The 442,500-nt window shown below is 45.0% G+C and carries 408 protein-coding genes, 6 tRNA genes, 2 rRNA genes and 3 pseudogenes (1 of these 419 only partly in view); 208 read left to right on the plus strand and 211 right to left on the minus strand.

What is annotated here, in order from left to right:
* Positions 1-95: 95 nt before the first annotated feature.
* Positions 96-1,961, plus strand: coding sequence for an OmpA family protein (locus tag ACT6R0_RS00005; RefSeq protein ID WP_444658759.1), 1,866 nt, complete (start codon positions 96-98; stop codon positions 1,959-1,961).
* Between the two features lie 285 nt (positions 1,962-2,246).
* On the opposite strand, the gene ACT6R0_RS00010 is transcribed toward ACT6R0_RS00005, so the two are convergent.
* Positions 2,247-2,699 (minus strand): 6-pyruvoyl trahydropterin synthase family protein, encoded by a 453-nt coding sequence (locus ACT6R0_RS00010; protein WP_444650152.1) that lies wholly within the window; start codon positions 2,697-2,699, stop codon positions 2,247-2,249.
* 89 nt (positions 2,700-2,788) lie between these two features.
* On the opposite strand from ACT6R0_RS00010, the gene ACT6R0_RS00015 reads away from it, so the two are divergent.
* The gene (locus ACT6R0_RS00015) at positions 2,789-3,415 is read left to right on the plus strand and encodes a 2OG-Fe(II) oxygenase (RefSeq protein WP_444650154.1); all 627 of its coding nucleotides are present in this window, start codon (positions 2,789-2,791) and stop codon (positions 3,413-3,415) included.
* 55 nt (positions 3,416-3,470) lie between these two features.
* Here the strand turns inward: ACT6R0_RS00015 and ACT6R0_RS00020 are convergent, their stop codons facing one another.
* Positions 3,471-4,244, minus strand: a complete 774-nt coding sequence (locus ACT6R0_RS00020; RefSeq protein ID WP_444650156.1) for an enoyl-CoA hydratase/isomerase family protein — start codon at positions 4,242-4,244, stop codon at positions 3,471-3,473.
* A 119-nt stretch (positions 4,245-4,363) separates the two neighbouring features.
* On the opposite strand from ACT6R0_RS00020, the gene ACT6R0_RS00025 reads away from it, so the two are divergent.
* The 4 genes from ACT6R0_RS00025 (at position 4,364) to ACT6R0_RS00040 (ending at position 6,843) form a co-directional block, all read left to right on the plus strand.
* Positions 4,364-4,437, plus strand: a tRNA-Ala gene (locus tag ACT6R0_RS00025).
* 282 nt (positions 4,438-4,719) lie between these two features.
* Positions 4,720-6,018, plus strand: coding sequence for a site-specific integrase (locus tag ACT6R0_RS00030; protein ID WP_444650158.1), 1,299 nt, complete (start codon positions 4,720-4,722; stop codon positions 6,016-6,018).
* Positions 6,019-6,188: 170 nt separating this feature from the next.
* A complete protein-coding gene (locus tag ACT6R0_RS00035) occupies positions 6,189-6,506 on the plus strand; it encodes a type II toxin-antitoxin system HigB family toxin (RefSeq protein ID WP_444650159.1) in 318 nt (105 codons plus the stop codon).
* Complete coding sequence (locus tag ACT6R0_RS00040) at positions 6,484-6,843, plus strand: helix-turn-helix domain-containing protein (RefSeq protein WP_444650160.1); 360 nt, start codon at positions 6,484-6,486, stop codon at positions 6,841-6,843. The genes ACT6R0_RS00035 and ACT6R0_RS00040 overlap by 23 nt, the downstream gene beginning before the upstream one ends.
* A 793-nt stretch (positions 6,844-7,636) precedes the next feature.
* On the opposite strand, the gene ACT6R0_RS00045 is transcribed toward ACT6R0_RS00040, so the two are convergent.
* Genes ACT6R0_RS00045 through ACT6R0_RS00085 form a run of 9 tightly spaced genes read right to left on the minus strand, consistent with a single transcriptional unit; the run spans position 7,637 to position 13,219 of the window.
* Complete coding sequence (locus ACT6R0_RS00045) at positions 7,637-8,416, minus strand: PRTRC system ThiF family protein (RefSeq protein WP_444650162.1); 780 nt, start codon at positions 8,414-8,416, stop codon at positions 7,637-7,639.
* Positions 8,413-9,126 (minus strand): PRTRC system protein B, encoded by a 714-nt coding sequence (locus ACT6R0_RS00050; protein ID WP_444650163.1) that lies wholly within the window; start codon positions 9,124-9,126, stop codon positions 8,413-8,415. The genes ACT6R0_RS00045 and ACT6R0_RS00050 overlap by 4 nt, the downstream gene beginning before the upstream one ends.
* Positions 9,113-10,285: a hypothetical protein gene (locus ACT6R0_RS00055; RefSeq protein WP_444650164.1), complete on the minus strand. Its 1,173-nt coding sequence runs from the start codon at positions 10,283-10,285 to the stop codon at positions 9,113-9,115. The genes ACT6R0_RS00050 and ACT6R0_RS00055 overlap by 14 nt, the downstream gene beginning before the upstream one ends.
* Before the next feature lie 15 nt (positions 10,286-10,300).
* Positions 10,301-10,519 (minus strand): PRTRC system protein C, encoded by a 219-nt coding sequence (locus ACT6R0_RS00060; RefSeq protein ID WP_444650166.1) that lies wholly within the window; start codon positions 10,517-10,519, stop codon positions 10,301-10,303.
* Complete coding sequence (locus tag ACT6R0_RS00065; protein ID WP_444650167.1) at positions 10,464-11,099, minus strand: PRTRC system protein E; 636 nt, start codon at positions 11,097-11,099, stop codon at positions 10,464-10,466. The genes ACT6R0_RS00060 and ACT6R0_RS00065 overlap by 56 nt, the downstream gene beginning before the upstream one ends.
* A 4-nt stretch (positions 11,100-11,103) precedes the next feature.
* Entirely contained in the window at positions 11,104-11,286 is a 183-nt protein-coding gene (locus ACT6R0_RS00070) for a hypothetical protein (RefSeq protein ID WP_444650168.1), read from the minus strand.
* Positions 11,283-11,681: a hypothetical protein gene (locus tag ACT6R0_RS00075; RefSeq protein ID WP_444650170.1), complete on the minus strand. Its 399-nt coding sequence runs from the start codon at positions 11,679-11,681 to the stop codon at positions 11,283-11,285. Before ACT6R0_RS00075 ends, ACT6R0_RS00070 begins: the two co-directional genes overlap by 4 nt.
* Positions 11,682-11,727: 46 nt before the next feature.
* Positions 11,728-12,771 carry a DUF932 domain-containing protein gene (locus tag ACT6R0_RS00080; protein WP_444650172.1) on the minus strand — a complete coding sequence of 348 codons (1,044 nt, stop codon included), beginning with the start codon at positions 12,769-12,771 and terminating at the stop codon, positions 11,728-11,730.
* 28 nt (positions 12,772-12,799) lie between these two features.
* Positions 12,800-13,219 carry a single-stranded DNA-binding protein gene (locus ACT6R0_RS00085; RefSeq protein WP_444650174.1) on the minus strand — a complete coding sequence of 140 codons (420 nt, stop codon included), beginning with the start codon at positions 13,217-13,219 and terminating at the stop codon, positions 12,800-12,802.
* Positions 13,220-13,508: 289 nt separating this feature from the next.
* On the opposite strand from ACT6R0_RS00085, the gene ACT6R0_RS00090 reads away from it, so the two are divergent.
* Together ACT6R0_RS00090 and ACT6R0_RS00095 are read left to right on the plus strand one after the other, a co-directional pair.
* A complete protein-coding gene (locus ACT6R0_RS00090) occupies positions 13,509-14,198 on the plus strand; it encodes a restriction endonuclease (protein ID WP_444650176.1) in 690 nt (229 codons plus the stop codon).
* Positions 14,162-15,070 (plus strand): hypothetical protein, encoded by a 909-nt coding sequence (locus ACT6R0_RS00095; RefSeq protein WP_444650178.1) that lies wholly within the window; start codon positions 14,162-14,164, stop codon positions 15,068-15,070. Before ACT6R0_RS00090 ends, ACT6R0_RS00095 begins: the two co-directional genes overlap by 37 nt.
* Here the strand turns inward: ACT6R0_RS00095 and ACT6R0_RS00100 are convergent.
* The 5 genes from ACT6R0_RS00100 to dinB form a co-directional block, all read right to left on the minus strand.
* Positions 15,067-15,300: a hypothetical protein gene (locus ACT6R0_RS00100; RefSeq protein WP_444650179.1), complete on the minus strand. Its 234-nt coding sequence runs from the start codon at positions 15,298-15,300 to the stop codon at positions 15,067-15,069. The genes ACT6R0_RS00095 and ACT6R0_RS00100 overlap by 4 nt on opposite strands.
* Positions 15,297-15,725, minus strand: coding sequence for a DUF1810 domain-containing protein (locus tag ACT6R0_RS00105; RefSeq protein WP_444650181.1), 429 nt, complete (start codon positions 15,723-15,725; stop codon positions 15,297-15,299). The genes ACT6R0_RS00100 and ACT6R0_RS00105 overlap by 4 nt, the downstream gene beginning before the upstream one ends.
* A 78-nt stretch (positions 15,726-15,803) precedes the next feature.
* Complete coding sequence (locus ACT6R0_RS00110) at positions 15,804-16,424, minus strand: alpha-ketoglutarate-dependent dioxygenase AlkB family protein (RefSeq protein WP_444650182.1); 621 nt, start codon at positions 16,422-16,424, stop codon at positions 15,804-15,806.
* Positions 16,425-16,436: 12 nt separating this feature from the next.
* A complete protein-coding gene (locus tag ACT6R0_RS00115) occupies positions 16,437-19,514 on the minus strand; it encodes a DNA polymerase III subunit alpha (protein WP_444650183.1) in 3,078 nt (1,025 codons plus the stop codon).
* A gap of 1 nt (position 19,515) precedes the next feature.
* Positions 19,516-20,673 carry a DNA polymerase IV gene (gene dinB / locus ACT6R0_RS00120; protein ID WP_444650185.1) on the minus strand — a complete coding sequence of 386 codons (1,158 nt, stop codon included), beginning with the start codon at positions 20,671-20,673 and terminating at the stop codon, positions 19,516-19,518.
* A gap of 87 nt (positions 20,674-20,760) precedes the next feature.
* On the opposite strand from dinB, the gene ACT6R0_RS00125 reads away from it, so the two are divergent.
* Positions 20,761-21,537, plus strand: coding sequence for an XRE family transcriptional regulator (locus tag ACT6R0_RS00125; protein ID WP_444650186.1), 777 nt, complete (start codon positions 20,761-20,763; stop codon positions 21,535-21,537).
* A gap of 75 nt (positions 21,538-21,612) precedes the next feature.
* A complete protein-coding gene (locus ACT6R0_RS00130) occupies positions 21,613-21,798 on the plus strand; it encodes a DUF3606 domain-containing protein (protein ID WP_444650188.1) in 186 nt (61 codons plus the stop codon).
* 7 nt (positions 21,799-21,805) lie between these two features.
* Here ACT6R0_RS00130 and xseB read toward each other — a convergent pair whose 3' ends face one another.
* The 8 genes from xseB to ACT6R0_RS00170 all read right to left on the minus strand — a co-directional run bounded on the left by xseB (position 21,806) and on the right by ACT6R0_RS00170 (position 31,839).
* Positions 21,806-22,024: an exodeoxyribonuclease VII small subunit gene (gene xseB, locus ACT6R0_RS00135; RefSeq protein ID WP_444650189.1), complete on the minus strand. Its 219-nt coding sequence runs from the start codon at positions 22,022-22,024 to the stop codon at positions 21,806-21,808.
* A complete protein-coding gene (gene xseA, locus ACT6R0_RS00140; RefSeq protein ID WP_444650191.1) occupies positions 22,002-23,447 on the minus strand; it encodes an exodeoxyribonuclease VII large subunit in 1,446 nt (481 codons plus the stop codon). Before xseA ends, xseB begins: the two co-directional genes overlap by 23 nt.
* 51 nt (positions 23,448-23,498) lie before the next feature.
* Entirely contained in the window at positions 23,499-25,481 is a 1,983-nt protein-coding gene (gene mobC / locus ACT6R0_RS00145; RefSeq protein ID WP_444650192.1) for a conjugal transfer protein MobC, read from the minus strand.
* A gap of 12 nt (positions 25,482-25,493) precedes the next feature.
* Positions 25,494-26,768, minus strand: a complete 1,275-nt coding sequence (locus tag ACT6R0_RS00150) for a relaxase/mobilization nuclease domain-containing protein (protein WP_444650194.1) — start codon at positions 26,766-26,768, stop codon at positions 25,494-25,496.
* Positions 26,756-27,142: a plasmid mobilization protein gene (locus tag ACT6R0_RS00155; RefSeq protein WP_444650196.1), complete on the minus strand. Its 387-nt coding sequence runs from the start codon at positions 27,140-27,142 to the stop codon at positions 26,756-26,758. The genes ACT6R0_RS00150 and ACT6R0_RS00155 overlap by 13 nt, the downstream gene beginning before the upstream one ends.
* 131 nt (positions 27,143-27,273) lie before the next feature.
* Complete coding sequence (locus tag ACT6R0_RS00160) at positions 27,274-28,827, minus strand: RNA-directed DNA polymerase (protein ID WP_444650198.1); 1,554 nt, start codon at positions 28,825-28,827, stop codon at positions 27,274-27,276.
* A complete protein-coding gene (locus tag ACT6R0_RS00165) occupies positions 28,827-30,497 on the minus strand; it encodes an ATP-binding protein (RefSeq protein ID WP_444650200.1) in 1,671 nt (556 codons plus the stop codon). Before ACT6R0_RS00165 ends, ACT6R0_RS00160 begins: the two co-directional genes overlap by 1 nt.
* A gap of 76 nt (positions 30,498-30,573) precedes the next feature.
* Positions 30,574-31,839 carry an SIR2 family protein gene (locus tag ACT6R0_RS00170; protein WP_444650202.1) on the minus strand — a complete coding sequence of 422 codons (1,266 nt, stop codon included), beginning with the start codon at positions 31,837-31,839 and terminating at the stop codon, positions 30,574-30,576.
* A 532-nt stretch (positions 31,840-32,371) separates the two neighbouring features.
* Between ACT6R0_RS00170 and ACT6R0_RS00175 the strand changes: the two genes are divergently transcribed.
* The 4 genes from ACT6R0_RS00175 to ACT6R0_RS00190 all read left to right on the plus strand — a co-directional run bounded on the left by ACT6R0_RS00175 (position 32,372) and on the right by ACT6R0_RS00190 (position 34,653).
* Positions 32,372-32,659, plus strand: coding sequence for a hypothetical protein (locus tag ACT6R0_RS00175; protein WP_444650203.1), 288 nt, complete (start codon positions 32,372-32,374; stop codon positions 32,657-32,659).
* Positions 32,660-32,788: 129 nt separating this feature from the next.
* Entirely contained in the window at positions 32,789-33,232 is a 444-nt protein-coding gene (locus ACT6R0_RS00180) for a MauE/DoxX family redox-associated membrane protein (RefSeq protein WP_444650205.1), read from the plus strand.
* On the plus strand, positions 33,229-34,296 hold the full coding sequence (locus ACT6R0_RS00185) for a hypothetical protein (RefSeq protein ID WP_444650207.1): 1,068 nt from the start codon (positions 33,229-33,231) through the stop codon (positions 34,294-34,296). Before ACT6R0_RS00180 ends, ACT6R0_RS00185 begins: the two co-directional genes overlap by 4 nt.
* Positions 34,297-34,419: 123 nt before the next feature.
* Positions 34,420-34,653 carry a hypothetical protein gene (locus ACT6R0_RS00190; RefSeq protein WP_444650209.1) on the plus strand — a complete coding sequence of 78 codons (234 nt, stop codon included), beginning with the start codon at positions 34,420-34,422 and terminating at the stop codon, positions 34,651-34,653.
* 325 nt (positions 34,654-34,978) lie between these two features.
* Here the strand turns inward: ACT6R0_RS00190 and ACT6R0_RS00195 are convergent, their stop codons facing one another.
* Genes ACT6R0_RS00195 through ACT6R0_RS00205 form a run of 3 tightly spaced genes read right to left on the minus strand, consistent with a single transcriptional unit; the run spans position 34,979 to position 41,962 of the window.
* A complete protein-coding gene (locus ACT6R0_RS00195) occupies positions 34,979-37,522 on the minus strand; it encodes a prolyl oligopeptidase family serine peptidase (protein WP_444650210.1) in 2,544 nt (847 codons plus the stop codon).
* Positions 37,523-37,548: 26 nt separating this feature from the next.
* Positions 37,549-38,955: a RagB/SusD family nutrient uptake outer membrane protein gene (locus tag ACT6R0_RS00200; RefSeq protein ID WP_444650212.1), complete on the minus strand. Its 1,407-nt coding sequence runs from the start codon at positions 38,953-38,955 to the stop codon at positions 37,549-37,551.
* A 10-nt stretch (positions 38,956-38,965) separates the two neighbouring features.
* Complete coding sequence (locus ACT6R0_RS00205) at positions 38,966-41,962, minus strand: SusC/RagA family TonB-linked outer membrane protein (protein WP_444650214.1); 2,997 nt, start codon at positions 41,960-41,962, stop codon at positions 38,966-38,968.
* Between the two features lie 607 nt (positions 41,963-42,569).
* Here ACT6R0_RS00205 and ACT6R0_RS00210 point away from each other — a divergent pair.
* From ACT6R0_RS00210 to ACT6R0_RS00220, 3 genes are all read left to right on the plus strand, one after another.
* Complete coding sequence (locus ACT6R0_RS00210) at positions 42,570-42,818, plus strand: helix-turn-helix domain-containing protein (RefSeq protein WP_444650215.1); 249 nt, start codon at positions 42,570-42,572, stop codon at positions 42,816-42,818.
* Positions 42,819-42,905: 87 nt separating this feature from the next.
* A complete protein-coding gene (locus ACT6R0_RS00215; protein ID WP_444650217.1) occupies positions 42,906-43,664 on the plus strand; it encodes a Cthe_2314 family HEPN domain-containing protein in 759 nt (252 codons plus the stop codon).
* Between the two features lie 82 nt (positions 43,665-43,746).
* Entirely contained in the window at positions 43,747-44,805 is a 1,059-nt protein-coding gene (locus ACT6R0_RS00220; protein ID WP_444650218.1) for a restriction endonuclease, read from the plus strand.
* A 21-nt stretch (positions 44,806-44,826) separates the two neighbouring features.
* Here ACT6R0_RS00220 and ACT6R0_RS00225 read toward each other — a convergent pair whose 3' ends face one another.
* Positions 44,827-45,885 (minus strand): HNH endonuclease domain-containing protein, encoded by a 1,059-nt coding sequence (locus tag ACT6R0_RS00225; RefSeq protein WP_444650220.1) that lies wholly within the window; start codon positions 45,883-45,885, stop codon positions 44,827-44,829.
* Positions 45,886-45,914: 29 nt separating this feature from the next.
* Entirely contained in the window at positions 45,915-47,576 is a 1,662-nt protein-coding gene (locus ACT6R0_RS00230) for a helix-turn-helix domain-containing protein (protein ID WP_444650222.1), read from the minus strand.
* Positions 47,577-47,885: 309 nt separating this feature from the next.
* Here ACT6R0_RS00230 and ACT6R0_RS00235 point away from each other — a divergent pair, with 309 nt between their 5' ends.
* The 19 genes from ACT6R0_RS00235 (at position 47,886) to ACT6R0_RS00325 (ending at position 62,042) form a co-directional block, all read left to right on the plus strand.
* Entirely contained in the window at positions 47,886-48,584 is a 699-nt protein-coding gene (locus ACT6R0_RS00235; protein WP_444650224.1) for a hypothetical protein, read from the plus strand.
* 45 nt (positions 48,585-48,629) lie between these two features.
* Entirely contained in the window at positions 48,630-49,490 is an 861-nt protein-coding gene (locus ACT6R0_RS00240) for a helix-turn-helix domain-containing protein (RefSeq protein WP_444650226.1), read from the plus strand.
* Between the two features lie 2 nt (positions 49,491-49,492).
* A complete protein-coding gene (locus ACT6R0_RS00245) occupies positions 49,493-50,191 on the plus strand; it encodes a hypothetical protein (protein WP_444650228.1) in 699 nt (232 codons plus the stop codon).
* Positions 50,192-50,326: 135 nt separating this feature from the next.
* Positions 50,327-50,800: a hypothetical protein gene (locus ACT6R0_RS00250; protein WP_444650230.1), complete on the plus strand. Its 474-nt coding sequence runs from the start codon at positions 50,327-50,329 to the stop codon at positions 50,798-50,800.
* Positions 50,801-50,912: 112 nt separating this feature from the next.
* Positions 50,913-51,227, plus strand: coding sequence for a DUF4134 domain-containing protein (locus ACT6R0_RS00255; RefSeq protein ID WP_444650232.1), 315 nt, complete (start codon positions 50,913-50,915; stop codon positions 51,225-51,227).
* Between the two features lie 3 nt (positions 51,228-51,230).
* Positions 51,231-51,542 carry a DUF4133 domain-containing protein gene (locus tag ACT6R0_RS00260; RefSeq protein ID WP_444650234.1) on the plus strand — a complete coding sequence of 104 codons (312 nt, stop codon included), beginning with the start codon at positions 51,231-51,233 and terminating at the stop codon, positions 51,540-51,542.
* Positions 51,543-51,552: 10 nt separating this feature from the next.
* Positions 51,553-54,021, plus strand: coding sequence for a TraG family conjugative transposon ATPase (locus ACT6R0_RS00265; RefSeq protein ID WP_444650235.1), 2,469 nt, complete (start codon positions 51,553-51,555; stop codon positions 54,019-54,021).
* Positions 54,022-54,033: 12 nt separating this feature from the next.
* Positions 54,034-54,717 (plus strand): conjugal transfer protein TraI, encoded by a 684-nt coding sequence (locus ACT6R0_RS00270; RefSeq protein WP_444650236.1) that lies wholly within the window; start codon positions 54,034-54,036, stop codon positions 54,715-54,717.
* 11 nt (positions 54,718-54,728) lie between these two features.
* The gene (locus ACT6R0_RS00275; RefSeq protein WP_444650237.1) at positions 54,729-55,346 is read left to right on the plus strand and encodes a hypothetical protein; all 618 of its coding nucleotides are present in this window, start codon (positions 54,729-54,731) and stop codon (positions 55,344-55,346) included.
* On the plus strand, positions 55,343-55,978 hold the full coding sequence (locus ACT6R0_RS00280) for a TerB family tellurite resistance protein (RefSeq protein ID WP_444650239.1): 636 nt from the start codon (positions 55,343-55,345) through the stop codon (positions 55,976-55,978). The genes ACT6R0_RS00275 and ACT6R0_RS00280 overlap by 4 nt, the downstream gene beginning before the upstream one ends.
* Before the next feature lie 11 nt (positions 55,979-55,989).
* Positions 55,990-57,186 (plus strand): conjugative transposon protein TraJ, encoded by a 1,197-nt coding sequence (traJ, locus tag ACT6R0_RS00285; protein WP_444650241.1) that lies wholly within the window; start codon positions 55,990-55,992, stop codon positions 57,184-57,186.
* Positions 57,187-57,189: 3 nt separating this feature from the next.
* Positions 57,190-57,810 (plus strand): conjugative transposon protein TraK, encoded by a 621-nt coding sequence (gene traK / locus ACT6R0_RS00290; RefSeq protein WP_444650243.1) that lies wholly within the window; start codon positions 57,190-57,192, stop codon positions 57,808-57,810.
* A gap of 1 nt (position 57,811) precedes the next feature.
* On the plus strand, positions 57,812-58,267 hold the full coding sequence (locus ACT6R0_RS00295) for a hypothetical protein (RefSeq protein ID WP_444650244.1): 456 nt from the start codon (positions 57,812-57,814) through the stop codon (positions 58,265-58,267).
* Position 58,268: 1 nt separating this feature from the next.
* On the plus strand, positions 58,269-59,513 hold the full coding sequence (traM, locus tag ACT6R0_RS00300) for a conjugative transposon protein TraM (protein WP_444650246.1): 1,245 nt from the start codon (positions 58,269-58,271) through the stop codon (positions 59,511-59,513).
* An 11-nt stretch (positions 59,514-59,524) separates the two neighbouring features.
* On the plus strand, positions 59,525-60,352 hold the full coding sequence (gene traN, locus ACT6R0_RS00305) for a conjugative transposon protein TraN (protein WP_444650248.1): 828 nt from the start codon (positions 59,525-59,527) through the stop codon (positions 60,350-60,352).
* Positions 60,353-60,368: 16 nt separating this feature from the next.
* Positions 60,369-61,166 (plus strand): hypothetical protein, encoded by a 798-nt coding sequence (locus ACT6R0_RS00310; RefSeq protein WP_444650250.1) that lies wholly within the window; start codon positions 60,369-60,371, stop codon positions 61,164-61,166.
* Positions 61,167-61,168: 2 nt separating this feature from the next.
* On the plus strand, positions 61,169-61,453 hold the full coding sequence (locus ACT6R0_RS00315) for a hypothetical protein (protein WP_444650251.1): 285 nt from the start codon (positions 61,169-61,171) through the stop codon (positions 61,451-61,453).
* Between the two features lie 24 nt (positions 61,454-61,477).
* Positions 61,478-61,768, plus strand: coding sequence for a helix-turn-helix domain-containing protein (locus tag ACT6R0_RS00320; RefSeq protein WP_444650253.1), 291 nt, complete (start codon positions 61,478-61,480; stop codon positions 61,766-61,768).
* Entirely contained in the window at positions 61,755-62,042 is a 288-nt protein-coding gene (locus tag ACT6R0_RS00325) for a hypothetical protein (RefSeq protein WP_444650255.1), read from the plus strand. Before ACT6R0_RS00320 ends, ACT6R0_RS00325 begins: the two co-directional genes overlap by 14 nt.
* A 187-nt stretch (positions 62,043-62,229) precedes the next feature.
* Here the strand turns inward: ACT6R0_RS00325 and ACT6R0_RS00330 are convergent, their stop codons facing one another.
* The 6 genes from ACT6R0_RS00330 to ACT6R0_RS00355 are packed head-to-tail and all read right to left on the minus strand — an operon-like array spanning position 62,230 to position 67,456.
* Complete coding sequence (locus ACT6R0_RS00330; RefSeq protein ID WP_444658554.1) at positions 62,230-63,273, minus strand: hypothetical protein; 1,044 nt, start codon at positions 63,271-63,273, stop codon at positions 62,230-62,232.
* A gap of 5 nt (positions 63,274-63,278) precedes the next feature.
* Complete coding sequence (locus ACT6R0_RS00335; protein WP_444650258.1) at positions 63,279-64,037, minus strand: NARF domain-containing protein; 759 nt, start codon at positions 64,035-64,037, stop codon at positions 63,279-63,281.
* A complete protein-coding gene (locus ACT6R0_RS00340; RefSeq protein WP_444650260.1) occupies positions 64,024-64,467 on the minus strand; it encodes a Mov34/MPN/PAD-1 family protein in 444 nt (147 codons plus the stop codon). Before ACT6R0_RS00340 ends, ACT6R0_RS00335 begins: the two co-directional genes overlap by 14 nt.
* Positions 64,468-64,490: 23 nt before the next feature.
* A complete protein-coding gene (locus tag ACT6R0_RS00345) occupies positions 64,491-66,152 on the minus strand; it encodes a ThiF family adenylyltransferase (RefSeq protein WP_444650262.1) in 1,662 nt (553 codons plus the stop codon).
* 2 nt (positions 66,153-66,154) lie between these two features.
* Complete coding sequence (locus ACT6R0_RS00350; protein ID WP_444650264.1) at positions 66,155-67,135, minus strand: nucleotidyltransferase; 981 nt, start codon at positions 67,133-67,135, stop codon at positions 66,155-66,157.
* A gap of 6 nt (positions 67,136-67,141) precedes the next feature.
* Positions 67,142-67,456, minus strand: coding sequence for a DUF3892 domain-containing protein (locus ACT6R0_RS00355; RefSeq protein WP_444650266.1), 315 nt, complete (start codon positions 67,454-67,456; stop codon positions 67,142-67,144).
* A gap of 109 nt (positions 67,457-67,565) precedes the next feature.
* On the opposite strand from ACT6R0_RS00355, the gene ACT6R0_RS00360 reads away from it, so the two are divergent.
* From ACT6R0_RS00360 to ACT6R0_RS00370, 3 genes are read left to right on the plus strand one after another with little or no spacing between them, the layout of a single operon-like run.
* Positions 67,566-68,168, plus strand: a complete 603-nt coding sequence (locus ACT6R0_RS00360; RefSeq protein WP_444650268.1) for a hypothetical protein — start codon at positions 67,566-67,568, stop codon at positions 68,166-68,168.
* Complete coding sequence (locus tag ACT6R0_RS00365) at positions 68,158-68,562, plus strand: hypothetical protein (protein ID WP_444650269.1); 405 nt, start codon at positions 68,158-68,160, stop codon at positions 68,560-68,562. Before ACT6R0_RS00360 ends, ACT6R0_RS00365 begins: the two co-directional genes overlap by 11 nt.
* On the plus strand, positions 68,549-69,358 hold the full coding sequence (locus tag ACT6R0_RS00370; RefSeq protein WP_444650271.1) for an ImmA/IrrE family metallo-endopeptidase: 810 nt from the start codon (positions 68,549-68,551) through the stop codon (positions 69,356-69,358). The genes ACT6R0_RS00365 and ACT6R0_RS00370 overlap by 14 nt, the downstream gene beginning before the upstream one ends.
* 241 nt (positions 69,359-69,599) lie before the next feature.
* On the opposite strand, the gene ACT6R0_RS00375 is transcribed toward ACT6R0_RS00370, so the two are convergent.
* The 4 genes from ACT6R0_RS00375 to ACT6R0_RS00390 form a co-directional block, all read right to left on the minus strand.
* Positions 69,600-69,812, minus strand: a complete 213-nt coding sequence (locus tag ACT6R0_RS00375; RefSeq protein ID WP_099077048.1) for a heavy-metal-associated domain-containing protein — start codon at positions 69,810-69,812, stop codon at positions 69,600-69,602.
* A 128-nt stretch (positions 69,813-69,940) separates the two neighbouring features.
* A complete protein-coding gene (locus ACT6R0_RS00380; protein ID WP_099084957.1) occupies positions 69,941-72,190 on the minus strand; it encodes a heavy metal translocating P-type ATPase in 2,250 nt (749 codons plus the stop codon).
* Positions 72,191-72,274: 84 nt separating this feature from the next.
* Complete coding sequence (locus ACT6R0_RS00385) at positions 72,275-72,838, minus strand: helix-turn-helix domain-containing protein (protein ID WP_444650274.1); 564 nt, start codon at positions 72,836-72,838, stop codon at positions 72,275-72,277.
* 33 nt (positions 72,839-72,871) lie between these two features.
* Positions 72,872-73,426, minus strand: a complete 555-nt coding sequence (locus tag ACT6R0_RS00390; protein ID WP_444650276.1) for a helix-turn-helix domain-containing protein — start codon at positions 73,424-73,426, stop codon at positions 72,872-72,874.
* A gap of 323 nt (positions 73,427-73,749) precedes the next feature.
* On the opposite strand from ACT6R0_RS00390, the gene ACT6R0_RS00395 reads away from it, so the two are divergent.
* The 11 genes from ACT6R0_RS00395 to ACT6R0_RS00445 all read left to right on the plus strand — a co-directional run bounded on the left by ACT6R0_RS00395 (position 73,750) and on the right by ACT6R0_RS00445 (position 84,132).
* On the plus strand, positions 73,750-74,130 hold the full coding sequence (locus ACT6R0_RS00395) for a hypothetical protein (protein WP_444667350.1): 381 nt from the start codon (positions 73,750-73,752) through the stop codon (positions 74,128-74,130).
* A 125-nt stretch (positions 74,131-74,255) separates the two neighbouring features.
* Positions 74,256-75,125: a DUF3347 domain-containing protein gene (locus tag ACT6R0_RS00400; RefSeq protein ID WP_444650280.1), complete on the plus strand. Its 870-nt coding sequence runs from the start codon at positions 74,256-74,258 to the stop codon at positions 75,123-75,125.
* Between the two features lies 1 nt (position 75,126).
* Complete coding sequence (locus ACT6R0_RS00405) at positions 75,127-75,606, plus strand: TlpA family protein disulfide reductase (protein WP_444650282.1); 480 nt, start codon at positions 75,127-75,129, stop codon at positions 75,604-75,606.
* A 1-nt stretch (position 75,607) separates the two neighbouring features.
* Positions 75,608-76,132: a heavy-metal-associated domain-containing protein gene (locus ACT6R0_RS00410; protein WP_444650284.1), complete on the plus strand. Its 525-nt coding sequence runs from the start codon at positions 75,608-75,610 to the stop codon at positions 76,130-76,132.
* 32 nt (positions 76,133-76,164) lie between these two features.
* On the plus strand, positions 76,165-76,944 hold the full coding sequence (locus ACT6R0_RS00415) for a hypothetical protein (protein ID WP_444650286.1): 780 nt from the start codon (positions 76,165-76,167) through the stop codon (positions 76,942-76,944).
* A 36-nt stretch (positions 76,945-76,980) separates the two neighbouring features.
* Complete coding sequence (locus tag ACT6R0_RS00420) at positions 76,981-77,604, plus strand: DUF3347 domain-containing protein (protein WP_444650288.1); 624 nt, start codon at positions 76,981-76,983, stop codon at positions 77,602-77,604.
* A 55-nt stretch (positions 77,605-77,659) separates the two neighbouring features.
* Entirely contained in the window at positions 77,660-78,073 is a 414-nt protein-coding gene (locus tag ACT6R0_RS00425) for a heme-binding domain-containing protein (protein WP_255004570.1), read from the plus strand.
* Positions 78,074-78,096: 23 nt separating this feature from the next.
* Positions 78,097-80,592, plus strand: coding sequence for a heavy metal translocating P-type ATPase (locus ACT6R0_RS00430; RefSeq protein ID WP_255004571.1), 2,496 nt, complete (start codon positions 78,097-78,099; stop codon positions 80,590-80,592).
* A gap of 11 nt (positions 80,593-80,603) precedes the next feature.
* Positions 80,604-83,126 (plus strand): multicopper oxidase domain-containing protein, encoded by a 2,523-nt coding sequence (locus ACT6R0_RS00435; protein WP_444650290.1) that lies wholly within the window; start codon positions 80,604-80,606, stop codon positions 83,124-83,126.
* Positions 83,127-83,321: 195 nt separating this feature from the next.
* On the plus strand, positions 83,322-83,498 hold the full coding sequence (locus tag ACT6R0_RS00440) for a four-helix bundle copper-binding protein (protein ID WP_444652299.1): 177 nt from the start codon (positions 83,322-83,324) through the stop codon (positions 83,496-83,498).
* Between the two features lie 10 nt (positions 83,499-83,508).
* The gene (locus tag ACT6R0_RS00445; protein ID WP_099076950.1) at positions 83,509-84,132 is read left to right on the plus strand and encodes a DUF305 domain-containing protein; all 624 of its coding nucleotides are present in this window, start codon (positions 83,509-83,511) and stop codon (positions 84,130-84,132) included.
* A 90-nt stretch (positions 84,133-84,222) separates the two neighbouring features.
* Here the strand turns inward: ACT6R0_RS00445 and ACT6R0_RS00450 are convergent, their stop codons facing one another.
* A complete protein-coding gene (locus ACT6R0_RS00450; RefSeq protein WP_099076949.1) occupies positions 84,223-84,900 on the minus strand; it encodes a DUF305 domain-containing protein in 678 nt (225 codons plus the stop codon).
* Positions 84,901-85,109: 209 nt separating this feature from the next.
* Here ACT6R0_RS00450 and ACT6R0_RS00455 point away from each other — a divergent pair, with 209 nt between their 5' ends.
* A complete protein-coding gene (locus ACT6R0_RS00455) occupies positions 85,110-85,682 on the plus strand; it encodes a MerC domain-containing protein (RefSeq protein ID WP_099076952.1) in 573 nt (190 codons plus the stop codon).
* A gap of 31 nt (positions 85,683-85,713) precedes the next feature.
* On the opposite strand, the gene arsB is transcribed toward ACT6R0_RS00455, so the two are convergent.
* The 18 genes from arsB to ACT6R0_RS00545 all read right to left on the minus strand — a co-directional run bounded on the left by arsB (position 85,714) and on the right by ACT6R0_RS00545 (position 106,003).
* Positions 85,714-86,808 (minus strand): ACR3 family arsenite efflux transporter, encoded by a 1,095-nt coding sequence (gene arsB, locus ACT6R0_RS00460; protein ID WP_444650293.1) that lies wholly within the window; start codon positions 86,806-86,808, stop codon positions 85,714-85,716.
* A gap of 2 nt (positions 86,809-86,810) precedes the next feature.
* Positions 86,811-87,425, minus strand: a complete 615-nt coding sequence (locus tag ACT6R0_RS00465; RefSeq protein ID WP_099077459.1) for an arsenate-mycothiol transferase ArsC — start codon at positions 87,423-87,425, stop codon at positions 86,811-86,813.
* A gap of 25 nt (positions 87,426-87,450) precedes the next feature.
* Positions 87,451-87,927, minus strand: coding sequence for a DUF6428 family protein (locus tag ACT6R0_RS00470; RefSeq protein ID WP_099077460.1), 477 nt, complete (start codon positions 87,925-87,927; stop codon positions 87,451-87,453).
* Between the two features lie 17 nt (positions 87,928-87,944).
* A complete protein-coding gene (locus ACT6R0_RS00475) occupies positions 87,945-88,277 on the minus strand; it encodes an ArsR/SmtB family transcription factor (protein ID WP_099085129.1) in 333 nt (110 codons plus the stop codon).
* 499 nt (positions 88,278-88,776) lie between these two features.
* Entirely contained in the window at positions 88,777-89,862 is a 1,086-nt protein-coding gene (locus ACT6R0_RS00480) for a Fic family protein (RefSeq protein WP_444650297.1), read from the minus strand.
* Positions 89,863-90,491: 629 nt separating this feature from the next.
* Positions 90,492-90,704, minus strand: a complete 213-nt coding sequence (locus ACT6R0_RS00485; protein WP_444650299.1) for a hypothetical protein — start codon at positions 90,702-90,704, stop codon at positions 90,492-90,494.
* A 152-nt stretch (positions 90,705-90,856) separates the two neighbouring features.
* A complete protein-coding gene (locus ACT6R0_RS00490; protein ID WP_444650301.1) occupies positions 90,857-92,080 on the minus strand; it encodes a hypothetical protein in 1,224 nt (407 codons plus the stop codon).
* Positions 92,077-92,514, minus strand: coding sequence for a QcrA and Rieske domain-containing protein (locus ACT6R0_RS00495; protein WP_444650303.1), 438 nt, complete (start codon positions 92,512-92,514; stop codon positions 92,077-92,079). The genes ACT6R0_RS00490 and ACT6R0_RS00495 overlap by 4 nt, the downstream gene beginning before the upstream one ends.
* Positions 92,515-92,519: 5 nt before the next feature.
* Complete coding sequence (locus ACT6R0_RS00500) at positions 92,520-93,740, minus strand: di-heme oxidoredictase family protein (RefSeq protein WP_444650304.1); 1,221 nt, start codon at positions 93,738-93,740, stop codon at positions 92,520-92,522.
* A gap of 385 nt (positions 93,741-94,125) precedes the next feature.
* On the minus strand, positions 94,126-94,884 hold the full coding sequence (locus ACT6R0_RS00505; RefSeq protein ID WP_444650306.1) for a methyltransferase family protein: 759 nt from the start codon (positions 94,882-94,884) through the stop codon (positions 94,126-94,128).
* A gap of 64 nt (positions 94,885-94,948) precedes the next feature.
* Positions 94,949-95,632: a DUF1345 domain-containing protein gene (locus tag ACT6R0_RS00510; protein WP_218965613.1), complete on the minus strand. Its 684-nt coding sequence runs from the start codon at positions 95,630-95,632 to the stop codon at positions 94,949-94,951.
* A gap of 3 nt (positions 95,633-95,635) precedes the next feature.
* Positions 95,636-97,639, minus strand: a complete 2,004-nt coding sequence (locus ACT6R0_RS00515; RefSeq protein ID WP_444650308.1) for a heavy metal translocating P-type ATPase — start codon at positions 97,637-97,639, stop codon at positions 95,636-95,638.
* 69 nt (positions 97,640-97,708) lie between these two features.
* Positions 97,709-98,596 carry a bestrophin family protein gene (locus ACT6R0_RS00520; RefSeq protein WP_444650310.1) on the minus strand — a complete coding sequence of 296 codons (888 nt, stop codon included), beginning with the start codon at positions 98,594-98,596 and terminating at the stop codon, positions 97,709-97,711.
* Positions 98,597-98,659: 63 nt separating this feature from the next.
* Positions 98,660-99,118: an MgtC/SapB family protein gene (locus ACT6R0_RS00525; RefSeq protein WP_444650312.1), complete on the minus strand. Its 459-nt coding sequence runs from the start codon at positions 99,116-99,118 to the stop codon at positions 98,660-98,662.
* 142 nt (positions 99,119-99,260) lie between these two features.
* Positions 99,261-99,548, minus strand: a complete 288-nt coding sequence (locus ACT6R0_RS00530) for a heavy metal-binding domain-containing protein (protein WP_099077385.1) — start codon at positions 99,546-99,548, stop codon at positions 99,261-99,263.
* Between the two features lie 29 nt (positions 99,549-99,577).
* On the minus strand, positions 99,578-100,858 hold the full coding sequence (locus ACT6R0_RS00535; RefSeq protein ID WP_099077384.1) for an efflux RND transporter periplasmic adaptor subunit: 1,281 nt from the start codon (positions 100,856-100,858) through the stop codon (positions 99,578-99,580).
* Between the two features lie 9 nt (positions 100,859-100,867).
* Positions 100,868-105,217, minus strand: a complete 4,350-nt coding sequence (locus ACT6R0_RS00540) for a CusA/CzcA family heavy metal efflux RND transporter (RefSeq protein ID WP_444650315.1) — start codon at positions 105,215-105,217, stop codon at positions 100,868-100,870.
* Between the two features lie 450 nt (positions 105,218-105,667).
* Positions 105,668-106,003 carry a DUF6660 family protein gene (locus ACT6R0_RS00545; RefSeq protein WP_444650317.1) on the minus strand — a complete coding sequence of 112 codons (336 nt, stop codon included), beginning with the start codon at positions 106,001-106,003 and terminating at the stop codon, positions 105,668-105,670.
* 259 nt (positions 106,004-106,262) lie between these two features.
* On the opposite strand from ACT6R0_RS00545, the gene ACT6R0_RS00550 reads away from it, so the two are divergent.
* The 8 genes and pseudogenes from ACT6R0_RS00550 (at position 106,263) to ACT6R0_RS00585 (ending at position 112,578) form a co-directional block, all read left to right on the plus strand.
* Positions 106,263-106,940: a response regulator transcription factor gene (locus ACT6R0_RS00550; protein ID WP_099077390.1), complete on the plus strand. Its 678-nt coding sequence runs from the start codon at positions 106,263-106,265 to the stop codon at positions 106,938-106,940.
* Entirely contained in the window at positions 106,933-108,201 is a 1,269-nt protein-coding gene (locus ACT6R0_RS00555) for a sensor histidine kinase (protein WP_444650319.1), read from the plus strand. Before ACT6R0_RS00550 ends, ACT6R0_RS00555 begins: the two co-directional genes overlap by 8 nt.
* Positions 108,202-108,256: 55 nt before the next feature.
* On the plus strand, positions 108,257-110,206 hold the full coding sequence (locus ACT6R0_RS00560; RefSeq protein WP_444650321.1) for an LTA synthase family protein: 1,950 nt from the start codon (positions 108,257-108,259) through the stop codon (positions 110,204-110,206).
* Between the two features lie 14 nt (positions 110,207-110,220).
* Positions 110,221-111,105 carry a diacylglycerol/lipid kinase family protein gene (locus ACT6R0_RS00565; RefSeq protein WP_444650323.1) on the plus strand — a complete coding sequence of 295 codons (885 nt, stop codon included), beginning with the start codon at positions 110,221-110,223 and terminating at the stop codon, positions 111,103-111,105.
* Between the two features lie 72 nt (positions 111,106-111,177).
* Entirely contained in the window at positions 111,178-111,372 is a 195-nt protein-coding gene (locus tag ACT6R0_RS00570) for a hypothetical protein (RefSeq protein WP_143874667.1), read from the plus strand.
* A gap of 407 nt (positions 111,373-111,779) precedes the next feature.
* Positions 111,780-111,893 (plus strand): annotated as a pseudogene (locus tag ACT6R0_RS00575) (hypothetical protein); the annotation flags it as partial.
* A 105-nt stretch (positions 111,894-111,998) separates the two neighbouring features.
* Positions 111,999-112,403, plus strand: a complete 405-nt coding sequence (locus tag ACT6R0_RS00580; RefSeq protein ID WP_444650325.1) for a hypothetical protein — start codon at positions 111,999-112,001, stop codon at positions 112,401-112,403.
* Between the two features lie 10 nt (positions 112,404-112,413).
* Positions 112,414-112,578, plus strand: coding sequence for a hypothetical protein (locus ACT6R0_RS00585; protein ID WP_180270110.1), 165 nt, complete (start codon positions 112,414-112,416; stop codon positions 112,576-112,578).
* 1,345 nt (positions 112,579-113,923) lie between these two features.
* On the opposite strand, the gene ACT6R0_RS00590 is transcribed toward ACT6R0_RS00585, so the two are convergent.
* The 5 genes from ACT6R0_RS00590 to ACT6R0_RS00610 all read right to left on the minus strand — a co-directional run bounded on the left by ACT6R0_RS00590 (position 113,924) and on the right by ACT6R0_RS00610 (position 120,000).
* Positions 113,924-115,312 carry a TolC family protein gene (locus ACT6R0_RS00590; RefSeq protein WP_444650328.1) on the minus strand — a complete coding sequence of 463 codons (1,389 nt, stop codon included), beginning with the start codon at positions 115,310-115,312 and terminating at the stop codon, positions 113,924-113,926.
* Positions 115,309-116,661 (minus strand): HlyD family secretion protein, encoded by a 1,353-nt coding sequence (locus tag ACT6R0_RS00595; RefSeq protein WP_444650330.1) that lies wholly within the window; start codon positions 116,659-116,661, stop codon positions 115,309-115,311. Before ACT6R0_RS00595 ends, ACT6R0_RS00590 begins: the two co-directional genes overlap by 4 nt.
* Positions 116,662-116,663: 2 nt before the next feature.
* Positions 116,664-118,325 (minus strand): peptidase domain-containing ABC transporter, encoded by a 1,662-nt coding sequence (locus ACT6R0_RS00600; protein ID WP_444650332.1) that lies wholly within the window; start codon positions 118,323-118,325, stop codon positions 116,664-116,666.
* Position 118,326: 1 nt separating this feature from the next.
* Positions 118,327-118,998, minus strand: a complete 672-nt coding sequence (locus tag ACT6R0_RS00605; RefSeq protein WP_444650334.1) for a TetR/AcrR family transcriptional regulator — start codon at positions 118,996-118,998, stop codon at positions 118,327-118,329.
* A gap of 81 nt (positions 118,999-119,079) precedes the next feature.
* Positions 119,080-120,000: a LysR family transcriptional regulator gene (locus ACT6R0_RS00610; RefSeq protein WP_444650336.1), complete on the minus strand. Its 921-nt coding sequence runs from the start codon at positions 119,998-120,000 to the stop codon at positions 119,080-119,082.
* A 92-nt stretch (positions 120,001-120,092) separates the two neighbouring features.
* Here ACT6R0_RS00610 and ACT6R0_RS00615 point away from each other — a divergent pair, with 92 nt between their 5' ends.
* From ACT6R0_RS00615 to ACT6R0_RS00645, 7 genes are all read left to right on the plus strand, one after another.
* Positions 120,093-121,529 (plus strand): NADP-dependent isocitrate dehydrogenase, encoded by a 1,437-nt coding sequence (locus tag ACT6R0_RS00615; protein ID WP_444650338.1) that lies wholly within the window; start codon positions 120,093-120,095, stop codon positions 121,527-121,529.
* Between the two features lie 167 nt (positions 121,530-121,696).
* A complete protein-coding gene (locus ACT6R0_RS00620; RefSeq protein ID WP_444650340.1) occupies positions 121,697-121,954 on the plus strand; it encodes a hypothetical protein in 258 nt (85 codons plus the stop codon).
* Positions 121,954-122,790 carry a DUF6671 family protein gene (locus ACT6R0_RS00625; RefSeq protein WP_444650342.1) on the plus strand — a complete coding sequence of 279 codons (837 nt, stop codon included), beginning with the start codon at positions 121,954-121,956 and terminating at the stop codon, positions 122,788-122,790. Before ACT6R0_RS00620 ends, ACT6R0_RS00625 begins: the two co-directional genes overlap by 1 nt.
* Positions 122,787-123,755, plus strand: coding sequence for an L-threonylcarbamoyladenylate synthase (locus ACT6R0_RS00630; RefSeq protein ID WP_444650344.1), 969 nt, complete (start codon positions 122,787-122,789; stop codon positions 123,753-123,755). The genes ACT6R0_RS00625 and ACT6R0_RS00630 overlap by 4 nt, the downstream gene beginning before the upstream one ends.
* Position 123,756: 1 nt before the next feature.
* Positions 123,757-125,103 carry a dihydroorotase gene (locus ACT6R0_RS00635; RefSeq protein WP_444650346.1) on the plus strand — a complete coding sequence of 449 codons (1,347 nt, stop codon included), beginning with the start codon at positions 123,757-123,759 and terminating at the stop codon, positions 125,101-125,103.
* Between the two features lie 15 nt (positions 125,104-125,118).
* On the plus strand, positions 125,119-126,084 hold the full coding sequence (locus tag ACT6R0_RS00640) for a sodium-dependent bicarbonate transport family permease (protein WP_444650348.1): 966 nt from the start codon (positions 125,119-125,121) through the stop codon (positions 126,082-126,084).
* Positions 126,085-126,106: 22 nt separating this feature from the next.
* On the plus strand, positions 126,107-126,919 hold the full coding sequence (locus tag ACT6R0_RS00645; protein WP_444650350.1) for a Fic family protein: 813 nt from the start codon (positions 126,107-126,109) through the stop codon (positions 126,917-126,919).
* A 300-nt stretch (positions 126,920-127,219) separates the two neighbouring features.
* Here ACT6R0_RS00645 and ACT6R0_RS00650 read toward each other — a convergent pair whose 3' ends face one another.
* Positions 127,220-127,459: a hypothetical protein gene (locus ACT6R0_RS00650; RefSeq protein WP_444650352.1), complete on the minus strand. Its 240-nt coding sequence runs from the start codon at positions 127,457-127,459 to the stop codon at positions 127,220-127,222.
* A gap of 327 nt (positions 127,460-127,786) precedes the next feature.
* Here ACT6R0_RS00650 and ACT6R0_RS00655 point away from each other — a divergent pair, with 327 nt between their 5' ends.
* Positions 127,787-128,254 (plus strand): hypothetical protein, encoded by a 468-nt coding sequence (locus ACT6R0_RS00655; protein ID WP_444650354.1) that lies wholly within the window; start codon positions 127,787-127,789, stop codon positions 128,252-128,254.
* A gap of 24 nt (positions 128,255-128,278) precedes the next feature.
* Here the strand turns inward: ACT6R0_RS00655 and ACT6R0_RS00660 are convergent, their stop codons facing one another.
* Positions 128,279-129,547 (minus strand): hypothetical protein, encoded by a 1,269-nt coding sequence (locus tag ACT6R0_RS00660; RefSeq protein ID WP_444650356.1) that lies wholly within the window; start codon positions 129,545-129,547, stop codon positions 128,279-128,281.
* A gap of 397 nt (positions 129,548-129,944) precedes the next feature.
* On the opposite strand from ACT6R0_RS00660, the gene ACT6R0_RS00665 reads away from it, so the two are divergent.
* From ACT6R0_RS00665 to ACT6R0_RS00695, 7 genes are all read left to right on the plus strand, one after another.
* Positions 129,945-133,067, plus strand: a complete 3,123-nt coding sequence (locus tag ACT6R0_RS00665; RefSeq protein WP_444650358.1) for a T9SS type B sorting domain-containing protein — start codon at positions 129,945-129,947, stop codon at positions 133,065-133,067.
* 76 nt (positions 133,068-133,143) lie between these two features.
* Positions 133,144-134,295, plus strand: a complete 1,152-nt coding sequence (locus ACT6R0_RS00670; protein ID WP_444650360.1) for a hypothetical protein — start codon at positions 133,144-133,146, stop codon at positions 134,293-134,295.
* Positions 134,296-134,374: 79 nt separating this feature from the next.
* On the plus strand, positions 134,375-135,334 hold the full coding sequence (gene rlmF, locus ACT6R0_RS00675) for a 23S rRNA (adenine(1618)-N(6))-methyltransferase RlmF (RefSeq protein ID WP_444650362.1): 960 nt from the start codon (positions 134,375-134,377) through the stop codon (positions 135,332-135,334).
* Between the two features lie 107 nt (positions 135,335-135,441).
* Positions 135,442-135,762 (plus strand): ArsR/SmtB family transcription factor, encoded by a 321-nt coding sequence (locus tag ACT6R0_RS00680; RefSeq protein ID WP_444650364.1) that lies wholly within the window; start codon positions 135,442-135,444, stop codon positions 135,760-135,762.
* Complete coding sequence (locus ACT6R0_RS00685) at positions 135,759-136,259, plus strand: SRPBCC family protein (protein ID WP_444650366.1); 501 nt, start codon at positions 135,759-135,761, stop codon at positions 136,257-136,259. The genes ACT6R0_RS00680 and ACT6R0_RS00685 overlap by 4 nt, the downstream gene beginning before the upstream one ends.
* A 6-nt stretch (positions 136,260-136,265) precedes the next feature.
* The gene (locus tag ACT6R0_RS00690; protein WP_444650368.1) at positions 136,266-136,766 is read left to right on the plus strand and encodes an SRPBCC family protein; all 501 of its coding nucleotides are present in this window, start codon (positions 136,266-136,268) and stop codon (positions 136,764-136,766) included.
* A 277-nt stretch (positions 136,767-137,043) separates the two neighbouring features.
* Positions 137,044-137,451, plus strand: a complete 408-nt coding sequence (locus tag ACT6R0_RS00695; protein WP_444650370.1) for an SRPBCC family protein — start codon at positions 137,044-137,046, stop codon at positions 137,449-137,451.
* A 71-nt stretch (positions 137,452-137,522) separates the two neighbouring features.
* Here the strand turns inward: ACT6R0_RS00695 and ACT6R0_RS00700 are convergent, their stop codons facing one another.
* Positions 137,523-139,715 (minus strand): T9SS type A sorting domain-containing protein, encoded by a 2,193-nt coding sequence (locus tag ACT6R0_RS00700; RefSeq protein WP_444650372.1) that lies wholly within the window; start codon positions 139,713-139,715, stop codon positions 137,523-137,525.
* A gap of 294 nt (positions 139,716-140,009) precedes the next feature.
* Here ACT6R0_RS00700 and ACT6R0_RS00705 point away from each other — a divergent pair, with 294 nt between their 5' ends.
* The 6 genes from ACT6R0_RS00705 to ACT6R0_RS00730 are packed head-to-tail and all read left to right on the plus strand — an operon-like array spanning position 140,010 to position 144,697.
* On the plus strand, positions 140,010-140,399 hold the full coding sequence (locus tag ACT6R0_RS00705; protein WP_444650374.1) for an OB-fold protein: 390 nt from the start codon (positions 140,010-140,012) through the stop codon (positions 140,397-140,399).
* A 10-nt stretch (positions 140,400-140,409) separates the two neighbouring features.
* Positions 140,410-141,255, plus strand: coding sequence for a DUF5777 family beta-barrel protein (locus ACT6R0_RS00710; protein ID WP_444650376.1), 846 nt, complete (start codon positions 140,410-140,412; stop codon positions 141,253-141,255).
* 13 nt (positions 141,256-141,268) lie between these two features.
* On the plus strand, positions 141,269-141,622 hold the full coding sequence (locus tag ACT6R0_RS00715; protein ID WP_444655674.1) for a c-type cytochrome: 354 nt from the start codon (positions 141,269-141,271) through the stop codon (positions 141,620-141,622).
* Positions 141,623-141,682: 60 nt separating this feature from the next.
* Positions 141,683-142,231 (plus strand): YceI family protein, encoded by a 549-nt coding sequence (locus tag ACT6R0_RS00720; protein WP_444650380.1) that lies wholly within the window; start codon positions 141,683-141,685, stop codon positions 142,229-142,231.
* Positions 142,232-142,235: 4 nt separating this feature from the next.
* Positions 142,236-142,763: an ankyrin repeat domain-containing protein gene (locus ACT6R0_RS00725; protein ID WP_444650382.1), complete on the plus strand. Its 528-nt coding sequence runs from the start codon at positions 142,236-142,238 to the stop codon at positions 142,761-142,763.
* Between the two features lie 2 nt (positions 142,764-142,765).
* Positions 142,766-144,697, plus strand: a complete 1,932-nt coding sequence (locus ACT6R0_RS00730; RefSeq protein WP_444650384.1) for an Ig-like domain-containing protein — start codon at positions 142,766-142,768, stop codon at positions 144,695-144,697.
* A 66-nt stretch (positions 144,698-144,763) separates the two neighbouring features.
* Here the strand turns inward: ACT6R0_RS00730 and ACT6R0_RS00735 are convergent, their stop codons facing one another.
* Positions 144,764-145,288 (minus strand): tetratricopeptide repeat protein, encoded by a 525-nt coding sequence (locus ACT6R0_RS00735; RefSeq protein WP_444650386.1) that lies wholly within the window; start codon positions 145,286-145,288, stop codon positions 144,764-144,766.
* A 178-nt stretch (positions 145,289-145,466) separates the two neighbouring features.
* Here ACT6R0_RS00735 and ACT6R0_RS00740 point away from each other — a divergent pair, with 178 nt between their 5' ends.
* Positions 145,467-145,955: a hypothetical protein gene (locus tag ACT6R0_RS00740; protein WP_444650388.1), complete on the plus strand. Its 489-nt coding sequence runs from the start codon at positions 145,467-145,469 to the stop codon at positions 145,953-145,955.
* A gap of 41 nt (positions 145,956-145,996) precedes the next feature.
* Here ACT6R0_RS00740 and ACT6R0_RS00745 read toward each other — a convergent pair whose 3' ends face one another.
* From ACT6R0_RS00745 to ACT6R0_RS00755, 3 genes are all read right to left on the minus strand, one after another.
* Positions 145,997-149,413: a hypothetical protein gene (locus tag ACT6R0_RS00745; protein ID WP_444650390.1), complete on the minus strand. Its 3,417-nt coding sequence runs from the start codon at positions 149,411-149,413 to the stop codon at positions 145,997-145,999.
* Between the two features lie 123 nt (positions 149,414-149,536).
* Complete coding sequence (locus ACT6R0_RS00750) at positions 149,537-150,805, minus strand: aspartate kinase (protein WP_444650391.1); 1,269 nt, start codon at positions 150,803-150,805, stop codon at positions 149,537-149,539.
* A 207-nt stretch (positions 150,806-151,012) separates the two neighbouring features.
* Positions 151,013-151,486, minus strand: coding sequence for a GNAT family N-acetyltransferase (locus ACT6R0_RS00755; protein ID WP_444650392.1), 474 nt, complete (start codon positions 151,484-151,486; stop codon positions 151,013-151,015).
* A 120-nt stretch (positions 151,487-151,606) separates the two neighbouring features.
* Between ACT6R0_RS00755 and fbp the strand changes: the two genes are divergently transcribed.
* Positions 151,607-152,614 carry a class 1 fructose-bisphosphatase gene (gene fbp / locus ACT6R0_RS00760; RefSeq protein ID WP_444650394.1) on the plus strand — a complete coding sequence of 336 codons (1,008 nt, stop codon included), beginning with the start codon at positions 151,607-151,609 and terminating at the stop codon, positions 152,612-152,614.
* A gap of 243 nt (positions 152,615-152,857) precedes the next feature.
* On the opposite strand, the gene ACT6R0_RS00765 is transcribed toward fbp, so the two are convergent.
* Positions 152,858-153,289 (minus strand): tellurite resistance TerB family protein, encoded by a 432-nt coding sequence (locus tag ACT6R0_RS00765; RefSeq protein WP_444650396.1) that lies wholly within the window; start codon positions 153,287-153,289, stop codon positions 152,858-152,860.
* Positions 153,290-153,447: 158 nt separating this feature from the next.
* Between ACT6R0_RS00765 and ACT6R0_RS00770 the strand changes: the two genes are divergently transcribed.
* Genes ACT6R0_RS00770 through ACT6R0_RS00780 form a run of 3 tightly spaced genes read left to right on the plus strand, consistent with a single transcriptional unit; the run spans position 153,448 to position 156,097 of the window.
* The gene (locus ACT6R0_RS00770; RefSeq protein WP_444650398.1) at positions 153,448-154,041 is read left to right on the plus strand and encodes a HupE/UreJ family protein; all 594 of its coding nucleotides are present in this window, start codon (positions 153,448-153,450) and stop codon (positions 154,039-154,041) included.
* A gap of 47 nt (positions 154,042-154,088) precedes the next feature.
* Positions 154,089-154,526, plus strand: coding sequence for a deoxycytidylate deaminase (locus ACT6R0_RS00775; protein ID WP_444650400.1), 438 nt, complete (start codon positions 154,089-154,091; stop codon positions 154,524-154,526).
* Complete coding sequence (locus tag ACT6R0_RS00780; RefSeq protein ID WP_444650402.1) at positions 154,523-156,097, plus strand: S41 family peptidase; 1,575 nt, start codon at positions 154,523-154,525, stop codon at positions 156,095-156,097. The genes ACT6R0_RS00775 and ACT6R0_RS00780 overlap by 4 nt, the downstream gene beginning before the upstream one ends.
* A gap of 24 nt (positions 156,098-156,121) precedes the next feature.
* On the opposite strand, the gene ACT6R0_RS00785 is transcribed toward ACT6R0_RS00780, so the two are convergent.
* The 20 genes from ACT6R0_RS00785 to ACT6R0_RS00880 form a co-directional block, all read right to left on the minus strand.
* A complete protein-coding gene (locus ACT6R0_RS00785) occupies positions 156,122-156,553 on the minus strand; it encodes an RDD family protein (RefSeq protein WP_444650404.1) in 432 nt (143 codons plus the stop codon).
* A 71-nt stretch (positions 156,554-156,624) separates the two neighbouring features.
* Positions 156,625-157,059: a LexA family protein gene (locus ACT6R0_RS00790; protein WP_444650406.1), complete on the minus strand. Its 435-nt coding sequence runs from the start codon at positions 157,057-157,059 to the stop codon at positions 156,625-156,627.
* The gene (locus ACT6R0_RS00795) at positions 157,056-158,330 is read right to left on the minus strand and encodes a Y-family DNA polymerase (RefSeq protein ID WP_444650408.1); all 1,275 of its coding nucleotides are present in this window, start codon (positions 158,328-158,330) and stop codon (positions 157,056-157,058) included. Before ACT6R0_RS00795 ends, ACT6R0_RS00790 begins: the two co-directional genes overlap by 4 nt.
* Before the next feature lie 131 nt (positions 158,331-158,461).
* Entirely contained in the window at positions 158,462-159,877 is a 1,416-nt protein-coding gene (locus ACT6R0_RS00800; protein ID WP_444650410.1) for an NADH-quinone oxidoreductase subunit N, read from the minus strand.
* 14 nt (positions 159,878-159,891) lie between these two features.
* A complete protein-coding gene (locus tag ACT6R0_RS00805; protein WP_444650412.1) occupies positions 159,892-161,331 on the minus strand; it encodes a complex I subunit 4 family protein in 1,440 nt (479 codons plus the stop codon).
* A 9-nt stretch (positions 161,332-161,340) separates the two neighbouring features.
* Positions 161,341-163,221 carry an NADH-quinone oxidoreductase subunit L gene (gene nuoL, locus ACT6R0_RS00810; RefSeq protein WP_444650414.1) on the minus strand — a complete coding sequence of 627 codons (1,881 nt, stop codon included), beginning with the start codon at positions 163,219-163,221 and terminating at the stop codon, positions 161,341-161,343.
* 6 nt (positions 163,222-163,227) lie between these two features.
* Positions 163,228-163,548 carry an NADH-quinone oxidoreductase subunit NuoK gene (gene nuoK / locus ACT6R0_RS00815; RefSeq protein WP_444650416.1) on the minus strand — a complete coding sequence of 107 codons (321 nt, stop codon included), beginning with the start codon at positions 163,546-163,548 and terminating at the stop codon, positions 163,228-163,230.
* A gap of 1 nt (position 163,549) precedes the next feature.
* Positions 163,550-164,053 (minus strand): NADH-quinone oxidoreductase subunit J family protein, encoded by a 504-nt coding sequence (locus ACT6R0_RS00820; RefSeq protein ID WP_444650418.1) that lies wholly within the window; start codon positions 164,051-164,053, stop codon positions 163,550-163,552.
* 1 nt (position 164,054) lies between these two features.
* A complete protein-coding gene (gene nuoI / locus ACT6R0_RS00825) occupies positions 164,055-164,603 on the minus strand; it encodes an NADH-quinone oxidoreductase subunit NuoI (RefSeq protein ID WP_265174771.1) in 549 nt (182 codons plus the stop codon).
* 24 nt (positions 164,604-164,627) lie between these two features.
* Complete coding sequence (gene nuoH / locus ACT6R0_RS00830) at positions 164,628-165,674, minus strand: NADH-quinone oxidoreductase subunit NuoH (RefSeq protein WP_444650420.1); 1,047 nt, start codon at positions 165,672-165,674, stop codon at positions 164,628-164,630.
* On the minus strand, positions 165,674-166,717 hold the full coding sequence (locus ACT6R0_RS00835) for a 2Fe-2S iron-sulfur cluster-binding protein (RefSeq protein WP_444650422.1): 1,044 nt from the start codon (positions 166,715-166,717) through the stop codon (positions 165,674-165,676). Before ACT6R0_RS00835 ends, nuoH begins: the two co-directional genes overlap by 1 nt.
* Before the next feature lie 89 nt (positions 166,718-166,806).
* A complete protein-coding gene (gene nuoF / locus ACT6R0_RS00840) occupies positions 166,807-168,174 on the minus strand; it encodes an NADH-quinone oxidoreductase subunit NuoF (RefSeq protein ID WP_444650424.1) in 1,368 nt (455 codons plus the stop codon).
* A gap of 2 nt (positions 168,175-168,176) precedes the next feature.
* A complete protein-coding gene (locus tag ACT6R0_RS00845; protein WP_444650426.1) occupies positions 168,177-168,719 on the minus strand; it encodes an NADH-quinone oxidoreductase subunit NuoE family protein in 543 nt (180 codons plus the stop codon).
* A gap of 4 nt (positions 168,720-168,723) precedes the next feature.
* Positions 168,724-169,959, minus strand: a complete 1,236-nt coding sequence (locus tag ACT6R0_RS00850) for an NADH-quinone oxidoreductase subunit D (protein ID WP_444650428.1) — start codon at positions 169,957-169,959, stop codon at positions 168,724-168,726.
* Between the two features lie 21 nt (positions 169,960-169,980).
* Positions 169,981-170,508 (minus strand): NADH-quinone oxidoreductase subunit C, encoded by a 528-nt coding sequence (locus ACT6R0_RS00855; RefSeq protein WP_444650430.1) that lies wholly within the window; start codon positions 170,506-170,508, stop codon positions 169,981-169,983.
* Between the two features lie 6 nt (positions 170,509-170,514).
* The gene (locus tag ACT6R0_RS00860; protein ID WP_444650432.1) at positions 170,515-171,066 is read right to left on the minus strand and encodes an NADH-quinone oxidoreductase subunit B; all 552 of its coding nucleotides are present in this window, start codon (positions 171,064-171,066) and stop codon (positions 170,515-170,517) included.
* 55 nt (positions 171,067-171,121) lie between these two features.
* Positions 171,122-171,487 carry an NADH-quinone oxidoreductase subunit A gene (locus ACT6R0_RS00865; protein WP_444650434.1) on the minus strand — a complete coding sequence of 122 codons (366 nt, stop codon included), beginning with the start codon at positions 171,485-171,487 and terminating at the stop codon, positions 171,122-171,124.
* A 291-nt stretch (positions 171,488-171,778) separates the two neighbouring features.
* Complete coding sequence (locus ACT6R0_RS00870) at positions 171,779-171,976, minus strand: cold-shock protein (protein ID WP_444650436.1); 198 nt, start codon at positions 171,974-171,976, stop codon at positions 171,779-171,781.
* A gap of 209 nt (positions 171,977-172,185) precedes the next feature.
* The gene (gene aspS, locus ACT6R0_RS00875) at positions 172,186-173,931 is read right to left on the minus strand and encodes an aspartate--tRNA ligase (protein ID WP_444650438.1); all 1,746 of its coding nucleotides are present in this window, start codon (positions 173,929-173,931) and stop codon (positions 172,186-172,188) included.
* 188 nt (positions 173,932-174,119) lie between these two features.
* A complete protein-coding gene (locus ACT6R0_RS00880; RefSeq protein ID WP_444650440.1) occupies positions 174,120-174,683 on the minus strand; it encodes a hypothetical protein in 564 nt (187 codons plus the stop codon).
* Positions 174,684-174,785: 102 nt separating this feature from the next.
* Between ACT6R0_RS00880 and ACT6R0_RS00885 the strand changes: the two genes are divergently transcribed.
* The 10 genes from ACT6R0_RS00885 (at position 174,786) to ACT6R0_RS00930 (ending at position 187,775) form a co-directional block, all read left to right on the plus strand.
* On the plus strand, positions 174,786-175,772 hold the full coding sequence (locus ACT6R0_RS00885; protein WP_444650442.1) for a TlpA family protein disulfide reductase: 987 nt from the start codon (positions 174,786-174,788) through the stop codon (positions 175,770-175,772).
* Between the two features lie 56 nt (positions 175,773-175,828).
* Complete coding sequence (locus tag ACT6R0_RS00890) at positions 175,829-176,812, plus strand: TlpA family protein disulfide reductase (RefSeq protein ID WP_444650444.1); 984 nt, start codon at positions 175,829-175,831, stop codon at positions 176,810-176,812.
* A 65-nt stretch (positions 176,813-176,877) separates the two neighbouring features.
* Positions 176,878-177,870, plus strand: a complete 993-nt coding sequence (locus tag ACT6R0_RS00895; protein ID WP_444650446.1) for a TlpA family protein disulfide reductase — start codon at positions 176,878-176,880, stop codon at positions 177,868-177,870.
* Positions 177,871-178,110: 240 nt separating this feature from the next.
* Complete coding sequence (locus ACT6R0_RS00900) at positions 178,111-179,424, plus strand: phage integrase SAM-like domain-containing protein (protein ID WP_444650448.1); 1,314 nt, start codon at positions 178,111-178,113, stop codon at positions 179,422-179,424.
* A 611-nt stretch (positions 179,425-180,035) separates the two neighbouring features.
* Positions 180,036-181,358 carry a DNA phosphorothioation system sulfurtransferase DndC gene (dndC, locus tag ACT6R0_RS00905; RefSeq protein ID WP_444650450.1) on the plus strand — a complete coding sequence of 441 codons (1,323 nt, stop codon included), beginning with the start codon at positions 180,036-180,038 and terminating at the stop codon, positions 181,356-181,358.
* A gap of 1 nt (position 181,359) precedes the next feature.
* Complete coding sequence (gene dndD / locus ACT6R0_RS00910; RefSeq protein ID WP_444650452.1) at positions 181,360-183,456, plus strand: DNA sulfur modification protein DndD; 2,097 nt, start codon at positions 181,360-181,362, stop codon at positions 183,454-183,456.
* A complete protein-coding gene (locus ACT6R0_RS00915) occupies positions 183,446-185,008 on the plus strand; it encodes a helicase HerA-like domain-containing protein (RefSeq protein WP_444650454.1) in 1,563 nt (520 codons plus the stop codon). Before dndD ends, ACT6R0_RS00915 begins: the two co-directional genes overlap by 11 nt.
* Before the next feature lie 5 nt (positions 185,009-185,013).
* The gene (locus tag ACT6R0_RS00920; RefSeq protein ID WP_444650456.1) at positions 185,014-185,595 is read left to right on the plus strand and encodes a hypothetical protein; all 582 of its coding nucleotides are present in this window, start codon (positions 185,014-185,016) and stop codon (positions 185,593-185,595) included.
* Complete coding sequence (locus ACT6R0_RS00925; RefSeq protein ID WP_444650458.1) at positions 185,595-186,923, plus strand: DGQHR domain-containing protein; 1,329 nt, start codon at positions 185,595-185,597, stop codon at positions 186,921-186,923. The genes ACT6R0_RS00920 and ACT6R0_RS00925 overlap by 1 nt, the downstream gene beginning before the upstream one ends.
* A 24-nt stretch (positions 186,924-186,947) precedes the next feature.
* Complete coding sequence (locus tag ACT6R0_RS00930) at positions 186,948-187,775, plus strand: restriction endonuclease (protein WP_444650460.1); 828 nt, start codon at positions 186,948-186,950, stop codon at positions 187,773-187,775.
* 37 nt (positions 187,776-187,812) lie between these two features.
* Here the strand turns inward: ACT6R0_RS00930 and ACT6R0_RS00935 are convergent, their stop codons facing one another.
* Positions 187,813-188,988, minus strand: a complete 1,176-nt coding sequence (locus ACT6R0_RS00935) for a cysteine desulfurase family protein (protein ID WP_444650462.1) — start codon at positions 188,986-188,988, stop codon at positions 187,813-187,815.
* Positions 188,989-189,201: 213 nt separating this feature from the next.
* Here ACT6R0_RS00935 and ACT6R0_RS00940 point away from each other — a divergent pair, with 213 nt between their 5' ends.
* Positions 189,202-191,790, plus strand: a complete 2,589-nt coding sequence (locus ACT6R0_RS00940) for a DUF262 domain-containing protein (protein WP_444650464.1) — start codon at positions 189,202-189,204, stop codon at positions 191,788-191,790.
* A gap of 1 nt (position 191,791) precedes the next feature.
* Here ACT6R0_RS00940 and ACT6R0_RS00945 read toward each other — a convergent pair whose 3' ends face one another.
* A complete protein-coding gene (locus ACT6R0_RS00945) occupies positions 191,792-192,040 on the minus strand; it encodes a helix-turn-helix domain-containing protein (protein ID WP_444650466.1) in 249 nt (82 codons plus the stop codon).
* A gap of 104 nt (positions 192,041-192,144) precedes the next feature.
* Here ACT6R0_RS00945 and ACT6R0_RS00950 point away from each other — a divergent pair, with 104 nt between their 5' ends.
* Complete coding sequence (locus ACT6R0_RS00950) at positions 192,145-192,477, plus strand: hypothetical protein (protein WP_444650467.1); 333 nt, start codon at positions 192,145-192,147, stop codon at positions 192,475-192,477.
* A gap of 363 nt (positions 192,478-192,840) precedes the next feature.
* Here the strand turns inward: ACT6R0_RS00950 and ACT6R0_RS00955 are convergent, their stop codons facing one another.
* The 7 genes from ACT6R0_RS00955 to ACT6R0_RS00985 form a co-directional block, all read right to left on the minus strand.
* Positions 192,841-194,163, minus strand: a complete 1,323-nt coding sequence (locus tag ACT6R0_RS00955; protein ID WP_444650469.1) for a hypothetical protein — start codon at positions 194,161-194,163, stop codon at positions 192,841-192,843.
* A gap of 27 nt (positions 194,164-194,190) precedes the next feature.
* Entirely contained in the window at positions 194,191-194,505 is a 315-nt protein-coding gene (locus ACT6R0_RS00960; protein WP_444650471.1) for a helix-turn-helix domain-containing protein, read from the minus strand.
* A gap of 66 nt (positions 194,506-194,571) precedes the next feature.
* Positions 194,572-195,345 (minus strand): RteC domain-containing protein, encoded by a 774-nt coding sequence (locus ACT6R0_RS00965; RefSeq protein WP_444650473.1) that lies wholly within the window; start codon positions 195,343-195,345, stop codon positions 194,572-194,574.
* A 121-nt stretch (positions 195,346-195,466) separates the two neighbouring features.
* Positions 195,467-195,554, minus strand: a tRNA-Ser gene (locus tag ACT6R0_RS00970).
* A 50-nt stretch (positions 195,555-195,604) separates the two neighbouring features.
* Positions 195,605-196,630 carry an asparaginase gene (locus tag ACT6R0_RS00975; protein WP_444650475.1) on the minus strand — a complete coding sequence of 342 codons (1,026 nt, stop codon included), beginning with the start codon at positions 196,628-196,630 and terminating at the stop codon, positions 195,605-195,607.
* Positions 196,623-197,756, minus strand: coding sequence for a 1-acyl-sn-glycerol-3-phosphate acyltransferase (locus tag ACT6R0_RS00980; RefSeq protein WP_444650477.1), 1,134 nt, complete (start codon positions 197,754-197,756; stop codon positions 196,623-196,625). The genes ACT6R0_RS00975 and ACT6R0_RS00980 overlap by 8 nt, the downstream gene beginning before the upstream one ends.
* Before the next feature lie 69 nt (positions 197,757-197,825).
* A complete protein-coding gene (locus ACT6R0_RS00985) occupies positions 197,826-198,593 on the minus strand; it encodes a TatD family hydrolase (protein ID WP_444652300.1) in 768 nt (255 codons plus the stop codon).
* Positions 198,594-198,757: 164 nt separating this feature from the next.
* Here ACT6R0_RS00985 and ACT6R0_RS00990 point away from each other — a divergent pair, with 164 nt between their 5' ends.
* The 4 genes from ACT6R0_RS00990 to ACT6R0_RS01005 all read left to right on the plus strand — a co-directional run bounded on the left by ACT6R0_RS00990 (position 198,758) and on the right by ACT6R0_RS01005 (position 204,117).
* Positions 198,758-199,195, plus strand: coding sequence for a retropepsin-like aspartic protease (locus ACT6R0_RS00990; protein ID WP_444650479.1), 438 nt, complete (start codon positions 198,758-198,760; stop codon positions 199,193-199,195).
* Between the two features lie 52 nt (positions 199,196-199,247).
* Complete coding sequence (locus tag ACT6R0_RS00995; RefSeq protein ID WP_444650481.1) at positions 199,248-201,167, plus strand: choice-of-anchor L domain-containing protein; 1,920 nt, start codon at positions 199,248-199,250, stop codon at positions 201,165-201,167.
* 169 nt (positions 201,168-201,336) lie between these two features.
* Entirely contained in the window at positions 201,337-202,332 is a 996-nt protein-coding gene (locus ACT6R0_RS01000) for a hypothetical protein (protein WP_444650483.1), read from the plus strand.
* 81 nt (positions 202,333-202,413) lie between these two features.
* On the plus strand, positions 202,414-204,117 hold the full coding sequence (locus tag ACT6R0_RS01005; RefSeq protein ID WP_444650484.1) for a choice-of-anchor L domain-containing protein: 1,704 nt from the start codon (positions 202,414-202,416) through the stop codon (positions 204,115-204,117).
* A gap of 117 nt (positions 204,118-204,234) precedes the next feature.
* Here ACT6R0_RS01005 and odhB read toward each other — a convergent pair whose 3' ends face one another.
* Both odhB and ACT6R0_RS01015 read right to left on the minus strand, forming a co-directional pair.
* Positions 204,235-205,485, minus strand: a complete 1,251-nt coding sequence (gene odhB / locus ACT6R0_RS01010) for a 2-oxoglutarate dehydrogenase complex dihydrolipoyllysine-residue succinyltransferase (RefSeq protein ID WP_444650486.1) — start codon at positions 205,483-205,485, stop codon at positions 204,235-204,237.
* A gap of 50 nt (positions 205,486-205,535) precedes the next feature.
* Positions 205,536-208,316 (minus strand): 2-oxoglutarate dehydrogenase E1 component, encoded by a 2,781-nt coding sequence (locus ACT6R0_RS01015; RefSeq protein WP_444650488.1) that lies wholly within the window; start codon positions 208,314-208,316, stop codon positions 205,536-205,538.
* Between the two features lie 114 nt (positions 208,317-208,430).
* On the opposite strand from ACT6R0_RS01015, the gene ACT6R0_RS01020 reads away from it, so the two are divergent.
* On the plus strand, positions 208,431-208,985 hold the full coding sequence (locus ACT6R0_RS01020) for a hypothetical protein (protein WP_444656332.1): 555 nt from the start codon (positions 208,431-208,433) through the stop codon (positions 208,983-208,985).
* Between the two features lie 52 nt (positions 208,986-209,037).
* On the opposite strand, the gene ACT6R0_RS01025 is transcribed toward ACT6R0_RS01020, so the two are convergent.
* The 4 genes from ACT6R0_RS01025 to ACT6R0_RS01040 are packed head-to-tail and all read right to left on the minus strand — an operon-like array spanning position 209,038 to position 211,585.
* The gene (locus ACT6R0_RS01025) at positions 209,038-209,520 is read right to left on the minus strand and encodes a hypothetical protein (RefSeq protein ID WP_444650492.1); all 483 of its coding nucleotides are present in this window, start codon (positions 209,518-209,520) and stop codon (positions 209,038-209,040) included.
* Entirely contained in the window at positions 209,521-209,877 is a 357-nt protein-coding gene (locus tag ACT6R0_RS01030) for a hypothetical protein (protein ID WP_444652301.1), read from the minus strand.
* Positions 209,874-210,611: a hypothetical protein gene (locus ACT6R0_RS01035; RefSeq protein WP_444650493.1), complete on the minus strand. Its 738-nt coding sequence runs from the start codon at positions 210,609-210,611 to the stop codon at positions 209,874-209,876. Before ACT6R0_RS01035 ends, ACT6R0_RS01030 begins: the two co-directional genes overlap by 4 nt.
* Positions 210,611-211,585, minus strand: coding sequence for a polyprenyl synthetase family protein (locus tag ACT6R0_RS01040; RefSeq protein WP_444650495.1), 975 nt, complete (start codon positions 211,583-211,585; stop codon positions 210,611-210,613). The genes ACT6R0_RS01035 and ACT6R0_RS01040 overlap by 1 nt, the downstream gene beginning before the upstream one ends.
* Before the next feature lie 234 nt (positions 211,586-211,819).
* Between ACT6R0_RS01040 and ACT6R0_RS01045 the strand changes: the two genes are divergently transcribed.
* From ACT6R0_RS01045 to ACT6R0_RS01075, 7 genes are all read left to right on the plus strand, one after another.
* Entirely contained in the window at positions 211,820-212,413 is a 594-nt protein-coding gene (locus ACT6R0_RS01045; protein WP_444650497.1) for a TetR/AcrR family transcriptional regulator, read from the plus strand.
* Between the two features lie 86 nt (positions 212,414-212,499).
* A complete protein-coding gene (locus ACT6R0_RS01050) occupies positions 212,500-213,096 on the plus strand; it encodes a TetR/AcrR family transcriptional regulator (RefSeq protein ID WP_444650499.1) in 597 nt (198 codons plus the stop codon).
* Positions 213,097-213,126: 30 nt separating this feature from the next.
* Complete coding sequence (locus tag ACT6R0_RS01055) at positions 213,127-214,485, plus strand: TolC family protein (protein ID WP_444650501.1); 1,359 nt, start codon at positions 213,127-213,129, stop codon at positions 214,483-214,485.
* 5 nt (positions 214,486-214,490) lie between these two features.
* Positions 214,491-215,549 (plus strand): efflux RND transporter periplasmic adaptor subunit, encoded by a 1,059-nt coding sequence (locus tag ACT6R0_RS01060; RefSeq protein WP_444650503.1) that lies wholly within the window; start codon positions 214,491-214,493, stop codon positions 215,547-215,549.
* Between the two features lie 67 nt (positions 215,550-215,616).
* Positions 215,617-218,793, plus strand: coding sequence for an efflux RND transporter permease subunit (locus ACT6R0_RS01065; RefSeq protein ID WP_444650505.1), 3,177 nt, complete (start codon positions 215,617-215,619; stop codon positions 218,791-218,793).
* A 240-nt stretch (positions 218,794-219,033) separates the two neighbouring features.
* The gene (locus tag ACT6R0_RS01070; protein WP_444650507.1) at positions 219,034-220,011 is read left to right on the plus strand and encodes a fasciclin domain-containing protein; all 978 of its coding nucleotides are present in this window, start codon (positions 219,034-219,036) and stop codon (positions 220,009-220,011) included.
* Positions 220,012-220,128: 117 nt separating this feature from the next.
* The gene (locus ACT6R0_RS01075; protein WP_444650508.1) at positions 220,129-220,566 is read left to right on the plus strand and encodes a hypothetical protein; all 438 of its coding nucleotides are present in this window, start codon (positions 220,129-220,131) and stop codon (positions 220,564-220,566) included.
* 7 nt (positions 220,567-220,573) lie between these two features.
* Here the strand turns inward: ACT6R0_RS01075 and ACT6R0_RS01080 are convergent, their stop codons facing one another.
* Genes ACT6R0_RS01080 through glgA form a run of 3 tightly spaced genes read right to left on the minus strand, consistent with a single transcriptional unit; the run spans position 220,574 to position 223,668 of the window.
* Positions 220,574-221,131 carry a YdcF family protein gene (locus ACT6R0_RS01080; RefSeq protein ID WP_444650510.1) on the minus strand — a complete coding sequence of 186 codons (558 nt, stop codon included), beginning with the start codon at positions 221,129-221,131 and terminating at the stop codon, positions 220,574-220,576.
* 18 nt (positions 221,132-221,149) lie between these two features.
* Entirely contained in the window at positions 221,150-222,421 is a 1,272-nt protein-coding gene (locus ACT6R0_RS01085) for a glucose-1-phosphate adenylyltransferase (protein WP_444650511.1), read from the minus strand.
* A gap of 20 nt (positions 222,422-222,441) precedes the next feature.
* Positions 222,442-223,668: a glycogen synthase gene (glgA, locus tag ACT6R0_RS01090; RefSeq protein ID WP_444650513.1), complete on the minus strand. Its 1,227-nt coding sequence runs from the start codon at positions 223,666-223,668 to the stop codon at positions 222,442-222,444.
* 302 nt (positions 223,669-223,970) lie between these two features.
* Here glgA and ACT6R0_RS01095 point away from each other — a divergent pair, with 302 nt between their 5' ends.
* On the plus strand, positions 223,971-224,156 hold the full coding sequence (locus ACT6R0_RS01095) for a hypothetical protein (protein ID WP_444650515.1): 186 nt from the start codon (positions 223,971-223,973) through the stop codon (positions 224,154-224,156).
* A gap of 6 nt (positions 224,157-224,162) precedes the next feature.
* Here the strand turns inward: ACT6R0_RS01095 and ACT6R0_RS01100 are convergent, their stop codons facing one another.
* On the minus strand, positions 224,163-225,008 hold the full coding sequence (locus ACT6R0_RS01100) for a 3-keto-disaccharide hydrolase (protein WP_444658550.1): 846 nt from the start codon (positions 225,006-225,008) through the stop codon (positions 224,163-224,165).
* A gap of 162 nt (positions 225,009-225,170) precedes the next feature.
* Between ACT6R0_RS01100 and ACT6R0_RS01105 the strand changes: the two genes are divergently transcribed.
* On the plus strand, positions 225,171-226,739 hold the full coding sequence (locus tag ACT6R0_RS01105) for a Na+/H+ antiporter (RefSeq protein WP_444650518.1): 1,569 nt from the start codon (positions 225,171-225,173) through the stop codon (positions 226,737-226,739).
* Positions 226,740-226,742: 3 nt separating this feature from the next.
* On the opposite strand, the gene ACT6R0_RS01110 is transcribed toward ACT6R0_RS01105, so the two are convergent.
* On the minus strand, positions 226,743-227,654 hold the full coding sequence (locus ACT6R0_RS01110; protein WP_444650520.1) for an alpha/beta hydrolase: 912 nt from the start codon (positions 227,652-227,654) through the stop codon (positions 226,743-226,745).
* Between the two features lie 218 nt (positions 227,655-227,872).
* Between ACT6R0_RS01110 and ACT6R0_RS01115 the strand changes: the two genes are divergently transcribed.
* Positions 227,873-228,220 (plus strand): toxin-antitoxin system YwqK family antitoxin, encoded by a 348-nt coding sequence (locus tag ACT6R0_RS01115; protein WP_444650522.1) that lies wholly within the window; start codon positions 227,873-227,875, stop codon positions 228,218-228,220.
* Between the two features lie 34 nt (positions 228,221-228,254).
* Here the strand turns inward: ACT6R0_RS01115 and ACT6R0_RS01120 are convergent, their stop codons facing one another.
* From ACT6R0_RS01120 to ACT6R0_RS01130, 3 genes are all read right to left on the minus strand, one after another.
* Positions 228,255-229,376, minus strand: coding sequence for a PepSY-associated TM helix domain-containing protein (locus tag ACT6R0_RS01120; RefSeq protein WP_444650524.1), 1,122 nt, complete (start codon positions 229,374-229,376; stop codon positions 228,255-228,257).
* On the minus strand, positions 229,376-231,823 hold the full coding sequence (locus ACT6R0_RS01125; RefSeq protein WP_444650525.1) for a TonB-dependent siderophore receptor: 2,448 nt from the start codon (positions 231,821-231,823) through the stop codon (positions 229,376-229,378). The genes ACT6R0_RS01120 and ACT6R0_RS01125 overlap by 1 nt, the downstream gene beginning before the upstream one ends.
* An 84-nt stretch (positions 231,824-231,907) precedes the next feature.
* A complete protein-coding gene (locus tag ACT6R0_RS01130; protein WP_444650527.1) occupies positions 231,908-232,876 on the minus strand; it encodes a sugar phosphate isomerase/epimerase family protein in 969 nt (322 codons plus the stop codon).
* Positions 232,877-233,002: 126 nt separating this feature from the next.
* Between ACT6R0_RS01130 and ACT6R0_RS01135 the strand changes: the two genes are divergently transcribed.
* Entirely contained in the window at positions 233,003-233,980 is a 978-nt protein-coding gene (locus ACT6R0_RS01135) for a Gfo/Idh/MocA family protein (RefSeq protein WP_444650529.1), read from the plus strand.
* An 85-nt stretch (positions 233,981-234,065) separates the two neighbouring features.
* Here ACT6R0_RS01135 and ACT6R0_RS01140 read toward each other — a convergent pair whose 3' ends face one another.
* The 7 genes from ACT6R0_RS01140 to ACT6R0_RS01170 all read right to left on the minus strand — a co-directional run bounded on the left by ACT6R0_RS01140 (position 234,066) and on the right by ACT6R0_RS01170 (position 244,000).
* A complete protein-coding gene (locus tag ACT6R0_RS01140) occupies positions 234,066-235,736 on the minus strand; it encodes a sodium/sugar symporter (protein WP_444650531.1) in 1,671 nt (556 codons plus the stop codon).
* Between the two features lie 10 nt (positions 235,737-235,746).
* Positions 235,747-236,793 carry a UDP-glucose--hexose-1-phosphate uridylyltransferase gene (locus tag ACT6R0_RS01145; protein ID WP_444650533.1) on the minus strand — a complete coding sequence of 349 codons (1,047 nt, stop codon included), beginning with the start codon at positions 236,791-236,793 and terminating at the stop codon, positions 235,747-235,749.
* Between the two features lies 1 nt (position 236,794).
* Positions 236,795-237,961, minus strand: a complete 1,167-nt coding sequence (gene galK, locus ACT6R0_RS01150; protein ID WP_444650535.1) for a galactokinase — start codon at positions 237,959-237,961, stop codon at positions 236,795-236,797.
* A 153-nt stretch (positions 237,962-238,114) separates the two neighbouring features.
* The gene (locus ACT6R0_RS01155; RefSeq protein ID WP_444650536.1) at positions 238,115-240,451 is read right to left on the minus strand and encodes a glycoside hydrolase family 2 TIM barrel-domain containing protein; all 2,337 of its coding nucleotides are present in this window, start codon (positions 240,449-240,451) and stop codon (positions 238,115-238,117) included.
* Between the two features lie 151 nt (positions 240,452-240,602).
* The gene (locus ACT6R0_RS01160) at positions 240,603-241,790 is read right to left on the minus strand and encodes a glycoside hydrolase family 53 protein (protein ID WP_444650538.1); all 1,188 of its coding nucleotides are present in this window, start codon (positions 241,788-241,790) and stop codon (positions 240,603-240,605) included.
* 67 nt (positions 241,791-241,857) lie between these two features.
* Positions 241,858-242,949: a glycoside hydrolase family 53 protein gene (locus ACT6R0_RS01165; protein ID WP_444650539.1), complete on the minus strand. Its 1,092-nt coding sequence runs from the start codon at positions 242,947-242,949 to the stop codon at positions 241,858-241,860.
* 10 nt (positions 242,950-242,959) lie between these two features.
* Complete coding sequence (locus ACT6R0_RS01170) at positions 242,960-244,000, minus strand: aldose epimerase family protein (protein WP_444650541.1); 1,041 nt, start codon at positions 243,998-244,000, stop codon at positions 242,960-242,962.
* A gap of 115 nt (positions 244,001-244,115) precedes the next feature.
* On the opposite strand from ACT6R0_RS01170, the gene ACT6R0_RS01175 reads away from it, so the two are divergent.
* A complete protein-coding gene (locus ACT6R0_RS01175; RefSeq protein WP_444650543.1) occupies positions 244,116-245,114 on the plus strand; it encodes a GntR family transcriptional regulator in 999 nt (332 codons plus the stop codon).
* A gap of 54 nt (positions 245,115-245,168) precedes the next feature.
* Complete coding sequence (locus ACT6R0_RS01180; protein WP_444650545.1) at positions 245,169-245,633, plus strand: low affinity iron permease family protein; 465 nt, start codon at positions 245,169-245,171, stop codon at positions 245,631-245,633.
* A gap of 57 nt (positions 245,634-245,690) precedes the next feature.
* Here ACT6R0_RS01180 and ACT6R0_RS01185 read toward each other — a convergent pair whose 3' ends face one another.
* Positions 245,691-246,005 carry an HPF/RaiA family ribosome-associated protein gene (locus ACT6R0_RS01185; RefSeq protein ID WP_444650547.1) on the minus strand — a complete coding sequence of 105 codons (315 nt, stop codon included), beginning with the start codon at positions 246,003-246,005 and terminating at the stop codon, positions 245,691-245,693.
* 158 nt (positions 246,006-246,163) lie between these two features.
* Here ACT6R0_RS01185 and ACT6R0_RS01190 point away from each other — a divergent pair, with 158 nt between their 5' ends.
* The 4 genes from ACT6R0_RS01190 to ACT6R0_RS01205 all read left to right on the plus strand — a co-directional run bounded on the left by ACT6R0_RS01190 (position 246,164) and on the right by ACT6R0_RS01205 (position 249,357).
* Positions 246,164-246,754 (plus strand): TetR/AcrR family transcriptional regulator, encoded by a 591-nt coding sequence (locus ACT6R0_RS01190; protein WP_444650549.1) that lies wholly within the window; start codon positions 246,164-246,166, stop codon positions 246,752-246,754.
* Positions 246,755-246,833: 79 nt separating this feature from the next.
* The gene (locus ACT6R0_RS01195; RefSeq protein WP_444650551.1) at positions 246,834-247,271 is read left to right on the plus strand and encodes a PaaI family thioesterase; all 438 of its coding nucleotides are present in this window, start codon (positions 246,834-246,836) and stop codon (positions 247,269-247,271) included.
* A gap of 4 nt (positions 247,272-247,275) precedes the next feature.
* Complete coding sequence (gene fabF, locus ACT6R0_RS01200; protein ID WP_444650553.1) at positions 247,276-248,520, plus strand: beta-ketoacyl-ACP synthase II; 1,245 nt, start codon at positions 247,276-247,278, stop codon at positions 248,518-248,520.
* 108 nt (positions 248,521-248,628) lie between these two features.
* The gene (locus tag ACT6R0_RS01205; protein ID WP_444650555.1) at positions 248,629-249,357 is read left to right on the plus strand and encodes a porin family protein; all 729 of its coding nucleotides are present in this window, start codon (positions 248,629-248,631) and stop codon (positions 249,355-249,357) included.
* Between the two features lie 102 nt (positions 249,358-249,459).
* Here the strand turns inward: ACT6R0_RS01205 and ACT6R0_RS01210 are convergent, their stop codons facing one another.
* From ACT6R0_RS01210 to asnS, 3 genes are all read right to left on the minus strand, one after another.
* A complete protein-coding gene (locus ACT6R0_RS01210) occupies positions 249,460-250,077 on the minus strand; it encodes a hypothetical protein (protein ID WP_444650557.1) in 618 nt (205 codons plus the stop codon).
* Positions 250,078-250,083: 6 nt separating this feature from the next.
* Positions 250,084-251,559, minus strand: coding sequence for an RNA polymerase factor sigma-54 (gene rpoN / locus ACT6R0_RS01215; protein WP_444650558.1), 1,476 nt, complete (start codon positions 251,557-251,559; stop codon positions 250,084-250,086).
* A gap of 189 nt (positions 251,560-251,748) precedes the next feature.
* On the minus strand, positions 251,749-253,182 hold the full coding sequence (gene asnS / locus ACT6R0_RS01220) for an asparagine--tRNA ligase (protein WP_444650560.1): 1,434 nt from the start codon (positions 253,180-253,182) through the stop codon (positions 251,749-251,751).
* A gap of 172 nt (positions 253,183-253,354) precedes the next feature.
* Here asnS and ACT6R0_RS01225 point away from each other — a divergent pair, with 172 nt between their 5' ends.
* The gene (locus ACT6R0_RS01225; protein WP_444650561.1) at positions 253,355-253,681 is read left to right on the plus strand and encodes a DMT family transporter; all 327 of its coding nucleotides are present in this window, start codon (positions 253,355-253,357) and stop codon (positions 253,679-253,681) included.
* 45 nt (positions 253,682-253,726) lie between these two features.
* On the opposite strand, the gene ACT6R0_RS01230 is transcribed toward ACT6R0_RS01225, so the two are convergent.
* The 5 genes from ACT6R0_RS01230 to ACT6R0_RS01250 all read right to left on the minus strand — a co-directional run bounded on the left by ACT6R0_RS01230 (position 253,727) and on the right by ACT6R0_RS01250 (position 258,798).
* Positions 253,727-256,204, minus strand: coding sequence for a DUF5686 family protein (locus tag ACT6R0_RS01230; RefSeq protein WP_444650563.1), 2,478 nt, complete (start codon positions 256,202-256,204; stop codon positions 253,727-253,729).
* A gap of 61 nt (positions 256,205-256,265) precedes the next feature.
* A complete protein-coding gene (locus ACT6R0_RS01235) occupies positions 256,266-256,463 on the minus strand; it encodes a hypothetical protein (RefSeq protein ID WP_444650565.1) in 198 nt (65 codons plus the stop codon).
* 86 nt (positions 256,464-256,549) lie between these two features.
* Positions 256,550-257,113, minus strand: a complete 564-nt coding sequence (frr, locus tag ACT6R0_RS01240) for a ribosome recycling factor (RefSeq protein WP_444652302.1) — start codon at positions 257,111-257,113, stop codon at positions 256,550-256,552.
* Between the two features lie 19 nt (positions 257,114-257,132).
* Positions 257,133-257,840 carry a UMP kinase gene (pyrH, locus tag ACT6R0_RS01245; RefSeq protein ID WP_444650567.1) on the minus strand — a complete coding sequence of 236 codons (708 nt, stop codon included), beginning with the start codon at positions 257,838-257,840 and terminating at the stop codon, positions 257,133-257,135.
* Between the two features lie 178 nt (positions 257,841-258,018).
* Positions 258,019-258,798, minus strand: coding sequence for a patatin-like phospholipase family protein (locus ACT6R0_RS01250; RefSeq protein WP_444650569.1), 780 nt, complete (start codon positions 258,796-258,798; stop codon positions 258,019-258,021).
* Positions 258,799-258,889: 91 nt separating this feature from the next.
* Here ACT6R0_RS01250 and ACT6R0_RS01255 point away from each other — a divergent pair, with 91 nt between their 5' ends.
* Positions 258,890-259,492 (plus strand): thioredoxin family protein, encoded by a 603-nt coding sequence (locus ACT6R0_RS01255; protein WP_444650571.1) that lies wholly within the window; start codon positions 258,890-258,892, stop codon positions 259,490-259,492.
* Positions 259,493-259,554: 62 nt separating this feature from the next.
* On the opposite strand, the gene ACT6R0_RS01260 is transcribed toward ACT6R0_RS01255, so the two are convergent.
* The 6 genes and pseudogenes from ACT6R0_RS01260 to ACT6R0_RS01285 all read right to left on the minus strand — a co-directional run bounded on the left by ACT6R0_RS01260 (position 259,555) and on the right by ACT6R0_RS01285 (position 263,658).
* A complete protein-coding gene (locus ACT6R0_RS01260) occupies positions 259,555-260,196 on the minus strand; it encodes a YiiX/YebB-like N1pC/P60 family cysteine hydrolase (protein ID WP_444650573.1) in 642 nt (213 codons plus the stop codon).
* Entirely contained in the window at positions 260,193-260,825 is a 633-nt protein-coding gene (locus ACT6R0_RS01265; RefSeq protein WP_444650575.1) for a hypothetical protein, read from the minus strand. The genes ACT6R0_RS01260 and ACT6R0_RS01265 overlap by 4 nt, the downstream gene beginning before the upstream one ends.
* 41 nt (positions 260,826-260,866) lie before the next feature.
* Complete coding sequence (gene truB / locus ACT6R0_RS01270) at positions 260,867-261,568, minus strand: tRNA pseudouridine(55) synthase TruB (protein ID WP_444650577.1); 702 nt, start codon at positions 261,566-261,568, stop codon at positions 260,867-260,869.
* A gap of 6 nt (positions 261,569-261,574) precedes the next feature.
* Positions 261,575-262,381: an undecaprenyl-diphosphate phosphatase gene (locus ACT6R0_RS01275; protein ID WP_444650579.1), complete on the minus strand. Its 807-nt coding sequence runs from the start codon at positions 262,379-262,381 to the stop codon at positions 261,575-261,577.
* A 117-nt stretch (positions 262,382-262,498) separates the two neighbouring features.
* Positions 262,499-262,726 (minus strand): annotated as a pseudogene (locus ACT6R0_RS01280) (DUF3098 domain-containing protein); the annotation flags it as partial.
* A 59-nt stretch (positions 262,727-262,785) separates the two neighbouring features.
* Positions 262,786-263,658 (minus strand): cell division protein FtsX, encoded by an 873-nt coding sequence (locus ACT6R0_RS01285; RefSeq protein ID WP_444650581.1) that lies wholly within the window; start codon positions 263,656-263,658, stop codon positions 262,786-262,788.
* A gap of 149 nt (positions 263,659-263,807) precedes the next feature.
* Here ACT6R0_RS01285 and ACT6R0_RS01290 point away from each other — a divergent pair, with 149 nt between their 5' ends.
* Positions 263,808-267,434 carry a leucine--tRNA ligase gene (locus tag ACT6R0_RS01290; protein WP_444650583.1) on the plus strand — a complete coding sequence of 1,209 codons (3,627 nt, stop codon included), beginning with the start codon at positions 263,808-263,810 and terminating at the stop codon, positions 267,432-267,434.
* Between the two features lie 204 nt (positions 267,435-267,638).
* Entirely contained in the window at positions 267,639-268,346 is a 708-nt protein-coding gene (locus ACT6R0_RS01295; RefSeq protein ID WP_444650584.1) for a zinc metallopeptidase, read from the plus strand.
* Between the two features lie 175 nt (positions 268,347-268,521).
* Here the strand turns inward: ACT6R0_RS01295 and ACT6R0_RS01300 are convergent, their stop codons facing one another.
* Both ACT6R0_RS01300 and ACT6R0_RS01305 read right to left on the minus strand, forming a co-directional pair.
* On the minus strand, positions 268,522-268,992 hold the full coding sequence (locus tag ACT6R0_RS01300; RefSeq protein WP_444650586.1) for an Lrp/AsnC family transcriptional regulator: 471 nt from the start codon (positions 268,990-268,992) through the stop codon (positions 268,522-268,524).
* Positions 268,993-269,112: 120 nt separating this feature from the next.
* Positions 269,113-270,483, minus strand: a complete 1,371-nt coding sequence (locus tag ACT6R0_RS01305) for a saccharopine dehydrogenase family protein (protein WP_444650588.1) — start codon at positions 270,481-270,483, stop codon at positions 269,113-269,115.
* Between the two features lie 113 nt (positions 270,484-270,596).
* On the opposite strand from ACT6R0_RS01305, the gene ACT6R0_RS01310 reads away from it, so the two are divergent.
* Together ACT6R0_RS01310 and pckA are read left to right on the plus strand one after the other, a co-directional pair.
* Complete coding sequence (locus tag ACT6R0_RS01310) at positions 270,597-270,983, plus strand: DUF423 domain-containing protein (protein ID WP_444650590.1); 387 nt, start codon at positions 270,597-270,599, stop codon at positions 270,981-270,983.
* Between the two features lie 79 nt (positions 270,984-271,062).
* Positions 271,063-272,664, plus strand: coding sequence for a phosphoenolpyruvate carboxykinase (ATP) (gene pckA, locus ACT6R0_RS01315; protein WP_444650592.1), 1,602 nt, complete (start codon positions 271,063-271,065; stop codon positions 272,662-272,664).
* 287 nt (positions 272,665-272,951) lie between these two features.
* Here pckA and ACT6R0_RS01320 read toward each other — a convergent pair whose 3' ends face one another.
* Positions 272,952-273,701 (minus strand): uroporphyrinogen-III synthase, encoded by a 750-nt coding sequence (locus tag ACT6R0_RS01320; RefSeq protein ID WP_444650594.1) that lies wholly within the window; start codon positions 273,699-273,701, stop codon positions 272,952-272,954.
* Positions 273,702-273,718: 17 nt separating this feature from the next.
* Complete coding sequence (locus ACT6R0_RS01325; RefSeq protein ID WP_444650595.1) at positions 273,719-274,384, minus strand: DUF4271 domain-containing protein; 666 nt, start codon at positions 274,382-274,384, stop codon at positions 273,719-273,721.
* A gap of 105 nt (positions 274,385-274,489) precedes the next feature.
* Here ACT6R0_RS01325 and ACT6R0_RS01330 point away from each other — a divergent pair, with 105 nt between their 5' ends.
* The 3 genes from ACT6R0_RS01330 to ACT6R0_RS01340 are packed head-to-tail and all read left to right on the plus strand — an operon-like array spanning position 274,490 to position 276,998.
* Entirely contained in the window at positions 274,490-275,212 is a 723-nt protein-coding gene (locus ACT6R0_RS01330; protein ID WP_444650597.1) for a polyprenol monophosphomannose synthase, read from the plus strand.
* Between the two features lie 7 nt (positions 275,213-275,219).
* Entirely contained in the window at positions 275,220-276,557 is a 1,338-nt protein-coding gene (locus ACT6R0_RS01335; RefSeq protein ID WP_444650599.1) for a dihydroorotase, read from the plus strand.
* 3 nt (positions 276,558-276,560) lie between these two features.
* A complete protein-coding gene (locus ACT6R0_RS01340; protein WP_444650601.1) occupies positions 276,561-276,998 on the plus strand; it encodes a DUF4296 domain-containing protein in 438 nt (145 codons plus the stop codon).
* On the opposite strand, the gene ACT6R0_RS01345 is transcribed toward ACT6R0_RS01340, so the two are convergent.
* Entirely contained in the window at positions 276,973-277,974 is a 1,002-nt protein-coding gene (locus tag ACT6R0_RS01345; protein WP_444650603.1) for an NAD-dependent epimerase/dehydratase family protein, read from the minus strand. The genes ACT6R0_RS01340 and ACT6R0_RS01345 overlap by 26 nt on opposite strands.
* A 93-nt stretch (positions 277,975-278,067) precedes the next feature.
* Here ACT6R0_RS01345 and tyrS point away from each other — a divergent pair, with 93 nt between their 5' ends.
* The gene (tyrS, locus tag ACT6R0_RS01350; RefSeq protein WP_444650605.1) at positions 278,068-279,366 is read left to right on the plus strand and encodes a tyrosine--tRNA ligase; all 1,299 of its coding nucleotides are present in this window, start codon (positions 278,068-278,070) and stop codon (positions 279,364-279,366) included.
* A 120-nt stretch (positions 279,367-279,486) separates the two neighbouring features.
* On the opposite strand, the gene ACT6R0_RS01355 is transcribed toward tyrS, so the two are convergent.
* From ACT6R0_RS01355 to ACT6R0_RS01375, 5 genes are all read right to left on the minus strand, one after another.
* On the minus strand, positions 279,487-280,467 hold the full coding sequence (locus ACT6R0_RS01355) for a LuxE/PaaK family acyltransferase (RefSeq protein WP_444650606.1): 981 nt from the start codon (positions 280,465-280,467) through the stop codon (positions 279,487-279,489).
* Between the two features lie 77 nt (positions 280,468-280,544).
* Positions 280,545-281,354, minus strand: a complete 810-nt coding sequence (locus ACT6R0_RS01360) for a T9SS type A sorting domain-containing protein (protein WP_444650608.1) — start codon at positions 281,352-281,354, stop codon at positions 280,545-280,547.
* A 114-nt stretch (positions 281,355-281,468) separates the two neighbouring features.
* A complete protein-coding gene (locus tag ACT6R0_RS01365; RefSeq protein WP_444650610.1) occupies positions 281,469-281,804 on the minus strand; it encodes a T9SS type A sorting domain-containing protein in 336 nt (111 codons plus the stop codon).
* Positions 281,805-282,158: 354 nt separating this feature from the next.
* Positions 282,159-283,352 (minus strand): hypothetical protein, encoded by a 1,194-nt coding sequence (locus ACT6R0_RS01370; RefSeq protein ID WP_444650612.1) that lies wholly within the window; start codon positions 283,350-283,352, stop codon positions 282,159-282,161.
* Positions 283,353-283,443: 91 nt separating this feature from the next.
* The gene (locus ACT6R0_RS01375) at positions 283,444-286,179 is read right to left on the minus strand and encodes a TonB-dependent receptor domain-containing protein (protein ID WP_444650614.1); all 2,736 of its coding nucleotides are present in this window, start codon (positions 286,177-286,179) and stop codon (positions 283,444-283,446) included.
* Positions 286,180-286,360: 181 nt separating this feature from the next.
* Here ACT6R0_RS01375 and ACT6R0_RS01380 point away from each other — a divergent pair, with 181 nt between their 5' ends.
* The 9 genes from ACT6R0_RS01380 to ACT6R0_RS01420 all read left to right on the plus strand — a co-directional run bounded on the left by ACT6R0_RS01380 (position 286,361) and on the right by ACT6R0_RS01420 (position 293,012).
* The gene (locus ACT6R0_RS01380) at positions 286,361-287,044 is read left to right on the plus strand and encodes a response regulator transcription factor (protein WP_444650616.1); all 684 of its coding nucleotides are present in this window, start codon (positions 286,361-286,363) and stop codon (positions 287,042-287,044) included.
* A complete protein-coding gene (locus tag ACT6R0_RS01385; RefSeq protein ID WP_444650618.1) occupies positions 287,044-288,087 on the plus strand; it encodes a sensor histidine kinase in 1,044 nt (347 codons plus the stop codon). Before ACT6R0_RS01380 ends, ACT6R0_RS01385 begins: the two co-directional genes overlap by 1 nt.
* Before the next feature lie 205 nt (positions 288,088-288,292).
* Positions 288,293-288,967 (plus strand): tRNA (guanosine(46)-N7)-methyltransferase TrmB, encoded by a 675-nt coding sequence (gene trmB / locus ACT6R0_RS01390; RefSeq protein WP_444650619.1) that lies wholly within the window; start codon positions 288,293-288,295, stop codon positions 288,965-288,967.
* A 1-nt stretch (position 288,968) separates the two neighbouring features.
* On the plus strand, positions 288,969-289,604 hold the full coding sequence (locus tag ACT6R0_RS01395) for a LysE family transporter (RefSeq protein WP_444650621.1): 636 nt from the start codon (positions 288,969-288,971) through the stop codon (positions 289,602-289,604).
* A gap of 7 nt (positions 289,605-289,611) precedes the next feature.
* Complete coding sequence (locus ACT6R0_RS01400; RefSeq protein ID WP_444650623.1) at positions 289,612-289,944, plus strand: MGMT family protein; 333 nt, start codon at positions 289,612-289,614, stop codon at positions 289,942-289,944.
* 101 nt (positions 289,945-290,045) lie between these two features.
* Positions 290,046-291,176: a P-loop NTPase gene (locus ACT6R0_RS01405; RefSeq protein ID WP_444650625.1), complete on the plus strand. Its 1,131-nt coding sequence runs from the start codon at positions 290,046-290,048 to the stop codon at positions 291,174-291,176.
* A gap of 1 nt (position 291,177) precedes the next feature.
* Complete coding sequence (locus tag ACT6R0_RS01410) at positions 291,178-291,417, plus strand: NifU family protein (RefSeq protein WP_265173661.1); 240 nt, start codon at positions 291,178-291,180, stop codon at positions 291,415-291,417.
* Between the two features lie 89 nt (positions 291,418-291,506).
* Positions 291,507-292,559, plus strand: a complete 1,053-nt coding sequence (locus ACT6R0_RS01415; RefSeq protein WP_444650627.1) for an NAD(P)/FAD-dependent oxidoreductase — start codon at positions 291,507-291,509, stop codon at positions 292,557-292,559.
* Between the two features lie 126 nt (positions 292,560-292,685).
* Positions 292,686-293,012, plus strand: coding sequence for a ferredoxin (locus ACT6R0_RS01420; RefSeq protein ID WP_444650629.1), 327 nt, complete (start codon positions 292,686-292,688; stop codon positions 293,010-293,012).
* Between the two features lie 8 nt (positions 293,013-293,020).
* Here ACT6R0_RS01420 and ACT6R0_RS01425 read toward each other — a convergent pair whose 3' ends face one another.
* From ACT6R0_RS01425 to ACT6R0_RS01455, 7 genes are all read right to left on the minus strand, one after another.
* Positions 293,021-293,401 carry a hypothetical protein gene (locus ACT6R0_RS01425; RefSeq protein ID WP_444650631.1) on the minus strand — a complete coding sequence of 127 codons (381 nt, stop codon included), beginning with the start codon at positions 293,399-293,401 and terminating at the stop codon, positions 293,021-293,023.
* A gap of 209 nt (positions 293,402-293,610) precedes the next feature.
* Positions 293,611-295,002: a T9SS type A sorting domain-containing protein gene (locus tag ACT6R0_RS01430; RefSeq protein WP_444650632.1), complete on the minus strand. Its 1,392-nt coding sequence runs from the start codon at positions 295,000-295,002 to the stop codon at positions 293,611-293,613.
* 184 nt (positions 295,003-295,186) lie between these two features.
* Positions 295,187-295,867, minus strand: coding sequence for a LytR/AlgR family response regulator transcription factor (locus ACT6R0_RS01435; protein ID WP_444650634.1), 681 nt, complete (start codon positions 295,865-295,867; stop codon positions 295,187-295,189).
* Positions 295,864-296,901 carry a sensor histidine kinase gene (locus ACT6R0_RS01440; RefSeq protein WP_444650635.1) on the minus strand — a complete coding sequence of 346 codons (1,038 nt, stop codon included), beginning with the start codon at positions 296,899-296,901 and terminating at the stop codon, positions 295,864-295,866. The genes ACT6R0_RS01435 and ACT6R0_RS01440 overlap by 4 nt, the downstream gene beginning before the upstream one ends.
* Before the next feature lie 193 nt (positions 296,902-297,094).
* Positions 297,095-297,571 carry a hypothetical protein gene (locus tag ACT6R0_RS01445; protein WP_444650637.1) on the minus strand — a complete coding sequence of 159 codons (477 nt, stop codon included), beginning with the start codon at positions 297,569-297,571 and terminating at the stop codon, positions 297,095-297,097.
* Positions 297,572-298,059: 488 nt separating this feature from the next.
* A tRNA-Asp gene (locus ACT6R0_RS01450) sits at positions 298,060-298,133 on the minus strand.
* Between the two features lie 86 nt (positions 298,134-298,219).
* Complete coding sequence (locus ACT6R0_RS01455; protein ID WP_444650638.1) at positions 298,220-299,146, minus strand: DUF58 domain-containing protein; 927 nt, start codon at positions 299,144-299,146, stop codon at positions 298,220-298,222.
* Between the two features lie 422 nt (positions 299,147-299,568).
* On the opposite strand from ACT6R0_RS01455, the gene ACT6R0_RS01460 reads away from it, so the two are divergent.
* Positions 299,569-300,174, plus strand: coding sequence for a hypothetical protein (locus ACT6R0_RS01460; protein ID WP_444650640.1), 606 nt, complete (start codon positions 299,569-299,571; stop codon positions 300,172-300,174).
* Positions 300,175-300,425: 251 nt separating this feature from the next.
* Here ACT6R0_RS01460 and ACT6R0_RS01465 read toward each other — a convergent pair whose 3' ends face one another.
* Positions 300,426-301,487 carry an NADH:flavin oxidoreductase gene (locus tag ACT6R0_RS01465; RefSeq protein ID WP_444650642.1) on the minus strand — a complete coding sequence of 354 codons (1,062 nt, stop codon included), beginning with the start codon at positions 301,485-301,487 and terminating at the stop codon, positions 300,426-300,428.
* A 101-nt stretch (positions 301,488-301,588) separates the two neighbouring features.
* On the opposite strand from ACT6R0_RS01465, the gene ACT6R0_RS01470 reads away from it, so the two are divergent.
* The gene (locus ACT6R0_RS01470; protein ID WP_444650643.1) at positions 301,589-301,936 is read left to right on the plus strand and encodes a winged helix-turn-helix transcriptional regulator; all 348 of its coding nucleotides are present in this window, start codon (positions 301,589-301,591) and stop codon (positions 301,934-301,936) included.
* A 164-nt stretch (positions 301,937-302,100) separates the two neighbouring features.
* Here ACT6R0_RS01470 and trxA read toward each other — a convergent pair whose 3' ends face one another.
* The 4 genes from trxA to ACT6R0_RS01490 all read right to left on the minus strand — a co-directional run bounded on the left by trxA (position 302,101) and on the right by ACT6R0_RS01490 (position 308,320).
* Positions 302,101-302,418 (minus strand): thioredoxin, encoded by a 318-nt coding sequence (gene trxA, locus ACT6R0_RS01475; RefSeq protein WP_444650645.1) that lies wholly within the window; start codon positions 302,416-302,418, stop codon positions 302,101-302,103.
* 118 nt (positions 302,419-302,536) lie between these two features.
* Complete coding sequence (dnaE, locus tag ACT6R0_RS01480) at positions 302,537-307,048, minus strand: DNA polymerase III subunit alpha (protein ID WP_444650647.1); 4,512 nt, start codon at positions 307,046-307,048, stop codon at positions 302,537-302,539.
* A gap of 272 nt (positions 307,049-307,320) precedes the next feature.
* Positions 307,321-307,707: an RNA recognition motif domain-containing protein gene (locus ACT6R0_RS01485; protein ID WP_444650649.1), complete on the minus strand. Its 387-nt coding sequence runs from the start codon at positions 307,705-307,707 to the stop codon at positions 307,321-307,323.
* A 139-nt stretch (positions 307,708-307,846) separates the two neighbouring features.
* A complete protein-coding gene (locus ACT6R0_RS01490; protein ID WP_444650650.1) occupies positions 307,847-308,320 on the minus strand; it encodes a DUF6252 family protein in 474 nt (157 codons plus the stop codon).
* A 229-nt stretch (positions 308,321-308,549) separates the two neighbouring features.
* Between ACT6R0_RS01490 and ACT6R0_RS01495 the strand changes: the two genes are divergently transcribed.
* The 10 genes from ACT6R0_RS01495 (at position 308,550) to ACT6R0_RS01540 (ending at position 321,872) form a co-directional block, all read left to right on the plus strand.
* Positions 308,550-309,107 carry a 30S ribosomal protein S16 gene (locus ACT6R0_RS01495; protein WP_444650652.1) on the plus strand — a complete coding sequence of 186 codons (558 nt, stop codon included), beginning with the start codon at positions 308,550-308,552 and terminating at the stop codon, positions 309,105-309,107.
* Positions 309,108-309,120: 13 nt separating this feature from the next.
* Positions 309,121-309,651, plus strand: coding sequence for a ribosome maturation factor RimM (rimM, locus tag ACT6R0_RS01500; protein ID WP_444650653.1), 531 nt, complete (start codon positions 309,121-309,123; stop codon positions 309,649-309,651).
* 119 nt (positions 309,652-309,770) lie between these two features.
* Positions 309,771-310,478, plus strand: coding sequence for a tRNA1(Val) (adenine(37)-N6)-methyltransferase (locus ACT6R0_RS01505; RefSeq protein WP_444650655.1), 708 nt, complete (start codon positions 309,771-309,773; stop codon positions 310,476-310,478).
* 186 nt (positions 310,479-310,664) lie between these two features.
* Positions 310,665-311,090 (plus strand): hypothetical protein, encoded by a 426-nt coding sequence (locus ACT6R0_RS01510; RefSeq protein WP_444650657.1) that lies wholly within the window; start codon positions 310,665-310,667, stop codon positions 311,088-311,090.
* Positions 311,091-311,224: 134 nt separating this feature from the next.
* Positions 311,225-312,307, plus strand: coding sequence for an efflux RND transporter periplasmic adaptor subunit (locus ACT6R0_RS01515; protein WP_444650659.1), 1,083 nt, complete (start codon positions 311,225-311,227; stop codon positions 312,305-312,307).
* A 24-nt stretch (positions 312,308-312,331) separates the two neighbouring features.
* Positions 312,332-315,541, plus strand: a complete 3,210-nt coding sequence (locus ACT6R0_RS01520; RefSeq protein ID WP_444650660.1) for an efflux RND transporter permease subunit — start codon at positions 312,332-312,334, stop codon at positions 315,539-315,541.
* A 2-nt stretch (positions 315,542-315,543) separates the two neighbouring features.
* A complete protein-coding gene (locus tag ACT6R0_RS01525) occupies positions 315,544-316,977 on the plus strand; it encodes a TolC family protein (protein WP_444652303.1) in 1,434 nt (477 codons plus the stop codon).
* A 518-nt stretch (positions 316,978-317,495) separates the two neighbouring features.
* Entirely contained in the window at positions 317,496-318,674 is a 1,179-nt protein-coding gene (locus ACT6R0_RS01530) for an acyl-CoA dehydrogenase family protein (RefSeq protein ID WP_444650662.1), read from the plus strand.
* 262 nt (positions 318,675-318,936) lie between these two features.
* On the plus strand, positions 318,937-319,722 hold the full coding sequence (locus ACT6R0_RS01535; RefSeq protein ID WP_444650664.1) for a DUF3050 domain-containing protein: 786 nt from the start codon (positions 318,937-318,939) through the stop codon (positions 319,720-319,722).
* A gap of 92 nt (positions 319,723-319,814) precedes the next feature.
* Positions 319,815-321,872, plus strand: coding sequence for a M43 family zinc metalloprotease (locus ACT6R0_RS01540; protein WP_444650666.1), 2,058 nt, complete (start codon positions 319,815-319,817; stop codon positions 321,870-321,872).
* Positions 321,873-321,939: 67 nt separating this feature from the next.
* Here the strand turns inward: ACT6R0_RS01540 and ACT6R0_RS01545 are convergent, their stop codons facing one another.
* The 5 genes from ACT6R0_RS01545 to ruvC all read right to left on the minus strand — a co-directional run bounded on the left by ACT6R0_RS01545 (position 321,940) and on the right by ruvC (position 325,913).
* Positions 321,940-322,683, minus strand: a complete 744-nt coding sequence (locus ACT6R0_RS01545; protein ID WP_444650668.1) for a PH domain-containing protein — start codon at positions 322,681-322,683, stop codon at positions 321,940-321,942.
* 46 nt (positions 322,684-322,729) lie between these two features.
* Complete coding sequence (locus tag ACT6R0_RS01550; protein ID WP_444650670.1) at positions 322,730-323,101, minus strand: MmcQ/YjbR family DNA-binding protein; 372 nt, start codon at positions 323,099-323,101, stop codon at positions 322,730-322,732.
* Positions 323,102-323,283: 182 nt separating this feature from the next.
* Complete coding sequence (locus tag ACT6R0_RS01555) at positions 323,284-324,054, minus strand: cyclase family protein (RefSeq protein WP_444650672.1); 771 nt, start codon at positions 324,052-324,054, stop codon at positions 323,284-323,286.
* 54 nt (positions 324,055-324,108) lie between these two features.
* Positions 324,109-325,305 carry a radical SAM family heme chaperone HemW gene (gene hemW / locus ACT6R0_RS01560; protein WP_444650674.1) on the minus strand — a complete coding sequence of 399 codons (1,197 nt, stop codon included), beginning with the start codon at positions 325,303-325,305 and terminating at the stop codon, positions 324,109-324,111.
* A 47-nt stretch (positions 325,306-325,352) separates the two neighbouring features.
* A complete protein-coding gene (gene ruvC / locus ACT6R0_RS01565) occupies positions 325,353-325,913 on the minus strand; it encodes a crossover junction endodeoxyribonuclease RuvC (RefSeq protein WP_444650676.1) in 561 nt (186 codons plus the stop codon).
* Positions 325,914-325,937: 24 nt separating this feature from the next.
* On the opposite strand from ruvC, the gene ACT6R0_RS01570 reads away from it, so the two are divergent.
* Positions 325,938-326,900: a hypothetical protein gene (locus ACT6R0_RS01570; protein ID WP_444652304.1), complete on the plus strand. Its 963-nt coding sequence runs from the start codon at positions 325,938-325,940 to the stop codon at positions 326,898-326,900.
* A 58-nt stretch (positions 326,901-326,958) separates the two neighbouring features.
* Here ACT6R0_RS01570 and ACT6R0_RS01575 read toward each other — a convergent pair whose 3' ends face one another.
* Together ACT6R0_RS01575 and ACT6R0_RS01580 are read right to left on the minus strand one after the other, a co-directional pair.
* Complete coding sequence (locus ACT6R0_RS01575) at positions 326,959-327,435, minus strand: hypothetical protein (protein WP_444650678.1); 477 nt, start codon at positions 327,433-327,435, stop codon at positions 326,959-326,961.
* A 52-nt stretch (positions 327,436-327,487) separates the two neighbouring features.
* The gene (locus tag ACT6R0_RS01580; protein WP_444650679.1) at positions 327,488-328,285 is read right to left on the minus strand and encodes a hypothetical protein; all 798 of its coding nucleotides are present in this window, start codon (positions 328,283-328,285) and stop codon (positions 327,488-327,490) included.
* Between the two features lie 170 nt (positions 328,286-328,455).
* On the opposite strand from ACT6R0_RS01580, the gene ACT6R0_RS01585 reads away from it, so the two are divergent.
* The 3 genes from ACT6R0_RS01585 to ACT6R0_RS01595 all read left to right on the plus strand — a co-directional run bounded on the left by ACT6R0_RS01585 (position 328,456) and on the right by ACT6R0_RS01595 (position 330,611).
* Positions 328,456-329,034 (plus strand): Crp/Fnr family transcriptional regulator, encoded by a 579-nt coding sequence (locus ACT6R0_RS01585; protein WP_444650681.1) that lies wholly within the window; start codon positions 328,456-328,458, stop codon positions 329,032-329,034.
* A 57-nt stretch (positions 329,035-329,091) separates the two neighbouring features.
* Positions 329,092-329,931 carry an acyl-CoA thioester hydrolase/BAAT C-terminal domain-containing protein gene (locus tag ACT6R0_RS01590; RefSeq protein ID WP_444650683.1) on the plus strand — a complete coding sequence of 280 codons (840 nt, stop codon included), beginning with the start codon at positions 329,092-329,094 and terminating at the stop codon, positions 329,929-329,931.
* A 152-nt stretch (positions 329,932-330,083) separates the two neighbouring features.
* The gene (locus ACT6R0_RS01595; RefSeq protein ID WP_444650685.1) at positions 330,084-330,611 is read left to right on the plus strand and encodes a hypothetical protein; all 528 of its coding nucleotides are present in this window, start codon (positions 330,084-330,086) and stop codon (positions 330,609-330,611) included.
* Between the two features lie 127 nt (positions 330,612-330,738).
* On the opposite strand, the gene ACT6R0_RS01600 is transcribed toward ACT6R0_RS01595, so the two are convergent.
* On the minus strand, positions 330,739-331,581 hold the full coding sequence (locus ACT6R0_RS01600) for a ferritin-like domain-containing protein (protein ID WP_444650686.1): 843 nt from the start codon (positions 331,579-331,581) through the stop codon (positions 330,739-330,741).
* An 18-nt stretch (positions 331,582-331,599) separates the two neighbouring features.
* A complete protein-coding gene (locus ACT6R0_RS01605) occupies positions 331,600-332,349 on the minus strand; it encodes a ferritin-like domain-containing protein (RefSeq protein ID WP_444650688.1) in 750 nt (249 codons plus the stop codon).
* 412 nt (positions 332,350-332,761) lie between these two features.
* Between ACT6R0_RS01605 and ACT6R0_RS01610 the strand changes: the two genes are divergently transcribed.
* Entirely contained in the window at positions 332,762-333,784 is a 1,023-nt protein-coding gene (locus ACT6R0_RS01610) for a LacI family DNA-binding transcriptional regulator (protein ID WP_444650690.1), read from the plus strand.
* 81 nt (positions 333,785-333,865) lie between these two features.
* Here ACT6R0_RS01610 and ACT6R0_RS01615 read toward each other — a convergent pair whose 3' ends face one another.
* Together ACT6R0_RS01615 and polA are read right to left on the minus strand one after the other, a co-directional pair.
* Positions 333,866-335,221, minus strand: a complete 1,356-nt coding sequence (locus ACT6R0_RS01615; protein ID WP_444650692.1) for a serine hydrolase domain-containing protein — start codon at positions 335,219-335,221, stop codon at positions 333,866-333,868.
* 126 nt (positions 335,222-335,347) lie between these two features.
* Positions 335,348-338,179: a DNA polymerase I gene (gene polA / locus ACT6R0_RS01620; protein ID WP_444650694.1), complete on the minus strand. Its 2,832-nt coding sequence runs from the start codon at positions 338,177-338,179 to the stop codon at positions 335,348-335,350.
* Between the two features lie 164 nt (positions 338,180-338,343).
* Between polA and ACT6R0_RS01625 the strand changes: the two genes are divergently transcribed.
* Entirely contained in the window at positions 338,344-339,573 is a 1,230-nt protein-coding gene (locus tag ACT6R0_RS01625; RefSeq protein ID WP_444650696.1) for a metallophosphoesterase, read from the plus strand.
* Between the two features lie 75 nt (positions 339,574-339,648).
* Entirely contained in the window at positions 339,649-339,945 is a 297-nt protein-coding gene (locus ACT6R0_RS01630; protein WP_265173702.1) for a thioredoxin family protein, read from the plus strand.
* Here ACT6R0_RS01630 and ACT6R0_RS01635 read toward each other — a convergent pair.
* The gene (locus ACT6R0_RS01635; RefSeq protein WP_444650698.1) at positions 339,942-340,574 is read right to left on the minus strand and encodes a polysaccharide deacetylase family protein; all 633 of its coding nucleotides are present in this window, start codon (positions 340,572-340,574) and stop codon (positions 339,942-339,944) included. The two genes, ACT6R0_RS01630 and ACT6R0_RS01635, sit on opposite strands and share 4 nt — an antisense overlap.
* Before the next feature lie 83 nt (positions 340,575-340,657).
* Complete coding sequence (locus ACT6R0_RS01640; protein WP_444652324.1) at positions 340,658-341,074, minus strand: hypothetical protein; 417 nt, start codon at positions 341,072-341,074, stop codon at positions 340,658-340,660.
* Here ACT6R0_RS01640 and ACT6R0_RS01645 point away from each other — a divergent pair.
* The 15 genes from ACT6R0_RS01645 (at position 340,983) to ACT6R0_RS01715 (ending at position 359,052) form a co-directional block, all read left to right on the plus strand.
* Positions 340,983-341,498 carry a response regulator transcription factor gene (locus ACT6R0_RS01645; RefSeq protein WP_444650700.1) on the plus strand — a complete coding sequence of 172 codons (516 nt, stop codon included), beginning with the start codon at positions 340,983-340,985 and terminating at the stop codon, positions 341,496-341,498. The two genes, ACT6R0_RS01640 and ACT6R0_RS01645, sit on opposite strands and share 92 nt — an antisense overlap.
* A 206-nt stretch (positions 341,499-341,704) precedes the next feature.
* Complete coding sequence (locus ACT6R0_RS01650) at positions 341,705-343,996, plus strand: NADP-dependent malic enzyme (protein ID WP_444650702.1); 2,292 nt, start codon at positions 341,705-341,707, stop codon at positions 343,994-343,996.
* Positions 343,997-344,176: 180 nt separating this feature from the next.
* Complete coding sequence (ruvA, locus tag ACT6R0_RS01655; RefSeq protein ID WP_444650704.1) at positions 344,177-344,758, plus strand: Holliday junction branch migration protein RuvA; 582 nt, start codon at positions 344,177-344,179, stop codon at positions 344,756-344,758.
* 3 nt (positions 344,759-344,761) lie between these two features.
* On the plus strand, positions 344,762-352,123 hold the full coding sequence (gene sov, locus ACT6R0_RS01660; RefSeq protein ID WP_444650706.1) for a T9SS outer membrane translocon Sov/SprA: 7,362 nt from the start codon (positions 344,762-344,764) through the stop codon (positions 352,121-352,123).
* Positions 352,124-352,190: 67 nt separating this feature from the next.
* The gene (gene gcvH / locus ACT6R0_RS01665; protein ID WP_444650708.1) at positions 352,191-352,571 is read left to right on the plus strand and encodes a glycine cleavage system protein GcvH; all 381 of its coding nucleotides are present in this window, start codon (positions 352,191-352,193) and stop codon (positions 352,569-352,571) included.
* Entirely contained in the window at positions 352,564-352,959 is a 396-nt protein-coding gene (locus ACT6R0_RS01670; RefSeq protein ID WP_444652305.1) for a VanZ family protein, read from the plus strand. The genes gcvH and ACT6R0_RS01670 overlap by 8 nt, the downstream gene beginning before the upstream one ends.
* A 25-nt stretch (positions 352,960-352,984) precedes the next feature.
* On the plus strand, positions 352,985-353,728 hold the full coding sequence (gene deoC, locus ACT6R0_RS01675) for a deoxyribose-phosphate aldolase (protein ID WP_444650710.1): 744 nt from the start codon (positions 352,985-352,987) through the stop codon (positions 353,726-353,728).
* 293 nt (positions 353,729-354,021) lie between these two features.
* The gene (gene cyoE / locus ACT6R0_RS01680) at positions 354,022-354,924 is read left to right on the plus strand and encodes a heme o synthase (protein WP_444652306.1); all 903 of its coding nucleotides are present in this window, start codon (positions 354,022-354,024) and stop codon (positions 354,922-354,924) included.
* 3 nt (positions 354,925-354,927) lie between these two features.
* The gene (locus ACT6R0_RS01685) at positions 354,928-355,503 is read left to right on the plus strand and encodes a cytochrome c oxidase subunit 3 (protein ID WP_444650712.1); all 576 of its coding nucleotides are present in this window, start codon (positions 354,928-354,930) and stop codon (positions 355,501-355,503) included.
* A 47-nt stretch (positions 355,504-355,550) separates the two neighbouring features.
* Positions 355,551-356,528 carry a cytochrome c oxidase subunit 3 gene (locus tag ACT6R0_RS01690; protein ID WP_444650713.1) on the plus strand — a complete coding sequence of 326 codons (978 nt, stop codon included), beginning with the start codon at positions 355,551-355,553 and terminating at the stop codon, positions 356,526-356,528.
* A gap of 20 nt (positions 356,529-356,548) precedes the next feature.
* Entirely contained in the window at positions 356,549-356,902 is a 354-nt protein-coding gene (locus ACT6R0_RS01695) for a cytochrome C oxidase subunit IV family protein (RefSeq protein ID WP_444650715.1), read from the plus strand.
* A 72-nt stretch (positions 356,903-356,974) separates the two neighbouring features.
* Positions 356,975-357,643 (plus strand): hypothetical protein, encoded by a 669-nt coding sequence (locus ACT6R0_RS01700; RefSeq protein WP_444650717.1) that lies wholly within the window; start codon positions 356,975-356,977, stop codon positions 357,641-357,643.
* Complete coding sequence (locus ACT6R0_RS01705) at positions 357,643-358,272, plus strand: SCO family protein (protein ID WP_444650719.1); 630 nt, start codon at positions 357,643-357,645, stop codon at positions 358,270-358,272. Before ACT6R0_RS01700 ends, ACT6R0_RS01705 begins: the two co-directional genes overlap by 1 nt.
* Positions 358,272-358,820 carry a DUF420 domain-containing protein gene (locus tag ACT6R0_RS01710; protein WP_444650721.1) on the plus strand — a complete coding sequence of 183 codons (549 nt, stop codon included), beginning with the start codon at positions 358,272-358,274 and terminating at the stop codon, positions 358,818-358,820. Before ACT6R0_RS01705 ends, ACT6R0_RS01710 begins: the two co-directional genes overlap by 1 nt.
* A 1-nt stretch (position 358,821) precedes the next feature.
* A complete protein-coding gene (locus ACT6R0_RS01715) occupies positions 358,822-359,052 on the plus strand; it encodes a hypothetical protein (RefSeq protein WP_444650723.1) in 231 nt (76 codons plus the stop codon).
* A 107-nt stretch (positions 359,053-359,159) separates the two neighbouring features.
* On the opposite strand, the gene ACT6R0_RS01720 is transcribed toward ACT6R0_RS01715, so the two are convergent.
* Positions 359,160-360,554, minus strand: coding sequence for a DUF4403 family protein (locus tag ACT6R0_RS01720; protein WP_444650725.1), 1,395 nt, complete (start codon positions 360,552-360,554; stop codon positions 359,160-359,162).
* Positions 360,555-360,696: 142 nt separating this feature from the next.
* Here ACT6R0_RS01720 and ACT6R0_RS01725 point away from each other — a divergent pair, with 142 nt between their 5' ends.
* Genes ACT6R0_RS01725 through tsaB form a run of 3 tightly spaced genes read left to right on the plus strand, consistent with a single transcriptional unit; the run spans position 360,697 to position 364,112 of the window.
* Positions 360,697-362,145 (plus strand): TolC family protein, encoded by a 1,449-nt coding sequence (locus ACT6R0_RS01725; protein ID WP_444650727.1) that lies wholly within the window; start codon positions 360,697-360,699, stop codon positions 362,143-362,145.
* Positions 362,146-362,150: 5 nt separating this feature from the next.
* Positions 362,151-363,449 carry an efflux RND transporter periplasmic adaptor subunit gene (locus ACT6R0_RS01730; protein ID WP_444650729.1) on the plus strand — a complete coding sequence of 433 codons (1,299 nt, stop codon included), beginning with the start codon at positions 362,151-362,153 and terminating at the stop codon, positions 363,447-363,449.
* A gap of 3 nt (positions 363,450-363,452) precedes the next feature.
* Positions 363,453-364,112, plus strand: coding sequence for a tRNA (adenosine(37)-N6)-threonylcarbamoyltransferase complex dimerization subunit type 1 TsaB (gene tsaB / locus ACT6R0_RS01735; protein ID WP_444650731.1), 660 nt, complete (start codon positions 363,453-363,455; stop codon positions 364,110-364,112).
* Positions 364,113-364,118: 6 nt separating this feature from the next.
* On the opposite strand, the gene ACT6R0_RS01740 is transcribed toward tsaB, so the two are convergent.
* The 5 genes from ACT6R0_RS01740 to ACT6R0_RS01760 all read right to left on the minus strand — a co-directional run bounded on the left by ACT6R0_RS01740 (position 364,119) and on the right by ACT6R0_RS01760 (position 369,033).
* Positions 364,119-364,799 carry a hypothetical protein gene (locus ACT6R0_RS01740; RefSeq protein WP_444650733.1) on the minus strand — a complete coding sequence of 227 codons (681 nt, stop codon included), beginning with the start codon at positions 364,797-364,799 and terminating at the stop codon, positions 364,119-364,121.
* A gap of 144 nt (positions 364,800-364,943) precedes the next feature.
* Positions 364,944-365,774, minus strand: coding sequence for a mechanosensitive ion channel family protein (locus ACT6R0_RS01745; protein ID WP_444650735.1), 831 nt, complete (start codon positions 365,772-365,774; stop codon positions 364,944-364,946).
* A complete protein-coding gene (locus ACT6R0_RS01750) occupies positions 365,774-367,792 on the minus strand; it encodes a thioredoxin domain-containing protein (RefSeq protein ID WP_444650737.1) in 2,019 nt (672 codons plus the stop codon). The genes ACT6R0_RS01745 and ACT6R0_RS01750 overlap by 1 nt, the downstream gene beginning before the upstream one ends.
* 147 nt (positions 367,793-367,939) lie before the next feature.
* Positions 367,940-368,377 (minus strand): hypothetical protein, encoded by a 438-nt coding sequence (locus tag ACT6R0_RS01755; protein WP_444650739.1) that lies wholly within the window; start codon positions 368,375-368,377, stop codon positions 367,940-367,942.
* A gap of 583 nt (positions 368,378-368,960) precedes the next feature.
* Positions 368,961-369,033: transfer RNA gene (locus ACT6R0_RS01760), tRNA-Phe, on the minus strand.
* A gap of 132 nt (positions 369,034-369,165) precedes the next feature.
* On the opposite strand from ACT6R0_RS01760, the gene ACT6R0_RS01765 reads away from it, so the two are divergent.
* The 8 genes and pseudogenes from ACT6R0_RS01765 to ACT6R0_RS01800 all read left to right on the plus strand — a co-directional run bounded on the left by ACT6R0_RS01765 (position 369,166) and on the right by ACT6R0_RS01800 (position 376,766).
* Positions 369,166-369,897, plus strand: a complete 732-nt coding sequence (locus ACT6R0_RS01765; RefSeq protein WP_444650741.1) for a type III pantothenate kinase — start codon at positions 369,166-369,168, stop codon at positions 369,895-369,897.
* A complete protein-coding gene (locus ACT6R0_RS01770; RefSeq protein ID WP_444650743.1) occupies positions 369,894-371,153 on the plus strand; it encodes an outer membrane protein transport protein in 1,260 nt (419 codons plus the stop codon). The genes ACT6R0_RS01765 and ACT6R0_RS01770 overlap by 4 nt, the downstream gene beginning before the upstream one ends.
* Before the next feature lie 14 nt (positions 371,154-371,167).
* The gene (locus tag ACT6R0_RS01775; protein WP_444650745.1) at positions 371,168-372,532 is read left to right on the plus strand and encodes a tetratricopeptide repeat protein; all 1,365 of its coding nucleotides are present in this window, start codon (positions 371,168-371,170) and stop codon (positions 372,530-372,532) included.
* Positions 372,533-372,536: 4 nt separating this feature from the next.
* Positions 372,537-373,085: an LPS export ABC transporter periplasmic protein LptC gene (gene lptC, locus ACT6R0_RS01780; RefSeq protein WP_444650747.1), complete on the plus strand. Its 549-nt coding sequence runs from the start codon at positions 372,537-372,539 to the stop codon at positions 373,083-373,085.
* 12 nt (positions 373,086-373,097) lie between these two features.
* On the plus strand, positions 373,098-373,277 hold the full coding sequence (locus ACT6R0_RS01785; RefSeq protein WP_444650748.1) for a hypothetical protein: 180 nt from the start codon (positions 373,098-373,100) through the stop codon (positions 373,275-373,277).
* Between the two features lie 11 nt (positions 373,278-373,288).
* Entirely contained in the window at positions 373,289-374,557 is a 1,269-nt protein-coding gene (locus ACT6R0_RS01790; RefSeq protein ID WP_444650750.1) for a hemolysin family protein, read from the plus strand.
* Positions 374,558-374,657: 100 nt separating this feature from the next.
* Positions 374,658-375,107, plus strand: a pseudogene (locus tag ACT6R0_RS01795) (SurA N-terminal domain-containing protein); the annotation flags it as partial.
* Between the two features lie 432 nt (positions 375,108-375,539).
* Complete coding sequence (locus ACT6R0_RS01800; RefSeq protein ID WP_444652307.1) at positions 375,540-376,766, plus strand: peptidylprolyl isomerase; 1,227 nt, start codon at positions 375,540-375,542, stop codon at positions 376,764-376,766.
* Positions 376,767-376,973: 207 nt separating this feature from the next.
* Here the strand turns inward: ACT6R0_RS01800 and ACT6R0_RS01805 are convergent, their stop codons facing one another.
* A complete protein-coding gene (locus ACT6R0_RS01805; protein ID WP_444650752.1) occupies positions 376,974-377,888 on the minus strand; it encodes a GYDIA family GHMP kinase in 915 nt (304 codons plus the stop codon).
* Positions 377,866-379,218 carry a hydroxymethylglutaryl-CoA reductase, degradative gene (locus tag ACT6R0_RS01810; RefSeq protein WP_444650753.1) on the minus strand — a complete coding sequence of 451 codons (1,353 nt, stop codon included), beginning with the start codon at positions 379,216-379,218 and terminating at the stop codon, positions 377,866-377,868. The genes ACT6R0_RS01805 and ACT6R0_RS01810 overlap by 23 nt, the downstream gene beginning before the upstream one ends.
* A gap of 163 nt (positions 379,219-379,381) precedes the next feature.
* Here ACT6R0_RS01810 and ACT6R0_RS01815 point away from each other — a divergent pair, with 163 nt between their 5' ends.
* Genes ACT6R0_RS01815 through ACT6R0_RS01830 form a run of 4 tightly spaced genes read left to right on the plus strand, consistent with a single transcriptional unit; the run spans position 379,382 to position 385,525 of the window.
* Positions 379,382-381,556 carry a S9 family peptidase gene (locus ACT6R0_RS01815; protein WP_444650755.1) on the plus strand — a complete coding sequence of 725 codons (2,175 nt, stop codon included), beginning with the start codon at positions 379,382-379,384 and terminating at the stop codon, positions 381,554-381,556.
* Positions 381,556-383,187, plus strand: a complete 1,632-nt coding sequence (locus ACT6R0_RS01820) for a peptide MFS transporter (RefSeq protein WP_444650757.1) — start codon at positions 381,556-381,558, stop codon at positions 383,185-383,187. The genes ACT6R0_RS01815 and ACT6R0_RS01820 overlap by 1 nt, the downstream gene beginning before the upstream one ends.
* Before the next feature lie 18 nt (positions 383,188-383,205).
* Positions 383,206-385,017, plus strand: coding sequence for a peptide MFS transporter (locus ACT6R0_RS01825; RefSeq protein WP_444650759.1), 1,812 nt, complete (start codon positions 383,206-383,208; stop codon positions 385,015-385,017).
* Positions 385,018-385,063: 46 nt separating this feature from the next.
* Positions 385,064-385,525, plus strand: coding sequence for a thioredoxin family protein (locus tag ACT6R0_RS01830; RefSeq protein WP_444650761.1), 462 nt, complete (start codon positions 385,064-385,066; stop codon positions 385,523-385,525).
* A 167-nt stretch (positions 385,526-385,692) separates the two neighbouring features.
* On the opposite strand, the gene ACT6R0_RS01835 is transcribed toward ACT6R0_RS01830, so the two are convergent.
* The 9 genes from ACT6R0_RS01835 to surE form a co-directional block, all read right to left on the minus strand.
* Positions 385,693-387,717, minus strand: a complete 2,025-nt coding sequence (locus ACT6R0_RS01835; RefSeq protein WP_444650762.1) for a ComEC/Rec2 family competence protein — start codon at positions 387,715-387,717, stop codon at positions 385,693-385,695.
* 160 nt (positions 387,718-387,877) lie between these two features.
* Entirely contained in the window at positions 387,878-388,621 is a 744-nt protein-coding gene (locus tag ACT6R0_RS01840) for a C40 family peptidase (protein WP_444650764.1), read from the minus strand.
* A 71-nt stretch (positions 388,622-388,692) separates the two neighbouring features.
* Positions 388,693-389,805, minus strand: coding sequence for a lipid-A-disaccharide synthase (gene lpxB, locus ACT6R0_RS01845; RefSeq protein WP_444650766.1), 1,113 nt, complete (start codon positions 389,803-389,805; stop codon positions 388,693-388,695).
* A 107-nt stretch (positions 389,806-389,912) separates the two neighbouring features.
* On the minus strand, positions 389,913-390,890 hold the full coding sequence (locus ACT6R0_RS01850; protein WP_444650768.1) for an AAA family ATPase: 978 nt from the start codon (positions 390,888-390,890) through the stop codon (positions 389,913-389,915).
* Positions 390,883-391,515 carry a nicotinamide riboside transporter PnuC gene (gene pnuC, locus ACT6R0_RS01855; RefSeq protein ID WP_444650770.1) on the minus strand — a complete coding sequence of 211 codons (633 nt, stop codon included), beginning with the start codon at positions 391,513-391,515 and terminating at the stop codon, positions 390,883-390,885. The genes ACT6R0_RS01850 and pnuC overlap by 8 nt, the downstream gene beginning before the upstream one ends.
* Positions 391,512-393,497 carry a TonB-dependent receptor gene (locus tag ACT6R0_RS01860; protein ID WP_444650772.1) on the minus strand — a complete coding sequence of 662 codons (1,986 nt, stop codon included), beginning with the start codon at positions 393,495-393,497 and terminating at the stop codon, positions 391,512-391,514. Before ACT6R0_RS01860 ends, pnuC begins: the two co-directional genes overlap by 4 nt.
* Before the next feature lie 121 nt (positions 393,498-393,618).
* Positions 393,619-394,107 (minus strand): lipocalin family protein, encoded by a 489-nt coding sequence (locus tag ACT6R0_RS01865; RefSeq protein ID WP_444650773.1) that lies wholly within the window; start codon positions 394,105-394,107, stop codon positions 393,619-393,621.
* 177 nt (positions 394,108-394,284) lie between these two features.
* A complete protein-coding gene (locus ACT6R0_RS01870) occupies positions 394,285-394,785 on the minus strand; it encodes a lipocalin family protein (RefSeq protein ID WP_444650775.1) in 501 nt (166 codons plus the stop codon).
* Positions 394,786-394,839: 54 nt separating this feature from the next.
* Positions 394,840-395,616 carry a 5'/3'-nucleotidase SurE gene (gene surE, locus ACT6R0_RS01875; protein ID WP_444650777.1) on the minus strand — a complete coding sequence of 259 codons (777 nt, stop codon included), beginning with the start codon at positions 395,614-395,616 and terminating at the stop codon, positions 394,840-394,842.
* A 141-nt stretch (positions 395,617-395,757) separates the two neighbouring features.
* On the opposite strand from surE, the gene ACT6R0_RS01880 reads away from it, so the two are divergent.
* The 3 genes from ACT6R0_RS01880 to ACT6R0_RS01890 are packed head-to-tail and all read left to right on the plus strand — an operon-like array spanning position 395,758 to position 399,483.
* Positions 395,758-397,944, plus strand: coding sequence for a carboxy terminal-processing peptidase (locus tag ACT6R0_RS01880; RefSeq protein WP_444650778.1), 2,187 nt, complete (start codon positions 395,758-395,760; stop codon positions 397,942-397,944).
* Positions 397,945-397,950: 6 nt separating this feature from the next.
* Entirely contained in the window at positions 397,951-399,051 is a 1,101-nt protein-coding gene (locus tag ACT6R0_RS01885; RefSeq protein WP_444650780.1) for an ABC transporter permease, read from the plus strand.
* 3 nt (positions 399,052-399,054) lie between these two features.
* Positions 399,055-399,483, plus strand: coding sequence for a hypothetical protein (locus ACT6R0_RS01890; protein WP_444650781.1), 429 nt, complete (start codon positions 399,055-399,057; stop codon positions 399,481-399,483).
* 157 nt (positions 399,484-399,640) lie between these two features.
* On the opposite strand, the gene rodA is transcribed toward ACT6R0_RS01890, so the two are convergent.
* From rodA to purH, 6 genes are all read right to left on the minus strand, one after another.
* Positions 399,641-400,897 carry a rod shape-determining protein RodA gene (gene rodA, locus ACT6R0_RS01895; protein ID WP_444650783.1) on the minus strand — a complete coding sequence of 419 codons (1,257 nt, stop codon included), beginning with the start codon at positions 400,895-400,897 and terminating at the stop codon, positions 399,641-399,643.
* Positions 400,898-402,766 carry a penicillin-binding protein 2 gene (gene mrdA, locus ACT6R0_RS01900; RefSeq protein ID WP_444650785.1) on the minus strand — a complete coding sequence of 623 codons (1,869 nt, stop codon included), beginning with the start codon at positions 402,764-402,766 and terminating at the stop codon, positions 400,898-400,900.
* A complete protein-coding gene (locus ACT6R0_RS01905; RefSeq protein ID WP_444650787.1) occupies positions 402,763-403,269 on the minus strand; it encodes a rod shape-determining protein MreD in 507 nt (168 codons plus the stop codon). Before ACT6R0_RS01905 ends, mrdA begins: the two co-directional genes overlap by 4 nt.
* Entirely contained in the window at positions 403,262-404,089 is an 828-nt protein-coding gene (gene mreC / locus ACT6R0_RS01910; protein ID WP_444650788.1) for a rod shape-determining protein MreC, read from the minus strand. Before mreC ends, ACT6R0_RS01905 begins: the two co-directional genes overlap by 8 nt.
* Positions 404,090-404,101: 12 nt before the next feature.
* On the minus strand, positions 404,102-405,130 hold the full coding sequence (locus ACT6R0_RS01915) for a rod shape-determining protein (RefSeq protein WP_444650790.1): 1,029 nt from the start codon (positions 405,128-405,130) through the stop codon (positions 404,102-404,104).
* 63 nt (positions 405,131-405,193) lie between these two features.
* On the minus strand, positions 405,194-406,717 hold the full coding sequence (gene purH, locus ACT6R0_RS01920) for a bifunctional phosphoribosylaminoimidazolecarboxamide formyltransferase/IMP cyclohydrolase (RefSeq protein ID WP_444650792.1): 1,524 nt from the start codon (positions 406,715-406,717) through the stop codon (positions 405,194-405,196).
* A gap of 157 nt (positions 406,718-406,874) precedes the next feature.
* On the opposite strand from purH, the gene ACT6R0_RS01925 reads away from it, so the two are divergent.
* The gene (locus ACT6R0_RS01925; RefSeq protein WP_444650794.1) at positions 406,875-408,128 is read left to right on the plus strand and encodes an ABC transporter permease; all 1,254 of its coding nucleotides are present in this window, start codon (positions 406,875-406,877) and stop codon (positions 408,126-408,128) included.
* 349 nt (positions 408,129-408,477) lie between these two features.
* Here ACT6R0_RS01925 and accD read toward each other — a convergent pair whose 3' ends face one another.
* The 4 genes from accD to tamL all read right to left on the minus strand — a co-directional run bounded on the left by accD (position 408,478) and on the right by tamL (position 413,586).
* Positions 408,478-409,332, minus strand: coding sequence for an acetyl-CoA carboxylase, carboxyltransferase subunit beta (gene accD, locus ACT6R0_RS01930; protein ID WP_444650796.1), 855 nt, complete (start codon positions 409,330-409,332; stop codon positions 408,478-408,480).
* A 77-nt stretch (positions 409,333-409,409) separates the two neighbouring features.
* A complete protein-coding gene (gene fbaA / locus ACT6R0_RS01935; protein WP_444650798.1) occupies positions 409,410-410,477 on the minus strand; it encodes a class II fructose-bisphosphate aldolase in 1,068 nt (355 codons plus the stop codon).
* A gap of 123 nt (positions 410,478-410,600) precedes the next feature.
* Entirely contained in the window at positions 410,601-410,897 is a 297-nt protein-coding gene (locus tag ACT6R0_RS01940; RefSeq protein WP_444650800.1) for a hypothetical protein, read from the minus strand.
* 97 nt (positions 410,898-410,994) lie between these two features.
* Positions 410,995-413,586, minus strand: a complete 2,592-nt coding sequence (tamL, locus tag ACT6R0_RS01945; RefSeq protein ID WP_444650802.1) for a translocation and assembly module lipoprotein TamL — start codon at positions 413,584-413,586, stop codon at positions 410,995-410,997.
* A 39-nt stretch (positions 413,587-413,625) separates the two neighbouring features.
* Here tamL and ACT6R0_RS01950 point away from each other — a divergent pair, with 39 nt between their 5' ends.
* On the plus strand, positions 413,626-414,360 hold the full coding sequence (locus ACT6R0_RS01950; protein WP_444650804.1) for a TrmH family RNA methyltransferase: 735 nt from the start codon (positions 413,626-413,628) through the stop codon (positions 414,358-414,360).
* An 88-nt stretch (positions 414,361-414,448) separates the two neighbouring features.
* On the opposite strand, the gene porT is transcribed toward ACT6R0_RS01950, so the two are convergent.
* The 11 genes from porT to ACT6R0_RS02005 form a co-directional block, all read right to left on the minus strand.
* Positions 414,449-415,156 carry a type IX secretion/gliding motility protein PorT/SprT gene (gene porT / locus ACT6R0_RS01955; RefSeq protein WP_444650806.1) on the minus strand — a complete coding sequence of 236 codons (708 nt, stop codon included), beginning with the start codon at positions 415,154-415,156 and terminating at the stop codon, positions 414,449-414,451.
* A 1-nt stretch (position 415,157) separates the two neighbouring features.
* A complete protein-coding gene (gene ubiE / locus ACT6R0_RS01960) occupies positions 415,158-415,889 on the minus strand; it encodes a bifunctional demethylmenaquinone methyltransferase/2-methoxy-6-polyprenyl-1,4-benzoquinol methylase UbiE (protein WP_444650807.1) in 732 nt (243 codons plus the stop codon).
* Between the two features lie 71 nt (positions 415,890-415,960).
* Positions 415,961-416,764 carry a DUF7829 domain-containing protein gene (locus ACT6R0_RS01965; protein WP_444650809.1) on the minus strand — a complete coding sequence of 268 codons (804 nt, stop codon included), beginning with the start codon at positions 416,762-416,764 and terminating at the stop codon, positions 415,961-415,963.
* Positions 416,765-416,804: 40 nt separating this feature from the next.
* A complete protein-coding gene (locus tag ACT6R0_RS01970) occupies positions 416,805-417,242 on the minus strand; it encodes a GNAT family N-acetyltransferase (RefSeq protein ID WP_444650811.1) in 438 nt (145 codons plus the stop codon).
* Positions 417,239-417,688, minus strand: coding sequence for a hypothetical protein (locus tag ACT6R0_RS01975; protein WP_444650813.1), 450 nt, complete (start codon positions 417,686-417,688; stop codon positions 417,239-417,241). Before ACT6R0_RS01975 ends, ACT6R0_RS01970 begins: the two co-directional genes overlap by 4 nt.
* Before the next feature lie 8 nt (positions 417,689-417,696).
* A complete protein-coding gene (locus ACT6R0_RS01980; protein WP_444650814.1) occupies positions 417,697-418,188 on the minus strand; it encodes a dihydrofolate reductase in 492 nt (163 codons plus the stop codon).
* Complete coding sequence (locus ACT6R0_RS01985) at positions 418,188-418,526, minus strand: 2TM domain-containing protein (RefSeq protein ID WP_444650816.1); 339 nt, start codon at positions 418,524-418,526, stop codon at positions 418,188-418,190. Before ACT6R0_RS01985 ends, ACT6R0_RS01980 begins: the two co-directional genes overlap by 1 nt.
* A 37-nt stretch (positions 418,527-418,563) precedes the next feature.
* Entirely contained in the window at positions 418,564-419,388 is an 825-nt protein-coding gene (locus ACT6R0_RS01990) for a thymidylate synthase (protein ID WP_444650818.1), read from the minus strand.
* Between the two features lie 110 nt (positions 419,389-419,498).
* Complete coding sequence (locus tag ACT6R0_RS01995; protein ID WP_444650820.1) at positions 419,499-420,119, minus strand: bifunctional nuclease domain-containing protein; 621 nt, start codon at positions 420,117-420,119, stop codon at positions 419,499-419,501.
* 93 nt (positions 420,120-420,212) lie between these two features.
* Positions 420,213-421,181: an electron transfer flavoprotein subunit alpha/FixB family protein gene (locus ACT6R0_RS02000; protein ID WP_444650821.1), complete on the minus strand. Its 969-nt coding sequence runs from the start codon at positions 421,179-421,181 to the stop codon at positions 420,213-420,215.
* A 104-nt stretch (positions 421,182-421,285) separates the two neighbouring features.
* Positions 421,286-422,032: an electron transfer flavoprotein subunit beta/FixA family protein gene (locus ACT6R0_RS02005; protein WP_444650822.1), complete on the minus strand. Its 747-nt coding sequence runs from the start codon at positions 422,030-422,032 to the stop codon at positions 421,286-421,288.
* 267 nt (positions 422,033-422,299) lie between these two features.
* Between ACT6R0_RS02005 and ACT6R0_RS02010 the strand changes: the two genes are divergently transcribed.
* From ACT6R0_RS02010 to ACT6R0_RS02035, 6 genes are all read left to right on the plus strand, one after another.
* Complete coding sequence (locus ACT6R0_RS02010; protein WP_444652308.1) at positions 422,300-423,283, plus strand: pyruvate dehydrogenase complex E1 component subunit beta; 984 nt, start codon at positions 422,300-422,302, stop codon at positions 423,281-423,283.
* A gap of 66 nt (positions 423,284-423,349) precedes the next feature.
* Positions 423,350-425,842, plus strand: a complete 2,493-nt coding sequence (locus ACT6R0_RS02015; protein WP_444650824.1) for a DUF5686 family protein — start codon at positions 423,350-423,352, stop codon at positions 425,840-425,842.
* A gap of 63 nt (positions 425,843-425,905) precedes the next feature.
* Complete coding sequence (locus tag ACT6R0_RS02020) at positions 425,906-426,388, plus strand: hypothetical protein (protein WP_444650826.1); 483 nt, start codon at positions 425,906-425,908, stop codon at positions 426,386-426,388.
* A gap of 89 nt (positions 426,389-426,477) precedes the next feature.
* Complete coding sequence (locus ACT6R0_RS02025; protein ID WP_444650827.1) at positions 426,478-427,032, plus strand: hypothetical protein; 555 nt, start codon at positions 426,478-426,480, stop codon at positions 427,030-427,032.
* A 292-nt stretch (positions 427,033-427,324) separates the two neighbouring features.
* Complete coding sequence (locus tag ACT6R0_RS02030) at positions 427,325-427,855, plus strand: inorganic diphosphatase (protein ID WP_444650829.1); 531 nt, start codon at positions 427,325-427,327, stop codon at positions 427,853-427,855.
* Between the two features lie 124 nt (positions 427,856-427,979).
* Positions 427,980-430,421 (plus strand): sodium-translocating pyrophosphatase, encoded by a 2,442-nt coding sequence (locus ACT6R0_RS02035; RefSeq protein WP_444650831.1) that lies wholly within the window; start codon positions 427,980-427,982, stop codon positions 430,419-430,421.
* Positions 430,422-430,525: 104 nt separating this feature from the next.
* On the opposite strand, the gene ACT6R0_RS02040 is transcribed toward ACT6R0_RS02035, so the two are convergent.
* Positions 430,526-431,140, minus strand: coding sequence for a deoxynucleoside kinase (locus ACT6R0_RS02040; RefSeq protein WP_444650833.1), 615 nt, complete (start codon positions 431,138-431,140; stop codon positions 430,526-430,528).
* The gene (locus ACT6R0_RS02045) at positions 431,140-431,934 is read right to left on the minus strand and encodes a hypothetical protein (protein ID WP_444650835.1); all 795 of its coding nucleotides are present in this window, start codon (positions 431,932-431,934) and stop codon (positions 431,140-431,142) included. The genes ACT6R0_RS02040 and ACT6R0_RS02045 overlap by 1 nt, the downstream gene beginning before the upstream one ends.
* 121 nt (positions 431,935-432,055) lie before the next feature.
* Here ACT6R0_RS02045 and ACT6R0_RS02050 point away from each other — a divergent pair, with 121 nt between their 5' ends.
* The 10 genes from ACT6R0_RS02050 to ACT6R0_RS02095 all read left to right on the plus strand — a co-directional run.
* A complete protein-coding gene (locus ACT6R0_RS02050) occupies positions 432,056-432,946 on the plus strand; it encodes a GLPGLI family protein (RefSeq protein WP_444650837.1) in 891 nt (296 codons plus the stop codon).
* Between the two features lie 87 nt (positions 432,947-433,033).
* The gene (locus tag ACT6R0_RS02055; protein ID WP_444650839.1) at positions 433,034-433,870 is read left to right on the plus strand and encodes a GLPGLI family protein; all 837 of its coding nucleotides are present in this window, start codon (positions 433,034-433,036) and stop codon (positions 433,868-433,870) included.
* Between the two features lie 11 nt (positions 433,871-433,881).
* The gene (locus ACT6R0_RS02060) at positions 433,882-434,667 is read left to right on the plus strand and encodes a GLPGLI family protein (RefSeq protein ID WP_444650841.1); all 786 of its coding nucleotides are present in this window, start codon (positions 433,882-433,884) and stop codon (positions 434,665-434,667) included.
* A 173-nt stretch (positions 434,668-434,840) separates the two neighbouring features.
* Complete coding sequence (locus ACT6R0_RS02065; protein WP_444650843.1) at positions 434,841-435,680, plus strand: GLPGLI family protein; 840 nt, start codon at positions 434,841-434,843, stop codon at positions 435,678-435,680.
* A 33-nt stretch (positions 435,681-435,713) separates the two neighbouring features.
* On the plus strand, positions 435,714-438,467 hold the full coding sequence (locus tag ACT6R0_RS02070; protein WP_444650845.1) for a carboxypeptidase-like regulatory domain-containing protein: 2,754 nt from the start codon (positions 435,714-435,716) through the stop codon (positions 438,465-438,467).
* A gap of 109 nt (positions 438,468-438,576) precedes the next feature.
* Positions 438,577-438,792: a hypothetical protein gene (locus tag ACT6R0_RS02075; protein WP_444650846.1), complete on the plus strand. Its 216-nt coding sequence runs from the start codon at positions 438,577-438,579 to the stop codon at positions 438,790-438,792.
* An 886-nt stretch (positions 438,793-439,678) separates the two neighbouring features.
* Positions 439,679-441,194 (plus strand): 16S ribosomal RNA (locus tag ACT6R0_RS02080).
* Between the two features lie 197 nt (positions 441,195-441,391).
* Positions 441,392-441,465, plus strand: a tRNA-Ile gene (locus ACT6R0_RS02085).
* 153 nt (positions 441,466-441,618) lie between these two features.
* A tRNA-Ala gene (locus tag ACT6R0_RS02090) sits at positions 441,619-441,692 on the plus strand.
* Between the two features lie 231 nt (positions 441,693-441,923).
* Positions 441,924-442,500 (plus strand): 23S ribosomal RNA (locus ACT6R0_RS02095); it runs 2,302 nt beyond the window's last position.
* Together the 16S and 23S rRNA genes with 2 tRNA genes alongside form the textbook arrangement of a ribosomal RNA operon.

Consider the following 442,500-nt stretch of genomic DNA (forward strand, 5'->3'; position numbering starts at 1 on the left):
CACGAGGTGATGTTGCTGTTCGATGTGAACTTCCCGAAAAAAGTATCACGTTCCCCACGTTATTTCTAACCTAAAGCGACATAAAAAGATAAGACATGAAGAATTTATATATTACCCTTAGTTTTATGCTCGCCTCTATGGCAGTAACGGCGCAGAACAAAGATACCGAGGAGGCCGACAAGCTTTATGCCCGCTTTGAGTATGTGGAAGCAGCAGAAGCCTACCAGAAGATAGACAAGAAAGACCCTTACATCTACGGCCAGATAGCCGATAGCTACTACAATGTGTTCAACAGCAAGGAAGCGGTGAAATGGTATGCCAAGGCAACGGAGAGCAGCCAGGATGCCGAAGTATACTGGCGCTACGCGCAGATGCTCAAGGCCGAAGGCCGCTATGAGGAAGCCAATGCGCAGCTGCAGAAGTTCGCGGCCATGGCCCCGGGCGACCAGAGGGCGGTAGAGTTCAAAAAGGACCCGAACTACCTTCCTAAGCTAAGGAACCAGGCGAAATTGTTCGATGAAAAGGCACTGGATATCAACGATAAGAAATACGGCTCTTTCGGTGCGATGCTGCATGACGACAACACGCTCTACTTTACCAGCGCGAGGAACACCTCCCGCAGGACCTACGGCTGGAGCGAGGAACCGTTCCTTGACATGTACACAGCCACCTACAATGCCAACGGCACCTACAGCGAACCGGCCCCGATACCGGAGATCAACTCCAAGTACCACGACGGCCCTGCCACGGTAAGCGCTGATGGCAACACAATGTACTTCTCGAGCGAGAGCTTCAAGGAGCGCAAGGAATACCAGCGGGATGCGGAGAACAACCTAAAGATAGGCCAGGTATGGCTATTCAGGGCAAAGAAGAAGGACGGCAAGTGGGGCGATGTAGAAGCCCTTCCGTTCAACGACAAGAAATGGTCCACAGGCAACCCATCGATAAGCAAGGACGGCAAGACGCTGTACTTCTCCTCGGACAGGGAAGGCACACTGGGCGGCAATGACATCTGGAAAGTGGATGTGAGCGGCGAGAGCTACGGCGAGCCGCAAAACCTTGGCCCTAAAGTGAACACGGCAGGAAGGGAAAGCTTCCCTTTCATCACCGATGACAACGTGCTTTACTTCTCTTCCGACGGAAGAAAAGGCTTCGGGTCGCTGGACATCTTCCGTATCGATCTTAAGAAGAACGATGAGGCGATGAACATCGGCGCGCCGGTGAATGGCGAGAAGGACGATTTTGCCTTCACGTTCAACAACACCAAGAACGTGGGCTTCTTCTCCTCCAACCGTGACGGCTTCGACAAGATATACAGCGCCACGCCACTGTGCGCGGTAGAAGCGATAGTACAGGTAAGGGACAAGAAGACGATGCAGCCACTGGCAGGCGCCAGGGTAGCGATACTTGACGAGAAGAACAACGTGATAGAGACCAGGACAGCCGACGACAAGGGCATGGTGACCTATAATGTGGACTGCGACCGCAACTACGGCCTTCAGGGCAGCATGGCGCAGTACACCAACGGTACCTCGAAGATACCGGCAGGCAAGGCGCCACAGGCCAAAGTGTTCGTAGACCTTGACCCTATCGTAGTGACCCCGGTAGACACCGTAGTAGTGCTGGATGACATCTTCTTTGAGTTCAACAAGAGCAACATCACCAAAGAAGGCGCATTTGTGTTGGACAACCTGGTTGAGACACTGAAGAAATACCCTGACATGGTGATCATGGTGAAGTCGCACACGGACAACCGCGGTAGTGACAAGTACAACATGGCGCTGTCCAACCGCAGGGCGAAGTCAACGGTACAGTACGTTATCTCCAAAGGCATCGCCAAGGCACGCGTATCAGGCGAAGGGTTTGGTGAGAGCCAGCCTAAGGTTGACTGCGGCACAGGATGTACCGAAGAGCAGCACGCACAGAACCGCCGCTCAGAGTTCATCATCGTGAAGAAATGATCTCGGACTTAACAAACCAATTTTCAATAGGAAGCAGCCCCAATTTGGGGCTGCTTTTTTTTATGCCCTCTCTTCCGGATAGCTATCGGTACTTTCCGAAAGGAGTGGCAGTTTCACCCGGGAGTGACTAATTCAAATTACTATTGAATATGAAGTATACGCGATGTTGTAGCTGCGTGAGCGATCGAGGCGGCATCCTGCGGAGGTACGGAGCAGATATAGCCGAAAGCGCGGCCCGGGCGTTTGCCAAAGAAGGGGAGGGACACGCCCAAAGAAAAGTAAAAACTATTCGTTATCTGCCTGGTACCATTCGGCATAGGAAGTTTCGGTTTCCTGAAGCCTTAGGGAATGTAGGGAAATAGAAGAGGGCAGGCGCTTTTTTATCTTATCGGCAAAGTCGATAACCATGTTCTCGCTGGTAGGCTGGTACTCTGTAAGGATCACATGGTGCCCGCGGTCCTTTAGTTCGTTGGCCAATTCAACGTGCGGCGTATTCTTGTTGAATACTGTGGCGTGGTCGAATATATCCACGATCTCTTCCTTGACGATCTTTTTGAGGTCACCGAAGTCGATAACCATACCAAACTTTACATTATTAGAGTCAGTTATAGGTGTACCAATAACAGTGACCGACAGTTTGTAACTATGGCCGTGTACATTTTTGCATTTGCCATCGTAGCCATAAAGGGCGTGTCCGGTTTCGAAAGTGAACTGCTTGGTGATCCTGATCCTGCTCATAGTAGTGGTGGTAAGCCGCAAATTTACTAAATAATATCCATATTGCAGGCTATGGGTTTTCGGGGTATATTTGGCCTAAAATACCGACTATGGACGACTTGCAAGTGAACCCATTGTATGAACAGGTGATAGATGGCCTGATGGAGCAGAACTATTGTATCGTAGATCATTTCTTTTCGAAGGAAGAGGTAATTGCACTGCGCGAGACATTGATCGTGAAGTATGAGGAAGACCGTTTCAGGAAGTCGGCGATAGGCAACCAGGCGAACGAACAGATTGTCGGGGCAATACGTGGCGACTTTATCCTGTGGCTGGATGAAAGCGGTGCTACCACTGCTGAAGAGGACTTCTTTGCCAAGATCAACGATTTTGTGAATTACCTGAACCGTACCTGCTATATGGGCATCAATGAAAAAGAATTCCATTATGCCGTGTATCCGGAAGGGACTTTTTACAAGCGTCACCTGGACACGTTCCAGAACGACAGCCGCCGCAAACTGTCAATAGTTTGTTATCTGAACGATGAAGACTGGCAGCCGGAGTATGGAGGGGAACTAAGCATTTACCTTGATGAAAACGGGAGTGAAAAAGCCATAGATGTTCATCCTATGCAGGGCCGGATGGTAGTATTTGAAAGCCAATTGCTGGAGCACGAGGTAAAGCCGGTAAAAAAGGAACGCCTGAGCATTACGGGGTGGCTGAAGACAAGGGGGTGATTTTGAAATAATTTTTGTCGCATCTCGACTGCGCTCGATGTGACAAAAATTATTCTTATTTATTCTTGAATTTACCCAAGGCCTCTTTTGTATGATCGGAAAGCACGAGCCTGCCTGATATTTTAGCATTTTCATTCAGGAGCGTATCCCAATGTTCTGTCCCCTGCCAAAGGACTTTTTTCATGGAGGCCAGCGCTTCGGGATTATAGGAGGCGAGTTTTAATGTGAACGTGTCAAGCTCTTTGTCGAGGTCGGAAATAGTTTCAAATACTTTAGCATATAGCCCTCTTTCCTTTGCCCAGTAGGCATTTTTCCACTCATCTGCGGCCAAAGTGAGTTCGGCCAGGGCCGACTTGCCCATTTTGCGCTCTACGGCAGGGGCAATTACGAACGGCCCTATACCAATGGTGAATTCAGACAGCTTTATGGCGCTTTCTTCGGTTGCCAAGGCATGATCGCAAGCGGCAGCCAGTCCAACCCCGCCACCCACGGCTTTGCCCTGTATGCGGCCTACAATGAGCTTGGAGCAGTTGCGCATGGCATTGATTACATTGGCAAACCCTGAAAAGAACACGGCGCCTTTTTCCAAACTGTCCACGGCAAGCAACTCATCGAATGAGGCACCGGCACAAAATGCCTTTTCGCCTTCGCTTTTCAAAACGATGATATTCACATCGGGGTTGTGGCTAAGGGTGTTGAGCTCGTCAGTTAACCTTTGCAGCAGTTCTCCCGGAAAGGAATTGCTGGCGGGGTGGCCAAATTCTACCGTAGCGATCTTATTTTGCACAGAAGTGTATAATGAGCCCTGCGGCCTGGTGGTAACGGTCATGGTTTGTTTTTTTGGTAAAATTAGCAGATCTTAAGGGAGCAGGAAATACTTTTTTAAAGATTTGTAATGTGTTGTTTGGAAATTGGTATTTAATTACATTATATTTGCCGCCAAATCATGGGGATGTAGCTCAGCTGGCTAGAGCGCTTGCATGGCATGCAAGAGGTCGTGGGTTCGACTCCCATCTTCTCCACTTTTACTGAATTTTAAGGCTTTTTAAAACGAAGCAAAATCTTCAAAAAGTATCGTAAAACCTGCAAAACCAATGTTTTGCAGGTTTTTTTGTTTTTAGGCCACCTGCAAAGTTTTCAAAAGCGCACAAAAGTTTTGTGGCACTGGCTGTGGCAATTTTCCTCAAAGGTAAAATTGCCACAAAAAGTTAGTTAAGTTTTTGATTATCAACCTGTAAAGCAGGCTAACATCTTGATTGAGAGACGCTATAATTCGACCTTTATTAATTTAAAAATGTTGAATTATGTTAGAACAAAGTTTCGGGCTTACCTTCTTCTTGAAGAGCTCGAAGAAAAAGAGTAATGACCGATTTATTTACTTACGGGTAACGGTCGATGGACTTCCCAAAGAAACCTCTACCAAAAGGAAGTGGGATGCCACACGGTGGAATCAAAAAACAGAAAGGGCTACAGGTACAAGAGAAGACGCTAAAGCCACAAATTTCTTTTTGGAAACGTTAGTGACCAAAATAAACAATTACAGAACTTTAATGATGGCGGAAGGACAGACAATTACTGCCCAACGCCTTATTGATTTCGTGCTTGGTAAAACTGTGTCGAAGGCTAAAGTTATAGAGGAATTCAAGCTCCACAATAGCGAAATTTTCGCACTGGTGCCTAGGGAGTATTCCAAAGTCACCTACATCCGTTACGAAACGGCAAAGGCTCATGTGCAGGAATTTTTAAAGTTTAAGTATAGAATTGATGATCTCGAGTTCAGGGAACTTAACTACGAATTTATAAAAGACTTCGAATTCTACCTCAAAACTGTAAAAAACATTAGCAACAACACCACGCTTAAATACATTTCTAACTTTAAAAAAATAGTTCTCAGGGCAATAGATAAAGAAATCATAGCAGTTGATCCTTTCAAAAGATTTAAGGGCAAGAAAGAAAAGATTATCAAAAGGCCATTGACCAGGCAGGAATTGAGTTTGCTGGAAACGCACCCTATGCCTGTTGAAAGGCTTGCGGTGGTCAGGGACGTATTTGTATTCCAGTGCTACACAGGCTTGGCATATATTGATGTTTACAACCTTATGAATTCGGATATTAAGATGGGAGACGATGATGAACTATGGATCATTAGTGAGCGGCAAAAAACCGGAAGTTCATTTAATGTCCCTTTGCTTCCCCAGGCGCTCAGGATAATTGAACGCTATAAAGACCATCCCCAGTGCTTAATGCGCAATACAGTCCTGCCAGTAATTTCTAACCAACGAATGAATGGGTATCTAAAAGAGATTGCGGATTTGTGCGGTATCGAAAGCACTCTAAACACCCACAAGGCAAGGCGCACTTTTGGAAGTACGGTCACGCTAAATAATAATGTCCCAATTCATGTAGTAAAGGAAATGCTCGGGCATAGTTCAGTCAAACAGACCGAAGAATATGCGCTGACGGAGCAACAGGCAATAGGAAAAGAGATGAGAGTACTACGGGATAAATTCAAAGGGAAGGAGCCTCTACCTATAGAGGTTTCATTTGAGATTATCAGCAGGCTTGAAAATGAGATTATGGAATTAAAAAAACGATTAGTTTAATACTAAGGGTATTGAGACGGACCAATTGTTGCCACACTGCGGCAACAATTTGAACTACTAGTAATCAATGGTTTATAATTGTGTCGACACTGATGACACAATTAAAATACCCTAAAAATAAATTTCAAAACCTATTGTTACCAAATCGGTAACAATTTAATATATTTGCAATGAGAATAATTGCTGTAAGGACACTAAAAGAATATTGGGAGGAGTTTCCGGATTCGGAGAGACCGCTGCAGTACTGGTACAAGGATGTTACTGCTGCTGAATGGGACAGCCCGAATGACTTAAAGAGTCAGTTCGGTAATGCTTCAATCCTGACAGGCAAAAGGATTGTTTTTAATATACACGGTAATACCTACCGTTTGATTGTTGATATTGAGTATCGCCTGAAGATAGTTTTTATAGTCTGGTTAGGCACCCACACGGAGTACGATAGGATTAACGCAAAAGAAATTAGTTATGTTAAGACTGATAAAAAATGATTCGCAATATGAAGATACTCTCGGCCGTATCTATGAGCTAATGCAACTCGACTTGCAAGCTGATACCGAAGAATCTGACGAACTGGAAATTCTTTCGATGCTGGTTAAAAAATATGAGGACGAGCATTACCCTGTTGCTGAGCCTTCGCCAGTCGAAGCGATAAAGTACAGGATGGAGCAACTGAATATTTCTGACGCTGAACTGTCAGAAATATTAGGTGCGCGTTCCCGTAAGTCAGAAATCCTGTCGGGGAAAAGAAAACTTAGCCTAGCCATGATACGTGCTTTAAAAGAAAGACTGAATATATCTGCTGATATACTAATACAGATTTACTAATTTTAGTTTGGTGCAAGAATTCATTTTTATAATTGTCGCCTCAGTGAGGCGACAATTATAGGGCCACTAAATTAATACACCATTTTGTCTCATCACTGATGAGACATTTTTTTTTGAGTTAAAGGGGAACAGCAATATCTCTACCGAGATTGCTCGTTTTTTGCAACTTTTTGAATGTTTTTATAAATTTTCGACTCAGACATTGCTATTACTTTTGCCTATTAAAGTCAGAATGATGGACAAATATACCTTAACATCGGTTGGTATAAGTACATTGCAGGAATTGCTATATAGCCTCAGCGATGATGAGCTAAGGGCAGAAGCAGAACTACTTGCAGCAGACCCCTGCGTATGGATTGCCGCTCATATTGAATTGCAGGTGCATCAATTGGAGTGTTTGCGAAGTATCCATGAGGATTTCTTGCGGATTTTTGGATGGAATGTCTCGGCTGCATTATTAACCCGCAGGCCAATATCCTTATCTTATAGAGTTGACGAAATGTCAAATGACCCAACTAAGAAACTATGCATTTTATATAATTGCAAAGTTTCCTCCCATTGGGCTGACGACCATCATTTATCTACGGGTAGCCTTGATATAGTAATTACTCAATAGCTTCAATTGTAATCTACAATTAAAATTTTAGCTGAAGGCGAGCATGGGAGCATCGCCGGATGTTTGGCGGCATTTATGCCGCCTTTTTAATAGCCGGGAATGCTTGAAGCCTTTTAGAAAATAGAAGCAGTCAAGCGCCGCACGGAAACCCCGGGAAGGTTTCGTGCGGCGCGCGCCTCAGACAGGCAGCGGCACTGTCCTGAAGTCGGCTATGTTCAGGAATAGCCCTCGGTGGGTTGTCATGCCTTTGCGAAACAGCTGCCAAAGCAATGAGCATCCCATCTGCGCCAATGTGGAGTTGATAAATAAATCCTGCTTTTCGAGTGCCTCGGCAAGCGAGCAGCTTGGGGCATCGGTATCATTTTCGGACTGCTTTAGCAAGTCCTCAAATTCCTGCGTTACAAAAGGCAGGCTGCCCACGGCTTCAAATTGCTCAGACTTCGGCTGATGTATGCTGCCAATAGTGGACAGGATAACCTGACCCGTATCTTTGCCATTACCGAAATCCATCCAGTACCTCGGCGTATTGGCATAGTGGCTGTTGGCGTTGGCATCCGTAAGCACTCCTGCAATTTCAAACCGTGCTGCTACGGTGTCCACACAGGAAATGTAAATTGCTGCTTTAGCATTTCCTGACTGGCTGTCGAACTTCTTATACACCGCTTTCCACCCCGTCCCGAAGAAACGATTGCAGCGGGTAATGAGTGCAGCAGCCTTTGGCAACCCGACCTCGCACTGGGCAAACAGCTGCCTGCCGCGGTTGGCTTCGGTTACGCTATCGTCATCCCAAAGGCTTACCTGAAGCCCTGCATGCCCGAGGGCTTGCAGGCTGTGGCTCATCCGTGCAAGGGCTGTCAAAACCTGTGAGCCTGTGCCGCCTGCCCCGATAAGGCAGACTTCGACAGGGTTGGTCGGGTTCAAAAGTTCGGGGGCTGTAAAGTGGGCTTTTGGTTTCATCGAAGTAAGTTTTTAAGCTGCTTGTTATTGGGTACTAGTTCCTCTACAGGGAAAACGCTTCCTGTATCGGCAAGGCTTTGATACAGGCTGATAAGGTTACCCTTTACAGGGTTATGCCCGCCAATGAAATGGCTGAAATAACTCCCGAAGAAATAGCCTTCCCATGCCTGAATAAACTCTTCCAAGGCTGCCGACTGGCTGATGCGTACGTCAACAGAACCCATGCAGACATTCCCGTTATGGTACAGGTTGAAGAACGGGGCATTAAACAAGGGCGTGCTTAGGCAGGGCTTACCCTTTGTTGCAACGGCATAGACAAACAGCCTGCTCTTGTTCGCTGCCCAAACCAAGGCAGGCAGGGGCAGTTCCTGCGATACAATCCCGAGGCTTTCTGAAAAGTATAGCTTTTGGGTCTGTGGCTTGGTATACCACACTACGCTCCCATCTTCAGAAGGATTGATGTGAAGCACAGAGCAAGGAAGCAGCCCCTTAGGTTTTAGGAAGGCTTTAGCGGCAGCTTTTCTTGTATCGAGTGCCTTTGCCAGTCCCTGTGCTTCTTTTACGCTTAGCGGCCTCGCGTTGACAGGGCAGCCATTTTCATCCATGTCGTAATATTCGAGGTAAAGGTCATTATCATTATTCTCGGGCTTGAATACCACGATAGCAGCAGCAGGGTGGTAAAGTGTCGGTATGGTGTCAGTTGCTTTCATCGCCAGTTGTATTTAATATATAGCATAAATCATCTATAAGGGAAAAGAGCCTGCACTCAAAGTCAAGGCTCTCGGTGTCCTGCGCCCGCCCGTCAAAAGTTCGGGTCAGTACGGGCTGCTGAATATCACGGCATTCGTTGAACTCATTGTTCACGCACTCCGAAAGGGTATTGTAGAGCCACCCATCGGTCTCGGCACAAAAGCCGATATACTTGTCCATAGTGATGCAGTCCTCATTATAATCATCCTCGTCATCCTTATGCAGTATTTGGGTATCGGCGTGGCGGTACACATGCCCCTGCGGGTGATCCCGCCAAAGCCCTAATGCCTTTTGAGCAATCGACAGGCAATCGCAGGCAAAGCTGTCAAGCGGTTCAAATCGCTCCACTAAATCCGCAAAACGGTTCAGGTGGCAGGGGTTCCAAAGCCTGCGCTGCATAATCTTGCCAATGTGTTCAGCGGTATTCAACTGTGAGCGGTTGCTGTTATAGCTTTCCTGCTCCCAATCTGTCGGGTCATTCTCAACCCATTCCCGTATCATGTCGTACTGCCAACAGATGTAGCTGCTGTCATCGGTATAGTAAGGGATGGCTGCCACATGGTACAGATAGGCGCACGTACAGAGCAACAGGTGTGCTGCGTGCCTTGTCCTGCGGTCTTGCAGCAGCCCATGCAGCGGAACGACAGGGATATAATAGAGCGTGTTGCCTGTGTTGTAGGTTTCCTCGGCTTGCAGCAACATATTGCCCGCAGCGTCCCTGCTTTCAACTATTTCTATCTGCTCCCGCCTTGCCCGAAGCAAGCTGTTAGCCTCCCACAGAGCTACCGCCTTATTATAGGGGTAGCCGAGGGAGCGGGTGTCCATAGGCGCAACGCCATAGTGGTCGCACAGCAGGGCATAGGAACGGTAAAAATCCTCTTCCTCGTTTTGCGATAGAGCAACAGGCTGCCCTGCAAGATGGGGCAGGAAGCGCACCTTTAGAAAACCATAGGCAGCAGCCCTTGCGGGGCTGCTAGCAGCCTGTCCCGCTGCACCTCTGCTGCATCCTTGCGGCGGTTTACTTGCAGCAGGAATTGCCCTGCGTTTTGGTGCAGCAGCTTTTTCCTTTTGTTTACGGGTAGCTGAAACTGCCCGCTTATCCTTTGTTGCATAATCCATAATTTTAGTTTTACATTATCCTTTCGTACCCATCATGCTCTCAAACCGGTACTGCACTTTATCCTCACTGATAACAGGACCGCTGATTTTGGCGGTGGTCAATATCGGATAGGTATTGGCATAGAATTGCAGCACCGCATCAATGCTCCATTTCGCATCGGGGTCGGTAAGGGTAATCTCATTTCCCTTCTCCTTCATCAGGAATATCCTCGGCATTTGGCTCGCTATCAGCATAATCATCGGTATTAGGTTCTACATCTTCCTCCTCTTGGTTCTCGGCGGGCTGTGCTGCCCCGAACAGGTCAGGGGCGAACTGTGCCTTGAGGCTATCCCTGCGCCCCCGCAGCTGTTCCGCCTTGTCGGGGTACTCGGTCGCTTGCGGCACTTTGCACCACGCCTCCTTAAATTTTCCTTCTGCCTCAAGGGCATCCACCTGCTTCATCGCCTCAAGGAATTTCTTTTCCTTTGGGCTTACTTCTGTGGCGGGCTTGTCAGCTTTCTCGGTTTTCTTTTTCTCCATCGCGGAGTTTTTCTTGGCTTCTTCCTGCCCTTTGAGGTACTGCTCCATATTAACGAGCAGCTGCGATGTCGCCTGTACAGGCTCGGCAATGGCAGGGAAAAATCCCTCGCCAAGTTCCTGCGGCGTACCTTTCAGGATAAGCGGCGTGATATGCGTTTTGGCGGTGTCCCCGCAGGCATCGTTTTGCAACAGCACCGAAACGGTCAGGCTCTCGCCATCCCTGCGCAAGGTCAGGTTCAGGCAGCCCTGAAGGTCAAGGGCTGCCACCTGGCTGAAAAAATTCGTAATTGCCATAATCTTATTTTTTATGTTTATAATGGGGGCTGCTTTCAACGACCGCCCTCAACAGGTTCTCTGCTTTGCGCACCTCGAAAGCATCTTCCGCGCTCATGCCAAGTCTGTCCAGTTCCCCGAAACGGGGCAGTATTTTCTCTATTACAGTGATGGCAGCCTTTTCGGTTACAGAGGTCAGGCGGCTCATGGCATAGCTGTATAATGGTCAAACAATAACTTCACGGCAAGCCCGTAGCGGATATTTTCAGGCAGGGGCGGCAGGGCTGCCGCCTGCTTGACGATGCAGCCGATGGTAAAGATGGCGATATACCCGTCAAATAACTGGTCAGCGAACAGGGTCGTGCTTTTAGCGAGTTTGTACCCGTAGTTGCCTGTTATGCCATGCGCCTGCTCGGCAAGCTGCATCCAAAAGTTAAACGTGATAAGGGAGTTCTCCCAACTGCTGCGCAGGGTCTCCTCATTATCGTTCAGGAAAGCGTGCGCCTCGGTCAGGCTGTCCAGTATGCCCTGCACCTGTTCAGGGAAAAGCGTGGCGAGCAGCTTGCCCTTGTCCACGTTGTTCATGTTCTGCAATGGTTTCATAATCTTGCTTTTTGTGCAGCCCCGCAAGGCGGGGCTGCGGTTATACTTAATTCATCATAAGGGCAGCAGCCCCGCCTTTAGCAAAGTCTGTGCAGAGGTCAAAGGCTTTCTGCGCCCTTGCCTGTGCTGTACCCCCGAGATAAATGGATTTCATTTTATCCTCGTCATTTTTGAAGTTGCGCACATTTTGGTAGTAGCCCGTTACGGCATTGTATGCCCCGAAAACTGTCCCTTTGGTAGTTTCCATCTGCTGCGTGTCGCTTGCCATTGCGTAACCGAATGCGGCATCACAAGCATTTTTGAATACGCTTGAAAGTTCTTCTTCCGCGCCCTTTTTCAACAGGTTGAAAGTTTCGGTATTGGGGCATAGTGCCAATTGTATCAGTTTTTTGACTTCCTTGTCCGAAATGCTGACTTTTGCCCAATCGTTAAAGATGCCTTCTAACTGTATCGAAAGCGTATCAGCCACGCCCATTACCTTGTGGGCATCCTCTAATCGTTGCTTTGCATTGGCGGTATGCCTGATGCGCACCACATTGGTAGCCGAGCGCAAGGCAGCGTTAAGTGTGTTTTGGCAGACGATGCGGATAGGGGTAAAAGCTGCGGTAATACTGCCCGAACCATCGTGCGAGGTAGTCAGGAAAATATACTTTTCGGTAACATCATCCCCGTTGCCTACACGTATATAGCCGGGCAGCTTGGCAGTAATAAAAATGCGCTCACCCTGCCCGATAGCTCCTGCGGTCTCGTATAAGATACCGTCCCCGCCACCTACGATAGCATCAAAGAATGCGAAGGCGTCGGCGTTTTGTACGATTTGGTAATCCTTGCCCACCACGCCAAAAATAGCGTTGGTATCGGTGCGCATGGTTGCGTACTGGTCAGGTACGGCAAAGTCAATGGCAGGCTCGTTGCCTTTAGCAAACAGGGGCGCTTTTACCACTTCATAGTCAAGCCCCGCGTGCGCTATCGCTTCGCGCGAAGTCGGGTAGTCCTGCACGGTTTGCCCAAGGGCGTGCCATGCTTTTTCCTTTACGCTGAAAAAAGAGTATTTCCCTGTGTTCTCGTTGAAATTCAGATTATGTGCCATGATATTTAATATTAGAATTGAACTTAATTTAAAAGGGGAGGTCATCGTGCTGCCCGTCAGGGCTTACCTGCGCTGCTGTAACGTCCATTGCTTCGGGCTTTGCCTTTGCGGGGGGTGCAGCCTTGTTCTTATCTGCTGTAGCCCCGCCACCGTGAAGCGTGATTTTAGAGGTGTGGAAGTTCAGCCCCGCCTTAGCATTGCCTTCGCCGTCCACCCACGCCCGTGCGCTCACCCGCCCCGAGAGTTCCACAATACTGCCTTTGGTGAGGTACTGCGCTATGCCTGTGGCTATCCAGTAGGAACAGTCAAAGAATTCGGTCTGCGTTACCCGCTCGCCGTTTTTTGCCTTGTAGCTGTCGTTAACCGCTACCGAGAAATTAACCACCTTTTTGCCTTCTGACAGGCTGCGCACTACCGCATCGCCTGTCAATCGTCCTGTAATGTCCATGATGTAAAGTTTTTAATGAAACAATCTTATTGCATCCTCTTCAACCCCTGCCAAAACAGCATTTTCCAAAAGAAAAAAGGGAAAAAAAGAAAGCCGTCCTGAAGTGTGCGGGCGCAAGCGGAGCGCTATAAGTCCCAAGGGGTGGCCATCGGCCATTATGCGCGCGCAGCCTGCGACCGCACGATAACTTCGCTTGCCTTTTTATCCCTTTTCGCATTGGAAATGCCATCTCCTCGGATATTGAGTTGATAAGGTCAGGACAATAGTGGTAAAAGGTAAAATAGACTTTATGTATAGGTCAATCGATTTAATGCGGCAGGTTCAAATGTCAAACTTAATACTTAAATTAGGCTTCAAAATTATTGATATGGCATTGTATATTCTGGGCAGCAGTAACGATGATAAGGGCACACAACTGGAAAAACTAACATTCCGGCTGCTTGAAAATTTAGGATTCACTAATATTGTCTGCAATGAAATAGGTAGCGGCGGGCATGAAATAGATGTACGAGCGGAGTATAGTCTTCAGGGATTAGGAGGAGTAGAGAAAAGGCCAATAGTATGTGAATGCAAAGCGCATCGCAATCCTACCTCTATGAGCGATTGGCTAAAGTTCTTAGGTAAGGTCCTCTTGGAAGAGCAACGTGGGAATGTTGATGCCTATTTTATTGCATTAAGCGGTGTAAACGGAAACGTGTCAGGTAATTATAGAGATTTGCAGCACAGTAAAAACAATATTAGGCTTATAACAGGCGAATCGCTTGTTGAAAGACTGTCGGAAATCTTTACACTTAAGCCCGCTGCAGAAATAGAACTTATAATAAATAATTTTACCCGGCGTACGCAGACTGAAATAAGCCACTGTTATTACGAACTCGAAATGTTTTACCTGGTGGGATTTTCCGAGAATCAATATACATTAGTTTCAAATGCAGTGTGCTATTGGGTTTGCAACAAGCTGAAAAATTTGCCCAATTAATTTCAAACAGTACGACTTATAACAAATTTATAGATTTGCAGGAGGAGCAAGATGGAATAGTCAGGAAGGAATCGATCAAGAGGTTTATACTTGCGTTTTTAATGATTGGCACAGGCCTTACAATTGAAAATTTAGCCAACTTATTTTCTGAACAAGACACTGGACTTGGTCCAATACAGCAAATAGAAATTAAAGCGCTTTTGCATGAGTTAGAAGCTGACAACTGGATTAAGAAAGCCAGGACTAAGTATAGTCTCAATGTACAGCCTTTTGCTAAGGTGCCCGAAAAAACGGGTTTGCTTTTTAAATACCTGTTTAGAGAAGCTACTCCACTGATTGTATTTGGATGCGAATTTTATGATAACAGCATTAATGAGGATTTTTTAAGGTATGTATTCGGAGTACAGGGGAATATTTCCATTGAAGAGGAAAGGTGGACTGAAATTATTCAGATATTAAAATTGTCGCCTGCTGCGCTGCATTGGTCACTGTATCCCGATGTAATGATCGTGAGCCATCGCGGAAAGAATTTGGTAAATAAGTTAATTGATGATAATGACCAGCTCTACTTTCTTCAGAGGATAAGTGATTTGCTGGCTAATGACTTCATGAATCCTCATTTGAGGAAATATTTCTATGCGACCCGTAAAATCGTAGAATTAGATGCTGAAAGGAAATTGGTGCTTAAAGATTATCATGGTGTGCATCTGAGTCTTAACTATCGTGAGCGCCTGCAATTAGCGCAAACAACTGACGAATATAATAATCAGGTCATGATAATCAGAATTTTTAATAATCAGCCAGAGCCGTGGGATGAGCCAGCATATGACTCCAAAAGAGTAGAAAAGTTAAATGATCCGAAAGCGTTTTAGAACGGTAATGGCATCAAGTATTTATCAAGTGGCTCACCTCCTTTAAAAGCCAGCTTGCCTATAATCTTATTGTCAGAAACGCTATAATGGATCTCGACAAAAAAGTCGTTAATAGCATATAGCTGATGATGAATTCTGTCGTAGACGATATTATCTACATGCACACCGCGTTCCCAAACGGTTTGGTATTGCAGTTCTTCCGAAAGGATAAGGAATTCGTACAGCTTCATGACTGCTTTTCTAAAATTGACAAGGTCAGGGCATCAGGCCGGCCATTAAAGTACTTTTCCAGTACCCGGCTAAAAACAGGGTTAGAATTCTCAACAACCGTAAATAGTGTCATGCAGGAGCGCAGCTTCAAATCATCAGGAGTTCCGAATATCTGGTTGGCTGTCTTACCTTCAAAAGCCAGAAGTGCTTCCGTAATCTCAATGAGATGCCTTCCGAGTACAGGATGCCTGAGATACTCCGTGGCCTCTAAAATTCCGTTCAGGCCGAAATAACGTGCCGTCTCACTGGTACCTAACCCTTTGAGCTGGGGAAAGATGAACCACATCCAATGCGATTTCTTGCCGCCTTTCTTCACTTCAGAAAGGGCTGTAAGGTACATTTGGTTCTGCGCTTCTAAAAACCTGATTAATTCTTTGTCCGGCATTATCTAAAACTGAATTTTGGGATGGCTAAATTACTATTTCATGCGGTATGTTCCAACCGAATTAACGGATAGATAGGATTAAGAAAGCTTCCTTACCCTGCGGAAAGTAAGGTTGATCCTGGGCAGCATCTCTTTAGCTGACTTGGGGATATGGTGTTCCCAATAGGTATTGGTGGTTCCCGACATCAGCAGCAAAGTGCCGTGATGCAGGGGAATCTCTATTTGTCCGATAGCTTTATTGGTCTTATGGCGGAACCGGAATGGCCTTGTCTGCCCGAAGGTTACCGAAGCAATAGAAGGATTTCTGCCGATCTTATGCTCCTTATCGGAATGCCAGGCTACGCTGTCATTCCCGTTGCGGTACAGGTTCAGCAGCACCGCGTTGAAGGAAAGCCCGGTCTCCCTTTCAACTTTCCCGCGCAATTCCAAAAGTTCCCGTGTCCATGGCAGTGCGCTTTCGCCTGCTTCCTCCTGCTCGCCATACCAGGCGATCATACGGGGAGCCGTAACTACTTTATCATACATAGGCATCTGGTATTCATGCCATGGCGTGTTATGCAATAGCGCATGGTAATGCCGGTCAGCTTCTTCCTTTGGGATAAAGCCATCGTACTTCATAAGCTCCAGGTCCGGCAGGTCATATGTTTTTTTACCTTCTGTACCCGATGTGAACAGATCGGTATCATTAAATAGTGTCATAACATTCTACTCTTAGTGTGTTGCTTTCTCTTTAGCCTCAGCCATCTTATGCCTTGGCAGGTTGATCTCCTGTTCCTGTGGATACGGCGCCCTGTGTGTCATGGAGACATCTTCGCGCAGTTTCTCCTGCGTACGGGAACTTTCGATGTCTGTTTCCCTGTAGCGTGGGTCAGGGATGAAAGGCATCTTTTCCATCTTTGAGATGGTAATCGTGGGAAAATGATAATCCACTTCCACAGTCCCAAGGAGCAGGTAACATCCGCCGCCCTTAAAAGGATATTCTTTTAAGCTGCCAGTAAAATGGGCCGTATCAAAGAACTCACCATTGGCATCAATCCACGTCCCGAAGTACATGGCGCCCATCTTGGTGGGGACATGCTTGCGCGATACGAGATAAGCGAGCATCTTCACCTGCTTCTTATGATGCTTCACCAAATCGCGTGCCATCACATCACCGCGGTAGGATGTTTTCAGCAGGTTAAAAGGTGTGACCGATACCGGAAAACCCAGCAGTTCGATCTCATCAAAGGCATCCTCAAATGGGGAGCGCTTTAGTTCGGGCAGCTTGTAGTCCCTGACGGGTTCGGGCAGCAATTGCGGATAGCGGTTTTCCGGCTTAAAGTTCATCATGATTCGCCTTGCCGTCACCAGCAGCTCGTTCTTTGTCTTGCCGGTGCAGCGCAGTGCACCGATATAGATCAGCAATTGCAGGCCCTCAATGCCGATGGGGATGCGGTTGATAAAATCCTCAAGGGACGTATAATTACCATTGGCATTCCGCTCATCCACTATCCGCTGCGCGATCTCTCCCTGCAAGCCCTGCAGATGCATGATTCCCAAATACACGTCCTTGCCATAGAGTGTAGTTTCCACCATGCTTTTATTTACGCAGGGGTTGTGGATGGCAGCCCCTGACATCCGCGCCTCATGCACGTAGACCTCCGTACGGTAAAAGCCCCCCTGGTTGTTGATGACCGCTACCATAAACTCAATCGGGTAATGCACTTTCAGGTAAAGGCTTTGGTAGCTTTCCACGGCATAGGATGCCGAGTGCGCCTTACAAAACGAGTACCCTGCAAAGGATTCGATCTGGCGGTAAATCTCCGTACTCAGCTGTTCCGGATGCCCTTTTTCTGCGCAGCACCTGAAAAAATTATCCTTTACTTTCTGAAGGGCTGCCTTAGACCTTCCTTTGCCACTCATAGCACGGCGCAGGATATCACCATCGGCAGCAGGAAGCCCTCCGTAGTGAAGGGCAATCTTGATCACATCCTCCTGGTACACCATGATGCCATACGTTTCCCCAAGCTGCTCCTCGAACACCGGATGAAAATACTCAAACTTGTCAGGGTAATTGTGGCGGAAAATATACTCCTTCATCATCCCGCTCTGTGCTACCCCAGGGCGTATAATGGAGGAGGCCGCTACAAGGGTCTTATAGTTGTTGCACTTCAAACGCCGCAGCAAGCCCCGCATAGCCGGGCTCTCGATGTAAAAGCACCCGATGGTCCTGCCTTGCCCCAGAAATTCATTGCATGCTGCCTCATCTTTGGATATTGATGTATCACGGATATTGACGTCAATCCCCCTGTTTTTCTTAATCAGCTTTACCGAATCATCGATGTGCCCGATACCCCGTTGGGATAGGATATCAAATTTATCAAAGCCTATGTCCTCAGCAACATGCATATCAAACTGGACGATGGGGAAACCTTTTGGCGGCATTTCCAGTGCCGTAAAATCCGTAATGGGGTCTTCCGAAATGAGTATGCCGCAGGAATGCATGGAGCGCTGGTTGGGGTACTTTTCCATCATCATCCCATAGCGGTGTATCATCCTCACAATCTCGTTCCTGTCATGCTGGTCCATTGAAGTACCGGACAGCTTATCCAATTCTTCTTTGGGCCTGCCAAATACTTTGCCCAACTCCCGGAATATGGATTTGTACTTGAACTCTACATTGGTGCCGCAAAAGGCTACATGGTCTCCGCCATACCGCTTGAATATATAATCCAGGATCACATCCCGCTCTTTCCACGACCAGTCAATATCAAAATCAGGTGGGCTTTTGCGGTTGAGGTTCAAAAAGCGCTCAAAATACAGATCCAGCTCCAGCGGGCAGATGTCCGTTATACCCAAGCAATAAGCAATGATGCTGTTGGCACCACTACCGCGGCCGATATGCAAAAAGCCCATCGAATTGCTGTAGCGGATAATATCCCAGGTAATCAGGAAGTAGCCGCTAAACTCCAGCTGGTGTATGACCTTCAGCTCTTTTTCCACACGTTCTTTTGCTGCGGGATTATCTGGGCCATACCTTCGGATAAGCCCCTGATGGGCAAGGCTGGTCAGCAGCTCCAAATCGGTATCCCTGCCTGAGGTATAATTTTTCTTATTACGGGGTACGCCAAACTGGTACTCAAAGTTACACGCATCGATAAGGGTGTAGGTATTGCGCAGTATCTGTGAATACTGGCTGTATTCCGCTATCAAAGTTTCCATCGGAGCCATTACCTCATTTCCATCGCAGTAATCATCAGCAGTGAGTTTGCTGCCCAGGGTGTTCAGGTCAACGGCCCTTAGTATGCGGTGAAGGTTGTATTCCTGCTTCCCCCTAAAGGTAACGGGCTGGAGTACGACCATTTTGTCAAGCTTTGATTTCCACTGGGGGCGTATCAAAAGCGAAAGCTCTTCAGGCCGCACACCAATGTATTCATATTCCCGAAGTGAAACCGGGACATTATGAAGTGGATAAATAACGGCCACATCCACAAAGTCCGGCGCTATAGCCGGCATGGGAATGCCATCCAGATTGTATTTGGTCCTGTGTCGGTTGATCTCTCCCAAACCTTCACGATTCTTAGCCAATGCTATATATAGCAGCCTGTTGCCCTCCCGCATTTCCATCCCTACGATAGGCTTAATGTCTGCCTCTTGGCAGAGCTTGTAAAATTCATAGATGCCTGTCACCGTATTGATATCAGTCAGCGCCATAGCCGTTGCCCCGCAGGCTTTGCCCAGGGTAACAAGGTCGGCAACTGGTATAGTCCCGTACCTGAGGCTGTGAAAAGAGTGGCAGTTCAAATACATCTCAAATCGCTTTAGGCTTAATAAAAGCGCCGCTGCAGCGCATGACCGCACCCGGCCCGAAACGATTCTTTATCCTGTCCATGGCCTGGTAGAGGGACATCATCTCCTGTGTGTCTTCAAAAAGATTAATCTGGTAGGAGCCCCGCACCAGCTTGCTGAAGCGTACCCCGACAAGGCGCAGGCTCATACGGCGCTGGTAGAGTTTCTCAAAAACTTCCAGCACCGCCCTTGTCAGCGTATGGTCTGCCGAGGTATAGGCAAGGGTAACCTGCCGCGTCTCGGTGTCAAAGTTGGAGTATCGGATCTTAACGGTCACATTGGAAGTCAGCCATCCTTCGCTGCGCAGCTGGTACGCCAGTTTCTCCACCATCCCCGAAAGGACGGAGCGCAGGAAAGCAATATCAGTCGTATCCTGATGGAAGGTATCTTCCGTAGATAAGGATTTGCGTTCGCGGTAGGGCTCCACAGGATTGTTATCGATACCGTTTGCCTTCTTCCATAATTCCATCCCGTTCTGGCCGATCATTTCCTGGAGCACCTTTGCCGGCATCTCGGCCAGGGTCTGGATGTTGCGGATTCCGATACGCGAGAGCAGGTTAAACGTAGCATCGCCAACCATGGGTATTTTCCGGATGGAAAGCGGGTTCAGGAACTGCTGCACCTGAGGCTGGAGTATTTCAAGGTTGCCTTTGGGCTTGCCTTCCCCGGTCGCGATCTTAGAGACGGTCTTGTTTACCGAAAGCGCAAAGCTTAGGGGCAGCCCCGTTTCATGGGTAACTTTAGCCACCAGCTCACGGGTCCATTTGTAGGAGCCATGGAATTTGTCCATTCCTGTGATATCGAGGTAGAATTCATCGATGGAAGCCTTTTCCATTACCGGTGCATTCTCTTCTATAATTTGCGAGACCGTATTGGAATATCGGGAGAACAATTCCATATCACCCTTAACAATGCGGGCTTCAGGGCACAGCCGGAGCGCCATCTTTATCGGCATTGCCGAGCGCACCCCGAATCGGCGCGCCTCATACGAGCAGGAAGCTACCACACCGCGGTCACCACCGCCAACAATCAGGGGAATGCCTTCAAGGCCAGTGTTTTGCAGCCTAACGCAGGACACGAAAAAAGTGTCCAGATCCATATGTACAATCGAGCGTTCCATAATCCTTCCTATTTGTACTGTACAAAATTAGGACAGATAATCACAAAATAGTCTATATTTGCTGTGATAAATAATCACAAAACGCATATGTCTTTATTCTCTGACAATATCAGGCACCTAAGGGTAAAAAAAGGCTTCTCGCAGGAAATCGTGGCGGAAAGCCTCTCCATTTCGCGCGACAGGCTTGCAAAATATGAGTCCGGCACCAATCAGGCGCCGTATGAGACACTGGTCAAAATCTCCCATTATTACCATATAAGCATTGACCTGCTGCTCACAGCAGATATCCGTAAGATTGATATCGAAGGCCTTCTGAAACTGGATGACAACCGCATCCTGCTGCCGATTAAGGTCGACAGGGAAGGAGAAAACGTTATTGAGATCATCCCGCATAAAGCGCGCGCCGGTTACCTTACCGGCTACAGTGACCCGGAATTCATAGAGGGGCTGCAGCAGATTTCGCTGCCCTTCCTGCAGCACGGGAAATTCAGGGCTTTCCCTGTAGCAGGAGACTCTATGCCTCCGCATAAGGAAGGCTCGTTCATCATCGGAAGGTATGTAGAGCGGCTGGGTGATGTCATGGACGGAAGAACGTATATACTGCTGACAAAAAATGAAGGCATCGTCTACAAGCGGCTGAACCGAAATGGGAAGAACAGGCTGATATTGAAATCGGATAATACGTTTTATGAGCCGTATGAGGTCCGGGCCTCCGATATACTTGAGATATGGGAGTTTGCCTGTAGCATCGCCACCAATGAGCATGACCCGGATGACATGAACCCCGAGACTATTAAGGATATGTTTATGACATTGAAGCAGGAACTCAGGCAGCTCTCAGCTAAGGCATCGGGCCACGCGTGATGAACTAAATAATTGTTAAGGTACGCAAGGCGAAGCAATGAATTTTGTAAATTCAATATGCTAAAACCGACAATTATGGCTGATAACAAGAAAAAGACAGGTGAGCCGGACCGCTCCCTAATCAATACTTCAGAGAAGTACGAGATGGATTATTGGAAAAAGAAACTCGATGTTTCCTCCCAGCAGCTTACAGGCGCCGTAAGGGCAGTAGGCAACAAAGCGGAAAACGTTGAAAAGTACCTAAAGGATAAAAAGAAGTAAGCACCGCTTACTTCTTTTTGTTTTCATCAGCTTCATCCATCTGCGTGATGATGTTATTTACTTCCGTCTCAGCTTCCCTGAGCTTTGACTGGCAGATTTTGATCAGTTCTGATGCCCGCTTTACTTTTTGGGCGAGCTGGTCCACAGAAATCGTGTCATTTTCTATCTCACTGGCTATTGCTGTGAGCTCTTTATATGCCTCTTCATAAGTCTGTGTCTGTTCCATGTGCTTTTTTTTCTATAACTGTTGAACGTATGTTAGTATCTGCAAGGACTACTTCAATAACAGTCCCTTCACTGATTTTATCAGCATTGCTGACAATCTCCCCATCAACCCTGACAATACCGTAGCCTTTTTTTAAGATGTTTGCCGGGGACATCAGTTTTATTGTGGTGCTGAACCCCTCTATTTTACTGTTGTTGCTCTTTAGGCTCGCCAGCGATACCCTTTTAAGCCGCTCTGTTTCAGAACTGATGCTGTTCCTGCGGTTGGCAAGGGTTATCCTTGTAGTTGCTATAGCTTTTGAAGAGAGCTGCAGCAGCTTTCTCTTTTGCGAAAACAAAAGTGTCCTTGACTCCTCAATTATATCGTGATTTACGGAGGTCAAATTCTCCCTGCGCCCGCTGAGTGTATCTTTTGCACCCATCAGGATGGCGTGCCTGGTATCGGTAAGTTCTTTGTTATGGGAGGACAGCAGCTGTTGGGAGGCTATAAGTATATCTTTTTGAAGTGACAGGAGTGCCTGTTCAAAGGTGCGGTTGTGCGCTATGATAAATTCCGCGGCCTTTGTCGGAGTCTTTGTCTGCGTATGCACCATTAGGTCGGTTATGCTTTGGTCTTTCTGGTGTCCTATACCCGTTATAATCGGAATAGGGAACTTAGCCACACCCCGTGCGATGCGGTAATTATCGAACAGCAGGAAATCCGTCTGGGCTCCGCCGCCACGTGTGATCACCACTGCATCATACGAAATCCCGGAATTGTAAATCTCGATAAGCTTGGCCAGCAACTGCCCAGCGTTCTGGTCACCCTGCACAGAGGAGAAGTAGTCATCCACATAATACGTATACCCAAAGGAATTATTTTCAAGGGTATGCTTAAAATCTTCCGCCCCGGCAGATATCGATGAGGAAAGCAAGGCTATCCTTTGGATTACGGGGTTCAGCTCAAGGCTGTTGTTCGGCGTTATAAAAGCATCCCCGAGCCTTGTAATAAATTCATTTTGCGCAACCAGCTTTTCCAGCGTTGCTTTCTTCTGCTGTTCCAGTACCCCAAGGGTGAAACTGGTATCAATATCCAGAAGGTTCACGCTGAGCCCGTACACTGCATGGTATTCCACAGCTACAAGAGCCAATACCTGTATATTATTGGTGAACCGCTGCCCGGTCTGCCCTTCAAAATTAGCGATCTGCTTTGAACCGGTGCCCCAGGCTTTCCCTGAAATCTTTGCCAGAAGGTTTGCTGATCCGGTTTCCTTTTCGACCATATCAAAGTTATGATAGCTTTTCTCAGCCTTATAGGAATGGTTGGTAATATCGGCAATAACCCAGAAACGCTGTTCCCTGAAAGCCTCCTGCACAGCCTCGGATATTCCGGCAGTAAGCTGGGATAACCGTAACGGGGCGGATGATGGCTGTTGCTGTTGCATATGTATCAGGCAAAGGTGTTTGCTACAAATATATTATAATTTCAGCGGATGCTATTTGCGGACCACTAAATGTGCACGCGCTGGGTCAGCCAGCAGCGCTTCTATTTCAGATTGTATGATCTCCTGCACATCCTGCTTCACCTGCTCGTAATTGCGCTGTATCATACCCTGGTCAATCTTGCGCACAGGCTCTATCTCCTTAAACCCTGCTTCTTCCTTCTGCATGGCGGCGTGGTCATTCTGTATTTCGCAATGAAATGCCTTCAGCTCAATCTTCGACAGCGGGTCATCGGCAACCATGCCGACGAATTCACCGGAGCTCAATGAGGCGATCTTCGAAGCAGGTATGGCTGATTCCAGCTGCTTGGACCGGCTGATGGAGGTATCATTGCTGTTGATCGACAGGCTTTCACGGTCCTGCATGATCTTGCCGAAGCGCTCGGAAAGCTGCTTAGCGGTATCTCCCGTTACCTGCCCTGCAATGATATTTCCGGTAATGTTCATGATCACATCGGCTTGCTCCCGCCCATAATCTTTGCGGAGCTGGCTGAAGTCCTGGATGCCAAGACAGGTGGCGACTTTATTACTCCGCGCTGTGGCGATAAGGCTGTCCATATTGTTGAGGTAAATGGTCGGAAACTCATCAAAGACAAGGCTGCTTTTCTGCATGCCTTTCCGGTTGACCTGCTTTACAAGACGTGTTACGAAGAGGGAAAGCACCGCGCCGTATATCTGTATCTTCTGCGGATTATTCCCCATGCAGACGATCTTAGGGTCCGCAGGATTGTTGATGTCCAGCGTAAAGTCATTCCCTGAAAGCACATAGTACAGCTGAGGGGAGGAGAGACGTGCCAGTGCAATCTTGGCAGAAGCAATCTGGCCCTCAAGCTGCTCCATCACGTCGTTAAGGTATGCGGTGACAAAAGGATTGATCAGCACTTCAATTTCTTTTTCGTTGCGCAATAGGGTAAAGAGGCTGTCATAATCCACCTGCATCAGTTCCAGGACATGGGGCAGGGTACAGAACTGCCCATCCTTGTACTTCCGCAGGTACCAGATCACGGCCGTTAAAAAGTTGATAGGCGACTCCACAAAGAAATCCCCCTGCTTCTTTATCCATTCACGGTTGAGCCCCATCAGGATGGTTCGGGCCGATTCGGCTGCATCTGTAATATCCGTCATGCCGGAAGGCTCAAGAGGATTGCATCGGTGGGAGCGGCTGAGGTCATCGAAGTTGATCACATAGAATTTGGGAGGCACCGGATAGCTGTCCTTGTGCTTCAGCCATGAGTTGTAGGCGATGCGCGAAAGGTCATCAAACTTGAAATCATATACGAACATCGTGAAGCCTTTTGCGATATGCTGGGTAATCACATGGCGTATCACGAAATAGGACTTTCCTGAGCCCGGAGTTCCCAGCACCATAAGGCCGCGGAACGGGTTGATGATATTGATCCAGCTGCAACGCACCTTATCTTTTAAATGGTACTTTGCCGGAAGGTTGATGGAAAATTCGTTTTCCAAGTATCGCTCCTCCTGCGGAAAAGTCTCGTTCAGCTTGTTGAAGATATCCTTCCCGTCCAGCGTACGTGTGATGAGCCGCGAAAGTTTTGTCCCCCAGGAAAGCATCAGCAGATAACCTGCCGCAGTCAAAAGCAAGTAGGATGTAACCGACCAGAACAAAGACAGGCCTAAAGCAGTAATCCATTCTGAAGCTATGTACAGCACAAAGCCTATAGCAAATCCACGGATGGCAAAAATAAATTTAAGCTTTTCATCCTTGCGCCCTTTAGCGCCTACAAGAGAAATTACCAGGAACAGCAAAGCGATCCATTTGGGCTTTGAAAAGGAGCTGAACAATCCCGTCTGTACAATATTCGAGAGTATCTTATCCGTAAAGCCTGCGGTTAGCCCAGCTTCCCTGAAGGCCGCATAAAACTCAAAATAAACATGAAGCAACAGTATGACAAGGCTTATCAGTCTTGTCATATCCAATATCTTTCGCAATGCCTGCTCATTCTCTCCCGTATTCATAACTCTCCGTCATTAATTCGTTCCCTGCTGCCCTCTCCTTTTCCTTTTTTTCTTCCGCGTAAGATTCTTCGGCACGAAGTCTGCTGTAAATTCTGCTGATGTAAGTATTTTCAGCATGTTGGAAATCTGCGTGATAAGTGCGGCAGCCTGCGGGTCATGCGAGGCTATGCCTAAAGAAAGATGACCCAACTTTTCCTGTACACCACTTTCGGCATCCCGGTCTAAACTACGCTTACCGGAAACATCAGGAAAACGCTCCAGCATTTCCTTTGCACTATAAGCCTTGCCCAGGGCGCTGCCATTAAACACCCCACCAGTTTGGTGGTCTACATACGTCAGTCCGTAGATCCTCCCCTCAGCGTTTTGGCGTTTTACCAAAGTAATTCCCTGGCCTGCCAGCATACCGGTCATATCTGAAAATAGCACAGCCTTTCCCTGCACCACGAGCCTGTCAATGACATTCTTTACCCTTGCCCTATGCTGGCTTGAAGTGATCTTATTCTTTGCATACTTTACTTCAAGCCGCGACAGGGTGGGCCGGCTATGAAAAAGGCTGGCCTTAATAGGGACACCCATCGGCTCACCCTTGTCGGAAATGATCCGGTACAGCAGGCCGCCATGGCGGCTGACCCTTGAACCTTCTGCCCCCTGATCTGCCCTAATGTTGTAAATGCTCAGCACAGCATTGAGCTCTGGCAAGCTCGTGTACTTGTATTTATCCAGTACCGCCTCCAGCACATTCTGTATTGCCGATCGAGTCTCTGATTTCCCATACTCAACAACCCGGACTGTCTTATCAACCAAGTCCCTTTTATGCCCCTGTGCTCGTACCAACCCGAATTCAATCTCAAGTTGCTTTCGGGCCGGCTCCGACTTCCGTATCGCCAAATGATGCAGGTCAATCCTGCTGCCATCATGCCGGATGTTCGTGGTCACCACATGCAGGTGCGGATGCCCTGCATCGAAATGGCGGTAGACCAAATACGGCTGCTCCCCAAACCCCAATTCCTGCATATAGGCACGGGCAATCTCAGTCATTCTCTCGTTACCTAAAGCTTTTTCGGAAGGGTCAAAGTTCAGGGAGATATGCAGGCTGTTGCGGCTGACATTCGTATTAAGTTCCATGCGCCGCTCCAGATATTTTTGCTTCATCGTAAAGTTCATCCTGTCACTGTCAATAGGATAATTCCCGGCATAAAGGCAAACCGCCTTTTCATCCGTAACCTTGTTTTCATTGTAATTGAGTATACGGTTAACAGAGCTGCTAACCTTTATTACCGCAACCATCGCTCAGAGACATTTTGCACTACACCCTTGATTTCTGCAAGCTTCAGTAAAATAGAATCCGCCTGAGAAGTAAACTGTAAGCTCCAAAACTCTTGTTCTGAAGAACGAAGTGTATGAAGCCTCTTTGTAATCTGGTTCAGGTTGTTGCCAAGAGCATTCAGCTCGCTGTTGAGCAGAACCATCTGTTGCACTATTTCATCTTGTGAAAGATTACGATACGTTGCCACTATTGGCCTGTCCAGAATAACATTTCGAATGTAATGGCTGAGGTTGCGGCAAGTTGAATTTGACCGCCGTTGTATTATGATTTTATGCTCAGCAGGGGAAAGCCGAAGATGTATCCACTTTGTTCTATTACTGCCTTCAGTTTTCATAGTTACAATTGTTAAGTCAATAATGCTGCAATTCACTTTGAAATTAACAATGAACATGATTAAAGACAAACATAGGTAGATTATACCTAAGGCTGTTAAATAGGTTGCTTAAGCAGAGATATGCATACACTTCAAAAAATAAGGTCTTCGAAAGCTTTGTCCGTATATTCTCGATATTCATGCTTAAGAAACATTATCCTCTCATTTTTCATAAGTAAGTAAAAATCTTTATATAAAATATTTTGAAACACTTTTTTTGTTGGGAATTCAGAGTAGAGAGTGTAAATATATATCCACCATTCATCCTCTAGTTTTTCCTCAATTAGATCGCTTATTAGCTTAAAGTATTTTTTGGTGTCAAGAGATTTCTTTTTGCTATAAGAATAACATAACAAAACTGGTAAACAATCTCTGTCTTCCAGCAAATAATTTGAATAGTATTCAAAATTATCAATTTTAAAATTGTATTCAATTGCCAAAAATATGCCCCATAATGCTATATCAGATCGTGAAAACTCCAAATGCTCCTTTAAGATCGAATTTATTTCAACTTCAATAAGCGGTTTTAATTTAGTTGGTATAGGGTTTAGTTGAAAAATTGAATAGTAAACATCAATAAAATACGGGTATATAAAGCATACACGTGATATGTACATTATTATAAACGCATATACGTCAACATCTTTATAAATTTTTAATGATAGTATTTTTACAGCATATTTAATAGAGGAGGAGCTGGGATTATCGTTGGATAATTTAATTGCTAAATCGATAAATTCGCTTAGGATATTTATATCAGCATTGGTGAATTCAATTTTATTCAAAAAGGTATTAGCAAAACTCTTCAATTCTCTAACCCATGATTCTTCCAGAGGTTGAGGAAGACTTATAATTTCGGTTTTTTTTTGATTTAATCTTAAATTAAATTTTTCTAATTCTTTACTAAGCTTTTTAATGAAATTTTCGGCATCTTCTTTTGATTTACAATAGCACCGATAATCATCTATATATCGAAAATAGTTGAAATCATTCAATTGTTTGTCAACCTCTGATAGTATGATTTCACAAATGATCGCCGACGTATCTGGCCCTATGGGTATCCCGACAGTTTCATTTCTCTGTACAGATCTTATTGCAAAATCTAAAGTATTATACCATTCTTTACGGTCAGTGTTATTTTTAGCGACGCTTTTACCTACTAAAGCCCAAGATATAGAATGGGAATAGATGCTTGTATAGCAATTTGCAATATCTGCATGGACAATATACTTTGCTTTATAGGATTTATCAATAATTAAAAATTTTTCATCTTTACTCCTGTCATAAGTGAGCATCGAAATTAGTCTGTTATTTAAATTGTTTGGCTTTGGGATAATCAAACTTCTCTTAGGATAATCATCAACCTCACCAATTTTTTCATAAATAAAATTCCAATTTTTTTTTATTTCGTTACATAAGCGGCAATATGCTATAGGATGAGGGATATGCAAAACTCTAGGAGCATTATTATTTCTTGTAAGATGGAAAGTAATATTTGAGAACTCAGCATTTTTATAGATATTAATTCCGACTTGTCTAGCCCAAGTACCAAAATTCTGACTAGTAAAGATACTACTGATTTTTTCCGGAAAAAATCCGTAATCCATAAGCTTTTCAAAAACTTCACTCTCTGTAATTGATTCCATTAGAATAAAGGTGTTTCTGAATTGGGTTTAATATTTGGCATATTGATCTTTAACATTACAGGCATCGGAAAATCAACGCCCATTAGTATTGCTTCGCCAGAACCTAGTACTGGAAGAAATGCTAAAGTGTCTCTGTTTGCTGTGGAGCAAGCGTTTGCAATTGCCTCCTTATCTTGGTGATTGATCAATCTGTGTGTAATAAATGTTCCTATCTGGCTTAAAGTGCCGAATGGGATATCTCTCGGCATTTGTGTTGCCAAGCACAAGAATAGGCCATACTTCCTACACTCTTTCGCAATACTATCGAAAGAAGATAAATCTGTTGATTCAAAGTATTCATCTTTAACTTTTTTATTTAAATATTGATGAGCTTCGTCTATGAATAATATTAACGGAGTTTCTTTAAATTTTCCCGATCTAGATAATCCTAAAAGATATTTTCCAACCGCGTTAGCTAGAATTTCTCTAGCTTGAAAATCAAAGCTGACACTTTCAAAACCGATTCTTAACAAACTTAAATCACTATCAAGAAAATTATTTATTCCTTGAATAAGCTCATCGGGATCATTTTTTGGCCTGTTAAATCCGAATACTTTATTAAATTCTGGATTATTTACGAGATTATTTATTCTAAGTATAAGACTAATACAATTAGTAGCATGATTGTTATTATTGCCACCCCACATAAGATGATTGTTAAAATCTACATCGTGGATACATTCACGCATCAATTGAGATGACAGGGCTTGGATATCAAAGTCTGAATTAATTCCTTCAACATCTGCAATAAATTTTGAATATACCCTATTGAATGGTCTCATTAGCTGAGATGCTTTTACAATTGTGTTGTCTCTAACACTGATATTCTCCCGCAAGCCGACATCGTTAATTTTAATTGAAAAAGTATTATCATCAATTCTGACTATAAAGTCACCATCTACATTATTCTCCAGTATTTTGTAAATCTTTAAAGATTTTATTGCTTCCATTAATTTAGGAGACTGAACTTGGCCTGAAGGTCTTAAGAGCACAAATAAGTCGCTAATAGTTAAATTTGTATAGTGAAAAAAGGCTGAGTTTGTCAATATCAAAGGTGTAGAAGAAGTACCCGCAATACTATCAAAATTATGATATTCTCCTGTTGGGTCAATAATTATTGCTTTACTTTTATTTTTTATAATTCCCTCAATTAACTTACTTACCGTGTAGCTTTTTCCTCCCCCTGTAGTTCCTACTATTGCACAATGTCTTCCAAAAAGAGCTTGTTGAGAAATTTCAACTGCAGTACTTTTATCATATGTTAAGTGGCCGATTTCGATCAGTGGTGCATTATCTTTATGTTCATCCTTTACACCAAAGCTTTTGAAGTATCCCTGTATAAATTCCGATGAACAAATAAATACTTTTGCTCCGATCATTGGCAGAGAATTAAGACCTTTATCAATCTTGGCAGGATTAAATAATTCGAATGATAATAAAATCTCAATCTTCCCGGTGGGATGGAAGTCTTTGGTACTAAATGATTTTTCGCTTAACTCCAGTCTTTCTTTTTCGGGTAAGCTTAATTCCAAAATTTTACCTAAAAAACCTAACTTTTCACCCTCTATAACAACATAATTCCCAACTAGACCACCCTTTAACTCTTCTCCATAAAAAGTAAATGATTTCATTAGTACCGATGAAGGAAAGTGAACCTTCACATATTGCGGCGTAATTTGATTAAGATATCCTATAAAATGACTGTGGTTAAAGGGATTGTTGCTCATTTTGATTACTTAAGTTGATTTTTTTTAAATCTTCTTGATTGTAAGATTTTAAATCTGGAAAATTGATTGCAAAATCTTCAAATAACTCGCTGATTAAAACGATGTTATTATGTTTTTTACTTGCTTCAAATACATTATTAAAATTCCCAGGGCTTTCATCAATAGTTCTATTAACTACCACCAATTGGAATCCGGGATTTTGTTCTAATGCTTCTATAATTGATGTTACAATATGTTTATCATTAAATTTAAAACCAATGCAAATTAAAAGCACATTCTCGCCTCTAAGATATTGCTGAAATCTCGACATCATTTCAAAATAGGGCTGTTCATATGAGCTTTCATATTTACTATCTTTAGGAAAAATCATCAAGGGCTTTTCAACCCAATCTTTTTGAACTATATCGTTACCATTCCTAGTCCAATCGACAGAGCCGTGGGGTTTATATAAATGGAATACTTTTTGTACAAAATTATCTTCTTCTTTAACTCTGCTTGAATTTCTTGAAACAACATCCAAATCAAAATTTCTTCCACTAAATGTTCGAGGATGGGAAAATGAAAATCCATCAATTATGGTGAAATTTTTTTTCCTACCTGCCTGCTCAAATAGCGTGTCATAGTTTAGTGTAAAAATCTTTACTCGTGGCAGTGTAACTTTCCTTTTTGTAACTCGTTCAATAAATATGCTATGCGGTGCGTCATTGGGCAATATTAATGTGCATTTCTGTTGAATAAGTTTTTCAATTTTTTTTATTATATCATCGATGTCTAGAGGATTATCTTCTTCAGAATCCTTGACATAATTTTTACTGATATTAGCTAAGGATAAAAGCTTTTCCAGATTTTTAATATATTGATTTGTTTCTTCATTTTTATCTTCATAACGAACCAACACACAGAATCGATCCATAACCTGTTTTGTGAGTTGTAATTCTACATCATCCCATAAATCTATTAATAAACGTCCTTTTCGTTCCTCGGTAATCTCGCCAGTAACAATATTATCACCGATGCCGACAGAAGAACCGGCACCAGTTAATATGACAAGATTTTCAAATTGTGAATTTAAAAATGACGAATATTTTTTTCTTTTAGTAGCATGGGCGAACGCGATTTTATCTGGATTTTCTTCTCCGCCAAAGTCATGTAATTTACCGTCAATATAAACAGCGTTTACCCCGCCTTCTCCTTCTTCAATTTCAACAGATTTCTGCCCATTGATATATAAATATTTCCTTCCCATAAATTTATTATCTGACTTAATAAAAAAATACTAATCGACTTTTCAACTTCATCAAATTATTCATTGCTTGTTTATTATTATGTTGATGTAATTTGAAAAGCTAAATGTATAATAGACCAAAGTATTAAATTTTATCGAGTTTTAACATTTTTGTTATAAAGATGTCAGTTGTTGTCTAAATTTTTTTGCTCCCCGAGTTTCGAGGAAAGGGCTGCAAGATCCGGTTGTGTGATACAACCGTTCATCTTGCCGATTGCGCGAGGAGCTGGCAATCTCCATAACCGACTCCCTATTTTTCCAGATTTAAAAAATTACATTGTTCAAGCGAAAAGGAATATGTAGCATAGCGGAATATTCTGTTTCGAACTATGCAAGAAAGGAAATTCCTGAGCTCACGAAGGTATTTCCGTAAAGTTTTTGTTGTTTCCGGACAGCAGTACAGGATCTTCAAAGGTAAATTATACCCAAGTTTCATGTCATGAGATACATTAATTTTAAATCGATTTATTGTTTAATCTAAAACTGAAAAAGTATGCTGACAACAGATGAAGCGGCCCAGGTGTTCGATACCATTTTGAGCAGCCCGGGGATGAATGAGGCAGTAAAAATTGACCTGCGTATTTCAAGAAAAAATGTATTGCTTTTATCTCATGTAATTGAACAGGGGATTAAAGATAAAGCAGATGGAAAAGGCAGTATGTTTACCTCGCTACCGGAAGGTGCTAAGCAAGAACTTGCGGAAATTTCAAATGATTTTTTACAAAAGGGAGGATTGGTGGAACTAAGTGAAAAACTGAAGTCGCTGGCCTCCAGCAAGTAAGTTTTCAGGCTGTCCCAAGGGGCAGCCTTTTTATTTAAAAGCATCTTTTTTGCAACTTTTAGAACGATTTATAAAACTCCATTTGTCTTAATAGCCAGTAATTTAGCACTATGATAATAACGTAAGATCATGAAAATCAAATACCGTAATATTATTATTGAAGCCACCTCACTGCTCTACATATGCGTGTTCATTTATGCTGCATTAAGCAAGCTGCTTGATTTTGAAAACTTCAGGATACAGCTGGGGCAATCTCCAATGCTAAGTTCTTTCGCAGGGGTAATTTCGTGGGCAGTGCCAATAGGCGAACTCATCATCTCAGTATTACTTGCGCTACCTCTTACGCGGCCTTTCGGACTCCTGAGCGCATATACTTTAATGACGATGTTTACAGCTTATATTTTTATCATGCTTAACTATAGTGCTTTCATTCCCTGCTCCTGTGGAGGGGTATTGGAAAAGATGACATGGGACCAGCATTTGCTCTTCAATATAGCCTTTATGGCATTAGCAATTGCAGCAGTAGTATTGTTGCCGGCAAGAGGCGAACATCAACATAAAATAATTGTATGAAACCTTATCTAAAAATCGTCACCCTGCTAAGCTTAACGATAGCATCAATCGCATCAGTTGGATTTGCATTTAAGTTCTCGGAGGATATAATTCATTATGATAATAAGTTTATCAGGCGTTATCCTCCCCATGTTGCAGATGAATTTAAGCGTGTTGAGCTAACTTACAATTCCTACTATTTTGCGGGCGCATCGGAAGGAACTATTTATCTGGGAAATATAACCGCTCCATTACAGATTATAGCATTCGATACTAACCTAAATAACAGACGGACGTACCATGTGGAACTGGTAGAAAAAGACCTGCCGTTCCGTTCGCCACAAGTAAGAGTACTGGGTAATTATTTTTATGTCTATGAGGGGTCGGTGCCGTACCTCTTTAAAGGAAAAACCGCTGATTGGGTTGCCTCGCTCCAAGTACGTGGCGGCCAATACTTCTCGCAGGTACAGCCTTTAGATTCCGTTCGCCTGGCAATCCGTTATATTGCCCAAAACGGGGAAAGCATTATCGGCTTACTCAATCTTAAAGATACTGCTCATGTGCATCTAAGCACAAGGGTATTACAGAAGCAAATCGATGGCATATTTGATACCGATGGCAGTCTTCATGTGAGCCAGCAGAAAAGCCAGATAGTATATAATTACAGGTACAGGAACCAGTATATTATCAGCGATCCGGAATTTCGCAGCATTGCAAGAGGCAATACAATCGATACGGTATCCAAGGCGCAGATTGTACTTGCAAAAGTGGAAAGCCATGACTATACCACCTTTTCTAAACCTCCACTTATTGTAAATAAGACAAGTGCACTTTATAATAATTACCTGTTTGTGAATTCGCTTTTGCCGGGCCAGTTCGAGCCTGAAAGCCTTTGGAAGAATGCAAGCATTGTAGATATCTACGATGTTAGCGACCAGACCTATCGTTCCAGCTTTCCAATATATCACATTGAGGGTAAAAAATTGAAGGAGCTCTTCGTAATGGGAAATAAAGTATACGCATTAATAGATACTAAACTGGTGGGGCATATGCTACAGGATGATTTTCGTCAGCAAAAAAATTAGCCCCTCCATAACAATATACTGGCCAGTATCAGGGATTTGATCGAAAACCTGTCAACAGAGTAGATCACAACTGAAAATTTTTAAATTATGAAAACAAGTTTTTTAAAAGGACTGGTGATGCCAATGGCTGTCGCAGTCGTAGGGTTTGCAGGAGCATTTGCGACTACATCAATGGCTTCTGCACCCGTGGCTAACCAGCAGGGTTACCGCTTTATTTCAGGCCAGCCTAACCCGTGTCATGCCGAACTGATGTGCAGGACTGAATCCGGTGACGTATGTAAGTCAGGCGCCATCACCCTTTGGGGCAAGGCCACTGAAAATGGACCCTGTAATGTGCCGTTATTCAAAATTCCTTAGTAGTAAATGCAATGCAGTTATTGTAACAATAACTGCATTGTTTAATCCCTTATTCCTATGACAACCATTATTACAAAATTAAAAATTGCCGCAACGTCTGCGACAATTTTTCTGGCCCTCTATAACAAGTACGAGGCTCCAAAAGGTATTGAACTGGCATCAGTATCCGGCTACCGTTATATACTGCCTGGACCTCCCACATGTGAATTTAAAATGATGTGCAGTACAATCCCCGCAGACCTGTGCAAATTTGGTACCGTGTACTTGTGGGGAATGAATGGCCAATACCAATGTAATGTACCTGTCTATAAGTTGCAATAGTAATTTAGTCTTCCGCGGGTTTAACCCAGCAGGGTTTTGAATCGCTTTTCAATAGATAATCAAACCACTGCATAATCTTTGAAGTGAGGTCAATTTGATTAGTGGGATTGACCAGTACGTGGCCTTCATCCGGGTATACGAGCATTATGTTTTCTTTACCTAACCGCCTTAAAGCTATATGATATTCGATAGTCTGAATGGGGTTGACCTGAGTATCATTTTCTCCTATCCAGGAAAGCAAGGGGGTACTAACATCCCTCACAAAAGATATCGGAGAGTTATCCTGATACGCCTCTGAATTATCAAAAGGAGTTTGCGCAATTCGGAACTGATCACTTTCAAATCTCCAAGTATTTGGCAAGCCATAACTCCAGCCTACAGAATAATAGCAGCTCACAAGGTCCGAAATACCATTACCCGACACGGCGGCTGCAAACATATCAGACCTTGAGATTATATAGTTGGTTTCGTATCCGCCAAAAGAATGTCCGATAAGCCCGATCTTATCACTGGACACGGGATATTTGGCTATGACGGCTTTAACGGCTGCCGTAACACAATCCAGTGCGGAAATCCCGGGAGCATTTTCCTCGTATGTGATATCCGGATAATAAACAAAGTATCCGTTGCCCGTAAAATTTGCTTTATTGAAACCTGCAGCATTATATAGCGAAGGATTTGTATAGCTGTGCAGATGATGGGTTTGACGCTCATAGATATGTACTACCATAGGGTATTTTTTTTCCGGCTGATAGTCTATAGGAAAGAAAAGTGAGCCTTTTAATAATTGCCCAGCGGAATTTGTATAGTCAATCAATTCAGACTTCCCCCATCTGTATTTATAATGGTGTGTATTGCCTTGAAGTATGGCATTACACTTTTTGTTGTCAACATGCAAAAGTGTGGGGGGGCTATCATAGCGCTCCGCAGCAACAATGTAGGAATGGGCATTGGCTGCCCTGCAAAGTATACTGAATTTTTCGTTGCCGCTCAAAATTTCGTCGATAATCCCTTTGTAATATCTGAAGACTTTAGATACAGCATTATCTTCTGTTCCTGCCGTTAAGAAAAGCGGAGCCTGAGTATCGATAATGCGGCTTCTTAAATTATAACCCTCTCCAATCGGGCTGTCAAAATTGTGTATCCGGAATATGAGCCCCTCTTCACTACCTGAAGTGAGCCGCTGGGCTTTTTTGCCATTGGCTGCAAGTTCCCACACGTCATACCGGTCATAAACAAAAAGGGATACGCCATCGAAGGACCATCCGGCATAACCATAGGCAGGCTTACTGCCGGGCCTGTCATATTCCTGGTCGGAGAATTCGGAATCAAGTTTGCCCGTCAGGTTGATATGCCTGCCTGATGTAATGGAATAGGTCCACCAGTTTCCATCTTTATAATACGCAATGTACCGGCCTTCCGGGGAACATACCAAATTTTCCTGACGGCCTTCGAACCTGGGGAGTACCAAATCATACTTTCCCGTTTTAAGGTCTTTAATGTAAAGGTCCCTGTCCGCGTAATATTTTAAAGCCGGACGGTTTTCAGAAGGATCATAAATAAGGGCTTGCAACTGGCCGTCGAGCAGCAATGCACCCGTCCTGCACTGATCTCCTACCGAAGCTATATTGCCGCTATGAGGCTTCCACAAATAGAGCCTGCTATAGGAGCTAAAACTACCGTTAGCTTTCTTATACGGATAGAGCACCTTATCGTAAGCATTCCAAATTTGTGGGGTAGGTGGCTTGATTTTATTGGACTTGTGGGCCAATAACATAAATACTGTTGAACGGTCATCAGATACCAGTAATTCAGGATAGGCCGCAAGATCAAAATTTTCAGGCCAATTCATATTGGTGGTGCCGGTACTATATAATCTGTCCTCGGTTAGGCTGTAGAAATACAGGCTATAATCCCGCGCTGAAGCTGCACTGTTTGTGTCATCCTTAAAAACAAACGCGCCGCTATCTTTGTGCCAGACAAAATTTAAGTAGGCATTGGCGGTGCTGCTCAGCAGCAATCGGGGCTTATCCGGTTTGTCAATATCTAATAAACACACTTTATAGATAGAATCGTGTACGGTAGAGATGACTAATTTGCTTTTGTCAGGACTAAGGGAGATGCTGCTAACATTAGCTGTGCTATATTCCTGCCCAGTGTGTAGGTTCACAACTATAAGTTCACCCGTTTGCTTATGCAACAAGATGTGCCTGCCCGCAACAACATATGTATTTATGTCCCTGCGGCTGTAGGAATAGTTGCCTGTCAAACCCGTAAGGTGTACCGCGTGGTCGTTGTCAAGGTAGCAGAAAAGCGTGTCGTTGATAAAAGCTGGAAAGTGAGCCTTTGGAAAAGCAAATCTTTTAGGTATTACCGTACTGGCCAGGTACAGCGTGTCCATTCCTGAAGTATGGTCTACCGAAAAGGTCATCCAATCCCCTTTTGGGGATATGTTTACCTGGGAAAATGTCCCCCACTGTTCGTATTTGTCAGGCTCAAGGCTTTCTTGCCCCTGCCCAAAGAATGGGCAAGAGCAGAAAGCTACCATAAAATATTTTTTTATACTAAGGAGCATCAGTAACCTGGGTTTTGAGGAAGCATATTCGGGTTCAGGCTCAGTTCTGCTTCAGGTAAAGGAAAGTATTCCTCATACGATTCCCATCCGCTTTTAACCACTGATAATGTCCCGTTTATTACTCCGAAACGCCGCAGATCAAAGAAACGGTGGCCGAACTCGCTAAAAAATTCAAGTCTCCTCTCACTCAGAATTGCCTGCAATAAATCCTCTTGGGAAGCAGCGGGAGAATTCGTGAGGCCTGCTCTATTGCGTATTCTGTTCAGGTCTTCAGCACCAGCAACTAATTCCCCTAACCGCACTCTCGCTTCAGCCCTTATCAGGTACATTTCAGCAAGTCGTAAAACGACAGAGAATTCCATGGAACTCCCGGTATTACTGTTTTGTCTATACTTATAGGGATGGTACCATGAGGTTGTACCATCTGATATTTCCCGGGTCCAATACTCCCTGCGCAAATCACCGGGCTCAAATTCAGTAATAAGGCCTAAAGATAGAGCCGATAATGGCGGTGGGCCACTCTCGAAGATGAAGGTTACCGCCTCACGGGTATTGCCTCCGTTAGAGGATGGGCTTAGCTGCCAGATTGTAGAAGGGCTGTCAATAAGGAAAGTATCTTCAATCGGGATATCATCAGTATATAGAGCGTTGTTATTGATAACGGCGGAGGCATAGTCAGCTGCTGCATTCCAATCTCCGTTATACAAAGAAGCTCTTGATAAGAGGGCATAAGCCGCAAACTTATTGGGACGCGTGCGATCAGTGGAACTGTACTCGGTGGGCAACATCCCTGAAGCCTGCTCAAGATCCTGTATGACATAAGCATATACTTGAGCAGAAAGTGATTTTCCAATATGTGTGTTTTGCCTGTAGTCAGTAGTAGTCACATAGGGGACATCCGCGAAAAGGCCCGTCAAATAAAGATGCAACACTGCGCGTGCAAAAAGTGCTTCTCCCGTCAGCAATTGCTTGTCGATTTCGCTTAGGGACTGCGAGGCGGTAACACCTTCAATAACTGCATTAGCCATGTAGATCTGGCTATAGGTATCGTTCCATAATTGCCTGACATCGGAGTTTGATTGGACGAGCGCATTATTATAGAAACTGGCCGCCCCGTTCTGTGGGCTTCCGTAAAATACCAATTCGTCGGTGTAATTCCCTAAAAGAAAGGATAAGCCTGCGGCAGTCCCTGTCAGCATGCCCCTGTCTCGCATCCCGGCATAAATGTTTGCCATGGCTGCGTTAGCTGTTGCTTTATCATTAAATACGTCATCAGATACGAGTTGTGATGGGGGAAGGTCAACTTCCGTAAAATCACATGCACAACAAGTAAGGAAAATAAATGCCATATAACCCAATGCTGTAGCTTTAGGGCTGGCCAATAAGTTTTTTAAATACTTTTTCATAATGTAAGTTTTAGAATGATAATTGGATTCCGGCAGCAAAAACCTTGAGTGGTGGGAGATACCCTACAGCCCTAAATTCAGGGTCCGCTCCTCGATACGAAGTGAATGTCAGCAAGTTCTGGCCTTCAATAAATATTCTGCACTTAGCCTTTTCAAAGGGAAGTTCATAAGACACGGAAAGATTCTTAAGTCGTACAAAGGAAGCGTCGCTGATAGCTGCATCGCTTTCCATATATTTATAATAAGCGTCAACGGCCTGGCTGTCGCTGCCCGAGGTAAATCTTTGATATTTAGCAGTATCTCCCGGCTGTTGCCAGCGATTCATGACATCTGCAGGCTGATTAGACATTCCTCCCGGGTATCCAAAAAAAGCCGTTTCATTAAAGTTCTGCTGTTTTACGAATTGGAATAGAAAATCGAACTGCCAGCGCTTGTACCTAAGTGTATTCTGCAGCCCTCCAAAAAATTCAGGGTTCATATCCTTCACAGTTTGTTTGTCCGCACTGCTCAGTGCACCGTCAGCATTACTGTCTTCAAATCGGTAAATGCCCGTTTCCGGGTCTACCCCAAGACTGTGATAGACTTTACGGATATTCAGGGGATGCCCGATAACGTATTGCGTGGCATACGTTGATCCATCAAGGTTGGGGAAACTTATAAGTTTATTTCTTGCAGCTGAAAGGTTAAAGCTCGTGATCCAGCTGAAGTTCTCACGCTCAAAATTTACGGTACGTAAGGTAACCTCCAACCCGCTGTTTTCTACTGTAGCATCCAGATTGGCTTGTATTGAGCTAAACCCTGTAGTGCCGGGCAGCGGAATGCCTGCCAACTGGTTTGAGGATCTATTCTTGTACCATCCCAATGTCAGAAAGAGCCTGTCTTTAAGAAAGCCGGCCTCAATAGCTGCTTCAAATTTTCGATTAGTCTCCCAGCCAAAATCAGGATTGAATAGCCTTGCTGGCTGGAGCCCTATTACTCCGCCGTAACTTACGCCTGATGATGCATAGGTGTCAAGATACTGATAATCGCCAATCTGGTCATTTCCCGTAATACCATAACTTGCACGGAGCTTTCCAAAACTGAGCACCTTGCTATCTGAAAACCATTTTTCCTGCGAGAATAGCCATGCTGCGCCAACCGCGCCAAAATTTGCGAATTGCTTGCCCGGGCCAAACCTGCTCGATCCATCCCGCCTTCCGGTAAGGTTAAGAAAATATCGTTCCTTCCAGGTGAAATTCACGCGCCCAAAAATGGCATGGTAGCGGTATTCTGTAGCATCACTTGCCATAGTCATTAAAAAGCCTGCCGAGGCAAGGTTATAAATAAGGCTGTTACTTGAGAAACCAGATCCGTAGAGTACAAGCTGGTCACCCGTCTGTGACTGGAAAGTTGTACCTGCAAGAACATCTATCCTTCCCTCTCCCAGTTCCTTTTGCCAGTTCAGCTGCGGTTCGATTATCCAAGACCTGCGCGATGCGTCAGTGACTACAAGGCTAGAGTAATCGCCGGTCAAACCGTAAGCGGGGTCATATTGCGTAGAAGGCGAGGCATTCACCTCCTTGTGGCTGAGTGAAGAATATCCAAAATTAGATCGCACCTCAAGCCCTTTGGCGAGGCGATAGGACAGAACACTGCTTACAATCAGGTCATATGTCTTAGCATTGTACTCACCTTCCAGATTGCGGAGCGGATTGCCGAACGTGCTGTTTTCCCAATTAAGCGAGCCGTCAGCGTTTCGAAGGTTTGGCGCATTAGGTGGTAATGTAATGGCTTCCTGGGTCAGGTCAATCCTTGGCTGGTTGTTTTCCTGAAATGTATACTGCCCGGAAAACTTAACACTGAACCTGTCATCTTCCGAGGTATGCCCAAGATTGACATAGGCATTACCTTTATTATAATTAAAATCCTCCGGAAATACAGTAGACTGCCTATTCAAGCTGCCACCGAGTAAGAATTGCGTATGGGAAGAGCCGCCGGAAACAGAAGCCTGGGCATTGGTAATATAGGCTGTCTTACCCAAAATTTCCTCCTGCCAGTCTGTTGAGCGGTTTGTATCCCACGTGCCATTAATATCATATGCAGAATCAGGAATTTCGGCGATACCATCGTTGGCATAACCTTCACGACGCATCTCAATGTATTGTGCTGTACTCAGTAAATCCATTTTTCGGGTCAGGGAGCCCACGCCCTGATAAAGACGGGCAGAATATTTTGTTACCCCGGTCTTACCTTTTTTAGTTGTTATCAGGACTACCCCATTAGCGCCCCGGCTTCCATAAATTGATGTAGCGTCAGCATCTTTCAAAACTTCGATGCTCTCAATCTGCTCCGGATTTAGGCTGTTTAAGGGACTATAGCTGGAAGGCATAACAGTGGAGGCCACCTGGCTACCTATGGGCTCCGAGGAATAAGGCACCCCATCCACGATATACAAAGGGCTGTTGCCTCCGCTACGAAGGCTGTTCAGCCCCCTTATCTGTATATCAAAACCACCACCGGGCACACCAGTTGTCTGGGTGACGCTAACTCCCGCCATACGGCCCTGCATGGTGGCTAAAACATTAGTCACCGGTTGGTTCTCGATGTCTTTCGATGTGATTCTCGAAATGCTGCCAGTTCGCTCCTTATCCTTGACGCGATAATATCCAGCATTTATAACTACCTCCTGCAATTGGGCAACATCTTCCTGCAAGACAGCATCAAGCGATTCTGAAGTTACCACGTATTCAGAATCTTTGAAACCAAGAAACGAGAATACGAGGGTATCGCCGATTGCTGCATTAATTGTATAAGAGCCCTTCTCATCTGTAACGGCTGTGATTCCTGAGCCATTTACCGACACTGTTACGCCCGGAAGCGGACCATTAGCATCCCTTACTACACCAGATACTTTTGATTGCCAAAGATGATGTGTTAGGTCATTATTATAAGCAGCTGTATGGTTACACCATAACAAGAGCCCGAAAATAAAGGCAAAGCAGCCCTTATTCAATGAAATTATTTTCATAATTTTGAATTGTTAAATGAAACGAAAGTTTTGTTTTCTCAGGCCTTCTGCACGCACCGCCAAGTAGCAGCAGAGGGCTTTTTATTTGTGTCTAATTACTTTGGTCAGTTTCTCATCGGCGCACGTGTTTACTGGTGAATAATAGGTTAGTGATTATTTTACCAATACTGCCGAAGTCTGCTCCGGGTATTGCGGCATGGGGCGTGAGGCTCAAAGGATATGAACCTGAAAGGATAGAAAGGGCATTTTTCTTATACGCGTCCATTCTGAAGTTGTAATACTACGCGACACAAAAAGTATTGCTAAGAAACTGATGAGTAGGGACGGCCTCCTAAAAAAGGAGGCGTGGGTTTAAACTCAGCTTATCGACTTGAGGTACTGGAATACCTAGCAACAATAAGTGAGCCCACGCCGTATGGCGTGAGCATTTACACTTATCTACCCGTTGCTACAAAATTTCCAGTTTTCAAGTCGGGTTTCAAAGCGAATGCTTCAATAATTGCTATTTGAAGTATCGCAAATTTATTAATTCTGTGTAAATATAGTGAAAATAATATGTAATGCATATGCATTACAGTAAAAAAAATAAAAAAATAGAAATTGCCATATGGCAACATTACGTGAAGAGGATGAAATTTTACGAGATAAAATTAGACTAAGGCTTATTGAATTAAGAGAAATTCATGAGCAAAATAAATCTGCTTTAGCAAAGAATATAGAAGTTGATAGGCAAAATCTCCAGGCATGGGAAAAACCGAATACAAATAGGGGAATGACAATATATTCTATAAACAGAGTTTGTGCTTCTTTGGGTATAACAATCAAGGACTTCTTTGATTCACCTCACTTCAAATAATTGGATTGCTAGTGAATATATTTCCTGCATTTATATAATCAATTTTGATTGGCAACTTTATTATAATTTACGCAACCATGTTTAAATATGGACGGTACAGCCTTCGATAAGGTGCTCATTGGGCAATTTTTTAATGTATTGCATGAAACTCAAAAGGGAATAGATAAACACCCGGACTTCAGCTATTCTAAAAACAATCACCATCTTCTTTCAGAAAGAGGTAAATACGCGCAAAATGTATTTAAATATTATGCTCGAGTGTCAGAGGTCCAGGAAGATCTTGATCGGGTGTTAATATTTCTTCGCCGGTTTCCGCTGAAGAAGTTTTACGAAGAAAATAACGTTGATCTTATCAGCTATACAAAATATCACATTGAAGTGTTTTTCCACAAGATTAACACTTTATTGGATTTACTTAAGTTAATGGTAAATCAAGTTTATGAACTTGGTCTGACAGATAGGAAGTGCACGTGGGACAAGTTATGTAAACATACTAATGTAAAAGACTCTCCTTCTTTAAAAATTATTGAATATTTCCATAAAAGCTTCGAGCACATTATAGAAGCAAGAAATTTAAATACGCATAGGGGAATTTATAAAGATCCAGAAAGTGATGAAATCAAGATTCCAATGATGATTTATAGAGAATCTGAAAAGTTTAATATGGAGATCGGAGAAGATTTGCACATGGCAATGCCGAAATTTGTGCTTGACTATCGACTTAAGAAATTTAAAAAGGAAAAGCTTAAGTACATTGCGAACGCTAATGACGTTGTGACCCAATACGTAAATTTGTTTATGAATGTTACTTTACCAATAGTTATTCAAACTGCTGGTAAAAAATAGCTTTATTTGCATTTTGCTTTGGTAACTAAGTTTTGTACACAGAGTTGTATAGAAAATTTTTGTAATAATTTCTCTAAAATTAATGAACAGTAGTTTCCTGGAAAAATTAATTGATTGGAAGGACTTTGAGCTTTTCGTAGCTGATATCTATAAACAAGCCGACGAAGTTCTTGTAGAGCACGATGTAACATTAACCGGTAAATCAAATGCACGGAGGCAAATTGACGTACTGGTAACCCAAACCACAAAATTACATAAGTACACCACACTGATTGAATGTAAGCGTTGGAAAACTCCTGTAACTCGCCAAGTAATCGACGTGTTATCTGCATCAATTGAAGACCTAAATGCAAGTAAAGGCGTAATTTTTACCACAAAAGGTTATGAAGAGGGTGCTGTCGAATATGCCAAAAGTAAAAACATAGATATTTTTATTATCCGGGATATCTTAGAAAGCGAGTATGGTAAGCCAGGAAAAGCTTTTTCGTTATACATTCAGGAGTTTAATGCCAAGTTGGATAATTTTGATGTTCAATCAAACATTGGTAGTCTCTATGGAAAAGAGCTTTTAACGCCACCTAAGTTCAACGTCATTTTTTCAAAGAATCAGGAATATCCCAAGAATCAGAATTTATATAATGATAAAGGGGTAGCTGGTAGTCACCTTCTGAAGATACTAATTCAAGTTCGTAAGGCATTATTAGATAGTTTGTATAATTCCTTTGACCAGTACCTCACACCTGATGAAATTGGTTATAAAACGAGAGTAACTATTGAGTTCAAAGATTATGACTTTAGGCATATGATAGATGGAGATTACATAATTACATTAAATTCGCTTTCTTTTGATCTTTACAGGCAGATCAAGCAGTCGATAATTCATCAAGACAGAACAGAATCCATGGATTTTGCTCTGGTAGTAGAAAATTATGTAACTAAGCAACGTAATTTTGTTTCCAAGGAATGTGGTAATGATTCGGTACATTTATCGGCACCGATTGAAGATTCGGTGCATACAGATGATAATGTGTTAAAAGATAAAAGTATTATTAAAGTGGCATACGAACATTACATTCCTTTCACACTTCAGGAAGGTACTACAATAGAAAAAACCAAGGATATTGTGGTACAGTTGGAATAATACACTACATCCATTGTTTACTTAGAGATACGCAAATCCGTTGTTTGCAGCAATAGATATTAATGGCGAGATTGTTTCTTGAAACCTATTATACTCAAAATGTATTATGTTATTTTCGCTACTAAACAAAATTATATATTCCTCCATTAATTTTGAATGGGGCGTATGATGCGCCATGATTTCAAATGCTGATTTTTGCACCTGATAAAACCGGTCGAAGTGCAGCTCCATGCTGGGAAGCTTATCACTTTTAATAGAATTGAATCTAACATCAATGGGCACCAGATTCCATATCAGGTCATGTGAAACAAAGGCATGAGGTACAAAGTGATCAAGTGCATATTTGTGTGTTGTAAGTTTAGTATCAGTATAAATACAATCTACGCTGCCCAGTTCATATAGCACAATGTCCCAATAGTTTTTACGCTGATTAACTAAAGAACTCCTCATTGGAGGTTTAATAAGCTTTCCCGGAATATCGGGTATACTTGGATTGCGTTTTTGCAAGAACACAGAGAGGTTCCAGTAACAGAAATCTTTTAAGACCTTAGCATTGTTTTGAATATAAGTAAACCACTCAGGATTAATTTCAATCCTATCAGTGTACAAAGCATAAAATGACTGATTGTTATATGACTGTGATTGAATATAAATACTGTTGCGATAAGCTATGTCGCTTACCCCTTTATCACGCATTATCCAAGGCGTTAAAAACCAATGAGGTACGTTCTTATCAAAATGCTGTAGCAAATTCAGGGTAACGGGGTTATCTGAAGCTAATAACAGTTTCAGCAAGTTGTCCTTCCGAATTGAAACAGGAACATTTTCTACTTCTGCAATGGTTTTAATTGCCTGTTGTATTAAATCCTGGGATCCAAATGAAACGTGAAAGTAGTTAACTGTATACCACGCGCCACACAACATCCTCGCAAACATTTCTTTTTTACTGACTATAGCTGAACCTTCTTCGCAAGCTTCAATAAGTGAAATGAACCAGTAGTATTTGTAGGTAGCAGATGTGTTATTAAAAACAGACGCTAATTTTCTTACTTCTAAATTATTTGACAGTGGTAAGTTCATCCATCAAAAATAACTTATTCTACTTAAACTTAAGAGGTCGCTTCTTCTTCCAATTTATCGTATTCTTTGACAAAATATCCCGGTGAAATTTTCGTTCTTTTTTTAAATGCAGTTGTAAAATGCTGCGTCGTCTTAAAGCCTGCTTCAGCAGCAAGCGTGCTGTTAGTGTATCTTCGCAGCACAGGTTCTGTTTTCAGCCGTTCCACTATATAATCAATACGCAGGTCGTTGAGGTAATTCGTAAAGCCTTTATGCCTGTGAACCTTTATAACTTCACACAGGTATTTGTAATTTGTATTAAACTGCTCTGCCAGTCTTGTCGCGTTCAGGTCCTTTTTGAGGTAACTTTTTTTCCTTTCGAAGTCATTTATTTTTTCCAATATCTGATCAGCAATCATAGGATTAATGTTGCTGACTTTCTGCGGTTTTGGCTGTTCTTCCGCAGTTACTGGCTGTTCTTTATTAATGAGTTCCTGAAAATGTACCCTGTGTAGCTTTCTCAATTTTTTCTGCCTATAGATCAGGTAGGCTACCGTTGCAACAAGAAAAGCGATAGTGCCTTTGAATAATATACCTGAATAACGGCTTCTTTCAAGTTCGGCTTGAATCTTTTCTTTTTCAGCTAAAAGTTCCGCGGTATCATATTCTTTGTGGATCTTCTTTACCAAATAACGGAATTCCTTCCCTAAAAGGCTGTCAGCCCTGAGCAGCTGGTTCACATATTTAAGCTCTTCATCTCGCGACTCCGCATGGTGAAAATACTTTATGAGGTATTCATAACTCTGGCGAAGATCAGGGCGCAAATAATTTTTCCTCATAAATATATCATCCACTGCCTTAAAGCTCATAACTGCCTTTTCCTGTTGTGTGCTATCCCAATACGCCTTTCCCAGAAAAAAATGAGCAATAGCTTCATTTTGATAATCGCGGTCCTTCTTTATAAGCGGCAGCGCATACCTGAGGCTATTGATGGCTTTCTGATGGTCACCTTGCTTATAATGCAATATGCCTGATGAACTTTCAATGTAGGGCAGCATGTCTTTGATGCCTAATCGTGCGCTTTCATTTAAAGCCAGTTTATTGGTTTGTGAGGCAAGTGACAGATCATCAGTCAACAGGTAGCTTACAGTAAGGCCGTGCAGTGACTTGAGATAAGGAAGATGGTCTTCGGCCTTAAAATATTCCGTACAATCCCTGAACAGCGAGATGGCTTCCTGATAGTAGCCCAAGTAAAACTTAATCTGTGCGATGCTGTATTTCACCTTGTGTTTCAGGTACAGATCATCGGTGTTGACAACATATTTATTTGCATTAATGTAATTGTCAAGGGCAAGCTGGTGTTCATTGCGCTGGTAATGAAGAATGCCCTTTGTGAGGTAAGATGCACCTATAAGGTCATTTACTTTCGAATCTTTTGCTGCCGTAACCATACTGTCCGCATAGGCTAGCCGCTGCCCTTCCTCGCATTCATGAAGCATTTCCTTATAAGCAGCTACTATCTCAGTCTTATTGCCTTCACGTTTGGCGGTTTGAAGGTACTTATTAAGGTACGGCCAGACTTTTGGGGTTCCCTGATGCAATTCAATCTGTTTCTGTAACCTTCCATATGGACCTTTTTCGGTATAAGCCTGCGCATACAGGACTACCGGCAAAAGAAGGATTAGCAGCGCTCCCGCAATTGGTAATTTCATATTTTTTTATTGTAAGCCCTTAGGTAATCTGTAGGCAGTATTAAGGCGTAAAGTTGGGAGACATGTATTATCAAAAATAACCAAAAACCTCGTTAAGAAAATCTTAATGTCATTATAAAGTAGGAGGCAAAATTCTGGAAATACACACTTTCTATACCGGAACGGTGCTACCAAACAGTTGTAGGGCAGTGGGTTGCAGGATAGCTTTGTCCATGAATTCACGATGCAGGGAATTAAAAATTTCCTTGTTCTGCTCCCCGGGCGAATGGAACTGAAGAACTGATTCAGTAACATTAACACTTTACAACTATGAAGGCGTTAACTTCAATTCTTGTTATGCTTACAATTGCAGGCTGCTCAACTGATGATCTGCAGCCAGAGACTGCAATAGAGGAAACCCAGGTTTATAAAAAGACAGGGTTTAGAAATACCGATACAAAAGATCCGCATGCCCACGTAGGTTTGACGTATCAGAATATGCTCAATGCGTACTACCTGCTGCCATGCAATGCTACCGGCCTTAGACAGGTTATAGACAGAGCTGAATCCGTTGCATTCCTAAACCCGGATTTTGTCAACTTGAATAATGACTCTGCTTATGTACCAATATCACCTGACGATGTTATACCTTATTTGGGTGATGGCGCACTTAATGAACTGCTGTCAGAAGAGTACAGCCTACATGCGACCGGACTATTAACTGAAATTGCAGCACAGCTGGACCTTTTGAAAGCTCAAAATCTGCCCTTTCAGGACGTTGAAGCGTATTTTAAAATAGTCGATGCCGGTATAGCAAATGACACTACTTTGGAAGTAGAAGAACGGGATGCATTACTGACCACCACATCCATTGTTTGCAATGCATTAGACAATGACCGAAAAAGAAAGCGAAGAGACAGGGACTGGGAGTGGATGACAACACACTTAGCCGCAACTGCCAATGCGGCACTGGAATCGGTTCCTCAGGCTATGATGATGTCTTTTATCACCGATGTTTATCAGCAATAACTAAGATCCTGGAAGCAAACCTTCCAGGATTTTTTATTATATCAAATGGAAACGGAGAAAGAACATGTGCTTACGCGTCCGGGAATCTGGATCAGGTTAATTCATTTGACTGCACCTTTGTCGACCTATGCCTTTTTCTTTGATGATGCAGATTTCAAACACACCTTATTGACGCTTACGACGGGGAGTGTTGAACTTTCCTTTAAAGATCATTCTGACACAGCAAAGGTTTCTGAAATCCACTATCTTGATGATGATTGCCTTATAAAAGGCGCCGACAGTGATAGTGTTGTAAAGTTCTGGCTTTTGCGCTTTTCGGAAAGTTATGCGCAAGCTACTACCTATAAAGTAGTTGCAGAAGCATCAATTGAGTTGTTACAGGGGCAGCGATTTCCCATCCTCGCTGACAGTGATACCTTTAAAATTCTCAAAAGACTTCTCCAGCTCCTGCATAAGCATCAGGAGTACACTACTTCTGCGTACTCCGCTACAATTTGCGAATTGACATTTAATCTTCTTTTCAGCTGCTTTGCTGAATTGCACCAAATGATATCCATTGGCGGCTCCAAGCGTCTGTTAAGAAAAGAACTTGTAGCACTGCGGTTTTACAATTTATTAAACAGGTATGCGACCAAGCATCATGACGTGCGCTACTATGCCCAGGAGCTTTGCATGGCGCAGGGCAATTTGGCGAAAGTAATTAAAGAGGTGACCGGCAAGGCGCCAAAGATAATTATCGAAGAGCACTTGATTCGTATTACTAAAGAGATGCTTGACAGTACAGTCGTAAGCATTTATATTATTGCTGAAGAAACGGGTTTTAAATCCTCTTCCGCATTTATCAGTTTCTTCAAGGCTCAAACCGGTAAATCGCCGAATGAGTACCGTAACAGAAATATTAGATAAGTATGAAATTCGTCCGCACATACTCACTGGAATGGCTGGACTCACTTATCTCCGTAACGCTGAACCCGGAAAAGCCATATCGGCAGAAATTACAGGATTTAGATATAACATCACTTCTTGAAAAGGTCCCTATGGAAGCCCTTCAGGTACAATCTGAACTCACAACACAAATTTTTGCCCTTAATAAGGACAGCCAGGTACAGCATCTTGTGAGGAAGTACTACAATGCTCTTACATCCCTTAAAGGAACCTTGCTGTCATACCAGTCAAATCCCCTTTTTATGGCGGAACAGCTTTCGGGGCTTGATGTCCTTATCCTTCACTGCCTGACTGATCTTGTATCCTTTGTCGGGACACGATTTGCTGCTTACATAAATCCCACCCTGCCAGACAGTCCTGAAGCAAAAGATAAACCCGCAGCTACAAATGCGACGTCGCCGGCAGACAAGTATAAAGTCCTGTGCACCCTATCAGCCGATCAAATTGCCCTTATACTCCGGGCAGCTGACGAGTCGCAAATTTTAAAGGCGCGTTCCATGAATGCCGTTTTCAAATTTATCATTCCCTACTTATCAACTCCCCACAAAGTAACCCTTTCAGCTGCCGCTGTCCGCAGCAAGGCTTATAATCCGGAGGAGGCAGACCGCGAAGCAGCGGTGGAAGCGCTCCAAAAAATTATAAAGAAAATCCAGGGTTACTGAGGAACAACTTGGGGAACAACATGAAGTTGTCCTTTTGCAGCATAATCAAAGCTACTAATTTCGTGAGTGTAAAATGAGTTTAGCGGTACTGCCGCAATGATGATTGATAAATGTTGAACGAAAAAAATGACGCTTATGTTTACAGAAATTACCTGGGCTACGTACCTTCGATTAGTTGCCGCCCTATTGTTTATCTACTACACCCTATTGATCCTGAAATTCTACTTCCCGCAAATCAGGACATCCTTTTCTTCAATCGCTCCCGGGCTGACAGCAGACGATTCTGTTACTGCCTACAATGATACCACAGAAGACAAAGGCCGCTTAACTTCATCAGGTTCCTTTACCGCTGTGGAAAGCGGCAACGATTACGAGATTATCGAAGAGATCGTTGAGAGGGTCAAATCCGTCTTGCAGCACGCCGCTGACAGTACGATGGCTACCGATGAAGTCCTGTCAAGCTTCAGGACAATATTGTCTGATTACCCGGTACTTGCCAAATCAACCTTCAGGCCGTCCATCAATGAATTTATCGCCTCCGAAAGCGGATTGAGCGGCTTCCCTGATATCACCCAGGAAATGGTTGCCCAATTATGGCAAACCGTATAAAACAGCGGAGGCTTTTCCCTGTTCATCCCGCAGCAGTAAAGATGGTGACAGAAAGAGGGGATCAGTTACAGCGGCCTGCCTCCGCTTATTTTCTTATTCAAAATCCAATATTATGAAAACTATAGTAAGCAAGACGATATGCGCCAGCATCGTTGTCCTTGCGGTGGCACTGCCATGGGCAGCTGCCGCGCAGGATGGACTGGCGGGCATTAACGAAGCCAACCAGCAGGTTCGCAGTTATTTTGACGCCGGGACTGACCTCATGTATGCCGTAGGCGCCATCCTTGGCCTGATAGGTGCTGTCAAGGTGTACCAAAAATGGAATGCAGGGGATCCAGACACTGGTAAGGTGGCAGCTGCGTGGTTCGGCAGCTGCGTTTTCCTTGTCGTGGTAGCCACTGTGATCCAGTCCTTCTTTGGGATTTAAGCAATGGCTACCGTCTACAAGGTTAATAAAGGAATTAACCAAAGCATAGAATTTAAGGGGCTGAAGGCGCAGTACATCTGGTACCTGGGCGGGGGCATTATTCTGCTGCTGATCTTATTTGCAGGGCTTTTCATTCTCGGGCTGCCCTCCTTTCTCTGCGTAGGGCTGATACTGATATTAGGGACACTATTGGTAGTTAAGACATACGCCCTCAGCCGCAAATATGGCGAATACGGTATGATGAAAGCCCTTGCAAGGCGACAATTGCCAAAGCATGTGAAATGCTACAGCAGGAGGGTATTTATGAAAAGGTAAATAGCATGATATGGAAAAGAAATTACACACAATACTGCCTATACTGGACGTGCAGCAGGGAATCATAGTTTCGAAACAGGGTGACGCAACGCTTGCGTTTGCCTTGGAACTGCCGGAAATATTTACCCTTTCCGATACTGAATATGAATCGTTCCACCATGCCTGGCTGAAAGCCATCCGGGTGCTGCCTAAACATACAGTGCTTCACAAGCAGGATTGGTTTATCCAAAAGGGGCACAAGCCAATTGTAAAAAAGGGAGGCACAAGCTTTCTTGACCGGAGCAGTGACCTGTTCTTTAATGAGCGGCCCTTCCTGGACCATAGCTGTTACCTGTTCCTGACCAAAAAGCCTAGTGGGCGTAAAAGTTCGACCTCACTATTCTCCACACTGTCCAGGACAACATTATTGCATAAGGATACCCTCAGCGCACAGGGCCTGCAGGATTTCAAGGATTCCGCCGGACAATTTCGAAGGATTTTGGAAGATAGCGGATTCATTAAAGCGCTGCCGCTTTCAGATAGCGATATTTATAGTGAAGGTAATAAGGCAGGCTTGCTAGAGCGTTACTGCTGCCTCAGCGAGAATCCGGATGAACTTATATTTGGCGACTTATCATTTGATGATGCCCTGCTGATCAATGGCAAATACGCACAGCTGTACACATTGGCCGATGCGGCAGACCTTCCCTCCCTATGCGGCCCGCGCATTACTTACGACCGCTATTCTACCGACCGCACCAGTTTCAGCGTTGGCTTTGCATCACCTTTAGGACAGCTGCTTTCGTGTAACCACATTTACAGCCAATATATCTTTATCGATGATGCTTCAAAGACATTGCAGCGGATGGAGAGCAAGCGCCTGCGCCTGCAATCCCTGTCTGCGTACAGCAGGGAAAACCTTATAGCGCGTGATGCAACCAATGATTTCCTTAACGAAGCGATCAGCAGGCAGCGCCTTCCGGTCAAGGGACATTTCAACCTGCTCGTATGGTCCGAGCGCAAAGAGGAACTGAATGACCTTAAAAATAAAGTATCATCAGCACTGGCACAGATGGATGCTACCACCAAGCTGGAGACGGTTGGGGCGCCACAGATCTATTGGGCCGGCATACCGGGCAATGCAGCGGACTTTCCGATGAATGACACTTTCGACAGCTTCGCTGAGCAGGCCTCGTGCTTCCTTAACCTGGAAACTGGTTACCGCTCGTCGCTTAGCCCCATGGGAATAAGGCTTGGGGACAGACTGACCGGGAAGCCCGTCCATGTTGACATTAGTGACGAGCCTATGAAGACCGGGATAATTACCAACCGTAACAAGTTCATCCTCGGCCCCTCGGGTAGCGGCAAGTCGTTTTTCACCAACCACATGGTACGCAGCTACTATGAGCAGGGGACCCATGTCGTGCTTGTTGATGTTGGGCACAGCTATAAAGGGCTATGTGATATGGTAAATGGCTATTACTTTACTTATGAAGAGCAAAACCCCATTCGGTTTAACCCTTTCTATATCGGCGAAGGTGATAGGCTGGATACGGAAAAGAAGGAAAGCATCAAGACATTGCTCCTCGCGCTTTGGAAAAAAGACAACGAGACATTCGGCCGCAGCGAATATGTTGCACTCTCCAATGCATTGCAGGGCTATTACGATAAGTTAGGTAAAGATGATAGCCTGTTCCCTTGTTTCAACACCTTCTATGACTTCCTTAAAAATGATTTTATAAAGGTGCTGGAAAGCGATAACGTGAAAGAGAAAGATTTTGATGTCAGCAATTTCCTGTATGTGCTTCGGCCCTACTATGAAGGCGGTGAATTTGACTACCTGCTCAATGCCACGGAAAACCTCGAACTGCTTCAGGAGCGCTTTATCGTTTTTGAACTCGACAATATCAAAGACCACCCCATACTGTTCCCGGTAGTTACAATAATTATTATGGAGGTGTTCATCAGCAAGATGCGGAAACTTAAAGGGATACGTAAGATGATCCTGATTGAGGAAGCGTGGAAAGCCATCGCCAAAGAAGGAATGGCCGAATACATCAAATACCTTTTCAAGACCGTACGTAAATTTTTTGGTGAGGCAATCGTGGTTACCCAGGAGATCGAAGACATCATCTCTTCACCGGTGGTAAAGCAAGCCATCATCAACAACAGCGATTGCAAGATCATGCTGGACCAAAGGAAATACCAGAACAAATTTGACCAGATCCAGGAACTCCTTGGGCTTACGGACAAAGAGAAAGCAATGGTGCTTTCGGTCAATAAAGCTAATGATCCGGATAAAAATTATAAAGAAGTGTTTATCTCCCTCGGGGGCGTATTATCCAAAGTGTACCGTACAGAGGTTTCTTTGGAAGAATACCTCGCCTATACCACGGAAGAGAGCGAGAAGGTAAAAGTCCAGGAATATGCTGCCCGCTATGGTGGCGATATAAGGAAAGGCATCGCAGCCCTGGCTCAGGATATCAGAGAAAAGAAATGATAAACGGACATTATGAAACTACACTTATCAATAGTATTAGCATGTTTCCTGCTATGCACCAGCGTAGAGGCAAAACCTATTGCAGCAGCGCCGCCAATAATCGGGCTTATAAAAGAGGCGGTAAAGAAAGTAATCAAAGCTATCGACCTTAAAATACAGAAGCTGCAGAATAAGACGATCCAACTGCAAAATGTGCAGAAGCAAATTGAGAATACCCTATCGAAACTCAAGCTTAATGAAATTTCAGATTGGGCGCAAAAGCAGAAAGACCTCTACAGCCAGTATTATAATGAACTGAAGGAAGTCAAGGCAATCGTCAGCCAGTACCAGCGCATAAGGGACATCACCACCAAACAGGCACGGCTGCTCTCCGACTATCAGCGCTCATGGGGATTGTTGCGCCAGGATGACCATTTCACGGATGATGAGCTCAGCTATATGGAGCAGGTGTATAAGGGTATCCTTGATGACAGCCTTGAAAATATGGAACACATCTTTATGATCGTTGAATCGTTCTCTACCAGCATGAGTGATGCAGAGCGCCTGGAACTCATCAATAAAGCGGCTGACCGCATTGACCGGAATTATGATGACCTGAAAACATTCAACCACCAGAACGTGGTGCTTTCGCTCCAAAGGGCAAAAGGCAGCAGGGAAGTGGAGCAGATGAGGCGATTGTATGGAATCGGTAACTAAATCAAAATCCCATGAAAAAGTTATTTATCGCCATAGCATTAGTTATAAGCTATTCGCTATGTGCACAGGCAAAGCAGGACAGGGTAATGCTGCAGCAGATCGTTCTGCTCAAGACCTATGGCGGCTACCTTAAAAAAGGCTATACCATTGCCAAGGACGGGCTATCCTTCATCGGCAGGATGAAGAGCGGTGAACTGAACCTGCACACCCTGTTCTTTGATGGCCTGCAACTTGTAAATCCAAAGCTTAGGGATTATGAGAATGTCTATACTACAATACGGCTTGGCACCCAAATTCTTGAGGTGAAGGCGAATGTAGAGCACTATCTTGCTGATGACCTGTTCTATGCCAATGAAAAGGAGTATATCCGCCGGGTCTTTACACGCGTTGCCGAACAAGCCGAAAGTGACCTTGAAACCCTCTACGACGTGATTACTGATAATGCCATAGTAGCTGATGATGCCCAGCGGATTGAAAGGATCGATGCCCTTAAAGCCGAAATGGAAGCACGCTATATTTTCACCCGCAGCTTCGCGGATGAGGCTTTGGGTGTGATTGCGGCAAGGAAGAGGGAACAAACTGAGGTTAAGGGATTGCGCCAATTGTATAACCTAAACACTGCGCCATGAAAACCAAAACCTACCTGATGCTCTTCGTCTTTCTAATGGCATCCATTCCGAGAGCCAATGCCCAGGCGCAGGAACTGAAGCAGCTCGCCTTAAATATCGAAAAGCTTAGCCAGTTCCGGGCTATCCTGCGCGATATGAAGAAGGGCTATGAAATCCTTACCGAAGGCTACAATACGGTTAAGGACTTAACCGAAGGCAATTTCAACCTGCACAAGACCTTTCTTGACAAATTATTGCAGGTCAGCCCGGCAGTCCGGAATTACAAGCGTGTAGCAGATATCATTGAGTACCAGATTAATTTGGTGCAGGAATACGGGCGGCATAAGAACCGCCTCACATCCAGTGGCCTGTTCAACAATAATGAACTTGCCTACTTCAACAACGTTTACGATAAGCTTTTTGACGACAGCCTAAAGGACCTTGACGAGCTGACCAATGTCATGACTGCCGGAAAGCTGCGCATGTCGGATGAGGAGCGGCTTGAAGCGATTGACAGGATTTATGTATCCATGCAGGAAAAGCTGCTTTTCCTGCGGGACTTCAATTCGGACACCACAGTCCTCGCTATACAGCGTGCCAGGGAAGCCCGCGATGTGGAGGCTATACGCCTATTGACAGGTACAAATCACTAAAAATTTCAGTTATGTACACGATAAATAAAAAGGCTGTATGCTACACAGCCATAGGATTGCTGTTACCGGCAATGGCCTATTGCCAATCGCTTGCCGATGACATGAGCAGCCTGCACGGCCTGCTGGAACAGCTCTATGATGAAATGATACCGCTTTGCAGCAACCTTATCGGTGTCTCTCAGGGAATAGCAGGATTTGCTGCCCTATGGTATATCGCTTCGCGCGTCTGGCGGCACCTTGCCAACGCGGAACCAATTGATTTCTATCCTTTGTTCCGCCCCTTTGTCATAGGATTCTGCATTATGATGTTTCCTCTTGTATTGGCCATGATCAATGGCATTATGAAGCCAACTGTCACCGCTACCGGGGCGATGGTCGAGAACTCCAACCGGGCTGTCGAGGAGTTGCTCCGGCAAAAAGAGGAAGCCATAAAGACTACGGATGCCTGGCAGATGTATGTCGGGGAGGACGGCAGCGGCGACCGGGAACAATGGTATAAGTATACGCACGATGGCGCGGAAGCATCTGATGAAGGGCTTATCGAAAGCATCGGCAATGATATCAAATTCGCGATGGCTAAAGCCTCGTACAATTTCCGGAATTCCGTAAAGGAATGGATGAGTGAGGTGCTTAGGGTACTCTTTGAGGCAGCTTCACTTTGTATTGATACCCTGCGCACCTTCCAACTTGTGGTGCTGGCAATACTTGGGCCACTTGTCTTCGGGCTTGCCGTATTTGACGGCTTCCAGCATACCCTAACCGTATGGCTGGCACGGTATATCAACATTTTCCTCTGGCTGCCCGTAGCGAATATCTTCGGCAGCATCATCGGCAAGATCCAGGAAAAAATGCTGGCGATGGACATCGCACAGGTCAACGAGCATGGCGACACTTTCTTCAGCAGGACGGACATGGCTTACCTGGTCTTTATGATCATCGGCATCGTAGGCTACTTCACAGTACCCTCCGTGGCCAACTATATTGTCCATGCAGGCGGTGGGGGCGCTCTGGGACAGAAAGTCACCAACCTATTCAGCACCACAACGACAACTGCGACTGCTTCTTCCATTTCCGGTGCAGGGATGGTCGCCGATTCCTACGGTGATATGGCACGCCAAATTTCCGGAAGCCTTTCCGGGTCTGCCAATTCATCACCCTACTTCGATGATAAGGATGGCTATATGAAAGATAAACTAAAAGGTAAGTAAGCCATGTTTAAGAAACTAGACAACATCGACACCGCATTCCGGCATGTAAGAACCTTTACTCTGGTGGTAGTGCTGGCCAGTGCCCTGATAAGCGGATTTGCGCTGTACAAGAGCTTTACTACGGTCAACCGTATGCAGGACAAGATCTATGTGCTTGCCAACGGCAAGGCCATTGAGGCTTATGCATCCGACCGCAGGGATAACATCCAGGTTGAGGGAAGGGACCATGTGAGGAACTTCCATCATTATTTCTTTACGCTCGACCCCGATGATAAGGTAATCCGCCAAAATATTACCAAAGCGCTATACCTCGCCGACAATTCTGCAAAAGGCGTGTATGATGACCTAAAAGAAAACGGCTATTACGCAGGTATCATCTCCGGCAATATCAGCCAAGCGATCACGATTGACAGTATCCAGGTGGATATAGGGAGTTACCCTTATCGCTTCCGCTGCCAGGCCACTCAACAGATCATCCGGCCGACAAGTGTCGTTACAAGAAGCTTAATCACTGAAGGGAGCCTCAGGAATGTTTCACGAAGCGATAACAATCCCCACGGATTCCTGATTGAGCGCTGGCGCACCATTGATAACCGTGACTTAAGCACCGAAAACAGGAACTGATATGGAAAAGAAAAAGACAACGCCGCCACCGGTTCTTGACAGCTACCTTCAACTCATATACCTGAAGGCAAAAGCCATGTGGGCTGAATGGATGGACAGGAACTCAGCCCGGCTGGGCGCAGGGAAAACAAAAATTCTCTTTATTGTTTTAACCGCCCTTTTTGGAACCTTATGCTTATTGTTAATCTTCTCGGGCGGGCAGCTATTCTATACCAAGCCAAACTTACGTCCGGATATTATCCAAACGATAAGGGCGCCCTCAGCAGCGATTACTACAGCATCTCCCTCCGATACCCTGTTGTCGAAGCAAATAAGGGCATTCCATAGCTATATGGATACTCTTTCGGTGACCGAAAGCGGAAGGAGAACAAGGGACAGCATTCTGGAAGCAAGGCCCGGCCTCATGGACAGCATCAGGATTTTAGAATCAATGTATAATTATAATAAAGATGAATAGTATGAAAATTAATTCACCAAAACAGAAGGGACGTGGCAGGAAATTTCTGCTGTTGCTTCCGCTCTTTATTTTACCATTCGTAACGCTGCTGTTCTATGCTATGGGTGGCGGCAGCGCCAGCCCATCCGGGGCTGTGAATAAAAAAGGGTTTAACCTAAAGTTGCCTTCTGCCCAATTCAAGGAAGATAAGGCGATGGATAAGCTTAACTATTACGACCAGGCGGCAATCGACTCCACCAAACTGGATGAACTTCGCAAGAAAGACCCAAATTACAGGTTTGCAGCCGTAGATTCTTCCAATACAGGTAAAGTTGCAGGCAACGGTTTAAGGATGGACAATTACCAGAGCCCGCAAGAAGAAAAAGTGTATGAGAAGCTTGCGGCATTACAGCGGACAATCAGCCAGCCTGCCCCATCTCCGGCGTCATCCTCAAGTGGCACCGTCAATGCACCGGCGCCTGCCCCTTCTAGTTATGAGGCAGAGCTTAAGCAGATGCTGCAGTCCATGGACAGCCCTTCCCAGCCGGACCCCGAAATGGAGCAAATCAGCGGGATGCTTGAAAACATCCTGAATTTGCAGTATCCGGAACGCATGGAGCAAAAGCTGAAAGAAGCATCAGCAAGGAACAGGGGCCGCATTTATGGTGTTGCCTTGCAGCAGGAAGAGGAAGTCATCGGATCGATCAGCAATCCGGAAAATTCAGGTACAGACCTATTTGGAATCAATGTCCGTCGCAATGGCTTCTACGGTCTGGATACACCGGCAGCCGCTTCACAGGACAATGCGGTACAGGCAGTAGTTGCGGAAAACCAAACAGTGGTCAATGGTTCAACCGTAAAGATGACCCTTGCCCAGGATATTTATATAAATGGAAGCAAGATCCCTAAAAACACTTATGTATATGGAACTGCTTCCCTGAAGGGTGAGCGATTAGCAATCGAGATCACTACCATCAGGCACGGCAATTCAATCTATCCCGTTGAACTTTCTGTATTTGACCTGGATGGTTTGGGCGGAATTTATATACCGGGAGCTATCAACAGGGACGTTGCCAAAGCTTCGGCTGACCGCTTGATGCAGACGCTGGGAGTGACCACCCTTAGCGATTCTTGGGGAGCCCAGGCGGCAGGTGCCGGAATTGAAGCGGCTAAAGGCCTGTTCAGCAAAAAGGTCAAGCTTGTAAAGGTTAACCTCAAAGCAGGGTATGCAATCTTACTTAAAGACGAAAAACAAAAAGACAACTAAATATAACTATTATGAAAATGCTACAATCAATTATTATAATGCTGCTGGGTCTGTCATGGCCAGTAGCAGCACAGGATAGGAGTTACGACCTGCCGGTTACCAGCTCGCTGGCCATTTCCGATGTGCATACAACAAGTTTGCTGTTTCCTTATCCCATTATAAGCGTGGACCGCGGAAGCCAGGATATTTTGGCACAAAAGCCAAAGGGAGTTGAGAACATCCTCCAGATCAAAGCGGCACAGCAGGATTTTACGGCATCAAACCTAACGGTTGTAACGAGTGATGGTAAACTCTACAACTTCCTGATCGGTTATGAACCGGAACCTTTCTCTTATGCCTATGATTTTTCAGCAGCAAAAGCAAAAGGCAGTGCTATTACTACCGATTACAATAGTGAACAGATCAATGCCCTGGCTTCGATGGCCTATCATGACAGAAGCCGTATTTCAATTTCTGAAGAAGCGTATGATATTACGCTCTCAGTAACAGGCATCTTCATAGCAGAAGATTATATCTTCTATAGGATAACGCTTGAAAACGAGACGGCTATCAGCTATGATATCGATCAACTACGATTTTTTGTCAGGGACCAAAAAAGAAGCCGTCGTACAGCTTCGCAGGAAGTGGAGTTAACACCTATCTCCATTTGGCAATCCGTCCTAAAAGTACCCGCCCAAAGCCTAAAAAGCTTCGTAGTAGTGCTTCCAAAGTTCACTATTCCCAATAAGAAGAACCTGTACCTGCAACTGACCGAGCGCTCAGGCGGGAGGCACCTGCAGATGAAAATCAGGAACACAAAGGCCGGCAGGGTAATACAACTGCCGACTATCAAGCAATAACTAAAAACCAGAAATCATGAACGAGAAAAATTTTGATTACCTGAAAGACCAGGTGAAATACACAGGATTTGGAGAAGCCCTTGAAGGCGATCTAAGACAAAATATTGAACAGCAACAACCAACCTTCAGCCTGAAGCATGATACTTTCTACGGCGATGACAGGGTGTCAGCGGAACTGAACTTCAAAAAGTCAGAGCAGACAGACATGTATTTTTTTAACTCCTATAATGTCAGTTTGCAGAAGGAAGGCAGGCCGGAAACCCTTGACCAAACATTTTATATCAACAGGGGCAATAACATAACGCTGAAGGAAGCGTACAACCTGATGGAAGGGCGTGCTGTCAACAAGGACCTGACTTCAAAGGAGGGTGAAGTCTATAATTCTTGGTTGCAGCTCGACTTCAAAGATGCCGATGCCAATGGCAGCTTCAAGATTAACCACTATCACGAAAATTATGGTTATGATCTGGAGGCAACTTTAGCCAAGCATCCTATTAAGGAACTTCAGAATGAGTCGCATAAGGAGGACCTGATGAACTCGCTGAAAAAAGGCAACCTCCAGTCCGCTACTTTTATAAAGGACGGCCAGGAAGTCAAGCAATATATTGAGGCAAATCCCCAGTTTAAAACGCTGACTGTTTATGATGCCCAGCAAAAGAGGATCGATACCAGGCAAAGTAATGTCCAGCAGCAGTCCCAGCAGGAAGGCAAAGGGCAAAAGGAGTCACAGAAAGCGAAAGCCGGAGATAGTGACGAAGAGGCTCCGGGTGAGGAAAAGCAGAAAAAGCAGCGCCGTAAATCCAGAAGCGTCTAGCCATGGATATGCTTGAGCCCCTTACCGCGTTTTTCGAGAGGACGCGAAACGACCAGCGTATCAGCAATACGCACATCGGCATATTCGCAGCGTTATTGCAGTACAGGCTGGAAAGGGGCTTTTGTAACCCGATCGATACAAACAGCTTCGAGATTATGGCCATTGCAAAGATCTCTGCGCTCAAGACGTATTACCGCTGCATAAAGGATATGAGTGACTATGGCTATCTCCGCTATGTACCGTCGAAGAAAAAAAACAGGGCCAGCAAAATCTATTTTTCGGACTGACTTATCACTTTAAAATTCAAAGCTATGGAAGAGGGTGTAACAAAGGAGGACCTGCGCCAGTTTGGAATGCTGCTAATCGGCACGATCCGAAAGATGCTGCAGGCTGGAAGCGATAATGAGAAGGATGCCGTGCATCCGGAGTGGCTTAAGAGCCGTGTGGTGCGTAAGCTTCTTGACATCTCTCCCGGCTCGTTACAGAACCTGAGGATTACCGGGAAGATCCGGTTCAAAAAAGTATTAGGGTCGTATTATTACAACCGGGCTGACTTGATGCAACTATTTAACGATGATCAAAGTTCGAATGCAACCAAATGAAATTACAGATTTTTTTAGGAAACTTGAGCAGGACAGCAGGCTTAACGTATGGCATCTCGCCATACTTATAGCCGTTGCTGTCCTTGCGCTGAACCAGGGCCGTTACCGTAGGATTAAAGTCAGCAGGAGTAAAATGATGGCGAAGTCTCATATCAACACCGTGCCCACTTATCATAAGTACTTTAAAGATTTACAGGATATGGGTTATATCTCTTACAGGCCATCATATCATCCTGGAGTGCGAAGTGAATTAGACCTTCTAAAGCAGCCGTAGCAATCGGCTGCTTTTCACTTAACGTTTACCATCTGGCGGTGCGCGAAAGACTGTAACAGTATCGTGGCACTATTAGATATAAAGCAGACTGGTTGTTGAACAACAGTAAATGATGGCTATAGTTAGACTCCTTTCCTCACCCGTTACACTTCAAACCTGACCAATTCCTAGCAAAGGAATCGAAAAATTATTTTATGTCTACAGCAAAATAATCCATAATATTCCTCTCGTCCTTATAAATGTTATCTAACATTTCAAAACAGTAATCTCGTATGTTGACTTTCTGGAGTTCAGTCAGAGTATTAGAAATTATATTGTTTGAATTCCCTGGATCTACAAACCTTAAAGTTGTAATGTTATTACCAATATAGTTGATTACTTCAAGTAGGCATTTGTCAATACCAACTGGCATTTTAGTACTATTAAAAGCTTTATGAACTAAATATTCCAGATGCATTGATTTGATGCTTATCCGATTTTCAATTTTCCATACCTTTAATAATTTGATTATTTTTTTTTGTTTGATTGTAAACTTGAATGCGGCTAATTGCTTTTTAGGATTTGTCTTTTTATAAGTCGGCGTGCCAAAAAAACTGCTGTTGCCAACAAATAAATAAGTGTCCCCACTCCCATTATTTACTTGTCTAAGAGGCACCACGTCAATCCTATGGTCTTTATCGGCAACCTTAAAAGATAATCCTACGGAATGCTTTTGTGATCTTACAGATGTAAGTGACCTATCTTCAAATTCCTCAGCACAAAAATCATTTACCATGTCATAAACGTTTGCAATTGTGCCAGAATTCTGCTTAAAAGCAACCTGAACATCTATATCTGATCCTTCTATTGAAAGTCCCTTTACAGCTGACCCGTGCAAACTGGGATATTCAACAAGCTGCGTACGAAATCTTTTATGTAGCTGCTCACGCAACTTATTAGCTTTCTTTAACGTATCTTTAGAAGATACATCTTCACAGGCCCTAAGCTTATGATTCAAATATCCCGAAAGACCGGCAGTCTTCTGTAAAACGGCAGTCATTTTTATATCTCGAAATACCCCGAATGAAAATCCTGTAGCACCACCAACTGCAGCACCTTTTGCAAAGGCTTCAAAAAACTTGCTCCAATCAAACTCCTCGTTTGAATCTATTTGATTTATTGCATAAAGTAAGGCATTTCCAGTTCCAAATAGTAATGCTCCGCCTGTTCCGTATTTTATGGATTTATTCATAGTCATTATTCATCTTGTTTTAAAGTTTCCACAAAGCTTAATGTTGTAAGGATATTGTGATATAGGGTGAATTTTGAATTTGCGAAATTTAGCCTCGGATTTCTGTCAAGCTGTTTCGAAGTATATGCAACGAAATAAGTATCCTCATCAGTAACGCTATTTATAAACTCATTTATATCTTGTTGTGTTAAACTATCATCACAATTATTAAAAATAACTAAATCGTGTTCCGGCATATTTTGAAAAGTTTTATTTATCCTAAATGTCAAATTTTTAAACTTGAAATTTGACATCATCCTTTTAATCTCTTCTTGGGCATCTTCATTTTCACTGATTACAAGCAGCTTTTTATTATTTTTTAAATTCTTCTCAAACTCCTGATTGTTAATTAATTTTATGATTTCTTCTCTCTTGTGCTCTACGATTGTTTCAATTTTTTCGTTGATTAAGTTTTTCATTTTCTTATTAAATCCCCAAAACATCATATATACAGTATATAAAGTGGCAGGAAGTCCGATACCCAATATCAGTGCTAGCAAATTTCTGACAGTTTCATAATCGGAATCAAACTCTTTTTTTAAATCTTCTTTAGCTGCTTGTACTTCTATTTTCGAAACATTATCTATGTTCTCTTTGTAATTTTCAAGATTACTTAATCTTTTTTCAATATCAGTTGAAGTTGTACTTGTCTGATTTTGAGATATCAAATAATTACTCTGTAAAAGGAACATGCAAACCAAGACATAAGCTCTAAATTTTTTCATATCGACACAATTTATTTTTAAACATAACATAAAATCCTAACTCGACCAATTTATTTTGATAGCCTACAATTAGAAGCAAGGGATTTTTAATCGCAACATTCTTATGGTTACTTATGGCAACCATAGCATTGTAATCAGTCGAACTGGGAATAGGGGAGTTCTGCGGATGTGTATGCCACTCTCCCACATAATATTTCTTCGGCTCTCCCTTAAAAAACCTCCGTAATCTCTCATTGACCCCTATAGTATCTCTTTCAAATAAGTAGGGTGTTGCCTTATACTTTTTAGGTAGGATTATATCAGTAATGTTTAGCTGCTTGCTGTCTTCTGAATAAAATCCGATTAGGAATCCACCGAACTCATTCGGACAATGCTGAATACCAACATCAATAATTTCCTTCAAGAGCAGATCACTAATCTCTAATGTCAACCCTGTACTTTCATTTTTGTATATCAAAACTCAACTAATTTTGCATGAAATCCATTCGTTTCATCTGTTTCTATCACAAAATTTCTTAACTGTGTTCCCTGTCTTAACTTGACATTAATATGTTTCAACGCATATTGTACTAAAACGGAGATATCATTATAGGAAGCCTTAAATGTCGGGCTCCAGCATCCTGTCGGATTGTAAACATCCTGAATGTCATTTTGCAGTACATTTTCAAATTGATTCATTACCCAAGTATAGTGATTGGGCTCTGCGCCACACACTAATGCCTGTGCATTATTTGTAATTGATAAAGTCATTAATTGGTTGTGCGATACCTGGCCTAAAATATGCATTAAGTCGTTGTCGGTAGAACAATCCAAAATTAGATCATATCCGCTCAGCGCATTCTGCAAGCTTTTTAAATCTCGGGCACTGTTGAAAATTTTGGTATGTAAATGAAAAAATTGACTATCCATAGCCCGCACTTCTACAAATGGCGAAATTGATGTGAGTATTTCTTTAAGCTCGTCCACTTTATTAGTGATTCCATTAGAGAAAGCATATTCCGATCTACACACATTTTCTGGCTCTTTAACATCAAAATCAAGTAAGTCAATATTTTGGCACCCACCTCGTACTAAAGTCGTTGCAACCATGCTGCCTATCGCGCCAGTTCCGATTATCAAAGTCTTAGCATCACTTATTTTACTTGTGAATTTTCCTCTTCCAAAAAAATATTTATAAGAGCTGTTTCTTGTCATCATCCAGTCAATTTTCTGGTCAATGAAGAAACCTTCCCATTTCTGATTTACCTTTTCGTGTCCTATCGGAAATTTACCAAATTCCAGCATTGTAGCTTGCCAATGTATTTCATCTTCAGAAATTTTATATCCAATTATTAATGGAATCGGTACTCCGTTCGATTTTTGATTATTTCGCTGCAATCCATGCAGGAAGACAAAGAATTCCGTGGGAACTTTATCTTCCAGGTCGCTCCAGTTGCTTATGATAAAACGGCTTTGAACTACTGGAGGCTGTTCAACATATATGTATAAGCCAAATCCAATACTAGCTGGAGGCAAATGAGTATAAGTAGAACTCCACTTTGCACCTGCTATTACTTTGTTGTGCTTGTTCTTGAAATTCAAGATGATACGGTTGTTTATTTTTGTATCGTAAAATATCCCTGAATGAATTTGAGTAAAGTCAAAAAATCCAAAGTCACCAGCTCGGAATGTATGCTCAATATCAGTAAAAATAAATGAGTGATGCTCCTCTTTAAATTTTACCGGCTGCATGATGATATGCTCATAATGGTCATCCTGCTCCTTATTCACAAAATATCGCTGAATCCATCTCTTTAATGAGGCAAAGTCTATTTCCAGTTTCTTTTTTACGTCAAAGCTATGTGAAGTGTGAATGCAGATTGACCCGTCGCCCATCACATGCCCATATTCTATTAATTCTTCATTATAAAAAGTAATAGCTTCCGCGTTTAATCTTTTAAGAGGATATTCAGGAAGAACTTTTACAGTAAAGCTCAAAGTATCTCCATTTTCATTATAAATCACCTTGACCTTTCCAACTGCATTTAAATCCTGGTCAACAACAAAAGGCTCTTCAATAAGAACCTTTTCGAGATCGCTGATAATGCGTTGAACTTTACTTAGCCTGTCTTCCATAATTATCCGAAACGTTCAGTTTTAGGTGGGGCAGAATAAAACCCGTTGCCTTTATTGTCATACTTATTCTCATGTTCTTCTTCCTCAACAAACTTTTGGTTTTCTGGAAAATAAGTTTTAATATTCTCATCATTATCCTCAATACGGTCTAAAATCAGTTTCATATCGGCAGACAGATTCTGCCTGTCGTATGAAGTTAAAGTATCTATAAGGTCGTTATTAGTGTTCCCCGGGTCTTTTAATGTAAATGCCTCTTTGGTTACTTCATCACGGATATATTCCAAAACACTTTCCAGCTTATCCCATAAATTCCCTGATATAACTTTGCTGTCAAAAGCCTTAATTGTAATCAATTCCAGGAAAAAGGACTTTGCCGGCGAGCTTAGTTTTGTGTTCTTCCAGACCTTTAGCAGACGGATAATCTTCCTGATGGAATCCTTTTCCTTCTCGGCCCTATTTTTAATATTATTTATCTGGGCCTTTACATTGGTTTTGATGCGCTCACTTCCGGCGTCAATAGTTCCGTATTTATTGTAAACATAAAGATTCAGGTCTTCAGTTTCATCATATTTATCCTGATTCAATTCCCTGCCTGGCACAACGTCGATTTTCACAATATCGCCATCGTCATCAGCATTGAACTCAATGCCGATGGAAACTTTTTGTTTTCGTACTTCTGCTACATCCTTGTATTTTTCATACAGAAAATCATATACGTCCTCATACATTTCCTTTAAGGTACCGTTAGAGCCAAAAGCATTCCTTTTAAAAGGAGCAACCATATCGAAATCAAATTTCAGATTCATTGCCGTGTTTTTGGCATAAGAACCTGAGTTGAATGGACTGTACATCTTGTCACCATAATTCTTCTGTAAAGCTTCTTTCACTTCTGTGTTCTTTTCTTTGTGCTTACTTAATAGCGATTCCTCTTTTGATATTTGGTGAGTTTTTATCACCGAATCTAAATGCGTAGTTTTATTCATAATAAGTTATTTAATTGCTTTCATTGATATTAAATTATCTAAATTGTCTTTTGTTGTGGCATTTGCATCACTTCTTAAGAATTCTTTACCGCTTCTTGTGACATACGTAACCTTTGATTTAATACCCCATCCAGGATATCCCCAGACAATCGTTCGGATGATGTTACCGTTTTTCAATAAAGTTATTGCCCTGCTTTCTGACGTTTTCTCTCCCATTGTCCATGTATCACCATCATTTACAGGATGCAACATTACATGTGTAATATTATCACTAGAATCTTTCCATACACCTGATATTACATAATTTGCTGACTTGCTCATTCTTTTATTTTTGAAGTTAATCACCTTGTATACATTGTAATGCTATAAAAATTTAATAAATTGCCACTGCTATGGAAATTTTTTTAAAAATTTAAGCATTACTATATAAATGGAGCCTAATAATAGAAATATTGCATCCTTTGATGAGATTTGCCGGGCAATTCAGGACGTGTACACTCCTGGATTCTACACCGACTTATTCAAGCATGCTGTGGTGAGGCTTTGGACAGTTTTTAAAATTAAGTACAATCCTGAAAAAGGTTTCAGGGGCATTATGGTGGAGGATATGATAAATGATACTATGGAAGCTTTCTTAAAAGAAGGAGGCCGTCAATGGTATATCGAGAAACACCCTGATTTCCGAAAGCAAGTGATCAGTGCGTTAGACAGTGTGATTTCTAATACATTAAGTGCCGAACTTGAAAAAGTAAAGGATACGTTTGAGATTTTAGATAATGATTCCGAGATGTCTTTTGACGACTCCGACTATCAGTCTTTGTTATCAGTGTGTCATGACGAATTGACTTCAATGGGTGCTACAGACGAAGAGTTGTTGCTATTCGAGCCTTATATAATTAATGGTATGAAGCGAAAGGACTTATCTGAGTTGCTCGGCATCAGCAATGAAGAACTAACAAATATTAAAAAGCGCTTAGATCGCAAACTACCTTTTATCAAGGAAAAATTGAAAGTTTTGAATTATGAAAAATAACTTCATAAAAAAAATAGACGAAGCTATTATCTCGCAATTGATTGAGGGAGATTCTGGTACGTACGATGAAATTCTTATGCAGCAAGGTCATAATATCAATGATATTGAAAATTACGCTCAAAAGAACTTCAAGAAGCATTCGTTTTTGCTTAAGGGAATAATTAATAAGAAGAAAGATTCAATCTTATTAGAAAAAGCATCAGTTATGCTGCAGAATGCAATTGAAAAAAATATTGATAGACCAATCAGCTATCTAAAAGGTCTAATTGCAAATAATCAATTTCAGGTTCAATATCGAAATCTTGAAAATCTTGGGATTGATGAAATCAAGGAAATTATCAAAGATCAAAATTTATTAGAGTTATTAGAGCAATTGGAAAATGATCAAAAATAAAAAAGGTTCTAATAAAGCTAAAGCATTACTTGAGGAAATAGGTTTTGATGAAATTACCGATATACCAATGGACATATTTGTTGCTGGACTTGGAGCAACATTAATAGAAGAATCTCTTCCTAATTCTGATGGTAAAATTATTAGGGGAAATACCAAAACTTTAATAAAAGTAAATTTGGATATTCAATTCGAGGAAAGACGCCGCTTCACAATTGCTCACGAGGTCGGCCATTATCTTTTGCATAGTAAGCTTGACCTCGAGGTACATAACGAAACTTCTAACTCATTAAACTGGTTCAATTCTGCCGAACAGCAAGCCAAGAAAGGAATTCAAGAATGGGAAGCAAATGATTTTGCAGCGGAATTACTAATGCCCGAAGCATTAATTAGAAAAGAAATTTTCAAAAAAAAATTTTCTCCGGATTTGGTTAAGCATTTATCCGCACGTTTCAAAACAAGTCTGACATCAATTATATATAGACTAGTTGCATTAGATATTTATCCTTTATTCGTTGTATTTATCAGCGGGGGAATGGTTAGGTATTGGAGTAAATCGAACAATTTTTGGGTAAGGGTACAAAATATAACAAAACTTCCACCGCCACAAAACTCAGTAGCTGAAGAATACGTTGAAGCGGGCTATGAATATCTTTACACAGGTAAAGATAAAGCTCAGACAATAGATAAATCAACTTGGTTCGAATTGAAAGATGACGAAGACGACAGCGATTTTTTTGAATATTGCATTCCAACAAAACAATATCAAACTATAATTTCAGTGGTATGGGAAGAATAAGCAGCTTGACTTTTGTAATAATTCAAATAATTCCTTATTCAACCTTCCGACCATAAGCCATAGTTTACCGGTAAGGCTATTTCAAATATGTGGCAAAATCATGGCAGATTGATCCAAGGTTGTACGAAAGCCAGAAATAGAGCGGCTTCCCAAATTATAGTTCGACTCTGTTCCCCTCCCACATCGCCGATATTATTTTTATGGTTTAACTAAAAGAAAACCCGCAATTGCGGGTTATTATTTATGCTATTCTTTCTGCTCTAAAACCTACTGCGTTGACAGCGGCAATTATTTTGTCCTGCTCCGCTACTTCAGCAGAGACCGACAGTATCTTATCGGGATTGTCGGTATCAACACTCCAGCAATTTTCACCCGCCTGTTCATTTAGCTTCGGCGTGACTTTGGCCAGGCAACCCCCGCAGTTAATGTTTGTTTTAAATTTTAGTGTTTCCATATATATATAAAATTTTAGTGTTAAAACGTTATTTAATATTGTCCATTCTTCGCATAGTGATTATAATGTTCGTTTGGCATTGGCTACGAAAGTGAGTATCGTGGTTGCATGGCTCCAACCCCTTATAATTATAGCTTTGCTTTCATGAGCCGAAGGCTGTTGAGCACAACTGAAACAGAACTGCATGCCATTGCTGCACCGGCAATCATGGGGTCCAGTAGGAAACCATTAAACCAGTATAAGGCGCCTGCGGCTAAAGGGATGCCTATAATATTGTAGATGAATGCCCAGAATAAATTTTGCCTGATGGTAATTACTGTTTTACGCGAAAGGTCTATTGCTTTAGGAATACTGTTAAGGTCTGACGTTATCAGGGTCATTTTTGCTACATCCATGGCAATGTCTGATCCGGTACCCATTGCTATGCTGACATCGGCCTGCGCGAGCGCCTGGCTGTCATTAATGCCATCTCCTACCATAGCCACTTTTTTTCCCCGCAATTGGAGCTCCCTGACAAAAGCTGCTTTGTCAGCTGGCATCACTTCTGCACGATAGTTTTTTATCTGTACCAAATCCGCGACTGCTTTGGCCGTCTGCTGGTTATCACCTGTCAGCATGTAAACTTCTATATTCGATGCCTGAAGCCGTGCAATTGCATAGGCAGATGTTTTTTTCACGGCATCTTCAATGGCGAGGGCGGCCAGTACCTGGTGCACGTTAAAAAAATAAATCACTGTCCGAGCCTGATTTTGCCACAGCTGTACATCCTCAAGGAGTTCTTCCTCTAAAGTAATGTTTAGCTCACTTAGAAGCTTTTTGCTGCCGATATAATATCTATTACCCTGAACTTCGGCCATCACGCCCTTTCCTGTGAGACTTTCAAATTGGGATATAACAGGCATTGACAAAGTATGATTCTCCATAAACTTCACCACAGCTCCTGCAAGGGGATGTTCCGACCGTGCTTCGATCGCTTTAATAATACCCCTGTTAATCGCGTTATCGTGAGTTTTAGATATCCATTTCATGGCAGTTACGGCAGGCTTTCCGGTTGTAATGGTTCCTGTCTTGTCCAGTATAACGGCATTCACTTTATGTAGTGTTTCGAGGCTTTCCGCATCCCTGACCAGGATGTTGTTTTCCGCCCCTTTACCCACCGCGACCATAATGGCTGTGGGAGTGGCAAGACCCAACGCACAGGGGCACGCAATTACTAAAACCGTTACTGCGGCCTGTAAAGCATGATTAAAGGCGTTTTCATGGCTCAGGAGCATCCATGCAAAGAATGTTACTATGGCAACTCCAATAACTACAGGTACAAAGATGCCAGCTATCTTATCAACCGTTTTCTGGACCGGGGCCTTGCTTCCTTGTGCCTGCTGGACCATTTTAATAATCTGGGCGAGTATAGTATCACTACCAACCTTTTCAGCCCTAAAAATAAAACTCCCTTTCTGATTGATTGTGCCGGCGTACACCTTGTCTCCTGGTGCTTTTGATACAGGAACCGGCTCGCCGGTGATCATACTTTCGTCAATGTAGGATTCTCCCTCTGTAATCTCGCCATCCACTGCTATCTTTTCACCGGGCTTTACAACAATGTCCTGTCCTGCGGAAACCTGTGCTATTGGTATTTCAACTTCCTGGCCATCAATTAGTATCTTAATTGTCTTGGGTTGCAAGCCAATAAGTTTTTTTATAGCAGATGATGTCTTTGATTTTGCTTTTTCTTCAAGGAGCTTGCCTAAGGAAATAAAAGCAATCACGACAGCGGCCGCCTCAAAGTATACATGGGCATGCAGCCCATTACGATGCCAGTATTCAGGGTAAATAGTATTAAACGCGCTATATGTAAAAGCGATGCCTGTACTTAATGCCACAAGTGTGTCCATATTGGCTTTCCGGTGCTTCGCCAGACGGTATGCGGTTATAAAAAAGGGGCTTCCAATATAAAAAACAACGGGTGCAGAAAAGAGCATCATTATCCAGTTGCCGTAAGGCATGTCCATAAAAAACATGCCTAAAATTACAACGGGAAATGAAAGAAGGCTGGCCAAGATAGTCCTTCTCTTTAATTTCTTATACTCGTTCCGCTGTGCATCTTCCTGCACCTGTTCGGGGTCTTCAGCATCAATAATGAGGTCGTAGCCAACAGCGCGCAGCAAATTCTGAAATTGCTCAGGCTTTGTGCCCTGCCTGTACTCAATCCAGGCCGATTGAGTAGCATAGTTTACCCCGGCGTTAATAACTTCGGGATTCTTTTTGAGGATATCCTCAACACTTACAGCACAGGCTGCGCAGCTCATGCCCAAAACCGCATAGGTATCCCTTAAGTTAGATGTGTTTGGCTGAATATTATTTTCCGTATCAATTATCATATCAAGAATATTATGGAGCAAAGTTATCATGCCGATAACTGCAATGCTTTCATAATTATTGATAAAAAGTATGGAATTATAGTACTAAAAGCTATCGAGGCAAACCCTGTGGTCTGCGCCGGTCTTTCTGAATGCCGTCGCCGTCAGACCAGTAATCTTACGGAATTGTGCCGAAAGGTGTTGGGGACTGCTATAGCCCAGCACATTTGCAATTTCTCCAAGGGTGAGATCATTATAAGTTAGCAGCTCCTTGGCCCGCTCAATGCGTTGTAATATTATGTACTTCTCGATTGTTACCCCCTCTGAGGCAGAAAACAATATGCTGGTTGCACTATAATCTGTCCCGGTTGCCGCACGTATCAGGCCGGAAAAGTTTTCTTTGATTTGTATACCCTTCTGATTATGGATGATCGAGATTATGCAATTTTTTACTTTTTCAACCAGTACTTCATTTGGTTTTGTAATTATGCTGAAACCGTAGCCGCTTAGCTTTTGGTCCAGTGCCTGCAGCTGTGCGGCGGATAATTCCTGTTTTAAGTTTATTGCACCAAGGGCTACGCCTGCATAATCAAGCTGCAGCGTCTCCAGTAGTTTCTCTACCGTAATGATGCAGCGCGGACAGACCATATTTTTAATGTGTAATTCCATATCAGATATACAGATGCTCAAAGGTGTCAGAGCTTATGCTTTATATTGCTTTTTATCTTCCCTGAGAGCCTTGTAGTAGGACGGGGTCAACCCCGTTACTTTTTTAAATTGGCTGCTTAGATGGGCTATACTGCTATAGCCCAATTTGCGGGCTATGTCACTAAGACTTAAATCAGTGTAGACTATATTTTCCTTCACCCTCTCAATTTTTTGGGAAATATAGTATTGCTCAATAGTACTATCTTCAAAATAAGAAAATAAGCTGCTGATGGCACTGTAGTCCTGATGCATAGTTGAGGACAGGTATTGAGATATACTGATGCTATGGTCAAACTCCCTGGCATCTAACAGCTCGTTTATCTGTTGCTTTATCTTTTCTACAAGCTTCGTCTTTTTATCATCATAGAGTTCAAACCCAAGGGACTGAAGTGCAACGGCCAGTTTCTCCATTTCTTTTTCCGGCACGCCGGCCACTGTCTCCACTTCTCCCAAAGCTATCGACATGGTACCAATCTTCAGCCTGTCCATTTCACTTTTTACCAGCATGATGCAACGCGAACAAACCATGTTCTTAATATAAATCTTCATGAATCAATAAGATTATCAGTGATTAAAGCAACTTCAAATATTGAAGCTACAATTTGCAAAGGTCATAAAACCAATATGAAAGGGCTTGCAGAATTATGGAAAAGAATTATAATTTTTTGGAATAATCGACAGGCTCTTAACCCCGTCAATCCCAAAATTATATACATTATATCCAAAATTCTATAAGCGGCGCTACATACCCCTTCACTATCTTTGCCCCGTAGAAGGCGCCCAGCAGATGTGGTCGCTATAAGAAATAACAACATTTTAACAAAGTGAGGAAGAGTGTATTGCATTTTTCTTTAATTTTGTAAATCAAATTCATGCGATTGAAGAAGTTTCATTTTATATTACTGATGACCCTGGGCCTGTTAATGAGCCCCGGTATTGCTTTTGCCTGTGGGCAAAAGGATAGAGGCCATCATAAAGAAGCTTCTGCAAAATCCTGTGGCAAAGAATGCTGCGAGAAAGAGAATAAGGAAACTGCGCCATGCGGCAAGGGCCATAAGGACTGCGACGGCAAATGCGGGCATTCCTCTTGCAACTGCCCGTCTTCTTCCGGCTTTGCATTCGCGATCTTCCCAACAGAGGAATATAAGCATGCATTTATAGAGTATTCTTACGAAAATGTCTTATTCGGATACACCGAAACATTTTTTAAATCTGCAATAGATTCCCTCCGGCTACCGCCAAAAATAAGCTAGACCCATTTTGTAACAGCCATAAGTGCGTCCTTTCGGGACAGCTGTTGTATTGCTTTGCATTTGCATACGCACCAGGCAAAGAATGCTGCACCCTATTGTCTATTATTTCAAAATCATATTAAGTCATGAGTTTACTTAGAAAGCTTGTGGTGCCAGCATTTGTATTGGCATCATTCCAATTGCATGCACAGATAAAAAATGCAGAAACTATAACGGCAAAGGTCTCCGGCAATTGCGGTATGTGTGAGGCCACCATCGAGAAAGCGGGTACTGTAAAAAAAGAATCCCAGGTAGAATGGGATAAGGATAAACAGGTTGCGACCATCACCTATGATCCCCAAAAAACCACTGCTGACCAGGTACTGAAACGTATTGCCCTTGCCGGCTACGATAATGAAAAGTTCCTCGCTCCCGAGGAGGCTTACAACAACCTTCATGGCTGCTGCCAGTACGAGCGTGTAGGCAGTGCCGCTGTTGAAGATAAAGCGGGCACTAATGGCGCCCATCCTATGGACGGTTCCGAACATGCAGGACATAATGCCAGTACAGCCGCTGATGCGCAGCCGACAGCTCTTGCTCCTGTAATGACAAATTATTTCAGGCTGCAACAGGCGCTTGTAAAATCGGATGCCAAGCAAGCAGCTTCCCTTGCCGGAGCGCTTGAGAAAACAATTGAAAGTGTGAATATGGCTTCCCTTCAGGCCGAAGAGCATACAGCCTGGATGAAAGCTAAAGAAAGACTTTCAAGCGATGCTGCGGGTATTGCCAGGTCACAGGACCTGAAGAAGCAGCGACAGCTTTTCTCAACATTATCAGAGAATCTATACCCGCTGGCCAAGGCGGCTGACCTGCCACAGCCAGTATACTATAACAATTGCCCAATGTTCAATGACGGCAAAGGCGCAAACTGGCTAAGTGAGGAAAAGGCGATCAAAAACCCGTATTACGGCTCACAGATGCTTACCTGCGGTAAAAACATTGAAACCATTGAATAAGATGAGACTAAATCTGGTACTGATCATGCTGATGAGCATGCTTTGCATCCCTGCTGCGGCGCAGCTAAGGACTGGTGTTTCACTTCCAAAGCTCACCCTTACATCCAGCGAGGGCCAGGCCATAGACCTTACGTCTTTTAAGGGCCAGGTTACCCTGATTGATTTTTGGGCATCGTGGTGCGGCCCCTGCAGGGTTGCCAATAAGAAATTGGTAAAGCTCTACAGCAAGTACAAAAAGCAGGGCTTTGAGATCGTGGGGGTTTCCCTTGATAAAGACAAGGCAAAATGGCGTGATGCCATAAAAAAAGATAAGATCGCGTATGTGCAGGTGAATGACCCTGCGGGCTTCGACGCCAAATCGGCTGTAACCTTCGGTGTTGAGAATATGCCAGCGAGCTATCTCTTCGATGCTTCAGGCACACTCATCGCCATAAATCCTTCAGAACAACAGATCATTAATGAAATCAATAAAGCTAAATAATATGAAAACTATATATCAAATGCTGCTGTTAACTTTTGCGGTATTTCTGCCTGCAGCTACCGTTTATGGGCAAATCCAAAAAGCGGAAATTGTGGCAACGGGCCTGACCTGTTCTATGTGCTCGAATGCCATTAACAAGCAGCTGAAGTCAATCGATGGGGTAGAAAAGGTAGAGACTGACCTTAACACCAATACGTTCACGGTCATTCTTAAGCCAGACAACACAATCACGCCGGCGACACTGAAGAACAGCGTGGAAAAGGCAGGATTCTTTGTAGGGTCGATGGTGATTACCCTCAGCCTGGACCAGGTTGTGCCAAAAGATAATGCCGCGGTAGAGGCGCAGGGCGCAACACTCGTGTTTGTCGATTCTAAGGAAAAAGTATTGAACGGGCAAACCAGGCTAAAGATACAGGACAAGGGCTATGTAACCCAAAAGGAATATAAGAAACTGCAGAAATCATACTCGAAATACCCAACTTATAGTGTTGAGAACGAAGGTGATTTTCATGTGAAGGTGATTTAAGAATGAGGAAGCTAACGATACTATGTTTGCTAATGGGAGGCTACTACGCCAGTGCCCAGGAATTGTTTGTGATGACCGAACCCGCCAGCAATGTGCCGGCAGGCTCCGTAAGTGCACGGATCGGGCAGTCCCTGATGAAGGAGCAATATGAATCAGGATATAACTACCACATGATGCCCGAGCTTACATGGGGTATTAATAAAAGCTGGATGGTAAGGGCCACAGCCTACATAAGCAACCGGAATACGGACCTTGTGGCTGAAGGTGGCGGGCTGTATGCCAAATACAGGTTCCTCTCAAGCGATGACCTGCAAAGCCATTTCAGGATGGCAGCCTTTGGGCGCTACAGCGTTAACAATGCCGATATCCACCAGGAAGAGATTGAGACTATGGGGCACAATACGGGTGTCGAAGCCGGCATCATTGCGACTAAGCTGATCAAAAAACTGGCAATCAGCTCCACTGTGAGCTACGAAAAGGCTTTTGATAACCGGCCCGATTATGATTTTCCTGCGGGACAGGCCAGTACTGCCATCAACTATTCGCTGTCGCTGGGCAGGCTCATGTACCCGAAGACCTATACCAGCTATAAGCAGACCAATATCAACCTGATGGTTGAATTGCTTGGGCAGACCCTGGCTGAGAACGGCAGGTCTTACATGGATGTTGTGCCTTCTGTCCAGTTCATCATAAACAGCCAGGCGAGGGTCGACCTGGCTTACAAGCAGGAATTGTACAGCTCGATGCTGCGCTCGGCCCCAAATGGAATTTACCTGAAACTGGAATATACATTTTTTAACGTGACAAACTAACAGCTTTGGACATATAATAAATTAATCATGAAAGCAATGAAACATACAATATACAGCCTGCTGGCAATATCGCTATTAACGATTTCCTGCGGCAAAAAAGAAAGTATTACCAGCGAAAGCGCTCCAGATGCGCAGCCAAACGAAATCAGCACTGCCCCTGAAGCTGCTGCTGCAGCACAAGACAGCACGGGAAGTGCGGATTCCCCGACAGCTGAAGCAAACACAGCCTCTTTTTCGACAAAAGGCGTCATAGGGGCCTACCTGAAGCTTCAGGACGCTTTGGCGCGTGATGACGCAAAGGGTGCTGCCGGCGCAGGAAAGACGCTACTTAATGAATTTAATAAGATTGACCCAAAAACGGTGGAGGATAAAAAGCGCGAGGATTACCTTGATATTATAGCAGATGCGAAAGAACATGCCGAACATATCAGCCACAATGCCTCGGACATCGCGCACCAACGGGAGCACATGGCAGTTCTGAGTAAGGATATGAGCGATTTAGTGACAGCCTTTGGATCAGAGACCAAACTGTACCAAGCCCATTGCCCTATGTACAACGGGGGTAAGGGAGCAGTCTGGCTCAGTGCAGGCAGGGACATCAGGAACCCTTATTACGGTGAAGAGATGCTTAGCTGCGGTTCGATAAAAAAAGAGTTTTAGCGTGGGTTGGCGGCCTGGTAAAGCTCCGACTGCCCTGCTAATTCTGTTTATACTCATGCAGTGCTACCAGCCAAAGCAGGGTGCAGGGGCGACTGAAGAGGAGCCTCAGAGCATTGAGGCTGTCTATAAGATACCCGGCCAGGTAGCAGGAATCCTTGAGCGCTCCTGCTACGATTGCCACAGCAACACGACGGATTACCCTTGGTATTCCTATGTCCAGCCCGTGGGATGGTGGCTGGAGAGGCACATCTCAGAGGGAAAGGAAGAATTAAATTTCAGCACTTTCGGCACCTATTCCAAGCGAAGGCAGGCCAGCAAGCTTGAATCCGTGGCAGGGCAGGTAAAGGCAGGCAGTATGCCTCCCGAATCGTACGCTCTGTTGCATAGGGATGCCAGGCTTACAGAAGAAGAAGTGCAAGTGTTGACGCAATGGGTGCAGGCTCTGCAGGACAGCCTGTCGGTGGAATAATTATTAACTTAAATCTTTGGGTTATGAAGCATACGTATGAAATTCATGGAATGAGCTGCGAGGGTTGCAGAAATGCAGTTGAAAAGGCTCTTAATTCCGTAGACGGAGTCACAGCTATGGTGTCCCTGGATCCGCCTGTGGCTGAAATCACTATGGATCGCCACATCCCCACGGAAAAGCTCCAGGAGGCATTAAGCACTGCGGGTGATTACCGTATTTCTATGCAGGGGCAAACTATGGGCACTAAAAACCATGCGCATCATGTGGATCACCACACGCCGCAGGCTCCTGTCAGCGGCGCCAGATATTACTGCCCAATGCATTGCGAAGGCGAAAAAACCTATGACCGGCCCGGCAGTTGCCCGGTCTGCGGGATGAACCTGGAGAAGGTACCGCAGCTGCAAAATACAGCGCGGCAATATACCTGCCCGATGCATCCCGAGATCGTAAAAGACGCCCCGGGCGCGTGCCCTATCTGTGGAATGGACCTTGTGCCACTGGCACCGGATGGCGATGACCAGCAACAAGCGTATAAAGTGCTGCGCAGGAAGTTTTGGGTAGCCGTTGGCTTTACCCTGCCGATCTTTGTCCTTGCCATGGGGGAAATGATTCCCGGAAACCCTATCGGGCGCGCCCTGGGGCAGGACGTGTCCAACTGGACCCAGTTTGCCTTTTCATTGCCTGTTGTTTTTTATGCTACGTGGATGTTCTTTCAAAGAGCCTGGGTTTCTTTTGCGACCCTGCGGCTCAATATGTTCAGCCTTATTGGGCTGGGCGCAGCGGCCGCTTTTATCTTCAGTATCATCGGGCTTTTGTTCCCGGGGGTTTTTCCTGAACAGTTCCGCAGCCACCATGGGGGCGTCCACCTCTATTTCGAGGCAGTTACTGTAATCCTTACCCTTGTGCTTTTAGGGCAGCTGCTTGAAGCGAAGGCCCACAGCCGCACCAGTGGCGCAATACGGGAACTTTTAAAGCTTTCCCCAACAGAAGCTGTGCTGGTAAAAGACGGCAGGGATACCGTCATACACATCAATGAAATCGTAAAAGGAGATATCCTGCGGGTAAAGCCAGGAGACAAGATACCTGTAGACGGCACCATCGCTGAAGGCTCAGGCAGCGTTGATGAGTCCATGATCACCGGCGAGCCAATTCCCGTTACCAAGCAACAGGGCGATAAGGTGAGTGCAGGAACGATCAACGGCACAAAAACATTCCTGATGTCTGCCGAGAGGGTCGGCGAAGAGACCTTGCTGGCGCAGATCATCGAAATGGTCAATTCGGCAAGCCGCTCGCGCGCGCCGATCCAGAAGCTTGCTGATAAGGTATCGGGCTATTTTGTGCCTGCTGTAATAGCAATAGCTGTCATTACATTTGCGGTCTGGGCCCTATACGGCCCGCAGCCTGCTTATATTTTTGCATTTGCCAATGCGCTTGCAGTACTGATAATTGCCTGCCCCTGCGCACTGGGGCTGGCGACACCTATGTCAATAATGGTAGGTGTGGGCAAGGGAGCCCAGCAAGGGGTGCTCATAAAAAATGCTGAAGCTATTGAAAAAATGGCAAAGCTTGATGTGCTCATTACCGATAAGACAGGCACCATTACCGAAGGCAAGCCTTCAGTGGAAAGCGTTGTGCCGATAGATGGAATACAGGAAAGTGAGATCATAACATTAATCAGCTCACTGAACCAGTACAGCGAGCATCCGCTGGCTAAGGCGGTCCTGGATTTTGCCAAAATCAAAGGCATTGCACCTGAAAAGGCTGAAGATTTCGAAGCTGTTACAGGCAAAGGCGTTACCGGGGTAGTAGCAGGGCAAAAGGCTGCACTGGGCAATAAGGGGCTTATGGAATCTGTAGGGGCTGCAATCCCGGCTGCCCTTGCTGATGAGGTATCCCTTGAACAGGCAAAAGGAAAGACGGTGTCCTACCTCAGCCGCGGCAAAAGCATCATTGGCTATATTACGATCAGCGATGCTATTAAGGCGACAAGCGCGGATGCCATCAAAGCCCTTCAGGCCAAAGGTATTGACGTTATAATGCTTACGGGGGATAACGCAGCGACTGCCAAAGCGGTAGCTGCGCAATTGGGGCTACAGCATTTCAGGGCAGAGGCCCTGCCACAGGATAAGCTGGAGGAGATAAAAAAATTGCAGTCGCAGGGCAAAGTGGTTGCCATGGCAGGGGACGGTATCAATGATGCGCCGGCCCTGGCACAGGCTGATATTGGTATTGCAATGGGCACAGGCACAGATGTGGCCATAGAAAGTGCAGGGGTTACCCTTCTGAAGGGTGACCTGCAGGGTATCGTCAAGGCCGTGGACCTGAGCCATAAGGTAATGGCCAACATCCGACAGAACCTCTTCCTGGCCTTCATATATAATATTATCGGCATACCGGTAGCCGCAGGGGTGCTGTATCCCTCATTCGGCATCCTGCTCTCACCGATGATAGCGGCAGGGGCCATGAGCCTTAGCTCTGTTTCTGTTATACTTAATTCCCTAAGAATAAGGAATATTTAAAAGATACGATTATGAAAAAACACCTAAAACATCTTATACTGGCACTTCTGCTGTCCTTTATCCCTGAATTGGTGCAGGCGCAGCATTCCGGCCATACAGCGCCAAAAACTACTGAAGCATCAAAAGCCACTGCGGCCACCTACACCTGCCCGATGCATCCTGAGGTGCATTCGGCTAAGCCGGGCAAATGCCCTAAATGCGGTATGGCCCTGGTAAAAGAAAAAGCAAAGCCAGCAAAAAAGAAAGCGGCCCAAAAGACGACTCCCGCAAAAAAAGAGCAGGTAAAGAAAGAGCCAAACACAACAGCTAACGAAATACAGCATCAGAGCCACGCGCAGGAGTCGGTGCCCGCCGCAACGCCTGCGCCTAAAAGCGCGCCAAAGACCAGGGCAAAGGCGGTGCGTTACGACTTATATATAACCGATACTATTGTAAATTATACAGGCAAGGCCGTGGAAGGAATTGCCATCAACGGCACCATCCCGGGGCCTGAGCTCCATTTCACTGAAGGGGATACCGCAGTGATCTATGTCCATAACAAGATGCACCATGAGACCTCCGTGCATTGGCACGGGCTGCTGCTTCCTAACGAGCAGGATGGCGTCCCGTACCTGACCACTGCTCCCATTAAGGCCATGTCGACCCATGTATTCACATTCCCGCTAATACAGTCAGGTACCTATTGGTACCATTCCCATACGATGCTCCAGGAACAGGTGGGCATGTACGGGGCCTTTATCATCCATAAGAGGGATGTGCCGCAAGCTCCGGAATATACTGTCCTTATCAGTGACTGGACCGATCAGGACCCCCACGATATAGAGCGCTCACTGCACAAGGCCAATGACTGGTATGGCATCCAAAAAGGCGCTACACAAAACTATCTGGAAGCCGCAAAGGAGGGCAAGCTGGCCACAAAGTTTACCAACGAGTGGAAGCGGATGCACGCGATGGATGTAAGCGATGTCTACTATGAAAGGTTCCTGATAAACGGGAAGAATGAAGACCACGCCCCGCAATTCAACGCAGGTGATAAAGTCCGGCTCCGGGTCATTAACGGTGGCGCTTCATCATATTTCTGGCTTACCTATTCGGGGGGGAAGATCACCGTTGTTGCCAGCGATGGCGAAGAGGTCGAGCCTGTTGAGGTAGACCGGCTTATTGTCGGCACATCCGAGACTTACGACGTTATAGTGACTATCCCTGACGACAAACGGGCCTTTGAATTTGTCGCTACTGCCGAAGACAGGACAGGGCAGGCCTCGCTTTGGCTTGGGCAGGGCATAAAGCAGCTCGAGCAGCCACTTGCGCGCCTGAACTACTTTGAAGGCATGAAAATGATGAACGACATGATGACGGTAGGCGGCAAAATGAAGGATATGGGTATGGATATGAGCCTGCAAACCATGGACATGAACGCGGTAATGTACCCTGAGATAACTGGCGGATCAGCAGATGCCGGGACTATGGATATGGGAATGGACGCAGGTATGGACCACAGTGCACATAGCGGTGCAGGCAGCGAAATCGTTACCCTAAACTACAATATGCTTAAATCGCCCAAGAAAACAACATTACCAGAGGGCCCGGTACGTACCATCCATTTCGAGCTGACAGGCAATATGAACCGCTACGTATGGACCATTGATGACAAAGTAGTATCAGAGACCGACAAAATACTGATAAAACAAGGGGAGAATATCCGCATCGTAATGACCAATAACTCCATGATGCGCCACCCGATGCACCTGCATGGGCATTACTTCAGGGTGGTAAACCAGCATGGTGATTACTCTCCCTTAAAGAATGTTATCGATGTTATGCCGATGGAAACTGATACCATCGAATTCCACGCCGATGCAAAATACGGCGACTGGTTTTTCCACTGCCACATCCTTTACCATATGATGTCCGGGATGGGAAGGATCTTTACCTACGAGGATTCGCCCCCTAACCCGCAGCTACCCGATCAGGAGGAAGCATTGGGGAAGGTATACGCTGATGACAGGCGCTACTACTTTTCAGCAGACATCGGCCTTGAAAGCAACGGCAGCGATGGAGAGCTTCGCCTTGACGGCACACGCAATTTTGCGGACCTGGAATGGAGGCTCGGTTACAACAATGAAGCAGGTTATGAGACCGAAGCGCACATAGGGCGGTATCTCGACAAGATGCAATTCCTGTCCGCTTATGTAGGTTTTGATTTCAGGTACCGTGATGCCAGCGATGCCGAGAAAAACCTCTTCGGGCAGATCAACACGCAGGACCAAAGGGCAGTAGCGTGCCTGGGATTAATATATGTGCTGCCGTGGTTTGTAGAAAGCGATTTGAGGGTCGACCATGAAGGCAGGGTTAGGCTTCAGTTCACAAGGGATGATATCCCGGTCACCTCGAGGCTCAGGCTGTGGGGGATGTGGAATACCGATTACGAGTATAGCGTTGGAAGCAGGTACATCCTGACCAAATTCTGGTCACTGTCAGCACACTACGACAGTGATATGGGTCTTGGTGGCGGCCTTGCCTTCACCTATTAAAAAGTATTAATTTTAAATTTATATACTATGTCACATCAAAGATTTATGGACTGTATCAGAGCCTGCCTGGCCTGTGCGGTCGCGTGCAATCATTGCGCAACAGAGTGTTTAAGTGAAGACCAGGTAAAGCATCTCGCTAGGTGCATCAAACTGGATCTGGAGTGTGCGGCTATCTGCAGGGCAGCTGCAGAAATGATGAGCCTGGGAAGTGATTACAGCATTGAGCTTTGCCGCTTATGTGCTGAGGTATGCAATGCATGCGCCGAGGAATGCGAAAAACATGCTGCGATGGGGATGGAGCACTGCGCGCAATGCGCAGAAGCCTGCAGGGCATGCGCCGATGCGTGCAACAATATGATTACAAACAACTAAACCGAAAATTATGAAAAGAACAATCGTTTTAATAACAGCCGCTGCCCTGTCATTCATGGTTTCATGTTCCGATGATGACAGCGCAGCCAATGATGGAGTGCAATTACAGGCCCATGATGACAACAAGATGATGGACACCATGCATGGCATGATGGACGCAATGGCAGCCATGGAAATGACCCATGACCCGGATGTGGATTTTGCCGCAATGATGATCATGCACCATCAAGGAGCGATCGCTATGGCTAACCTGGAGCTGCAGGAAGGCAGCAATGCAGCGATGAAGTCCATGGCGCAGGCTATAATTACCGAACAGCAGCAGGAGATACAGGAGCTTCAGGCTATCCTTTCGGGGCTAGCGGTTGATGATATGGATATGGAATTTATGGAGGAGCAGATGATGGGGATGGATAAAATGGACGCTATGGCTGACCAGCAGATGATCACCGGTGATATTGACAATGATTTTGCCAGCCTTATGATCATCCACCACCAGGCTGCGATAGACAGCGCATCATCCTATCTTCACCATGGGAACAACACTGAATTAATGGCAATGGCTACTGCTATTGTCGAGATGCAGTCACAGGAGATAATCGAAATGAGCAATTGGCTTATTGCTAACAAAAGGTAACAATTGGGACTGTATCGGACCACCTGTGCATCATTGCACCTGAACGAAAAAGCCCCTGCACAGCAGGGGCTTTTCACTATAACCTATTTTTTATTTATGCTGAGCCAGCCAATTTTGCAGTTCCTCAATTTCTTTTTGCTGGTCTGAAATCATCTTCTGCGCCATCTGTTTATATTTCGTATCTTTTGCATACCGCTGTATTGTCTTGCCCATCTTAATGCCATCCTGATGGTGCTTGATCATCATCGTTGCAAATGACTTGTCTACCGAACCCCCATCCATCTCCGGCATTTTCATCATAGCCTGCATGTTATCCATCATGGCCTTGCCTAATCCACTATCAGTGTTCATAGGGTCATAGTCCTTTGCTTTGTCATCGTAACCGTCAAGCATCTTGTCGATTTGGTCTACTTCTTTTTGCTGCGCGTCCTTTATCTTCTGTGCCATCTCTTTGAGCTGTGCATCCATACCGGAATCCAGCTGCGTTTGCGACATTGCTATTGCGCCCTTGTGGTGTTCTCTTAGTTCGGCGGCAAGGTCGTAGTCGGCAATTCCTTTTTTCTCCAAGGCGTGTACCTTGTCCATCATGTTATTCATGTCCGCCATCAGGTCGCCGGTCTCCTCTGCGGCTTTTGTCACATCAGAAGTGGCTTGTTGTACAGTATCAGTCGCGGTACCTTTATTATCGGCATCTTCTGCCGTTTTGTTTTTGCAGCCGCATAACAGCAGCACGGCAACAGCCGCACTTACCAGAATTTTATTTTTCATAATATAACAGGTTTAAAGTTAACTATCAAAGATAATTAATGCCTTCCGCATACCCTACGGGCTTTAGAGACCGTTAACATTTGAATATGCCCGGCAAGTTTACGAGCAGGATCTTACCCAGACGAAATTACCTTTCAAACATAATTACATTCTCGTATTAAACATAATTAAGCATGAAAGTATTATATTTGCTGAAATCATTTCACGATATGAAAAACTATAAGATTGACCGTATAGGAGTTGGGGCTATTTTCCTAACTGCATTGCTGTCACCATGCTGCTTTCCATTATTCGCTTTTGGCGCGTCTGCCTTAGGCCTTGGAGGCGTAGAGCTGCTAGGCAGTTGGACAATGCCGGTTTTTCTCGGCCTTATAGGCATTTTTTTAATTGGGTTATTCCTATCTTACAGGAGGCACCGATGCCTATATCCTTTATTGGTGGGTGTGCCAGGAGCCGCCATTATTTTATATGGGTATTTAAGCAACGAATTGCTTTTTATTTACGCAGGCATGTTTGTGCTGTTGGCATCAGCTATAGTGAATTTTTACCGTAACAGGCTATATGGAAAAGGAGATGCTATTGTCATGATGTCCACGATAACTTGCCCGCATTGCCATTTCAGCAAGGAAGAGCTGATGCCGGATAATGCCTGCACATTCTTCTACCAATGTACAAATTGTAAAGGAACAATAAAACCAAGGCAGGGTGACTGCTGCGTCTACTGCAGTTACGGTTCTGTGCCGTGCCCGCCCATTCAAAGCGGAAATAGCTGCTGCTCATAAACGCAGTTATTTATATTATACAAGACAAATTTTAGTCTTTTTGATTTTTAGCCTGTTGGATTATTTCTACATAAAATTTCCTTCTGAACCAAAAAGCAAGGTTAACCAGCGCGATAAGAGCAGGAACTTCGACAAGTGGGCCAATAACTCCAGCAAACGCCTGCCCGCTATTAATACCAAACACACCAATTGCCACCGCAATAGCCAGTTCAAAGTTATTTCCCGTTGCCGTAAATGCTATGGACGCGCTCTTAGAATAATCGGCACCAAAAAAGCGCCCTGTGAAAAAGCTTATCACAAACATAATCGTAAAGTAGATTACCAGGGGAATAGCTATACGTACCACATCCATAGGTATTTCTACTATTAATTCTCCTTTAAGGCTGAACATTATTACAATGGTGAACAGCAGGGCTATCAGGGTTATTGGGGAAATAATAGGCACATATTTTGTCTGGAACCACTCTATTCCTTTAAGCCTGATCAAAGCATATCTGCTTACAATGCCCAAAGCAAAGGGTATACCTAGATAGATGCCTACACTTTCAGCAATCTGCCCAATGCTGATGTCTACTGCAAAGCCATCGTACCCGAAATAGGGCGGAAGTATGGTTATAAAAATATACGCATATACGCTGTACAGGAATACCTGGAAAATACTGTTTAGTGCAATAAGCCCGGCAGCATATTCACGATTGCCATCAGCAAGGTCGTTCCATACAACCACCATCGCGATACAACGGGCCAGCCCGATGAGAATAACCCCAATCATATATTCTGGATAACCTTTCAGGAATAGCAAAGCAAGGGCAAACATCAGGATGGGACCAATAACCCAATTTAGGAGCAATGAAGCGCCCAAAACTTTAGTATTGGAGAAGACTTCACCCATTTTACTGTAATTCACCTTTGCCAACGGCGGGTACATCATCAGTATCAGGCCTATTGCAAGCGGAATATTGGTGGTGCCGCTTGAAAAGGAGTTGATGAAGTCACTGCTTGAAGGCAGCAGGTAGCCCAGTGATACGCCAAATGCCATGGCAAGAGAAATCCACAATGTCAGATAGCGGTCTAAGAAGCCAAGTTTCTTTCTATCGGCCGCAGGGGCACAATTGTTTGCAGACATACTTACTTTTTTATTTGGGAGAATACGTAAAACATTTCCTCAGCAATCTGAAGGCTGCGCTCATTGTACTTTTCAGTTTGCTGTGGCGAATTATCAAATGCCTTCGGGTCTTCATATGTTATGGCGATTCGCTTTTCAGCACCAGATATAAAAGGGCATCCTCCATCAGCTTGTGAACAGGTCATTATAGCTGCAAAACCACCATCGGGATTGAACTCATCATAATACGTTTTGGAAAACGCGATCACAGGGTGCTGGTTTTCTGAATATTTAACAGCATATACCGGATTATCTCCAATAGAGAGCGCTTGTACTCTGAAGCCTGACAGCTTTAGGGTTTCGGCCACAACCGGAAACATGGCCGTTGCCTCTGTTCCGCCTGAATAACAAATAACCTTCGGGATTTGGTAGTACTCCGCTGCTGCCTGTGCCCATATCTGAGCAAGGTGGCTCCTGCGTGAATTATGGGTACATATCAGGTTAAGCCTTATTTCTTCCTGAGCCAGCGCTTTTGACTGGATAAAATCAATTAAAGGCTTAAGCACCTCTTTACGTTGCTCTGATATATTTTCAGAACTGAAGCTGTTCACTACAGTTGTTATTTCCGGATAAAGCATATGTTTGTTGATATTGTTTATGATATTAGCAGCAGCCTCCGCCAGGGGTGCAGCTGTTGGGATTTCCGATAGCGATTTCCGAAAGTGCCACTTTTTTCTTCTCACTTGGAATCCCGCACTGGTCTGAGGCCAGGCATGCGGTTTGCTTGTTCAGAAGCAAAAAACCTTTGCCGTCGAAGTCGAGGTCATATTTCCCTATAGTCCTGTCTTGGTACTCTACTTCAATTTCATAATCGCCTATGCCCAGAACCTTTTCGGATAAGTCAATAATTTTTAACAGCTTTTCTGGTTTAAGCCTGTGGTCCTCGTCATTAGAATCTTCCCATAGCTGAAAGTTGACAACAGTTTCCTTTCGTATGGTACCCCCGCAGTCGATAAAATCTTTAGTTATCAATCCCACTTCTGTAACGTGGAAGTTTTCCGGCACAAATGCTCCATCAGGAAGCTGGAAGGACAATGTAGCTAGTCCATTAAGATGATTTTTAATTTCTGATAATTTCATAAGATTATAATTTAGTGTTAGCAGCAGTTTGCTTTTCTCTTTTCGGTATACTCGGTAATATGCTGGAAGAAACCTTTAATATTCTCGAATCCTTCTTCATTGATGCAGTAGCAAATTGCGGTGCCTTCAATATTTCCTTTGATAAGGCCTGCATTCTTAAGTTCTTTCAGGTGCTGTGAAACCGTTGGCTGGGCCAAAGGCATCTCATTCACGATATCGCCGCAGATGCACGTATCGACTTTCATCAGGTATTCGATGATTGCTATTCGTGCAGGATGTCCCAAAGCTTTGGCTAAGACAGCCAGTTCATTTTGGTTATCCGTAAAATGATCGGTTTTAGTTGCTCCCATTGTTTTATTATTATATTGCAATATTACGATATATAATTAAACTTTCTACATTTTATTTTTTTTTGCAGCATCAAACTTCAGGTTTTTATAGAATTTTTAATTCGAGCAATTATGACGAACTCTTAGATTAAATATGATAACCAAACAGTTATTATTTTATCACACTGGATAGAATAAGAAAAGTAACAGCGACATATTTAAAATATTTATTACTTGAAATACTTGAAGTATATATCTTCAGTGCAAAAAAGGGCGGTGTAGTTCCTGTTTTTCGAACATTTTCGACGTAGAATTATATATTTTATGTCGGTTAAGATAATGGTGGCACTTTGAGTTCTAAAATATAACGAGCCAGCGTTATGCGGTTTTCAGAGGTAAGTTTCGAATATGTTCCCTCCATAAAGATTACTAAACGTATATTTCGGCAGCTCTTTTGCTTTAAAAGGTGCTGATATACTTGATACAGTCCCTCCCTTATTCGTTAAAGGTATGTGTCTTTTTAAACTTTACTCTCTAATGGCTGCAGATTCATCAATAAAGCTACTAGTGGCTGGTTTATAAAGTAATATGTGTTTCCCAACTTTTGTTTTACTAGAAAACCATCTTCAACTAATTTATTAGCATAATTGGTGGCAGTAGGTCTGGAAATTCTAAGCTCTTGTTCTAAGAAGTTTATTTTAGTATAGGGGTGTTTAAAAAGATTATTTAGCAAATCCTGACTATAAAATTTATATTGATCTCTAATCTTAATCTTATAGTCCTGCATTAAAATTTTTATTTGCAATATTAGTTCTACTGTTTGTCTTGAAGTCTGTTCCACTGCATCTAACATGTAAAGAATAAAGGGTTCCCAGTCATTTGAATCTCGGACTAATTGAATATACTCGTAATATTTTGTTTTGTTTTGATTAATATATCGACTTAGATATAAAGTTGGTGCTTGCAACAAGTTTTGTAAAACCAGGTACATTATATTTATAATTCTCCCTGTTCTTCCATTTCCATCATAGAAGGGGTGAATGCTTTCAAATTGAAAATGTATTACTGCCATTTTAATTAAGGGATCTAATTCGGACATTTCATTGTTATTAATGAATTTCTCTAAGTTAGTCATTAAACTGACTATAGATGAATGGTCTTGTGGGGGAGTATATATTATTTGTCCTGTTTTTTCATTTTTTAAAGTAGTTCCCGGAACTTTTCTAAATCCTGCGTCGCTGTTTTCCAGTAGAGATTGGATTTGAATAATGTGATTACTATTTAAAAATCCAAAGTCCTTTACTAAATTAAAACCTCTCTTTAGTCCAGATATATAATTTTGAACTTCTTTAGCCGCCAGGGTTTGTATATTTTCCAGTTCAAGAGAAGCCTTATAAAGTTCATCATGGGTGGTAACAATATTTTCTACTTCACTACTGTCTTTTGCCTCCTGTATAGCTAACGTATTTAATAATATGTTTTGATTAGGCATTGTACTCGCAATTCCTTTTAATTCTGCTAGAGCTCTATGAACGGAAGGAAGTTTTTTTAAGACTTTCTTAGTTTCTAAATCGATATCAACTGGTAATGGTCCTAATTCCCACATAATGTAAAGTTTTTTCGTTTTTCTTTACAAAGGTAGTGTTATATGTAAAAGAATTGCCATTTCTTTTACATTATATTTTTGATATTTTTTATTTCTAACATTAGAAATTCTATTTGATGAATTTTATTTATTAGAATGTCTTTATTAATTATTCTATTTAAAAATATCTTCTGTTTCTTTTACATTGGATTTAATCTATTTAAAGTATTCGCTATTTTTTCTACATTAGAATTACTCCATTTAAAATATCTTCTATTTCTTTTACATTGGATTTAATCTATTTAAAGTATTCGCTATTTTTTTTACATTAGAATTACTCCATTTAAAATATCTTCTATTTCTTTTACATTGGATTTATTCTATTTAAAGTATTTTCTATTTTGTTTACATTAGAATTATTCTATTTAAAATATCTTCTATTTCTTTTACATTGGTTTATTCTATTTCTATTCTAACCTTAGAATTACATTTAATACTAGGCGCAATTTATCGGCTCAAATCAAAGTCAACAAAATCTCTAGTTATAAGTATCAGGCTGGAGCATTATAGTTATTAAAGGTAGACTGAAATAATATAGCCATGACGTTTTCACTCATGGCTATTTAATTAACTACAGATTTGATATAATATTAATGCTGATGGCCATCGCCTTCGGTATGCTCGTGATCGTGCGCCTCACCTGCCAAAGTATCTTTAGTGGACGTAGTGTCCGTGCTGTGATCGTGACCTTCATGCTGCTCGGTTCCATCGCTGTGGTCATGCCCCTCATGGCTGTCGGTCTTCTTGTCATTGCAGGCAACACACATCGCCACAGCAAAAAAAGGAATAATAATTTTTTTCATAGTTATAGATTAGTGGTTTGACTTATGGGGCTTAACCCCGATTTCCCAGTCGCTTATTTGAAAGCACTAAAGCAAATATAATAATATATTTCAAAGCCGCAGTAGTTCGCAAAAGCATTAGCAACAGCAAATAGGGCATAGAAAACGTGAGATTAAAAATAAGTGCTCAGCCCAAAACTAAAGCCTCTGGTCTGGCTTGGCGGATTCCCCAGTAGGTCAGTGGCCTCAAGGATTCGGTAATTGAGCCTGAGGACGGTCTGGGCCGAAGGGCGAAAGCTGATCGCGGGCATAATGCTCCAAAGCTCATCGCCAATATTGTGACCTGCTTCATTAAAAGTACCTACATTAAAATCAACGTATTCCAAACGACAGGCTACGTTAAGTATAGCATTATCCCAGTCCAGTACCTTGCGCTTCAGAACCGGCTGTACAATATCGATAAATCCACCTCTCTGCTTGCTGCCGTATTGTTGGCTAAAGGTGAGAGGTACATCCACGTGAACCCATGCCCATTCAGCAGTAATGAAGGTTTTGAGATAGGGAAGGATAGTATTATAGTCAACGGCGTATACCTCCACGCGTCTCTTTTCATCCAGTGCCAGACCGTCTTCCTCAAACTTATTAAAAACCCCTCCCATATAAGACAGCCCAAGCTCTCCATATTTAGAATTGCGTACTGAAGCTTTTCCTGTAAAAAGCGGCAGCCCGCTATTGATCTCTTCAAAGCGTTCAGGATTCTCCTTTGCCGCAGGAAGCGATGTCCTTCCTAAGCTATTATCTATAATGCCGTCATCGAAGTTACCGGAAAAATACAGTTCATACCCATACATCCAGTTTCCGGCGTATTCTTTTCCATACATCCCGAAGCCAGCATTGCTCCAGGTAGCCGGAAGCATTTCAGTTGCAGAAATAGGCCTGTCGGTGAATTCCCATTTCGGACCATCATGGTTCTGGTTAAACGCGCCAATGGGGTTCAGGATAATTCCTGCCCGCAGGTTGGCCAGCGGAAAGAGCTCCATGTCTATTGCCGCGAATTCTATGGCAACTTCCTTTCCGCCTTCCTCAAACTCAATTTCACTAAGGAATTTCAGGCGCTTTGATATTGTGGAGGATACAAACAATGTCATCCTTCTGAACTGGAACTGGTGCCCTTCGGAAACCCCGTCAGTACCCAGGTGCTGCCAGTTGATCTCGGCATATCCGCCCACCGATACCGGTAGCTTTCCCATACCGAGGAAAGGGCGGTTGTATACCGCATCCATATTCATTAGGTCTTTGACGGTATCTTTCGGGAACCTTCTCAACAGTGTGGGGTCTATCTGTGCCAAAAGTGGCATAGCACCACATAAAAACAGCAGTATAATTATTTTCCTCATTGCTTTTTCAGGGATATTTTTATAAGGTTCATTTCAATAGATATTGGAAAGCTTCGCAAGGCACGGTCGGCCGGACCGTTACGGACCACGCCCCTGTCGCTGAACTCGCTCCCATGAGCTGGGCATTGCAGGGTATCGCCGAAAACCTGCAGTTCCGCACCCATATGGGTGCACTCCATCCACAGGGCAGAATAGCTGTCGGCAGTATGCCTGAATACACAAATGGGGAACTTGAGCAAGTCATTATTGACCACAATAAACTTGCGGAAACCATGGGTTTCATTGCCGAAGTCAGACGTGGGGACGACCAGGTTGTCACCATCTATACTACTGTTCATTGATCTTGCGGATGAACAGCTGTTCAGCAGCGAAACGGCAGCTATACTGCCAAGGCATCCAAGCCCGCAGGTCTTGAGGAATTGTTTTCTATCCATTATAGTTAAAGGGAATTTAAAAATTTAAGTACGGCCTCTCTTTCCTGCTGACTCAAATTGTTATAGTTACTGCGGCTTGCAGCGGCTTCGCCGCCATGAAGCTGTATAGCCTGCTCAATCGAACGTGCACGCCCATCATGCATAAGAAAGAAGTTGCCGCCCTGCGAGTTTGGCGAAAGGCCTAATCCCCATAAGGGTGGTGTGCGCCATTCGTATGTTTTCGCGGAGCCTTCAGTGTACCCATCATCAAGGCCGGGGCCCATGTCGTGCAGCAAAAGGTCGGTATAGGGATAGAAGTTTTTATTGGACAGCGGTGACAAGGCAGAATACCCTGTCCGCAGTTCCGGCTTATGGCAGGCGGCGCATTGGATCTGGCTGAATAACGCTTTTCCCTGCTGTACCCTTGCATCATTCTGGTTACGCTGTATCGGCGCTTTCAGCGTTTGTAGGTAGAAAACGACATTGCGTACTGTGAGGTCGGTTATTTCCGGGTCTATACTAAGGCCTGTATAGGTATCAACAGGTTCGAAGCTGGAAGTTATCCCGATATCCTGGTTGTAGGCATTGGCAGTTTGGTGGAGCAGGTCGAAAGCGGCGCCCTTTCGACCAAATCGGCAGATATATTTGCCATTTTGGCTTACTGCGCCTTGTGGTAAGTTTAAGTAATCAGGAATGTAGTTCCAGTTTGGTACGCCGGATATGCCATCACCGTCGAGGTCGTCGGGGTCGGCCATCGCCAATAGATCGGTGTCTGAAACTAATTCTATAAAGCCGAGTCCTGTATTAGCCGGAGGAGTAAATCTTGCGAAGGTGGCCCCTGGCGGCACCACCTCTGGTGCGTAGCCCGGCAGTGCCCGGTTTTGTAACTGAGGTCCGCCCAGATGAAGGAAAGTATTGCCAGTCTCATTGATTTGCCCAAAGCGTGTCAGCGTGGTGAATGGAGTTCCCCGACCATCGCCAGCATGGCAGGCTACGCAGCTGGTCGCGACGAAGACGGGGCCGAGTCCCGTTCCCGAAGTGAATACTTCGTCATTAAAAGCCACATCCCCCGCTAAAAATCTCCGGTTCTGTTCGTGTGTCAATCCATCAAGCGGACCGTCAAGGATGCTGTCGTCAGCAATTGCTTCGGGTTCAAAATTTGAACAGGATAGCAGTGAAGCAAAAATCACCAGTAAAAGGGCAGCATGCAACCTAATGCGATTATCATAGTTAAAGTTTAAAGCCATCTTAAATTATTTTTAGACAAAACTAAAAATAAAATACATACAACTTTAAAAATTTTATTAGAATCTTAAAAATATGTCGCGCGACATCTTTATGTTAGTCAGGAGCCTTAAAATATTCATAGTGCGTTGTCTGCTACCACTGCAAAACCCATTCATGGGCCTTGCTAAAAGATGCGCTGTCAGGGAATACTGTGCTACTTATAATAATGATATTATAAAAACATCGAGGGACTATAGATTAGCTAAATACCGTTGGACGAAAAAACCGCTAATGGCGAAATATCCAACTTTTATGGTCAGTGATATCTCTCAATACCGGTTCCATCTGGCAGGTGCCTTATGGTAGTTTACCAGGACGGCACAATAGGATGTTTGTAAATAAAACCTATTTTTGACTGCCCGTTTTTTTCATACCCGATGTCTTTTCCAGGCGTTTGTATATACTTAAAGCAATATTGGATGCGAAAGTAATAATCAGGACTATACTTAATAATTTGTTTAGTTGCGGTTTCCCATCAATCATTTCCGAGCAAAAGTCAAAGATAAAAAAGGCCAGGACGACATATGTAAACTGACTATTATCCTTCAGCACAGCTTTCCGCCAATTGAAGGATTGCGATTTTCTAAACAGCAAAATGTTTGGGATAAAGGCTGGTATTTTTTCAGTGATGTTCCGGTAATTTGAGGATAACTGATTCCTGATATGCATTTCCTCGGCAAACATGATTCGCTCAAAATACAGCCAGCAAAAAAGCCAGTAGGCTATTTCAAACCAAAGAAAGCCGGTCAAAAGTGCAGGTCCCATCCACATGATCACCATACCTATGAATTTGGGATGCCTGACGACAGAATATAGTCCGGTGCCGTGATAGCTTTCCGCTGCACGCCCTTTCATTTTCCTTCCTGATAGTGCTGTAGATGTGCCCAGCGCGTAGGTATATACCGCAAAGCCAAAAAAGCTGAACAGGAGACATAAATTTTCGTAGAGCTCTTCCGCACTGCTTTCCTGAAAGTAAAAGCTGTTGGGATAGATTTCACCTTTAATGAGCAGCGCGTAGCTTAATATCAAGGCAGTAAAGGGGATTGCTTTCCCATATTTTGAAAGCCCGCGGCCTTGCTTTTCAAATTCTTCAAGAAGTGCCATGTAAGAAATTGTAAATTTTCATTATGTCAGTACTAAGCGGTTCCCAGGAATTTCAGCCCGAAGGTTAATTACTGATGTTTGCAATCGTATTAATTGTCAAGGCCACAATTATGGTGTTAAATACAAATGATATGAGGCTGTGCATCAGTACGTAACGCCTGACCATTCGGGAGGACACGCTCACATCCGATACTTGGAACGTCATTCCGATGACAAATGAGAAATAGGCGAAATCGAGATAATCAGGCTGTTCTGAATCAGGAAAATCAATGCCACCCACTTCGGTACCAGTATTTAATTTGTTGTGATCATGATAAAGGTGCGCGTACCGAATGGTAAAGATACTATGAAGCAATACCCACGAGAGTGCTACAGCCGAAAGCGTAACGATAGTCCGTATATCCTTATCGGCTGAGGATTCCGTTGTCTTTACTATCAGGAGCAAGGTCCCGAGAAGGCTGACGCACACAGAGGTCAGCACGATTGCAAATATTACCTTAAGCCCGTCATCCTGTTTCCGCACTACTTCATGCTGTTCTTTTGCTGTGGTGGTTATGAATAATAGCCAGCTCAACCCGATGAGAGAGAGGGTAAAGATATCCCAGGCAACCATGATCCGTACAGTAGTGCCCAAATGCAGGAACATTGTGGCAATAAAAGCAAGGGCCGCCAGTAAAAGGGACAGTGCCAATTTCTGGTAGCCACTTGTATTCGCAACCCATTTTGAGCCAGCTAATTTATCTCTCATCGGTTATATTTTCATTCTTTGGATACGTACAGCATTTAGGATGGCAAGCAGTGCCACGCCAACGTCAGCAATCACTGCCTCCCAAAGCGTTGCAATCCCACCCGCACCCAGTGCAAGTACAATAATCTTTACCACCATAGCCAGGATGATGTTTTGCCAGACGATCTGTTTGGTAATCTTTCCTGCTTTTATAGCTGTTACAATCTTGGAAGGCTGGTCGTTCTGGATAACGATATCTGCTGTTTCAATAGTTGCATCGCTCCCCAGGCCTCCCATCGCAATACCTGCGTCTGCAAGCGCTACTACCGGTGCATCGTTAACGCCGTCGCCGACGAATGCTATCTTCTTGCCCTCATCCTTTAACGCCTGGACTTTCTCAACCTTATTTTCGGGTAGCAAGTCGCCATATGCGTTATCAATTCCAAGTTTTTTTGCTACTTCATCCACAACGCTCTGCTTATCACCCGAAAGCATAACGGTCTGTATTTTTAGGGCATGCAAATCTTTAATAGCATCAACTGCATCTTCCTTTATCTTATCGGCTATTGTAATGTGGCCTTTGTATTTTTTATCCACTGCGAGCACCACAATCGTATAGACAATACTATTAATTTCCTCAGGATATTCAATATCGAACTTCTTCATTAATTTGGTGTTACCGGCCAGTACTTCCTTGCCATCAATAACGCCCTTGAGGCCGTGCCCTGAAATCTCTTCTATTTCCTTAATGCTTATATCCCTAAAGGAATCTTTTCCGGCATGCTCAACCACTGCCATGCCTATAGGGTGGGTCGACTGGCTTTCGATTGCGGCTGCAAGCTTTAGCAATTCTTTTTCTTCGATGTCCGTGGCCTTTATCTCCTGGACTTTAAATATACCCTCTGTCAAGGTTCCTGTCTTATCCATCACCACAACATTGATGTCGGTCATCACATCGAGAAAATTGGATCCCTTGAACAGAATCCCGTTTCGTGAGGCCAGCCCAATTCCTCCAAAATAGCCCAGTGGAATCGATACCACGAGTGCACAGGGACAGCTTATAACAAGGAACACCAGTGCCCTGTAAAACCAGGTCGTGAAGACATAAGGGTCAGTAAAGAAGTAGGGTACAAAGCATACCGCTAGTGCCAGTGCAAAAACGATCGGCGTATAGATCTTGGCAAACCTGCTTATAAAAAGTTGTGTCTGTGATTTGCGGGCTGTGGCGTCCTGTACCATCTCCAATATGCGGCTCAGCTTGCTGTCCTTAAATAGCGAAGTGACCTTTACCTCGGCCACAGTATTCAGGTTGATCATGCCCGCATATATCTTTTCGCCTTTATTTTTTGTGTCCGGTTTGCTCTCTCCCGTAAGTGCAGCGGTGTTGAAGGATGCTTTTTCAGAAATCATTTCGCCGTCAAGCGCTACTTTCTCCCCAGGCTTCACCCTAATGGTCTCATCAATTTTTACATCTTTCGGGCTCACTATACTTTCCTGTCCCTCCCGTACCACTGTAACTTCTTCAGGCCTAATATCCAACAGCGCCTTTATGCTTCGTTTGGCACGGTTGACCGCCGCATCCTGGAACCATTCGCCGATGGAATAAAAAGCCATTACGGCTACTCCCTCACTATACGACCCAATTGAAAATGCCCCGATAGTCGCAACGCTCATTAGGAAAAATTCATTGAAAAAATCAAACCTTAAGGCTTTTCTATACGCCATATACAGAACATTATAACCTGCAAGAAGGTAAGCTACAGCAAATATGATAAGGTCAGCCGGAAAAGGGGGAACATAGCTAAACCCGAATTCGAGTGTTAACATGATGGCCAGTATGAAAATTGCGAGCAAGAGCTGCCAATGACTTTTCCAACCTGAAATTTCTTCGTCAGCCCCGTGGTTGTGCCCATCATCTTCTGAATGTGCATCTTCCACTTCAGTAACAGGTGTAGTAGCATTTTTAGAAGGCTCAATGTTTCTGTTTCCTGATTTAGGAGCGGTATTGTTTTCGTTGCTTTCAATCATAGTACAGTTTTTTTATTTATTAAATTTAAATTATCTATAGTTACGGTTTAATCGTAATTGGGTGAATTACTAGTTTACATAGTATGATTTGACCTGTGAGAGCGGTGGTATTGCCAGATCGGTACATATTTCTTTAATGTTGTTTTCTATTATCGCACATAATGCCGTCATAGGTATATCCGTAGGTTTGTTCTCAAAAGGATCCTGCATTATGATTGCCGTTTGTTCTACTGCTATAAACATCAGTGAAATTATGATGGTAAGTAAAATTTCAAGTGCCGGATAACCGTCGTCCAGGCCAAAAGGCAATATGGATGATAACATATAGATCAGGAAGTGGATCAGCAGGCTATATGATTTTGGAAACACCGTGTTTTTTATTCTTTCACATTTTCCCATAGCATCATTAAGCCGCGCAATTGTGGTATCAATTTGGACTTGCTTATTTTCGTTCATGTTGTACGTTTTTGAAAGCAATGCCAATTGATCAGCATGCCTGTTCAAAAGTTCAGCGGGAATATTATTAGCGGTAATTTTATGCCCGTTAATATAGGAACCTACATCTGTAGAGTAGGGCGTTTTTCTAAGACTTTCACTTAGGGAATAGCACCAAATTATTTGACGCTCCGCAAATTCCTTAAGCCCAGTTTCTGATGCTGTATCAGGAAGGAATTGTTTTACCTGCCTTATCAGCGTCCTGGAATCATTCACAATTTCTCCCCAAATTTTCCTTGCCTCCCACCATCGGTCATAGGACTGCGCTGTACGGAATGCTAAAAGTAGTGAGACTATGGTACCCATAACTGAGGTGATTGGTAGCGGAATTGAAATTTTCCTAAGTACCGTATTATGGTCAAGAGTTCCAATAACAATAGCGTACGTAACGATTGCAATGACATCAATCCATATTGATTTAATAAAATATAGGATAGAATTTTTGTTATTTTTTACTAACATAATGGGTATTTTTTTTAAATCACTTTGGTATTCATAAACAGGTATGCACATATCGTCATGGAATCAGTCAGGAGATTTATCCTTATGCTTAATATTTTTCTTCCAATTGAGATACCATTTTTGGTGGTGTAACGACAATAGGAAGTATAGGGCTGCTGCACTGGCAGAGGCGATGATAAACATATTAAGTGCGACAGCCACTCCAACGGCAGATGTGCACCATACCGTCGCGGCCGTGGTAAGGCCGTGGGAAGTATTTGCAGCGCTATTGCGGTAAATGATTCCTGCCCCAAGAAAACCGACCCCGGTCACAATGTTCGCTATTACCCTTGAAGCCGCAGCGGGATCGCTTGCCAGGTGCGTCGTTATTGCCGTAAAAAGTGTTGCCCCCAGGCATACAGCTCCATAGGTCCTTATTCCTGCATCATGTCCGTGGCGCTCCCTGTCTAATCCTATGAAGGCGCCCAGTATAAAGGAAACTATCAGCTTGATTAATATAATCAATTCCGTATTGATATCCATAGGTATGATTTAACGTGTGATTTTTGCAGCCTTTCCCTTGTGTCAGGAATCAGGCACGGCGGTTGCCATGCCTGAGCCTTAGCCCTCAACGCATGTTGTCACCCGCGTTGTGGGCAATTAAACACAAACCTAGAACTACTTACTAATGCTGGTGGCCCTCATGCTCATCGCTGGAATGCTTGTGGCCTTCATGATTTTCCTCAGTTACAGCTATCAGGTCCATTTTACAGACAGGGCATTTTCCCTTGGCCTCATACGTTTTTCCCTTTTCGCATTCCATCGGGCATTCATAGGCCGGCTTGTGCATGGTAGCCTCGCTATGGTCATGGCCTTCATGTTCGGTTGCTGCTGGCTTTTCCTCTTTCTTGCCGCAAGAAACGTTTGTGAGTGTTGCGATTGCTAAAGCAATAATTACTACTGATTTTTTCATGTGTCAATAATTTAAGGTTAAGAACTAATTTAATGGCTGTGCCCTCCACCGCCTTCGCTCTTAAGCAGGTGGCTCTGAATATAATAGGCGCCTTTAAGAACGATTTTGGCATTAGGGTCTATCTTTTGGAGCAGGGAAACCTGCACATATCCGAGCTGTGCGGTACCGGTCTTAACCTCAATCCTCTGGAAATGGTAGGACTTGCCGGTGTCTTCATCATGCTTGTCGCCATCTTCATGGTCATGGCCTTCTTTTTCGTCGTGGCTTTCTTCTTTATGGCCTTCTTCAAGAACGAAGATGAATTCGCGCCCGTCTGCTTTCACAATGGCTTCCAGTGGGAGCGCCGCGACAGCGTTTGTGCCGACATCAATAAGGGCATTTACATACATACCCGGGATCAGCTTTTGCTTGTCGTTTGTGATATCCGCATGGACCGCAACCGATTTTGTATCATTCTCGAAAGATTTGCCAATACTGAATATCCTGCCGGTTACCTCGGAATTGTCCTGGTTGGTAAGGGTGAAGCGGACATTCTGGCCTTCTTTGACACGCGGCAGGTCTTTTTCATATACCAACAGGTCGACGTGCAGCTTCGAGTTATCCACGATGCTTACAAGGGGTTTTCCTGCTTCGACATTGCTGCCAAGCTTAATATTGATATCGGTGATATAGCCTGAGATTGGTGCTTTAATCGCAACTGTTGACGTAGTGGGGCCCCCGGCGCTGATACCGAGGGTAGCGAGTTGGCGCTGCAATGAATTGAAACGCGCTTTTTCAATCTCATAGTTAGCTTTTGTCTGCTGGAATACTTTCTTTGAGTTCACTTCCTGTTCGCTTAGCAATTTCTGCCTTTGAAATTCAAGCTCAAGAAATGCGAGGTTGCTTTTTGAAGTCAGGTATGACTCCTGAATCCTGGTGAATTCAGGGCTTTCAATAGTTGCTATCGTTTGCCCTTTATTAACATGCTGCCCTTCTATGACAACAATGGTCCTGACTATGCCACTGGTGTAGACCGACACATCTGCCTGGTTCTGCGGCGGCAGTTCTGTATAGCCGTTGGCATTGATTACTTCACTGAGGTTCTTTTGGGAGAAAGTGCCCAATTCGATCTTAGAACCCGTAAATTGCGCTTCATTAAGTTCGACTTCTTTTGGCCCGCCTGCACTCTCCTCCGTGTGTGCCTCGCCTTCACCTTCAGCCTCGCCGTGGTTGTGCCCGTCACCCTCGGTGTGGCGGAGCGAAAAATATACTACAAGCGCAATACCCACTACTGCTGCAAGGATGAAATATATGATACTGGATTTTTTCATTTTCTTTTATTATTGATTGATTAAGTATTGGATATTGATTACAGTCTGGTTATAGTTGCTTATCGCGTCATTGTAGTTCAGCTGTATGGCTGAGGCGGTTTCAATCCCCTGAACATATTCCACGTAGGAGATATCACCGTTCTGGTATGCCCTTGTCGCATTACTTATAATTGAATTTGCATTAGGGATTGCTGTATTGCGGTAGTAGTCGATCAGCGACTGGTAGGTTCGCAATTGCTCCGAGAGCTGTTCGAACTGGCTCACCAGCTGTGCCTGAAGGTACTCCGTATTTTTTTTCTCGACTTCGATACCTGTAGCGGCTGCCTTTGACCGCGCAACGCTGCTGCCTGCAAAGATCGGAAGGGATATCCCCACCGAGAATCCCTGGAACTGCAGTGAGCTGCCGGCGATGTCCGGCCCGTTTGGGTCCTGGCTGCCCGTTATAGACTGTATGAAATAGCCGGCTGAAAAATCAGGATACAGCGCCGATTGCAACAGCTTTCGGTTAGCCTGCGCAATGCGTACCTGGCTATTAGCGAGCTCCAGGTTTGGATTTTGCTTTACCATAGAGGAATCGGCGGCGAGAACAAATGGGAGCTGTACAAATGCCGTGTCAGATACTGTGAAATCGGACTGTAGGCCCAGCAATACTTTAAGCCTGGATTTTGCGACCTGCGCTTGTGTCCTGTGTTCCTTAATCCGTTGTTCTAGTTCCTGCTGTTTTGCGGTAGCAACCGCCTTTTCCAGCGAATTGGTTTCCCCGGTCTCGAACTTCAATGCCGCTGACATTACAAATTTCTGGAGTATGGTATTCTGTTTTTCAAGAAGCTTGATCTGCTTTTCATAGTAGCGGAGCTCATTCCATGACTGGCGGATGTTAAATTTTATTTCTTGTTTGGTTACGCCAAGCCTTGATTGGCTGGCGTTGCTGTATTCTTGTAATAGCTTTCTTCTCGGGCCTATCTGGAATGGACTGAACCCCTGGCTCACCGAAAAGTTCTTATCATTGGCCTGCGAATTGGTATTGCCAAAGGTCCCCATAAATTCAGTTTTAGGCATCTCAAATGCCGAACGCAGCATCTGGGACTGCATTTTGGTATCCAGTTGGGAGGCCTGTATGCTTTTATTACTGCTGATGCCCATCTCAAGAGCCTGCTCAATATTAAGTTGCTGAGGCGTTTGGGCACTGGCACCGAATGTGGAAAGGGACAATAATGCAAGCGTTATGATTGTAGGGATGGGCTTCCTTTTCTTTTTGCCAATTCCCTTCTCAAAATATAGGTATAGGATCGGGAGCACTATAAGGGTTAGCAACGTAGCGGTTATAAGCCCGCCGATTACTACCGTAGCCAAAGGCTTTTGCACTTCTGCTCCTGCACTTGAGCTTATAGCCATCGGAAGGAATCCGAGCGATGCTACAGCGGCTGTCATGATAACAGGACGCAACCTTACTTTAGTACCTTCCCTGATCCGCTCGTAAACATCGGTCATGCCTTCCGCCTTTAGCTGGTTGAAATAGCCGATAAGAACGATACCGTTTAGTACCGCAACACCAAAGAGTGCGATAAAACCGACGCCTGCCGAGATGCTGAATGGCATGTCCCTTAGCCATAGTGCAAAAATACCACCAATAGCCGACAGCGGTATTGCTGTAAATATAAGAAGTGACTGCTTCATGGAATTAAAGGTAAAGTACAGTAGTACCAGTATAAGGCCAAGCGCGATAGGTACCGCAATAGAAAGGCGCCTGCTGGCATCTACTAGATTTTCGAACGAGCCTCCGTACGTAGTGTAATAGCCGTCCGGCAGCTTTAGCTTGGCATCCAGCTTCGCCTGTATCTCCTCAACAATGGTCTGTACATCGCCGCCGCGTACATTAAAGCCTACAACGATCCTTCGCTTGCCGTCTTCGCGGGAAATCTGCATCGGGCCGTCCTCATAATTCACATCTGCAATCTGCTCCAGTGGAATCTGGCTTCCTGATGGAAGGGTTACAAATAGTGCCCGAAGGTTTTCAATGTCTTTCCTGCTGTTGTTATCAAGGCGGACCACCAGGTCAAAGCGTTTTTCTCCTTCATAGACAACACCTGCCGATTCGCCCGCGAAGCCCATCCTGATCACTTTATTTAGGTCGCCAATCTTTAGTCCATATAGTGCCAGCTTGTCTTTGTTGTATCGTATCGTTATTTGGGGAAGCCCGGCCACACGCTCCGCTTTAGCATCCGCGACGCCATTGACGCCCTTGATAAGCTGCACCACTTCTTCCCCTTTGCTTACCAGCATGTCGATATCATCCCCGAAGATTTTGATGGCCACGTCACTACGTACACCAGTCATAAGTTCGTTGAATCGCATCTGTATCGGCTGGGAGAACTCTGTAAAGGCACCGGGGATCTCTTCGAGTGCCTCTTCCATTTTTTCCATCAGTTCTTCTTTCGTTTCCGCCGAGGTCCATTCGCTCCTGTCCTTAAGTAGGATAATCATATCCCCAGCCTCAATCGGCATCGGGTCGGTCGGTATTTCTGCGCTTCCTATCTTGGTCACGATCATCTTTATTTCAGGGAACCTTGCTTTAAGTATCTGCTCCGCCTTGGTCGTAGCCTCAATTTCCTGCGAGAGGGAACTTCCCGAGGCAATGATCAGGTGGGTCGCAATATCGCCCTCATCCAATTGCGGGATAAATTCGCCTCCAAGGGAATTGAAGATAAACAGCGCAACGATGAATAAGGCTATTGCGACACCTATTATTGCCGCTTTGGCACGAAGCGCCTTCTCCAGCAGCGGGTTGTACACGCGGTATATCGCCTCGATGATTTTATCACTTATATTTTTCTTATGGCCTGTCTCTTTTTTCAGAGCCAGGGCCGACATCATCGGTACATAGGTTAGTGAGAGTATAAAGGCACCCAGGATCGCAAACGACACGGTTTGAGCCATAGGACCGAACATCTTGCCTTCTATACCTACAAGTGCCAGTATCGGCAGGTACACTATAAGGATGATGATTTCCCCGAATGCTGCGCTGCTTCTTATTTTGGAAGATGCCTGATAAACCTCTTCATCCATCTCCTTGGTTGTGAGCTTGCCCTTTTTGCCCACCTGCAATCGGTGTATGATGGCCTCCACAATGATAACGGCACCATCGACGATAAGCCCGAAGTCTATAGCCCCCAGGCTCATAAGGTTCCCGCTGACCCCGAAAAGCTTCATCATAGAGATGGCAAATAGTAAGGCCAATGGTATCACTGATGCAACGACAAGGCCCGCCCTCCAGTTGCCCAAAAGCAGTACCAGAATAAAGATTACGATAAGTGCCCCTTCAATGAGGTTTGTCTGTACGGTCGAGATCGCTTTATCCACCAGGACTGTCCTGTCCATAAAGGCTTCAATCTCTACACCTTCAGGAAGCGATTTTTTAATCTGCTCCATTTTTTCTTTTACGATCTTTACAATCTCTCCGCTATTTTCTCCCTTGAGCATCATAACCATACCGGAAACTTCTTCACCTTTACCATCTTTGGTAACAGCGCCATACCTTACGCCGCTGCCAATCTGTACTGTTGCCACATCACGGATAAGTATCGGGATGCCGTTTTGATTTTTAACAACTATTTTCTTGATGTCCTCAATGCCGTTCACCATACCGATGCCGCGAATGAAATAGGCGTAAGGCTTTTTGTCGATATAGGCCCCACCCGTATTTTCATTATTGACCTCCAATGCTTCAAAAATCTCGGTTATGGTGGTGTTCATGCTCTTAAGCTTATCGGGCTGTACAGCAATTTCATATTGTTTCTGGATACCACCAAGAGTGTTCACCTCTGCAACCCCCTTTGTCCCGATTAGCTGCGGTTTTATTATCCAGTCTTGTATCGTCTTAAGCTGCGTGGCATCATATTTATCTTCATAGCCTTTTTTTGGGAACACCACGTATTGGTAGATCTCACCCAATCCGGTGCTGAGAGGAGACATTTCGGGAACGCCGACACCTTTGGGTATGGCGTTTTCCGCTTCTTTAATGCGTTCTGATATCTGGGCCCTTGCCCAATAGATGTCTGTTTTTTCCTCAAACACAACTGTTACTACGCTAAGGCCGAAGCGGCTGATGGAACGGAGTTCCACTATTTGCGGGATGGACTTAACGGACTGCTCAATCGGGTATGTGATGAATTGCTCCACTTCCTGGGTAGCCAGTGTAGGAGAACTTGTAATGATCTGTACCTGATTATTGGTAATATCAGGTAGCGCATCTATCGGAAGGGTGTAGAGGGAATAACTTCCGACCCCTATTAAGACTATTGTGAATAGGCCAATAATAAATTTATTATTGATACTAAATTGAATTATTTTGTCTAACATTTTTTAAATTATAATTGATGATAAATTGGCAGGCATCTTATCTGTGGATCCTAAATGCAAATCCCTTATCTTCGGATGCGGTCGCAGTAAGTAGATGGCGGCAGGAAAACGCTGGATTGCATCATGACGGCATGCATTACCTTCCACACCGGCAAATGATGGATAGAGAAGGCTCAACGGCATCGCTGAATTGATAATTCCCATGCAGTGCTTTGCGTTTGGTTGCAAATTATTTGTGATGTACAGTGAAATAATGCCAGGCCCGTAGTACAATACCAGCCAAAATTACTAAGCAGGCGAGTACTAGAAGCACAAACTTGAATATGTGGAGTACGCGATTGTCTTTTTTGACAGGTCTTTTGGGTTTTGCCATGGCATTGGATTAATTCATTGCGAATCCATTACAAAAAACGGTACGGAAAATCCGCCCAGTTTGTAAAAAAGGAAGTCTTATGAATTAATTTGGGGCGGCTGCCAGATGCTTCCGGAAAACGATGAAGCAAAAACGGGTGTGTAATGAGGTATTTGTGGAACCGGTTGTTCTATCAGAACAGGAAAATTTAGTGTAAGTACTGTAATATTGTTAACAATCTGGGCACCGCAGCAGGCGCAGCTGCAAAAAGGTGAGCACATATCACCTTCTTTATTATGGGAATGTGTGCCTTTCTGGTCATGTGCCAATTCAATACGTGAATTCGTCGCACTGCCGTGCATTTCCGCATCTGAACATGTAATCAGGGAAAGGCCGAGGAGGTAGATTGTTAATATGAAGTGTACAATTTTCAACGCGGTAAAAGTATAAAAAAATTTGAAACATATGAATGAATCGGAAAAAAAACTAATTTGCGCTCATCCTGAGTGCCCTACCAATTGAGTGTATCCCCAAAATATATCTTCTTTATTCTATGATGCTTAAACCCCAGGCGGTGCCGGGCACTTAGGCGCTTCATGCAGTCCCTGTGCAATTATTGCGCCATAAATACGTTTAAGCACAACCGCAGGCTCGCAATTTACGATTTACAAATAAATTCCCTTATATGCATTCATGAAAATTCTGCTGATAGAAGACGAGGAAATTTTAGCCAACAGCATCAGAGGCTATCTTACAGGCAACGGCTGGCTGTGCGAGTATGTCAGTTCTGCACGGCTCGCAATGGATAAAATTTCGAGTTATGAATACGATTGTATCCTGCTTGACATTGGCCTGCCTGACGGGAACGGGCTTGCCATACTGTCGGAACTGAAGAGAAAACGCAGGCAGGATGGCGTAATTATCATTACGGCAAAGGGGGGGCTTGAGCAGAAAATAGAGGGTTTCAGCATTGGCGCTGATGACTACCTGACCAAACCCTTTGACCTTCCCGAACTGGTTATGAGGATACATGCACTGGTACGCAGAAGGCAATTTCATGGGAGTGACATAATAACGTATAATGAGATTTCGGTCGATATTGCGGCAAAGAAAGTAAGCGTGAACGGTATTGCCGTAGACATAACCAGAAAAGAAATAGGCCTTTTACTTTACCTGATCGCCAATGAAAGTAAGGTGCTGTCGAAGAGCACGATTGCCGAACACCTATCCGGGGACATGGCCGATATGCTGGACAATCATCATTTTGTATACGCACACATCAAGAACCTTAAGCGCAAGCTTGGCGAAGCGGGGTATGGCGATTATATAAAAACAGTATACGGCATGGGTTATAAATGGGCTAATGACTAAAAGATTATTACATAAGACCTTACGCTACTATGTTTTCTACTCCCTGGTAATACTGGTTGTTGCGGCAGTGCTTTTCTTTTACCTGGCCAGGATGGTCTATCGGAGTGACGCAGACAGGGAACTCTCAGTGCTTCGGGAAGAATTTGTAAGGCTTACCATCCCGGGGCTTGAACAAGGGGAGATTGCAGCATGGAATAGCTATAACAGGGACATGAAAATTAAGGGCAATAGTAAAGGGTTCGAGAGGGATACCCTTTACTACCACAGCTATTACAATTGCCTGAGCGAAAAGTACGAAAGGTACCGAGTGCTTAATTCACCTGTGCGTATTGGGGATAGGGACTACATTTTCTCAGCTAAAATCAACGTGATAGGAAGCGATGAGCTTATAATGGGTATTGTTGGAGTATTTACGATTGTTATGGCTTTGCTCCTGGTAGGTCTCCTCTTTATCACCGGCCGCCTGTCACTGACGTTGTGGAAGCCTTTCTATACCACACTGAACCAGATCGAACGCTTCGAAATTGATAAGATGCAGGCACCGGAACTTGCCATAACTGGCATAGCGGAATTCGACCGGCTTAACCAGGCCATTACAAAACTTATTGCAAAAAATACGTTAATCTATGCCAGTCATGGTGAATTTGTAGAAAACGCTTCGCATGAGCTCCAAACCCCACTCGCCATCTTTAAGGCAATGCTCCAGACTTTGGTGCAGCGGCCCGATATAACGCCGGGGCAGTTCGAACTGCTTGAAAACATCAATATTGCAGCCTCGAGGCTTTCCAAAATCAATAAGAACCTCTTGCTGCTTTCCAAGCTGGAAAGTACACAGTTTGATGCGATGGAAACGCTTTCGGTCAATGCATTAGTGGAGCGCCATCTTCCTTTTTTCATTGAGCAGGCTTCCGCCCTTGATATCGATATACAGTATGGGTCTGAGGCCCCTATATCTGTACTGGCCAATCCTGTCCTGCTTGAGATAGCCATTAATAATCTTCTGCTCAACGCAGTGCGGCACAACCGTGTCAATGGCAGCATTGCCGTCACTATCGGAGAACGATTTATAAGGATTTCAAACACAGGCGCAACTGACGCACTGGACGGCCAGAGACTGTTTGAACGATTTTCGAAAGCGAATACCTCCGCTTCAGGCAGTGGCCTTGGTCTGTCAATTGTAAAAAGGATTACCGTCCTCAATCAGTGGAAAATCACCTATTATTTTTCAGGGAGTCTGCATTTTTTTCAGCTTGAGCTATAAAATTCTAAATGTTTTCTAAATCGTATCTGAACTTTGTTTTACAAATCTCAGGTATATGTTACACAATTTCAGGCCAGCGGGCAGGTTTGACGTGCTGGCCCATTTTTCAGTATGGTTCCTCACTACTTCCTTTCTGTTGCGGATTACCTTTCTTTGCCTTGAATATAAAGAGGCTTCTCTCGGCTTCGCCGACACGCTTTGGACCCTTCTCACAGGCCTTTTCTTTGATGCAGGTACGCTTAGTTTCATACTCGTTCCGGCAGCACTTTACTATGTACTACTGCCCAACCGGTTGGTGGGGTCCTATTTTGACAGGATCGTCGTGGTCTTCTTTACCTCGTTAGCTCTTTTTGTATTGGTGCTTACTTTTTTTGCAGAGATAATATTTTGGGACGAATTCAGTTCCCGATTCAATTTTATTGCGGTAGACTATCTAATTTATACCCATGAGGTGATTGCTAATATTGAGCAATCCTATCCGCTTCCAATGCTTATCAGCAGCATGCTCCTTACTACGGGTGTATTCCTTTACCTCTTTTATAAGAGGCGGGCATTTGCCCGTACGTTCGGCAGGGGCACCCGCCTAAGATCACGTTTCATTCTATTGGCGGGAGTGCTCTCAGTGGCGGTTATTTTTAGCTGCCTGGTAAGAAACGACAATGCTGAATGGTCTGCAAACCGGTACAATTCCGAAATATCGAAGTCGGGCATCTACTCTTTCTTTGCAGCGTTCAGAAACAATCGGATGGAGTATGTTGAGTTCTATACTTCCATTGACACGGGTAAGGCTTTCGAAATCGTAAGGAGCCGTCTGCAGGGCCTGAAGGGAGGAACGAAGCGGTCCGTAAAGCGGACGATCAGGGATACATGCGGCACTCCGGAAGTTAAGAAGAATGTTGTATTTATACTTGTGGAGAGCTTTAGCGCAAGCTTTATGAAAGAATTTGGCAACGGGAAAGGACTGACGCCTTTTCTGGACAGCCTCGCCCAGGAGAGCATCTTTTTTGAAGATATGTATGCCACAGGCACCAGGACGGTAAGGGGTATGGAGGCTGTTACCCTTTGCATACCGCCAACACCGGGGCAAAGCATTGTGAAAAGGCCGGAAAACAGCGATCTCTATACCATTTCCAGTGTCTTTAAATCTAAAGGCTATGCAACCAACTTCTTTTACGGAGGCGATGGCTACTTTGATAATATGAACGCCTACTTTGGCGGCAACGGCTTTACCATTTATGACAGGGGTCGGGGCAGCATTCTGAGCGATGAGATAAAGACGGCACGCAAGAATATAAGCGACAGCGAAGTCACTTTTGAAAATGCATGGGGCATTTGTGACGGCGACATCTATACCAAGATGCTTTCGAGTGCAGACAGCCACTATAAGCGAAATGAACCATTCTTCACTTTCGTAATGACTACCTCCAACCACAGGCCATACACCTATCCGGGAAACACTGTAGATATACCTTCGGGGACGGGACGCGATGGCGCTGTAAAATACACAGACTACGCTTTGGCTGAGCTCTTCAGGAAAGCACGGGCAAAGCCGTGGTTCAGTGATACCGTGTTTATCATAGTAGCTGACCACTGCGCCAGTAGTGCGGGCAGGGATGAGATCGACATAGCCAATTACCACATCCCTGCTTTTATTGTTAACCTACGGGAAAATAACAGGAAGGTCAGCAGACAATGCTCACAAATCGACCTCTTTCCCACGTTCTTCTCACTAATGCACTGGAACTATACTTCAAATTTTTTCGGCAACGATATTCTTGATGCGCATTATGAAGAGCGCGCGCTGCTTGGAACATACAGAAAGCTGGCACTTATGAAAAAGGAAAGGGTTACAATTCTGTCTGACCAAAAAAGGCATTCCACCTATAGATGGGAAAAGGATGGGAACAGGCTGGTACCGACACCAACGAATCACATGATGCTTGACGAAACCATTTCATGGTACCAAACGGCGGATTACCTTTTTACTAACAAACTTCTAAAGTAATACTTATGGCTTATATGCACTTTATTATTAATCCTGCCAGTGGAAATGGAAGGCATTCCCTGACCGAAGCGCAGCTGCGCGGCCATTTTCCGAGCGACACCATCAAGGTGGAGTTCACATCTTACAGGGGACATGCATCGGAGCTGGCAAAGCGCGCACTGGAGGATAAGCCGGATTATGTTATTGCCTGCGGCGGGGACGGTACGGTGAATGAGGTGGCATCCTGTCTTATCAGTACGGATGTCATCCTTGGCATTTTGCCGCTGGGCACGGGAAATGGCCTTGCATCAAGTCTGGGACTGCCGTTGGATTTACGGCAATCCATTGAACTGCTCAGAGGAGGAAAGGTATCGCCCATTGATGTGGGAACAGTCAATGGGCAGCCTTTTTTCAGCAACATGGGCATATCAGCTGACGCGCAGGTAGTAAAGAGGTACGACGCTATCAAAGGGCGGTCGCTGTGGGGATATGTAAAGTCATCGTTGCTGACAGCCTTTCAGTACAGGCCCTCGGAAACAATATTCGAATACAGGGGGCATCAGGAAAAATTGCTGCCATTCCTTTTTTTCATCTCCAATGCACAGGAAATGGGGCAAGGGCTCAGCCTTACACCCAGAGCAAGCCTTAATGACGGACTTCTGGATTTGTTTATCGTACCGGAAATAAATTTTATTGAAAAGGCTGCACTGGGAATTCATATCCTGTGCAGGACAGTCCCGAAATTTAAAAAGGGAAGGGCTATCCAGTTGCGATCGTTCCTGTTGGAATTGCCGCTGCGGATTTTTGTAGATGGTCAGATTGACGGTGACCACTATTATTTCAAGACAAATAAATTGGCCATATCCGTATTGGAGAACAGCCTTAGGGTAGCTATGCCTAATGACCCTAAATCACGTTAAGGCCGCGAACAATAGAAAGGTTTAACTATTAACTTTAGAATGAGTATTATTAACAACTATAAATTTACAATTATGATGACAGACGACCGCAAAAACAGTGAAAAGCATGACCATGCAGAACATCACAGCCATGAGGAGCACCACCCGCATCCTGAACACCATGAGGGCCCGGGCCACAAGAACGAGAAGGAGCACCATAAGGAAAAGGAACATCACAAAGAAACTGAACACCATGATGAGTCGGAGCACCACGATGATTTAAAGTAATCTCCTGTAATTATCCGGCAGCCCTGTAACAGGGCTGCCTTTTTTGATTAATGGCTTGTCGATGGGTCAACAGTTATTTTAAATATATCCAGACCCCGCTTAAAGTGTAATCATGCTGGGCTTTATTCATGGCTATTGTTTGGGGAAGAAAATTTGATCTAATAAGTATAATGCGCAACTTTTTGAAGAAAATTGACAAATACATGCGTTCGGTATTGCAACGTCTTACAAAGGAGCTCAGTACAGAAATAAAGGCAGTTTCAAGCCAATTAGATTAAAGCATTATAAGGTATTACCAATAGAAAATATATCGCAGTTAGCCTTCCGAGCGCCTTTTTACTATACTTTTGATTTAAGGGAATTAGCAACAGTTATTGCAATTATAAGCTATATGAGGTGCCGACAGCGGCGTTATGCATCTAGCGGCAGTATCCGGCGTCCAAGTGATAGGACTTTTCAAAGTTTCATCCCGGGGAGTATGCGCCCTGTGGCAACGTCAGCCTAGCATTCCACACAAATAACAGTAACGTTAACAAATTATTTTCCGTTGTTTCTGCGCTACAACGCGAACAGGAGCGAAATGAATGAAAATTGTCAGATTAATTATCATAATAAATCCAATCCAAATGAAACTATTTATTACAATTATAATATGCAGTATCATATCAGTTTCAGCATCAGCGCAGGAGCACCACGACGAGCCCAGGTATGGCGGTGTTGTAGAGGAAGCAGATGGTTACCATTTCGAGATGGTAAAGTCCGGCGACCAGTTGACAATATATTTTTTTGAGGCTGCAGGCACGTCATCGATACAATATAATGGTATTGAAGCTGAGTTCACATTTGCAAAAAAATCAGCGGAAAAGGCATTTTTAGTGAAGAGTGATAAAGGTTATTTTGTCACCAGTGTTCCTGCCTCGTCCATTTTCGAATATTGCACGGTATTGCTTAACATAGATGGGCGGAATGTGTCAATAGTTTTCAGAAACCCTGATCTCAGTAGGAAAAAGAAGCATGGTCATAGTCATTAAGTAGATGCTAATGGCAAAAGACAAGGATTGCGAGACAGCAGCAAAAGGCTGCGTCAATGGTATAGTACTTCTCCAGTGTGATTTAATTATCGTACCATATTCCGACAGCATGCAGTACAGCCCAGAGCAAACTGTTCTAAGAAAACAGACCTTGAAAAAATTAAAACTGCAATAAGCAAACTTAGCTAGATGCCGATGAGGTAAAGGCAGACTCAATTGCCTATGAAGGCTTGGACGGGTGTTGTAAAAAGCGTAAGTTCGAATTAAATATTCAGTCATTCTCCGCTAAACTACTATCTTTTACTATCTTTGTAGTGAAATTATACCGTTCTTTAAATCAGCAAGTTAAGCAGGTCAAGATTGTGGCAAAATCATGGCACATGAGACTAAGAGTTATAAGAAACCCAGCAATTACGTGGGTTTCAAGGCTGGGGTTCGACTCCCATCTTGTTTTTATATTTGTGACATATAATCATATATTTCTAAGTCGGTTAAGATAATTTAATAGTTGTGGCATTTTCGTGGCAATTGATTTTAAAACATAGCAATCCGCCAGTTATGCGGGTTTAAAGGAGCAGGTTCTTATCTCTACCCCCTCCAATTAGGATTTCCATTATAAATGCCATGATCTGACAGCAATCCTTAAAATAAGTGATTTATGTTTTAGTAAAATACTATTTAAAGTCGGAGATACGTTATGATTCAAATGTTTCGTTAGTAAAACACTTTTAACACTTGTATTATCGGGACTTTTGCGACGGCGCAGGAAAAATCAATTTTGTGGGAACTTATAGTGATGTCGTTATGCAGCTTACAATTAATGCTGGTAACACATTTGTCATAAATCAAGCGAGAGCAGGGGTACTTGGAAGATAGAGGGTAAAGAAGTCCTGCTGAATCCGCACCTGGAAAGAAGGATTCCTGTAATTGGTTTACAGAGAAGTATCTCGCTGACATAGATTCTGTCAGTGTTAGGATAAACTACATTATCGAAACGTACGATAATGAAAAGCTGATTAGCAGAACTCCGATGCCTTTTGAACGCTTTACTATTTACATCCAACAGATAGCGCAACTATCGGAATCTTTTACATAACCCCCAGGACATGGAATGCCTTTTCGGGCAAACAATTGCAAATGCTTATCTCCTGGATTCCCTTTCTAATACCTACGTCGCCAAAGCCGGAAAAGTTGAGACAATTGGCATTAATCCTATGGATTTGAAGACTATGCAAAACTTATTCCTAAGGATTTAAAATCCAATTATTTTGAAATAACGGTAGTCCAGTCCCTGGACGCTGACCGCAGGCCAGAAGGGAAGAAGATGCGGGTAAAAGGGTGAGAAGCTTATTATTATGAACATGCAGGCAAATTCAATCTCCTAACGCCACTATGCCGCGTAAAATAGCAAGGTGCAAACTATACCGCTGATAATCAAAATTGTACTTAGAGAAGTTAAGAGCGTTAACTATGGTTGCGATAGAAATACTTCTAGTTACCAAGATATCATGCTCTGTATTTTAATTGCCGGGCTCGCCAAGAATCCTGAAAAGTTCTGCGTTCGAACCTAAAAAGCGGTTCTGCAGCGCAATTTGCGACAATTTGGCGCTCACGACATTGTTTTCCCTTGCATTAATAAGAAAAATAGAGCTTTCGCCGAATGAAAACAAGCGTTCTTCAGACTGGAGCATACTAGTATAATCATTTACAAGTTCATCCGCAATTTTTCGCTGATCAGCCAGTGATGCTATTTCTGTACGTTGCGCAATTAGCTTATTTTTTATTTCAAGCCTTGCAAGGTCAAGGTCAAGCATGCCATCCTGAACTTTTATTTTAGCCAACTTCAATGCGCCGCGTTCCTTTCTGAGAAAAAGCGGGAAGCTGAAATTAAAACCTATCTTGTAATCTTCAAGCCTGTAGTTGTCAATATATGAGGGCTCTGAAAGGTAGTTGTAGCTTAGGTCAACCCTCGGCAGCAGGAGGTTTGCTTTGTAACGGCGGTCTATATCCAGAATGTCAACCTTTCCCTGCAGTGCAAGGACCTTAGGATGGCCATCAAGCGAGTCGGTCACCTCTAGGGCCGGGTCAATGCCAAGGGCTTGCGTTATGCCGGCCTCAATAACATCCTCAGGCACGACATCCTGCGACAGTTCCAACGGTACATCATCGAGCCAAAGGAAATTAGAAAGGTCAAGCCGTGCCTTGGCAAGCTTAAGTTGTGCCTCGGTAAGGGTAAGCCTTCTGTTCTTTACGGTTATACCTGCCTCTACGCTGTCAATTGCGGGCTTATCGCCGGCCTCAATGAGCTTTCGTATTCCGGAATAACGGTCAGAGGCAAATTTGAGGTAGGTATCGTAAAGCTGAACTTCGCTATATGCCCTCTTCCAGTTGAAATAAGCGATTGATGCTTCATAAATAGCATGGGTCACCTGTAGCTTGCGTTCGGCTTCACTGAGCTGTAGCTGCACTTTGGCTTTGCGCAGGTCAGCCATTCGGTTATTAATCAGCAGTCCCTGCGCCAGCGGAATGCTTATGCCAAGGGATGTAAGGCCACGGTTCGGCGTTGTATTTTGCGGATTCACGTAAATGCCTTCACTGTTGTCGAATGCGGCTTTGAGTTCTATGCCATACCAGGTGGGTATCTTGAAGCTGCTATTTAACAATGAATAGTATTCTGTACCCTTAAACTCCTTCTTGTCGTAATCTACTTCGATTTTCGGGTCAAATGCGCCTCGGGCGGCCATCAGTCCTGCCTGTGCGCCGCTTATCTGCAGGTTGGCCTGACGGACCACAGGATGGTATTTCTTTACGTAACCAAGGTATTCGTTAAAACTCAGCTGCTGCAACTGCTGTGAATGGGCTGTCTGCCACGCAATGGTTATAAGAATTATGTAGATAAAGTGTTTCATTTACCTTTTTCTTTAGTATTATCTTCGCCGGACTTATAGTAATTAGGGGGAAAGCCGTTCAGCGTCCTCCATATCTCAAACCAGACAGGAACTGTATCCAGGAGCGCTATGGTCTGTGCCCCTGCACCAATGCTGAGCTGTTTCGGCCATGGCGCCTCGTTCTTATCCGGTGCAATGAGCACCCGGTATTTCCCGTTAGGGCTGATGAAGTTTTCTATGGCAACAACGCGGCCGCCAAAAGTGCCGTAGGACATGTCCGGCCATCCTGAAAATACTATTGTTGGCCAGCCATCAAACCATACACGGATTTCATCTCCTTTTTTGAGCAGCGGCAAATCTATTGGCCGCACATAGGTTTCCACTGCTATATCATATGCCGAAGGCATAATGCTCACAATTGGTGTGCCTTCCTTAATAGTTTCTCCAAGGCCTGATTGCAGCGCCCTGTTTACATAGCCGCTTTGAGGCGCCTTAATATAATACATACCGTTGCGTATGCTATAATTTACATACTGGTTTTCCAGCTTATTTACCTGGGCTTCAGTATCAAATTGGCTGCTGAGCGCCGTAAATTTATCGCTGCTGGATTTTGAAATCTTTTCTGAATACTCAGCTGTGATTCTGTTAATCTCCACCTTTGCATTAATTAGTTCATTTCTGGCAGTAAGCAACTTGTTCTCCTGCGTTATGATTTTCGCTTGTGCATCTTGTAGCTTAAGCCTTTTTTCCTCGACATCGGTAAGCGGCTTGAGTCCTTCTTTGTTGAGCTGTACAGAACGTTCATATTGTGTAGTTGCTATCTTCAATTGAGTCTTAACCGCTTCAAGGTCAATGCTGTCACTCATTACCTTAAGCCGGGACTGACGGATCTTATTGCGGCCCTGCTGAATCTTAAGATTTTTTTCGTTATCAATTGCAGACATCTGAGATTCAAGGGCCTGAACCTTACTGTCATATGATTTAACCGCATTTTTTTTGGCATCTACCTGCTGTTTGGTGTTGCTTACCAAATTGGGGTCAAAATAATCTTCCTTTACTTCAGAAATGAACAATATTGTATCGCCTTTTTCTACATAATCGCCCTCATTCACATACCATTTCTCTATCCGGCCGGCAATAGCCGTATGAATGGTTTGGGGGCGTTGTTCCGGACTGAGTGTCGTAACAGCTCCTGTTCCTGATATATTTTGTGTCCAGGGAAGAAATAAGAATAAAAGGGCCAGCAGGCATAAGCAGGCTATAATCCTGTTCAGAATTTTATAGTGCGGCCTTTCTGACAACTGCTTTATGGTGCTGTAATGGGCTACGGCTTCCAGGCGTGCCTTTTTATTATTTGAGATATTGAGCATAGCTATTCGATTTTGTCTTCTATAATCTTTCCTTTATCCATCGTGATTTGTCGGGTAGACCTTACCTGCCAATGCGGATTGGCCGAAGACACTATGACTGTCCAGGGGTTTTTTTCGTCAAAAATAAAATCAATCAATGCACTTGCGGCATCAGCGTCCATCCTGTCAGTGGGATCCTCGTAAAAAAGTATCGATGGCCTGTGTACGATGCTGCGTGCCAGGAGAATCTTTTGGGCGTTGGACGAAGAGAGCTGCTTGCCTTCGGGAAATATCTTTGTATTGAGGCCATCAGGCAGCGTCTTGACGAAGTCGGTCAACTGCACCGAGTTTAGCGCCCACCTTATATCCTCCTGGTGTATAGCAGGATTGTTAAAGGTGATATTCTCCAAAATCGTACCCTCAAATGGTGTCTCGCCCTGGATAATGCTGCCGATTTTTGACCTGTAGCCCGCGTTGTCTATCTTAGTGAAGGTGTCGTCGTTGATGAAAATGCTTCCTGAGGTCGGCTGCAGCAAGCCTGAAAGCAGTCGGATCAATGTGGTTTTTCCGGATCCATTAAAGCCCTTGAGCACGATTTTTTCGCCGGGCGTTATCTTGAGGCTGATATTCCTGATTACATCTTTTTCTGCCCCTGGGTATCGGAACCTGATATTGTCAGCTTCGATAGTTACCTGCTGTTGATCTGCGGTGGTTGCCGATGGGGTGCTATCCTCAATGTCCATATCCGCTACCTGTCCAATCTTTTCTGTGGCAGTCAGTACATCATAAAATGTTTCCAATCCTAGAATAATCTTTTCGACCGAGTTGATAACCAAAAGTATTATGATTTCTGCGGCAACAAACTGTCCGATGTTCATCTGTTGCCCCAGCACCAGGTAACCGCCGATAAGCAATAGCCCTGCTGTAATTATGACTTTAAAGATAATGAGTTGCGTAAATTGTCGCCTGATAATACTGAAATGCTTTTCACGGTATTCAAGGTAACTGCTTACGAGGGAGTTGTTTTTTTCCAGCGCGTAGTCAAAATTCACACGCGTCCGGAATGATGAATTGTTGCGTGCGATTTCCTGCAGCCAGTCTGCTGCCTGATATTTATACTTCGATTCGCTTAGGCTTGTCTCGAGGCCCGGCTTGTAGGAAAACCTGAATATCATATAAAGGAGTATTACCAGCAGGATACCGAATAATATAAAAAACGGATGGTATAGGGAGAGCAGTATGATGCCAAAGCCAATCTGCAGCAATGCGGCAGAGAAATCGATCAATAGCTTTGACACCCCCTTTTGTATGGTAAGAGTATCAAAGAAGCGGTTGGCGAGCTCCGGCGGATATACGTTGTTGTACAGCTCGTCAAAACGTATTTTCGGAAGGCGGTACGCAAATTCGAAAGAAGAGCGCACAAAAATCTTCTGTTGGAGGTTTTCAGTGATCCGCAGCTGCATCAGCGAAAGCAGTCCCACAAGCCCTACACCTGCTACAACCACTACAATGAGCACTATCCAGGAGACACTCACCCTTCCGCTTTGGATAAAGTTGATGATGGCCTGAATTCCTAAAGGAAGCGAGAGGCTTATCAGCCCTGCAAAAAGTGCATAGAAGAATATCTGATAGACATCTTTCCTGTCAAGCTTCAAAAGGCTGAAGAATCGTTTTGCGGGTGTCATGTTATTTGGTGATAAAGGTTGCTAGATGTAGGTAGAAATCGGTGGGGCTAACTTTCTCGCTGCAATCGGTAATCGTCTTGAAATGATCCTTGATGAAGTGCTGGTGCAGCGATCCTTCAACAATACCCGATGCGAAGCTTTTCGGGTAGGGAAAATCGGGGTTGATTTCTGTGATCATGTCCACGATGCGGTTCACGACTCGCTTGTAGATGAGGAAAAAACCTTCTTTATTCTCTTCGTCCACCTCTTTCGTAAGGAAGGTCTTAGTGAATTCGGCAATGATGATTCTATTGAGCACTGACTCGTCAATATAGTCGGTCGTGGCATCATCCTTAATTTTTTCAGTAACTAATGTGATCGCCTTGCGGAGCTTTTCAGACGGGTCGGCAATATTGGCCGTTGCGAACACGATACGGTATTCCATCCAGCTCCAGTACCATGAGGAAAGGTATACCAGTAGCTTATGCTTATTTTCAAAATACCGATATATGGAACTCTCGTTGGAACCTATGCGCTCGCCTAGCTTCTTGAAAGTAAAGCCGTCGAAACCGATATCGTCCATAAGGGCAATACTTTCCTTAATGATCTTTCGGCCCAGTGCGGAGGTTTCAGGGTCCTTGATATAGATTTTCGGGTTGACCTGTATCTTTATATTTGCAAGTAACGTCTTCATTTGATGAAATATTTAGCGCAAATATAATAGTAATACTATCAATTTTGAAATTATGTTTATTATTTAACGTTTGTTGAACCATTAAAATTTCTCATACCAATCAAAATTACTTCTGATTATAGTGTCTTTATAAACTGCGAGATGTTCAAGATATGCCGCTCCTACAGGTGAATGCTTTTTACCCTTCATCCAGATCAGGCTCCACATTGTCGTAATAGGCAATCCCTTCGCTGATATTACCTGCAGGTCTTTGTTAAACAATTCATTCTTAATCCCAATAAGAGGCATTATAGAATAACCTATGCCTGCAATGACTGCCTGCTTTACAGCCTCATTGGAGGTAAGCTCCAGTTTTTTAAGGTAGCGTATGTCGTTGCGCGCCAAAAACTCACTCATCGTGTGCCTTGTGCCTGAACCCTCCTCCCTGAAAATGAGCGGTAGTTCGCTAAATAGCTCTTTTGTAGTCTTTCCATGTATTTGTTTTTCGGCATTCCCTACCAGAAGAAGCTTATTTTTTAAAAGGTCAAGCTTTTCAATGTCCATTTTTTGGGGAAGTACCGAAACTAATGCGAAATCGACATCATTGCCTGCGAGGCTTCTCAGGACCTCCCTTTTGTTCGTAACATCCATAGTCAGCTCCACGCCAGGATTGGCTTTCAGAAAGTCGGATAGGAAATAGGGCATTACGTACTTACCTGTTGAAACGACCGAAAGGGTAAGCCGGCCGCTGAGCTGGCCTTTAAAAGCTGCTGCCTTGTAATTAATGGCATGCACCTGCGCAATTATTGCCCCGGCAGCTTGGGCTACTTCAGCGCCAAATGCAGTAATATAAATATTTCTTCCTATGGTTTCCGTTAGCGGTATGTCAAATTGGGCCTGGAAATTCTTCATCTGTATCGACACGGCGGGTTGTGTGAGGTGCAGTTCCTCGGCAGCCTTCGTTATGCTTTGGGTCTGGGAGACCTTAAGGAATATCTGCAATTGGTTGAGGGTATAATTCATAAAATATTTTTATGTATTTCATTTCAAATATAAATAAAAATATATGATTCAACCAAAATACATTTGTCCCTGAAAATCCTAAATAACTTTTTATGAAGAGAATTACTGTAGCGAAAGGAGACGGCATAGGCCCGGAAATCATGGATGCGACACTTTCAATTATTATGACGGCAGGTGCCAGGATTGAGGTGGATGAGATCGAAATCGGCGAGAAGGTTTACCTGAGCGGTAACACAGCCGGTATCGCTAAGGAGTCATGGGATGTGATACGCCGAAATAAGGTTTTCCTGAAGGCGCCAATCACCACGCCCCAGGGGGGCGGTTACAAGAGCCTGAATGTTACTACTCGTAAGTTTCTCGGCTTGTACGCAAATGTGCGCCCCTGCATAAGCCTGCATCCATTTGTTCAGACCAAACACCCGGTCATGGACGTAGTGATCATAAGGGAGAACGAAGAGGACCTTTACGCAGGCATCGAGCACCAGCAGACCGATGAGGTTGTGCAGTGCCTTAAGCTTATCAGCAGGCCGGGGTGCGAGAAGATCGTCCGTTACGCTTTTGAATATGCCAGGCAATACGGCAGGAAAAAGGTCACCTGCTTTACCAAGGATAATATCATGAAGCAGACTGACGGTCTTTTCCATAAAGTATTTGATGAGGTGGCCGCTGAATATCCGGAAATTGAGAACGAGCACTGGATTGTTGATATAGGTGCGGCGAAGATGGCCGATACGCCGGAAGCCTTTGACGTCATAGTGATGCCAAACCTTTACGGGGACATCCTCTCGGATGTTGCGGCCCAGATCGCCGGCTCCGTCGGCCTGGCAGGTTCTTCCAATATTGGCGCCGAATGCGCAATGTTTGAAGCCATACATGGTTCAGCCCCGCGAAGGGCAGGGCAAAATATGGCCAACCCATCCGGGCTGCTACAAGGTGCGGTATTGATGCTGACTCACATCGGGCAGACGGATATTGCCGAAAAAGTACAGAACGCATGGCTAAAGACCATAGAGGACGGTATCCACACTTATGACCTGTACAAGGAAGGCAGCAGCAAGAGGCTGGTGGGGACCAAGGAATTTGCTCAGGCCGTAATTGCCAATCTGGGACAGCAGCCCATGCAACTGCGGAAAGTTAATTACGCAAAAGACAAGGCGATTGTCCTTCCGGACTACAGGCGCAGGACACCAGCCATCAAAGATCTTTGCGGGGTTGACCTGTTCCTGCACTGGCTTGGAGCGGACCCCGACGAGCTCGCCGGTAAGGTCATGGCAATTGAGAACAATGGCATACAGCTGACAATGATCACAAATAGGGGAATCAAGGTTTGGCCGGAAGGGTTTAGTGAGACTTTCTGCACTGACCATTGGCGCTGCCGCTTTAAGCCTGCTGATGGTGGAAAGATGGCAAAGAGCGCCATAATCAGGCTGCTTGAGCTGGCAGAAAAAAACGAACTGGATGTTGTTAAAACTGAAAACCTGTACAGATTTGATGGAAAAGATGCTTACTCGCTCGGACAGGGGCAATAAGATAGCAGCCGCCCGCCGGAATCCGCTGACAGCCGCTATACTGCTATTGATCATTGGGACATCTTTGCTGGTGTCCCTCCCAGCGGGAAATTCCGCAGAGGCAGACGGCCTGTTACCATGTCTTTTGATCCTACATTGTTGTCTAATACGAAAATACTACACGAAAAATGTCAAAATTTAAACTTATAGAAGGCACTTTTACAGTTGCCGAAGCCAAAGAGCTCATACTTGCGCTCCTGGAATACAAGATCAATTTCCACAGCAGGGAAAGTTTTGGAAGCGAAATCCGTAAAGGCCATACCGATGAACGTTCCTTGAAGCGAAAAGAGGAACTGTTGAAAACCAGGAATCAATTTCTTGAAAAAATAGCCGCAATGGATCCAGCTGACACTGTTGCAATCACCGCTGATATAATGATTATCTGATGTTCAGGGGACGCAAGCTGCTTATCGTGACAAAACACGGGAAAGAAAAGGTCATAGCCCCGTTAGCCATGCAGAGGCTTGGCGTAAGCTGCATCGTAGCCCAAGCGTATGACACCGATACCCTTGGCACTTTCACCGGAGAAATTGAAAGGCAGCAGGATGCCCTGGCCACTCTCAGGCGGAAGTGCCACGAGGGTATGGCCTTATACGGGCTGGACCTTGCCATTGCAAGCGAAGGCTCCTTTGGCCCCCATCCCACATTGTTTATAGCGCCGGGTGACGATGAGCTCATCATGCTGGTAGACCTTGTTAACGGTCTGGAGATAGTGGCACGGGAACTGACCGTGGATACCAACTTCGGCGCATCGCGCATCACAAGTTTAGAGGAGCTCGACACCTTCCTTTCCCTGGCTAAGTTCCCAAGCCATTCAGTAATCTTGCGAAAGTCCGAAAAAAATCTTCACGGAATCGTAAAAGGTGTCAGCGACCCTGAAGAGATGGCAAGGCTGGGGAAGCAGTACCTGAACAAGTATGGAAGGTTTTACATTGAAACCGACATGCGAGCCATGCATAACCCCAGCCGGATGCAGGCCATCGCCCGTGCTGCCGGTAAACTTTTCGATAAAGCGCTGTCCCTGTGCCCGTCCTGCAGTGCGCCCGGATTTGGTGTTACCGATGTGCGGCCGGGGCTTCCCTGCAGCGCGTGCCGATTTCCCACGGCATCAACGCTGAGCCATGTCTATTGCTGCGCAAAATGCAGCCATACAGAAGAAGTCAGGTATCCCAAGGGGAAAGAAACCGAAGAACCAATGTATTGTGATATGTGCAACCCATGAGAAAAACTACTGTCACCACTGACATATCAGAAGCCGCAACGCAGCTTCTTGAAGGCGGGATAATCGGATTTCCGACTGAGACAGTCTATGGCCTTGCCGGCATTATCGATTCGGAGACTGCAATCAGCACCATTTTTAGAGTGAAAGGCCGTCCCTCTGACAATCCGTTGATAGTGCATATTGCCCATCCGTCCCAGCTTGATGATGTAGCTGCAGAAGTGCCGGAACTTGCATGGCAGCTCTCCTCTGCATTGTGGCCAGGGCCATTGACGATGCTGCTCAAAAAGCGCAGCTCCATTCCCGACGCAATTACCGCGGGGCGGGAAACTGTAGCAGTACGGATGCCGGCTCATCCGGCAGCATTGGCGTTGCTATCAGCTATCGGCCAGCCCGTTGCTGCCCCAAGCGCTAATCCTTTCGGCTGCATCAGCCCCAGCCAGGCGCAGCATGTGCTTAAATACTTTGACGGAAAAATCCCGCTCATCCTTGATGGTGGTCCCTGCCAAGTAGGCATAGAATCCACTATTGTGGGCTTTGATGGCCCTAATATTATCATATACCGGCATGGAAGTGTCACTGCTGCGCAAATTGCCGCCGTAACCGATGCCAGGTGCATTTATAAGCAATCAGGCCCAAAGGTGGTCGCCCCGGGGATGTTTCCAAGGCATTATGCGCCCGTAACGCCACTGCTTTTCTCCAATAACATCCAAGAGCTTGCTCAACTGCACAGCGGTAAGAAGATAGGGCTTTTGCATTATGGCGAGCACTTTTCCAGCAACGATATTGTGGCATCCTACTCGCTGAGCTCCTCTGACTCTATGGAGGAGGCTGCAGCCAACCTGTATAGCGCCCTTCATAAGCTGGATAATTATGGGCTGGACCTTATCCTGGTGAAGGAATTTCCAATGGAGGGTATCGGAATCGCGCTAAATGACAAACTGAAACGGGCATCATACCAACAATGATATGGATATAATAATCAAAGATGCCTGCATAATAAACGAAGGATCCCGGAAGGTAGCCGACCTCTATATCCGTAAAGGGAGAATAGAGGCTATCGGCGAGGGTATTTCACAAAGGCATAAGGTACGGGAGATTGCTGCTCCCGGCATGTATCTTCTGCCGGGGCTGATTGACGGCCATGTCCATTTTCGTGAGCCGGGTTTCCCTGAAAAGGGCACTATATATTCCGAATCACGGGCAGCAGTGGCAGGAGGGATAACATCCTTTATGGATATGCCCAATACCAATCCTGCAACCCTTACCACCGCGTTGCTTGAGGAAAAATATAAGCGGGCAGCGGAGTCATCGTTCTGCAATTACTCCTTTTTTATGGGCGTCTGCAAAGACAATCTTGACCAGGCGCTAAGGGTGGACAGCCAAAGAGTGTGCGGGATAAGCGACGATGGACTGTATTTCGGGATGAAAGATGGCATACTTGCCGGGGACCCCGAATTTGTCGACAGGCTATTCTCAAGGGCGGAAACGCTGGTTGCCTTGCATAGTGAAGACGACTGGGTAATCCGCCGGAATACTGAACAGTACCTGAGATTATATGGAAAGCAGATACCTATCGCGTGCCACCCGCTGATACGAAGCAGGGAAGCATGCCTCAAGGCGACGGAAATGCTGGTCGCTACTGCGACCCGGCACTCTACCCGGCTACACCTTCTGCATATATCGACTGCTGATGAGGCTGCCCTGTTCCCAAACACCATTCCCCTCAGGCAAAAGCGCATTACAGCTGAGGCCTGCACCCACCACCTTTACTTTAACGATGCCGATTACGGTACCCTTGGTGCCAGGATCAAATGGAACCCTGCTATTAAGTCAGAAAATGATAGGAAGGCGCTCCTGGCTGCCGTTGCCGACAGGCGGATCGATACCCTGGCAACCGACCATGCACCGCACAGCCTGAGGGAGAAGAGCGGTGATTATTTCGAGGCGCTGTCAGGCGGGCCGCTCGTGCAGCATTCCCTTGCTGCACTGCTGGAACTGGCGGGCCGGGGCGAGATCACGCTGGAGGATATCGTTACCGCGACCAGCCATAATGTTGCAGAGTCATACAGGATAGTGGATCGCGGCTATATCAGGGAAGGATATTTTGCAGATCTGGTACTGGTGAAACCTGATAGCCCTTGGTTAATACAAAAAAGCAATATTCACTACCAATGCGGCTGGTCACCATTTGAAGGCACGACATTTCGTAACCGGGTGCAGTACACCTTAGTCAACGGCAGGGCCATGTTTGATAACGGCAAATTTTGTCTGCCTCCACAAGGCGAACGCCTGATATTCGAAAAATACCGATAACTAAACTATATACCTATGAATCTAAACCTGCTTATTGAAAACCTTACTAACCCGGCATTGCTCTTTTTTGTCTTGGGCATCATTGCCGTTTATGTAAAGAGTGACCTTGAGATACCACCCAATTCCTCCAAATTCATATCGCTGTACCTGCTTTTTGCAATAGGGTTTAAAGGCGGGCAAGAACTTTCGCATGAGGCTTTCACTGCAGAGATACTCTGGTCAATGGCCTTTGGCCTGGCAATGGCCGTGATAGTACCGGTTTACCTGTTTTTTATATTGAAACAAAAATTTAATATAGCCGATTCTGGTGCCATTGCCGCTGCCTACGGCTCGGTAAGCGCCGTAACATTCGTAACGGCTGCCACGTTCCTGGAAATGAAAGGCATGGCTCTCAGCGGACACATGGTAGCGATTATGGCGCTGATGGAATCCCCTGCGATCATCGCCGGCCTGCTGCTGATATCCATTTTTAGCCAAAAGGAGCGTACCACAGGGAACAGGGCGGTGCTCCGCCACTCGTTGACCAATGGCAGCGTCCTGCTGATCCTGGGCAGCCTTTGCATCGGTTACCTGGCAAGTGCGGAGCAGGCCCAGGGTATTAAACCCTTCACCACAGACTTGTTTAAGGGCTTTTTAGCCATATTTTTATTAGATATGGGCATAGTAAGCGGAAAGAAGATAAATACGCTATTCAAGGAAGGGTGGTTTCCGTTCGCCTTCGGTATTCTGGTGCCCCTGGTTAACGGTTCCATAGTTGCAATTGCCAGCTCGTTAGTGACGGCAGATACTTCAAACCGGTTTATTTTCGCAGTATTGGGGGCAAGCGCATCCTATATCGCTGTTCCTGCGGCCATGAAAATTGCCGCGCCAAAAGCTAACCCGGGCATTTATCTCCCAATGGCACTAGGAGTCACCTTTCCGGTTAATATCACCATTGGTCTGCCACTGTATTTTTATTTGGCGGATAATTTTATGAGTTAAAATAATAGTAATCAGATAAACTATGCAGCTAATTCCCATTGACAAGATTAAAATGGATGAGAAGAAACTTTATCAGATTTCTCTAATAACAAAGTCTATTTACAGGCTGATAATTTATAGCCGCTACCATACAGATGATGACCTGCTTGATACCTATACTGAAGGTATCCACGACCTGAAAGAGTTGCTGGGTATAAAAAATGCGCAAATGGAAGCACAGGACGAAGAGGAAGCAGGAAGGTACCTCAAGGACTTGAAGATTGCGGTTGACTTTGTCATTAGTGAGATTACTGCCCATATAAATTTTACATCTCCAACGCAGATGTTCCAGTTATTGCGCCTGATTTCTCCGGAAACTAATGCCGTGCACCCTAACAGGTATAGAAGTTCTACTGTGCAGGTCGGCGCGCATCTGTGTCCCGAACCAATGCTACTGCCATATCTTATGGAGGAACTCTTTTACAGGATTGATACTATTTCAGACCCAGTCATCAGAGCAATTTACTTTCACCACGAAATGATCAGGATACATCCCTTTTCAGATGGAAATGGGCGAGTAGCCAGGATAGCAAAAAATTGGATGCTGATGTACGATTTGTATCCACCGATTTACATAAATGATCCGCACGAGAAAAAAGAGTATACTGAAACCCTCGCTAGTAGTTTTAAGGCACTGTCAACTGCTCCTGAACAATGGAATGATTATACTTCGAAATTTTTCAGGCAAGAGCTTGACCGCCTTTTGTCGAACTTATTATGGTTATACGATCAGATTAACGAAAAAGGTAATATCAGGTCCTCCCAAGCTGGGAGCGATACTACCTCTTTTATGTAGCATCGCAAGGTTCAAGTTAATTTTACTATCTTTGACAAAAATTATATCGTTCTTTAAATCAACTTGATACGCAGGTCGTAGTTGTGGCAATATCGTGGCACGGCTGTTCTAAAAAATAAAAAAACCAGCATTTATGCGGGTTTCAGAGGTGGGGTTCGACTCCCATCTTCTCCACACAATAAAAGCCTGTAATGCGAATTACAGGCTTTTCTATTTTACTAGACTAAGATGCTAACTGAACTATATCGTCTAATGCAGCCTTTGGTTTCGAAACCACTCGGTATTAGTCCGTAAACATAATTAGTATGACGTTTTTTGGATCGTGTCTTCGGTGGTAGTAGGAGAGGGCTTTTTTACGATCAGCATTCGCTCAGGAGGTGTAGATGACAGGTTTCCGTATTCATCAACATAAGCCATCATGCTGTCCAATCCCTTACCTTTATTATTTGTAAGCTTCCTTTCCTGCTTTTTTAGATCTTTTTGTTTTTTCCTTGTTGCATTTTTTTTATTGTTTTCTTTTTTATGAAAAGAGTCTGGCATATATGTATATAATTTTAAAGTGTACAATTTGAATAAGAGAAGCATGTGATCCTGCAGCCTGATATTGCTATGGATCCTAAACGTTCCCGATGTGTGGTGCTAAGCTTGAGTAATGCCTGGTGGAAGTGCTTATGGCATTAGGCCGGTTTAACCGATAGACCTGACAAAGGTACGAAATTATTTGAAACAATTGTCACTTAGCCTATTGATCCCGAATGTTTAGGATTACAAATGTCTATTAAGGTAAAGTTAATCCCGAATGCTTGAAGATATAGAATTTTTAATTTAGGGTAAGCCATTCGGAAACTTGCAGCAATTGATACGATCATGAATATAGTAAAGATAGCCATAGCCGCATTTTCAGCGACAAATATTATGACAACTTTCAGCTACCTGTTGTCGGCCGGCTTCAAAAAACTCTTCAGGGAACCCGTCATGATGACCTATATCCTAAAAGGTTTTGGCATCCGGCTTACAGGAAAATGGCATAAGGTTGGCGGATGGTTGGCGCATTATTTTATTGGATTGATAATGGTTCTTTGCTATGAGGCCCTATGGCGCTATACCGGGATCAGTTTCGGTTTTTTGTCCGGGATAATATTTGGTGTAGTGAGCGGCCTTATTGGCATAGCTATCTGGAGAGCCATTTACCTGACTTCGATACATGACGACGTTTCACGCCGATCCTATTACATCCAGCTGTTCTTCGGACACATTATTTTTGCATGTGCGGTTGTTATTGCTTTTAAAATATTTAAATATGACCCTGTATCAAAAATTGAGTCTTATTTATAAGACGCATTACAAGCTTTGCATGTACTACATCAAATGATCTCCAAGCTGCCCGAAAATATGTGCGAAAGGTACTTTTGTTTCGTAGCCTTGCAGCAGGGCAGGGTCGGTAACCTGCATTGTAATGGTGTATTGCGGCCACTTGTCAAAAGCATAATGCGAGATCACCTCTTCGTTGCTTAAGCCGCCGAGGTCCGGAAATGGAATGTCGAGCGATCTTTCGACGCTGAAGTTGGCGATCACCAGGTCGGCGAGGTCCTTATGTTTCATGTAAACATCCCAGGTGTGGCTTACTCCGCGCTCTTTCATTTTTGCATTCAGCAGATCGCTAAGCGGCAGGCCTTCTTCAAATTGGTTGCTTCTCCATGTTTCAAAAGGCCTCATCAGGAACTGTAGCGCGCTGATCTTCGAGAAGAGGAATACCTGGTCATCTTCTTCCATTACCATGATCTTGAAAGTAATGGTGTCGCTGGAAATGGCGGCCTCGAAAATAACAGGATCACTCCATTTCAGCAATTTGCCGGGTGTCATAGGATACGATAATTTCTTGCGGATATTGAGCACCATCGGAGTCAGTTCCTTGCCGTCAATGTAGGTAGAGCCACAGCTCCCGTTGCCGCTACTGAACATACCCCAGTCGGTTTCCCTCCGGAACAAAATGCCATATTCTTTCTCTGTCATTACAAGTGTGCCTTCGTGCGTGCGCAGGGATCCGTCGCTTAGGTCGGTTATAACATTTGCGGTGTCAGGCTTGTAGCAGGATCGGCTGTAGGCCGGCATCCACAGAATGTCTTTATGGCTGTGCAAAAGATAGGAGGGGAATATATATTTCCATACCGGAATGAAACCCTCTCGTGATAACACAGGCGTAGAAGGGGAAACATCGTCATCCATTTCAGGGGCTTTCGGTTCGCAGGCATCATAGATTGAACAAGGGTCAAATGCGGCAGAGTCCCACCACCCGATGCCCTCCAAATGGGATATCCATGCAGGATGCGTCACTTCAATGTCGAGTGTGCCGGTAAGGTAGCCGTTCCTTTTTGGTTTTCCCAATTGCGATATGACAGAGCGTATAAATCCCCGGGCGTTCTCCTGCATCCATGAAGCGTTGAGAAGCAGGTCGAGATCCACCTCACGGCCCAACGGTGTAATGAAGTCTGCATTATGATGCAGCAGCATTAATGCGAAGCCGGGTGAGCCCGAAATATAATTGCTGTCGGGATGGATGACCTCGATAGCTAATTTGATATTTGTTCCCTGGTACTTAAGCACACTGACGTTATAAAGTGATGACATGCAATGAATGTTTTTGGTTATGGACGGCTAATATACGAAGCTGTCGCAATGCAATATCATACAGATCAACATTCGTATGTAAGAACCTGAAATACGCAGATCAACCTTATCACCTTATAAAATGTGAGTCATTGCTATGCAATTCAATAATATCTTAATAAATACAGTTACTGATTATAATATGTAGGAAAAAATACCAACGAAAACGTTTCCGTCCGACTTAACATTACCACATCAAATCGCAAATTATGCCTTGTAAAATGGCGAAAAGCAAATCTGTGGCGATCGGCATATGTGTAGTTACCGTAAAAATTCGGATCGTATAGTTTTTATATAGCAAAAGTTAAATATTTATAAAAAACATCGAATATTTTTACAAGCTACAAATTGTATGATTATGAAAAGAAAATTGCAATACCTTTTTGGAAAAACACATGTGCTCCTTTTGCTGCTGATCATTGGCACTGCCGATCTGGGTGCCCAGATACTTACCAATGGCAACTTCGAAAGCGGCGGCAGTGGGAATGGTTTTTTTGTACACGACTATACGCTGATAAACCCTGTGAACGGCACTAGCGTTCCGGGCTCTTACGCAAGGACGACCAACCCCGCTTTGATGAACACATCGTATATAGCCGGGGGCGACCATACAACAGGCACTGGTAACATGCTGGTGTTTGACGGCGCCAACCTTGCTAACCGTTTTTTTTGGACAACAGGAAGCACAGGTGGGGCAATAGGCGGATTTACAGCAGGTACGACCTACACCTTCAGCTTTTGGATAAAGTCGGTTTCCAATGCGGTTACTGCAGATGAGGCTACCAGGGCCAGTATAGGTGTTTTCTTTGTGAATGCAAGCAACGTAAATCCTGCCAACCTTAATTTCTTGGCACCATTGCCATCGGAAGGATGGGTAAAGGTAGAATACTCTTTCGTGGCTACGGCCAATAACGCGATGGTGCGCCTGAAGACCAACAATCCCGGCCCGATAGGGCATGATTTTGCTGTTGATGATTTTTCGATAACCGTGGGCGGCCTTCCGTTCGTAGGCTCATACACCTATACCAACCCAACCTGCCCGGACAGCAATGACGGTACCATTACTGTGGGCCTTACAGGAGGGACGCTTCCTTATACTTCTTATGTTTTGAGCGGCAGTGCCAGCCAAAGCAATAGTACCGGTGTTTTTGCAGGTTTGGATGAAGGTACATATAGCGTAACGGTTTCTGATTCTGACGGTGAGACTTTTACGCAAACCGGCATTGTGCTCGAAGCGCCTAACAGCATGCAGGTGAGTGCGCCGGTGACGATATGTCCGGGTGATTCAACTACGTTGTCGGTAACGGGAGGTACGGGAGCTTATACCTGGACAGCAAGCCCTGCAGACGCGTCGTTAACCGACCCGAACAGTGCAACGCCAACCGTTAGCCCTACTGTGACGACGACGTATACTGTAAACTCAGGTTCGCCTTCCGACCCGGTTAACCTTATCGGGAATGGCGATTTTTCGCAAGGCAATTCGCTGTTCAATACAGGATACACGCAGGTCGCCAACCCAAACCCGTTCGGGGTGCAGACTTCCTACAATATCGTGACCAACCCGAATGCCTGGTTTACGGCTTTTGCTTCGTGTGGCGATAATACTACCGGCACCGGAAATATGATGGTTTTTGACGGTGCGACCGACCCGTCGGGCAATGTGATAGCTTGGGGCAACCAAAACGCTGTGACGGTCGTACCCAATACGGATTATACGTTTTCCTACTACGTAGCTTCAGTTTCACCGGATAGCCCGGCAAGGCTTGAGGTTACCATCAATGGCGTTTCGCAGGGCCTTCCGGTATCGGCTCCGGGAACGACCTGCCTTTGGACACAGGTTTCCTACAACTGGAACTCGGGGTCGAACACCACCGCTAACTTTATTATTTATAACAGGAACTTTACCGACTACGGCAATGACTTTGCTTTGGACGATATTTCATTCAGGGAAACCGTTACGTGCCAGTACCAGGGTACAGTGACCGTAACGGTATCTTCTGGCGCTGTGCCAACTTTCAATGCTGTAGCGCCTATTTGTGCCGGCGAAACGCTTAGCCCACTGCCAATTATCTCAAACGAAGGTATTACCGGAACATGGTCGCCTTCGCTTGATAATACAGATACTACGCAGTATACCTTTACACCAACTGCCGGGCAGTGTGCAACGACAGCTACGCTTACCATTGTGGTGAATCCGGGTGCGGTAGTGCCGGCGTTCAATGCTGTAGTTCCTATTTGTGCCGGTGACGCGCTAAGCCCGTTGCCAACGACATCGACCAACGGCATTACAGGTACATGGTCACCTGCATTGGACAACACTGCGACAACACAATATACCTTTACGCCTGACGGGGGGCAGTGTGCTTCGGTAACAACACTGACTATCGTGGTAAACCAAAATAACACCATACCAACCTTTAATGCGGTAAGCCCTATTTGCGAAGGCGATGCACTGATCCCCCTTCCGACAGTTTCGGGCAATGGCATTACCGGGACATGGTCGCCCGCGCCTGACAATACCGCCACTACCCAATATACCTTTACGCCGAATGGTGGACAATGTGCCGTACCAACTACCCTGACCGTCATTGTAACGCCGCTGGCAACGCCAGCCTTCAATTCCGTTGCGCCTGTGTGTGCGGGCGATGCGATAGCAGCCTTGCCAACGGTTTCTGTCGATGGGATCACCGGAACCTGGTCGCCTTTACTGAACAACACCGCGACTACCACCTATACCTTCACGCCGGATGGTGGGCAATGTGCTCTGCCAACAACGCTTACCATTACAGTGAACCCAACAACTACACCTACATTTGCCGCAGTTGACCCTATCTGTTCAGGAGGAGCATTGGCAGCATTGCCAACAACATCTAACGAAGGTGTTGTAGGAACGTGGTCTCCGGCTTTGAACAATACCGCCACTACGACCTACACGTTTACACCAAATGCGGGGCAGTGTGCTGCCACAACCTCATTGACCATTACCGTAAATGAACTGCCGAACTTTACCATTGCCCAGGGATGTGAAGACGGAGGCTACACGCTCACAGCCATGGAGGATAATAACCTCAATTCACTGTACGCATGGTACAGCCCGGCGGGCCCACAGATAAGTTCTGAGGCTTCGGTAGTGATCACGGCCCCGGGTGTGTACGAACTTGTTATTACCCAAAACGGATGCAGCAATACTGAGACCGTGAATGTACTGTCAGCATCGTGCGGCGGCCTGATACAGAGGGGGATCTCTCCGAATAACGATGGCAGGAACGACTTTTTTGACCTTGCGGGATATAATGTGAAGCAATTGCAGATCTTTAACCGGTACGGAATGACCGTATACACAAAGTCCGATTACCAGAATGAATGGTATGGCCAAAGCGACAAGGGCGATGACCTGCCTGATGGAACGTACTTCTACGTGATCGACTTCGCCGACTCGGAAACTAAGACCGGCTGGATATACAGCCTCAGGGAACGATAGTAGTTTTTTATTTATATGAGGGGACCGCGGCAGTGATGCCGCGGTTTTTTTTATTTTTGCGGTAATTAACCAAGTTATGAAACAACTTTTTTTGATCGTTCTTATTGCACTTTCCTTTCAGGCATCTGCCCAAAAAAAATTGCCCATTATAAAAGCTGCATCCCCAAAAGCAGGGATTTATGAGAAGGGGAAGCATGCTGTGGAATGGACCCTGACCCCGGAGGCAAAGCCGGACGTGTATGTTACCAATAAGTTAGCGGCCCCTGCGATGATCATGCTTAAAACCGATTCTGATTCCATAGCATTCCGCATGAAGCCGGGGCAGAGAAGGGACTTTATCGTATTGCTCAACGGTAAGGATAGTTGTTATACCTCCTTCCAAAGCCCGGTAAATAAAGATCTCTCCAAAATAAAGCCGGCAGTACATGATACCATTCCGTTTGTCATGAACAGCCAGAATACCATTTATGTGAAAGCAATACTCAATGCCACAGACACCCTAAGCCTCAATTTTGACACAGGGACAACTGAATTGGTTTTGACGAAGGAGACATTGAAAAACAAAATAAGATCGGGTGTAAAGCTTTATAATACGCCACAATCATTGAAGATCGGCAGCAGGGACTATAGTGTAAACGCATACGATGCCGAAAAAACGGGCCACGATACCGATGGCCGTTTTGGCTGGGACCTTTTTGACGGCATGATCGTTGAGCTGAACTATGACAGGCGGCTGATGATCGTGCATTCGGAAATGCCGAAAAGCATTAAAAAAAATAAGGGGTATGCAAAGTTGAACATTACGTATTTCAGCCATATATTTTTTGTGGAGGGTACGTTGATACAAAGCGGCCGGAAAAATACCGACCTGTTCCTTTTTGATACAGGATACCAACGGACAGCAATGCTCGACAACGACCTGCTGAAGCAAAATGGCTTCCCCGCGGAAAAGATGGAGGTAATTAAAAAAGTGGTCATGTACGGCGCGCAGGGTAATGAAGTGCCGGTGATCACATCAAACCTCGAAGCCCTGAAGCTTGGGAAATATACATTGCCTGACGTCCCGGCACAACTTCTAACCACCAATAAGCCTTTGCGTGGTGCGAATATCCATCTGTTGGGTAATGAAGTGCTGAAGCGTTTTAATATCGTGCTGGACTTTCAGGAGAATATCGTTTACCTGAAGCCCAATGTGCATTTTACGGATGTATATATCGAGAAGGGGTAGGGTTTGCTAATTGGTGATATATCGCTTTTTTGGATTAAACTAAACGGAATACGTAAATTGTATTCCAAAATGAAAAGAGATGCAAGAGGAAAACAGTCCGAAGGAAAAAGCAATGCTGCACCCGCGGAATAAGAACAGGGAGCGCTATGACCTTGATGCCTTAACGGCCTGCGTTCCCGAACTGGCAGGATACGTTAAGCCAAATAAATTCGGCGATGCTTCGGTGGATTTTTCAAGCCCTGTTGCGGTAAAGCTCCTTAACAAGGCATTACTCAACCACTATTACGGGATAAAGAACTGGGAATTCCCGGACCAAAACCTGTGCCCGCCTGTACCAGGAAGGGCCGATCACATTCACTATATAGCCGATCTGCTTATAGAAAGCAATTTTGGCAGGATGCCGCCTTCGGATAGAGTCACCGGCCTTGATATCGGGGTGGGTGCCAGCTGCATCTATCCGATCTTAGGCGTTACGGAATATGGCTGGAATTTTATCGCGTCAGATATTGATGCCAGGTCCATTGCGTCTTCAAAAGCGATCGTAGCTGCCGATCCATCATTAAAAGATAAAATTGAATGCAGGTTGCAGTCTAACCCCAAAGCCATTTTTAAGGGCATTGTAGGTGCAGATGAAAGGATCGATATCACGTTATGCAATCCGCCATTCCATGCCTCGGCAGATGATGCGCAAAAAGGTACGCGGCGAAAGGTAAAGAACCTTTCAGGGAAAAGGGATAACACACCCGAACTCAATTTCGCGGGATTGAGCAACGAGCTTATTTGCGAAGGAGGCGAGAGCAGGTTTATCCACAGCATGGTTACAGAGAGTCAAGCCTTTGGCAGGAATGTCTACTGGTTTACGACTTTGGTTTCCAAGGCTTCGAACCTGAAAGGTATTTATAAAACGCTGGCAGATGTCAAAGCCGTGCAGGTTAAAACCATACCCATGGGGACGGGCAATAAATCCACACGCATCGTGGCCTGGAGCTTTCTTGATAAGGAAGAGCAGAAAGTGTGGAGGGAAAGGTGGAGGAAATAATAGATCCCCTAATTTAAAATTCGTTTAAAATTCCCTAAACAACTTGCGCAACCAAATAATTGCATATATATTTGCAACTGAATGATTGCGTAAAATGAATCGTTATTATGAGAAGGGATATATTCCAAGCTATAGCCGACCCCACACGAAGGGCAATACTGACCCTGATTGCCGCGCAGGCCATGACCCCCAACGCCATTGCAGAGCATTTTGACAGCACAAGGCAGGCAGTGTCCAAGCACCTTAAGATACTGGCCGAATGCGACCTGTTGCAGCAGGAGCAGCGTGGCAGGGAGATCTATTATAAACTTGAGATTGACAAAATGAAGGAGATCGATAAATGGCTTGAGCAGTTCCGTAAGATCTGGGAAACAAGATTCGATCAGCTTGATGATTTATTAGACAAACTAAAAAACAATAGACCATGAAAAATTTGAATTTTGATTTTACCGTAAACAAGGAGACGAATACGGTTCATGTAACAAAAGATTTTAACGCCGGTTCGGCTTTGGTATGGGATGTTTTTACCAAGTCGGAACTGCTCGACCAGTGGTGGGCACCGCAGCCATGGAAGTCGGAAACAAAGTCAATGGACTTTACCGAAGGCGGCCGCAGGCTGTACGCGATGGTTGGCCCGGAAGGGGAGAGGCACTGGGCCATTGCTGATTTTACCTCCATCACGCCTAAGACCAACTTTAAATACCTTGACGCTTTTACCGATGCAGACGGCAACCTGAACGACGAAATGCCACGATCCGACTGGAACCTGGATTTCATCGACAAAGGCGAAACTTCCACGGTTGACATTCAGATCAGGCATAAAGATCTGGCCGACCTGGAAATGATCATCCAGTTGGGCTTCAAAGAAGGCTTCAGCATGACTATGAAAAGCCTTGACGAACTACTTGAGAAACTGAAAGAATAACCAGCCATGGAAAATTTGAATTTCGATCTTACCGTAAACAAGGAAACTTGTTCGGTGCACATAACGAGGGATTTTAATGCCGGTGCGGCTTTGGTGTGGGATGTTTTCACCAAGCCGGAACTGCTCGACCAGTGGTGGGCACCGCAGCCATGGAAGTCGGAAACAAAGTCAATGGACTTTACCGAAGGCGGCCGCAGGCTGTACGCGATGGTTGGCCCGGAAGGGCAGAAGCATTGGGGCGTGCAGGAATATACTTCGATCACACCAAAAACCAATTTCAGGCAGGTGAACGCTTTTAGTGATGAAGAGGGGAATGTAGGTGAGGATATGCCAAAGTCGGACTGGAACCTTGATTTTTCCGATAAAGGTAAAATGACTACCGTTGATATTGAAATTAAGCATAAAAACCTGGCCAACCTCGAAATGATGCTGCAAATGGGCTTTAAGGAAGGATTTACCATGACCCTCAACAGCCTTGATGAGCTATTGGACAAGCTTAAGAAGTAATTAGTGCCTCTGCAGAAATATTCAACTACATAGATACATAGGTTTAGCTACAAAGTTAAAGGTGGGGATAAGTTGCACAAAGCAGGAGCTTCGCTTCACTATGTGCGTATATGTTGCTTTTCTTATTAAAAAGTACCATGAGTCTATGTGCCTATGTGCCTATGTGGTTAATCTTAAAATGGCTAAAAATCCCCCTCCATTTGGCTGTAGCGCACCCTTTCGTTTCTAAAAGTTTGCCCTTGCTTTGTAATAACAAATAAACTAAAAACAATAAACTATGGGAAAGATAACCGTACAGGCTACCATAGCCGCAGACAGGGAAAAAGTTTGGGATCATTATACCGATCCTGGGCACATCGTGAACTGGAATTTCGCATCGCCCGACTGGCATTGCCCAAGCGCGGAGAATGATATGCGCACAGGCGGGACTTACAAAGCACGCATGGAGGCGAAGGACGGTAGTTTTGGCTTTGATTTTGAAGCCATCTATGATGAAATAGTTCCAAATGAAAAATTCACCTACTCGTTTGGTGGGAGGTCAAGCACCGTGACTTTTGAAGACGCGGATGGCAAAACATTGGTAACAGTTGTTTTCGATGCCGAGACCGAGCATCCGGAAGAATTCCAGAAACGGGGGTGGCAGGCGATACTGGATAATTTTAAGGATTACACAGAGAGCCATTAAGCTGACTGACATTAAAAGCAAAAAACCGCAACTGACACAGCTGCGGTTTTTTTATTGATGGTTGGTTTGGTTTATTGTTTAATGATCTTCACCGTTTTTGAAGCTTTGTCGGTGCTGATCTTCACGAAGTAGCTCCCATCCGGAAAGGCACCCATGTCGATCTGGCCTTCATTGCTGTTAATGGTTTTGGCAACTACGATCTGCCCAAGCATGTTATGCACTTCAACAGACGTAATGCTTTCACCTCCGCTGATGTTCAGTATGCCGCTTACAGGGTTAGGGTAGGCTTTGATATTGGAGAGGGTAAAGCTGCCTGAACCAAGGTTGCCTGTAATGGTGATGGTGATCTCATCGAACTTTGTAGGGTCGCTGACAGATGCTGCACGGATCACTATGGTGCCATCACCTGTCGCAGTAACGAGCCCGTCTGCGCCAAGAGTGGCAAATTCACTGCCGCTTACTATCGACCATACAACATCCTGGTCGGCACCTGACGGATTTACCACTGCCTCCAGCTGCAATGTTCCGCCATCGGTAGTGATGGTAGCGGGTACGCCGCCTTGTGTAGTTACGTCTACGCTTTCTGCGGCGATCACAAAGTTGACCACTACATCGATGATGTCGGTTTTCGTAGGGTCGGCTACCGATGTTGCCTGTATGGTCACAATGCCATTGGCAGTTCCGGTTACTACTCCTGTGGCGCTCACCGAAGCAAAAGCCGAACCGGCCACGACCGACCACGTAACTTCCTGGCTGGCCCCTGAAGGGTTTACAGTAGCTACAAGCTGAAGCGTGCCACCCTGTGTAGTGATCTCGGCAGGTACGTTGCCCTGGGTTGAAATTACCACATCGGTAACAGGTACTACAATGGCAATTATGATCGTTATATTGTCAAATTTCGTTGGGTCGGCCACCGAAGTCGCTCGGATGACAACCGTACCGTCCGCAACAGCCGTTACCAGTCCGTCAGCGCCTAATGTTGCAGAACTTCCGCCGCTTACCACCGACCATGTTACATCTTGGTCGGCTCCCGCCGGATTAACTACAGCTTCCAGTTGAAGTGTTCCGCCCTGGGTGGTGATCTCAGCCGGCACACCGCCTTCTGTAGTTACGTCCACGCCTGTTACAGCTATTTCAGCATTGATCAGTACATCGATGATGTCGTTTTTTGTTGGGTCGGCTACCGATGTTGCCTGCACGGTAACAATTCCGTTCGCAATGGCAGTTACTACTCCCGTTGCGCTTACCGAAGCAAAATCGCTCCCCGCAGCTACCGACCATGTTACAGCCTGGTTGGCGCCTGATGGGTTAACGGTGGCAACAAGCTGTAAGGTTCCGCCGATAGTGCTGATTTCTGCCGGTACGCTGCCCTGTGTGGTGATCACCACATCAGTCACTGCCGGAGGTATATTTACGGTAATTACAATGTCGTCAAACTTGGTCGGGTCCTCTACAGATGCAGCCCTTACAGTAACGGTCCCGTTCGCGGTGGCAGTTACTACTCCCGAAGCGTTCACTGAAGCCGGGCCGCTTACTACCGACCATGTTACTGCCTGGTTGGCATTGGCCGGGTTTACAGTGGCTACAAGCGGTAATGTACCTCCTATGGTAGTGATCGTTGCGGGAACGCCGCCTTGTGTAGTTACATCTACGCTGGTCACGGCAACTGTACCCGCCGTGCCACTTACCACGACCTGGTCTACCAGTGTAGAGTAGCCATAATCGGTACGGCACTGTATGGCGATCTGGTAGGTAGATGAAGGGTTGGGCAGGGCGATGCTTCCTGAAGGTGTCCAGGTAGTGATGTCACTGTGGTATTCCTGCAATTGCACCCACGCGCTTGCAGGCGAAGTGCGGTACCAAATGGTTAGCCAGTTTTGGTCAGGGCTCCAAAACGGATTTACGTAAACGAAGTTGAGCGTTACATTGCTCATCCCTGTCAGGTCCAGAGTAGGGCTTACTAGTTTTGTAGTGTCAAAATTGTGCGAATCTCCGGGAAAATTTGCAAAGTTGCCATCGTATGGGTCCAGGTTATAGCTTCCGGTCGATGCATCTTCGGTGAATGTCCACGACATATTGTTCACTTCATAGATCTGTGTCCAGTACTGTAATGTGGTGGAATTGGAGTTGAAAGTTTCCGTGAACGGAAAGGAAGTGATGATCTGTGCCTGCGATCCGGTCGCTGATAGCAGTAAGAGCGAAAGTACGACCAGCCGGTTGGCTAACTGACGTACAGCAATGGATAGTTGTAATTTTCTTTTCATGATTCAAATCTGTTTTAATTGGATGTATGAGCTCTTTAACAAATTCGATTAAATATTCAAAAATATTTAACAATAATGATACAACAGATTAAAAAACGAATACCCTACCTGTTTGGTAGATTTTTTTAATCTATTTCCTATAAAATTTAACTTTTAGCCTTCGAGATCAAATTCTCAACCAAAGCTTTCAAATTCTAAATAGAAGGTTCCATCTGCCCATATTTCATTTTACGCTTAGGCATGATAGGTAATTTTGCTAAAAATAGAAATGCCACGAATTAATATGTGCTGGTAATGAGGAAAAAGTCAGTAATTTTTTTGATAGTCCTGGCCTTAGCGCTTGCAGGGTTTGGTTTTTATAAATTTTACCTGTACAAGCCGGCAAGGGATGTGGGCAGCGAAGTAGCATCGTATGCTGTGGATGCGGGCCGGTTTGTTAAGGAGTATGCAAAAGACCCTGCAACAGCAGATACGAAATACCTGAATGAGGTCATAGAAATAAAAGGTAAGATAACTGCAGCCGCAGATTCGCTTGTTACGGTCGACTCGCTGGTAGTGTGCGGTTTTGACAGCCTCCCGGCCAAAAAGGAAGTCGGGGATGCTGTAATGATCAAGGGACGCTGCATAGGCTATGATGAGCTTTTTGGGGAAGTGAAGCTGGACCAATGCACTATTAAAGAATAACACACGATACATGAGAATATTTTTGCTTGCCATATGCCTTATGGGCATTACGATCTCCCGGGCGCAGGACGACGGCCTGCTTACCGAACTTGATTCGACCGCTGTCGATGATAATTATGCCACTGCCGTATTTAAGGGGCTGCAGGTAGTAACGCTGCAAACCACGAAGATGCCTGCCAAAAAAGAGTTTTATTTTGTGGTGTCGCACAGGTTCGGCTCGGTAAAGGACGGTATATCCGAGTTTTTCGGGTTCGATATGGCTACCACCAAGATAGGGGGGATTTACGGTGTTACCGACTGGCTGGCCGTGAGCGCGTCGAGGCATACCATGCTAAAAGTGTACGAAACAAGCCTCAAATACAGGCTGGCAAGGCAGGGTAACTCGTTCCCTGTAGACATTGTGGGGTACAATACAATAGATATCAATACTTTTCTTGATGAGGATGATTACCCTAAGCTGGAATTTGCCGACAGGCTTTCCTATATCAGCCAGGTAATTGTTTCGAGAAAGTTTTCGGACAGGTTTTCATTAGAGCTTGTGCCGTCGTTCATTCACAAAAACCTGTACGACCCAGCCATTGAGAACGATAACCAGTTTTCCCTTGGGTCCGGCGCAAGGATGAAGCTGACCAAAAGACTGGCGCTCAACCTGGAGTATGCGTATAATTTTGATAAGCCGGACTTTTATAAGAACCCGTTGTCAGTTGGGTTGGATGTAGAAACAGGAGGGCATATCTTTCAATTGCTGTTCACAAACTCGCAGTCGATGACCGAGGCTGGTTACCTTACACACGCGTCGGGCGACTGGGGTGATGGCGATTTTTTCTTTGGGTTTAACTTATACAGGGTCTTTTAACATGAAGAGGATAATGAAATATATGGCAGTCCCTGCATTGGCAATGGCGTTGCTCAGCTGCGAATCGAATACGTATGAAGACCTGCAGGACAACCCTGTGGTTGAGGGTAACGTGACCTACGAACAGCACGTAAAACCGATAATCGCGGCCAACTGCCTCAGCTGCCACGGCGATGGAGGCGTGTCATCTTTCAGGCCGCTGGGTACATATGCCGAGTTGAAGGATGCGATACAGAATACCAACCTGCTCGACAGGATACAACGCCAAAACGGCGAGCCCGGGCTAATGCCCCAAACGGGAAGGATGCCGCAGTCCAATATCAATATGATCGTGGAGTGGAACATGGACGGATTATTGGAAAATTAAAATATATACTGACCCAACCTGCAAGGTTTCAAAGATCTTGAAGGTTAAAAAACAAATCTGATGAAAAAGATCGAAACCTATATCATTTTGCTCCTGGTGATCATACCTGCCGTAGTTTTTGGGCAGAAATACAATACCCGTGCAGGCATATTAAAGTTTGAAGCCTCGGTGCCATCGTTTGAAGAAGTTGCTGCCGAGAATAAGACAGCTTCGGCGGCACTTGATGCTGCTACCGGCGAAATAGCAGTGCTGGCCCCTATGAAAGGCTTCCGTTTTAAGGTGGCGCTGATGGAAGAGCATTTTAACGAAAGCTATGCCGAAACCGGCAAATATCCAAAAGCAACGTTCAAAGGGAAGATCGAGGGATTTGACGCTGCAAAGTTGACCGCCACCCCACAGTCACTTACCATTACGGGCGACCTTACCCTTCATGGAAAGACAAAAAAGATAACCGATACGGCAAAAATTTCGAAGTCGGGCAATACCATTGTCATGACCGGTGACTTTGAGGTAAAGCCGGGTGATTTTGACATTGAGATACCAAGCGTGATCAGCAAAAAGATAGCTGATAAAGTGAGCATTTCTTATAACCTGTCATTAAACAAATAAAGATATGAGCCGAATGCTATTTTTCTTCGCCATGTGCATATGCACATTTTGCCATGCCCAGACACCGCCGGCCAAAGATGTGTTCGATACCGCACGCCGTGGTACCGTAGACGAAATGAAAGCGCTAATGATGGTAAATAAGGATACAATAAATGCCGTAAACAATATGGGATTTACCCCGCTTATCCTGGCCTGCTACAGGGGCAATACCGAGGTGGCAGAATTCCTTATCAAAACGGTCAGGAATGTGGATCATGATAGTTCCAGCGGAACGGCTTTGGCGGCGGTGGCAGTAAAAGGCAATGCACGCCTGGCAAAAGCCCTGCTTGAAAGGGGAGCCAACCCTAACGTTGCCGACCCGGGCGGAATGACACCGCTCATTTATGCCACACAGTTTGAAAATGTCGAGCTCATGAAATTGCTCATCAGCTACAAGGCCGATAAGAAAAAGACAGACAAGGAGGGAAAGACCCCATACGATTATGCAGTTTTTACCAAGAATGAAGAAGTCATTAACCTATTAAAAAAATAAGCATGAAAAAATTATTACTCTGCACTGCGTTCCTGCTGTCGGCAATGGGCCTTTTTGCCCAAAGCAAGACAACAGGTGTAGTGAACCTGACGGCAGGCATGACAGCTAAACTCGACCTGAACAATACTACTGCCACTGCCACGCTTACGCTTACCGGTCCGTCCGACAGGTGGTTCGCGCTGCAGTTCGGTTCATTTTCTAATGGCGGCGGAATGGGCAGCGGCCAGGACCTTGTATACTACAATGGGACTACGCTGGTAGACGCGGTGCACAATGGCATAGGCGTTACCCCTTCATCGGACGGCACGAACAACTGGACCGTGACATCGAATACGGTAGCTGGCGGCACCAGAACAGTTGTAGCGACAAGGGCATTTAACACCGGGGGCGCGGAAGATCATACCTTTGTTTACAGCAATAATGACATTGACTTTGCGTATGCAAAAAGTGCTTCGGCATCCTATGGACTAGCCTATCATGGCGCGGGCAACAGGGGTTATGCCCTGAACAGGACATTCAGCTGCATCCCGCCTTCCGATCCAACAGCTTCGGCACAATCATTTTGCGCGGGCGCAACAGTGGCCGATCTTACTGCTACAGGCGGCGCAGGCGCAACGTTCAAATGGTATGCGGCAGCAACTGGAGGATCTGTACTGGCAGGCACTACCGCGCTTACGAATACGACCTATTACGTTTCGCAAACCATTGATGCCTGCGAAAGCCCCAGGGTTGCAGTTGCGGTAACCATAAATACTGTAGCCCAGCCATCGGCGAATGCCACACAGCAGTTCTGCTCCGAATCTACCGTGGCCAACCTTGCTGCTACAGGTACAGGCACCATTAACTGGTATAATGTGTCTAACGGCGGATCTCCGCTCGCGGGAACAACTGTGCTTAGTGCCGGCAACTATTATGTATCGCAAACAGTTGGGTCGTGCGAAAGTGCCAGGTTTGCGGTTGCGGTTAGCTATACAACGCTTGCAATGCCTACCACGGACGATACCACACCGGAATATTGCGGAGGGTCGAATGTCTTTGATCTGTCAGCGAACACTGTTCCGGATGGTGCCATACATTGGTATGCGGACAGTACAGGGGGAATCGAACTGGATGGCTATACAGTGCTTGTGAACGGGACAACTTACTACGCAGAGCAGACGCTTGGCAACTGCGTAAGCAACAGGCTTGCCATAACAGTAACGGTAAACACGATCGCACCTCCGGCCACAGCAGATGATACACAGTCTTTTTGCGCGGGTACGACCCTTGCCGATCTTGAATTTGACAGCATGAACGGCGCAACGGTAAACCTTCGTGAAACCATTGGTGGGAACATTTTGCCAGCAACTACGGTTATGACCGATGGTGCTGTCTATAATGTATCGCAGGTCGTAGATGGCTGCGAGAGCGTGCCGCTTCAGATCACAGTAACTATCAATGCCATACCTGCAGCGCCGGGCGGTAATGAAGAACAGGATTTTACTACCGGTGAAACCATTGGCGACCTTCAAATTTCAGTATTGATAGGTGCAACGATAAAGTGGTACATGCTCGATGATGAAGGTGATATGGTCGAAGTGCCAATGAACACACCGCTTATGGATGGAGAAATGTACCATGTGACCCAAACCATTAACGGCTGCGAAAGCGAAATGCTGATGGTAGTGGTAAATGAGATATTGGGTAATTCGGAATTTGAATTGAAAAACCTTAAGGCATGGCCAAACCCTGTAAGCGATGTGCTGACGGTAAGTAATGCCGCGCCATTATCGGAAATTGGGGTGTATAATCTTTTAGGCCAGAAGCTCATTTCGCAGAAAGCGGAAGGCGAAAGCGCTGAGGTTAATGTATCCGCGCTACCGGCCGGAAGCTATATGGTAAAAGTCATTACTGCCAAAGGAAGTTCGGCCTTGCTGAAAATAATGAAGCAGTGATATTTAGATAACTAGTTGGTTTTTTTAGGAAAGGGGTTAGCTTCGACGTGAAGCGCCCCTTTCTGCTTATTTGTGGCTACAGTATTTTTCTATTGCCGCAGCGCTTTTTTTATCACCTAAATCATAGGCTTTATGGAGATCTTCGCAGCCTTCCTCTGTAAAACCTATTTTAATTTTGCTGATACCGCGATTGTTGTATGCTTCAGCAAGGCCGGGATTAATTTGTATCGCCAGGTTATAATCGGTTATCGCCTCTTCATGTTTACCCTGTATGCATTTACAGATACCCCTGTTGTTATAAGCATTGTCCTGTGAAGCATTTATACTAATTGCTTTGTCAAGATCCTTTATGGCTTCCGGAAACAACATGACCTCCATTTTTGAAAGTCCGCGGTTATAGTATGCTTTAAAATTAGCAGGGTCAAGGGCAATGTTTTTATCATAGTCGGAAATTGCCTCTTCAAAGTCAAAATGATCTTGCCTTATACCGCCACGCTTGTAGAAGAATTCTGCAGTCGTGGAGTCATTTGCCTTATTGAATTCCTCGATAGTTGTTTGATAGTCTTTACTGCTATTTTCATTTAGTGCCAACTGGCAATGAGCTGTTACTACAGTGAATAGTAAGGTTATTAAGCAGGCTGTTTTTGCATAAAAATTTAGTTTTTTATAAATGTAGAGATCATGCAAATAGGTTTAACCATCTCTTTAACATTTGTTGATGTAGGAAATTTAGATATAAACTGTAGGTTTGCATTTTAAACGCTTACAGATGAAGTTTTTGCCTTTCATAATTTTATTACTGTTCACAAAACCAGGCTCCGAATTGGTTTCCATCCGTCAACAATACATTGATGCCGCCACTTCCGAAAGCAGTGCCAATGAATTTCATGACGAAATGAAAGACCTGAAAGCCAACGGCAGCAATCATACCCTGATGGCTTATAAAGCAGCATCCATAGTGCTATTGGCAAAATACGAGAGCGGGCTCATTACCAAGACAAGGCTTTTTAACCGTGGTACTGACATGCTTGAAGAAACTATTGAAAAAGACCCCAACAACTACGAGGCCCGCCTGATACGCCTCAACATACAGGACAATGTGCCGTGGATCACCGGCTATACCTCCGACCTCAAAAAAGACAAGGCCTTCCTCATAAAAAATTATGCAAAGCAGGAAGCAGGACTTAAGGACTTCGCTAAAAAATATGCCCAGCGATCGGAAGCTTTTTCGAAAAAGGAAAAGGCGATGTTCGATTAACGGAATATAGTGCCTGTCATTTCTAGTTTTCGCTTCACGTATTAAAAATAAGCCCTCAACTGCACATTTCCGGTATGTATCGCCTTGCTTGTCTCACTTTTGCGTCCCTGGTAATTGACGTTGATATCAAGGAATTGTGTCAGGTTCTTTTGCAGGAGCAGGCGCCAGGTAAGGTTCTGTCCCGGCAATAATCCTTCGAGCATATTGTAGGCGGCAGGGGAGAGCTGGTTGCCCGTAAAGTCATTTTTATACAGTGAGAATTCCCCACTTGCGGTAAACTGCTTTTCCGAAGCGTAGTTGAAGGATGTTCCCAAGCGTTGCTGGTACAAGGTTTCAAGTTCGCCGATCCGGTTCTCTTTACTTCTATATTCATAGAACAGGTCCCAACTGGCATTGCGCGAAAAGATATACGACACTTTTGGACCTGCCAAATACCCCTCTATTTCAAAATTCTTGCTGCCATAGTTCTCCGAATAGGTATCACTTTTTATGGTTTGCCCGTTAAAGTTGAGCAGCCATGTTTTCTGGATGAGGTGCGTATATTGCAGCTGGTGCGAACTGTTGCTGTTTTCCTGCGAGCCGACCGTGAGCAGTGTTTTTGCCCTGTTGCTGAGGTACGTATAGGTAACCGAATGGTCCTGCTTGCCACGGTTGTAAAACAGGCTGTTCCTGATGCTTGAGGTAAGCCCGAGCAGATCCTCTTCGCTTGATGAGAACGGGTTGAGGTCGAAGTTACCATTATTCCGCTCTATCTTCCGGTCAATAAGATAAGAGGTTTGGTTATAAAAGTAAGAGATGAATTTCCGGAAGCCTTTTTCGTTTTGCCATTGCATAGGGTTTAGCGTGAGAGACTGCGAGAATTTGTTCTGGTGCGTGCGTACAAATACCTGATTGGGCAGGAACACTCTTACGAACGTTGCCTGGTCGGGGAACGGCGCGATCTCAAACTCCTGCAGTTCCTGTATGCCGTTGCCGTTGTAGTCATTCCAGGTATACACACCCTGCCCGGGTTCCACTTCCAAATAGGTAAATTCCTGCTGTGCGATGGTGCCCGATGTGGTTTCGTAGGCAGTGGTTACCTGTACGAGCTGGTTCCAGTAGCGGTCATTATAAAGTAAGCGCGAGTTGAGTGAAGGCTCGTCTTTAAAAGCCGGGTCTTCAAAAGTAAGGCGGCGGTAGTTGGCAAACAGGGTCAGGTCGCTTTTTTCGGTTTGCAGCAGGCGCGATCTCAGGTAATACGAGTTGGAGGTGTTCACCTTTTGCAGCATACCGTTCACGAGGCTGTCGTTCACGCGCCGCAGGTAGCCCAGTTCCACATATACCTTGGTGCTATCGCCACGCCCCACGAAAGCACCTGCCTCGCTAAATCTTTGGCTTAATGCCGTGTACTGGCCGGTTGCCTTTATCTTTTCCTGATTGTCTTCCAAACGTACGCTTCCGCCCACCCAGTTTTTCGAAAAATGATATTTGGCCAATGCCTCATTGCGAACGAACGTTGAGGTAGAATAGTCACTGTCGCTGTCCAGGATGCTCCCGCGGTTCAGCACCATAAGCCTGTTGAATTTAAATTGACCGTCGACCACATGGCGCGTACCGGTAAACATTCCGGAGAAGTCGAGTTTTTCCAGCTGGTAATTCACCTGCCCTTTTTTAGGAATGCGAAAAGTAGTTCCTGTTACGAGGTAGCTTTGGTTGGCGTTAGTGGTTATGATGTTGGCAAGGTTCCAGTCGCGCCCGAACTCGATGTTGAACAGGCGTTCTATCGTCCTGAAATCTTTTTGTATGAACTGGTAGTTGGCAAAGGCATCCACCTCAAATTTGCCTGTGTAAAGCCTTTGCTTCGCATCGATCTTTCCGGCAAGGCCTCTATTGTTGTCATCGTCGATGGGGGAGTAGAGGTTGAGGTCGTTGTTGCTTAATCCTGCTTCAAAGTCAACCAGTGTCTTTTCTGAAGGATTATATTTCCCCATTACGGTAGCGATTTGGATCTTGCTTGGTGGCGTTATGCGGATAATGGGTTCATAATTGCCTTGTGGAATGCCGTTTACCGGGGCAACATATTCATAAATGCGCCCTACTGCCGCGGCATTTGCCAAAATGTAGCTGCCCAGGTTATTGCCCAGCAGACTGAAGCGTACATTGTACAGTGTTTCCTCGGGATCATTAGAATATTCAAATACCTCCACACCATTTACGGTCACTTTGCGGTACAGTATCTTTTTCTCCGAATAGGTATCCACATACGCCGACGGTGCGGTCATCAGGTTGGCATTGTCACCGGCTTGCTGCAAGGTCGCCACCTGCTCCTCGGTAAGGTTTTGCTGGAGCGGCTGGTTCTTTACATCATTTTCCGAATATAAGTAGCCGCCAATGCTCCAGTCGTCACGTTCGTGCGTTACGCCGCCGTAGGTCACAAAGCGGGTATAGCTGCGTTCGGAATACTGGTATTCTACGTTGATGCGCATCTCTGAAGTAATAGGGAATAGCGATGTAAAGATGATCTCGCCCGCATTGTAATCGATGATGTAGTCATTGTTCTCGCCGCGTTCCAACAGGATGCCGTTGACAAAAACCCGCTCCGAACCGGAGATCACAAGCACATACAACTCATCGTTAGTGCCGCGCAGCTTGTACGGTCCCTGGTTGCCTTCCTGTCCGGTAAAGGTGCTGCGGGCATATTGGCCCCTTACTAATGCCGCCGCCGTAAATATTGATGTTTTCGCGCCTTCCTTGCCAAAAGTGAACGCTGTGGAAAGCCCCTGCACTTTTTTACTGAAGTTGAGGAAGCGTGACTGGCGGTTCTCCAGGAAGAGGTCGCCTGCGCGTATGTTCCAGGTATCGCTGAACATTTCGATGAATATCTGGTCGAACTCGTCGAGTTTTTGCGAGTAGCCGCCCTCCTGTAACGGTATGTTGGTATCTTGTATGGAAGCCCGGAGACTTACCTTGTCGGATAATTTTCCCGTGATCTGAAGGTCGAGGTTGGAGTTGACCACCGCACTCTGGTTGTTCCCTACTGTGATACCCCGTGTGATGCTCCCCGAAGTCGTAAGGCCATCAAACGGCCTGAAAGTGCTCAGCGGGTCACGGGTCACCTTGTAGCGGTTCTCCATACCGGCATCGTTGCTAACCACACGGCTCTGGTCGTAAATGCTGTATTTTTTTGTCAGATGCTCGGGATAGCTGAGGTAGCGCAGGGTAAGGGTATCGGAGGTGCGGAAACCGTTCCTGAAAACAAGCCGTGCTGTCCTGAAATCCACACTGTAATTGCTGGTGTCTATGTCTTTTCCCGCTGCGTCCTGTAATTTAAAGAACGCCTTATTGATGCTCACGCTGTCAATGGCAATGGTATCGCGGTCGGCGGTTATCCTGCGATTTTTATAAGGCGTAGTTATTTCCTGCCCGTAAAGCGCGGAAACACAACATAAAAGCACCAGTAAAAACCTCTTTTTCAGCATCACTACAGTATAACTCTAAAATGGCAAAAGTAGTGTATTCCTTTTAAAAGTTCCGGGTACCGCGTTTCCTCAAAGAGGTAATATTTACCCTTTTGTAATAGTGAGCAGGATGAATGATGAAGTTTATTCCTTTGATCGAGGGGCCTTTGTAACGATCTGCATCGTTTCCCGGCTCACCTGGCGCACCAGTACTTCTTTACCTTTGGCTACCGCATCGGCCGATCTTTCGTTAAAATGCCTGATAGTATACAGCGATACATTGTCATTATAAGTCACTTTGAAATTTTTGGACAGGATGCTCTTCAGTTCCCGGAAGTTGCCGAACTTATCATCTACACACACCGAGAAGCTGATGGCCGAATTCTGGATCAGGTGTACCTTCATTTTGTATTTGTGCAGCAGGGAAAATATCTCACTGATGTTCTCCTCCATGATGAAAGAGAAATCAAGCGATGACAACGATATGAGCAGCTGGTCTTTTTTCACGATAAAGCACGGCGCGTGCGGCTCGAGGTCGGCACCCTTACTTACAGAAGTGCCGGGCAACAACGGGTTCACGAATGATTTTACATATAATGGGATCTCTTTTTTCAGCAAGGGCTGCAATGTTTTAGGGTGGATCACTGTCGCGCCGTAAAACGCCAGCTCTATTGCCTCACGGTAGGAGATCTGGTTGAGCAGCACGGCATTCTCAAAATACCTTGGGTCGGCATTGAGTACGCCCGGCACATCCTTCCATATCGTTACGCTTTCCGCATTTAGGCAGTAAGCGAAAATGGCCGCCGTATAATCCGAGCCTTCACGGCCAAGGGTGGTGGTAAAATTATTTTCATCCGACCCCAAAAAGCCCTGTGTTATATTGAGGCTGTTCATTGTTACGTTTTTCGAAATGAGCTGCTGGGTTTGCTCCCAATCTACGATCGCATCACGATAGGTGGTATCTGTTTTGATGAGCTCACGAACGTCAAGCCACTGGTTCTTCAGGCCTCGGTAATTGAAATAATGGCTTACGATGGTTGTCGAGATCATCTCGCCCTGGCTCACGATCTGGTCGTACACAAAGTTATAGTTGGGCGACTTGTTGTTCTTCAGGAAGCTTTCAAGGTCGGCAAAAATATGGTTCACCGCAACAAACACCGGGTGCTTGTGATCCTCAAAAAGATCCATCAATATCTGGTTGTGGTACTTTTTCACTTCCTGCATGGCCGACTGCAGCTCCGGCGATCTCGAAACATAGTCCTTTATCACTACCTCCAGTGCATTGGTCGTTTTGCCCATAGCCGAAATGACAAGCAGCACATCATCATGCCCTACCTGCTGCAACACTTCGTACACATTTTTAATGCCGTCGGCATCTTTTACCGATGCGCCCCCAAATTTGAATACTTTCATCGTGAATATAATTTAATACTTCCTTTCAAATAAATTTTTTTATCACATAGATACATAGGTAAAATGTCCTAAAGATGTGGCAAATGCCTCATTATAGTACACAGAAGTCTAAGCGACGCTTCATCTGTGATTATTTATGACCCCTCTTGCCTCATTTCAACACTGCAATAACTATGTGCCTATGTGGTTAAATTTTTAAAAAATCTATTATAGATCCAACGTAAACTTTGTAATGCCCTCCTCATTCATTTGTACCGTCAGCCAGTCCTGCAATATTGCCGCGCCCGAGCGTTCGTAAAATTCGATGGCGTTGCTGTTCCAGTTGAGCACCACCCACTCTACACGCCGTACGCCTTCAGTTTTTGCGAACTTTATCACTTCCTTATACAGTGCGCTTCCGGCTCCTGTGCCGCGCTTCTCCTCTTTGACGATCAGGTCTTCCAGGTGGATGGTCTTGCCTTTCCATGTCGAATAGCGGTAATAAAACAGCGCCATAGCGATCACTTCACCATCGGCCTCAGCCACAAATGTATGGAACAATGGTATGTTGCCAAAGCCATCGCGCACCAATTCTTCCACGGTGACCACCACAGCATCGGGTTCCTTTTCAAATGTAGCAAGCTCTTTAATAAGGCCCAGTACAGCGGGCATATCGGTTATCGTTCCCTGGCGGATGATCATTGACTGTTACTGTAAAATTCGATCAAAAATACACTTAAAAAATGTTTAATGATAAGTTTCGGTTTCATATCACAAAAATTTCGATATTTGTGCCCTCAACACAACTATAACGTTTTCGTAATGGAAGAAAGAAATAAGACATTAGGCGAGTTCATCATCGAGAAGCAGGAAGACTTCAAATATTCTTCCGGCGAGCTGTCCAGGCTCATCAACTCCATAAGGCTTGCCGCTAAAGTGGTTAACTACAAGGTGAATAAAGCCGGATTGGTAGATATCATCGGTAAGTTCGGCGAGCAGAACGTGCAGGGCGAGGACCAGCAGAAACTGGATGTTTATGCCAATGAGATCTTCATGCAGACGCTCATTAACCGCGAGATCGTATGTGGCATCGCCTCCGAGGAGAATGACGACTTTCTTACCATTGAGGGACACGATGGCGCGCACAATAACAAATATGTGGTGCTTATCGACCCGCTCGACGGTTCTTCCAACATAGATGTGAACGTTTCGGTAGGTACTATCTTTTCCGTTTATCGCAGGGTAACACCTGTAGGGTCGCCGGTAACACTTGAGGATTTCCTGCAGACGGGTGATAACCAGGTAGCAGCGGGCTATGTAATATATGGCACATCAACCATGCTGGTGTACACGACCGGAAATGGAGTGAATGGCTTTACACTGAACCCTGCCATAGGTACGTTCTACCTTTCGCACCCTAACCTGACCTTCCCTAAAGACGGTACCATTTACTCTATTAACGAAGGCAACTACGTACATTTCCCGCAAGGGGTAAAAGACTATATCAAGTACTGCCAGCTTGAGGAAGGTGACAGGCCGTACACCTCACGCTACATAGGTAGCCTGGTAAGTGACATACACCGCAACATGATCAAGGGCGGCATCTATATTTATCCTACAAGTTCAAAAGCGCCAAACGGTAAGCTGAGGCTGCTGTACGAATGCAACCCGATGGCGTTCCTGGCCGAACAGGCAGGCGGAAAGGCATCTGACGGACATGGCCGGATCATGGAGATACAGCCTACAGAGCTTCACCAGCGCGTACCGTTCTTCTGCGGAAGCGCCAACATGGTGGAAAAAGCGGAGGAGTTCATGGGGAAATATAAATAGTTCAGGGTTCTGTGTTTGGGAGGCCTCACTCCAGCCCTCTGCAAGGGAGAGGGAGGAGCTTCACTCATACGGATCTATTTGCCGGATCATTAGCTATGATAATTAAGGGTCAATGAACTTTAAAGTCAACGTTCCTGCTCCCCGCTCCTTTGAAAAGGGGTTGCGGGTGAGGTCTGAAATAGATCAGAAAACAAAAAGTCCCATGCGCGAACATGGGACTTTCTGTATTTAAAACGTATTATATTACTTGTTCATGTGTTGCATTTCGTAAACGAAAGTGTCTCCGTCAACATTCATTACCAAAAGCGATAGCGCTTTATCTACGATATAGTTTACGTTGCCCGGTGTAAAGCCCAGAGCAAGCGCAAAGCGTGTAAGTATCTCTTTTTGTTTTGGTCCAAGTACATGGTCGGCATATACCATCCTCGAAAGGTCGTAAAGGCGCTCCAGGCGCTGCACATGCAGGTGCGGCGGGTTGATCGGGTATTTCAGCGGGCTTTCAAGGATTTCCGCGTATTCATCCGGGGTAATTTCCAGCTGTTTGGCAAGCTTGTCAAGGAACAGCCTTTCTTCAGTGCTAAGGTGCCCGTTCTCCATTGCAACCCTTACGATAGCAGAAAAGTGCCCTTTGTTCCTGTCTTTAAAGCCGCTATCAAATAGATCTGAAATTGACATATAGTATTTGTTAAAATTTGGTGCAAATATACTTCTATATTTCAGCCTGATATAATTTTTTATAAGATTTTTGACCGATCAGGCGTTATAGAGATATAACCCTAAAGATAGTTCATAAAAATGATGTAAGTTTACATTTTAAACGAAAATTACTACCCATGTCCGATCTTTGGCTGTACTTCAACATAGGCCTGAAGCACGTGCTCGACATCAACGGCTACGACCACGTACTGTTCCTCATGGCGCTTTCCCTGCCCTACACCTTCAGGGACTGGAAAAAGGTGCTCGTGCTGGCTACCCTGTTCACCATTGGGCATACGCTGTCGCTGGTACTCTCCGTGTTCGGGGTGGTAAAGGTAGACAGTGCCGTGATCGAATTCCTCATACCCATAACCATACTCATAACCGCACTATACAACATTTTTAAATGGGCCAGAAAGTCGGGTGGAAAGGACGATAACCTTACCTTCATTTCGGTGACCACGCTTTTTTTCGGGATCATCCATGGGTTGGGGTTTTCCAATTACTTCAAAGTGGTACTGCCGCCTACAGCCGATGAAAAATTGCTGCCGGTGCTCGAATTCGCCCTGGGCATAGAAGCCGCACAGATCATTGTGGTAGTGGCCATGCTGCTGCTGGGGTTCGTGGTGCAGGAATTCCTGAGGTTCGCCAAACGCGACTGGATACTTATCATTTCGGCCTTTGTGGCAGGTGTTGTGGTGCCAATGATCATTGGCAGTGAGATCTGGTAAAAATTTATTGTTAGACATTGACCGCGCTTACTTAGGCGGAATTACAGATGAAAGAAAAGAAACAGAACAAATACGACAGGGCCTATTTGAGGATAGCCCGCGAGTGGGGGCAGCTCTCCTACTGCCAGCGCAGGAAAGTTGGCGCAATTATTGTAAAAGACAGGATGATCATCTCCGACGGTTATAACGGGACGCCATCGGGGTTTGAGAATTGCTGCGAAGACGATGCCGGCCTTACCAAGTGGTATGTGCTGCACGCCGAAGCCAATGCTATACTAAAAGTGGCCCGTTCAACACAATCCTGCGAAGGCGCAACGCTCTATATTACCATGTCGCCCTGCAAAGACTGCAGCAAGCTGATCCACCAGTCGGGCATAAAGCGCGTGGTGTACAAGGAAGCTTACAAGGACAATTCGGGCATCGAATTCCTTGAAAAGGCAGGGGTAGAGGTGGCGCACCTTTCGGACCTTGAGCACATACAATGAACGTAAAGAAAATATACCTTCCCATAATACTGTCGCTAACGCTGGCGATAGGGCTGCTATTAGGCAGCTTCCTTAATTTTCCTGCCGAGAAGCGCGGGATGATCTCAGGCTCCAATAAGAGCAAGCTCAACAAGCTTATCGACTTCATCGAAAGCGAGTATATCGACCCTGTGGATACCGATTCTATCGTAGACCTGACGGTGAACAGCATCCTCGAGAAGCTCGACCCGCATTCGGTATACATCGCAAAGAACGAGATGGAACAGGTGGCCGAAAGCATGAAAGGCGACTTTGTAGGTATTGGCGTTAACTTTTACATGTATAAAGATTCGGTTGCCGTCATCAAACCCATACCGGGCGGGCCATCAGATAAGGTGGGCATAAGGCCGGGCGACCGCATACTTTTTGCCGGGAAGGATAAGCTTTTTGGGCGCAAGCTTCAAAATGACACACTGTTCTCCAAGTTAAAAGGAAAAGAAGGCTCTACTGTCGACCTTACCATTTTCAGGAAGAGTGAGAATAAGAAATTCAATGTGAGCGTGACCCGCGATGTAGTGCCTATAAAAAGCGTGGATGCCGCGGTAATGGTCAGCCCTGCTGCAGGATACATCAAGATCAATCGTTTTGCGGAGACTACTTATGACGAATTCAGGGCGGGACTGACCTCGCTGAAAAAACAGGGCGCGAGATCGCTCATCATCGACCTTCGGGACAATGGCGGGGGCTATCTTGAGAAAGCTGTGGAGATCGCCGATGACCTGCTGCCTGATGGGCGTGTCATTGTAAAAACACGCAACAAAAAGAACCGTGAAGACATAACCAAAGCTACCGCAGGCGGGCTGTTTGAAAGCGGACAGCTCTATGTACTGATCAATGAGAACAGCGCTTCGGCCAGCGAGATCCTTGCCGGGGCCATACAGGATAATGACCGTGGTACTATAGTAGGCAGGCGTTCTTTCGGAAAAGGCCTGGTGCAGCGCGAAATGCCATTAGGCGATGGCAGTGCCGTACGGCTTACCGTAGCGCGCTACTATACACCTTCAGGGCGCTCTATACAGCGCAGTTATGCGGATGGCGGCGAGAAATACTTCAGTGATTTTGAGAAGCGCTTTGAGAGCGGCGAGCTGTACAGTGCCGACAGCATTAAGGTGGCCGATACACTAAAGTTCAAAACGCTGAAAGGCCGGATCGTGTATGGCGGCGGCGGCATTATCCCCGACTTGTTCGTGGCTCAGGAAGGCAAGCATGGCGACGAGCAATTGGCCCTGCTGATGCAGAGTGGCATTGTGGGGTATTTTGTTTTCGAGCAATTGGACAGAGAGAGGGCGCGATACAAAGGACTTAGTTCAAACCAGATCACCGAAAAAGTTACCGCTACAGATAAGTATTTCACAGCTTATGATGCCTACCTCAGGAAGAATGGGCTTGTGTTTGACCTTTCAAAGCAAAAGGAAAGGGTTAAACGCTACCTTGCGGCAGAGTTTGCAAGGCAGTTATCAGGAGATAAGGAATATTATTCACTGTTGCTTAAGGAGGATAACATGGTAAAGGCTGTGCTGGAGAAGAAATAGCGGATACGGTTCGTGATGGATGGATTATGGGTTCTTGTCGAAATCTCTCACGACAATTGTCTTAGCCAATAGATCTCCGAGCCGTTGCCTTTTTGGGGTGTTCCTGATAAGTAGAATGCCCACTAATCCAAAAAAGAACATGTCTGCTATATCAGGCAAATGTCTTTTGAACGATTGTGCTATTGTCGGCTTGCTTTTGACTTCATTATCTGATACAGGCTTTAGTCCGACAATACCGTTGCCAATGGTTGCACCTAAGAACTGCTCTGTCAACACTGTCATTGTAAACCACAATAGTGGCGGAACTAAGCCCGGAAGTCCTGATACCGAATAGCTTCCATCGTCATTTGGTTCTCCATAATGTATAATGTAGGCGTAGGTGAAGCCTACTATCAGTGTGTAATCCAGTAAACCTGCGAAAATGCGTCTGCCGATATATATGGGATTAGTCATCATTTGAATTTCAACAAATATAACGATAATAAAATGTGGCCAACATTTTTCCTTTAGCGACGACACCCGTATACTTACAAACTCCTAACCACATACGTCACGATCCCCCAGATCGTAAAGTTATTATCATCGGTTACCCTTAGCGGCTTGTAGGCAGGGTTCTCAGGCATGAGGTATATGCAGTCAGTATCAACCTTCAGGCGTTTTACGGTAAATTCCCCATCGATCAGGCAAATAGCTATTTTTCCGTCAGAAGGCTCAAGGCTTCGGTCAGACACCAAGAGGTCGCCATCGCTTATCCCGGCATTGATCATGGAGTTGCCTGCCACCCTGATGTAAAAAGTGGTCAGCGGATTTTTGACCAGCTCCTTATTGAGGTCAATACGGTCCTGCAAAAAGTCCTGTGCCGGCGAGGCAAACCCCGCAGAAATGCCGTGCGTAATGAACGGCAGCCTACTATCGGTCTCTGTATCGGGACATATAAAATTAAGCGGCTGTACTTTTTTCATTCTTCACATTTTATAGTTAGCAGCTTTGCAAAATCGGTGGTATATCCGTTGGAAAGCATGTTTTGCTTCATGTCCCATGTTTTTTTCTCCTGTGCCCCAAGACGTATGATGCGCTCACCCATCTTGCGGTTCACTTTGTCCATGGTTTTCATAAGCTGCAAATGCTTAGGGTTTTCATCCAAAAAAAGGTTGAACTGCCTGTTGTCTTCTGGTATCAGCTCTGTGACTATTACACCTGCCTTTTTGAATAGTTTGGTTTCGGTGCTGTCCATAAGGTTTTTCAACAATTGTATGGATGCGTTACTTATCGTCAGTGCCGAGTTGGTCGCAAACGGTAGCGTTGCTGCCTGGCTGTAATGATATTTGGTGTCTTCTATCTTATGCTTGTCGGCTACGAGCATCACTATGACCGTGTGGCAGCACGAACCCTGCCGGCGCAGCTTCTCCGCGCACACGGTGGCAAATGTGGAAACCCTTTCGCGGATCAGGTCATAGTCGGTGAGCTGTTTGGGAAAGCTGCGTGTAGTGGCAATACTTTTCTTATCTATGTCAATCGGGTCAGGACCGAGTACTGATCGCCCTTCCAATTCACTTTTCAGGCGCAGGCCCACCACCCCCATCTCTTTACGGATCCACGGCTCTACCCATGGCTGTATGAATTCGTATGCAGTGAGAACATTCATGGCTTTGAGCTTGCGTGCCGTTCTGTAGCCAATGCCCCAAACATCACCTATCTTGAGCCACTTCAATGCCTTGATTCGTTTTTCTTCAGTATCTATCACATAGGCGCCCTTAGTATGATCCTGAAATTTTTTAGCGATACGATTGGCGGCTTTGGCGAGCACCCGGGTCGGTGCAATGCCCACACAAATGGGCAGGCTGAGCCAATTCCCGGCCCGTGTGCGCATCTGCATGCCATAGTCGTGGTAATCTTCCACCCGCATTCCTGTAAAGTCTAAAAAGGCCTCATCTATGCTGTATATTTCTACGTTGGGTGTAAAGTGCTCCATCAGTTTCATGAGTCGGTCGCTCAGGTCGCCATACAATGGGTAATTGGATGAGAATACACCCACGCCATGTTCTCTGAGCAATGGCCTGATCTTAAATTCCGGTACGGCCATGCCTATGCCTAGTCCTTTTGCCTCTTCACTCCTGGAAATGATGCAGCCATCGTTATTGGATAAGACCACGACCGGCTTTCCCTGCCATTGAGGCTGGAATACCCTCTCGCAGGATACGTAAAAGTTATTGCAGTCGATGAGTGCATACATAGGGCAAATTTAATCATTATATGAATATAATCTTTTAATGATTGAAAATAATTACACTGTATACTGCCATGGTTAAAAAAAGAAAGCGCATTACAGCCAAGTAATGCGCTTTCTTTTGTAATAGTGAACTATTATCGTATCAGCATAGTGACCATTGAAGGGCTCAATCCTATCCCGATGCTTACCAGCAGAGAGATCAGCGCGACCGCACCGTACAAAAACGGCAACGGCTCCCTTTTCTCAGTATCTTCTTTAGTGTACATGGCGAGTATAAGCTTAAAGTAATAGCCAACGCTTATTATTGAGTTAATGACAGCTATGATCACAATGGCGATATGACCTGTCTTCAGCACTTCTGTGAAAAGGAAAAGTTTTGCAAAGAAGCCCGAGAAGATCGGTATACCCGCCATTGACAGCAGCGCACAGGTTAGTATACCCGCCATCATGGGGTTCGACTTGCCCAGCCCGTTAAAGTTGAATATATTCTCATTGCCTTTCCCCTGGCATACATACAGCACGACCGCAAAGGCTGCGATACCGGTAAGCGAATAGGCAGCGGCATAGTAGAACAGCGTGCCTGAAGTAGCTATTGGGTTATACAGCACCATCAGCATGAAGCCGGCGTGCGATACACCCGAGAAAGCAAGCATACGCTTTACGTTGTCCTGTTTTAATGCCATGAGGTTACCAACGGTCATCGACAGTACGATCACAATGGTAAGCATGCTCATGTAGTGTCCCGGCAGTTGGTCGGTCATGCTCAATATCAGTTTAAAGAAAGCAGCAATAGAAGCTACTTTTGCAAGGGTGCTCATGGTTGCCGTAGACAGGGCAGGGGAGCCCTCATAAACATCCGGTGACCAAAAGTGGAACGGCACGATCGCCATTTTAAAAAGAAGGCCTATGGTAAGAAGTACCAAACCTATCAGGAAAAAGTCGGATACGTTTGCCATTTTGATGTCGCCAAGGTTACCGTCAACAACGGCTTTGTATATTTCTGCAGTATCAAATGAACCTGTTGCGCCATATATCAAAGCGATCCCGAAAAGGATGATACCCGATGCGAAAGCCCCCATCAGGAAGTATTTCATGCCGGCCTCGTTGCTCTTAAGGTTCTTCGGTTCGCTCGCCGCCAGTACGTACAATGATATGGATAGTATCTCAATGCCAAGGAAGAACATGGAAAGGTTGCCGAACGATACCATGGCGATAGCCCCCAGAAGAAGGAACAGCTTTATGGCAACAAAGTCGGATATTTTCGGTTTGTGCTCCTTGTGGAAATCGTGTGAAAGCGCGATCAGGAAAATTGCCAGAAGGATAAAGAGGCCCGAGAAGCTTAGCGAGTACCTGTCGGTAACGATCATGTTGTTGTAAAAGCCCTGTACCACGTCTCCGGATGATATAAGCTCCCTGTATTCAACCGCAGTAAGGCCAAGCGCACCCAGCAAACCGATGATGGTCACCGGTATGATCGCTTTCCTAAAATTGAAGATCTCAGCTATAAGGCATATAATCCCTAATCCTGCAATAGCTATTAATGTATTCATTCTCTACGGCTTAATTAAATCTGTTTTATGTATATCAAGGTCCTCTCCAGTTCGGGCGAAATAAAATCTACGATCGGTTTGGGGTACAGGCCGAAAAACAGCAGTACGCCAATGATGAGCACCATAACAAGTCCTTCACTGAAGTTAATGTCGGCAAATACTTTTGCATTTTGTTCGCCAAGCATTACCTGCTGGAACATGCGCAGCATATAAAATGCGCCGAGTATAATGGTAGTACCGCCTATAACTACCAGCCAGATATTTGTCTGGGCAAGGCTGTACAGCACTTCAAATTCACCCACGAAGTTGAATGTTCCCGGCAGCGCTACCGAAGCCAGCACCAGTATCATGAACATTGATGTGAACTTAGGCGCCTGTATCCTGATGCCACCCATTTCGCGGATGGTATCGGTATTGAACCTGCGGGAAATGATCTCTGAAGCAAAGAATAACCCAACAACCACAAAACCGTGCGCGATCATTTGCAGCATTGCACCACGCAATCCGTCGAGCGTCATGGTATATACACCGGCCGCAATGAGGCCAACGTGTGCGAGCGACGAATAAGCCAACAGCTTTTTAAGGCTGTCCTGTTTCAAGGCCAGGACCGAGCCGTAAATAACACCTGCGATACACAGGCCTACTATGATGTATTGGTACTGTATAGCCGGTATCGGGGCGATTGGCAGCTGCCACCTGATGATACTGTATATCGCCATTTTCAGCATGATGCCCGAAAGCAGCATGGTACCTGCGGCAGGGGCTTTTTGGTACACATTGGCCTGCCATGTGTGGAAAGGTATGATAGGTATCTTGATGGCATAGGCCAGGAAGAACGCCGCGAATATCCAGTTTTGTTCTGTCGAGGTCAGGCGCAGGTTGTATAGCGTTGTATAAAAGAACGAATATTGTTTTTGGTACAGGTAGATGAACGCCACCAGCATGAACAGTGATCCGGCAAAAGTGTAGATGAAGAATTTCACCACCGCCTTTTTACGCTCTTCGGTATTGCCGCCGCCCCAGATCAATGCTATGAAGTAGATAGGTATAAGCGCCAGTTCCCAGAAAATGTAGTATAGCAATCCGTCTCCGGCAAGAAAAGTACCTGCCATGGCAAATGCCATGAACATTATCAGCGCATAAAATGCCCTTGTTTTAGGGAACAGGTTGCCAAATGATGATGCCACAATGATAGGAGTAAGCGCTGTAGTAAGCAGCACCATGGTAAGCGATATCCTGTCGCCAATAAAGAACAGCGTTATTTTTGGCGATTTTATCCACGGATACATGAAGTTTACGGTTTCACCCACATAGTAACGATATGTAACATATATGGTAGCTGCCAATGCCGCTGTGCTGAAGATAAGCGCCGCTTTTGAAGCCCACTTATCGCCTACAAAGTACGTGGCCGCTGCCCCGAATAATAAAATAATGAGTATAAAAGATACGTCCATCAGTATGAATTATTTTACCAAAAATATATAACCTATTATTGAGCAGATCCCCGCAACGAAAACGAAAAGGTAAAAACCTACGCTGCCGTTCTGTATTGTTTTGCCTTCCGCGCTAAGCATATTGGCAACCCATCCAAGTCCGTATATGAACCCGGAAATGGCAGCTTCTGTAATGTTCTTAAAGAATGAGCCAATGGCGTATATCGGCTTTACGATGATCGCCATGTATATCTCGTCCACATAGTATTTGTTGTAAAGTACCTTCACTATACCGGTCTGCTTTCCATCCGGTGCAGGTACAGCGCCGTTCTTAATGTACTTAAAGTACGCGATGCCAATGCCTATAAGCGCTCCCGCTACCGCAATGCCCATAAGCATGTAGGTTGTGCTGTCAAGCTCATGATGATGAGCTGGTTTTGCCATTATCGGGGCAAGGTAGTGGTTCAGCCAGCTGTTGCCCGGCAGGCTTATCGCGCCGCCCACAAGGGCAAGTATCGCCAAAACGATAAGCGGTATCGTGATAAGAGATGGCGACTCGTGAAGGTGGTGTTTTTGCTCCTCTGTTCCCCTAAAATCTTTGTAGAATGTAAGGTACAGGAGGCGGAACATATAAAATGCCGTCATGATCGAAGCTACCGAACCGATAACCCAAAGTACCGGGTTTTGGTGGTAGGCCGTCATTAAAATTTCATCTTTAGAGAAGAAGCCTGAAAATGGCGGAAGGCCCGAAATGGCAAGTGTAGAGATAAGGAACGTAGCGAACGTTATCTTCATTACTTTGCGAAGGCCGCCCATGTTGCGCATGTCCTGCTCGCCGTGAAGTGCGTGTATAACCGAACCCGAGCCAAGGAACAGGCAAGCCTTAAAGAATGCGTGCGTGATCACGTGGAATACGGCTATCTCATAAGCGCCAAGCCCAAGGGCAAGGAACATAAGGCCCAATTGTGATACGGTGGAGTAGGCCAGTACTTTCTTAATGTCATTTTGCACAAGGCCGATGGATGCCGCGACCAATGCTGTAACAGCACCTACTATGGCAATAATGCTTTGCACATCCGGCGTAAGGTTGAACAGGAAGTTCATTCTCGTGATCATAAAGATACCCGCCGTTACCATCGTTGCCGCGTGTATCAATGCTGAGACCGGGGTAGGGCCCGCCATTGCATCCGGAAGCCAGGTATATAACGGTATCTGGGCGCTTTTACCACAAGCTCCTATGAAAAGGCATAATGCGGCAATGCTCAGCCATGTAGGGTCAAGGGTCCAGCCGTTATCGATCGCAGTTTTTATCTGGACATAATCCAGTGAATGGAAAAGGTAGCCGATGATGAAGATACCGATGAGGAAACCAAGGTCGCCAATACGGTTCATGATAAAAGCCTTTTTGGCGGCATCGTTATAATCCTGGTTCTTGTACCAGAAACCGATAAGAAGGTACGAGCAGAGCCCAACGCCTTCCCATCCGATGAACATGATAAGCAGGTTGCTGCCCATTACCAGGGTGATCATGAAGAACACGAACAGGTTCAGGTAGGCAAAGAATTTGTGGATGTTCTCATCATCATGCATGTAGCTGATGGAGTACATGTGGATGAGCGTACCGATACCGGTAACGAACATAAGCCACAGCAATGAAAGCTGATCCAGCTGGAAGCCAAAGTCAACCGAGAAGTTCGCCAGCCGCATCCATTCGAAAACGTTCACCATAATCGGTTCGCCTGTATTCACTACCTGCAAAAAGAAAGAAAGTGTTACGCCAAACGACACGGCAACTGCTACTGTCCCCAAGGTACCGGCCGCATTCCTGCTAAGCTTTTTCCCAAAGAAAACGTTGAACAGGAACCCTGCAAACGGCGCGAATAATAATAGTAAAGCCAAATTTGTATCCATCAGGCGCTATCCTTTTAAATTTTTCAAATTATCAATGTCAATGTTAGTCAGGTTCCTGTATACGGCTACCAATATAGCCAAGCCTACCGCAACCTCGGCAGCCGCGACCGCCATCGAGAAGAATACGAATACCTGCCCCTGCGCATCCTGGTGGTAGGTAGAGAACGCTACCAGCAACAGGTTAACGGCGTTGAGCATGATCTCTATCGACATGAACATAACAATGGCATTCCTCCTGTATAATACCCCGAACGCACCCACGCAAAACAACAGCGCTGAAAGGTAGACGTAATTTTCGAGGCCTATTTCCTGTAATATATTTTCCATACTAACCGTTAATATGTTCTTTTTTAGATAACAGTACCGCACCGATCATCGAAACCATCAATAGTATCGAAGCCGTTTCAAAGGGTACCATATATTCGTTGAGTAATACCTTTCCGAGTACTTTGATCGATTGGAAGTCTCCGGTAGCTGTTTTGTATTCCAGCTGCGGCTGGGCTTTCACGAAAGTGGCCAACAGTACGAACGCCACAAGGCCGAATGCCACTACTGCGGCTATCCGTGTGAGTACCGATTTGTTCTTCTCGTCCTCTTTATTGAGGTTCATGAGCATTATCGTAAAGAGCATAAGGATCATGATGGCACCCGAGTATACGATGATGTGTACAATGGCAAGGAACTGCGCGTTCAGTAACAGATAATGCCCTGCGATCGAAAAAAAGCAAATTACAAGATAAATGGCGCTGTGTATCGGGTTTTTGCTGAAAATAGTCAAAAACGCCGAGGCAAGTGTAATGGCCGATAAGATGTAGAATATAGTTGTCATCATGTTATTTCGCCATTTGTGGTTTTTTCGTGTTACTGATAGCCATGTCAAGCGGCATTACCAGTTTGTCTTTCCCAAAGATGAAATCTTCCCTGTCGTTGTTGGCGCGTACCATTGTCCTTGACTTGGTAAGGTAAATGGCCTGTTTAGGACACGCTTCCTCGCACAATCCGCAAAAAATGCAGCGCAGCATATTGATCTCATATATCGAAGCGTACTTCTCTTCCCTGTACAGGTGCATTTCGTCCGGCTTGCGCTCCTCGGCCTTCATCGTGATGGCCTCGGCAGGGCAGGAGAGGGCGCACAACCCGCAGGCAGTACAGCGCTCACGTCCTTCGTCGTCGCGCATCAGCATGTGCTGGCCGCGATATACCGGACTCATTTCGCGGGTCTCGTCCGGATATTTGATAGTTACTTTACGGGTGAATAAGTGCCTGATGGTGATCATTAGGCCCTTAAAAATAGCCACAAGGTATAGGCTTTCCCAAAAAGTCATCTTTTTGTTGGAAACCTCCTTCTTGCGTCCCGATAATGACATGGTTTCTATTGACATAATATTTCTTTTAACCTGGATAGTTTAGAATTTTAATGTACCGTCGCTTATCAATATAACGAGCCCGGTAATGATTATGTTGGCTATGGCCAATGGTATCAGCATCTGCCATCCAAGGCGCATCAGCTGGTCATAACGGAACCTCGGTATCGTCCAGCGCACCCACATGTAGAAGAAGATAAAGAAGCACAGCTTGGCGAATAGCGCGCCCATACCAATGATGTTGGCAAGGTTTACGCCCCAGTTGTCCTCCACCCACTGCATGCCCGGGTAGTTATACGCGCCAAAGTAAAGTACGGCCAGGATGGTCGATGATATGAACATACTCGCATATTCGGCGAACAGGTAAAAGCCCATTTTCATTGACGAATATTCGGTATGGTAACCCCCGATAAGCTCGGCCTCACACTCGGCAAGGTCAAACGGCGTACGGTTGGTCTCCGCGAACGAGCATACCAGGAAGATAAGGAAGCCAACTGGTTGGTAGAAAACGTTCCAGTTCATGCCTTCCTGTCCGGCGGCGATCTCTTTAAGGCTCAATGTTCCGGTCATCATTACTAACGCAATGATCGAAAGGCCCATCGCCACTTCGTAAGATATCATTTGCGATGAAGCACGCATGGCGCTCATCAGCGAGAATTTATTGTTGGAAGCCCATCCACCGATCATAATACCATACACACCTACTGACAGTACTCCAAATATGTACAGCATGGCGACGTCAATATCGGTAGCCTGAAGGATGATGTCGCGGCCAAAAAGGTGTAGTTTGTCGCCCCACGGTATAACGGCACTGGTCATGAGCGCGGTACTCATCGAGATGAACGGTCCCGCGATGAACAGGAACCTGTTCGGGGTGTTCGGGAAGAATTCCTCTTTCGAGAAAAGCTTCAAACCGTCGGCAAGGGGCTGGAATAAACCTCCCGGGCCTGCACGGTTAGGGCCAATACGGTCCTGTAGCCATGCGGCAATTTTCCTTTCAGCCAATGTAGAGTACATTGCCATGAGCATCGTCAGTGCGAAAACCGCAATGATCACAACGCTTTTTTCTATGATAATAGCCTGATCCATTATATGTTCCCTTCTTTAAATGGCTGTAATTCGTCTGTTTTGAGCGGAATGGCCGTCATACTTATCTTCTTGCGGTCCTGGTCGCGCCCAAGAAGGATATTCTTCTCGGTCTCAATGGTAACCGTCTCCAGTTTCCTGGTATAGTTGTTCTGGTTGATAACTGAGTCCTTTTCGAATTTGCGAGGGCCTTCAATAACCCAGTCTTTTGTGTCCTTACGATCAAAGCGGCATTCGTTGCAAATGAATTCCTCTACTTCGTGGTATTCATCCTTGCGCGCCGTAACCCTTTGTATCTCTTCACCAAACATCCAAAGTGTGGTTTTGCCGCAGCACTTGTCGCAGTCCCTGTGAGCGTTATACGGCTTGTTGAACCATACCCTCTGCTTAAAGCGGAATGTCTTATCGGTCAACGCGCCTACCGGGCACACATCGATCATGTTTCCGGAGAATTCATTTGTCACCGCTTTAGAGATACAGGTGGATATCTGCGAGTGGTCGCCGCGGTTCATTACACCATGTACCCTTGTATCGGTAAGCTGGTCGGCTACCATTACGCAACGGTAGCACAGTATGCAGCGGTTCATATGAAGCTGGATGTTCGGGCCAATGTTTTCCGGCTCAAAAGTCCTTTTCTCCTCAATAAAGCGTGTTTTTGCTGAACCGTTCTTAAAGCTCAGGTTCTGCAGGTCGCACTCCCCGGCCTGGTCGCACACAGGGCAGTCCAGTGGGTGGTTGATAAGCAGGAATTCGGTTACCGACTTACGGGCATCCACAACCCTTTCGGATGTAATGCTCTTTACTTCCATGCCGTCCATACAGCCCGTTACGCACGATGCCATTAGTTTTGGCATTGGGCGCGGGTCGGCCTCGCTGCCTTTGGCAACTTCGACAAGGCAACAGCGGCATTTGCCTCCGCTTCCTTTCAGTTTGGAATAGTAGCACATGGCCGGCGGAACGGATTCGCCGCCTATCTTACGCGCAGCCTGCAGGATGGTGGTCCCCGGTTCTACGTCTATTTCCTGTCCGTCTATTGTTACTTTCATTTTTCTTATGTTGGAAAGTCGAAGGTCATAATGTTTTTCAAGTCATTGATACGACTTTATAACTTTCGGCTTTATAACTTTATAAACTCTTATACAACTTCTTTTGCTACCAAATGCCTCACCTTCTCAAAAGGCTCGGCTACAAAGTGGTCACGGTTCTTAACTTTTTCCGGGAAGCGAACATGGTATTCAAACTCCTCCCTGAAATGGCGTATCGCTGCTGCCACCGGCCATGCTGCCGCATCGCCAAGAGGGCAGATGGTATTGCCTTCTATTTTCCTCTGGATGTCCCAAAGCAGCTCGATGTCCTCTTCGCGGCCGTGGCCGTTCTCGATACGGTGCAATACTTTTTCCATCCAGCCTGTACCTTCGCGGCATGGCGAGCACTGCCCGCAGCTTTCGTGGTGGTAAAAGCGTGAGAAATTCCACGTGTTGCGCACGATGCAGGTAGTATCGTTGTATACGATGAACCCGCCCGAGCCCAGCATTGACCCTGATGCAAAGCCGCCCTCGCTAAGCGATTCGTAGCTCATCAGCCTGTCGCCGCCCTCAGCATTTTTGAATATCAGGTGCGCGGGAAGGATCGGCACCGAAGAACCTCCGGGAACCAGAGCCTTCAAAGGCCTGTCGTCCATCATGCCACCCAGGAACTCATCAGAGTTCATGAATTCGTCAACGCTCAGTCCTAAGTCTATTTCATATACGCCCGGGTTTTTACAATGGCCCGAAGCTGATATCAGTTTTGTACCTGTAGAGCGCCCTATGCCTATTTTGGCATATTCCGCGCCGGTGTTGTTCACGATCCACGGCACTGCCGCGATCGATTCCACGTTGTTCACTACGGTAGGATTGGCCCAAAGCCCGCTAACAGCAGGGAATGGCGGCTTTATCCTCGGGTTGCCCCTTTTGCCTTCCAGCGATTCGATAAGTGCGGTCTCTTCACCACAAATGTAAGCACCGGCACCACAGTGCACGTGAAGGTCAAGGTCAAAGCCCGAACCTAATATGTTTTTACCCAGCCATCCGGCGGCATAGGCTTCTTTAATAGCATTTTCCAATATCCGGAATACCCACATGTATTCGCCACGGATGTAGATGTATGAAAGGTTACAGCCCAGCGCGTAGCTCGATGTGATCATCCCCTCGATCAAAAGGTGCGGTATGTACTCCATGAGGTAGCGGTCCTTGAAGGTACCCGGCTCCGACTCGTCGGCATTACAAACCAAGTGTCTCGGCTTGCCCGATTTCTTGTCGATAAAGCTCCATTTCATCCCTGTAGGGAAACCCGCGCCACCGCGCCCGCGAAGGCCCGATGTTTTTACTTCCTCCACCACTTCGTCCGGGGTCATGCTTTTTATGGCTTTTTCCACAGAGCGGTAACCGCCTACTTTGCGGTATATCTCATAGGTTTTTATCCCCGGCACCTGTGCGTGCTCTAATAATATCTTTTGTCCCATACTTATTCTGTAATGGTCAGTTTATGTAAATCTATTTTCCCTGCCCTGCAATCCTCGATCAATGTATCGATCTTCTGCTTGTCAAGGTGCTCTTTATAATGATCGCCAAGCTGCATCATCGGGGCATAGCCGCAAGCGCCAAGGCACTCTACGCCGACTACCTGGAACATGCCGTCCGGCGTTACTTCGCCTTCCTTTACGCCCAGTTTTTCGCAGGTATAGTCCATCATGTTCTCGGCACCACGAACGGCACAGCATGATGTCCTGCAAAATTCGAACATGAATTTCCCAATAGGCTTTTGGTTGTACATGGTGTAGAACGATACCACCTCATATACCTCGATCGGCTTGATGCCAATGATCTCGGCAACCTTGTCCTGAAGCGGTATGCTCAGCCAGTTGTCGTGCGCGTCCTGCACATCATGAAGGATAGGCAGCAGTGCCGATTTCCTTTTGTCGGCAGGGTAGTGGCTAAGCAATTCATCGATCCTTGCCTGAAGCTCAGGAGTGATGTTTATGTTTTGTTTCGCGTTTGAGATCTCCATAGTCTTAAGCGTCTAATTCGCCTGCAATAACATTGAGGCTTGATAATGTTGCAATGGCATCGGAAAGCATCTGCCCCCTTACCATGTCGTTGAATGCCTGGTAATAAATAAAGCACGGCCTGCGGAAGTGCAGCCTGTATGGTGTACGGCTTCCGTCGGTTATAAGGTAAAAGCCCAGTTCCCCGTTGCCACCTTCTACCGCGTGGTATACTTCGGTCTTTGGCACAGGTATCTCGCCCATAACTATTTTAAAGTGGTAGATGAGGGCTTCCATATTGGTGTAAACATCTTCTTTTGGCGGAAGGTAATAATCCGGTACATTGGCGTGGAAAGGGCCTTCCGGCAACTTGGCCAATGCCTGTTTGATGATCTTGAGGCTTTCCCACACCTCGGCATTACGCACGCAGAAACGGTCGTAGGTATCGCCCGATTTCCCAACAGGTACGTCAAACTCAAAGTCTTCGTAGGAGCTGTACGGGGTCATTACACGTACGTCGTAGTCAATGCCGGCCGCACGTAGGTTCGGGCCGGTAAAGCCGTAGCTCATTGCTTTGTCTGCAGATATCGGGCCAACGTCAATAGTGCGGTCCATGAATATCCTGTTGCGTGTAAGCAGGTTCTCGAAGTCTGCCCATATAGCCGGGAATTCTTCAAGGAATTTGTCTATCTTTTTAAAGGTTTCCGGGCTCCAGTCCCTTTCAAAGCCTCCTATGCGGCCCATATTGGTCGTAAGGCGGGCGCCGCATATCTCCTCGTATATTTCGTAAATTTTCTCCCTGTACTGGAATACGTAAAGGAAGCCTGTCAGTGCGCCCGTATCCACACCCAGTACCGAGTTGCAGATGATGTGGTCGGCAATGCGCGCCAGCTCCATGATGATCACGCGAAGATATTGCACCCTTTTCGGCACCTCGATGTCAAGGGCTTTCTCCAGCGTCATCCACCAGCCCATATTGTTTATGGGCGAGGAGCAGTAATTCATCCTGTCTGTAAGCGGTGTTATCTGGTAAAATGGTCTGTTTTCGGCAATTTTCTCGAAAGCGCGGTGTATGTAGCCTACTGTTGGCTCGCCGTCTATTATCCTTTCGCCATCCATAAGCAGGATGTTCTGGAAAATACCATGCGTTGCCGGGTGCGTTGGCCCAAGGTTCAATATGGAAAGCTCGCTGCCGTCTTCATTCTTCCTTTGCTCGATCAGCTTGGCATAGCGGTGTTCCGGTGGTAATAACAGGTCTGACATTTATAAATGAATTATTCCTGGTTAATTATGAGCATTATCGGTTATCCTTCCAAAGAAACGGTCGTCCTTGTCGGTACGGCCCCCGTCTTCCATAGGGAACTCCTTCCGCATCGGGAACGAGGTCATCTCGTCCATGTTCAGGATCCTCTTCAATTGCGGATGGCCTTTAAAGATGATGCCGTAAAAATCATACGTTTCGCGCTCCTGCCAGTTGGCGCCCAGGAACATCCCGGTAGCCGTATCGATCTCAGGGTTCTCTCCGTTAAGGAAGCACTTGAAACGGATGCGCACATTATCCATCCAGTTGTGCATGTGGTAAGCCACCGCAAACTGCCTTTCAATGTCGTTATCAGGGTAATGGATGCCGCACACGTCGGTAAGAAAGTTGAAGCGCAGTAGAGGATCGTTCTTAAGGAAGCCCATCACTTCGGCCATTGAAGCAGAACCTACTTCAAATGACAATATATCGTTTTGCAGGATAAATCCGGTTACTTTGTCGCCGAATTTACCGGTAAGCTTTTCTTGTATTACAGATGTTTCTAAAGCCATTTGTACCTATGTAATGTTATAAGAAGCCATTAGTTCCTGGTATTCCGGTGAGCTTCTCCTTCTTACGGATTCCGATTTCACGATCTCCTGCAGTCTCATCACGCCATCCAGTATCTGCTCCGGCCTAGGCGGGCATCCGGGAACGTACACGTCGACCGGGATCACCTTATCAATACCCTGGAGTACTGAATATGTGTCGAATACGCCTCCTGAAGATGCACATGCTCCCACAGCGATCACCCAGCGTGGCTCGCTCATTTGCTCGTACACCTGGCGGAGTATAGGGGCCATCTTTTTAGCAATGGTTCCCATAACCAGCAGCATGTCGGCCTGGCGCGGCGAGAAACTCATACGCTCCGAGCCAAAACGCGCAACATCATAATGCGATGCCATGGTGGCCATGAATTCAATACCGCAGCACGATGTGGCGAACGGCAATGGCCAAAGCGAATTGGCTCGTGCGAGCCCTACCACAGCATCCAGCTTGGTGGCAAAAAAGCCCTGTCCTTCTACTCCTACGGGAGCGTCAACCAGTTTTATATCTTTTGAATTGCTCATGTGATTTTAAATTTTGATAATCAGGTATGTAATGCAAAATGCATGCCCAACTACCTTATTCCCACTCCAGTCCTTTTTTCTTAAGTACATAGAAGAAGCCTACTAAAAGCAGCAGCATGAAGATGCCCATTTTCAGGAAGCCTTCAAGACCCATTTCGCGGAAGTTCACGGCCCATGGGTACATGAAGATCACTTCGACGTCGAACAGTACGAACAATATGGCTACCAGGAAATATTTTACAGAGAACGGGATACGCGCGTTACCGATCGATTCGATACCGCACTCGAAGTTCTTGTCCTTGTTTACCGAGTTCCTCTTCGGGCCAAGCAGGTTCGATACGAAAATAGTGCCTGCTACAAAGCCCGTAGCCAGCAAAAGCTGCATAAAGATCGGGAAATAACTCATTTGGGTCGTGTCCATAAGTACTTGCAATTTATAAACAATCCACAAATATACATTCCGTAGCGGAACTAATTAAACGTTTTGGGGATAGAGAGAGGATTAGGGCTTAATTTTTACTCGTTCTAAATAAAGTGCAAAATACAAATTGTTTAACACTTGTGAATAATCATAAGCAGTTCATTTTCTTAATTATTTAATTGTTAAAACAATAGCTAAAAAAATGAATATTAGATGTCCCAAAATAAAAAACCGCCCTTAATTAAGGGCGGTCCATTGGTGGGTTTGAGGTAATCGGGTAATATAAATATATTAGTCGATAGCCGTAACTTGTGCGGCTACTTTACCTTTCTTTCCGTCTTCTTCTACGTAGCTCACTTTGTCGCCTTCACGTAGACCTTCTGCTCTTAGACCTGTAGCATGTACAAAAATGTCATTGCCTGTTTCGTCGTCTGTAATGAAGCCAAAACCTTTAGCTTCAATAAAAAATTTCACTTTGCCTGTACGCATTCTATAATAAAAAAATAATTAATAATGGGTCAAAGGTAAACTTATTTGTGACACTGCAAAGAGAAATGTTAAAAATTTTAAAAAAATAATTAATTTATGATCAAACGGTTAATGTTCTGTAATTTGTTACAGTTCGTGTGAATAATATGCAATAAAAATGCGCCAAAGGTTTAAAATCCTTAAAGCGCATTTTTATTGTTGCAATTGTATTATTTCAGCCTGATGTGCAATTCATCCAACTGTGCGTTGTCAATGGCTGAAGGCGCATCGATCATAACATCGCGGCCTGAGTTGTTCTTAGGAAATGCGATAAAATCGCGTATGGTTTCCTGCCCGCCCAATATTGCTACAAGCCTGTCGAAGCCGAATGCAAGCCCCCCGTGTGGTGGTGCGCCAAACTGGAACGCATCCATCAGGAAGCCGAACTGTGCTTTGGCCTGCTCTTCGGTAAAGCCAAGATATTTGAACATAAGCGACTGTGTAGCTTTGTCGTGTATCCTTATCGAACCGCCACCTATTTCGTTGCCGTTAAGCACAAGGTCATAGGCATTGGCGCGTACGGCCGCCGGGTTGGTTTCCAGTAATGGCATGTCCTCCGGTTTTGGCGAGGTGAACGGGTGGTGCATGGCGTGGAAGCGTGCGCTGTCCTCGTCCCATTCTAATAGCGGGAAGTCTACTACCCAAAGCGGCGCGAAAACTTCGGGGTCACGAAGGCCAAGGCGTGTAGCCAATTCCATACGCAGTGCGCTCATGCGGGTACGTGTTTTTTGCGCGTCGCCCGAAAGCACCAGGATAAGGTCGCCCGGTTTGGCGCCGGTTATCTCAGCCCACTTTTGCAGGTCGGCCTGGTCATAGAACTTATCTACTGATGATTTGATGGAGCCGTCGGCCTCATATTTAGCATACACCATGCCGCTTGCGCCTACCTGAGGGCGTTTTACCCAATCGATAAGCTCGTCGATCTGTTTCCTGGTATAGGCTCCGGCACCCGGAACGGCAATACCCACTACAAGCTCCGAAGTATTGAATACCGCGAAATCTTTATGCTGCGTCACTTCGTTCAGTTCGCCGAATTCCATCCCGAAACGGATGTCCGGCTTGTCGTTGCCATATTTTTTCATGGCTTCGTCGTAGGTCATTCGCGGGAACGGACCTGTCTCGATGCCTTTTACTTCTTTTAAAAGATGGCTCGCAAGGCCTTCAAATGTCTGGATGATGTCTTCCTGCTCTACAAAAGCCATTTCGCAGTCGATCTGCGTGAATTCCGGCTGGCGGTCCGCACGAAGGTCTTCATCGCGGAAACATTTCACGATCTGGAAGTATTTGTCCATGCCGCCCACCATGAGCAATTGCTTGAAGGTTTGCGGCGATTGCGGAAGTGCGTAGAACTGTCCTTCGTTCATGCGCGAAGGCACTACGAAGTCGCGCGCACCCTCGGGTGTTGATTTTATAAGCACAGGTGTTTCTACCTCAATGAACCCTTGTTTTGAAAGGTAGTTGCGTACCTCGATCCCTACCTTGTGGCGGAAGATAAGGCTGTTCTTTACCGGGTTCCTGCGAATGTCGAGGTAGCGGTACTTCATGCGGAGCTCCTCGCCGCCGTCGGTCTCATCCTCAATAGAGAAAGGAGGGATAATGGCTGCGTTGAGTATGGTAAGTTCGCTGACCAATATCTCGATCTCGCCGGTAGCCATGCCAGGGTTTTTCGATTCACGTTCTATAACGGTGCCCTTTACCTGGATAACGAATTCACGGCCAAGTGATGCTGCACGGTCAAAAACTTCTTTTTGTGTGCGGTCCGTGTCAAATATAAGCTGGGTTATGCCATAGCGGTCACGCAGGTCGACCCAGATCATGAATCCCTTGTTACGGGACTTTTGCACCCATCCGGCTAGTGTTACTTCCTGGTTTATCTTCATGGCGTTGAGTTCGCCGCAATTATGGCTTCTGTACATTGCTTTAAAAATTTTGAAGTGCAAATTTAGTATTATGCCACGAATTACACCAATGAAACGAATTTTTATTAAGAGGATGTGTCGCCTTTCCGCGAATTCTTTTCCGAAGATGAGGGAAGCAGCGATATACGTATCCAAACTTAAGGATAAGGGCGAAAAAAGCTTGTGTGTTTATGACGGGCTGACTGTTATTCCTTGCTTTTGCTAGTCTCCTTAAATGAGTTTACCATGTCCTGCATTGCCGCTTCATGTGTATCCTTACGGCTGGCAAGCGTCCACGTCATGATCTGGTAGTATTTCTTTTTGCCTTCAATGAAAGCGAATTTCCAGTAGATGTTTTGGCCTTCAACTGTGCCTTCAATTTTGAGCACCTTAGCTTTAAGGCCATTGATGGTCGTGTCTACAGGCTTTGGAAGCGTATCGCGCGAAAGCGTTGACAGGATGTTATTACCCACCAGGTCGTAGTAGCCCTGCAGGTCATTTGTATAATCGTACTGCAGGCCATTTTCATCGAGGGCTGTCTGTACTTCGGTTTTGGTTTCGTCGATAACGATCACATACAGTTCTTTTATTATATTTTGGTATTGGAGCGCCGCTTCTTCGTTCAGCTGGGTAGTACTCGACATCGATCCGGGGATCTGCAGGCTGTAGTCAGCGCCTTTTACGGTTTGTGTAGCTTCGGGGCCGCCGCCGCAGGATATGGTGATAAACAATACCAGTACGGCAATGAGGGACTTAGGTTTTGTATGCATGGCTAAAATAGGATATTAAGAATCTAAAGATAATAACTTAGTTGTAATAATAATGACGGATATCCGATAGAAATTTTATTTTTACGATACGATACAAATACAATGAAAAATATCCTCCTGTTGCTTTTCCTCACGGTACAAACGCTATGTGCCCAACATCAAATAAAGCTTTCTGTAACGATACAAGATCGCAAAAGCGATACATTATATGTCGGGCAAAATGACTTTAAGCAAATTTTAGTTGCCGGCAGTAAGGGCAATTTTAATGGTGTCTTTGCAGGCCCTGCGGGAAAATACTATCTTGTTAACGGGACAGATCATGTGGACGTGTACTTTGAAAATGGTTTTGACCTTACCATTACCGCTGACGGGAAAGATCTTAAAAAGAGTATGGCTTTTAAAGGAAGAGGAGCAAAAGAGAATATACTTTTTGCGAGGCAGAAAGCAAACAGCCTGGCTACTGAAATGGATATTGCTGATGGTATTGAGGATTTGGTATCTTTCACAAAGGGTTCGGAAAAAAGGCTTAAACAGCTTCGGGAAGCCGCTAAGGATAAAGCGCTAACGGCAGGTTTTCGCAAGTTGATAGCGGAAGATCTTTGGCATGATGAGCATAATTTCCCAACTATGTCACAATACCAGTTTAAAAGGCAGCACCTGAATGGTAAGCCGCTGCCCGATTTTAGCTATACCAACCACGATGGGGGTACGGCTACGAAACAGGATTTTCGGGGTAAGTATATCCTGATCGATATTTGGGCTACCTGGTCCAGAAGGTCCTATCCGGAAGGCGCTGCTTTTGACATGCTGGAATTAGAATACCGCAATAAGAACATTGCTTTTTTAAGCATATCCATCGACAGGATGGAAGATCTCCGGCGATGGAAAGAAACGGTTACCGCAAGAGAATTGGCGGGCGTACAGCTTATTTGCGATAAGGAGTTCGAGTCGGAAATGATGAAGGAACTCGCTGTTGATCTTGTGCCAAGGTTTATTATCGTAGGCCCTGACGGCATTATAATTGACGGAAATGCCCCAGGACCAAGCAGTCCGGCCCTGGCGGAAGAGCTTGATAAGCTGCTAAACTAAGACACTATAAATTCACTATCTTCGTTTCATATTACAATAACCAACAAATAAACGACATGAAAAAGATCTTTCTTCTTTTACTTTTCACCGCTACCGGACTTTTGGCCCAGGATAAAATGAAATTCGCTGCCAAAGTGCAAAACCGCAATTCCGACTCTATAACCATAAGGTCGAGAACATTCAATAAAGTAATGGTGGCCGATGCCAAGGGTAACTTTAAGGACAGCTTTTCAGTCGAGCCGGGGCTTTATGAGCTCAATGATGGCAGAGAGGTAGCAACATTATACCTAAAGAACGGCTACGATCTTTCAATGACACTGGATACCAAAATGTTCGACGAGACCATAGCTTACAAAGGAAAAGGAGAGAAGGAGAACAATTTCCTGGCTAAAAAATACCTTGCCATTGAAGTAGTGGGAGAAAAAGTAATGGCCGGTGGCGATAATGCATCTCTCAAGGCCGATGTGGAAAAGGTATTCAAAGACCTTGAGGCTAAACTTCAGGATAAGGGACTGGACGAAAATTTTAAAACGCTTATGATGAAACAGCTTCCTATGGAGAAGGCCGACCTTATCGGTTTTCTTGAAAAAGGAGAGAAGCTTGCTAAGCTAAACGGCCAGAAGTCACCGTCATTCGCTTATGAGAATTTTAAAGGGGGCACAACGTCGCTGGATGACCTGAAGGGCAAATATGTGTACATTGATGTATGGGCTACCTGGTGCGGCCCGTGCAGGCAGGAGATCCCACACCTGCAAAAGGTAGAGAAGGACTATCACGGCAAGAATATCGAATTCGTGAGCCTTTCCATCGACACCAAAAAAGACTATCAAAAATGGAGGAAAATGGTAACTGATAAGTCGCTTGGCGGCATACAGCTGTTCGCAGATAAGGACTGGAACTCCGATTTTACACAGGCTTATTTTGTAGACAGTATCCCAAGGTTCATACTCATTGACCCACAGGGCAATGTAGTATCTGCCGATGCTGCCCGCCCGTCTGACCCGGCGCTGAGGCAGCAGCTCGATAAGCTCCTTAAATAATTATACAGGCCCCGCAATGCGGGGTCTCTAATTTCATATCTTTAGCATCTTAAAAATAAGCGTTTATGAAAAAGAATATGCTCCTGCTTTTCCTTTTGGCATCAGCAGCACTGTTCGCCCAGGGGGAAATGAAATTCTCAGCCAAAATAGAGAACCGAAAGAACGATTCATTGGTTATCCGGTCGCAGGCAGGTGTGGTAAAAGTCCTGAAGTCGGATGCGAAAGGCAATTTCAAAGCTGAGTCGTTTGCGGTAAAGCCTGACTTTTACCAGGTGACCGACGGTACAGGTGTAGCAATATTGTACCTGCGCGAAGGAATTGACCTTAAAATGACCATGAATGCCAACGACATGATCGGTACAGTGGCCTTTACCGGCGCCGGAGAAAAAGAGAATGATCTTCTGGCCGCCTTCAACCGGAACAATAAGGAGTTGGGTGATAAAATGGCTGTGGTGACCGACCCCACCGAGCGCAACAAATTGATAGACGGGCTTCTTGCCGGCATGCAAAAGAAACTGGAAGACCCTGCGCTTGATCCTGGCTTTAAAAGCATCATAGGGCAGCAGGTGGCACAGCAGCGCCAACAGGTGGCACAGATGATCGGCCAGGCAGGCAAAGCCGACAAGTTTAAGGGTCAGCCTTCGCCATTATTCAATTATGAGAATTTTAAAGGAGGCACTACCAAGCTTGAGAGCCTGAAGGGCAAATACGTTTATGTTGATATTTGGGCAACCTGGTGCGGCCCTTGCAGGCAGCAGATACCATACCTGCAGCAACTGGAAAAAGACTACCATGGCAAGAACATTGAGTTCGTGAGCATTTCCATAGACGAGAAAAAGAACTATGATAAGTGGCGTAAGATGGTGGAGGAAAAGCAACTGGGCGGCATACAACTCATTGCCGATAATGCATGGAAGTCGGCATTCGTGCAGGCATTCGGCATCAACTCGATCCCAAGGTTCCTGCTCATCGACCCAAAAGGCAATGTGCTTAATGCCGATGCGCCAAGGCCCTCAGAACCGGGGTTGAGAGTGGAACTGGATAAGTTATTGAAATAGATCATAAAATTCAAAAAGCTTCCGGATCGGAAGCTTTTTTATTGCAGAGAGGAAGGGATTCGGATTATATCTTCTGCTTAGATCTTCCTCCTCTACCAAAACATCAAAACATTAGTTTTAACAAGGGTTCGCAAAGATAATATATATTTCTAATTTCAAATAGATTCAAGCAAATTGCAATTTGGTTGACTAAATGTTGTCTAAAGTTTATTACTTTAGCAGCCGCTAAATCCAAACAATATGGCTACGATTAAATTTTATGTGCAGAGCGCGAATGGTAACTCGCCGATTTATCTTCGCCTTTCTATTGGAAGGGGAAAAACCTTCAAGCAAAAAACTGGGCAATTTGTTGACGCAAAAAACTGGAGTAATGAGTCAGGTGCACCAAAGGGTAGGGACGAAAAATATAAAAAATTAAAATCTGACCTTATAAAGCTTGAAGGTCATGTCTTGGATACTTTGAATGTAGATAACTCTTCCGGCATTCTTCTTAATAGCAGTTGGCTTAAAACTACTATTGATGAGTTCTACCATAGGAAGGAAGAGGACGTGAAAGATTATATTGTAGATTATGGCGATTTTTATGTTGAATCTTTATCAAGCAAAAGATCTCCATCAGGAAAAGTAGGAGTTAGCAAGGATACGGTTTCTAAATACAAAACCATCGTTGATAAACTAAGAGCCTTCGAGAAATATAAAAAAAGAAGATATCTGATTAAGGAACTGAATAAGAACTTTCGTGATGATTTTGTCAATTATCTTAACACCGAAGGGAGGTTAAGTACAAATACAACTGGTAGGTATATAACATTTGTAAGGACTATAATCTTGGATGCACAAAAAAATGGATATGAGGTGAGTCGGCAGATTGTCGATTTTAAAGGGTTCACGGAGGATGCACCGATTATAACATTGTCATTTAATGAACTTGAAGCAATAAAAAATGCGGATTTAAAAGATTCAAAATTAGAAATAGCCCGTGATTGGCTTATTATAGGATGCTATGCTGGTCAGCGCGTAAGCGACTTATTAAGAATGAATAAAAAGATGATAATAAATCATGGCGGCTATCACTTTATCTCGCTTAAACAAGAGAAAACAGGCACGCTTGTCCAAGTACCGATTCATAACGAAGTCCTTACTATCCTCGACAAGAGAAATGGTGAGTTTCCTCCAGTATTTGCAAACACCCGAGACAGCAACAGTACGATGTTCAACCGCTATTTAAAAGAACTTTGTCAAGTTGCAGGTTTACATACATTGACTAAAGGAAATCTCACCGACCCAATAACGAAAGTTTATGGCCTTGGTGAATACCCAAAGTGGATGTTAGTTTCTTCTCACATTTGCCGTCGTAGCTTTGCAACCAACTTTTATGCCGAAGCAGAATATCCAACTCCATTACTTATGAATATTACCGGGCATGCTACTGAAACCATGTTCCTGAAATATATTGGGAAAAAACCAATGGATTATGGGTTGCAACTGGCAAGGATTTGGGAGAGGAAAGCGGAGGACAAGAAAGTTATGGTAGTCGAAGAGGCGAATTTATAATTAATCTTAAGCATCGCAGATAATTTACTCTGCGATGCTTTCAATCTAATAGGATATTGAACATAAGTCTTTTGTCTAAGATTTTCTAATATTCGTAATTTCATCAAAACCCAAATCTACAATACGCATTAAGTCAAAAGTTGAATTTGAATAATCAACTTCGTGTTGAAGATTAATAAAAAAATCTTTATTCGTAGAATAAGGTTTTGTTTTAGATAGCTTAACTAAAGCATTTGACAAATAATTTTTAACTTGTGTAAATTGTTTATCAAAAGAACCTAAATGCTTAGCGAAACTTTCTCCTTCTCCATACTCATTGCATTTTTCATAAAATTTACATCTGCACCATTTCTATTACCTCTTGCGCAATCGAATGCATTTCTTACTAAGAATTCATACCTGATTGCTCGCGTATAATCTTCTCCACTCATAACTATAATTGAACTTATTATTTGCTCTAAGATAAATGATATATTCGGTTTAGACATGTTGTCTTCATATTGTTTAGTAACTGATTGCATAACTTGTTAAGAAAAAGCAAATTAAAATAATAAAATTTTGTTACTTTGGTCATAGAAGTATAATGATAATAGAAAGTTACCACTAAAGATATGTCACTAAATATAAGCCATTTAGAAAATGAAATAATAGACCAGTTCCTGCTCGATGATTCTAATAGACCTTGGATAATAGGTTTTAGTGGAGGAAAAGACAGTACGATGTTACTACAAGTAGTATGGAGAGCTTTATTAAAAATTGACCCTCTTCTCCGACAATCAAGACGAATTTATGTTATCTGTAATGATACTTTAGTAGAAAATCCACGAATTGTAAAGTTTATTAACGCAACTCTAAAAAAAATTCAAGAAGCAGCAATTCATTATGAATTACCAATAACTGTGGATCAGACTACACCTCAGTTAGAAGATAGTTTTTGGGTAAAATTAATTGGTTTAGGATATCCTGCACCAAATAAGTTTTACAGATGGTGTACGGAAAGATTAAAAATCAACCCTACAACAAGATATATTACTGAAAAAATCACTCAAAATGGAGAAGTAATAATTTTGTTAGGAACACGTAGTGCTGAAAGTTCTAACAGAGCTGCCTCTATAAAGAAACATGAGATTAAGGGTCAACGCCTTAGAAAACATCAATTACAAAACGCATTCGTCTATGCACCCATAAAAGATGTCTCGACCAATGAATTATGGCAATATCTCAATCAAGTTTCTCCTCCTTGGGGTGGAACAAACAAAGAACTTATAACATTATACAGAAATGCAAATGCTGGAGATTGCCCACTTGTCATTGATGACACCACCCCAAGCTGTGGCAATAGCCGTTTTGGTTGTTGGACTTGCACCGTTGTAAATAAAGATAGAAGTATGGAAGGCTTGATTGATAATGGTGAAGAATGGATGTCTCCATTGATGGAAATACGAAACTTCCTTGTCACTACGCGAGACAACCCGGAAATTTACAGACAAAAGGAAAGAAGGAATAAAACAATATCTGATAATTTATGGGGACCTTACACTTTTGAAACCCGTGTTAAGATATTAACCCGAATACTTAAAGCTCAAAAAACTATCCAAGAAACAGAGGGGATTGAGTTAATCACTCATCAGGAGTTGGTTTTGATACAGTACCATTGGTTTAGGGATTGTTATTTTAAAACTAAAGTTTCTGACATATATAACACCATTTACAAAAACAGAATTGATATGAGCAAGCAGGAAGAAAAATTTAAGCAAGAATCAGACATGTTAAAACAGTCTTGTAAAAATGAGGTTAAAGACGTAGAATTAATCCAAGACCTTTTGGCTCTACAAAAGACAAAAACGTTGATGATTCGAAAAAGAGGCTTGCAGGCAGACATCGAAAATCGTTTAGACCAATATTTAGAAGCAGAAAAGAAATCAAAGAAGTAAGATGACGATTAAAGAAATTGAACTATATAATTTTAGGATCTATAAGGGCTCCAATATTATTGACTTATCTAATCAAGAAGATAAGAACATATTTGTTGTGAGTGGACGCAATGGCTTTGGTAAGACAACTTTCCTAATGTCTCTTGTTTGGTGCTTATATGGTCGACAAATGCAAGATGTGGATGATATCTACAAAAAGGAAATTGAAGATCAAGGAGGATATAGTAAATACATCGCAAATTCTCTTAATCGTTTAGCGAAATCTGAGACTGATTTTAAATTCAGTGTATCAATTACATTCCATAATGTAAATATTCCTGAAGTTCCTTGTAAAGAGATTGTAATTAGAAGAAGCTATAATACAAAAACAAGTACTTCAGAAGATGTGGAAGTGCTTATAGACGGATACCCAAGTGAATTGGCAAAAGAAGTTGGTCAGGAAATTTTTATTCGTGAATTTATAATGCCGATAGAGATTGCGAAATTCTTCTTCTTTGATGCTGAAAAAATTGTGAACCTTGCGGAAGTTAATACGCCTGAGCAAAAAAAGAATCTGAGCAAAGCTTATTCCGAAGTACTTGGAATAAAAAAGTATGAAGATATAAAAAGTGAACTTGAAGGACTTCAACTTAAAATTAGGCAAGACTCAGCAAGTACAAATGAAAAAAGCCAATTGCGGATTCTTGAGGCGGAAGTCGAAAATTGCGATGATAATATTAAAGCCAATGAGGAGAAGATTATCGATTTCCGTGAAAAAAGAAGTGAAAAAAATAAAGAATCCCGAGATATTCAGGAAAAGCTTATCAAGTCAGGTAGCCTTATTACTGTAGAAGAATTACATGAACTAAGGATTAATGAAGAAAATTTAGTTAAGAGACAGGGAGAATTACAAAACCAACTTAAAGACTCTTATGACATTATCCCGTTTGCAATAGCCGGCGGAAAATTATTAGACCTCAATAATCAGCTTGAAAATGAGGCAAACTATAAAGCAGCAAAATTTAAAGACGAGAATGTCAAAGGTGTAACAAATAAGATTTTAACTGACCTTATTAAAGAGCCTAAGCCATCGGATATTGTTATTGACTATCAAGTAGAAAAATACTTCGCAGAAACTTTTGAAAAACTTATTAGAAAACATTTCTTTTCTGATACACCTCAACTCCCTGAAGATTTTAAAACCCTGCATGAGTTTTCCGATTCGGAAAGGAATGAGCTTTTGGCGTTGTTTAATAACATAAGATATTCTTTCAAAGAGTCCTTTAAACGAATAACATCGGAATATAACCAAACACGAAATGACTTAAACTCTATTAGAAAGAAGATTCGTGATGCCGAAACTAATCAGGAAAGCCCAATGATTGCTGAATTTAGAAATCAAAAAGAGATTCTTGACAAAGAAATCATACATATAGATGATACTATAGATTCATTAAATAGGCAAATCGGCGAATTCATTAATGAAAAAACACAAAAAGGAAAACGTATAGAGGAGCTTTCAAAAAAATTAAATGTATCTGAAAAGAATAAAGCGAAAGATGAACTTATTACACGCAATATAAGTCATTTGAAAGACTTCATTGAAAAATTCAAGATTAAGAAAAAAGAATCTTTGGAAGAACAAATATTAGAAGGCTTAGAGACATTATTACATAAAAAAGGTTTTGTAAAAAAGGTTGAAGTCGAGATTATTGGTGAGACCATTGATATAATTTTGAAAAATGCCAGGGGTGAGGAAATAAAAAAGGAATCTCTGAGTAAAGGTGAACAACAAATGTATGCCACAGCATTGTTAAGGGCTTTAGTTGAAGAAAGTGACATTCAGTTCCCTGTTTTCATTGATTCTCCTATGCAAAAATTTGATGAACAGCATGCAGAAAACATTGTTAAGTATTTCTATCCTAATATTTCTGACCAAGTTGTTATATTCCCATTGATAAATAAAGAGTTAACTGAACGGGAATACAAAATCCTGTCAAACAATATCGCTAAAACTTTTCTTATCAACAACATTCATGAAGACAAGAGTGAGTTTTTACCATTAGACCCAAAAGATTTTATTTCCACTTACAATACGATGTATAACCATGCTGATTAATATAAGAACTTCCGAAGCCAATAAGCCTATTGTACAGGAACTAACAAGACGTTTAAATTTAGGTGCGGAGAATGTTGTCTCGCGGATAGCCTTTTCTTATTCTATATCTAAAAATGTTCGCCTTAGCCTCGAACATGATTTGTTTGACAGTAAGGGTAAGGAATATAAAGATGATATTTTGTTCGGTAAATATCGGGAATATTATATAGCATTAATATGTCAGCATTATGGTTTATACAAAACAGATAAAGACATCGCAAAATTTATCAAGATGCACATCGATCACGGCCTGATGCTGATGAATAAATTATTTGAGGAAAATAGAAATTATTCAGGATTAGACTTTCTCTTAGAAAACATTGAAAATGGTATAGAAAAACTGGAAGAAAGCCATGTCTCTAATGATGCCATATTGTATGATGAGCAAACGAGAAAGAGCAGGATTGCCAACAAAAACTATTTTGCTGAAGGTATAAAAATACTGGTTGGAAAATCTTTTGATAATGAAGAGATTTACTTTAATTTCAACGATACATCCATCCACAATAATGCACACATTGCAGTTGCCGGGAATTCCGGTACAGGAAAAACTTTCTTTGCCAATAATATACTGAAACAAATAGTAAAGGAAAGCAATAACCATGTTAACTTTATATTCTTAGACTTTAAAGGTATTTCAGAAGAGGATGAAAAGAAAAATAGCGAGTTCTTTAACTCCACAAGCTGCAAACTAATCAAAGCTCCGCATACACCTTTTCCCGTTAACCCATTATCATTCATCGACAACATTAATGATAAAAACAAGATAATGGGAATAAATAAGTTTGTAGATATTATAACAAGCTATAGTAATATTGGTAAAAATCAGCAGCAAACTTTAAAAGATGCTACCCGTGAAGTATTTGCAGAAGTTAAAGGTGCAAACTATCCTTCGTTGAAAGATATTTATGAAAAGGTTTTAGAACACGAGGGAGATAAAGCCAGTACTTTAAAGGAGATTCTTCAAAACCTTAGCGAATTAGATCTTTTTGATACTTCAGTAGACAGCAAAAATACTTTTTTAAATAGTAATTATTATCTTAGTTTATCGGGTGATTTACCTAAAAGCGTGAGGTTTGCATCTGTGTTTTTAATAATTAACTATATTTATAATACATTTATGAATATGGATAATGCTCCGATTGAAGGAGATTATCAAGGCATGAGATACGTTCTTCTGATTGATGAAGCACACACGATATTTAAAGAAAAGAAATCTCAGGATTTACTGGAAAAAATACTTCGTGAAATTCGTTCCAAAGGTGTTTCAGTTATATTACTATCACAAGGTATTGAGGAGTTTAATCAACCATCATTCGACTTCAGTAGTATGTGCGAAACAGCATTTCTCTTTGATATTAAAGATAAGACTAACCTCAAAATGATACAGAAGTTCATGGGAGTGGGTGAACGTGATGCTTTAAAGCTTAAATCAAGCATGGAGAAAATTCAAAAATATCAGTTGGTATCGAATCTAAAAGAGTTTAAAGTTGGTGAATTATTTAAGGCGTAAAGGATATGATAAATTTATTTATAGATAAAAAGTACAAGTCTTTACTAAAAGAATCTGAAAGTTCTAATCTTGATGAAATGTTATCTTGGAAACTTCCAAACTTGGCATTCCCTTTAGGAGCTGTGTTTTTTTCATGGGTAAGTTTTTTTCTTTTTAAAAATAATGACCAAATTACATTAGTAGGCTTTTTGAACATTCTGTTGAATGGAAGTTTGCCGATGCTTGCATTAAATAGACTTGGTTCATTGGGTGTTAATCTTTTTAAATTTGACAAGGAGAAGGAAAAACAGAATAGTGATAAAAATACATTTAATTTAAGATTGAAATTATTTTACTATACGTTCGCATTAGTTTTCGGAATTGCAATCTTTTACATATATCAGGTTATTAATAACCCATTTATATTAAATTATTGGACGATGGGATTCCAACTCGTTTTACTCGTACTTTTAATTCGGGAATCAATGCTTGTCTCGAAATACGGTTATTTATTACAAGAAAAACTTCTCGAAAAAACAATTGGCGATGATATTAAGGAAAATGCTTTAATTGCGAAAAAACATCTTAAAAACAAATACGGTAGATAATGATTAAAGATAATCTTATTATAGCACAACGTGTAAGACAAAATAATCAAGAATTTTTAGTCAGTGTTTTTTCTATTCGTCAAATATTAACATTCACTAAACATACCGAAAGAATTATTGATTATTTTGATGAGGATAACATGCCTCATTACAACAAACGTGTTCAAAGAAAAGTTAGTCCAACACGCGCTGAGGAAATTGCTGATTTTTTATTGGATGACCCTGATGCTATATTTCCTACTAATATAGTATTAGCAATTCCTAATGCAATTATAGAGTCGATAGATAACTTAGAAAATGGAAATGTCGCCGTTACGGTGAACAATAAAGTTTTTTCTGAAATAAGCAAAGATGATGGAGACGTATATATGACTATCATAGATGGTCAACATCGGATTAAAGGCATAGAAACAGCTATAAGTCGATTAAGAAATGAAATTAACAATTTTCGAATCGTCATAGGAAAGGCAAAGCAAAATGCTGACTTGGAGGCAAAATTAGATAGAAAAAATAAGCAGTTAAATAATTTACTAAATATAAACTTACTTGTTTCTTTTTTTATCGATCCAACATTAGAATTTCAGGCCATGATTTTCTCCACGATTAATCGTACACAAAAATCTGTGCCCCAAAGTTTAGTTACAAGTTTATTTGGTCTTACAGAAAGCGACACTCCCCAAAAAACTGCTCTTGAAGTTGTTCTTGCTTTAAATGGTTACGAATCTTCTCCATTTTATAATAGAATAAAGTTACATGGGGGAGCGTATGGCAGAAATCAAAACCCGCCTTTGACACAAGCTGCAATGGTCAAATCAATTGTAGATTTAATTTCTACAAATAATAGAGAACTCGAAAGAGATCGTTTCAGAGAACGGAAAGAGCTTCTTATCAATATTAATCCAGATTTACCTTTTAGAAAGTATTATGCAAATAATGAAGATTTATTTATTACTGATATTCTATTTTCCTTTTTTACAGCTGTAAGAGAAACCTTTAAAAAAGGAAACCTACCGCTATGGGATTTTGAAGAAAACACAAAACCAACCAATGTCCTACAAACCACGGTTGGCTACAATGCGTTATTGAAAATTCTGATTGACATCCTAAAGATCGAAATTAATGATTCAAGACGAGATAAAGTTGATACCTATAAAGAATACTTAGTAAAAACTACAGATTTAGAATTTGACAATCAGCAGCGTTATCCTTTCACAAGCGTTACAAAAACTATACTATATTTGGATATGAGTATAAAAATTTGGGTACCTACAAATTCAAATGATGACAGACTTCAGAAAAGAGACGATGCATTGAAAAAAAGAACTTAATTCTGCTATCTATATTTTGAGTTAATGAAAAAAAAGACAATCCCTGAAGCTATAATTGAGACTTTTAATAGGGTTCGTAAACCCCTTTCCCATATTGATGTATATGATTATATCGTGCTTCACGATTTATACAAATTTAATGCTGAAAAACCACAGGATATAGTAAGGGTGACGATTAGGAAGCACAGTGAAGGTATAGACTTTCCATCTGCAAGAAGGACAAAATATTTCCAAGCTTTAAAAGATGGCACTTATTGGTTGAAGGATCTTCCAGTGCCAGGTCAAACACAAACAGAACAGAAAGCCGAGATCGTTGCACGTAAAGATTCTGAAAATTTTAAGGCAATCGTTGAAGAGCTGAAATCAATACATTATAAACATGAGGAAGCTTTCAAACAACAAATTTTGAATCAGCTTAAGCAGATAGACCCGGCCTCGTTCGAAGTATTTTCAAAACAACTCTTAGAGGTTTATGGCTTTAAAAGGATGAAGGTGACTAATTATGTAAAGGATGGAGGGATTGATGGAAACGGGCAATTAAAGGTAGGAATTACACACTTAAATGTTGCTTTTCAATGTAAACGATGGAAAAACAATTCTGTAAGCAGAATCGAAATTGATAAATTCCGAGGTGCTATTCAGGGAGAATATGAGCAAGGAATTATATTTACAACTTCAAAATTTACCAAAGAAGCATTAGGGGCAACGAGGAAGCCGGGAGCTGTTCCTATAATTCTCATTGATGGAAATTCGTTAATTGACATTATGATAGAAAAAAGATTTGGTGTCGAAACAGAAAATATTCCGGTGTATATTAATGCATTAGATAACGTTTTGAATGAAAGCGAATAGAAATCCCCTCTAAAAAAAGCGATTTTTTTGTTGCTCTTTAACTAACCATTGCCCTCAAATTTTCAACCGCAGTCCGTACTTGTTGTACTACTATATCAATTTCATCCATGGTATTATATTTACCTAATGAAAATCTTATACTATTATAAGCTTCTGTTTCATCTAAGCCCATAGCCAATAAAACATGCGACGGCTCTATTGAAGATGATGTACATGCACTACCATTACTCACCGCTATCATTGGTAATTTACTGTCCGGGTCGCTGAGTGCCATAATCATAGCCTCACTGTCTGCATTTTTAAATGAAATATTGGTCACATTGTACAAACGGTATCTCGTATCACCATTTATAAAAGTGCTGGTTATTTTTAATAATTCATTTTCTAAGTGGTCTCTTAAATTCTGAATATACTCTTTATTAACGGCCATTTCTTCCTTCGCCAATTCACAGGCTTTACCCAAAGCTACAATTCCGGGTACGTTTAAAGTTCCACTTCTTAATCCTCTTTCATGACCGCCGCCATGCAACAAAGCAGGTAATTTTATTTTGTTTTGCCTTTGTCTTACATATAATGCACCAACACCTTTAGGGGCGTATAGTTTATGTCCACTGAATGTTAATAAATCTATTCCATCACTATCGACATCTATCTCAATTTTGCCTACAGCCTGAGTAGCATCTGTCATGAAAATCGCACCAACAGAATGCGCCAATTCAGAAATTTGCTTTATCGGCTGTATTACGCCAGTCTCATTATTAACATGCATAACTATCACTAAAACCGTATCATCTCTTAAAACGCTTCTTATGGCTTCAATGGAGATTATACCGTCCCGCTGAACCGGGAGATAAGTTATGTCATAACCCTTACTCTCTAAAAAGCTACAATTATCTAAAACAGCACTATGTTCTGTTGTAACTGTAACTATATGTTTTCCCTTTGAACTGTAATTTTCGGCAACTCCTTTGATTGCCAAATTTATTGCTTCCGTCGCCCCGCTTGTAAAAATTATTTCGTTTGTTTCTGCTCCTAATAATTCAGCAATAGAATTACGTGCATCTTTTACAGCATTGTGGGAATCAACCCCAAATTGATGAGTACTGTTCGCATTAGCGAAATTGGTAGTCAAAAAAGGCATCATTGCTTCTAACACCTTTTCATCTATTGGAGTGGTAGCATTGTTATCTAAATATATTAACCGTTTATTCATTGACATGTTTTAATAGCTTCTTATAGCAAAGTTAGTAATGGAATATTTAAGATATCCATTTATACCAACAATATTATAAGGATACTAATAAAATGAAAGAAAATTAATATTAAAAAATATATTTTTATATTTTTGAAAGAGCCTGTCTACTATCTTCCTTAATGTGGTAAAGAATAGATTAGAAAAGGGTGTATAATCATTTAAAAGATAAGTATGGTCAAAGATATACAAGTAACCAAGGATAACAGAAAAAACGTTTTCTCCCTTCCCGAAATAGCGGCATGGAGTGAAAATAGAAAAGTTTCACTTCCAACGATACAACGTGGTTTTGTGTGGAAACCTTTTCAGATAGAAAATCTTTGGGATTCGATTTTAAGAGGATACCCATTAGGGGCATTTGTTATGACTTCAAATGAGAATCAACCTTTAGAATTATTGGATGGGCAGCAACGTTCAACCGCAATCAGCCTTGGTTTCGGAAATGACACCTTCCGACATTCATTAGTAAATTACCGTGTATTTATCGACTTAGAAAAACCCGACCTGAATGATTCCCGGAAATTCATAGTACGTGTAATAACACGATCGCATCCTTGGGGCTACAGTAGGCAAAACAATACTGCGACATTAAGCGCAGAAGCTATTAGAAACGCAATGCAACATTATGATGAGGATGCAGATCCTTTAACTTCTGATTTGGAGAAATTTTTTCCTGCAGATGCTAAGTTCCCAGTACCTCTTTCATTTTTCATTAATGCGGCATCGAGCAATGAAAATATAGTGGGAATATATACTAAGCTTTCTAAATGGCAGCACTGGGATAAGATAAGAAGCAAATGGGCTGAAAACCAAAATTTATCCGAAGAAGTGCAATATAAGTCCGTACTGGAAAAGCTTGAGGTTGTTTTTCGGGCAGTTAAACGGGCTTATGAAATACAAAAAATTCCAGCATTATATCTTGACCTTGATGAATTTGCAGAAGATAATACTGTGCCAAATGATGAAGCGGCTGACGAAATAGAAACTATGTTTGTTCGCTTAAATGCCGGTGGCACTCCTTTGACAGGCGAAGAATTGAATTATTCTATTTTAAAGGCGCATATTTCTTCAGATGCACAAGAGAAAATTGAAGAGGCTTGTAAGTCTTTGTTTCGTCCGGCAAGATTTATAACTATCGCTTATAGGCTGTTTCAACATGAAGATAAAGATAGTACCAAAAGTGATGCCCTTACAATGCGCATACAAGCTAAGCAGTTTCAAAGAACAATCGTCAAGGAGAAGAAAGCGAAGGAATTTCAGGATTTTTTATTAAGGATAATAGAAGATAAAAATTATTCGGGCAAAACTTTACTTGAATATGTTCTTGAAGTTTTGCGATATGAAAGTAACCAAACTTACGCATTACCTTACCTGTTATATAGCAAGTTATCTGATGTTGCCCCAGAGCTAATGTTTCTTTTGTTATACAGGATTAAAAACAAAAAAGATACTTTTACGGCAGACACACGCGAGCATCGCCGTATGCTGGGATTAGTAACATTACTGTTGTGGTTTGGAAGGGGTACTAATCTGCGGGATCATTCGAAAGTTTTATTAAATATTTGGCCATCAGCAGAAACAGAATCATCTTCAGTTTTTTGGGGTTCAAAGACGATACAACGTGCGCAGATTAATGATGTATTGCTTCCATTTCCATACTTGTCAGGCGAACAGGGAATAAAATCTATTTTAAATTACAATGTTACTGAAAACCTCGATATAATTCAAAAATTCGGTGCATCGAGAAATTATATTCACTTTATTGCGAGAGCTTTCCACAATAAAGATTTATTACTTTATGTTCAAAGACACTTTTTAGAGCAGTTTTTTAAAACCGGACAATATCATCTTGAAGACACAAATCTGCCTTTTGACTGGGATCACATTTCAGCAAATAATTTAGTGAGAAACAAACAAAGAATTCAACAGGCTGTAAAGAACTGTTATCAAACGATTGGGAATTTTAGGGCATGGCCTTTCGCATTAAACAGAATGGATAGCGACAATACACCAGCAAGGAAATTTCGCCCATTTGATAAGGCTTATTATGGTGAACCAAGACTTTCACACGAACGAATTAAGTGGGAAAAGTTTGCCAATAAAAACAAGCATCTTGTTGAAGATATCAATAAATTAAATGAAAAATTGTTGGAATGGTCTTTTTGTGGAGACGGCTGGGCAAAATGCGATGATTCAAAACTTGCAGAAAAATGGAGACCAATCGTTGGTTTAATTCGTGCGCGAAATGTTGCTATCCTTGAAGAATGGTATGATAAACTTATGATTGATGAATTGCTGCCTGTTAACAAAGTTTCTATCGACAATTTACGTAAAGGGAAGTGGAGCGACGTAGCAGCAAAAGGAGCAGTAATTGACCTTACTGAGTTTAATGTTGAAAATGAAACCAACTGGCTTAGTGCAAAGATAGATACGGCGAAAGGAAAAGTGTATTTCTACTTATATTACGAAAAATCTGAAAATCCGGCAAATCTATTAAAGAAAGGCGGAGTTAAATTTGGGATTTACGACATGCAAGGTGACGTTATTAAGGAAGTAACTAATAGTGAAAACTCTTACTTGGACAAGAGTTGGATACAGCAAAGTTTCACATTAATATCACATGATGAGTCGTCGTATTGCGATTTGGTCTCTCAAATACGAATATGGCTACAGGAACTTGATTTTCCTAACGAAATACAATCAGCTTTGAGTGAAGCTTTCGATAAAAGCATAAGTAGTAAGTTTAATATAAAGAAAGTCTGACTTAATCATTATGATTTCTTATATCCAGCCCTCTAAGCAAGTCAATTATACTTATCTCTAAAGCGAAGCAAAACCTCAGCAGTAGGTTCACTGTAATTCCTTGCTCATTTTTGAAAATTCGTCGTACTGTTCCCTCAGTACAATTTGAAGCACGGGCAAATTGAGACTTATTGCCGTTGAATTTCACAAGGAACTCCTTGTAAATTCTTTGACTAAGTTCTTTTTCAATTTCCTCAAGTTGCTTCTGCATAAAGCAAAGGAAATAAACCGATACGCGAAAAATTAATTTACGATTCGTCTTATAAGACGAATTTGTATATATTTGGACTTGCTTAGAACTTATACAATTAGTCTATGGATTATTCAAAATTATTTATCCTTGCATTAGGTTGCATAGGTGGGTATATGGCCATTTCTTATTCAAGTATGGCAAGGTCGGGAGGATATCCAATCGGTAGTTTTTTCCGTGGCATGTCGATACCTGTTGTTACAGGATTTGTTTGCTGCTTAGGGACGATTGCTTTATCAGCTTTTGTTAACCCGTGGTGGTCGTCAATCATCGTTTTAATAATCGGTATTGTAACGGCGACCATATTTACCATGATATTTCGTGGGCTTAGCCAATATTTATGTATTGTCCTGATGTTAGTATCATTAGTGCTTATTCCAATCTATGTGTTTAATTAAGCAATAATAAATTATCTCTTAACACAATCCTTAATTATGAATGACTTTACAGCTTTGTAATTCTTTTCTTTTTTTATGCATGTAAATACTGATGATTATAAATCAATAATTTAACAACAGTTCATCGCGAATAAAACCTGACGTTTTCCCTGTTTTCTAAATTAATATAAAATTTATGATGCTCCTACATATTTCATTTTCAACTGCACCATAAATATGTTACAAATAATTTTACAATCTATATCAACACTATCGGAAGGGTATGGGTGAAAAAAGGAAAACCCCTCAATCAGAAAACCGGATTATTGAGGGGTATGGGGTGTCAATTTTAGGTATTGTCCTGGGAGTTTTGACTTTTTCTTGTCATATATCGAACAATTGGACTTGACCTTCGGGATATATTCTTCTTTGCTTTCTTACCTGATTCTTTTTTAAAGTTCGTATGTTATGTGCAATCTCCTTAATCTGAGTTTTTAGTTCTGCCTCGCTCCAATAAGCCGTAAGGTACAGCTGCTTTATTCTTTTAAAGACATCCGGCTGATGCTGCAAGTAGTAGTGTAAACCACTATAGCCTAAAAGATAACTGCTATCCTTCTGCATGGAAATGTCAAGGCCAGTTATGGGACAAATCCTATTCGTCTCCACAGTTTCCTTCCCTTCATTCCATAAATCCTTTTGCGTACTCTCTAACCCTATAATAGAAGTGTTATTTATTACACAATAGGCGTTTCCAGTACCCCGGTTATTTATTACACATTCCTTAGCTAAGAGTTTCCGAATCTGAAATTGCCTGTTATCCGAGTGCTTATTAATAATTTGCTTTAAAGCTACCTTATGGCGGTGTCTTCGGTTTGGCCGAAGGTCGCTAATCCAATAGTTAGCGTTAGAGTATTTAGGCAACATTAATAATTCTCGATGCGACAGCTCTTCTTTTCGAATGGTGTCGTCATAAGCCATAACTTCATCAAATTTCTCGACAAGTAGCAGGTGAGCTTTTTGCAAAGTCTCTTCGCCAACATCAGCAAAGGTAACTATGCCCAAAGGTTTTAAATCATGCATCTTAAGATACTTAAGCTCTACTCTTAAAACATGCTCTAACATTCCGTACTGAAACGACTTGTTGTAAATTTTTAAAATATATCTTGAATGCTTTACCTGAGCACTATTTCTACCATGCATATAGTCAAACAGCTTGTTGTTGTGGTACAGAAGCCATTTCAAAAATAGCATAGGGTCAAAGCCTATCGCAAGATTTGCCCCTATCTCAATATTTTGAAAAATCATTTGCTTTGAAGTACAACCGAATAGTTCCTCAAGGTGTTCTCTTACAGCTATTACCTCCTCCAAAGTAAATTCATTTCCATTAAAGCCTCTATCTATGTTTTCAGGAAGGTGGTTAGGTGCTTTAATGCTGTTTAAACTATTCCATAATTTATGGATACTTCCGGCAAACATTATATGTTGAACTATCTTGCTTGTTATTTTTCCATTTACAACAACGGATTTAGTTTGGGTTATAATAGTAATCTTACATGTGTGATAAGTTGCAACCATTTTCTCGTCACATATTTGTCCTGTTGTCGTATTAATATCACAATTGAACTCAAGGTTGCTGTTAGCCAACAACCTTGATACATCAATTTTAATTAGAGACAACTTAATAAAATCAATTAGTCCTCTTTTCATGGTAGATGTTGATTAACAAAGGATATATTATACCTCCGCCCATATCACTTTAATCTTTCTACCATTTGGGTTAAGCAGGGTTAGTGCCTCTTCCAGATCAGACTTTAGAAAGTAAACTCTGTTCCCAATTCCATACTGTTTTAACTTACCCGATTTAACCCAATTATTTATGGTAGATACATTAACCTTAAAAAGGGCTGCGACTTGCACGCGGGTAAGATACTCATCAGGCTGTTTTGACTCGAGACATGTAAGCAGTGCATCGAGTTGAGTCTTTAGAGTGTGGCTAATTTGTTGCAAAAGTTGTTCAGGATCCAACTGAATAAATTGAATAGTACTCATAATATGATGTTTAAATTATGAGGCAAAATTGTCGTTATTGCGAGATATGCAAAGGTGAGTTACTGGTCACTTACCTTTACTATTTTTATTTTGATCTTGTTTTAAGCTCAAAATAAGGGTATCAAGGAAAAGGGTTTCGCTACCGTTATTTCTGTTTTTAATCTTATTTATTGTTTGATCGGGATCTTTGATTTCAACATTAAAAAAAGTTGATAGTTTTTTAAAAATTTCTGATTGAATTCCCTTTAAATTCCCGTTTGCAATAAGGGCTTTTGTGAGTTCGGTAAGTTGTGTGGGAGTTCCGTGAAATTTAATTGCTTGGCTTGGGTGCATACTTGCCTCTTTCTCAGCAAAAACTTTCTCAAAAACATTTGCGTTATTCAAGATGTAATCCCATGCTCTGACAAATATCCCTACTTCTTTTCCATACGTCTGTACAGCTTGACGAGACATCCTGTAAATTGCACCATCCTCAGTCAACGGAAATTTGTTAAATATAGTAGAGCGATTATAAACCAAAGAAAATATTCGGTAGGCCTTTGTTTCTTCAACGGCTTCGAGAAACGGAATTGATGAAAGCATTTTTTCAAAATTGTTATAGCCTTCGGTAAAGCCGCTCTCATACCACTCGATGAAATTTCCCAAATCGGCATCACTAATTGAGTCATCATTTTCATCGTTTGTAATTAAGTAAATCATATCAAAGTGCTCGTAAGCATCCTTATTGCAGAGAACGAAAGGAGTTATTTCGAAAAATCGTCCGTATACGTTATCAAACTGCGATTTGATATGTCGTGGAAGAGCATCAAAATTTACATTTTTAAATAGTTCGATATTCATAATTTTTAATTTGAATTGAAAGGATTATATAAAAAAATTGAATTGTTGACTAAAGGTTGTCTAAATATGAAAACAGAAATCCGTATCTGATTAGTTACTAATCAGATACGGATTCTTAATGCAGAGAGGAAGGGATTCGAACCCTCGATACCCTTGTGGAGTATACACACTTTCCAGGCGTGCGCCTTCGACCACTCGGCCACCTCTCTAAAGTATTGCGGGTGCAAAAATAGGATTTAAAACGAATATTAAAAAATTATTACGATAATTCTCCGCGAAGCGAAGATTCGAAGCAGGTCTTGAATTCGGCGGGCGACAGATCTTGACCCAAAAGGTACATCATTTTGGTTATGGCGGCCTCGGTAGTAATGTCGGCACCCGATATTACGCCTATCTCCTTAAGCATGGTGCTGGTCTCATAATGCCCCATGTTCACACTGCCGCCGGAGCATTGTGTCACGTTAACTATCTGCACGCCTTTTTCTATCGCCCTTTGCAGGATAGAGATAAAGTAAATGTCGGTAGGTGCATTGCCCGATCCGTATGTTTCCAATACTACGCCCTTTAATCCGGGGGTATTGAGTATCGAGGAAAGTACCTGTTCGTTGATCCCGGGGAACATTTTTATAATGACCGCATTATCATCAAAGTTCTTGCGCACCTTCAGCTGTTTTTCAGGATCATGGGGCCACAGGAGCTCTTTGGTCACTTTGAGGTGTACGCCCGATTCGGCAAGGGCAGGGTAGTTAGGCGACTGGAAGGCATTAAAATGCTCTGCGCTTATCTTGGTGGTGCGGTTAGCCCGATAAAGCTTGTATTCAAAATAGAGGCAAACCTCGCGTATCACAGGGTCGTTGTTATTTCGTAAGGAAGCGACCTGTATGGCAGTAATGAGATTTTCCTTGGCATCGGTACGCAGGTCGCCAATGGGTAATTGGGATCCTGTAAATACCACCGGCTTGTCTACATTTTCCAGCATGAAGCTCATTGCCGATGCCGAGTAGCTCATGGTGTCTGACCCATGGAGGATAACGAAGCCGTCGAATTTGTCATAATTATCCTCTATCAGATCAGCCAGCTTAGCCCATTTAACCGTATTCATATTGGAGGAATCGATGGGCTTTTCAAAAGAGACCGTTTGTATATCGCAGTCCAGCAACTTTAACTCGGGAATGCGCTCCAGCAGGTTGCTGAAATCGAAAACCTTGAGTGCGCCGGTCTCAAAATCCTTGACCATGCCTATGGTGCCGCCTGTATAGATCAGTAAGATGGACGGCTTAGACATTCTGGTGCTTCATTTTATTGACTACCGGATTGGCATACAATGCAAGGAAGCCTTCACGCACGATCTTGTTCTCAATGTCTATGCGCATTTCCAGCCGCCTTTCAAACAGCTGTTTTTCCTTTTCGGTATACTGCCCGGCGAACTGGGTGGTATTGTTAAGCAGGTCGTACGCGATATAGTTGGTAGGCCACAGCTTGTAGCTGTTTTGGATCGAATCATCAATTACCTGGGCCAGCGCCTGTATCTGTTTGTTCTGGTTGTCATGTTCGCGGGCTATGGTGTCCAGTTCAGCATCCAGTATCTCGCCCATGTGGAGGTGAATGCGTTTTTTTTGCCCCATGATACCACTGATGAGTGTCATGAAATCTTCATTCTTTTCCTTGATATACACTTCGTCATTGGCTTCGGCCATGAGCCTCGGCATCTTTAGCATGTCGGTTGGGTCGTATTCATATGAAATAGAAACCGGTACGATCTTCGCCTTTTTGAAGTATTCCATCAGGTTCTCTTCGTCCGATGCCATTGCCAGCATTTTCAGTACACCCTGTTGGGTCACATCGTTCCCGTCCTTGGTGCGGCCTTCGCGTTGCGCGATCCATACGGAGCGGTTTTCACGGAACAGCATCTGGTAAATGTATTCCGACATTAGCTTTGAGCTTTGGAGCAGTTCCCTCGGCCCAAGATTGCGCTGCACCAGGAAGTTCCTGTTAAGCCTTGAAAGCGCGTGCAGGAACGACTTTTGCACCAGGTTATCGCCAATGGCCGATGCGGTCATGATCAGGCCGTGATCGTAAAGGCTTACGTTAATGAGCGAGGTGTCAAGGATTATGTCCCTGTGGTTGGATATGAAAAGGTATGGGGTATGCTTGTCAAGTTTTTCAAAGCCCGAGGTAGTAAGCCCTTCAGAGCTTTTCTTGAGAACCATCTGGATGGCCTGATAAATGAAATTGATCTGGAAATCTCTTTTGGAATGGGTTTTCTTTAGCTGCTCCATCCAAACCGACTCTTCCGTGTCCGGAAAAGTGAAGCTCATGAGCGCCTTCATCATGGGGTGGTTCGCTACGCTGCGTATCGCATCGTTAACCTCAGTATCATAATAAGGCCTTATTTGGTCAAATTTCGACATGTACTTCTTAAGGGTTAAAACAATTCACAAATGAACAAAAAAATTATGGAATTAAACCGAAATTCTTTGTTAAATACCATAAACATCTTTGGAATTCGCAGTCGTAACCGCCGCGACCTCTTCTACTGAAATGTCATAGATCAGGGCCAGCTTTTCGGCAACCAATTTGGTATAAGCGCTTTCATTGCGCTTGCCGCGAAAGGGCGCAGGGGCAAGGTAGGGCGCGTCGGTTTCGAGGACGATATGCTTTAGGGGAATGTCATTGAGGAATTGGTCGATTTTACCATTTTTGAAGGTCGCCACACCGCCAATGCCCAGTTTCATATTGTAGCCGATCGCCTTTTGTGCCTGTTCAAAGTCGCCGGTAAAGCAATGGAAGATGCCAAAAAGGCTGTCCGCTTTTTCCGATTCTAATACTTCAAACACTTCGTCAAACGCATCACGGCAATGGATGTTTATGGGCAGCTTATATTTTTTAGCCAGTTGTATCTGGTGTTTAAAAGCATGTTGCTGTTCGGCCAAACGGGTCTTGTCCCAATACAGGTCGATGCCTATCTCCCCCACGGCATAAAATGTATGGCTGGCCAGCTGTTCCTCAACATGAGCCAGTTCTTCAAGATAATCCTCCTTTACATATGTTGGATGAAGCCCCATCATCAGGAAAATATTTTCAGGATATTGCCTTTCAAGATCATACATTTGCTGTGTATAACCGGAGTCTATCGACGGAATAAAGAATCGAGTCACCCCCGCATCGATGGCACGCTGTATCATGGCATCGCGGTCATTGGCAAATTCTTCGCTGTATAAGTGCGTATGAGTATCGGTTAGTATCATCATAAAATGTTGAGGTGCAAAATTACGAACCAATTGCTTAACCGCAAGCGGTTTTTAGTTTTACCACAAAGATCTGCATCGATAGTAAGGCTTTGCGCGCTTTGTGCAGATCTTTGTAGGCCTTTTGGTAAAAAAGCCAGCGTAACTTTTACTATTTTTGAATAATGGAGAATTTATACGACACCCTCAAAAAAGGCGGATACAAACGCGTAAAGTTTAAGATCTCGAAAACCCAGCACCTGCTCATCAGGGCAAAGATCAATGGGGTAGAGGGGAAGTTCATACTCGATACCGGGGCTTCCAACAGCTGTGTCGATTTTCAGGGCATCGGCCATTTTAACCTTGCAGCCAGCGATTCGGACACCAAGGCCGCCGGGGCAGGAGGGATAGGGATGCTCACGCAGACCTCGGTAAAGAACAAGCTGATACTGGGGCGCTGGTCTACCAAAAAATTCGGATTGGTCATTTTCGATATGTCGCATGTCAACGAGGCGTTGCGCCAGTACAATGCCAAGCCGGTACATGGTATTATCGGGGCCGATGTGCTTATGAAAGGAAAGGCCATTATTGATTACTATAACAGTTGCTTCTACCTTAAATAATTTTGAATGCATAAAAGAAATTTTTATAGCTTTGGGAGCAAACCAATTAGCTATGAAAAAAACTTTACTCTCGGCGATATTATCAATGCCTCTCTTGGTGATCGCGCAATCTCCAATTACGACTTCGGGTACGCAGTATACCCCGCAACAGTTAGTGACAGATGTGCTTCTTGAAGGGACCGGTATCCAGGCGACGAACGTAACTTCCTCTACGGGTACTAATTATGGCACTGTGAATGGACTGGGTTATTTTACAAGCGGAAATGCCAACTTTCCGTTCGTAAATGGCGTTATCCTGTCTACGGGGAATATTGAACAGGCTCCGGGACCAAATAATACCCAAAACGGAGGCACCCTGGAATGGCTGGGCGATAATGATGTTTTAGCTATACTGCAACAATTAAGTCCGCAGGCATTCATTTCCTTAAACGCCACAAAGCTCGAATTCGATTTCATAGCCCCATCAGACCATATTGACATCAGCTATATTTTTGCATCAGATGAATACGGAGACTTTCAATGCAGTTTTTCCGATGCCTTTGTAATAATGCTCACAGACCTTGATACGGGTGTTACTTCGAATCTCGCAATAGTGCCGGGAACTACGATTCCTGTAACGGTCAACAGTGTGAGGAACAATCAGTATAATTCAAATTGCAATTCCCAAAATGCCCAATATTTTGGTGCATATTACAGCCCGACAAACATAAATGCCCCGATAAACTTTAATGGAAGGACGATGCCACTTACTGCGGGATCTACTTTGAACCCCGGTCATAACTACCATCTTAAAATAGCTATTGCCGAAAGGAATGACCAGTTATATGACTCAGCTTTATTCGTCGGGGAGATCGCCTTTAGTATGCCTATTGCTATAGGAACACCAAATGACCTGTACGGATGCGATTTTAACCTTGATGGTGTTGCTACATTTAACCTGCTTGAAAATAATGCTGCCGTACTTGATGGGCAGGATCCGGCTGGTCTTACCATCACTTATTTTGAAACTTTGTCAGACGCCGAAAATAATGCTGTGAACAATGCTATTGCCAGCCCGGGGGATTATACAAATATTATGGCAGGCACCACAAATTCACAAACCATTTATGCAAGGTTATCAAGCAACACAACCGAAGCCTATGATGTAGCTTCGTTCCAGATCATTGCAGCGCCACAGCCATATGCCGGCGATCCCGCGCCTGTGATAGTACTTGATGATGATACGGATGGACTTGCATTAGTCAACCTTACAGCACAGGAAGCAGTGATCCTTGATGGTCTTTCACCTGCATCTTTTGAAATAACGTATTATACGTCTGCAGGGAATGCGGATGCAGGCTCCCCTTCTGTTACCGTACCGTACAATTATTTTACGTCATCTGCAACAGTTTATTTCAGGTTGGAGAATAGTGAGAGTGGCTGCTATGACACAGGCGAGATCGAAGTGATCGTGCTTCCGTCTGACTATGAAACCCCCGCTCCAGATGGCAGTGAGGAACAGCAATTTGAAAACGGCGATACCCTTGCCGATATTGAAGTTGAAGGCGAGGACATTCAATGGTATGATAATGCCGGGCAGGCAGGGCCACCCAATACTACCGATACCGAAACTCCACTGCCACTAAACACTGTACTTGTTGATGGCGAAACCTATTATGCATCGCAAACTATTTACGGTATAGAAAGTGTACAACGTCGTGCCGTAACAGTACATACTACCATGGAGGCCGGGGAAAGCATTTTCAAAGGCTTTATTTCCTTTCCGAACCCGGTTAAAGATGTGCTGAACATCTCAAATAGGAATAACATCGATAAGGTAGAAATGTACAACCTTGTCGGTCAGTTGGTATTGAGCAGGACAGTGAATGCAGATAGCGCTGTCATAAGCCTGCAAAGCCTTGCGAAAGGTGTTTATATCCTTAAAGTACTATCGGGCAAAGCTGAAAAAGTGGTACGCATAGTAAAAGAATAGAGAATATGACCCCAGATCATATATCCGCTGATAAGCCATCAGCGGATCTTTTTATCATCTTTGGTCTTTTTCGAAACTTCATTAATGTGTGGTAGGGTTTTTATGTATCGAAATGTTTTAAGGTCAAAATGCGGTTGGCCGGCCTGCTTAAAACCTTATCAATAAACTTATGAAAAGAACGTACCTACTTGCAGCATCGCTAATGATGATGCTGTTCTCTGCCTGCGAAACGACCGAAACGGTTTATGACCCGCAGGATGGTCCCATAGTGCCGGAATTCCCCGCCCCGACCGCCCAGGAGTTTGGGGACCTGCAGGAACAGGCATTGGCCAACATTACACAGGAGTTTACTTTTATCAACGATCCCTCGGGTATGATGCAATTCATGTCAGAAAGCGGTGTTGAAATTACCATTTACGGGGGTTGCCTTACAGTTAACGGTGTGCCGGTTACAGGCGAAGTGACGCTCGAATATGTCGAGATCTTCAATAGTGGCAGTATGGTTGTAACGGGTATGCCTACAATGGGCATGATGCCCGATGGCGATATGGCGATGCTGATTTCCGGTGGTGAATTTTATGTGAACGCCACCCATAACGGGCAGCCGGTAGACCTTGCCTGTGGCTTCCAGTTACAGATACCAGGTTCGCTTACGGGAGGTACAGATGGCGACATGACGTTGTGGAACGGCCTGGTTGCAGAAGATGGCGATGTGGTATGGGAAGAAGTGGAAGAAGGCAACCAGGAAGAAGGCGGCGTATTTGTAGAAGGCGGGACCTACTATGCCTTCATCGGAAATTTTGGCTGGACCAATGTTGACCGTTTTTACAGCGACCCGAGACCCAAAACCACCGTTAATGTAGATGTACCGGACGGGTTTACAAATCAGAACAGCGCCGTGTACATTTCGTATAACGAAGAGGGCAATGCTTTGGCGATGCTCGACACATACGACCCTGCTACAGGTTACTTCAGCGAGCATTACGGACAGATCCCCATAGGACTCGAGTGTAATATTATATTCGTGTCTGAGAATGAGGACCAATGGACCTACGCCGTCAAGGCTGTGACGATAACCGACAATGGCGTGATCACCTTTACGGATGCCGATCTGGACAGCGTAACAGAAGCGGAGCTTATAGCACTGATAAACGCGCTACCGTAAAGATATGTCTTATTAAATTTTTATAACCGCTTCACTGTAAGCGGTTTTTTTGTATTTTCACTCCAACCAATCAACAGATCCATGAAAAAAAAATTACTGTTTTCCTTAGTCCTGTTCCCATTGCTCGCACTTGCCCAGCCTGCTAATGATGAATGTGGCAATGCTATCCAGGTCCCACTATCATGGTGGGGTTATGATGAGGTCACGGTCAGTAGCGACCTTCAGGGCGCGACTGCCTCCGGTGAGCCTTCGGGATGTATCGGTATTGCCGATGATGATATATGGTTTAAGTTCACTGCGGAGAACCCGAGGCACAGGATGACCTTTTATGGCAGCGGGAATACCAATACCATGGTGTATGTTGTGTACGAAGGCTCCTGTACAGGCAATGTTATCTCCTGCGGTACATGGGGAGTTTTTAGCTGGCGCTTACTTGAGGGGCTTACACCTGCGCAGGATTATTATGTGCGGTTCTACTCTGTCGGACCTGCTTCCGTTGGTAATACTGTCAACGTAAGTATTGCTGCTGATGCCGGGCCAATGGATATATTGACGCAGTATTCGGCTCAGGAGCTTGTTAACGATATGATATCCGGATCGATCCCGCCACATATTATCATAAGCAATGTATCTTCTTCAACAGGCAGTGATTTTGGGGATGTTAATGGCCTGGCAGGATATTGGGATGCATCTATGGACGATTTCCCTGTAGGCTATGGGATCGTCCTGACTACAGGGAATGCAGGGAATATTTCGGGGCCAAATTCTCAAGCACTGAGCGAAGGCACAAATTCGTGGCCAGGCGACCCCGATTTGCAGCAGATACTTGGCCCTTCTGATCCCGGCGGGTTTTTAAACGCATCATCGCTGCAGTTTGATTTTGTTGCTAACCATCCTTTACTGAATGTATTGGGCATAAGCTATGTTTTTGCCTCAGAAGATTATGGTGCAGGCCAATGCGGCCCTGCCGATGCATTTGCGATAATACTTACCAACCTTGATAGCGGCGAAAAAGTAAACCTCGGTGTTGTTCCGGGAACGGACATTCCTTTGAGTGCCACAACGGCCAGGGACAACGCCTTTAATTCCGATTGCCCTTCAGAGAACAGCACTTACTTTGGCGAATATTTTACTGCCGGCGATACCTTTGCCATGACCAATTTTAACGGACGTACCAAAGGAATGGATGTGTCCGTCCCCATCGAAACAGGTATTCCCTACCGTATTAAATTCATTGTTGCCGATCGGGATACTGCAGCTAATGATTCAGCATTATTTATAGGGGGCGGATGGTTTAACGTCGCCGAGCCACTATTGGGCCCAACGGCATCTTCTCCGCAGGGCTTCATTGAAGGTGAAACCCTTACCGATATCGAGATCGAAGGTGAGAATATTCAATGGTATGCTTCCGCAGATGGGGGAGAGCCCATTCCTGAAAATACGCTGTTGGAAGACGGGATAACGTACTACGCCTCGCAAACTGTAGGTAGCATCGAAAGTCAGGAACGTACGCCCATACAGGTGTTTTTGATGTTGGGGACTGCGGAAAATGCGATCTCAAAGTTATATGCCCATCCCAATCCGGTAAAAGAAGTGTTATATTTATCGGGCAATGAAATAGCAGGCAGTGCCACCATAAGTGATATTCTTGGCAATACGGTCATCCGACAGGAGATAAGCGGAACTTCGGCATCAATTGATGTGTCAGGATTGATGGGTGGAATTTATTTTGTGAAGCTAATTTCGGGTGATGCGCAAAAAACAATAAAAATTATCAAACTGTAACGCAACCTTATTACCCTTTGCTGCATCTATAGGATAGTCTGTCGCTTAGCGGCATCCCTATATAGAAAAAGTCCCGCTAATTGCGGGACTTTTTTGCTTTTATTCAATTGCAGGTCGTTATAGTTCCAGCGCTTTTTTAGGATTGTTGTCCATCAACAGCTCAGCAGGATTTTCAAGGCCCTCTTTCACTGCTACAAGGAAACCAACCGACTCGCGTCCGTCGATGATCCTGTGGTCGTAAGACAGTGCAACGTACATCATTGGGTGGATCTCGACCTTACCGTTCACCGCGATCGGGCGCTCGATAATATTGTGCATACCAAGGATACCTGACTGAGGAGGGTTGATGATAGGTGTTGAAAGCATTGAGCCGAATACACCGCCATTGGTAATGGTGAACGTACCTCCGGTCATGTCATCAACTGTGATCTGGCCATCACGCGCACGAAGCGCAAGACGCTTGATCTCAGCCTCAATACCACGGAACGTAAGTGCTTCAGCATTTCTCACTACCGGCACCATAAGCCCTTTAGGTCCTGATACTGCTATAGATACATCTACGAAGTCATACGATATTTTATAGTCCCCATCCATCATGGAATTTACATCCGGGAACAATTGCAAAGCCCTTACTACGGCCTTGGTAAAGAATGACATGTACCCAAGGCTAACACCACCGTGTTTCGCTTTAAACGCATCTTTATATTCGTTCCTTAACTGGTTGATAGGTGTCATGTTCACCTCGTTGAACGTGGTAAGCATGGCTGTTTCATTCTTTGCAGACACAAGGCGCTCAGCCACTTTCCTGCGCAGCATAGACAGCTTGGTTTTCTCCGAGCCACGGTTTCCGCCTGTCGGCGTACCCATAGACGGTACATGGTTTACCGCATCGTCTTTGGTTATCCTGCCACCTTTACCGGTTCCGGCAACGGTTGAAGAATCTATGTTTTTCTCGTCAAGTATTTTGCGTGCAGCCGGCGATGGCGTGCCTGTAGCATAGGTTTTCTCCGCTGCTTTAGGCTCTTCCTTCTTAGGCTCCTCTTTTTTAGGTTCTTCTTTCTTCTCCTCTGCCTTAGGGGCTTCTGCTGTTTTTTCTTCTTTTGCGGGTGCTGCGCCTCCGTCAGGTTTCGCTGCGCCTGTATCGATAAGGCAAACTACCTGCCCTACTTTTACCGCGTCGCCTTCTTCTGCCTTTAGGGTAATGATACCGCTGGCTTCGGCAGGAAGCTCAAGGGTCGCTTTATCTGAATCCACTTCGGCAATAGCCTGGTCCTTTTCTACATAGTCACCATCTTTTACCAGCCATGTTGCAATTTCTACTTCTGTGATCGACTCTCCCGGTGAAGGGACTTTCATTTCTAAAACCATATCAGTATGCTTTATTTGTGTTCCTTATATATTGAAAATCAAAAGTACGATTAATTAAATAAATTCTTGTCAAAAACCATGGCAATGGCTGCGGCATGGCGTTTTTTCGAACGGGTATAGCTACCTGCCGCAGGCGCGCTGTAGGCTTTAAGCGATGCAAGCCTTAGCTTTACTTCGTTAAAGTTCATCAGCATATGGCTGTAAGCACCCATGTTGCGCGGCTCTTCCTGTGCCCAAACGTAGTCGTCGGCATTAGGGTATTTTGCAATGATCTCTTTAAGCTGTTCTGTTGGCAACGGGAACAATTGCTCGATACGAACTACAGCTACATCATCACGTTTCAGGTTCTCCCTTTCGGCAATAAGGTCGTAATAGAACTTACCGGTACAGAATACCAGTGTCTTTACTTTTTTAGTATCTGCAGCCGGGTCGTCAAGCACTTCCTGGAAAGTACCGTTCGCAAATTCCTCTGCAGTAGAAACTACCAACGGGTGGCGCAGCAAGCTCTTCGGTGTGAACACGATGAGTGGCTTGCGGAATGTTGTTTTCATCTGCCTCCTCAACAGGTGGAAGAAGTTGGCAGGCGTAGTACAGTCGGCCACATACATGTTGTGGTTGGCGCAAAGCTGCAGGTAACGCTCCATGCGGGCCGATGAGTGTTCCGCACCCTGGCCTTCGTAGCCATGCGGCAGAAGGAACACAAGTCCGTTCTGGTTGTTCCATTTATCTTCGGCTGCCGAAATGTACTGGTCGATCATGATCTGGGCGCCGTTGGAGAAATCCCCGAACTGCGCTTCCCATATCGTTAGTGTTTTAGGGCTGGCAAGGGCATAACCATAGTCAAAGCCCACCACGCCGTATTCCGACAGTAGTGAATTGAATATATGGAATTTGCCTTTTTTGTCCTTCAGCGTGTCAAGCAGTATTACTTCTTCTTCAGAATCTTCCACTTTTATTACGGCATGGCGGTGCGAGAAGGTTCCCCTTTCTACATCCTGTCCTGATATCCGTATATCGTAGCCCTCGGTCATAAGGGAGCCGTAAGAAAGCATTTCGGCCATGGCCCAGTCCAGCTTATCGGTTTCAAAATACATCGCCTTCCTGTCGTTGATCAGCTTTTGTATCTTTTTGATAAATTTCTTATCCGCGGGAAGCTCTGTAATTGTTTTGGCAATTTCGTCAAGCATTTCTTTCGAGAATGCCGTGTTGACTTTCTTAAGCATCTCATCGGCATCTGCCTGGGCAAAGCCTTCCCACTCATTCTGCATGAAAGGGCTTATTATTGTAAGCTCTTTTTTCCTCGAAGCCTCAAGGTTTTCCTCAAGTACAGCCTTATAGTCAGCTTCCAGCTTGCTTGTGAATTTGTCATCTATTACTCCCGAAGCTATAAGCTTTTCAGCATAAAGGTCGCGCGGGTTCTTGTGTTTTGCAATTATTTTGTAAAGCTTCGGCTGCGTGAAGCTTGGCTCATCACCTTCGTTATGGCCATACTTCCTGTAACCTAAAAGATCGATGAAAACGTCGCCGCCAAATTCCATCCTGTAATCCAGGGCGAACAATACGGCGTGTACTACGGCTTCGGCATCGTCGGCATTCACATGAAGCACCGGCGACAGTGTTACTTTTGCAATATCAGTACAGTAGGTAGACGAACGTGCGTCGAGGTAGTTGGTCGTAAAGCCTACCTGGTTGTTCACCACCATGTGGATCGTACCGCCCGTTTTGTAACCATCAAGATTAGCCATCTGCACGATCTCATAAACAATGCCCTGGCCTGCCACTGCGGCGTCGCCATGAAGCGCTATAGGAAGCACTTTGGAGAAATCATCAGGAAAATATCTGTCCTGCTTCGCACGTGCGATACCTTCGATCACCGCACCAACGGTCTCGAGGTGCGATGGGTTTGGCGCAAGGTTGATGTTGATCTGCCTGCCGCTTTTTGTCTTCTTATCGGCAGTAAGGCCAAGGTGGTATTTTACGTCGCCGTCAAAAAGCGCATCATCGTCATAATCCTTACCGTCGAACTCGCTGAAGATATCCGATGTCGATTTTCCGAATACGTTGGCCAGCACGTTGAGGCGGCCCCTGTGTGCCATACCCATTACGAACTGTTCTACGCCTTTTTCGGCAGCGGATTCAATAAGCGCGTCAAGTGCAGGTATCAACGACTCACCCCCTTCAAGGGAAAAGCGCTTTTGGCCCACATATTTTGTATGAAGGAAGTTCTCGAAAGAAACCGCTTCATTTAGTTTTGAAAGGATGCCTTTTTTCTGATCAGCAGAAAAGTCCGGCTGGTTGTCGTTCCTGGTCAGCCTGTTCTGGATCCACTTCCTGATCTCCGGGTCGCGGATGTACATGTATTCGATACCAATGTGCTGGCAATACACCTTGCGCAGGTGGTCAACGATCTGCCTTAGGGTAGCCTGCTGAAGGCCTGCTTCTTTGGCGGCGTCGAATGTAGTGTCAAGGTCGGCATCACTAAGTCCAAAAGTCTCAAGTGAAAGGTTTGGCGTGAATATCCTCCTGTCCCTTACCGGATTGGTCTTTGTGAAAAGGTGGCCGCGGGTGCGGTAGCCCTCAATAAGGTTTAATACCTTGAATTCTTTCTGTAGTTTTTCAGGAATGCCCGAATAGTCGGATACCGGTTGGGCCGCAGGGCGTGGCTGCTCGACATCAAGGGTTTCGTAACCATTACCCTGCATCCCGAAATCAAATCCCTGGAAAAAGCTTCTCCAGCTTGGTTCTACACTGTCGGGATTTTCTATATATTGATCGTATAAATCTGCGAAAAATGCGGTATGTGCCGCGTTTAAGAAGGAAAACCTGTCCATAATATTGTGTTTACTACCTGGTTTTTAAAAAATCAATTGCAAAAGTACAATATTTGCAATAAATCTTTCAGTGTTTTTTATATATTTATGCATACTAATTACACCCCTGTGCATATGAAAAGATATATTAACATTTTATTGGCAAAAACCACCATGGCTATTCTCAGTTGCCTACTTTTCACTGCCGTTAACGCGCAGGATGATAGGGACTTTTGGAGCAGGGTACGCTTTGGCGGCGGCTTTGGGCTTGGCATAGGGAGTGGGTATACTGATATCACCATCGCGCCCGGTGCCATATACCAGTTCAATGATTACGTAGCGTTGGGTGTTGGTGTGGAGGGTACTTACATAAACCAAGATAATTTTTACAAGGCCTGGCTGTATGGCGGGTCCGTTGTAGGCCTGTTCAACCCGATTGAGGAGATACAGCTTTCGGCCGAACTGGAGCAGCTGCGGGTGAACCAGGAATTTGACAGGGACTATTTCGACCCCCTGGTTGACGGTGGGGGAACTTCACGGCACAGGGACTTTTGGAATACGGCATTGTTCCTTGGCGCAGGCTACCGAATGGACTATGTTACGATTGGAGTGCGCTATAATGTGTTGTATGATGAAGATGACATGGTGTACAGCAATTCGTGGATGCCGTTCGTGAGGGTTTATTTTTGATTGGGAACGCGAAAGAAAAAAGGAACGCGGATGACGCGGATTGGGCAGATCTTCACGGATTTTCTTCGATCTCGTAAACCGTTACCTCATAATTGTCGCCGTTGACAATATAATTGATGTCTAATGTGACTATTTCAGGATAGCCGCCCGGAATAACATCTGCAATGCAAAATTGTGTGTTAGGCGAGTTTGTTATGATGTCTTTTGAAATATCACCCTGTGTCAGTATGATCCTGAAGGCTTCATTGCGCGAGCCGCATTTGGCGCTGATTGTTTCGTCGTTATTCTGAAGTTCAAAATCACCACCATTATGATTGAACTTTTCGACCAGCAAACGGCCATGTTTTACGAGGCCTGCCTTTTTCAAACCCACATCTTCCATTTCAGGATCGAGCACTTTAACTGAGTCATATTGTTTTTCCGAAAGGTCTGCATAGGTTTTTCGGGATAGCGGCAGTTTAGTTTTTGTAATGACGATACCTTCCCGGACACAGGCGAAAGCGAATAAGAGAAATATGGAGAGTATCTTGTTCATTTAAGAAAATTTATTCCTAAACCATACCTTCTGCCATTCCCTTTTCAGCACCAAAAAAGCCACCTGTTCAGACAGTTCTGCAATGTCAGAGCCATCCAGTGATCTGATGTCCTTTTCTGGCACGTCGATAATGTATAGCAGGTTGAGGTACTCGGCGAATTTGTGCTGTATCAGCCGGTATATTTTATCCTGTACGCCCAGCTTCAGCTGTATGGGAGTAATGTCTGCATCAAGGTCCAGCGGCTCGTTGGCGAGGGTAAAATCTTTATTAAGTTGTTCTACCAGTTTGGTATACAGCTTTTCTTTTTGTGCTTCGCTCAGGAGCAGGTCGGTGTTTTGCGGGGCGGTAAATGTCATGTCGTCGTGCGGAGCTTTTTCTTTTCCCAAAGGTCAACAATTTTTGCCAATAGCACATCGCCCCCGGCATAAAAGAACACGGCTCCCATAGGCGGATTGGCAGTGGGCAGCGTGCCAAAAGTTTCAGGTTCCCATGCCCAGCATTTAAAGTAAGTACCGCCAATCTCTATGAAAATAACACAGACGGCAATGAAAAAATACATGTTCTGCCAGCGTTTCCTGCGGAGCAGTAAAAAGAACAGCAGCCCTGACAATACGGTAAGCAGGTCGTTAAGGAACACTCCTGCACACAGGAAAAGAAAAAAGAACCCCGGCGCAAAAAACCTGCGGAATTCCCTTTGGTGTGACTTTGCCAGGCGGGTATGGGCAAAAATATAACCCGAAGCGTAAACAATGGCATGGCCGAAAGGTACGTATAGCGGGATCACTTCGCCACGGTATTCATACATGCCCAAAAGTTTACAAAAGATAAGCTCACCGATATACGACAAAGGGACCATGACAACCATAAGCCTTTGGAGGCGGGTGGGCGAAACGATGAACAGGGCGATGAAGTAGGCTACTGCTAATATATTAACTATCTGCCGGTCGTTTAGGTAAGGTACTGGTACAGCTACCGAATCTATGCTTAGGGACAGCAGGGTAAAAACAGGAAATGCCAGGGCCAGCCACAATTGTCCCCTGCTTACAGAAAGCTCATTTTCCGGATGTATGTCGCGGAACAGGGTTAGCATTACACCTTACGCTGCATAAGGTTTTCGCCAAACTGCCGTAGCAGCTGTTTCTTTTCGGTAGCAATATCCATTTTCTCAAGAGTGGCGAATGCTTTTAGTGTAAATTGCTCGATGGCCTGGCGGGTAGCGGCATCGGCACCGGTGTGGGTGAAAATATTTTTTACCGCCACTATCTTATCCGATGGATCTTCGGGCTTTTCGGCAAACCAATGCATCAGGTTCTCCTTTTCGTATGGATCGCCTTGTGACAAAGCCTTGAGGTACAAATATGTTTTTTTATTCTCTATGATGTCGCCGCCAACCTGTTTGCCGAAGGTTGCCGGATCTCCAAAAGCGTCCAGGTAATCGTCCTGCAACTGGAAGGCAATGCCCAGGTTAAGCCCGAAATCGTATATCAGGTCACAGTTTTCCTGAGTGGTTTTCGCTACTATGGCACCCATTTTCATCGCGGCAGCTACAAGTACTGCTGTTTTGTATTCTATCATCTTCAGGTACTCCGGCTGGGTAACATCGTCCCTCTGCTCAAAGTCCACATCCCATTGCTGGCCTTCGCACACTTCGAGCGCCGTTTTGCTGAACAGCTTTGCCAGCGAGCGGAATACTTCCGGCTCATATTCTTCAAAATAGCGGTACGCGAGGATAAGCATGGCATCGCCTGAAAGGATCCCGGTGTTCAGGTCCCATTTTTCGTGCACGGTCTCGTGACCGCGGCGCAGGGGAGCTTCGTCCATGATGTCATCGTGAACCAATGAGAAATTGTGGAATACCTCAACAGCAACAGCGGCAGGCAGGGCCTCGCGGCAATCGGTACCGAATATTTCGGCTGACATCAGCGTGAGTACCGGGCGCATTCGCTTTCCGCCAAGCGACAATATGTATTGGATGGGAGCGTACAGATTTGCGGGTTGTTTTTCAAAGGAATGGCCGGCAAAATAGTCGGCTATGATCTGCTGGTAATGCCCGATGGACTGCATAAAGGATATTTTTTGCTAAGGTACTAAAAGTTACAGCCGCCTACCACACCATTTTTAACTTATCAGTCCAAGTGTTATTTTAATTTTTTAATTCATTGGAAGTCAACTGATACTGATAAAATTTTTGTGACCCGTGGCATAGTTGTGCTTACTCTTAACTTTATTATAAAACTTTGGAAACTTTTTTGGTTTTAAAAGTTTCCTGATCTACCTTTGCGGCGAATTTAAGGACGAATGAAAGAGACAATATTAAATAAGGCGAACGAAATGTTCTTAACGCTTGGCTTCAAGAGCGTTACTATGGATGATATTGCCGCTGAGCTTGGCATATCAAAAAAAACCATTTACCAGCATTATGCCAATAAGACCGATCTGGTAGAAGCGAGCACAATGCATCTTTTTGGGACAATATCGCAGGGCATTGATAATATAAGGGAGCAGAGGAACAATTCCATTGAAGAGATATTCCTCATCCGGAATTTTTTGATGCAGCATTTGCATAATGAGTCGGCATCGCCATTTTACCAACTCCAAAAGTTCTTCCCAAAAATATTCTCCTGCCTTCGCGAAAGGCAATTTGAAAAGATGAACGGGTGCATGATGGAGAATTTGCAGAAGGGCATTGATAGCGGATTGTTTAGGAGCGACATCAATATCAGTTTTATATCCCGCATCTACTTTACGGGACTCACAGGTATAAAGGACAGTGACATTTTTCCGTCTTCAATGTTTGAGATAAATGATGCAACGCGACAGTTTCTGGAATACCATGTCAGGGCGATAGCGACTCCTAAGGGACTTACCATACTCGAAAAGTTTATAATTTAAATTTAACTAAATATTAACATTTAACAATTCGAAAAACGAAGTAAATTTGCCTTGACAAAAATGTCAAACAAAAAAGTTAAACTAAAATGTCAGCTAAAGCAACAGACCAGGATACGGAGAGATTGATAAAGGAGACGGCGATGCAGATATTCTTTGCTGAAGGGCGATTTAATGCCACGACCCAGGAAATTGCCGATGCGGCAGGCGTGAACAGGACGTTGATCAACTATTATTTCCGTTCGCGAGATAAGCTCTTCGAGCGGGTGTTTGAAGAGGCACACAAGCATGAGCATGAACTGATGGAGCAGATATTTTACTCCGGACTGCCGTTTAAAGAGAAGATCGCGCGCCATCTTGACGTTTCATTCGAACAGTCGCAAAAATATCCTTATCTGGAAATTTACATGGTGACGCAGGTGAACCAGGGATGCAACCTGAAGGACCATGAGAATATGGGAGAACTGCTTAAAGACTTTTACAGGGAGATCGCGGCAGAAATGGAAAAAGGCACGATCGAAAAAATGAGGCCGGAACAATTTGCCCTTAATTTCATATCGCTAATGTCATTTCCGGTTTCAATGAGGCCACTACTACAGGAAACTATGGGCTTTAGTAATGAAGAATTTGACACGTTGCTTGCCGAACGCAAGGATATAATTATGAGAACCCTTTTTAAACAATAATCATTCAATCAATTAAATAACAGTTAACAAATGAAGATCATCAATGACCTGAAAAGCTACCTTCGCAAAGAATGGGCTTTTTTAATGGCACTTCTGGCAGTTGGCTCGGCGGCGGCCCAAACGGCCACGAAAGAACTTACGCTGAAGGATGCCATCAATTATGCTCTTGAGAATAAAGCTGAGGCAAAAAAGGCCAAGCTTTCTATTGAGAACAGCGAGTACCAGATACAGGAGGTTCGTGCAAGGGCGCTGCCTACCATTACAGCTAACGGTAACCTGACGTACAATCCCATACTGCAACTTAATGCGGTAGACTTTGGCGGTGGAACGCAGCTGCTCGCATTTGGGCAGGACTGGGTATCTACGGCCGGTGTGAACCTAAACCAGGCGATATTCGACATGTCGGTATTTACCGGCCTTAAGGCGGCACGCAGCACACGCGAGTTTTACCAGGTGAATGCGCAGCTTACCGAAGAACAGGTGATAGAACGTGTTGCGAACAATTATTACCAGGTATATGTACAGCGCCAGCAGCTTTCCATTATTGACAGTACTTATGCGAACACATCCAAAGTGCGGGATATTATCAAAGGGCAGTTCGAGAACGGCCTCGCGAGAAAGATAGACCTCGACCGTATGAATGTGAACCTGTCAAATATCAATACCCAGCGCCAGCAGCTTATCAATGCGGTACAGCTGCAGGAAAATGCGCTTAAATTTTACATGGGTATGCCGATAGCAACACCAATAATGCTTCCTAAAACAGAATTCAATGTAACACCGCTGGCTGTGAATGATTCGCCTGATGTGACCCAAAGGAGCGAATACCAGTTACTGAAAAAACAGGAGCAGTTGTTGTTCTACCAGAAGAAATCGATAGAGGCAGAGTATTATCCATCCCTGTCACTGACCGCAGGATACAACTACATTGGACAGGGCCCCCAGATCCCTTACTTCGCAAAGCCGGCTGACGGCGTTTATTGGTCGGACTTTTCCTCGATAGGGGTAAATTTGAAAGTGCCGATATTTAATGGTTTCGGAACGCGTGCCCGTGTAAGGCAGGCTACGATTGACCTGAAAGAAACAGAGGAAGACCTGAAAGATACCAGGCTGTCGCTCGACCTGGCGTTCGAGAACGCAAAAACGCAGATCAACAACAGCATTATAACCATCAATAACCAAAGGGAGAATGCGAAGCTGGCGCAGGAAGTCCTGGACAATACCCAGAACAACTACCAGAACGGACTTGCGACCCTTACCGACCTACTGGACGCTGAAAACTCATACATCGAGGCACAGAATAATTACACTTCGGCCCTGCTTGACTTTAAACTGGCGGAAGTACAGCTGATAAAAGCAAAAGGCGAATTAAGAACATTAACAAACTAATCATAATGAAAAAGATATTATATATAGTAATTGGAGTTGCGGTAGTAGGCCTCGGGTGGTACATACTGAACCAGAATAAAGAAAAGAACGAAGCCGAAACAGCAGTTGTTTCGCAAAAGAATACTGCCGTGATGGTAAGGACCGCTGTAGTAAAAAAGGAAGTGCCTAACACGGATTATGTGGCTAACGGTACATTTGAGCCGTTCCAGCAACTGGAATTCCCTGCGGAGAACAATGGCCGCGTGGTACGTGTTCTTGTAGACGAAGGAGACGTAGTGCGCAAAGGCCAGGTGCTGGCTGTAATAAAAGGCGACCAACTGAACATCCAGTTGCAAAACGCTCAGGCGGCTTACCAAAATGCCCTGACCGACAGCCAGCGTTATGAGAACGCCTTTAAGACGGGCGGTGTAACAAAACAGCAGCTGGACCAGGCGAAGCTTTCGCTTGTAAATGCAAAGGCAGCGCTGGACCAGGCAAGGATAACATTGGGCGATGCCAGCATTAAGTCGAGCATCAATGGCATCGTGAACAAGCGCAGCGTAGAGCCTGGAACGGTTGTAACTCCGGGTACGGTATTATTTGAGCTTGTAGACGTATCGAAGCTAAAGCTGAAAGTAACCGTGAACGAGCAGCAGGTAGCTACACTGAAGCAGGGTGCAATGGTACCGGTGAAGGCAAGTGTTTTCCCTGACAAAGAGTTTAAGGGCAAGGTAACGTTCATCGCGCCAAAGGCCGATGCATCGCTTAACTTCCCGGTGGAGATAGAGATAGCCAGCAATCCGGGTAATGAAGTTAAGGCCGGTATGTACGGATCTGTGGTATTCGGCTCGGGCAAGGCGCAGGCAGCTGTTACCATGATACCGCGCAACGCCTTTATAGGTGGTGTGGGTAACAACCAGGTGTTTGTAGTGAACGACAGCGTTGCCAAGCTTATCAAAGTAACATCAGGTCGTATCCTTGGCGAAGAAGTGGAAATACTAAGCGGCCTGAAAGAAGGCGATGTGGTGGTAACCAGTGGCCAGATCAACCTGCAGGACGGTACCAAAGTAAGCCCGGTAAAATAAGAAGTTTAAGACAGTAAGGTCCTACAGGACTTTAAACTTTTAAACCTTAAACTTTAAACTAAAGAAAATGAAATTAGCAGAAATATCCATAAAACGGCCAACGCTCATTATAGTGTTGTTCATTATACTTACCCTGGGAGGGCTCTTCAGCTACAGCAGCCTGAGCTATGAGCTTATCCCGAAATTCGAGATGAACGTGGTAACCATCTCCACTGTATATCCCGGTGCTTCGCCAGGAGAGATAGAGAACACGGTTACCAAAAAAATAGAAGACGCCGTATCATCGCTGGAGCTTGTGAAAAAAGTAGAATCAAAATCATACGAAAGCCTTTCGGTGGTAATGGTTACGCTGGAATCTGAAGCAGATGCCGACTACTCCCTAAACGATGCGCAGCGCAAGATCAACGCCATTGAGAAGGACCTACCGGAAGATGCCGATCCACCCGCACTTGTGAAATTCTCATTAAGCGACCTTCCGGTGATCACACTGGGGGCGACATCCAAAATGGATGAGGTAGAGTTTTATGACCTTTTGGATAAAAAGATAGAGCCGATACTGGCCCGTGTACCGGGTGTGGCGCAGGTGACCCTTGTGGGGGGGCAGGAGCGTGAGATCCAGGTAAACCTTGATGAAGAAAAATTGAAAGGCTATGGCCTATCGATACCTGCGGTACAGCAGGCGGTATTGGGCAGTAACCTCGACTTTCCTACGGGTAGCGTAAAAACGCGCGAAAGCAGCATGCTCGTGCGCCTTGCGGGTAAATATCGTTCGGTTGAAGAGATGCGAAACCTTGTGGTATCGTCTAAAGACGGTATACAGGTGCGCCTTGGTCAGATCGCCGATGTACAGGACAGCCAGAAAGAGGCCGACAAGATAGCCCGTGTTAACCAGGGGAGCGCGATAGCGATACAGATCACAAAACAAACCGAAGCCAATGCGGTACAGGTAAGTGAAGACGTGCACGCTGCGATCACTAAGATACAGAACGATTATAAAAAAGAGGGCTTAAAGCTTGAAGTGGCCAACGATACCTCTGAATTTACATTGGTTGCCGCCGATGCGGTTATCCATGACTTGTTCATCGCGATATTCCTTGTGGCATTCGTGATGTTGTTCTTCCTCCACAGTTTGAGGAACGCGCTTATCGTAATGGTATCGATCCCGGCATCGCTTATAGCAACGTTCATCGGTATTTACCTCATGGGCTATACCCTGAACCTGATGAGCCTTCTTGGGCTTTCCCTCGTGGTAGGTATCCTTGTGGATGATGCCATTGTGGTGCTTGAGAACATTTACCGCCACATGGAAATGGGCAAGAACCGTGTGCGTGCGGCTTATGACGGTACTGCGGAGATCGGGTTTACCGTATCTGCGATCACCCTGGTTATCGTGGTGGTTTTCCTTCCTATTGCCTTAAGTAGCGGACTTGTGAGTAATATCATTACCCAGTTCTGTGTGGTCGTGGTTATTGCAACGCTCCTGTCACTATTATCATCATTCACGCTGATCCCATGGCTTTCTTCCCGATTTGGGAAACTGGAGCACCTGACCAATAAGTCGTTCTTTGGGCGTATCATCCTTGGGTTTGAAAAAGGCCTTGACCGATTTACCGACTGGGTTACAGGCATCCTTAAATGGTCGCTTAAAAGCCGCATGACAAAACTTGCAAGCCTTGGTGTAGCAGTTGTCCTGTTCTTTGGTTCGCTTTTCATTGCGGGTGCGTTCGTAGGAGGGGAGTTCTTCGCGAAGCTTGACAGGGGGCAGTTCATTGTACAGATGGAACAGCCGAAAGATGCCTCGCTGGAGCAGACGAATTTCATGACCCAAAAGGCAGAGAAGTTCCTGATGGATAAGCCGGAGGTAAAGAGCATTATTACTACTGTAGGGCAAACGAGCGAAGGTTTTGCCGGAGGCGTGCAGGGTACGGCATACAAGGCTGAGATAACTGTAACATTAGTTGATGAAGAGCACCGTTCCGACAACTCATTCGTATATGCCGCAAAAACCAAGCGCGAGCTGGAAAAAGTATTGGTAGGCACAAAAATAAAGACAGTGCCGGTGAGTATTATGGGGGGGGCAGATGACGCACCTATCGCACTTACCGTAACCGCGAACGACCTCGAAAGCGCAATGGCCTATGCTAACAAGGCTGCAGCCGAACTGGCAAAGATCGATGGTGCGACAGAGATAAAATTGACTTCGGAATCTGGTTCGCCGGAAGTGAACGTACAGGTAGACAGGGATAAAATGGCAACACTTGGCCTTGATCTGCAAACGGTCGGCCTTACCATGCAGACTGCCTTTAATGGTAATACCGATGGTAAGTTCCGTGCCGGGCAGTACGAATATGACATCAACATCCGTTTTGGCGAGTACGACCGTATGAACATCAACGACGTGCGTAACCTTACCTTCGTAAATAGCATGGGGCAGGAAATAAAGCTGTCACAGTTCGCTTCAATTACCGAAGGCTCGGGTCCGTCATTGCTCGAAAGGCGCGACAAGAGTGCGTCGGTTACCGTACAGGGACAGTCGGTAGGGCGTCCTGTAGGATCAGTGATCGCCGACTGGCAGGCCTCATTCCTTAACAAAGAAACACCTGCGGGTGTGAGCTATGTATGGGGAGGTGACATGGAGATGCAGGGAGAAGGCTTCGGTACGCTGGGTATCGCGTTGCTTGCCGCCATCCTGTTGGTATATCTTGTAATGGTGGCATTGTATAACAGCTTTGTGTACCCGTTCGTAGTACTCTTCTCGGTACCGCTATCATTTATCGGTGCATTGCTGGCGCTGGCCCTTACAAACAACTCGCTCAACATATTCACGATACTGGGTATTATCATGCTTATCGGACTGGTATGTAAGAATGCGATCCTACTCGTAGACTTTACCAACCACCGTAAGGCTGAGGGCGAAACAACCCTTAATGCCCTTATCCAGGCCAACCACGCCCGTTTAAGGCCGATCCTCATGACGACGATCGCGATGGTTATCGGTATGATCCCGATCGCTTTGGCAAAAGGCGGCGCTGCGCAAATGAACAACGGCCTTGCATGGGTTGTTATCGGGGGGCTTATCTCCTCGCTGTTCCTTACTCTTGTGATTGTGCCGGTGGTATATTCGATATTCGACAGCCTTATTAGGAGGTTCTCCAAAGGTGAACCTGTTGACTATGATAAAGAAATGGTAGCCGACTATGAGCACCGCGAACTTAGCGAAGACGGGTTTACCGTGAAGCACTAAGGATCCACATCTTTATAAGAAAACTCCCGGTAGCCGAAAGGTGGCCGGGAGTTTTTGTTTAATAAATGGTTATTGGGATAGCAAGTTTTCTGGTTTACAATGAAATGCGGTTAACGATTTCTTGAACAAATGATAAAGTATTGTTTAATTAAACAGCATTTTTGATCAAACAAAATTTTCATAATTAAATTTGATATACAAGTTCGCAAAAACAACATTAGATCACAAAACAAAAAAACCATGAAAAAAGTAATTCTTACAAGAGCTGCCATTTTTGCTATGGCTTTATTACCGTTAGTGTCCTGTAGTGATGATGACAGTAATTCTATGTCCGACGACAACACCATTGCTGATATCGTTGATGATACGGCTAATTTTTCTATGCTTGAAGACGCATTGGAAAGGACCGGCCTCGAAGCAACTCTGGATGGTACTACCGACCTTACGGTATTCGCTCCAACAAACCAGGCTTTTACAGCATTCCTGGAGGCAAAAGGCTTTGCTAACCTTAATGCAGTACCGGTTGCCACTCTCAAAGAAATTTTGTTAAATCACGTAATTTCAGGAGAGAACATTTCCACTTCGCTTACAACAGGCTACGTAAAAACGATGGCAAAAGGTAGTGCATCATCTACTAATACGCTAAGTATGTTCATCAATACATCGAATGGCGTTACCCTAAACGGTGGTTCTGCCAATGGTGGTGCAAAGGTTACCAGTGCCGATATGATGGCGAGCAATGGCGTGATCCACGTTGTTGACAGTGTTATCGATCTGCCTACGATCGCGAGCCACGCTATGGCAAATCCTAATTTCTCGATCTTGGTTCAGGCACTGACGCGCAATGACCAGCCGGATTTCGCAGGTATCTTGTCAGGAACGCAAAATAGCCCGTTCACGGTATTTGCCCCGGTAAACACGGCGTTCACAAGCTTATTGACAGAGCTTAGCTTAACGGGCCTTTCTCAAGTTCCTCAGGCAACTCTTGAAAGTACATTAAAATACCACGTGGTCGCCGGGCAGAACGTATTGGCAGCTTCTCTGGTGGACAATATGAGCGTAACTACATTCCAGGGTGGTAATTTTACTGTAAACCTTGAAGGTGGAGCTTCAATTACCGATGCCAATGGCCGTGTTTCAAATGTCCTTACTACAGATGTACAGGCAAGTAACGGTGTGATCCATGCGATCGATAAAGTACTGCTTCCGCAAATGTAATATTTGGTTAGGTTAGTTTAGTTATTGTAAAAGTGGGCTTTGTGCCCACTTTTTTGTGTCATGAACTATCTGTATTTTTTAATAACTTAGCCATTCTAAGTAATATAAATACCTGTTATGTGCGAGACTGCCGATAAACTAAAATTTTGCACCTGCCTGAAAGATGGTGATGTTAATACAATTATCCATCATAAAAATTCACGGCGCAGCAGGCAGAAACAGGCCGCCTCATCCGGGCGTGTTTACAAATGGAGGTTGAGCAGTTATGCCGGCGATGCAAAGTGGCAAATGGAAGGAATGCTGATGGAGCCTTTGAAAAAGCTAAATAATGAAATGGGAGATAACGATGTTGCTACGGAGCTAAATGAGCGCGATTGTTTTGATTTCCAATACGACCCACAAGATGGCGATAACCTTGAGCTGTGGACAGAGCCCCGTAACTTTTATGCCCCCATGTCCTTTATTTTCAAGGGAGGTCAATGGGTCATCAGCCATTACAACGGCTTTACAGATAAGACTGAAGAGTTTAATAAAGGAATTATTAAGTTTGAATAGATATTGATCACTGCGTATAATACGCCGGAAATTCCCGGATGATCGAAAACAGGTCGCGTAACTCAAAATATCGCGGGCTGGCACCGCTCACGTGATCGAAACCACGTTTCCGGAACAGCATTTTTGTACGCGTTATATGAAAATACTGTGATACTATAATAACGCTTTTAATATTCAGGCTGTCCTTTAGTTTCACTACGTTATCGGCAGTGGCACGGGTATTGTTTCCATCATTGTCAATAATAATGTCTTTGATCGGCACGCCTTTCTGTACAAGATACTCAGCCATTTTATCGCCTTCGTAATGTCCCTCTTTGCCCAGGCCTCCGCTTACGATTAATAGTCCTGCCCTTTGGGTAGTATATAAATGAAGTCCACGGTCCACACGTTGCTTAAGCCTTTCAGACAAAGTGCCATCTTCATTTACCGTTGTACCAAGTATAACCACGGCATCAGCAATTGTCCCATCATCATTAAGGCCATCATTTATAATGTAAACAGAATGTATCAAAAACCAACCTGTCAATATACAGAACAGGATCTTAAAAACGCGTGACCACTTCATTAGCGTTGCGGGATAAAATTAAATAGTGAACCCATCCGGCAGCAAAGCCCCTTTTTTTACAACGATGATGCCATCTTTTACTGTGTACAGGTCGGTATTGGTATCTTCAAGATGAGCCCCTCCATTTAAGGTCACGTCCTTCCCAATGCGGCAATTCTTGTCTACAATAGCATTGTTGATGATGCAGCGTTCGCCAATGCCCAGGTTTACGATGTTGTTCTCGTAATTATGGGTCATTTCGTCAAGGTTTTGGTAAAAGTCGTTACCCATGAGGTAGGAGTTGGAAATTTTAGAGCCTTTCCCGATCCTGTTGCGGATGCCGATCACCGAATGTTCTATGGAAGTCCCGTCAATGATGCATCCCTCGGCGATAATGGAGCGGTCAATGGTCGACGACCCGGTGATCTTGGATGGCGGAAGCACTCTTGCGCGGGTGAATATCTTGCTGAGGTTGTCGAACAGGTTAAATTTGGGAATGTCGTCTGTAAGCCCAAGGTTGGCCTCAAAGAACGAATCGATGTTCCCTATGTCGGTCCAGTAGCCTTCATACTGGTAGCTGAGTACTTTTTGCTTGCCAATGGCCTGCGGGATGATCTCCTTGCCAAAATCCTTTGGTTCAGGGTCAGACATCAGGTCGATGAGAAGCTGGCGGTTAAAGATATAAATACCCATTGATGCCAGGTAATGCTTGCCCTCTGCCTTCGATCCCTCGCTCACTTCCGATGTCCATTGCGGCAGCAGGTCTTTATGTGGTTTTTCTATGAAGGAGGTTATGAGGCTTTCGTTATCGGTTTTTAATATACCGAATTCCGGCGCTTCTTTGGTGGTAACAGGCAATGTCGCAATGGTTATGCCGGCACCGGTCGCTTCGTGGGCCTCGACCATGGCATTGAAATCCATTTGGTACAGCTGGTCTCCCGATAGTATCAGTGCATACTCAAACTCGTGGTTGAGGAAATGCTGCATGCACTGGCGCACCGCATCGGCGGTGCCTTGGAACCACGTAGGATTGTCTGGCGTCTGCTCGGCGGCGAGGATGTCTACGAACGCCGTACTGAAATGCCCGAACTGGAATGTATTCTTTATATGCTGGTTGAGTGAAGCCGAGTTGAACTGCGTGAGCACGAACATCCGGTGGATGTTCGAGTTGATGCAGTTGGAAATGGGGATATCCACCAGGCGGTACTTGCCCGCTATAGGTACGGCAGGCTTTGAGCGCCTGTGCGTTAACGGAAATAACCTGGAACCCTGCCCGCCACCAAGGATGATGGCCAATGTGCTTTTACTCATCGTATACCGTATTTAAGTTGTTATGCTTTTTCTTTTTCGAACCGTGCTATCACTTCCTCATAATAATTATAAGTCGTCTTGGCGATAGACTCCCAACTGAACTTCTCCAAAACACGCTTTCTGCCTGCCTTACCCATTTGGACAGCGAGGTTCTCATCCTCAAGCAGCAGGTTGATCTTTTCTGCGAATGCCTGTTGGAATGCTTTCGGGTCTTTCGGGTTGAGGTCAGTGCGCGAAATGCCTTCCAACGGAATTAGGAAGCCTGTCCCGCCTTCAGTAAGTATCTCTGGAATCCCTCCTACTGCGCTGCCCACCACAGGTGTTTCGCACGACAAAGCCTCCAGGTTAATGATGCCGAACGGCTCATACAGCGACGGGCACGCAAATACACGCGCATGGCTGTACAGTACGCGTACTTTGTCCCTCGGCAACATTTCCGATATCAGGATCACACCATCCCGTTTTGCTTTCAGTGTATTTATGAGTCCTTCGGTCTCTCCGGCGATCTCCGGAGTGTCGGGCGCTCCCGCACACAGCACGATCTGGCAGTTTGGGATGAAATAATGTGCTGCTTCTATCAGTTGCGAAATGCCCTTTTGACGGGTTATCCTTCCCACGAATAGCACAAATGGGATCTGTGGGTCAATGCCGTATTCGTTCAGAACGTTCACGTCGAATGTTGGCTTGTAAAACTCAGGGTCAATGCCATTGTGTATAACGGTCACTTTTGCAGGATCGATGCCGTAAGCCTCCACAACATCCTGCTTCATCTGTTCGCTCACAGCGATCACGCCATCAGCCTGGTCATATGCCGACCGCTCTATCCATCGCGACAGGAAATACCCATTGCCCAATTGTTCTATTTTCCATGGGCGATGCGTCTCAAGGCTGTGGGTGGTAAGGATGAGGGGCACCTGCAGCAATTCCCTCGAATAGATACCGGCCAAATGCGTGTACCACGTATGGCAATGAACTACATCGGCCTGCAATGTATGCTGCGACATCTCCACATTCCGGCTTAGGTTCCTGAACATATTGATATGCGGGTTGGCAGGGTCATCGGGACGGTTAAGTGATGGCTGTATCCCCATCACATTCATGCCATCCTCCTGCAATTGCCGGTCGCCGAAACAGCGTACTTCCACATCGGCAAGCTTTGCCAGTTCATGGCTCAAAAAATCGATATGTACGCCGGCACCGCCGTATATGTTGGGCGGGAACTCATTGGTAAAGAGGGCGATCTTCATGGTAGGCACAATGATTTTTGGTAGTGGGTACTAAAGATAGCGAATTAATTCGTTGCCTTAACAGAGTGGTATATTATGTGTAAATTTTTTTGAGATCCATGCTTACTATGGGTCTTTGATAGGCAATGGTAAGTTCAGAACAGAAAACTAAAGTGCCACGTAAAATTACCTGTTTCATTAATGAGATAAAAAACAGGTAAAAACTACCGTTGCTGGGTGGACTACAATATATACATTTACTACATGTTAAAAAAAACTTAACGATCCAACCATTACCGATCCACTACTAAAACCTTACTACCATGGCAAATTATGATTACACTGTTGTTACCGCACAGGGAGATGTGCGGATCACCACCACCTCACACCATTCAGAACACGACTCGATAAACAAATGGATCTCGGCGCACAGGCCCACCATCAATGCTACACTGGCGGCAAAACGGGTACAGGTGCTGGCTGTATACAGCGACCATTCCAAGAAATAGAGCAAGCTACTTAAAGTATTTTTCGTATTCCTTCGGCATCGCGTCAAGCTGTTTTATCATCAGTTCCTTATAAAAGGTTTCGGCAGCCTCGCTTTGCAACTGTATCTTTCCTTTGGTTAACGGTATGGGTTTACCCTTGTCTATGTATCTGGAGTTTTGCAGCACCATGACCACCTTTCCGTTTACGATGTGCAGGCTTTTATCGCCGTAGCAAATGAGTTCCACCTCGGTCCATTCCCCTTTCGGGCTTTCATGATTTTCGCCACGAAGGCAAAATCCGCCATTAGGGCTGCCGGCACCTATGGGCAGGAAGGGCTGTTTTTCGCTGGCTATGGGGTTCATAACGCCCTCGGGCATAAAGGCACGTATATCTATGGCCGAGTTGGCAATTTTCCAGTAATCGCCCATGTGGCCCTCCATAAGTTGGAATTCCTGCGACAGCATCCATGCCCGCCAATAGTCTTTGCCGGCTTCACCGATCGAATGGTATAGTATGCCTGAATCCATGAGCTTATCGGTACGTGGGTCCCACTTTTTGCTGCCCCATTTTACTTTGGCCTTCAGGTGGTAATCCTCATATTCGGCTTTGGTGAATACGCAGCCGTATATCTCACCGCTCACCCGGAGTACAGGCTCGCCATTTTCTGTAGTGACCGAAAAGACGTTGGCTTCATTTTTATTATAGCCTATGGGTGGTATTTCTTTTCCGTTGATATCCAAAGGCACCTGCCCATTGTATTTTGGCGAATGCCGGTAACTGAGGTACATTTCCCATTGCGACAGGTTTTTGTCCAGTAGTGGCTTCCATTGGTGTCCGGGAGTGAATCCTGTAAGCAGCAGTACTGTTAACATCGAAATTATGCCTCTAAAAGATCGTTTGCCCATGATTGTTCGCTTTAGGCTATAAAAATAACATTTCCCGGTAAGCCCCGGTTATACGATTTGACAGTTTGCCAATACTAAAACTACAATGCGGCAGGAAAATTTTTATATTTATTGTCTATTTCAACACCAATGGACAATTTTCCTTTTTACCTGATATTGATCCTCATTATCCTGCTCCTGATAATGCTGGCCAACCGTATTAAAGTAGCCTATCCCGTACTGCTGGTTTTGGCGGGGCTGTGCATTAGCTTCATTCCGGGCATACCGGTGCTGCACATCGAATCGGAACTCATTTTCGTGCTCTTCCTTCCTCCGCTGCTTTATGAAGCCGCATGGCAGATCTCATGGAAAGAAATGTGGAAATGGCGGCGCATAATAGGGAGCTTTGCGTTTGTAGTGGTTTTCTTTTCGGCGCTATCGGTGGCTTTTGTTGCCAATTATTTCATTCCAGGGTTCTCACTGGCATTAGGGCTGCTCTTGGGCGGTATCGTATCGCCGCCTGACGCCGTGAGCGCAGGCGCTATTTTGCGGTTCGTAAAAGTGCCGCGCCGCATTAAGTCGATACTGGAGGGGGAAAGCCTTCTTAACGACGCCTCATCGCTCATCATATTCCGTTTTGCTTTCATAGCAGTAGCCACAGGGCAATTCGTGTGGCATGAAGCCGCCCTTAGCTTTGTATGGATGGTGGCAGGCGGTGTTGGCATAGGTGTCGCGCTCGGATATTTTTTCATGAAGATGCACAAACTGCTGCCCACGGATGCTAATATTGATATTGTGCTTACCATACTTGCACCTTACCTCATGTACATCGCGGCAGAGGAGGTGCATAGTTCGGGCGTGCTTGCGGTGGTTAGCGGTGGGCTGTTGCTGTCTAACAACAGGCTGCGTTTCCTTAGCAGTTCCTCAAGGCTGCGGGGTTATAATGTGTGGGAAAGCCTTGTGTTCGTACTGAACGGATTAATATTCATGTTCATTGGCCTCGACCTGCCCCAGATCACTTCAGGACTTGGCAATGTAAGCCTTAGCGATGCAGTGGGCTATGGCCTTCTGATAACGGCAGTACTTATCATCGGGCGTATTTTGGCTGCCTATGGCGCAGTGGTAACTACACTCATAGCGCGTAACTTCATTACTGTTGCCGATAGCAGCAACCCGGGGATCAAAGGGCCTTTCCTTATAGGGTGGTCGGGTATGCGTGGGGTTGTATCACTGGCGGCGGCATTATCCATTCCGGAAATGGTCAATGGCGAGCCTTTCCCGCAGCGCAACCTGATATTATTTATCACGTTCGTAGTGATATTGGCAACGCTGCTATTGCAGGGGCTCACGCTGCCTTACTTAATACGTAGGCTGCACGTAAAGGATCCCGATCACACTATGCCCGAGGAGGAATTATATAACAAGCTTCGCAACATGATGTCGCAGCACGCGCTGGAACACCTGCGGTCAAATTATGAGCGGGAGCTCGATGCCTATCCTGTATTGCAGCAGATCGCACAAAAGCTTGATACGAGCAGCCTGGTCGTAAAGGAGTCGTCGATGAATGAAGGATCCAAGGCCGTTTACCGCGAATTACTGAACCACCAGCGCAAGTGGCTGCATGAAAAGAATGCCGAAAAGCAAAGCCTCGATGAGGAGATCGTACGAAGGCTGTTGGTATACCTTGATCTGGAGGAAGAGAAGCTGCACTATTTTTGATCCTTACAGGTAACCCGATTCCAGCATCCATTCCTTAAGCCGGTCCATCCACTTGTCGGTGGTCGATGTATTCTCCATACCATACCCATGCCCACCGTGCGGATACAGAAGCATTTCGCTAAAAATTCCAAAGCTCTGCAAAGCTTCATAGTATTTAATGCTGTTGCCGACCGGAACCAGATCGTCGTCAGAAGAGTGTACTAGGAAAGCAGGCGGCGTTTTGGCAGTTACCTGCAACTCGTTAGAGAATTGCATTATGCGATCAGGCGGGGCGAACTTTCCTATAAGGTTTTCACGGCTGCCCAAATGCGTCAGGCTGTTGGAAAAGCTGATGACCGGATATATCAGCATAGAAAAGTCAGGGCGGAGCGATGTGTTTTTCGGATTATCGATAACTGCTTTATCAAAGTGTGTGGATGCCGTAGCAGCAAGGTGCCCGCCGGCAGAAAAGCCCATGATGCCCACCTTTGCGGGGTCGATGTTCCATTCGGTGGCATGTTCGCGCACCATTTGCATGGCCCTTTGCGCATCCTGCAACGGGCCAATGGACCTGTCTTTCATGATAGCATCATTGGGCAGGCGGTATTTTAGTACAAAAGCCGTCACGCCCCATCTGTTGAACACCTTCGCTACATCGGCACCTTCATGGCTCATGGCAAGTATGCCGTAGCCACCACCGGGACAAATGATGACCGCACTGCGCGCCATACAAGGCTTGGCCGCTTTATATACAGTAAGTGTAGGCACCGACACATTACTGACAATGGTTATATTACCGTCCCGTACTTTCGACTTTTCGCCGTCGGCAGAAGGCTTGCTGTTGGGTATGCTTTTTTCATATAACGGAAGCACCTGTTGGGCATTTGCAGTAACAACTACCGTCAAAACCAATGACATTATAATGGATATCCTCATGATCGAACAACTATCTTAGTGAATATTTATGTTTTTCCCCAAATATGTGGAGATTAGCGAAAACATCAGTAAATACTGAATATACAGGCAATTTAGCAAGACTTCCAATGTTAAGTTTTCATTCTGTGTTACCAAATTGTTAAGCGAACGTATCTTTTGTGTAAAATTATCAATATCTTTGATATATAATAAAGTATAATTAAACACAAAGAACTGACATGAAAAAGATTATGATCGCTGCGGTATTATTATCTGCAGGTGTGTTATCAGCCCAGGAAGCTAAGCCAAAACATGAGATACAAGATCAAATGGTGAGATCCACCTACTACTATGAAAATGGTAAGGTGAAGCAGGAAGGCTTTTATAAAGATGGAAAAGTACACGGCACATGGACCGCATACAATGCGGACGGTACGAAGAGTGCTATGGGAGAATATAACAACGGCGTGAAGACCGGTAAATGGTTCTTCTGGACCGGATCTGAATTAAACGAAGTGGATTATGCTGACAGCAGGATCGCAGAAGTTAAGAAATGGTCTCACAATGCCGTAGTTTCGAATAAATAAGCTCGTTTTATTTATTTGAGGAAAAGGCTGTAATTTAATTTACAGCCTTTTTTGTTTTTCCTTGTTTGGGTTTCTTGTTGCGGCGCCCCCACCAGATCACGAATCCTGTAACAGGTATCGCGGCGGCGAGCAGGCTGGCAATAAAGGCGATGATCTTTCCGGTAAGCCCAAAGTACTGCCCGGTATGCAGGCCATAGTTCATTTCCTGCAGCTTCATGCCGGCACTTTTGTCATCATACATCAGCTCTTTTACCAGCTCGCCCGTTACCGGATGGAACTGGAGATTAGACTGGTGGTGATATTCCAATGCGTTGGGGTAGGAACCGGCAATAATGGCATTTTTAGGCCCCTGGTCCCATATAAAGTACATTCCGCGTGTTGGGGCCATCTTCAGGGTTTGGGCAAAAGCCTTATCCATTACCGATACAGGACCTTTCGTAACCGTGGTATCGATCACAGGCTCAGCGCGCTCTTCCGGATAGTTCCTGCCAAGGTTGCCGCCATAGTACATGGCGTCGCCCATCCATTCATAGGTAAAGGTCAACCCTGTTGCGGCGATCACCAATGCCACTATCGAAATATAAAAGCCCGATACATTGTGCCAGTCGTAGTTCACACGGCGCCATTTGGCACTCCACTTTACCTGCAGCCTGTCTTTAAGCTGCTTCCTCTTTTTGGGCCACCATTGGATGATGCCGGTTATGAGCAGGAATATGAAGATGATGGTAGCCACGCCCACAATGTGCTTACCGATCTCCGGTGGGAGCAGGAGGTAAAGGTGTATGTGCTCTACAATATGGAAAAAATCTTCCTCGAGGTTCTCCATATGCATGAAATCGCCGGAGTACGGATCGAAATAGATAAAATAGCCATCCTCACCTTTTATCCCATACACAAATGCCGGCCTCGCCTCGCCACCGTATATCACCATCGACTGGATGATATCGGGGTACAGCTCCTTTGCCTTTTTTTGCAGGACAGACGGGGCTATGTAAGGCTTTGCCTGTACAGGGACAGTTCGCCACTCGCGGGTCATGTCTTTTATCTCATCGTGAAAGCAATAGATGCAGCCGGTAATGCTCACTATAAACACAATGAGCCCGGAGGTGAGTCCGAGCCATTTGTGTATAAACCGTATTTTCTTTTTAAAGCTCATTAAAACTTATACGTTAGGCTGCCCATAAAGTTGCGTGGAGCCTGCACGTTGATGGTCGTGTAGCCGTTGAAGTAAAGCTCATCGGTAAAGTTATTAGCCTTAAGCGCGATCCTGTATTTAGGCTTGTCATAGAATAATGACGCGTTCAGCACTGTGTATGATGGCAGTACGAATTTCTCAGAACCGTTTACATCGCCGTTAGCATCAAAAGTGTTGCTGTTGTATATAGCGCTTTCGCTGGCATAATTCCCGCCGAATCCAATTCCCAAGCCATCTATTGTCGTAGAAGGCAGCCTGTAGCTGATCCAGAAGTTGGCCAGGTTTTGCGGGCCTGCAGTAGTTGGGCGAAGGCCGTTCACTCCTGCATCCGACTTTGTATACTTGCTGTCATTATAAGCGTAGCCCACCAAAAGGTTAAGTCCTTTTATTGGCGAAGCGGTTATCTCTGCCTCAAAACCGGTACTCTTTTGCGTACCATCCTGGATAGAAGAGTTGGGCACCGATGGATCGGCCCTTACAATGTCATCCACTTTAATATTGTAATAGCTGATGTTGGCGCCGAGCCTGTTGTTAAAGGCATCGAGCTTGATGCCTGCTTCAAACTGGTTAGCCTGTTCCGGCCTGAATGTTTCAGTATTTATGCCCGGCGCGCTGCTGCCTGCATTGCTGTTGATTACGTTCTTAAAGCTGTTCTGGTAGTTGGCAAATACCGATACCTGATCTTGGATCACCTGATAAACTACGCCAAATTTTGGCGACCATGCATTTTGCGAAAATCCGCCCGATGTAGTGTTGGAAGCGGCATCATAGCTGCCCCTGTTCTCAAAATTGTCAAAACGTACACCTGCAGAAACCAATAGCTTCGGTGTGATGTTCAGTACATCATTAACGTAAAGGCTGTGTGTGCTCAGGTTAGTACTGCTATGGAAAACGCTGGTCGAGCTGTCCAATTGGTTTTGGATGTTCCTTGGGTTAAATGCGTAGTAATCAGGTATAGCGCCTGAGTAGTCTATTTCGTCGAATTCCCATCCACCGCCCGGCAGGTAGGTAATATCGGTATAGCCTTTGGTATGGTAAATGTCGCCGCCGATCACTATGCGGTTCCTCATGTTGCCTATGTTAAGATCGCCCATAAAGTTTTGCTGGAATTCTATGGCATTCGATGAACCGCCAAAGCCCCATGCATTACGCGACACTTTGTTGTCAGGACGCAGGTAGAACCAAAAGCCCGGGCCGTTGGCCTCGTTGCTTGCCGATGTGATCACCGATTGCGAGGTCCATGCGTCGGATATTTTGTAGGTTACTGTACCATAAATGTTACGGCTCTTTGTTTTGGTGATAAAGTTACCACCTACCATTGAGCGCTTAAAGTCAAGGTCAAGGTCGGCAGCATTATTTACGCCAAGGCTTGACGGTGTGTGCATAAAGTCAAGGTAGATAAGGTGCAGGCCTGTAGCATCCTGGTCAAAAAACTCCCCTTCGATAGTGGCCGTGAGCCTGTCGCTGAATTTATAAGTGAACGATGGCGCAACAAAAATGCTCTTGCTCATCCCGAGATCCTGGAAGGTTTCTGTAGATGTAGTAGCGGCATTCAGCCTGAAAAGTGCAGTTTTATCGTCATTGATCGGCGTGTTCACATCTACTGTGCCACGGTTAAAGCCAAAGCTTCCGGTTTGGTAGGTCACTTCGCCGCCAAATGTTTCGTAAGGTTTTTTGGTTACACGGTTCACTAATCCGCCGTAGGATGTAAGTATGCTACCGAAAAGCGTTGCAGATGGCCCTTTAATAGCCTCGAGTGTTTCCATATTAGCCGCATCGCTGTTGGCAATAACAGTACCCGCAACACCATTGCGAACCTGTGCTTGCGTAACAAAACCGCGTGATGCAAAGTACGAGCCACCGTCGCCGGCACGGCCTGTAGCGCCCCAAAGCTGGTAAAGGCCTGTTACGTTCTTAAGGGCATCGTCCTGGTTGGTAACAAGCTGGTCGGCCATAAGTTCTTTAGTAACCACATTGGATACCTGTGCATTTTCAAGCGCTTTTAGCGGCATCCTGCCCGAACCTGTAGTTTCTTGCTTTTTGTAACGGTTCACATTGCCTTCAATGATAACCTCATCAAGCTGGTCACGGCTTTCGGTAAGAACTATATTCTTCGTTACCACTTCGCCTGCGCCCACAGCGACCTGCTCCTCAACGGTAGCAATTCCAATAGACGAAATGCGAAGCGTATATGTTCCCGGCTTTACATTTTTTATTTCGTACGATCCCTCAGAGTTCGTGGTAGTACCAAATGATGTGCCTTTAAGGACTATCGAAATATTTTCGGCGCCTGAATTGTCGTTTAGTGTCACTTTACCGTTTATCCTGCCCCTGTCTTGTGCATTGATCGCCATTGTACAAATTAAGACAGTACAGAACAATAATTTTTTGAATAATAATTTGTGCATTGTATTGGGTGTTTTTTTCGGGTGCAAAAGTAGTTCCCAGATCAATAACAGCCAAACTATTTTTAATTATTCTAAATAAAAATTTTATGATCCTGATGCGGCTTTTATCAACAACTCCTTGGTTGCTTTAATGCCCTCTTCTTCGCCCAGCCTGTTCCCTTCATACTCTATCCCGATGTATCCCTTGTAACCGGCATCCTTCACGATCTTCAGCATCCTTTTATAGTCGATGGTCGTTTCGTTGCCGTTGGCGTCAAAGTCGTAGGTTTTCGCACTTACACCGTGGGCAAACGGCATCAGTTCCAGCACGCCTTTATATTTGTCGTATTCGTCAATACACGGTGCACCCCATCGTTCGCCGCCCTGCCGCTTTACGCAGAAATTCCCAAAGTCGGGCAGCGTACCGCAGTTCTTCAGCCCGATGGTTTTGATCACATCCGTCAGCTTTCCGGCATCCGATGACAGTCCGCCATGGTTCTCAACGATCACGTTAATATTGCTCTTCTTAGCGTATGCCGCAAGCCTGCCAAGCCCGTCGACCGAGGTTTCCTTCCAAACGTTGAAGTCATTTTCCGCTCCGGCGCCAAACAGGTTCACGCGTATCGATCCACAGCCCAGCTCTGCCGCTGCATCTATCCATTTGGAGTGTTTGGCAATGGCATCATCCCGTTCCGTTTTAGATAGTGCCGCCAGTTCGCCCTCACCGTCGATCATGATAAGCACATTCTTCACGCCATTATCTTTGCTGCGTTCCTTCAATTCTTTTACCAGCTTGTCAAGGCCCATATTTTCGAGTTCCGGACCATAAAGCTGGTTGACATACTCTACTGCCTCAAATCCTAGTGAACGTGCTTTTTTAGCAAAGTCGAGCGCAGGCAGGGTTTTGGTCTCGAGGATGGCCTTATGCAGTGACCATTGGGCCAGCGATAGCTTAAAGAAAGGTTTTATGTCCGGTAACAGGGTGTTTTCCATAAGCCAGGAAGTTACAGGCCCGGCCACAGTTATGCCTGCTCCGGCTAGCCCGGTATTTTTTAAGAATAGTCGACGGTTCATTTCAGTTCGTTTTTTGGAGTTTTAAAAGTAGGAATAAAATTTCTATCCATCCACGTTATTTTCCTTTGCAAAACTTTGGGGCATCTTTGCGGAATAGCCTATTTTTATTTTCCGAAAAACAAAGCCATGAACCAAACCATTATCCGCTGGGGCATCATTGGCTGTGGCGATGTGACAGAACGGAAGAGCGGCCCTGCCTACCAGAAAACCGAAGGATTCGAACTCCATGCTGTAATGCGCCGCGATGCCGAAAAGGCCGCCGACTATGCCCGCCGCCACAATGTGCCAAAATGGTATGATGATGCCGATGCGCTCATCAACGATCCGCAAGTAGATGCCGTATACATTGCCACCCCGCCGGACACCCATACATTTTATGCTTTGAAAGTTGCCGCTGCCGGGAAGCCGTGTTGCATCGAAAAGCCCATGGCTCCATCCTATGCCGAATGTGAAGCGATCTGCAATGCATTTGAAGCAAAAGGCCTGCCCTTGTTCGTGGCCTATTACCGCCGTTCGCTGCCCAGGTTTTTACATGTAAAGCAATGGCTCGAGAATGGGCAGATAGGGGAGGTGCGCCATGTAAGCTGGCATTTGGGCCGCACACCGTCACCTATGGACCTGTCAGGGCAATATTTTTGGCGTACCGATGCCAACATTGCCCCGGCGGGTTATTTTGATGATCTTGCCAGCCACGGTCTCGACCTGTTCACATATTTGTTCGGGAAAGTAAAGTCAGCATCCGGGCACAGCCTCAACCAGCATGGATGGTATACCGCAAAGGATGCAGTAGCCGGTTCGTGGCTTCACGAAAGTGGCGTAACGGGTGTAGGCACATGGAATTCGGGCCTTTCTGAACGCGCCGATGATGTGATCATTTACGGCAGTAAAGGGAAGATCGAGTTCGCCGTTTTCGATGAGCTGCCGTTGGTATTGACCAATGGCGCTGGCAGACAGGAAGCAGTGATAGACCACCCCGAAAATATCCAGCTGTACCATGTCAGGAATATGCGGGAGCATTTGTCAGGTAACAGTATCCATCCTTCCACGGGACGGACGGGAGCGCATACCAGTTGGGTCATGGATAAAATATTGGAGACGCTATAGTTTGCGTTAACTGCAAGGTTCTCATAAAAGTAAATGCCCTTTGCAAATATTGCAAAGGGCATTTAAAATATAAGGGATCAGATGCCTACCAGAAATAGGCGTACAGTGCCGCGACCATCACTACAAGTACCGCAGTACCTATCATGAATGAGCGGTCAACGCGGAACATCGATGTATCTACCTCAAGGCCGTTCAGATCGTCGCCTTTGCCGGTCTCTTTCCTGCTGATATAGAACATGCCAAGGATACAAAGCGCGAACACGATGCCCATCCTGTCGAGGAACGGTATTTCGTAAACGCCCGTCTCAGGGTGTGGTACGGCAAAGCCTATTTCGTACAACGGTTGCAGGTTGACAAATTCCGGCATGAATTTCAGGATCACTGAGAACACAAATCCGCCGATCATGCTGTACATTGCCGCATTGGCCGTAGTTTTCTTCCAGAAGAAGCCCAGCAGGAACATCGCAAACACGCCCGGGCTAAGGAAGCCCGAGAACTCCTGTATGAACTTGAAGCCGCCTTTTTCAATGCCCAGGAACGGTGCAATGATAATCGCCGTAAGGATAGACAATACCACTGTTATCTTACCGATGGTGACCTGTTTTTTCTCACTGGCGTCCTTGTCTATCTTCTGCTTGTAGATGTCGAGGGTAAATATCGTTGCAATACTGTTGGCCTTACCGGCAAGCGATGCCACAATGGCCGCTGTAAGCGCTGCAAACGCGAGTCCTTTCAGTCCCGAAGGCAGCAGGTTGAGCAGCACGGGGTACGCGCTGTCGTGATGCAGTTTGCCATCCAGTATCATCTCCGTCTGGAAATGGCCCTGCTGGTACAGCACAAATGCGGCAATGCCCGGAATTACCACGATAAGCGGCATCAAAAGCTTTAAGAACGCGGCGAAAAGTATGCCGCTGCGGGCTGTTTTCAGGTCGGCGCCAAGCGCACGCTGGGTAATGTACTGGTTGCAGCCCCAGTAGTATAAGTTGGTAATGAGCATGCCGCCAATGAGTACCGAGATACCCGGAAGCTCATTGTAGTTGGGATTGTCTTTGGTAAATATCATGTCGAAGTGGCTGCCCGCCTTTTCGCTCATGAAGGCAAAACCGTCGAACACGCCGCTGCCGCCAAATTCATCGGCGACAAGGTTAAGCGCGAGGTAGGTAGTCACAAGCCCGCCCAGTATAAGGAAGAACACCTGTACCACATCGGTATACCCGATCACCTTCATCCCGCCAAGGGTAATGAATATGGAGAAGATGCCCAGGAACACCATGCAGGCCGTAATGTCGAAGCCCGATATGCTGCTGATCGCCAATGCGCCAAGGTAGAGTATCGAAGTGAGGTTGATGACAATGTATAATGCCAACCAAAACACCGCCATGATCATGGCTACCGTGCCGTTGTACCGCTGCATGAGGAACTGCGGCATGGTGAATATCCTGTTCTTGAGGTACACCGGGATAAAGAATACCGCCACAATGATGAGCACGATGGCCGCCATCCATTCGTAGGTGGCAATGGCGAGGCCCAGCTTGAATCCGCTGCCGCTCATGGCAACAAACTGCTCGGCGCTGATGTTGCTGGCTATGAGCGATGCCCCAATGGCCCACCACGTGAGGGAGCCTTCGGCCAGAAAGTAATCGTTGCTGGTGGTGGCTTCCTTCTTTTTGCGGTAGTATATCCACAGGCCGTAGCTAACGATCAATACGAAGTAGCACAGGAATACTATATAATCGGGAGTTGATAATGCTTTCATTGAGGTTCGGTTATTTTTGTTTGTAATGTATTTCAGGAAGTTCCCTAAGCACCGCGGCGCTTTTTTCGGGGGATATGTCGCGCTGCGCCTCGGCCATCATCTCGTAGCCCACCATAAATTTTTTCACCGTAGCCGAACGTAACAGCGGCGGGTAAAAATGCATATGAAAATGCCATTCCGGGTGTTCCTGTCCATCGGTTGGCGACTGGTGGATACCGGAGGAGTAGGGGAACGATGTTTCGAACAGGTTGTCGTATTTTACGGTAATGGTTTTTAGCATTGCTGCAAATGCCGTCCGCTCTTCAGCATTCATTTGGGTAATGTTGCTAAAATGCCGCTTGCTGATGATAAGCGTTTCATACGGCCATGTTGCCCAAAAAGGCACCATTACCGCGAAGTGGTCATTCTCCGAAATGATACGTTCCTTACGGTTAAGTTCTTCTGTCAGGTAATCGGCTAAAAGGCTCCTGCCATTCGTGTCATGGTAGGCTTTCATGTTAGCCTGTGTTTTTTCCACATTCGTAGGAAGCGACGACTGCGCCCAAATTTGCCCGTGCGGATGCGGGTTGCTGCAGCCCATCACTGCGCCCTTGTTCTCAAATATCTGCACGTGGTTGATGAAGTCCTTGCTGCCCAGTTCAATGTATTGCTGCTTCCAGGCGTCCACCACTTTTTCTATGGCTTCCAGTTCCATTTCCGGGAGGGTCAGGTCGTGGCGTGGCGAAAAGCAGATCACTTTATTGATGCCGCGCTCGGGCTTGAGCTGGAACAGCGGATTACTCTCTGCCTGGGGGGCAACTTCTTCCTGCAATAATGATGGGAAGTCGTTGTTAAAAACATACACATCGGTATATTCTTCGTTTTTCGTCCCATCCGAACGCTCGTTGCCGGCACACAGGTAGCACGCCGGGTCATATTGCGGCAGGCTTACGGTATTAGCACTTTCCTTCTGTCCCTGCCACGGTCTTTTTGCACGGTGTGGCGATACGAGTATCCACTCGCCTGTAAGCGGGTTAAACCTCCTGTGCGGATGCTCGTTATTGTCAAATGGCTGCATGTTATTCGGTATAAAGGGTAGTCCCTTTGGCTATTTTTATTTTATACGGTTCCAGCGCAATATGGAATTTTTCTTTGTATTCACTGCCTACGCGTTCGATCAGCGCATCCACGGCATCTTTTTTTACCAGTGAAATGGAGCATCCGCCAAAGCCGCCGCCCATCATACGCGACCCCAGTACGTTTTCATCATTACGTACGGCATCCACCAAAAAGTCGATCTCCTCACAGCTCACCTCATAGTCTTTCGAAAGTCCGTCATGCGTTTCCAGCATTAATGCCCCTAATGTAGCAAAATCCTGCTTCTCCAATGCGCTTACTGCGTCTAAAACGCGTTGTATCTCTTTCACAACAAACAGGCAGCGCTTAAAATTTACCTCGCCTAACTGCTCTTTTACTGCCAAAACCATCTCCTCCGTGCAATCACGAAAGGTAGTTATTTCCGGGTAATGCTGCTTCAGTACGGCAAAGCCTTGTTCCACTTCGCACCTGCGGTCGTTGTAGCCCGAGGTAAGGTGGGTGTGCTTTACGCGGCTGTCGAGCAGTAACAGGGCATATTCCTTAAAGTCGGCTTTGTGGTAATTGTGCTCCAGCGTGTTGCAGTCAAGTTTTATTACACGGTTCTTTTTGCCGAATACGCTGGCAAACTGGTCCATGATGCCGCATTTCACGCCAACAAAGGTGTGCTCCGATTTCTGCCCGATCAATGCGATCTCTTCTTTGGAAAGTCCAAAGCCGAACATTTCATTCAATGCAAAAGCAAACCCGCATTCTACAGCGGCTGAGGATGATAATCCTGCTCCCATAGGCACCGTGCTGCTGAATACAATATTAAAACCTTTAATTCCTTCCCTGTCCTGTAGCTGGTGCAGCACACCCAGGAAGTAGTTGACCCACATTTTGTCGACCGGCTTCAGTTCGTCGGTCACGTTGAACTCATAATGCCCATCGATGTCCTTGGCAACTATGGCGCACTTGCTATCTTCGTTGGGCGATACAGCAAAGCAAACATATTTGTTGATCGCGGCAGGGAGTACATAGCCGTCATTATAATCCACATGCTCACCGATGATGTTGATGCGGCCCGGCGATAAAATGATGTGTTGTGGCGTTTCGCCAAAGCATTCCTTATAAAAAGCAGTAACCTGCTTTACTAATTTCTTTTTCATACTATTTCTTTTTTTAACCACATAGAGACAGGTTGGACAACATAAAAAATTTATAGTTGCACACTAGTTTGAAGCGTCGCTTCAACTCTGTGAATTAATGCCCTAACTTTTTTACAGGCCTTCGATCCTATGTATCTATGTGGTTAAATTTTTTTACTTGATCTTATATGTTGTAGGAGTAAGTCCCGGTGTACTTGCCTTGATAAGCACTGCCCCTTCTGCCTTTTCTGTTCGTAAAACTATGGTGGCTATGCCCTCCTCGGCGGTCACTGTATTTCCACCTATGATCTCTGCATTTTCGGCAATGACTTCAAAGGTCACTGCAAGGTTGGAATCATGAACGAGTGTACCTTTATCATCCGTAATTTTAGCATATACAAACACTACATCCGGCTTGGATGCATTGATACTTTTTCCGGAATGGTCCAGCGACACTTGCAACCGGGCGGGCGCTCCAGGTGTCGAAACTTTATGCTCGCTTACCGGCTTTCCTTCAATGAATCCTTCCGCCCTCAGGGTGCCGGGCGTAAATTTGCCCAGACTGAAAACGAACGGCGGATGCTGTAACTGGTCGGTAAAGGTATTGCGGGTTGGTTTTTGCTTCGCTATCAAAACATCGTTCAGGTAAAGTGCCACCTCATCGCAATTGCTGTATACTGTAACATCGGTTGGCGATTTAGCATCCCAGTAGGTGGCAATGTGTACCATCGGACCGGAAACGAGTTCCGGTGCCAGCTTCTCTTTTGGCGAACGCTGGCTTTGGTAAAAATAATAAGCGAATTTCGGGATACGGAAAATATCGCTGATACCCGAACTTTCAATATCGGGGCTGTACCCGCGATTGTAGTCGAACATTAGCCAGTTGGCTTGGCCTATCGTGCTTTTATCCTTTCCTTTCAGGTTGGAGTTGAACGCTTCCATAAAGTTGAACGCCTGCTGCAGCAAACGTTTTTCGCCTGCACTGCGCAACTGGCGGCTGGTGCGTTCCTCTTCTTTAAGATTGGCAAACGCGGTTTGGTTCAAGCCGGCGTTTTGCGCATAGTATTCCCAGTCGCCATACTCGGCAATAAATATCTTACGATCGCCTTTGGTGTAGTTGTTCCAGTAATCGGGTGCTTTCCCGTGCTGCCTTGCGGGGATGAAAAGATCATAATTAGCGTTATCCATCCATCCCGCGGTGTAAATACCCTTGTGCGGAAGTTCGGCACGCAGTATTTCGTTGGCCTTTTTCATGTATTCCTCGCTCATTTCACTTTCGTTAAGCGATACTTCCCATGCAAAAACACTTGGATGATTGCGGTCACGGCGGGCCAGGTCGCGTATTTCCTGGTGCGAGTTCTTCACAAATTCCTCATTACCGAAAAACTGCCAGCCCGAAATGCAGTTCATGACCAATACGCCCAACTCATCGCAGGCATTCATGAAGGCTTCCGACTGCGGGTAGTGCGACAGGCGGACCATGTCGAAACCTGCATTTTTTATCCTTACGGCATCGCGGTATTGTGCCTCGTCAGATATGGCATAGCCCACATACGGGTATTCCTGGTGGCGGTTGGTACCGTTAATGAACATCTTTTTTCCATTCAGGAAAAAGCCCTTATCGGTTATTTCTATTTTACGGATGCCCGTTTTAGTGGTATAGCTGTCAACCAATTTTTTGCCTGAAAAGAGCTGTACCTCTAATGTGTACAGGTTAGGATCTGTGACCGACCACAAAAGAGGCTTGTCAATTTTAAGTTCAATAAGCCCGGTCCCGTAAGTACCCGGCTGCATTGTCGTTCCGGGGTTTGTAAACTCGTGCTTTTTACCGGCGGCATCTGTAAGGATGGCTTTGATAGAAAAGGTTTTAGCAATATCAAAGTCGTTTTGTACATTTATTGTCAACGTCCCTTCTGCACTTTCAGGGGTAATGTCATTAAATTTAATGAACAGGCCCCCGCCGCCAGCTATTTGCGCATTAACGGCATCGGTTATGTACAGTTTGTTGGTACGGATGAGGTAAGCATTACGATAGATGCCCCCGAAATAATTGAAGTCGAGCGTCTTTATCGTCTTCCCTGGTGGGATCATGGGGTTATCCTCATTGTTGACCTTTACTTCAACCACATTACTGCCCACTTTTGCGACAGAGGTAATGTCTACGGTAAATGGGGTGTAGCCGCCCTTATGGTGCGCCAGCTGCTGGCCGTTTACCACTATGATCGACTCGTGCATCACGCCTTCAAAGTACAGGAACAGCTTTTCGTCTGCCGAGGGACTGACATCAAATGTCTTCGTGTATACGCAGTCGCCCTGCCATTGGTTTATGGGTATGAGTTTTTCTATCCTTGGCGTGTGTGGCAGGTTTACGGATGTTGCTGTTGCAGGGTCGTTGTCGCGCATGAACTGCCAGTTGCTGCCGAAATCCTTTTTCGTCCTTGTAGCCGAAGCGGGCTTATGGCAGGCGATGAACTGTGCCGCGATGATGATCGCTAAAAGTGTTTTTTTCATTTTCCCTTGATGAGATTCAGACCTCACCCCCAACCCCCTCTCCCAAGGAGAGGGGGCAGCTACACTCAAGTGTACTTACTCCAAACCTTTTTTCATTTATGTAAATCGGCAAGAGTTCCCCTCTCCAAAGGAGAGGGGGAAGGGGTGAGTTTTATTTGTAATTATCCTGGTTATAAAAATCAAATCCTGGCAATGCCTCGTTGTTGTTCGCGGCATCAAAGAGCGTGGCGTTGTCCCAGTGCGAGCCGTCGCCCCACAGCGTTTTGCAGGAAGACGTTACCCATGCCGGTTCCCAATAGATGACACCGCTGCCGCCGCCTTTCAGGGTAAGTTTTACCAGGTCGATCATGTATTTTTTCTGGCCTTCCGGTGAGGCGGGATACCCTTCAATAAGTGCTTTTTTATCGAGGATGTTGTTGGCCTTATCCACGTTGTTCATGGTGTAAGGATAGGATGTTTCCACAATGATGACTTTCTTTTTGTAAGTGTTCTTCAGCGTGCTGATGGCTTCCGGCAGGCGGTCAAATTTGTACTCGGACCACAATGGGTAGTATGAAAGCCCAATGTAGTCATAATCGGTAATGCCATTTTCGGTCGCTGGCTTAAACCATTTAAGTGCATTCTCGGGCTGGGCAATGTGAAGCATCGACTCCACTTTCTTACCTGTTTTTGCCGACACATCGCGCACTGCCTTTAATCCCCTATTCAGCAGGTGGCTGTTGCGCTTCCAGTCGATAGTATCTTTTATGGTCCCTTTCGGCTGCAATATCTCGTTGTTGGTTTCGTTGCCCACCTGGACCATTTCGGGCAGCAGGTTTTCCTTTTCCAGTTTCATCAGTGTGTTGTAGGTGTAGTTGTACAGGCTGTCGCCCAGTACTTTTACATCGGTGATCGCAGCCCACGCTTTCGGGATGTCCTGCCTTCCCGGATCGGCCCAGGTGTCGGAGTAGTGGAAGTCAAGCAATACTTCCATGCCGTTGTCCTTCGCGCGCCTGATGCTCTTTTTCACATCGGCATAGTTGGAGTAAGGCGATGCTTCGGGCGCATTCCACAAGCGGATGCGTACCAGGTTGCAGCCTTTCTCCTCAAAAAGTTTGTAGGGGTCCACTTTCTTACCGCCGTTCTGGTAGTATGCGCCGCAGTCCTCTATTTCGTTAACATACGAAAGGTCGGCGCCAAGATAGATCTTTTCTTTTTCGCTGCCGCAGCCCATGGCAAGTGCCGAGATGGCGATGATGGAGAGATGTTTTAGGGTCATGCTCATTAGTTCTATATTAAAGGGTATGATCGTTTTTGTAAAACCACCCCGGCTTTCGGTAGCCGGGGGTAGTTTACTCACCAATTAAACCAAACTTATTTATTTTTCAAACCTTACCCATCTCTTTTGTAGAGGGCGGGGGTGAGGCCTATTTATTAAAAGCCTCCACTGCTGGCAGTGCTTTTCCATCAAAGTCCCATAGCGCCTGGTTCTCCCAGGTAGAGCCATTAGTAGCCTCCGGACCGCGGAAGGCGGTCCATTCCGCACCCCAGTAGCAGAAGCCGATCCCGGTGCCGCTGTTCTTTACTACACTGCGGATGGCATTGATAAAAGCCTTTTGACCTTCTGCAGATGCCGGGTAAGCTGGGATCAGCTGGTCGCTCTGGCCCACCACATTGTTGGTCCAGTCGTTCCAGCCGAGGGTAAACGGATAGGCCGTTTCGGCAATGAGCACTTTTTTGTTATGGGCAGTACCCAGTTGCTGCATCTTTATTTGCAGGCTGCCTGTGTTTTTGCCATGCCAGATAGGGTAGTAGGAAAGGCCTATGTAATCGTAATCCACAGCGGCGACCTTATTGAAGAACCAGTCGGCACTGTCAGCAATGCCAGCATAGTGTATCATGATCTTGGTATCAGGTGCATTTTGGCGTATGGTCGCACTGATGCCATTCACCAGTTGCAGGTAGCCGGCCTCATTGGTTGAAATGTTGCCAATAGGGTACATGAAACCGGTGTTGGTCTCGTTGCCTATCTGGAAAATATCGGGGTCAATTTCCGCCAAAATGTTAGCGGTATACAGCATGGCCTGGTCGGTCAATTGCTGTAGGTTAAGTCCTGTCCACTCTGCCGGGGTTTCCTGTGCGCCCGGGTCTGCCCAGGTATCAGAGTAGTGTACCGTAAGCCACACTTTCATTCCCGCTGCCTTAACCCTTTGGGCAAGTGCTTTCACCTCTGCCATGCCCGAATGCCCGTTGGCCGGGTTTTTCCAAAGGCGTATGCGGATGGTGTTCACGCCGGCAGCCTTCAGTGTTGCCAGTGCGTCCTCTGTTTGGCCGGCAGCATTTTTATAGGTATAGCCCGCTGCTTCGATCTCGGGAAGGAATGACATATCAACTCCGCGGACGAAGGCATCCTCTTCTATAATAGGCCCATCGTCGCTATTGCCCTTGCTATCATCGCTTCCGCAGGAGATGGTCAGTGAAAGCAGGCTTCCGAAAAGTAGTATCCAAAATTTCTTCATAACTGTATAATTATAGCTGTTCGAATTTAAAACTTGTTTTTTGGTGGTATTCTTCTCCCTTTTTCAGCAGGGTAGAGGGGAAGTGCGGGTGATTGGGCGCGTCAGGATAATGCTGTGCCTCAAAGCAAATACCGCTTAAGGTATTGTATTGTGTATCTTCCTTTCCTTTTATCTTTCCAAAGCAATTGCCTCCTACATATACGTGTACTGATGGCTGATTGGTGCGAACCGTCATTTTTAGACCGGTCTCTTCGCTTGTTAATGACGCTACCGGAACCGTATTATCATCAATTATAAAAGTAGTATCTATTTTTGTTGGGCAGTACTTTGGGGTAGTGAGATCGAAAGGGCAATTGTCTACTTTTAGTATGAGCCCGGTAGGAATTCCATTGGGCTTGGTCTCCAATATCTTGTGGGAGTTGATAAACAATTTTTGCTTTTCGATCGTTTGCGAATGCCCTGCTAAATTAAAATAGCTGTGCTGGGTCAAATTAAGTACAGTATCTTTGGTCGATGTTGCCCAATATTGCATTACAAGCTTATTGTCTTCAGATATGGTATAGGTTACGTGCAGGGTTATCTCTCCGGGAAATCCCTCCTCACCGTCGGCAGAGGTATAGCTTAGAGTAATGGCATTCGCCGAAACATTTTCTACCTGCCACACCTTTTGCCCAAAACCTTCAAAACCGCCGTGCAGTGTGTGCTCACCGTGGTTGGATGCTGCCTGGTATTTTTCTCCATCAATGGTGAATTTTCCTTTCTTTATCCGTCCTGAATACCTCCCTATGATGGCTCCGAAGTAGGGGGCGCTCGGCAGGCTGTAGGAGTCAATATAGCTTTGCAGGGAGTCAAATCCCAATACAACATCTACTTTGCCGCCTTGTGCAGGAATTTGCAGGGAAGTTATAGTGGCGCCGTATGTTATTACCGATGCTTCCATGCCGCGCATATTGGAAATGGTATGGCATAGAACCGCCTTGCCATCAGTCAGTATACCGAAAGTTTTAGCATCTAAGGTGTCAACAAAATGAGAAATCTGATTTTTTTCCATGATTTTATTATCATATCATTACCAAAAGTAGAAGTTAAAATGAAATGACCATACCAGTACCTACCAGTTTTTGTATATTAGCTACCAGTTTATAAAATGTGCAAATGCGTCAAGGATGAAAATAATATCCCTCGATACCCGCAGCAGCCTCCCTAAATACAAGCAGATCATCCTGTCTGTAGAAACTGCTATTGCCGAAAAACGGCTTAACCGTGGCGACAGGCTGCCTTCGGTAAACAAAATAGCTTTGGAATTCTCATTGTCGCGGGATACCGTACTCCAGGCGTATGACGAGTTGAAAAAACGTGGCATCATTTATTCCAGGCTTGGAAAAGGCTATTACATAAAGAGTGTGGAGTTCAGCTTTGAGCAACGCATTTTCCTGTTGTTCGATGAGTTCAATACTTTTAAGGAAGACCTCTACAATTCCTTTATGGAAACTATGGACAGCAATGCGCAGATCGATATTTTCTTCCATTACTTCAGCATTGAGGTGTTCAAAAAGCTCGTCAACGAAAATAATGGCGACTATTCCAAATACATCATCATGCCAACTACGCTTAAAGGCGCGGCATCTTTAATAAAAGCCTTGCCGAAAAACGATGTGTATATTCTTGACCAGGTCAACACCGACCTGCATGATTATCCGTCCATCCATCAAAATTTTGTGAAGGATATGTATAACGGATTACTTTCGGCGAAAGCCAGACTGGTAAAATACGAACGGCTGATCCTCATTTTCCCTGCTTTTAAGCAGCCCCCCGGTATGGCTGAAGGCTTTACCAATTTTTGTAAAGACCATGCCTTTGACTGTGAAGTGATCCCGGATCTCGAAGGGCGTACGATTATAAAAGGTGATGTGTTTGTAATACCGAACGACCGCCACCTTGTTAGTGTCATCGAGCAGGCCAATGGGCAGGGGCTGGAAATGGGCAGGGATATCGGAATCATTTCCTATAACGATACGCCGCTCAAAAAAGTGGTGGGCAACGGTATCACGACCATATCTACCGACTTCAGGGCAATGGGCCGCATATTGGCCGAAATGGTATTGCAGCAGCAAAAGGTCCGGGTGGAAAATGAAAGCAGGCTGATAATGAGAAGATCATTGTGATTTGTAGGCTAATACGCTTAAATTTGTACTATTATTTTACTAAATAACATTTATATGACAAAGAAGACCGATGTAAAGTCTACAGATATTTTTGAAACTTTTGCCGCAAAAGTGACCAAGGCCTCAGGAAGCACCTCCATGTTCGCCACGGCATTCCTGATCGTTGTGGTATGGGCGATATGCGGTCCGATATTCGATTATTCCGAAACGTGGCAGTTGGTGATCAACACTGGCACGACGATCATTACCTTCCTTATGGTATTCCTTATCCAGAAATCGCAAAATAAAGATTCACTTGCTATCCAGCTCAAACTGAATGAGCTTGTAGCGTGCAATGAATTTGCAAGTAACCGCCTCATCGACATTGAGGACATGACCGAGCAGGAAATGGAAGTTGTTAAAAAATATTACGCTAAGCTTGCCGATCTGAGCAAGCAGGCACAAAACCTGCACGAATCGCATTCGCTGGACGAAGCACAGGAAAACCATAAGGACAAGATAGAAGCGAAAAGTAAATAAAAAAAAGCCTTCAGAATTAATTATTCTGAAGGCTTCCCGGTTTAAGCATAATGTATGTTAATGCGTGCGCATCTTGTCAAAAGTATGCTCCAAAAGATGCTTCATTTTGGTTGCTGCACCTTTAACGGCCAGCTCAACAGAATCTGCATGGTTTGTAACTGCTAAGGGGTTAAGTCCATTTGCACGGGCCTCGATCGTACATCGCTTATCATCTGTCCCAAACTTATCGCCATTTTCATCGCCAATGTGAACTTCAAGGCTTGTTATCTTGTCCTCAAAGCGTTTCAGTGTATTGTGTAAAACTTCAGAAAAATAATTTTCATGTCTCTCTCCCGCATCGACATGGTTATCGGTGTTTATGTTGATCTGCATAGTGTTTGTGTTTAATTATAAACATAAAATTACACATTATATAAAGCTTTTCCTTGCCATTTAGCATAAGATTAGGATTTGTAGGCCTTAAAATAGTTTGGATTTTATTTTTTTAATAATACCGTTTGGTATAATTTTGTAAATGAAATTATATACGAATGACCAAAGCGGATAAAACAAGGCAGTTCATTATAGAGAAGACAGCGCCCATTTTCAACAGAAAGGGGTATGCCGGAACTTCCATTGCCGATATTACAGCGGCTACCGGCCTGACCAAGGGAAGTGTTTACGGAAATTTCCAAAATAAGGATGAAGTGGCACTGGCGGTTTTTGACTATAATTTCGGGGTAATGTCATCAATTGTTAAAAAGAATATGGCTGAACAGGCTAATGCCGCGGACAAGCTTAGGGTTTACCTCACACTTTATTCAGAATTTATTAAGATCCCCGCACTGGATGGAGGCTGCCCTGTGCTGAATACTTCGGTAGAGTCGGATGATACCCATGAAGGGTTAAAACAAAAAGCCGGTAACGCTATTGATGCCTGGTACAAAACGATCATATCAGTCGTAAAGGTTGGCCGGGAGAAAAAGGAGATCCGCCAGAAGTTTGATGAAAAGGAATTTGCGGGTGCGCTCATCGCGCTGATAGAAGGCGGAGTGATGCTTGCTAAAGTAACCGGGAAAATGGGTGGACTTAAAGCAGCCATGAAACAGGCCGGGAAAATGATCGATGAAATAGCAAAATGATCTTCTTAAACAGAAAAATACCGAAAGGTATTTATTTTTACACTATTAAATATACCATTTGGTATTTAAATTAAAAACCATGGATCCAAAAGCAAAAGAGTTTTTACAAAGTTTCGTAGGCAAAGAAGTGCAAAACTCACCCTCGCCCTTTATGAACTGGTTGCGACCGGTAATGAGGGCAGTAGAAGAGGGCAGCCTTACATTTGAATATGTGATACGTAAAGAAATGACCAACCCGTTCGGTACACTGCATGGCGGTGTTACGGCCGCTATGATTGATGATGCCATAGGCGCCACACTGATATCTTATGGCGAACCTTATTTTTATGTTTCGGTCAACCTGGCCGTTGATTATTTCTCGTCCGCGCGCGAAGGTGATATGGTAGTAGCTAAAACTGCCATATTAAAAAAAGGGAGTCAGATCACCAACGCGCAATGCGAGATCTGGAATAAAGAAATGACAAAGCTGGTGGCTAAAGGATATACCAACCTGCTGCGTACAGACATTAAAAAATAAATTTATGAAAAGAGTAGCAATTACAGGCCTGGGCGCCATAACACCATTGGGCAATTCTGTGCCGGAATTCTGGGCGAATATCCTTGCCGGGAAAAGTGGGGCAGGGCCCATTACTAAATTTGATGCGTCTAAATTCAAAACACGATTTGCCTGCGAGGTGAAGGATTTCGATATTGAGAAATACGTAGATAGGAAAGAAGCCCGCAAGTATGACCTCTTTACACAATACGCCATAGCCGCAACAGAAGAAGCCGTTAAAGATTCCGGGCTGGATCTTGAAACTATGACACAGGAGGAGCGCTTTGAGGTTGGCGTGATATGGGCATCGGGTAATGGCGGCATCAGTACCTTTGAAGAACAGATGACAGAATTTAATTCGGGTGATGGTACACCACGGTTCAATCCTTTCTTTATCCCGAAAATGATCGTAGACATTGCGGCGGGTGTGCTTTCCATACGGTATGGATTGCATGGTCCGAATTATGCCACGGTATCGGCCTGTGCTTCATCTAATACCGCGATCATTTCTGCATTCGATACCATTCGCCTGGGCAAGGCCAACGTAATGATCGCAGGCGGAAGCGAGGCTGCCATCACGCAGTCGTCGATCGGGGGGTTCAATGCTTCGCATGCTTTATCTAAAAATAATGATGACCCGCAGGGTGCCTCCAGGCCTTTTGATGCTCGTCGTGACGGATTTGTAGCAGGAGAAGGTGCAGGTGCGCTCATCCTGGAGGAGTGGGATCATGCTGTAGCCCGCGGCGCAGCTATTTATGCCGAGATAGTAGGGGGTGGCATGGCGGCTGATGCGTACCATTTAACAGGGACCCCTGCTGATGGGCTTGGCGCAGCTCTCGGAATGCGAAAAGCTTTGGCGGATGCCGGACTGCAGCCATCAGAAATTGGTTATATAAATGCGCACGCAACCTCCACACCACAGGGTGACCTGAGTGAATTGACCGCGATAGCTACCGTGTTCAGTGGTTTTAATGTCCCGGTAAGCGCTACCAAATCGATGACAGGGCATTTGCTTGGCGCGGCAGGTGCGATCGAGAGCATCATCAGCATTTTGACAATAAAGCACAATGTTATCCCGCCAACCATCAATACACAAAACTTAGACCCTGCAATACCTGCGGGGGTTTGTATAGTGCTGGGTAAGCCGCTTGAGCGTGAAGTGAATTATGTGCTTAATAATACATTCGGTTTTGGAGGGCACACTGCGAGTACGATCTTTAAGAAAGTATAATTCGTGTCCTTGTGGTGAAAAAACCGAACTATCTTCAAATTCCTGACAGAGTACAATTCATAGCAAACAAAACTTTTCGCATCTTTGTATCACTAAGATCAAAACCGTATGCGCTACATTTATGTCTTTTTGATGGGTTTGTGTTTCCTGCCGCTTTCGGCGCAGGTAAATGAATTGGAACGTGCCCGCGACACGGTAGAGATGGACAGCGTACCGGCTTTTAACGACCCTAAGTACAGGGAAGACCAGTTCTATGCCACGATCTCGTATAACCTGATGCAGGGCAAGCCGGTAGGGTACAGGCAGTACTCTTTTTCAACGAGCCTTTCTGCAGGCTTTCTAAGGGATATGCCCATTAATGAACGCAGGAACCATTCTATAGCGCTCGGCCTGGGATATTCTTACAGTAATATAAAGCATAACCTTGTGGTGACCGATCTTGGCGGAGGCAACAATAACTACGCCGTGGCGGATGAGGGAAGCTTTGATAAAAATAAGCTGGTGCTCCATTATCTCGAAGTGCCGTTAGAATTGCGTTGGCGTAATTCCAATTCTGTTGACCATAAGTTTTGGCGTGTATACGCGGGTGCCAAGGTAAGTATGCTCCTGTATGATAAAGCCCAATATGAACCCAATGGCGGTACAAAAACAAAGATACGCAACGACAGCAATATGAACCGTTTCGTATACAGTGCCTATCTTTCCGCCGGATGGAATACGTGGAATTTTTACGCGTGCTATGCCATAACTCCGTTATATAAAAATGCCTATATGGAAAGCGGCGAGGAGCTGAAAATGCAGTCACTTAATCTCGGGCTGATATTTTATATATTGTAAATGTTGATATGAGCCGATATAATGATCACATTAAGGCTGTCGTTCGAGCGCAATAGAGAAGCGTAAAGAAGAATATATCTCTCATTTGATATGTGCGCCTGACTATATCGATGGCAGCAGCCAGAAGTACCAAAGCCCAATCTGCGGCAATATACCCAACAGTGTTCCCAGCACAATTTCACTTAGCCCGTTAGTGCCTGATTGCAGTCTTGATGAGGCTACAAAGCCCGAGCACAACACCAGGAAAATTATAATGTATAAGAAAGTAATGTGGTAGTAGGCTGATATGCTGATGATAAACAATGTGAGCGATGCCATGGCGATCATGTGAAGGCTGGCCTTAAACCCAAAAAGCAGGAAGATGAGTGCCAGCATCGCGCTGAGCAGCATCCCCAAAAAATAATAATACAGCTCGGGTACCACAATCGTAGAAAAGCTGTTGCGTATCAGTATGAGCAACAATATGCAGTAGAAGGCAAGCGGCAGGCGTCGTTCCTTAGTATCGTTCATTATGCGGGTCTTTACCTTACCAAGCGATTTGAGCAGGTAAAATGACGACATGGGCAGCAGCAGCGTAAGTATCAATACCTGTAAAAACACAAGGTAGATCTCATGCTGGTAAAAGAAGTTCCTGGTGATGAAAAAATAGAAAAGCGTGGCATACGCCGGAATGAAAAGCGGATGGAATAAATAGGAGAAAATAGGCAACAGCTTTTTCATGCCGCTTTATATTTTCTTCCTCATCCTCGCCACCGGAATATCCAGCTGCTCGCGATATTTGGCAATGGTCCGGCGCGCTATCGGATAGCCCTTATCTTTCAGTATGTCGGCCAGTTTGTCATCGGGTAACGGCTTGCGCTTGTCTTCGTCCTCGATAACCGTTTTGAGGATCTTCTTTATCTCTATGGTCGATACGTCCTCGCCCTGGTCATTCTTCATCGCTTCCGAGAAGAAATCCTTGATCAGCTTGGTCCCGTAAGGCGTTTCCACATACTTACTGTTGGCCACGCGTGAAACGGTCGAAATGTCCAATCCTACCATGTCCGCAATGTCTTTCAGAATCATTGGTTTCAGTTTGCCTTCATCGCCATCAAGGAAAAATTCTTCCTGATAATGCATAATGGCGTTCATGGTCACGAACAGCGTTTCCTGCCTTTGGCGTATAGCATCGATGAACCATTTGGCTGAGTCCAGCTTTTGCTTAATGAATTGCACGGCATCCTTTTGTTGGGACGACTTATCCCTACTGTCTTTATACGTTTGCAGCATTTCCTGGTAATCTTTAGAAACGTGCAGTTCGGGAGCATTACGCCCGTTGAGGCTCAGTTCCAGTTCACCGTCCACTATCTTTATGGCAAAATCCGGCACCACGTGCTCCACGGTTCGCGAACTGTTATCGTAGGATCCGCCCGGCTTAGGGTTTAGGTGCTCGATCTCGTCTATGGCTTTGCGCAGCTGTTCCTGCGAAATGTCGTATTTCTGCAGCAGCTTGTCATAATGTTTTTTGGTAAAAGCATCAAATTGATGCTCGATTATATCCGTCGCAAGCTCTACAGAACTTGTAGGCGTTTTGCTTTTCAGCTGCAGCATAAGGCATTCCTGAAGATCGCGCGCGCCAACACCCGCAGGCTCCAGCTGGTGAATGATATGCAGTATGTGTTCTACAGTTTTTTCGTCGGTATAAATGCCTTGGGTAAAAGCCATGTCATCAACTATATCCGGTATGCTGCGGCGAATGTAGCCCATATCGTCAATGCTGCCCACGAGGAATTCGGCAATGTCACGCTCATTGTCGTTCAGGATAAAAGTATTCAGCTGGTCGATAAGGCTTTGGTGGAAGCTAACTGATGCGGCAAAGGGCATGGAACGCTCTTCGTCGTCATCGCTGTAATTGTTGGCCTGCAGCTTGTAATCGGGTGTCTCGTCGTTACTCAGGTATTCGTCTATGTTTATATCTTCAGCATCGATCCTTTCGCCTTCATGATCATCATAGTCATCATAATCTTCGTTGTTGTCGAACTCATCCTTTTCATATTCGTACTCATCCTCCTTACTGCTTTCTTCCAACGCCGGATTTTCTACCATTTCCTCCTTCAGGCGCTGTTCAAAGGCCTGCGTAGGTAGCTGGATCAGCTTCATGAGCTGTATCTGCTGCGGGGATAGTTTTTGCGATAGTCGTAACTGTAAGTTCTGCTTGAGCATAATAGGGCTGTAATTTATACAGGATAAAATTACAAAAAACAGGCATACTAATTGATGCGTTTTTGGATAAAATTATAAAACACTGGTTTTGCCACAAGCCGAAAAAGGTTCCCTCGGTCACGATACATAAAATTTGTTATATAAATAATTTTAATAAAAAAGCCTCCCGGTCAGGAAGGCTTCATGTTTTTAAAACTCCGCGTTCTGCGGTGTCCTTGGGAAAGGTATCACATCGCGAATGTTGGTCATGCCGGTCACGAACAGCACCAGTCGCTCAAAGCCAAGCCCGAAGCCGCTGTGTACAGCTGTCCCGAAACGGCGCGTATCCAGGTACCACCATAATTCTTTCTCGTCAATGCCAAGTTCGGCAATTTTTTGCTGCAATACATCTAAGCGTTCTTCCCTTTGCGAGCCGCCTACGATCTCACCAATGCCCGGGAACAAGATGTCCATGGCGCGTACAGTTTTATTGTCATCGTTCAGCCTCATGTAGAAAGCCTTGATCTTAGCAGGGTAATCGTAAAGGATCACCGGGCATTTAAAGTGCTTTTCAACAAGGAAGCGTTCGTGCTCACTTTGCAGGTCGGCACCCCATTCTTCTATAATATAGCTGAATTTCTTGTTCTTGTTCGGCTTACTGTTTTTCAGGATGTCGATAGCTTCGGTGTAGCTGACACGTTTGAAGTTATTGTCCAAAACGAACTGCAATTTATCCAAGAGTCCCATTTCGCTGCGCTCGGCCTGTGGCTTTTGCTTCTCTTCATCGGCAAGGCGCTGGTTCAGGAATGCAAGGTCGTCCTGGCAGCGGTCTAATGCATATTTCACAACATATTGGATAAAATCTTCTGCAAGGTCCATGTTAGCATCCAGGTCATTAAATGCTACTTCCGGCTCGATCATCCAGAATTCCGCAAGGTGGCGGCTTGTGTTCGAATTCTCAGCACGGAAAGTTGGTCCAAAGGTGTAGATCTGCCCAAGTGCCATGGCATACGTCTCGCCTTCAAGCTGGCCCGATACGGTAAGGTTGGTTTCTTTCCCGAAGAAATCCTGCTTGTAGTCTATTTTTCCTTCTTCATTTAGTGGCGCACCAGTTGGTGGCAATGCCGTTACGCGGAACATTTCGCCCGCACCCTCGGCATCACTGCCGGTGATGATTGGCGTGTTAACGTATACAAAACCTTTCTCCTGAAAGTATTGATGAATAGCGAATGACAACACCGAACGCACACGCATGATCGCACCAAATACATTGGTACGTACGCGAAGGTGGGCATTCTCGCGAAGGAATTCAAGAGAGTGCTTCTTAGGCTGCATTGGGAATTTTTCCGGGTCGCTATCACCAAGTATCTCAAAGCTTTTAGCTTGTACCTCATACTTTTGGCCGGCACCCTGGCTTGGTGCAAGGTTGCCTTTTATGGCAATGGCAGCACCGGTGGTAATCCTCTTTAGCTGGTCTGCAGGCGTATTTTCAAAGTCTATAACGCACTGTATGTTATTTATGGTCGAGCCGTCATTTAGGGCTACGAACTGGTTATTCCTGAAAGTCCTTACCCATCCTTTTACTAATACATCATCCAGCGGCTTAGCGCTGTCCAGCAAGTCTTTTACTTTTGTGTGCTTCATTTTAAAAAAATTAGTCTGTTTTTGGGATAGATGCGCCACAATGCGCAAATGCCTGCAAATGTAATGAAAAGAGGAAAAACGTAAAGATGTTTTGATATGAATTCCATGAATTTTCACAAATAATATGCTTCAATTTTTCTAATGGCGGTATCTTTGTAAAAAACGGATCACCATGAATTGGACATTACTCATTATCGCCGGATTGTTTGAAGTAGGTTTTGCTTCCTGCCTTGGAAAAGCCAAAGAGGCCACGGGCAACAACTACTATTGGTGGATGGGCGGATTCCTGTTTTGCCTGACCGTAAGCATGATATTGCTGTATAAGGCTACACAGACCCTGCCTATCGGTACGGCCTATGCGGTATGGACAGGCGTTGGCGCTGTAGGTACTGTGCTCGTGGGAATATTTGTCTTTAAGGAGCCCTCCGATTTCTGGAGGCTGTTCTTTATCACGACTTTAATTGCTTCGATAATAGGATTGAAGTTTGTCACGCATTAGTATTGGATGGCCTCACCCTATTATATTTGCCATCTTCTTCCATCCCTAAAACAAATTCAGCACATACGATACCTTTACCGAAATATTCCTGTCGAAATACGATAGGTGGTAAGGCCCGTAACGGTAGAATGCAGACAAGCCCAAGCCTTTGAAGATCTCATTGAATTCCAGGCCGCTTTCGTAATAACCTTTTTCCAGCGTATTGTATCGCAGTCCGATGTGTTCCTCTTTTTTCTCCATGTTGCCCCATGCAAAACGCGTTACCAGCATTGGCGAGAGTTTCAGGGAGCGGAAGATCGTGAATCGTGTAAGTCCATGCTTTAGCTGCACCATCATGTATTGGCTCGAAAAGAACTCATTAAAGTACATGGTCTCAAAACTGTTTTTGCCGGCAAGGGTAATGCGCTCGAGTACGCCATCTTTATCCAGGTTGTTGGGAGAGGTAGAGTAGAGGTGGGTAAGCGGGGTATTACCTACCGCGACACCGGTCTGTATGAGGGCAGAGGTCTTTTGCCCGTTCAGGTATTTTTGCTCAAATTCTGCCCTGAAGTCGAGCTTGCCAAAGGTCAGGTCGCTGTCCAGCAATCCTGATACCGACTGTGTGTACTGGAAGGCGAACTTCGGGAAGCGCTTTTCGGTCTCGAGCCTTCCGGTCGGGGTTTGCATAAAATCGCTGAAAGGGTTCCATTGCAGGGCCACAGATGCTGTTGTAAGGTGAAAGACCGTTAATGGATCGCCGTTAGGGGCATAGGTGTAATCGAACTTAGGGTCGATGCGGCTGCGTGTCACCTGCCACATGCTCTCGGTCTTTGGGATTATCTTTGTTTCGATGTAGCCCTGCCAGGTTTGGTGGTTGTAAAAAGTCGAAATGTTGATAGGGCGGGGATCATAGATCTTGAACACTCTTTTATCGGTTGCGAACGATGTGCTGCCGATCTCTTTCACATCATCCGTATAGGAGACCCCAATCCATGAGTTGGAAAAATTCCCCAACCGCAACGCACCGCCAAAACTGTATTTGAACTGCCCGTCTTTAGTACCATAAGCTCCGTAACCGTTAAGCCTGAATGTCTCAAGAAAGCGGTCATTGGTGACACCGCCAATGCCTACGCGGAAACCTTCATAGTTATTGTATTTCACAATCTGCCGCAGGTCGATGTCTACAGCACCGACCGGTAGGTAACCGTTGACTATTTTCCTGCCCAGGATGATGCGTTGTTCCCAGTTGTCCTTTGCTACGATACTGTCAAGGGCAATGTAGGTTTTATGGCTCCGCGCATCAAGGGTATCAGTGCGGAACTTATTCCAATATTCTTCAGGGCGATCGGTGGCCTCGTCGCGTATTTCTATGGCAACAGCCGTCCGCCTTATGGTAAGCGGTATATTGAATTCCTTGTCAAAATTGGACGATTCCGAAAGCAGGTACACATAGTCTGACGATTCCCTTTTGCGCTTATCATTGGTCATGGCATCAAACTTTATGGTCTCTCCCAATATTTTGATGTCTTCTTTGTTGTTGCCCTTTACGATTTGTAACGTCTTCTTGTCAGGGAACCACAATTGCTGGTCTTTTTCGTAGGTAAAATTATGGGTCGAGGTAATATCGAGCATGTTCTTTACCCGTAGTACTGCCTTGGCTACCCCATAATTATTTATGTCGATGTACAGTAACCCCTTCAGCCTTTTCTTGCTTTTACGCTTGGGTACGAAATAGATCATGTACGTACTCCGGTTATCTACCATTACGGTATCCAGTATCGAGTAGTTGTAGTATTGCAAAGCGTCATAGGCCAGCGGACCGGCATATTTGGTCTCGAAAAGGTCGATTTTATTGGAATACACAGAATAGGATTGCAGCTTTAGCCCAATGAACTCATACAGTGGCTTTTTAAAACCGGCCATGCGGGTGGCCAGTACATCTTCCTTCAGTCCCTGTTCTTTATTGAACTTGAATTCCGATACCTTTTCCGTTTGGTAGAGGTGTTGCTTATCGATTATCTTTTTGAATTTATAGCCCGATGAGTCGACTTTCTGGAAGCGTCGCCCGGCCCTTTCATAGGTGAACACTGAGTCGATCTTACCGCTTATTGAATCCGGGTTAGCTGTAACAATGAGCCTGTCGTAGGTTTTGTATCTAAAGCTCTGCAGTTTTTGCTGCGGGTCGTTCATCGGCTTCCGCCTGATGGCACGGCCAATGATCTCGTTAGCGGGATCAGACGAGTTAATAATGACCTCTTTAAGTTCTTCGGTATGAGGCTGTAATTTGATCGTGTAAAACCTTTTGCCGTTCTCTGTTGTAAGCTTCTGCGGGCTGTACCCGGTATAGCTTATAGTAATGGTCTTTCCCGGATCGTCGAGTACCAGCTTGCCATCTACATCGGTTATGAAATTTTTTTTGCCCGATCCGATGGTAGCGAAAGGTAACGGTGCATTGTTTTCGGCATCTTTTACTTTTATGGTAATGGCGGTTTGCGCTTGTAAGGAAAGCGTAAGGAATAAAAGCAAAAGGGTAAGGATTCTCATGGATGTGTCCTAAAGAAAAGAATCTTTAGATTTGGTGTATTTTTTAAAGAATTACCAGGTTTCAATATCTTACAACAACTCTTCTTCTGTCAGATAACGTCCTTCCTGTTTTCGCATCGTTCTGGTCACGAGTTAGAGATCCTCCTAAAACTGCGATTTCGGTTTCGTTTTTCATAGAAAGTGATTTTTCCAAAACAGACACGTCTTCCAGATGCATTATCCAGTCCGGCGATCCCGATTTTTTTACGGCTACAGCCATGATAATTTTGATCGAGATGTAAAGATAACGGATTTTCTGCAAATTTATGGTGCACAAAAAAGCCCCCGTTACAGTGGGGGCCTTCATTATACTTTCATGATCTCTGCTTCTTTTTGTACCAGTAGTTCATCTATCTTTTTTATGTAACTGTCGGTAAGCTTCTGCACATCTTCCTCGGCGCCTTTGCAAACATCTTCGCTCATGCCGTCTTTCTCCAGCTTCTTGATGTCAGTATTCGCATCCTTGCGGGCATTGCGCACACCAATCTTTGCATCTTCTGCTTCAACTTTTGCCTGTTTTACAAGGTCACGCCTTCTTTCCTCAGTAAGCGCCGGAACGTTTATGATGATGTTATCACCATTATTCATCGGGTTAAAGCCAAGGTTAGCTACCATGATGGCCTTCTCGATAGGCTGCAGCATGTTCTTTTCCCATGGGGTAATGGTTATCGTCCTTGCGTCAGGTGTATTTACGTTGGCTACCTGCGAAAGCGGGGTCGGGGCGCCATAGTAATCTACTTTCACACCGCCAAGCATGGCAGGGCTTGCCTTGCCGGCACGAATGTTCAGGAACTCCTTTTCAAGGTGCGACAAAGAACCGTCCATCGATTCTTTTGTGCTATCTAATATGAAATCAATTTCTTCCATGATAATTCTTATGATTTAAAAATTAAACATTTACCGTAGTTCCCACTACTTCGCCTTTGCATACTCTTACCAGGTTGCCTTCCTTGTTCATGTCGAATACGATGATAGGCAGCTCATTTTCCTGGCTCAGGGTAAATGCAGTGGTATCCATTACGTTAAGGCCTTTGCTCAACACATCCTCAAACGTAAGGGTGTCATATTTTGTTGCATTAGCGTCTTTTTCAGGGTCGGCAGTATAAATGCCATCTACACGTGTACCTTTCAGTATCACGTCGGCATTCACTTCCACACCCCTAAGGACTGCGGCGGTATCAGTAGTAAAATACGGATTGCCCGTTCCGGCGCCAAAGATCACGATACGGCCTTTTTCAAGGTGGCGCACGGCCCTCCTTTTTATATATGGTTCGGCTATGGCTTCTATTTTAAGGGCTGTCTGCAGGCGGGTTGGCATACCGGCATCCTCAAGCGCGCCCTGAAGCGCCATCCCGTTGATAACCGTGGCAAGCATACCCATGTAGTCGCCCTGTACCCTGTCCATGCCGTTGCTGGCCCCGGCCACACCCCGGAAGATGTTGCCCCCGCCAATAACGATGGCGATCTGTACACCCATGTCGTGTATCTCTTTTATTTGCTGGGCATATTCGGCAAGCCTTTTAGGGTCAATGCCATATTGCCTGTCTCCCATAAGGGCTTCGCCGCTTAGCTTCAACAGGATCCTTTTATATTTCATAGGGTACGAATTTGGTGCAAATATAGCAATTAAACTTTTTCGGAAAATAGAATTTTAACAAACTGAAAACGGTTGATCACATTTATTAGGCATGAGTAAAGCTGGTGCCGCTCTCCTCTGCTTTTGACTAACAGGCATGAGCGTAGCTGCTACCCTCCTTCGGAAGGGCTGGGGATGCTTATACTATCAACTCCCCATACGACTTCTTTGCCGCTTCATAACCAATGCGGAAGATCTCGTCCATCTTATGCCTGTTTGTCTCAAATGTACGATATAATGCAAGTTCATCCGGGCTGATGACCCAATCGCACAGCGTGAACTTCTGCATGTTGCTGTTGGCCGAAAGCAGGTCATAAGCCCGTGTTGCCACCGCTTTTATCGACTTCATGTCAGCCGCTTCGATCTTCTGTATCGGGCTCACATAGACCCCGATGAGTGTTTCGCAGCGCCCCTGCAAAATGTCGGTGGGGAAGTGGTTTATGATGCCGCCATCGCTATACAGCCTGCCGTCTATTTCATAAGGCGATATAATGCCCGGGAATGCCGAGGAAGCCAGCACGGCATCGGCAACTTTTGTTTCTGGCCCGAAGATCTTCAGCTTGCCCGAAACGAGGTCGGTCGCGGTGAGGTGCATTTTATAAGGAAGGTCGCCCAATGTAGCCTCGCCAAAGATCTGGTGAAAATAGTCACGGAAAGCATCGGAATCGATAAACCCTGCCTTACGAAAGGTAAAATGCTTCCAGTGGAAAAAATAAATAGATTTGAAAAATTCCAGTATTTCCTCCGGTTTTTTGCCACCTGCAAATAAAGCCGACACAATGGCACCCGAACTAGTTCCCGCAATGTGCTGTGGAACAATGCCTTGTTCGGTGAAAAATTTAAGAACCCCCGCATGTGCAATGCCTTTAGACCCGCCGCCCGAAAGGATGAGGCCTATAGTGCTTCCGTCAAATTTCATTTTGTAGGTATTAACCTGACTAAATTACAGTTTTTTGCGGCATGGCTTCCTTTTTGATTGGTTAAAATGCAAAACAGACAGAATAACGATCATGACAGTAATCATCGAACAAAGCCTGGCCAATAGCCACAGCTATACCGAATACCGCGGCCACATGTCGCAATTGCTTAAAGAGGGGCTTTCTACAGGCGATACCCAAAGTGAGGACCTGACCCACTACAGCACGCTGAACGAGGTGCGGATGAACCGCCTCGACAAGACCCTGCATATCCCTCAGGAAATACAGGACAGGCTGGATAAATTGAAAACAAAGAATACGCTTTTAGTCATTTCAGAAGGATGGTGCGGTGATGCGGCGCAAATTTTACCTGTGATCGACAAACTGGCAAAAGCTACAGATAAACTGGATCTGCGCATTGTACTTCGGGACCAAAACCCGCAACTGATGGATGCCTACCTGACCAATGGCGCGCGTTCCATTCCTAAACTGGTATTGGTGGAACCCCATACGCTTACCATACGTGGCAGCTGGGGGCCACGCCCGCATGATGCCGCAAAGCTGATCCTGGATGCAAAGGAAAAATTCGGCCATATCCCGGACGAGGCCAAAGCCGATCTGCAGAAATGGTATTTGCAGGATAAAGGGATCAGTACAATGCAGGAGATCCTGCTGTTGTTGGAACAGGCCCCCTAGCCCCCCAAAGGGGGAATTCCACTCAATCACTGAATTGCGGATTATCCGTTAAGTTTATCCGGTTATTCCCCCTTTGGGGGTAAGGGGGCGATTATCTCGATCTTATCCGATACCGACATTCCACCCGGATTGCAGCCCGGCAACCCTTCGGGTATCGGTTTGCCAATGGCTTTATAATATTCTACCCAAGCCGGGAAAAATTCATCGGTACCGGGCTGTTTGTACGTCATAGGGAAAAGTTCAAAGAAAGGCTTATTTTTATTGGCCGACTTAAAAGCATCGTATATCAGTTCCGAGCAATAATAGCTGCCGTTATCGTATACATACTCATCGTCATAAGGCACTCCGACCTGCTTCAGCGAAAAAGCGATGGCTGTGGGTATCAGCTTACTGTATTTCTTTTTCAGGCGCATTACCGGCATCTCCTTTTTGGTGTTTTTAGAGAATTTTTCCAATGTGGTAAGCCGTACGGCGCTGCCTGCCGCTTCAATTACATAAACGGTATCATTGCGGTGGTACACCATGCCCATGTGGCTGAAATCCTTTCCACCATACCCTTCGGTCACGGCTTCAATAGCATCGCACAGCGGCCCGCAGTCCATGTCCTGGAAAATGAGGTCGCCATCCAGTAAGGGTAACTTTTGCTTTTCCTGGGCGGTAAGCGAAGTTGTAACGAATATGAAAAAGGCTATAAAATATCTCATAGCCCAAAGTTAGTGATCGCAACGCCAAGGCTGATGCTTCCTGCATATTTATATTCATAAATAGGGAAATCGCTCGCGCTGAAGTCGAGGAAAATAGAGCCTGTGTTGTCAAATATCATTCCCAGGCGGTACTTTTGGTAAAAACCTGAAAGGTTACCCCTGCCCAGCGCATAGCTCCAGCCATAGCCCGCCTGCATATAGATATTGATCTCGTCCCACAGCTGCGGTGTGAAGAGTATGCTGCCGTACACCGGCGCGTAAACCAGCTTCTCGGTAGCCAGCCAATCAATCCCGGTATTGGCGCTGATGCCTACCCACGACTTGTAATGCACGCCGAATCCGATGTTGGCGCTAAGTCCGTTGGGAATAATATAGTCCAGTACACTTGGTTTATATTCCTGGCCGGTTTCCGCATAATAATCCTGTATCTCGTCTGAATACGGGTTGGCACGGATGGGTACTGAAACCGATAATTGCCCAAAAATAAATTCCGCCGCAGGCTTGTCATCCGGTTCAGAATGGGTAATGAAAATCGTTTCTTTCTTTTCCTCATCATCTTGGCTAAAGCAGAAGAGCGGGATGATCAGTAAAAGTGAAGTAATAGTTGATCTGAAAGTTGGCAAAAGCATATAAAACATATTTTTTTATCGATAATGATCAGTTGCCAAAGCTAAGCAGTATGGTCTTCAAGTCGATTTTCAAAAGCTTCGGGTGATATAGCATCTTCAACTGAAAATGTGCCTATTTTCGTACGCCGCAGTGCCGTTAAATGCGCGCCTGAATTAAGCGCTGCCCCAAAGTCGTAAGCCAGTGAGCGTATATAAGTGCCTTTACTGCACACCACCCTGAAATCCACTTCGGGCAGAGCAATGCGCGTGATCTCAAATTCGTGTATGGTGGTCTTGCGGGTGGCGATCTCTACTTCCTCGCCTTTGCGTGCGTGTTCATAAAGGCGTTTTCCGTCTTTTTTAATGGCAGAAAATACAGGAGGCTTCTGGTCGATCTCGCCGATGAACTGAGGGAGTGTATCGTGAATGAGTTTTTCATCGATATGTCCTGTCGGGAAAGTAGCGTTCACTTCGGTCTCCAGATCGTAGGATGGCGTGGTCGCGCCAAGATGGAATGTACCCGTATACTCCTTTTCCATGCCCTGAAGTTCGGAGATGCGCTTTGTGAATTTCCCTGTGCATACGATAAGCAGGCCAGTAGCCAACGGGTCTAGGGTGCCGGCATGGCCCACTTTTATCTTTTTGAGGCCGAGGTGCTTCTTGAGGCTCCACTTCACTTTATTCACCGCCTGGAACGAGCTCCATTGCAGTGGCTTGTCGATAAGGACAACTTTTCCTTCGAGGAATTCTTCGGGTGTGGCCAAGGGAAATTATTTATACATTGTAAAATAAGCCAAAAGCAGTGCTCCGGCTATGATGCGGTACCAGCCCCATGGCTTGAAACCGTATTTTTTGATAACGCCGATAAAGCCTTTTATGGCAATTATGGCTACTACGAACGCGATAATGCTGCCTATGGCGAAAAGCTTCAGGTTGTCGCCCTCCATCATCAGTTCATAGCCCTTGGTCTCGGCGGTGCCATATTCTTTTATCAGGATGGAATAAGTTGTTACGGCCAGCATAGTTGGCACAGCAAGGAAGAATGAGAACTCGGCCGCGGCCTGTCGCGTAAGCCCCTGCTGCATACCCCCGATGATGGATGCTGCCGCACGGCTCGTACCCGGCATCATGGCCAGGCATTGCCAAATGCCTATGGTTACCGCTTTCTTTACAGTAATATCCTCTTCTTTAAATACGGTAGGATCTTTAAAGTAATTGTCTACGAATAGCAGCACAACTCCTCCAACGATAAGTACAATTGCGATGGGGATAGGGTTGCCTAAAACTTCCTCTATCATTTCATCGAACAGCTTGCCAAGCAACAATGCGGGGATCACAGCTAAAGCCAGCTTCATGTAAAAATCGAGTTTAGTGAAATCGAAGAACTTTTTCCAGTACAGTGCTACTACGGCGAGTATGGCCCCCAACTGGATGGATACCTGGAATAGCTTTACAAAATCGTCCTCCTGGATGCCATAGTAGGAACTGGCAAAAACCATGTGCGCGGTGGAGGAAATAGGCAAATACTCGGTAAGGCCTTCAATGATGGCAATGATGATCGCTTGGATAAGATCCATTTATTTCTTCTTTTTATTGGTAAAGTTCTTGATCGGCTGTTCTTCCACAAGCCTGTCCGAAGCAGTTGCGGGCGCTCCTGCCTTGCTGTCTTCGCGAAGTTCGGCCACAGGTGTACCGGGGTCTTTCAGGATGGCATAAATGGTAACGCCAAAACCTATGAGCACCACTGTTGGCGCAAGCCTGATCCTCCTCCAGCTGAAAATATCCTCGCTGAACACATTCGGGTCATCGCTGCCTCCACCGGCCATAAGGATAAACCCAAGCGCAATTACGCCAAGGCCTATTAGCAGTATCGTATAATTTACCTTTTCAAAAAGGAAAGTGGTTTTTATCTCGTTATTCATTTTTATTTGTTTCAGGTTTAAAGTTTTCTGCCTGTTATGTATATTGTTATTTGGAATTTTTAATACAGGTCATCTGTCCTCAGGTTCAGGAAGCGCTGTGTGGCAAAGAACGTGCTTATCGCGGCTATGATGATGCCAAATACCAGTACCCCGCCAAGCACTATTGCTGTTGGCATCCAGTCTTCCCAGATGTTAAGTACCGGATATTCGCCGTCCAGCCAGTATACAATGTATACCAGTGCCAGTATGGCCAGTATAGACCCGATGAAACCCAGCCTCATGCCTTTCCATACATACGGCTTGCGGATGAACGATTTGGTGGCTCCAACCATCTGCATGGTTTTGATGGTAAAGCGGTGCGAGTAGATGGACAGCCTCAATGCGCTGTTGATGAGTAGCATGGCAATGACCACCAGCACCCCACTCAGGACCAATATCCAGAACGTGATTTTTTCGATGTTCTCATTGGCAAGGCCTACCAGCGCCGAGTCGTAGCTCACATCGCCCACAATAGGATTGGAACGCAGCTCTACCTCAATAGCCTTAATACTGTCCGGCTGTACGAAACCGCCTTTAAGGTGCACATCGTATGAATCCAAAAGCGGATTGTTATCCAAAAGCGTTTCATAATCGCCTACGATATCCGGGTTATTTTTGGCGGCATCTTCTTTTGAAACGTATACAAAATCCTTGATGTAGGCCGATGTTTTGAGCTCATTGCCAAAAGCCTCCTTAAGGCTGTCGGGCGAATCGCGCTTAAAATAAACCGTCATGGGGATGTTCTCCTTAACGTGGCTTGATATCTTTTCGGTATTGATGACGAAAAGCCCCAGTGCTCCTAAAAGGGTAAGCACAATGAAAATGCAGAGTATTACCGAAAAATAGGAGGTGATAACGCGCCTTTTCTGGAATTTTTCGAAAGATGATGCCATTGGTTCTGTTTTAGCGGTAAAAATAAATAAAGAATTTGTTTATCCATAGTTTATAACGGTCAAAGTTTTGGCTTTCGTACAATAAGCGTATTTTTGCGGTGCTTTGTCCTGTTTTGGGACTTAGGAACTTTGAAACTTTGCGACTTATCATGAGATACAATCCCAACGAAATTGAAGCCCGCTGGCAAAAATACTGGGCGGAAGAAGATACTTTCCGCGCCGAAGACATAAGCGATAAACCCAAATACTATGTGTTGGATATGTTCCCGTACCCATCGGGGGCGGGGCTGCACGTAGGCCACCCGCTGGGTTACATTGCCAGCGACATATACGCACGCTACAAACGCCACAAAGGCTTTAACGTGCTGCACCCGCAGGGCTACGATAGCTTTGGGCTTCCGGCAGAGCAGTATGCCATCCAGACCGGGCAGCACCCGGCCATCACGACCGAAACGAACATCAACAGATATCGTGAGCAGCTTGACAAGATAGGCTTCTCGTTCGATTGGGACCGTGAGGTGCGCACCTCCAACCCGGAATACTACAAGTGGACACAGTGGATCTTCATCCAGCTGTTCAACTCATGGTATAATAAAGATACCGATAAAGCAGAGAGCATCTGTACTCTTATCCAAAAATTTGAGGAGAAGGGTAACGCCGGCATCAATGCCGTGAGCGATGACAACATACCTGCCTTTACAGCCGATGCATGGAAAGGCTACAGCAAGAAGGACCAGGAGCGCATACTGCTGAAGTACCGCCTTACCTACCTTGCGGAGACCGAAGTGAACTGGTGTGCCGCGCTGGGTACCGTACTTGCCAACGATGAGATCGTGAACGGCGTATCCGAACGTGGCGGCTATCCCGTGACCCGCAAGAAAATGACCCAGTGGAGCATGAGGATCTCCGCCTATGCCGAACGGCTGTTGCAGGGCCTCGAAACCATCGACTGGACCGACTCGCTAAAAGAAAGCCAGAGGAACTGGATAGGGAAGTCGGTTGGGGCGAGTGTGAGTTTTAATGTAATAGCATCAGACCTCAACCCCGACCCCTCTCCAAAGGAGAGGGGGGCAGCTTCCGGTACGAAAGGAGATCCGGGATATTTAACGGCCGATGGGATCAATGCAAAACTCCTTGTTGCCAACGCAAGGGAAAACAGGAAAGAGCCAACTAAAGCTGAATTGATGCTTTGGGAGGAACTGCGCGATAAAAAACTTGGGGTTAAAATCAGAAGGCAACATTACATAGGCAACTACATTGCTGATTTTGCGTCTCTTGAAAAGCGATTGGTAGTAGAAATCGATGGTGGCTATCACGATGGTCCTGAGCAAACAGAACTTGATGAGGCACGCACACTGGAACTTAAGCAGAAGCATTTGTTCAAAGTAATCCGCTTTAGCAATGAAGAGGTTTTGGACGATATTGAAAGTGTACTTTCCCAGATCAGGATTGCGCTATCCAATAGGAAATCATATAAAGACACCGACGAATCCGGCACGAGTGAAGCTGCTCCCCTCTCCTTTGGAGAGGGGCCGGGGGTGAGGTCTGAAGAGGGAACCGGAGGGAGGATACAACCAAGGGTGAGGACTAAAGAGCCAGACGGTCTCGGCATCCGCTCCTTCTTCTCCGACATATTCTCTGAAATAGGCGACGACGAGAACGAGTACAAGATAGAAGTGTTCACTACACGGCCTGATACCATATTTGGGGTGTCGTTCATGACGCTGGCACCGGAGCATGAACTGGTGGCAAAGATCACTACGCCGGAGCAGAAAGCTGCTGTTGACGCCTATGTAGAGGCTACGGCAAAACGCAGCGAGCGCGATCGTATGGCCGATGTGAAGACCATTTCGGGGGTGTTTACGGGAGCGTATGCAGAACATCCGTTTACTAAAGAGCCGATCCCGGTTTGGATAGGCGACTACGTACTGGCCGGTTACGGTACGGGCGCGGTAATGGCCGTTCCTGCGGGTGACCAGAGGGATTACGACTTTGCGAAGCACTTCGGCATTGAGATAAAGAACATATTCGACGATGTGGACATTTCGGAAGAGGCGTATGGGTCGAAGGACAATGTAAAGCTGATGAATTCCGACTTCCTTGACGGGATGAATTACAAGCAGGCTACAAAAGCTGTGATAGAAGCATTGGAAGGCATCGAGCAGGGCAGGGGCAAGACCAATTACCGCCTGCGCGATGCCGTGTTTAGCCGTCAGAGGTACTGGGGTGAACCGTTCCCGGTATATTACGTGAACGGCATGCCGCAGATGATCGACAAGGCACACTTGCCGGTACGCCTTCCTGAAGTAGAGAAATATTTACCAACGGAAGACGGGCAGCCGCCATTGGGCAACTCCCGCGAGTGGGCATGGAGCACTGCTGAGAATAAAGTAGTGCCTAACGACCTGATAGACGATGTAACTGTATTCCCATTGGAACTGAACACCATGCCGGGATGGGCAGGCAGCTCATGGTACTGGCTGCGCTACATGGACCCGCACAATGACGACGAATTCATCTCGGACAAAGCGGAAGCCTACTGGCAGGACGTAGACCTGTACATTGGCGGAAGCGAGCATGCTACAGGCCACCTGCTGTACAGCCGTTTCTGGAACAAATTCTTAAAGGACAGGGGATTCATTACTAAGGAAGAGCCGTTTAAAAAGCTGATCAACCAGGGGATGATTTTGGGGATGAGTGCTTTTGTTTATCGATATACTTTACAAGGCACATTAATTAAACATCATGTTTCGGATGCAATTACTAAACAAACTTTTTCTCAAAGTTTTTTGGTTTCTAAAAATTTCACTAAAAAGTTTGAATTAGGAGGATTTTTACCATCAGACAATTTATTTAAAATAGTAAGTGAGTTAATAAGTAGTGATGTAAAAAGCAATGATGCAAATATTCAGAAAGTTGAATTTGAAAATTGGGGTGAGTCAATAGTTCCATTACATGCAGACGTTTCTTTAGTAAATGCATCTGATGAATTAGATATTGAAGGTTTTAAAAACCATTCTTTAAATCAGGATTATAAAGATGCAGTTTTCATAACGGAAGACAACGGAAAATACATCGTCGGGCGCGAAGTCGAGAAAATGTCTAAATCCAAGTACAACGTAGTAACTCCGGACGACATCTGCGAACAATACGGTGCCGATACACTGCGCCTGTACGAAATGTTCCTTGGGCCACTCGAACAGGCCAAGCCATGGAATACTGCAGGCATCACCGGTGTTTTTGGATTCCTGAAAAAGCTATGGAAACTGTATTTTGACGATAACGGGCTTATCGTAACGGCTAACCCGGGCAGTAAGGAAGCGTACAAAACGTTGCACAAAACGATCAAGAAAACGCAGGATGATATCGAGAACTTCTCGTTCAATACTTCGGTGAGTTCCTTTATGATCGCCGTCAACGAACTTACCGCCATGAACTGCCACGAGCGTGTGATATTGGAGCCATTGACCATACTGATATCGCCTTACGCACCTCACATTGCCGAGGAGCTTTGGCACCGATTGGGACATCAGGGCAGCATCTCGCAGGTGCCGTTCCCGATATTCAATCCGGAATACCTGGTCGAAAGCAGCAAGGAATACCCGGTGTCGTTCAATGGCAAGACCCGCTTTACCATCGAATTGCCGATGGATATGAGCGTAGCCGACATTGAGAAAACCATACTCGCCGATGAGCGTACGCAGCAGCAGCTTGGCGGCCAGTCCCCTAAAAAGGTGATCGTGGTGCCGGGCAGGATCATTAATATTGTGGGATAGGTATACCTCACCCCTAACCACTCTCCAAAGGAAAGGAGAAAGCATGCAAAACTCCGGAAAGGATTTACCTTTCCGGAGTTTCTGTTTTACAAAACCTGCAATTTCGTCACAATAACCCGTCAAAAAGGCATTAACCTTTTCTTAGCAAAGATCGGTTTATAATTTGATTAGCTTTATAAATATCAATAAAAAACGAATTGAATTATGTATGTAGATATTTGGTACTGGATCATAATTGGCGCAATAGCGCTGGTAAGTTTTGCTGTAAGCGCAAAGTTGAAGAGTAAGTTTGAACATTATTCAAAGGTGCACCTTCGCAACGGGATGAGTGGTGCCGAGATAGCACAGAAAATGCTGAACGATAACGGGATTTATGATGTCCGCGTCATCTCGACGCCCGGCCGACTTACCGACCACTACAACCCCGCGGATAAGACCGTAAACCTCAGCGAGGCGGTATATAACCAACGCAATGCTGCTGCAGCTGCCGTTGCCGCACACGAAGTAGGCCACGCCGTACAGCACGCAACAGCTTATAGCATGCTGGAGTTCCGCTCTAAGATGGTGCCGATGGTCAATGTGGCGTCGAACCTCTCACAGGTATTGCTGGTAATAGGCATTCTGCTTGGCGCTGCCGCGCAAATGGGGTTCGGTTTTTACATCGCCATAGCAGGATTGGTTCTCTACGCCATTACAACGCTGTTCACTTTCATCACACTTCCGGTAGAATATGATGCGAGCAACCGTGCCCTTGCCTGGCTGAAAAATAAGAACATGCTGACACAGCAGGAATATTCCGGCGCCGAAGATTCCCTTAAATGGGCGGCACGTACATACGTTGTGGCTGCTTTAGGATCGCTGGCGATGCTGGTGTATTTCGGAATGAAAATATTTGGAGGATCAAGGGATTAATTTCCCTTTCTATATATTTTCCCAAAAAACCGTTCGGATCTCCGGCGGTTTTTTTTTAGCATAGGGCGTTGCCCTATGCTATGAGGTTTGCCCCTTTCGGGGGTCTTTCAATACAGGACAATACTCATCCGGCTGAATGTAGCTCAATCTAAAATATACCCTCTAAGATCTGAAATTACAACTGTATCTGCCGCTCGATCTGCTGGTCTAATGAAATGAAAGTCTCTGTTCGTGATACGCCTTGTATGGGCTGTATCTTGTTGTTGAGCAATTGCATCAGGTGCTCATTATCCCGGCAGATGATCTTGATGAGGATGGACCAGTTACCGGTGGTATAATGGCATTCCAGCACCTCGGGGATCTTACGGAGGTCTTTTACCGCCTCGGAATTGATGGATGCTTTTTCCAGGTAGATGCCTACAAATGCCATGGTGCTGTAGCCAAGTACTTTGGTATCAACAATAAATCGGGAACCGGATATAACCCCGGCCTGTTCCAGCTTGCGCAGGCGTTGGTGGATCGCCGCTCCGGATATACCTATCTTAGAGGCTATCTGTAAGATGGGTTTGCGGGCATCTTCCATTAGGTAGCGTAGTATCTCCTTGTCAATGCCGTCAATTTCTATTTGAAGCGAATTTATCTTCATGAGTTGTGATTTGTAAGTAAATATAAAAGATTCGACTCTAATTAAATAGGAACTGGCCTTAAAAAGTGAAACCTCCCGTAGTTAGCGGGAGGTTTCGGAGTTTGGGTTAGTTAAGTGGGGTTAGCTTGCTACGTTATCAGGATTGTAGCCTTGGTACGGAACATGCTTTTCATTAAAGACAACCCCAAATTCTTCGAGCTCATTTAATATTGGCAGATACACTTCCTTTTTAAGCGGAAGCTGTACGCCCGGTGTGGTAATGTTGCCGTTGAGTATCTGCAATGCAGCCATGGCAACAGGCAGCCCTACGGTTTTGGCCATTGCGGTATAGGTTTGGTCGTCGCCAATGCAAACCATGGTAGCATCGATCTGATGTTCTTTGCCATCAAGCTCATAGCCAATCTTATGGTACATCACGATCATGTCCTTATCGTCCTGCTTGAGGGTCCATTTGTCAGATAATATTTTTTCAAGTATCTGTGCCGGCGTGGCATTTCGAAGCCCTACGATCTTATCGTCATTAAACAGGTCGAGCTCTACCAGCTTGTCCCACTGTATGTCGTCCTGGTCAATTTTGAGGCTGTGCCTTAATTTCAGTTCTACCGAATCGGTGGGGTGGTAAGGGAGGAACGAGTTGATAAACTCGCGGTAGCTCATAGTTTCGGAATCTTCCATAATATAGGTGTCATCTGTCATTCCTAACTGGATGAACATATTCCATGATTTCGAAAAGCCTACCCTTCGGAGTGTGCCACGGTATAGTGTAAGCGCGTCGTCGAGACCGTATACGCTGCGGTATTTCAGAGAGTCACGGTTGGCATAGCCTTCAAACCTGCCGTAGCCTTCCACTTCCATGAACTCCGTGCGACGGAAGAGTTTATTGTAAGGTATGTATTTATATGTGCCTTCCTGAACGAACTTAGCCGCGCCGCCCTGACCTGCCAACACTACATTGCGTGGGTTCCAGGTGAACTTGTAGTTCCAAAGGTTGTTGTCGCTTTCGGGGGCAACGAGGCCGCCGCAAAACGATTCGAACAACAATACCTTGCCGCCTTTATCGCGAATGTCTTCGATGATCTTCATGGCGCTCATGTGGTCGATGCCCGGATCCAGGCCTATCTCGTTCATGAAGATAAGGTTGTTCGCCCTTACCTGTTCGTCAAGGTCCTGCATGGCCGGACTGATGTACGATGCCGTAACCATGTGCTTTTTGAAGGTGATGCAGTCTTTGGCTACTTCGTAGTGCAGGTGGGCCGGAAGCATGGATATTACGACATCGGCTTTGCCAATCTCTTCCCTCCGTTGTTCTTCGTCAAAAATGTCGAAAGTGATAGCCGAGGCCCTTGGGTGTCCTTTGGTCTTTCGCTGTGCCAGCTCTGCCGAAAGGTCGCCTATCGTTATTTGGAGGTTCTCTGCCTCCGCCTTATTCAACAGGTATTCTATTAGTGACGAGGCGGACCTTCCTGCGCCAATAATCAAGATATTCCTCATTATTCGTGTTTTCCCAATTATAACACGAAAGTAATCAAATGTTATAATCCTGAAAACTTTTTGCGTGTTAATTGCTTAAAAACTTTTTAACTTTACCTCAAAATTAAACATCAATGGACAGGAAGATCATAGCAACGGCAGGGGTTTTGGGGGCAGTAGCCATTATATTCGGAGCATTTGGCGCTCATACCCTGGAAAAGCTTCTGGGTCCAACAGAACTTGCGACATTTGAGACCGGTGTGCGCTACCAAATGTATCATGCCTTGTTCCTGCTTTTCGTAGGCAGTACGGCCCTGGTCTCTGAAAAGGCTAAAAAGGCCATTTTATGGCTGGTAAGTATAGGTGTGCTGTTCTTTTCATTTTCCATCTATTTTTTGGCCTGCAGGTCGCTTTTTACAGTTGATCTGAAAGTCCTGGGACCAATAACCCCCGTTGGAGGATTGTTATTAATATCGGCATGGATAGTGTTATTATTGAATATAGTGAGACGAAAAGGATAGTTTTTTTTCAAATTCTTATTTTGTAATAAATTATTTTTTACATTTGCCCTTTCAAACAACTCAACTCATTCTAAAAAGTATGGATAATTACGGCCTTTTCACGAAATCGATTTCGTTAGAAAACTTAGGGATTGAAGATGCTAACATAAGATATCAGCTGTCTCCGGATGAGCTGCACGATATCACGATCGAAAAAGGCCAGGGTGTTGAGAACTCTACAGGAGCGCTTGCAATTAACACGGGTGAGTTTACCGGAAGGTCGCCGCAAGACCGTTTTATCGTAAAGGATAGCATTACTGAAGATAAAGTATGGTGGGGTAATGTGAACCTCCCTTTTGATAGTGACAAATTCGATGCGCTTTATAAAAAAGTTACTGCCTACCTCTCAGGAAAAGAGATATTTGTGCGCGACAGCTATGTTTGTTCTGATGCCAATTACCGTATGAACGTAAGGGTAGTTACAGAAACGGCATGGTCTAACCTGTTTTGCTACAATATGTTCCTGCGTCCGGAGGAATCGGAGCTTGAAGATTTCACTGCCGAATGGCATGTAGTGTGTGCGCCGGGCTTTATGGCAGATCCTGCTGTAGACGGTACACGCTCTCACAATTTCGCGATACTTGATTTTACCAGGAAGATAGCACTTGTTGGCGGAACCGGATATACCGGCGAAATGAAGAAAGGCATTTTCTCTGCGCTAAACTTTATCCTTCCTGTGTTTAAAGATACTTTCCCGATGCACTGTAGTGCCAACGTAGGTGCTGAAGGTGACACTGCTATCTTTTTCGGGCTTTCGGGTACTGGAAAAACAACCCTTTCTGCCGACCCTAAGCGCAAGCTGATCGGTGATGATGAGCACGGATGGACTAACGAAAATACCGTATTCAACTTTGAAGGCGGATGCTATGCGAAAGTGATCAACCTTACCGAAGAGACCGAACCGGATATCTTCAGGGCAATAAAGCGCGGTGCCATCCTTGAGAACGTAATTTTCAAGCCGGGTACTAATGAAGTAGATTATACGGATAACTCCATTACACCGAATACGCGGGTAAGCTATCCTATCTACCATATCGATAATATACAGCCGGGCTCAATAGGGCATAACCCTAAAAATATATTTTTCCTTAGTGCCGACTCGTTCGGTATCCTGCCTCCGATCTCTAAACTGACCCCGGGACAGGCTGCCTACTACTTTATTTCGGGATACACGGCAAAAGTTGCCGGTACCGAAGCGGGAGTTAACGAGCCGCAGCCTAACTTCTCGGCCTGCTTTGGTGCGCCTTTCATGCCGCTGCACCCTGCAAAATATGCCGAGATGCTGATCGAAAAAATGAGGAATGCCGGCGTAAATGTTTGGCTTATCAATACCGGATGGTCGGGTGGCGCTTATGGTACCGGCCAAAGGATGAAATTAAAATATACCAGGGCAATGATAACTGCCGCCCTGAATGGCGAACTTGATAATGTTGAGTATAAGGACCACACGGTATTTGGCCTGGCCAAGCCGCAAAGCTGTCCGGATGTTCCTGCTGAGATCCTTAACCCAAGGAACACATGGGCTGATAAGGAGGCTTATGATGCCAAGGCGCTTGAGCTTGCCGCGGCATTCAGGAAAAACTTTGCAAAATTCGAGGAATTTGCCAGTGACGAAATTATGGCCGGCGGACCGTTGGCATAATGTGAATTTTAGAATAGATGTTTTTTGGAAAGAAGGCCGCCCTGTAAAAGGGGCGGTTTTTTTTACTATTGTGGATATTGCTATTAATTGACGTCTGCAATTTATTTTTTATTGAAAACACATTTGCAGACGAATGGCTTAAAAACAATAAGTAAAAGGGACATTATTAACGTGTTGTTTGTGAATTTTCTTTTTGTGCCAATTCTATTAGTTATCAGGAAACGGCTTCAGCATAATAAAGCATAAAAAAATCCGCCATCGGCGGATTTCTGATATAATGTGATTGTTTATTTCTCTTTATTCGCTTTCACAATGTATTTCTCTAAAGCCATTGTCATCGATGGTGTTTCCGGTGTCGGTGCCATGATGTCTACGCGAAGTCCATGCTCTACTGCTTCCTTTTGGGTTGTTAGTCCAAAAACAGCAATGCGTGTATTATTCTGTTCGAAATCAGGGAAGTTCTTGAATAGTGACTTGATACCTGTCGGGCTAAAAAAAGCCAGTACATCATAGTACACATCCTTAAGATCGCTAAGGTCGCTCATTACGGTCTTGTAGAACGTGCCCGGTATCCAGTCTACCTTAAGGTTGTTCAGGGTTTGAGGGATGTCAAAGTTGAGCTGGTCAGATGATGGCAGGAGGAATTTTTCATCCTTGTATTTCTTGATTAGCGGCGACAGGTCGGCAAAATCCTTTTGGCCTACATAGATCTTCCTTTTTCTGTACACCACATATTTCTGCAGGTAGAAGGCAATGGCTTCGCTTTGGCAAAAATACTTCAGGGTTTCCGGTACTTTAAAGCGCATTTCCTCAGCCACGCGGAAAAAATGGTCTATCGAGTTCTTGCTTGTCAGTATTATCGCGGTGAAGTTGTTCAGGTCGATCTTTTGGGCCCTTACGTCTTTTGCGCTAACACCCTCCACATGGATAAATGGCCTGAAGTCAACTTTTACCTTTAGCTTTTGTTGTATCTCGAAGTAGGGAGAATTCTCTACTTTCGGTTCAGGCTGCGAAACCAGAATAGTTTTCACTTTCATATAATAGCAATTCTTTACTAACTTTTTGTAAACCAATAATACATGAAATAATAGGGTGCTATTTCAAGTGCGCAAAGATACAAAATAAAATAAAACAATTTGCCAAGTATCAAATTTTGATATATCCTTAATGAAATAAGGTATGAAATAATACTGGCGGCTAATATTACGGTAATAATTACGTATAATACAACCGGATGGATGCTGTCGTTGTAGAATAAAATGACATTGACAGGAAGCAGCAGCAACCCGATATAGGTGCGGTAATTTACCTTCTGGAGGTTGAACTGCTCATTGAACTCCTCAATATTGAACGACGTGGCAATGATCTTCTCGATGAGGAACTTAGCCAGTATGAACACTGCTATGAAGGTGAAGAGCTGAATGAACGATACCCAACTGGTCTTATCGGCAAGGTGAAAGTAGCTCAGCAGGAATTGCAGGAGAAAAGTGAACGAAATTACCTGTATGAAGAAAAGGGATATGGTGAACCAGCTCAGCAGGTTGCCGCTGTCTTTGTATATCTTGGTGTATTTGTCCGATACGGCCAGCTTGATGAACTCGGCAAAACGCGTCTCAAAAACGGCCCTGTTAATTGCAATGAGGCCAAAGCACAGCACGAACAGGATGGTTGCCCAATCCTTGCCGCCTGCTTCCCGCGCATGTAAAACCAAATCGTTCATGGATGCAAAATTACTATTTTTTACATACCCATATTTTAATTATACTTTATTTGTATACCACACGTTAGAAATACGTTATTTTTGCACAAAAATCCAGCAGACCATATGAGCGATGGCATAGTTATAATCCCCACTTATAACGAGATCGAGAATATAGAACCGATCATTAGGGCGGTGTTCTTGCTTGCTACTGAATTTGATGTCCTGATCGTTGATGATAATTCGCCGGATGGGACCGCTCAAAAAGTAAAGGAACTCCAGGGAGAATTCGGCGTAAGGCTTCATCTGGAGGTAAGGGCAGGCAAATCGGGCCTTGGTACAGCTTATGTACATGGATTTAAATGGGCTATCGCTAAAAAGTACGAATATATTTTCGAGATGGATGCCGATTTTTCGCATAATCCTGCTGATCTTGAGAAGTTGTATGACGCCTGCAAAAAAGGGGCGGATATGTCTATAGGGTCACGCTATGTGACCGGTGTGAATGTCGTGAACTGGCCGCTGAGCCGCGTGCTGATGTCTTATTATGCGTCGTCGTATGTGCGTACGATCACAGGGATGACGATACGCGATACTACCGCAGGATTTGTATGCTATAAGCGAAAGGTTCTGGAAAGCGTAAACCTCGACAGGATAAAGTTCGTGGGGTATGCCTTCCAGATAGAGATGAAGTACAGGGCCTATGCCAACGGCTTCAATATTGTGGAAGTGCCGATAATATTTACCGACCGCACAAGGGGCGAATCGAAAATGAGCGGGGCCATCTTTAAAGAAGCTATCTTTGGGGTGATCTCGCTACGAATGAAAAAAATGCTTAACAGACTATAAAAGATCAATGAACAGGATTTTAATTAAGAATGCCAAAATTGTAAATGAAGGAGCCATTTTTGAAGGCGATCTTTTAATTGAAGACAAGTTTATTAAAGAAATTGCTGAAAGCATCAGCGCCAAGCCGGATGTAAAGGTAATTGATGCCGAGGGGAATTTCCTGATACCGGGTGCCATTGACGATCAGGTACACTTCCGGGAGCCGGGGCTTACGCACAAAGGCAATATCGAATCAGAATCGCGCGCTGCCGTGGCCGGGGGGATCACCTCGTTCATAGAGCAGCCCAATACCGTTCCGAATGCCATAACGCAGGAGCTTTTGGAAGACAAATATAAGATAGCAGCCGAAACATCATACGCCAACTACGGCTTCATGATGGGCGGCACGAACGATAACCTTGAAGAGGTACTGAAAACCAACCCGAAAAATGTACCGGGCATTAAGTTGTTCTTAGGCTCGTCTACAGGAAATATGCTGGTGGATAATGAGGCCGTGCTGGAAAAGATCTTCAGCAGTACAAAAATGCTCATCGCGGCACATTGTGAAGATGAAGCTACGATCCGTGAAAACCTTGCGAAATATAAAGAAGAATACGGAGACAATATACCAGTAAAGTTCCATCCGCTTATACGCAGTGCCGAAGCGTGCTACATTTCCTCATCAAGGGCAATAGAGCTGGCAAAAAAAACAGGAGCCAGGCTACACGTATTCCATGTGTCTACGGCGAAAGAAACAGAATTGTTCACGAATAAGGTCCCGCTTGAGGATAAGATGATAACGGCCGAAGTATGCATCCATCACCTATGGTTCAGCGATGCCGATTACGATACTAAAGGCTCGCTGATAAAGTGGAACCCGGCCGTGAAAACTGCCGAAGACCGCCAGGCACTTTGGGATGCATTGCTTGATGACAGGATAGATGTTGTGGCGACAGATCATGCCCCCCATACATTGGAAGAAAAGAAAAATCCCTATACGAGCTCACCATCAGGAGGGCCGTTGGTACAGCATGCTGTTGTGGCGATGTTCGAGGCGTACCATCAAAACAAGATATCGGTAGAGAAGATCGTTGAGAAGATGGCACACAACCCTGCAAAGCTGTTCCGTATCGAAAAGCGGGGGTTTATCAAGGAAGGCTACTATGCCGACCTGGCGATCGTCAACCCACATTTGCCATGGAGCGTGAAGAAGGAGAATATCCTTTACAAATGCGGATGGTCACCGCTGGAAGGCGTTAATTTCAAGTCGAGGATAAGCCATACCTTTGTAAATGGGAACCTTGTATACAGCAATAATAAAGTTAAGGATGTACGCCTTGGCGAAAGGCTTTTATTTGACAGATAGATCATGAAAAAACTTGCTTGCTTATTCTTGTCATTGCTGCTGTTCTCCTGTGGGGAGCAGGCGGCAGAAAAACCTAAAAACCTTTTGCCTGAAGACAAAATGGTGAATATGCTTTATGATATAACGATGCTGCAGGCGATCAATTCTTTTAAGCCGCAGGTGCTTGACAGTAATAAAGTGGAGGCTAAGAACTATATCTACAAAAAGTACAAGACCGATAGCCTCACCTTCGCGCAAAGCCATACTTATTATGCTTCTGATCTTGACAGGTATGGAAAAATGCAGAAAAAAGTTGCCGACAGGATAGAGAAGGATAAAGTAAAAGCAGGTATCATCAAGAAAGGTGCGGAGGGAACGACTGTGAAAGGCGGGTCATCTTCGGGTGGGCCAAAGATCAGGCCGCGCACACGCACGGTCAATGCTTCTGATAAAACTGACTAAGCGTTTTAACGTAAGGTAGTATTGGTGTAAAAGCATATTCCGTTACGGCGGTGATCTTTTCATTCGAATATTTATCAGTAGCGTAAGATGAGCGGGCCATGCCACGGGTCAACATCCGTTTACGCATCAGCAATTTCGACAGAAGCCAATCCATTCGCCATCCAAACGCTGTCATGAATTTTGTAGCATAGATCGAAGGGCGTTTTTTCTGCATTCCGTCAGCAATGGCATCCAGCAATTCTTTATAGGAAAGGTTATCGCTGACTAATGTATATCTTTCCCCTGAGATGTCTTTTTCCATCAAATGTAGCATCACGTTAACTACATCTTCAACAGCGATCATCCCGCAGGTGCCATGAGTATAAAAGTACTGGTCACTGTCTACCGCGCGAAATATCGCACCACTGCCCTGGTCCCAAAACCCATAGCCGAATATCAGCCCGGGGTTTACGACAACTACTTTGAGTCCTTCCTGCCAGGCACGCCAAACTTCCATTTCGGCACCGTATTTAGCCAAGGCATAATCGCCATGACGCACTTCGGGGTTCCATTCGGTCTCTTCGGTAATGGTGTCGCCATCTTCTTTGGTGTCGCCCAAAGCGGCTATAGAACTTACATGGCAGAATTTTTTTATGCCGTAAGCCAAAGACAGGTTGACCATATTGGCCGTACCTTCAATGTTGGTCTTGCGTATTTGTTCTTCATCGCGCGGGTCGAATGATATGAATGCGGCACAGTGGTATACATGGTCCACACCCGCAAAAGCGTCTTCAAGCGAAGGTATATCAAGGATGTCGCCTTTTACCCATTCAATAGTATGAAACACGTCCTGCTTTTTATTATGAGTAAAAAGCTTCTTGGTTTTTTCGATGGAGGCAGTGCTGCGGTACAATGCGCGAATGGGTTCGCCTTTGCCTGTAAGCTGCAAAAGCAAATGAGCACCAACCAATCCTGTACCGCCGGTTACTAAGATCATAGCTGCAAATGTACTTTTTACTGCGCATTTATCCTTATTTGTTCCTGTTTTTTCACACAGGTTTGTATTTTTGCAATTCATTAAAAAGCAGACATGAAAAATTTTGTAGAAGAACTGAAATGGAGGGGTATGGTACACGACATCATGCCGGGGACCGAAGAGCAACTGAATAAGGAAATGACCACGGCCTATATAGGCTTTGATCCTACTTCCGACTCGCTGCACATCGGAAGCCTTGTGCCCATCATCATTTTGGTACACCTGCAAAAGAGCGGCCATAAACCAATTGCCCTTGTAGGCGGGGCTACCGGTATGATCGGCGACCCATCGGGCAAATCGGATGAGCGTAACCTGCTTGACGAAGCGGCTTTGGAAAAGAACGTAGCCGGCATTAAGCGCGTGCTGTCGCGTTTCCTTGATTTTAATTCTGCGGATGCCAATGCACCGGTATTGGTAAACAACTACGACTGGATGAAGAAATTCTCATTCATCGGCTTTGTACGCGATGTGGGCAAGCGCATTACGGTGAACTACATGATGGCGAAGGAGTCGGTAAAAAAACGCCTTACGGGAGAAGCAGGGTCGGGCATGTCATTCACCGAATTTACGTACCAGCTGATCCAGGGCTACGATTTTTACCACCTGCATAAAGAATACAACTGCCTGCTGCAACTGGGCGGCAGTGACCAGTGGGGTAACATTACTACGGGTACTGAGCTGGTACGCCGTATGAACGACGAAGGCGCCAAGGCTTATGCAATGACCTGCCCACTGATCACAAAGGCGGATGGTTCTAAATTCGGAAAATCCGAAGGTGGCAACATATGGCTGGATGCCGATAAGACTTCGGTCTACAAATTCTATCAGTTTTGGCTAAACACCAGTGATGCTGATGCTGAGAAATATATAAAGATATTTACATTCCTTTCTAAAGAAGAGGTTGAGGCCCTGCTCGCTGAGCATGCTACAGCGCCTCACCTTAGGGTGCTTCAAAAGAAACTTGCTGAAGAGGTAACTACATTCGTGCACTCAAAAGAAGACTTTGAAGAAGCAGTAAAGAAGTCGGTTTTTGCATTCTCAAACTTTAGCCGTGAGGATCTGGAGAATGAAAATGAAGAATTCTTTACCGATATCTTTGGGGAGTTCATGGGCACTGAAATTTCGCGTGCAGCATTGCAGGAAGGTATCGATGTTGTACTTGCACTATCTGATGTAACTAATATATTCCCGTCACGCGGTAAGGCGAGAGAAGCTGTTACAGCCAATGCGATCTCTGTCAATAAAGAAAAAGTGAGTGAAGGCTATCAACTGACAGAAAAGGATATTATCATTGGGAAATACATCCTGGTACAGCACGGTAAAAAGAAATACTTTGTAGTTACAGTAAAATAATGAAAGGAGTCGAAAGACTCGTTTTTTATTGAATTTGGCTATAGGCTTTGGTAATAGAATCCGTGCTAATCCAAAAAGATCTGCGTCATCCGCGTTCCTTTTTCTTCATGAGATCTGAAATTATATAACCATCAAATTACAACCCCTGACATCCGAATTGTCAAACCGTCCCAGTACTTCAAACGACTGGTTAGGGTATTTTTTGCCGAGGTCCTGCGTGGCAATGAACGAGCAGGAATTGATATTAGCAAGGTCGATCACATTGATGCCTCCGGTTTTGCCATAGTCAACATAGGTTAGCGCGTCCTCCGTATCGCGGATGAGGATATCCATCCATGGCGGGCATTCAAAAATGCCATCGCCAAGGGAATACGCTTGTGAGAGGAGTTCGGTCATGCCGTATTCGGAATGTATTTTACTTACGCCAAAGCCTTTGCATAATACTTCATGCAGCTCTTCGCGGATCATTTCGCGGCGGCGGCCCTTCATGCCCCCGGTTTCCATAATGATGGTGTTCTTCAGTTTAAAATCCTCTTTTTCGATGAGGTCCAGCAGTGCGTAAGTTACTCCGATGAGCAGTACATTCTGGCCTTCGGTATCGAGTGCTGTCAATTTTGCTATCAGCTCGTCATAATTGTGTAGGTAAAAGCCGCTGTGGGGATTATTCGAGCCTTGTATGAGGTCTTCGACCATATATATTAGTGATGAGCCTTCTCTCTCCAGATAGGAGGGTAGGAGGGCTAAAACAGCATAGTCTTCGATGTTGCCATAGAATTGTGAGAATGCCAGCCGAAAACTTTGTTCGTAATAATTGAGTTCGGTGACCAAATGCCTGCTCGTAGCCATGCCTGTGGTGCCACTGCTGGTAAAAGTGATCTGCACAGGGTCCTGCGAACTCACAACCTCATGTGTCTTGAAGAACTGTATGGGCAGGAACGGTATCTCCTTGATCGACTTTACATTCTGCTTGTCCTTACCTAAGAAGCCACAAAAATCCTTATACACTGCATTATTGTCGAATTGATGGCGAAACACTTTGAGGGTTATCTTCTCAAACTCTTTTTTGGAGGCAATGGTAAATATATCGGAAGCGCTGATCACGGCAGAAGTTTTGGCAAAAGTACAAATAAAAAAGCATCCGCCGCGGCGGATGCTTTTGAGGTATGTTTTAAAGAAGCTTACTGTACTACCAATTTCTTAGTAGCTGTTTTTCCTTCTTCAGTGATCTTTACGATGTATACACCGCTTGTAAGGTTACTTACGTTGATGCTGTTGTTAGCTGTTGTTGTATTTACAACCTGCTTTCCAAGAACGTCGAATATCGCAACTGTTTTTGTAGCATTAGCATCAGAAGTGATGTTAAGTACATTGCCTTTTAGCGGGTTAGGGAATAATTTCAGGCCAGCGATAGCACTTTCTTTAACACCGGCTGTAGTTTGGTCAACAAATGAGAAATCATCTAAATAAACTAGCCCTGAATCAGCACCTGTAGCTTCCTGGAATACCCTGTAATCGATCCTGAAGGCTGTTGCACTTGCAGGGGCGGTCATAGTATAAGTAACCTGTTGCCAGCCATTAGAGTTTGCGTAATAAGCAGGCTGAAGGATATCTAAGTTATCAGTCAGTTGATTAGTTCCTGATCTCCAAGATCCCCAATGCCTGGCTTTTGCATTGTCACTCTCATCCTTGAACCAGTAAGAGAACATATAGCTGTGTCCTGGTGTAACAGGGATGTCAGTTACTGATACCCTTATATGGCCTGTACCTACCGGAGCTGTGAATTTAGCTGAACTTGTGCCTCCGTGAACATTGGCTGCACCTGTTTCCTGTGTCACACTTCCTGTAGTAGTATTAGCTTGAAAAGGAGTGAATCCCTCTGGTGCGCCATCGGTCCAGGCTTCAAAACCTCCATTCGATATTAGGTTCTGTGCATTTGCGGAAAAAGCAGTAAGTGCAATAGCCGCTAAAGTAAAGTAGATTTTTTTCATGTCTATAGTTTTTATTGAGTTTTATTCAGTTACAAATATAACACAATTTTTTACGAAACGAAATTTACGTAGTAAAATTAAGACGGTTTTAGCAACTGGTTAATAGGGTGTTAATTACTTAACGATCAGCTTCCTGGTTGCCGATGCATCGCCTTCCTTTACCTTTATGATATACACACCCGGTGTAAGACTGGTTATGTTAAGCTCCTTGCCCGTAAGGGTTGCCTGAAGTATCTTCTTACCAAGTACGTCAAATATCTCCACTTCCTTGCTCTGTGCCGACTTGGATGTGATATAGATCCTGTCCGAAGTGGCCGGGTTAGGGTAGATGTTAAGCCCTTCTATGGTTTCCTTATTAGATGCAGGGAACCCTTTGTTCTCCTGGGCTGCGGCGCCAAGCGAAAACAAGAAGAAGCTAAGTAAAGTGATATAAAAGTATTTTTTTGCCATTGGTGAAAATGATGTTGTAAATATATAAAAATATTTTCAAATATTATACCAAAAATAGATTTGGGTAAAATTTATTAAAATATTGCGGACTATATCGTTTTTTGTAAAATTTTGGCTTGATCATGTCTGCATTTTAACCTGTTATGAAAAGCAAATTGGCATTAATTGTATAAGTTATTTCGAAAATGATAATGACATACTAAATATAGCCATTATTAAAATGACATGTGGGTAGATGTGAGGTCCACATCATCCTGTCTGCATAGTTCAGCGGCTAATTACAAAAGATCACCCCCTCAATGCAAAAGCATGAGGGGTGATCTAAATATACTAAACTAACTTAATCCTATGCGATTATAGTCCAAGAGTCCAGCCCTGCGCCCAAGTTGGGGTATTTTCGCCGTTACCTGCACCTGTAGCTGTAGTGCTTTCAGTATAGATGGCGCTTACGTCAGGAGTTGTACCTGCTGTAGTGCCTGTGCCTTTAGATTTTGTAGTCACGTTCACAAATTTCACGTTCGTAGCTTTTAGGTCGCCTGTACCAACATAACCTACGCTTTCGTCGTGCTGTACGTCAAAACCTGTTTTCCAGTTAGCAAGAACTACGTTGTCAAATTTAGCTTTAGTACCTACCCTTAGCTTCATTGCTTGTGCTTCACCGCTTGTGTCATCAGGGCCTGCACCTACAAGAGTAAGGTTCTTGATGATAGGGAAAGAGATAGGAGTTGCAAGGTGGTTGTTTGAGTTGTTGTCAGCCTCAATACCCCTGTTGCCGGCATTCGACCTTTTTCCGTACCAGTTCTCGTTACTACCGTTCCAACCTTCGGTCCAGTCGAAAAGATCGTCACCTACAGCTGATGGGTTAATGTTCGTTACAACAAGGTTCTTAGTGTTCACAGTACCTCCAAAGAATTCGAAACCGTCGTCAGAACCTTCGTAGATCTGTACATTCTCAACCGTTGTTCCGTTACCAACACCGAAGAAAGAAATTCCATTGAATTCTTTATCCTGGTTGTATGAATATCCTGAATACTCAACCCTTAGGAATTTGATCGATCCTGATGAGTCACCAGTTTCTGTACCGCCATAAGTAAGGTTGTCGCCAACCTCAGCCTGGGCAGAAGCACCTTTGTTGATCGGAGCGCGGCCGCAGATAACAAGGCCACCCCACTTACCTGGAGCTTTAGTTGTAGATGTCATTACTACAGGGTTTGAAGAAGATCCCTGAACATTGATCTCTGCATCCTGAGAGATGGCAATGTAACGGATATCAGAAGTTCCGGGAGCAACGTCTGTAGCTTCGATGATAACACCAGGCTTAATTGTTAGCTTGGCACCGGCGTTAACAACCAGTTTGCCTGTTAGCTTGTAAGTTCCTGATTCAAGGATCACTTCGCCATCGTTGATGTTACCTTTCAGGTTGTCGCGGTCAAGTACGAACGATGATGGGTTAGACGGTGTACCTTTGTCGTCGTCCGAGCAAGATACGGTTAGAGCAGCAAAAGATAGCGATGCTACTGCGAATAATGTTAGAACTGATTTTTTCATTTTGTGTTATTTATTTAAAGTGCAAATTTCTGTTTTAGAACTTTATAGTAGGTTAACTTAATGTGAGCAAATTGTTGTTTTTGCCTGATGTTTACAGCTTGTATGTTACGCCAAGACCTATGTAAGCTCCCCTTTTAAAGGTAACTACAGGTACATGACCGCCGGCATTCTCTTGTATCCTTTCAAACTCAGGATTTAAAAGGTTGCGGCCCACCACGTCGATCCCAATATGCCTGCCCAAACGTGTTTTTAAAACCATGTCAAGCGCGCCCATCCCTTTGTCTACCTGGTTTCCTTTTCCTTCAATGCCCAGGGCGTACAGCCTGTCAGAATATTGCGAATACATCAGGGTAGCTGTAAACCCTTTGTCAGCATCCCAATCTTTACTATAAGATATGTCAGCATTCAAAAGCAGGTCAGAAGCTCCGGTAAAGGCTGATGATGAATCATTGATATTGAGGTTGAATGTCCCGTTCGTCTCTTCAAGCACTTTCTCCCTGTCAATGTCCTGCTTTGTCTTCATGTAAGCAACATTAAGCCCGGCAGAGATTTTATTAGTAAATTCGCTGTCGAAAGTAAAGAGGTTTTTCTTGATCTCTACTTCAACACCAACAGCCGTACCTTTATCACCAATGTTTACCCAAGAAATGTCATTGGTAGAAGAGGCAACGTTTACTTCCGCGATTGGGTCAACGATCATTTTTCCAAATAATGTAGCCGAAATAAGCTCATCGTTTTTCGGGAAATATTCCCACTTAAGGTCAATATTATAATCCTGGGAGGAGTACAGGAATTGGTTACCGTACTTGATCTCGTTCACATCTTCGTAGATAAAAGGCGACCTTTCCTTAAACTGTGGCAGCGTATAGGTTTTGCTCGCGGCAAAGCGTAGGTTTTGCTTGTCGTTCAGTTCGTATTTTACTATAAGGTTTGGCAAAAATTCATTACGGTCCATGGTGTTGGTTCCGCCATCGGTGTCAAACTGGGTAACCCAGTCTACGATCTGCTCAACTTTTTCATACCTAAGCCCAAGGCTTGCGGTTAGCTTTTCTGTCAGTTTATAATCAGCGTTTACATAACCTGCATGTATATTTTGCTCACCACTATAGGTTTGCGGAGTCATACCCGCATAGGCGGTAATGCTGTAAAAGCCATTGGCAAAGTTCGTTGGGTTATAAAACGCGTCCAGGTTATTAAGGTCTATTGGTGTAGCGTTCCTTATGGTCGCATCATGATTATAATTGAACTGGATCGCCTCAAAGTCACGTTTCTTGAAACGCCCTGCATATCCTGCGGTCACGCTTCCCCTTGTAAGGCCGTCCTCGGTTTGGCCGAATTTCCTTGTAGCAGAAATGTTGGCGGCAAGTTCATGTTCTTTAAGGTTCTGGAAATAGCGGTGGTTGTCGGTCGCGCTGTTTTGTGCGATCACCGGAAAGCTGCCCGGTACATTTTTTATAATGTTTTGTGTTCTGTCCGGCATGTCGCTGGTAACGGTATTGAAAGATGTTCCCCAGTCAACAGTGGTCAGGCTGTCGATCTTATGGTTACCCAAAAGCTGGTTTATCATAAGGGTGTTTTTTGTGTACGTACTCCTTAGTACCGTACCACCGTCTTCGGCAACGTCCCTCAGGAATCCGGTATAGGTATCGCGTGTCTGGTCAGATGTGTTTACGAACAGGAAGTTGTATGACAGTTTATTCTTGTCATTAATTCGGTATGCGGCATTAAGCATTCCTGTTGTATTTGTATTATACTGGAAACGCTCCTGGTAAAATGATTTCAGCGGTGCACCCTGTGCGCTCACACTCCTGTTATCGCCTTCCCTCTGCTCATAGCCATTGCTGAAGTTGGCTGTGCCAAAAAGGCTTAGCCTGCCCTGTTCGCCAATATTGAAGGCATCTCCGGCCTTGAAGCCAAAGTTGTAAGGGGCTACGCTTTGCTTTTGCGGATTAAGCTTGTTGTCAAAAGTGTAGCTTGTAAGTGCGTCTTTAGAATAATCGTAGTTGGTAAAGCCCATTTTGCCCGGCCCGTCCTGGAGGAAAAACTTGTCCGATTTGTTAAGGGCGTTGGTGTTCACTTTTGAGCCTACAGATACTTCCAGCATCCCGTCGCCGCGATATTCTTTAGATATGATATCCACGTTACCCCCGGCAAAATCACCAAAGATCCTTGTGCTGTACACTTTGTCGATAGATATGTAGTCAACGATGTCGGTAGTGAATATGTCAAGGAATATGTTTTTCTTCTCAGGATCGTTCGATGGTATCGGCAGCCCGTTTATGGTAGTAGAGTTATAGCGGTCGCCAAGTCCTCTTACATATACGTTGTTACTGCCTTCCTGCTTTGAGATGCCCGATGTTTTTGCCACAGCGGTCGCAACGTCGCCAATACCTTTACGGCTCAGCTCCTGCGCGCCTATATTCTGTTTTATCTCAATGGCATCTTTCTGCACCTGTAACAGCGCTGTTTCCTTTTCCCGGGCCATTACTTTTTCAATGATCACCTCGTCCATTTGTACGCTGTCCGATTTAAGCTGCTGGTTAAGGGTTACGGTCTCGCCCGCGGCAACTTTTACGGTCGCACTTTTATCCATGTAACCAAGGAACGAGAAAACAACGGTGTGCTCGCCGGCCGGTACGGTAAGGGTGTAGTTCCCGTCAATGTCGGTAGATGTGTTAATGGTCGTCCCTTTTACAGAAACGGTAGCGAAAGGCAAAGTCTCACCGTTAGCGTCCAGATCGGTAACGTTACCGGTTACTGTCCCTGTGCCCTGGGCAAAGCCGATCAGGCAGGTGAACAGTGTGATTACTAAAAATTTAAGTCTCATGTCGTGTTGTTAAAATTTTGACGCAAAGTAACCGCCGCTTTTTAAATGCTATGTTACCTAAAAGTTACCTTTGGATTTAGTATTTATTACTAAACTGTTAAGACATTAAATAATGGTTAACACGTTTAAACATTTTGTATTATCTTTACCTTTACAGCCGCAAAACACTCATATATCTGTAATGAAGAAAAAAGACATTAAGATCTTGTTGGTTGATGATGAGCAGGATATCCTGGAGATCGTAGGCTACAACCTTACACAGGAAGGCTATCATGTAGTAACGGCTACTAATGGCCGGGAGGCTGTAGCTAAAGCTAAGAAGGAGTTGCCCCATCTTATTATAATTGACGTGATGATGCCCGAGATGGATGGCATGGAAGCGGTAGAGAATATAAGGAGGGTGCCGGAGCTTAGTAATGTTATCATTACATTCCTTACGGCCCGAAGCGAAGATTATTCGCAGGTCGCAGGGTTCGATGCCGGGGCAGATGATTACATAGCCAAGCCCATCAAGCCGAAATTGCTGGTTAGCAAGGTTAAGGCATTGCTGAGGAGGCTTAAAGATGACGAAGCGAAAGAAGATGTTTTGAGGGTTGGCAATATTGAAATAAACCGCGAAGAATATAAGATCGTGATCGAAGACCAGGAGATCGTGCTGCCGCGAAAGGAATTCGAGCTTTTCTACCTGCTGGCATCAAAGCCTGGCAAGGTGTTCAAGAGGGAGGAGATCCTTGATAAAGTGTGGGGCAACGAAGTGGTAGTTGGAGGAAGGACAATAGATGTGCATATTCGCAAGCTTCGTGAAAAGATAGGAGAAGAATTATTTAAAACAATAAAGGGAGTGGGCTATAAGCTCGAGGTTTAGTGGCAATAAATTTTAAGAAGTCATATAAGTTCGCGTTAAAATCATCGCTGTACATCATGCTGTTCTCGGCAGCATTCCTTGCGGTCATGATGTACTTTTTTATGGAACTTCATTGGGACTTCATCATTATTTTTGCCATATCGCTTTTCATATTTTCATTCTTTGTGCTTCAGTACCGCGTGGAGCACTTCATTTACCGCAGGGTAAAGAAAATTTACGACGATGTGTCGCTGCTCGAGTCGAGCACTTTTCGGAATAAATCGATCACTACAGACATGGCCACGCTTACCCGCGAAGTGCAAAAATTCGCCCAGGACAAAAAGTTTGAGATCGAAGCCTTAAAGATCCGTGAAGAATACCGTCGTGAATTCCTGGGCAATGTGTCGCATGAACTAAAAACACCTCTGTTTACCGTACAGGGCTACCTGCTAACGCTGCTGGATGGCGCCATGAATGACAAAGTGCTCCGTAAAAAATACCTGCAGCGTGCCGAAAAAGGTGTTGAAAGGCTTATCTATATCGTGCAGGACCTCGATATGATCACAAAGCTCGAGATCGGCGACCTGAACCTGAACTATACCCGCTTTAACATTGTGGAGGTCGTGCAGAACGTGTTCGACCTGCTAGAAATGAAGGCCGATAAAAAAGGCATCATGCTGATGTTCGACATGAAGTACATCAAGCCCATAATGGTGTACGCCGACCGCGAAAAGATACAGCAGGTAGTAACCAACCTGGTAGTGAACTCCATAAAATATGGCCGAGAGAACGGTACTACCGAAGTTGCCATCGAAGACCTTATTGATAACAAGATCATTATACGTGTAAAAGACAATGGCGAAGGTATCGAGAAAAAGCACATTCCGCGGCTGTTCGAACGCTTTTACCGTGTAGACAAAAGCGGCGCCCGCACCGAAGGTGGTTCCGGCCTTGGCCTGTCCATAGTCAAACACGTTGTGGAAGGCCACGACGAAAAGATCTATGTTGAGAGCAAGGTGGGGCAGGGGTCGGAGTTTTCTTTTACTTTGGAGAAAACAAAGTAACATTCAGGAATTCGTCATTTTGAGCACATCACAGCGGGGGTCTAAAGACCTCGTGATCTTAAATATCACCCTTCGTAAAGTCTCCGGGCTTTCAAGACCAGGACCGACCGGCGGTAAGGAGTTTAAAACTATTTTGATAACTGCTTCTTCAAAATAATCCCCATTCCCGCAGATTTCCATATTTTTACCGAAATATTTTTATAACGTGGGAAGCAAGAATAAATTAAAGCGATTCAGGGAAAACGAGACTTTTGGCAACGTGCTCCAACCCTCGAGGGATGAGGCTATGGCCGGCAAGTTTGAGTTGAAGGGAAAATGGAAAACGGATTTCTTTAAGAACGATAAGCCTATAGTGCTCGAACTGGGCTGCGGTAAAGGGGAATATACCATTGGCATGGCCGAAAGGTATCCCGCTAACAACTACATAGGGATCGATATAAAAGGCGCACGCTTTTGGAGAGGTGCAAAGACAGCTGTTGAAGGCGGGCTGGACAATGTAGCGTTCCTTCGCACACAGATAGAGCTTATCGAACATTTCTTTGCCGAAGGCGAGGTGGCCGAAATATGGATCACCTTCCCCGACCCGCAGATAAAATACAAGCGTACCAAACACAGGCTTACGAATACTGAATTCCTGCAGCGCTATAAAAAGATACTTGAGCCGGGCGGCATTGTTAACCTGAAGACCGATAGCGAGTTCATGCATGGCTACACATTAGGCCTGTTGCACGGCGAAGGCCACCAGGTGCTGTATGCCAACCATAATGTGTATGTTAATGAAGGTGCTCCCGAGATCGTGACCGCGATACAAACCTTTTATGAGCAGCAGTACCTCGAGCACAACAAAGCCATAACCTATATCAAATTCAGGATAAAATAGTATGAATGTCGTCCTTCCGCTTATTTTGGGCATCGGCCTGTCTGCCATTGGTGTAGTCCTTCCGGGGCTCATTAATATGACGGCAGCCAAAATAAGCCTGAAGGAGGGTAGGCAGCGTGCCGTGATATTTGCATTGGGGGCGACGACCGTAGTGTTTTTCCAAACCTACATTGCCGTTTCATTTGCCAAGTACCTATACAGCCGTCCTGATATCATTCATTTCCTGGAGGAGACCGGGCTCATCATTTTTACGCTCCTTACCATATATTTCCTGCTTTTTGCCAAAAAAAAAAAAAGAGGAAAGAACAAGGAGATCGTGAAGATGAAAAGCCGCGCCAGCAATTTTTTCCTTGGTGCGCTGCTTTCTGTGCTTAATTTTTTCCCGATCCCGTATTATGTATTCATAAGCATTTCCTTATCGGCCTACAAGTACTTTTATTTCACGAACCTGTTTGTCTTTCTTTTTGTGATAGGCGTAGTGGCAGGTTCGTTCGGGGTCTTTTACCTGTATATAGTATCATTCAAAAAGTTTGAGCATAAAACCGAATTTTTCATGCGCAACATCAACTACTTCCTTGGTGGGGTAACCGGCTTTATTTCGATACTTACATTAATAAAAATACTCCGCAGCCAATAACATTGTCATGCCTGCTAAAAACGACAATTTTTTCGAACGTGTTCACGAAGTGGCCAGGCAGGTGCCCTACGGCAGGGTCACATCCTATGGCGCCATTGCGAAATACCTTGGTGCAGCCCGCTCGGCACGCATGGTAGGATGGGCCATGAACGCCTGTCCGGACGATGTCGCTGCGCACCGTGTGGTTAACCGTGTAGGCCTGCTCTCAGGTAAGCACCATTTTGGCGGTACTAACCTCATGCAGCAGCTTTTGGAAAGCGAAGGCGTGAAAGTAAAGGAAAACAAGGTCGTAAAATTCGAGAAGCTCTTTTGGGACCCGGTAGTGGAGTTGGGGTTTTGATCTGAGGTCGGACTTCGGATAAAAATTGCTTTCCCATATCACCTTTTCACACTATCTTTGTTGTTTGAAGCCAGTCTTAATAAGAGGCTGTTATAATTATCATGAAATTAGACAGGAAAGAAATACTCAATGCCCTCGAAACCATTACCCTGGCCGGAGAAGGCCAGAATATGGTAGAGAGCGGGGCTGTTAGGAATGTACTTACTTTTGGTGACGAAGTGGTGGTAGAGCTGGTAATGCACACACCGGCCATGCACATCCGCAAGCGTGCCGAGGCAGACATTATAAAAACGATACAGGAAAAGGTGTATGCCGATGCGAAAGTAAAGGTAAACGTGAAAATGGAAACGCCTGAAAAGCCCGAGATCAAAGGCAAAGGCATACCGGGAATATCGAACATCATTGCCGTGTCGTCCGGTAAAGGCGGCGTAGGCAAATCGACCATTACGGCCAATCTTGCCGTAGCACTTGCCAAAATGGGCTTTAAAGTTGGTGTACTGGATGCCGACGTGTATGGCCCTTCGATGCCCATCATGTTCGATGTAGAACGCGAAAAGCCGATATCCGTGCAGGTAGACGGAAGATCGAAAATGAAGCCTATCGAGAATTATGGAGTTAAAATATTATCTATTGGTTTCTTTACCAGCCCTGAACAGGCGGTAATATGGCGCGGGCCAATGGCCGGAAAAGCGCTCAATCAAATGATATTTGATGCTGACTGGGGTGAACTTGACTTCATGCTTGTCGACCTGCCGCCGGGAACGGGTGACATCCACCTTTCCATCATGCAGGCCTTGCCGATAACCGGCGCGGTCGTAGTAAGTACGCCACAGGCTGTTGCATTGGCCGATGCCAAAAAAGGCGTGGCGATGTTCCGCCAGGAAAGCATTAATGTGCCGGTGCTGGGCATCATAGAGAATATGGCTTACTTTACGCCGGAGGAGCTTCCCGGGAATAAATACTATATCTTTGGTAAGGAAGGTGCGCGCAACCTGGCAGAAGACCTTGATGTGCCGTTCCTTGGCGAAGTGCCTATAGTGCAAAGCATACGTGAGGCCGGCGATTATGGCCGTCCTGCCGCATTGCAGACCGCGACACCCCTTGAGACCGTATTTGAGGAACTGGCGCGTGAGGTGGTTCAGGAGACCGTGAACAGGAATGAGAACCTGCCAATGACCGAAGCGATCAAAATAACGACGATGGCTGGCTGTTCAGCAGTTAAAAAGAAATAAAATGACAACAGAAGAGATTAGAAGCAGTGTAGAAAGGGCCCTTGATGAAATACGCCCGTTCCTTGAGTCTGACGGTGGTAACATTTCACTTATCAGCATAGAGGATGACAAGCACGTGCAGGTGCGCCTTGAGGGTGCCTGCGTGGGCTGCAGCGTAAACCAGATGACACTGAAGGCCGGCGTGGAAACGACTATCAAAAAGTACGCGCCGCAAATTGAAACGGTCGTTAACGTAGCTTAAAATTATTCGGCGAAAGCTGATAACCATCATATTTTAAGAAAGCTGTTTTTGGGACATTTGTTCCTGAATAGCTTTTTTACCATTACAGAATGATCACAACAGACATACTTATAATCGGTGCGGGTCCGACAGGGCTTTTTACCGTATTTGAAGCGGGGCTGCTAAAGCTGAAATGCCATATCATAGACGGATTGCCGCAGCCGGGCGGGCAGCTTACCGAGCTTTATCCTAAAAAACCGATCTTCGACATTCCCGGTTTTCCGTCCGTACTGGCAGGTGACCTGGTAACCAACCTGATGGAGCAGGTAAAGCAATTCCAGCCGGGTTTTACCCTTAATGAGAAGGCCGAAACTGTACAAAAGCTGGAAGACGGCACTTTTATTGTCATTACTAACAAAGGCACGGAACACCACGCCAAAGCCATTGCCATTGCCGGAGGGTTGGGCAGCTTCGAACCGCGCAAGCCGCTGATCGAAGACATTGCTTTTTATGAAGATAAAGGCGTTGAATATTTTGTGAAAGACCCCGAGCTCTTCCGAGATAAGCGCATTGTGATCGCGGGTGGTGGAGACTCTGCATTGGACTGGAGTATTTTCCTTGCTGATGTGGCTTCGGAGGTGACACTTGTGCACAGGCGCAATGAATTCAGGGGTGCCCTCGACTCTGTAGAAAAAGTGCAGGAACTTAAAAAAGCCGGAAAGATAAAACTGATCACGCCCGCCGAGGTAACCGGGATACACGGTGCCGAAAGGGTAGAGGCGCTGGACATTGAGGTCGATGGCGCGCATACAAAGGTTGAGACCGACTATTTCATCCCGTTGTTCGGGCTTACGCCTAAGCTGGGTGCATTAGCCAATTGGGGCCTCGAGATCGAAAAGAATGCCATTAAGGTGAACAACGCGTTGGATTACCAGACGAACATTGAAGGCATCTACGCGATAGGCGACATCAATACGTATCCAGGTAAACTGAAGCTGATATTGTGTGGATTCCATGAGGCCACACTGATGTGCCAAAGCGTATACAACAAGCTGAACCCCGGCAAAAAATACGTGCTTAAATACACCACCGTAAGCGGTGTGGACGGCTTTGACGGTACCCGTAAGGAAGCAGAGAAGCAGGTTGTTAAAGCGATTGAATAGTTTTACTTGTTTCAGGTTTAAAGTTTCAGGTTACCACTCTTGCCGTAAAGATGTTAGAGTATGAGTAAGCAACCTGAAACTTTAAACCTGAAACTTTAAACCTGAAACTTTAAACCTTGAAAGAAAATGGAAGTAACCCTTAAGATAACCGACCGCGAAGGCATTGTGCATGAAGTGCAGGCTCCTACAGATATGGCGATGAACATAATGGAGGTTTGTCGTGCTTATGAGCTTGCTCCCGAAGGTACCATTGGTATTTGCGGAGGGATGGCTATGTGTGCCTCCTGTCAGTGCTATGTGCTGAATGATGTGGAATTGCCTGAAATGGGGCCTGATGAAGAGGCTATGCTGTCGGAGGCGTTTAATGTAAAGCCTAACAGCCGCCTGGGTTGCCAGATACCGGTCACAGCAGAGCTGGAAGGGTTGGAAATCGAGTTGGCTCCCGAGGAGTAGTTTTGTTTTTAATTGGAGGTTTTACCGCGTTTAAACTTGTGATAGTTTTGAGATATTGTATCCTGAATGACCGCAAATAACTCAGCATTGTCTTTCTGTGGCACACCATTTAAAAGTGTTTGGCCAAAATTGTTCATGCATAGAGTGTCTACCCTGTTTTCTACATAAAAATATACCTGCGCTTTAGTGTCGAAGTATGTTTTGCCGTTAGGGTCGTGTCGCAATTTTTTATAATTTTCATAAAAATCATTCACTATTTTTTTATCACTAATTTTAAGATTGTAATAAATACTTCCCTTCTCTTCTGGTACAGGAAACTTAGCGTTGGGGCAGCCTATAGTCATTGGTAAAAGGGCGCCGGGGTTACGATAAATTATCTCAAGGTACATGTTGTCAGATCCTTTAGGGATCTCTGTGCTTTTGGCGCAACTGTAACAGATAATTGATATAAATAATAGTAGGATAGCGCGGATAGGATATAGCATTTGGTAAAAATAAAAAATTTATTAGGTATACGCGAATTTAGAAAGAAGTGGATAAATAAAAAAGCGGGACATTTTTAAGTGTCCCGCTTTCTTGTTAAGTAAAGTATCAATCATTAGTTCTTGATGAACTTGATGGTCTTAGATTGGCTGCCTTTGTCGAGCTTGATGAAGTAAAGCCCATTAGCATAAGCAGAAGTATTCACATTAAGGTTTGACGTGCCTGATACTTTTACGCTTGCCATAGTTTGCCCAAGGCTGTTATAAATGGTAAAGCTATCCGGCAGGTTGCCATTATCTGAAGCTATACTCAGTTCTCCCTGTGTTGGGTTAGGATATACGTTAAAGCCGTTCAGTAACTCAAAATCATCCCTTCCAGATGTAACCTGGCATACGGTCGATGTTTTTAACGAAGCCCTGCGCGCGCCATATTGCATTACGGCAACTATCCTTGTCTTTTGGTTTTGTGTAAAGATGTTCATACAGCCATCCGGAGTATAGTCCATATAATTCTCGATCATATCGTTACCGGGACTGCCCGGGCATGAATCTATTGTCTCACACTCGTAGTTGAGCTCGTAAATTACAGGAGTGTCGGGACAATAATCTTTAGCCGAATCCGAAGTATTGGTCGTACAGGTAGCATTATCGCCATCAATATGGAATAACCCAAGCGCGTGCCCTATCTCGTGTGTTGTCGTACGGCCTTTGTCATAAGGGAATTGATAATTCCCTTGAGGATAAATGTTCCTTGAACCGAAATAACGATAGCCAATTACAACACCATCAGTATCTGCGCCGCCGTTATTATTTCCTACTCCCGGTACCTGTTGCGCATTAGGGAACTGAGCATAGCCTAAGATACCGGTCATGTTGCCGCCAAAACTACAAACCCAAATGTTGAAATATTGTGTAGGGTCCCAAATAGTACTTGGTTTTAATGTGTTCTCAATGCTGTTCTCGCTGTTCCAGCTTGCAACGCCCAGGTTTACACGATCTATCCCTGTAGTCGCATTGCCTTCCGGGTCGATTTTGGCGAGGCAAAATTCAATTTCCACATCCGCACCTACAGCATTACTGTTGAAGCCCGGCGTTCCTGCCATTCTCCTGTAATCCTGGTTAAGCACGGTAATTTGAGATAATACCTGTGCGTCGGCAATATTCTCACCGCTGCCTACTGCATCGCCGTTATGGATAACGTGAACAACGACAGGTATGGTAATAATTGCTGTCGTACCTTCCGGCGAAGCCATTCTTTGCGCTTTCACAGCTTGTATCTTAACAGCCATCCATTCTTCGAACTGTCCGCGTGATTGCCTGCCTGGGTCGTTTTCCTGCAGGTATGCTTCATATTCTGTGCTCACGCATCGTATTAGCCCGTTCTTTGGGTTAGGCGCCTGCTTTAATGGCCTTCCAAAGGCTTTTGGTCCTTGCTGCGCATTGGCAGCGAACCCAAAAATAAGAAGCATCGCCATTAGTGAAGCCCTAATATAAATAGTTTTTTTCATCGTTCAGGGGGTAAAAAATTATGTTAAAAAAGTTTCGCAAGGTATTAAAGAACAATGTGATTATAAAATAAAAACCGTTAATTTTATTAATCGATATTCAGTGTGTAAACTTAATGCTGAAAGCAGGATGTTGCAAATAATTGAGGTGAATCCCTCAAGAAGAGAGGCAAATTCACGTTAAATGTTAAAGGAACTTGCTAATTTCCTCTTTATATGTCTCCCCGATAGGAATAACAAAATCATCTATCTGGATGGTCTTATTGTAAATTGTTTTAATTTTTCGCAATGGGACTATATACGACCTGTGTACCCTTAAAAAAGTATTTTGAGGAAGCTTTTCCAATATGTTCTTCATGGATAGCCTTGTTGTTATCGTGCTTTTTTCCTTTAGATGGATACGGATATAGTCGTCCAGGCCTTCAATGAGTGTTATATCATCAAATTCTATACGGTGCAGCTTGTAATCGGCGCGGATGAGCAGGTGGTTTTGTTCACCTGTCGCGTGACGGGCCCGGATCTCTTTTGACGCTTTGTCTATAGCCGTTAGGAAGCGTTCAAAGGAGAAAGGCTTGAGCAGATAATCCACGGCATTTACATTGAAGCCCTCCACCGCATACTCACTATAGGCTGTGGTGAAGATAACCATGATGTCAGTGTCCAGCTGACGGTAAAAATCGATGCCGTTCTTTCCCGGCATCTGTATGTCTAAAAAAAGCAGGTCGACAGGGAACTTCTTCAGGTGTCGCAGGGCTTCGGCCGTATTGGTAAAGGTCTTTTCCAGTTCAATGGAGCCAGTTTGCCTGCTAAAGTGCTCGATCACCTTCAAGGCTAGCGGTTCGTCGTCTATGGCAATTGCTTTTATCATGACAGGCTAAGTGTTAGTTTTACCTCAAACGATCCATCGGTATCGAATATAGCCAATTTATGCTTTTGCGGATAAAGGTATTCCAGTCGTTGCTTTGTGTTGTCAATGCCCTGTTCGCTTTTCTCTTCAAGCGGGATCGATACTGTTACCTTGTTATTCTTAACGGTCATTTCGAGTTCGCTTTGCCTAATGTCGATACTTACCGAAATAAAGCTGTCCTCTTCGGGGTTCAGGCCATGTTTAAAGGCATTCTCAATGAAGGGGATCAGCAGCATCGGAGAAATGCTTTTGCCTGCAGGGTTGCCGGTAATGATGAAAGAGAAAGGTGTGCTGTCGTCCATTCGCAATTGCTGCAGGCTGACGTAATTTTTTATGTAGCTTATCTCATTTTCCAGGGGTACGATATCGCGGCTGCTTTCGGTCACCACATATCGCATCATGGATGAAAGTTTCAGAACAGCCTCGGGTGCGGCATCCGATCTCTCCAGGGTTAGAGCATAGAGGCTGTTCAGGGTGTTGAACAGGAAGTGCGGATTGATCTGGGCCTTGAGGTATGAAACTTCGGTTTTCAGCTTTTCGCTTTGAATGGTGTTGAGGCGTTGGTTCACACGCATGAGGAATGATAGGAAAAACACCAAAAGGAACTGGAATATCGAGCCTCCTCTCAGGAACATCATTACGGGGAATGTGATCCCTGGGTTTTGCATATCCGGAAGTGGAGGGGCTTGCATATGCCGCGGCATGTCCTCATGGCCAAGCAAAATGCCCGGCAGGCTTGCTATTATGATGTAACAGGCGATGATAGCCAAAAAGAAAAATAGCCGCTGCTGCTTAAAATATAGTTTTGGAATAAAATATAGATAGTTGGCGTAAAAAAAGAGGAGCAACAGGATGTAGCTTATAAAGTGGCGGCGGAATGGCATTACGTGGAGCAGGTGTCCTGACGTACGGTCCGGCGATGCGAGTATAGGGATGCTCAGGAAGAGCAACGCACCTAATATGTGCAGTAAGTTGGTCTGTGCTTTTTTTGTCATGGCGATCATCGTTCAGGTAAAACTACCAAGAAAAAACCATGCATGCGAATTTATGAGGTAAAACGATGGATTATGGCGGTTAACATGTAAAGCTTGTTCAAGTGTGTGTGATACAGATCTGTTTGCTTTTCCGGCAAAAAAAAATACCCCAAAGATCCTTGCGATCTTTGGGGTATTTTTTTTTTTTTGATATTTACTCGATTACAGCTCCATACATAAGGGTGCCGCCTCCCAATTCTTCGTCCACTGATGTTAAGAATATCATGTTAGTTCCCGCTTTAGCCCACTGTTTACTCACTATTTCAACATCTCCAAGATCAGTTGTTACGTCTGTAGAGCTATACCCTGCGTCCCTGATTTTTCCCTCTATGAAAGTATTGTTAACGGCTCCTACATAAGTATCGTTCACACCTATGATCTTATTTGTTGTGGTATAATATACCTCAACACGACTAAAGTCCGCTTTAAAGTAATGCATAGATCCATCTTCATCTTTTTCAACACCATCTGTAGTAAAACCATTTTTTTCCATAAAAGAATTCAGGTCCTTCGGTGTGGTTTTATGGAATATATCCTGGACCAGTTTAAAATGATCGTTGTTAAATTTGCTGGTTTGGCTGAAAGTTAAAGTTGCCTGCAGGCAAAAAAGGAAAAGTACCAAGTTTTTCATATAAGATTTTTTATTTATATTATTAATGTCATATTGCTCAATAACCCGTGTAGGTATATATTAGACAAATAAAGAGTATTTTTAAATGCAAAACATACCTATAAATAGGTATTTTTAAGGAATTTAAAAATTGGCATTCTAAAAATAAAGTATGCCGAATTGACGATCGCATTGCTGAGATTCGTTTTATATATAATAAAGGGCTTTTGGAATAACATCAAAGTGTAGCATCACACGCAGAACAGATTTGTTGCCTGTTTGTAATAGGGTCTTAAAGCTTAGGGGCCAACTTTGTTTATACTTGCATTACGGAATTACAAAAGTGTATAAAATCAAAAAAGCCCTCCAAACAAATGGAAAGCTTTTCATTGGTCTAACTACTAAACCTACCGCTCGCGCGGCATAAACAACACAACTGCGTTCTGGCTTTTACAAAAACCTCATTGGGCAAAAAAGCCTTTCTTTACGAAAGGCTTTCCCAATTTAAGCGGTCTGGACGGGACTCGAACCCGCGACCCCGTGCGTGACAGGCACGTATTCTAACCAACTGAACTACCAAACCAGCGCTTGATTGCGAGTGCAAATATACAACTCATTTTTACTTTCGCAAGTGTTTTTCAAATAAAATTCAAATTATTTTTGACCCAATTATCCAAACTTTTGTTTTTCAACAAGGTACGTGACCAATATTTTTTCAAATTTTTCGTCCACCGAAACCGGGACATACTTGATCCTGTACTGGATGCAGGTGTCGACGATCTTTTTGAAATAGTCGTCAACCAGTTTTTCGTACTCGGCTTTTACATTTTCGGCAAAAAGGTTGACCTCTTCACCGCTTTCAAGATCAATAAATTTGCGCGGCGCGTTGTCAAAGTCAAAGCTCAACTCCGTTTTTTTATCGATAACATGGAACAAAACTACCTTATGCTTGTTATGCTTCAGGTGCTGCAATGCATTGAACAGCGCTTCGTCATTACCCGGCTGGAACATGTCGGTGAATAATATGATCATTGACCTACGGTGCATTTTCTGTGCGATCTGGTGCAAAAATGTAATGGTGTCTGTAGCTTTGGCCTGTCCGGGCGCCGAAAGTATCCCTTCAAGCTTGTTCAGGAGCATCCTGTGGTGCCTGCCGCTGCCTTTTTCAGGCGCGTAGAACTCATAGGTGTCCGAATACACACTAAGTCCCACCGCGTCCCTCTGGCGCTTTAGCAGGTCCATCAGCACTGCTGAAGCCAGTACCGAAAAGCCGATCTTGTTCTCATAAAACAACTGCCCGTCCTTTAGCTTTGGATAATGCATCGATGAGGAGTTGTCTACAATAATATGGCATCGCAGGTTCGTTTCCTCTTCATAACGCTTTGTGTACAGCCTGTCGGTGCGGGCAAACAGCTTCCAGTCAATGTGCTTGGTGCTTTCCCCCTGGTTGTACACCTTATGCTCGGCAAATTCCGAAGAGAACCCATGGAACGGGCTCTTGTGCATTCCCGAGATAAAACCTTCCACGATCTGGTTGGCCAGCAGCTCCAGGTGTGAAAAAGCCGATATCTTTTCTAATTGTCCTTCTATCTTCATAATTCCAAATGTAGCGAATTTGGAGAGATCCTGCCACGAATTACACCAATTCTATATTGGAACGCTGATAATGACAAATTATTTGAAGCAGCCATCGAAACGCTTCTTTTGGGAGGCATGGTCCCGTTGTCCGCTTTATCCCTCCTCAGTCGGGGATGTCGCTATCACCGGGGCTATGTGGAAATGTCTTTTTTTTGTTTTACTATAAAGCTCATTAAGAGAGAAAATACAGGTAGTACAAAGCCTCAGTGTTTTGACCGGTACCTGGTGAATTATTTTACTTCAATTAATTACACTCACCGAGTCAAACATAAAAGGTAACTTTTAAAACTAGCCCTCCTTAATTTTGAGAAATTTTTGTTAGCAGCGATTATTGTTATAATTTTAGCGCTTTAATCAATATATTAACCATATTTAAAACCATGAAACAATTTAGGATTTTAATTTTAGCAAGTGCAGTGATCCTGACATCTTGTAAGAATGAACAAACAACGGAACAAACTAAAGAAAGCACTGTTGCTATTGTAAGACCGGAACCAAAAACAACTGTATCCGGCACCTCATTTATAGATGAAAGCGAGAATACTTACGATAAACAATATCAAACAGGAAGTTATACAAAAGAAAAATATACTGTTGTAAGTTATACTACAAATGCTAAATTCTCTGAAACAGATATCGAACATGGTGCGCCAAATGAAGAACAACAATTATTAGCTGTAAACATTGGCCTTGAAAGTCTTGAATGTAATGGAGCATATTCCGGAATGAATACAAGTTTATCTATTCATACAGATGATAAATCTGAAGGTATACAAAAGTTTACTTCTTTTACGCCTGAATTTTATAAAGCAAATCCTAATGTTGTAAGTCTTGATACAAGCAATGATCTGGTTGTAAAAAAAGGTGAGAAAGCTGAAAGAGTATTTTATTTCATAATACCTAAAGATTCAGATCTGTCTAAAGCATATTTGACCCTGTATAGAGGAAGTGATAGAGACGAACTTAAAGTACAATTAAATCCATAATTTTTGGAAAAGTTATATTATGTGAATAATGGTTTAACAAATTAAGTATTCACCATAAATTGCACAGGATAAGATGAAATATTTTATCCTGTTTTTTTTACCTAAATTTTGAGGTGATTTTAAATATTTTAACCGTTGGGCCAGCTATAAGTTTTAATCTGAAATTAATTACCACATAGAAACATATAAAATAAAAAAAGAGTTTAGATATGTTTGTTTCTATGTGGTAAAAAAAAATTATACCAAGCGGATTAATATAATTTCGCAGTACTCGCAGCTTCAAAGGCCTTCAGGTCTTCAAAACGCCCGTCTTTCACTTTTTGTACCCACTCCGGATCCTGCAGCAGCGAGCGTCCCACCGCCACAAGGTCGAAGTCACCGCGCTCATAACGGCGCAGCAGATCGCTCATGTCGGCTATTCCTGCACCCGCACCATTACTGAACAGTTCCATGAACTCACCTGTAAGCCCGACGGATCCTACTGTTATTGTTGGCTGCCCGCTTACCTTCTTCAGCCATCCTGCGAAGTTGAGGTCACTGCCTTCAAATTCATTTTCCCAGTACCTGCGTTGCGACCCGTGAAAAATGTCTACGCCGGCATCCACAAGCGGCAGTACCCATTCTTCAAGCTCCTGAGGTGTTTGGGCGAGCTTTACAGTGTAATCCTGTTGTTTCCATTGCGACAGGCGCAGTATGATCACCATGTCCGGGCCAACGGCCGCGCGCATTGCTTTCACTACCTCCACAGCAAAGCGGCTGCGCTCTTTTAATGTCTTTCCTCCATATGCATCGGTGCGGTGGTTGGTGCCGTCCCAAAAGAACTGGTCTATGAGGTAGCCGTGCGCACCGTGTATCTCGAATGCGTCAAAGCCAAGGTTCTTTGCGTCAAGCGCTGCATCGGCAAAGGCTTTTATAGTGGCTTCAATATCATCAGTGGTCATGGTGTCAGGGCTTTCAAAAAGGACCGGTGGCTCCCATCCGGAAGGGGTATTACCCACATGCCATAGCTGAGGCGCGATCTTACCGCCTGCCGCGTGAACGCTGTCTGCTATTTTTTTCCAGCCGTCAAGGGCAGCATCGCCATGAAAAAAAGGTATGTCTTTCATGTTTTTGGATGATGGACGGTTCACTACCGTGCCTTCAGTTAGTATTAATCCCACGCCGCCTGCTGCACGCCGCGTATAGTAGTCGGCGTTGAGTTGGGTGGGTATTCCGTCTGCGGTAATGGCACGCGTCATTGGGGCCATTACAAAGCGGTTGGCCAGGGTCAGGTTCTTATATTGAAAGGGTTGGAACAAGGGGCTTAAGTCCATCTTGATATGATTTTTAAAATTAGTGATACAAAGTTACGGTATAATGGTTTACTTTTGTAACCAATGATAGTTTATTGAGGTAACCTTAACGTAACCACCTTATGAAAAATGATGTTTTTCGATACAGCGATTGCCCCGTACACCGCTCTATGGCGATTATCGGCACCAAGTGGAAGCCCATAATTATCTATGCACTGCGGGAGCGGAAGGCACGTTTTGGGCAGATCTGTGCTGTGGTGGCTGCCATCTCTAAAAAGGTGCTGACCACAACGCTACGCGAACTCGAAGCGGATGGCGTTCTCCTGCGTGAAGAGTTTAAAGAATTGCCACCCCGCGTTGAGTACAGCCTTACCGAAAAAGGCCAGGCGCTTATTCCTATCATTCTGCAATTGGCAGAATGGGACCATATTTACCATGAAGTAAATGTAGTTGCCTGCGAAAAGCATTGATCCCAAAGAAACACAGTCCTAACATCTTTCTTGAGAAGGGGATAGGGGTGTATCTTAAGAATGATCACATTAAACTCTTTTGGCACTTGGCTTTACGCAATTCATTACAAACAAAAAGCCCCAACATTACGTCAGGGCTTTCAAATATCCAAAATGGATCAATATTATAGTAATGCGTCAATGGCATTAGTGTACGTTTGCTTTGGCGCAACGCCTACCTGCCTCCCTACGACTTCGCCGTTCTGGAAAACAAGTACTGTAGGGATGTTCCTTACACCATATTTAGCGGCAAACTCCTGGTTTGAATCCACATCAACTTTACCAACAACTGCTTTTCCTTCATATTCGCTGCTGATCTCATCGATGATCGGGCCTACCATACGGCAAGGTCCACACCATGCTGCCCAAAAATCCACTAATACCGGTTTATCTGATCTCAATACTACTTCGTCAAAAGTAGCATCTGTTATTGCTTGTGCCATAGTATATTTATGCTAAGAATGTTATTATTTGATACAAATTTACACATTAATAAACCAATGGATGTTAAACTTATATTAGATTTAGCTATGGCATCATAGACAAAATTTATTAGGAAATTTAATTCAGCCTGAAGGTCAGTTCCAGCTTGTCAAGTTCCTGTAATAACTCATTCGATATCTTTACTTTCAGCTTGCGGCTGGGCATTGTCAGCTTTGTAACGACCTGTATTTCCTCAACATCGGTTTCAATAAGGGCATTGATCTCCGGTGCGTCAAACTCGTCGTCGCCGTCTTCTCCGGTCACTTCAGCCAATACCGGTGCGGCAGCAGCTATCTCTACTTTTTTCTTAACTTTTTCCAGTTCCATTACTTCAAAGGTTACTGTATTGTCTCCCGAATTTTGGCGGAATATCTGGTTGAGCGTTTCAATGAGCTGTTCCTGCAATTCAACTACGTTAAATTGTATGATCAGCTTTTTGGCAAATGTTGTCAGTACGTCCTGCAGGTATTGGATCGCAATGAACTGCACCCTTGGGTCACCTTTTTTGCCTTCCTGATTTGTCCAGCCTTCTTTTACCAACACACGTATATAAGTAAAATTGTTCCCGATAAGGAAATGCCTGAATTTCAGGTATTCTTCGCCATAAATACGGAACTCATAGTTCTCGTCATACCCTTCCAGCACGAACGATGCCCAGCCTTTGCCGTTCTTGGCAACCTTATGCTGTACGTTCGATATGATCCCACCAAAGCTAAGGTTCTTGCCTACGTGCAGTTCCAGGCTTTTTAGCGCGTCAAGCCTCGTGTTGCAGAAGTACTTCATCTCGAACTTATAATCGTCCAGCGGATGCCCGGATATGTAGATACCTACTACTTCGCGTTCCTTGGCAAGCTTTTCCATAGTGGTCCATTCTTCACATGGCGGTACAACAGGTTCGGGTATCTGTACCTCACTGGTCTCCCCAAAAAGGCTTACCTGCGATGAGTTTTCATTCTCCTGGTATTTCGATCCATATCGCATTGCCTTTTCCAGGAAGGAAATGTTCTCGCTTACATCGGTATGGAAGTACTGCGCCCTGTGTGTGGTGTCAAACCCGTCAAACCCTCCCGCAAGGGCAAGGTTTTCAAATGCTTTTTTGTTGGCCGAACGCAGGTCAATGCGCTTAGCCATGTCGAATATTGATCTGTACCTGCCGTTCTTGCGGTTTTCTACAATAGTCTCTACCGCACCGGAACCTACGCCTTTTATGGCACCCATCCCGAAGCGTACCGCGCCTTGGTCGTTTACAGTAAATTTATAGTAGGATTCGTTCACGTCCGGCCCCAGTACCTGCAAGCCCATGCGTTTACACTCCTCCATAAAAAAGGATACCTGCTTGATGTCGTTCATGTTGTTCGACAGTACTGCCGCCATGTATTCGGCAGGGTAGTGGGCTTTCAGGTAAGCCGTCTGGTAGGCGATCCACGCATAGCACGTAGAGTGCGACTTGTTAAAGGCATAACTTGCAAAAGCCTCCCAGTCCTTCCATATCTTTTCCAGCGTGGCAGGGTTATGGCCCTTTTCGGCAGCCTGTGCTACGAATTTGGGCTTCATCTTATCGAGTACGTCCTTTTGCTTTTTACCCATCGCCTTACGCAATACGTCGGCCTCGCCCTTGGTAAAGCCGGCCAGCTTTTGCGACAACAACATCACCTGCTCCTGGTATACCGTAATGCCATACGTTTCTTTCAGGTATTCCTCGCAGGCATCAAGATCATATTTTATTTCTTCCTCGCCATTTTTCCTTCGAACGAAGCTCGGTATATATTCTAAAGGTCCCGGACGGTACAGCGCGTTCATGGCGATAAGGTCGCCAAACACTGTAGGCTTCAGGTCCTTCATGTATTTTTGCATACCGGGCGATTCGTACTGGAATATCCCCACCGTTTCCCCGCGCTGGAAAAGTTCGTATGTTTCCACATCGTCAATAGGGAAAGTGTCCGGGTCGAGGTCTATGTTAAAGCGGTATTTTACCAGCTTTACGGTATCTTTTATAAGGGTAAGCGTTTTCAGTCCGAGGAAATCCATCTTCAGCAATCCGGCACTTTCCACCACCGAGTTGTCAAACTGCGTAACATACAGGTCGGAATCCTTTGCCACCGAGACCGGGACAAAGTTGGTGATGTCCGATGGTGTAATTATTACCCCGCACGCGTGTATACCCGTATTGCGGAGCGAACCCTCAAGCACTTTAGCCTGCTGTATGGTTTCCGATGTAAGGTCGCCTGCATCGGCCATGCCGATGAGTTCCTGTACTTTTTCATATTCATCACTCCGAAGCGCGCCACGGAGGGCATTGCCATCGAGCGTGAATATTTTTGCCAGCTTCATGTTGGGTATGAGCTTGGCTATCTTGTCGGCTTCAAACAAGGGAAGGTCAAGTACCCTTGCGGTATCGCGTATGGATGATTTGGCCGCCATGGTACCGTAGGTAATGATCTGTGCCACCTGGCTGGAGCCGTATTTTTTTATCACGTAATCCATTACACGCCCGCGGCCCTCATCGTCGAAGTCGATGTCAATATCGGGCATCGATACACGGTCAGGGTTTAAGAAGCGCTCAAAAAGCAGGTCGTATGCAATGGGGTCAATGTTGGTAATGCCCAAACAGTATGCCACTGCCGATCCAGCTGCCGATCCACGGCCCGGCCCTACCGAAACGTCAAGTTCCCGCGCTTTGGCAATGAAATCCTGAACGATAAGGAAGTAGCCCGGGTATCCGGTGTTCTCGATGGTCTTTAATTCGAAGTCAAGGCGTTCCCTGATCGCATCGGTAATTACGCCATAGCGTTTTTCTGCACCTTTATAGGTGAGGTAGGCCAGGAATTTGTTCTCTCCTCGCTTACCTCCGTCGGCATCATCTTCAGCCACGACAAACTCTTCAGGAATGTCAAATTTCGGAAGGAGTACGTCGCGGTACAGGGAGTAGATCTCTATTTTGTCTACGATCTCCTGTATGCTCATTATCGCTTCCGGCAGATCTTTAAAGAGGTTCTTCATCTCCTCGCCCGGCTTGAAATAGTATTCCTTATTTGGTAGCCCGTAACGGAAACCCCGCCCGCGGCCTACCGGCGTTGCCAGCTTCTCGCCGTCCTTCACACAAAGTAAAATGTCGTGTGCGTGCGAGTCTTCCTTATTTACATAATAGGTGTTGTTGGTCGCTACAAGCTTCACGTCGTGTTTTCGTGCCAATGATATGAGTGACTGGTTCACGCGGTTCTCATCTTCCTGGCCGTGGCGCATGAGCTCGATGTAAAGGTCGTCGCCAAAAAGGTTTTTCCACCAAAGCAGCGCTTCTTCGGCCTGGTTCTCACCTATGTTCAGTATCTTGTTGGGGATCTCGCCATAAAGGTTGCCCGATAGCACGATGATGTCGTCCTTATATTGTTCAATGATCTTCTTGTCGATCCTCGGTACGTAATAAAAACCGGCTGTATATGCGATCGATGACATCTTAGCCAGGTTATGGTAGCCCTTTTTGTTCCTGGCCAGTAGCACGATCTGGTAACCGTTGTCTTTTCGGGTCTTGTCCTTATGGTCTTCGCAAACAAAGAACTCGCAGCCTACTATGGGCTTCATGATCACTTCGGAAGGCTCCTCGCCATTCTCGACAGCCGCCTTATTCTTTGCCTCGGCAGCCTTGTTGTGGTTGAGCACATTGCTCACAAAGTGGAATGCCCCCATCATGTTACCGTGGTCGGTCATGGCAACGGCGGGCATCTTGTATTTGGCAGCAGCCTTTACCAGGTCGGGTACGCTAATGGTGCTTTGGAGTACCGAAAATTGCGTGTGGTTGTGCAGGTGTACGAAATCGACATCTGCAATGTTATGGTGCTGTTGAGGTGTGGCGACTTGTGTCGTGTCGGCAGCCTTTAATTTTTCAAGCCTTAACCGTACCTCTTCCGAAGCTTTTTTCAGGTTGATGTGCTTCAGACCGATGAGCTGTATCGGCTGCGGGTTGGTTTCGCGGAATTCGTGAAAGTAGGTAGGGCGTACATCGAGTTCCTCCTGCCTGAAGGTTTCCCTTTTCAGCAATTCGAGGAAGCAGCGCGTGGTGGCCTCAACGTCGGCGGTGGCATTGTGCGCTTCGGAGAAAGGTTCGCCAAAAAGGTATTCGTGCAGCTCGGTAAGCGTAGGCAGCTTGAACCTGCCGCCACGCCCTCCCGGCAGTTTCAGCATGTCTGCAGTTATCTCGGTACAGGTATCGAGCACCTTCATCCCGGCCATGCTGTTCTCCATGCCAAAGCGATGGAATTCGCAGCCCATGATGTTCACGTCGAAGCCCACGTTCTGGCCCACGATGAACTTTGACCTGGATAAAGCGATGTTGAATTTGCCGAGTATTTCCCTCAGGTCATGCCCCTGCTCAAGAGCAAGGTCGGTCGAAATACCGTGTATGCGCTCGGCATCATAAGGTATGTTGAAGCCCTCAGGCTTAATGATATAATCCTGGTGCTCAATAAGGCGCCCCATGTCATCATGAAGCTGCCAGGCGATCTGTATGCAGCGTGGCCAGTTGTCGGTATCGGTAATTGGCGCGTCCCAGCGCTTGGGTAATCCGGTGGTTTCAGTGTCAAATATCAGGTACATAACCGGCAGGGATTTTAGTTGGAGAAACCCGTTTTGGGCAGATGTCCCAAAAATACGTTATTTGCGGGGAATGAAAAAATGGATTTATCAACAGGTGGCCCACCTGACCCCGATCCCTGTCCAAAGGAGAACGGATAAGTTCCACTCGTGCTAAATATTATTGCTTTAGGCTGGGCGAATACTTTAAGTATTCATTATTTTAAAGAGGGGTTCACGTTGAGGCAAAAAAAAACCACCCCGAAGGATGGTTTCTTGTGAATGCTTTATGCTTATTAGTAGCCGCCGCCACGGTTATAACCACCACGGTCTCCACCGCCACGGTTAAATCCGCCGCCACCACCACTACGGTTGTTGTCCCTGTTGAAACCACCACCACCGCTTGGACGGCTGTTGTTAAAGCTCCTTCTCTCACCTTCCGGTCTTGGCTCAGACTTGTTTACAACAATAGCCCTTCCCGATACGGTTGCACCATTCAGCTCGTCGATAGCTTTTTGGCCTTCTTCTTCGTTTGGCATCTCTACGAAACCAAAACCTTTACTCCTGCCTGTAAATTTATCAGTAATGATCTTTACTGAATCTACAGCACCATAAGCCTCAAAAGACTCTCTTAAATCTGCCTCCTCTAAACTGAATGGAAGGCTTCCAACGAATATGTTCATACAAAAATTAATTAATTTATTTTCTATTAGTGGTTTGTATCTCTACAAATATAATGTTATTTAGTTATAAATAGCACCAATATTTCAATTTAATAAAAATTTAATATATTGACTTAAAATCTATTGTGTAAAAATCGTGTTACGGAACTGCTGTTATTGGCACCCTGAAGAATACGCCCTCCTGGAAGTTTACAACGTCTCCGTCTTCATTCTCTGCGTTAAAATGGAAGAATCCAGTAATGTATCCTGCAGTAATGTTCGTTTCTGTCGGGTCAGCGCTTATGGTTATTTCGCCGTCGCCAATGCCTGCGCCTGTGCTGTAAAACATTTCTATCCCATCTACAGATAATGTATACGAAGCCTTGCTGCTATTGTCCGCACCAAGCTGGTAAACCCCCGGATTGATGTTCTGTGTCTTCAGCATAAGGGTTTCAAATCCGTTGTCAGCAGTTATGGTCAGGGTGTTATCCGCCCCTTTAACGGCTGTAAAATCGGTGGCTTTCCATAAGTCATTATCTTTAAGTGCCTGTACGGCAGGATTGTTGAATTTCACATCCTCTTCACACGAGGTAAAAGCGACCAACAGCACTATGAGTGATAAAATCTTTTTCATTATTAAATAGTTAGAAGGGGTAACTCAAATTTTACAACGACAAAAATAGTTTTTTATAGAATATATCCTAATCAAAATAGAATAAATCACAATAAAATTTAATATTTTTAAAATGACAACCAACAAAAGTTCAAAAAAGATCGGCGCTATTGTAATTGAATACTAAAGTTTTATATCTTTGCACCCTCAATTAACAGAGGTCGGGAACCTCAAAATTAATCTAAAGATCATGCCTGTAAAGATCAGACTACAAAGACACGGTAAAAAAGGAAAACCATTTTACTGGGTAGTAGCAGCGGACAGCCGCTCTAAAAGGGACGGTAAATTCCTTGAAAAACTAGGAACTTACAATCCGAACACCAACCCTGCGACCATCGAGCTTAACCTGGACAGCACTGTAGAGTGGCTGTGGAACGGTGCACAGCCTACGGATACTGCAAGGGCCATCCTTTCTTATAAAGGAGCACTATTGAAGCACCACCTTGAAGGAGGCGTACGCAAAGGCGCGCTTACCCAGGAGCAGGCTGACGAGAAGCTTACTAAATGGCAGGATGAGAAAGCAGGAAAAGTAGATGCTAAAGTATCTGGCCTTTCTAACGCTAAGGCTGATGCTAAAGCAAAAGCTTTTGAAGCTGAGAAAAAAGTGAACGAAGACCGTATTGCTGCTGCAAAACAGGCTGAAGCCGATATCATTGCTGCTGCTTCTCAGGAAGAGGCTGCTGCTGAAGGCGAAGAAACTGCTGCGGAAGCTTCTGCGGAAGAGAACACAGAAGAAACACAAGCTTAATTTTTTTGGTGTAATGCGTAAAGAGGATTGTTTCTATTTAGGCAAGATCGCCAAAAAATTTAGCTACAAGGGAGAGGTGCTGGCATGGCTGGATACCGATGACCCTGAGTTTTTCGAAAATATGGAATCAGTGTTTGTTGAACTCAACAATCATCTGGTTCCATTTTTTATTTTAGAGTCGCGCATCCATAAAAATGAATTCCTGCGTATCCGCTTTGAGGATATGACCAGTGAAGAGGAAGCCGACAGGATCATGGGCTGCGGAATTTACCTTCCGATCACCATGCTGCCGCAATTGGAGGGTAATAAATTCTACTTCCACGAAATTATAGGTTTTGATGCCGAAGACGAAAGGCTTGGCAACATAGGCAAGATCGTTGGTGTGAACGATACCTCCGCACAGGCGCTTTTCGAAATAAAGAAAGGCGACATCGAGATATTGGTCCCCATGATCGATGACTTTATTATTAAGGTAGACCGCGAGAATAAAAAGATCGTCCTGAATACTCCCGAAGGGCTCGTAGATCTTTACCTTAATAGTTAAAAAGTTTAAAGTTTCAAGTTGCCGATCGTTGAGGTAAATTATTGTTTCTTATTAGTCTATCATCTCTCACTTTATTCTCTCTCATCGTCTAACTATCGAATATCTAATAATCTTTCGGAATGTTCTCCTTCAAGCAATTCAATATACAGCAGGATAAGTGTGCCATGAAAGTGGGCACCGATGGCGTATTATTGGGGGCATGGGCACCGTTGGAGCATAACCCTTTTTCTGTTTTAGATATTGGTGCAGGTACGGGGCTTATCGCATTGATGCTCGCACAGCGCAGCCATGCTGAACAGATAGATGCGGTCGAAATTGATGATGAGGCTTATGAGCAGTGTGTCGACAATTTTGAGGATTCTCCTTGGGGCGACAGGCTGTTTTGCTACCATGCAGGCCTGGACGAGTTCATGGACGAGCCGGAAGATGAGTATGACCTTATTGTTTCCAATCCGCCATTTTACACCGAAGACTATACTTCGGGCGACGAACAACGCGATAAGGCACGTTTTGAAGCCTCACTGCCATTCGAGGACCTAGCGGAAGCAGCATCCTTGTTATTATCCGATATCGGGATCTTTGCCGTCATAATGCCTTATAAGGAAGAAGCACGCTTTTTGGCGATCGCCAAAGAGAATGAATTGTATCCTGTAAAAATTACCCGCATAAAGGGAACTCCGGGATCAGGGACCAAACGCAGCCTGATGGCATTCTCAAGGGCTCAAGGTGCCGATATAGCTATTGATGAGCTGGTCATTGAGACCGCACGCCACGTTTATACCCGTGAGTACATTGCCCTCACGCAGGACTTTTACCTGAAGATGTAATGAAGTCCTTTTGGCACATCGACAGATCTGCAGAACCTGAAAATTCCGTGCTATTTGCATTTTCCTTTAAATTAAATTCAAAAAAGAGAAAATAAGGTCCTGAACTCTAACGTTTTCGCGTTTTTTTGGATTGATTTTTGGAGTGAAACAGTTGTTTATTCCTAAATCCTTCCTAATTTTGTCCCTATGAAAAATAACCTGTTGCGATTTTACTTATGGCTTTCCATTATCCTCATAGGGGGATATGGCCAGTTATACGCGCATCAGGATGTTTCAGTTGCAGCGGCTAAAACCGCAGCAAACCAGGAGGGTGTTGTGGCTGCTTCACTTCACTGCCACGCGGCACTCATCAACTATGCTAAAGTCCATTTTGAAAAGCAGCAGGAAACCATCGAGTTGTCCCAAAATGAAAATGAAGAGGAGGAACTGTCTATCGGTAAGCTCCACTTTGTAAAAAAACAAATCACGCTTAACGATCATCGCCTAAGCGCTTATTATGCAAATGCTCCGGGCATCTTTACCGAAGATCCTGTAAGGCCTGCAATTTGCATACACCCTTTCCATTCCCTTTCTTCCAGGCAGTACCTACTGTTCAGGGTGATCAGGATTTGATCTGAACCGTGGCGACCCGCCGCGCATTCCCGTTCCCATTCATTCGTAGTTGAGGTTTTCCTCCGGATGGATCCAGTGCATACCCTTGCACATCCCCTTAAATCAAATCTAAACAAAATCGTATTATTTCAAATATGAAGAAGATCATCATGCTTTTCAGTGCATGCGGGCTATTGGCGCTTGCATCATGCCACTCAGAGAAAGAGCACAAAGAAGAACAGACCGAATTCCTTGCTACACAGCCTGTAGTAATGGATACCATAATAAACAAAGAGTATGTAGCCCAGGTTAAGTCGATACAGCACATTGAGCTTAGGGCACAGGAACGCGGCTACCTTGAGAAAATATATGTAGACGAAGGCCAGTATGTAAAGAAAGGGCAGCTTCTGTTCCAGATCATGCCAAAGCTGTATGAAGCTGAAAATGCACGTGCAAAAGCCGAAGCCAATTTTGCAGAGATAGAATATAAGAACACCAAACGCCTTGCAGAGAGCAATGTGGTGGCGCCGAACGAGCTTGCTATGGCAAAAGCCAAACTGGACAAGGCTAAGGCCGAACTTTCCTTAACTAATGCCCACTTGCAATTCACTCAGATACGTGCGCCTTTCGATGGTATCATCGACCGCTTCCATGTAAGGCTGGGAAGCCTTGTGGACGAGGGCGACCTGCTAACCGAACTTTCGGACAATAGCAAGATGTGGGTGTATTACAATGTGCCCGAAGCAGAGTACCTGGACATCCAGTCGAAGCTTAATACCGGCAAGAAAGTGAATGTGAACCTGATGATGGCAAACAACAAGATGTTCGATCATCCGGGTGTTGTGGAGACTATCGAAGCTGATTTCAATAATGAAACCGGTAACATTGCGTTCAGGGCTACTTTCCCGAACCCGAAAAGCCTGCTAAGGCACGGCGAGACCGGCAATATCGTTATGACCCAGCCATACAAAGCCGCAATGCTTATCCCTCAGAAAGCTACTTTTGAAGTGCTTGAGAAGAAATATGTATATGTGATCGATAAGAATAATGAGATCAAGTCGCGCGAGATAACCCTTGCAGGCGAACTGCCGCATATCTTCATCATAAGCAAAGGCTTGTCGACAGGTGACAAGATCCTCTTGGAAGGCCTCCGTCTCGTTAAAGAGAACGAAAAGATCAAATACAAGCTGGAAGACCCTAAGCATGTGCTGTCGCATTTAGAGCTGTACGCAGAATAATCAACACTTTAAATCCGAAACACAATGTTTAGCAAGTTTATACACAGGCCTGTATTTGCAATCGTTATATCTATTATGATCGTATTCATGGGTACGCTGTCCATCTTCAGCCTGCCTACCTCGCAATTCCCCGAAATTGCGCCTACCACAGTAAATATATTTATCGCTTATCCGGGCGCGAGTGCGGATGTATTGGTAAAATCGACGCTTATTACCTTAGAGAATGCTATCAACGGTGTGCAGGACGCACGTTATGTTGCCACCGATGCCACCAGTGCCGGTGAGGCCACGCTAAGGGTTATTTTTGAACCGGGCACCGACCCTAACCAGGCCGTTATACGGGTAAAGACAAGGGTAGACCAGGTAATGCCCCTCCTCCCTGAACTCGTACAGAAGGAAGGAGTGGTTATCACGCCTATCCAGCCGAGTATGCTTATGTACGTGAACCTCTATGCCAAAGACAAAAGCATGGACGAGAAGTTCCTGTACAACTATGCCAACGTGAACATGATCCCCGAGATCAACCGTATAAAAGGTGTAGGGCGTACGCAGATATTGGGTAGCCGTACCTACGCGATGCGTATCTGGCTGAACCCTGACAGGATGAGGGCCTACAACATATCTGTTGATGAGGTAATGAAAGCCCTTGGCGAGCAGAGCATCGTTGGCCGTCCGGGCCGTATCGGGCAGAGTTCGGGCATACAGGCGCAATCGCTTGAATATGTACTGACCTATAAAGGCCGTTTCAGTGAGCCTAAAGAATATGAGAATGTAATTATCAGGGCCAACTCCAGTGGTGAGGCCATACGCCTGAAAGACATAGGTAAGGCCGAGTTGGGCAGTGAGTTCTTCGATATCTATTCGAATCTCGATGGCCACCCGTCGGCATCCATTGTATTGAAGCAGAATTACGGCAGTAACGCGACCGATGTGATCGCGGCAGTTAAAGCAAGGCTTGAGGAAATGAAGGAAACCTTTCCGCCGGGAATGGATTATAAGATCAGTTATGACGTATCGCAGTTCCTTGATGCCTCGATAGAGCAGGTGATCCACACGCTCAGGGATGCGTTCATCCTTGTGGCCATCGTGGTGTTCATCTTCCTGGGTGACTGGCGATCAACGCTTATTCCGATATTGGCGGTTCCGGTATCATTGATCGGGGCGTTCTTCGCTATGCAGATGTTCGGGTTGTCAATAAACCTTGTTACGCTGTTCGCATTGGTACTTGCCATTGGTATCGTGGTGGATGACGCGATAGTCGTCGTCGAGGCGGTGCACGCCAAGTTTGAGGAAGATCCGCACATCACGCCTTACCAGGCCGTTAAAAAAGTATTGGGCGAGATCAGTGGCGCTATCATTGCGATCACCGCAGTAATGGTTTCGGTATTCCTGCCTATCTCGTTCATGTCGGGTCCTGTGGGTACGTTCTACCGCCAGTTCTCGATCACCATGGCGAGCTCGATCGTTATTTCGGCTATTGTTGCACTAACGCTTACGCCTGTTTTGTGTGCCATATTGCTTAAGAACCATCACGGCCACGAGCGCAAAAAGAACATCCTTACCAAAGGTTTGGACAAATTCAACCAGGGCTTTGATAAGATGACCGGTAAATATGTAGGCTTGCTGAGGCTTATTGTGAACAGGAAAGTAGTAACGTTCGGAGTATTGCTGGTTTTCTGTGCAGGTACGTTCTATATGAGTAAAATACTTCCGTCCGGGTTCATACCAAGTGAAGACCAGGGTACGATATATGCGATCATCCAGACACCTCCGGGATCTACACTGGAAACGACCAACCAGGTTTCGCAAAGGCTGCAGAAAATATGTGAGAAGACAGATGGCGTAGAATCGGTTTCGTCACTTGCGGGTTATGAGATCATGACAGAAGGCCGCGGATCGAACGCCGGTACCTGCCTTATCAACCTGAAGCCGTGGTCCGACAGGGAACATACCGTTGTCGAAGTTATGGAAGAGCTGGAAGAAAAAACACGTGGGCTTGGTGCCAAGATCGAGTTTTTCGAACCACCGGCCATCCCGGGATTTGGTTCGTCGGGTGGTTTCTCAATGCGTCTTTTGGACAAGAACACTACTACGGACTATGCCGACTTTGATAAGATCAACAAGAAGTTTATGGACGAGTTGGGCAAACGTAAGGAACTTACAGGCCTATTCACCTTCTTCGCGGCGAATTATCCGCAGTATGAGCTTGAGATAGATAACGACCTTGCGATGCAGAAAGGCGTATCTATTGGCGATGCCATGGAGAACCTTAACATTATGGTGGGTAGTACCTATGAGCAGGGCTTTATTAAGTTCAACCGCTTCTTTAAAGTGTATGTGCAGTCAGATCCTAAGTTCAGGAGATTGCCATCAGACATCCTTAATATGTTCGTGAAGAACGACAAGGGCGAAATGGTGCCGTATTCGGCTTTCATGAAACTGGTGAAAGGACAGGGCCCCAACGAGATCACACGCTATAATATGTATAATTCAGCCGCTATACAAGGCCTTCCGGCGAAAGGCTATACTACTGCTGATGCCATTGCTGCCGTAAAAGAGGTTGCCGAAAAACTGCCTAAGGGCTACGATATTGCATGGGAGGGCCTTTCGTATGACGAAGCCAACCGCGGTAACGAGTCGGTATATATCTTCCTTATCGTACTTGCGTTCGTGTACTTTGTACTTGCGGCGCAATATGAAAGCTTCATCATTCCGCTGGCGGTGGTATTCTCGCTTCCGGTCGGCGTATTCGGTACGTTCCTGGTACTCCAGTTAATGGGACTGGAAAACAACATCTACGCGCAGATCGGCCTCATCATGCTCGTCGGCCTCCTCGGTAAGAACGCGGTGCTTATCGTCGAATTTGCCGTCCAGAAGCGGCACGAGGGCTTCACGATATTCGAAGCCGCCATTGAGGGTGCCAAGGTGCGTTTCCGCCCGATCTTGATGACATCGTTCGCGTTCATTGCAGGGCTTATCCCGCTTATCATTGCGCATGGCGCGGGAGCCATAGGTAACAAGACCATTGGTGGCGCAGCGCTCGGTGGTATGCTTTTCGGGACCGTGTTCGGGGTGATCATCGTGCCGGGCTTGTACTACATCTTTGGCTCGCTGGCCGATGGCAGGAAGCTCATCAAGTACGAAGAGGATAGTTCGCTATCCGAATCACTGGTGCACCAGATAGATGATTTCTCACACAAAGAAGAACCCGATCAACCCAAAGACATAAAGTAATGATGGTTAAAAAGATAATATATACAGGCTTTTTTGCCGCATTAGTGGCAATGAGCGTAACATCGTGCAAAACGCCGGGCCTGACGCAGCGCGAGGAGAATAAGAACGTACCTGCGGGTTATGCGAACAACTCGCAGGACAGCACCAACATCGCGAAGATGAAGTGGAAGGAATATTTTACTGACCCGAACCTTGCATCCCTCATAGATGGTGCCCTGAAGAACAACCAGGAGCTGAACATCACGATGCAGGAGATCGAGATCTCTAAGAACGAGATCCGTGCTAAAAAAGGGGAGTACCTTCCGTTCGTAGGCCTTGGCGCCGGTGCCGGGGTAGATAAAGTTGCACGCTACACTAATATAGGTGCGATGGAAGCCACTACAGATATCAGGCCCGGCAAAGAAATGCCCGAGCCGTTGCAGGATTACAGGCTCGGTTTACAGGCCAACTGGGAGTTGGACATCTGGAAGAAGCTGCGTAATTCCAAAAAAGCGGCGGTAAACCGTTACCTGGCTTCTATCGAAGGAAGGAATTTCATGGTGACAAACCTTATTGGGGAAATAGCAAGCTCCTATTATGAACTGCTGGCCCTGGATAACCAATTGGCCATTGTACAGCAGAACATCGGCATACAGAACAATGCTTTGGAGATAGTAAAGCTGCAAAAGGAATCGGCAAGGGTAACCGAGTTGGCCGTGCAAAGGTTCCGCGCACAGGTGCTCAACACGCAAAGCCTGCAATATGACATACAGCAGAAGATCGTGGAAACAGAGAACAGGATAAACTTCCTGGTGGGCCGTTTCCCGCAGCGTGTGGAACGCAGCACGGGTGCTTTCACCGACCTTGTTCCCGCGGCAGTAAGAACAGGATTGCCATCGCAGCTGCTTGCCAACAGGCCGGACATCCGCCAGGCAGAGCTTGACCTAATGGCAGCCAAGCTGGATGTGAAAGTAGCGAGGGCGAGGTTCTATCCGTCGATAGGCATTTCGGCAGGGATAGGGTACCAGGCGTTTAATCCGTCGTACATTTTCAAGCCGCAATCGCTGATGTACAACCTTGCGGGCGACCTTATGGCGCCACTCATCAACAGGAATGCGATAAAGGCAGAATACTACAGCGCGAACAACAAGCAGGTGCAGGCGGTATACAACTACGAGAAAGCCATACTGAACTCCTATATAGAGGTAGCCAACCAGCTTTCGCGCGTTGGTAACCTCGAAAAGAGCTATGGGCTAAAGGCACAGGAAGTAGAGGCACTGAACCAGTCGGTGAACATATCCAACGACCTGTTCAAGTCGGCCAGGGCAGACTACATGGAAGTCCTGATGACACAGCGCGACGCACTGGAATCGAAGTTCGACCTGATAGAAACAAAATTACAACAGATGGAAGCGATGGTTGCCATCTACCGCTCACTGGGCGGCGGATGGAACTAAACCCTTTTGTTTAGTTGGTTTGAGGGTGAAGCCTCCGCGTTTGCGGGGGCTTCTTTTTTAATTTAGTGGTATGTCTAAGAGTAATCTGTTTACTATAGACTTTGGCAGGTTTTAAAAACAATGTTCGGAAAAATATAAAGCCATCTAAATGAATTAAATTGTACTTACTGATTTATACATTAAGCTTGTAATGTTTATATGCCGCTCCTCCGGAGCTAAAGAGGGGTTGGTTGACATTCATGCTATAAACATACCGTCCCTCCGGGACTCATCAGTGGCAGCCCCAGCGGGGCGGTATGTTTATATAAATGTTGAACATCAGTGGTTTAGAGCTCCGGAGGAGCGGCATATAAATTATTAAAAACCCTTCCGAATATTTATGTTTTAAATACCTGTCTTGTTAGGGATTATATTTGAAAGGAATAGTGAATCATTTAATTATCACTAAAAATCGCAACATAATTTTATTGATTTGTTAGAATACTTCGCTACTTTTGCCTGCAACAAAACAAATTATCATGAAACCTGATCTTTTCCAGGCACCTGACTACTACCTGTTGGACGAATTACTGACAGACGAGCATAAAATGGTGCGCGACGCTGCCCGTGAGTGGGTTAAGCGCGAAGTTTCCCCAATAATAGAGGACTATGCCCAAAAAGCGGAATTCCCGACACAGATCATTAAAGGCCTTGCCGACATTGGCGCATTTGGCCCATACATCCCTGAGGAGTATGGCGGAGCAGGCCTTGACCAGATATCCTACGGGCTTATCATGCAGGAGATCGAAAGGGGTGACAGCGGTGTGCGCTCAACGGCATCGGTACAGTCGTCACTGGTAATGTACCCTATCTGGAAATACGGCAACGAGGAGCAGCGTATGAAGTATCTGCCTAAGCTTGCTTCGGGTGAATTCATGGGCTGTTTTGGCCTTACCGAGCCGGATCATGGTTCTAATCCGGGCGGAATGGTGACCAATTTTAAAGATAAAGGTGATCACTACCTGCTGAATGGCGCCAAGATGTGGATATCTAACGCTCCGTTCGCCGACATTGCGGTAGTATGGGCTAAAGATGAGAGCGGCCGTATCCACGGGCTTATCGTAGAGCGTGGCATGGAAGGCTTCACTACTCCTGAAACACATAATAAATGGTCGCTTAGGGCTTCGGCTACCGGCGAGCTTATATTCGATAACGTAAAAGTACCTAAGGAAAACCTGCTTCCTAACAAATCAGGCCTTGGCGGTCCGCTTGGCTGCCTTGACTCTGCGCGTTACGGAATTGCCTGGGGAGCCATTGGTGCTGCTATGGACTGCTATGATACTGCGCTACGCTACTCAAAGGAACGTATCCAGTTCGACAAGCCTATCGGGGCTACACAGCTGCAGCAGAAAAAGCTTGCCGAAATGATCACCGAGATCACCAAGGCGCAACTGCTAACGTGGAGGCTGGGTGTTCTTCGCAATGAAGGCAAGGCAACATCGGCACAAATATCAATGGCAAAGCGTAACAATGTAGACATGGCGCTTACCATAGCCCGCGACGCACGCCAGATGCTCGGCGGTATGGGTATTACCGGAGAGTACTCGATCATGCGCCACATGATGAACCTGGAAAGTGTGGTTACTTACGAAGGTACACACGACATACACCTGCTTATTACCGGTATGGATGTGACAGGTTTCGCGGCATTCAAATAAAAAGGTATTATTATTCATAAAAAGGGGATGCAATTCAGTTTGTGTCCCCTTTTTAATTTTGTGAATATTCCACTTGTAGCAATAACTTATTAACAATAACATTTTCGTTATATTTATTTTCTTAAACCAGGTATTCGTGATCCAATAATTTAAGAAAATTCCCGTTAGTTTGAAATACGCAGGCATTATTTTTGCGTAGGTTTAATATGAAGGCGGCGTTGCGATATGGGCCGTGCTTCGTAAATTTGTAAAAACTATTGCTATGAACATTTCTACTATCAACAGCAGCATCCTGCCCCAAAGGGAACTGCTTCTACAGCACTCGCTATACAACAAAGTTAGGACCATTGACGACCTGAGGCACTTTCTTGAAGGGCACGTATATGCGGTTTGGGATTTTATGTCGCTGCTTAAAGCGCTGCAATCTAAACTTACCTGTACCACCACGCCGTGGCTGCCCGTTGGCAATCCCGAAATACGCTACCTTATCAATGAGATCGTACTTGCTGAGGAAACCGACCTGAATGTCGAAGGACATCGCCAAAGCCATTACGAAATGTACCTTGATGCTATGAAGGCATGCGGTGCCGATACTAACGCGGTTGAAACTTTCCTTGACGATGTCGTGGAGACGCAGAATATCTTTGTTTCCATCAGGAAAAGCAGCCTGCACGAAGATATTAAAGCCTTCCTTGATTTCACCTTCAGGGTCATCGACGAAGGGAAGCCGCACGAGATAGCGGCCGCGTTCACTTTTGGGCGTGAAGACCTTATTCCGTCGATGTTCACAGAGATATTGAGGAACTTTAAGCAGAATTTTCCGGAGATAAACCTTGACAAGCTTATTTACTATTTTGAAAGGCACATAGAGCTGGATGCCGATGAGCACGGCCCGATGGCAATGCAAATGATAAGCGAGCTTTGCGGCAATGATGCCCGCAAATGGAAAGAGGTCGAAGAAATTTCGCTGATGGCCCTCGATAAAAGGATCGCGCTTTGGGGTGCCATTGAAGATAACATACTCCATCAGGACCTTGCGTCCATATGATCTGATCCCGCTCATGCGGGATCTTTTATTGGCTAACTGTTTCTCTTTAACATATTTTTAGTTATTTTCGGCGCACTATAAATCATCGATCAATGAAACACATTTTTACTTTTTCAGCGTTGGCGGCAGCGTTAATTTTATTCTCGCCTGAAGCAGATGCACAACAGCAACCTGCCAAAAGATTTGGCAGGCCTGTAGAATTCGCAAAATGCGGCACTGCCGAATATGAAGCGCTCCTTAAGCGTAAGCAGCCGCAAAGGGCTACAACGGCACAGTTTGAGCAATGGATGGCTCCGAAAGCACAGCATGCTGCAGCAAGCCGCATTTGGAATAACCTTTTTACCAATAGCAGTACGTTCAGCACTAACGCAATTGTGACGATCCCTGTGGTCGTACACGTGATACACAATGGCGATGCAGTGGGGAGCAGTGAGAACATTGCCGAAGGACAGGTGCTTTCGCAAATTACGGTGCTCAACCAGGATTTTAGGAAAATGCTTAATACTCCCGGACATAACACCAACCCTGTAGGAGCAGATGCCGAGATACAGTTTTGCCTTGCGCAACGTGACCCGGCAGGCCTTAGCACTTCGGGCATCATCCGTTACGATCTGGGTTCGGAAGATGGCTGGGAAATGGAAGATGTTGAGGTGATGAAGACCCAGACACAATGGGACCCTACAAAGTACCTGAATATTTGGGTAGTAGATGAAATATTCATCGGAGGCTTTTTTCAATTGGCAGGATATGCACAATTCCCGCAGGATTCCGGCCTTGAAGGCCTTGAAGGCGGAAGTATTTCTGAGGCTGCCAATACCGATGGAGTTGTGATCGCTGCCAATTGTTTTGGTTCGTCGGTCCTATATCCCGGAGGCTTTTATATGGAAGGAAGGGACAGGGGAAGGACGGCAACCCATGAGATCGGCCACTTTTTTGGATTAAGGCATATTTGGGGTGATGAGCAGGAATGTATAGGTAACGACTTTTGCGCCGATACCCCTGTTGCCGCCGATGCCAACCAGGGATGCCCGGATGCAGGGTGGGATTCATGCCCGGATAACGATGGTGAGGACATGATCCAAAACTACATGGACTATACTGACGATACCTGCCAGAATATATTCACGCTTGGCCAAAAGGACAGGATGATGGCCGTATTGGCCAATTCGCCAAGAAGAGCCTCGCTAACCACATCTAACGGATGCGTACCGGGAGAAGTATTCGACCTTGACGGGTCTTTGAACATTCAGGGCGTGAATCCTGAATGTGCTACGACGATCACGCCATCATTGTCGTTTACCAACAGCGGAAATGTAACCATTACGACCGCAGCCATAAGTTACCGCATTGACGAGGGAACACCGGTGGTCTACAACTGGTCGGGCTCACTGGCGGCAGGCCAGCAGGAGACTATAGCGCTCCCGGAGATCGCTGTGCCCGATGGTGACCATACTTTCAACGTAGCCATTGTAACACTTAACGGAGGTGTCGACCAGGCTCCGGCAAATGATACCAAGACGCAGGCGTTCACCATTGTTACCGCTTACAATACTACGTCAGTTACCTTAACGATCCTGACAGACGATTGGGGTGATGATATCGTATGGCTGCTAATGGATGAAAATGAGGATCCGATACAAGGGAATATTAATATGAATACGGGTCAAATTGACTGGCTTAATGATAATGAGCTAAGTACATATGCGATACCTGTAGTTAATGGCCAATGCTATATGCTTGGAATATTGGATATAGGTGGCGACGGGCTTTGCTGTGCTAATGGTGAGGGCTATTACAGGCTCGAGACCGCTAACGGTACCATTATTGCCGAGGGTGGGGAGTTTGGCCAGCAGGTAATGCATCCTTTCAGGATCGATACCAGTATGGGTACGGGTGATGTGGCCAAAGCCCTTAATAACATAAAGCTATACCCTAATCCGGCCAACAGCGTACTTAATATCGCCCTTCCCGTAACGATGGCCCTTCCTGGCGGTTATACTGTATACAACAGCCTTGGCCAGGTAATGGATGCCGGCAGGTTCACATCAGCATCTCGATCGATCAATATTGCACAATATGCGAACGGAGTGTATTTTGTTAAAGTAGCTTCGGGCGAAAATTCAAAAACGATCCAGTTCATCAAATATTAAATAATGATCTGATGATACAAGAACCCCGCCAATGGCGGGGTTCTTCTATTTTATTCCAAAGAGAAAATTACAGGTGGCTCAGTATCTCTTTTTTAAATGCATCATATTCACCCTGGAGTATAAGCCCGTTATCAAGCAGTTTCTTATAGTTCTGCAGCTTGTCGAAAAGTTCTTCCTTGCTTAGTGCTGCGAGGCCTTCAGGCTTTGGTGCCGGTCTTTCTTCTTCTACCGGGGCCGGCATTTCATTATAAACTGGTACCGATGGCCGCGATCCGGGTGTGATGATCTCTGCATAGTCGTTTACCTCTTCAGTCTCCACTTCCTCAATTTCTTCAACAGCATTTACAGGCTCAGCGATAATGGCAGGTTCCGGCTCTGTTTGCGCAACGGGTTGAGGATTAGATGGCATGTTGCTTTCCTTCAAAAGCTCCAGTTGCTCTTTGGCAAAGGTGTTGATCTTGCGGGCCTGTATCTTTGGGATATAGTCTATCGAAACGGTAAGGTCGGTGTTGGTGTTGAATGAGAATTCAGAGCCAAGTATATTTTCTTTTACAAAACTTCCGGTAACCGCTGTCCACGGATGATCGGTAAAATCCATGGAAAGTCCCAGGTTCTTCGGTTTGCAGATAATGATCCTTTTGTTGGTAAGGACAATGCTGTCAGGGAAAACATTGATGGCGGGCTTTTTCTGCACGCCAATGTAGCCTATCTCCTCATTACGCATAAGTATGTCGCTTATCTTAGAAGTGATCTTCTCTACTGCTTTAGGATCCTGCTCTTCGTTAAGGAAGTTTTTGATATGTTCTTTCATGAATAAAATATTGAAGTCTCAAAGTTACAAAGTCAGCCGGAAAAAACTAATTATCTTTTTGCAATATTTCTGCCTGCGCCTTTTTAGTCAGGCTATTAAATATAAGCTCATACGAGTGGCTTATCAGTTCCAGCAGGAGCTTTTGCGGCACATCGCCATTTACATTTACAGTGTTCCAGTGTACCTTGCTCATGTGGTAGCCGGGATTTATGGCATCGTATTGTGCGCGGAGTTCCAGTGCCCTTTCCGAATCACACTTCAGGTTGACGGATGGCTCACTTTTTTCCCACTGCGAAAGCGAGGAGAGGGCGAACATCTTGCCACCAACTTTAAATACCAGTGTGTCTTCATCAAATGGAAAGTGCTCGGTAACGCCTTTTTTGGAGAGGCAGTAGTCGTAAAAGTCTTGTATGGTCATTTATTTAATATTTTTAACCACATAGTAACATAGGATTTATGAGATTTATTATCCTGAATAATACAGTCAAACATAGTGAAGCGAAGCTTCAGGCTTTGTGTTGCTCATTGATGCTCTATACCCGGTATCTAAAAGCTATGTATCTATGTAGTTAGGGTCTACCTCAAAATTTATAAAGTTATTTAAGTATTGGTTATCTTATACAAAACCGGCTTGCTCGGGCTGGCATCGTTTTCAAAAGAAGCGATCTGGAGGTTTAGGAGGTATGCGCCGTCGGCAACCGTATCGGGCACATAGGTCATCTCCGTTATCGTGGCATCGTGGTGGGCATCGGTGTTGAGGTGATTCACGTCGATTACATTCCAGAATGCCTTGTGCGAAACCAGCCTGCCTTCATCGTTTTCCCTATCCACGCTGGGCAGGTCGATGAGCAGGTGCTTGATCCCGCATTCGCGGAGGAACAGTGCCGCCGCTTCCTCAAGGTACGGCGGATTGGTATTGCTGTAGTTCTTCGACTTTTTTTCAGCATCATTTGGCAGGGTTCGGATGACGATGGCTTCCGGCTGCTTGCCGTCCAATGCGTTTTCGGTCTGCGCTTTTGTAATGACAAGATCCCCGCCCTGCGCTTCCGGCCGTATCGAGATCACTTCCGCCAAAAAGAAGAATTGCTTCAGCGTCTTGTTGATGCTGTAAAAGTCTTTGGTGATATGCCCAAGGCATTCGGTGTGTGTGCCATGTCCGTGCGGATTAAAAAAAATATTGTTGAAGTTGGTCGACGCTCCTTCGCTTACCTTACCGATCCAGTCGCCCATTTTTACAGGCTCTATCGCGGGTTTGTCCAGGTACCACGCAATGGGATTACTGTCGCTGTTGGTGAGCGGTATGGAAATGTCGATGGGTTGTGCGAGGTCAACTTCGTAGGTCGCGTTGTTGTGGGATAGGGTTGCTTTCATTTTTGTCCTCACCTTCTCCCTCTAAAGGAGAGGGGAGAAGGTACGTTATTTGGTTCAATCCAAATTTAGGAAAAACAGGTCACTTGCAATGCCGTCGGCCAAAAACTTTCCGCTCTTTGTGGTTTTAAGGATGCCGTTGTCGTAGGAAAGCAGTCCCTGCGCAATGAATTTAACGGACTCTTTTTCTAAATAGTTGCAGTACAGGGTTCCGAGCTCATTTTCTACACGCTCCAATGATACACCCCATATTGTGCGCAATCCCGTCATTACATATTCGTTGTAGCGGTCGGCAGGCGTGAGTTTTTCCGTTTCCGACGGGAGGTTGCCTTCACCGATGCCTTTCAGGTAAAGGGAGTTGTTGGCAATGTTCCAGCTGCGGTGCGTGCCGTTATAGCTGTGCGCCGAAGGGCCTATGCCAATATATTTTTTACCAAGCCAATATGCGGTGTTGTTCTTTGAGAAGTAGCCTTCTTTGCCAAAATTAGACAGTTCATAATGCATAAAACCATGTGCTTCCAGCTTATCTGTCAACAATAAGAATTGCTCCTGTGCGGCTTCATCGCTGGGTTGTGGTATAATGCCTTTTTGCACCATCGAATGCAGTGCTGTTTTAGATTCCACCGTCAGCGCATAACTCGAAATGTGCGGTATGCCGAAGGATAATGCCTTATCCACATTCTCCAGCCAACGGTCGTTGCCCATTCCGGGAGTTCCGTAGATCAGGTCGATCGAAATGTTGTCGAAATGTTTCACGGCTTCGGCAATGCAGGTTTCGGCCTGCTTAGCATTGTGGGCACGGTTCATCAGCCTGAGGTCTTCCTCAAAAAAAGACTGTACACCAATGCTCAGGCGGTTGACTTTGCTTTTTGAAATTTGTACGATACGTTCTGCTGATAAATCGTCAGGATTGGCTTCAAGGGTAATTTCCGGACTTTCAGATAGGACATAGTTTTCATAAACTGTATCGATAAGCAGATCGATCTCCTCATTTGAAAGCACTGAGGGTGTCCCTCCGCCAAAATAAATGGTTTCAACAGTTTCATTGGCAAACTCCCCTTTGCGCATAACTATCTCTTTGGCAAGAGCCACAACCATATCGTCCCGCTTTTTCATCGAAGTCGAAAAATGGAAGTCGCAGTAGTGGCATGCCTGCCTGCAAAAAGGTATATGGATATAAATGCCGCCAGCCCCCCTGCCTCCAAGGGGGGATATATCGTGTGGATCTTCTTGATGTATAGCTTTATTTTCCATTCCAGGTGATCTCTTACTTCCCCTTCGGGGGTAGGGGGCTTTTCGATTTAGGGGGCTTTCTTTATCCTCTCCTCATTTTGCTTTACAAAAGCATCCCAGCCCGAGTAGCTTTTGCCTGCAGTGATCTTGCCCGAATTGAAGAAATGGCACACGGCGGCTGCAAGCCCGTCGGTACTGTCGAGGTTCTTAGGGAGCTCTTTAAGCCCCAAAAGCTGCTGGAGCATTTTGGCCACCTGTTCCTTACTGGCCGCGCCATTGCCGGTTATGGCCATCTTTATTTTCTTTGGCTCGTATTCGGTAATGGGGATCTGGCGCGAAAGCCCTGCTGCCATGGCAACGCCCTGCGCACGCCCCAGCTTGAGCATCGACTGCACATTTTTCCCGAAAAAGGGCGCCTCGATGGCGATCTCGTCGGGCAGGTGGGTGTCTATGAGTTCTATGGTACGCTCAAAAATGAGGCGCAGCTTTACGTAATGGTCGTCGTATTTGCTGAGCTGCAATTCGTTGAGCTGGAGGAATTCCATTTTTTTGTTCACGATCTTAATCAGCCCGAAACCCATGATGGTCGTGCCCGGATCGATGCCTAATATTATGCGTTCGGTTGCCAAATTTAAATGCTTACTTTTGCGGTGATGCCCGCACTATCGCACAAAGCTAAGGAATTCCTCGTACTTACGGCCAAACTTTTGATCGTTGGCGGGGCGTTTTATTTCATCTACAGCCGTATTTCGGACGAGGGCCAACTCGACTGGTCGCGCATTACCGATGCCATTTCCCGCAAAGGTGCGAACCTGCTGGTCTTCCTCATCCTGATGCTCACATTACTCAACCGTTCTCTGGAAATAGTCAAATGGCAAAACCTCGTGTCGTGGTTGCAGCCGCTCTCATTAGGCAAAGCGGCCGCACAAGTACTCGCAGCTATGACTGCCGCCCTTTTTACGCCCAACGGGATAGGGGAGTATGCCGCAAAAGCATTGTATTACAAAAAGGAGCAGGCCGGCGACATCATTTTCCTGAACCTGGTGTGCAACGGCATACAGCTCATCATCGCGGTACTGGTCGGCATAGCAGGGTTGGTTATTTTCAACGGGATGTATGATGTCATAACCACCGGTACATTGCTGCTTATATTGGGAGGGATAGTTACGGTCTGCGTATTGGTATTCGCCTCGCGCAATATCACTATAAAAGGCTACTCGCTGCAACGGCTGTTCGCCAAAGTCGGCGAAATGCCCAAAGCTATCCACCGTAAAAATATGGCGTTAGCCATAAGCCGTTACCTGTGCCTCATCCACCAGCATTATTTTTTGTTCCTCCTGTTTGGTGTAGATCTTCCCTATTTTGTAATGATAAGCGCCATTGCTGGCGTGTATTTCCTCGGCTCATCATTGCCAACGTTCCAATTGCTGGACTTTGCTGTTAGAGGCAGTGTGGCAGTGTATTTCTTCGGGATACTGGGTGTAAATGAATGGATCGTGGTATTTGCCGCGACATTGCAATGGCTGCTGAATATCGTGCTGCCGGTCTCGATCGGGAGTTATTTTGTTTTCCGCTTTAGAGCCTCTCCCCAGCCCTCTCCAAAGGAGAGGGAGTAGCTTCACTCAAACGTCCTGCTTCCAACTTTGGACTTTTTAACTTTCGACTACAGACAACTTATTCCACATCCAGGACCACCGGCAATATGAATTGCGTAGTAACAGGTACACCTTCTTTTTGGGCAGGCTCGATCTTTGGGAAATCGACCAGGCGGGCTTTAAGGATGCTGTCGATCGCGGTACGGTCATACGAAACACTGTCCTGTGGTATCTCGGGTTCGAATTTTAGTGTTGCATCAGAGAATAAGGTAACTTTTACCTGTATAGTATCCAGTTCGGGATAGAGCATTGTAATGGTGTCAACGCCCAACTTTTGTTGTACCAGGCGCGCCATCTGCTCAAAAAAGCATTCCTTTTTTAGCTGTTTGTCCATGATCGCGTCGCATTCGGCCATAGAGGGGTAGCTGCTCACTTCCTTCCAGTTGATCTCCTTCAGGCGTTTTTGCAGCAGGGCATCCTCATCCGGCACCTGCTTGTCAAAGTACTGGCAGGAGCTTAAAAAGGCTAATAAAAAAAAGGCAATAGCTTTCTTCATCTGCCCAAAAATAAGGAAAAATTATTTAGCCGTGCAATTGTGCCTGTCCGGGTTATTCATCATCTTCTACAAAGTCTTGCAGCAGCACCATACCGCACCATTTTTTTATGGCTTTTTTTATGACGCTTTTCGGTACGGGCGAGGTAAGGTCGTCGGTAAAATGCGTAAAGTTGGAAATGAAGTCTTCTAGTGGGTCGGTATCGACTTCAAATGTTTTCAGGAAGGATTCATTACATAAAAGCTTTATGAGCGCATCGTATGCTTCGTCGCTAAGCCGGTGATGGTCGGTTATATCGGTGATTAAATCAAGGATGTTCCGGTTGTTATCAGGGTCATCATTAGTGCCCTCAACATATCTTTTTACTACCGATGACGGCGTATGGTAATCGTCGGTAGCCACCATCTCTTTGATCTCCAGTTCGCAGGAAAGCTCAAACGGCACATCGATATTATAATCACTATCAAAGCCCAGTTCTTCTATTATGCCTTTCCAATAGACAATCACTTTATTACCCTCAATTTTCCCGAATGTGATCTCATTATCCTTCACGCCGTTGTGTGTGAGCATGTAGAAGGTGAAAAGGTGCTCTTTGGTCACGTGATCATAAGCATCATTAATGTGTATAGTAGTACCACTGATCGATTGCAGGTTTCCTTTTTTGGCGATCATCTTTTCGCAACGGATATTGCCGCTAAATATCCCTTCGCCGGCAAATGGCGCTTCTTTACTTTGTATCCATACATCCCATACAGTATAAGCTTCATCAAAATCTTCATTGTTGTATTCTTTTATAAAGGACTTTTCTAAGTTGATTGGGAATGTATAGTCTTTAATTTTTAAGGTGTTCATTGTATTGGTTTAGTTCATTTGGTTTACGTAAAAAATAATAAAAAGCCGTTCTGTATGAAGTGGCATTGTTGGTAATAAATGTTATTTTTACTGATGTGCAATTCTTTGTTCAGGTAGTTCCGTTTTGGAACTAACTGAACAGAAATTCTGAACTGTTCAAAGAAAAATAAATGAACATCGACCCCACAGCCAAAATATTTGCCCACTTTGAAAAGTACATCCTGTTGAAGGATGCGCTTAAAAATGAACTTACTAATAAGCTAAAGCCTGTATATTTCAAAAAGGGCGAGCTTGTGCTGGATGCCTCCAAAACATGCACCTATAGCTACTTTATCGTTTCGGGCATGTTCCGAACGTATTTCCTGAAAGATGGTAAAGAAATATCCGAATATTTTTCGGCAGAGGAGGAATGGTGCAATTCACCAAAAAGCTTCATGGCCCGCCGCCCCGACATTTATTACATTGATGCCATCGAAAGCACTCAAGCCTATAGCCTGCATGTCGATGATCTTGTGTCGCTATTCAATAAATTTCCCGAAATGGAGCGTTATTCCCGGCTTTCCATGGGTACGGTCTTCGGGCATTTCATCGAACGTATTACATCGCTGCGGTTTACGACCGCGAAAGAAAAGCACGATCATTTCCTTGAAGTCTACCATGACATCCACCACCGCATTCCGTTAGGTATGGTCGCATCATACCTGGGCATTACACAGGAGACTTTGAGCCGCCTTCGCTCTGCTAAGTGATTTTTTGATCTGCATCAAAAGACAGGCCACAACAAAGCATCACCTTTGTAAAAAACAATGATGATGAACTATTTAAGCACACTATTACCTGCTTTCTTTTCCCTGATCCCTTTATTGTCGTCCTCCCAGGAAAAGGTCCCGGCAAAAAATATTGAAGCGATCCTCTATACCGGCGAAGGCACTGATCAGCCGTTGGTTGTCGGCCTTGGAGGCTCGGAGGGAGGCAATGCATGGACAAGCGATCATTGGAAGCTAACCCGCGATGAATTCATTGCCAAAGGCTATGCCTTCCTGGCAGTTGGCTATTTTGGCTGCGAGGGTACGCCGGCCATCCTCGATAAGATCGCAATTGACGATGTGCATAATGCCATTAAAGTAGCGGCAAAGCATTCTAAGATCAATGGTAATAAAATTGCTGTTTTGGGAGGTTCGCGCGGTGCCGACCTTGCCCTGCTGCTGGGCAGTTATTACAGCGATATTTCCTGTGTTATAGGTATGTCGGCCAGCCATGCGGTTTTCCCCGGGCATACACAGGAATTCAATTCCTCCTGCTGGACGTATCAAGGGAAGGAGCTTCCGTTCATCCCGATAAATGATGAGGCTGTTCCTTTCCTGATGAAGCGTGACCTGCGGGGTACTTTTGAAGCCATGCTGAAAGATACGGATGCCGAACAAGTCGCCCTTATAAAAGTCGAAAATATCAAAGGGGCTGTACTGCTCCTTTCCGGCGATGCCGATGAAATTATCCCGGCGGTTTCCATGGGCGATAAAATGATGGCGCGCCTAAGGATAAATAATTTTAAATATCCTATTGAACATGTCATTTACAATGGCGGACATGCAGAACCGACAAAGCACTTTAATAAGGTGTTTGATTTTTTAAGGCAACATTTTTAATGAGTCAGAGATTACCACTGAATATTATAGCTTTAAAATATGTCATAAAGGATGTTTATGATATAATAAGAACAAACGATCACATTCCATTTTTAAATAAAGGTTCCTGATAGATATTTGCATCAGAAAAAAATCGAATAGTAACTCAAATTATGAAGGCAATAGTATTCTTTTTATTGATCGCGATCCCCGCTTTGGCACAAGACGGCTTCAGAGCCGAGAAAGGCAAGATGGTGTGGGAACATTTTTATACAGAAGATGGAGCGATAATCAAAGCAGCTATTGAGAGCAGGGATAAAATGAAGCTTGATGTTATGGATACCGCTGCAATGTCCGGCAAAGCTGACGGCATCAAGAGCACGCTCGACATTAACAGCGCACGACTTGAGTCGGATGCAGACTTTGACTTTACCGTAACTAAAGTAAATGGCGGTTATAAAGCCGTGGTGACCAACTATACGCTTCTTGAAAAATACGGCCCGTTGCAAATGCGCATTATACCGGCTTCTCTTGGTAAGTATTACATGGATAATAATAAGATACGCACTTCTGAAAAAACGAAAACCGACCTGGCCTATATGGATGCATTCCTTACCAGCGTGTTCCTCCCTAAAGTGGAAGAATCAGCTCCGGTAGCCGAAGGTTCAATAGCAATAAATAGTGCTCCTGTAGCAAAGTAGTCCCCGAAATATGATGCTTGATGATGATGGTCCCGGAAGTGAAAGCTTCCGGGATTTGTGATTTAGGGAAACAAAACTGCCCACAGAAAAATTTCCTGTGGGCAGCTAACCAACTTTTTTTTTATTGTTACGACACAATGAACAGGCTGGCAATGCTTGTTGCCTGTGCGCCTGTCAATGGCTCGTCAAAAGATTCTGATCCTGCAATGGCCGGGATGTTCGGTACCGTAGCGGTGTTGAAACCTGCCTGATCAGTAACATTCTCGCCTGCGTACACCGCATTTACCGCATCAGGATGCCCACCTTCGTCGTTTCCTGGGATCCAACCCTTCAATCCGCGCAGCCTGCGTATTTGCGATGCGTGCCTTGCCTCAACTGAGTGTATCTGCAATGCAGCCTGTAACAGATCAGGTTTTGACATCAGGTTCCCGGCTTGTCCTTTGTAGGCACGTACTCCTGTATCTTCAAAGGCTTGAGACATAACAAGGAATACCTGATAATCCTGAAAAGGATTAAATGGCCCGCCAGGGTTGCCTTGTCCGCCTGTAAAGTCAAATGTTGGTTTTTCCGGCGCGTCATTGCCCAATGCCTGCCTTAGGAAGTCAACGTGTGCTGCCTCATGCTGGCTTATCTGTGCTATGATATCACGATCAGCCTGTGGTATAAGGCCATTGGTATCGAGCGCTATCTGGTAAAATTCGTCTTCCAGGTATTCCAGTGTCAGTGCCAGTTGCAATGCCTGTGTAGGTGTTTCGGCCGCCGCGGCAAAAAATGCCGCTGATGAAGCTGATGCAGCCCTTGTTTTGTTAGGTGTAAGCAATGCCGCTATGCCTAATGGTGCAGCTGCAAATGCCGCCATTTTACCCATGTTGCCAAATTGCGTAAAGCTTTCCCTGCGGGAGTGTTTTTCGCCAAGGCTTTTTATCACGCCTTCGTTAGTGAACGACTCTATAAATTTTAAAATATTCATGATCTCGAAGTTTAAGGATTAAGGAAGATAATTTGCGGTAAATGGTGTCTGGATGAAATCGAGTGCAGCTACCAATGGTATAACAGTTGATGGCTTTGCCGCCAGGTCAAGCCCGTTGGCGTCTACTACGTCATTTCCTGCAAAGGATGCCGATCCCGGGTCGATAAGGTCCCTGATCGCTGCCGCATGCCTGGCTTCAACCGAAACGATCTTTCCGGCTATCAGCAGGTATTCAGCACTTTCAATATACTTCCCTGCGCCATTGTAGGCTTTTACGCCTGTATCTTCAAGTGCTTTGGCTGTGCCCAAAACGCTCGCCCTGTTATTAAAGTTTACCGATTCGTAAGCGAAATTCAATGTTGGCAAAACGCGGGCATTGTCCTGTAAAGCCCCTGTAAGTGCGGCTTTAAAAAATTCCCTGTGGATCACTTCATGGCGGTACAGGTCTACCAAAATGGCCTGTTCTTCATTGTTGAAGATCGCGCCAAACTGGCTGCCGTTAACTACACGTGTGTAAAAATCAGCTTCAAGCTGCTCAAGTGCATACGCATAGGTCAGTATGCCAAGATCACCGCCTCCAAGGTCGAATTTATCGCCCCTTACTCCCGGAAGCTGTTGCGAGTCGGGTGTGCCGCCGCTGTTGTCGTCGCTACTGCAGCCTGCTAACAATAGGCCTGTTCCTGCAATGGTAAGCCCGCTCAGTTTAAGGAAGCTTCGCCTGTTCGACAACGTTCCGATGCCGACTTCCTTTACTTCTACTTTTTTCATAATTGAGAATTTATAGGTTAATAAGTGGTGGGTGTGGTTTCCCAAAGTTCTCTTTTATTTACGCTAAGTAAATGTTAAGGGTTTTATATGAAAAACAGTAATATCAATAATTTAAGAATAATTTATGAATTTTATTAACGGAATAATAAGTTATTATTTGAGTGTGGCAAAGGGATAGGGAGAGATTTAGGGGCATTTACCCAGTGGCTTGAAAAACTGCATATTTAGCAAACTTTACATAACTGTTAACAAGTGTGCGGCAGGATTGATTTTGCTTTTGTAAGTACTTTCCCCGTAAATCAATCAATATTTGGGATGGTTTTATTTTGGATAGAGTGATTTACGGACTTTTAGCAAGTACAGAATTCATTTTTTTTCGTTTCTTTACATTTAAAACAATCCCCGATCGGCCATGAAACAAAAAGCGACCCTGAAGCAGATAGCGAAAGAACTTAACGTATCTGTTTCTACCGTTTCCAAAGCACTAAGCAACAGCCCTGAGATAAGCGAACCGACAAAGATCAAGGTGCAGGAGTTTGCCAAACTTAAAAACTACAAGCCCAATAATATCGCGGTCAACCTGAAAAGCAAGCGTTCCAAAACTATAGGCGTGATAATCCCCAATATACTGAACCCTTTCTTTGCGAAGGTATTCAGCGGTATAGAAAGCACAGCCAACGAAAGGGGATATAATGTGATCACCTGTATTTCTAATGAGTCGCTAAAGAAAGAGATCCACACCATGGATATGCTTTCTAATGGTACTATTGACGGGTTCATTCTCTCCATTTCGGAAGAGACACAAAAGGAGCAGGAATTTAAGCACTTTAAGGAAGCTATTTCTGACGACCTGCCGATCGTGATGTTCGACAGGATATCCGATGAGGTAAATTGTGATAAGGTGATCGTGGATGATTTCGATTCATCAGTGAACGGGGTGAACCACCTTATAAAACTAAAATGTAAAAACATAGCGCTGGTATCCAGCATCGATAACCTGAGCGTAGGCAAGCTAAGGGCAGAGGGATATGAGAAGGCATTGAAGGACAATGGCTACGCCATAGATCACGACCTGATTATCCGTACAGATACCCCGGATGATTTTGACGAAAAACTAATAACATTGTTCGATAAGCCGGTCGACGGGATCTTTGCGCTGGACGAGCATGCCTCGGTAATGGCAATGAAAGCCGCCATCAAAAAAGGGATAAAAATACCTGAGGAACTCAACATAATAGGTTTTGCCGATGGTGTATGGTCAAGGAGATTAACGCCAAGCCTTTCTACCATCAGCCAGCACGGTCCTGAAATTGGGGAGGCAGCTGCCGAAATGCTGATAAAAAGGCTTGAGGCCAAAGAAGGCGAAGAGCCACAATACGAAACCCGCGTTATCAAGACCGAACTGAGACAAAGGGAGTCTACACGTAAATTATAATGAAAGCCTCCATACGGAGGTTCCTTAGTTTTAATGGTAGCTATGTAGTGATCACCAGTGCCATATTCGGCATGAGTGAAGCTACTCCTTTTCTTTTGGAGAGGGTTGGGGAGAGGCTTCTTTCCTAAACTCCGTTACCTGCCCACCCTGCTTCAGCGTAAAGCCTTTAGCGCTAAAGATCATGTGCAGGTTGGCCGGGTCATAATTGAACTCTGTTTCACTGAGCGGGTTGAGCTCGAACATACCCTGTCCCGGTTCCATGGCAATGGCAACAAGCTTGCCTTCACGGGCAACTATCTTTACCTTATAGGGCAACGATGCAGTAGAGTAAAGGCCCTCATAGCTTTTCAGGACGGTGTCATCAACAGCCGTGGTAGCAAAATTGGGAAAACGGTACGGCAGTTTGTAATAGCAGCTGAATATGCCTATCATCATATCATCGATCTCAGTATTCACGCCATTCAGCGTAAGTGATATCGCCAGGTCTTCTTTTGGATAATAGCCCAGCACGGTAGCAAAGCCCTCAATGTCGCCATTATGCCCCAAAAATTTACGTTCCCCAAATGGAAAAGCGAACAACCCCCGGCCAAAGCCCATTTCTATTTTGGTCATTTCGGCCAGCGATTCCTTGCTGATCAGTGTACCGCTCCACAATGCCTTAGCAAAAAGCGTCAGGTCCGATGCGGTAGATTGCAGCCCGCCCGCACCCCCGGCGGTCGACTCATGGTATTCGTCCTGCCTCACCCATTTGCCATCAATGAACTTGTATGAGTAGGCCTCTTTTTTCTTTGGATTGATCTTCGAAAAGTAATACGTATTCTTTAATCCGGCCCTTTTTACGATACGCTCGAACACGGCCTCCTTGTAAGTCTTGCTGGTGATGTCCTGGATGATGTAACCTAAAAGCAGGTAGTTGGTGTTGCTGTATTCGGCTTTCAACCCGGGCTCGAATACAGGGCTGTATGACTCGATGCGGTCGAGTAGCTGTTTCCTGTTTTGAAGCTTCATTTTGACATCATCAAAGGCCTTATCATCACTAATATTATAGATGCCGCTGGTATGACCCAAAAGGTCTGATATCTTTATTTTTTCAGCATTTTTTATTTTTGGATAGAAGTCGGAAAGCTTCATGTCGAGCTTCAGTTTTTTCTCGTCCACAAGCTGGAAGATCATGGCAGAGGTAAACATTTTAGTAACCGACCCGATCTTGTATTTTGTGTCGGGAGTGGCTTTTACTTTGGCTTCAACATCAGCATAACCGTATGCTTTATCAAATACAGGCTTGCCTTTTTCACGTATGCTGATCACCCCCATGAACTTATCATTCCTGCTGAAGTGGTTAAGGAGGCTATCTATTTTGCGGTATTTGGCCTCGCTTTGCGCTATTGCCGAAAATGTGGTCGCTAAAACAAATAAGGATAAAAAAAGTCTCTTCATGATTATTTGGTTAGGCTATTATAACGTAAGTATCGTTGAAATGTTATGCACTGTCTGTCATTCTGACCAAGGAAGGACCTCAGGCCGTAATTGAAATTCTTCCTTGATCAGAATGACAGGCGGGCTTTAATGTGCCTCCAGCCAGTTCCTTCCCGTACCCATGTCCACTTCCAGCGGTACATCCAGTTTAAAGGCATTTTCCATTTCTTCTTTTATCAATGGCTTAATGCGGTCCATTTCACTGTTATGTACATCGAATACCAATTCGTCATGCACCTGCAGCAGCATCCTGCTTTTAAAGTCCTCATTCACTAAACGCTTTTGGATATTGATCATCGCGATCTTAATAATGTCTGCTGCGCTGCCCTGGATCGGGGCATTTACGGCATTTCGTTCAGCTGCGCCCCGCACCACCTGGTTTTGGGAGTTGATGTCTTTGAGGTAGCGCCTGCGTCCGGAGATCGTCTGTACAAAACCACGCTCCCTTGCCGATTCCACCTGCTCATTGATGTATTGTTTCAGCGTGGGATACGTTTGGTAATAGGCATCGATAAGGTCTTTCGATTCGGATCGGCTCAGTGAGGTCTGGTTACTCAACCCGAATGCCGAAACGCCATAAACGATACCGAAGTTTACCGTTTTTGCATGGCTCCGCTGTTCGCGGGTCACTTCTGCCAAAGCTACATTGAACACTTTTGCCGCTGTAGACGCGTGAATATCCTCCTTGTTTTGAAATGCTTTCACCATCTCAGGGTCGCCGCTCAATGCCGCGATTATGCGTAGTTCGATCTGCGAGTAGTCGGCAGAAAGTATCGTATGCTCCTCATCGCGAGCTATGAAAGCCTTGCGTATCTGCCTGCCACGCTCTGTGCGTATCGGTATGTTTTGAAGGTTAGGATTGTTGGAGCTTAGTCGTCCCGTAGCGGCAACGGCCTGCATGTAATCGGTATGAACGCGACCGGTTTTTGGCTCTACCTGCAAGGGCAATGCATCTACATACGTATTCTGAAGCTTAACCACCTGCCTCCACTCTAATATGTCCTGTACGATAGGATTTTCTAAAGCAAGGTAGGAAAGCACTTCCTCGCCGGTTGCATATTGCCCTGTCTTGGTCTTCTTTTGCCTGGCGCCGCCAATTTTCAGTTTGTCGAACAATATCTCGCCCAACTGTTTCGGTGAACCGAGGTTGAACGACTGCCCGGCGGCTTCGTATATTTTCTGCTCCAGCATTTTTGCATCTGCCGAAAGCTCTGCCGAAAGTTCTTTTAAATACGGCACATCAAGATTAATGCCTTCGGTCTCCATGCTTGCCAGAACAGGCATTAAAGGGACTTCTATCTCATCGAATAGTTTTCTCGTGCCTGTTTGTTCAAGTTTGGGTGCGAATATTTCTTTTAGCTGTAAAGTAATGTCGGCATCTTCCACAGCATATTCTTTTGCCAGTTCCAGTTCCACGTCGCGCATGGTTTTTTGGCCTTTGCCTTTTTTACCAATGAGCGCCTCAATAGGCATTGGCGAATATTTCAGGTATGTTTCTGCCAAAATATCCATACCATGCCTCATGTCGGGGTTAATAAGGTAGTGCGCCAGCATCGTATCGAAAAATTTCCCCTTCACCGTAACGCCGTAATTAGCAAGTATTTCAAGGTCATACTTCAGGTTTTGACCCACTTTTTCAATGTTCTCATCTTCATAAAAGGGAATGAACTTATCCACGATCTCCTGTGCTTCGGCACGGTCGGCGGGGATCGGCACATAAAAACCTTTGCCCTTTTCCCACGAGAACGATATGCCCACAAGCTCTGCGGTAAGTGCGCAAATGCCCGTGGTCTCCGTGTCAAAGCTTACAACGGGCTGTTTCATCAGGTCGCGCAGCAGAAAGCTTATGGCCATGTTGCCCTGTACCAGTTGGTAATGGTGGTCGGTATTGTCTAATGTATCGTAAAACCCGGGTGCGGTGAGCGCGTTCTCGTCAGCAGCGCCTTCATCAAAGAGCGAAAATTGCTGGTCGCCACCGGTAATGGTCTTGGTAGGGGAGTAGCCCTGCGACTGTATAGTATCGAATTCCTGGCCTTCGCCAAAAAGCTTTTGGAACTGCTCTGCCATGCGGCGGAATTCCAGTTCGTTGAACAGCGCCTCCACCTTTTCGGCATCCGGCTTGGTCAGCTCATAGTCCGTTTCATTAAAGTTCACGTTGCAGTCGGTTATGATCGTCGCCAATTTTTTCGACATGATGCCTTTTTCCTTATTGGCCTCAATATTCTCACGAAGCTTGCCTTTCAGCTGGTGCGTGTTTTCCAGAAGGTTCTCCATTGACCCGAAATCTTTCAGCAATTTCTTGGCGGTCTTTTCGCCCACGCCCGGCAGTCCGGGAATGTTATCTACAGCATCGCCCATCATCCCAAGGTAGTCGATCACCTGTTCCGGCCTTTCGATCTCAAACCGCTCCAGTACTTCGGGCACGCCCCAGATCTCTATCCCGTTGCCCAATCGTGCAGGACGGTACATGAAGATGTTCTCGCTTACCAGCTGCGCAAAGTCCTTATCGGGCGTCACCATAAATACCTTGTAGCCCTCCTTTTCGGCCTGCTTGGCAACGGTGCCTATAAGGTCGTCCGCCTCACAGCCTGCCTCCTCGATCACGGGAATGTGCATGGCTTTTAGTATATCCTGTATATACGGTATGGCTACCTTAATGGCTTCGGGCGTTGCATCGCGGTTGGCTTTGTAGTCCACATACATCTCAGTACGCGCGGCACTGCCGTCTTTGTCGAACGCCACAGCAAGATGGTCGGGCTTTTCGCGCTTGATGACATCCAGCAGCGAGTTGGTAAAGCCAAATATCGCCGAGGTATCCATCCCTTTAGAGTTGATGCGCGGGTTCTTGATGAAGGCATAATACCCACGGAATATGAGCGCATAGGCATCGAGCAGGAAAAGTCGTTTTTGCTGTGACATGAAAAAAAAATTTAGCCGTAAAAATAATCAAACCGATGCATACCCGAAAGGGCAGGAGCTGTTTTGTCGGCCTGTAAGTGATCCAAATTTAAATTCCGTGCCAAAAAGCATTTTTTTTCTGTAACAAACAGTACCTTTATTCGTTTATTCGAAAAACATATACAATGCTTCGTTGGATCCTATTCATTGTTTTTATGCTATTGGTCGAGATCTACGCGTTCCAGGCAATAAGGACAATTACAAAAATAAAGTGGGTACAGTACACCTATCTTATCGTTTCACTTCTTATAATCATTTACATCATTTATGCCTTTACGCAGTTTGACCGTAGTGTAGGGCAGAATAAAATGACCCTCTTTACGTTCGGCCTGCTCCTAATTACGTATATCCCAAAGCTGATCATTCTTTTGGTAATGTTCGGCGAGGATATTACAAGGGTTATTACAGGGTGCATCCGTGCATTTTTGGGTAACAGCGACCAGTCGTTCCTGCCCGAAAGGCGAAAGTTCGTAAGCCAGGCAGCTTTGGGCCTGGCGGCTATACCATTCCTTTCGTTGCTGTACGGAATGACAAAAGGGAAGTACAATTTTAAGGTTCGAAAGGAAACATTGTACTTTTCCGACCTGCCTGAAAATTTCGACGGCTTTACGATCACCCAAATATCAGATATACACAGTGGTAGTTTTGACGACCCGGAAGAGATCGCTCATGCGGTTGGCCTGATAAATGAGCAGCACAGTGATATTGTACTGTTTACGGGCGATATCGTGAACACCCATGCTGAAGAGATGTATAAATGGATCGATACCTTTAAAAAGATCGAAACCCCGGCATTTGGAAAATATTCTGTTTTGGGCAACCATGACTATGGAGAATATGTGAACTGGCCGTCGCAGGCAGAAAAGAACAAGAATTTTGAGGACATAAAAGGCCTGCACAAGCAGATCGACTTTAAGCTGTTGCTGAATGAGCACATAAAACTTGAAAAAGGCGGACAGGAGATAGCGCTTGTAGGGGTAGAGAACTGGGGCCATAACTTTAAAAAGGCCGGTGACCTTGGCAAAGCGTCGGAAGGATTAAAGACTGAAGATTTTAAAATATTAATGAGCCATGACCCGTCGCACTGGGAGTATGAAGTAAAGAACAATGCCACCAATTACCACCTTACGTTAAGCGGCCACACGCACGGACTCCAGTTTGGCATCGAGATACCCGGATTCTTTAAATGGAGTCCCGTACAATATGTGTACAAGCAGTGGGCAGGTCTGTATGAAAACCTTGGCCGCTATATTTATGTTAACCGTGGTTTTGGGTTCCATGCTTATCCTGGAAGGGTGGGTATATGGCCTGAAATTACAGTGATCGAACTAAAAAAAGGCCAAAAGGCAGCGTAATATGGTAAAAATGTTATATTTGTATCTGAAATAATGCATATATAACGATTTTAGGCAGCTTAAAATTTAATTTTTATGTCAAAATTTGGAGAACTTATAAACTCCCATGTACCTGTACTGATCGATTTTTACACTGAGTGGAATGAGCCTTCGGTATCCATGCACCCTGTCATAAGGGATGTGGCCGCCGCTCTTGGCGACAGGGCAAAAGTGATCAAAATTGATGTGGACAAAAATCAGGAACTGGCTGACGCGCTCAGGATCAAAGGCCTTCCGACCCTTATGATCTATAAGGACGGGCACATGGTATGGAGGCAAAGCGGCGAGCTGGATGCTAACACCATCATTGGCCTGGTGCAGGAGCAGATCTAACGGATAGCCGAGAACGTAAATCCCTTTTCTTTTAAGACCCCTATCGCTTTTGGCAATGCATGGCGCAGGTTATCTTGTGCCTTGATACTGTCATGGAAAATGACCACACTGCCATCGGCAGTATTCCGTAGTACGTTCTGTAAACATTTTTCAGGAGAGATCGATGTGTCAAAGTCGGCGCTAAGCACATCCCACATTATTATCCGGTAGCCTTTTTTCAAAATTTCTTTTTTCTGCGAACGACTTATTTTGCCATAGGGCGGACGGAATAGCCTTGCGGTATTGCTTCCTTGCATCACATTTTCGCAGGCTTCGATATTTTCAAAATACTTTTCGTTATCCGTATTCCATCCATTGAGGTGGTTAAAGGTATGATTGGCAACAGTATGGCCACCTTCAATCAGTTTCCTGAAAATATCCGGGTGCTTTTCAATGTTATTGCCTATGCAAAAAAATGTGGCTTTAATGTCGTGTTGGGCCAGGATGTCCAGCACCCATTCGGTCACTTCTGGTGTTGGGCCGTCATCAAAAGTAAGGTAGATGGTTTTGGATGCGTTGGGTATGTTCCATACAAAGCCGGGGAACAGCTTCCGTATAAACCACCTTGTCTTTACCCAATAGAATTTCATTGGGCAAAGATACGGTGTTTTCCATTTCGACGCCAGGAGGGGTCCGGAGTTGAATTATATTTCCACTCATGCTAAAAAAGGGGTTACATGGGATCCCTGATCCATTTTTCAAATACCGATACCCTTACCCAATTCATTGACTGCCCATAATAGCCAACCTTCATGAGCTTATCGATATTTATTTCAGACCCGGAGCAGATCCCAATGAGTTCCCATTTACCTTTATTTTTCGGGAACAGTCCGCCCCCACTGTCACCGCCGGCAACAGTATACTCCAGTGGCAGCGGTTTTGAAGAACCCATCATGTTGCAGTCGCTCCGGGTGGGGTGGTCAAAGTCGGCGTATAATTGCGCATAGTGGCCATTCACTTTTTTGCCGCCCAGGCTGTCGATAGTATTTTCGCCCGCGATGCCGTATACCGATTGTTTTTCGCTTGCTGCGAAGATCCGCCATGCCGACACCCGGATCCCAATGATGTTCCTGACTGCCAGATCGGACATCCGCGACATTCGTGAAGGTTATGCCAGTGGGGGCAATGACTACCTGCGTAAGCCTTTCAGCCTTGACGAATTATTTTTGAGGGTGGAAGAACTTTTGCGACGTAATAACGAAACTCCCGGAACAGGTAATGGCGACTCCATTGGGAGTTATGCCTTTTACTACAACCGCCAGGAACTTGCCGCGAGCGATGGCAGCATTGTAAAGCTTTCGCACAAAGAAGCCGAATTACTCTCCCTGCTCCTGCAGCACCGCAACCGTATACTGGGCCGTAAGGCCGCGTTGCTCAAGCTATGGGGCGACGACAGCTACTTCAACACCCGTAACATGGATGTGTACATTACCCGCCTGCGTGCAAAGCTCAAAACTGACCCTTCGGTAGAGATCGTGAACATAAGGGGTTATGGGTATAAGCTGATCTGCTGATCTGTCAGTTGGATATTATTTCACAAAGTTTCACAAAGATTTGAAGCTGTGGTTCTTTACCCCGGCCCAGTATGCCTTTGCGAGGTTTTGTTCCTGATTTGTCCATCTTTGCGGTACAGTTTCTGAGCTAAAAAGAAAACCGTTAAAAATTTCACAGTTCCGTTCATAGGCTTACCTTTGTGGGTTGAGTTACCAAAAATCACAAAATGAACCAATACAGTAAAAGAAGGGAAGCATTGTTGTATCACGCCAAGCCGCACCCCGGAAAGATCCAGGTAGTGCCTACAAAGCCTTACGCGACCCAAAGGGACCTGTCACTGGCCTATTCGCCCGGTGTTGCCGAACCCTGCCTCGAGATCGCAAAAGATGTGAACAACGTATATAAATATACTGCCAAAGGGAACTTAGTCGCCGTAATATCCAACGGTACTGCCGTACTTGGGCTGGGTGATATTGGCCCCGAAGCTTCTAAGCCGGTAATGGAAGGCAAAGGCTTGCTGTTTAAGATATTTGCCGATATCGATGTTTTCGATATTGAAGTCGGCACCAAGGATGTCGATGCTTTTATTGAAACCGTAAAAAATATTGCCCCTACATTTGGAGGCATCAACCTCGAGGATATCAAGGCGCCGGAGTCGTTCGAAATTGAGCGCAGGCTGGTAGAAGAACTCAACATCCCGGTGATGCATGACGACCAGCACGGTACTGCCATCATATCTTCGGCAGCGCTGCTTAATGCGATCGAATTGGCCGAAAAATACATCGACAGCATAAAAATCGTGGTATCCGGGGCCGGCTCGGCAGCGCTTGCCTGTGCCAACCTGTATCTCCTGTTAGGTGTAAAGGTGGAGAATATCATCATGTTCGATAAGGATGGTATGCTGGTGAACAGCCGTACCGACCTTTCGGACCTGCAACGGAAATATGCTAAGGACGGCGGAACACTATCTTTGGCGGAAGCCATAAAAGGGGCGGACGTATTTCTGGGGCTTTCGGTGGGTAATATCCTTACGCCCGAAATGCTGCTTGATATGAATGCCAACCCCATTGTATTTGCAATGGCCAACCCTATTCCTGAGATAGATTATGACCTTGCCATGGCTACCCGCGAAGATATCATTATGGCAACAGGCCGCTCCGATCATCCTAACCAGGTAAATAATGTACTTGGGTTTCCGTATATTTTCCGTGGGGCGCTCGATGTGAGGGCTACCAAGATAAATGAGGAAATGAAAATGGCTGCCGTTGTCGCCCTTGCCGAACTGGCCAAAGCGCCGGTGCCGGAACAGGTGAACATTGCCTATGGCGAGACCAAGCTCAACTTTGGCCGCGAGTACATCATCCCGAAACCGTTTGATCCAAGGCTTATCGCGGTAGTGCCGCCGGCCGTGGCCAAAGCGGCTATGGACAGTGGCGTAGCGGATCACCCGATACACGACTGGGACAAGTATACTGAGGAATTGCTGGAACGACTTGGCAGCGATAATAAAATGGTACGCCTGCTTACCAACAGGGCCAAAACCGACCCGAAACGCATTGTTTTTGCCGAAGCCGACCATCTCTCGGTATTAAAGGCAGCACAGATCGTGCTCGAAGAAAAGATAGGTTTCCCGATACTTTTGGGTAATCGTGAAAAAATAAACCTGCTGAAGGAAGAACTGGGCTTTGAAGCCGAAGTGACTATCATTGACCCTAAAACCGATGCAGAGGATGAAAGGCGCTATCGTTATGCGGAGGCATTTTGGAAAAGCAAGCAACGCAGGGGCGTAAACCTGCTGGATGCGCAAAAGTGGATGCGTGAGCGCAACTACTTTGCCGCCATGATGGTAAATGAGGGCGAGGCCGATGCCATGGTAACAGGTTATTCGAGAAGTTATCCTTCTACAGTGAAGCCTATCATGCAGCTTATCGATAAGGCGCCGGGAGTGACCCGTATTGCCACTACGAACATGATGCTTACCAAGCGCGGCCCCATATTCCTGTCGGATACGGCAATAAACCCGAACCCTAACGCCGATGACCTTGCGAGGATCGCCCTGATGACAGCACGTACAGTACGTATGTTCGGTATGGAGCCGGTAATAGCCATGCTGGCATTTTCCAACTTTGGCTCCTCTACCGATCCGGCAGCCGTAAAGGTACGCCAGGCGGTGGCGCACCTGCATGAAAATTATCCTGACCTGATCGTAGATGGTGAGATACAGGCCGACTTTGCCCTGAACCCTGAAATGCTGATGGATAAGTTCCCGTTCTCTAAACTTGCAGGTAAAAAGGTGAATACGCTCATATTCCCAAATCTTGAATCGGCTAACATTACGTATAAGATATTAAAGGAACTGAATAAGGCAGTTTCCATAGGACCGATAATGCTGGGCATGGACAAGCCGGTACACATTTTCCAGTTGGGTGCCAGCGTTGAGGAAATGGTCAACATGGCGGCTGTTGCAGTAGTTGATGCACAGGAAAAAGAAAAGCGCATTAAAATGGCTAAGAAGTAAATGGCATTTATGTATCAGAAGGTTATTGCAGATCGTTCAAATGAAGATCTTGCTGATAATTCCCGGGACCTGACATGTTTTCAAAACCTGTCAGGTCTTAGTGGTTAATTACGGAACATATTATATTGTGGTTGGGGATTAAAGAATTTTACTATTTTTGGGACTCGTTAAAAAAATGTTATGATAGCACATCTTCAGGGGAGAATGGTGGAGAAAACGCCTACGGGTGTAGTAATAGACTGCAATGGCGTGGGTTATGATGTGAACATTTCGCTGCATACATATTCGCTCTTACCCGATTCAGAAAATGTAAAACTCTACATTTTTCTTCAGGTAAAGGAGGATTCGCATACTCTTTTCGGATTTGTTGAAAAGGCTGAGAAGGAACTTTTCAAGCTGCTCCTGTCGGTGTCGGGCGTAGGTGCGGGCACGGCAAGGACAATGCTGTCATCGCTGGAGCCAAAGCATATCATTAATTCTATTGCTTCGGGTGATGTGGGCACGATACAGTCCATTAAAGGGATAGGCACCAAAACTGCTCAGCGCGTAATACTTGATCTGAAGGATAAAGTGTTAAAACTATATGATCTGGGCGAAGTTTCGGTTCCGGGCTACAATACAAATAAAGATGAGGCGTTATCTGCCTTGGAGGTATTGGGCTTTAACAAAAAATTAGCGGAAAAGGTGATCGAGAAGATCGTTAAGGACGATTCTGCGGCCGGTGTGGAGACAATAATAAAACAAGCATTAAAAAATTTATAGTCCTTGAAAACAGAATACTCTAAAGATCTATATATCAGGATAAAATATACGTTTTCGGTACTTTTTTTCATTTTCAGCATCGCGGCCCAGGCCCAGGTGGATGAAGAAGAAGAGAGTGAAAAGTCACGGGATACCATTAAAGGATATAACACCGGAAAGGTAGAGATCGAGAACCCGAAAAGCATTGTCGAGGCCTATATGTATGACCCCGCGACCGATCGCTATATTTATACCAATAAATTTGACGGGTTCAACATCAATTACCCGATAATACTTACGCCCGACCAGTACCAGGAACTCGTATTGCGGGAGTCGATGCGCCAGTATTACCAGGAAAAATCGAAAGCTGTAGATGGCAAAGGGACGGAAGAGGAAAAACGCAACCTGCTGCCCCGCTACTATGTGAACTCCAGCTTTTTTGAAACCATTTTTGGTGGAAATACGATCGACATAAAACCGCAGGGATCGGTAGAGCTCGATCTTGGTGTACGCTATACCAAGCAGGATAACCCCTCGCTTTCGCCAAGGAACAGGAGCACCTTCACCTTCGATTTTGATCAGCGCATTTCCATGAGCCTTCAGGGAAAAGTGGGTACAAGGCTGGCTGTGAATGCCAACTACGATACGGAATCTACCTTTGCTTTCCAAAACCTTATCAAGCTGGAATATACACCAACGGAAGACGACATTATCCAGAAGATAGAGGTAGGTAATGTAAGCTTCCCGCTGTCCAACTCATTGGTACGCGGGGCACAGAGCCTTTTTGGTGTAAAGATGGCATTGCAATTTGGGAAAACCACCTTAACAGGTATATTCTCCGAGCAAAAATCGCAAACCAAGACCGTAACGGCACAAGGCGGAGGAACCATTCAGGAATTTGAATTATTCGGGCTTGATTATGACGCCGACAGGCACTTTTTCCTTTCGCAGTATTTCCGCAACCAGTACAACAACTCGCTGCGCAGGTACCCACTTGTAGACAGCCGTGTACAGATAACCCGCATGGAGGTTTGGGTGACCAACAGGCAAAACAGGATCAATGCGCAGGAGAACAACTCCAGGAACATTGTAGCGATACAGGATCTTGGTGAGTCGCAGGTGCAGGAAGTGGGTGTTGCCAATCCACGTGATATTACTGACGAAGCAGTAGGCTTTCCGAACAACGGAGGCTTTTTCCTGGTGCCATTTAACAGCCCGCCGGATAACGGCAACAACCAGCTGAACCCGGAGATAATACCGGCAGGTTACCTTGCACAGAACGTGAGGGAGATCGTAACCCTTGGCAGCAACAGCTTTCAGGGCGGACTTGTAGCCAGCGAAGGCCGCGACTATGCCAAACTGGAAAATGCAAGGAAACTGAACCCTAACGAATATACCTTCCACGAGCAATTGGGATATTTATCCCTTAATCAAAAGCTGAATAACGATGAGGTGCTTGCGGTAGCCTACCAATATACCATTGGGGACCAGGTATACCAGGTGGGAGAATTTGGTACAGATGGTGTGGCCGCGACCGTGGTAGATGATACGACCACTCCCGGGCAGCCGATACCGGCCACGCAGTCGCTTATACTTAAGATGCTTAAGAGCAACCTTGTGAGCGTGGAGGAGCCGGTGTGGGACCTTATGATGAAAAACGTATACCAGATCCCGGGAGGCTTCCAGCTTACGCAGGAAGATTTCCGCTTTAATATATTATATACCGACCCTTCGCCGCTGAACTACATCACTCCTGCGACCGACCCCGTGACCGGTGCACCATATCCCTTCCCTTCTCCTGAGAACATGGAAGGCCCGGTTGCCGATACACCTTTGATGCGTGTATTTAACCTTGACAGGCTTACCTATGCCAATGACCCGCAGGAAGGTGGTGACGGTTTCTTCGACTTTGTGCCGGGACTTACCATAGACGCGCAGAACGGTCGTATCTTTTTTACCACGGTAGAGCCTTTTGGTGAATACCTGTATGACAAGCTTGGCGATGCTACCAATATCGAAGACTATCATGACGATGACGATGAAAGTACCTACAATGCCAACCAGAAGCGCTATGTGTACCGCAAAATGTATAAGAGCACCCAGGCCGATGCGTTGCAGGAGAGCCAAAAGAACAAGTTCCAGCTGAGAGGGCGCTTTAAGTCGACCGGAGGCGATGGCATACCGATCGGTGCGTTCAACGTACCGCAGGGTTCGGTCGTAGTGACCGCGGGAGGGCGTGTGCTTGTAGAAGGGCAGGACTATACCGTGAACTATCAGGCAGGGCGCGTACAGATAATGGACCCGTCATTGGCGGCATCCAATACCCCGATCGAGGTCTCGGTAGAGAACAATGCTGTGTTCGGGCAGCAGACAAGGCGCTTTGCGGGTTTCAATATCGAACATAAATTTACCGATAAATTCCTTGTAGGCGCTACGGTGCTCAACATGTCCGAGAGGCCGTTCACCACAAAGACCAACTACGGGCAGGAATCGGTTAACAATACCATATTCGGGCTTAACACGACGTATTCTACAGAAGTGCCGTTCTTTACCCGACTGGTGAACAAGCTGCCTAATATAGATACGGATGTGCCGTCGAACTTCTCCTTTAGGGGTGAGGTAGCAGTGCTGAAGCCGGGCGCATCGAAAGCTGACCAGTTTAACGGCGAGGCTACGACCTATGTAGACGACTTCGAAGGTTCTCAAACCAACATAGACATGCGTGGCGCGCAGGGATGGTCGCTTGCCAGTGCTCCGGTAGGGCTGGGAGGCGAAGCTCCGGTCAACGATATAACGGGGGGGTACCGCAGGGCAAGGCTTGCATGGTACAGCATTGACCCTACCTTTTATGCGGACGGGTCGCGTCCGTCTGGCATCTCTGCCGCAGACATATCCCAAAACAGGACAAGGCGCGTATATTTTGACGAGCTTTATCCGGTTACCGATGTGGTGCCGGGCCAGACCAGGGTAGTGAACACACTCGACCTTAGCTACTACCCGCAGGAGAGGGGGCCGTATAACTACAACCCTATCGCACAGGCTACCAACGGTTTTACGCAAGCTGAGGCTGCCAATAACTGGGGGGGTATCATGCGGGCCATTAACTCGACCAATTTTGAGCAGACCAATGTGGAATACATCCAGTTCTGGATAATGGACCCGTATCAGGGTTCTGACCAAATACCACAAACTAATACCGGTGTGCTGGAGATCAACCTGGGTGAAATATCTGAAGATATACTAAAAGATAACAGGAAACAGTACGAGAACGGGCTTCCTGGTACTAATGGCAACGACCCTACCTTTACCTCTGCATGGGGTAAAGTGCCGGTATCGCAGTCGCTCATTTATGCCTTTGATACCAACACGGCCAACCGTAACCTGCAGGATGTGGGGCTTGACGGATTGGGTGATGAAGAAGAGGCAATGATGTTCCCGGGATGGGGCGATGACCCTTCGGCAGATAACTACCAGTTCTTCCTTAGTGCCAATGGTAACGTTCTGGACAGGTATAAAAGATATAACGGCACCGAAGGCAATTCGCCGGTAGATGTTGGCAACAACAACAGGGGCAGCACTACGCTTCCGGATACCGAGGACATCAACAGGGACAATACAATGAACACCATTGATGCCTATTTCCAGTATACCATTCCCATCCAGCCGGGTGTGCAGCCTGGCGAGGGCTATGTGGTAGACCAAAGGCCTTTCGACGGAAGGACGGCATCAGATGGGACCACACTACAAGGAAGGTGGCTACTGTATAAAGTTCCCGTACAAGGTGCCGGGGCCACAGCGATCGGCGGCATCAGCAGTGTGCGTTCTATCCGATTCATGAGGATGATCATGAAGGGCTTCAGCAGCGATGTTACGCTTCGTTTTGGTGCGCTCGACCTTGTAAGGGGCGAGTGGAGAAGGTATACCAACTCAATGGACCAGGACCTGACCAATGAGCAGAACGATGTTCTTGACGACCGCACAGGCTTTGACGTAGTGGCACTTAACATTCAGGAGAACGGCGAAAGGTCGCCAATAAAATATGTTTCGCCTCCGGGTGTGCAAAGAGAGCAATTGTATAATAACAATGCGGTCATAAACCAAAATGAGCAGTCGCTTTCGCTTAGGGTGTATGCTACAGACGGGTCAACTTCAGATACCAAAGGACTTGAGCCGGGTGATGCCCGCGCTGTGTTCAAGAGCGTGAACGTTGATATGCGCCAGTATAAAAAGATCAGGATGTTCCTGCATGCAGAGCCGCTTCCTGCCAACAATGGCGGCGGAAACCCGACCGCGAATCCGCTGCCGGAGGTAAATGCGCTGCTGGACGGTGAAATGAAAGGGTTTTTGCGTTTTGGTAATGACTTTACCGATAACTTTTATCAAATAGAAAAGAGGCTTAAGCTGTCGCCTTTCGGCACCAGGTCAGAAGATGAAGTTTGGCCGAAGGATAATGAGATCAACGTATCTATAGACGCGCTGACACGATTGAAGATCGATGTGCTTAACGGCACCGCAGGCGACCCGGATATTTATGGGGTTTATTATCGTGATATAGACGAAACAACGACCATTGGTATAAAAGGTAACCCTAACTTTGGTTATGTGCGTACGCTTATGCTGGGAGTTAAGAACGCCACGCCGTATCCTACTGAGAACAGCCCTGTAAGGCACCTTAGGGGTGAAGTGTGGTTCAATGAGCTTCGCCTTTCGGACATGGACAGCAAGGGCGGTATGGCAGCGATCGCCAGTATGGATACCAACATGGCCGACTTTATGACATTCTCAGGAACGGGAAGGATGAGCACCATAGGTTTTGGTACCATTGAACAAAGCCCTAACGAAAGGAGCAGGGAGGATGTGAAGCAGTATGACCTTGTGACCAACTTTTCGCTGGGCAAGCTGTTGCCAAAGAACTGGCGCATCAACCTGCCGTTCAACTACGGTGTGGGTGAGGAGATCATTACGCCCGAATATGACCCATTCCAGCAGGATATCCGCCTGGAGCAATTAATGGACGAGACCGACGACCAGGCCACAAGGGACAACCTGCGCGACAGGGCGATAGATTATACCAAGCGGACAAGCATCAACTTCATTGGGGTTAAGAAAGAAAGGGCGCCCGAGGCGAAACCTCATATCTATGACCCTGAGAACGTAACGCTGTCCTACTCTTACAATAAGACAGAGCACCATGATTATGAGGTGGAAGACATGCTTGATCAACAGGTAAGGGTGTCCGCCGATTATAACTATAATTTCCAGAACAAGCCTTTGGAGCCGTTCAAGAATACGGCGTTCATGAAAAAAAGCAACTACTGGAAGCTATTGAGCGACTTCAACTTCAACTACCTCCCGTCGAGCATTTCATTCAGCTCCAACATTATCAGGCAGTTCAACAGGCAGCAGTACCGTAATGTAGATGTCGAGGGTATTCCTATCAATCCACTATACAGGAGGAATTATTTCTTCAACTACCAGTACGGGTTCAATTATAACATTACCAGGTCGCTTAAGTTCAACTACCAGGTGTCTACCAGCAATATTGTAAGGAACTACCTGGATGAAGAGAATATGCCGATACAGGACCTTACCGTGTGGAATGATTTCTGGAATACAGGGGAGGCCAACTCGCATACACAGAATTTTGTAGTGAATTATGATCTGCCGCTAAACAAGGTCCCGGCGCTTAGCTTTGTTAAGTCGACGTACCAGTATAAAGGCACATTTATGTGGCAGCGTTCGTCCGATGCGCTTTCTACCATCAATGCGCTTGCGGACCCGGATAGCCCTGAACTTGGCTACAGGGATTTCAGTTTAGGTAATACTATCCAGAATTCCAATATGCATACGCTGAACACTACCCTCAGCATGGACCAGTTTTATAAGTACCTGGGGCTTGGCAAGAAGAAGCCGGCCGCTAAAAATGCAGCGCCAAAGCCTGCCCCTAAACCGGGCGAAAAAGTTGCAGCTGCCCCAAAACCGGCAAGCAATGGCAATGTGTTTGTTGATGGACTGATAGGGGTACTTACCAGTGTGAAGACAATACAGATAAACTATACTGAAACTAATGCAACCGCATTGCCGGGGTATGTGCCGGGGATAGGGTTCCTGGGTACTACAAAGCCGGGCCTCGACTTTGTATTCGGGAGCCAGAGCGATATACGTTATGAAATGGCAAAGAAAGGCTACCTGACGGATTATTATGGCTATAACCAAAACTATACACAGGTAAATTCAAAAGACCTGAGGCTTTCGGCGAATATGGACCTTTTCCCTGACTTTAAGATCGACCTTACTGCCAACAGGGTGTATTCTGAAAACTATTCGGAACAGTATGACGTGAGTCCGAACGGCGTGTACAACCCGCGTTCGCCATATACATTCGGTAACTTCGAGATATCGACCATCCTGATAAAAACAGCCTTCAGCCAAAGCGATGTGAACGGCTCGGAAGCTTTCGATTCCTTTAGGGAGAACAGGCTCGTGATAGCCAACAGGCTTGCGGAGCAGCATTATGGCAGTTCAACTTTCCCAAGGTACCAGCCCACAGGAGGCAATACATTTGCTGATGCCAACGTGGGCTACCCCGTAGGCTTTGGTAAGAACAGCCAGGCGGTATTGCTGCCGGCGTTCCTTGCAGCCTATTCCGGCCAGGATGCAGAGAAGGTTTCTACCGGTACCTTCAGGAACGTGCCGCTGCCTAACTGGGTGATAAAATATACCGGCCTTATGCGCTACAAGTTCTTTAAGGACAGGTTTAAGCGATTCTCGCTGCAGCATGGCTATACCGCATCGTACAACATTAATGCCTACAGGTCGAACTTTGAATACAGGCCGGTTAACAACGGGCAGGATAATGGTGGAGCGGGTAACTTTTATACAAGGAATATTATCTCTAATATTAACCTTTCCGAAAACTTCAGCCCCCTTATCCGCATCGACATGGAGATGAAGAACTCGGTAAAGGTATTGGCGGAGATAAGAAAAGACCGTGTGCTTAACATGAGTTTTGACAATAACCTTCTTACCGAAGTAAAAGGTAATGAGTACATACTCGGGCTTGGCTACCGAATTAAGGACGTGACCATCAACTCGAGCCTTGCCGATAATCCGCAAAACGTTATAAAGAGCGACATCAACCTTAAGGCTGACTTCTCCATGAGGAAAAATGAAACCATTGTGCGCTACCTGGATTATGATAACAACCAGCTTGGGGGTGGACAGAATATGTGGTCGGTGAAGCTTTCGGCAGATTATGCCTTCAGCAAGAACCTAACGGCAATATTCTATTACGACCACTCGTTCTCGAAGGCGGTAATATCTACAGCATACCCTTTGACCAACATTCGCTCGTGGATCACACTGCGCTACAACTTCGGAAATTAACACAAAAAAACATTTTATAGTTCACACGATAAAACATACATTTGCTAAAACAAAACAAACTACACACATGAATATTCCTGCAGAATTAAAGTACACGAAAGACCACGAATGGGTGAAAATTGATGGCGATACCGCTACAGTAGGCATTACTGAATTTGCCCAGAAAGAGCTTGGCGACATTGTGTATGTTGAAGTAGAAACTGTGGACCAGACACTTGATAAAGACGAGGTTTTTGGTACGGTGGAAGCTGTAAAAACAGTATCTGACCTTTTTCTTCCGCTTTCAGGAGAGATCATAGAATTCAATGAGTCGCTTGAAACGGCTCCGGAAACAGTGAACAGCGATCCTTACGGCGACGGATGGATGGTAAAAGTGAAGATATCTGACGCTTCTGAAATAGAAGGCCTGCTTACCAGCGAACAATACAAGGAGCTTATTGGTGCGTAATAAATACTTTTGGGCGGCTATATTCTGGACAGTGCTTATTACTGTTGCCTGCCTTGTAAGTTCTGATAACTTCAGTGACCTTGAAAAGGTTGAGATGCCTGCGAAGGATAAACTGCTTCATGGCCTCTTTTATTTTGTATTTACCATTCTTTGGAGCTTTGGATTGAAGACGGTAAAAGTTTCTGATCCCGCATGGCAAAGGCGTATCGCATTTTCAATAGCAGTGGGTTATGGCATACTGATGGAGATCTTTCAGTGGTCCATGGACAACCACCGGTCGGCAGAAGTATACGACGCATTAGCCAACAGTGTTGGGGCCGCGATAGCGGTACTGGCACTCTGGTACTACCAAAAGAAAAAAATAAACAGGCGATCCCCGGCATATTAGCTGGGGATCTTTTATTTTAGTGGTTATGGATATAAAACAATATTTAGATTCGACTTATTTAAAGACCGCGGATCAGGCCGGCCTTACTGAGGCTGAGAACAGGGGTGTGGTGCGTAATGCCGTTCGGGAAGCCATTGATGAAAATTTTAAGCTGGTAATGTTGCGCCCCGATATGGTGGCAATGGCCCGGCAGATGATAAGTGACGCGCGCTCAACGGTCACTATCGGGACAGTTATCGATTTTCCGGCAGGCAAAGGTTCGCTTGAGGCAAAACTGGAAGAGGCCGTAAAGGCAATTGAAGACGGTGCTGACGACCTGGACTTCGTGCTGGACCATGAAGGATTTAGAGCCGGGAATGCCGAGGGAGTAAGAAAGCAGGTGTTGGAATGTACCCGCCTTGGCCTCTCGCATGGTAAGATAGTAAAATGGATCATAGAGATCGCGGCACTTAACGACCACGAGATCGTGCAGCTAAGCGCTTTAGTGAAAAATACCGTGATGATGCATTTTGAAGAGACTGCCTATAGCCGTGTTTTTGTAAAATCATCTACAGGCTTTTATGTTACTGCTGATGGAAAACCGAACGGGGCTACGGTCCCGGCGATAAAATTAATGCTTGAAAATGCCTATCCGCTCCCGGTAAAAGCTGCCGGGGGTGTACGTACCTATGAAGAGGCGGTAGAAATGATAGCGCTTGGCGTAAAGCGCATAGGGACCTCCTCGGCTAAAGCCATTGCAGAAGGCGGGGCTGCAGATCCGGGCTACTGACCTGCCGTTGAAGTGGAATTCCCCTTTTTGGGTTAGGTGCTAACAAAAGAACCTTCCCGTTTCGGGGAAGGCTCTCTCTTTCATAGCAATTTAACGACTTTTTCTTTTTCGTAGTAACAATTTAAACAACCTTATGAAGTCATTGCTTTTATAAGATGCAATGGAATTAGAAAGGTTGCGTGTTAATTTGTTTTTTATTTTCAGGGTAAAATTTCTTTTACCGCATTCCTTTTGAGGAAACGTATTTTTTGGACTATCTTTGCGCCAGTTTTTTAATACCAATGAAAATCACTTTGAACGCTTCGCAAACACAGGTTTCATTAAGATCGGTCTTTTCTGACTTTACAGCGATCACTAAGGCAAGGCTTGCCATAAGTGTTGTTTTTTCTTCAGTTGCAGGTTACCTGCTTGGCGTATCAGATGTTTTTCCTTTTAGCTGGACGACACTCGTTCTGCTTACCCTTGGCGGCTACTGCATGGTAGGCGCTTCCAATGTCTTCAACCAGATCATAGAAAAAGACCTTGATGCACTAATGGACCGTACTAAGAACCGTCCGATCCCATCGGGTAAGATAACTGTGCGCAATGCGTTTATATTGGGTTCAGTACTTACTATCCTGGGTATTGGGATCCTGTACAGCATCAACCCTAAGACCGCCATGTTCGGCGCCATTTCGATTTTCCTTTACACAAGTATATATACGCCTTTAAAAACCATAACTCCCCTTGCTGTATTCGTAGGGGCCTTCCCGGGTGCCATACCATTCATGCTTGGCTGGGTGGCCGCCACGAATGATTTTGGTATTGAGGCGGGTACGCTGTTCCTGATACAGTTCTTTTGGCAGTTCCCGCATTTTTGGGCCATTGGCTGGTTTTTGTTCGAGGATTACGAAAAGGCAGGTTTCTTTATGCTTCCTACGGGTAAAAGGGATAAAAAAACAGCGATCCAGACCATTATGTACACTGTTTGGCTCATTGCTGCGTCACTTCTTCCGGTCACAGGATTTACGGGTGAACTGAAACTTAGTATTGTTTCGGCTGTTATCGTTTTCCTTCTTGGCATATGGATGCTGGTGTATGCGGTAAAGCTGTATAACAAAATGGATGGCCCTGCTGCCAAAAAACTGATGCTGGTGAGTGTATCGTACATATCGCTGATGCAGGTAATATTAGTCGCCGATAAATTTTTGAGGTAAATTATGATGACAATTGAAGAGTATAACGAAAGGAGCGCGAAGTCTAAAAAGATGCTTCTTTGGTTTGGTATGGTGAGTATGTTCATGATGTTCGCCGGGTTAACAAGCGCCTATGTGGTGAGCGCTTCGAGGAAAGACTGGCTGAAGGATTTTAAAATGCCCGATGCTTTTATCATTAGCACGGCTGTGATAGTTGCCAGCAGCATTACATTCTACCTTGCTAAAATGGCAACAAAAAAAGGCGACAGGAACGGAGCTTCGCTGTGGCTTTTGGTAACGTTGGTGCTGGGCATTTCCTTTGTGGCGCTGCAGTTTTACGGATTTAGCCAGATCATCAGTATGGACCTGTATTTTACCGGCCCTAAGAGTACGGTAACTACATCGTTCGTTTACATCGTTACCATTGCGCACCTTGCCCACCTTTTTGCCGGGATCATTGTGCTTTTGGTGGTAATTTATAATCATTTTAAACAAAAATACGATAAGTCTCAAACCCTTGGATTAGAGTTGGGTGCAATGTTTTGGCACTTTCTCGATATTTTATGGGTTTACTTGTTTTTATTTTTCTATTTCTATTAATAGAAAAAAACTGTACATTTGAAAACTTTTTAACCTAACAATTTTATATGGCAGCGACAGTTACTACAACAGCTACTACAGGTAAAACATGGGACGGCGGAAATGAGCCGATGGGCGCTAGCTACGGCAAACTGATGATGTGGTTCTTCATCGTTTCCGATGCGCTTACGTTCTCAGGATTTCTTGCCGCTTATGGCTTTTCGAGGTTTAAATTCATTGAGACCTGGCCTATCGCGGACGAGGTGTTCAACCACTTCCCGTTCATGCATGGTGTGGATGCGCCGATGTATTATGTGGCGTTCATGACATTTATCCTTATCTTCTCATCTGTAACCATGGTACTTGCTGTTGACGCGGGCCACCACCTGCAAAAAACAAAGGTTGCTGTGTATATGGTGCTGACCATTATCGGTGGTTTTATCTTCCTTGGGTCACAGGCATGGGAATGGAAGAACTTCATCAAAGGCGAATATGGTGCTATTGAGACAAAAGGCGGTGCCATCCTTCAGTTCGTAGATACTGAAGGCAAGCGTGTAGCCCTTGCAGATTTTGCTGCTGATATCCCTACTGACCGCGTATCTAAAAAGAAAAGTGAAGGCATCTGGTTCCGGGAAGGTGCACAGCTGTCAACATATTCTGTTGAAGAGGTGGTAGAAGGCTTCAAGGCACATCCTAACCTTTTGGTAAGGACTGAACTGATCACTAAGGAGAAAAAGAAAACCGTACTGACAAGGGAAGAGTCGATAAAAAGGCTTGCCGATGCACAGATCGTTGTTGAAGGCGCTAACCTTGTAAGGAATGAGTACGGGCATAAACTATTTGCTAACTTCTTCTTCTTCATTACAGGTTTCCACGGTTTCCACGTATTTACGGGTGTAATGCTTAATGTCCTTATTTTCTTTAACGTGATCTTGGGTACATATGAAAAGAGGAGGAGCTACGAGATGGTTGAGAAGATCGGTTTGTACTGGCACTTTGTAGACCTTGTTTGGGTATTCGTATTTACATTCTTCTACCTGGTTTAATTATTTAAAACTTAAGCACAATGGCACACGCACACGAATCTAATACAAAAAGGATATGGTTTGTTTTCGGACTTCTATCATTGGTAACCATAGTTGAGGTTATACTTGGTATAGCAAAGCCGGAAGCACTATTTATGAATAACTTCCTGTACATGAACCTCCTTAACTGGATCTTCATCATACTAACCATCGTAAAGGCTTACTACATTGTTTGGGCATTCATGCACATCGAAGGCGAAAAAGGCAGTCTCAGGTGGTCGGTGGTAGCGCCGTTGGTATTCCTGGTGCTTTACCTGTTGTTCATCATACTTATAGAAGGTGATTATATCTTTGAAGTGTTCAAGGATGCGAACAACTACAAATGGTTGTTCTAAAAATATATTATTCATAAAAAGGCGGTTATTTCAACCGCCTTTTTTTATTTTTGCACAGGAAATTCCTTTATCATGAAACGTAAGATCGTTCTCCTTAGCCTGCTTGTTTTGCCACTTGCCATGTATGTTTATTTTTCGATGGCGAAGCACAATTCCCTTTACCTGCCAGTAATAACAAAGAACGTTGATGAAGCCCCGGCCGGAAAGACTTTAAACAATAAACCCGTACAGTTGAAAGGCAGTATTTCCATCATTGGCTTTTTAGGAAAGGATATCAGGAAGAAGAAGGAGACCATCTTTAATATCAACCAAAAGCTGAACAGCAAATACAAAGAGTTTAAAGATTTCCAGATCGTAATGGTGGTGCCCGATGGGGCACAGCAGGAAGTACAGGACGTTGCCGCTGAGCTTAAGACCATGGCCGACATTACTAACTGGAAATTCATATTTGCGCAGCCTGCCGATATTATAGCCTTTTATAATTCCCTTAAAGTACGCGAGCCACTAAGTGAAGACCTTTCTACGTACAATATTTTCATAGTAGATAAGGAGCGCAGCCTTAGGGGCAGGAAGGGCGAAAATAAAAAGACAGGTAAGGACGAGTATAAAGATGCCTACAATTCATTCTCTGCTGCCGAACTGCATAATGACATGACCGACGATGTTAAGATCGTACTTAGGGAATACCGACTGGCACTGAAAAAGAACGATACGCTCAAAGGCGCTAAAAGAAAGATATAATGAAAAAGAATACATATTCTTATATTGGTATTTCATTCATAGTACTCATATTCGGTATATGGGTGGTAAATGAATTGGGGGTGAAATTCGGGAAGTCTGACCTGGTGGAAATTGGCCCTGTGCCAAAGTTTGAACTTACCGACCAGGATGGTAAAAAAATCACGGATAAGGATTATTTGGGTAAAGCTTATGTGGTAGAGTTTTTCTTTTCTACCTGCCCATCCATTTGCCCGATAATGAACCGTAACATGCTAACACTTCAGGATGAGTATTACGGCAACCCTGAATTCGGTGTGGCATCCATTACCATCAATCCGGAATACGATACCTCAAAAGTCCTTAAGGAGCACGCTGATAAGCTGGGTGTAAAGCACTACAACTGGCATTTCCTAACCGGCAAAAGGGATTATATCTTTAACCTTGCAAAAGAGTTTAAACTGTATGCGGGCCAGGATCCAAATGCGCCCGGTGGGTTTGAGCATTCGGGTATGTTCGCGCTGGTAGATAAGGAAGGGAACATCCGCTGCAGGAAGGATAGCCTGGGCAACCCGATCATGTACTATGACGGCCTTAGTGATGATGGTGTTAAAGCCATAAAAGAAGATATTAAAAAATTACTTGAAGAATAATGGAGACTGTAAATAATAACGTTGAGGCAAAATATAATAAGTGGATATGGATACTATCCATAGCTATACCTCTTGTCGTAGCATTACTTTTCAGAGTTAACCTCAGAAAGCTAGGATATGATGTGCAGCCGCTGTCGTTCCTGCCGCCTATATATGCCGGGATCAACGGGCTTACGGCCATTGTGCTTGTAGTCGCGGTATGGGCTATAAAGAACAAAAAGCAAACCCTGCACGAAAACCTTATGAAGTTTGCCATCGGCCTTTCGGTATGCTTCCTTGCCATGTATGTAGCCTACCACATGACCTCCGATTCTACTTCCTATGGTGGTGAAGGCGCAATGAGGTATGTATACTTTTTCATATTGATCACGCACATCTGCCTCTCGGTTATCATTATCCCGTTTGTGCTGATCACGTATGTAAGGGCTTTGGCAGGCAATTTCGCAAGGCATCGCAAGATCGCACGCATTACCTATCCGTTGTGGCTTTACGTAGCGGTTACGGGCGTGATCGTTTACCTGATGATATCACCTTATTACGCACACTAACATGAAAACCTATAAATACATATTTGCTGCAATACTAATGGTTTTGCCTGTTTTGGCAAATGCCCAGTGCGCCATGTGCCGTGCCGCCCTCGAAAGCAGCGATGGCAACATAAAGGCCGAAGCTGTAAATGATGGCATCGTTTACCTTATGATATTACCCTACCTGCTTGTTGGACTTGTAGGCTATGCAGTATATAAGCTAAGAAAAAAGAAAAGGGCTGCGGCTCAGTAGTTTTCATTCGTAAGCATTACGATCAAACTGTAAACCATTAGAGCCGATGCAATTGAATCGGCTCTAATGGTTTACCGCGTCATACGCGCTGCATCTTCGAACTGAAATTATTTCATACCATCTATCTTCAGGTCCATTTTGCCTGTGCCTTTAATGAAGGCGATGATAGCATTGTTGGTAAGTTCTACCTTCTGGAACTCAAAGTCATTTAGCGTTCCATTTATGAATACGCCCGGTATAGGGGAGTAGTTGTTAAAGTAAGGCTGCATGTTTTTCTTGCCGTCCTCCAGGTTTTGTTTGATCGAGTAGCGGCAGCTCTCCTGGATCTTCCTGAGGATAAAGCCTTCGGCCAGCCAGTTTGCTGTTTTCATCAGGATGCTTTTGGTGTTCAGTACATAATCCATCTGGTCGAAATAGATCTCCTTCGTAACAGCATTATAGTTAGGATATCCTGTCAGATAGATCGTACCGTTGATGCTTCCCGACATGTCGAGTGCTATGATCATTTTGCCGTCCTTGCTCCAAAGGTCGACTTTTTGTACGGTCACCTTTCTTTTTCCGTCGCCAAATTCCTGTCCCTGGAAGTTTTTGGTAATGATCTTCGAGGCGCTTTCGTATGTTGAAACGGCAGCTACTACCACATCGATCTTGTCGGGCATGGTTTTCACCGCTTTGAGTACGACTTTCTCTTTTTTAAAGGTCTTTTTCGGTGCCTGTCCTACACGCGTCTCCATCGAACATTTGAGGCCCATGTTCATCGTGATCTGTTTTTTGTTAAGCACTGCATCAGTAACGTACAGCTCTTCCGGGTTCAGGGCGAACCAGGTCTCGAACTGCTCACTGGTCAGGAAGGGCGTGGTAAGCTTTTCAAGCGCATCCAGGACCTGTGGTTTGAAGTCGGCTACTTTTCCAAGCGAGTTATCGATCTCTTTTTCTATGCGCGACTTGAACATTTTTATCGCAGGATTGATCAGGTAAGTAACGGCCACTTTTTTGCCGGCAATGGTGATTGAAGGGCTTTCTTTCCATTCCAGCGACTCTATGGTGGTATCAGTTGTCATTTTCCAGTTTGAAAGTCCTATTTTGCTGTTAAAGGTAATTACAGCATCCATGTTCACCTCGCGTGTATCGTGTAGGTCCATGCCCAGTGCCGTAGTGCCGTAGCGTACATTGGCAGTGACTTTTATCGGAACGACCGATCGCAACTTTCCTTTATCTTCGGAGAATTTTATCGGGGCGGTTTTCCATACCTTTACCATGATGTCATCGTCCTTGATGTTGTTGTCTTCATAAATGAGTCCGGTCATCAGCTTGTTTATCTGCGTTTCCACATCGGCAATGGTAATGCTCACCGGCAGGTTAATGAACGACGTTGCCGACTGGTAGACTACATCGGTCGTGTTTCCGGGTTCCGGTTTGAGCGCCTCGATCTTTTTTGTGGTAGAGCATCCGGTAAATAATAGTGCGGCAGAAAGCAGTACGGCAGGCAGAAAAGTCCTCATAATAAGTAGAGTGTGATTTTTGCGGCAAAAGTACCATTATTTTTCGTAACAATTTTAACAGGAAAGCGTCTGATAAAAATATAATACGAATGGTAGCGTTAGATATTTTAATAAATTTGTAACCAATTCCCAAACCCGATATATGAAAAGCAGATTATATGCTGTGTTCCTTTTTGTTTTCGCCTTTTTTGTGACGGAAGCCAGCGGGCAGGCCAAAAAGTGGTCGTTGCAGGAATGCGTGGAGTATGCCTTAAAAAATAACATTTCCATAAAGCTGGCCGCGCTTGATGCCGAGGTAGTGAACATTGCCCGCAAGGATGCCTGGGGCGCTTTCTTGCCAACTGCCAATGCACAGGGCTCGCATTCATGGAACATAGGCCTTAACCAGAACATTACAACGGGACTATTAGAGAACCAGACCACGCAGTTTACCTCGGTAGGGCTGAATGTGGGAGTGGATATTTACAAAGGCCTTCAAAACCTTAACCGCTACCGCAGGGCTAACCTCGCGATTATTTCGGCGCAATATACGACCCTGAAAATGCAGGAGGACGTGGCGCTGAACGTGGCCAATGCATACCTGCAGGTGCTTTTCAATAAAGAGAACCTTAAAGTGCAGGAGCAGCAGTTAGCTTATGACAATAAGCAGATGGAACGGGTGCAGGAGCTTGTAGAAGGCGGTGCCGTGCCACGCGGTGACCTGCTGGATGTAAAAGCGACCGTAGCCGCCGACTATCAAAGAAAGGTAGCTGCCGAAAATACATTACTGATATCAAAGCTGAGCCTCGCGCAATTGATGCAGCTGGAAGACTTTCAGAATTTTGATACCCAGGACGGGGATTATGAAGTGGAAGCCGACCCGATACTGCTCGAGCAGCCTTCGACAATTTACAATAAGGCAAAGGAGCTAAGGACAGAGATAAAGATCGCAAAAGCCAATGTTGAGATAGCTGAAAAGGACGTGAAGATAGCCCGTGGCGCTTACCAGCCGACAATTACAGGGTTTTACAGCCTTACTACAAGGGCAGCATATTCTGACAGGATACTGGGCTCGATACTTGATCCTAACAATCCCACGACTTCAATAGGCTTTGTTGACGGGACCAATCAATTGGTATTTACGAATAACTATGTTCCTGTACTGGGCAGGTATGCGCCTATAATGGACCAGTTCAATGATAATAAAGGGCACTCATTCGGGATTGGTGTAAGCGTGCCGATACTTAACGGCTTTGCAGTTAGGAATAATGTGGAAAGGTCGAAAGTAGAGCTTGAACGCTCAAGGATAACACTGGAGCAAAGGGAGCAGGACCTGGAAAAGAACGTTTACACGGCCTACACCGATGCTATGGGCGCACTGAAAGCGTATGATGCTGCCGTGTCTGCTTCAGGTGCCAGGGAAGAATCACTCAACTACGCCAAAGAGCGGTATGAAGTAGGGCTGATCAATGTGTTCGACCTGAACCAGGCGCAAACGCTTGCTGTTAACGCACAATCTGAAGTACTGCGTACTAAGTACGATTATATCTTCAGGGTCAAGATACTTGAATTTTACTTTGGGGTACCTATCTCTCAAATTTCTCAAAAATAAACACCATGTCAAAAAAAACGATCTATTTTTTATTAGGCGGAGTTATACTGATCATCGTATTGTTGGTTGTACTGAAAAAAACAGGTGCCGTTGGCAATAAAGATGAAGGCAAAGAAGTAGAAACGGCATTGGTCAAAGAGATCACCCTGACCGAAACCGTTTCGGCAACAGGGAAAGTGCAGCCCGAAGTTGAAGTGAAAATATCATCGGAAGTTTCGGGAGAGATCATTGAGCTTCCTATAAAAGAAGGACAGGCTATAAAAAAAGGCGACCTCTTAGTCCGCATTAACCCGGATCTGTACGAATCGGGGGTGAGCAGGAGCTCGGCTTCGTTATCTACTGCACGCGCAGGGGTTGCACAGGCTGATGCACAGCTGAAAGAAGCCAAAGCCAATTATGACCGTAACAAGCGCCTGTTCGACAAGGGGGTTATTTCTAAGTCGGAATGGGATAAGATCGTTTCGGCGTATGAAGTGGCACAGGCAGGCAGGCAGTCGGCCTATTTTAACATGCAAAGTGCGGGCGCGACCGTGACCGAAGCCAGGGATAACCTGAACAGGACCACGATCTATTCGCCGGTAGACGGTACTATTTCAAAGCTGGACGCTGAACTGGGCGAGCGCGTGGTGGGTACACAGCAAATGACAGGTACAGAGATACTAAGGGTGGCCAACCTGAATAATATGGAAGTGGAAGTAGATGTGAACGAGAATGATATCGTGAAGATCGAGATAGGTGATGAGGCCAATATTGAAGTGGATGCTTACCTGAAAAAGAAATTTAAAGGAGTAGTTACCAGTATATCCAACTCGGCAAGCAGCACGCTTACCGCTGACCAGGTAACTAATTTTAAGGTGAAAGTAAGGATATTGAAAGAGTCGTATGAAGACATGACCAAAGGTAAGCCTTCGAACTACTCTCCATTCAGGCCGGGGATGACGGCTACGGTTGACATTATTACCGAAAGTAAGGAGAATATCCTTTCAGTGCCTATTAGCTCGGTAGTGGTAAAGGCTGATACTACATCCACAAAAAAAGATGTTGTAAAAGAACTGGAGCAAAAAGAGAAAGAACAAAAAACAGGCGTGGTTGAGAAAAAATACGAGTGCGTATTTGTAAAAGTAGGCGATAAAGCCGTACTAAGGCCAATAACTACAGGTATACAGGATGATACCAATATCGAGATCATCAAAGGGCTTAAAAAAGGCGATGAAGTGATCACAGGGCCCTATGCACTGGTCACAAAAGACCTTAACCCCGATGATAAAGTGAAAACCAAGCCCAAAGATAAAGACCAAAAATAAACAATGGCTTATATCTTAAATATCGAGACCGCCACAAAAAACTGCTCTGTTTGCGTGGCCAAGGATGGCGTGGTGGTGTCATTGAAAGAATATGCAGGCGAAGGGTACGCACATGCCGAAAAGCTTCACGTATTTATTGATGAAGCTTTGAGGGAAGCAGGTATTGACTACAAAAGTTTGGATGCGGTTGCTGTCAGTATGGGGCCGGGATCATATACGGGGCTGCGCATAGGCGTTTCTGCGGCAAAGGGGCTGTGCTATGCACTGTCGCTGCCATTGATCGCTATAGATACATTAGAACTGCTTGCCAGGCGACTTAAAATCGATGAAGGCCGGATCATCCCGATGATCGATGCGCGCCGAATGGAGGCGTATACGGCGGTTTTTGACGCAGGCTATCATAAGCTAAAGGAGACCAAAGCTCAGATAATCACCGAAGATCCATTTAACGAAATTGAAGGTACATTACATCTTGTTGGAGATGGTGCGGAAAAATGCCGTCCTGTGCTCAATTCTGCCAGGTTCGTGTATCATGAGGATATCGTATATCCGTCTTCCTCTGAGATGGCGATCGTATCGTACGATAAGCACAAAAAAAGCGACACCGTAGATGTCGCTTATTTCGAACCCTTTTATTTAAAGGATTTCCTTATTTCTAAATAGAAAAGTTTACAGGATCGTTTCAATGTAGCCTGAAAGCTCCTGAAGATCTGTTTCTTTTTCTACGTCAATTTTGTTTTTCTTGATAAAATCAAGTACTTCCTTGCTTTTACCCGGTACCAGGTTGGCAATATCTTTTTTGCCTGATACGAATACGATGTCGCCATTGTTTATTTGTACATAAAATTCATCGTCAGCCCTTTTGTATGTGGCAGGCTTAGATGTTGAATAGCTGTTTACAGCAGTGCTCCCCGGCTGAAGGTAGATCCTTTCCCTCTTGTAGATCTTAACTTTTGAGTTGTCGCTAACTACATTAAGGTAGCCGTTAACCTGCTCGCCATCTTCGGTCTTATAACTTTGTAATGAATAGACATCGCCTGTATTAGAAAGGGTTACGTTTATCCCCGGCTGTTTTGGTAAAGCCTGGGTCCTTTCGCCATTGTTCATTTCAAAATAATCAGAATAAGCATTATATTTTACAAGGATAACTTTATCGTTGCCTGCTATTTTAGCTGGTGTAAAATTCTCGCTCAGGTACATTGTTCCGGTAGCCGGAAGCGCCTTCTCGCCAGTAGCCATTATCTGGCCGCGTGCACCGCCGCTATGCACCGGGGTCTGGTTGATCTGCGCATTTATGAATAATGGCGAAAAGGCCAGTAGGATCGCAGGGATCAGATTGAATTTTTTCATTAGATCGATGTTTTAAAAAATTAGAGTGCCAAATATACTTTGTTTTTGTAAAATTGTTGCATACAATGCATCAAAAAAACTCAAATAGTATGCCACAAGAAGGTTGAACGCAATTTTTTATTGCATATTGTTTATTTTGGCAATTTATTTTTTTGTAATAATGTCTTTCTGTGGATAGGAGATCTGTATGCCCGCTTTCTCGAACGAAGGCTTAATGTTTTCGTAAAAGTCGGATACCATACGCCCATATTTAGCTCTTTCGGACCAGATATATACAGCAAGTTCAATGGAGTCATCCGAAAGTGACTTCACATCAATTGACGGTGCGGGCTCCCGAAGGATATTTGGGTCGCCCCCGATAACGTTCAGGATCTCCTGCTTTACCTGTTTCAGGTCGCTATTGTACCCAACTCCTAATACGATCTCGGCACGTCGTAGCGGTTCCTGCGAAAAGTTCTTTATTGTCCCGTTGGAAAGTGCGCCGTTGGGCATATAAATTACCTGGTTATTGCCTGTTATGATCTTGGTGCTGAATATCTGTATGCTGTTCACGGTCCCTGCCTGGCCCTGTGCTTCGATATAATCGCCTACGCGGAAAGGCTTGAACATTATAATGAGCAATCCTCCAGCAAAGTTGGATAGCGATCCCTGAAGCGCGAGGCCGATAGCGATACCCGCGGCACCGAGGGCGGCCATGAGCGAAGTGGTCTTAACACCCAGCTGATCGATCACTGTTACGAATAAAATTACCCGGAATACCCAGGTGAAAACATCGAGTACGAATTTTAAAAGCGTGGGGTCGAGGTTTTTTTTGGTCATGAGGTTCTTTACGATCCTCCTGAATAATTTAATGATAAGCAATCCAAGTATAAGTACAATAACTGCCGAAATTAGGCTTGGCACATAATCTACAAGATTGCTGTAAAAACGGGCGAGGTAAACATCGATGTTCTCGATGGCAAAAAGGGCTTTCATTATAGTATTACTTCTGTTAATGCATCCTCCAGATGGGAGTGCGGCAAGTTACACGCGTTGTTACGGCAAACATAAAACATTAAACTATCTTTAACAAGGCGGCCCTGAAGGAATGGCACCGATGATCCCTTAGCGCTGCCTGCTATGATAACATGCGGCAGGTATAAAGCGTTTACCTGTTTTACGGCCTCTTTGGCCCCATCGCCGCAAATTGCCAATTCCCTGTTCTGCGATGAGAGTTCCAGCCAAAGGTTGAGCCAGTTAGAAAATGCAGAAGGGTGGTCGAGGTTGGGGATGATGTGGTAAAGCATTTGCAGCGCGACCTTCTCATAATATTGGTTGTGGAACAAAAGGCTCAGCTTGTACAGGACATTGCCCATGACCGAATTGGATGCAGGAATGACATTGTCCTCTGTTTCATAATGCGGAGTTATGAGCTGTTCACCGTTTTTAGGGACATAAGCAAAGAACTGCCTTTGCTGATCATAAAAATTCTCAAGGCAATAGTCGGTAAGCTGTTTGGCATAGAGCAGCCATTTCTCTTCGAGCGTGGCTTCGTACAGCGTAATGAACGCGTCAGCCGTGTGGGCGTGATCTTCCAGGAACCCGTTGATCTTGGCAATGCCGTTCTTGTAGGTGCGCCACAAATGCCCGTCGCTGTCCCACATAATCTCGGCAATGAATTGGGCATTTCTTAAGGCTGCGTCCAAATAGTCTTCGTTACCAAGTGCTTTATAAGCATCGGCGTAGCCTTTTAGCATCAGGGCATTCCATGAAGTGAGCGTCTTGTCGTCAAGGCGGGGCTTTTCGCGGTACTCGCGGGCTTCGTACAGCAATTGCTCCCATTCTGTTTTCTTGTCGCAAAGTTCTTCAACAGTGATCCCTGCTTTTGATGCCTGCTCTTCGATGCCTTCATTTTGTATCAGCACGAATTTGCCATCTTCCCAAAAGCCGAATTCGTTAATGTTGTAAATTGAAGCGAAAATTTCAAAATCGCCTTCAAGCAGTTCTTTGAGTTCATCTTTTTCCCAGACATAAAATGCGCCTTCTTCCAAATGGCCTCGGGCGTCAAGGCTATCGGCATCAAGGGCGCTATAGAAAGCCCCGCTTTCATGAGTGAGTTCAGTTTTAATGAAGAAATGGGTTTTCTCAATGACTTCCTTGTACAGCGGGTCCTTGGTCCGTTTATATGCCTCAGCACACAGGCTCATCAGCTGGCCGTTATCATACAGCATCTTTTCAAAATGTGGTACGTGCCATTTGACGTCGACCGAATATCGCGAAAAGCCTCCGCCCAAAGTATCGAACAATCCGCCCCATGCCATGCGGGTAAGTGTAAGGTCGACGAAATCGAGCAATTCTTTATTTTTCGTTTGGTAGCCGTAGCGTTGCAGGAAGAGATAGTTGTTCGGCATCATGAATTTTGGGGCACGGGCATACCCGCCAAACTCGTGATCGAAGCTTCGGGCCCATTTTTCGGCGATGGCCTTTATGCCGGATGGGTCAGGGATAGCGCCTTCTTCTTCGGGCGTCACCAACCCGATGTGGCCGATGCCAAGCATGAGCTTATCGGCATAGCCGAACATTTTTTCAGGCTCAGTGGCAAAAATATCCTGTAGCTGTTGCAGCGCCTCGATCCAGTTGTTCTTACGAAAGTAGGTGCCGCCCCATACCGGCCTGCCATCGGGCAGCAATACCACGTTCATGGGCCACCCGCCCTGGCCGGTCATCAACTGTACTGCCTTCATGTAGGTGGCATCCACATCGGGCCTTTCCTCTCGGTCAACCTTTATAGGAACATAATAGAGGTTCATTACGTCAGCGACCTCATTATCCTCAAAGCTTTCGTGCTCCATCACGTGGCACCAGTGGCACGCCGAGTAACCTACGCTTACTATTATCAGCTTGTTTTCTTCTTTCGCCTGCGCCAATGACCTTTCGTTCCACGCCTTCCAGTGAATGGGATTGTTGGCATGCTGCAGTAGATAGGGGCTTGTTTCGAGGTGGAGTTCGTTCATTAGGGAAAATTTGAAGTGTAAAGTTAGGTAAAGGGTGATCGGCAGGCAAGCAGTTTATAAAAAGAGAATGATCAGTCGTGTAATAAAAAAAAACCACTCTTAGGTGAGTGGTTCTTGTGTCTTATTCCTGATCGTGTGAAAAAAAGGTTATTTTTTACCAAACAATTTTATTACCTGCTTTTTGGTAAGAAAGTTGCTTTCGGCAGCAAAGTCATAATTTTTTTCGGCAGAATATTTTATTTTAAGGCTGGTAATGCCCATGTTCTTTTCAAAATGCAGCCAGGCGGTACCTTCGGTAAGTTCAACGACCAGTTCATCTTTTGGTAAGCTATCAAAGCCCGCCATTATAAGTGAGTAAAGGTTCTCAAATTCTTTTTCCGATATCGAAAAACGGACTATTTTTTCAAGCTCTTTAAATTTTTGGTCTTTTAAGATTACCATGTAGCTTTCCGGATACTTGTCGATGGATATTGCAAATGCTCCCAAAGGCGCGATCTTTCCTATCTGGACGTATTCGCCTGTTTTAGTTTGAGCGTTCGCAAATTGCGCTACTACCAGCGCCAGGAGTAAAATGATCTTTTTCATAAATGTGTATAAGTTATATAAATGGTTTTAATGATTATTATTTGGATGCGTTCCGTGTGGTCTCATTTTCCTCACTAACAAAGTAAAACATGTTTTAATTGTGTCGTTAGTGGTAACCTTGTAAACATGGACCGGATAGGATTTTTTTTCTTTGTTTTTTCTGTGCTGTTCAATATGCTTGCTCTTTCTTTTAACAGATCTCCTGCTGCTGCATGGTCCTGATATCTTCCATGCAGTCGATCCTTCGGAATACTCCTTTGCAATAGCGCCATATATTTCATTGGCATAATATCCATATACGTCGTGATCAAAAGCATCGGGATCATTAGACGTTGCGTAGGGCTTTATTTTTTCCTTTACCTCGTCAATTTGTCAGGCTTTTTAGAGCAAGAGAAAAGAGTTAGAAACCCGGGTAGTAAAATTATTCATTTCATAAGTTCGTTCGGTTGATTTTTTTCAAATATCTGAAAATATTTTAATTATTAACTATCGCTATGATATTTTGCCGATATTTTATTTTCTAACAGATTTGAATGCTTAGGAAAAAAAAGAAACCCACTCGTTTTGAGTGGGTTTCTTTATGTGGTACCTCCAGGAATCGAACCAGGGACACATGGATTTTCAGTCCATTGCTCTACCAACTGAGCTAAGGTACCATTATGTTTGCAATGTTAGGGCAGTGTTTGCTGTGCTTCATTGCGGGTGCAAATATAGAACCATTTTTATATTATCCAAAACAAAAGATAAAAAAAATCAATCGCTATCTTTGCCTTTCTAATCAGGAGAAAATGCTTTTAGCGGTTGATATAGGCAATACGAAAATTAAAGCGGCTGTGTTTGAGGGTGCTGCGCTCATTTCAAAATTTACTTTCGATAAAAATGAGGCGGCTGAAGAAACAGAAAAAATCTTTAAAAAACATCGTGCTATCACCCACAGCATACTTGCATCGGTAGGGAAAGAGGAGGAAAAGCTGTTTTTACTGCTTAAGGAAAAAACGCAGATGCTGGAGGTGGACCGGGATTTTGTGTTTCCGTTCGAAAATAAATATGGCACGCCCGAAACCCTGGGGATCGACAGGATGGTGCTCGCGGCGGGGGCCGTGCTGCGATTTCCCGGTCGTCACAGGCTGGTGATCGATGCCGGTACCTGTGTGACCTATGATTTTATTGATTGTAGTAATGCCTATCTGGGCGGGGCGATTTCGCCGGGATTGCAAATGCGCTTCAATGCCATGCATACTTTTACGGCAAAACTTCCGTTGTTATATCCGGAAATGCCGGAAAGCTTTATTGGCAGCTCTACCACAACGTCTATGAACTCAGGCGCTGTAAACGGGCTGGCCTTTGAACTGGAAGGCTTTATTGAGCGGTATGTGGAACAGTATCAGGATGTAATGATAATATTGACAGGGGGAGATGCTGATTTTTTGGCTAAACCATTAAAAAGCACCATATTTGCCAATTCAAATTTTCTGCTGGAAAGTCTGAATCTTTTATATTTATATACGAACAGGAAATGATCAAAAAAATTATTGCGGGCTTTTGCCTCCTTATGTCCACTGTTGCTTTTTCTCAGGAAAACAATGCGTCGCCTTATTCTTATTACGGCATTGGTGATGTGAAATTCAAAGGGACCGTAGAAAACAGGTCGATGGGAGGATTGGGTATAATTCCCGACAGTATCCACCTGAACCTGCAAAACCCTGCAACATATTCTTCGCTCAAGTGGACTACTTTTACCCTTGGCGCAAGCAATACGCAAACACGTTTTAAAACCGAATCTGAATCAGATAAGGCCCAAAGGACTACGCTTGACTACATTGCCGTGGCTATACCGGTAAAGAATTTTGGGTTTGCTTTCGGGCTCATGCCATATACGTCAGTTGGCTACAGGATAGAGAATGAAGTTGGAGGCTCGGACGGCTTTACGCGTTTCAGGCGCTTTCAGGGCAATGGCGGCCTGAACCGTGTTTTTGCAGGAGGGTCATACAGGATAAATTCAAAGTTCAGCGTGGGTGCCGACTTCCAGTATAACTTTGGACAGGTGGAGACCAAGAGTATTACAGGGATACCGCAAGCCGGGATACAATATCCTACCAGGGAAATAAACAGTTCTGATTTCAGTGGGGCATCGTTTAATATAGGTGCGGTATACCAAACCAGGATCAATGGTAAGTATGAGTGGGTCACAAGTGCGACCTATACACCACAAAGCACGTTAAAAAGCAGTACGGAGAGAGAGACCGCTACGATCACGATCACAAGTTCTAATCGTGAGATCGTTATGGACCAGATCGATCAGTCGATCTCTGAAGAAGAATTAAAAATGCCGTCAAAATTCACTTTCGGTTCAGGTTTTGGTGAAGCACGTAAATGGTTCGTAGGTGCAGAATATACTTTTCAGGAAAGCAATGAATTGGGTAACCGTTTTGATGCGGTGACCGATGCGGGCTTTGAGACAGCGCATAAATTTTCATTGGGTGGTTACTATATTCCCAAATACTTCTCATTTAATAGCTATCTTAGCAGGGTGACCTACAGGGCAGGATTGAGGTACGAGAAAACGGGCCTAGTCGTAAATGGGGAATCTATAAATGATATGGGTTTGAGCCTTGGGTTCGGGTTACCGCTCTTGGGTGGGTCTAACCTGAACATAGGTGCCGAATATGGCCAGCGGGGCACTACCACGGCCGATCTTGTGAAAGAAAATTATTTCAACATAATGGTGAGCCTCTCTATAAGCGACAGATGGTTTGTAAAGAGGAAGTATGACTAATTAAACCTGACAGCATGAAAACAGCACGACTCTTATCAGTATTCGCAGTAAGTTTATTTACCCTGACGCTTGCTGCGCAGGGAACATCAAAATGTGAAGCGGCTTTTAAGGTGTTTGAGCAGGCTGTGAGTACCCTCAATTATAACGATGCCTATGGGCAGCTGCCAGATCTGAGGAAAAAGTGCCCCGAGTATAACGATAAGCTTTATATTTATGGGCAAAAGGTGCTGGAATACAAGATTGAAACGGCTGCCAACCCTGCAGACAGGCAAAAATATGTGGACGAACTCGCGGTGTTTTATACCGAGTATGCCCGTTACTTTCCTAAAAACGATGGCGCTGTAAAGAAGGCCCTGCTGCAAAAAGAACACAAGCTGGCCACAGATGATGAAGTGTATAAGCTATTGGATGCTGTTTTTACTTCCAACAAAGCCGCATTTACTAATTACAATGCCCTCGAAACGTATTTCAACCTGTATCTTATCCAGTATGATGCCGGTAAAGGTATCACCCAGGACCAGTTCATAGAAAAGTATGGTGCGATAGCGTCGCAGGTGGCTTATGCTAAAAATAAGATAGAGGGCGACAGGCTGATATTGCTGAAAAAACAGGAGACGGAGAAACTTTCGGCTGCCGAATCGCAACTGATCGCTGATGCGGCAACTACTTCCGATGCGTTGAATGCCGTGGCCGAGAACATGGCAAGGCAGTCGTCCAGGCATTTTACCTGCGAAAAGCTGGATGCCTATTACGAAAAGAACTACGAAAAGAATAAAGCCGACATTGCATGGCTCGAAGGCCTGGCTACGGGTTTGTACAGTAACAAATGCTACAATTCGGCGGTGTTGCATAAAGGCGCCCTAGCCGTACATACGGCGAAGCCTACTGCCCAAACAGCTTACATGTTGGGTAACATCGAGCTGAAAAGGCGTAACCAAAAGCAGGCGATCGTTTATTTTGAACAGTCGGCAGCGCTTGAAACATCCATAGATAAAAAGGCTAACCTGTATTATGACATTGCGTCCATATTCAGGAATTCGGATAAGGCTAAAGCCAAGGAATTCGCGTTGAAAGCTATTGCCATAAATGCTAAATTCGGTAAGCCTTACATACTACTGGCAGAGATGTACAGTTCTGTCGGAAAGGAATGCGGCATTTCGGAATTCGACCGGAAAGCCTTGTCGTGGCTGGCGATAGAAACCGTTAAGAAAGCTGAGATCGCCGAGCCAAGGTACAAGACTACCGTAGCATCGCTCATAAAGAACTTCGAAAAAGGCAAGCCGACGAAAGAAGAGGCTAAGGTCGCAAAGCGCAAAAAGGGCGATGTGATCACCTATGCCTGCTGGATCAATGAAACCGTTACTGTTCCTACACTATAATTTGATGAAGGGATATTCGATATATATAATTGTTGTCGCCATTATGGCACTGTCATTTTCCTGCGAAAGCAACCTGAAGGAGGTGCAGCGCATTAACAGTGTTACGTTTAACCCGGTGGGGCAGACGGAGAACATTAACCTGAAATATACCGACTCAGGTAAAGTCAAGGCGATCCTTGTAAGCCCGCTGATGATGGATTATTCCAACCTGCAGTATGGCTTTAGTGAATTTCCCAAAGGTGTTCATGTTACCCTGCTCGACAATTCGCAAAAGAAAAGCTATGTGGTGTCAGACTATGCCATTCAGTATAGCAATCCCGACAATATCATCGACTTGCAGGGCAATGTAAAGATCACTTCGGACGACGGCAAGGTGCTGGAAACCTCGCAATTGTATTACGACCAGAAAAACGAGTGGTTTTATACCGAAAAACACTTTAAATTTACAGACGAGAAGGGCAGCTATATCGAAGGGCCGGGCGTTGACTTCAGTAAAGACTTTAAAATATTCAACGCACAGCGCAATAGTGCCCAGATTAATAATGTTGACTAACAGGATATGAACATGTATTGGAAATATGCACCTTATTTATTTTTGATCTTTGCGGCGCTTTTTTTGTATGACGCGATCACCAACCTTATGGACGGAAAAGATGCCGTAATTAGTTTTGTTTTTACAGGTGTAGCTATTTTCATGTTCTTCTTCAGGAGGAATTATTATAAGAGGTTCGACAACAAGAAATAGATCTTTACACTATGGAAACTGCAGTTATTATCATTTGCCTGCTGCTTTCCGCCTTCTTTTCGGGTATGGAGATCGCCTACGTGTCCTCGAACAAAGTGTATCTAGAGGTAGAAAAAAAACAACAGGGCTTCATCTCTAAAATACTTACCCGCCTTACCGAAAAGCCTACGCTTTTCATGGTTTCCATGCTTGTTGGTAACAGTATCGTGCTTGTGGTTTATGGATACTACATGGGCAGTAATGTGCTTCGTTGGGTTTATCCCGATCATGGCGAAATGCATATTTTTTACCAGTTGCTGCTCCAGATCGTAATATCTTCGTTCATCATTCTGCTCACGGCAGAGTTCATCCCAAAAATATTTTTCCAGCTATATGCCAACAGGCTTATAAAGCTTTTCGCCCTGCCGGCTTATGTTTTTTACTGCCTGTTCGCCGGTGTGTCAAAGGTTGTCATCGCGGTATCTGACCTTATCCTGGTAAAACTGCTGGGGACAAAAGGCGATACGCAGCGTGCTTTTTTCAGCCAGGGCGAATTGGGGAATTATGTAAACGAACAGCTTGCCGGGGCGAAAGACCATGAAGTGACAGATCCTGAGATACAGATATTCCGTAATGCCCTGGATTTTTCGGGAGTAAAGGCCAGGGCCATTATGACACCCCGCACAGAGATCGCTGCTGTGGAAATAAATGATGAAGTTGCCGAATTGAAGCAGCTCTTCATTGATACGGGCTTTTCAAAAATTGTGGTATATGAAAGTTCACTCGATTCGATAATTGGTTATGTCAATGCTTTTGAGATATTCAAATATCCAAGAACCATCGGTTTGGCCATGACACAAATAGAGCATGCTCAGGGTGATGTGCTGATAAAAGACCTTTTGGACCAACTTACCCGGAAAAGGAAAAGTATGGCGGTCATTTGCAATGAAGATGGCGGTACCGCTGGCATCGTAACGGTAGAGGATATCATTGAGGAGCTTTTTGGCGAAATTGAGGACGAGCATGATCTTGATGAAACCGAACGCGTAGAAACCTTACTGCTGGATGGCAGGTGGCTGTTCTCGGCAAGCCTGGAGATCGATCATCTAAATGAGAAGTTCAGCCTTGGGATCCCGGAGTCTGAGGCCTATAATTCGCTGGGAGGGTTTGTGGTCTTCCATGCGGGAGGCATTCCAAAAAAAAGCGAAAAAATAATAGCCGGAGGTTTTGAGGTGGAGGTTGAACAGGCCTCTGCCAAAATAATCACGCTGGTAAAAGTGGCGCGTTCGCAGGAGGGATAAAAAAAATTACGGGAGCGGCAAAAATATAAGCCCATTCTTTTTATTATTAAACAGATAATTGTATTTTCGCCCACTGAAATAAAATTTAACAACATTAAAAATGGCGGTTTTATCAAAAATTAGGCAGCGTTCGCTCCTTCTGATACTTGTTATCGGATTCTGTTTATTGGCCTTTATCATTGGCGATATCATAAACAGCGGCGGTTTCGGCGTTACCAAAGAGGTGGGAAGTGTTAATGGCAAAGACATCATGGCACAGGAATTTTTCCAGAAAGTGAACGAATTCCAGTCCAGGCAGCAGGGCATTAGCGGTACTCAGGCAGCAAATGCGGTGTGGAACCAGGAAGTGGATAATATACTTTTTGAGCAACGTTTCGAAAATACAGGACTTAGGGTAGGCAGGGACCACGTGTTCAATATGTACGCCCAAGATCCAAGTGTTGCCCAAAACCCTCAGTTTTTGAACGCGCTTGGAAAATTTGACAAGGCAAAATTCAATGAATTCCTTGTTAACATGAAAACCACGAATCCGCAGCAGTGGCAAATGATCGAAAAGAACATGCCACTTGTTGAGAATATGGCCAAAAGACAGCTTTATGTTACCATGCTAAAAGCGGGTATGTACACTACTGATGCAGAAGCTAAGGCTAAATACAAAATGGAAAGTGACAGGGCTGCATTTGACTATGTATTCGTTCCGTTCACGACGATCAATGATGATCAGGTAAAAGTCTCAGACGATGAGATCATCGCTTTCATGAAAAAGAACGAAAAGAAATACAAGTCGGAAGAGTCTCGCGAGATCGAGTACGTTAAGTTCGACGGCAAGCCATCTGCGGCTGACGAGGCTGAAATGAGAACGGGCATCAACGCGCTTTTGGCCCCAAGTGTAAAATACAACGAAAAAACAGGTGTTAATGATACGCTTCCTGGCTTCGGACAGGCTGCAGATGTTGCTGAATTTGTTAGCATCAACTCTGAAATGCCTTTCGATTCTACTTTCGTAACGAAAGAAAGGCTGCCGATAGAGCACGCTGAGCAGATATTCAACCTGCCTGTAGGTGGTGTTTATGGCCCTTACATTGATAATGGCTACTACAAGCTTACAAGGATGATGAGGAAAGGCGGAAGCGTTACTGCAAGCCACATCCTTATAGGTTTTGAAGGAAGCGGCATGCCGGGGGCTACAAGGAGCAAGGAAGAAGCCAAACTAAAGGCGGACGACCTTATGAAGCAGGCAGTAGCAAATCCTGGAGGTTTTGCCCAATTAGCTAAAGACAATACTGAAGACCCGGGGTCAAAAGAGAATGGCGGCGAATACAAAGACATCGTGCCGAACCAGATGGTAAAGCCATTCAACGATTTCATCTTCAACAACCCTGTTGGAAAGATAGGTGTGGTTGAAACACAGTTCGGTTACCACGTGATCAAGATCACAGGTAAGAATGATGCCGCAAAAGCGGTTCAGGTAGCTACAGTAGCACAAAAGATACAGCCGTCTGAAAAGACAACGGATGAATTGTTCACAAAAGCATCTAAAATGGAAATGGATGCGGCCGACAAACCGTTCGCTGATCTTGCAAAACAGTACAACCTTACCGTTACTCCTGTGAACAAATTGCTTGCTAATGACGAAAATGTTATGGGGCTTGGCAATAACAGGGATATGGTAAAGTGGGCATTCAACAAAGACACGAAAGTGGGCGATGTTAAGAAGTTCGACCTTCCTATGGGCCAGGGCCATGTAGTGGCAAGGCTTAAGGCTGCTAACGAAAAAGGCCTTCTTCCGCTTGAAGAAGCTAAAATGGTCGTAGCGCCTCTTATCCGTAACGAGAAGAAAGCTGAGCTTATCAAGAAGAAAATGGTTGGCACAACACTGGAAGAAGTAGCACAGAAGTCAGGTTCAAGTGTGGCTGTAGCTTCAGACGTGACACTTGCCGCGCCAATGATACCTAACGTAGGCGGTGAGCCTAAAGTAGTTGGAAAAGCATTTGCACTTCCTGCAGGAAAAACTTCAGGGCTTATTACAGGCCAGGCAGGTGTATTCATGATAAGGACCAATACTGTGGTTAAAGCTCCTGAGCTTCCTAATTACAGTGCTTTCACAACAAGGATGAAAGCGGAAAGCAGAGGTAGCGTTACCAACAGGATCTCTACAGCGCTTAAAGAGAAAGCTGATATCGTAGATAACAGGGCTGAGTTCAACTAATCAGTTTACTGCATAATATAGGAATCCCCGGTCATTTTGGCTGGGGATTTTGTTTTATAGGCTTGGAACGCGGATGATAGGAGCCAGTCATTGCGAGGAGGTACGACGAAGCAATCTTTCTACCTCAACAAAAAGTGGGTTAAGGAAAGATTGCCGCGCTCCGTAAACTGCGCTCACAATGACAAACTGCATAAAATTCGCGTTCCCTTATAATATCATCTCCTTATACGGCACGACCACCCCAAACCCTTTTTGCCTGAAGTAATTTGTCGGGTCACTTTCCGCGGCCGCCATTACGAAATCTCCACCCCAGGCCCCAAGGCTTTTTACGGCACCGGTAAAATCGGGGAACCAAGTTTCTTTTACTGTTGGTGTCCTCAATAGGACTGACATAACGTCTTCGTGCTGTTCAATGACAAATGCGAATGAAGCAACATTATTAGCATTTATCAAAGCATCGGTAAGGCTGTCGATCTGGGAGATCACTGGCGCGATCTCATTCCTTTGCTCACGGTAGGCAGCTATCGCCTCGCGGCTGTTCTGCTTGCGGTTGAGGTAAACGAAATAAATGTTATCGGTGAATGCCGGGTGAAATTCTATTGGCGTAACTACCGGGCTGCCATTTTCCAGTCGGTAAAGCACAGCTGTATCGTTTTGAGCGCAGGCAATGTCGTACCCGCTGCCGCCAAAGCTGTTGTTGAGCAGTTGGAAGGCATCGATGCTGAACCATTGCGCGATGTTATTTATGAGGGTAGAGGAACTCCCGAGTCCCCAATGGCGCGGAAAGGTAAGCCGGGTAATGATGGTGAACCCTTTTGCGTTCTTAAGTATGTCGGTATTTGCCACATGTGCATGGTGCAGGATCCCAATGAGGGTATCTGCCTCGGGGCTGCCCCAGTGCTGCCTGTTACCGATGATGCCCGCGAATGGCAGCTTGTCCCTGTACCATTCTGTATCATCGGCATCAAGGCTGATCCATGTCAGCCATCCGTTGTCACCTGTTTCCTCAACTTCGAGATACTGCCCCATTTTCGTGGGCAATGCCAGGGCCGTCGCCCCGTCGAGCACAGTATATTCGCCGGTGATCAGCAGTTTGCCGTTACTGTAAAAAGTCTTTTTCAAGGTTTGCAGGGTGAAAGTTACGCAAATGGTTGATATAGTCATTCACCGCCGAGTGGCTCACGGTGTTGCTTTCGAAATGCTTCACAGCCTGCATTTTTTCGCTCTCGGATGCCTGAAGCTGGTTCAGTATGTTCATAAGGTGCATTTTCATGTGCCCCTGCTGGATCCCGGTAGTTGTCAGCGAGCGTAGTGCGGCGAAGTTCTGTGCCAAGCCTGCTACGGCAACGATCTGCATCAATTCTTCCGCATTCGGGCTGCCCAGCATTTCGTGCGATAATTTTACCAATGGGTGCAGCGACGTAAGCCCGCCAACCGTACCCAAAGCCAATGGTATCTCAAGCCAGAAAGTAAAAATGCCATCCTCGATCTTCGCGTGTGAAAGGCTGCTGTACTGCCCGCCCCTGGACGCATATGCATGTACACCCGCCTCGACGGCGCGGAAGTCGTTGCCGGTAGCCACGACCACTGCATCAATGCCGTTCATAATGCCTTTGTTGTGCGTCACGGCCCTGTAGGGCTCGATCTCGGCGATCCAAACCGCGGTAAGGAATTTTGAGGCGAACTCTTCAGGGTCTATGCCCTTGTCTTCGCACAGTTCGTTTACAGGGCAGGAAACCTCGGCACGTACGGTGCAGTTGGGTACATAGTTGGAAAGGATGCTCATGACCACCTGCAGGTTTTTCTCTTCTTGGGTAAAGGCATCATGGCCGATCGCTTCTTCCTTTAAGGTTTTTGAGAACTGCTCAAGGCACGAATTGATGAAATTGGCACCCATGCTGTCTTTTGTGTTGAAAGTCGCATGCAGTTGGAAGTAACCCGGCAATTCTGCGGTTTTATTTCGGAGTTGTATGTCGAGTATGCCCCCGCCACGCTTTTGCATATTGGCGGTAAGAGAGGCTGTGCCGGAGATCAGTTTGGGTTTGATCGCATCGAAAAAAGCATGCAGTTTTTCAGCACTGCCTTTGTAGATGAAGTGTACCTGGCCTATTTTCTCGGTATTCATGACAGTGGCTTTGAAACCGCCACGCGCCGACCAGAATTTTGCCGCCTTCGAAGCCGCAGCTACCACCGAACTTTCTTCGGTCGCCATAGGAATGATATAGTCGCGCCCGTTGATCGTAAAATTGGGTGCTACACCAAGGGGCAAATAGAAGTTGGTGATGGTGTTTTCTATGAATTCGTCATGCAATTGCTGTAAAGCGTTGTCGGCGTTCCAGTATTTTCTTATTAATTCGGCAGCGCCTTCGGGGTTTGAAAAGTAATTTTCGGCTATCCAGCCTATCTTTTCGTCTTTTGAAAGTTTCGAGAACCCCGATATTCCTTTACTCATTTTCAGTAGCTTAAAATAGTATTCGCCTGCAAAGATACGGGTTTACCGAATGTAGATGACTATTTATAAATAGCCCCGCTTAACTATTTCTTCATTTTGCAGAAAAAAGGCCCGATAATTCATAAAAATTTACTAAAATTGGAAGTTTTTTACTATCTGCAAAATGAAATACATCAAACGTTCGATCTTCTTGTTTTTACTGGCTGCATTACCGGCAGTCGCACAGCAAAAATTAACGCTTCAGGAAATATGGTCGGGCAGCTTCCGCACCCAGGGAATGGATGACCTCCAGGCCATGAAGAACACCAACCAGTATACTGTGCTCAACGTGAATTACAGTTCGGGCGCAGGACAGATCGATCTGTACGATTTTGCTACGCTGACAAAGGTGAGCACCATTGTTGCTTCAAAAGACCATAAAGAACTTGTTGGGGGAATTGACAGCTATACTTTCAGTGCTGATGAGAAGAAATTGCTTTTGGCGACCAACTCCGAGCCGATATTCAGGCATTCGTTTACTGCCGATTTCTACATTTACGACATTGCATCGAAGTCGCTCACAAAGCTTTCCGATAAAAAGATGCAGGAACCTACATTCTCGGCAGACAATTCAAAGGTTGCTTATGCATCGGAGAATAACCTTTATGTATATGACATTGCCGCTAAAACAGCGAAGCAGATCACTACAGATGGGAAAAAGAACAGCATTATCAATGGTGTTACCGACTGGGTTTATGAGGAAGAGTTCTCATTTGTAAAAGCCTATGACTGGAATGCTTCCGGTGACAAGATCGCTTACATTCGTTTTGATGAAACCGATGTGCCTGAATTCTCTATGGATGTATATGGTACTAACCTATACCCGAGCCAATATGAGTTCAAGTATCCAAAAGCAGGAGAGAAGAATTCGCTGGTATCACTACACATATACGATGTAAAGACAAATTCTACTAAACAGGTCAAACTGGGCAACTACGCGGATTTTTACATACCTCGCATCAAATGGACCAAAGAGGCACAAACCCTTAGCGTACAGGTGATCAATCGCCACCAGAATAACTTAGACCTTATTTTTGTTGATGCCAATAGCGGTACGCCCAAAGTGATCCTAAATGAAACCGACAAGGCTTATGTGGACATTACAGATAACCTGACGTTCCTTAAAGATAACAGCTTTATCTGGACCAGCGAAAAGGACGGCTTCAATCACATATACCACTATAACAAAGCGGGTAAGCTCATCAACCAAGTAACCAAAGGCTCGTGGGAAGTCACCGCTTATTACGGTTTCGACGAAAAAACAAGTAATATTTTTTACCAGTCGGTGGAGAATGGCTCCATCAACCGCGATGTGTACCGTGTTGCCCTTAACGGAAAGAACAAAACAAGGCTGACCCCACAAACGGGTACTAATGCCGCTACCTTTAGCCCGAACTACGAGTATTTCATAAATACATTTTCGAGCGCAACGCAACCAACAGTGTATGCTCTAAACAACGCGAAGGATGGTAAACTGGTAAAGGAGATAAAGAACAACGACCAACTTAAGACCAAACTCGAGAAATACAGCCTCCCTGCAAAAGAGTTCATGGAGATCACAACCGAAAAAGGCCACAAGCTGAACGCGTGGATGATCAAGCCAAAGGATTTTGACCCGAACAAAAAATACCCCGTGTTCATGTACCAGTACAGCGGCCCCGGCTCGCAGCAGGTGAACAACGAGTGGCACAGCATTGACGACTACTGGTTCATGATGCTGTCGCAACAGGGCTACATCGTGGCTTGTGTTGACGGGCGCGGTACGGGTTACAAAGGCGCTGCCTTCAAAAAAGTGACGTATAAAGAACTGGGCAAGTACGAAGTGGAAGACCAGATCGATGCAGCGAAGGTGTTTGGCAAATACAATTATGTAGATGCATCTCGCATTGGTATCTTTGGGTGGAGCTACGGCGGTTTCATGTCGTCCAACTGCATCCTGAAGGGCAACGACGTGTTTAAAATGGCAATTGCCGTGGCACCGGTGACCAACTGGCGTTTTTACGATTCGGTATACACCGAGCGCTACATGCAGACCCCACAGGAGAACGCATCAGGCTACGACGATAACTCGCCAATAAACCACGTAAGCAAGCTGAAAGGGCCTTTCCTCCTGGTTCACGGTACGGCCGATGACAACGTGCATGTTCAAAACACTATGCGCATGGTCGAGGCGCTGGTACAGGCCAACAAGCAGTTCGACTGGGCCATTTACCCGGACAAGAACCATGGCATATACGGCGGGGCGACAAGGCTGCAGCTGTATACTAAAATGACTAACTTTATTAAAGCGAATCTATAATGAGCAAAACTACACAATTATCTTTGGAAGAGATCCAAAGCTTTGAGGGCAAGTACCCAAAACAGCTTTGGGGATTGTTTTTTTCAGAAATGTGGGAACGTTTCTGTTTTTACGGAATGAGGGGTGTCCTTACCTATTTCATGGTAACGCACCTTATCCTGAATACCGGCGGCCACATGACCGACAGCCAGGCCAACCTTCAGTATGGCGCGACACAGGCTTTCGTGTATGCTTTTACCTTTATAGGCGGGTTATTCGCGGATAAGATACTGGGTTTCCGCAAGTCGCTTTTTTGGGGAGGTATCCTGATGATCATCGGTAGTGCCATTCTGGCATTTGACCCGTTCCCTGAAAATAATTTCTTCCTTGGGATAAGCTTTACCGTGATTGGTACCGGTTTCTTCAAGCCGAACATTTCGACCATGGTAGGTACACTATACAAAAAAGGCGATGCCCGCAGGGATGCAGGATTCTCTATGTTCTACTCGGGTATCAACATCGGTGCGCTATTGGGCGGTTACGCTTGTATCGCGATAGGTAAGGGGCAGCTATTCAGCAGCTTCATTCCGGCCGAATATACCTGGAACGTGGCATTTGGACTTGCAGGCGTTGTAATGACCATCAGCCTTGTAACATTTTTGTTTACACAAAAGAGCCTTGGCCCTATTGGCCTGTCGCCATTCAGGGTACAGAATAATACGGATAGGACCGTGAGCCATCTGGAAGGGGTCGCTACTGTTACTCCGGAAGATACTGCGAAAGTTACAGTTGAAGTGAGATCAGGCAAGGCATGGTATGATTACGCCGTGTATGCGTTTACGCTTTTGCTTATCCCTGTGGTAATGACCATGGTTGCCAAAACGGAGTATACCGATTATTTTATGTACACAATAGGACCGGCTACCTTGCTGTACCTGGGTTACGAAATGACCAAGCATACATGGGAGGAAAGCAAAAAGCTTATAGCGGCCCTTGTGTTCATCGTGTTCTCGATCATCTTCTGGGCGTTCTTTGAACAAAGTGGAGGGTCATTAAGCCTTTTTGCTGCAAAAAACCTTGATAATATTGTAGCCGGCAGCCTTACGCTTGACCCTAACGGTGTGAACAATGCAGCCAACTCGGTATTCGTTATCGTCTTTGCACCGATAGTAGGCCTTGTATGGATAGCATTGGCTAAAAAGAAAATAGAGCCTAATACAGTAGTTAAATTCGGACTAGGTTTCCTTTTCCTTGCCGGAGGTTTTTACGTGTTCTATGCCACGAGGTTCTTTGAGGTTATTGCAGGCTCTGGCGTTGCAAGTCTTGATGTTTTCGTTATCGCGTATTTCGTGATAACCTTTGGCGAGCTGTGCCTGTCTCCAATTGGCCTTTCCATCATGACCAAGCTGTCGCCGCAAAGGCTGCAGGGGATGATGATGGGTATGTGGTTCCTTGCAAGCGCATACGGCCAGTACGTAGCCGGTATACTCGGCGCGGGGCTTTCGGAAGCAGGCGAGAACGATTCGCTGGCGCAAAAACTCATTACCTATACCGACGGATACAAACAACTTGCCATTTATGCGCTTATCGCGGGTGTGGTGCTCATCATCATTTCACCATTGGTAAGGAAGCTGATGCAGGACGTTAAATAATTAAAATTAAAACTGACTATGTACAAAGAAGAAGCTGTATCGAACGACTTTTTTAAATCCAAGGTATTAGGACACCCCGCGGGGCTTTTCATCCTGTTTTTTACCGAAATGTGGGAACGCTTTTCATTCTACGGAATGCGGTCGCTTCTCATACTTTTCTTCACGTCATCGCTTATCAACGGCGGGTGGGAGTGGCCGCGCGAAAATGCTTCGGCGCTCTTTGGATCTTACGTTGGCTTGGTGTACCTTTCTACAATGCTTGGCGGGTACTTTGCCGACAGGGTCATCGGCTTCCGGTGGGCTGTTGTGGTAGGGGCAACCCTCATGACGCTAGGCCATGCTGCAATGGCTGTAGAAACTCCATTCTCCATATATCTTGGCCTTGGACTATTGGTTTTTGGTAATGGTTTCTTCAAGCCGAACATGACATCCATCATTTCTGAAATGTATAAAGACCATCCTGAGAAAAAAGACGGCGCTTATACCTTGTTTTATATGGGAGTTAATGCCGGCGCTTTCTTCGGGATACTTCTCTGCGGATATTTGGGTGAAAAAGTAGGATGGAGTTACGGTTTCGGTCTTGCGGGTATCTTCATGTTCTTTGGTACGCTGCAATTCTGGCTTTCACAAAATATCTTCGGCACTATTGGCCTTAAGCCTACTAAAGAAAGTAAGGCTAAAGCAGAGGCTTTGGATACAGATAAAAGAAACCCGTTCACGCCATGGCAATTGGTACTGATATTTCTTTCTGCAGGATTGGGATTGCTTTGGATCATCAATGACCCGGCAACAAAAATTTCGGGGGGAGAGGTGAACGTGTTCAGTTTCCTGGGCGAGAATGGTAATACCATTGCCATTGTTACGGCGCTGGTACTTTTCCTGATACTTTTAGCCTACAGGATGACGCAGTATTCTGAAATAACCAGGGATAAGCTTATGGCGGTTACGTTCTTTGCATTCCTTACGATATTCTTCTGGGCGATATTCGAGCAGTCACCTAACAGCCTTACCATCTTTGCCAGCGATTACACCAACCGTGTGCTCGAAGGAAATTGGAGTGTGGGCTTCCTTATTATGAACTCGCTCATCACGATACTTCCTCTTGCGATCATTACATGGGTACTGACACTATTGTTCAGGCAAACATTTAAAGACTATGCTGTAGCCAATATCATATTGAGCATCAGTTTCGTGATCGTATGGGCTATTGCGATATGGATGCTGGTAAAAGATTATTATATGGCAGGCTATCTTGAGCTTTCAGACTCGACCCTTGCGATGCTTAAGATCGAAAAGGTAACCGAGGCAATTACAGAAGTTCCGGCTACGTGGTTCTCTACTCTTAACTCTTTGTTCATTATTACTTTAGCACCATTGTTCTCAAAATGGTGGGAAAGTAAATATAACCCTACTGCCAACGCAAAATATGCTATTGGGATGTTCCTGCTGGCATTGGGTATGGCCTGTGTGGCTTATGGTGCAAAAGACATTGCTCCGGGTGCCAAAACTGCTTCTGTCAGCATGGTTTGGCTTATTTTAGTTTATCTGTTCCATACAATGGGCGAACTGTGCATCTCCCCGGTAGGCCTGTCTTACGTAAGCAAGTTGGTTCCGGGAAGGATGATCGCGTTTATGTTCGGTGTATGGTACCTTGCGGTAGCAATAGGTATGAAAGGTGCAGGTATGTTTGGCGAGCAGATCGATAAGGTTGCCGACGAAAAAGGCCTTGCCTATTTCTTTTCAATGCTTGCCATAATAGCAATAATTGTTGGAGTGCTGTCGATCGCTGCGCGTCCGGTTATTAAAAAACTTATGCACGGCGTACGCTAATTTTCGGCATTGTTTTTGTCTATCTCTACAAAATGAATTTACAATTATGAAAAAAATACTTTTAGCATTATTCATTGGCCTTGGTACGCTTGCGGTGCAGGCACAGGAAATAAAATGGATGACCATGGATGAGGCGCTTGCCGCCCAAAAGAAAAAGGCCAAGCCGATCTTCATGGATGTGTATACCGACTGGTGCGGTCCTTGCAAGATGCTTGACAAGAACACCTTTCAGGATCCGGCTGTAGCGAAATACATCTCTGAAAATTACTATGCGGTAAAATTCAATGCCGAAGGTAAGTCTGATATTATGTTCAAAGGTAAAAAATACAGCAACCCCGGCTTTGTAGAAGGCCGCAAAGGTAGGAACGCAGTGCATGAATTTACGGTTTTCCTTCAGGTGCAGGGCTACCCGTCGATGATAGTATTTGATAAAAAAGGCAATATCGAAAACACGATCGTGGGCTATCATACTCCGGACCAGTTGTTCGGGGCGCTTAATAAGAAATAATAAAATCATTTAACCACATAGGAACATAGGCTTCATAGTGGTTAGTGAGGGCTAAAGGTGACATACCTACACATAGAGGAAGCAGGCTTCCCTTTATGTAACTCATTTTGACTCATGCATATCAACCCTTACGACGATATTCCTATTTAGTTAAAATAAGACGTTAATTACTCAATTCTGAAAGATCCCTTTTCTGCAGTAGCGTGAAAAGGGATCTTTTGCTTTTGACAGGTAGCGGCCCAGCGCGCAATGTACAATCTGTAGTTGGTGGCATCGGCGATGACCTGTTTCGGCTTTAGTTCTGCAAGCATTCTTTCAAAATTCACTTTTGGCGAATGCACTAACACTAATAAGTGAGGCTTCATCGCAGGGCTATAGGAAGCGCTGCTGTCAATAACCAATACCTTGGCGCCATTGTGCCATAAAACGTCGTGCAGCGGCTTTAAGTCAATTTCATTTGCAAAGCTACCCTTGCAGTAGGACCTTACTACGGGGCTTTCCAGTGCGAGGCTGTCATCGCTGTAAATGGTTATCTTGCTATCTTGCTTAACGGCAAGCAGTGAAGTGTTCCGGTTATTGAATACCACAAGCTCATCGTGGCTTTTGCTGTTCCAAACCGTCAGGGTGTAGATGCCTTGGAATACTAACACCGAAACCAGCAAAGCCGCCGTACGTGTATAGCTTTTTTTGAACATCCACAACACCATCAGGATGAGTACGGCATAAAGCGAAATGTTGAGCAGGAGAGTAAAGGGGATGTCCTTAAGTACCAGTCTGTCAAACGAAGCCACCCAGGCGATAAAGCCGTTCATGACCATTATGAGCAATTCCAGGGCTTGTCCGAAGAATACGGCCACAGGCGGCGCAATGAAGTTAAGCATGAGCACAAGCAGTCCCAGGACTAAAATGACGTTCGACAATGGTATCACTACCAGGTTGGCTACAAGGAAAAGCAATGGGAATTGGTTAAAATAATACAGGCTTAGCGATAGCACCCCGATCTGTGCGGCAAGGGATATGAGTACTGTGTCGATGGCGTAGTTAATGGCGAGGTATCTGGATACCCGTGCTTTCTTGTACAGCGGCTGTAGCCATACAATGGCAAATACGGCGATGTAGCTCAGCTGGAAACCAACATCGAAGAGGAACATTGGCTTAGCGAGGAGCAGTATGAGCATTGACAACGCTAAAGAATTGTAGATGTTAGTAGTACGGTTGGCATATTGCCCAAGCAGTATGATGCTGAACATTACTACCGATCTAACCACTGATGCTGACAGGCCTGTGATGAACGCAAAGCCCCACAACAGTGCCAGTATGACGAACAGCTGGAGTAATTCACCCTTGCGGCGGAAACGGCTAAGCGGTTTCAATAACAGTGTTAGTAGATAAAAAAGCAAGGAAAAGTGCAGCCCCGATATGGCGAGTATGTGCAGTACTCCGGCATTTGCATAGCTGTCAGACGTTTCCTTGTCCATGTCCTGACGCTGGCCGAGCAGGAGCGCATTAATAACATTGCGGGTCTTGGCATCAAAATCATGGATGTCAAAACTTCGGATGAGCTTTTCGCGAAGGCTGCCTACACAAGAATCGAATGTGTTGATGTGCCCTGCCTTTACAAAGTTGTCTTTTAGCCGTACCTGTTGGAAAACGCCCTGTTTTTCCATGTAGGCGGCATAGTCGAACTGGTAAGGGTTGAATGCGCCCTGTATGGGTTTTAGGTCGCCCGCGATGAAATAGGCATCACCGGGTGTAAGCAATTTGTGCAGGCTGTCTTTAGGTACGGTCACCAGCAGCTTGCCAGTAGCAGGTTTCCCATCTGCTGCAAGCACTTCAAAATAATATTTTTCGGAGAAGTCGTTGGGCTTGAGGCGCTCGGAAACTACGGTTTTTAGTACAGGGGTTTCATCCTCTTCTATCAGGTGGGTATAATGCAGCTGTTGGTTGGGCGGGTAGTGGAGGTGCTGTACCAGCATCCCCAGGGCGAATGTAAGCAACCATGTTGCCATCCCGAACCGGTTATTTTGGAGGAGCTGCTTTTTTGAGATGAAATATGTAATGATAGTGGCCGTCGCTGTAACTCCGGTAAAAATATACAGCAATTCCTTAGATGGAGTAAGGGAATATCCGGCAAGGATGCCCAGCGCTAAAAAAAACGTGATGCTTACAACGGGAAATTTCAATACTTTCATCTTGTGGGCATAGTGAAACAAACATACGGAAAAATGTTTTCAACTAAGCGGCCACTTGTGACAGCGTGCAAAAAAAATAGCCACGAATATCTAAATTTCATTGACTTATGAAGTTTGAATATTCGTGGCTAAAATGTTTAACCTTTATCGTAAATGGAAGTTAATCTTCAATAACCCTGTTGGCCTGTACGAAAGTACGTGAATGGTAGGCTTCGTTCATGGAAGAAACAATAACGCCCGAACTGGTAGAAGAGTGTACAAATAAAACTTCGCCTTCCTCCGTTACTTCAGATACTATGCCTACGTGGTTGATGCTTCTCCTGTTGTGGCTGTTCTTGAATAGCAGCAGGTCACCCTTCCTCACTTCAGACAGCTTCACTTCACGCCCTGCACCCGCCATGCTTGCTGAACTGCGTGGCAACGTGATGTCAAATATCTTGAATGTGGCAAATACCATCCCGGAGCAATCCATGCCATCTCTTGTTGTACCGCCCGCACGGTAACGAACGCCCACAAAATCCAAGGCGTTATTTACAATTTGCATCGCAAGGTAATTATCGGTTTCCGGTTCAAAATCCGGATCGGGAGTGTCGGTAAGTAGTTTGGTGAAATCTTTTTTCCCCTTTTTAGGTTTCGGGTTCTCGATCTCAGGCTTGTTCGGCCCCTTTGCTATTTCTCTTTTCTGGACCGGCTCATAAGCAACAATCTCTTTGTTGTCAAGAGAGGCGACTTCTTTTACAATGACAGGCTTTTTAGGAGCTGCGGCAGAAGGAGCTGCGGTCTTTTCAGTATAAGAATAGATACCCTTTTTTTGGGCTTCTTTTTTGGAAGTTACAATTTGTGCAGATGCGGTAAATGACGCGATCAGGAACAAAACAAGGGTTATGGGGCGGAGGTTTCTCAAATCTTTGATCTTATAATTCTACTTCGTTTTGAGCAAATATAGGAAAAAAATTTTAATGAAATTTTAAGGAATCATGTTAAATGTTTGATTATGAGACTTGCTGTTTTTTCACTGGCACCTTCTCCACCCAGTTTCTTCTCCAGTAAATCGTACTGTTCCAGCAGGTTTTGACGGTAAGCAGGTGTTAATAACTTTTGCAGTTCTTCCCTTATGTTTTTTTTGTTAAATTCACTTTGAATAAGTTCTTTCACCACTTCTTTGTCCATGATCAGATTGACCAACGAAATGTATTTCAGGGTAATAATGCGTTTTGCGATCTGGTACGAGATCCACCCTCCCTTATAGCAAACCACTTCCGGGACCTTGAACAGTGCGGTTTCCAGTGTGGCGGTGCCCGAAGTTACCAGTGCAGCGCGGGCAATGACTAACAGGTCATACGTTTTGTTCGAAATGAACTTTACATTGCTGCTGCCCAAAAATTGCTGATAGAATGCATATTCCTGTGATGGCGCTCCGGCAATGACAAATTGGTGTTCAGGGAAATCATTTACCACCGAAAGCATTACTTCGAGCATTTTGGATATCTCCTGTTTCCTGCTTCCGGGCAGTAGTGCAATGATCGGTCTGCCGTCCAGCCCATGCTCTTTCTTAAAGGTTTCTGGGTCGGCTTTTTTACGGTTACGGATAGCATCGATCAACGGGTGGCCTACAAACTCAACAGGGAAGTTGTGCTTTTTTTCGTAGAAGTCCTTCTCAAACGGGAGTATGATGTACATGTGGTCAACATCACGCCGGATAGACTTGATCCGGTTCTCTTTCCATGCCCATATCTGTGGGGAAATGTAGTAATGTGTCGCAATGCCGCGTTGTTTGGCCCATTTGGCAATGCGCATATTGAATCCCGGATAGTCAATAAAGATAATGGCATCTGGTCGAAAGGCTAAAATATCCTGCTTGCAGCGTTTTATGTTATTCAGGATGGTACCGAGATTTTGCACCACCTCTGCAAAACCCATGAAGGCAAGGTCACGGTAGTGCTTTACCAACGTGCCGCCAACTGCCTGCATGAGGTCGCCTCCCCAAAATCGGATGTCAGCGTGCGGATCTTTTTTGAAAAGTTCCTTCATCAGGTTCGACCCGTGCAGATCGCCCGAAGCCTCGCCGGCTATAATGTAATATTTCATTGCCTGTTGTTTACAAGCCCAAAAATACTATTTATTGATAAGAGGAACACGGTGGTGGGGACATTTTTGATCTTAGGGGTAAGTTATATATAGAATATAAATTTTTGTTAGTGTTGCAGTTTTTTGATCAGGAGTAATGCCTTTTCAAATTTTTTATCAAAACCGCCACCGATCTCTGTGAATGAAATGCCATGACCAAGCAGTATTTCCCTGTGCGAAATGTCCAGCAGCTTTGCCTGTTCCTCACTAAGCCGCGACCCGTCCTGATAGTACCCGCTGTCATTGGTAAGGTAAATGTAAAGATGGGATAGGTTGGCACGATGATCATCATTGCTTACTTGAAGGTCGGAATTGAAAACAAAGCGTGCGTAGGATCTGGTAATGTGTACATCGGTATCGATAATAATAAGCTTATTGCCGCCTTTTTCAGCTTCCCGTATCCTTCTTGCATGTTCGGTAATGGTTTCCCTGAGATCCTCCATTGTAAAATGATCGGAGTTCGGGATAATGTCACGTCCCGCCTCGTTTACCAAGGTAGCATCAAGATGTGCCGAAAGCCGCTGTGCCAGTGTGGTCTTGCCTGAAGATTCCGTTCCTAGGATGACGACTTTAAAACAGTAAAATGGCTTCACGCTGTCGGGCAGGTATCCCCACCAGGCCGCGGCGTCGTTACGGATAAGCGTTGCAGAAACGGGGTATAGCTTCTTCGGCATGTCGAACGGGATGTGTATTATCCCCATGAAATCCGCAACATAGTCCCCATAGGGTTCGGAAGTAATGAGCACCGAATGGCCCGGGAACAATTCGCTAAGAACCTTCGACCATATTTTCGAAACTTCCCGCGAAGATGCCGAGCTGTTGGGGAACTGCGATTCGTTATAATCAAATATGAGCACTTCGATGTTTTCGATCCCTGCAAATGTTTGATCGATCCAGCTTTTGCGGACACTTCCAGGGATCGTCTCCTTGTCGCTGCTGCAAACTAAAACGGATACAAGGTCGGCCTGCGCCAATGCGAAGCGTATCATTGCCTCGTGTCCTTTGTGGAAAGGCAGGAACTTGCCAAAAAGGAATGCCTTAACCATTCCGCATTTTTTTATGCCAGTTAAACAACCCATAAGAGGCCAGCCCAAAGAAAATGACATACTCGAACGAAAGGAAATATACCTCTTTAGCATAGTACACTATAATGCTTGCAATGTTCACCATAAGCCATAAGTACCAGTTCTCTATCTTTTTTTGTGCAAGCAGCGTTGTTGCCGTTATACTTGCCACCATGATAAATGAATCGGCGTAAGGCCAGGCTGCAGGGATCGTAAAATATTCGGGCAGGTATTCGTGAATGTGCGAAAAGCCATAACCTGCCAGCAATGTCCCTGTGATCACGATGATAAATGTTGTAAGCCTCTTCTGTGGTCCCATTGTGGTAATGGCTTTGTCATCCGGCTTTTTATTCCAAAAATACCAGCCGTACAATGTTATAATGAAAAAATACACCTGCAGGAACATATCCGCGTATAGCTGTACCTGGTAAAACAGGATAAAAAGCAATGCAGCATTAATCGATCCTGTAGGCCAGGTAAGTATATTGGCCCTTGATGCGTAATATACCGATACCAGCCCCGTAAGCGTACCCAATAGTTCAATATAGCTTACACGGTAGCCATGAACATCGAATGCAATATGGGTTATGTCGAAAAATTCCGTCACAGGTGGTATACTAAGGATGCATAGAAATTGATAGGCGCCTGCACAAAATATTTCCGTGTGCCATCGGTCTCTACATAGCCGTTGTTAAAATATTTGGAATTGGTAAGGTTGTTGGCGAACACCGCCGCCTCAAGCTTCCCGAGATCATATCCTACCCGCGCGTTCAGCAGGAAATAGCCATCCACCTGTGCGCTGTTGGCAAAATCAATATACGACTTATCCTGATAACGGCCTGCGAACGACAGTGATAGTTTGTCTTTAACATAGGCCGCTTCCTGGTTGATGATGAACCGCGGGCTCAGTATCGGGCTGAACGATTCGTCCTGCTCCTTTATCCGGCTGTGGTTCCATGAGGAATTATTCGTAAGAGTAAAATTACCAATTGCCCAGGAAGCAGTCACTTCCGCCCCGGTTCGTATGCTCTGCTCTACGTTGTTAGTTAGCGCGAGCCCGTTGGGGCCAAATTTCCCGTCGAGTACGATCTCGTTCTTAAAATCCATGTAGTAGACATTGGCATCAATACGCCAGTTGTTCTTACTGAAACGTATGCCGAGTTCATGGTCGGTAACCTGTTCTGCATCTTTAATGAATAGCAGGGCGTTGCCATTTTCATCGGGAAGGAGGTCGTCATTTCCTCCAAAAATATCGTTGCGCGTAGGTTCCCTCTCTGTCCTGCCTACGCTGTAATATAATAAGGCATTCGCCGAAGCGCGATAACTCAAGCCAGCCTTCGGGTTAAAGAAATCCCACTTCATCGCTTCGAAAGGCACAGCGCCATCATAGCTGAACGATACATGGCGGTATTGCAGGTCGGCAAAAAGGCTAAAACTTCCCAAATTATAATTTGCCTTGGTAAAAATACTGCCTTCCTGCTTGCGTCCTGTGTTTTCGTATAGCTCGCCGATCGTCTTTTCGCTCCCTGTATGCCTGCGGCTGTACGCATTGGCATGGATGCCGGTTGTCCAGCTGAAATTATCTTCAGCAAAAGTATAATTGGAAAATATCCCTGCGAGGTTAGTAAGGAAAGCGTAGTTATATAATTCGTCCGATGGCGGATAGCCGTAATTGTCAGGGTCAAGATCATAATCGCCTTTCAGGAAGGTATAATATAAGGAAGACTGCAGGGTTGAGGAGGAGCTTATCCGCCATGTGTTGAGTACCTGTGACATGGCCTGTACAAAGCGGTCATCCTCGTTATTGTTCGCGTTGGTGCGGCGGTCTTTTGCTATGAGCGAGTCGGCCACGCCCAGCCACGCCAGTTGGTTTTTCTGCTGCCCTGCAAGCAGGTTGATCTTCCAGTCGGACCTCTTGCCAAATAAACCGCCGCTCAGGAACACCGACTGCGATTTGTTGGATGAATGGTATTTATAACCATCCGAGTAAATTTGCGATGCCCTTGCGTAGAGCGCTTTGTTATTTTTGATGCCGCTGCTGTATTCGGCAAATGCCCTTGCGCTGTTAAACGAGCCGTAGCCCAGGCCAAAGCTTGTCTTTTTTTCTGAAAGGTCTGTCGAAAAAAGCTGCACGCTGCCGCCGTAGCTTGCGGTTCCATTCTTGGATGTGCCCACGCCACGCTGCACCTGCACGCCGCTCACCGAATTAAAAATGTCCGGATAATTGGAAAAATAAGCGCCCTGGTCTTCGGGGTCGTTGAGTGGTACACCATCAAGGGTCATGTTAATGCGGGTCTGGTCAATGCCACGCATCCTGAAGTAGGAATAGCCCTGTGTATTGCCGCCATCGGAATATACGGTAATCGACGGTGTCTCAGATAGTAAAAATGACGGCTCCTGGCCCACCGATCTTTTGTCAATATCATCGGCAGTTATGTTTTTGAAGGTTACGGGGGTGTTGGTGCCTGCACGGTAGGTAAGCTGGACTTCAGGCAGCCGCGCTATCGAATCGGTTCGGATGGTATCCTGGGCATTGGAAGTATAAAAAGCAAGCAGGCTTAAAAGCAGCCATTGGTAATTTTTGGTCATTGGTTCATCGCGCTGTGATTAGGATGGCAGGCAAGCCAAAAATACGATTTTAGTTTGGGCCTGTAATAAAAAATGCCCCCGCTTTCGCAGGGGCATAACCCAAAAATAACGTGTGTGGCAATTATTGTTTTGTGAATTCCAGTGTGGCAGCAACAGAAACTACTTGCGTTTCGCCACCCACTGTAACTTCTACTTCGTAAAAATCGGGCACATAAGTTTTCAGCTTGTTCCCGGTCTTAGTCAGTTCAAGTTCGCTGCTTTCACCCTCTTCGTCCATTGCGGTTACGACTACAGAATTTCCATCAACGGCGTAGCTGCCTTCGGTTTCTGCTGTGTAGCATTCGTTGCCCAGCCATGGTGTGCTGATGAAATTTATAGCCTCATTGTTAGCTAAGAATTCGAAATATGTATCTTTCCAGCATTGGCCTGTTTCGGCAATAAGGTCTTTGGTGGCTGTACCGTCCTCATTACCGTCAAAAGCCTGATCCGTCGTGATCTTGGTAAGTTTCCATTTTCCGCTAAGGGCTACACTGTTTGAGCTGTCGTCGTCTGAACATGACATTGCCATAAGGGCTGTTGCTGCGAAAGCAACCATCGAAATTTTTTTCATTGTGATTGATTTGATTGATGATTAAAAAATTTATTAGCGAAAAACGATTTTGCAAGATGCGTGCCAAAAACTAAATTTACTTTAACTCTTTTACAAATATTTTTCTTGTTAATTCATACAGTACTGAATTTCAAATAATTGATTCGTTATTTAAATTTATTCTTTTTAAGCTCGGGTTTATTGCTTTGTATAAGTGAATGTTGCACCCCTGAAAAAAGAATCAGTATCGCCATTTTCACCATCTCCGGGAATATAAGGGTAAGTTCCACCCTCGGTTTCTTCCAATATTGCTGTAAGCGTATTGCCTGAACGTATATAAATAGCATCTTTATAGCCTCCCGGTTGTGAGATGGCATAATATGTAAAGGTAACCGTACTGCCTGCACCCTCATATTCGGTGGTTTCGGGTGTATTGGGTGTCTCAGACATGCAATTTGATGAAAACACAGCGTTTTCATCACTTTCAAAAACAATTGTTGAATTTTGGAGGCAGTCGCTTTCGTCAAGATAATTTTCGGATGCGGTACCATCGCCATTAAGGTCTTCAGGCTCACGGTTCAGGTTTACATAAGTAAGCCTCCACGTGCCGTCTAATGAGGCGGGAGTGTTGGAATTATCATGATCAGAACAGGAAATAGCCATAATAGCTGCAAAGGCGAGAAATGTAAATTTTTTCATGAGATTTTATATAGGTTATACCAAATCCAAACAAAATTTATACCAGTAATTTTCTTACTTATTCAGCTCCCAGCCATTTAATGCCTGTATCGCGTGGTGTGCCGTAAGGTCGAATTGGACCGGCACCATCGAGATATAGCCGTTGGCCAGCGCCCATTCGTCGGTATCCTCTCCATTGTCAAGGTTGACGAACTTGCCGCCCAGCCAGTAGTATTCGCGCCCCATCGGGTTGGTGCGCTTGTCGAAGCTCTCTACCCACATGGCCTTTGCCTGACGGCACACTTTTATCCCCCTGATGTCTTTTTCGCTGAGTTTGGGGAAGTTTACATTTAAGATAACACCTTCGGGCAGGCCATTTTCCAGTACCTGCTGCGCGATCTTTTTTATGAACGGCTTTACAGGCTCAAAATCGGCGTTCCAGTTGTAATCCAAAAGCGAGAACCCGATCGCGGGTATGCCTTCTATGCCCGCCTCTACCGCCGCGCTCATCGTTCCTGAATAGATCACATTGATCGAGGAATTCGACCCGTGGTTCACACCGCTCACACACAGGTCGGGCTTGCGCTTCAGTATCTCATTCACGGCAAACTTCACACAGTCTACGGGTGTGCCGCTGCAGGCGTATTCCTGGTCCACGTCGGGGTCAATGTCTATTTTATTGATGAAAAGCGTGCTGTTGATGGTTATGGCGTGGCCGGTCGCCGACTGCGGGCTGTCTGGAGCTACCACTACCACCTCGCCCAGTTCCTTCATTACGGCAATGAGCGCACGGATCCCCGGGGCAGAAATGCCGTCGTCGTTCGTAACTAATATCAGTGGTTTTTTCTTCACGGTGTGGCTAAATTAAAAATAAGTATCGTACTTTTACATTTGCTAAATTACGCAATTTCACAAAGAGTCACCAATGAAGTTTTTTGGCGATGAAGGAGGTTTGGCACGCTTTTTAATGTAGATTGTAATACGATAAAACTAATGAATGCCGTTATAAAGTTTATGAAGAGAAATTATAAAATACTGTTGTTCGTAGCGATACTGTCGGTAGCGCTATGGAGTTTCATGCCCGGAAAGCAGAAAAGTGTAAATGATCCTGAAAGGGACAGGGTGCTGTTGGAGCTTTTAACGTATGTGATCGAAAAGGGGCATTATGATCCTGCCAAAATAGATGATGCATTTTCAAAAGGTGTTTATAAAAGCTACCTGGAGCAGATCGACCCGTCTAAAAGATTCTTCATACAGTCTGATATCGACGAGTTCGCGAAATATGAAGACAAGATCGATGACATGATATTGGCGAAGGACCTTACATTCTTCGACCTTACCAATGCCCGTTTGCTGGAAAGGATCAAAGAAGCCGAAGGTTTCTACAAAGAGATACTTGCAAAGCCGTTCGACTTTAAAAAGGATGAGCAGTTCAGCGTTGATTATGAAAAGATGCCATATGTAAAGAGCGATAATGAACTGAAGGAGCGCTGGGAAAAACAGCTTAAATTATCAGTACTTTCTACCGTTACCGATAAAGAAAAGCTTCAGGAAGAGGTTGCTAAGAAAGATGCCGATAAAGGCAAAGCATTCGAGCCAAAGAAAAATTTTACCGAACTCGAGAAAGAAGCCCGTGAGTCGACCCTGAAGTCGCTTAACGATTATTTTTCTTTCATAAAAGACTTCAAGCGCGATGAGTGGTTCAGCATTTACCTGAATGCCATTGCCGAGCGTTTCGACCCGCATACCTACTATTTTGCGCCGGACGACAAGCAGAAATTTGATGATGGCATGAGGGGATCTATTGAAGGTATCGGCGCAAGGCTGCAAAAAAAAGGCGACTACATTGAGCTATCAGAGCTGATCCCGGGCGGACCTGCCTGGAGGGGCAAGGAGCTTGAACAGGGCGACCTGATCATGAAAGTAGCTCAGGGAACGGGAGACCCGGTTGACATTGCCGGTATGCGACTTGACGATGTGGTGAAGAAGATCAAAGGTAAAAAGGGTACCGAAGTACGCCTTACCGTGAAGAAAGTGGATGGCACGATAAAAGTAATACCAATCATCAGGGAGGTTGTGGAGTTAGAAGAGACTTACGCAAAATCGAGCGTGGTAAACAAGGATGGCAAGCTTTATGGCATCATCAACCTGCCAAAATTCTACATCGACTTCGAGAATAAAGACAGCCGCGATGCTGCCAAAGACGTTGCCATTGAGGTGGAAAGGCTGAAGCAGCAGGGTGTGGAAGGCATCATCATGGACCTTCGTGATAATGGAGGCGGTGCATTAAGGACCGTGGTAGACATGGCCGGGCTATTCATACAGGATGGGCCTATGGTACAGGTAAAATCGAGCGGCAAGAAAAAAGAAGTACTGGACGATAAAGATCCAAGGGTTCAGTGGGACGGCCCGCTGGTAGTGTTGGTAAACAATTTTTCGGCTTCGGCTTCAGAGATATTTGCCGCAGCCATACAGGATTACAACCGCGGCCTTATCCTTGGGAGCAAGCATACCTATGGTAAAGGAACGGTACAGAACATCATCGACCTGAACCAATTCGTACGCGACGACAGCTTTGGCGACCTTGGCGCATTAAAGACCACTACCCAAAAATACTACAGGGTTAATGGGGGTTCAGTACAAAGGGAAGGTGTTTACAGCGACATCATCATGCCCGACAGGTTCACCTACATCGACATGGGCGAGCGTGACACTGACAACGCCATGCCGTATGATAAGATCGATCCTGCAAACTACAAGCAGGTAAGGAACAACTTTGCAGGTGTTATTGCCAGCAGTAAAAAAAGGATCGCAGCCAACGCACAGTTTAAGCTGATGGATGATAATGCCAAGTGGGTAAATGCCAAAAAGGATGAAAATACCTTTAGCCTTAATGCGGATAAGTTCAAGGCTGAGGTCGTTAAGAACGAAGCAGCTACCAAGAAATTCAAGGCGCTTAACGATTATAAGAACAGCCTGAAGTTTGAAGCGCTTCCGTACGAAAAGGAGATCTTCAAAAAAGACCCATCGCTTGCTGAGAAAAAAGAAAGGTGGTACGAAAGCCTTTCAAAAGATATATATGTGGAAGAAGCGCTGAACATACTAAACGACATGCAGCCAAAGTCTTCAGGCAAGGCTGCTGCCAATGTGCAAAAGGCATCTCCTCAAAAAACTAAGTAACGGTTGATGGATAAGACAGATCAATCGCTTACAGGCTTAGCGCTCCAAAAGTTCAAACGGAACTTTTGGGGCGTTTTAAGTTTAGGGTTCATAGCGGTGCTTCTTTTCATTTCCATATTCGCCTACGTGCTGGCCCCCGATAAAACAAGGAATGCCAATTGGGGCGACCTTTCCATACATTCCCAGTCGCCGGGCTTCACAGTAACTATGCTGCATTTTCCTTCAGGACCCACAACATTTTCAGAATACTTTACCGGCAGGGAAACTACCGAGCAAAAGATACCTATCCTGGACTATGAACTTAAGGGCGATAGCCTGACCTACTACGAGTATACCGATGAGCCATCACTGGCGGTTTCCAAAACCATTCCGCTTTCATCATTCGGTAAAGGTGCAAAGGCTGAAACCTTTACCGATCGCTATATAAAGGAGCAAAAGTTCATACTTGGTACCGACAGCCAGGGGCGCGACCTGCTGAGCCGGCTTATCATCGGATCGAGGGTGTCTATTGCCATAGGTTTTGTGGCCGTATTCATCTCACTTGTAGTGGGGATATTCTTCGGGGCGATCGCAGGCTATTATGGCGGCAAGGTCGATGCCTTCGTTATGTGGCTGGTCAACATCATTTGGTCCATCCCTACGCTGCTGTTGGTCATAGCCATTACGCTTGCATTGGGCAAAGGCTTTTGGCAGGTATTCGTAGCGGTAGGATTAACCATGTGGGTTGAGGTGGCACGTGTGGTTCGCGGACAGGTGATGAGCATAAAACAAATGCAGTTCGTAACCGCCGCACGGGCTTTGGGCTATCGCAATTCGCGCATTATTTTTAACCACATACTTCCTAATAGCATGGCGCCGGTCATCGTGATATCAGCAGCCAATTTCGCTTCGGCCATTCTTGTAGAAAGCGGCCTGAGCTTCCTCGGCCTTGGCGCGCAGCCACCCATCCCAAGTTGGGGAGGCATGATAAAGGACCATTACAATTACATTATCCTCGGGAAGCCTTATCTCGCATTAGCTCCGGGAGTCGCGATGCTATTGCTGGTGCTTGCCTTCATGATGGTTGGTAATGCGCTGCGGGATGCGCTGGATGTGAAATCGGAATAATCAATGGGTAAATATTCAGAAATTGAACAGCAAACCCTTGATTTAGATTGGTTTTTTACCGATGGCAGTTACATTGGTTTTATAGCATCTGCCGGTGGATTACTGCCGAATGCAATTAATAAAGTAGATGATATGGACAGACTGGTGAAATTTTTCAGAAGTCTTCCCGACATTTCAGAAACCGACATTGTGGCAGAAGAAGAGAAATATCTTCAGGATTTTATTGGAATGTCCCGAAAAGGACTTTATTCATTTGATAAGGTAATACTTAACCAATTCGGTGATCCAAATTACCAGTTAGTAGTCAGGCCAAGGCAACAACTCCTACTTAAAGATTTGCCATTCGAAATAGCAGAAATTATTGGCCATACACTTAAATTCGTGCATATGAGCGAAATCGTAAGTATAAATGCATCACAGGATTTTTCCTGATTTCTTGAATAAATTTATTGCAATATGTGAGTCCTGCGCCTCTACGAAATGTTGATCAAGGGGATTTACGATATCCATAAGAAATCCGCGTCAAATCCGCCCAATCAGCGTCATCCGCGTTCCAAACTGAAAACTGCGACTGTGACTCTCAACTAAACTACCACTCATTCACCTTATTGGCATCCATTTTAATGAAAATGAACAGTAATATGGTAAATGCCCAAAGGCTTGAACCGCCATATGAGAAGAACGGCAGCGGTACACCAATGGTAGGGAACAGCTTTATAAGCATGGTGATGTTCACAAAAAAGTGCATGAACAGTATGGCCGCCACGCAATACCCATACGTACGGCTGAATTTGGATTTTTGCCGTTCGGCGAGGTAAATTATGCGGAGTAGTAACGTAATGAAAACCGCGATCACGACCAACGCTCCGGTAAAACCCCACTCTTCACCCACTGTGGTAAAAATGTAGTCGGTGTGCTGCTCGGGCACGAAGCCGCCCTTGGTTTGCGTACCCTCCAGCCAACCTTTTCCAAACCATCCGCCGGAGCCGATGGCTATCATCGACTGGTTGAGGTTATAGCCTTCGGCCTGTACATTTACGTCTTTATCAAAAAGTACATTGATACGGTCTTTCTGGTGATCTTCAAGCACGTTCTCATATACATAATCCACCGAAAATACGAAGCCGGATATTGCGACAAAGATAAGCGCCGAAAGGATGGGATTGCGATAGGCCCGGCGTGTAAGGATGTATTGTACAATAATGACTACAAAAGCTGCACCTACTATGAAATAGGGTTTTATGAGCAGGGACAGGAAGAACAGCAAAATGGCCACTGCACCTGTAAGCAGGTACCAGCCCGGCAATCCTTCGCGATAAAGCACCAGGAAGAAAGCCCCAAATATCATGGCGCTACCCGCATCAGGCTGCATCATGATAAGCATTACCGGGAAGATGATTATGGCAAAAGCAAGCAGCTGATGATTGACTTTGGAAAGGTTGATCTGTACGTCGCTGAGGTATTTTGAAAGTATCAGCGCAGTGCCGATCTTGGCAAATTCTGAAGGCTGCATACTGAAACCGCCAAACGAGTACCAGTTGGTTTGTCCTTTAATGGTCTTACCTGCCACAAAAAGCCCTGCAAGGAGCACTATGCCCAACCCATAGAATATGAGTGAGTACTTTTCGTATATCTTGGCATCCATGGTAAGCATGACAATGATTAGCGGTATGCCCGTAAGGATGAACATGATCTGCTTGCCGTAAATTTGGGTGATGTCAAACAGGGAGGTGGTCTTTTCAGGCAGGGAAGCCGAATAGATCGTCATCCACCCCATGATAACCAGTACAGCATATAGCAGTATGGTTATCCAGTCCAGATTATTGGTGACACCCTGATTTTTCATTTAATTGTTGATGCTAAATGGCTGCCCGCTAATTACCTTGGCATATTCGTCTTTCAGACCCTGCGTAAGCATTTTAGTTTCAAGGTCGGTACGCGTTATCGTGCCTTTGAGGTATTTTTCGATCATAAGGCTGGCGATAGGCCCTGCCCAGCGTGCGCCCCAGTAGCCATTTTCAACAAATACCGCAATAGCGATCTTAGGGTCATGGCGCGGTGCGAATGCCACAAATATAGAGTGGTCAGTAAGCTGCGTGCGCACACCATTGATCTTTGTAAAGTTCTCAGCCGTACCCGTTTTTCCACATATTTCGATGCCTTCCACGCGAACGCCACGGGCAGTACCCAGGTTGTATACATCGAATAATCCGTCGATAACGGGCTTAAAGTACTGCTTGTCAATGGTGGTGTAATGCTTTGTGGTAAACTTTTTGTCAATTGGCTTACCTTCGATCTTCTTAATGATGTGAGGCGTAAAATAATACCCTTCGTTAGCTATGGTAGCCATCATGTTCGCCAGTTGTATCGGTGTCATAGAGACCTCGCCCTGCCCAATGGAATTGGAAATTATGGTCGAACTCCTCCAACCACCATTGGGGTAAAAGCGCTTGTAGAATTTTGATGTGGGGATGTGGCCTCTCCTTCCCGGAGGAAGGTCATAACCCATGAAATCACCCAGCCCGAAACTTTTTAGGTGGTTGGCCCATGCATCTACACCAAATTCCGGTTTAGGGTATTTGTCGATCGAAAGCTTAAATACATTGGCAAAGTAAGCATTGCACGATTTGTAAATGCCGTTATGCAGTTGTATGGCGCCGCCCGGGCAGTGGCACTTCATGAATGCGCCGCGCCCGTACGAAAATCCGTGATGGCACATAAAAGTGCTGTTCTCATCGATAACCTCTTCCTGCAGGCCAATAAGTCCTGAAAGGATCTTAAAGGGTGACCCCGGCGGATATTCTGCCAAAAGCCCGCGATCGAACAATGGCTTGGCAATAGAGTCGTTGTATAGTGCCGTATAATTTTTTGAACGGTCTCGCCCCACAAGGACTGAAGGGTCATACGATGGTGCGGTGACCAGTGCCAGTATTTCCCCGGTTTTTGGTTCGATAGCCACGATGCCACCGCGCTTTTCAAACATGAGGGCTTCGCCATATTTCTGGAGTTCCCTGTCCAGTGTAAGGGTAATATCCTGTCCCTGTACCGCTATGGTATCATATATCCCTTCTTTGAACGAGCCTATCTCGCGGTTATCACGGTCTTTCTGGATATATTTTACGCCCTTTACGCCGCGCAGGTACTCTTCATACATTTCTTCCACGCCCTGCTTGCCAATGAGGTCGCCGCTTTTGTAATATGGATTTTTTTTGATAATGGCATCGTTTACCTGTGCGATGTACCCAAATACATTGGCACCCACATTGACCTGATAATCCCTTAGTGAACGCTTAACTATAGAGAAGCCCTTAAATCGTCGTATCTGTTCCTGGAAAGCAGCAAATTCACGCTTGCTCAGCTGTGGTAAAAAAATGGATGGAAGCTTAGGGCTGTAGGTCTTTGCCTTTTTAATGCGTTCGATGAAGTATTCTTTAGATACGTTCAGCAGCTTGCATACCTGTAGGGTGTCTGTACCGTTCTCCTTGTCCATTTCGCCGGGCGTGACCATGATGTCATAAGACGGCTGGTTGGCTACGAGCAGTTCACCCTTACGGTCGTAAATGTATCCCCTTTCCGGATATTCATAAACGATCTTAATGGCATTATTCTCTGACTTCTTGATGTAGGAGTCGTCGAGTATCTGCAGATAAAAAAGCCTTGCCACGATCAGCAGGGTTGCGGCAACTATCAGGGATGGCAATAATATCTTTCTCATTGTTTGGCCGGCTTAATGAGGTAAATTATAATGATGCAGGTTAGTAATGTAAATACGGTCGTTGCCAGTACACGGATCAAAGCATCCAGAATAAGGCTGAACCGGAATATCTCCAAAAGGTACAAAATTAAATGATGTGTTATGATACTGATCAGTATGAATGAGAACCTTTCGGGCGACATGCGGTCGTTTATCTTTACAGTTTGGTATTCGTAACTGACACCGAATGAGAATTTAAAGAATACCGGCCTCAGGTAAGCAAGGGTAACACAAGCTGTGGCATGCGCGCCTCCAGAATCCATGAACATGTCGAGTATCAGTCCCAGGAAAAATGATGAGACGAGTAATCCGGCCCTGTTGCCGTTTACCGGATACAGGAGGATGAACAGGATGTAAGGGTAGGGGTCTATATACCCGAACAGGTTAATGTTCTTGCATACCACCACCTGTAGCGCAAGCAAAAGGATAAACCTTACGATATTTATTATCACAGTACTATTCATCTACTTTTGTAGTCTCCTCCAGCTGTTTTATCTGTGCGCGGTCTTTGTTCTCTATTACATAAATGTGGCCAAGGCTGGTCATGTCGTTGAAGAGCTTTATTTCCAGTGTGTAGTAATTGGTCTTTTTATCCACATACACCTTTTCGATCTTCCCTACCGGTATGTTCTCCGGGAAAATGGTCGATTCGGCGCCGGTTACAATAGTGTCCCCTTTTACCACGGTTGCCAGTCTCGGTACGTCTACGAGTTGTGCAAATCCTGTATTTTTTCCGTTCCAGGTCAGCGTACCGAAGTGGTCGTTCTTCTTGATCTTTACAGGCAGCTTTAGCTTGCGGTTAAGGATGCTGATAACTGTAGCGTAATCCCTTGAAGTATTTTCTATTACGCCTATTATCCCAAGGCTGCTCACAACACCCATGTCTTTGGTGATGCCATCTTTACTGCCGCTGTTTATGGTCAGGTAGTTCTCTTTCTCGGTGTAGGAATTTTTGATGACTTTTGACTGGATCACCCTGTAGGGGCCTACGCCTGCCGGTACTTTTACCGGAGGTATGTTGGCTGTGTCCTGGGTATTGTACAAGAGTCTTTTCAGCTCGGCATTCTCAGAGGCAAGGGCTTCGTTTTGCGAACGGAGGTTCAGGTATTCTTCTACTTTGTTTATTTGCTCATACACGTAGCCTGTCATGGCGTTCGCCGAAGAGACCGCACGGCTCCTGTGGTAAGAATGTGACTGTATCGTCAGTGTTAAGGATATGCCCAAAAGCAGCAAAAACAGTAATAAGATACTGTTTTTAAATAAAAAATTAATTATTTGCTGCATGGATTACTACCTTTATTTTATGAGTATGCTCCTGAATTTTTGTATGTTTTTTAGTGCCATTCCCGTTCCCCTTACCACGGCCCTCAATGGGTCTTCTGCGATGTATACGGGAAGGTCGGTCTTTTGCGAGATCCTCTTGTCAAGGCCCCTTAGCATCGACCCACCGCCTGCAAGGTAAATACCTGTGTTGTAAATGTCGGCAGCGAGTTCGGGCGGGGTTTGAGAGAGTGTTTCCATTACTGCGTCCTCGATCCTCTGTATCGATTTGTCGAGCGCTTTAGCGATCTCGCGGTAGGATACGTCCACCTGCTTCGGCTTTCCTGTAAGCAGGTCACGCCCCTGTACCGACATTTCCTCCGGGGGCGACTCAAGGTCTTCTATGGCTGCCCCTATGGTGATCTTTATTTTTTCTGCAGTGCTTTCCCCAACAAAAAGGTTGTGCTGGGTCCTCATGTAGTATACAATGTCATTGGTAAACACGTCACCGGCGATCTTGACCGACTTGTCGCACACGATACCACCCAGTGCGATAACGGCGATCTCTGTAGTACCGCCGCCTATGTCTACGATCATGTTCCCTTTCGGCTGCATGATGTCTACGCCGATGCCAATGGCAGCTGCCATAGGTTCGTGGATAAGGTATACCTCCTTGCCATTCACCCTTTCGGCCGATTCCTTAACCGCGCGCATCTCCACTTCGGTAATGCCCGAAGGTATGCATATAACCATACGCAGGGCAGGGGTGAACAGTTTTTTCTTCAGTGCCGGGATGCTCTTGATGAACATGCTTATCATCTTTTCAGACGCGTCGAAGTCGGCAATAACACCATCCTTCAGCGGACGTATGGTCTTTATGTTTTCATGGGTCTTGCCCTGCATCATGTTGGCTTCCTTACCCACGGCAATTATCTTGCCGCTAACGCGGTCGCGTGCAACGATAGACGGGCTGTCTATCACTACTTTATCGTTATGGATGATGAGGGTATTTGCGGTACCAAGGTCGATCGCAATGTCCTCGGTCATGAAATCAAAAAATCCCATAATTGGTATACAGTATTAAGCGTTTGGGTATCTAATTAGTTTAAGCCTACAAAAGTAATAAAATTAATGTTTAAAATGACGGACACCCGTAAATACCATTGCAACATTATTTTCGTTGCAGTAGTTGATGCTCAGCTCGTCCTTTATCGACCCTCCCGGCTGTATTACGGCTGTGATCCCTGCCTGTTTGGCAATTTCCACGCAATCCGGGAACGGGAAAAAAGCATCGCTGGCCATTACGGCGCCGGTAAGGTCAAAACCAAAAGAATGTGCCTTCTCGATAGCCTGTTTCAGGGCATCCACGCGCGATGTCTGGCCGGTGCCCGAGGCAATGAGCTGCCCGTTCTTTGCAAATACTATCGTGTTCGATTTGGTATTCTTGCAGATCTTCGAGGCGAACAGCAGGTCTTCGGTCTCTTGTGTAGTAGGTGAAGTTATGGTAACGATAGTTAAGTGCTCTTTATTGTCGGTCACGTTGTCTTTATCCTGGACAAGCACTCCGTTCAGGCAGGTGCGCACGTTTTTTTGCGGAAGTTCCACATCATGCTGTACAAGGATGATCCTGTTCTTCTTTTCCTGCAGGATGGCTGTTGCGTCATCGTCATAGGCAGGGGCGATCACCACTTCGCAGAAAAGCTTAGTGATCTCTTCGGCAGCAGCCTTATCGATTTTCGCGTTCGAGATCAATACACCGCCAAAAGCCGAGGTCGGGTCGGCAGCAAGCGCGTCAAGATAAGCCTCTTTTACAGTTGGCCTTGTAGCCAGTCCGCAGGCGTTGTTGTGCTTTAGTATCGCAAAAGTAGGCCCATCATTCCTAAATTCGTTCACAAGGTTAACAGCAGCGTCCACGTCCAGTAAATTGTTGTACGAAAGTTCCTTGCCGTGCAGCTTGGTGAACATTTTATCGAAATCGCCAAAGAACCAGCCTTTTTGGTGCGGGTTCTCGCCATAGCGAAGGGTTTGCCCATTGGCAACACTTTGCTTATAAATGGCTTCGTCAGTATTGAAATAGTTGAAGATGGCAGTGTCATAATGCGACGAGGTGTGGAATGCCTTAGTAGCGAACATCCTGCGTTCTTCTAAAGTGGTACCGCCATTATTAGTATTGAAAGTATCAAGGAAAAGGGAATAATCCTCTACAGAAGATACGATCACAGTGTCTTTAAAATTCTTTGCTGCGGCACGGATCAGCGATATGCCCCCGATGTCGATCTTCTCAATAATGTCGGCTTGTGATGCGCCCGAAGCTACCGTTTTTTCGAAAGGATAAAGATCAACGATAACCAGGTCGATCTGCGGGATCGCATATTCTTTCATTTCCTGAACATCGCTTTCGTTGTCCTGGCGGTTCAGTATGCCGCCAAATACTTTCGGGTGGAGTGTCTTTACCCTTCCACCCAGGATAGAAGGATAGGATGTGATGTCTTCAACAGGCACTACGGGTATGCCAAGGTCTTTTATGAATGATTCGGTACCTCCTGTAGAATAGAGTGTTACCCCATATTCGTGTAGCTGTTTTACAATAGGCTCAAGTCCTTCTTTGTCAAATACTGATATCAGTGCCGATGAAATTTTTTTTGTGCTCATGTAGTTGTGTGTTTTTGAAGTTGCAAAAGTAGCTATTGTACACGGTACATTAAATGCGTAGTTACCCAAAATTTCATCATTTTTTAAAAATTTATTGGTATTGGCACACGGGGTTTTTAAAAAATTGCAGAATTTTACACAAGCCAATATTTTAAGTATGCTGCTCTACCTCCGATTGCTCAAAGAAAGCCTTGCCTTCGCTATGAACGCGCTAAGGAATAACATGCTACGCACCTTCCTTTCGCTGCTTGGCGTAACTGTAGGTATATTCTCCATCATTGCCGTATTGGCCGCGGTGGATTCCCTTGACAGGAAGATCAAGGAAGACATGAGCAGTGTAGATAAAAATACCATGTACCTAAAGCGGTTCTCCTTCGGGCCCTCAGATGTGCCGAGGTGGAAGCGTGAGCAATTCCCTGATGTAACATACGAGGAATACCAATATTTAAAAGGGGCTGTACCATCAGCGCAGGCCATGGCGTTCCAGATCTTTACAAAAACTGAGACGGTACGCTACAACGACCAGTCGGCAAGCAATATCAATATGGTACCGGTATCGTACGAATTCGTCGATATCCAAAGCGTAAAGATAGGGGAGGGCCGTTTTTATACCGAATCAGAATCGAATGCGGGCAGTGCTGTGGTGGTCATTGGTTACGAGGTCGCACAGAAGCTTTTTGGCAACGATAATCCTTTGGAGAAGCAGGTGCGCATTTACGGACGGAAAATGACCGTGATAGGTGTGATGGAAAAGCAGGGTTCGGGATCGCTGGGTATGCCAAGCAATGATACTACCATATTTTTTCCTGTGAATTTTTTACGAAAAATGTATGGTGACCATAATGATTTCATGACCCCGGTCATTATCATCAAGCCACAGCCGGGCGAGGAGGCCGAAGCTGTAAAAGCCGATGTGACGCAAAAGCTAAGGAGCCACAGGGGCGTAAAAAGCGGCGAGATCGATAATTTCAGCATCGACATCCTTTCGGGCTTTACCGAAATGATCGATCAGATGATAGGCATGATGAATATGATCGGCTGGATCATCAGTGGGTTTTCGTTGCTTGTGGGTGGTTTTGGCATAGCCAATATCATGTTCGTTTCTGTAAAAGAACGTACCAATCTTATAGGTATCCAAAAAGCGTTGGGAGCAAAAAACAAGTTCATCCTTTTCCAATTCCTTTTTGAGGCGGTTATCCTGTCGGTCATAGGCGGCCTTTTGGGGATGGCAATGGTTTGGGGTATTACGGTAGTGCTAAGCAAGGCGCTCGATTTTGAGTTTGTGCTCGGGTTGGGCAATATCCTTATCGGTACGGGAGTGTCAACACTTATCGGGCTCATATCAGGTATCCTTCCTGCCATCGCTGCTTCAAGGCTGGATCCGGTAGAAGCTATCCGGAGCGGGATGTAAAAAATGGCGATACGGCAATGCCCCCAATACCGTATCGCCGGATAAAATTAAAAACAATTACAAAATGTAATTGACATAAAAAGAATATACCTATTGCATCATATATTCATATACAAATGAACTTCATTTTACAGGCTGTAATGCAATTTCAGGTATAGACAAACCATCGACAAAAGATCCGTTCACGTTGTTTTTTATACATTTCACGACATGCTATATAGATATAGTGTTGATCTTCTTCCTGTGAGAAAGTAATTGTTTGTAGGAATGTTTTTATATAAAACGATAGTATAATAAAAGATCCCATGGTTTTACTTCCATGGGATCTTTTATTTGAATAACTCTTTACTTAACGTATCGGCCCGTTCTGTATCAGGTCAAGGTACAGGTTAATCTTGTCCTTCAGCTCTTTCCTTGGGGTAATAAAATCCAGGAAGCCGTGCTCCAAAACGAATTCGGCTGTTTGGAAACCTTCAGGTAGCTCTTTACCGGTAGTGTCTTTTACAACCCTTGGGCCTGCAAAACCTATCAGTGCTCCCGGCTCTGAAATGTTCACATCGCCCAGCATTGCATACGAAGCCGTTGTGCCACCCGTTGTCGGGTCGGTACATAGTGAAATGTATGGTATGCCCGCGTCTGCCAGCTGTGCTAGCTTAGCCGAAGTTTTGGCCAGCTGCATTAATGAGTAAGCAGCCTCCATCATCCTTGCGCCTCCGGATTTTGATATCATCAGGAAGGGTATCCTATTCTTTATAGAGTGATCGATCGCACGCGCGATCTTTTCGCCCACCACGGCACCCATCGATCCGCCGATGAACGCGAAGTCCATACAGGCGATAACAATGTCTTTACCTTTTGATTTGCCTACAGCTGTCCTTACGGCATCTTTTAGCTTTGTCTTCTCCATGGCATCCTTAAGGCGATCACCATATTTTTTCGTGTCAACAAACTTCAGGGTATCCTTGGAGGTAATGTCCTTGTCCAGTTCCTTAAACTCGTTATCGTCAAAAAGGATGTTGAAATATTCCTTGCTGCCTATCCTTACGTGGTAGCCATCTTCGGGGCTAACGTAAAAGTTGCGGGCAAGCTCATCTGCATCTACGATCTTGCCCGTAGGCGATTTGTACCATAATCCTTTGGGAACGTCCTTTTTATCTTCAGTCGCTGTCGTGATCCCTTTTTCCGTTCTTTTAAACCAGGCCATATCTATTTGGATTTATTGGTTGTCGGTTGTCGGTTGCCGGACATCAAAGCCATCAACTGTCAACCAGCAACCATCAACTATAATGTATTAACGTTGTTCAGGTCGGCAAAAGCCTGCTCGAGCCTCTTGTTGAAAGTCACCTCGCCTTCACGGACCCATTTCCTTGGGTCGTAGTGCTTTTTGTTCGGCGACTCAGCACCATCAGGGCTGCCTATCTGTGTTTTAAGGTAATCTATTTTGCCCACCATATAATCACGGATACCCTCCGTAAAAGCGAACTGCAGGTCGGTATCGATGTTCATTTTGATAACACCATAAGAGATGGCTTCCCTGATCTCCTCAAGCGTTGAACCTGATCCGCCGTGGAATACAAAATCTACAGGGTTAGGGCCGGTGCCGAATTTCTGCTGTACATACTCCTGTGAGTTTTTCAGGATCTTCGGTGTAAGCTTCACGTTACCCGGCTTGTAAACACCGTGTACGTTCCCAAATGCTGCCGCAATGGTAAATTTGTCAGATACTTTACTAAGTTCTTCGTACGTATGTGCTACTTCTTCCGGCTGAGTGTATAGTTTTGAGCTGTCAACATCAGAGTTGTCCACACCGTCTTCCTCACCACCTGTAATGCCCAGTTCTATCTCAAGGGTCATGCCCATTTTGCTCATCCTCTTGAGGTACTCCACGCATATCTCGATGTTCTCTTCAAGTGGCTCTTCCGAAAGGTCCAACATGTGAGAACTGAACAGTGGCTTACCTGTTTCTGCAAAGTGCTTTTCGCTGGCATCAAGAAGGCCGTCTACCCACGGAAGCAGGTTTTTGGCACAGTGGTCAGTATGTAAGATAACAGTCGCGCCATAGGCTTCTGCTAATGTATGGATGTGTTTCGCACCTGCAATGGCCCCAAGGATGGAAGCCTGCTGGCCGTCGTTGCTAAGGCCTTTACCCGCGTTAAAAGCCGCACCGCCGTTAGAGAACTGGATGATAACAGGGGCTTTAAGCTTTGCCGCTGTTTCAAGAACGCCATTGATAGTGCTCGATCCGGTAACGTTTACTGCCGGAAGGGCAAAACCTTTCTCCTTGGCATATTTGAATATCTCCTGAACCTGGTCTCCGGTGGCTACCCCGGGCTTAATGTTATGGGCCATTGTTTTTGGGTTTAAAAAATTGATTTACAAAAATAGTGTTTTTATTTTGAGACAATTGAAATTTTGGAGAAATATGAAGGCGGGGTATATGCAGCGATATTTTTAAATGAATCTGTCAGGACATTATTTCTTATAAATCCGGTCTTTTATGAGTTTTAAAAGTTTTGGAGAATCCTCTTTTTGCTGTCCATTTACCATAATTCCAAAATATTCACCCATGCAAATGGTGTCGCTCTGAGCACCGTGATGATATAGAATTCTGATTCTCGTATCGATTGTGTTATTTTTTTCAGGCTCTTGAAGATTATTGTATAATAATGAAAATTCTTCAGTGAAGCCGATATCATCAATGACAACTTTTTCTACGCTGACTGAGCCGTTTTCCATCAGCGCGTGGCATGGAATACTCATTGCGGTCATACTATTCTGTTTCATATGATATATAAGAAGATGTCTTTCCTCTTTTTTACATGAAAAGAGAAATAACATTGTTACTATCGCCAATAGCCATTTCATCTTAAAAAGGATAATTTATCCCCACATTAAATACGCTTTTACTGAAATTGTATTCCTTAAACCAGCGTTCCCCTTCCTCTTTGCCCGGATTATAAGTCTTGAAGCCGACATCAAATCGAAGTACGAAGAAATTAAAGTCGTAGCGGAAGCCAACGCCCGTTCCCAATGCCAGGTCTTCAAAAGATTTGAGCCCGTTGAAAGTGTAATCAGAATCGTCCACCTCGTCCCAAATGTTCCAGATGTTACCAACGTCGCCAAATATTGCCCCGTTCAGTTTCCCGAAAATATTAAAGCGGAGTTCAGCGCTATAGGCCATTTTAAGGTTGGCTTCGTTAAAGTCGTTGAGCCCGCCACTTCGTCCCGGCCCGAGTGAATACGACTGCCACGCACGGTTGTCGTTAGATCCACCCGCAAAATAGCTTCGGGCGAACGGTATGGAGGTCGAGTTGCCATACGGCACAGCCAACCCGAAGAATGCACGCATGGCCAATACCTTGCCGCGGCGCAGGTCGAAGTGTTTTATGAAATCTAGCTCACCCTTTATGTATTGCGAATACTGCACATCAAAGATCGTCCTGTTGCCAACCGGTATATCCTTATTTTCAGTCATTAGCGGCGAAAGGAGCGACAGTAGCCCGCCGGCACTTTCTGCTTTCGTTTTAAAAATGAAAAAAGTGTTGTCGGTAAGCCCTTCTTTGGTGCTTGTGGTGTAGGTAAAGTTGGTCGAGAAAATAAGGTTGTTCTCGGTAAGCCTGTCGCGACGTTCCTCGATACGGCTGATGTTGCGTTCGTCTTCCGGTGATACGGTAACTATCGCGGGTGTTGCCAATACATCGTTGATGAATCCGTTGGTGCCCGATTCTATGATCAGTTCCCCATTTGTGCCAGGGGTGGACTGATCCCTAAAATAGACCGGGTTTACCTGCGAGGCATATTCATTGGCATAACCGTTCAGTCTTTCGTACGATGACTGGTATACGTTGAAGTAGTTCTCGGCATTTACATTGCGAATGTATTGAATATTAAACAGGTCGAGCTTTGCCGAACGCGATCTCCAGCGATCTGTCCTTTTGGGAGTCCAGTTGTAAGTAAGGACACCTGTAAAATTTTCTTTGTCAAGGCCAATATTACGCTGTCTGCTGATGCCAAAGCTCATTAGGGTAGACGGGATCATTTCCTTCGGGATGATCTTCTCGGTATTGAATGGGAAAAAGATGCGCGGGAAGGTTAGCTTCACGTCGGCACCATACTCCAGTATGTTAAAGAACGAGCGATCCTGAATGGCCTGGTCGCGCGACGAACCGATGTTGCCCCTCGTAGTAAGCTCAAGTATCTCCGCACCCTTAAAGATGTTCCGGATGGACAGCCCGAGGCTTCCCTGAATACCAAAGTCCTGTATGTTAGAATGTGTAAAGTCGGCGCTGGGTGTGAATCGGAATTTCTTCCTGGGGTTCAGGTAAATATTACTTATAAGTGATGAACCTGTCGGGTCGTCAGGATCTTCTACATACTGTATCGTTGGGTAGTTGAATACCCTAAGGTTACTCAGGTATCGCGATGTGAGGACCCTGCGATAATCGGCAAACGTACTTCCTGGAGTAATGAATATCGCATCGGTAAGCGCTTCCGGCCTGTAGTTCAGCTTGCCCATGCTGTACAGGTTAAAGCCATTGTAGCTCACACTGTCCACTGCCTGGTCGGCACTCGTAGGGTTCTTGGTATATATGTTTACCTTACTGATCTTATAAAGCCTGAACGGCCTCACAAAAGTGGAGTCGCCACGCCGCACGGTCTCGTTGTCAATGATGAGGTCTACATTGGCTTTGTAATTGTTCCCCACAGTGTCGAGAACATACGAAATATTATTCTGCTGGAAAGTATAAGCCCCGTTATTACGGAACAAACTGGTAATGCGTTCCCTCTCTGCGGTGAAATTGGTTTCCGTATACTGGTCGCCTTTCCTGATCTGAGATTTCGCGCGGTTAGTTGTATAAAGGGTGTCGAGTGCCGGAGTTTCTATAAACGTGGCTATCGAATCGAGTATGTAGGGTTTACCGGTCACTACATTGTAGTTTACCTGTGCTTTTTTGTTTTCCAGTGTATCGATGGTGTAGGTGACCTTCGATCTGAAATACCCTTTTTTGTAATAGTAGGCGAAAAGACGGTTGCGTGATTTTTTTACGCGGTTGAGGTCAACGATAACTGGCGGCTCCCCGGTTTTCTTGGCAAAATTACTAAAGCCTGATACGAAAAAGGAGTTGCCCAGCCGCTGTACCTGCTTTTCCGATAATGTCCTGGTCAGGAAATTATGCCATCCCGGGTTTTTAACCAGCCATGCCTGGTAGGAGGAGTCGGCATCCTTATTGGCGAGGTTGTAAATGTTCAGCCTGATGTGCCATCCCAGAACGTCGGTGTTGGGCAGCTGGTACATTTGCGCCTTGTGGTCGTCGTCATTATTTTCCTCGCCGTTTACGTTAATATCGTTTTTCTTTAAAAGGTGCTTGCCGTCCGGAACGTTCTTTACGAGCGAACACGAATACAAAACCCAACCCGATAAGATAATTAATGCTATTTTTGTTGTTATATTTTTCAAGGCTCTTGCGGCAAATGGTAATTCAAAAATACATTTTTTATGGTTAGCAAAAACCAAATTAAAACAATAACGGGCTTACAGCAAAAAAAATACAGAAAGCTGCACAATTTGTTCTTTGCCGAAGGCATAAAGGTAGTACAGGAATTGCTGAATTCCAATTTTGAATTGCAGCAGCTTTTTACCACAGAAGACATTTTTAAGGGTATAGCAAAGAATAAGATCGAGATCATTACCGATGCCGAGCTCAAAAAGATAAGCGCACTCACTACACCAAATACCTGTCTGGCATTATTTTCAATACCTGAAGAGAAGCCAATTGCACGAACCGGCCTTATTGTTGCGCTTGACGACATACGTGATCCCGGCAATCTCGGTACCATCATTCGCCTGTGCGACTGGTTTGGCATTGCGCACCTGGTATGTTCCGAAAATTGTGTAGATGCCTATAATCCAAAAGTTGTCCAGGCAACTATGGGTTCATTGAGCCGTGTGAATGTGGTTTATACCAATCTGGCTGATCATTTGTCGAAAACAAAACTTCCTGTTTTCGGCACCTTCATGGATGGTGAGAATATTTATGCAGGAACACTCCCTAAAGACGGCATTATCGTAATGGGTAATGAAGCCAACGGAATTTCTGAAGCAATTGAGCAATTGGTCACCAATAAGATCGCGATCCCCCGTTTTGGCAACCTCCAGCTTACCGAAAGTCTCAATGTAGCTACAGCGGCAGCCATTACACTAAGTGAGTTCAGAAGAGGTTTGTCATCCTGACGGAGAACAATGTATGAAGGGTGATCGGTAGGGCTTTGAAATTCTTCCTGCGTCAGAATGAAATATCTGCTTAATCCAGGTTTTTGTTTTAGTGGAAAGTAAAGTTCACGAAGATCCCCCTTGTTTTCATAGACGCCACATTCCCGGTATAAGGGCTATCAGGATCTTTGTCCCTTACAAGCTCATCATCAAGGCTAAATACCCCGCGTATGGAAGGTGAGAATTTGAAATATTCAAAGTACAGGTCAACGCCTACACCAAGCTCATAATTGTTCGTCCAGGTTTTCATCCTGAAGTTACCACCCGTGATGTTGTCATCCTGTGCATCTTCGTTACTGCCAAGGTTCCATGAGCGCGAAAAACCGCCCACCAGGTACGGCCTTACGTTCCCTGTCCTTTTAGAAGAGAATTTTAGCAGCAGTGGAAAATGGATATAGGTCGACTTTACTTCCCTCTCATTATCTACAAGCCCCTCCTGATGGTATTTCAGGTTGCGCTGCGTGTAATACAGTCCGGGCTCAAACCTAAGGTCGATATATTCGAACAGGCGCAGGTTGCCCACGAGGCCTACATTGAAGCCGGTAGTGCGCTGTACTTCGATATCTATGCCTGGGTTGGCTTTATAGTCAAATTTAAAGTCATAGCTGTTAAAGCCAAGGAAATAGCCCCAGTGCACGCGCTGCTTGTCAAAGTTCTCCAGGTTGATGATCGGGTCGCTGCCAAACACGTTGGTGCCGAACTGGGCATGGCTTGCAAGGCCCGAAAAAAGGAGTATGTATAAAAAGAGTTTCTTCATTTTAATGTTTTGAAGCCGAATAAATGGTTGCCACACCCATGGTCTGTGGCAGATCTTTAACCTCTATAAACCCAACTTTTCGTAAAATATTGTTCAGTGCCTCGCCGTGAGGGAAAACTGATGCCGATTCGCTAAGGTAGGCATACGCCGAACGGTCTTTTGAGAACAGCCTGCCGATAGCCGGAAGGATGAATTTACTGTAAAATTTATAACCCTGTTTAAATGGGAATTTCGTGGGCACCGATGTTTCCAGTATTACGAAAATGCCGCCCGGCTTAAGTACGCGCAGTATCTCGGCAATGCCTTTTTCGAGGGTCTCGAAATTACGCACGCCAAAAGCAACGGTTATCGCATCGAAATGGTTTTCTGCAAAAGGAAGGTTCTCACTGTCGCCATATACCAGCTTTATCCTGCCATCAAGGTTTTTTTCGGCCACTTTCTTACGGCCTACCTCCATCATGCCTTCGGATATGTCGGCACCGATTATTTCGTTAGCATTGGTTTGCGCCATCAGTATGGCAAGGTCGCCCGTCCCGGTGGCAATGTCCAATATGCGTTGTGGGTTTTTGGCGGCAACCATCTTCAGGACCTTTTTCCTCCATTTTACGTCGATGCCAAAGGAGATAACGCGGTTAAGCCCATCGTAATTACCCGATATGGTATCAAACATCTGCGCGACCTGCTCCTTCTTCCCGAGGCCCGAATCTTTGTATGGCGTAACTTCTTGTGACATTGCTTTTATTTACGGCGCAAAGATAGAATAAGTTTTGTTAATGGGGAGTTATAGTTGACTTAGTGTATATGTCATTTGAATTCAGGAAATATAATTTTTACTATTTCTTCAAATTCAGCATCTTGAATGGGTTTGTTTTTTAGGTATTCGTCCCATTTCTTAATGAATGTACCTTTCGTGTCTAACTTTCTAATTTCTACATATCGATTATAAAAAGTCATTGCATGCAAGATTATATCACCACTTTCACGATAATGTTGAATTGCATTATTTATAACTCCCAATAGATTTGGAAAGTTGAAGTGGTACGGTTTACCTTGCTTAAAAGATAAAATGGTAAATATTTCCCTGTTTTTTGATAAAGCTTTTTCAAATAATTTTTCATCATTAAGTATAACAGCTAATCTTAAATATGTCCATTTATCAAGATCTGAAACCTGTTTTACTTTTTTATGTAAGTCTAAAACAAACCTATTGTCTTCAGGTTTAATTTTATATCCTCTTGAGAACAAACTTCTGATGTTTTCAATGAAAAAAATTTTATTATCTTCAAAATATCTTCTCGCTAATTCAATAAATATAGTTGATTGGGATTTGTCATATGAATTGACTTCGCATTCAAGTTGCCTTGTATTTATAAGATAAAGCGAAAAATTATCTTTAGAGTGATCTTTTAGTAAATCATTTATTAGCGTTGATTTATTAGAGCCAACCACTTCAGAAATATTAAGATTATCTTTCAAATATCTTAATTCATCCTGATTTAATTTACTCGGAACACTCATTCCTGTAAAATAATTTACAGAACAATCAATATAATACTTTTTAAATTCAACTATATATTTATCAATTTGCTCTTTTTTCCAAATGTTCATAGACTTGATAAATGAATTAACTTTTCAAATTTAAAATAAATTATGAAAGAGCCATATCATACAAATCAAATCCCTCCGCCCAGTAATCTTTCACAACCGGGACTTTAAGCTTAAATCCCAACTTCTCATAAAATGGATAAACAAGTTGTGTGGTACGCACGCCAATTTCGGTCACGCCCAATTTTTGCATCTCTGCGATCCTGAATTTCGCTAAAGCGCTGCCAATACCCTTGCCCTGTGCTTCAGGATGGATGATATCCCACGACAACACACCGCGCTTGCCATTAGGTGTGCGGTTAAACCCGCCGCAGCCCATAATAGTGCCATCGATCTCCACGACATAATAATGGTCGATGTGGTTGGCCAGGTAATCCATGAGGTCGGCTTCTTCGCTTTCCGCGAAATATTGGGGTGTATTGAGTCGCAGCAGTTCCAGAATTGCAGGGTCATCGGAAGGAGAGTAGGAATAGATTCTCATGGTTCTTCAACTTCTGCCGGAGGGTCTTCAAATTGACTAAATTTTTTAATGAATGCTCTCAATTTGTCATTGTCAAGTTCGAAGTCTTTTGTAATAACATTATTCTCGCATAATGCAAAAATCAGCTCGTCGCGGCCAGCGATTTTTTCATTATAAAACTGCTGTTCGATACTATCTTTTATTGTAAGGAACCGTATCCTGCAGGTAAAATCTGCTGCACTTGAAGGTGTAATTTCCCCATAGATTAGATAGTTGCCTTTACGATCCTGTATAACAAATTTATTTTCTTTTCGGGCATAATTAAAAGCATGCTGATTGTTAAGGATTATCTTGTTTGCTTCAAACTTTATTTCTGTTATAATTTTCGTTTCCTTTTGTTGTGCTTTTGCAGAATTAACTCCCACAGCAAGGAATAACACAGTGATAATAAATTTTATAGCTTTCATATTAATTGTTATATATGTTTTATCCACGTTTGAAACGCCATAACATACGCATGCTTTTCATCTTTCGGATGAAAAATTTCCTCTGCCAGCTCCCATTTAGCCAAATCGATTTCCGGAAAAAAAGCATCGGCCTCGGGAGATATGCCATACACGCGGGTCAGCTCCACTTTGTCTGCCCTCTCAATGGATTGCTTATAGATCTCCCCGCCTCCTATCACAAAAACCTCTTCATCCTGTGGGCAGGAAGCAATGGCTTCGTCAAGGCTGTTAACGATAATACAGCCTTCGGCGGTAAAATCCTTTTGGCGCGTAATGATGACGTGCGTACGGTTGGGTAGCATTCCGGGCAGGCTTTCAAAGGTCTTGCGGCCCATGACCATGTAGTGGCCGGTGGTAAGCTGCTTAAAACGCTTAAAGTCGTCCGGCAGGTGCCATATCATTTGGTTGTCTTTGCCAAGTGCATTGTTCTCCGCAGCGGCGGCAATGAGGGTAAGGGTCATTATTGGGGAATATTGTTATCTTTTTCTATCTTCTTTTCGAGTTGGGCAATGCGACGCTCCTGGCGGGCTACCAATTTGGTGATCTGTTCCTGTTCCCATTTTTTGTTGATGAAGCTCTCGGTGACGAATACCTTGATGAAATGCATCACAAAAATGAATGCCCATGCGGTTATCGCCCAAAGGTACCAGTCGTCCTGCGGGTCAACATCCAGGCATTTGTTGATGATATAAAAGAAGATACTGCATACAAAAAACAGTATGAAGTGGAAGTACACGCGTTTTTTGTCCCTAACACGTTTCCGGGCATATTCATAAAGTTCCTGCTGACTTGGTTCCATAGATCCTGTTTTAGGAAACTAAAGATAGCAAAATATTTTAAACTGCCACTGCTCCTTTAATATGTGGATGCGGATCGTAGTTCTCCAGTGTGAAATCCTCAAATTTAAAATCGAAGATATTCTTCACTTCCGGGTTAAGCCTCATCACAGGCAATGGCCTTGGGTCACGGCTGAGCTGCAGTTCCAGCTGCTCGATGTGGTTATTGTAAATGTGCGCATCCCCGAACGTATGTACGAAATCACCGGGCTGCAGATCACAAACCTGTGCGATCATCAGTGTTAGCAACGCGTAGGAGGCAATATTGAACGGAACACCCAAAAAGATGTCCGCACTCCTTTGGTAGAGTTGACAGGAAAGTTTGCCATCGGCAACATAGAATTGGAAAAACGCATGGCACGGCGGCAGTGCTACCTTTCCATTGGCTACATTATCGGCAAATGATATGGAAGTGTCCGGCAGCACGCTTGGGTTCCATGCCGAAATGAGCATCCTGCGGCTGTTGGGGTTGGTTTTCAGGGTTTCGATGAGTTCGGTGATCTGGTCGATCTCCTTGTCGTCCCAATTGCGCCATTGGTGGCCGTACACCGGACCAAGGTTTCCATCCTCGTCGGCCCAGTCGTCCCATATCTTAACGCCATTCTCTTTGAGGTAGCCGATGTTGGTCTCGCCTTTCAGGAACCAAAGCAATTCATGTATTATCGACTTAAGGTGCAGTTTTTTGGTAGTGACCAATGGGAATCCCTCACTAAGATCAAATCGCATCTGGTACCCGAACACACTTATCGTGCCCGTACCCGTGCGGTCGCCTTTTTGGTTACCATTCTCTAAAACGTGCTTTACTAAGTCTAAATACTGCTTCATATCGGCCCCCTAACCCCCAAAAGGGGGAATTTTATCGTTAAAAATAATATTTTTCGTTCTCAAAATCTCAGCGCTCCAATTGGATTCTCCCTTTGGGGGTTAGGCGGCTGTTAACTTTCCCTCTTCGATATCTCATCGCGGATGCTTGCTGCCTTCTCATAATCTTCGTTCTGTACGGCGTTTTCCAGCTGTTCGTGCAGTTCCTGAAGGCTGTATTGTGAATAGCCTCCTGTAGGAGCGCTTTCGGTGCCAAAGGTTTGCGGTGGTGTAAGTACGTCGTCGATCTCGTGTTCGCCGCCTTCCTGTTCTTCGGGGTTTATCTTCAGGTAGATTCCGGCTTTGTCTAAAATATTCTTATAGGTGAATATAGGGGCGTTAAAACGTAGTGCCAGTGCAATGGCATCCGATGTTCGGGCATCAATGATCTCCTCGATGCGGTCGCGTTCGCAAATAATGCTCGAAAAAAATACACCATCAACCAATTTGTGGATGATCACCTGTTTTACCACAATGTCAAAACGGTCGGCAAAGTTCTTGAACAGGTCGTGGGTAAGCGGCCTTGGCGGCTTTATTTCTTTCTCCAGGGCAATAGCGATGGACTGGGCTTCAAATGCGCCTATCACGATCGGCAATTTCCGTTCACCGTCCACTTCATTAAGTATCAGGGCATACGCGCCATTTTGTGTCTGGCTGTAGGAGATCCCTTTAATAGTAAGTTTTACTAGGCTCATATATCTCTTGCGTGTAACAAAAAAAGGCTATCCGGCAAAGATAAAACTATCACGTGCCGGATAGCCCTTTAGAGGGCACAATTTAAAATAAAATTATGAGTTTTGAGCCTTGAAAGCTTTAATTTTTTCAGTCAGTTTCGGGAGTATATCAAACGCGTCTCCCACAACTCCGTAATCCGCTACCTTAAAGAAAGGAGCATCGGCATCAGGGTTGATCACCACTTTTACCTTCGAGGAGTTGATACCCGCAATGTGCTGTATCGCACCCGAAATACCTACAGCAATGTATAGGTTAGATGCTACCGGCTTACCTGTCTGGCCAACGTGCTCGCTGTGAGGTCTCCAGCCAAGGTCAGATACCGGCTTTGAGCAGGCCGTGGCCGCACCCAGCGCTGCCGCAAGGTCTTCGATAAGGTGCCAGTTTTCAGGGCCTTTAAGTCCGCGGCCACCCGACACTACTACTTCAGCATCTGCGATGGTTACTTTTCCTGTTACTTTTTCTGACGACTCTACTTTCACTGAGAAGTCATTATCGTTAAGTGATGGGCTGAATTCTTCTGAAGCCGCAGCCCCGTTAGATTCTGTCAGGCCGTATGAGTTTTTACCGATAGCAATAACTTTTACGTCTGTGTTTATCTCGGTAAAGTTGAACGCTTTGTTAGAGAACGCATTCCTTTTCACGCGGAAAGGAGTAAGGCTTTCAGGAAGCGCTACTACGTTGGATGCATAACCGGCCTCAAGTGCTACGGCTACAAGCGGGGCAATGTAAAGGCTGTCAGTAGTAGAAGAGAACACTACTATTTTAGCGCTTTCTTTTTGGGCTGCCTGCTTAATCGCGTCTGCGTAAGCCTTTGCGTTGAATGCAGTAAGCTTATCCGATTTCACGTTAAGCACTTTGTCCACACCGTACTGTCCAAGTGCAGATGCCTCAGGGCCGTTGATGGTGATGGCGGTAACTGAAGTTCCGGTCTCGCCGGCTATTTTTTTTGCGTAGGAAGCAAGCTCAAAAGCTGTTTTCTTGAATTTGCCCTCTGCTGATTCAGCATATATTAAGATCGACATAGTCTATTGTTTATTTGTGGATTCGTTAATTCGTTTATCTGATAGTGCGGTATCCGTAGTGTTTGGTGACAAATCAACAAATCCACGAATTACCAAATTGACAGTTAAATAACTTTAGCCTCGTTATGCAACAGGTTAATAAGTTCATCAAGGTTATCAGGCCTTATCAGTTTTACGGCTGATTTAGGAGCAGGTTTCTCAAATTTCACTGCTTTTGTGGCAGGAGCAACGTCTGTTGGCTCAACTACAGCAAGGGCTTTCTGCCTCGCCATCATGATACCGCGCATATTCGGTATCCTCAGGTCTTTCTCTTCAACAAGTCCTTTTTGCCCGCCGATTACCAATGGAAGCTTAGCGCTAAGCGTTTCTTTTCCGCCATCGATCTCGCGTACCGCTTTGGCATCCGTACCTGTAACTTCAAGCTTTAGGCATGAGTTCACAAAGTCGAAACCAAGCAGGCCTGCAAGCATTCCCGGAACCATTCCGCCATTGTAGTCAAGCGATTCCTTACCAGCGATCACTAGATCATAGCCGCCTTGTTTTACCACTTCGGCAAGCTGCTTTGCAACAAAAAATCCGTCGGTTGGATTAGCGTTCACACGGATGGCCTCATCTGCACCAATAGCAAGAGCTTTCCTTAGTGTCGCTTCAGCATCCGGTCCGCCCACGTTCACCACTGTAACGTTTGCGCCCTGTTGTTCTTTAAACCATATTGCCCTTGTTAATCCGAATTCATCGTTAGGGTTTATTACAAATTGTACACCGTTGGCATCAAACTCGCTGTCGCCATTGGTGAAATTAATTTTGGAAGTAGTATCAGGTACGTGGCTGATGCAAACTAATATTTTCATATTTTAATGGTATGAAGTTGATTATTTTCTGGTTACGAAAATAATACTTTTATCGAAATAAAAAACTATGCATGCATAATAAATAGTGTTTTTCCAAAAATTACAACTTTAAAATCTGATAATCATAAAAAATAACCTGATAAGCTCTTATTATTGCGAATATTGTTCGGATTGTGATAAACCTTTGCCTTTGCCATTAATTTGGTAAAAGGCACCCGATAAATAATTTAAAATTTTTATTTTTGCCATTCATTTAATCCGAAAAACATTTACATGAGAACGATACAATTCAGGGAAGCCGTTTGCGAAGCTATGAGCGAAGAAATGCGCCGTGATGAAACCATATACCTAATGGGTGAAGAGGTAGCCGAGTATAACGGTGCCTATAAAGCTTCAAAAGGAATGCTTGATGAGTTTGGGGCAAAGAGGGTAATTGACACGCCTATTGCCGAACTTGGCTTTGCCGGCATCGCGGTAGGAAGCGCCATGAACGGGTGCAGGCCTATTGTTGAATTCATGACATTCAACTTCTCACTGGTTGGTATCGACCAGATCATTAATAACGCTGCTAAAATGCGCCAAATGTCGGCTGGCCAGTTCAGCATGCCGATGGTGTTCCGTGGGCCTACCGCTTCTGCGGGCCAGCTTGCAGCAACGCACTCCCAGGCTTTTGAGAACTGGTTTGCCAATACACCGGGGCTTAAAGTTGTAGTGCCGTCGAACGTTTATGATTGTAAAGGGCTTTTAAAGTCGGCTATCCGTGACAACGATCCGGTCATCTTCATGGAATCGGAACAGATGTATGGTGATAAAGGCGAAGTGCCCGATGGTGAGTACACTATCCCCCTTGGTGTTGCCGATATAAAGCGTGAAGGCAAGGATGTGACCATCGTATCTTTCGGAAAAATATTAAAGGAGGCGTTCATTGCTGCAGATGAGCTTGAAAAAGAAGGTATCAGCTGCGAGATCATCGACCTTAGGACCATCCGTCCTATGGACCATGACACTATCCTGAATTCGGTTAAGAAAACCAACCGCCTTGTGGTACTTGAAGAGGCGTGGCCTTTCGGAAGCGTGGCTTCTGAGATCACGTATATCGTACAGGAAAGGGCATTCGATCACCTTGATGCGCCTATCCAGCGTATCACTACTGCCGATACACCTGCGCCATACTCTCCGGCCTTGCTGAAAGAGTGGCTTCCGAACGCAACAGATGTTATAAAAGCAGTGAAAAAAGTTATGTATAAATAATCCGATAATTCGATTATATTTGAAACTTCATCATACTATTTGATGAAGTTTTTTGTTTAAGCCTATATGAAAAGAAAAATACTGTTTTTACTGGGGGCATTCCTGCTCCTTTCGACATCGCTTTTTGCGCAAACCAAGGTAGGTGGCATCGTTTTAGACGATAAGGAACAGCCACTGCCTTTTGCTAATGTCTCCTTTAAAGGTACCAGCAAGGGTACCATCACCGATGAGAACGGTAAATTTTACCTGGAGTCGCCCGATACGCAGGGGGCGCTTCTCGTTTCGTCCATGGGTTATGGGAATAAAGAGATTACTCTTGATAAGGCTGTGAACTATGATATGAGTATCGTCTTGAGCGAAGTTCAGGAGCTTAAGGAAGTAGTGCTTTATACCGGTAAAACTTCTAAAAAGAACAATCCCGCCATCGACATACTCCGCAAGATATGGGAACGCCGCAGAAAGAACGGACTTAAAATGTTCAAGCAGTATGAATACGATAAGTATGAAAAGGTGGAGTTTGATATGAACAGTATTGACAGTGCTTTCATGAAGAGCAAAATATTCCGCGGCATGGAATTTATCTTCGACCATGTAGATACCTCAAGCGTTACCGGAAAAACCTACCTGCCGATCTTCATTAACGAAGCGTTGAGCAATGTGTATGGCGATAACACCCGCAACAGGAAAAAAGAGATCGTTCGTGCTAACAAAAATTCCGGTTTTAGCAACAATCAGCAGATCATAGCTTTTGTAAAAGACTTATATGCCGACTATGACATCTACGATAACTACCTCAAATTTTTTGACAAGGATTTCGTGAGCCCGCTGTCGCGCACGGGTATTAATGTGTACAATTATGTGTTGGCCGACAGTACTTATATCGATAAGAAGTGGTGCTACAATATTGTATTTTATCCCAGGCGAAAGGGCGAGCTGACATTTAAAGGTAACTTTTGGGTGAACGATACCACTTTTGCCATCAAGAAGATAGCGATGGCGGCCAGTAAGAGCGCAAACATCAACTGGGTGAAGGATATTTATATAGAGCAGGAATTCGAGGTGCTCAATGATTCGGTTTTCCTGTTGAGCCGCGACCACATGATGAGCGACTTTGCACTTAATAAGAAAGATGAGTCAAAAGGGGTTTACGGCAAGCGTACTACCTTGTTCAGGGATTATGTTTTCGATAAAAAGAAAGAAGATAATTTTTATGCTGCTGAGGTAAATTATTATGATGACGAGATCCATCGACGATCCGACGAATATTGGGAGGAGAATCGGTTCGAGTCGCTCAATAATGATGAACGGGGTGTGTATAAAATGCTTGATACCCTTAAAACCGTCCCTAAATTTAAGCGATTGTACAGTTTAGTCGCAACCTTGGGCAGCGGTTATTACCAGATGGGCAACTTTGACTATGGACCAATTTTCTCCTCTTTTGGATATAATGATGTGGAAGGCATACGGCTACGGACCGGTGGGCGGACCTATTTTGGGCAAAATGACCCTTGGCGGATCGAAGGGTATACCGCTTATGGCTTCAAAGACAATAAATTTAAGTACGGAATATCGGGTAAGTGGATGCTTGATAAAAAGAAACGCCTGATCATATCGGCGGGCAACAGGCGCGATGTTGAACAGATAGGGGTCAGCCTTACAGCGACCAGCGATGTGCTTGGCAGGAGTTTTGCATCATCGTCGCTTTTTGCAAGTGGTGATAATAGTAAGCTAACGTCTGTCAACTTCAGTACTGTTGGTGTCGAGATAGAGCCGGTTAAAAATTTTACGCTTCGCACCAGCATTAATTATCGTACTCTGGAATCGGCATCGCCTACTTTCAGCCTGGATTATTACAAAGACCCATGGGATCCCTCAAAAGGCACTAAAGGCTTTGTTAAGCAATATGAGTATAATGCCCAGATAGATTACACACCCGGCCGCAGGACTATTGGCTATGGTGTGGAACGATCGGATGTTGACCTTAACTATGCGCGTCTGTTCCTGAACTTCTCTCAGGGAGTGAAAGGCATTTTCGATAGCGACTTCGACTACCAAAAGCTTCAGTTCTTCTACAGGCAGCCGGTATTGGTAGGTGGTTTTGGCCGATTGTTCACTACTCTTGAAGCAGGCAAGATATTTGGGGAGGTGCCGCTTGGCCTGATGGGCGTTGTACCGGGTAACCAGTCATGGTTCATAATCGAGAATACGTATAACCTGATGAACTACTACGAATTCGTAGCCGATGAATATGTCTCGCTGCATTTTGAGCACAATTTCAACGGAAGGCTGTTTTCGAGGATCCCAGGGCTACGTGACCTGAACCTGCGCGAGATCATTGGAGTAAAAGGTGTATACGGAACTGTAAGTGATGACAATGTGAGGCTGAACGCTTCGAACATCCAGTACCGTGCTCCTGAAGATGTGTATTGGGAGTATCATGCCGGTATCGGCAATATCTTTAAGGTGTTCAGGCTCGACTTTGCCTGGAGGGGAAGCTACCTGAACCTTCCTGATGCTAATAAATTTGCGATAAAAGGTTCGTTTGGCTTCTACTTTTAATTTTGTGATTATTAACAAAAAATTTGTAAATTCGTTCCGCAACCAACCTATATGATCAAGTTTATGAAGCATCTGTTCGCTGTGTTATTCGTCTTTGCGTTAATCTCCTGTAAACAAGGATCCGGTACCGACATTACAGGAAATGCTGATCCTGAACAGGCCGTTGCTGTAAATAAGAACGGAGTGCTCAGTATGGTCGATGAGGCCAGCATAGCAAGTTCCTGGGAAAGTAATATGGGTGATGGCTCCAGGCTTACTGCATTTGAAGTGGTAAAAGGGAAAACAGAAGGAGATACACAAGAGGAGTTTTACATGTTAGTTGCCCGCACCGATAAAGGAACGGCAATGGTAGCATCGCTGCTTGAGCTTAAAGAAGATAAATTTTACTTTTCATCCGGTAAGGATACCGGCTCTTATGTGTTGGTGATCTGTAAGGGCGAATGCGAGGGTGGTTGTCTTCCGGTCGCCAAAAATGCGAACGGCACTACGAGGTTAATATGTTCATCGTGTGCAGATTGTGAAAAAAATGAAATCGGCGTACGCTAATGTGACCTGGTAAAACAATTAACATTTCATTGGGCGGCGCACTGTGTTTTATGAATTACTTTCGTAATAGGATACTAAACTCAACCGCCATGAAAAAATCATTACTAAAAACTGCTGCCTGCCTTTTATTTGTTGGATCCCTAATTTCTTGTTCCAGCGAATCGGACATAGACCTTACTACAGATGCATCCGCTATAGTTCCTGAAAGAGAGAACAGGTCATCGGTATGGAATGGCATTATCGGTGAAGATGTTGGAGGAGGTGATTATGTGATAACTGCTGATAGTAATTCTCTTCTTGCCGATCTTCAGGATATCATTAATAAAGAGGCCGTGTCTTTTCCTACAACTCTGGAAACGATCAAGATCGAAGTAAGGACTGCTTTAAACGATCCCGGCCATGCATCACATATGCTGATAGCGACTGACAGGAGGGGTACCTCTATTGGCGTGATGCTTACAAGAGGTTCTACAGGTCTTCTTAAGCTTGATGAAAGTTTTGGGGTAACACCAAAAACGGTGAGCTGCAGAGGATGTGCGTCAGGCTGCAACCTTGAGTATTTATACATTGATGGTAAAAAAGTCCCTATTTGTAATGAGAATGGGTGTATCTCTGATTGTACCAAGTCAGAAACAGAACTGTGATCAATACTATACTATAATATAAGTAAGCCCTCTTTTGAGGGCTTTTTCATTTTAGCCAAAAGATGCCTGTTGTGACGTATTCAAATTTTCGGCTTAGGTTTTTTGTGTTAAGTGAAATAATATTATTAAAATTTTGACAACCCTTAAAATTCAGCATTTCCAGTCTCATTTTTATTGTCATTAAGTTTTTGTAAAGTATTGATCTTGCTGGATCTTTAGCGGATAAAACTTTGCTCGTCAACAATTTTTACAGTACTTTCGCACCCGCTAAATAAGAAAAAACAGTAAAGATATGACAGCTGCAAAATTAAAATCATTCGATGTGCTGATCGAGATCCCAAAGGGGAGCAGGAATAAATATGAATACGATTTCAAATTAAAGAAGATACGATACGACAGGATGCTTTTTTCATCGATGATGTACCCTGCCGATTACGGTTTCATTCCTGAAACGCTTGCCCTGGACGGCGACCCTCTCGATGTTCTGGTGCTGGTTCATGAAGCTACCTTTCCCGGATGTGTTGTGGAAGTAAAGCCTATCGGTGTTTTCCACATGGCTGATGAGAAAGGGCCGGATGAGAAAATAATATGCGTACCGGTATCAGACCCTATATGGAACAAGTACAATGACCTTAGCGACCTTAACCCACACCGCATAAAGGAGATCGAACACTTCTTCCAGGTATATAAAGACCTTGAAAATAAAAAGGTTGATGTAGAAGGCTGGGGAGACGTTAATGAGGCTTACGATATCATCGATGCCTGCATTGAGCGTTTCGAGGCGCTTGAAAACAAGCCTGAAGAGCTTTTCAGTATAAAATAAGGTATTCCTTTATAAATACTCCATTAAAAAGCAACATTCTTTAAAAGAGTGTTGCTTTTTTTGTTTTGCTTTTGTTACATTTACAAGATATTAACAAATTCAAAACCAAATAAACCTTTATTTTATGGAGTCAATTATGATTTACGTGCCGATCATTATGGCCGTTGTAGGGCTGCTCTTTATGGCAGTTAAAAGATCATGGGTGCTTAAACAGGATGCCGGGGACGGGAAAATGAAAGAGATCTCGGATTACATCTATGAAGGAGCCCTTGCCTTTTTGAAGGCAGAATATAAATTGCTGACCATCTTCGTTATCATAGCGAGTATCGCGCTTGCCGTTATAGCCTATATAGTGCCTACTACAGATATGCTTATCGTAGTGGCCTTTATCTTCGGGGCCATTTTCTCCGCGCTGGCAGGGAATATGGGTATGAAGATAGCTACAAAAACCAACGTTCGTACCACACAGGCCGCACGCACCAGCCTTCCGCAGGCACTAAAAGTATCTTTTGGAGGTGGAACGGTTATGGGCCTTGGCGTTGCCGGGCTTGCCGTATTGGGCCTTACAGGTTTCTTTATTTTCTTCTTCCATTATTTTATGGGTGGCGTTTGGACCAATACCATGGACATGACCATAGTGCTGGAGACACTTGCGGGATTCTCGCTGGGTGCTGAATCTATCGCATTGTTTGCCCGTGTTGGCGGGGGTATTTATACCAAGGCTGCGGACGTAGGTGCCGACCTTGTAGGTAAAGTGGAAGCGGGCATTCCTGAAGATGACCCGCGTAACCCTGCGACCATTGCTGATAACGTGGGCGATAACGTAGGCGATGTTGCCGGTATGGGTGCCGACCTTTTCGGTTCGTATGTAGCGACCGTGCTTGCCGCGATGGTATTGGGTAATTATGTGTTGAGGGATATATTAGCATCCAACCCTTCGTGGACCGATGCTTTCGGTGGCATAGGGCCGATCCTTTTACCAATGGCGATCGCCGGTTTCGGTATCCTGTTCTCCATAATAGGGACATTGCTTGTGCGCATTAAAGATAATAATGCTAAGGAAGCAGAGGTACAGGGCGCGCTTAATGTGGGTAACTGGGTATCGATCATTCTTGTGGCGATATCTTGTTTCTTCCTGGTAAAATATATGCTTCCTGAAATTATGGAAATGGAATTTTATGGTGAAGGTGTACAGAAAATAGCATCTATGAGGGTATTCTATGCAACACTTGTGGGCCTTTTTGTGGGCGGTGTTATTTCATCAGTGACAGAGTATTATACAGGCCTTGGAAAAAAACCTATACTCGCCATCGTACAAAAATCGAGTACGGGAGCAGGGACCAATATTATTGCCGGTTTGGCTACAGGTATGATCTCTACCTTTCCAACCGTATTGCTTTTCGCCGGAGCCATTTGGGCCTCATATGCCTTTGCAGGATTCTACGGTGTGGCACTGGCAGCTTCGGCAATGATGGCTACAACCGCCATGCAGCTGGCTATCGATGCTTTCGGGCCAATATCTGATAACGCAGGGGGTATTGCCGAAATGAGCGAACTCCCTAAAGAAGTGCGTACACGTACCGATATTTTGGACTCAGTAGGTAACACCACTGCTGCTACGGGTAAAGGCTTCGCCATTGCTTCTGCGGCCCTGACATCGCTGGCACTTTTTGCTGCTTATGTAACGTTTACAGGAATTGATGGTATCAACATCTTTAAGGCGCCGGTACTGGCAATGCTTTTTGTGGGTGGCATGATCCCGGTAGTGTTCTCAGCTTTGGCAATGAACTCTGTAGGCAAGGCAGCGATGGATATGGTATATGAAGTAAGGAGGCAGTTCCGTGAGATACCTGGAATCATGGAAGGTACGGGTAAGCCCGAGTATGGCAAATGCGTAGAGATCTCTACTAAAGCCGCACTTCGCGAAATGATGCTTCCGGGCATCCTTACCATAGGTTTCCCTATCGCTATAGTTCTTTTAGGAATGCTTATTTATCCTGATAACTATCAGTTGGTCGCCGAAATGCTTGGTGGCTACATGGCGGGTGTAACGGTATCGGGTGTGCTTTGGGCAGTGTTCCAGAACAATGCCGGAGGCGCATGGGACAATGCAAAGAAATCATTTGAGGCCGGTGTAATGATCAACGGCGAAATGACCTATAAAGGTTCTGACGCGCACAAGGCAGCCGTGACAGGCGATACGGTGGGTGACCCGTTCAAGGATACTTCGGGTCCGTCAATGAACATCCTTATCAAGCTTACCTGCCTTATAGGGCTGGTGATCGCGCCGATATTGGGTGGGCATGCAACAGCCGAACATTCTGCAACACCTGCCGCGCAAAATACGGAAGTGGTTGCTAATGAGCCGGCACTGGTATCGCAGACAAAAAGTGAGGAGATCTCCATTGAGCGCCAAAAAGATGAAAGCGGGAAAGTTACGGCTACGGTTGTGATCTCTACTTTGGCAGAGAATAATGAGATAAAGACAGAAGAGAAAACTTTCCAGGGCACTTCTGCCGAAGTTGACGCGCAGATCGAAGCTTTTAAAAAGGAACGAAAAGGATAACATATCCACTAATAAATGAAGATCCCACGTCAATTACGGCGTGGGATCTTTTATTTTATAAGCAGCGTTACGGGCATTGCGGCTCTTCTGACTATTTTTTTGACTTAAAACAGCCCGTTCACTTCGGCATTAATGCGGTTGATTATCTGGCCCAGGTCTTCCGGGTTATTTACAAAGTCCAGCTTATCTACATCGATGATGAGCAACTTGCCTTTGTCATATCCTTGTATCCAGGCTTCGTAACGCTCGTTAAGGCGGCTCAGGTAATCTATGGAAATGGAGTTTTCATAATCACGCCCACGGCTGTGTATTTGTTTTACAAGATTTGGTATTGAGCTGCGCAGGTAGATCAGCAGGTCGGGTGCGCCAACGAATTTCTCCATCAGCTCAAATAGTGACTTGTAATTATTAAAATCGCGATTGGTCATCAGCCCCATGGCATGGAGGTTGGGCGCAAAAATGTGCGAGTCCTCATATATGGTACGGTCCTGTATGATGTTCTTGCCGCTTTCACGGATCTGCATGATCTGGCTGAAACGGCTGTTGAGGAAGTATATTTGCAGGTTGAACGACCAGCGCTCCATCTGGTGGTAAAAATCATCAAGGTAGGGGTTATCCACCACATCTTCATAATGCGGTTCCCATTTGAAATGTTTTGCCAAAAGGCCTGTAAGCGTGGTCTTTCCGGCACCAATATTCCCGGCTACTGCTATGTGCATTATTTTAGTAAAGTTATTTTATAGTGGATAATCTCGGAATGGGTAAAAATAGACAAAATTTCCCCTGCGTAATAGAAACTGCGGAAGCTTTTTTCCACAATGGTAACTATCGTCCGTGTTCCGGTTACCGGGTCAAAGTGATACATGATGCCGTCTTTGCTGTAAATGACCGATCCGGGCGACACTATCTGCACTTGGTCAAATTCAGGCAATTTCCCTAATGAATTTACTTTCCCGAACAGGTTAACGGCATACCAGTTATTGGCATTATCCACCCAATAGAAGTAGTTATAATCATTTTGATAATAACGGATCCCGTCGTTAAAAGGCGATGCCAGCGTGCGGAAGCTCCCCTTCGCAAGGTCATACAGCCCGACCTGCTGTGTAGTGATATCATAAACCCACAGGCGGTTTTGCGATGCTAAACCGACGGCTTCAGCTATGACAGGCTGCGGTATGTCGGAAAAGTTGATTCGGGAGGTTTCGTTCATCTGGTTATCCAAAAGCACAACAGTATTGAACTTCCGGTAAAACAATACTACCTGTAAAGGGTTCTGGAGGTCGGCGCGGTAAATGTCCCCCAATGAAAGCGCCCTGAATTTTAGTACTCTTCCGTCCTTTTCCTTTCTGATCTCATTGTCAAGAACAGTGTATTGCCAACCATAGCTGTCAGCCCCGAGGTAGCGCTCCGGCCCGGCTTTGGAACTGTTGAGCAACTTTACCGGAATGACGGCATCCTGCGCCATTGCGATAGTAGCAATTAAAAGTAATAGGAAAGGGACCAGCTTTTTCATCAGGACAAAGTACGGAAAAATAACGATGCTGCCGGTGGTCGAATTTTAGGCTATGATCTAATAAGGAATCTTTGTAACAAACGCACTTTCCATTCGTCTAACATTCAAACCAAAAAATAGTATGAAACATATCGTTTATTTATTTGCCGCATTACTTATGATGCTGAGCGCGACAGCACAGGATTTTCAGGGTATAGCTACTTATGAGTCAAAGACCAGTATGGAGGACATGAAGAAATTCAGTGCCCAAAACAAAGAGATCACCCCCGAGATGCAAAAGATGATAGAAGAACGGGTTAAAAAGATGTTCGAAAAAACCTTTATATTGAAGTTTGACCGCACTGCATCTATCTATGAAGAAGATGAAAAGCTGGACAGCCCGAATGACCCTATGTCACAGGGTTTTAAAATGATGGGCTCCATGATGGGCGGCGGCGGTAAGCACTATAAAAATGTGAAGACGAAAGCGATGCTGCAGGAAAAGGACATTTTTGGGAAAGAGTTTTTGGTGAGCGACTCCCTCCCGGGTATTAAGTGGATCATGGTGAATGAATCTAAAAAGATAGGCAACTATACCTGTTACAAAGCGACTGCGGAAGTTCCGGTTGATAAATCGAACATGATGAATTACCGCCCAAAGAAAGGTGCTGAAGAAGAAATGAAGAAAAAAAGCGAGGATGAGCTAAAAAAAACCAACTTCATGGAGATGGTCGAAATGCCCGACACGAAAACCATTACCGCATGGTACACGCCTGAAATACCGGTAAGCCAGGGGCCGGGCAACTACTGGGGACTGCCCGGGTTGATACTGGAAGTGGCCGATGACAAGACCGTACTGCTTTGCTCTAAGGTAGTGCTTAACCCCAAAGAAAAAGCGGAGATAAAAGCGCCTAAGAAAGGGGAAAAGGTTACGCAGGCCGAGTTTACAGATATCATGACCAAAAAGATCCAGGAGTTGCAGGAAATGGGCGGTGGGCCTGGGGGAGGCAGAAGGATGCGTTTTGGCGGATAAGCGGTGCTTTTTGCAGATCTTTCTTTCATGATCATACTAAAACCGGTGAATTTGTTGTTTTCTTAGCTACAACCTAAACCAACCATCATGAAAAAATTACTGCTCTGCTGTGCTGTTCTGGCTACAGCTGCTTTATCTGCACAGGATCTTAAAGGCATTGCCGAGTACAAAATGCTTTTTACTTTCAAAAATATGTCATTTACGGTTACTTCATCAGGCGGCAATAGCCCTGCCGATGAGGCAAAGCTGAAAGAAATATTCGAAAAGCCTATTGAGGACCAGTACCGCCTGTACTTTACCAAAACAGAATCGGTATACGAAGAACTGCCCAAGCTTAACGATCCACACGGCGGCGATTTTTCAGCATCCGGCAGCTTTGCGATGGGAAAGAAATACAGGAATATTAAGGAGGATCTCAGTATTAGTGAGAATGATATGTATGGCAAAGAGTTCCTGGTAACCGATACGCTTACCAAATATGACTGGAAGCTGGAGAATGAAACCAAAAAAATAGGTAATTATACCTGCTATAAAGCAACCCATACTATAAAAGCCGTTCCGCTTACCGAAGAAGAGAAGAAGCGCAGGGAGGAGAAGAAGGTAAATATTTTAGGAGATGCTGAGCCAAAGGACCTTGTAATAACCGCATGGTACGCCCCGGAGATCCCTGTAAGCCATGGCCCCGGGAACTATTGGGGGCTGCCCGGGCTGATACTGGAGGTAAGCGACAATAACAGGCAGATATTGTGCACGAAAGTAATATTGAACCCAAAGGAAAAATTTGAAGTAAAGGCACCAAAAAAAGGGCAGAAGGTAACACAAAAGGAGTTTACTGAAATAATGAATAAAAAGGGTGAGGAGATGAGGGATATGCATTCGCCTGCCCCCGGAAGCAAGACAACGACTATAACCTTTGGCAACTAAATTCAGCTATCGTGAAAAAGTATTTGTATTTTCTGACAATGACAGTTGGACTTACTGCCGTAGCACAGGAATTTAAGGGGGTTGCTGTTTATGGATCGGTATCCACACATAAGAATGCGGCAGCAAGGGTATCGGAAAAATTTGATCCCGCAATGCAGGAGCGAATGAAAGAAGCGCTTTCAAAACCGGTGGAAAGGCAATATACCCTTTACTTTGACAAGACAATTTCGGTGTTCGAAGAAGATCAAAAGCTCAGTATGGATTCCCCAAATAGAAGGGTGTCAGCAGGAATAGTGTCGGGGAAAACGTATCATGATCTTAAAAACAATTTTGAGATCGAGGAAAGAGAAATTTTCGGCAAGGAATTTTTGGTGACAGATACACTTCAAAAGCGGGAATGGAAGCTGGAAAATGAAACCAAAAAGATAGGCAGTTATACCTGCTACAAAGCAACCTACACGATAAAGCGGCTTCCCTCCAAAACAGAAGGCGTGCAGGATAAGGCAATAAACCTCACAGGATCCCCTGAAGAAATGATAGTGACGGCGTGGTATGCCCCAGAAATACCAGTGAACCATGGTCCTGGCGGTTACTGGGGGCTTCCGGGACTGATATTGAGCGTTAGCAATGACAACATTACACTGTTGTGTTCCAAGCTGACCCTCAATCCGAAGGAAGTGGTAGAACTCAAAATGCCGAACAAAGGGGAAAAGATAACTGAAAAGGAGTTCAGAGTGATAATGGCTAAGAAACTTGAGGAGATGAAAGAAATGCGAAGTCCAGATCGCAGGCATTAACACTTATTAAATAGCAAAAAAGATTAAACTGATATATGGCCTGCACGGTCCAGGCAAAGTATTAATGACAATACTAATATAATAACTAAACTATTTTATTAGTTTTTAAACTATAAAAATAGTTTTATAACTAAAAATTTAGTTTATTTGTTCTGAACTGAAAAACAAACAGTATGAAAAAGTATTTTTATTGCATTTTGGCATTGATGCCGATAACATCATTTGCACAGAACTTCCAAGGGATAGCGGTTTATGAATCTAAAACAAGCTTCAACTTTGACGATGCGGAAACAGAGACGGAAGGGGATGCGCTCCCGCCGGAAATTAATGCCCAGATACAGGAGCAACTGAAAAAGGCATTCGAAAAAACATATATCCTGAAATTTGACAAATCAACCTCTGTATATAAAGAAGAGGAAAAACTGAATAAGCCTTCAGGAGACGGAACCGTTATGGTATCGGTCAGCTTTAATGGCGGAGGCACATTGTTCAAAAACCTGAAAGACCAAACTTCGCTTACCGAAACGGAAATATTCGGCAAGGAATTTTTGGTTACCAATAAACTTGATAAGCTGGAATGGAAAATGACCGGTGACACCAAGAAAATAGGGAACTATACCTGCTTTAAAGCCACTGCTGTCGTTAAGGCTAAACAAAACGATGAAGGCGACAAGGCTATCACCCTGACATCGGCCCCGCCAAGAGATATGACGATAACAGCATGGTACACACCGGATATCCCCATAGGTAACGGCCCTGGTGATTACTGGGGACTTCCTGGCCTCATACTTGAGGTGAACGACGGCCAAACTACATTGTTATGTTCAAAAATAACATTGAACCCGAAAGAGAAATTTGAAATTAAAGCGCCGAAGAAGGGAAGTAAAGTAACGCGGGAAGAGTTTGATAAGATAATGGAGGAAAAATCTAACGAAATGATGGAGATGAATGATGTAGGTCCCGACAGGCCCGGAACAACTACGACTACGCGTACCATTCGTATTGGCGGCTAATGATCTCACGACCAATAAACCAACAAACACACAATGAAAAAATTATTACTTGCCTTAGTTTTATTGCTATCTGCCATTTCATATTCCCAAAATATCCGCTATGAAGGTGTGCTGCGTGACTCGCTTGGCGCACCGCTCGAAATGGGGAATGTCATGGCTGTTAATAAAGCTACCAATGCCATGGATTCCTATGCCATTACCAATGATAAAGGTAAGTTCCAGCTGGTACTCAGCGCCAACACCCAGTATATCATAAAGGCAAGCTACATCGGCTTTGCGCCTTATGAGGAAACCATTACAACTGGAACGGAGAATACAGTAAAGCTCATTACCATGAAAGCCGGTATCGAATTGGATGCCGTGGAAATCGTACACGAAATGCCGGTCACTATTAAAGGAGATACCATTGTATATAATTCCGATTCATTTACCAACGGGAGCGAGCGTAAATTGGAAGATGTGCTCAAAAAGCTCCCAGGAATAGAGGTGGATGCCGACGGGAATGTGAAGGTGGAGGGCAAGAGCGTCTCCAAGCTGATGGTGGAAGGCAAAGATTTTTTTGACGGCGACACCAAGCTGGGCGTAAAGAATATTCCTGCCGATGCCGTGAGCAAGGTGGAGGTGCTTCGTAATTATAATGAGGTAAGCCAGCTGCGCGGTGTGCAGAACAATGAGGACAACGTAGCCATGAACATCAAGCTGAAGGACGGCAAAAAGAATTTCTGGTTTGGCGACATGGCAGCCGGGGCAAGCATTGGCGAAGGCGAACGCTACATCCTCAATCCAAAGATATTTTATTATAACCCGAAGTACAGCCTTAACTTTATTAGTAACTTTAACAATACGGGCGAGCTACCGCTAACGATGTCAGACTATTTTAAGTTTACCGGCGGCTTCCGTAACCTCATGCGAAAGAGTGGTACCTCCTTTAATATAGGTTCTAATGACCTGGGGCTTTCGCTAATGCGGAATAACAGGGCAAAGGAGATCGAGACCAAATTTGGGGCGGGCAACTTTAGCTACAATGTTACTGACAAATGGAACCTTAGCGGATTTGCCATCATTAACTCCAATCGTACCGAGATGGAAACGGTAAGCCGAAGCGTACTTCTCGACCCATTAACAGGCGAACCCGAAACGACGCAGGATACGGAGTCGGCTTCACAGCAAAAAAGCGAGTTTGCGGTATTCAAGCTGAGTTCCAGCTACAAGCCGAATGCCAACCTGCACTTTGACTACGATGCCTTTATGAAGACATCAAATCAACAGGAGGATAACACATTGCTGTCGCAGGTGTTTCCCGAAACATCGCAAAGCCAGGATATTTATACAGGCAAGAGGCAAAAGCCTTTATCATTCAATCAAAACCTGAACTTATATTACACGCTGAACGATAAGAACATTTTTGCTTTTGAGGCACAGCACCTGTACCAGGATGAAGACCCGCTGTACAATGCCAACCTGGCTAATAATCCATTCCCGTCTGTTCCCGGTTCTGACCCTGATCTTTCATTGGGACTCATGCCGGCCGCACGGTTCGATATTTCGCAGGAGCGCTTCATTAGAACTAATAAGGCAGATGCCAAGCTCGACTACTATTATATGGTAACGCCAAAGAGCAACATCAACCTGACGCTTGGTAACACCTACTCTTTCCAGAACTTTAACTCGGCACTTTTCCAAACAATGGACGACGGAACGGTGAATGACCTGAACGATAGCACTAAGAACGATGTGGATTATGTGTTTAACGACCTGTTCCTCGGCGTGCACTATCGCTGGCTTACGGGAAGCTTTGAATTCAATCCTGGCTTTACCGTACATAAGTATAATGTATGGAACGAACAGTTGGGGTCAAAAGTTGATAATAACTTTATGAGGGTATTGCCCGATGTTTTTGCCCAATACAATATCCGCAAGTCGGAGAGGCTTATCTACAACTATAGTATGACGACGAATTTTACCGATGTGGCCGATTTTGCCCGCGGCCTTGTGATGACAAGCTACAAATCGCTTTTTCAGGGGAACAGGAACCTGGATAACGGTATTTACCAAAACCACTCATTAATGTATTCCAAATACAACATGTTCAACTTTACCCAGATATTTGGAGCGATAAATTATACACATATGGCCGAGGCTATGAAAAGCCTTTCGGCATTTAGCGGCATCAATCAGGTAGGCACGCTGGAAAATTCTCCATATGCCGACGAAATGCTTAGTGCTAATGTTGGGTACAATAGAAGTTTTGCGCGGTATTACAAAGCGGGCGCCAACGTTTCGATAAACTGGAGCAAGTTCAATAACTTCCGTTTCGACCCTGAATTTGCCGGTGGTGAAGCGACTATTAACAACTCCATCCGACAGGTGAACGAACAGTTGTCGCAAAGTTATACCGGAACATTTGGTACAAATTACAAGACCATACCTAATGTTGAGCTGGGATATACTTTTACTGTTAACGATTACGGTACGAATAATTACTACAACCATAAGCCGTTTGCCAGTATGAACTATTATTTTTGGGATTCATTCACTATCAGGGCAGAATACGAATACAACCATTATTATAATAGTGATAAGACCAGTGACAACGAGTACGACTTCCTGAGTGCCGATATCATGTATCGCAAAAAGAACAGCCATTGGGAATTTAAAGTAGGAGGGACTAACCTGCTCAACACCACATCCCTGAATGATGACAGCTTCAACCAGTTCTCGACCTATACATCACGATACAGGGTGCAGCCAAGGTATTTGCTGTTAACGGTAAGATATGATCTGTAATGTTCCGGTATGAAAATAGCTGAATTTATGTTATAGCTAAATTTTATAAATCGACACCATATCCATAGGTAATGACTATATTTGTTGCAGTTAATTTAAAATCAATAAAATGGCAACAGATTTCCAGGTTAAAAAAGAAAAATTCAGTTCCCTTGCATGCCAGATACGGGAAGATAACAAGGATTTCTTTAGAGGTAAAACGCTTTCCAAAGTTTACATTATCGGCAAGTCGGCCGATGATAAGCCTGCTCTTTTGTATCCTAAAAATGTGCCTGAAGACATTAAGGAAAAACTGAACGGCGCGTTCACATCAGTTTTTGGTTAAGATATATACAGTGTATATATTAGGGTTGTAGCGATACAGCCCTTTTTTATTTAATTTTCGCAGAGCAAATGGCTGGGCATTTTTGCCGTCAGTTTTCCTGCTCTCGCCTCTATCCCTCCGTTCCAATGCGGGGATACGGGCTCCGTCAGGGCTAATGTCCGGATTTTCAATTGCTTGCGATGTAGCGATGCAATGTTTGCATACTTGCCTATGGCTTGCAAAAGAACGTTAGGTACCTATTATATATAAATGAGTGCTTTTTTTGCTGCCGCAAGATCCTTTGTACCCTTTTGAAAACCTTTGTACCGGTCGTGGTAAATCCATCAAAAAAACTTTTCTTTGCAAGTTATGTCTTATCAGTAAGTTAAGTAAAAGTTAATTAAAAAAGTAAAAAAAGGTTGTTCAAAAGTTTGGAAAAGCGGAAAAGGTTAGTACTTTTGCACCCGCATTCAAGGCAAAGTTCATAGACAGACTGATACGCAGCAAATACCTATAAACAGGGGCTTTCTTCTATCAGGGGAGGGTTAATTGTTAAAAAGGGGGAGGCTTAAAAAAAAGTAAAAAAAGATTTGGATTGTAAAGGGAAAAGAAATTATCTTTGCCCTCCCTAACCGAGAGGAAAGGGAAGCGAAACAAGTTCTGGAAATACTGATTGATAAGCCGGAGAAAATAAATTAAAAAAAGTTTTCAAAATGCTTGCGGGTTTGAAAAGAAGTTGTACTTTTGCACCCGCTAACACAGAGAGCCGCTACGGCGATCGGAGTTAGCGAAATATAAAAGATTGACACGTTCATAGACATATTGGATTGACAGCATAAGAGAGAGTAAGAGACTCTTAGCGAATTATTGAAAGACCTGAATAAAGATCGTAAAATATTAAAAACATACGATGAAGAGTTTGATCCTGGCTCAGGATGAACGCTAGCGGCAGGCCTAACACATGCAAGTCGAGGGGTATAGGCTTTCGGGCCTAGAGACCGGCGCACGGGTGCGTAACGCGTATGCAATCTGCCTTACACTAAGGGATAGCCCAGAGAAATTTGGATTAATACCTTATAGTATATAGGAGGGACATCCCTTCTTTATTAAAGATTTATCGGTGTAAGATGAGCATGCGTCCCATTAGCTAGTTGGTATGGTAACGGCATACCAAGGCTATGATGGGTAGGGGTCCTGAGAGGGAGATCCCCCACACTGGTACTGAGACACGGACCAGACTCCTACGGGAGGCAGCAGTGAGGAATATTGGTCAATGGGCGCAAGCCTGAACCAGCCATGCCGCGTGCAGGATGAAGCATCTATGGTGTGTAAACTGCTTTTGTACGGGAAGAAACACCTCTACGTGTAGAGGCTTGACGGTACCGTAAGAATAAGGATCGGCTAACTCCGTGCCAGCAGCCGCGGTAATACGGAGGATCCAAGCGTTATCCGGAATCATTGGGTTTAAAGGGTCCGTAGGCGGTTTTATAAGTCAGTGGTGAAATCCGGCAGCTCAACTGTCGAACTGCCATTGATACTGTAGAACTTGAATTATTGTGAAGTAACTAGAATATGTAGTGTAGCGGTGAAATGCTTAGATATTACATGGAATACCCATTGCGAAGGCAGGTTACTAACAATGGATTGACGCTGATGGACGAAAGCGTGGGGAGCGAACAGGATTAGATACCCTGGTAGTCCACGCCGTAAACGATGGATACTAGCTGTTCGGACGCAAGTTTGAGTGGCTAAGCGAAAGTGATAAGTATCCCACCTGGGGAGTACGGGCGCAAGCCTGAAACTCAAAGGAATTGACGGGGGCCCGCACAAGCGGTGGAGCATGTGGTTTAATTCGATGATACGCGAGGAACCTTACCAGGGCTTAAATGTAGGTTGACAGGCTTGGAAACAGGTTTTTCTTCGGACAACTTACAAGGTGCTGCATGGTTGTCGTCAGCTCGTGCCGTGAGGTGTCAGGTTAAGTCCTATAACGAGCGCAACCCCTGTCGTTAGTTGCCAGCGAGTCATGTCGGGAACTCTAACGAGACTGCCGGTGCAAACCGTGAGGAAGGTGGGGATGACGTCAAATCATCACGGCCCTTACGTCCTGGGCTACACACGTGCTACAATGGCCGGTACAGAGAGCAGCCACCTCGCGAGGGGGAGCGAATCTATAAAGCCGGTCACAGTTCGGATCGGAGTCTGCAACCCGACTCCGTGAAGCTGGAATCGCTAGTAATCGGATATCAGCCATGATCCGGTGAATACGTTCCCGGGCCTTGTACACACCGCCCGTCAAGCCATGGAAGCTGGGGGTACCTGAAGTCGGTGACCGCAAGGAGCTGCCTAGGGTAAAACTGGTAACTGGGGCTAAGTCGTAACAAGGTAGCCGTACCGGAAGGTGCGGCTGGAACACCTCCTTTCTAGAGACACGGTCTCAGGTCTTATATAGTAGGTAAGAAACACTTACTCTCGCTGTTAGTTCAAAATAATACAAGAAGAAGAGAGCTGAAAAAGTTTATTTTGAATGGTGAATTATAAATTTTGAATGTCTGCGCGCTTAACAGCGTCGATTGAAACAATTTAGAATATAAAATTCAACATTTAAAATAATAAAAATAGTCTCGTAGCTCAGCTGGTTAGAGTACTACACTGATAATGTAGGGGTCGGCAGTTCGAGTCTGCCCGGGACTACTAATTTAAGTTTACGGTCAATAGTTTACAGTTGACGGTAAAAAAGCACTTAGATATCTTGTTTAAAAGGAAATTTTAGAAGTTGAGTTGCACTTTTAGTGACGAACCGCATAGGACTGTTAACTGAAAACTGTTAGCTGTCAACTATAAAACGGGGGATTAGCTCAGCTGGCTAGAGCGCCTGCCTTGCACGCAGGAGGTCATCGGTTCGACTCCGATATTCTCCACGAATCTGTTGATTCGTTTGTTTGTTGATTTGGTGATTTGTTTTTAAACGAATACCCGAAAAGACGAATAACCGTATCCACACAGATAAAAGTTCATTGACATATTGAGATAAAATTCAAAAAGTAGAAAAATATAGAAAGCACAAGTAGTCTATAAAGTTTGAAAGTTGAAAGTTGTAAAGCCGCAGGGTTTTATGACCTTAGGCCTTTGACTTTAAGACTGAAAAAGTACAATAAGCAAAATAAGGGCGTATGGGGGATGCCTGTGGCTCTCAGAGGCGAAGAAGGACGTGATAAGCTGCGAAAAGCTACGGGGATCGGCACACACGAATTGATCCGTAGATATCCGAATGGGGCAACCCACTACATTGAAGATGTAGTACTCCGATAGGAGGGCAAACCCGCTGAACTGAAACATCTAAGTAGGCGGAGGAGAAGAAAACAAAAGTGATTCCGTAAGTAGTGGCGAGCGAACGCGGATTAGCCCAAACCGTTGTTGTTACGGCAATGACGGGGTTGTAGGACCACGATATTTCATGCAGGAAGAACTGGAACCATCTGGAAAGTTGGGCGATACAGGGTGATAGCCCCGTACAGGTAATGAATGTAATGGATAGTGGTATCCTGAGTAGGGCGGGGCACGTGAAACCCTGTCTGAATCTGGCGGGACCATCCGCTAAGGCTAAATACTCCTGAGAGACCGATAGTGAACCAGTACCGTGAGGGAAAGGTGAAAAGAACCGTGAATAACGGAGTGAAATAGATCCTGAAACCATACGCCTACAAGCGGTCGGAGCAGACTTGTTCT

It is taken from the genome of Flavobacterium sp. (assembly GCF_052437795.1).
Taxonomy (GTDB): Bacteria; Bacteroidota; Bacteroidia; order Flavobacteriales; family Flavobacteriaceae; genus Flavobacterium.

Bases quoted from the DNA above. Each gene is read 5' to 3' on its own strand.
- ACT6R0_RS00005 (WP_444658759.1), top strand. From the start codon at position 96: ATGAAGAATTTATATATTACCCTTAGTTTTATGCTCGCCTCTATGGCA.
- ACT6R0_RS00010 (WP_444650152.1), bottom strand. From the start codon at position 2,699: ATGAGCAGGATCAGGATCACCAAGCAGTTCACTTTCGAAACCGGACAC.
- ACT6R0_RS00015 (WP_444650154.1), top strand. From the start codon at position 2,789: ATGGACGACTTGCAAGTGAACCCATTGTATGAACAGGTGATAGATGGC.
- ACT6R0_RS00020 (WP_444650156.1), bottom strand. From the start codon at position 4,244: ATGACCGTTACCACCAGGCCGCAGGGCTCATTATACACTTCTGTGCAA.
- ACT6R0_RS00030 (WP_444650158.1), top strand. From the start codon at position 4,720: ATGTTAGAACAAAGTTTCGGGCTTACCTTCTTCTTGAAGAGCTCGAAG.
- ACT6R0_RS00035 (WP_444650159.1), top strand. From the start codon at position 6,189: ATGAGAATAATTGCTGTAAGGACACTAAAAGAATATTGGGAGGAGTTT.
- ACT6R0_RS00040 (WP_444650160.1), top strand. From the start codon at position 6,484: ATGTTAAGACTGATAAAAAATGATTCGCAATATGAAGATACTCTCGGC.
- ACT6R0_RS00045 (WP_444650162.1), bottom strand. From the start codon at position 8,416: ATGAAACCAAAAGCCCACTTTACAGCCCCCGAACTTTTGAACCCGACC.
- ACT6R0_RS00050 (WP_444650163.1), bottom strand. From the start codon at position 9,126: ATGAAAGCAACTGACACCATACCGACACTTTACCACCCTGCTGCTGCT.
- ACT6R0_RS00055 (WP_444650164.1), bottom strand. From the start codon at position 10,285: ATGGATTATGCAACAAAGGATAAGCGGGCAGTTTCAGCTACCCGTAAA.
- ACT6R0_RS00060 (WP_444650166.1), bottom strand. From the start codon at position 10,519: ATGCTGATAGCGAGCCAAATGCCGAGGATATTCCTGATGAAGGAGAAG.
- ACT6R0_RS00065 (WP_444650167.1), bottom strand. From the start codon at position 11,099: ATGGCAATTACGAATTTTTTCAGCCAGGTGGCAGCCCTTGACCTTCAG.
- ACT6R0_RS00070 (WP_444650168.1), bottom strand. From the start codon at position 11,286: ATGAGCCGCCTGACCTCTGTAACCGAAAAGGCTGCCATCACTGTAATA.
- ACT6R0_RS00075 (WP_444650170.1), bottom strand. From the start codon at position 11,681: ATGAAACCATTGCAGAACATGAACAACGTGGACAAGGGCAAGCTGCTC.
- ACT6R0_RS00080 (WP_444650172.1), bottom strand. From the start codon at position 12,771: ATGGCACATAATCTGAATTTCAACGAGAACACAGGGAAATACTCTTTT.
- ACT6R0_RS00085 (WP_444650174.1), bottom strand. From the start codon at position 13,219: ATGGACATTACAGGACGATTGACAGGCGATGCGGTAGTGCGCAGCCTG.
- ACT6R0_RS00090 (WP_444650176.1), top strand. From the start codon at position 13,509: ATGTATAGGTCAATCGATTTAATGCGGCAGGTTCAAATGTCAAACTTA.
- ACT6R0_RS00100 (WP_444650179.1), bottom strand. From the start codon at position 15,300: ATGAAGCTGTACGAATTCCTTATCCTTTCGGAAGAACTGCAATACCAA.
- ACT6R0_RS00105 (WP_444650181.1), bottom strand. From the start codon at position 15,725: ATGCCGGACAAAGAATTAATCAGGTTTTTAGAAGCGCAGAACCAAATG.
- ACT6R0_RS00110 (WP_444650182.1), bottom strand. From the start codon at position 16,424: ATGACACTATTTAATGATACCGATCTGTTCACATCGGGTACAGAAGGT.
- ACT6R0_RS00115 (WP_444650183.1), bottom strand. From the start codon at position 19,514: ATGTATTTGAACTGCCACTCTTTTCACAGCCTCAGGTACGGGACTATA.
- dinB (WP_444650185.1), bottom strand. From the start codon at position 20,673: ATGGAACGCTCGATTGTACATATGGATCTGGACACTTTTTTCGTGTCC.
- ACT6R0_RS00125 (WP_444650186.1), top strand. From the start codon at position 20,761: ATGTCTTTATTCTCTGACAATATCAGGCACCTAAGGGTAAAAAAAGGC.
- ACT6R0_RS00130 (WP_444650188.1), top strand. From the start codon at position 21,613: ATGGCTGATAACAAGAAAAAGACAGGTGAGCCGGACCGCTCCCTAATC.
- xseB (WP_444650189.1), bottom strand. From the start codon at position 22,024: ATGGAACAGACACAGACTTATGAAGAGGCATATAAAGAGCTCACAGCA.
- xseA (WP_444650191.1), bottom strand. From the start codon at position 23,447: ATGCAACAGCAACAGCCATCATCCGCCCCGTTACGGTTATCCCAGCTT.
- mobC (WP_444650192.1), bottom strand. From the start codon at position 25,481: ATGAATACGGGAGAGAATGAGCAGGCATTGCGAAAGATATTGGATATG.
- ACT6R0_RS00150 (WP_444650194.1), bottom strand. From the start codon at position 26,768: ATGGTTGCGGTAATAAAGGTTAGCAGCTCTGTTAACCGTATACTCAAT.
- ACT6R0_RS00155 (WP_444650196.1), bottom strand. From the start codon at position 27,142: ATGAAAACTGAAGGCAGTAATAGAACAAAGTGGATACATCTTCGGCTT.
- ACT6R0_RS00160 (WP_444650198.1), bottom strand. From the start codon at position 28,827: ATGGAATCAATTACAGAGAGTGAAGTTTTTGAAAAGCTTATGGATTAC.
- ACT6R0_RS00165 (WP_444650200.1), bottom strand. From the start codon at position 30,497: ATGAAATCATTTACTTTTTATGGAGAAGAGTTAAAGGGTGGTCTAGTT.
- ACT6R0_RS00170 (WP_444650202.1), bottom strand. From the start codon at position 31,839: ATGGGAAGGAAATATTTATATATCAATGGGCAGAAATCTGTTGAAATT.
- ACT6R0_RS00175 (WP_444650203.1), top strand. From the start codon at position 32,372: ATGCTGACAACAGATGAAGCGGCCCAGGTGTTCGATACCATTTTGAGC.
- ACT6R0_RS00180 (WP_444650205.1), top strand. From the start codon at position 32,789: ATGAAAATCAAATACCGTAATATTATTATTGAAGCCACCTCACTGCTC.
- ACT6R0_RS00185 (WP_444650207.1), top strand. From the start codon at position 33,229: ATGAAACCTTATCTAAAAATCGTCACCCTGCTAAGCTTAACGATAGCA.
- ACT6R0_RS00190 (WP_444650209.1), top strand. From the start codon at position 34,420: ATGGCTGTCGCAGTCGTAGGGTTTGCAGGAGCATTTGCGACTACATCA.
- ACT6R0_RS00195 (WP_444650210.1), bottom strand. From the start codon at position 37,522: ATGGTAGCTTTCTGCTCTTGCCCATTCTTTGGGCAGGGGCAAGAAAGC.
- ACT6R0_RS00200 (WP_444650212.1), bottom strand. From the start codon at position 38,955: ATGAAAAAGTATTTAAAAAACTTATTGGCCAGCCCTAAAGCTACAGCA.
- ACT6R0_RS00205 (WP_444650214.1), bottom strand. From the start codon at position 41,962: ATGAAAATAATTTCATTGAATAAGGGCTGCTTTGCCTTTATTTTCGGG.
- ACT6R0_RS00210 (WP_444650215.1), top strand. From the start codon at position 42,570: ATGGCAACATTACGTGAAGAGGATGAAATTTTACGAGATAAAATTAGA.
- ACT6R0_RS00215 (WP_444650217.1), top strand. From the start codon at position 42,906: ATGGACGGTACAGCCTTCGATAAGGTGCTCATTGGGCAATTTTTTAAT.
- ACT6R0_RS00220 (WP_444650218.1), top strand. From the start codon at position 43,747: ATGAACAGTAGTTTCCTGGAAAAATTAATTGATTGGAAGGACTTTGAG.
- ACT6R0_RS00225 (WP_444650220.1), bottom strand. From the start codon at position 45,885: ATGAACTTACCACTGTCAAATAATTTAGAAGTAAGAAAATTAGCGTCT.
- ACT6R0_RS00230 (WP_444650222.1), bottom strand. From the start codon at position 47,576: ATGAAATTACCAATTGCGGGAGCGCTGCTAATCCTTCTTTTGCCGGTA.
- ACT6R0_RS00235 (WP_444650224.1), top strand. From the start codon at position 47,886: ATGAAGGCGTTAACTTCAATTCTTGTTATGCTTACAATTGCAGGCTGC.
- ACT6R0_RS00240 (WP_444650226.1), top strand. From the start codon at position 48,630: ATGGAAACGGAGAAAGAACATGTGCTTACGCGTCCGGGAATCTGGATC.
- ACT6R0_RS00245 (WP_444650228.1), top strand. From the start codon at position 49,493: ATGAAATTCGTCCGCACATACTCACTGGAATGGCTGGACTCACTTATC.
- ACT6R0_RS00250 (WP_444650230.1), top strand. From the start codon at position 50,327: ATGTTTACAGAAATTACCTGGGCTACGTACCTTCGATTAGTTGCCGCC.
- ACT6R0_RS00255 (WP_444650232.1), top strand. From the start codon at position 50,913: ATGAAAACTATAGTAAGCAAGACGATATGCGCCAGCATCGTTGTCCTT.
- ACT6R0_RS00260 (WP_444650234.1), top strand. From the start codon at position 51,231: ATGGCTACCGTCTACAAGGTTAATAAAGGAATTAACCAAAGCATAGAA.
- ACT6R0_RS00265 (WP_444650235.1), top strand. From the start codon at position 51,553: ATGGAAAAGAAATTACACACAATACTGCCTATACTGGACGTGCAGCAG.
- ACT6R0_RS00270 (WP_444650236.1), top strand. From the start codon at position 54,034: ATGAAACTACACTTATCAATAGTATTAGCATGTTTCCTGCTATGCACC.
- ACT6R0_RS00275 (WP_444650237.1), top strand. From the start codon at position 54,729: ATGAAAAAGTTATTTATCGCCATAGCATTAGTTATAAGCTATTCGCTA.
- ACT6R0_RS00280 (WP_444650239.1), top strand. From the start codon at position 55,343: ATGAAAACCAAAACCTACCTGATGCTCTTCGTCTTTCTAATGGCATCC.
- traJ (WP_444650241.1), top strand. From the start codon at position 55,990: ATGTACACGATAAATAAAAAGGCTGTATGCTACACAGCCATAGGATTG.
- traK (WP_444650243.1), top strand. From the start codon at position 57,190: ATGTTTAAGAAACTAGACAACATCGACACCGCATTCCGGCATGTAAGA.
- ACT6R0_RS00295 (WP_444650244.1), top strand. From the start codon at position 57,812: ATGGAAAAGAAAAAGACAACGCCGCCACCGGTTCTTGACAGCTACCTT.
- traM (WP_444650246.1), top strand. From the start codon at position 58,269: ATGAAAATTAATTCACCAAAACAGAAGGGACGTGGCAGGAAATTTCTG.
- traN (WP_444650248.1), top strand. From the start codon at position 59,525: ATGAAAATGCTACAATCAATTATTATAATGCTGCTGGGTCTGTCATGG.
- ACT6R0_RS00310 (WP_444650250.1), top strand. From the start codon at position 60,369: ATGAACGAGAAAAATTTTGATTACCTGAAAGACCAGGTGAAATACACA.
- ACT6R0_RS00315 (WP_444650251.1), top strand. From the start codon at position 61,169: ATGGATATGCTTGAGCCCCTTACCGCGTTTTTCGAGAGGACGCGAAAC.
- ACT6R0_RS00320 (WP_444650253.1), top strand. From the start codon at position 61,478: ATGGAAGAGGGTGTAACAAAGGAGGACCTGCGCCAGTTTGGAATGCTG.
- ACT6R0_RS00325 (WP_444650255.1), top strand. From the start codon at position 61,755: ATGCAACCAAATGAAATTACAGATTTTTTTAGGAAACTTGAGCAGGAC.
- ACT6R0_RS00330 (WP_444658554.1), bottom strand. From the start codon at position 63,273: ATGAATAAATCCATAAAATACGGAACAGGCGGAGCATTACTATTTGGA.
- ACT6R0_RS00335 (WP_444650258.1), bottom strand. From the start codon at position 64,037: ATGAAAAAATTTAGAGCTTATGTCTTGGTTTGCATGTTCCTTTTACAG.
- ACT6R0_RS00345 (WP_444650262.1), bottom strand. From the start codon at position 66,152: ATGGAAGACAGGCTAAGTAAAGTTCAACGCATTATCAGCGATCTCGAA.
- ACT6R0_RS00350 (WP_444650264.1), bottom strand. From the start codon at position 67,135: ATGAATAAAACTACGCATTTAGATTCGGTGATAAAAACTCACCAAATA.
- ACT6R0_RS00355 (WP_444650266.1), bottom strand. From the start codon at position 67,456: ATGAGCAAGTCAGCAAATTATGTAATATCAGGTGTATGGAAAGATTCT.
- ACT6R0_RS00360 (WP_444650268.1), top strand. From the start codon at position 67,566: ATGGAGCCTAATAATAGAAATATTGCATCCTTTGATGAGATTTGCCGG.
- ACT6R0_RS00365 (WP_444650269.1), top strand. From the start codon at position 68,158: ATGAAAAATAACTTCATAAAAAAAATAGACGAAGCTATTATCTCGCAA.
- ACT6R0_RS00370 (WP_444650271.1), top strand. From the start codon at position 68,549: ATGATCAAAAATAAAAAAGGTTCTAATAAAGCTAAAGCATTACTTGAG.
- ACT6R0_RS00375 (WP_099077048.1), bottom strand. From the start codon at position 69,812: ATGGAAACACTAAAATTTAAAACAAACATTAACTGCGGGGGTTGCCTG.
- ACT6R0_RS00380 (WP_099084957.1), bottom strand. From the start codon at position 72,190: ATGATAATTGATACGGAAAATAATATTCAGCCAAACACATCTAACTTA.
- ACT6R0_RS00385 (WP_444650274.1), bottom strand. From the start codon at position 72,838: ATGGAATTACACATTAAAAATATGGTCTGTCCGCGCTGCATCATTACG.
- ACT6R0_RS00390 (WP_444650276.1), bottom strand. From the start codon at position 73,426: ATGAAGATTTATATTAAGAACATGGTTTGTTCGCGTTGCATCATGCTG.
- ACT6R0_RS00395 (WP_444667350.1), top strand. From the start codon at position 73,750: ATGCGATTGAAGAAGTTTCATTTTATATTACTGATGACCCTGGGCCTG.
- ACT6R0_RS00400 (WP_444650280.1), top strand. From the start codon at position 74,256: ATGAGTTTACTTAGAAAGCTTGTGGTGCCAGCATTTGTATTGGCATCA.
- ACT6R0_RS00405 (WP_444650282.1), top strand. From the start codon at position 75,127: ATGAGACTAAATCTGGTACTGATCATGCTGATGAGCATGCTTTGCATC.
- ACT6R0_RS00410 (WP_444650284.1), top strand. From the start codon at position 75,608: ATGAAAACTATATATCAAATGCTGCTGTTAACTTTTGCGGTATTTCTG.
- ACT6R0_RS00415 (WP_444650286.1), top strand. From the start codon at position 76,165: ATGGGAGGCTACTACGCCAGTGCCCAGGAATTGTTTGTGATGACCGAA.
- ACT6R0_RS00420 (WP_444650288.1), top strand. From the start codon at position 76,981: ATGAAACATACAATATACAGCCTGCTGGCAATATCGCTATTAACGATT.
- ACT6R0_RS00425 (WP_255004570.1), top strand. From the start codon at position 77,660: ATGCAGTGCTACCAGCCAAAGCAGGGTGCAGGGGCGACTGAAGAGGAG.
- ACT6R0_RS00430 (WP_255004571.1), top strand. From the start codon at position 78,097: ATGAAGCATACGTATGAAATTCATGGAATGAGCTGCGAGGGTTGCAGA.
- ACT6R0_RS00435 (WP_444650290.1), top strand. From the start codon at position 80,604: ATGAAAAAACACCTAAAACATCTTATACTGGCACTTCTGCTGTCCTTT.
- ACT6R0_RS00440 (WP_444652299.1), top strand. From the start codon at position 83,322: ATGAGCCTGGGAAGTGATTACAGCATTGAGCTTTGCCGCTTATGTGCT.
- ACT6R0_RS00445 (WP_099076950.1), top strand. From the start codon at position 83,509: ATGAAAAGAACAATCGTTTTAATAACAGCCGCTGCCCTGTCATTCATG.
- ACT6R0_RS00450 (WP_099076949.1), bottom strand. From the start codon at position 84,900: ATGAAAAATAAAATTCTGGTAAGTGCGGCTGTTGCCGTGCTGCTGTTA.
- ACT6R0_RS00455 (WP_099076952.1), top strand. From the start codon at position 85,110: ATGAAAAACTATAAGATTGACCGTATAGGAGTTGGGGCTATTTTCCTA.
- arsB (WP_444650293.1), bottom strand. From the start codon at position 86,808: ATGTCTGCAAACAATTGTGCCCCTGCGGCCGATAGAAAGAAACTTGGC.
- ACT6R0_RS00465 (WP_099077459.1), bottom strand. From the start codon at position 87,425: ATGCTTTATCCGGAAATAACAACTGTAGTGAACAGCTTCAGTTCTGAA.
- ACT6R0_RS00470 (WP_099077460.1), bottom strand. From the start codon at position 87,927: ATGAAATTATCAGAAATTAAAAATCATCTTAATGGACTAGCTACATTG.
- ACT6R0_RS00475 (WP_099085129.1), bottom strand. From the start codon at position 88,277: ATGGGAGCAACTAAAACCGATCATTTTACGGATAACCAAAATGAACTG.
- ACT6R0_RS00480 (WP_444650297.1), bottom strand. From the start codon at position 89,862: ATGTGGGAATTAGGACCATTACCAGTTGATATCGATTTAGAAACTAAG.
- ACT6R0_RS00485 (WP_444650299.1), bottom strand. From the start codon at position 90,704: ATGAAAAAAATTATTATTCCTTTTTTTGCTGTGGCGATGTGTGTTGCC.
- ACT6R0_RS00490 (WP_444650301.1), bottom strand. From the start codon at position 92,080: ATGAGGAAAATAATTATACTGCTGTTTTTATGTGGTGCTATGCCACTT.
- ACT6R0_RS00495 (WP_444650303.1), bottom strand. From the start codon at position 92,514: ATGGATAGAAAACAATTCCTCAAGACCTGCGGGCTTGGATGCCTTGGC.
- ACT6R0_RS00500 (WP_444650304.1), bottom strand. From the start codon at position 93,740: ATGGCTTTAAACTTTAACTATGATAATCGCATTAGGTTGCATGCTGCC.
- ACT6R0_RS00505 (WP_444650306.1), bottom strand. From the start codon at position 94,884: ATGGCACTTCTTGAAGAATTTGAAAAGCAAGGCCGCGGGCTTTCAAAA.
- ACT6R0_RS00510 (WP_218965613.1), bottom strand. From the start codon at position 95,632: ATGAGAGATAAATTAGCTGGCTCAAAATGGGTTGCGAATACAAGTGGC.
- ACT6R0_RS00515 (WP_444650308.1), bottom strand. From the start codon at position 97,639: ATGATTGAAAGCAACGAAAACAATACCGCTCCTAAATCAGGAAACAGA.
- ACT6R0_RS00520 (WP_444650310.1), bottom strand. From the start codon at position 98,596: ATGTTAGTAAAAAATAACAAAAATTCTATCCTATATTTTATTAAATCA.
- ACT6R0_RS00525 (WP_444650312.1), bottom strand. From the start codon at position 99,118: ATGGATATCAATACGGAATTGATTATATTAATCAAGCTGATAGTTTCC.
- ACT6R0_RS00530 (WP_099077385.1), bottom strand. From the start codon at position 99,548: ATGAAAAAATCAGTAGTAATTATTGCTTTAGCAATCGCAACACTCACA.
- ACT6R0_RS00535 (WP_099077384.1), bottom strand. From the start codon at position 100,858: ATGAAAAAATCCAGTATCATATATTTCATCCTTGCAGCAGTAGTGGGT.
- ACT6R0_RS00540 (WP_444650315.1), bottom strand. From the start codon at position 105,217: ATGTTAGACAAAATAATTCAATTTAGTATCAATAATAAATTTATTATT.
- ACT6R0_RS00550 (WP_099077390.1), top strand. From the start codon at position 106,263: ATGAAAATTCTGCTGATAGAAGACGAGGAAATTTTAGCCAACAGCATC.
- ACT6R0_RS00555 (WP_444650319.1), top strand. From the start codon at position 106,933: ATGACTAAAAGATTATTACATAAGACCTTACGCTACTATGTTTTCTAC.
- ACT6R0_RS00560 (WP_444650321.1), top strand. From the start codon at position 108,257: ATGTTACACAATTTCAGGCCAGCGGGCAGGTTTGACGTGCTGGCCCAT.
- ACT6R0_RS00565 (WP_444650323.1), top strand. From the start codon at position 110,221: ATGCACTTTATTATTAATCCTGCCAGTGGAAATGGAAGGCATTCCCTG.
- ACT6R0_RS00570 (WP_143874667.1), top strand. From the start codon at position 111,178: ATGATGACAGACGACCGCAAAAACAGTGAAAAGCATGACCATGCAGAA.
- ACT6R0_RS00580 (WP_444650325.1), top strand. From the start codon at position 111,999: ATGAAACTATTTATTACAATTATAATATGCAGTATCATATCAGTTTCA.
- ACT6R0_RS00585 (WP_180270110.1), top strand. From the start codon at position 112,414: ATGGCAAAAGACAAGGATTGCGAGACAGCAGCAAAAGGCTGCGTCAAT.
- ACT6R0_RS00590 (WP_444650328.1), bottom strand. From the start codon at position 115,312: ATGAAACACTTTATCTACATAATTCTTATAACCATTGCGTGGCAGACA.
- ACT6R0_RS00595 (WP_444650330.1), bottom strand. From the start codon at position 116,661: ATGCTCAATATCTCAAATAATAAAAAGGCACGCCTGGAAGCCGTAGCC.
- ACT6R0_RS00600 (WP_444650332.1), bottom strand. From the start codon at position 118,325: ATGACACCCGCAAAACGATTCTTCAGCCTTTTGAAGCTTGACAGGAAA.
- ACT6R0_RS00605 (WP_444650334.1), bottom strand. From the start codon at position 118,998: ATGAAGACGTTACTTGCAAATATAAAGATACAGGTCAACCCGAAAATC.
- ACT6R0_RS00610 (WP_444650336.1), bottom strand. From the start codon at position 120,000: ATGAATTATACCCTCAACCAATTGCAGATATTCCTTAAGGTCTCCCAG.
- ACT6R0_RS00615 (WP_444650338.1), top strand. From the start codon at position 120,093: ATGAAGAGAATTACTGTAGCGAAAGGAGACGGCATAGGCCCGGAAATC.
- ACT6R0_RS00620 (WP_444650340.1), top strand. From the start codon at position 121,697: ATGTCAAAATTTAAACTTATAGAAGGCACTTTTACAGTTGCCGAAGCC.
- ACT6R0_RS00625 (WP_444650342.1), top strand. From the start codon at position 121,954: ATGTTCAGGGGACGCAAGCTGCTTATCGTGACAAAACACGGGAAAGAA.
- ACT6R0_RS00630 (WP_444650344.1), top strand. From the start codon at position 122,787: ATGAGAAAAACTACTGTCACCACTGACATATCAGAAGCCGCAACGCAG.
- ACT6R0_RS00635 (WP_444650346.1), top strand. From the start codon at position 123,757: ATGGATATAATAATCAAAGATGCCTGCATAATAAACGAAGGATCCCGG.
- ACT6R0_RS00640 (WP_444650348.1), top strand. From the start codon at position 125,119: ATGAATCTAAACCTGCTTATTGAAAACCTTACTAACCCGGCATTGCTC.
- ACT6R0_RS00645 (WP_444650350.1), top strand. From the start codon at position 126,107: ATGCAGCTAATTCCCATTGACAAGATTAAAATGGATGAGAAGAAACTT.
- ACT6R0_RS00650 (WP_444650352.1), bottom strand. From the start codon at position 127,459: ATGCCAGACTCTTTTCATAAAAAAGAAAACAATAAAAAAAATGCAACA.
- ACT6R0_RS00655 (WP_444650354.1), top strand. From the start codon at position 127,787: ATGAATATAGTAAAGATAGCCATAGCCGCATTTTCAGCGACAAATATT.
- ACT6R0_RS00660 (WP_444650356.1), bottom strand. From the start codon at position 129,547: ATGTCATCACTTTATAACGTCAGTGTGCTTAAGTACCAGGGAACAAAT.
- ACT6R0_RS00665 (WP_444650358.1), top strand. From the start codon at position 129,945: ATGAAAAGAAAATTGCAATACCTTTTTGGAAAAACACATGTGCTCCTT.
- ACT6R0_RS00670 (WP_444650360.1), top strand. From the start codon at position 133,144: ATGAAACAACTTTTTTTGATCGTTCTTATTGCACTTTCCTTTCAGGCA.
- rlmF (WP_444650362.1), top strand. From the start codon at position 134,375: ATGCAAGAGGAAAACAGTCCGAAGGAAAAAGCAATGCTGCACCCGCGG.
- ACT6R0_RS00680 (WP_444650364.1), top strand. From the start codon at position 135,442: ATGAGAAGGGATATATTCCAAGCTATAGCCGACCCCACACGAAGGGCA.
- ACT6R0_RS00685 (WP_444650366.1), top strand. From the start codon at position 135,759: ATGAAAAATTTGAATTTTGATTTTACCGTAAACAAGGAGACGAATACG.
- ACT6R0_RS00690 (WP_444650368.1), top strand. From the start codon at position 136,266: ATGGAAAATTTGAATTTCGATCTTACCGTAAACAAGGAAACTTGTTCG.
- ACT6R0_RS00695 (WP_444650370.1), top strand. From the start codon at position 137,044: ATGGGAAAGATAACCGTACAGGCTACCATAGCCGCAGACAGGGAAAAA.
- ACT6R0_RS00700 (WP_444650372.1), bottom strand. From the start codon at position 139,715: ATGAAAAGAAAATTACAACTATCCATTGCTGTACGTCAGTTAGCCAAC.
- ACT6R0_RS00705 (WP_444650374.1), top strand. From the start codon at position 140,010: ATGAGGAAAAAGTCAGTAATTTTTTTGATAGTCCTGGCCTTAGCGCTT.
- ACT6R0_RS00710 (WP_444650376.1), top strand. From the start codon at position 140,410: ATGAGAATATTTTTGCTTGCCATATGCCTTATGGGCATTACGATCTCC.
- ACT6R0_RS00715 (WP_444655674.1), top strand. From the start codon at position 141,269: ATGAAATATATGGCAGTCCCTGCATTGGCAATGGCGTTGCTCAGCTGC.
- ACT6R0_RS00720 (WP_444650380.1), top strand. From the start codon at position 141,683: ATGAAAAAGATCGAAACCTATATCATTTTGCTCCTGGTGATCATACCT.
- ACT6R0_RS00725 (WP_444650382.1), top strand. From the start codon at position 142,236: ATGAGCCGAATGCTATTTTTCTTCGCCATGTGCATATGCACATTTTGC.
- ACT6R0_RS00730 (WP_444650384.1), top strand. From the start codon at position 142,766: ATGAAAAAATTATTACTCTGCACTGCGTTCCTGCTGTCGGCAATGGGC.
- ACT6R0_RS00740 (WP_444650388.1), top strand. From the start codon at position 145,467: ATGAAGTTTTTGCCTTTCATAATTTTATTACTGTTCACAAAACCAGGC.
- ACT6R0_RS00745 (WP_444650390.1), bottom strand. From the start codon at position 149,413: ATGCTGAAAAAGAGGTTTTTACTGGTGCTTTTATGTTGTGTTTCCGCG.
- ACT6R0_RS00750 (WP_444650391.1), bottom strand. From the start codon at position 150,805: ATGAAAGTATTCAAATTTGGGGGCGCATCGGTAAAAGATGCCGACGGC.
- ACT6R0_RS00755 (WP_444650392.1), bottom strand. From the start codon at position 151,486: ATGATCATCCGCCAGGGAACGATAACCGATATGCCCGCTGTACTGGGC.
- fbp (WP_444650394.1), top strand. From the start codon at position 151,607: ATGGAAGAAAGAAATAAGACATTAGGCGAGTTCATCATCGAGAAGCAG.
- ACT6R0_RS00765 (WP_444650396.1), bottom strand. From the start codon at position 153,289: ATGTCAATTTCAGATCTATTTGATAGCGGCTTTAAAGACAGGAACAAA.
- ACT6R0_RS00770 (WP_444650398.1), top strand. From the start codon at position 153,448: ATGTCCGATCTTTGGCTGTACTTCAACATAGGCCTGAAGCACGTGCTC.
- ACT6R0_RS00775 (WP_444650400.1), top strand. From the start codon at position 154,089: ATGAAAGAAAAGAAACAGAACAAATACGACAGGGCCTATTTGAGGATA.
- ACT6R0_RS00780 (WP_444650402.1), top strand. From the start codon at position 154,523: ATGAACGTAAAGAAAATATACCTTCCCATAATACTGTCGCTAACGCTG.
- ACT6R0_RS00785 (WP_444650404.1), bottom strand. From the start codon at position 156,553: ATGATGACTAATCCCATATATATCGGCAGACGCATTTTCGCAGGTTTA.
- ACT6R0_RS00790 (WP_444650406.1), bottom strand. From the start codon at position 157,059: ATGAAAAAAGTACAGCCGCTTAATTTTATATGTCCCGATACAGAGACC.
- ACT6R0_RS00795 (WP_444650408.1), bottom strand. From the start codon at position 158,330: ATGTATGCACTCATCGACTGCAATAACTTTTACGTATCCTGCGAGAGG.
- ACT6R0_RS00800 (WP_444650410.1), bottom strand. From the start codon at position 159,877: ATGAATACATTAATAGCTATTGCAGGATTAGGGATTATATGCCTTATA.
- ACT6R0_RS00805 (WP_444650412.1), bottom strand. From the start codon at position 161,331: ATGGACGTATCTTTTATACTCATTATTTTATTATTCGGGGCAGCGGCC.
- nuoL (WP_444650414.1), bottom strand. From the start codon at position 163,221: ATGGATACAAATTTGGCTTTACTATTATTATTCGCGCCGTTTGCAGGG.
- nuoK (WP_444650416.1), bottom strand. From the start codon at position 163,548: ATGGAAAATATATTACAGGAAATAGGCCTCGAAAATTACGTCTACCTT.
- ACT6R0_RS00820 (WP_444650418.1), bottom strand. From the start codon at position 164,053: ATGATGACAACTATATTCTACATCTTATCGGCCATTACACTTGCCTCG.
- nuoI (WP_265174771.1), bottom strand. From the start codon at position 164,603: ATGTCAATAGAAACCATGTCATTATCGGGACGCAAGAAGGAGGTTTCC.
- nuoH (WP_444650420.1), bottom strand. From the start codon at position 165,674: ATGGATCAGGCTATTATCATAGAAAAAAGCGTTGTGATCATTGCGGTT.
- ACT6R0_RS00835 (WP_444650422.1), bottom strand. From the start codon at position 166,717: ATGAAAGTAACAATAGACGGACAGGAAATAGACGTAGAACCGGGGACC.
- nuoF (WP_444650424.1), bottom strand. From the start codon at position 168,174: ATGGGACAAAAGATATTATTAGAGCACGCACAGGTGCCGGGGATAAAA.
- ACT6R0_RS00845 (WP_444650426.1), bottom strand. From the start codon at position 168,719: ATGGAGATCTCAAACGCGAAACAAAACATAAACATCACTCCTGAGCTT.
- ACT6R0_RS00850 (WP_444650428.1), bottom strand. From the start codon at position 169,959: ATGTCAGACCTGTTATTACCACCGGAACACCGCTATGCCAAGCTGATC.
- ACT6R0_RS00855 (WP_444650430.1), bottom strand. From the start codon at position 170,508: ATGGCTTTAGAAACATCTGTAATACAAGAAAAGCTTACCGGTAAATTC.
- ACT6R0_RS00860 (WP_444650432.1), bottom strand. From the start codon at position 171,066: ATGAGCAATTCAAAAGATATAAAACTGGTTGACGCTCCCGTAGGAGTA.
- ACT6R0_RS00865 (WP_444650434.1), bottom strand. From the start codon at position 171,487: ATGGACACGACCCAAATGAGTTATTTCCCGATCTTTATGCAGCTTTTG.
- ACT6R0_RS00870 (WP_444650436.1), bottom strand. From the start codon at position 171,976: ATGCGTACAGGCAAAGTGAAATTTTTTATTGAAGCTAAAGGTTTTGGC.
- aspS (WP_444650438.1), bottom strand. From the start codon at position 173,931: ATGTACAGAAGCCATAATTGCGGCGAACTCAACGCCATGAAGATAAAC.
- ACT6R0_RS00880 (WP_444650440.1), bottom strand. From the start codon at position 174,683: ATGCATACAAAACCTAAGTCCCTCATTGCCGTACTGGTATTGTTTATC.
- ACT6R0_RS00885 (WP_444650442.1), top strand. From the start codon at position 174,786: ATGAAAAATATCCTCCTGTTGCTTTTCCTCACGGTACAAACGCTATGT.
- ACT6R0_RS00890 (WP_444650444.1), top strand. From the start codon at position 175,829: ATGAAAAAGATCTTTCTTCTTTTACTTTTCACCGCTACCGGACTTTTG.
- ACT6R0_RS00895 (WP_444650446.1), top strand. From the start codon at position 176,878: ATGAAAAAGAATATGCTCCTGCTTTTCCTTTTGGCATCAGCAGCACTG.
- ACT6R0_RS00900 (WP_444650448.1), top strand. From the start codon at position 178,111: ATGGCTACGATTAAATTTTATGTGCAGAGCGCGAATGGTAACTCGCCG.
- dndC (WP_444650450.1), top strand. From the start codon at position 180,036: ATGTCACTAAATATAAGCCATTTAGAAAATGAAATAATAGACCAGTTC.
- dndD (WP_444650452.1), top strand. From the start codon at position 181,360: ATGACGATTAAAGAAATTGAACTATATAATTTTAGGATCTATAAGGGC.
- ACT6R0_RS00915 (WP_444650454.1), top strand. From the start codon at position 183,446: ATGCTGATTAATATAAGAACTTCCGAAGCCAATAAGCCTATTGTACAG.
- ACT6R0_RS00920 (WP_444650456.1), top strand. From the start codon at position 185,014: ATGATAAATTTATTTATAGATAAAAAGTACAAGTCTTTACTAAAAGAA.
- ACT6R0_RS00925 (WP_444650458.1), top strand. From the start codon at position 185,595: ATGATTAAAGATAATCTTATTATAGCACAACGTGTAAGACAAAATAAT.
- ACT6R0_RS00930 (WP_444650460.1), top strand. From the start codon at position 186,948: ATGAAAAAAAAGACAATCCCTGAAGCTATAATTGAGACTTTTAATAGG.
- ACT6R0_RS00935 (WP_444650462.1), bottom strand. From the start codon at position 188,988: ATGAATAAACGGTTAATATATTTAGATAACAATGCTACCACTCCAATA.
- ACT6R0_RS00940 (WP_444650464.1), top strand. From the start codon at position 189,202: ATGGTCAAAGATATACAAGTAACCAAGGATAACAGAAAAAACGTTTTC.
- ACT6R0_RS00945 (WP_444650466.1), bottom strand. From the start codon at position 192,040: ATGCAGAAGCAACTTGAGGAAATTGAAAAAGAACTTAGTCAAAGAATT.
- ACT6R0_RS00950 (WP_444650467.1), top strand. From the start codon at position 192,145: ATGGATTATTCAAAATTATTTATCCTTGCATTAGGTTGCATAGGTGGG.
- ACT6R0_RS00955 (WP_444650469.1), bottom strand. From the start codon at position 194,163: ATGAAAAGAGGACTAATTGATTTTATTAAGTTGTCTCTAATTAAAATT.
- ACT6R0_RS00960 (WP_444650471.1), bottom strand. From the start codon at position 194,505: ATGAGTACTATTCAATTTATTCAGTTGGATCCTGAACAACTTTTGCAA.
- ACT6R0_RS00965 (WP_444650473.1), bottom strand. From the start codon at position 195,345: ATGAATATCGAACTATTTAAAAATGTAAATTTTGATGCTCTTCCACGA.
- ACT6R0_RS00975 (WP_444650475.1), bottom strand. From the start codon at position 196,630: ATGTCTAAGCCGTCCATCTTACTGATCTATACAGGCGGCACCATAGGC.
- ACT6R0_RS00980 (WP_444650477.1), bottom strand. From the start codon at position 197,756: ATGTCGAAATTTGACCAAATAAGGCCTTATTATGATACTGAGGTTAAC.
- ACT6R0_RS00985 (WP_444652300.1), bottom strand. From the start codon at position 198,593: ATGATACTAACCGATACTCATACGCACTTATACAGCGAAGAATTTGCC.
- ACT6R0_RS00990 (WP_444650479.1), top strand. From the start codon at position 198,758: ATGGAGAATTTATACGACACCCTCAAAAAAGGCGGATACAAACGCGTA.
- ACT6R0_RS00995 (WP_444650481.1), top strand. From the start codon at position 199,248: ATGAAAAAAACTTTACTCTCGGCGATATTATCAATGCCTCTCTTGGTG.
- ACT6R0_RS01000 (WP_444650483.1), top strand. From the start codon at position 201,337: ATGAAAAGAACGTACCTACTTGCAGCATCGCTAATGATGATGCTGTTC.
- ACT6R0_RS01005 (WP_444650484.1), top strand. From the start codon at position 202,414: ATGAAAAAAAAATTACTGTTTTCCTTAGTCCTGTTCCCATTGCTCGCA.
- odhB (WP_444650486.1), bottom strand. From the start codon at position 205,485: ATGGTTTTAGAAATGAAAGTCCCTTCACCGGGAGAGTCGATCACAGAA.
- ACT6R0_RS01015 (WP_444650488.1), bottom strand. From the start codon at position 208,316: ATGGACAGGTTTTCCTTCTTAAACGCGGCACATACCGCATTTTTCGCA.
- ACT6R0_RS01020 (WP_444656332.1), top strand. From the start codon at position 208,431: ATGAAAAGATATATTAACATTTTATTGGCAAAAACCACCATGGCTATT.
- ACT6R0_RS01025 (WP_444650492.1), bottom strand. From the start codon at position 209,520: ATGAACAAGATACTCTCCATATTTCTCTTATTCGCTTTCGCCTGTGTC.
- ACT6R0_RS01030 (WP_444652301.1), bottom strand. From the start codon at position 209,877: ATGACATTTACCGCCCCGCAAAACACCGACCTGCTCCTGAGCGAAGCA.
- ACT6R0_RS01035 (WP_444650493.1), bottom strand. From the start codon at position 210,611: ATGCTAACCCTGTTCCGCGACATACATCCGGAAAATGAGCTTTCTGTA.
- ACT6R0_RS01040 (WP_444650495.1), bottom strand. From the start codon at position 211,585: ATGCAGTCCATCGGGCATTACCAGCAGATCATAGCCGACTATTTTGCC.
- ACT6R0_RS01045 (WP_444650497.1), top strand. From the start codon at position 211,820: ATGAAAGAGACAATATTAAATAAGGCGAACGAAATGTTCTTAACGCTT.
- ACT6R0_RS01050 (WP_444650499.1), top strand. From the start codon at position 212,500: ATGTCAGCTAAAGCAACAGACCAGGATACGGAGAGATTGATAAAGGAG.
- ACT6R0_RS01055 (WP_444650501.1), top strand. From the start codon at position 213,127: ATGAAGATCATCAATGACCTGAAAAGCTACCTTCGCAAAGAATGGGCT.
- ACT6R0_RS01060 (WP_444650503.1), top strand. From the start codon at position 214,491: ATGAAAAAGATATTATATATAGTAATTGGAGTTGCGGTAGTAGGCCTC.
- ACT6R0_RS01065 (WP_444650505.1), top strand. From the start codon at position 215,617: ATGAAATTAGCAGAAATATCCATAAAACGGCCAACGCTCATTATAGTG.
- ACT6R0_RS01070 (WP_444650507.1), top strand. From the start codon at position 219,034: ATGAAAAAAGTAATTCTTACAAGAGCTGCCATTTTTGCTATGGCTTTA.
- ACT6R0_RS01075 (WP_444650508.1), top strand. From the start codon at position 220,129: ATGTGCGAGACTGCCGATAAACTAAAATTTTGCACCTGCCTGAAAGAT.
- ACT6R0_RS01080 (WP_444650510.1), bottom strand. From the start codon at position 221,131: ATGAAGTGGTCACGCGTTTTTAAGATCCTGTTCTGTATATTGACAGGT.
- ACT6R0_RS01085 (WP_444650511.1), bottom strand. From the start codon at position 222,421: ATGAGTAAAAGCACATTGGCCATCATCCTTGGTGGCGGGCAGGGTTCC.
- glgA (WP_444650513.1), bottom strand. From the start codon at position 223,668: ATGAAGATCGCCCTCTTTACCAATGAGTTCCCGCCCAACATATACGGC.
- ACT6R0_RS01095 (WP_444650515.1), top strand. From the start codon at position 223,971: ATGGCAAATTATGATTACACTGTTGTTACCGCACAGGGAGATGTGCGG.
- ACT6R0_RS01100 (WP_444658550.1), bottom strand. From the start codon at position 225,008: ATGTTAACAGTACTGCTGCTTACAGGATTCACTCCCGGACACCAATGG.
- ACT6R0_RS01105 (WP_444650518.1), top strand. From the start codon at position 225,171: ATGGACAATTTTCCTTTTTACCTGATATTGATCCTCATTATCCTGCTC.
- ACT6R0_RS01110 (WP_444650520.1), bottom strand. From the start codon at position 227,654: ATGAGGATATCCATTATAATGTCATTGGTTTTGACGGTAGTTGTTACT.
- ACT6R0_RS01115 (WP_444650522.1), top strand. From the start codon at position 227,873: ATGAAAAAGATTATGATCGCTGCGGTATTATTATCTGCAGGTGTGTTA.
- ACT6R0_RS01120 (WP_444650524.1), bottom strand. From the start codon at position 229,376: ATGAGCTTTAAAAAGAAAATACGGTTTATACACAAATGGCTCGGACTC.
- ACT6R0_RS01125 (WP_444650525.1), bottom strand. From the start codon at position 231,823: ATGCACAAATTATTATTCAAAAAATTATTGTTCTGTACTGTCTTAATT.
- ACT6R0_RS01130 (WP_444650527.1), bottom strand. From the start codon at position 232,876: ATGAACCGTCGACTATTCTTAAAAAATACCGGGCTAGCCGGAGCAGGC.
- ACT6R0_RS01135 (WP_444650529.1), top strand. From the start codon at position 233,003: ATGAACCAAACCATTATCCGCTGGGGCATCATTGGCTGTGGCGATGTG.
- ACT6R0_RS01140 (WP_444650531.1), bottom strand. From the start codon at position 235,736: ATGAAAGCATTATCAACTCCCGATTATATAGTATTCCTGTGCTACTTC.
- ACT6R0_RS01145 (WP_444650533.1), bottom strand. From the start codon at position 236,793: ATGCAGCCATTTGACAATAACGAGCATCCGCACAGGAGGTTTAACCCG.
- galK (WP_444650535.1), bottom strand. From the start codon at position 237,961: ATGAAAAAGAAATTAGTAAAGCAGGTTACTGCTTTTTATAAGGAATGC.
- ACT6R0_RS01155 (WP_444650536.1), bottom strand. From the start codon at position 240,451: ATGAAAAAAACACTTTTAGCGATCATCATCGCGGCACAGTTCATCGCC.
- ACT6R0_RS01165 (WP_444650539.1), bottom strand. From the start codon at position 242,949: ATGAAGAAATTTTGGATACTACTTTTCGGAAGCCTGCTTTCACTGACC.
- ACT6R0_RS01170 (WP_444650541.1), bottom strand. From the start codon at position 244,000: ATGGAAAAAAATCAGATTTCTCATTTTGTTGACACCTTAGATGCTAAA.
- ACT6R0_RS01175 (WP_444650543.1), top strand. From the start codon at position 244,116: ATGAAAATAATATCCCTCGATACCCGCAGCAGCCTCCCTAAATACAAG.
- ACT6R0_RS01180 (WP_444650545.1), top strand. From the start codon at position 245,169: ATGACAAAGAAGACCGATGTAAAGTCTACAGATATTTTTGAAACTTTT.
- ACT6R0_RS01185 (WP_444650547.1), bottom strand. From the start codon at position 246,005: ATGCAGATCAACATAAACACCGATAACCATGTCGATGCGGGAGAGAGA.
- ACT6R0_RS01190 (WP_444650549.1), top strand. From the start codon at position 246,164: ATGACCAAAGCGGATAAAACAAGGCAGTTCATTATAGAGAAGACAGCG.
- ACT6R0_RS01195 (WP_444650551.1), top strand. From the start codon at position 246,834: ATGGATCCAAAAGCAAAAGAGTTTTTACAAAGTTTCGTAGGCAAAGAA.
- fabF (WP_444650553.1), top strand. From the start codon at position 247,276: ATGAAAAGAGTAGCAATTACAGGCCTGGGCGCCATAACACCATTGGGC.
- ACT6R0_RS01205 (WP_444650555.1), top strand. From the start codon at position 248,629: ATGCGCTACATTTATGTCTTTTTGATGGGTTTGTGTTTCCTGCCGCTT.
- ACT6R0_RS01210 (WP_444650557.1), bottom strand. From the start codon at position 250,077: ATGAAAAAGCTGTTGCCTATTTTCTCCTATTTATTCCATCCGCTTTTC.
- rpoN (WP_444650558.1), bottom strand. From the start codon at position 251,559: ATGCTCAAGCAGAACTTACAGTTACGACTATCGCAAAAACTATCCCCG.
- asnS (WP_444650560.1), bottom strand. From the start codon at position 253,182: ATGAAGCACACAAAAGTAAAAGACTTGCTGGACAGCGCTAAGCCGCTG.
- ACT6R0_RS01225 (WP_444650561.1), top strand. From the start codon at position 253,355: ATGAATTGGACATTACTCATTATCGCCGGATTGTTTGAAGTAGGTTTT.
- ACT6R0_RS01230 (WP_444650563.1), bottom strand. From the start codon at position 256,204: ATGAGAATCCTTACCCTTTTGCTTTTATTCCTTACGCTTTCCTTACAA.
- ACT6R0_RS01235 (WP_444650565.1), bottom strand. From the start codon at position 256,463: ATGGCTGTAGCCGTAAAAAAATCGGGATCGCCGGACTGGATAATGCAT.
- pyrH (WP_444650567.1), bottom strand. From the start codon at position 257,840: ATGAAATATAAAAGGATCCTGTTGAAGCTAAGCGGCGAAGCCCTTATG.
- ACT6R0_RS01250 (WP_444650569.1), bottom strand. From the start codon at position 258,798: ATGAAATTTGACGGAAGCACTATAGGCCTCATCCTTTCGGGCGGCGGG.
- ACT6R0_RS01255 (WP_444650571.1), top strand. From the start codon at position 258,890: ATGACAGTAATCATCGAACAAAGCCTGGCCAATAGCCACAGCTATACC.
- ACT6R0_RS01260 (WP_444650573.1), bottom strand. From the start codon at position 260,196: ATGAGATATTTTATAGCCTTTTTCATATTCGTTACAACTTCGCTTACC.
- ACT6R0_RS01265 (WP_444650575.1), bottom strand. From the start codon at position 260,825: ATGCTTTTGCCAACTTTCAGATCAACTATTACTTCACTTTTACTGATC.
- ACT6R0_RS01275 (WP_444650579.1), bottom strand. From the start codon at position 262,381: ATGGATCTTATCCAAGCGATCATCATTGCCATCATTGAAGGCCTTACC.
- ACT6R0_RS01285 (WP_444650581.1), bottom strand. From the start codon at position 263,658: ATGGCATCATCTTTCGAAAAATTCCAGAAAAGGCGCGTTATCACCTCC.
- ACT6R0_RS01290 (WP_444650583.1), top strand. From the start codon at position 263,808: ATGAGATACAATCCCAACGAAATTGAAGCCCGCTGGCAAAAATACTGG.
- ACT6R0_RS01295 (WP_444650584.1), top strand. From the start codon at position 267,639: ATGTATGTAGATATTTGGTACTGGATCATAATTGGCGCAATAGCGCTG.
- ACT6R0_RS01300 (WP_444650586.1), bottom strand. From the start codon at position 268,992: ATGAAGATAAATTCGCTTCAAATAGAAATTGACGGCATTGACAAGGAG.
- ACT6R0_RS01305 (WP_444650588.1), bottom strand. From the start codon at position 270,483: ATGAGGAATATCTTGATTATTGGCGCAGGAAGGTCCGCCTCGTCACTA.
- ACT6R0_RS01310 (WP_444650590.1), top strand. From the start codon at position 270,597: ATGGACAGGAAGATCATAGCAACGGCAGGGGTTTTGGGGGCAGTAGCC.
- pckA (WP_444650592.1), top strand. From the start codon at position 271,063: ATGGATAATTACGGCCTTTTCACGAAATCGATTTCGTTAGAAAACTTA.
- ACT6R0_RS01320 (WP_444650594.1), bottom strand. From the start codon at position 273,701: ATGAAAGTGAAAACTATTCTGGTTTCGCAGCCTGAACCGAAAGTAGAG.
- ACT6R0_RS01325 (WP_444650595.1), bottom strand. From the start codon at position 274,384: ATGAACGATTTGGTTTTACATGCGCGGGAAGCAGGCGGCAAGGATTGG.
- ACT6R0_RS01330 (WP_444650597.1), top strand. From the start codon at position 274,490: ATGAGCGATGGCATAGTTATAATCCCCACTTATAACGAGATCGAGAAT.
- ACT6R0_RS01335 (WP_444650599.1), top strand. From the start codon at position 275,220: ATGAACAGGATTTTAATTAAGAATGCCAAAATTGTAAATGAAGGAGCC.
- ACT6R0_RS01340 (WP_444650601.1), top strand. From the start codon at position 276,561: ATGAAAAAACTTGCTTGCTTATTCTTGTCATTGCTGCTGTTCTCCTGT.
- ACT6R0_RS01345 (WP_444650603.1), bottom strand. From the start codon at position 277,974: ATGATCTTAGTAACCGGCGGTACAGGATTGGTTGGTGCTCATTTGCTT.
- tyrS (WP_444650605.1), top strand. From the start codon at position 278,068: ATGAAAAATTTTGTAGAAGAACTGAAATGGAGGGGTATGGTACACGAC.
- ACT6R0_RS01360 (WP_444650608.1), bottom strand. From the start codon at position 281,354: ATGAAAAAAATCTACTTTACTTTAGCGGCTATTGCACTTACTGCTTTT.
- ACT6R0_RS01365 (WP_444650610.1), bottom strand. From the start codon at position 281,804: ATGGCAAAAAAATACTTTTATATCACTTTACTTAGCTTCTTCTTGTTT.
- ACT6R0_RS01370 (WP_444650612.1), bottom strand. From the start codon at position 283,352: ATGAAAAAATCAGTTCTAACATTATTCGCAGTAGCATCGCTATCTTTT.
- ACT6R0_RS01375 (WP_444650614.1), bottom strand. From the start codon at position 286,179: ATGAGACTTAAATTTTTAGTAATCACACTGTTCACCTGCCTGATCGGC.
- ACT6R0_RS01380 (WP_444650616.1), top strand. From the start codon at position 286,361: ATGAAGAAAAAAGACATTAAGATCTTGTTGGTTGATGATGAGCAGGAT.
- ACT6R0_RS01395 (WP_444650621.1), top strand. From the start codon at position 288,969: ATGAATGTCGTCCTTCCGCTTATTTTGGGCATCGGCCTGTCTGCCATT.
- ACT6R0_RS01400 (WP_444650623.1), top strand. From the start codon at position 289,612: ATGCCTGCTAAAAACGACAATTTTTTCGAACGTGTTCACGAAGTGGCC.
- ACT6R0_RS01405 (WP_444650625.1), top strand. From the start codon at position 290,046: ATGAAATTAGACAGGAAAGAAATACTCAATGCCCTCGAAACCATTACC.
- ACT6R0_RS01410 (WP_265173661.1), top strand. From the start codon at position 291,178: ATGACAACAGAAGAGATTAGAAGCAGTGTAGAAAGGGCCCTTGATGAA.
- ACT6R0_RS01415 (WP_444650627.1), top strand. From the start codon at position 291,507: ATGATCACAACAGACATACTTATAATCGGTGCGGGTCCGACAGGGCTT.
- ACT6R0_RS01420 (WP_444650629.1), top strand. From the start codon at position 292,686: ATGGAAGTAACCCTTAAGATAACCGACCGCGAAGGCATTGTGCATGAA.
- ACT6R0_RS01425 (WP_444650631.1), bottom strand. From the start codon at position 293,401: ATGTACCTTGAGATAATTTATCGTAACCCCGGCGCCCTTTTACCAATG.
- ACT6R0_RS01430 (WP_444650632.1), bottom strand. From the start codon at position 295,002: ATGAAAAAAACTATTTATATTAGGGCTTCACTAATGGCGATGCTTCTT.
- ACT6R0_RS01435 (WP_444650634.1), bottom strand. From the start codon at position 295,867: ATGATAAAAGCAATTGCCATAGACGACGAACCGCTAGCCTTGAAGGTG.
- ACT6R0_RS01440 (WP_444650635.1), bottom strand. From the start codon at position 296,901: ATGACAAAAAAAGCACAGACCAACTTACTGCACATATTAGGTGCGTTG.
- ACT6R0_RS01445 (WP_444650637.1), bottom strand. From the start codon at position 297,571: ATGAAAAACTTGGTACTTTTCCTTTTTTGCCTGCAGGCAACTTTAACT.
- ACT6R0_RS01455 (WP_444650638.1), bottom strand. From the start codon at position 299,146: ATGAAGATAGAAGGACAATTAGAAAAGATATCGGCTTTTTCACACCTG.
- ACT6R0_RS01460 (WP_444650640.1), top strand. From the start codon at position 299,569: ATGAAACAATTTAGGATTTTAATTTTAGCAAGTGCAGTGATCCTGACA.
- ACT6R0_RS01465 (WP_444650642.1), bottom strand. From the start codon at position 301,487: ATGGACTTAAGCCCCTTGTTCCAACCCTTTCAATATAAGAACCTGACC.
- ACT6R0_RS01470 (WP_444650643.1), top strand. From the start codon at position 301,589: ATGAAAAATGATGTTTTTCGATACAGCGATTGCCCCGTACACCGCTCT.
- trxA (WP_444650645.1), bottom strand. From the start codon at position 302,418: ATGGCACAAGCAATAACAGATGCTACTTTTGACGAAGTAGTATTGAGA.
- dnaE (WP_444650647.1), bottom strand. From the start codon at position 307,048: ATGTACCTGATATTTGACACTGAAACCACCGGATTACCCAAGCGCTGG.
- ACT6R0_RS01485 (WP_444650649.1), bottom strand. From the start codon at position 307,707: ATGAACATATTCGTTGGAAGCCTTCCATTCAGTTTAGAGGAGGCAGAT.
- ACT6R0_RS01490 (WP_444650650.1), bottom strand. From the start codon at position 308,320: ATGAAAAAGATTTTATCACTCATAGTGCTGTTGGTCGCTTTTACCTCG.
- ACT6R0_RS01495 (WP_444650652.1), top strand. From the start codon at position 308,550: ATGCCTGTAAAGATCAGACTACAAAGACACGGTAAAAAAGGAAAACCA.
- rimM (WP_444650653.1), top strand. From the start codon at position 309,121: ATGCGTAAAGAGGATTGTTTCTATTTAGGCAAGATCGCCAAAAAATTT.
- ACT6R0_RS01505 (WP_444650655.1), top strand. From the start codon at position 309,771: ATGTTCTCCTTCAAGCAATTCAATATACAGCAGGATAAGTGTGCCATG.
- ACT6R0_RS01510 (WP_444650657.1), top strand. From the start codon at position 310,665: ATGAAAAATAACCTGTTGCGATTTTACTTATGGCTTTCCATTATCCTC.
- ACT6R0_RS01515 (WP_444650659.1), top strand. From the start codon at position 311,225: ATGAAGAAGATCATCATGCTTTTCAGTGCATGCGGGCTATTGGCGCTT.
- ACT6R0_RS01520 (WP_444650660.1), top strand. From the start codon at position 312,332: ATGTTTAGCAAGTTTATACACAGGCCTGTATTTGCAATCGTTATATCT.
- ACT6R0_RS01525 (WP_444652303.1), top strand. From the start codon at position 315,544: ATGGTTAAAAAGATAATATATACAGGCTTTTTTGCCGCATTAGTGGCA.
- ACT6R0_RS01530 (WP_444650662.1), top strand. From the start codon at position 317,496: ATGAAACCTGATCTTTTCCAGGCACCTGACTACTACCTGTTGGACGAA.
- ACT6R0_RS01535 (WP_444650664.1), top strand. From the start codon at position 318,937: ATGAACATTTCTACTATCAACAGCAGCATCCTGCCCCAAAGGGAACTG.
- ACT6R0_RS01540 (WP_444650666.1), top strand. From the start codon at position 319,815: ATGAAACACATTTTTACTTTTTCAGCGTTGGCGGCAGCGTTAATTTTA.
- ACT6R0_RS01545 (WP_444650668.1), bottom strand. From the start codon at position 322,683: ATGAAAGAACATATCAAAAACTTCCTTAACGAAGAGCAGGATCCTAAA.
- ACT6R0_RS01550 (WP_444650670.1), bottom strand. From the start codon at position 323,101: ATGACCATACAAGACTTTTACGACTACTGCCTCTCCAAAAAAGGCGTT.
- ACT6R0_RS01555 (WP_444650672.1), bottom strand. From the start codon at position 324,054: ATGAAAGCAACCCTATCCCACAACAACGCGACCTACGAAGTTGACCTC.
- hemW (WP_444650674.1), bottom strand. From the start codon at position 325,305: ATGGAAAATAAAGCTATACATCAAGAAGATCCACACGATATATCCCCC.
- ACT6R0_RS01570 (WP_444652304.1), top strand. From the start codon at position 325,938: ATGCCCGCACTATCGCACAAAGCTAAGGAATTCCTCGTACTTACGGCC.
- ACT6R0_RS01575 (WP_444650678.1), bottom strand. From the start codon at position 327,435: ATGAAGAAAGCTATTGCCTTTTTTTTATTAGCCTTTTTAAGCTCCTGC.
- ACT6R0_RS01580 (WP_444650679.1), bottom strand. From the start codon at position 328,285: ATGAACACCTTAAAAATTAAAGACTATACATTCCCAATCAACTTAGAA.
- ACT6R0_RS01585 (WP_444650681.1), top strand. From the start codon at position 328,456: ATGAACATCGACCCCACAGCCAAAATATTTGCCCACTTTGAAAAGTAC.
- ACT6R0_RS01590 (WP_444650683.1), top strand. From the start codon at position 329,092: ATGATGATGAACTATTTAAGCACACTATTACCTGCTTTCTTTTCCCTG.
- ACT6R0_RS01595 (WP_444650685.1), top strand. From the start codon at position 330,084: ATGAAGGCAATAGTATTCTTTTTATTGATCGCGATCCCCGCTTTGGCA.
- ACT6R0_RS01600 (WP_444650686.1), bottom strand. From the start codon at position 331,581: ATGAATATTTTAAAATTTATAGAGTCGTTCACTAACGAAGGCGTGATA.
- ACT6R0_RS01605 (WP_444650688.1), bottom strand. From the start codon at position 332,349: ATGAAAAAAGTAGAAGTAAAGGAAGTCGGCATCGGAACGTTGTCGAAC.
- ACT6R0_RS01610 (WP_444650690.1), top strand. From the start codon at position 332,762: ATGAAACAAAAAGCGACCCTGAAGCAGATAGCGAAAGAACTTAACGTA.
- ACT6R0_RS01615 (WP_444650692.1), bottom strand. From the start codon at position 335,221: ATGAAGAGACTTTTTTTATCCTTATTTGTTTTAGCGACCACATTTTCG.
- polA (WP_444650694.1), bottom strand. From the start codon at position 338,179: ATGTCACAGCAAAAACGACTTTTCCTGCTCGATGCCTATGCGCTCATA.
- ACT6R0_RS01625 (WP_444650696.1), top strand. From the start codon at position 338,344: ATGCTTCGTTGGATCCTATTCATTGTTTTTATGCTATTGGTCGAGATC.
- ACT6R0_RS01630 (WP_265173702.1), top strand. From the start codon at position 339,649: ATGTCAAAATTTGGAGAACTTATAAACTCCCATGTACCTGTACTGATC.
- ACT6R0_RS01635 (WP_444650698.1), bottom strand. From the start codon at position 340,574: ATGAAATTCTATTGGGTAAAGACAAGGTGGTTTATACGGAAGCTGTTC.
- ACT6R0_RS01645 (WP_444650700.1), top strand. From the start codon at position 340,983: ATGCCGTATACCGATTGTTTTTCGCTTGCTGCGAAGATCCGCCATGCC.
- ACT6R0_RS01640 (WP_444652324.1), bottom strand. From the start codon at position 341,074: ATGTCCGATCTGGCAGTCAGGAACATCATTGGGATCCGGGTGTCGGCA.
- ACT6R0_RS01650 (WP_444650702.1), top strand. From the start codon at position 341,705: ATGAACCAATACAGTAAAAGAAGGGAAGCATTGTTGTATCACGCCAAG.
- ruvA (WP_444650704.1), top strand. From the start codon at position 344,177: ATGATAGCACATCTTCAGGGGAGAATGGTGGAGAAAACGCCTACGGGT.
- gcvH (WP_444650708.1), top strand. From the start codon at position 352,191: ATGAATATTCCTGCAGAATTAAAGTACACGAAAGACCACGAATGGGTG.
- deoC (WP_444650710.1), top strand. From the start codon at position 352,985: ATGGATATAAAACAATATTTAGATTCGACTTATTTAAAGACCGCGGAT.
- ACT6R0_RS01685 (WP_444650712.1), top strand. From the start codon at position 354,928: ATGATGACAATTGAAGAGTATAACGAAAGGAGCGCGAAGTCTAAAAAG.
- ACT6R0_RS01690 (WP_444650713.1), top strand. From the start codon at position 355,551: ATGGCAGCGACAGTTACTACAACAGCTACTACAGGTAAAACATGGGAC.
- ACT6R0_RS01695 (WP_444650715.1), top strand. From the start codon at position 356,549: ATGGCACACGCACACGAATCTAATACAAAAAGGATATGGTTTGTTTTC.
- ACT6R0_RS01700 (WP_444650717.1), top strand. From the start codon at position 356,975: ATGAAACGTAAGATCGTTCTCCTTAGCCTGCTTGTTTTGCCACTTGCC.
- ACT6R0_RS01705 (WP_444650719.1), top strand. From the start codon at position 357,643: ATGAAAAAGAATACATATTCTTATATTGGTATTTCATTCATAGTACTC.
- ACT6R0_RS01710 (WP_444650721.1), top strand. From the start codon at position 358,272: ATGGAGACTGTAAATAATAACGTTGAGGCAAAATATAATAAGTGGATA.
- ACT6R0_RS01715 (WP_444650723.1), top strand. From the start codon at position 358,822: ATGAAAACCTATAAATACATATTTGCTGCAATACTAATGGTTTTGCCT.
- ACT6R0_RS01720 (WP_444650725.1), bottom strand. From the start codon at position 360,554: ATGAGGACTTTTCTGCCTGCCGTACTGCTTTCTGCCGCACTATTATTT.
- ACT6R0_RS01725 (WP_444650727.1), top strand. From the start codon at position 360,697: ATGAAAAGCAGATTATATGCTGTGTTCCTTTTTGTTTTCGCCTTTTTT.
- ACT6R0_RS01730 (WP_444650729.1), top strand. From the start codon at position 362,151: ATGTCAAAAAAAACGATCTATTTTTTATTAGGCGGAGTTATACTGATC.
- tsaB (WP_444650731.1), top strand. From the start codon at position 363,453: ATGGCTTATATCTTAAATATCGAGACCGCCACAAAAAACTGCTCTGTT.
- ACT6R0_RS01740 (WP_444650733.1), bottom strand. From the start codon at position 364,799: ATGAAAAAATTCAATCTGATCCCTGCGATCCTACTGGCCTTTTCGCCA.
- ACT6R0_RS01745 (WP_444650735.1), bottom strand. From the start codon at position 365,774: ATGAAAGCCCTTTTTGCCATCGAGAACATCGATGTTTACCTCGCCCGT.
- ACT6R0_RS01750 (WP_444650737.1), bottom strand. From the start codon at position 367,792: ATGAACGAACTCCACCTCGAAACAAGCCCCTATCTACTGCAGCATGCC.
- ACT6R0_RS01755 (WP_444650739.1), bottom strand. From the start codon at position 368,377: ATGAAAAAGATCATTTTACTCCTGGCGCTGGTAGTAGCGCAATTTGCG.
- ACT6R0_RS01765 (WP_444650741.1), top strand. From the start codon at position 369,166: ATGCTTTTAGCGGTTGATATAGGCAATACGAAAATTAAAGCGGCTGTG.
- ACT6R0_RS01770 (WP_444650743.1), top strand. From the start codon at position 369,894: ATGATCAAAAAAATTATTGCGGGCTTTTGCCTCCTTATGTCCACTGTT.
- ACT6R0_RS01775 (WP_444650745.1), top strand. From the start codon at position 371,168: ATGAAAACAGCACGACTCTTATCAGTATTCGCAGTAAGTTTATTTACC.
- lptC (WP_444650747.1), top strand. From the start codon at position 372,537: ATGAAGGGATATTCGATATATATAATTGTTGTCGCCATTATGGCACTG.
- ACT6R0_RS01785 (WP_444650748.1), top strand. From the start codon at position 373,098: ATGTATTGGAAATATGCACCTTATTTATTTTTGATCTTTGCGGCGCTT.
- ACT6R0_RS01790 (WP_444650750.1), top strand. From the start codon at position 373,289: ATGGAAACTGCAGTTATTATCATTTGCCTGCTGCTTTCCGCCTTCTTT.
- ACT6R0_RS01800 (WP_444652307.1), top strand. From the start codon at position 375,540: ATGCCTTTCGATTCTACTTTCGTAACGAAAGAAAGGCTGCCGATAGAG.
- ACT6R0_RS01810 (WP_444650753.1), bottom strand. From the start codon at position 379,218: ATGAGTAAAGGAATATCGGGGTTCTCGAAACTTTCAAAAGACGAAAAG.
- ACT6R0_RS01815 (WP_444650755.1), top strand. From the start codon at position 379,382: ATGAAATACATCAAACGTTCGATCTTCTTGTTTTTACTGGCTGCATTA.
- ACT6R0_RS01820 (WP_444650757.1), top strand. From the start codon at position 381,556: ATGAGCAAAACTACACAATTATCTTTGGAAGAGATCCAAAGCTTTGAG.
- ACT6R0_RS01825 (WP_444650759.1), top strand. From the start codon at position 383,206: ATGTACAAAGAAGAAGCTGTATCGAACGACTTTTTTAAATCCAAGGTA.
- ACT6R0_RS01830 (WP_444650761.1), top strand. From the start codon at position 385,064: ATGAAAAAAATACTTTTAGCATTATTCATTGGCCTTGGTACGCTTGCG.
- ACT6R0_RS01835 (WP_444650762.1), bottom strand. From the start codon at position 387,717: ATGAAAGTATTGAAATTTCCCGTTGTAAGCATCACGTTTTTTTTAGCG.
- lpxB (WP_444650766.1), bottom strand. From the start codon at position 389,805: ATGAAATATTACATTATAGCCGGCGAGGCTTCGGGCGATCTGCACGGG.
- ACT6R0_RS01850 (WP_444650768.1), bottom strand. From the start codon at position 390,890: ATGGTTAAGGCATTCCTTTTTGGCAAGTTCCTGCCTTTCCACAAAGGA.
- ACT6R0_RS01860 (WP_444650772.1), bottom strand. From the start codon at position 393,497: ATGACCAAAAATTACCAATGGCTGCTTTTAAGCCTGCTTGCTTTTTAT.
- ACT6R0_RS01865 (WP_444650773.1), bottom strand. From the start codon at position 394,107: ATGAAAAAAATTTCGATGGTTGCTTTCGCAGCAACAGCCCTTATGGCA.
- ACT6R0_RS01870 (WP_444650775.1), bottom strand. From the start codon at position 394,785: ATGAAAAAATTTACATTTCTCGCCTTTGCAGCTATTATGGCTATTTCC.
- ACT6R0_RS01880 (WP_444650778.1), top strand. From the start codon at position 395,758: ATGAATGCCGTTATAAAGTTTATGAAGAGAAATTATAAAATACTGTTG.
- ACT6R0_RS01885 (WP_444650780.1), top strand. From the start codon at position 397,951: ATGGATAAGACAGATCAATCGCTTACAGGCTTAGCGCTCCAAAAGTTC.
- ACT6R0_RS01890 (WP_444650781.1), top strand. From the start codon at position 399,055: ATGGGTAAATATTCAGAAATTGAACAGCAAACCCTTGATTTAGATTGG.
- rodA (WP_444650783.1), bottom strand. From the start codon at position 400,897: ATGAAAAATCAGGGTGTCACCAATAATCTGGACTGGATAACCATACTG.
- mrdA (WP_444650785.1), bottom strand. From the start codon at position 402,766: ATGAGAAAGATATTATTGCCATCCCTGATAGTTGCCGCAACCCTGCTG.
- ACT6R0_RS01905 (WP_444650787.1), bottom strand. From the start codon at position 403,269: ATGAATAGTACTGTGATAATAAATATCGTAAGGTTTATCCTTTTGCTT.
- mreC (WP_444650788.1), bottom strand. From the start codon at position 404,089: ATGCAGCAAATAATTAATTTTTTATTTAAAAACAGTATCTTATTACTG.
- ACT6R0_RS01915 (WP_444650790.1), bottom strand. From the start codon at position 405,130: ATGGGATTTTTTGATTTCATGACCGAGGACATTGCGATCGACCTTGGT.
- purH (WP_444650792.1), bottom strand. From the start codon at position 406,717: ATGAGCACAAAAAAAATTTCATCGGCACTGATATCAGTATTTGACAAA.
- ACT6R0_RS01925 (WP_444650794.1), top strand. From the start codon at position 406,875: ATGCTGCTCTACCTCCGATTGCTCAAAGAAAGCCTTGCCTTCGCTATG.
- accD (WP_444650796.1), bottom strand. From the start codon at position 409,332: ATGGCCTGGTTTAAAAGAACGGAAAAAGGGATCACGACAGCGACTGAA.
- fbaA (WP_444650798.1), bottom strand. From the start codon at position 410,477: ATGGCCCATAACATTAAGCCCGGGGTAGCCACCGGAGACCAGGTTCAG.
- ACT6R0_RS01940 (WP_444650800.1), bottom strand. From the start codon at position 410,897: ATGACCGCAATGAGTATTCCATGCCACGCGCTGATGGAAAACGGCTCA.
- ACT6R0_RS01950 (WP_444650804.1), top strand. From the start codon at position 413,626: ATGGTTAGCAAAAACCAAATTAAAACAATAACGGGCTTACAGCAAAAA.
- porT (WP_444650806.1), bottom strand. From the start codon at position 415,156: ATGAAGAAACTCTTTTTATACATACTCCTTTTTTCGGGCCTTGCAAGC.
- ubiE (WP_444650807.1), bottom strand. From the start codon at position 415,889: ATGTCACAAGAAGTTACGCCATACAAAGATTCGGGCCTCGGGAAGAAG.
- ACT6R0_RS01965 (WP_444650809.1), bottom strand. From the start codon at position 416,764: ATGAACATTTGGAAAAAAGAGCAAATTGATAAATATATAGTTGAATTT.
- ACT6R0_RS01970 (WP_444650811.1), bottom strand. From the start codon at position 417,242: ATGAGAATCTATTCCTACTCTCCTTCCGATGACCCTGCAATTCTGGAA.
- ACT6R0_RS01975 (WP_444650813.1), bottom strand. From the start codon at position 417,688: ATGAAAGCTATAAAATTTATTATCACTGTGTTATTCCTTGCTGTGGGA.
- ACT6R0_RS01980 (WP_444650814.1), bottom strand. From the start codon at position 418,188: ATGACCCTTACCCTCATTGCCGCCGCTGCGGAGAACAATGCACTTGGC.
- ACT6R0_RS01985 (WP_444650816.1), bottom strand. From the start codon at position 418,526: ATGGAACCAAGTCAGCAGGAACTTTATGAATATGCCCGGAAACGTGTT.
- ACT6R0_RS01990 (WP_444650818.1), bottom strand. From the start codon at position 419,388: ATGAAGCAGTATTTAGACTTAGTAAAGCACGTTTTAGAGAATGGTAAC.
- ACT6R0_RS01995 (WP_444650820.1), bottom strand. From the start codon at position 420,119: ATGAGCCTAGTAAAACTTACTATTAAAGGGATCTCCTACAGCCAGACA.
- ACT6R0_RS02000 (WP_444650821.1), bottom strand. From the start codon at position 421,181: ATGTCGATCTTAATATATGCTGAATCAGCAGAGGGCAAATTCAAGAAA.
- ACT6R0_RS02005 (WP_444650822.1), bottom strand. From the start codon at position 422,032: ATGAAAATATTAGTTTGCATCAGCCACGTACCTGATACTACTTCCAAA.
- ACT6R0_RS02015 (WP_444650824.1), top strand. From the start codon at position 423,350: ATGAAAAGAAAAATACTGTTTTTACTGGGGGCATTCCTGCTCCTTTCG.
- ACT6R0_RS02020 (WP_444650826.1), top strand. From the start codon at position 425,906: ATGAAGCATCTGTTCGCTGTGTTATTCGTCTTTGCGTTAATCTCCTGT.
- ACT6R0_RS02025 (WP_444650827.1), top strand. From the start codon at position 426,478: ATGAAAAAATCATTACTAAAAACTGCTGCCTGCCTTTTATTTGTTGGA.
- ACT6R0_RS02030 (WP_444650829.1), top strand. From the start codon at position 427,325: ATGACAGCTGCAAAATTAAAATCATTCGATGTGCTGATCGAGATCCCA.
- ACT6R0_RS02035 (WP_444650831.1), top strand. From the start codon at position 427,980: ATGGAGTCAATTATGATTTACGTGCCGATCATTATGGCCGTTGTAGGG.
- ACT6R0_RS02040 (WP_444650833.1), bottom strand. From the start codon at position 431,140: ATGCACATAGCAGTAGCCGGGAATATTGGTGCCGGAAAGACCACGCTT.
- ACT6R0_RS02045 (WP_444650835.1), bottom strand. From the start codon at position 431,934: ATGAAAAAGCTGGTCCCTTTCCTATTACTTTTAATTGCTACTATCGCA.
- ACT6R0_RS02050 (WP_444650837.1), top strand. From the start codon at position 432,056: ATGAAACATATCGTTTATTTATTTGCCGCATTACTTATGATGCTGAGC.
- ACT6R0_RS02055 (WP_444650839.1), top strand. From the start codon at position 433,034: ATGAAAAAATTACTGCTCTGCTGTGCTGTTCTGGCTACAGCTGCTTTA.
- ACT6R0_RS02065 (WP_444650843.1), top strand. From the start codon at position 434,841: ATGAAAAAGTATTTTTATTGCATTTTGGCATTGATGCCGATAACATCA.
- ACT6R0_RS02070 (WP_444650845.1), top strand. From the start codon at position 435,714: ATGAAAAAATTATTACTTGCCTTAGTTTTATTGCTATCTGCCATTTCA.
- ACT6R0_RS02075 (WP_444650846.1), top strand. From the start codon at position 438,577: ATGGCAACAGATTTCCAGGTTAAAAAAGAAAAATTCAGTTCCCTTGCA.